We start from the raw sequence: 459491 nt of genomic DNA on the forward strand, positions 1-459491 counted from the left end.
CGGACAGGCCGTTGCCGGAGCACTACGCGCACCCGGGCACCGAGCGCCGGCTGCGGGTGCTCGGGGAGGTGGCGGCGGAACTGGACGCCACCCCGAACCAGGTGGTGTTGAGCTGGCTGATGGACGGTGACCCGGCGATCGTGCCGATCGTCGGGGTCAGCTCGGTGGCACAGCTCGACGAGTGTCTGGCGTCGGTCGACCTGAAGCTGCCGACCGAGCTGCGCCAGCGCCTGGACCAGGCCGCCTGAACCGAGAGTGCCTGGCGAGGCCGCCTGAGCAGGATGCCGCAGGCCACCGAGGCCGACCGCGCTTGACGCGGCGGCGGTACGCGGTAAGCCTTGTCACGCCTGCGATGCCGGTCGTCGGCGGCGGGCCGGAGGGGTGACGGATGACGCGCTGGACGTACGACGATGTTCCCGACCAGCGGGGACGTACCGCGATCGTCACCGGCGCCAACACCGGCCTCGGCCTGGAGACCGCCCGGCTGTTGGTGGGCCGGGGCGCGCGGGTGGTGCTCGCCTGCCGTGACCAGGGTAAGGGCGAGGCGGCCGTGGCACGGATCCGGGCGCAGTTCCCGGACGCCGAGGTGCGGAGTCTCCGGCTGGACCTGGCGGATCTCGGCTCGGTCGCCGATTTCGCCGCCGCGTACCGGGCCGAGCACGACCGGCTGGACCTGCTGGTGAACAACGCGGGCGTGATGTATCCGCCGCTGCGGCGTACCCGGCAGGGGTTCGAGTCCCAGTTCGGGGTGAACCACCTCGGGCACTTCGCGCTCACCGGCCGGTTGCTCCCGCTGCTGCTGGCGACCGAGGGGTCCAGGGTCGTCGCGGTGGCCAGCAACGCGTACCGCACCGGCCGGATCGACCTCGACGACCTGAACTGGGAGCGACGGCGCTACGGGCGGTTCGCCGCGTACGCGCAGAGCAAGCTCGCCGTGCTGCTGTTCGTGTTGGAGCTGGATCGCCGGTTGAGCGGGGCCGGGGCGCCGGTGCGGGTGACCGCCGCCCATCCCGGGTGGACGTACACCGGCGAGGGGCAGGGGCGGGACCGGTTCGTCGACGTCGTCAACACCATCGGGCGGTACGTGGCGATGAAGCTCGACGACGGGGTGCTGCCGACGTTGCGGGCCGCGACCGATCCGGGGGCCGAGAGCGGCAGCTACTGGGGGCCGGCGCACCGGATGGAGAACTCCGGTCCGCCGGTGCGGGCGGGCCGGAGTGCGCGGGCGCGGGACGTCGCGGTGGCGGCGCGGCTGTGGACGGAGAGCGAGCGGCTGACGGGTGTACCAATCACCGTCGACCCGGTCGGTCGTACCGACCTCTGAGGGTGTGCGGCCGGGGCCGGGAATCGCTGTGGTCCGGCCAATGATCCGTGGAAGTTTCATCTTTACCGGAGATCGCGCGGTAATCACCGGCGCCGCATGTCCAATTGCCGCATCCGGCGGATATCGGTCGGAGTAAACGGGGTGGCGCGTCAGGCATAGACCGGAGTAAGGTCTGCGCCTACCCCGATACGTCTCCTGACTGAATCATGGCCCGGCGGCCTGGTGAGGAAACAATTCTCCCCTGCATGCCGGGCCGCCCCTTGCCCTGTTCGGCCTCGTGGAGGAGCTTCCGTGCAGCAGCACGATCCCGATGCGGCGCAGCCCTACGGTGATCAGCGAAATCAGATTGCCGACACTTCTTCCGCACCTTCCGTGCGAATGACCGAATCCGTCGAGGAGGGGACTCGCCCCGACCCGGACGGCGGTCGGCTGGCCAACCGTCCGCCCGGCTATCCGAACGCCGTCGTCTGGCTGCGGGTCGGGATCCTGCGGGACTGGCGCGGCGTCCTGGGCGCCTTCGTCGCGGCCTGGCTCTACGTGCCGGTGGCGCTGTTCACCGCAGTGTTGCTCGCGACGACCGCCGCGCTCACGCTCGCGTTCACCGGCGGCGGGATCGTCGCCGACCAGGTGCCGCACGCGGTACGCGACGCGCCGATCATCGGTGGGCTGATCGATTCCTTTCTGCAGCAGTCCGGTGGCCCGATCGGCGCTTTCGTCGGTGCGGCCATCGCATTCCTGGTCGGTCTGCTGGTCATTCCCGTCCTTCGGTTCAGCGAGGTGGACGGGCCCGTCTCACTGCTGGCCCAACTGGTCGGAATGGTGGGCGCGGCCATTGTGCTGGGCCTGCTCTACACGCTGTACCGAGTGGTGCTGGAGCACCGTTTGTTGCGAGTGTCGGGCGCCCGCGACCTCAGTCGGCGGGAGCGCGATCTGATTCTGCCGATCCTGCACGAATGCGCACAGCGGCTCGGTCTGCCGAGTGTCCCGCGACTACTGGTCGAGGACGACCTGGTCACCACGAACGCGCGGGCGTACTCCCGGCACGTCGTGGTCACCACCGGTCTGCTCACCGACTCGCGGGAGGAGATCGCCGCGCTGCTCAGTCACGAGCTGGTGCACTGGCGCACCGGTGACGAGATCACGTCGGCCTTCGTCCGGGGTGTCGGGCTGCCCCTGGTCCTGGTGCACGCGGTGCCCACCTGGCTGATGCGCACGTTCCCGCACCCGGCCACCAACCTCTTCGTCTTCCTGTTCTTCTGGCCGGTCCTGCTGACGATGAAATACCTGGTACAGCCGCTGCACCGCGCCGACGTGCGCGCGGCGGAGTACCGGGCGGACCTCGGTGCCGTGGTGACGGGGCACGCCGACGGCCTGCGGGCCGTCCTGGAGCGCCGCAAATCGTTCGAGAGCGGGCGCAGCGGCTGGGACGAGGCGGTCTGCGCCGAGCACCCGCCGAACGAGCTGCGCCTGGACCGGCTGGAGCAGGTGCAGGCGGCCAGCGACCTCGCGGAGGCGGAGGCGCCGTCGGGGCGGGTGGTCGGCCCCGGGGAACTCTTCGGCGGGGACGACCCGGTGAGCGTCCGGCGTCCGGCCGTCGTCGGTGCCGCCGTCCTGCTCTCGGTCTGCCTGGTCTCCAGCCTGCTCGGGGTCGTGCAGTGGGGCTTCTTCCGGCCGGCGACCGCCGTCGACGGGTACTTCTCGGCGCTGGAGGACCGGGACGTGGACGACCTCGCCGGGTGGTTGAGCCCGGACGTCGAGGCCGCGGTGCGCAGCGACGACCTGCTCGGCCGGATGGTGGAGTCGCCCGACTACCAGCCGCCGACCGACGTCGACGTCACGGCGATCGACCGGAAGGAGGACGACGCCACCGCCACGGTCTCGTTCGTGCTCGGCGGGGAGCGCATGGAGAGCGAGCTGACGCTGCGCCGGGACGACGGGGCGACGGCGGGGATCTTCCGGGGTTGGCACGTCGTCGGTGGTGTCTCCACCCTGGACGTGACCTCCGGTCAGCAGGGCCTCCTGGTCAACGGGGTGTCGATGCCGGAGAACCCGCAGGGGCAGTCGGTGCTCGCCGTGCCCGGCGTGTACCTGGTGACCGCTGCCGCCAGCCCGTTGAGCGAGACGCCGTCGCAACGGATCGGCGTGGCACCCGGTGCCGACTACGCGACGCCGATCCAGGTCGTCGCCGAGTTGAAGCCCGCCGCCCGGTCGACGGTCGACGCGCAGGTGAAGGAGTACCTCGACGGCTGTGCGCGACAGACCGTCGCCGCCCCGCAGGACTGCCCGTTCCGGTTGAGCGGCTACCAGGGTGCCAAGGGGATCACGTGGACGATCGCCAGCTACCCGACGCCGCAGATCGACCTGCTCGGCCCGGCAGCGGCGCAGGTCAGCACGCCCTACGAGGAGCAGGGTCAGGTGCGGGTGAGCGGGACCTACGAGTCCTACTTCGGCGAGGAGGAGTTCACCGAGACCTACCCGCTCTCCGTCACCGGCATGGTCACCGCCGCCGGTGCGGAGCTGACCTTCCAGCCCGAGGTGGACGAATGAACACCGACGCGTCCGTAGCGGGACGGCAACCCGTCCGACTCCAGATGATCACCACGCTCCGGCAGCCGGCCCAGGTCCCGCTCGTCGACTGGATCCACCGCCGGCCGGAGTTCCGGGCCGGCGTACGGGACCTGAGCGGGCGTGGCGGAGGGCGGGCGGGCTTCAGCGAGGCCGTCATCATCGCGGTGGTGGCGCAGAGCCTGCTGCCCGGACTCTTCGCCCTGCTGCAGACCTGGCTCAGCCAGCAGCCCAGCGGTGCCACGGTGCGGATGCGGATCGGGGAGTCGGAGGTGGAGGTGCAGGTGACCGGGCGGACCGATCCGCGCCAGTTGCTGGAGCAGGTCACCCGGACCATCCAGGAGCACCGCGATCCGCCCCGCCCCGGCCCGGAGTAGGCCGTACGCCGGCGATTGTCGATATCGTGTGACGTCGTGCACGGCGGGACCATTTCCTAGGCGGTGCGGTATGACGGTCACTGCGGACCACGCCGAGTTGGTCGTCGCCGCACAGGCGGGGGACCGGTCGGCCCGTGACCAACTCGTCTCGGCGCACCTGCCGTTGCTCTACAACCTCGTCGGCCGGGCGTTGAGCGGGCATCCGGACGTCGACGACGTGGTGCAGGAGACGCTGCTCCGGGTGGTCCGTGACCTGCCCACCCTGCGGGCGCCGGAGAGTTTCCGCTCCTGGCTGGTGGCGATCGCGCTGCACCAGATCGCCGGCCACCGCAGCCGGGTGCGCGGCGCGGTCGACCGGCTCGCCCTGGGCGACGGGGTGGAGCACCTGTCCGGCGGCGGGGACGTCGAGGGTGAGGCGATCGGGCGGCTGCACGTGTCGGACCAGCGTCGACAGCTTGTCGAGGCGACCCGGTGGCTCGACCCGGCGTACCAGCCGCTGCTGGCGCTCTGGTGGCAGGAGTGCACCGGTCGGCTCAGCCGGGCCGAGGTCGCCGCCGCGACCGGTGTGACCGTCGCGCACGTCGGCGTACGCCTGCACCGGATGCGGGAGCAACTGGAGTCGGGCCGGAGCATCGTCGCGGCGCTGGCGGCCCGTCCGCCCTGCCCGGACCTCTCGGCGGCGATCCGTGGCTGGGACGGGCGACCCACGCCGGTGTGGCGCAAGCGGATCGCCCGACACGTCCGCGACTGCCCGTACTGCGGTGCGGGTGTGGCCGATCGGGTGCCCGCCGAGCGGCTGCTGCTGGGCATCGCGTCGTTGGCGGTGCCGGTGGGCCTGACCGCCGCACTGGTCGCCAAGGGCCTGCTGGCCGGGGCGGCTGGCGGCACCCCGGTCGTGGCGGCGCACGCCGTCGCCGGTGGGGCAACGGTGGCGGGCGGGACGGCGGTCGCCGGTGGCGCCGCGATCGACGGCGCAACGGTGGTCAGCGGTGGGGCGGCCGTCGGTGGCACGGCAGGCCAGGGCGGGTCGCTGCTGGGCGTGCTGACACAGGCGGTGGTGGCGCATCCGGTGGCGAGTGCCGCCGCCGGGGCGGTGCTGATCGCCGGGGCCACCGCCGGGGTCGCGCTGCGGCCGGATCCGGCGCCCCCGCCGCCGGCCGTCGCGGCGCCGGTGACGACGTCCGCCGCGCCGCCGCGCCCCAGCCCGACCCCGGCCACCACGACCCCGGCGACGTCGCCGTCCGTGTCACCGTCGGCGGTACGCCCGTCCGTGCCGGCCGGCACCATCCCGCTGGGCACCTGGTCGTTGGAGTCCGTACGGGCACCGGGCCGGTACCTGACCGTCGACGGCGACGTGGCCGGGCTCGACGAGGTGACCGGAGCCAGCAGTGCGCAGGCCCGGCGACGGGCCACCTTCACAGTCAGTCGAGGGCTCGCCGACCCGGACTGTGTCACCCTGCGCAGCGCCGACGGGCGGTACCTGCGGCATGCGAGCCTGCGACTGCGGCTGAGCCCGAACGAGGGCACCCCGCTGTTCCGGGAGGACGCGACCTTCTGTCCCGAGCGCGGCGCGACGGCTGCCTCGGTGACGATGCGCGCGCACAACTACCCGCATCTCGTGGTGCACGAGCGTGACGTGGGGTTCTGGATCGACTTCCCCGACGGTACGCAGACGTTCGCACGGGCGAGTTCCTTCCGGGTCCGTAACCCCTGGGCCTGACCGTCGGGCCCGACTCGCCCGACCGGCGACCCGCGATTCGGCGACGCACTTTTCGTAATGCCGGACCGGCTGCCGCGCCTCCTACTGCGTGAGGCGTCGGCGGCTCATGACCGGTGGTACGCCGCACGCCGTTCGTCCGAGTCGGCGGGAGCCCGTATGCAGGTGAGGCCACGGTCATGACCGAAGAACGTCCGCCGCCGACCCCGCACCGGGTCGTGGCCGAGTCGGCCGAGCATCCGCCGATGCGCCCGCTGTGGTTGTGCCGCCACTGTGGCCACCCCTGGCCGTGTACGCGTGGCAAGCTCGCCCTGCTGGCCGACTACGAGGGTGCCCCGGTCAACCTCTTCGTCTATCTGGCCGGTTGCCTGCACGAGGCCATCGACGACCTGCATCGACTCGATCCCTGCCAGACCGGCAGCGCCGCCGACATGTTCGACAGGTTCCTGGGCTGGCCGAACCGACTGAACCGGCGCTACCGGGTGACCCGGACGAGCGTGCGTGGCGACCGGCCCCCGACGGTCAGTCGGTAGGACCGGACAGGGCCCGGGGCCGGCCGACGCCTACGGCCGTCCCCGAGCTGCCCATACGCAGTCGTCAGCTGGTCATCATTGTGAGCATCTGCTGGATCCCGCCCTGGCGGGAGGCGCGTACCCGCTCGCCGAATGCCTTGGTCTCGGCGTTCTTGCCGCCGCTGCGGACCAGGTTGGCCAGTTCCATCGCGTTGTGCTGGTGGGCCAGGAAGAGGCTCAGGAAGGACGTGTCGAACTCGGCGTCCTTGACCGTCGTCAACGCCTCGATCTCGGCCGGTCCGGTGCCGGGCAGTCCACCGTGGTGGGCGTGCAGGTTGGGCGCGGTGTCGACCTCGGTGGACTTGCCCCAGCTCCTGAGCCAGCCCTCGATCATCTTCAGCTCGTCGGACTCGGTGACCTGCACCGCCTGGGCGAGCGTCTTCAACTCCGGGTCCTGGGCGCGCTTCACGGCGGTGGCGGTCATCTGCAGGGCCTGCCGCTGGTGGTGGACGAACATCTGCAGGAACATCACGTCGGTGTCGTTGTACTCGTCGCCGGCCGTGATCTCGGCGACCGTCGTGTCACTCGTCGACGCGGGCGGCGGCTGCGCGGCGGGTGACCCGCAGGCGCCGAGCAGGAACGGTACGACCAGGGCTGCCGCGACCAGTCGGCGCCTCACAGCGGGAGCCACAGCGCGAGGGTGTAGATCGAGGGCTCCCAGCTGTTGATCGCGGTGTGGCCCTGGCGGCACTCGTACCGCCTGCCCTCGAACGTCACCACGTCGCCGGTGCGGTAGCTGACCCCGGCGGCCCAGGCGTCACCGCCCGCTGCCGGCGGCGGGGCCGCGCTGGTCGGTGCGGCGGTGGTCGGCGTGGTGCCGGGCCGGGTGGGTGCGGTGGTGGGCGCCGTGGTGGGCGCGGCCGTGGGCGGTGCGGTGGTGGGCGCGGCGGTGGTCGGCCGGGGGGCGGGCGCGGCACCGCCGCCGCCGACGATCAGGTCGACGCAGTTGTAGAAGGCCATCGGGGTGTCGCCGATGTTCCAGACCGCGAGTAGCCGCTGGCGGCCGGGGAAGTTGCTCAGGTCGATGGTGTGCGACACGGTCGCGTCCGGCTGGGCGTTGCCCTCGTCGATCTCGGCGACCAGTCTGCCGTCGATGAAGTACTGCCAGTCGGCGGTCCGGTGCCGGGCGGTCAGCACCCAGGTGAGGGTCACCGAACTGCCCACGTTCCGGGCCGGCCAGTCGCGGGACTCGTCGGAGAGGACGGACCACTGGGCCACTCCGCCGTCGCACCGCTGGGAGCCCTTGGGTGCCTCGACGCTCTGCGGCTCGAACTGGATCGGGCCGCAGTCGGTGACCGTTCCGGCCGCGCACAACGCCTGTCGGCTGGGCGGGTTGGAGACGTATCCGTGGGCCTGGGCGGGCGAGGAGACCGCCAGGGACGAGGCGACCATGCCGAGGGCCACCAGTGGGTAGGTGATCTTCCTGCGCATCTGAACTCCGTACGGCTCGCTGCGGCTGTGACGGCGAGGACGCTAGTGCGCGGTTCCATAAAGGAGCCTTAACGGCTCCGGAAAGGATCATGAAAGGCGGCTGCTGCTCCCGAGTCGCTCCGGAGCGTGGTCGACCGTCCCGAGCAGGATGCCGACCCGGGCACCGCCGAGCGGACTGCGGGTGACCACCAGGTGACCGCCCGACGTCTCGGCGGCGCGCCGCACGATGTCGAGACCGAGGCCGGTCGACCCGGCGGCGCTCACACCCCGCTGCACCGCCCGTGCCGGGTCGGCGATGCCCGGCCCGGCGTCGTCCACCAGTACCCCGTCGGGCGAGACGCTGACCCGGAAGGCGGCACCGTCCGGGGTGTGCGCGAAGACGTTGCCGAGCATCGCGTCCACCACCAGGATCAGTTCGCTGCGCGGCATCGGCAGGACCACCGGTACGTCGCCACCGGTCACCTCCCACGGACGCTCCTGGTCCTCGGCCAGCACCGACCAGAACGCCAGTCGGTCGGCCAGCACCTCCACCAGGTCGGCGCTCTGCCCGTCCCGCCCGTCGGTGCCGCGCCGCACCCCACGGATGATCGAATCGAGTTCCTCGTCGAGCAGGTCGCAGGCCTGCCGCATCCGCTCGCCTATCGGGCCCGGCGGCATCGCCTCGGCGTCCAGACGCAGCGCGGTCAGCGGCGTCCGCAACCGGTGGGAGAGGTCGGCCGCCAACTCGCGCTCCCGGTTCATCAGCAGCCGCAGGTCGTCGGCCATCGCGTTGAACGACCGGGCCGCGTCCTGGAGTTCCCGGGGGCCGTTCGGCTCCGCCCGGGCGGTCAGGTCGCCGCCGCCGAGCCGCCGCGCCGACGCGGACAGGTCCCGGGTGGCCCGCACCAGCCGGCCGCCGAGCCGGTCGGCGAGCAGCGTCGAACCGGCCACCAGGACGATCGCCAACCCACCGAGGACGACCCAGGCGGTTCGGACGCCCCGGCGCAGGTCGGCCTCGGGCACGTACACCTCGACGATCACGGTCCGGCCGTCGGCCAGCACGGTGGGTTGCAGGTACGCGACACCGTCGCCGGCCGGGGCCAGCACCGACCGGCGGTCCCCGGCGGCGCTGCGTACCTGCGCGTCGGTGACGTGGGTGACGCCGATCGGCGCGTTGTCCGGCAGGTGCACGGCGAGCCGTCCGGCGCTGCCCGCCGTGGTGCTGGCCACCGCGTTGGTGAGCAGCATCGGGTCGGCGTCCATGCCCAGCACGGTGACCAGGGCGGTGGCCTGCTGGCGAGCTTCGCTGACGGCCCGGTCCCGGGCGATCTGCCCGGTGGCGATGGCCAGCGGCACCAGGAAGGCCAGCGCCACCATCGAGGTGATGGCGATGGCCAGCCGGTTCAGGGCCCACCTCATCGGGGTTCGACCATCATCACGCCGACCCCGCGTACGGTCCGCAGGAAGCGTGGCCGGGCGGCCGTCTCCCCGAGCTTGCGACGCAGCCAGGAGATGTGCACGTCGATGGTCTGTTCCTCGCCGATCTGCGCCTGGTGCCAGACCTCGTTCATCAGCTCCCGGCGGCTGACCACCTGACCGACCCGCTCGGCCAGGTACGCCAGCACGTCGAACTCGCGTCGGGTCAGTTGCAGGGGTTGCCCGTGCAGTTCGGCCAGGCGTTGCCGGGGACGGATGGTCAGCTCGCCCACGGTGATCGACGGCGGGGTCTCGTTCGCGGTGGGCCGGGCCCGGCGGAGCATCGCGTCGATGCGAGCCAGGATGTGTCCACCGGAGAACGGCTTGGTCACGTAGTCGTCGGCACCGGCGCCGAGCAGGCTGATGATGTCGGTCTCGGAGCGGCGCGCGGTCGCCACGATGACCGGTACGTCGGAGACCGAACGGATCATCCGCAGCGCGTCGGCACCGTCGATGTCGGGTAGCCCGAGATCGAGGATGACCAGGTTCGGTCGCTCGGTGCTGACGATCCGCAACGCCTCGGCGGCGTGCCCGGCGGGCCGTACCACGTGACCGGCGTCGGTCAGCGCACGGGTGAGGGCGGCCGCGATGTTCCGGTCGTCCTCGACCAGCAGGATCATCGCCATGGCGTACACCATATGGGTAGATGAGACGATGTCTTCGTGCGATCTTCCTGGTGGGCGCCGATCACGGGATGGTGCGTCGCCACCGCGTCGAGCATCGTGCTCGCGTCGATGGCGATCCTGCCCGTGCTGCGGGAGCCGGTCGCCCAGGACCGGACGCTGAGTCCACCACCTGCGGCGGAGACGCCCGGACCGCCGACGCCACTGCCCTCGTCGGCACCGCCGCCGACGACGTCGGCGTCACCGCGACCCCGCGTGAGCCTGACCCCCACGCCGAGCGCCACGCCGGAGTCGGTGGAGAGCCGCCGCCCGACGACCAGACCGAGCCGGACCACGGCCCCGACCGTGACCACCGAGGACGGTTGGACGGTGACGGTGGGCGACGACGGCGTCCGCAGCTACGTCCGCTCGTTCCGGGTGGAGGGCGGCCAGGCGGTCGTCCGGATGACCTCGGCGGGCGTGGTCGAGCTGGTCACGGCGACCCCGGCGGACGGGTACGCGGTGCAGAAGGTGCAGAACTCGCCGGACAACATGGCGGTCTACTTCAACGCGCCGAACAGCAGCTTCATCATCCACGCGATCTGGTGGGACGACCGCCCGTTCGTGCAGGTGAGCAAGGTCGGCTCGTAGGGTCGGTGCCGCGCGGTCGCTCAGAACAGGGTGGTGGGCTCGACCGGGATCGGCTCGGGCAGGGGCGTCAGCTCGGGCAGGCGGGCACGGACCTCGTCGTGGAAGCGGCGGGCGAGCACCGGCGCGTCGGCGTTGTCGGGGGTGTGCACGAACATGGTGGGGGAGCGGCCCTCGCGCAGCCAGGCCACGGTGACGTCGACCCAGTGCTGCCAGCCCTCGACCGTCCGGTACGTGTCGTCGCGGCCGAGGTAGCGCACGATGGGCCGGTCGGTCAGCGCGTGGGTGCGCAACGGCATCCGTGGCTTCTTGGTCCAGGCGTCGCGCTCGGCGTCACTGGTCGGCGGGTCGGCGAAGAAGGCGGTGGTGTCGAACGGCACCCATTCGGCGTCCGCCTCGTCGAGCGTGGTCTCCAGCAGCCGGACCGCGTGCGGCTCGGTGAAGAAGGCGGGATGGCGGACCTCCACCACGGCCCGGTGGGTGGCGGGCAGCCGGCGCAGGAAGCGGGCCAGCGTGGGTACGTCGTCCGGGCCGAACGAGCCGGGAAGCTGCACCCAGAGGGCGTGGGCACGCGGGCCGAGCGGTGCCATCGCGTCCAGGAACACCCGCATCGGCTCGGTGACGTCGGTGAGCCTGCGCTCGTGCGTCACCACCTTGGGCAGCTTCACCACGAACCGGAAGTCCGGGCCGGTCTGCTGCGCCCAGGTGGCGACCGTGTCCCGGGTCGGGGTGGCGTAGAACGTCGTGTTGCCCTCGACCGCGTCGCACCACCCGGCGTAGTGGCGCAGCCGTTCGGAGGTCGGCAACGGGTGCGCCAGCAGCCGACCCTGCCAGGACTTGTGCGTCCACATCGCACACCCGACGTGCAGCCGCATACCGCCGACTCCTTCCTCCGCCCCTGGCCCGGCGACAGTGCGGGCACCCGGCCGGGCTTGCTGCGCGGCCCGGTGCGGCGCGACCCCGGCTTGACGTACCGTAGCCGGGTGTCCGTTGGCCGGCCGCGTCAGCGGGCCGGGCCGGCGGAGTCGCCCGGGGCGAGGGACGCGATGAAGTCGAGAATGCGCTGGTTGACCAGCTCGGGACGTTCCAGCGGCAGCCCGTGGCCGGCACCGGTCACGATCTCGGTGCGGACCGAGGGGATCAGCTCCGCCGCCCGGGCCGCCGCCCGACGGGGATCCAGCAACGAACTGCGCCCGGCCAGCAGCACCTGCACCGGCACGCGGATCGCGCGCAACTCGTCGTCGTCGAACCGGCGAGCTGCGACCGGGCGGCCCGACCGCCAGTGCCGGGCTGCGATCATGATCGGGGCCAGTTGCTCGGCGGACTCGACCAGGGCATGGTTGGCCAGCCGCTGGGCGAACCAGGGCCGGGTGCGCCGGGGGGCCAGTGTCGCCAACGCTCCGGCCAGCATGTTCGCGTAGAACCTGAGTGGCACCTTCTCCAGGCCCCCGGGATCGAGCAGCGTGACCGAGGCCAGCCGGTCGGGCCGGTGCAGGGCCTGGGCGAGCGCCAGGAATCCGCCGTAGGACAGGCCGACCAGGTGGACGCCGTCCAGCCCGAGTGCGGTGAGCGTCTCGTCGAGCCAGGCGGCGTTGTCGGTCGTACTCGGCACCGGTCGGCGTTGCACGCTGCGACCTGGGTCGTCGACGGTGTCCACCGCGTAGACCCGGTGGTGGACACCGAGCGGGGCGACCTGCGGATACCAGTTGCTGGAATTGCCCTGAGCGCCGTGTAACAACACGATCGGCTCACCCGTGGCGATGCCATGCTGGTGCACGTGGACGGTGCCGAACCGCGTCTCGACGTCCCACTCCTGTCGAGGGTGCGGCCATGCGCCCATCGCCACCTCATAGGCGGCGAGGAACCTGCTCCGTGCCTGGTCGCTGGTGAACCGTCCGATGCCTGGCGTCGCTCGCACGTCGACCTCCCCGTTTTGGTAGTACGATCGTACTACCAAAACGGCTGACAAGGGGTGCCACGATGCCGAGACTGTCCGACCGTGACGCGCGCCGAGGCGAGATCCTGGCCGCGCTGCTGCGGATCGCCGGCGAGCGTGGCCTGCACGCCGTGAGCATGCGTACGGTGGCCGCGCAGGCGGGCGTCTCGGTGAGCACCGTGCAGTACTACTTCCGGACCAAGGAGGAGTTGCTCTTCGCCGGGCTGCGGCACCAGGCCGACATCGTGGGGCGGCGCGCCGTAGCCGGGATGCCGGTCGACCCGGCGGAGCACCCACGGGACAGCCTGCGTGCCTGGCTGGTTCAGTTCGTTCCCGTCGATGCCGAGCAGCGTGCCGCCTATATCGTCTTCGCCGCCTACCACGCCCTGGCACTGACCGACCCGGCGCTGGCCGAACTCTCCTACAGCCGCGACTCGGTCCAGCTGGAACGCGCACTATGCGAACTGGTGGCCGCCGCCCAGCGCTCAGGTGCGGTGCCAGCCGAGCGGGACGCGGACGCCGAGGCCGGCAACCTGCTCGCCCTGGCGACCGGCCTCGCCGACAGCGTCATGGCGGGCATGCGGAGTCCCGAGACCGCCATCGCGCTGTTGGACTACCAACTCGACCACGTCTTCCGCACGCCGTCGGCGGGCTCGGTCGGCTAGCCGTCGCCGTCGGTGCGGTCGACGGTGAGGCTGGAGACGCCGGAGGTGGCGTCGATGTCGTAGCGGTCCGTGGCCGACTCCCACTCCGGTGGCGTCAGCACCGTGCCGCCGGCCACGCCGGACTGGGTGGATCCGTCGACGGTGACCGAGCCGGCGCCGCCACCCGCGCGTACCCGCACCGGGGCGTCACCGGCCAGGCGGACGACGACCTGGTTCGCGCCGCCACTGAGGACGGTCCGCTGAGTGCCCTCGGCCGGCGGCAGGGTCAGCTCGATCCGGCTGGCCCCGGCGGTGAACTCGACGTCGCCGAGCTGGGCGCCCCGCAGGTCGAGGTGCTGCTCCTTGGCGCCGCCGCCGAGCCGCAGGTGCCAGCGTACGGAGTGGTGCAGCACCACCTCGACGATGGCCGGCCCGTCCTGTCCGGTGCCGCGCAGGCTGGTGAGTATGTTGCCGTCGGCGAGCGAGACCGCGGGCCGTACGCCCGAGTCGCGGGACGTCGACACCCGGTACGCGTCCCCGCCGAGGTCGTCGGTGCGCAGCCGGACCACGTCGGCGCCGTCGAGCAGGACGAAGGTGGCCTCCCGCAGGTCGTCGGCGCTGCCGGTGACGACGTGCCCGGCCCGGCCGTCGCCGCGCACCGTGACCCAGGTCCAGGCGGAGACCAGCACCACCACCAGAACCAGCAGTGCCCCGCCGAGCCACCACCAGAACCGTCGCCCGTCGGTCGCTTGAGCGTTCTCCACGTCGCCTCCCGTGCCTCGGTGACCGCAGGGGGCTACTACCCGCCCGGCCCGTCACCGACTCTTACGGCTGCGACGGCGCGTGGGCTCACCGCCGACGGCGGTGAGCCCACAGGTACCGCTTGCGGTCAGGCGCGGGACCACTTCTGGTTGGCGGTGCCGCCGCAGTCCCAGAGCTGCAACCGGCCGCCGTTGTTCGGGTTGTTCTCCCGGACGTCGACGCACCGGTTCGCGCTGAGGTTCACCAGGTCACCGGCGGGGCTGAGGGTGAACCGTTGGGCCGGGTTGCCGTTACAGGTGACCAGGTTGACCTCGGTGCCGTTGGCGGTGCCTGCCCAGGCCGGGTCCATGCACTTGCCCATGGCGCGGACGGTGCCGTCGGCGGCGAAGGTCCACGCCTGGGCGGCGGTGGTGTTGCAGTCCCAGATCTGCAACGGCGCCCCGTCGTACGGGTTGGCGCTGGGGATGTCGATGCACCGTCCACTCTGCTGGCCCCGGATCCGGGTGGTGCCGGTGTTGCCGTCCGGGACGTAGCCGTAGACCCGCACGTAGTCGACGAGCATCTGCTGCGGGAACTGGGTGCTGCCGTCCGGGTAGCCGGGCCAGTTGCCGCCCACCGCGACGTTGAGGATCATGAAGAACGGGTGGTCGAAGACCCACCGGTTGCCGCCGAGTCGGCTCGGGTCGACGCGGAAGAACTCCTGGCCGTCGAGGTACCAGCGGATGCTGTTCGGTTCCCAGTCGACCCGGTAGGTGTGGAAGGCGTCGGCCAGCGGCTGTCCGATGACGCGGCTGCCGGTGATCCCGCCGCCGCCGGAGTAGCCGGGCCCGTGGATGGTGCCGTGCACGGTGTTCGGCTCGCGACCGACGTTCTCCATGATGTCGATCTCGCCGGAGGCCGGCCAGCCGACGTTGCCGAAGTCGCTGCCGAGCATCCAGAAGGCCGGCCAGATGCCCTGACCGCGAGGGATCTTGATGCGGGCCTCGAACCGGCCGTACGCCTGGCTGAAGGTGGCGGCGGTGAGCAGTCGGGCCGAGGTGTACTCGCACCGGCCGTAGTGACACTGGTAGTTGGCCGGGTTCTCCCGGCGCGCGGTGATGACCAGGTTGCCCTGCCCGTCGTGCACCGCGTTGCTGGTGCTGTTGGTGTAGTACTGCCGCTCGTTGTTGCCCCAGCCGTGGCCGCCGATGTCGAAGCGCCACTTGGACTGGTCGACCGGCGTACCGGCCGGGGCGTTGAACTCGTCCTGCCAGGTGAGTCCGCCGATGGCGGCGGCGGCCGGTGCGGCGGTCACGGGGACGACGAGCATGCTGGCGACGACGGCCGCGGCGAGGGCGGCGGCTGTCCGTCGAAGCCTTCGGGAGATGGTGGACACGATGGTCTCCTTGGGGTCTGCGGATGAGGCTGGCGCCCCGGCGAGGAGGGGAGAGCGCTCTCCATATCGCAGTCTGTCGATTTCAACAGAATTAGTCAAGGTTGTTAACAGCGATCATGGAGCGTGACGACGCTCGGTGATCGTCAACTTTGGGTTGACGACTGCGGGTCGTCAACCTATGGTTGACGCATGACGAATCCGGTCCAGATGAACAATCCCGTCCGGCTCGACGACCTGATCCAGGCCATCAAGCAGGCCCATCCCGACGCGCTCGACCAGCTCACCGACGCGGTGATGGTCGCCGACCACATCGGCGAGGTCGCCGACCATCTCATCGGTCACTTCGTGGACCAGGCCCGCCGCTCCGGCGCCTCCTGGACCGAGATCGGCCGCAGCATGGGAGTGAGCAAGCAGGCCGCGCAGAAGCGCTTCGTGGCCAAGAGCGACGCCGGGCCGATCGACCCGCAACAGGGGTTCAACCGCTTCACCCCGCGCGCCCGCAACGTGGTGATGGCCTCGCAGAACGAGGCCCGCGCCGCCGGCAACGCCGAGATCGGCCCGGCGCACCTGGTGCTCGGGCTGCTCGCCGAGCCGGAGGGCCTGGCCGTGAAGGTGCTGGCCGCCGAGGGCGTCACGGCCGGGGCGGTACGCGAGGCGGCCACCGCCGCGCTGCCGCCCTCCGTCGGCGAGGTCCCGGATCTGATCCCGTACGACGCGGCCGGCAAGAAGGCGCTGGAACTGACCTTCCGCGAGGCGCTGCGCCTGGGGCACAACTACATCGGCACCGAGCACATCCTGCTGGCGCTGCTGGAGCAGGAGGACGGCGAGGGCGTGCTCACCGGCCTCGGTGTGGAGAAGGCCGCCGTGGAAGCGGGCACCGCGGCGGCCCTGGCCAAGGTCCGGGTGTTCGAGTAGCGGATCAGGGCGCGGTGGGGAAGCCGTACCGGGCGGCGTGCTCCGGGTCCTCCGGCTCGATCTGGCGCAGCCCGGCGTCGGCGAGGCGCTTGTTGACCTCGTCCAGGTGCTCACGCACCAGTCGGGCCTCCTCCTCGGTGACCCGCCCCCGGTGCGGCTTGCCGGCGTGGTCGATGGTGCCGTAGTCGATCTTCTCCGGGGCGCGTCGCGCCTTCGGTGGGCGTACCCGCTCGGCGGTCTTGAGCAGTTGTGCCATCGGCATGTCGGTGGCCATCGCGTCGAACTCGCTCGCGGTCAGCACCACCCGGCGCGGCTCACCGTTGCCGTGCCGGTCGTGGATCTCGACCACCGCCACGTCCAGCGCGGCGTCGTCGATGTTCTCCACCTCCACCGGCGTCGCATCCAACTGCACGGGCCCGGCCACCAGGTCAGGATGCTCGACGACGACGACGCGGACCGCCTCGTCGTCGGGACCCAGCACCGTGCCGCTGAAGTCGGAGACGCGGATCGTCTTCTTGCCCATGTGCGCAGTTGCTCCCGTCGTGGCCTGTCGGAGGACCAGCAGACGTTACCCGACAGGTGTGCGAAAGGACGCGCTGGCTCGCCGGGCCGGCCCGGGTGCCGGGGGCCTCAGAGCGTGTTGAGGTGGCGGCGGGAGGAGTAGCCCGCCGGCAGTTCGTTGAGGTCGTGCCAGGAGAGGGCACCGAGGCCGGCGCGGTGACCGCCGTAGGAGAGCTGACCCGGGAAGTGTTCGGCGCACCGTCGTATCCGTCGGGTGTCCTGCGCGGAGCGGTCGTTCGGCTGAATCGGCATGTCCCCCACCGTTTCAAAGAAAGTTGTCCATGTATGGAAATGGATATGACGGTCGATCGATGACCCGGGTTCCCGGCCGAGGCGTTGGTCACCCGATCGGTACCACCGCGCCCAGTGCCCGACGTACCGTGATCGGCGGAGGCCGGAGCGACGGTGCGGAGGTGGGCGATGCTCGACCGGCGGCTCCACCTGCACCTGGCGACCTGGCTCGGGCAGTGGCCGGCAGGTCCCGGGCTGCACGTGGTCTGCTCCACCCGGCGCGCCCGCCCGGCCTGGGACGGCCGGTTGCGGCCGGCCGTCGCGGTCACCGCCGGCACGAGCACCGTGCTCTCGGTGGCCCCGGACCGGGTCGCGGCGGTACGCGACCTGGCCCGGCGTCCGGAGTCGCTGCCGGACGCGTTGCCGGCGGCGGTCGGTCATCCGAGCTGGGTGGTACACGACGACGTGTTCCGCTGGAGCGTCGCTCCCGCGCCCCTGCCCGACGTCGGTGAGTGGGTGCCGCCCGGTTCCGCCGGCCTGCCGTCCTGGTTGCGCCTGTTCGACCGGCCGGTCCTGGTGGTGCGGGACGTGCGGGGTCGTTACCTGGCCGGCGTCGGCGTCAAGCGGCACGACCGGCACGGGCACGAGTTGGCGGTGGGTACGCAGCCGGCCGCCCGGGGGCGCGGACTGGCCCGGCGGTTGGTGGCCCAGGCCGCGCGTCGGGTGCTCGCGGACGGCGCGGTGCCGACCTATCTGCACGCCCGGGACAATGCCGCCTCGGCCCGGGTGGCGGAGGCGGCGGGTTTCCCCGACCGGGGCTGGCGGTCGTACGGCGTCTATCCGGGCTGACGGTCGACCTGACGGCAGGGCGCGGACCGTGGATCCCGGGCCGGATCCACGGTCCGCAGCCTCCCCCCAGGCCCATGTGCGGCTCGATGTGATCACGCTACGTATCTGAGTGGTGGTCGGCAAGTAGCCACCGCGTGGTCTGCGGTGTCGAAAAGTGGACTTGACCTGCCCGGACGCATCGATGTGGATCGGCTGCGGGGTGACTCAGCGTGTGGTTTCGGCGTGCCCGGTCAGGCCCAGTGCCTCGGCGGCGGCCCGCCCGTTGGCGTGGCTCGCGCCGAAGGTGGTGACGAACGCCTGGACGCCGGCCGGTCGCCACGCGGCCGGCCACCCCATCTCGACCACCGCCACCGGATGCGTGGCGGCCAGCGCGGCGGCGAGTTCCGGGCCGCCGGGCAGCCGGTGCAGGTGGCGCCCGACCAGCACGATCGGGCGGGTGCCGGCACGGCGGCGCAGCGCCTCCGGGTCGGCCTCGGTGGCCACCACCCGGATCTCCTCGGTGCCGTCGAGGTGCGGGCCGAGCCCCCACGGCACCCGTCCCTCGGCGACGGTGGAGCGGGCGTGCACCTGCACCACCAGTGGCTGGTCCAACCCGGCCAGGACGCCCTCCACCCGGACCGCCCGGCGCGCGGCGGCGTACCCGAGGTCGGCGGGGACGGTGACCTCGGACCGCGCGGTCCGGGTCCAGGCGGCGAGGGCGGCGACGCGGTCGGCGGCCTGCTCCACCCGGGCGCGGTCGAGCCGGCCGTCGCCGAGCGCGGCGACGATCTCGGCGGCGACGGCCTCGACCAGGTCCGCGTCGACCTTGGCGCCGATGCAGAGCAGGTCGGCTCCGGCGGCCAGGGCCCGCACCGCACCCGGTGCGACGCCACCGGCGGCGAGGGTGGCGCCCCGCATCTCCAGCGCGTCGGTGACCACGACGCCGTCGAAGCCGTACCGGTCGCGCAGCAGGTCGGTCAGGACGGCGCGGCTGAAGGTGGCCGGCCCGTCGCCGGTCAGTGCGGGAACCCGGATGTGTGCGGTCATCACGGCCTTCGCCCCGGCCGCGATCACCGCGGCGAACGGTGGCAGGTCGCGCTGGCGCAGGAGGTCGGGCGAGGCGTCCACGGTGGGCAGCTCGTGGTGGGAGTCGGCGATCGTCGCGCCGTGGCCGGGGAAGTGCTTGGCGCAGGCGGCAACTCCGGCGGCCTGGAGCCCGGTGGTCGCCGCCGCCGAGTGGGCGGCCACCCGGACCGGGTCGGCCCCGAACGAGCGGGTGCCGATGACCGGGTTGTCGTCGGCGCTGTTGACGTCGACGGTGGGTGCGAGGTCGACGGTGATGCCCAGGGCGGCCAGCTCCGCGCCGATGGCGTGGTAGACCCGGCGGGTGAGGGCCACGTCGCCGATCGCGCCGAGCGCCGCGTTGCCCGGGTACGGGCTGCCGGTGGCGTGCGCCAGTCGGGTGACGTCACCGCCCTCCTCGTCGACGGCGATCAGCACGTCGGACCGTCCGGCCCGCAGCGCGGCCGTGGCGGCCGCAACCTGCTCCGGCCGATGGATGTTGGTGCCGAACAGGGTGTGCCCGGCCAGCCCCTCGGCCACCAGCTCGACCGCCCAGTCGGGCGGGACCGGCCCCGGGTACGCGGCCAGCAGGGTGCCCAGCGCCAGCCGGCGGAGTCCCGGATCGATCCCCATGGAGGCGTCTCCTCTCGGTGCCGGCCGGTGCGGATCTCGTACCGGGTCGGCCGAGAGCCCTGCTTCCACCCGGCCGATACGCTACGGCTACCCGTTCCAAGGTCGGTTTACTGTTGTCAAAGCTAGATAGTTAGCAAAGTTTACTAATACATGAGGACATGGCATGAGTGCGACCCGGTTGCCCGGCACCCCACGTCTGTTGCGCGCCCTCAACGACCGTGCGGCGCTGGAACTGCTGCTGGAACAGGGGCCGCTGACCCGGGCTCGGCTCGGTGAGCTGACCGGCCTCTCCAAGGTCACCGCATCCCAACTGGTGGAGCGGTTGGAGGAGCGGGGGCTGGTCGCCCGGGTGGGTGAGCAGGCCGGTGGTCGGGGGCCGAACGCCCAGCTCTACGCGGTGCGCCCGGGCAGCGCGCACGTGGTCGGCGTGGACGTCGGCCCGGAGCGTGTGGTGGCCGCCTGCGCCGACATCACCGGCGCGGTGATCGGTCGGGTCGAGCAGTCCACCCGGGACACCGACGACCCGGTCGGCGTCGTGCACAACGCGGTGGTGCAGGTGGCCGGCAGTGCCGGTGCCCAGCTGTCGAGCGTACGGCGGATCGTGCTCGGCACCCCCGGCCTGGTCGACCCGGGCACCGGCGACATCACCTTCGCGTTCAACCTGCCGCGCTGGCACCGGGGTCTGCTCGCCGCGCTCCGCGACGACCTGGACACCCCGGTGGTCTTCGAGAACGACGTGAACCTGGCCGCGGTGGCCGAGGCGCAGTCCGGTGCGGCCCAGGGGCTGTCGGACTTCGTGCTGGTCTGGGTCGGTGCCGGTGTCGGCCTGGCGATCATGCTGGGTGGGCGGCTGCACCACGGCAGCAGTGGCGCGGCCGGCGAGATCGGCTACCTGCCGGTGCCCGGCGCGCCCATCCCGCGCGACGTCTCCCGGCGGGCCAAGCCCGCCTTCCAGCAACTGGCCGGTGCCGACGCGGTCCGCGCGCTGGCCCGCGAGCACGGCTACCCGGACGCCGGGGCGGCCGACGCCGTCCGCGCCGCGATCGCCGACGGCACCGCCGGCGGACCGATGCTCGACGAGGTGGCCCGTCGGCTGGCCCTGGGCGTGGCGAGCACCTGCGTGGTGCTGGACCCGCCGCTGGTGGTGCTCGCCGGTGAGGTGGGGCAGGCCGGCGGGGCGGCGTTGGCCGAACGGGTGCAGCACGAGGTGGCCGCCATCACGCTGGTCCGCCCCCGGGTGGTGTCCACCGGGCTGACCGAGGAACCGATCGTGCACGGGGCGTTGCGGACCGCGCTGGACGCCGTCCGGGACGAGGTCTTCGGCTCCACGGTCGGCTGAGCCGCCGATGCCGTCCATGTGAAGGAAGTCTTCAGCATCGGCCCGGAGGTGGCAAGGAGCTGCCGCCTCCGGGCCGGCGTCAGGTCAGGTCAGGTCAGGTCGCGGCGCCGGAACAGCGCGAAGGCGGTCACGGTGAGCCCGACGGTGAGCGACAACAGCACGGCCAGTGCCGGTCGCCAGGTCAGCGTGTAGAGACCGTCGCAGTAGCTGGAGAGCAGATTGGTGCAGGCGCTGTCGTCCCAGAGCTCGACCCTGCCGGTGAGCCACGCCCAGACGTAACTGGTCAGCATGAGTTGGTCGGGTCGGGCCGTCCCGACAATCTCCAGCACGATCCGGCCGCCCAACTCCCACACCACCAGATACGCGGCCACCGCCCCGAGCGCCGCCGAGGTGTGCCGGCCCATCGTGGCCACGGCGAAGCCGATCGCCGTGGCCAGGAGCACCAGCACCAGGCCCCGGACCCAGATCGTGCCCAACCCGCTCCAGAACGTCGGGTTCGTCGGGCCGGGATGGCCGGCCAGTTGGGCGATCGTCCAGAAGGTGACCAGGTAGGTCGCCGAGGCGAGCAGGGACAGGGCCAGCACCGCCCCGAGCAGCGTGCCGAGCTTGGTGCCCAGCACCGTCATCCGGCGCGGTCGCCACAGCAACAGGTTCACCACGCCGCCGGAGTTCAGGTCGGCGCCGATCGCCGAGGCCCCCACCAGGAAACCGAACAGCACCAGGAACGCCACGAGGAAGTACAACAGCGGCTCGGCCTGCCGGGTGAAGGTGAACACGCCGTCGAGGTAGTCGGCCGCCACCGGCAACCGGTCCCGGAGCGCCGGATCGACCTCGCTGCAGTCGGCCGGCAGGTAGCCGTCCTCCTCCCGGGGCGGCGAACCCTGCTGTCGGGCCAGGCACCGGTCGTGCTCCAACTCCAGTCCGCGCCGGTCGTCGGCGGCCTGTCGCTGGGCCGCGGCCAACTCGGCCGGACTGGGACTGTGCGAACCGGCGATCGTGGTGCCGGCGGTGACCACGAAGGCCAGCGCCAACAACGCCACCATGAGCTGGACGAAACGGCGGGCCGCCAACCGTTCCGCCTCGGCACGGATCAGGTTCACGCGCCCACCTCCCGGACGCCGAGGTCGATCTCCCGGCCGACGGTCGTGTCGTCCGACGTGTCGTGCACCTGCCGGGGCACCCCCACCGGCCCCGGTGCGCCGGTCAGATCCAGGAAGACGCTCTCCAGATCCGGGCGCAGCGGCGTCAGTTCGCGTACCCAGACGCCCTGCTCGCCCAGCGTCCGGTTGACCAGCGCCGGATCCGGCACCCCCTCCACCACCAGATGGTCGGCGTGCCCGGTGACCGTCAACCCGGCGGCCACCAGCAACTCCTCGGCCCGGCCCAGGTCGTCGGCGCGGACCAGGCACTCGTGCCGGTCGTGGCCGGCGAGCACCTCCGCCACCGGACCGCTGGCGGCCCGTCGCCCCCGCGAGATGATCGTGACGTGGTCGCAGATCACCTGGATCTCGGCCAGGATGTGGCTGGACACCAGCACGGTCACCCCGCGCTCGGCCAGCGCCCGCATCAGGTCACGCATCTCCCGGATGCCCGCCGGGTCCAGCCCGTTCGCCGGCTCGTCGAGGATCAACAGCTCCGGTTGCTTGAGCAGCGCCGAGGCCACCGCCAGACGCTGCTTCATGCCGAGCGAGTAACCCTTGACCCGCTCGTGCGCCCGGTCGAGCAGACCGACCTGCTCCAGCACGTCGTCGACCCGGGCGATCGGTACACCACCGGCCAGCGCGAGCAGCCGCAGCGTGCGGTACGCGGTGAAGTTGCCGAAGAACTGCGGACTCTCCACGATCGCGCCCACCCGGCCCGCCACCTGGGGCAACTGCTCCGGGGCGGAGGCGCCGAGCACCCGCATCCGGCCCTGGTCGGCGCGTACCAGCCCGAGCAGCGCCCGCAACGTGGTCGTCTTGCCCGACCCGTTCGGGCCGAGGAACCCGTGCACCTGACCGGCCTCGACCAGCAGGTCGAAGCCGTCGACCGCGACGCGGCTGCCCCGACGCAGGCTACGGAAGGTCTTCCGTAGACCGTCGATCTCGATGACCGCACTCGCCATGAGCCGCCCTTCGGGTGAGCAATGACACGGCGCCCCACCCTACGGCGGGCGCGTACGCCCGTGGGGGCAGCCCGCTGCTGCGTGGTTGGATGGGCGGGTGACTGGTGACCTGATCCCTGGCGCCGGTGGCGCCACCCCCGCCCCCTCACCCGTGGACGCGGATCTGGTGGTCAGCCTCGACGGCGTCGCCGTACGCCGGTCCGGCACCGCCCTGCTGCACGATGTGGACTGGCGGGTCGAACTGGACGAACGCTGGGTGGTGCTGGGCCCCAACGGCGCCGGCAAGACCACGTTGCTCAACCTCGCCGCCGGGCGGCTGCACCCGACCACCGGCACCGCACACGTGCTGGGCGAGCGGATCGGCCGCACCGATGTGACCGAGCTGCGTACCCGCATCGGGCTCGCCACCGCCGCGCTCGCCGAGCGTCTGCCCGCCGACGAGCGGGCCGTGGACGTGGTGATGACCGCAGCCTGGTCGGTGGTGGGCCGCTGGCGGGAGAGCTACGACCCGGCCGACGAGTCCCGGGCCCGGGCGCTGCTCGACCAGCTCGGGGTCGGCGCGCTGACCGACCGGACGTACGGCACGCTCTCCGAGGGCGAGCGCAAGCGGGTGCAGATCGCCCGGGCGCTGATGACCGACCCGGAGCTGCTGTTGCTGGACGAACCGGCGGCCGGGCTCGACCTCGGCGGCCGCGAGGACCTGGTGGGCCGGCTCGCCGAGCTGGCCCAGGACCCGGACGCCCCGGCGTTGGTGCTCGTCACGCACCACGTGGAGGAGATCCCGCCCGGCTTCACCCACGCGCTGCTGCTGCGCGACGGCGCCGTGATGGCCCAGGGGCTGCTGGCCGACGTCCTCACCGCCGACAACCTGACCAAGACCTTCGGCCTACCGCTGCTGGTCGAACGCCACGGCGAGCGGTACACGGCCCGCGCCGCGTGAAAGGAGGGGTCCCCTGCTAACGCCTGCGGTATAGCAGGGGACCCCTCCTTTCACCTCAGACGAGCCAGCCAGCACGAGCCAGCCAGCACGAGCCAGCCAGCACGAGCCAGCCAGCACGAGCCAGCCACACGAGCCAGCCGGAGGAGGCTTTCGTGCCCCAGACCCGGGTCGCCGTGGTGGGCAGCGCGAACATGGACCTGGTCGCCACCGCCCCGGCCCTGCCCCGGCCGGGGGAAACCACGCTCGGCACCGACTTCGTCACGGTGCCCGGCGGCAAGGGGGCGAACCAGGCCATCGCCGCCGCCCGCGCGGGTGCCGCCAGCACCTTCCTCGGCGCGATCGGTTCCGACTCGTTCGGGGTGACCCTGCGGGCCCGGATCGCCGCCGCCGGGGTCGACACCAGCCACCTCCGCACCAGTTACGGCGCCTCCGGGGTGGCCCTGGTCATGGTCAACGCCGCGGGCGAGAACGCGATCCTGGTGACGCCGGGCGCGAACGGCTCGATGACCGCGCTCACCGAGGGCGAACTGGCCGCCGTACGGGACGCGGACGTGCTGGTCGCCCAGTTGGAGATCCCGGTGGAGACGGTGACCGAGGCGGCGGTGGCCGCCCGGGCGGCCGGCACCCGGGTGGTGCTCAACGCCGCGCCGGCCGTTCCGTTGCCGCCGGACCTGCTGGCCGCCGTGGACCTGCTGGTGGTCAACGAGAACGAGGCGCAGACGTACACCGGTCGGGGCCGGGACGAGCCGCAGGCGCTGCTCGACCTGGTGCCCCGGGCGGTGCTCACCCTCGGCGCGCAGGGCGCCTGGTACGGCGACCGGGACGGTGTCGCCGCGCACGTGCCCGCCGTGCCGGTGGACACGGTGGACTCGACGGCCGCCGGGGACGCGTTCACGGCCGCGCTCGCGGTGGCCTGGGGCGAGGGCCGGGACCTGGTCGACGCGGTCCGCTGGGCGGCGGCGGCCGGCGCGGCCTGCGTCCGTCGGCTCGGCGCGAGCGTGTCGCTGCCGCACCGGGCCGACATCGACCAGCTCTACGTCCCGGCACCCTGACCGGGACGGCCGGTCGGGCGTCCGCCGCCGTGTCCCGGTGCGGTGTCGGCGTCGGTGCGGAACGCCCGGCGGTACGCCGACGGTGAGGTCCGCATCGCCCGGGCGAAGTGGTGGCGGTAGGTGACCGACGTGTCGAAGCCGACCGCGGCGGCGATCTCGGTGACCGGTGCGTCGCTCGTCTCCAGCAGCGCCAGGCTGGCCCGGATCCGCTGGTCGATCAGCCACCGGATCGGGCTGGTGCCGGTGGCACGGGCGAAGTGCCGCAGGTAGGTGCGCGGTGACATGTGCGCCTGCCGGGCCAGCGTCGCCACCGTCAGCGGTGCGGGCAGGTGCGCCAACGCCCAGGCGAGGCTGCCGGCGATCCGGTCGTCGTCCGGGCCGGTGGTCACCGGGGCCTCGATGAACTGCGCCTGACCGCCGTCGCGGTGCGGCGGGATCACCAGCCGCCGGGCCACCGCGTTGGCCACCGCCACCCCGTGGTCCCGCCGGACCAGGTGCACGCAGAGGTCCAGACCGGCGGCGCTGCCCGCGCTGGTGAGCACGTCACCGTCGTCGAGGTACAGCACGTCGGGATCCACCGTCACCTGCGGGTAGCGGCGGGCCAGCAGGTCGGCGTACCGCCAGTGGGTGGTGGCCCGGCGCCCGTCGAGCAGGCCGGCGCCGGCCAGCGCGAACGCGCCGGAACAGAGGGAGACGAGCCGGGCGCCGCCCCGGTGCGCCCGGCGCAGGGCGGCCACCAGTTCGGGTGACGGCGTGCCGTGCACGTCGGGCACCCCGGGCACGATCACCGTCCCGGCGGCGGCCAGGTCGTCCAGGCCGTACGGGCTGTGCAGGCCGGCGCCGCCGACCAGCGGCACCGGGCCGGGCCGTTCGGCGCAGAGCCGCAGCGTGTACCAGGGCACGCCCAGCTCGGGCCGGGGCAGACCGAAGACCTCGGTGACGAATCCGGTCTCGAAGACCGACATCCCCGGGTACGCGAGCACGGCGACGGTGCGGTCCGCCGGAGTCATGGCGGGATGTTAGCGCAGTACGGCGGCAGCGCCACTCGTCGTCGACGGCGTACCGGCCGAGAATCGGTGCATGTCACGTGTTTTCGCGGTGCCGGCCGCCACGCCGGAGGCCGCCGTCACACAGTTCCTGGACCGGCTCCGGTTCGAGACCGACGTCGCCGACGTGCACGCCGACCTGACCGCCGGGGTGCCCGATCTGGTGGTGGTCGACTCCCGGAGCGACGACGCCTGGGAGCAGGGGCATCTGCCTGATGCCCTGCACCTGCCCACCGCGCGGATCGCCACGGAGGCGGCGGTGACGGTGCCACCCGGGGCGCGGGTGGTGACGTACTGCTGGGGCCCCGGTTGTGACGGCGCCACCCGGGCGGCGTTGGAGTTCGCCCGGCTCGGCTATCCGGTCAAGGAGATGCGCGGCGGGTACGAGTACTGGGCGCGGGAGGGCCTGCCGGTGGTGACCGGGACCGGCATCACGCAGCGACCGGTGGACGAGCTGACCGCACCCCGCCGCGCCGCCTGCGGCTGCTGACCGTTCTCTCCGGCCACCGCCCGCGACCGCCGGTTGTCTCCCCGGGGGCGCGGGCGGCGGACCGGCACCGCGTCGGGTGGTGTCAGCCGGCGTCGTCGCTCAGCTTTTCGCCCCGTCGTCGCAGCATGCCCAGGCCGGGGATGCCGGCCACGGCGAGCTTGAGGTCCCGGGTGACGTCGAGCAGGTCGTGCAGGTCCGGACCGACCCGGTCCAGCGTGGCCAGGATCGGCAGCACGTCCGAGGTGAGGTGTTCCCGGAGCCTCGGCAACTCGTCGACCAGGCGTACGGCGGCGGTGACCTCCTCCTCGCTGAGCTGCTCGACGAAGTGGTGGGCCATCGGGGCGGCCCGGCGCAGCGCCGGCTCGTACGCGGCCAGCAGCTCGGCCGCCGTCGCCGCCGCCTCGGCCGCCGCGCCCACCGTGCCGGCGGCCCGGCCGGTCACCGACGTCGCCGTGTCGACCACGCCCTCGGCCGTGCGGGTCACCCGCTCGGCACCGGCCACCACCGTGGCGGCGGCCGTCGACACCTGCTCGGCGGTGGCCACCACGGTGGCGGCGGCCGCCGACACCCGCTCGGCCTCACCGATCACCCCGGCCGCCGTGGCGGTCAGCTCGCTCGCCTGCCGCACGGCGGTGGTGGCCGCCGCGCTGATCACCGCCACCTCGCGGACGGCCACGTCGGCGTCGGTGAGCATCTGGTCGGTGCGGTCCAGGGTCTGCTCGACCCGGTCCACCACACCCTCGATCCGGTCCACCACGCCGTTGATCCGGTTCAGCAGCTCCTCCACGCCGTCCAGCACCGCGAACGCGCGGGTCGGGACCGCCGCGAACGACGCGGCCTGGTCGAGGGCGGATCGGGTGAGACCGACGACCGAGGTCGGCCGGGGAAGGGGGATCGCCATGCCGTCAAGTGTGCGCCGCCCCGGCCAGCGGCACCGGGCGGCCGGTCGTCAGTGGTCTCCCTGCTGCTCCACGGCGCGTTGCACCGCCCGGTAGATCTGCCCGAACCGCAGCGCGTCGGGCGTGCGCAGCACCATCACCTCCTGACCCCGGTACTGCACCCACAGCTCGTTGACCCGGTTCCCGCGCTCGTACGAGCGGTCCAGCCAGCCGAGCGGGATCTCCAGGAACGGCACCAGCGCCAGCGCGACGACCACGCAGGCGACGAAGACGATCAGTGCGGGCATCCACTCGCCCCGGTCCGAGGCGGACCAGGCCAGCGAGATCACGCAGATCAGCGCGATGAGCGGGGGCAGGGAGAGCAGGAGGACCAGGACGCCCCGGCCGAGCACCCGCCCCCGTACGGCGAGGGTGGTCTGTCCCTTGGCGTGCCAGACGTAGGTCACTTCGGTCAGCGGGATGACGTGTCCTGCGGCCCGGATCGACTCCGACGTCACCTGCACCGTGTCGTCCCGGTAATAGAGCGCCATCACTAAGCCTAACCACCTCCGGGCGTTCCGTGTCTGTCACGCGGAGGTCAGCGTCGCCTCATGCGGAGGTCGGCCCGGTCAACGACGGCGGGGCGGGCGGGCCGGTTCGTTCGCCTCCATGGCCCGTTGCACGGCGCGGTAGATCTGCCCGAAGCGCAGCGCGTCCGGGGTCTGGAGCAGCCGGACGGGGTGTCCCCGCCAGCGGATCCACACCTCCCGCTGGCGGCTGCCCCGGGCGTACGAGCGGTCGAAGTACTCGAAGAGCTGGTCGGCGATGGGCCCGGCGGCCAGGCCGATCAGCACCGAGGTGCCGATGATGGCGACGGTGACGGTCGGCGACCGGTCGAGCCAGATGCCGATGACGATGCCGATGACGGCGAAGACCAGCGGGACGATCATCGCCGCGCCGAGGGCGCCACGTCCGGCCAGCACCCGCCAGGACAGGGTGCCCCGGTGGTGCCAGAGCTCGCTGATCTCGGTCAGCGGGTACGAGTCACCGTCGACGGTGACGGCGCGTGAGGTGACCTGTACGGACCTGTCGTCGTAGTACGTGACCATCGCGGGAACTCCGGGTGGTGGGACTGGCGGCCAGACTACGTGTCCGACCAGGTGCGCCGTAAGGTTGGCACGGACTTCAACGAGGAAGTGAGGGTCAGCGTGGGTGAGTTCGTGCGGCTGGAGACCAGGGACGGCATCGGCACCATCCGGTTGGACCGGCCACCGATGAACGCGCTCAACACCCAGGTGCAGGAGGAGTTGCGGGCCGCCGCGTCGGCCGCCACCACCGACCCCGAGGTCCGCGCGGTCATCGTGTACGGCGGGGAGAAGGTGTTCGCGGCCGGTGCGGACATCAAGGAGATGGCCGACATGTCCTACGTGGACATGTCCGAGCGGGCGGCCGACCTGTCCAGCGCGCTCGGCGCGATCGCCCGGATCCCCAAGCCGGTGGTGGCCGCGATCACCGGGTACGCCCTCGGTGGCGGCTGCGAGCTGGCGCTGGCCTGTGACTGGCGGGTGGTGGCCGAGGACGCCAAGCTCGGCCAGCCCGAGATCAAGCTCGGCATCATTCCCGGTGCCGGCGGCACCCAGCGGCTGGCCCGGCTGATCGGGCCGGCACGTGCCAAGGATCTGATCATGTCCGGTCGGATGGTGGACGCGTCCGAGGCGCTGCGGATCGGTCTGGCCGACCGGGTCGCGCCGGCCGGCGAGGTCTACGACGCGGCGGTGGCGCTGGTGCAGCCGTACCTGCGCGGCCCGGTGCAGGCGCTGCGGGCGGCGAAGCTCGCCGTGGACGGCGGCCTGGACATGGCCCTGAACTCCGCCCTGGCCTGGGAGAGTCAGCTCTTCGCGGCGCTGTTCGCCACCGACGACCGGCGGGAGGGTATGGCGGCGTTCGTGGCGAAGCGGAAGCCGGACTTCACCGGTCGATGAAGATGGTTCACATTCCAGCTACCGGCCAGTAGCGTGTGACTCCGGTCGCCGACGAGAAGGAGCGGGAATGACGGAGCGGATCGAGGGGCACGGCGGGGAACTCGCACTCGCGGCGCTGCGCGCGTACGGGGTGCGGGAGATGTTCACCCTCTCCGGCGGGCACGTGTTCCCGCTCTACGACGCCGCGTACAAGTCCGACTTCCCGATCTACGACGTGCGGCACGAGCAGTCCGCCGTCTTCGCCGCCGAGGCGGTGGCGAAGCTCCAGCGTCGCCCCGGCCTGGCCGTACTCACCGCCGGACCGGGCGTGACCAACGGAGTGTCCGGCCTGACCAGCGCGTACTTCAACGCCTCGCCGGTGCTGGTGATGGGCGGCCGGGCCCCGCAGTTCCGCTGGGGCTCGGGCAGCCTCCAGGAGATGGACCACCTGCCGCTGGTCGCCCCGGTCACCAAGCACGCCGAGACGGTGTTCACCGCCGACGACATCCCCCGGGCCGTCGCCGCCGCACTGCGCACCGCGCTCACCCCGCACCGGGGGCCGGTCTTCCTCGACTTCCCGCTGGAGGCGATCTTCTCGGTGGGCGACGCCGAGCTGCTGACGGCGACGGGCGTCGAGCCGGTCGAGGCCGACCCCGACGAGGTGGCCGCCGCCGCGCGGCTGATCGCCGGTGCGGCCCGTCCGGTCATCGTCGCCGGTTCCGACGTGTACGCCGGTGACGCCGTGGACGCGCTGCGCGCCGCCGCCGAGGCGCTCACCGTGCCGGTCTTCACCAACGGCATGGGTCGGGGCGCCCTGCCGCCGGAGCACCCGCTGGCCTTCGCCAAGGCCCGCCGGGTCGCGCTCTCCGGCGCCGACGTGGTCGTGGTGGTCGGCACCCCGCTGGACTTCCGGCTCTCCTTCGGTGACTTCGGTGACGCCAAGGTGGTGCACGTGGTGGACGCGCCGAGCCAGCGCGCCTCGCACGTCGAGACGGCCGTCGCTCCCGCCGGTGACCTGCGGGCCGTGCTCACCGCCTTCGCCGAGTACACCGGCGACCGGGCCGACCACGCGGACTGGGTGGCGCAGTTGCGCACCGCCGAGGACGCCGCCAAGGCCCGCGACGCCGAGGAGATGGCCGCCGAGACGGACCCGATCCGGCCCGCCCGTGTCTACGGGGAACTGCGCAGGGTCCTCGCCTGCGACGCGGTCACCATCGGCGACGGCGGCGACTTCGTCTCGTACGCCGGGCGCTACCTGGAGCCGGCCCAGCCCGGCACCTGGCTCGACCCGGGCCCGTACGGCTGCCTCGGCACCGGCATGGGTTACGCGATGGGGGCCCGGATCACCCACCCGGACCGGCAGGTCTGCGTGCTGATGGGCGACGGCGCGGCCGGCTTCTCGCTGATGGACGTCGAGTCCCTGGTCCGGCAGAAGCTGCCGGTGGTGATCGTGGTCGGCAACAACGGCATCTGGGGTCTGGAGAAGCACCCGATGCGGGCCATGTACGGCTACGACGTCGCCGCCGACCTCCAGCCCGAGCTGCGGTACGACCACGTGGTGAGCGCGCTCGGCGGGGCGGGGGAGACGGTCGCCAAGCCGGCCGATCTGGGTCCGGCCCTGGCGCGGGCGTTCGACGCGGGAGTGCCGTACCTGGTCAACGTGCTCACCGACCCGGCCGACGCGTACCCCCGCTCCTCGAACCTGGCCTGAGCGCGGTACCCCGCCCCGGCCGGTTCACACCTCGGGGCGGGGTTCCTCGCGCGGCGGGTCGCCCTCGCGTCGGCGCAGGTCGTCCTCGCGCCGCCGCAGGTCCTCCTCCCAGCGCTGGAAGAGTTCCTGGTCCTCCTTGCGGGACCGCTCCTGGATCGAGCGCAGGAACTCGGGGTCGTCGTCCGGGGCGAGCGGTCGCTGCGGGCCCCGTTCGGTGGGTCGGCCGCCCGTCGAGAACATGCCGCCGTCGGCCTTGCGCTCGCGCCCGGCGACGAACCAGGCGATCGAGCCGATCAGCGGGGCGAAGAGGATCATCAGCACCCAGGCGATCCGGGGTAGGTGACGGATGTCGTCTTCCTCGGCGGAGAGGCAGCTGATCAGGGCGCAGACGGCGAGGACGACCTGCACCACGAAGAGGAGGATGTACAGCCGGGCCATGTACCCATCATGTCCTACCCGACGGGATGGTCACACCCCGCGCAGCACCAGCAGCACGCCGAGCAGGGCGAATCCGGCCGTCCCCAGCCCGACCAGGGCGAGCGTACGACCGCCGCGGGCAGCCGCGCCGACGGTGCTGCTCCGCCGCCAACAGAGCGTGACGACCGCCACCCAGCCGAGCACGGCCAGCGCGGCCGGCAGTGCCCCGGCGGGGCCGCCGGTGAGGGCGAGCCGGACGGCCAGCAGCACCACCACGGTCATCGCCAGCGCGGTGCGTCGCCAGGCCAACCGGGTCCGTTCGGGTTGCAGTCCGGGGTCGCGGGTCGCGCTCATCGGCCCACCGCACCCACCAGCACCGCCACCGTGAGCAGCAGCGCGCCGAGCGCGACGACCAGGGCGAGCACGGCCGGGAACCGGGACGCGGGCAGTTCCCTGCCGAGCCGGATGGCGCGTTCGCTGCGCGCCCAGTGGTCCACCGCCCGCAGCGCGACCACGCCGCCGAGCAGCAGCAGCGCCACCGAGATCACCTCGCGCAGGTAGGACGCCGGCATCTCCGGCAGGAACTGCGCGGCGGCGAGCCCACCGGCGATCAGTGCCAGCCCGGTACGCAGCCAGGCCAGGAACGTCCGCTCGTTGGCCAGCGAGAAGCGGTAGTCGGGGGTGTGCCCCACCGACCGCATCTCCTGCGGGTCGAACCAATTCTTGATCAACTGCCACACGCAGGTGATTATCCGGTTCCGGTCGGGCATAACTGGAAACATGACGGATCTTGACGCGATCACGTTGCGTACGGCGTACGACACCCATCTGCGGCCAGGTCTGCCCGCTCCGGTGCCGGACGGGGTCCTGGTGGAGCGGGACGGTCCGGTGTTCCGGGTGTGCGGGCTCGACAGCCGGTGCCTGGTGACCTATCGCGATCTCGGCGGTCTGACCGGCACCGAGCTCGACGGGTTGATCGCCCGACAGGTGGCGGCCGCCGTCGAGCGAGGTGAGCCGGTGGAGTGGAAGCTGCACGGTCACGACGAGCCGGCCGACCTGCCGCAGCGGCTGCGCACGGCCGGGTTCGTCCCGGAGTCGGAGGAGTCCGTCATGGTGGGGCCGGTCGCGCCACTGGCCTCCGCGTTGCCGGTGGTGCCCGAGGGCGTGCACCTGCGTGAGGTGACCGGTCGTGCGGACCTGGAGCGGATCGCGGAGCTGGAGACGCAACTCTGGGGTGCGGACCTGTCCGGCCTGGCCGACGGGCTGGCCCGGGAGATCGACGCCGACCCGCAGTCGATCACCGTGGTGGTGGCCGAGGCGGACGGGACGCTGGTCAGCGCGGGCTGGGTGCGGTATCCGGCGGAGAGCACCTTCGCCACGCTCTGGGGCGGCTCGACCCGGCCCCAGTGGCGGCGTCAGGGGATCCACCGGGCGCTGGTCACCTACCGGGCCCGGTCCGCCGGTCAGCGCGACCGGACGCTGTTGCAGGTCGACGCCGGTGCGGAGAGCCGTCCGCTGTTGGAGCGGCTCGGCCTCGTCGCGGTCACCACGACCACGCCCTACGTCTACACTCCGTGATCATGACGCAGCGGCTGACCGACGAGGAGAAGCTGACCCTCAAGACGGGCGCCTTCGGCGCGGTCCTCATGGTCTCGAACGCCGAGCCCGGCCTGCTGGCGGTGTTCCGGGAGAGCTTCGCCGCCTCCGGGGCGATCTCCGAGGCCAGCGGAGTGGTGAAGGAGGCGCTGACCAGCGGGCCGCTGCCGAGGCTGCCGCGCGACTCGGCGCTGGAGATCGAGTCGGTGGTGCTGCCGGCGCTGCGCCGGGCGGTCGGCATCCTCACCGAGAAGGCGCCGCAGGACGTCGGGGTCTACCGCGAGGTGGTGCTGGCCGCCGCGGACCGGACCGCCCGCGCCCACCAGGGGGTCAGCCCGGCGGAGGCCGAGGCGATCGGTCGGATCAGGGACGTCCTGGGCGGGGCGTCCTGACCGGTGATGCCTCCGGTGAGCTGCGTCACGCCGGTCGCGCGGGGAAGCCGATGCTACCGACAGGTAACATCGCGTCGTGGGCAACTGCACAGCAGCCCACGGTTGACCTGACGGCAACAGACACGCAAGGCTGCGCCCCAGACCAGGGCGATTGAGCACACCACCACAGCAGGAGGGTCGTCGAAGCGCGATGAACATCGTCGTACTCGTCAAGCAGGTGCCCGACTCGGGCGCGGACCGCAACCTGCGAACTGACGACAACACTGTCGACCGCGGTTCGGCGAGCAACGTCATCAACGAGATGGACGAATACGCCATCGAAGAGGCGTTGAAGATCAAGGAGGCGCACGGCGGCGAGGTGACGATCCTGACCATGGGTCCGGACCGGGCGACCGAGTCGATCCGCAAGGCGCTGTCGATGGGGCCGGACAAGGCGGTGCACGTGGTGGACGACGCGCTGCACGGCTCCTGCGCGGTGGCCACCTCCAAGGTGCTGGCCGCGGCGCTGGGCCAGCTCGGCGCGGACCTGGTGCTCTGTGGCGCCGAGTCGACCGACGGCCGGGTGCAGGTGCTGCCGCACATGCTGGCCGAGCGGCTGGGGGTGGCGGCGCTGACCGGCGCCCGCAAGCTCACCGTCGACGGCAGCACGTTGACCGTGGAGCGGCAGACCGAGGAGGGCTACGAGGTGGTCACCGCCTCGACGCCGGCCGTGGTCTCCGTCTGGGACACCATCAACGAGCCCCGGTACCCGTCGTTCAAGGGGATCATGGCCGCCAAGAAGAAGCCGGTGCAGACGCTGGGCCTGGCCGACCTGGGCGTGGCCGCCGACGAGGTGGGCCTCGCCGGGGCGACCAGCACGGTGCTGGAGCACAGCAAGCGTCCGCCGCGCTCCGGTGGGGTCAAGGTCACCGACGACGGCTCCGGTGGCGCCCAGTTGGTCGAGTTCCTCGCCACCGAGAAGTTCGTGTGAGGGGTGTGGGACATGTCTGAGGTTCTCGTCGTCGTCGAAGCCACTCGGGAGTTCGGCGTCAAGAAGGTCACCCTGGAGATGCTCACCCTCGCGCGCGAGCTGGGCACTCCGGCGGCGGTGGTGCTCGGCGGCGCCGGTGCCGCCGACGCGCTCGCCGGCAAGCTGGGCGAGTACGGCGCGGAGAAGATCTACGCCGCCGAGGGTGAGGAGATCGACGGTTACCTGGTGGCGCCCAAGGCCACCGTGGTCGCCGACCTGGTCAAGCGGGTCCAGCCGGCCGCCGTCCTGCTCGCCTCCTCACAGGAGGGCAAGGAGATCGCCGCCCGGCTGGCGGTCAAGCTGGACAACGGCATCCTGACCGACGTGGTGGCCCTGGCCGCCGACGGCACCGCCACCCAGGTGGCCTTCGCCGGCTCGACCGTGGTCACCTCCAAGGTGACCCGTGGCCTGCCGCTGGTCACCGTCCGGCCGAACTCGGTCACCCCGGCCCCGGCCGCCGCCACCCCGGCGGTGGAGCAGCTCACGGTGACCGTCGGCGACACCGACAAGCTGGCCAGGGTCGTCGACCGGGTGGCCGAGCAGAAGGGCTCGCGCCCCGAGCTCACCGAGGCCGGCGTGGTGGTCTCCGGTGGTCGTGGTGTCGGCAACGCCGACAACTTCACGCTGGTCGAGGAGTTGGCCGACCTGCTCGGCGGCGCCGTCGGCGCCTCCCGGGCCGCCGTCGACTCCGGGTACTACCCGCACCAGTTCCAGATCGGTCAGACCGGCAAGACCGTCGCCCCGCAGCTCTATGTGGCGCTCGGCATCTCCGGTGCGATCCAGCACCGGGCCGGCATGCAGACCTCGAAGACGATCGTCGCCGTCAACAAGGACGGCGAGGCGCCCATCTTCGAGCTGGCCGACTTCGGCGTGGTCGGCGACCTGTTCAAGATCGTGCCGCAGGCCGCCGAGGAGATCCGCAAGCGCAAGTGAGACGTGAGCACGAAGCCGCCGGCCGGGAGACCGGGCGGCGGCTTCGTCGTCTGCGCCGAGGGAGCTGATCGGCGGGCCGGGGAGCTGATCCGGCCCGCCGATCAGCCCGTCAAGGAGCCCCTCAACAGGCTGTCGCCGGAGTGGGCGGTGTCGTTGTCGAACTGTTCGGCGGAGACGTCGACAACAGAGTACTTCCCCAGGTCGACGGTGGGCGGGAGCGGCAACAGCACCTCGCTGCCGGTGCCGAGCACGCCGATCGAGAACATCTCCATGGTGCGCGGGTCGATGAGCCAGACCTCGTAGTACCCCGACACGGCCGGGAGATTCGCCACATGCAGATGAAGCTCGCCGCTGTCGAGGACCCGCACGTCCCCACGGGCCTGTGGCGGCGTGCTGCCGTACGCGTCGAGTCGGGCGCTGGCCACCACCGCCTGGGCCGGTGGCGCCGGGTCGGTCGCGCCGCCGCCCAGCACGACCGCGGTGCCGACCACCCCGACGGCGGCGGCGGCCACCGCCGTGGTCGCGGTCGCCAGCCAGCGCGGCACCCGGCCACGCCGGCCCCGTGCCGCCGGGCCTCCGCCGGTGACCGCCGGGCGGCCGGGGGCCGCCGACGTGTCGCCGGTACGCGGACCGGGCGCGCGTCGCCGCGCGTCGGCGGTCAGCCCGGGCAGGTCCTGCGCGGCCCGGATCTCGGACGTGATGCCCTGCCAGAGGTGCTCCGGCGGATCGGGCAGGTCGCGCAGCCCCTGGGTGGCGGCACCGAGACCGGCGACGTGCCGCAGGTTCTCCAACTCGCCACGACAGTGCGGGCAGCCGTCGAGGTGGGTGCGGTCGACGTCCTCCGCCTCGCTCTCACCGAGTGCCAGAAAGACCAGCCGATCGTGCTCCAGGTGCGGCACCGTCCACCTCCCATCTGCGCTTCAGGCTCGCCATGCCCCGTCGGATGTGACTCTTGACGGTACCCAGCGGCACACCGGTCACCGCCGCGATCTGCTGGTGGGTCAGATCGTCGAAGAAGGCCAGCTCCAGCATGCGTCGCTGGTCGGCGGGGAGTCGCGCGAGCTCGTCGGCGACCACCAGCCGATCGACCACGACGTCCGGGTCCACGCCGGGTGCGACCGGCTCGGGCAGTTGGCGGACCGCCTCGGTGACCCGGTTGTCCCGGCTGACCGACCGCAGCCGGTCCACCACCTTGCGCCGGGCGATCCCGAGCAGCCAGCCGACCAGGGAGCCCCGGGCGGGATCGAAGGTGTCCCGGCCGAGCCAGGCGGCGACGAAGGTGGCCTGGGTGACGTCCTCCGCGTCGCTGCGGTTGACCAGGGTGCTGGTGGCCAGATGGAACACGGCACGGCCGTAGCGGTCGTACGCCTCGCGTAATGCCAGTTCGTCGCCGTGGCGGAACCGGTCGGCGAGGTCGTCCTCGGGTGTCCCCGGCTCGTGCCGGGACCCGTTCACGGGACAGGTCGCCTGGTTGGGGGCATGCCCGACTGTAGCTCTCACCGGCGCTGTCCCCTCTGTCGACCCAGCGGCTCCTCGATGTCTCTTCGCTCGGGACCGCCCCGCCGGATGCGGTGGAGAGGAAGAAAAGAAAGTCGAATCCCGGCGCATCCAGGCGACGGCGTACCGGCGTAACTCGGGATGTCAGCAACACCAACGAACCAGTACGAACCATCAGGAGGCAGACATGCAGCTCGCGTACCTTCGTCGGGTCGCGGCAGGCGGCGCGGTCGCCGCGCTGACCTTCGTCGCCGCCGGCGTCGCCACCGCCACCCCGGCCTACGCCGCCACCTCGAAGGTCTCCGTCGTGCACGGCATCCCGGACACCCCGGTCGACGTCTACGTCAACGGCGAGAAGACGCTCGAGGGATTCAAGCCCGGTGACGTGGCGGGTCCGCTGGACCTGGCCGAGGGGCGGTACGACCTCGCGCTGACCAAGCCGGGCGAGCCGATCGGGCAGGCCATCCTGACCGTGGACGACGCCGAGGTGCCGGGCGGGGCGAACCTCAGCCTCGCCGCCCACCTCGACGCCGAGGGCAAGCCGAAGATCACGCCGTTCGTCAACGACACCGCCAAGGTGGACGCCGGCAAGGCCCGGCTGATCGTCCGGCACACCGCCGCCGCTCCGGCGGTGGACGTACGGGCCGGTGGCACGCCGGTCTTCGAGGACCTGACCAACCCGAACGAGGCCAAGGGCGACGTGGACGCGGGGAGCGTCTCGGCGGACGTGGTGCTCGCCGGCACCGACACGGTGGTGATCGGGCCCGCCGACCTGAACCTGCGCGAGGGCACCGCGACGATCGTCTACGCCATCGGCTCCGCCGAGGGCGAGAACCTGGACATCGTGGCGCAGACCATCACCGGGCTGCACTCGGCCCCCTCCGGCGTGCCCAGCGGCACCGGCGGCCAGGCCGGGACCGGGCTCACCACCGGCTGGTACGTCCTGGCGGGTGTCGGGGTGCTGCTGCTGGTGCTGGGCGGCGTCCGGGTGGCCGGCACCGTCTCGGGTCGCCGGTGAGCGTCGTCAACCGGGCGGCGCTGGCGGCACTCGCCGCCGGCGCCGCCGCGCTCACCGTGACCGCCGTGGTGGCCGTCGCCTCCCGTCCGTCGGGAAGTGTCGGCGCCGAGCAGGCCGCCGCACTGGCCAGTCCGACCCCGTCGGCCGTGGCGCCGAGCGTGGCGGTACGCCCCGGCGGGCTACCCGACGCGGAGACCCCGGTGCCCCCGGTACGCCTGCGGATCCCCGCGATCGAGGTCGTCGCACGGGTGGAGCCGGTCGGGGTGGACGCGCGCAGCGGCGAGTTCGACGTGCCGCCCAGCGTGGACCGGATCGGCTGGTACCGCTTCGGTCCCGGCCTGGAGGCCGACGCCGGTTCGGTGGTGATCGCCGGCCACGTCGACAGCGCGGAGCAGGGCCGGGGCGCCTTCTGGCGACTGCGGGAACTCGCGCCGGGCGACACGCTCACGGTCACCGGCGCCGACGACACGCCACGCGACTACCGGGTCGTCGCTCGGGAGGAGTACGACAAGACGAAGATCCCGCTGGAGCGCTACTTCGCCCGTGACGGCCGGCCCCGGCTGACGCTGATCACGTGCGGCGGACCGTTCGACGCCCAGGCCCGCAGGTATCGCGACAACATCGTGGTGACGGCGGTTCCGGCGTGACCACTCCGGCCTGCGGTCGAGGCGGGCACGGTCGTTAGGCTGAACCGTGATGGCTTACCTGGATCATGCCGCGACCACTCCGATGCTCGACGAGGCACTGGAGGCGTACGTCGCGACCGCCCGTGAGGTCGGCAACGCGTCCTCCCTGCACGCGTCCGGTCGGCGTGCCCGGCGGCGGGTCGAGGAGTCGCGGGAACGGGTGGCCGCCGCGCTGGGTGCCCGGCCGTCCGAGGTGATCTTCACCGGGGGCGGTACGGAGAGCGACAACCTCGCGGTCAAGGGCATCTTCTGGGCGCGCCGGGACGCCGACGGTGGGCGGACCCGGGTGGTCTCCAGCGCCGTCGAGCACCACGCGGTGCTCGACGCGGTGGACTGGCTGGGCGCGCACGAGGGCGCCGAGGTGGGCTCCCTGCCGGTCGACGGCACGGGTCGGCTGCACCCCGACGCGCTCCGCGCCGAACTGGCCGCGCACGGCGACCGGGTGGCCCTGGTCACCGCGATGTGGGCGAACAACGAGGTCGGCACCGTCCAGCGGGTCTCCGACCTGGCCGCGGTCGCCGCCGAGTACGGCGTTCCGTTCCACACCGACGCGATCCAGGCGGTCGGCCAGGTGCCGGTCGACTTCGCCGCCAGCGGTGCCGCCGCGCTCACCGTGACCGGTCACAAGCTGGGCGGGCCGGTCGGCATCGGTGCGTTGCTGCTGGGCCGGGACGTCGCCGCGGTGCCGCTGCTGCACGGCGGCGGCCAGGAACGCGACGTGCGTTCCGGCACGCTGGACACCGCCGGCATCGTCGCCTTCGCGGTCGCCGTCGAGGCGGCGGTCAAGGGCCAGCAGGAGTACGCCACCCGGGTCGCCGCACTCCGCGACGACCTGGTCCACCGGGTGCGGCAGGCGGTGCCCGAGGTGGTCTTCAACGGCGACCCGACGGACCGGCTCCCCGGCAACGCGCACTTCTCCTTCCCCGGCTGCGAGGGTGACGCGCTGCTGCTCCTGCTGGACGCCCAGGGCATCGCCTGCTCGACCGGTTCGGCCTGCTCCGCCGGGGTGGCGCAGCCCTCGCACGTGCTGCTCGCGATGGGCGCCGACGACGACCGGGCCCGTTCCTCGCTGCGCTTCTCGCTCGGCCACACCAGCAGCGCCGGGGAGGTCGACGCGCTCATCGCCGCCCTGCCGGCGGCCGTCGACCGGGCCCGGCGGGCGGCGGCGCTGCGGACGCCGCGCTGACGTAGCACGCTCGGCGGTCGGACCGGCTTCGACGCCGGCCCGGCGCGGACGGGGGGAGACCGCCGCCCGGCGGTACGGAGATAGGCTTCGCGGGAAGGGAGCGTGGTCCGGGTGAGGGTGTTGGCGGCGATGTCCGGCGGTGTGGATTCCGCCGTGGCGGCGGCGCGTGCGGTGCAGGCCGGTCACGACGTCACCGGTGTGCACCTGGCGCTGGCCCGCAACCCGCAGACCTATCGCACCGGAGCGCGGGGCTGCTGCACCCTGGAGGACTCCCGGGACGCGCGCCGCGCCGCCGACGTGCTGGGCATCCCGTTCTACGTGTGGGACATGGCCGACCGGTTCCACGAAGACGTGGTCGACGACTTCGTGGCCGAGTACGCCGCCGGGCGTACCCCGAACCCGTGCCTGCGCTGCAACGAGAAGATCAAGTTCGCCGCGGTGCTGGATCGGGCGGTGGCCCTGGGCTTCGACGCCGTGGTCACCGGCCACCACGCCCGACTCGGCCCGGACGGCCTGCTGCGGCGCAGCGTCGACCTCGCCAAGGACCAGTCGTACGTGCTGGCCGTGCTCACCCGCGCGCAGTTGGACCGTTCGATCTTCCCGCTCGGTGACTCGACGAAGGCGCAGGTCCGGCAGGAGGCCGCCGACCGGGGCCTGGCGGTGGCCGACAAGCCCGACTCGCACGACATCTGCTTCATCGCCGACGGCGACACCCGGGGCTTCCTGGCCCAGCGGCTCGGCGAGACGCCCGGCGACGTGGTCGACGCCACCACCGGTGCGGTGGTGGGCACGCACGCCGGCGCGTACGCGTACACCGTGGGTCAGCGGCGCGGGCTGCACCTGGACCGCCCGGCCCCGGACGGGCGACCCCGGTACGTGCTCTCCATCACGCCGACGACCAACACGGTGACCGTCGGGCCGGCCGAGGCGCTGGAGGTGGCCGAGGTGCGTGCCGCCCGCCCGGTCTGGACCGGCGGCCCGCGTCCGGACGCCCCGATCGAGTGCGAGGTGCAGTTGCGGGCGCACGGGCTCGTGGTGCCGGCCGAGGTCACCGTGGACGCCGACACGTTCCGTGCCGACCTGCGGCAGCCGGTCCGGGGGGTCGCCGCCGGTCAGGCGATCGTCGCGTACCGCCCCGACCCGGCCGGCGACATCGTGCTCGGCTCCGCCACGATCACCGACCGACCGGTACCCTTCGGCCGTGAGTGATCAGGTTTGGCCGTGGCCCGCGGGCGCGGCGACCGGCATCGGGTCGCTGCCCGGCACCGACATCGCCGAGGCGCAGCGGATCGTCCTCGGTGAGTTGCCCGCCCTGCCCCACCTGCCGGAGCTGCCGGCCCGTGGCCCGGGCGCGGACATGATCGGGCGCGGCGCGGGCCTGCTGGTCGAGCTGCCGGTCGAGCTCTACGCCGCGCGGTGGCGGGTGGCCCTGCGCCCCGGCCGGGACCTGCGCCGCGCACGGGACCTGATGGAACGCGACCTCGACCAGCTCGCCGAACAGGCCGAGGAGTACGCCGGCCCGATCAAGGTGCAGGCACCCGGTCCGTTCACCCTCGCCGCCTCGGTGGAGCTGCCCATCGGCGGCCGGATGGTGCGCGACCCCGGTGCGGTACGCGACCTGGTCGGCTCGCTCGCCGAGGGGCTGCGCGCGCACGTGGCGGCGGTGGCCCGCCGGGTACCCCGGGCCACCGTCCTGCTCCAGGTGGACGAACCGTCGCTGCCGGCGGTGCTCGCCGGTCGGGTGCCCACCGAGAGCGGCTTCGGCACGTACCGGGCGGTGCAGCCGGAGGACGCGCGGGCGTTGCTGGGCACGGTGGTGGAGGCGGTCGGCGTACCGACCGTGGTGCACTGCTGCGCCCCGGACGTACCGCTGAACCTGATCCGGTCCACCGGCGCGGCCGGCGTCGCCCTCGACCTGGACCTGGTCACCGACCTGGACGCGCTGGGCGAGGCGGTCGACGCCGGGCTGGGCCTCTTCGCCGGTGCCGCGCCGGGCACCGCCCCGGCCGGTCGCGCACCGACCTCGGCCCAGGTCGCCGACCGGGTCCGCACCCTGTGGGACCGGCTCGGCTTCCCGCGTCGCCGGCTCGCCGGGCAGGTGGTGGTCACGCCCGCGTGCGGCCTGGCGGGCGCCACCCCGGCGTACGTCCGCGCGGTCCTGTCCGCCTGCCGCGACGCGGGGCGCCGAATCGTCGAGGAGTGAGGTTTCGGCGCGCTGCGCGGGGGCAGCAAGCCGGGCATGATCGGACGACTGCGTTCCACCGTGATCGATTGCCCCGACCCGCGCGCCCTGGCCGGCTTCTACGCCGAGCTGCTCGGCCTGCCGCTGATCGAGGAGGACTGCGACGGCGACGAGTGGGTGGTGCTGGGTGGACATCCCGGCCACCAACCCCGGATCGCGTTCCAGCAGGCACCCGACCTGCGCCCACCGACCTGGCCCGACCCGGAACGGCCGCAACAGTTCCACCTCGACGTGACCGTGGAGGACATCGAGGTCGCCGAGCGGGCCGCGCTGGCCCTGGGCGCGCGGCGGCTGCCGGGGGATGGCGAGGGCTTCCGGGTCTACGCCGACCCGGCCGGACACCCGTTCTGCCTCTGCTGGGAGAGCTGACCGTCGCGCGTGGGAGATTCGGCCGTCGCGCCGGCCCGCCCGAGCGGGCATGATCACCAGCATGATCAGTCCTGTGCCCGGGTGGGCCGCCGGCTCGCTCCTCGGACTCGCCTACGGTGACGCCCTGGGCAAGCCCACCGAGTTCCTCACGCTGGCCGAGATCGAGCGACGGTACGGCCCGACCGGCCCCCGGGAACTGGTCGGCGACCCGGCGTTGGTCACCGACGACACCCAGATGGCGCTCGCGGTCGGCTGGGCACTGCACGACGCGTCCGCGTACACGCCCGAGGTCGTCGAGCCGTTGCTGCGGCAGCGCTTCCTGGCCTGGGCGGCCAGCCCGGACAACAACCGCGCGCCCGGGATGACCTGCCTGCGGGCCTGCGCCGAGCTGTCCCGAGGACTGCCCTGGCAGCAGGCGACCCAGGCCGGTTCGAAGGGCTGTGGGGCGAACATGCGGGTCACCCCGGTCGGTCTGCTCGACGTCGACCTCGACACCGTCGCCGGACTGGCCCAGCTCCAGGCCGGACTGACGCACGGGCACCCGACCGGCCTGGCGGCCAGCGAACTGACCGCGTACGCGGTGCGGCTGCTGGTCGACGGCGCGGCGCTGGCCGAGCTGCCCGGCCGGCTCACCGTGCGGGCCCACGAGCAGCGCGAGGTCTACCGGGGCGACTGGCTCGGCGACCTCTGGCAACGCCCCGGCGTGCGGACGCCGCAGGAGTTCATCGCCCGGGGGTGGGACGAGTGCCTTCAGGTGCTGGCCCGGCTCGACGCGGCCCTCGCCGGCCCGGACGACGGCGGCGACCCGTGCCGCTGGACCGGTGAGGGCTGGATCGCCGAGGAGGCGTTGGCGACCGCGCTCTACTGCGCCGTCCGGCACGCCGACGACCCGGTGGGCGCGCTGACCCGGGGTGCGCGGACCGCCGGTGACTCCGACTCGATCGCCGCGCTCGCCGGGGCGTTCGTCGGTGCCGCCGTGGGTGCCGCCGCCTGGCCCGCAGACTGGGCAGGTCGCATCGAGTACGCCGACCAACTCGCCGCCCTCGCCGCCGCCTGGCAGCGCTGACCGGCACGAACCGGTGGGGTTCCCGGTGAACTGTCCGACCCGCCGGATACCGTGCCGGGGTGCCCATCACAGGAGGTCGCGGGGTGTCCGAGGAAGCCATCGGCGAGCAGGTCAGCGCGGCGCAGGAGGCGGCGGCCGGTGCCGAGCCGACCCCGCAGGCACGGGAGCGGCACGCCACGCTGAGCCAGGAGCTGACCGAGCACCAGTACCGCTACTACGTGCTCGACGCGCCGACCGTCTCGGACGCCGATTTCGACCGGCTGCTGCGGGAGCTGGAGGCGCTGGAGGAGGAGTTCCCGGCGCTGCGCACCCCGGACTCGCCGACCCAGCGGGTCGGCGGCACCTTCTCCACCGACTTCGCCCCGGTGGCACACGCCGAACGGATGATGTCGCTGGACAACGCGTTCGCCGACGAGGAGCTGGCGGCGTGGGCCGAACGGGTCGAGCGGGACGCCGGCGGTCCGGTGCCCTACCTGTGCGAGCTGAAGGTCGACGGGCTGGCGATCAACCTCACCTACGAGTCGGGTCGGCTGGTGCGGGCGGCGACCCGGGGCGACGGCCGCACCGGTGAGGACGTCACCGCCAACGTGCGCAGCATCCGGGACGTGCCCGGCCGGTTGACCGACTCGGCGGAGTTCGGGCCGGTCCCCGAGCTGATCGAGGTGCGCGGCGAGATCTACTTCCCGGTCGCCGCCTTCGCCGACCTGAACGCGGGCCTGGTCGAGCAGGGCAAGGCGCCGTTCGCCAACCCGCGTAACGCCGCCGCCGGCAGCCTGCGCCAGAAGGACCCACGGATCACCGCGTCCCGGCCGCTGCGCCTGGTGGTGCACGGCATCGGTGCCCGGCGCGGCTTCCAGCCGGCCACCCAGTCCGAGTCGTACTCCGCGCTGCGGGCCTGGGGGCTGCCGACCAGCGACCGCTGGCGGGTGGTGCCCGACCTGGCCGGCGTCCGGGACTACATCGCGCACTACGCCGCGCACCGGCACGACGTGGAGCACGAGATCGACGGCGTGGTGGTCAAGGTCGACCCGGTGCCGATCCAGGGCCGGCTCGGCTCGACCAGCCGGGCGCCCCGCTGGGCGATCGCCTTCAAGTATCCGCCCGAGGAGGTCAACACCACGCTGCTCGACATCGAGGTCGAGGTGGGACGGACGGGTCGGGTCACGCCCCGGGCGCTGCTCCAGCCGGTGAAGGTGGCCGGCTCCACCGTCGCGTACGCGACCCTGCACAACGCCCGCGAGGTGGAGCGCAAGGGGGTGCTGATCGGCGACACGGTGGTGATCCGCAAGGCCGGCGACGTGATCCCCGAGGTGCTCGGCCCGGTGGTCGAGCTGCGTCCGCCCGACGCCCGGGCGTTCGTGATGCCCACAGTCTGCCCGGCCTGTGGCACCCCGCTCGCCCCGGCGAAGGAGGGCGACGTCGACATCCGTTGCCCCAACTCGCGCAGTTGTCCGGCGCAGTTGCGCGAACGGGTCTACCACCTGGCCGGGCGCAAGGTCTTCGACATCGAGGCGCTCGGCTACAAAAGCGCCGCCGCGCTGCTCGACGCGCAGGTCATCACCGACGAGGGCGACCTCTTCTCGCTTGACGCCGAGCAGTTGGCCCGCTCGCCGTTCTTCGTCAACAAGGACGGCAGCCTCGGCAGCAACGCGGTCAAGCTGCTCGACAACCTCGCCGTCGCCAAGGAACGCGAGCTGTGGCGGGTGCTGGTGGCCCTCTCGATCCGGCACGTCGGGCCGACCGCCGCGCAGGCACTCGCGCGGCACTTCCGGTCGGTCGAGGCGATCGACGCCGCGTCCGAGGAGGAACTCTCCTCCGTCGACGGAGTCGGCCCCACCATCGCGGTGAGCATCCGGGAGTGGCTCGCCGTCGACTGGCACCGCGAGGTGATCCGCAAGTGGGCCGACGCGGGCGTCCGGATGGCCGAGGAGGCGCAGGGGGAGGGCCCGCGTCCGCTGGAGGGGGTGACCGTGGTGGTCACCGGGACCCTGTCCGGTCACTCGCGCGACCAGGCCGCCGAGGCGATCCAGTCCCGGGGCGGCAAGGTCAGCGGCTCGGTGTCGAAGAAGACCGGCTTCGTGGTGGTCGGCGACAATCCCGGGTCCAAGGCGGACAAGGCGGCCGGGCTCAAGGTGCCGATCCTCGACGAGGAGGGCTTCCAGGTGCTGCTCGACTCCGGCCCGGAGGCGGCCCGCGCGGTGGCCCGCGTCGAGGAGTGAAGCGGCACTTGCCGATCTTGCGGGGACTCGCCCGGATACCAACTTAATTACGACTACGACCGATTCGTGGCTGTCGTACCTTGTTTCCGGCCGTCGAGGGCGTTTCATGGGGACACGGTGCGTAAACCCACGCGTCGTGTCCTGTAGCGGGAGGTGTGATGGAGCCGCCCGATCCGCGCAACCTCGTCCCGCCCGGGCGCACCGCGCCGTTCTCGGTCTTCGTCGGCCTCGTGCTGGTCGTGGCCGTGCTGCTCTCCGTCGGGCCGATGGTCTCGTTCGCCGGAACGCTGCCCGACCTGCCGGCGGCGTTCTGGACGATGGCCGTGCTCGCCGTCGCCTGCGACGCGCGCCCGTTCCTGCCGCCCGGCCGGCGGCCCTCCTCGTCCGCGGTCTTCCCGTCGACCTGCTTCACCTTCGCCATCCTGCTCGGCTGGGGTCTCGGCCCGGCAGTCGCGGTGCAGGCGGTCGCCGTGCTGGTCTCCGGAGCCCGGATGCGGCACACCCCCTGGCGGGTCGCCTTCAACGCCGGGCAGTACGCCTGCGCGCTGGCCGCCGCGTACGCCGTCACCCGGCTCGGGCCGGGCGGCATCTTCGACGGCGGCCGTCTGGGGTGGACCGACATCGCCGCGATCGGCGGGGCCGGGGTGGCCTGGTTCGTGGTGAACTACGGGCTGGTGACCACGGCCGTCCGACTGCGCTTCGGCGAACGGTGGTGGCCCAACGCCCGCCACGGCCTGCCGTTCGAGCTGCTCTCCACCGGGTCCCTGCTGCTGCTCGCGCCGGTGCTGGTCACCGCCGCGCGGGCCAGTGCCGCCCTGGTGCCGCTGGTCCTGGTGCCGCTGTTCGCCGTCTACCGGATGGCCCGGCTCACCGTGGAACAGCACCAACTCGCCGCCCTCGACCCGCTGACCGGGCTGCCCAACCGAAAGGCGCTGCTCAGCGAGGTCAACGAGCAGGTCCACCGGCACGCCGAGCGCGCCGCACGCGGCGAGCCCGGCGCCCGCCTGGCCCTGCTCCTGATCGACCTGGACCGCTTCAAGAACGTCAACGACGCCCTCGGGCACGCCGTCGGCGACCGGCTGCTGGTCGAGGTGAGCGCCCGGCTGACCGATGTGGTGCCGGCGCCGGACCTGGTGGTCCGCCTCGGCGGCGACGAGTTCGCCATCGTGATGACCGGGGTGGACGACGTCACCGAGGCCCGTGCCCTCGCCGACCAGGTGGTGCGGGTCCTCGCCGAGCCGGTGCCGCTGGACGGGCTGCCGCTGGACGTCGGCGGCTCCATCGGCATCGCCCTGTACCCGGAGCACGGCGAGGACTTCGCCACCCTGATGCGCCACGCCGACGTGGCCATGTACGACGCCAAGCACCGCAACGACACGGTCGCCGTCTACACCGCGGAGTCCGACCACAACTCCGCCGAGCGGTTGGGCCTGCTGGCCGACCTGCGGCGGGTGCTGGACGCGGGCGCGGCGGCCCGTTCCGCCGCCGACACCCCGGGCGAGGCACCCGGGACGCGGGACGGGGACACCACGCCGGTGGTGCGCGGCGGGGACGGCGCGGCGCTGACCGCGAACCCGGTGGTGCGGCAGCGCGGTGCCGGCCGGTGGTTCCGTCGTCGTCACCGGCCGCCGGTGGTCGCCTCCGACGACGAGCTGATCGCCCGGATCGTGACCGGCGCGGACCCGATCCTGCGCCGGACCGCCCGGCCCGTCGACCCGGCGGCGGTCCCCGGCGAGCCGTGGTCCGGACCGGTCGGCGCCCACCGGCCGGGTGACGAGGGCACACCCTTCGCCGGTGCCGCGATCGGCGGTGATCCGGCCGGGGACGCGGGCGAGATCACGATGTACTACCAGCCGCAGGTCGCCATCGCCACCGGCGAGGTGGTCGGGGTCGAGGCGCTGCTGCGGTGGCGGCACCCCCGCCGGGGCATGGTCGACCCGGAGGAACTGATCCGGGTCGCCGAACAGAGTGCGGTGATGCGCCTGCTCACCCGTCGGGTGGTGGACGACGTGGTCGAGCAGTTGGCCAAGTGGTCGGCGGCCGGTCTGGGCCTGCGGGCGGCGCTCAACGTCAGCGTGCGGGACCTGCACACCGGCGAGATCGCCGACCAGATCGCGGACCGGTTGACCCGGTACGGCGTGGCGCCGGAACGGCTGCAACTGGAGATCACCGAGGGTGCGTTGATGGCCGACCCGCGCCGCGTCCTGACCACCATCACCCGCCTGCACCGGATCGGGGTCGGCATCGCACTGGACGACTTCGGCACCGGCTACTCGTCACTGCAACACCTGCGCCGGCTGCCGCTGTCGGAGGTGAAGGTCGACCGGTCCTTCGTCCTCGGGATGACCGAGGACTCCGACGACGCGGCGATCGTCCGGTCGACGATCGAGTTGGGCAAGGCGCTCGGGCTGCGGGTGGTCGCCGAGGGCGTGGAGGACGAGAAGACCTGGCGGATGCTGCACGCGGCCGGGTGCGACGCCGCGCAGGGCTGGTTCTACGCCCGACCGATGCCGGCCGAGGAACTGGTCGCCTGGCTGGGTCGGTACCGACCGGTGCGCCCGCTCGGCGGCCACGACGAGCCGGACGTACCCCGCCGCAGCCCTCGGTGACCCTCGGCCGGGCCGCTGCGACACCGCCGCCCGGACGGGTCCCCGGGTCGGTGGGCCGGACGCCCCGGGGAGCCGGGGACGGCGGGCCGGGCGCGGAACAATAGACTCGCTCCGGTCACCGCGCGTCGCGTCGCACGCCGCGCGGTGGGCGTACGCAGACGCAGGACAGCCACGAAGGGGGCACCGATGGCCGCCATCTCCCGCGAGGAGGTCGCGCACCTGGCGCGACTGTCGCGGCTCGCCGTGACGGAGGAGGAGCTGGACACCTTCGCCGGCCAGCTCGACGTGATCCTCCAGGCGGTCGCCCAGGTGGGCGAGGTCGCCGCCGCCGACATCCCGCCGACCTCGCACTCGGTGCCGTTGACCAACGTGCTCCGCGAGGACGTCGTGACGCCGTGCCTGACCCCCGAGGAGGCGCTGTCCGGCGCGCCCGACGCCGAGGAGCAGCGGTTCCGCGTTCCGCGGATCCTGGACGAGGATGTGGCATCGTGAGCGAGCTGACCAGATTCACCGCCACCGAGATCGCCGGGCTGGTCGCCTCCGGTGAGACCTCGGCGGTCGAGGTGACCCGGGCGCACCTGGACCGGATCGCCGCGGTCGACGACCGGGTGCACGCCTTCCTGCACGTCGACACCGAGGGTGCGCTCGCCGCCGCCCGCGAGGTGGACGCCCGGCGGGCCGCCGGAGCGGAGCTGGGCCCGCTGGCCGGAGTGCCGGTCGCGGTCAAGGACGTGCTCACCACCCGGGGCGTGCCGACCACGGTCGGCTCGAAGATCCTGGAGGGCTGGCGCCCGCCGTACGACTCGACGATCGTGCAGCGGCTGCGCGCCGCCGGCACCGTGATGCTCGGCAAGACCAACATGGACGAGTTCGCCATGGGCTCCTCGACGGAGTACTCGGCGTACGGGCCGACCCGCAACCCGTGGGACACCGGGCGCATCCCGGGCGGCTCCGGCGGGGGCAGCGCGGCGGCACTGGCCGCGTACGAGGCACCGCTGGCGATCGGCTCGGACACCGGCGGCTCGATCCGCCAGCCGGGCGCGGTCACCGGCACCGTCGGCGCGAAGCCGACCTACGGCGGGACCTCCCGGTACGGCCTGGTGGCCTTCTCCTCCTCGCTGGACACGCCCGGCCCGTGCGCGCGTACGGTGCTGGACGCCGCGCTGCTGCACGAGGCGATCGGCGGCCACGACCCGCGTGACTCCACCTCCATCCCGGCCCCGGTGCCGGACGTGGTGGCCGCCGCGAGGCTCGGTGCGACCGGCGACCTGACCGGGGTCCGCCTCGGCATCGTCTCCGAGTTCGTCGGCGAGGGTGCCGAGCCGGGCGTGATGGCCGCCTTCAACGAGGCCGTCGACGCGCTGACGAAGCTGGGCGCGGAGATCGTCGAGGTGTCCTGCCCGAACTTCGCGTACGCGCTGCCGGCCTACTACCTGATCGCCCCGAGCGAGTGCTCCTCCAACCTGGCCCGCTTCGACGGTGTGCGGTTCGGCCTGCGCATCGGCGACGACGGCAACCGGTCGCTGGAGGAGGTCATGTCGCTGACCCGGGAGGCGGGCTTCGGCCCCGAGGTCAAGCGCCGGATCATGCTCGGCACGTACGCGTTGTCGTCGGGCTACTACGACGCGTACTACGGGCAGGCGCAGAAGGTCCGTACGCTGATCACCCGCGACTTCACCGCCGCGTTCGAGCGGGTCGACGCGCTGATCTCGCCGACCACGCCGTTCGTGGCGTTCCCGCTGGGCGCGCGCACCTCCGACCCGTACCAGATGTACCTGGCCGACCTGTACACCATCCCGACCAACCTGTACGGCGGCCCGGGCATCTCGGTGCCGTGCGGTCTCTCCGACGGGCTGCCGGTCGGGTTGCAGGTGATGGCCCCGACGATGGCCGACGACCGGATGTACCGGGTCGCCGCCGCGCTGGAGAGCGCGGTCGGCACCTTCACGCCGCCGACGCTGTGACGCCGTGCGGGGCGGCTCCGGCCGCCCCGCCGGTCCTTTGCCCCCGGTGACACGAGGTCACCGTTCGGACTCATAACGCATGGTGACGTGCGCGGGTTGGATAGAGTCCGAGCCGCTGGCGAAACGCAAGCATGGGCTTCTAGCCGACTGGAACTGCGATGAAGACGCTGCGGCCGATCACGATTGTCTCGGTGCTCACGATGCTGCTGATCGGCGTCGCCGTGCCCGCTGCGGCAGCACCGGTCGTCGCCGATCCGCTGATCGTGGATCCGGCCGCCGTCGATCCGGTGATCGTGGATCCGGCGGTCGTCACCATCGCCGTCACCTCCGACCCGCCGCCGTCCGGGGTGACCGCCCACGAGCCGTACCCGGGTCACACCTTCACCGCCACCGGCGACGAGGAGATCCGGTTCTCGCTGGTCGCCGGCGCGATCCCGCCCGGTCTGGCGCTCTCCTCGGCCGGGACCCTGACCGGTACGCCCACCGTGGCGAGTCGCTTCGCCTTCACCGTCCGGGCCACCGGTTCGCCGAGCGGGGAGTTCGCCGACCACCAGGTCACCGTGGTGGTGGCGCAGCCGGTCGTCACCGTCACCTCACCGGCGCCGGTCTCGCCCTGGTACGTCGGGCAGGTCTACCCGACGCACCGGTTCGTCGTCTCGGGCGGCACCGCCCCGCACACCGTCTCGCTGGGCTCGGGCGCGTTGCCGCCGGGCCTGTCGCTCTCCTCGGCCGGTGTCCTCGCGGGCAGCCCCAGCCAGGCCGGCCGTTACCGGTTGGACCTGCTGGCGACCGACGCGAACGGCTTCCAGGGGCGCCAGGAGGTCACGCTGGTGATCGCCACGCCGGCCGTGGTGGTCACCTCGGCCGCCCCGCCACGCGGCACGGCCGGGCAGGCGTACTCGTTCCGGTTCTCCGCCGACGGCGACTCCGACATCCGGTTCGGGCTGGCCGCCGGGGCGCTGCCCGACGGGCTCGTGCTCGCGGCGGACGGCGTGCTCAGCGGCACCCCGACCGTCGCCGGGAGCTTCGACTTCACGGTCCGCGCCACCGGCACCGCGACCAGCGACACCGAGGAGCTGTCGCTGGTCGTCTACCCCGACCCGACGGCCACCCCGTCGGTCTCGCCGACCCCCACCGAGCAGCCGACCGCGTACCCGACCGCGCCGTCGCAGAGCCCGACGCCGACCGCCGCCGCGCCGTCGCCGTCCCGGACGACCGGGGCCTGGCTGCCGGTCACCGGGGAGAACTCGGCCCTGGTGCTGATGCTCCTCGGTGTCGTGGCGTTCAGCATCGGCGGCATCCTGCTGGTGGTGGCGTACCGCCGTCGGCAGGGGTTCACCGCGGGGTGACGCCCGACCGAGGACAGGTGGGCGGAGCGGCTAGGCTGGGCGGCGTTGTGTCCGGATGCCGGCGCGGGCCGGCTACCGCCCGAAAGCTGGAGTTCTCATGACCACGACGCTGCCCGCGTACGACGAGGTCGTCGCGCGATTCGAGCCGGTGATCGGCCTGGAGACCCACGTCGAGCTGGGCACGAACACGAAGATGTTCTGCGGTTGCCCGACCGACTTCGGCGGCGAGCCGAACACCCGGGTCTGCCCGGTCTGCCTGGGCCTGCCCGGCTCGCTGCCGGTGGCCAACAAGGCGGCCATCGAGGCGACCATTCGGATCGGCCTGGCGCTGAACTGCTCCGTCGCCGAGTGGTGCCGGTTCGCCCGGAAGAACTACTTCTACCCCGACATGCCGAAGAACTTCCAGATCAGCCAGTACGACGAGCCGCTCTGTGTGGACGGCTACCTGGACGTCGAGGTGAACGGCGAGACGGTGCGGATCGGCATCGAGCGGGTGCACCTGGAGGAGGACACCGGCAAGACGCTGCACGTGGGCGGTGCCACCGGCCGGATCCACGGCGCGACCGAGTCGCTCGTCGACTACAACCGGGCCGGCATCCCGCTGGTGGAGATCGTCACCAAGCCGATCCCGGGCACCGGCGCGCTCGCCCCCGAGGTGGCCCGGGCGTACGTCACCGAGCTGCGGGACGTGCTGCGCTCGCTCGGCGTCTCCGACGTGCGGATGGAGGAGGGGTCGCTGCGGTGTGACGTGAACACGTCGCTGAACCTGCCCGGCGAGGAGTGGGGCACCCGCACCGAGACCAAGAACGTCAACTCGCTGCGCTCGGTCGAGCGGGCGGTGCGCTCGGAGATGCTGCGGCAGGCGTCGGTGCTGGACGCGGGCGGGCGGATCACCCAGGAGACCCGGCACTTCCACGAGGACACCGGCGACACCACCCCCGGCCGGTCCAAGGAGACCGCCACCGACTACCGCTACTTCCCCGAGCCGGACCTGGTGCCGCTCGCGCCGGACACCGCCTGGGTGGCCAAGCTGAAGGCGGCCCTGCCGGAGCTGCCCCGGCTGCACCGGCGCCGGCTCCAGGAGGCGTGGGGGCTCTCCGACCTGGACATGCAGTCGGTGCTCAACGCTGGCGCGGTGGAGCTGATCGAGGCCACCATCGCCGCCGGTGCCACCCCGGCCGCCGCCCGCAAGTGGTGGCTGGGCGAGTTGTCCCGGCGGGCCAACGAGACCGGCGTGGAACTGGCCGACGTGGGCGCCACCCCGGCGCAGGTCGCCGAGCTCCAGGCGCTTGTCGACGCCGGCAAGCTCAACGACAAGCTGGCCCGTACGGTGCTGGAGGGCGTGGTCGCGGGCGAGGGTACGCCCACCGAGATCATGACCAACCGGAACCTGGAGGTCGTCTCCGACACCGGCGCGTTGACCGCCGCGGTGGACGAGGCGATCGCCGCCAACCCCGACATCGCCGACAAGGTGCGCAGCGGCAAGGTCGCCGCAGCCGGCGCGCTGGTCGGCGCCGTCATGAAGACCACGCGCGGGCAGGCCGACGCCAAGACCGTCCGCGAGCTGATCCTGGAGCGCCTCGGCGCCTGAGGTGTAAGGAAGGGACCCTTCTTACCGTCTGGTGTATAGGAAGGGTCCCTTCCTTGCATCCGCACCACCACCCCTGTCCCCCCGACCGGGCGTCAACGACGACGTGCCGGACCCCTGGAGTCACCGTGAACCAGCACGACATCGACGTCCTCGACGAGATCCAGCGCCGGGTGCTCTGGCTCGCCACCCGGATCGTGGACGCGGCCAACCACGACCGCAGCACCGGGGACGGGGTGAAGGTCGGCGGACACCAGGCGTCCAGCGCCTCCCTGGTCACCGCGATGACCGCGTTGTGGTTCGCGCATCTCGACGCCGAGGACCGGGTCGCGGTGAAGCCGCACGCCTCACCGGTGTTCCACGCCATCCAGTACCTGCTCGGCAACCTGGACCGGTCGTACCTGACCACGCTGCGGGCCCGGGGTGGACTCCAGTCGTACCCGTCACGGACCAAGGACCCGGACGACGTGGACTTCTCCACCGGCTCGGTGGGCCTCGGCGCCGCCGCGCCGCTGTTCGCCGCGGTGACCCGGCGGTACGTCGACGCGCACTTCGGCGCGCGCCCGCACTCCCGGTTCGTGGCGCTCATCGGTGACGCGGAACTGGACGAGGGCAACATCTGGGAGGCGGTCGCCGACCCGGCCACCACCGGACTCGGCAGTGTCATGTGGGTGGTCGACTTCAACCGGCAGTCGCTGGACCGGGTCGTCCCCGGCGTCCGCATTGACCAGTGGCGCGGCCAGTTCGAGGCGGCCGGTTGGCACGTGGTCGAGGTCAAGTACGGTCGCCGGCTCGCCGAGGCGTACGAGCGGCCGGGCGGGGCGGCACTGCGCGACTGGATCGACAAGATGCCGAACGAGCAGTACCAGTCGCTGTTCGGGCTGACCGGGTCGGCGCTGCGCGAGCAGTTCCTGGACGGGGCGCCCGACGGCATCGCCGCGTTCATCGCCGACATCACCGACGAGGACCTGGGCCCGCTCGTCACCGACCTGGGCGGGCACGACCTGGCGGCGCTGCTCGACGCGTACGCCCAGTGCGACGCGGTGACCGACCGTCCGAGCGTGGTGTTCGCGTACACGGTCAAGGGGTGGGGTCTGCCGATCGCCGGCAATCCGCGCAACCACTCGGCGCTGCTCTCCGGTGAGCAGGTCGACGCGTTGCGGGCCGGGCACGACCTGACCCGGGACACCGAGTGGGACCGCCTCGACCCGGCGTCCCCGGCCGGCATCCGGGCCGGGCAGCGTCGGGAGGCGCTGTCCCGCGCGCCCCGCGAGCGTGCGCTCGGGGTCACCGTCCCGCAGGCCACGAACGTACGCGCCAACAAGCCGATCTCCACCCAGGAGGTCTTCGGACGGGTGCTGGTGGACCTGGCCCGGGATCCGCAGGTCGGGAAGTACCTGGTGACCACGGCGCCGGACGTGGCCACGTCGACCAACCTCGCCGGGTTCATCAACCGGACCGGGGTGTTCGCCCCGACCGCCCAGCGCTCCTGGTCGTCGGAGACGATGCTGCGCTGGACGGAGAGCCCCGAGGGGCAGCACATCGAGCTGGGCATGTCCGAGATGAACCTGTTCCTGCTGCTCGGCCAACTCGGGCTCGCCTGGGACCTGTCCGGCCAACCGTTGCTGCCGGTGGGCACCGTCTACGACCCGTTCGTGCTGCGCGGGTTGGACGCGTTCCTCTACGGCACGTACTCCGGTTCCCGGTTCGTGGTGGCCGGCACCCCGTCCGGCATCACGCTCGCCCCGGAGGGCGGCGCGCACCAGTCGACCATCACCGCCAGCGTGGGGCTGGAGCTGCCCGGCGTGACCTTCGTCGAGCCCGCGTACGCGGTCAGCCTGGACTGGCTGCTCTGCGACGCGCTCGGGCACATCGCGGGTGCGCCACAGCCGGTGCCGACGGCCGCGCCGGCCGAGGACGGCGCGTACTACTTCCGGCTCAGCACCCGCCCGCTGGACCAGGCGCCGTTCGAGGCGGCCCGGGCCCGGCTCGGTGACGCGGTGCTGCGCCGGCAGGTGCTGGCTGGGGCGTACCGGCTGGTCGACGCGCACCAGGCGTACCCGCACCTGACCGACGCGCCGACGGTGCAACTGGCCGCCTCGGGTGCGGTCCTGCCCGAGGTGCTCGCCGCCGCCGCGGAACTGGCCGATGAGGGCGTCGCCGCGCACGTGGTCGACGTGACCAGCCTGGACCGCCTCTACCGCGCCTGGCAGCGCACCCTGCGGCAGGGCGTACGCACCGCCACCGTGCCCAGCGTGCCGGGCGCGCTGCGGTCCGCCTTCGCCGACCGGGTGCCGGTGGTCAGCGTGCACGACGCCGCCTCGCACGCGATGGCGTGGCTCGGCTCGGCGGTGGGTGCGGCGGCGGTGCCGCTCGGCGTGGACGAGTTCGGCCAGTCCGGCAGCGTCGCCGAGCTGTACGAGCTGCACGACCTGCTGCCGGGCAGCATCGTCAACGCCGCCCTGGCCGCTCTCGCCCTGCGCTGACCTCGGCCGGTGCTGCTGGAGCGAGCGGCCCGGATCGACCTCGTGCCGTCAGTTCGGAACCCCGGTCGGTGCCTGTCCCCGTCGCTCCATGCCGGGGGTGGGTGTGTGCGTGCAGAGGTGGCGGTATCGGGTCCGGGCCCTTTCGAGCTGACGGCATGGACGGGTCGCGCAGGCTGTCGTCGGTAGGTCGTTCACGTCGGGTCGCGGTGGCTGTCGTCGGTAGGTCGTACGACGGGTCGCGCAGGCCGTCGTCGGTAGGTCGCTCACGACGGTGAGCGACCTACCGCGACCGGCACCGAGCGGACCGCCGGAGACCTCCGCGAGCACCCCGGTCGGTTCTCCTCGCCGCTGCTGTGAAGGAGCACCTCGGGCGGGTCGAGGATCGCGACAGCATGCGCGGTTCAGCTCGACAGCAGCCGAGACCGACACCAGCGAGCCGCGAGCCCGAGCCGCAAGCCGCGAGCCAGAACCCCGAGCCGCGAGCCCGAGCCGGGGCCGCCTCTGCGTGCCTGGGGCCCCGCCGGACGTCGCGCGCGTCAGCGGGTCGGTGTCGGGGTGGGGGTGAGCGGCGGGGTCAACAGCGGCGTCGGCGGCTGCACCACGGTGCGTTCCAGGTTCACCTGCGCCTGTCCGGTGCCGCCGACGGTGATGTCGTCGTACGCCTGGAGCTGCTTGTCCTGGTCGAAGTAGAGGACGGTCATCGCCAGCGGGGTCGGCTCCTCGCCTTCCAGGCCGCGTAGCCCGGCACCGCCGGTGGAGCCCTGCACCATCAGCGTCGTCGGCTGCTCGCCCGGCACCTCGGGCAGCGTGTTGACCCGCCGGTCGTGGGTGTGGCCGGCGAGCACCAGCGGGCAGGTGCCGGAGAGCGGACCGGCCGAGGCCGGGTCGTGCACCAGTGCGATGTTCACCGGCCGGGGGGAACTGCGGACCGTGGCGGCCAGCTTGTCACCGGTGGCGATCAGCTCGTCGGCGGTGGGCTGGTTCAGGCCGCCGCTCGCCGGTGAGGTGCTCTTGTCCGGGGTGAAGCGGGGGTCGCCGATGCCGGCGATGGTCAGCCCGGCGACGGTCGCGGTGGTGTTGTCCAGCACGATCGCGTTCGGCTGCCGGGCCACCGCCGCAGCGGTACGCGGCGAGTCGTGGTTGCCCCGGATGTAGACGAACGGCTTCTCCAGCAGGCTGATCGAGCCGACGTAGGAGGCCTCCGGCTCGCTGCCCCAGTCGGTGATGTCGCCGGTGTCGATCACCACGTCGATGCCGAACTGCTCGGTCACCGTCCGGATGAGCTGCCAGGCGGCCGGGTTGAGGTGCATGTCGGAGATGTGCAGCACCCGGGTGGTGCCGGGCTCCGGCTCGTACACCGGCAGGGCCGACACGGTGGTGTAGAGCTGGGTGACGTTGCCGATGAGCCGCTGGAGCTGTTCGGCGTACCGGCCGTAGTCGTTGGCGATCTTGCGGACGTCACCGACGATCGCCGGGGCGTTGACCAGCAGCCCCTCGTACGTGGGCTCCTCGATCGCCTGCGGCCGCACGGTGGCGGCGGCGGTGCCCAGGCTGCCCGCGCTGATCACCAGCGCCAGCGCGCCGGCCCAGGCCGCCCGCCGGGTGTCCCGGAAGGCCAGCAGCGCCAGCACCAGCGTGGCCAGCACGGTCGCGCCGACGGTACGCAGACCGAGCCGCAGCACGCCCTCCTGGACGTCGTCGACGGCCGACTGGGTGGCCCGGTTGATGCTCGCCGGGTCGTCGATCAGGGCTTCGGTGCGGCCCTGGTCCAGCGCACCCAGCTCCACGGTCAGCCGGGTCGGCCCGTCGTGGCTGTCCAGCAGCAGCGCGCCCAGCGGCGGGATGTCGACGGTGGTGCTGCCGTTGACCGCCGGCGCGACGGAGAGCCGGGCCTGGAACGGGCCGATGTCGGTGCTGACGTGCCCTCCGGCGAGTACCCCGAGCAGTACCCCGGTCAGCGTGACGACCAGCAGCGCCAAGCCGGCCCCGAGCCGGCGCAGCCCATGGCGCCGCCCGGCGCGGGGCGAATCGGCGGCGGAGCGCCGTAGCGAGACGAAGCGACGCGGACGACCGGTCGGGTCGTCCCCGTCCCGATCGCGGTGCGGCTTCTCGTTCTCGTGATCGTCCATGCTGAGATTCTGACCTGCCCGCCTGAGGATCTTGGCAAACCCGAGGTGCTGCGTGTCGAGGATGCCTCAGCTTCGCCCGGCGCCGCCACCTGCGAAAACAAGCCGCAACAAGCGGTCATCCTCTGGTGCGGGTCGACCGCGTCCGTCATGGTTGGAGGTGCCCACCCAGAGCGAGCCGTCCGGCGCGGCGGCGACCGCCCGCAGCCGCCCGTACTCCTCGGTGAGCAGCGCCTGCGGCTGCCCGAGCACGGTGCCGGTGTCGGTCAGCTCGACCAGCCAGAGCCGCTGTCCGCGCAGGCAGGCGGTGGCCAGCAGCCGCTCGCTGGCGGCCAGGCCGGAGCAGGACGCCTCGTCGGTCGACCACTGCACGATCGGGTCCACGTACTCCTTGTCGCCGCCGCGCCCCTCGACCTCGGGCCAGCCGTAGTTCTTGCCCTTGGTCACCTGGTTGATCTCGTCCCAGGTGTTCTGGCCGAACTCCACCGCGTACATCCGGTCGCCGGACCAGGCGATGCCCTGCACGTTGCGGTGCCCGACGGACCAGACCGGGGAGTTCGGGAAGGGGTTGCCCGGCGCGGGCTTGCCCTCGGTGGTGATCCGCAGGATCTTGCCGCCGAGCTTCTTGACGTCCTGCGACTGGTCGGTGTCCCCGGCGTCGCCGGTGCTGGCGTAGAGCTGCCCGTCCGGGCCGAACGCCAGGCCGCCGCCGTTGTGGACGCCCGCCTTGGGGATGCCGGTGAGGATCGGGGTGGGTTTCTCGCCCAGCCGCATCCGGGCGATCCGGTTGTCCTGTTCGGCGGTGTAGTAGACGAAGACCGTGCGGTCCTGCGCGAACTCCGGCGACACGGCGATGCCCAGCAGGCCACCCTCGCCGGAGGCGACCACGTCGTCGACGGTCTGCCGCTCGGTAATCCGCAGGCCGTCCGGGCTCGACTCCGGGCCGACCTGGACGATCCGGCCGCTGTCGCGTTCGGTGACCAGTGCCCCGCCGTCGGGCAGGAAGGCGATGCCCCACGGCACCCGCAGCCCCCGGGCCAGCACGGTGGCCACCACCTCCTGGCCGCCGCCCGGGGCGCTGGCCGACGGGGTCGGGAGGTTCGGCGGCTCGCCGGCCGGATCCGGTTCCGGTTCGCCGAGGCTGCACCCGGTGGCCGCGAGCAGCAGCGTCGTGCAGGAGGCGGCGAGGAACCCACGGACCCGACGGGCCGGGGAGTACGGGGGAGCGCTCACCCGCCCGAGCCTAGCCCGCTGTCCGGGTCGGCGTGGAGGTCGGCGGACCCCCGCCCCGGTGGCGGTACGCACGACGGGTCTATCGTCGGCTGGCGTGAAGGTATGGATCCCGCACGAGTCCGGTCACGCCCTGCTCGGCGAGCTGCCTCCGCAGACCGTCGTCGAGACGATGGAGGACCCGGCGAGGCCCCCCTCGTCGGTCGACGGTGTCCGGTTCTGGGTGCCGCCCTTCCTCGCGACCCGGGAGATCGTCCCGTTCGCGCACGAACTGCCGGATCTGGCGGTGGTGCAGTTGCTCTCCGCCGGTGCGGACGCCTGGGCCGGCCGGGTGCCGGACGGGGTGATGCTCTGCGACGCGCGGGGTGTGCACGACCCGTCCACCGCCGAGTGGGTGGTCACCGCGATCCTGTCCCGACTGCGGGCCTTCCCGGAGATGATCCGCGCCCAGGCCGAGCGCCGGTGGGCGTACGACGAGGTGGCGCCCACCGACGAGCTGGCCGGCAAGCGGGTCCTGATCGTCGGGGCCGGGTCGATCGGCACCGCCGTGCGGGACCGGCTCGCGCCGTTCGAGGTGGAGTTCACGCTGGTCGCCCGGACGGCCCGGCCGGAGCAGGGGGTGCACGGCGTCGACGAGCTGCCCGAGCTCTTGCCGCACGCCGACGTGGTGGTGCTGCTGGTGCCGCTGACCGCGCAGACGCGGGGCCTGGTCGACGAGAAGTTCCTGGCCGCGATGCCGGACGGCGCGCTGCTGGTGAACGCCGCCCGGGGGCCGGTGGCCCGCACCGAGGCCCTGCTCGCCGAGCTGTCCACCGGCCGGATCTCCGCCGCGCTGGACGTCACCGATCCGGAGCCGCTGCCCGCCGACCACCCGCTCTGGGAGCTGCCCAACGTGCTGATCACCCCGCACGTGGCCGGTTCGGTACGCGGGCTGCTGCCCCGGGCGTACCGGCTGGTCGGTGAGCAGATCCGCCGGTTCGCCGCCGGTGAGCGGCCGGAGAACGTGGTGGTCGACGGCTACTGAGCCGTCTCGGGTTCGCCCCGCCCGGCCGCCGCCACCAGCCGGGGCAGGTCCTCACGGCGTACGGCGGGCAGCACGAGCTGCTCACCGTCGTCGAGTCGGGCGATCGCCCGGCCCCGGGGATCGGCGCCGAACTCGGCGACCTGGTCCCAGGGGATCCGACGCTGCCCGGCCAGCGCCCGCAGGCGCAGCCCGGCGAGGTCGGCGTCGGTGCCGGCCCGCCACGCCCAGACCGCCACCGCCAGCGGCACCAGCAACACCGGCAGCAGGTAGGCACGGGCACCGGCCAGCGGCAGGGCGCCGATGGTGGCGACGATCGCCGCCACCAGGATGGCCTGGTTGTGCCGGAACCGGGTGGTGTCGGAGCGAGCCATGTCCCGATGATTGCACCAGGCCGGATGCCGCCCGCAGCGGGCCGCCACCGGAGCGGGGACACGTGACCGGACTCACTGTCGACTGCCCGTCACTCCCGGCGAGCCGGATCGTTCATCGATGTTGGGCGGTGGACTTCACCTGTCGCCGCCCCGCACCGCCGCACCGCCCCAGTGCCCCCTCACGAAGGCGACCGTCGTGCCCGTCGCGTCTGTGTTCCGAGCCGCCGTGTTCCGTGCCGGCGCCCGCTCACCGTTTCTGCCGGAGTCCTGCGTACTCGCGCTGGTCGTGCTGTTGGTCGCGGTCGGTGCGGTCGGTGCGGTCCCGACCCTGGCGGTGGTGGCGCTCGCCGGGGCGGCCGGCTCCACGCTGGCGGGCGTCCGCCTGTCCCGGCTCGCCACCGGCGTCGACGTGCCGGCCGCCACCGTCGACGGCGGTCGGTTGGCCCGTCGTCGCGCGGCCCGGCCCCGCCGTGCCGCCGCGCTGCTGCACGGCGCCGTGATGGCCGCCGGTCTCACCGCCGCGGTCCTGCCACTGGCCTCCGTGGGGCAACGGCCGACAGCTGCGACGGTCGGGCTCCTCGGCACCGCCGCCCTGCTCGTCGGCGGCCTGTCGAGCCTGCCCCGACCGCCGCGACCACCGTGGCGGGTACGGCTGCTGCGGGTGCTGGACGCCGCCGCGCCCGGTGTCTGGCTGGTGCTCGTCGCCTGGCTGACGCTGCCGTACGCCGGCACGGCCCCGTCGGTGCGGCTGGTCGCGGCGGTGGCCCTGGGCGTGCTGGCGGTCGACGCGCTGCTCGTGCTGGCCGGGGCCCAGCGTGCGAGCGGTGTCAGCCGTTGCCGGGCCGGTGCGTCGGCCACCCTGTTCGCGCTGGTGCTGCTGGCGGTGCTGCCGTTGGCCGCCGGCCGGGTGGCGCTGCTGGCGGTCGCCCCGCTGGTCGCCGGGGTGCTGCTGGTCGCCGGCGGGATGCGGCAGGCGGCGCGGTCGGGACCCGAAACGGAGGTCCGGACGGCCCGGTCCTGGCCGGTGGTGGTGGTGCCGGCGGCGGCGGTGGTGCTCGCCGTCGTCCACCAGGTGCAGGCCGGGCTCCTGCTGGACAACACGGCGGTGCTGCTCGCGCTCGCCGCAGTGCCTCCACTGGTCGCCCGGGAACTGGTCCGGGGCGCGCAGGAAGCCACGGCGTCGGCGGAACCGGCACCGCCCGGACCGGAGCCGGTGACCGCCGAGAGCCGCGGGCCGGACGGCCGGGCCGGTCTGCTGCGGGCGCTGGCGGCCTGGCCGGACCAGGGTGCCCTGCTGGTCGTGGACCTGCACCTGACCGAGTTGCCCGGGGTGGCACTGCGCGACGACGTGGCGGCCGGGGCGGTGCGCCGGGCGCGCGCCATGGTGACCGCCGACGACGAGGTGTTCGACCTCTCCGGCGGCGGGCTGGCGGTGGTCACCGGGTCCGGACCGATGATGGCCTATGCGTTGGGCAGCCGCCTGATCATCGAGTTGCGCCGTCCGTACGAGGTGGCCGGCGCGGTGCTGCGCTCACGTCCCAGCGTCGGGCTGGCCGAACTGGCCCCCGGACGCCCCGAGGACGTGCTGCGGCAGGCGGACCTAGCCCGGCGGCGGGCCGCCCAGCTCGGCCGGGAGCGGGTCGAGTGGTACGACGCCTACCTGGAGGAGCAACTGGTCCGCCGGCTGGACCTGGAACGGGAGCTGCCCGGTGCGGTCGCCCGGGGTGAGCTGGACCTGGTCTTCCAGCCGGTGGTCGACCTGGCCGACCGCTCGCCGGTCGGCACCGAGGCGCTGCTGCGCTGGCGCAGCCCGGTGCTCGGCACGGTCTTCCCGGCGGAGTTGCTGCCGGTGGCCGAGGACCTCGACATCGTGGGCGAGCTGGGCGTCTGGGTGCTGGACCGGGCCTGCCGGCAGGTGGCGCACTGGTCCGGCGGCGGTCGGCGGCTCTGGATGTCGATCAACGTCACCACCCGGGAGCTGACCTCGCCGGACTTCGTGCCCCGTACGGCGGCGGTGCTCGACGCGTACGGGGTGGCGCCGGACCAACTCGTGGTGGAGGTGGCCGAGCCCCGGGTGGGTGCCGAGCTGTCCACCGTGGTGGCCCGGCTGGCCGGTCTGCGGTCGATGGGCATCCGGACCGCCCTGGACGACTTCCGGGCCGCGCACGCCTCCCTGGCCCAGCTGCGGCGGCTCCCGATCGACCTGCTCAAGGTCGGTCCGGAGTCGGTGGTGCCGAGCGGCGATCCGGCCGGTCCGCTGCTGGACGTGGTGGTCACCGTCGCCGACCGGCTGGGTCTGGAGGTGGTCGCCGAAGGGTTGGAGTCCGCCCACCAGGTCGACGGGGCGCAGCGCGCCGGGTGCCGTTACGGCCAGGGCTTCGAACTCGCCCGGCCGGCGACCGCGGAACGGGTCGAGGCGTACCTTGAGGAGTTCCCGTCCACGTCACGATGACGGTGGCTTAACCGGTTCATGGGCGGAACGCGGGCGGGCCGGTACTGCCGCGCGGGGTCAGGTGCGCGGTCTCGTCCTCGACCACGACCGCAGCAGCGCCCTCGATCGCCTGGAGCAGGTGCCGGGCGGCGTGCGCGCCGTACGCGGGGATGTCCCGGCCGAGCGCGGTCAGCGGCGGGTGCACCAGCCGGCACAGCGGGGAGTCATCCCAGGCCACGATGGACAGCTCGGTCGGGACGGCGAGCCCCATCTCCTGGGCCACCGAGAGCCCGGCGATGGCCATCACGTCGTTGTCGTAGATCACCGCGCTCGGCCGGACCCGGGAGCTGAGCAGCCGGCGGGTGGCCCGGGCGCCCTCCTCGCCGGTGTAGTCGGAGGAGACCGTCACCGCCTCGGCCAGTCCCAACCGCTGGCAGACCTCGCCGAACGCCCGGGTGCGGGTGGCGGTGTGCAGCAGCTCGGGCAGGCCGCCGACCCGGGCGATCCGTCGGTGGCCCAGCGCGTACAGGTACTCCACGGTCTCCACGAGGGCTGCCGCGTCGTCGGACCAGACGCTGGTCAGTCCACCGGTGCCCGAGGGGCCGCCGATCACCACGGCGGGCAGGCGCAACTCCTCCAGCACCGGCACCCGCCGGTCGTCGGTGCGCAGGTCGCAGACGAGTACGCCGTCCACCCGCCGCTCGCCCCACCACCGCCGGTAGACCGCGATCTCGGCGTCCTGGTCGGCGACCACCTGGAGGGTCAGCGCGTACGAGCGGGCGGAGAGTTCGGTCTCGACACCGCTGATCAGCTCCATGAAGAACGGCTCGATGCCGAGCGTCTGCGCCGGTCGGGCCAGGATCAGCCCGATCGCCCGGGCGGTCGCGCCGGAGAGGGCCCGCGCGGCGCTGCTCGGGCTGAACCCGATCTCGGCGGCGATGGCGAGGATGCGTTGCCGGGTCGCCTCGGAGACTCCCGGCTGCCCGTTGAGCGCGTACGACACCGCGCCCTTGGAGACCCCCGCCCGTCGGGCGACGTCCGCGATGGTGGGCCGCTTCACCGGCGTACGTCCTCCTGGTCGCTCTGTCTGCCCGCCGCGCGCGGGGGCGCGGGCCGTCGGGCACCAACGCTACCGGTCGCCCACTGCCGTCCCGGTGGCGGTCCGGCACCTTCGTGATCGGCTGATCGGACGCCGTCACTTGTTCGGTTCAGCCGACCGATGGGTTACCGGAAGACGCGGTCTGTAACGCACCGTTGACACCGCGAGAGCGCACCCTTACGGTCCTAACTTATCCGGTTCAGTCGACGTTCCTCGATCTATGGAGCGTTCGTAGCCTGCGTGGAGGAGGGGTCATGAGACGGTCCACACCCCGGTGGCTGCGGGTCGCAGCCGTGGGTCTGACGGTCGGTTCGCTCGTCGTCGCGTGCAGCGGACGCAGCACCACCGGCGGCTCCGGCGGTGAGGTCACCCTGACGATCAACTTCTGGGGGGACTTCGGCCTGCAGGACCTCAAGACGAAGTACGAGGCGGAGCACACCAACGTCAAGATCGCCCTCAACTCGGGCGAGTACAACGCCCAGCACGAGGACCTGCAGAAGAAGCTGATCGCCGGCTCCGGTGCCCCCGACATCGCCGCCGTCGACGAGGGGTTCATCGTCCAGTTCCGCAGCCAGGCCGACAAGTTCGTGAACCTGCTCGACAAGGGCGCCGGAAAGTACGAGACCGCCTACCTGCCGTGGAAGTGGAAGCAGTCGCTCTCCGCCGACGGCGCCACCCAGATCGGCCTCGGCACCGACGTCGGCGGCCTGGCCATGTGCTACCGCACCGACCTCTTCTCCGCCGCCGGCCTGCCCACCGCGCGCGACCAGGTCTCCGCACTCTGGCCCACCTGGGACAAGTTCCTGGAGGTCGGCCAGGGGTACACCGCCGAGACGGGGAAGAAGTTCATCGACAACGCCACCAACCTGTTCAATCCGATCCTCGGGCAGCAGCAGGTCGGCTTCTTCGACGCCGACGAGCAGTTGCAGATGGCAGGCGGCCCCAAGGTCGCCTTCGACTACGCGGTCAGGGCGGCCGACGCCGGGATCTCCGCCAACCTGACCAGCTTCCAGGCCGACTGGGACAAGGGCTTCACCAGCGGCGCGTTCGCGGTGCTGCCCTGCCCCGCGTGGATGCTCGGGCACATCCAGAACACGGCACCCGGCACCAGGGGGCAGTGGGACATCGCCACGGTGCCGGGTGGCGGCGGCAGTTGGGGCGGCTCCTTCCTCACCGTGCCGAAGCAGGGGCGCAACGTCGACGAGGCGTACAGGTTCGTGGAGTGGCTGATCCAGCCGGAGCAGCAGATCGAGGTTTTCAAGACGGTCGGCAACCTGCCCTCGCAACCCGCCCTCTACGCCGATCCGGCGATCGCCGAGTTCACGAACGAGTTCTTCAACGCCGCGCCGGTCGGGCAGATCTTCCCCCGGATGGCCGAGGGCCTCACCCCGCAGTACCTGGGCCGCAAGAACGGGCCGACCCGGGTCGCGGTGGAGAACGTGATCAACCGGGTGCAGAACGGCACGCTCGCGTCCGGCGCGGCCTGGGCCGAGGCGATCAAGGAAGCCGAGAAGGCCGGCAGGTGACGGTACGGGTGGCGCGGCGCACCCGCACCGCCCGGTCCCTGACCTGGCGGGACCGGCTGCACCGCTTCGACATGCGGTACGTGCCCTACCTGTTGATCGCGCCGTTCTTCCTGCTCTTCCTCGTGTTCGGCCTGTTCCCGATGATCTTCAACGGGGTGGTGGCGTTACGCCACTGGCGGCTGGACGACCCGGAGCTGACCGGCTGGGCCGGTACGGAGAACTTCCGTCGGCTCCTCACCGACGGCGACTTCGGCAACGCGCTCTACAACACTTTCGGCATCTTCCTGCTCTCCACCGTCCCGCAACTGCTGCTCGCGCTGGTCGTCGCGTCGATGCTCAACCGGCGGCTACGGGCGCAGACCTGGTGGCGGGTGGGCGCGCTGCTGCCGTACATCACCCCGATCACCGCCTCCACACTGGTGTTCAACGTCTTCTTCTCCCGCGACTTCGGCATGGCCAACTGGGCGCTGGGCCTGCTCGGCATCGGCACCGAGACGCCGATCGACTGGCGGGCGGACAAACTCCACTCCTGGATCGCCATCGCCACGATGGTCAACTGGAAGTGGATCGGCTACAACGCCCTGCTCTACCTGGCCGCGATGCAGTCCATCCCGCGTGACGTCTACGAGGCGTCGGCCCTGGACGGAGCCGGGCCGTGGCGACAGCTCTGGCGGATCACCGTGCCGATGATCCGCCCGGTGGTCATCTTCACCGTGGTGCTCTCCACCATCGGCGGGCTGCAACTGTTCACCGAGCCGATGCTGTTCGACCTGAACGCGCAGACCGCACGCGGTGGGGCCGGCGGAGAGTGGCAGACCGTGGCGCAGCTCGTCTACAAGGTCGGCTGGAAGGACCTCAACCTCGGGTACGCCGCCGCGATGTCCTGGGCGCTGTTCCTCATCATCCTCGTGGTCGCGGCCCTGAACACCCTGCTGACCAACCGCATCTCGGGGGGCCGGAGATGAACGCACCGAGCACCACGGAGGCCCGGCCCCGAAAGCCGGGCACGCCGCCCGGTGGACGCAGGCGGACCGGGGCGTACGGCCGCGCCCCGCAGGACACCCCGGCGGGCATCGGGACGTACCTCTTCCTGGCGGTGACCACGCTGTTCGCGGCGTTCCCGCTGTACTGGATGTTCGTCATCGCCACCAGCACCGACGAGGCGACCGCCCAGGTGCCGCCGGCGGTCGTCCCGGGTGACCAGTTCCTGGTGAACCTCAACGAGGTCTTCACCCTCCAGGAGGTCTACTTCGCCGCCTCGCTGGTGAACAGCGTCATCGTCGCCACCACGGTCACCGCCGCCGTGCTGTTCTTCTGCTCGCTCGCCGGGTTCGCCTTCGCCAAGCTGCGGTTCCGGGGCAGCCGACCACTGATGCTCTTCGTGGTCCTCACCCTGACCGTGCCCAACCAACTCGGCGTCGTCGCGCTCTACATCGTGATGGGCAAGCTGGGCTGGAACGGTACGCTGCTGGCAGTGATCGTGCCCGGCCTGGTGACCGCCTTCGGCGTGTTCTACATGCGACAGTTCATCGTCAACTCGGTGCCGGACGAACTGGTCGAGGCGGCCCGGGTCGACGGTGCCACCACCATGCGGATCTACTGGAGCGTGGTGCTGCCGGCGATCGGCCCGGCGCTGGCGGTGCTCGGCCTGCTGACGTTCGTGGCCACCTGGAACGACTTCCAGTGGCCGCTGATCACGTTGAACGGCACCGACTATCCCACCTCGATGGTGGCCATCTCCGACCTGGCCAGCGGCAACTACGTGATCTATCGACGGGTGCTGGCGGGTGCGTTCGTGGCCACCGTGCCACTGTTGGTCGTGCTCGTCATCGGCGGTCGCCGGATCGTCCGAGGAATCATGGAAGGCGCGGTGAAGTCTTGAGCGACGCACGGGGGAGCCGGCCGGACCGGTTGCCGTTGCACGACGGCTGGACCCTGCGACCGGTGCCCGGCCCGCAGGTGCCACCGGAGGTCGACGGTCGGGTGGTGCCGGCCACCGTCCCCGGCTGCGTGCACACCGACCTGCTCGCGGCGGACCTGATCCCCGACCCGTACCTGGACGACAACGAGACCGCGCTGGCCTGGATCGGCCGCACCGACTGGGTGTACGAGACCACCTTCGACCGGCCCGACGGCGACCACCAGCGCCTCGACCTGGTCTGCGCGGGGCTGGACACGGTCGCCACGATCACGCTCAACGGTGTCGAGGTCGGCCGCACCGAGAACATGCACCGGGCGTACCGCTTCGATCTGACCTCGCTGCTGCGCGCCGAGGACAACAGCCTGGCGGTCCGCTTCGACTCCGCCTACCGGTACGCCGAGGCGCAGCGCGACCGGCTCGGCGACCGGCCCAACGCGTACCCGGAACCGTTCCCGTTCATCCGCAAGATGGCCTGCAACTTCGGCTGGGACTGGGGCCCGACCCTGGTCACCGCCGGGATCTGGCAGGAGATCGGCCTGCACGGCTGGTCGACCGCCCGGCTGGCGCGGGTGCAGCCGCTGGTCACCGTCGAGGACGGTACCGGCCGGGTGGAGCTGCACGTCGAGGTCGACCGCGCCACCGACGTGCCGGTCACCGTGCACGCCGAGGTGGCCGGTGCCACCGCCGGGGTGACGATCCCGGCGGGGGAGCGGTCGGCGGTGCTGACCCTCACCGTCGACGAACCGGAGCTGTGGTGGCCGCGCGGCCACGGCGGTCAACCCCGTTACGACCTGACGGTGACGCTGCGCGGGCCGGACGGTGCGACCCTCGACGACTGGCACCGGCGGATCGGCTTCCGTTCGGTACGCCTGGACACCACCCCCGACGCGCACGGCGCCCCCTTCACGCTGCACGTCAACGACGTGCCCCTCTTCGTGCGCGGGGTGAACTGGATCCCCGACGACGCCTTCCCCCACCGGGTCACCCGGGACCGTCTGGCGCACCGCTTCGACCAGGCCGGGGCGGCCAACGTCAACCTGCTGCGGGTCTGGGGCGGCGGCCGGTACGAGTCCGACGACTTCTACGACCTGGCCGACGAGCGGGGCCTGCTGGTGCAGCAGGACTTCCTCTTCGCCTGCGCGGCGTACCCGGAGGAGGAACCGCTGCGCACCGAGGTGGCCGCCGAGGCCGCCGAACAGGTGACCCGACTGGCCGGGCACCCCTCGCTGGTGCTGTGGACCGGCAACAACGAGAACATCTGGGGCTGGCACGACTGGGACTGGCAGCAGCCGCTCGCCGGACGCACCTGGGGACACGGCTACTACCTGGACCTGCTGCCCCGGATCGTCGCCGAGCTGGACCCGACCCGCCCGTACTGGCCCGGCAGCCCGTACTCCGGCCGCGAGGACGTCCACCCCAACGACCCGGCGTACGGCACCACGCACATCTGGGACGTCTGGAACACCGACGACTACACGAAGTACCGCGAGCACCTGCCCCGCTTCGTCGCCGAGTTCGGCTACCAGGCGCCACCGGCGTACGCGACGCTGCGGCGGGCCCTGAGCGACGAGCCGTTGGCGCCCGACTCACCCGGCATGGCCCACCACCAGAAGGCCACCGACGGCGACCTCAAGTTGCGTCGCGGCCTGGACGCCCACCTGCCCGCGCCGCGCGACTTCGACGACTGGCACTACCTGACCCAGCTCAACCAGGCCCGCGCCATCCAACTCGGGGTCGAGCACTTCCGCTCCCACCGGGGCTACTGCATGGGCACCATCGTCTGGCAGCTCAACGACTGCTGGCCGGTCACCTCGTGGGCCGCCGTCGACGGCGACGGACGCCGCAAACCCCTCTGGTACGCGTTGCGCCGGTCCTACGCCGACCGCCTGCTCACCGTCCAGCCCCGCGACGGCGGCCTGGCCCTGGTCGCGGTCAACGACGGCGGCCGACCGTGGCACGCGTCGACCACGGTCACCCGGCTCACCCTGACCGGGGAGCCCCGCGCGAAGACCACGCTGGAGGTGGCGGTGCCGGCCCGCACCTCGGTGACGCTGGCGCTGCCTGCGGAGCTGACCCGGCCCGACGAGGCCCGCGCCGAACTGCTCGTCGCGGACGCCGGCCCCGACCGGGCACTGTGGTTCTTCGCCGAGGACCGCGACGTCCCCTGGCCGACCGCGTCCTTCGACGCCGTGGTGGAAGAGGTCGACGGCACCCAGCGGGTACGCGTCACCGCCCGCACCGTCCTGCGCGACCTGACCCTCTATCCCGACCGGCTCGACCCGTCCGCCGAGGTCGACGAGGCCCTGGTGACGCTGCTGCCGGGTGAGTCGACGACGTTCGTGGTGCGGTCGTCGGCACCCCTGGACCCGACCGCCCTCACCAGCCGCCCGGTGCTCCGCTGCGTGAACGACTGATCGTCTGTCGCCCCTCTGCTCGTACGATCACCTGGGCTTAGGGCGGTGCTCGTCCCAGGCGGCGGAGTGGTAGGCGGAACTCCAGGCGTTCAGACAGATCCCGATCGCCACGATGATGGCCGCGCCCGCGCCGATCTTGCCCCAGGTGCCGACGCCCGGATCGGAGAGGCGGTCGAGCCCCCACACGGTGACCGCGATCTGCCCGATCTGCACGGCGATGGCGACGAGGTAGAGAAATTTCGTCTCGCCAGAGGCGTCGGCGGGGATCTCGTCGAGCTCTTCGGGGACGAAGTCGGCCAGTGCGTGGTCCTCCTGGCCGTCAGCGCGATCCGTCTCCTCCACGAATTTATAGTAGGCAATGTGACAAGCGGTGGGGGGCGAGGAAGTTCGGGCGGCACCGATCGCCCGTGAATGCTTAGGGACGGGACGACAGCGTGACGGTCGCAATCCCTTGGAGCCAGCTCATACTCGGCTGGCCAGTGCTGCTGCCTCGGCGAGAAGCTCGTCCAGGTCGTCGTCGCCGATAGCGCCATCGCCCAAGATGCGCAGGATGACCAGACCTTGGATTCGTCCAGCCATCTGAGGATCGATGGCCGTCTCGACGTCGGGATTCACAGCGGCTCGGATCAGTGTCTCGGCGGCGTTGGCGTCGATCTCTGGGGTGCCGGGCGGGGTTCCCGCTCGCATGTCGGCCACGAAGCGCACGATCTCGCCCGTGGATGTCTGCTCATCGAAGCGCCGATTGACCGCAAAGTAGAAGACCGCGCCGAGGAGAGTCGGGAAACCGTCCCAACCGATTTCGTCGAGGCGAGCTTCGACCCGGTCATTGGCCTCGTGGTCGCCTCTGATCATCGTCCGGATGTAGTCGACCATCTCAGGGCTGCTCATCAGATCGCTTCCTCTCGCGGTGCTTCTTCACCATGCTCCAGACACCTCGGAATCCCACGACGACTGCGCCAGCAGCCATGATGACGGACGTGACCGGGTGCTCCAACTGAGGGCGGTCGATCGGCGTGCCGGGGTCGACGCCCGTGGACGCCGTGCTACCGCTCGATCCCGAACCTTTGAGGCCCTTCTGTAGCTCGCGAAAGCCGGTGGTGATTGCTTGTTCGGCCTGCTTGAGGGTGTCCTCGGTGTCGTCTGCCTTCTTGATGTGCCGGCGCAGGAACGCCTCGCCCTTCCGGCTGCGTCCCTCTGTCTCCTCGACCAGGCGATCCCCGGACGGCGAAGCCGCATCACTCGGGCCGGTGGGCGCGGCGCCGGGGGCGATCGTGTTGACGTACGCGGTGATGTGGCGAGCAGCCTCGGACAACAGGCGGGCGTAGCGGCCGGCTTTGTCCCTGGCCACCTCGGCGTCCGCGACGGCCGCGCGTAGCCGCTGGTCATTCGTGCCCCGCTGGACCTCGACCAGCCGGGCCAAGGCCACCTCGGCGTCCGTCCGGGCGCGTAGCGCGGTCACCGCAGCGGCATCAAGCTTCTGTTGTACGGCGAGAAGCTGCGCGACCAGTTCGGCGATGCTGCCGCTCATCCGAGTCGCGTGAGGTAGTCGCTTGCCTGTTCGGCGGTGTCCTTGAAGCGGCGGCGAGTCGGTGCGACCTCTGCCCCGGCAGCGGCAAGGGCCTCGTGGGTGGCCCTCACGTGCTCGTGTCGGCTGCCGTGCAGGAGGGCGGTCGCCGTGCGGGTCGCCGCCTCGGCCTCGGAGACCGCCTGGTCGAACCCATGTCGTCCCTGGCGGGCGGCTTCGACGGCGGCGCGAAGAGCCGCCTTGACCTCGCCGACACTCATGATGGTGGTGGTTGCTCAGCCGAGGATGCCGACGTAGCGGCGGGCGGCCTCCGAGCTGCCCTGCACGAGGGTCATGGCCTCGGCCAGCCGTTGTTTGCTCTGCTCGCCCCGGGCGATGGCCTCGGCGATCGTCGGATGGCCGGTGCCGGCGGCGACGGCACGTAACCGGCTCAGCATCTGCTCGGTGTTGTCGGCGGCGGCTCGGATCTGGTTGATCGTGGCGTTGCCCTGCTCGGCTGCCTGCATCAGTGCCGCCTTGACCTCTTCGATGCTGGCCATGCCGTCCTCCTACCGCCGTCCGCGAAAACAGGTCATGTCTGCGTAGTCGGGCGGACACTATCGGAGACGAGCGTGGGTCGCAGCCCCGGTAACTACAGGTAGTCGGCTGCCGTGCGCTCCACGACGGCGCACGCCGCAGAAGGTGATCAGCCCAGTGCCGGTGACGAAGTCGGCGGAGAAACTGCGCAAAGCGCCAAGCATTCGGCGTAATCGTGGGCGACGACTGTCTATCTTGGACACTTTCCGTTCGAGTCGAACGGAAAGTGTCCAAGATCCTGAGGTCCCCCGGGTTCGCAGGTCAGTCGGTGGTGCGGGTGGTGGTGAGGAAGGTGGCCCAGGCGGCGGGGGTGAAGGTGAGGGCGGGGCCGTGTGGGTCTTTGCTGTCGCGGACCGCGACGACGCCGGGCAGGTTGTCGGCGACCTCGACGCACTCGCCGCCGTTGCCGCCGCTGCGGGTGCTCTTGCGCCAGCGGGCACCGGTCAGGTCAACCACGGTGAACCTCCTCGATGATCTTGTCGATTAGTCGCCTTGATTGTTCCTCATCAAGGGCGAGGCTGAGCAAGCTCGACCATGCCTTTTCGTAGGCGGCGAACTCGGTCGGCCGGTCCAGGTACAGCGCCCCGGTCCACGACTCGCAGTAGACGACTGAAGGCTCGGGAGTGGCGCGGTTACCCAAGGGGAAGTCGAGCATCACGAATTCGCCGCCGACCGCGCCAAGGTGCGGACCGGCGGCGAGTGGCAGGAACCGAACCGAGACGTCCGGCAGGTTGCTCAACTCCTGCACGTGCCTCAACTGCTCAGCGGTGACAGTTGGTGTGTCGACCGGTCGGAGTAGGACGGACTCGCAGAGGACGACCTGCACCTGTGGTGGCTTGGGCAGGCGGCGGGTCAGCAGCGACTGGCGTTGCAGACGCAGGTCGACGGCGCGTTCGCGGTCGTCGTCGGTCATGTCGGGCTGGTCGATCCGATAGATGCCCCGGGCGTAGTCCCGGGTCTGGAAAATGCCCGGCACGGGGCTGTTCTTGTAGAACCGCAGTCTCGATGCGGCGGATTCGGGGCCGACGTACAGCTCGAACCAGTCGGGGATGGCGTCGCCGTAGGCGTGCCACCAGCCTTTTGCTCTCGTCTCGGTGGCCAGTGCGGTGAGCGCCCGGGTCAGCTCGGCGCGGGCGGCGTACAACTCGCACATCGCGCGGACGTCGACGCCGCGCACGGAGCCGAGGCCGCTCTCGATCCGCCACACCTTCTGTCGGCTGCACTCCAGTGCCTCAGCGGCGGCATCGAGCGTGATGCCGGCCTCGGTGCGCAGGTCACGCAGGGTCCTGCCGAGCTGTCGTCGGGGCACTGTCGACCCCATGTCTTCGGCCACCGCACCCTCCTTCCTGTCGGGTTTTGCAACATCCTGACGGCGGTCGTGGAACTCGGAATTGGTGCGATCAAGCACCAGAAACGTATGACGAGACATTCATTGTGATGGCGTTTCCGACCCTACAAGATGAGCCCGACAACAGCGATGACCGCGACGTCGATCCCGACCCAGAACAGGTGGTGCCGATTCGTGCGCGCGATATTCCCACCGCCGCAGTGGGCAGACGATAAGCAGGCGGGTACGCGGTGACGGTCATAACCTGCCCGGACTGCGACGGGATGACCTTTCGTCTGCTGCCGTGCCGGTGCACCAGCTTCGGAAATCGGTTCCTGGCGGAGGAGACCGCCATACCCGCGCATCGGGTGGCGTACCGGGATTGCGAGCAGTGCCGGGGCGCGGGCACTGTGGCGGACCCGTGTGGGCGCTGTCGGCGGCGCGGGCAACGACGGGCGCAGGTGGTGCTTAGCGTGGCCGACCTGGACACCGGCGCGGTCGCCTCGCACCGCGTCGTGCCGGGAGGTCTCGACCCGGAGCGCACGCAATCCGGATGGGTGGTCGACCTGGGCCGGAAGGTACGCGAATTGGCCGCCCGCATCGGCGCGGCCGTCACCGACGAGGCACCCGAGCTGTGGTTGCCGCAGCAGTGGCGACCCGACGCGCCGCTGGTGCAGCGACTGGAGCTGGAGGCTCAGGCGATCGTGCGGATGGACTACCTGCCCTGGCTGCTCTTCCTCGGGCGAAGCGAGCCGGTGCCGCCGGTCGATCCGGCCGAACGGCTCGTCCGACTCTGCGTGCTCGCCGATCTGCTCCTGCTCGACCTGGTGATCGAGGTACGTCGGCCGGGGATGGGCTGGGACGTCCGGTACGAGGTGCCCGGCTCGCCGGTGCCGGGCTTCCGGAGCGGGCAACCCGACCTGCCGCAGTCGCTGACCCGCACCGACGTGGCCGACGCGCTCGCGGGGCTCACCGAGCGCGGCCGGCGTGTCGCCGCCCGGCTGGTGCAGCCCGATCGACCGCGCCCGCCCGCCGTGCCGTCCGTCGACGTGGACCAGCTCGAACGGCGGATCCTCGCCGACTGCGTCGACCCGGTCGACGGCGCCGAGCTACCCGGTGCGCAGGCCATCTGGCGGGACGGGCGGTGGTGGCACACCAGCCTGCGTGACGGCGATCCGGTCGAGACCCTCGTGGAGCAGCTCACCGGCCAGGTCGTACGCCGGGTGCGGGTGCCGTTGCGGCGCGGCTTCACGCCGCCCGAACCGGCCTGGCTCGGTGCGGAGACCGGCTGGCGGCCCTGCCCGGACTGCGTGCCCGGCAGCCGCCTGCGTAGCTGCGACTGCCGGCTCGGCGGCCGTGGGGTGGAGGCGGGCTGTCCACGCTGCCGGGGCGCCGGGCTGCACACGTCCGTGCTGGCCTGCTTCACCTGCGACGGCACCCACCGGCTGCACGAGGCGGTGGTGCTCACGCTCACCGACCTGCGGCACCGGGTCGTGCACCTGACCTGGCACACCGGCACGCCGGAGCCGGTCACGCTCGTCGCCACCCAACCCGGCGGCAAGCCGGTGGTCCAGCTCCCCGACCGCTATCGGTTGGCCGCCTGGGCACCCGTCCTCGGCGTACGGCCGGAGGACCTCGCCGAAGCCGACGGCGGGCACGAGATCGAGGCGCGACTGCGGGGCGGCCACGTCACGCTGCCCTGGGCCGGAGCCGATCCGGTGGGCGAGCACGTGCGCGCCGCCGGTCGGGGCCAGCCCGCAGGTCGGCTGATCGTGACGGCGGTACGCCCCGACGCGCCGCCGCTGACCGTGCTGATCCGGCTCGCGCTCGGCCTGAACCTGGCGTGCGAGGTCAGCATCTGCGACCTGCGGCACAACGCCGACGATCCGCGCTACCTGAGCGGGCTGCGCTGGTCGGTCGAGCTGCGACCGCGTGACGCCCCGGTCCGCCCCGACGAGTGGCCCTCCCGCCCGACCCTGGAAGCGGCGCTGGCCTGGTGCGTCGAGTGCCTGACCGACACCATCGCCAGTGCCGCGCCGGCTGACGCGGTGGTGCCCATCCCGGTGCCCGAGGCCCCGCCGAGCGCCCTGCCCGCCGACCCGGTGCCGGTGCTGCTGCGGCTGGCCGCCCGACACGTCGGGCAGGTGCTGACCGTGCGGTTCACCCGGGCCGGCTGCACCCTCCACCTCCATGACGACGACGGCATACACCTCATCGCCGAAGCTCCCGACCTGCATGCCGTCGAAGGATGAGAGTCGCGCGGCCGTCGGCTGCGGCGAACCGGTGGTGGCGCTCGTCGACGTCGTCGGCTGAACGACCAGGGAGCGTAGGCTCCGGCCAGTGGAGTGCCCGTCGGATTCGTGCCGGCCGGGCCTGATCTGTTCGGCGTCGTGGGGAGATGGCCGGTGAGCAGGGCGGTCGAGCAGACGAACCGGGCGATGCTGCGCGCCCGGGACGCGATGGACCGCGCGTACGCGCAACCGCTGGACATCCCGACGCTGGCGAGGATCGCGTACGTCTCCGAGGCGCACTTCATCCGTACGTTCCGGGCGACCTTCGGGGAGACGCCGCACCGCTACCTGCAACGGCGTCGGGTGGAGCGGGCCATGTACCTCCTCCTGCACACCGAGCAGGACGTGACCGAGGTGTGTCACGCGGTCGGATTCGGCAGTCTCGGCACGTTCAGCCGTACGTTTCGACAGATCGTCGGCGAGTCGCCCACCGACTACCGCAAGCGGCGGACGGCCCCCGCCGCGCCGGTGCCGGGCTGCTTCACCAAAGCCTGGACGAGGCCGAGCAGTTTTGGATAAGCAGCAGGTCAGGGCGTTGCACTAGCGTTCCGGGCATGACGATGAACGCGATCAGCCGCTCCCAGGTCTACGTCCTCGACCAGGACGAGGCGCTCGACTTCTATGTGGGCAAGCTCGGCCTGGAAGTGAACACCGACCAGGATCTGGGCTTCATGCGGTGGCTCACGGTGAACCTGCCCGGTGACCGGGGGCGCGAGATCCTGCTGGAGAAGCCCGGACCGCCGAGCCTCGACCCGGCCACCGCCGAGCAGGTCCGCGAGCTGCTCACCAAGGGGGCGGCCGGCGGCTTCCTGTTCATGACCACGGACGACGCCCACAAGACGCACGAGGAACTCGTCGCCAAGGGCGTGGACATCACCGACGAGCCGATGGAGCGGCCGTACGGGATCGACTTCGGCATCCGTGACCCGTTCGGCAACAAGATCCGCATCGGGCAGATTTTCGAGCGCCCCTGACGCCACCGGGCCCCGGCGCCGGCGTCGGCTGTTAGGAAGGGCCCCCTGCTATACGCGAGGCGTTAGCAGGGGACCCTTCCTTTCATCTCATTCGGGGACGCGGCGGTAGGCGCCGTCGCTGGCCGAGGTGGCCATCGAGGCGTACGCGCGCAGCGCGGCGGAGACCGGACGCTGCCGGTCGACCGGGGTGTACGGGCGGTCCCGCTTCTCCTGGGCGATCCGGCGGGCCTCCAGCACGTCGGCCGGCACGTTCAGGTCGATCGACCGGTTCGGGATGTCGATGACGATCTCGTCGCCCGGCTCCACCAGCGCGATCAGCCCGCCGGAGGCCGCCTCGGGCGAGACGTGCCCGATGGAGAGCCCGGAGGTGCCGCCGGAGAACCGGCCGTCGGTGAGCAGTGCGCAGGCCCGGCCCAGCCCCCGGCCCTTCAGGAACGAGGTGGGGTAGAGCATCTCCTGCATGCCGGGGCCGCCCTTGGGGCCCTCGTAGCGGATCACCACGACGTCCCCGGCGACGATCTCCTTGGCCAGGATGGCGGTCACCGCGTCGTCCTGCGACTCGTAGACCTTCGCCGGCCCCCGGAAGGTGAGGCACTCCTCGGGCACCCCGGCGGTCTTCACCACGCAGCCGTCGGGCGCGATGTTGCCGTGCAGGATGGCCAGCCCGCCGTCGGTGGAGTACGCGTGCTCCCGGTCGTGGATGCAGCCGTTCGCGGCGTCGGTGTCCAGGCTCGACCAGCGGTTGGTGGTGGAGAACGGCTCGGTGGTCCGCACGCCACCGGGCGCGGCGTGGAACAGCTCGATCGCCTCCGGGGTGGCCGAGCCGCCGCGCACGTCCCAGTCGGCCAGCCACTGGTCGAGCGAGGGGGAGTGCACCGCGTGCACGTCCCGGTGCAACAAACCGGCCCGGTCGAGTTCGCCGAGGATGGCCGGGATGCCACCGGCCCGGTGCACGTCCTCCATGTGGTACTGCGGCGAGTTCGGGGCGACCTTGGACAGGCAGGGCACCCGGCGGGAGATCGCGTCGATGTCGGCCACGGTGAAGTCCATCTCGGCCTCGCGGGCGGCGGCCAGCAGGTGCAGGATCGTGTTCGTCGAGCCGCCCATCGCCACGTCCAGCGCGACGGCGTTCTCGAACGCGGCCCGGGAGGCCACCATCCTCGGCAGCACCGAGGCGTCGTCCTGGTCGTACCACCGCCTGGCGATCTCCACGGCGGTGCGGCCGGCCTCGACGAAGAGCGCCCGGCGGGCGGCGTGGGTGGCCAGCGTCGAGCCGTTGCCCGGCAGGGCCAGCCCGATCGCCTCGGTCAGGCAGTTCATGGAGTTGGCGGTGAACATGCCGGAGCAGGAGCCGCAGGTCGGGCAGGCGGAGCGCTCGATGGCGTCGAGCTGGTCGTCGGTGACGGCCTCGTTCGAGGAGGCGACCATCGCGTCGATCAGGTCGATCTTGGAGTGGACGACGCCCTCGATCGCCACCGTCTTGCCGGCCTCCATCGGGCCGCCGGAGACGAAGACCGTCGGGATGTTCAGCCGCAGCGCGGCCAGCAGCATGCCCGGGGTGATCTTGTCGCAGTTGGAGATGCAGACCAGGACGTCCGCGCAGTGCGCGTTGACCATGTACTCCACCGCGTCGGCGATCAACTCCCGGCTGGGCAGGGAGTAGAGCATGCCGGCGTGGCCCATGGCGATGCCGTCGTCGACCGCGATCGTGTTGAACTCCCGGCCCACGCCGCCGGCCTCGGCCACCGCCTCGGCGACCAGCCCGCCGAGGTCCTTGAGGTGTACGTGACCCGGCACGAACTGGGTGAAACTGTTCGCGATGGCGACGATCGGCTTGCCGAAATCGTCGTCGGTCATCCCGGTGGCCCGCCACAGGGCCCGGGCGCCGGCCATCATCCGACCGTGCGTGGAGGTCTTCGACCGCAGCTCAGGCATGCGTACCAGTCTTGCACCGTGAACCCGGTGTCGGACAGGCACACGCACCGTGTCCCAACAGATGCACACCCGATACCCCCACGGCGCGAGCTCATCCGGCAGAGTTGACGGGGTGCACACACCCCCGGCCATGATCGGTGTCGCGGTGTCGAGCGTGCTGGTCGCCCTCACGGCCGGTGTGCTGCTCGTCCTGGCGGTCCGCCGCCGGTCCGCCCCGCACCGCCCGGCGTACGCGTTGCTGGCCGCAGGCGGCGTGATCGCCCTGCTGACCCTGCTGGTCGGGGCGACCGAGGCGCTCACCGTCGGCGGGCACTGGGCGCACGAGCAGTCGCAGCGCACCGGCTGGGCCACGCTGGTCGCGTTCGGCACGGCGGCGAGCAGCCTGCTCTTCGGTGCCGGCCTGCTCCGGATGCCCGGGGTCGCCGGCTCGGCGAGCTCCGCCGCCCGACTGGCCCTGGACGGGGTGATCGTCGGCGCCGCGCTCTGGTTCGTGGGGTGGGTGCTGCTCTCCGAGCCGACCCGACTGCTCGGCGCGGCCACCCCGACGGCCTGCCCGGCGATCCTGGTCGCCTCGGCCAGCGCGGCGCTGAGCACCGGACTGGCCGCGATCATGGTCTTCCGTGCCCCGCCGCCCCGGCAGCACCTCGCGGTGCTCGGTGGCGGGATCACCGTGGCCACCGGTGGCGGGCTGGCCATCGCGGCCGGGCTCTGCCAGGGCGGGCCGGGCGTGACCTTCACCGGTGCGGCGGTGCTCGCCCTGGGCCTGCTCGCCGCCGCGCTGGCGGTACGCCGGATCGACCCGCCCGACCAGGTCGCCGTCGACGTGATCCGCCGCGACAGCGAGTACGCGGTGGTGCCGATGGTCGCGATGGCCGCCTCGGCGATGTACCACCTGTTCCAGGACGGCCGGTTCGACGGTCCGGCCATCGTCGCCGGCAGCATCGAGGGCTTCGCCCTGGTCGCCCGGCAGTACCTCACCCTGCACGACGTGCGCGCCTACGCCCGGCGGCTCGCCGAGCGGGAGGCGCACTTCCGCCAGCTCGCGCACACCGACGCGCTGACCGGGCTGGCCAACCGGCGGGGGCTGTTGCAGGCGATGCACCGGTCCGCCGAGGCCCGGGTGCCCTGCGTCCTGCTCGGCCTGGACCTGGACGGCTTCAAGAACGTCAACGACATGCGTGGGCACGACGTCGGTGACGCGGTGCTGGCCGAGGTGGGCCGGCGGCTGCGCGGCAACCTGCGCCCCGGTGACCTGGCCGCCCGGCTGGGCGGTGACGAGTTCGCGGTGCTCATGCACGGTGGTCCGGCCGAGGCGGGAGTGGTGGCCGAGCGGCTGCTCAGGGTGCTCGGCGGTGCCTACGAGCAGTCCGAGGGGCCGGTGTTCCTCTCGGTCAGCATCGGCCTGGCGGGCTGGGCCGAGGAGCCCGACGTCGAGCTGCTGCTACGTCACGCGGATGCCGCCCTGCGCTACGCCAAGCAGAGCGGCAAGAACCGCATCGAGCGCTACGACGGGGCGTACGACCGGTTGCTGCGTCGCCGCACGACGCTGGAGCACGAGCTGCGCGGCGCGATCGAGCGCGACGAGCTGCGGTTGGTCTTCCAGCCGGTGGCGTCGCTGCCGTCGGTGCGTCCGGTCGGTGCCGAGGCGCTGCTGCGCTGGCGCCATCCGGAGCTGGGCAACGTCCGGCCGGACGAGTTCATCCCGCTCGCCGAGGAGTGCGGGATGATCGCCAAGCTCGGTGCCTGGGTGCTGCACCAGGCGTGCTACCAGCTGTCCCGCTGGCTGGCCGAGGGGCACGACGTCTGGGTGTCGGTCAACGTCTCGCCGCACGAGCTGCACGCCGCCGAGTACGTGGTGCAGGTCGCCGAGGCGCTGCGTGCGCACCACGTCCCGCCGCAGCGGCTGGTGCTGGAGGTCACCGAACACGCGGTCGCCACCGATCTGGACGAGCTGATCCGGCGGCTGACCGCGCTGCGTCTGACCGGTGTGCGGATCGCGCTGGACGACTTCGGGGCGGGCTACTCGTCGTTGGGGCAGTTGCGTCGGCTCCCGATCGACATTCTCAAGATCGACCACAGTCTGGTCGCCGAGCACGAGCCGGTCCGGCCGGTGGGGCAGGACGGCCCGGCCTTCGCGCCGATGGTCGACATCGTGATGCGGCTGGGGCACCAGCTCGGGCTCGAGGTCATCGCCGAGGGCGTGACCAACCCCACGGAACTGGCCGCGGTGGTCGCCGCCGGCTGCCGGTTCGGTCAGGGCGCGCTGTTCGGCTGGGGCGTACCGGCCGAGCACCTGGAGGCGATGCTGGAGGCGGCGACGTCGCCGGGTGCCCGTCCGCTCCGTCCGGTGCCGGTGGGTGAGACGCCGACACGCCCCTACCAGCCGCCCCTTCCGCGCCCGGTCGAGAGCGCGTCCGAGCACGTCGGGCCCGGTGCGGGCGGCGTGCCGGACGGGACGCGCCGAAATCCGTGAACCAATATGTGGGATCAGTTGACTCATCGCGTGAGATGCGTCAGGCTTGGCCCATGTCGTCGAACCGGTCGCTGCGAGTACTTACCTGAGCGCACTCTCCCTGACCGAGAGTGCGCTGGCCCCGTGCATCTGGCACGTGGGCTTTTTTCTTGCCGTCGAACCCATCGGACGCCGCCGGACTGCCGCGTCCACCCGTGAGTAGCCCCACCCACTCCAGCCGAAGGCAAACCGCCATGACGAGACCCACGCCAGAGACCCTCGCCCACTCCGCCCGGCGGGCCCGTAGCGCCGCCGAGACCACCGACGCCGCCCGCGCCGCCGCCCCCACCCCGGCGGTACGCCCCACCCAGGCCCAGGCCCAGGCCGAGGTCTCGGGCGCCGGTTCGCTGGTGCGTTCCCTTGAGGCGCTCGGCGTCGACGTCGTCTTCGGTATCCCGGGTGGCGCGATCCTTCCGGCGTACGACCCGCTCTACGACTCGACCGTCCGGCACATCCTGGTCCGGCACGAGCAGGGCGCCGGGCACGCGGCCACCGGCTACGCGCAGGCCACCGGCCGGGTCGGGGTGTGCATCGCCACCTCCGGGCCGGGCGCGACGAACCTGGTCACCCCGATCGCCGACGCGTACATGGACTCGGTGCCGCTGGTGGCGATCACCGGTCAGGTGGCGCGGCCCTCGATCGGCACGGACGCCTTCCAGGAGGCGGACATCCAGGGCATCACGCTGCCGGTGACCAAGCACAACTTCCTGGTGCAGAACGCCACCGAGATCCCTCGGGTGCTGGCCGAGGCGTTCCACCTGGCCTCGACCGGTCGTCCCGGGCCGGTGCTGGTGGACATCCCCAAGGACGTGCTCCAGGCGCCGACCACCTTCGCCTGGCCGCCCACCCTGGACCTGCCCGGCTACCGGCCCACCCTGCACCCGCACGGCAAGCAGATCCGGGAGGCGGCCCGGCTGATGAGCAACGCCCGTCGCCCGGTGCTCTACGTCGGCGGCGGTGTGCTCAAGGCCGGCGCCACCGAGGGCCTGCGCAAGCTGGCCGAGCTGACCGGCATCCCGGTGATCACCACGCTGATGGCGTTGGGCGCCTTCCCCGACTCGCACCGGCAGCACCTGGGCATGCCCGGCATGCACGGCACCGTCGCCGCCGTCTACGGCCTGCAGAAGGCCGACCTGATCGTGGCGTTGGGCGCCCGGTTCGACGACCGGGTCACCGGCAAGCTGGACTCGTTCGCCCCGGACGCCGCCGTGGTGCACGCCGACATCGACCCGGCCGAGATCGGCAAGAACCGGCACGCGGACGTGCCGATCGTGGGCGACGCCCGGCACGTCATCGACGAGCTGCTGGCGGCGGTCAACGCCGAGCGGGCCGCGGGCCGTGGCACCGACCTCACCGACTGGTGGGCGCAGCTCGACGACCTGCGTGAGCGGTACCCGCTGGGCTACGAGGAGCCCGGCGACGGCACCCTCTCCCCGCAGTACGTGATCAAGCGGCTGGGGGAGATCGTCGGGCCGGACGCGATCTACGTCGCCGGGGTCGGCCAGCACCAGATGTGGGCCTCCCAGTTCATCTCGTACGAGAAGCCGCAGACCTGGCTGAACTCCGGCGGTCTCGGGACCATGGGGTACGCGGTGCCGGCGGCGATGGGCGCCAAGGTCGGCATGCCGGAGACGGTGGTCTGGGCGATCGACGGCGACGGCTGCTTCCAGATGACCAACCAGGAGCTGGCCACCTGTGCCCTGGAGGGCATCCCGGTCAAGATCGCCGTGATCAACAACGGCAACCTCGGCATGGTCCGCCAGTGGCAGACGCTGTTCTACGGCGAGCGGTACTCCAACACCGACCTCGGCACCCACAAGCACCGCATCCCGGACTTCGTCAAGCTCGCCGAGGCGCTGGGCTGCATCGGGCTGCGGTGCGAGAACGCCGAGGACGTCGACAAGACCATCGAGGCCGCTATGGCCATCAACGACGCGCCCGTGGTGATCGACTTCGTGGTCGGCAAGGACGCCATGGTCTGGCCGATGGTCGCTGCCGGCACCAGCAACGACGAGATCATGTTCGCCCGTGGCGTCCGCCCGACCTTCGACGAGGATGACATCTGATGACCATGCATACTCTCTCCGTGTTGGTGGAGAACAAGCCGGGTGTGCTGGCCCGCGTCTCCGGGCTGTTCTCCCGTCGCGGGTTCAACATCGACAGTCTCGCCGTCGGTGAGACCGAGAACCCGGACGTCTCCCGGATCACCATCGTGGTCAACGCCGAGTCGTCCCCGCTGGAGCAGGTCACCAAGCAGCTCAACAAGCTGGTCAACGTGCTCAAGATCGTCGAGTTGGACCCGTCGACCTCGGTGGCGCGCGAGCTGCTGCTGGTGAAGGTGCGCGCGGACCGCAACGCCCGCGCCCAGGTCCTGGAGACGGTCAACCTGTTCCGGGCCCGGGTGGTCGACGTGGCCTCCGACACGCTCACCATCGAGGCCACCGGCACCCCGGACAAGCTCGACGCGCTGCTGCGCGACCTCGAACCCTTCGGGATCAAGGAGATGGTGCAGTCGGGTCTGGTGGCGATCGGCCGCGGTTCGCGCGCCATCACCGCCGGCCCCGCGCTGCGGGCCGCCTGACCCGAGACCGCGGCCCGTCGCGCGGGCCGTCCGAACCGAACCGCCGGCCCGGCTCCTCCGGCCGCGGCAACCACGAAGCCACGACGGGCCACTGCGGCCGCCGTACGAAAGGGAAGTCATGAGCGTTGAGGTGTACTACGACGACGACGCCGACCTGGGCCTGATCCAGTCGAAGAAGGTCGCCGTGATCGGGTACGGCAGCCAGGGCCACGCCCACGCGTTGTCGCTGCGCGACTCGGGTGTCGACGTGGTGGTCGGTCTGAAGGAGGGCTCGAAGAGCCGGGCCAAGGCGGAGGAGCAGGGCCTGCGGGTGCTCACCCCGGCCGAGGCGGCCGCCGAGGCCGACGTGATCATGGTGCTGGCGCCGGACACCGCGCAGCGTCACATCTACGCCGAGTCGATCGCGCCGAACCTCAGCGCCGGCAAGGCGCTGTTCTTCGGGCACGGCTTCAACATCCGGTACGGCCTGATCACGCCGCCGGCCGAGGTGGACGTGGCGATGGTCGCCCCGAAGGGCCCCGGTCACCTGGTCCGCCGGCAGTACTCCGACGGCAAGGGTGTGCCCTGTCTGGTCGCCGTCGAGCAGGACGCCAGTGGCAGCGCGCTCGCGCTGGCCCTGTCGTACGCCAAGGGCATCGGTGGCACCCGGGCGGGCGCCATCAAGACCTCCTTCAAGGAGGAGACCGAGACCGACCTCTTCGGCGAGCAGGCGGTCCTCTGCGGCGGTGCCGCGGCGCTGGTGCAGACCGGTTTCGAGGTGCTCACCGAGGCCGGGTACGCCCCCGAGGTGGCCTACTTCGAGTGCCTGCACGAGCTGAAGCTCATCGTCGACCTGATGTACGAGGGCGGCATCGCCCGGATGCGGTACAGCGTCTCCGACACCGCCGAGTACGGCGACCTGTCCCGGGGCCCGCGCGTCATCGACGGCCGGGTCAAGGAGGAGATGCGCAAGATCCTCGGTGAGATCCAGAACGGCGAGTTCGCCCGCGAGTGGGTCGCCGAGGACGAGGCCGGCCGCCCCAACTTCGGCAAGTGGCAGGCGGAGGGCGCGGCGCACCCGATCGAGGAGACCGGCGCCAAGCTGCGCGGCATGATGAGCTGGGTCGACCGGCCGATCACCGAGACGGCCTGAGACCTCGGCCACCTGAGAGCACTCTCACCGACGGCACCCGGTCCCGACGTTCTCCCCGACGTCGGGACCGGGTGCCGTGCTGTTCACCGAGGTGGCTAACGATCGTTAACACGCACGTCACGTCCGGTTTGTGAGGGCACTCACCCCGTAGTCCGGGGCACGCCGGCCTACCCGCCCCCTACGATCGCGGGTAGGTGCTCCAGGCGGCACCTGACGGCCATGGCCCCGCCCGCGCCGGGCGCAGCGCAGCGTCCCCGCACCGGCCGACCGCTCTGACGACATCTACGAGGACCAATGACTCCTGTCGTACTGATCGCCGAAGAACTCGCCCCCGCCGCCATCGAGGTGCTCGCCCACGACTTCGACGTCCGGCACGTCGACGGCACCGACCGCCCGGCTCTGCTCTCGGCGCTCTCCGAGGCCCACGCCGTCATCGTCCGCAGTGCCACCCAGATCGACGCCGAGGCGATCGCCGCCGCTCCGCGACTCAAGGTCGTGGCCCGCGCCGGGGTGGGTCTGGACAACGTCGAGGTGCCCGCCGCCACCGCGCGGGGTGTCATGGTCGTCAACGCCCCCACCTCGAACATCGTCTCCGCTGCCGAGCAGGCCGTCGCCCTGCTGCTCGCGGTCGCCCGCAACACCGCCAGCGCCAGCGCCGCGCTCAAGGCGGGGGAGTGGAAGCGGTCCAAGTACACCGGTGTGGAGATGCAGGGCAAGACCGTCGGCGTGGTGGGCCTGGGCCGCATCGGCGTGCTGTTCGCGCAGCGCATCGCGGCGTTCGGCACCCGGCTGATCGCGTACGACCCGTACATCCAGCCGGCCCGCGCCGCGCAGCTCGGCGTACGCCTGGTCGGGCTGGAGGAGTTGCTGCGGGAGAGCGACTTCATCTCCATCCACCTGCCGAAGACCCCGGAGACCGTGGGCCTGATCGGTGAGAAGGAGCTGTCCATCGTCAAGCCGGGCGTGCGGATCGTCAACGCCGCCCGGGGCGGCCTGGTCGACGAGCAGGCGCTGGCCGACGCGCTGGCCGAGGGCCGCGTCGCGGGTGCCGGTGTGGACGTGTACGCCAAGGAGCCGTGCACCTCCTCGCCGCTGTTCGCCCTCGACAACGTGGTGGCCACCCCGCACCTGGGCGCCTCCACCGCCGAGGCGCAGGACAAGGCCGGTCTGGCCGTGGCCAAGAGCGTCAAGCTGGCCCTGCAGGGCGAGTTCGTGCCGGACGCGGTCAACGTGCAGGCCGGCGGTGTGGTCGCCGAGGACGTACGCCCGCTGCTGCCGCTGGCCGAGAAGCTCGGCCGGGCCTTCACCGCGGTCGCCGGTGGGATCGCCGCCAGCGTCACCGTCGAGGTGCGCGGCGAGATCGTCGACCACGACGTCACCGTGCTCAAGCTCGCCGCCACCAAGGGGCTGTTCAGCTCGGTGGTGGAGGAGCAGGTCACCTACGTCAACGCGCCGCACCTGGCCGCCCAGCGTGGTGTGGAGGTGTCGCTGACCACCCAGACCGACACCGTCGAGTACCCCGTCCTGGTCACCGTGCGCGGCGCGCTGCCCGACGGCCGTACGGTGAGCGTCTCCGGCACGGTGACCCACGCGGGCACCCGGGACATCATCAAGCTGACCGAGGTGGACGGCTTCGACGTGGAGATCGGTGCGGAGGGCATCCTGCTGTTCCTCCGCTACGCCGACCGCCCGGGCGTGGTCGGCACCGTCGGCACGCTGCTCGGTGAGGCCGGCATCAACATCGCCGCGATGCAGGTGGCCCGTCGGGAGGCCGGCGGCGAGACGCTGATGACCCTCACCGTCGACCAGGCGCTCGGTGCCGAGCTGCTCACCTCGGCCGCCGACTCGATCGGCGCGACCTCGGCCAGCGCGGCGGACCTGCGCGACGAGTAGTCCACACACGACCGACAGGGGCCCGGCCGTCGGCCGGGCCCCTCGTCGTGTCGCCGTCGCCGGCACGGACCGACAGGGTGTCGGCACACGGCCGGGCGGGGCGGGTCAGCCGGGCAGGCGGACGGTGGTCGGCGGCGGGTAGACCGAGCCGTCCTGCGCGTCGAACAGCATCAGCCGGTACTCGCCGGCCAGCCGCTCGATGTCCAGCAGCACCTGGTCGGGGCAGCCCGGGTCCAGGTTCATCTCCACGTGGTCGGCCGCCGCGTGCAGCGGCATCACCGCCCAGGGCGTCGGTCGGCCGGTCGGCCGGTCCGGGTAGCTGGCGGTGATCGCCCGATAGAAGGCCACCACCCGTGGGTCCGGTTGGCGTTCGCCGTGCCGGCCGCTCCGGCACTGCTGCACCGCCGCTCGTACGTCCTCGGGCGTCGCCCCGTCCGGCAGGGCCCACACGCTCAGATCGAAACTCACGGCGGACAGCGTGCCATCCGATGTGCACGTTGTCGAAAACGGGCCGGTTGCGAAACGATTCAGCGTGCCGCTGGAACCATTCCAGACGCTCCCCTGTGGAGCCCTTGCCGCGAATCACGTCAATTCGATAGCGTACGTGTGCGGTCACCGGCCGAGTTCGTGGCAGCGGCCCGTCTTCGGGTGGCGAGGTCGACGTCCGGCCGACCGGCCCGCACCCCTCGATTGCGTGAGCCATGCGCATTCGTCGCCGACCGGCCTCCACGGTCGTTGCCGCGGCTGTGGAGGCCGATCGCTGTCACCACCCAAATTCGACACCCGCTTCGGGCCCGCCTCGATCAGCGCCGGGCGGCGAACAACGCGTGGTAGTCCGAATCACCACGGAACCAGGACAGTCCGGCCGACCCGGCGGCGTATAGGGCGGTGGCGTACGCGTCGGCCACCGACAGGTCGGGACCGACCACCGTGGCGGCGACCAGTTCGTCGGCGGGTCCACCGGTGTGCGGATCCACCACGTGCCCCTGCCGTCCGGTCACCCCGGAGGTGCCGATCGCGCCCGCCGTCATCTCCAGCACCAGCGGTTCCCGGCGCCGGTCGGTCGGGTGGTGCACCGCGATCCGCCACGGCCCACCGTGTGCGGCGTTGCCGCGTACCACCAGGTCGGCGCCGGCGAGCACGGCGTAGTCGTGGATGCCGGCGGCGCGCAGCCGGGCCGCGGCCCGTTCGACCGCCCAGCCGCCGAGCAGGCCGCCCGGGTCGAATCCGCCGGGCACCGCCCAGGCGTCGAACCAGCCGTCCGTCGCCGCCCGCATGGCGGCGCAGCGGTCGACCAGCTCCGCCAGCGGCGGGTACGACTCGGCGCTGATCTCGCCCCGACGCAGCCGGGACACCAGACTCCCCGGCCGGTTCGGGCCGTAGGTCAGGTCGATGGCCCGCAGTTCGGCGACCGCGTCCCGCAGCGCCTCGCCGACTCCCCGGCGGCCCAGCCACTCCGGCGCGTTCAGCATCAGGCGGTACTGCGCGGTCGAGGTGCGGACCGTGTGTGTGACGGCGATCCGGTCACCGGCCACCGTGCCGGTGCGGTCCGGCTTCGGGTCACGGGTGCCCAGTCGCAGGTCGGGCCGGCGGTAGCGGAAGACCGCCGGGTCGATCCAGCGGGTCCGTGGCTGCTCGTCGGTCCACATCGTGTCCGCCCCCTCCTCGACGGTCGCCGCGCCGTTACGCCGACCGTCCGGGCTCGGTGGCCCGTTGGAGATCACCGTAGGCAGCGGACATGACGGCCCCATGAATGCCTCCTGGGAAGCTGCTGTGCGTCAGCGATTTCCCGAAGAATGGAACACTCGTACCGGGAGGCGGGACGGCAGCGTACCGTCGAGCCGATACGAGCGAAGGAGCTGACGGTGGCACGGATCGCGGTGGTGGCCGGGGACGGGATCGGACCCGAGGTGGTCGCGGAGGCCCGCAAGGTCATCGACGCGGTACTCCCCGGAGTCGAGGCGACCGAGTACGACCTCGGCGCGGCACGTTACCACCGCACCGGCGAGGTGCTGCCCGACTCGGTGCTGGCCGAGCTGGCCGAGCACGACGCGATCCTGCTCGGCGCGGTCGGCGACCCGACCGTCCCGCCCGGCGTGTTGGAGCGGGGCCTGCTGCTCAAGCTGCGGTTCGCCTTCGACCAGTACGTCAACCTCCGCCCGTCGCGCCTCTGGCCGGGCGTGGCCAGCCCGCTGGCCACCGTCAAGTCCGGCGAGGTGGACCTGGTGGTCGTCCGTGAGGGCACCGAGGGTCTCTACGCCGGTGCCGGCGGCGCGCTGCACCGGGGCACCCCGGCGGAGATCGCCACCGAGGAGAGCCTGAACACCCGGCACGGGGTGGAACGGGTGGTCCGGGACGCCTTCGCCCGCGCCCGTCGGCGCGAGCGGCGCAAGGTGACCCTGGTGCACAAGACCAACGTGCTCACCCACGCCGGCTCGTTGTGGGCCCGCACCTTCGAGGCGGTGGCCGCCGAGCACCCGGACGTCACCACCGAGTACCAGCACGTCGACGCCGCCGCCATGTTCCTGGTCACCCAGCCCCAGCGGTACGACGTGGTGGTCACCGACAACCTCTTCGGCGACATCCTCACCGACATCGCCGCCGCGGTCACCGGCGGGATCGGCCTGGCCGCCAGCGGCAGCATCAACCCGGACGGGACATTCCCGTCGATGTTCGAGCCGGTGCACGGCTCCGCGCCGGACATCGCCGGCCGTGGCGTGGCCGACCCGGTCGCCGCCGTACTCTCCGCTGCCCTGCTGCTCGACCAGCTCGGGCACGCCGACGCCGCCGCCCGGATCACCGCCGCGGTCAGCGCGGAGCTGGCCGCCCGTGGCCCGGACGTAGCCCTGCGCACGGCCGAGGTGGGCGACCGGATCGCCGCGCAGGTAACCGCCTGAGGCTGCCACGCCCTCGCCGGTGACCCCGGTGACGAGGGTTCGTCGTGTGCTCCGGGCGATCCCCCGGACCTCGGCTCCGCCCTGCCTCGATCACGCACGTTCCGTGGGCTCCGTACCGGTTGTCGGCTTGCTACCCGCCGGTCGACCTACCCGCTGAACGACCGTTCGGGGTAAGTTTCTGGCACAAAAGTTTCCGGCATGCGGTCGGCGCATGTCGTCGTCCCCCCAGGGAGGTCAGCGCAATGAGCGGTGGTGACAAGCTCGACTTCGAGATCCGTCCGAATCCCGCGCCGGTATCCGCCGCCGATCGGGCCGCGCTGCTGGCCAACCCGGGATTCGGTCGGGTGTTCACCGATCACATGATCACTGTCCGTTACGCCGAGGGCAAGGGCTGGTACGACGCCCGGGTCGAGGCGCGCGGGCCGATCCCGATGGATCCCGCCAGCGCGGTGCTGCACTACGCGCAGGAGATCTTCGAGGGGATGAAGGCGTACCGCGCCACGGACGGCGGGGTCACCATGTTCCGCCCGTACGCCAACGCGGCCCGGTTCAACGTCTCGGCCACCCGGATGGCGATGCCGACGCTGCCCGAGGAGACCTTCGTCGACTCGCTGCACCGGCTGATCGAGATCGACCGCGAGTGGATTCCGGAGGGCGAGGACGGCAGCCTCTATCTGCGGCCGTTCATGTTCGCCAGCGAGGTCTTCCTCGGTGTGCGGCCCGCCAACGAGTACCTCTACTCGGTGATCGCCTCGCCGGTGGGGGCGTACTTCTCCGGTGGGGTCAAGCCGGTGACGGTCTGGGTCTCGCCCGACTACACCCGGGCCGGGCCCGGTGGCACCGGCGCGGCCAAGTGCGGCGGCAACTACGCCGCCTCGCTGGCCGCCCAGGCGCAGGCCATCGAGCACGGCTGTGACCAGGTGGTCTTCCTGGACGCGGTGGAGCGCAAGTACGTCGACGAGTTGGGCGGCATGAACGTCTTCTTCGTCTACGACGACGGCTCGATCGCCACCCCGCCGCTGACCGGCACCATCCTGCCCGGCATCACCCGGGAATCGGTGATCATGCTGGCCGAGGCGGCCGGACACCGGGTCGAGGAGCGTCCGGTGACCTTCGACGAGTGGCGGGCCGACGCCGCCAGCGGCCGACTGCGCGAGGTCTTCGCCTGCGGTACGGCTGCGGTGATCACGCCGATCGGCGTGGTGCGCTTCCCCGAGGGGGAGTTCGCCGTCGGTGGCGGCGAGCCGGGCACGGTGACGATGGGCCTGCGTCAGCAGCTCGTCGACATCCAGCGAGGCAAGGGCGCCGACCCGTCCGGCTGGGTCCACCGCGTGCTCTGAGATGCAAGGAAGGGTCCCCTGCTAACGCCTACGGCATAGCAGGGGACCCTTCCTCACATCCCGACGGCGCGACGTCCTCCGCACGGCGAGGGCGCGTCCTCGACAGGGTGAGCGGGTCGTCGAGGTGCGCGGCAGGCTAGGCGAGCAGGTGGGTGCGCAGGGCGGTGAGCTGCTCGTCGGTGACCCCGGCGTGCCGCAGGTAGCCCTCGACCGAGCCGTGGCCCGCGCGGATCTCGGTGAGGAAGAGCAGCATCGCCTCGGACGGCGAGGACAGGAACGGCGCCGGCAGCGGCGCGGCGTCGGGCAGGGTGGCGGCGACCCACGCGCTGAACCGTTGCGAGGCCTCGGTGCTCAGCGCGTAGTCCGACGCGATCTCCTCGTCGTCGACGCCGAGCACGGCGAGGGTCAGCCCGCAGACGATCCCGGTGCGGTCCTTGCCGGCCACGCAGTGCACCACCACCGGGCTGTTCGCCGCGTCGGCGATCAGCCCGATCGCCTCGGCCAGCCCGGCGGTGCCGGTACGGGCCAGGTCGGCGTACCGGTCGGCGAGGTAGCGGGCCAGGTCGGTGTGGGACTCGTCCAGCCCGGCCCACTCCGCGTGCTCGGGATGGATGTTGCGGTAGGTCAACCCGTCGAAGTCGGGGACCCGGCCGTCGCGTTCGACCTCGTGCGGCCGCCGCAGGTCGATGACGGTGCGGACACCGAGCGCCGCGAAGGCGTCCCGGTCGCCGTCGTCGATGCGGTGCAGCGAGTCGGAGCGGTAGAGCCGGCCGGTGCGTACGGTGCGACCGTCGTGTCCCCGATAACCGCCGACGTCTCGGAAGTTGAACGTGGTGGTGAACGGGATCCTGCGGTTGACCTCGATGGCGTCCACCCCTGTCACGGTAGACGGCCGGCGGGCGGATGCCCACCGGCCGTCAGGGCCGTACGCCCACGCGGGGGAGTCGTCAGCGGGGAGCGCCGGGCGGAGTGGCGGCGTACGTGTCGTTGTAGTAGCCGCCGAGCTTGTCGCGGTACGCCGGGTCGGTGGCCGTCTCGTCGTACTCCGGAGCGGCCTTGATCTGGTCCTTCTCGCGGTCGACGTAGACCTTCTGCTCCTCGTGGTCGACGTGGTTGACGGTGCCGGCGGGCAGCATGACCTTCTTGCCGAAGATCCACGGCCCGGTGTCGACGACCAGGTAGCTCGCGTTGACCTCGGCGCTGTCGCTGTCGATCTTGCCGATCGACCCGTCGGTGGCCTCGACCTTGTAGCCGACCAGGTTGGCGCCGGCCACCCCGGCCTCGTCCCGGTAGCTCCACGGGTCGAAGGCACCGGCGGGGGCGCCGCCGGGCACCGTCCCCTGGTCGCCCTGGATGGCGACGTCCTCGCTCGACACCGCGCGCAGCGTCGGGTCGGACGGGGTGCCGTGCAGCGCCGGGTCGGGCGTGGCGTGCGTGCTGTCCGGGTTGAGCCTGTCCATGGGATCTCTCCTGCCCCGACTGTGACCAGCCGTCTCGGAGGAAGTGGTTCGCTGTCCCGGAGACACGTACCCGGGGCGACGTCTCCTACACCCGTTGCGGGGAATCCACCTCGATGTCCGTCCCGACATGTGGATTGTTTCTCCCACGGGCTGTCCGAGAGTGGCAGAGTACCCACCGTGACCAGCACCGCCCTCATTATTGGCAACTAGCGCGCCGGCTCTCCCTCCGCCGAGCGCGCAGACCTCCCGCATCCGCGGGGGGTCTTTTTGTTGCGTCGGCCGGTGCCTGTACGAAGGGATCTCCCCCATGACGTTCCAGGTCTACGACACCACCCTGCGCGACGGTGCCCAGCGCGAGGGGGTCAGCTACTCGGTGGTCGACAAGCTCGCGGTGGCCCGGCTGCTCGACGAGTTCGGCGTCGGCTTCATCGAGGGCGGATGGCCGGGTGCGGTGCCGAAGGACACCGAGTTCTTCCGCCGGGCGCGTACCGAGCTCGACCTGAAGCACGCGGTGCTGGTCGCCTTCGGCGCCACCCGCCGGGCCGGCTCGGTCGCCGCCGACGACCCGCAGGTGCGCGGCCTGCTCGACGCGCAGACCCCGGCGATCGCCCTGGTGGCCAAGGCCGACCTGCGGCACGTCGAGCGGGCGCTGCGTACCACCGCCAAGGAGAACCTGGCGATGATCCACGACACGGTGACCCACCTGGTCGCCGAGGGGCGGCGGGTCTTCGTCGACGGCGAGCACTTCTACGACGGCTACCGCCACGACCCGGCGTACACCGCCACGGTGGTGGAGACGGCGCTGGCGGCCGGGGCGGAGCGGTTCGTGCTCTGCGACACCAACGGCGGGATGCTGCCCTCCTGGGTGACCGCGGCCATCTCCGACCTCACCGACCGGATCGGGGTCGCACCCGAGGTGCTCGGCATGCACGCGCAGAACGACACCGGGTGCGCGGTCGCCAACACCCTCGCCGCCGTCGAGGCGGGCGTCCGGCACGTGCAGGGCACCGCCAACGGGTACGGCGAGCGGCCGGGCAACGCCGACATCTTCGCCGTCGCGGCGAACCTCCAGCTCAAGCTCGGGCTGCCGGTCCTGCCGGAGGGCTGCCTGGAGCAGATGGTGCGGGTCTCCCACGCCATCGCCGAGATCGCCAACATCGCCCCCGACACCCACCAGGCGTATGCCGGGGCCGCCGCCTTCGCTCACAAGGCGGGGCTGCACGCGAGTGCGATCAAGGTGGATCCGCTGCTCTACAACCACGTCGAACCCGAGGTGGTGGGCAACGACATGCGGATCCTGGTCACCGAGATGGCCGGCCGGGCCAGCATCGAGCTCAAGAGTCGTGAGCTGGGGCTGGATCTGGCCGGCCATCCGGAGACGCTGTCCCGGGTCACCAACCGGGTCAAGGAACTGGAGGCCGGTGGCTGGTCGTTCGAGGCCGCCGACGCCTCGTTCGAGCTGCTGGTCCGCTCCGAACTGCCGGACGCGGCACCGGCGCGGCCGTTCGCGCTGGAGTCGTACCGGGTGCTGGTCGAGCACCGCGAGGACGGCGCGGTGGTCTCCGAGGCGACCGTCAAGATCCGGGTACGCGGTGAGCGGGTGATCGCCACGGCGGAGGGCAACGGCCCGGTCAACGCGCTCGACGAGGCGCTGCGCGTCGGCCTCGGACGGCACTACCCGGAGCTGCGCGACTTCGAGCTGGCCGACTACAAGGTCCGCATCCTGGAGGGCAGCCACGGCACCGGCGCGGTCACCCGGGTGCTGGTCGAGACCGCCGACGGCCGGGGCGGTGGCTGGACCACCGTCGGCGTGCACCCCAACGTGGTCGAGGCGAGCTGGCACGCCCTGGTCGACGCGCTGACGTACGGCCTCGACCGGGCCCGCGTGTAACACCGCACCCGGCTGCTCCCGCCCGCACCCCTCGCACGCGCGCGGCGGGCGCGGCCGGGGTGTTAGCAGGGGTCCCCTGCTATCGCCTGGTGCACTAAAAGGGTCCCTTCCTTACACCGGCGGCGTCCGCGTCACGCGGCAGCGGGTGCGGGCAGGTGGAGGTCGGCCAGGACCATCCGGTGGTCGCTGCCGGGTAGCGGATGCACCGTCACGGCGCGTACCGCGATCCGGCGGTCGACCAGCACGTGGTCGATCACGACCGGTGGGATCGGGTCGCCGTCGTACGGTCCCCAGGTGCCGGTGAGCCCGGCGCCGACCGAGGCGGCGGCGTCGGCGTACCCGGTGCGCAGCAGGGCGCGCAACGGACTGTGGTCGAGGGTGGCGTTGAAGTCGCCGGCGAGGACGCTCAGCGGCCCGTCCGGGGTGGCCGCGGGTTGGGCCGCCAGGTCGGCGCGCCAGCCGGGCACCTGGTCCACCGCGTACGGGGCGGCCGGGTGGACCGACTCGACGCGGACGGCAGGCGCCCCGGGCACCGCCACCGTCGCGTACGCCTGGGTGAAGCTCCAGCCGCCACGGAGCTGGCGGACACCACCGTCGCCGATCGGGTGGCGGGCGTAGAGGCCGGAGCCCGGCGTGCCGTCCATCGCGTTGAGCTGCCGGTGGGGGAGCAGGTCCGCCAGGCCCAGTCGGTCCAGGTCGGCCTGCGCCTGCGGGGTGAACTCCTGCATCACCAGCACGTCCACCCGCGCCTCGCGGACCAGCGCGACGACCGCCCGTGGGTCGGCGGCTCCGGCGAGCAGGTTGGCGGTGAGCACGCGCAGCTCCGGTCCGTCGACCGTCGGCTGCGGCGAGGGTAGTGCGCGGGGCACGACCACCGCGAGCAGCACCGCCGTGGTCACCGCCGCGACCACCGCCGGCCAGCGGCGTCGGAGGGCGACCGCGAGCACCAGCGGGACCAGGCTGCCGAGCAGCGCGTACGGCGTGAAGGCCAGCGCCTGCACCAACGGTCCCCGGTCCAGCCCGGCCAGCCGGACGACCGCCCACCCGGCCCCGGGGGCGACGGCGAGCCAGCAGAGCACGGTACGTCCGGAAAACTCCGACGGTCGGCCGAGGAAGATCGCCACAGCAGGCAGGGTAGCTGCCGCCCGCCGACCGGCGGAGATCCATTGCGTACGCGAGCGACCGAACAATTCTCACTCCTCATTCGTGAATGCGCCTCTCACAATTAGTGGTGATGATCCGACATTGCCCCAAAGCGTGAAGGGTTATTGACCGACGGTATTTTCCGGTGTTACGTTCCTGCTGGTCGGGTGGTCGCGATCAGGGAGATTTTCCCAGCTCAGAGCGCATGTCGATCATCGAGTAGAGCCGTTTGCGAGTGCACGAGAAAATGCAGCATCCGGCGTTCGAAGGTCATTGCGGCCCGACGAGGAAAAAGGCAATATCCGCCCCGCGTGTCGCGGGTCGGCGTATCCCCACGGTCACCAAGGGAGACCTGTCATGACCAGATTTTTCCGACGTAAGGCGGCCGCGGTGTCGATCGCGGCCCTGGCCCTGGCCCTCGCCGGCGGTGGTATCGCCGCGGCGAAGCCCACCGTGGCGGGCAACCAGCCCACCGCCCGCGCCACCGCGCAGCAGCCGGCGGTCACCACCGCCTCGATGAACAGCGCCCGGGCCCTGCTGGCCAAGGGTGAGGTCGCCGCGGCCAGCACCTCCGGGTACGCGACGGCGGTCAACGCCAACGGCACCAAGGCCCGCGGCGACGGGGTCGTGATCAAGTACGGCGTCGGCCAGTATGAGGTGCAGTACGGCAGCAACGTCGCCTCGGGCATCTACGTGGCGACGATCGGCCAGGCGGGCTCGTGCTGCGTCCCGCCCGCCGGGGAGGTCTCGGTGGCACCCCGGCTGCTCACCCCGAACGGGGTGTTCATCCAGACGCGCAACTCCGCCGGTGTTGCCGCCGACCTGCCGTTCTTCGTGATCGTGCACCGCTGAGCGTGGCACGTCCACCGGCCCCCACCCGTGCGGTGGGGGCCGGTGGTCGTTGCGTTCCCGGACGACCCACCCGACCGCTTTCGTGCCGTCCGGCCCGGTCCACGCCGTAACGGTGACGCCCGACCCGTCTGGGCCGCCCAGGGCCGGTAATTCCGACGTTTGTCCGAGGCGCCCCTCGGGAAGCAAGCACCGTGACGGACATCTCGGACACCATGGCCAGCCTGCCCAGCCCGGTCGATCCGGACGCGACCGCTGCGGAGCTGGACCAGACGCTCTTCGAGGTCAAACGCGTGATCGTCGGGCAGGATCGGCTCGTCGAGCGCCTGCTCACCGCCCTGATCGCCGACGGGCACTGTCTCCTGGAGGGCGTACCGGGGGTGGCCAAGACGCTCGCCGCGCAGACCCTCGCCACGGTCGTCGGCGGCACCTTCTCCCGGATCCAGTTCACCCCCGACCTCGTCCCGTCGGACATCGTCGGCACCCGCATCTATCGGGCGTCGAAGGAGAGCTTCGACGTCGAACTCGGGCCGATCATGGCGAACCTGGTGCTCGCGGACGAGATCAACCGGGCCCCGGCCAAGGTGCAGTCCGCGCTGCTGGAGGCGATGGCCGAACGCCAGGTCTCGATCGGCGGGCGCAGCTACCGGGTGCCGGAGCCGTTCCTCGTGCTGGCCACCCAGAACCCGATCGAGTCGGAGGGGGTCTACCAGCTCCCCGAGGCACAGCGCGACCGCTTCCTGATGAAGATCCTGGTCGACTACCCGGACGGCGCCGACGAACTGGCCATCCTCTACCGGATGAGCGCCGACCGCCCCCGGGCCCGCCCGGTGCTCGACGCGGACCGGCTGCGCGCGTTCCAACGACAGGCCACGCAGGTCTTCGTGCACCACGCCATCGCCGAGTACGTGGTCCGTCTCATCCTCGCCACCCGGGACCCGGTCCGGTTCGGGCTGCCGGAGATCGCCCCACTGCTGGCGTACGGCGCCAGCCCGCGCGCCACCCTCGGCCTGGTCGCCGCCGCGCGGGCCCGGGCGATGCTGCGCGGCCGGGAGTACGTGCTGCCCGAGGACGTCTGGGACCTCGCGGGCGACGTGCTGTCGCACCGGCTGGTGCTCTCCTTCGACGCGGTCGCCGACGGGGTGACCGCCGAGGCCGTCGTGCGCCGCCTGGTCGAGGTGGTCCCGCCGCCCCGGGTGGCGGCCACCGGTCAACCCGAGTACGCCCCCGACCTGGCCGCCGCCTGATGGCCCGCCGACCCGTGCCGGTGCCCGTACCGGCCGATCCGGTGCTCGCCGACCTCACCCCGGACCAGCGGCTGCGTCGGCTGGAACTGACCGTCACCCGCCGGCTCGACGGGATGCTGCACGGCGAGCACCGGGGCCTGCTGCCCGGCCCGGGCAGCGAACCCGCCGGCAGCCGGGAGTACCGGCCCGGCGAGGACGAGGTGCGCCGGATGGACTGGTCGGTGACCGCCCGGACCACCGTGCCGCACGTCCGGCAGGTGGACGCCGACCGGGAGCTGACCACCTGGCTGCTGGTGGACGCCAGCCCCAGCATGGAGTACGGCACCGCCGAGCTGGACAAGCGGGAACTGGCGGTGGCGGCGGTCGCCACCGTCGGCTTCCTCACCACCGGCCCGGGCAACCGGCTCGGTGCCCAGGTGCTCACCACGTCCGGGTTGCGTCGGATGCCGCCGCGCGGTGGGCGTACCCATCTGCTCGGGTTGTTGCGTGGGCTGCTGGCCGAACCCCGGGTGGGTGGCCACGACGGGCCCGCCGGGCCGCCGCCCGGCGCGGCCGACCTCTCCGACGCGGTGGCGGAGGTGCACCGGGTGGCGCACCGGCGCGGCCTGGTGGTGGTGGTCTCCGACTTCCTCGACGGACTGCCCGACGACCCCCGGTCGCCGGCCACCTGGGAACGCCCGCTACGTCGGCTGGCCGTGCGGCACCAGGTGCTGGCGGTGGAGATCACCGACCCTCGTGAGCTGGAGCTGCCGGACGTCGGCCTGATCACCCTGGCCGACCCGGAGACCGGCGAGCGCCGCGAGGTGTGGACCGGCGACCGGCGGCTGCGCGAGCGGTACGCGGCCGCCGCCGCCGCCCAGCGCGAGCAGGTCCGCGACGCGGTACGCCGATCCGGCGCGACCCACCTGAGCCTGCGCACCGACCGGGACTGGGCGGCCGACATCGTGCGGCACGTCCACGCACAACGTCGCCTGGCCGCCGCCGGAGCCGGACCGAACCGGGGAGGGGCGGCATGATCTGGCAGTCGCCGGTCCGCCTCTGGCTGTTGCTCGGCGTGCTCGCCCTGGCGTTGACCTATCTGGTGGCGCAACGGCGGCGCAGCCGGTACGCGGTCCGCTTCACCAACCTGCGGCTGCTCGACCGGGTGGCGCCCCGGCGGCCGACCTGGCGTCGACACCTGCCGGCCGGGCTCTTCCTGGCCATGCTGGCTCTGCTGGTGGTGGGTTTCGCACGGCCCAGCGCCGAGGTGCGGGTGCCGCGGGAACGGGCCACCGTGATGGTGGCGGTGGACGTGTCCACCTCGATGCTCGCCGGCGACGTGGACCCGGACCGGCTCACCGCGGCCAAGAGCGCCGCCCGGCGGTTCGTCGACAACCTGCCGGACGAGTTCAACGTCGGGTTGGTGGCCTTCGCCGGTAGCGCGGCGGTGCTGGTGCCGCCGAGCACCGACCGGGAGTCCCTGCACGACGGCATCGAGCGCCTCGCCGAGGGGGTGACCGGCGTGCAGGGCACCGCGATCGGCGAGGCGATCAGCACCTCGCTGGGGGCGGTGAAGGCGTTGGACGAGGCTGCCGCGACCCAGCCGCCCCCGGCCCGGATCATCCTGCTCTCCGACGGTGCGAACACCTCGGGCATGGATCCGATGGAGGCCGCCGCCGACGCCGTCGCGGTCGAGGTGCCGGTGCACACGATCTCGTTCGGCACGCTGAGCGGTTTCGTGGACCGGGGCGGTCGGCCGATCCAGGTGCCGGTGGACGGAGAGACGTTGCAGGCCGTCGCCGAAGAGACCGGGGGCGTCTTCCACGAGGCCGCGACGAGCGACGAACTGCGGGCCGTCTACGACGACATCGGCAGCTCGGTGGGCTGGCGAAAGGTGCGGCAGGACGTCTCGTCCCGGTTCATCGGGCTCGGGCTGGTGTTCGCGATGGGTGCGGCGTACGGCTCGATGCGGTGGTTCTCCCGCCTGCCCTGACCCGTCCTGGCGACCGGATCGACCCGGGCCCGCCACACGTGAGGAGCGTACGAATGGCAGTGCAGACCGGACTGGGTGAGCCACGCGGACCCTGGTTCGTCTCGCCCGATCTCCCACCGGACGGGCGGGGTGGACCGGACGGGCCGAGCGGGGACCGGGCGGCCTGGAGTTGGCGCCGTCGACTGCTGGCCGGGCTGGCGGTGGTGACGCTGTCGACGGGGTCGGGGGCGTTGGCCGGTGGCTGGGTGGCCGGTCGCGACGGTGTGCCGGGTCCGGCTGCCGCGTCCGCCGCCCCGGTGCCGGCCGAGCTGGTCACCGCGGCGGAGAAGACCGTGCCCGGGGTCGTGTCGGTGCTGGTGGGCGGCTCCGGTGGCGCCTCGGCGACCGGCTCCGGTTTCGCCGTCGACACCGAGCAGCACATCATCACCAACGACCACATCCTGGCCAAGGGGCGTGGCGAGGTGACCGTCGAGCTGCCGGACGGCCGGCGGTTCGCGGCGGAGGTGGTGGGCCGGGAACCGGGCAGCGATCTCGCCGTGCTCCGGGTGCCGTCCTCCGCCGGGCTGACGGCGTTGCCACTGGCCAAGCCGGGGTCGACCCGGGTGGGCGAACCGGTGCTGGCGGTGGGTTCGCCGCTGGGGCTGCCGGGCACGGTCACGGCGGGGATCGTCAGCGCGCTGGACCGTCAGGTACGCCTCGGTGACAACCGGCACCGGGCGGTGCAGACCGACGCCTCGATCAACCCGGGAAACTCCGGTGGCCCGCTGGTCAACGCCCGGGGCGAGGTGGTCGGTGTGAACACCGCGATCGCCACCATCGACGGCAACGGCTCGATCGGCATCGGGTTCGCCATCCCGATCGAGCAGGTGCAGCAGACCGCCGACACGATCATCGGCAAGGGCGGCTGAAGTCACCCAGAGTCACTGTCCCATTACGGTCGGATGTGTGATCTGTCGGGTTTCTGGCGGTCGAAGATCGGAGAATGGAAATATTACGCTGAGTATGAATACTGGCGTGGGTGGAGCGTCCTCTCATCACGGTCCTCCTGCTGGTGGGCCTCATCATCGGAAGTGGCGTCGGGTCGTCGTACGCGCGGGCCCGGCGCGGCTGGAACGACTATCAGGCGGCGAAGAAGACCGTGCCCGGCGCGCGTCGCGCCGCCTGGCTGCTGATCAAGGTGGTCACCACGAAGGTCGGCGTGATCGCCCTGCTTCTCGTCGGAGCGGTCGCGTTCGCGGCGGTCGGCGGCGACTAGCCGGCCAGGCCGGAGCCGAATCCGAGCAGCGCTCCGAAATAGCCCCCGGCACGCTAGCCTCTGTGCGTGGACGACGGACTGCGGGTGACCGACCGGTGGAGTGTCCCCGCCGCCGAGCTGCGGGAACGGTTCTCCCGGTCGTCCGGGCCCGGCGGCCAGGGGGTCAACACCACCGACTCCCGGGTCGAGCTGAGCTTCGACCTGGCCGGTTCGCCCAGCCTGCCGGAGTCGCTGCGGACGCGGGCGCTGGAGCGGCTCGCCGGCCGGCTGGTCGACGGCGTGCTGACCATCGCCGCCAGCGAGCACCGGGCGCAGATCGCCAACCGCGAGGCGGCTCGGGACCGGCTCGCCGCACTGCTGCGCGAGGCGGTCGCGCCACCGCCTCCGCCGCGTCGGCCGACCCGCCCGTCGCGTGCCGCCAAGGAGCGCCGGCTCGCCGAGAAGAAGCGTCGCTCGCAGCGCAAGCGCGACCGCCGGGCGGACGGCGAGTGACGCCGCTCGCGCATCACGGGACGAGGCTGACGGCGAGCGGGCGACACGGCGCTTCCGGCGCCCGATGACTGTCCGTAGTGGAGCGTCAGGCGGGGATCGCCGCCAGCAACCGGTCGCGCAGCACCCCGGCCTGCTCGGCGAACTCCCGCTGCGCCGTGGCGTACGTGGCCCGCCCCTCCGGGGTCTCCACCCGCACCGGCGGGTAACCGAGCGCCGCCAGGTCGTACGGCGAGGCCCGCATGTCCAGCGTGCGGATCTCCCGGGCCAGCGCGAAGGCGTCGCCGACCAGCTCCGACGGCACCAACGGGGAGAGCTTGTAGGCCCACTTGTACAGGTCCATGTTGGCGTGCAGGCAGCCCGGCTGCTCGTGCTCGTGCTGCGTGTCCCGGGTCGGCCGGAGCACGTTGAGCGGGCGGGCCGGCTCGGTGAAGAACCGGTACGCGTCGAAGTGGCTGCACCGTACGCCGCGCTCCTCGACGACCTCGGCGGTGCGTTCCGGGCTCAGCCGCAGCGGCCACGCGCGGTGCCGGACCTCGTCCTGGTTCTGCCGGTAGACCATCGCCCACTCGTGCATGCCGAAACAGCCCAGGTGGGCGGGGCGTGCGGCGGTCGCCGCCAGCAGGGACCCGATCCAGCGCACCGACTCGCCACGACGGGCCAGGACCGCCCCGGTGTCGAGGACGACGCCGCCGTCGACCACCCGGTGGTCCGGACCGAAGTCGGCGGCGTCCGCCCCGCGCAACAGCACCCCCGCACCCGGCTGCCACCGGCGCAACTGCGCCGGGCGGCACGAGTAGTAGGTGAAGAGGAAGTCCTCCACCGGATGCTTCTCACCTCGCCGGCGGCGCTCCAGGTGCCCGCCGAGCCAGCCGTCCACCCGCTCCTCGTGGGCGCGGCGGCGGGCCTGCCAGTCGGCCGCGTCGAGCACGGCGGGGGCGAGGGCGGCGGTCATCGCCCCAGGGTACGACCGCCGCCCGCCCGTCGGTCAGGGCACGTCCACCCGCACGCCGGCGGAGAAGACACCGCTGCGCAGTTCCAGGTGCCGGGGCGCCTGCGCGCCGTCGACGGTGAAGACCAACGGCAGCACCGTACGACTGCCCGCCGCCACCGGTTCGGCGAAGACGTCCCGCCCCCGGTTGGCCCGCCGGGTGGCCTGCTCGTCGGTGGTCACCCAGTTGCCGTCCGCCAGGTACGCCCGCTGCAACTTGCCGTGCCAGCTCTGGTGCTCCGGCGTGACGTTGCGCACCCCCACGGTCGCCTGGCACTTCCGGGCGCCGCCGCCCGGCTCGCAGGCCATCCGGTAGACGGTGAACTCGAACGAGTCCTCGCGTAGCGGCACGCCCAACCCGCCACTGATGCCGGTGCCCTTCCACGCGCCGCTGGTCGGCTGACTGTCGGTGTCGATCGCGGCGACGCGCCGGGTGGCGGTCCACGCCGCCACGCCGATCGTGACGAGGAGCACCGTCGCGGCCACCGGCACCACCAGCCACACCGGTGGCGTACGACGACGGGCCGGGGGCCGGGGCGCGGCCGGGCGCGGGTAGACCGTCCCCCGTCCCTCCGAGGCCAGCGCGGCGGCGACCGGTCGCGTGCGTCGACGCCAGGTGACGAAGCCGATGAGGCCGAGTACCAGCACCGCGACCGCACCGGCCAGCAGCGCGGGCGCCTGGTGCCGCCAGCCCGACTCCGCCGCACCGGCCGCCGGTGCGTCCGGCGACGTCCAGGTGGCCGACGCACAGTCGTACGGCTGCTGGTCGTCGGTGCCGAAGGCGCAGGCGGGTGTGGTCAGCGGCGCTTGCGTGGAGGCGGCGGCCAGCGTGGTGTCCAGCGTCCGGGCGCTGTGGGGCGGCAGGCTCAGGCGCCAGGTCACCTCGGTCGCCGCCGACCCGTCGGGACGTACCTCCCGGCCGCCGCCGCTGATCGTCGTCGCCGTGGCACCCTGGGGCAACTCCTGGCGCACCGTGGTGGAGACCGGCGCGTCGCCCCGGTTGCGGACCTCGATGCGGTAGCCGGGCGCGGCGGTGTTCTGCGGTCTCACCGCCACGCTGATCTCCGGCTTGGCCGCCGGTGGGGCGACCCGGGTCGGAGTGGGCACCGCCGGCGGTGCCGACGGCATGGTGGGCTCCGGCGTGGCGGCTGCCGCGTGCGGCCGACCGGGCGCCGGGGCGTCCGGAGCGGTTGCCGCCGGTAGGACCGGCAGCGCCGTCAGCAGACCGACGCAGTGCACGATCGCCGCGAGCTTCCTGTGGTGTCGTGTCGATGCAGGCATACGAACGAACCTCCGCAGCCGACGCTAGGGGCGCGCGCACGTCGTGCGGGTACGAAGCGGCGAATCCGGCCCCGACGCTGATCATCGCGGGTAGGCTGCGCCGCCCCCGAGGCGACCGGACCGGATCGGCGGTGCTGGTCCGGTCTGCGACCGGACTAGATTGACCTGGTGCGTATCGCTCGTTTCGCTCATGCCAAGGGAATGTCGTTCGGGGTCGTCGAGGGGGAGCCGGAGGCGGGCCCGCAGGGGCTGACCGTCGCCGAGATCACCGGACACCCGTTCGGCCAGATCACGTTCAGCGGCGTCCGGTGGGCGCTGTCCGACGTCCGCCTGCTCTCCCCGATCCTGCCCAGCAAGGTGGTCTGTGTCGGCCGCAACTACGCCGAGCACGCCGCCGAGCACGGCAACGAGGTACCGAAGGAGCCGCTGCTCTTCCTCAAGCCCTCCACCTCCGTCATCGGCCCCCGGGACGCGATCCGCCTGCCCGAGTTCAGCAAGCAGGTCGAGCACGAGGCGGAACTGGCCGTGGTGATCGGGGCACCGGGCGCCCGTCGCGCCGACCGGGCCGCCGCCGAACGGGCGATCTTCGGCTACACCTGCGCCAACGACGTCACCGCCCGGGACCTCCAGCGGTCCGACAGCCAGTGGACCCGGGCCAAGGGGTTCGACTCCTTCTGCCCGATCGGTCCGTGGATCACCACCGGGCTCGACGTCACCGACCTGGAGATCCGCTGCGAGGTGGGACGCGACCCGGAGGAGATGGAGGTCCGGCAGCTCGGCCGTACCCGGGACATGGTCTTCGACGTGCCGGCCCTGGTGTCGTACGTCTCGCACGTGATGACGCTGCTGCCGGGCGACATCGTCCTGACCGGCACCCCGGCGGGGGTTAGCCCGATCACGGAGGGGGATACGGTGGCCGTCCGGATCCAGGGGATCGGTGAGTTGACCAACCCTGTCGTGTCCGCGACCTGACCGCCGTTTACGCAGCTCAAGGGCGGTTTGGGGAAGTTGATTTGGCCCGTCGGTGCCGGGAGGGTAGAGTTTGCTCCCGGCACCGCAAGGGGCCAATGGGGTATGGGGTAATTGGCAGCCCAACTGATTCTGGTTCAGTTAGTCTAGGTTCGAGTCCTGGTACCCCAGCGCAACCGCGATTCGCACGAATCGAGGTCGCTGGATTCTGGTGGAGTTCAGCACCGATGTCCCGCAGGGGACCCGGTCACGAATTCTGGTAGAGTTTGGCGGCACCACCGCGAGGTGGTGTCGCACAGTGTGTTCTGGCCCCGTCGTCTAGCGGCCCAGGACGCCGCCCTCTCAAGGCGGTAGCGCCGGTTCGAATCCGGTCGGGGCTACAAGAGATTCAGGTAACGGCTCGTCCCGCTCCGCGGGTCGGGCCGTTTCGCTGTGTGCTGCCGTCCTGCGCCGGCCCGGCGTGCCGGCCATCCCGCATGCCGGCCTTCTGCATGCCGGCCAGCCTGTGTGCTGGCCCGCTGCCGTGCCGCCATCCTGCGTGCTGGCTCCCTGCGTGCCAGCCTTGGGGGCGGGTGCGACTGACTGCTGGCCCCCCGCCCGGCCCGGTGTCGGCTCACCCGATCGGGTGACATCGCCCCCGGCCTGGCCCGACGGCGGCGTCCCACCCCAGATTCCGTCGTCGAGAGGGACGCCGCTAGACTACTGCCGCACCGCCCGCGAGGGTGGTGAACCAGGAAAGTCTTGGCCCCGTCGTCTAGCGGCCCAGGACGCCGCCCTCTCAAGGCGGTAGCGCCGGTTCGAATCCGGTCGGGGCTACCACACCGAAGCCCGTCTCGCCCCGCGCGAGGCGGGCTTCTCCCGTCGCACCCCCCACCATCCGCACGTCCACGCCACCCTCAGGTCGACCCTTCGGCGAGTTGACCAAGAAGTTCGCGTCAGGATCCGCCCCTCCCGAAGGTGCAAACTTCTTGATCAACCGAGGAGAGGGCGGGCGGAGGGGGGAGGGGGGAGGGTGGGAGGGAGGGAGGGGGTGGGAGGGTTAGAGGCCGGAGAGGCGTTGGCCGGCGCGGACGACGGCCATGGCGTGGCGTTCGCCGGGGCGGCGGCCGAGACGCTCGATGGGGCCGGAGATGCTGATCGCCGCGATGACCCGGCCGGTGCGGTCCCGGATCGGTGCGGAGACACTCGCCACACCGGCCTCGCGTTCGGCGACGCTCTGCGCCCAGCCCCGGCGGCGTACCTCGGCGAGGGTGCGGCCGGTGAACTTGGACCGCGGTAGCAGTGGCATCACCGCCTCGGGCGGCTCCCAGGCGAGCAGGATCTGCGCCGCCGAACCGGCCACCATCGGCAGCACCGACCCCACCGGGACGGTGTCCCGCAGCCCGCTGGCGCGCTCGGCGGCGGCCACGCAGATCCGTTCGTCCGCCCGGCGCAGGTAGAGCTGTGCGCTCTCGCCGGTGGCGTCGCGCAGGGCGGCCAGCAGTGGCTCGGCGGCGGTCAGCAGCACGTCCGGTGCGGCGTTCGCCAGTTCGCCCAGGCGTGGCCCGGGACGCCAGCGGCCCTGGGTGTCCCGGACCAGCATCCGGTGGATCTCCAGCGCCTGTGCCAGCCGGTGCGCGGTGGCCCGGGGCAGCTTGGTGCGTTCAACGAGTTCGGCCAGGCTGGCGCCGTCGACACAGGCGGCCAGGATGACCACCGCCTTGTCGAGAACGCCGACACCGCTCATACTGTGTCCCACAAGCCGAAATTTACCTCCCAGAATTTAGGATGTCCAGATGGTGGGAGTCACTCCTGAGCCGAGGACCCTGGCCGAGAAGGTCTGGGACGCGCACGTGGTCCGATCCGCCGATGGTGAGCCCGATCTGCTCTTCATCGACCTGCACCTGCTGCACGAGGTGACCAGCCCGCAGGCCTTCGACGGGCTGCGGCTCGCCGGCCGGCAGGTGCGCCGTACCGACCTCACGCTCGCGACCGAGGATCACAACACCCCGACCGGGTACGCCGATCCCTCGTTCCGGCAGCGCCGTGGTGACCTGCTCACCATCGCCGACCCCACCTCCCGGACGCAGATCGAGACGCTGCGCCGCAACTGCGCCGAGTTCGGCGTGAAGCTGCACCCGCTGGGCGACGAGAACCAGGGCATCGTGCACGTCATCGGGCCGCAGCTCGGGCTCACCCAGCCCGGCATGACGATCGTCTGCGGCGACTCGCACACCGCCACCCACGGCGCGTTCGGTGCGTTGGCGTTCGGCATCGGCACCAGTGAGGTCGAACACGTCCTGGCCACCCAGACGCTGCCGCAGGGCCGCCCCAAGACGATGGCGGTCACCGTCAACGGCCAGCTCCGTCCCGGTGTCACCGCCAAGGACCTGGTCCTCGCGCTGATCACGAAGGTGGGCACCGGCGGCGGGCGCGGGCACATCGTGGAGTACCGGGGCGAGGCGATCCGGGCGTTGTCGATGGAAGGCCGGATGACCATCGCCAACATGTCCATCGAGTGGGGCGCCAAGGCCGGCATGATCGCGCCGGACGAGACCACCTTCGCGTACCTGAAGGGGCGGCCGAACGCGCCGGCCGGCGCGGACTGGGACGCCGCGGTCGCGTACTGGCGGACGCTGCCCACCGACGAGGGCGCGACGTTCGACGCCGAGGTGACGCTGGACGCCGCCGAGATCACGCCGTTCGTCACCTGGGGCACCAACCCGGGTCAGGGTGCGCCGCTGGGCGCGGCGGTGCCGAACCCGGACGACTTCGGCACCGAGCCCGAGCGGGCCGCGGCCCGTCGTGCCCTGGAGTACATGGACCTGCGGCCCGGTACGCCGCTGCGGGACCTCTCGGTGGACGTGGTCTTCGTCGGCTCCTGCACCAACGGCCGGCTGGAGGACCTGCGGGCCGCCGCCGACGTGCTGCGCGGCCACCAGGTCGCCGACGGCGTACGCATGCTGGTGGTGCCGGGCTCCGCCGCGGTACGCGAGGCCGCCGAGTCCGAGGGGCTGGACAAGGTCTTCACCGACGCGGGCGCCGAGTGGCGTTTCGCCGGCTGCTCGATGTGCCTGGGCATGAACCCGGACACGCTCTCCCCGGGTCAGCGGTCCGCCTCCACCTCCAACCGGAACTTCGAGGGCCGGCAGGGCCGGGGTGGGCGTACCCACCTGGTGAGCCCGCCGGTCGCCGCCGCCACCGCCGTGGCCGGCCGGCTGGCCGCCCCCGCCGACCTGTAGAGAAGGGCTGCGACAGATGGACAAGTTCACCGTGCACACCGGCACCGCCGTGCCGCTGCGTCGGTCCGACGTGGACACGGATCAGATCATCCCGGCGGTGTACCTCAAGCGGGTGACCCGTACCGGATTCGCCGACGGGTTGTTCAGCGCGTGGCGGGAGGACCCGGGATTCGTCCTCAACGATGAATCATATTCGGGTGCCTCGATTCTGGTGGCCGGTCCGGAGTTCGGCACCGGGTCGTCGCGGGAGCACGCCGTGTGGGCGTTGCGCGACTTCGGCTTCCAGGTGGTGATCTCGCCGCGCTTCGGTGACATCTTCCGGGGCAACGCCCTCAAGGAGGGTCTGCTGCCGGTCGAGTTGGAATTGAAAGCCGTCGAGGAGATCTGGGCCCTGGTGGAGTCCGACCCGAAGGCCGCCATCACCGTCGACCTCGCCGCTCGGCAGGTCCAGGCGGGCGGATCCACGTGGTCGTTCCCCCTCGACGACTTCAGCCGCTGGCGGCTGATGGAGGGCTTGGACGACATTGGACTCACCCTTCGCCACGAGTCGCAGATCAGTGCTTTCGAGGGCACCCGACCCCCCTTCCTGCCCCGCGTCGCCTAGCCGTTCACCCGGCTTCGTCGCCGATTTCGCCCCCTCCGGTGCCACCGGTGGGGGCGAATCCGTTACGACACAAGGGCTTTTTTCCACCGAATGTTTGTGTCCGGGCAGCACAGGGCATACCGTGCGCGCAGAATGGCTCGCGTCGAGTCAGTTGCACAATCAGGAGGAAGTAGTGAACAAGGCCGAGCTCATCGAGGCGCTCGCCGTTCGCCTGGGGGACCGGAAAACGGCGACGGCCGCGCTCGACGCGGTCCTCGCTGAGGTCCAGGCGGCGGTCACCAAGGGCGAGAAGGTGGCGATCACCGGATTCGGGGCGTTCGAGAAGCGCGTACGGGGCGCGCGAACAGCCCGCAACCCGCGTACCGGGGAGGCGGTGAAGGTCAAGAAGACCTCGGTGCCGACCTTCCGTCCGGGCGCCGGGTTCAAGGAGATGGTGGCCAACGGCAAGGTGCCGAAGGCCACGGCGGCGGCGAAGAAGACCGCCGCGGCCACCGCCAAGACCACCGGTGCGAAGGCGACCGGTGCGAAGGCGACGGGTGCGAAGGCGACCGCTGCCAAGAAGACGACCACGGCGAAGGCCACCGCGGCAAAGAAGACGACCGCCACGAAGACCACGGCGGCGGCGAAGAAGACGACCGCGGCCAAGGCGACCAAGACCACCGCCGCGGCCAAGAAGGCGACCGCCACGAAGACGACCGCCACGAAGAAGGCCGCCCCGGCGAAGAAGACCGCCACGGCGTCCAAGGCCACCGCGGCCAAGAAGACCGCGACGGCCAAGAAGGCACCGGCGAAGAAGGCGCCGGCCAGGAAGAGCGCGACCCGGCGCTGAGCCGGTCGTACGACGAGGGCGTCCGCCGCACGGCGGGCGCCCTCGCCATGTCCGTCGGGTCCGCGCACCGAGGTGCGAGCCCGGTATCCGACGGGCGTTGACGGGGCGGGGTACGACGCCCAGAATCGCCGGACCACCCCTCGGCGAAAGAGGAACCGTGCTGCGTCACCGCCATCTCGGTACCGCCACCCTGGCCCTCGGTCTCGTCGTCCTGACCGACGTGCTGCGGGTCTTCCTGCCGTCGGTCATCACCATCTTCGGGCAGGCCGCGTCGACCCCGGCCGAGCTGCTCGGGGCGTTCGCCCTCGGCTGGTTTGTGCTGGCGCTCGCCGCACCGCCGCTCGTCCGGCTGGTCGGCGGCCACGTCGTCGGCGTGGTCGCCGTGGCGTTGCTGGGCGTCGCCCGGCTCGCCCTCACCGCCGGCCCCGGCGGGTACGCGCAGCTCTGGCTGGCCGGCGCCGGTCTGCTCGCCGGTCTGGTGTGGCTCGCCGCGACGGCGGCCCGGGGCGAGCGCGCGGTACCCGGACTGGCGCTCGGACTGGCCGCCGCGGCGCTCGGGCACGTGCTGGTCGGCACGTACGACCTGGTCTGGCGGGGGAGTTGGTCGGCGTGGGTGGCCGGTTGCGCGATGGTGGTGGCGCTGCTCGCCGGTGAGGTCCTGCTCGCCCGTCGTCCCGGCACGTCCACGCCGGTGCCGCACGGCCGGGCGTGGTTGCTCGCCGGGCCGGCGCTGCTGCTGGGCGGCATGGTGGCGCTGTCACCGGCGGTGGTGGGCACCGCGACGTCCTACTGGTTCGGCGCGGCGGGCACCGCCTCGACGCCGCTGTTCGCGTTCGCGCCGCTCGGAGTGACGCTCGCGGTGTTCCTGCTCGCCGCCCTGACTCCGTCCCGGCCGCGCGCCCGGCCGGTGTGGCCGGGGCTGCTGCTGGCCGGGACGCTGCTGTTCGGGTACGGCCCGCCGTCGCTGCTGACCGTCGCCGCCCTGCTCGGCGCCGCCGGTCTGGGCGGCTGCCTGGCGCTGGCCGACGGTGCCGCCGTGCCGTCGGCGCGGGCCGCGACCCGCCGGGGGTACGCGGCGGTGGGCGGCATGCTCGTCTTCGCGGTCGTCTCGGTGCTCTACTACGCCGCCTACGACCTGGGCTATCCCAACGGGTGGCTACCGGTCCTGGTGGCCGTGCTGACCGGCCTGATCGCGTTTCAGGGCGGTTCACGGCCCCGCCCGGCCACCGCACCGGCCACCGAGGAGTTCGTCGCTCCAGCGGCTGCTCCGGCCGTCGAGGGGTCCACCACGTACGGTCGGCTGCCCACGGTGCCGATCGCCGTGCTCGCCGCACTGACCGCCTTCGCCGCCGCGGTGGTACACGAGCCGTGGCCGGTGGCGACCAATCGGCCGGGCCCGCCGGAGCAGGTACGCGTGGTGGCCTACAACATCCGGATGGGCTTCGGCATGGACGGCCGGTTCGACCTGCCCGCGTTGGAACGGGCGGTGCGGGGGGCCGACGTGGTGGCGCTCAGCGAGGTGGACCGGGGCTGGCTGCTCAACGGCGGCCACGACACCCTGCACCTGCTCTCGGACCGGTTGGGCCTGCCCTACGTCTTCGCGCCGGCCGCCGACGCGCTCTGGGGCGACGCGGTGCTCAGCCGGTGGCCGGTGGACCGGGCCCGGACCCGCGTGCTGCCCGCCGTGGGCGCACCCACCGGCGCGCAGGCGCTCGGCGTCACCGTGGACTTCAGCGAGGGCGTACGCCTGGCCGTGGTGAGCACGCACCTGCAACCGCCGCCCGGCGCGGATCCGGTGGTGCAGGCCCGTGCCGTCGCCGAGTTCGCCACCGGGTACGCCGACGGTCTGCCGCTGGTGGTCGCCGGTGACTTCAACACCGAGCCGGGCGACCCGGCGTTCGCCGCGTTCACCGGCGCCGGTCTGGTCGACGCGTTCGCCGCCGCCCGCCCGCTGGCGACCAGCCCGGCCGACGACCCGCGTCAGCAGATCGACCACGTCTTCGTCTCACCCGACCTGGTCGCCTCGGACGCCGTCGCGACACCCGGCACCGCCAGCGACCACCTGCCGGTCGCGGTCACCCTCACCCTGCCCGGCGGTGCGGGCTGACGTCGGAGCGGGTCAGAGCCGGTCGGCGGCGACGAGGCGGTCGGCGCTGAAGGCGAGCAGCCAGCCCGTGCCCTTGTCGGTGTCGTAGTCGCCGTCCTGCCCGGCCAGACGTTCCAGCGCACCCGGGATCACCTTGCCCTGGCTGCACACCGCCGTGCGTTCGCCGGCGGCGGCCAGCGCGGCCATCCGTGCCGCCGCGGCGAGGACCCGTTCGTCGGGCTGCTGGCCGGCGAGGGGCTCGTCCAGGTCGCCGCTGATCTCGATCGGCAGGTCCAGCGTCGCGGCGGCCGGGTCCAGGGTCTGTACGCAGCGGCGCGGTGACGCCGACAGCAGCCGGCTCGGCCAGGTCAGCGCGATCAGCGGCGCCAAGGTACGTGCCTGCGACCAGCCCCGGTCGTCCAACGGTCGGGCCGTGTCCGGGCCGGACCAGGTCAACCGCTTGCCGGCGTTGCCGTGCCGGACCAGCACCGTGGTGGCGGTGACCCGGGGCAGGGCGGCGAACGCGGCCAGGATCTCCGCGTCGTGCGGATAGCTGACCAGCGCCACCGCGTCGTCCACGTCGAGCCAGCGCACCGCGTCGACCTCGGTGCCCGGCTGGAAGCCGCCGGTGCCCATCGCCCGCATGGACCAGTAGTCGACCTCCTTGAGCCGACCCTCGCTGCGGTACCGCACCGAGGGCAGGCGCACCTCGGGCGCGGCCCGTGCGTCGGCCTCCTCGGCGACCTCCCGGACGGCTGCCGCCAGTGGATGCTCGCCCGGCTCCAGCTTGCCCTTGGGGAGTGTCCAGTCGCCGTACCGGGGGCGGTGCACCAGACAGACCTGGACGTCGTCGTAGGGTCCGGGCCGCCACACCACGCCGCCGGCCGCCCGGATCTCGATCACGTCGGTCATCCGGTCCGTCGCCGTTCCTCCTCGATCATCCGCTCAGCCTATGCCGGTGCCGCTCACCCGGCGGTGCTGCCGACGCGACGCAGCAACATCTGCTGGAGGTGGGCCGGTGGCGTGTCGGTCGCGCCGGTACGCCGGGTCCAGCTCCCGTCGGCGGCCAACTCGAACGCGTCGGTGTCGGGGCTCATCGCGGCGGCGAGCACCTGGTCCAGTTCGGCCCGAGCCACCGGGTCGCTGACCTGCACCAGTGCCTCGACCCGCCGGTCCAGGTTGCGGTGCATCAGGTCGGCGGAGCCGATCCAGAACTCGGCGTCGCCGTTGTTGCCGAACCGGAAGACCCGGGAGTGTTCCAGGAACCGGCCGAGGATCGAACGGACCCGGATGTTCTCCGACAGCCCCGGTACGCCGGGTCGCAGGGTACACATGCCCCGGATGATGAGGTCGACGTGGACGCCGGCCTGGGAAGCCCGGTACAACGCGTCGGTGATCTCCTCGTCGACCAGCGAGTTCACCTTGAACTGCACGAGTCCCGGCATGCCCAGCCGGACGTGGGTGATCTCCCGCTCGATGCGTTCGACCAGGCCGCTGCGGATGCCCTGCGGCGCCACCAGCAGCCGCCGGTACGCGGTCTGCCGGCTGTAGCCGGTCAACACGTTGAAGAGGTCGGTCAGGTCGGCCCCGATCTCCGGGTCGGCGGTGAGCATGCCGAAGTCCTCGTAGAGCCGGGCCGTCTTCGGGTGGTAGTTGCCGGTGCCGATGTGGCAGTAGCGCCGGATCTGGTTGCCCTCCTGGCGTACCACCAACGCGGTCTTGCAGTGCGTCTTGAGACCGACCAGGCCGTAGACCACGTGACAGCCGGCCCGCTCCAGGGTGCGGGCCCAACCGATGTTCGCCACCTCGTCGAAACGCGCCTTCAACTCGACCAGCACCACCACCTGCTTGCCGGCGGCGGCGGCGTCGACGAGCGCGTCCACGATCGGTGAGTCGCCGCTGGTGCGGTAGAGCGTCTGCTTGATGGCGAGCACGTTCGGATCGGCGGCGGCCTGCTCCACGAAGCGCTGCACGCTGGTGGCGAAGGAGTGGTACGGGTGGTGCACCAGCACGTCACCGTCGCGCAGGGTGGCGAAGACGCTGCGCGGCACCTCGCCCTCGGCGAGCCGGGGATGGGTGGCCGGCACGAACGGCGGGTCCTTGAGGTCGGGCCGGTCGGCCTCGCCGTACAACTGCCAGAGCGCGGAGAGGTCGAGCAGCCCCCGGACCCGCAGCACGTCCTGGGCGTCCATGTCCAGTTCCCGGACGAGCAGCTCCAGCATGTGGTCGGAGATCGAGGCGGCCACCTCCAGCCGCACCGGCGGGCCGAAGCGACGCCGGGCCAGTTCCCGTTCCAGCGCCTGGAGCAGGTCCTCGTCGCGGTCCTCGTCCACCTCCACCTCGGCGTTGCGGGTGACCCGGAACAGGTGGCACTCCACCACCTGCATGCCGGAGAAGAGCTGTCCGAGGTGCACCGAGATGACGTCCTCGACCGGCACCATCCGCACGCCGGGCTGGTCCCGGTCGACGCGGACGAACCGGGGCACGTTGTTCGGCACCTTCACCCGGGCGAACAACTCGGGCCCGCCGTCCGGGTCGCGGACCGACACGGCCAGGTTCAACGACCGGCCGGAGATGTACGGGAACGGGTGGGCCGGGTCGACCGCGAGCGGGGTGAGCACCGGGAAGATCTGCTCGCGGAAGTAGGCGCGCAGCCGGTCCCGCTCGACGTCGCCCAGGTCGGACCAGCGCAGGATCCGGATGTCCTCGTCGGCCAGCTTGGGCAGCACGTCGTCGACGAAGCAGGTGGCGTGCCGGGTGACCAGCGTGGCGGCCTTTCCGGCGACGAGCGCCAACTGGGTACGCAGCGGCATGCCGTCACCTCCGCGCACCGGCAGGCCGGCGGAGAGCCGGCGCTTGAGCCCGGCCACCCGGACCATGTAGAACTCGTCGAGGTTGCTGGCGAAGATGGCCAGGAACTTCGCCCGTTCCAGCAGCGGGGTGTGTGGGTCCTCGGCCAGCGCCAGGACCCGGGCGTTGAAGTCGAGCCAGGACAGCTCCCGGTTGAGGAACCGATCCTCCGGCAGCGGCCGGAGCGGTGGTGGCTCGTTGTCGGAGGCGTCCGGTGCGCCCGGCTCGGACACCGGGTCGAGAACCTCCTCCAGGCCGGTGGAGGCGGCGGCCGGGTCGGTGCCGGCCAGCTCGGTCATCGGCCGGGTACGGCGGAAGCGCCCGTCGGATCCCCGGGAGCGACCTTCGTCGCGGCTGGTGTGGTCGTCGGTGCCGGCGGGACTGGCGTTGCTTTCGCGAGGGGTGCTCACCTGCTCATAATCACCCGACTCGGGTTAACGCAAAATGAACTTCCGCTGGGTACGTCAGGACATCGTCGGCAGGGTCACGCGGATCACGTCCCCGGCGGCGTCGGTGTCGACGCGTACCCGCTGGCCGAGCCGGAGCAGCCGCAGCCCGGAGGCGTCGAAGGCGCGGGCCGGGAAGGACAGCTCGGTGCCGTCGTCGAGCAGCAGCAGCCCGCTGCGGGTCGCCGCGTCGAAGGTCGCCACCGTGCCCTGCATGCCCAGCACCGTACACCGGTGGGGGAGCTCAGCCGGTGAGGCAGCCGGCGGCCAGTCGCGCGGTGCGCGGCCCGAGCCCGAGCCGGGCCGCGGCGGCCAGGTCGTCCGGGGTGTCCACGTCGCGGCGCAGGCTGGGCCAGTCACCGTCGAGCGGGCGGGCGCCGCTCGCCGCGTGCGCCGCGGCCGAGCCGGGCCCGAAGCGCGGCCCGAGGGGTACGCCGGCCGGCGCGGTCAGCAGCACGGTCCCGGTGCCCGGCGTGTCGGCCACGAAGCAGCGGACGCCGGGCGGAGCCTCCCGCGCCGCCCGGAGCGCGGCCGCCAGCTCGGCCGGACGTAGCGCCGGAAGGTCGGCGGTGATCCCGGCCACTGGGCCGGGCACCTGGGCCGCGCCGTGCCGGAAGGCGCCGTTGAGTCCGGCGTCCGCGACGTCCGCGAGCCACCGCGCGGCAGCCGCCGGGGCCTCGGCCCGGACCCGGACGTCGTCGGTGACCACGAGCACCCCGCCCACCTCGGGACAGGCCCGCACCGCGTCGAGGGTGTCGGCCACGAGCGCCAGCGCCAGCTCCTCGTGGGGTACGCCGGGCAGCCCGCCACGCAGCCGCGACTTCGCGGCGACCAGGCGTTTGACCGGCACCACCACGGTCCAGGGCTGACTCACACCTGTCATCCTGCCAGCCCGGCGGCGGTACCCTCACTGGCCGTACCAGGGGCGAACAGGCATGATTTCGGCTGCGGGCGTCACCGGAGTTCTCCGGTGGGCGGGTCGGGGTGGGCACGAGGAGGCACGGTGGGTCGGCGCAGGCTGGGATTCTGGCAGAGGTTCGCCGTGGTGCTGGTCAAGCCGGCGATGACCGTCTGGACCCGGCGTACCTGGCGGGGCATGGAGCACCTGCCGCAGGACGGCCCGGTGATCATCGTGGCGAACCACATCTCGCACGCCGACCCGCTGGTGTCGGCGCACTTCGTCTACGACGCCGGCCGGTGGCCGCAGTTCCTCGGCAAGGCGAGCGTCTTCAAGGTCCCGGTGGTCGGCTGGATCCTGCACCGGTGCCGCCAGATCCCGGTGGAGCGCGGCTCGGTCGACGCGGTCAAGTCCCTGGAAGCCCTGGTCAAAGCACTGAACGAGGGCGATGCGGTGATCATCTATCCAGAGGGCACCACCAGCCGGGAACCGGACCTGTGGCCGATGAAGGGCAAGACCGGCGCGGCCCGGCTGGCGTTGACCACCGGTGCCCCGGTCGTGCCGGTGGCGATGTGGGGGCCGGAGAAGATCTTCGACCCCCGGCGGGGCAGGCTCAACCCGCGCCCCCGCATCCCGGTGAGCGTGGTGGCCGGGCCGCCGGTCGACCTGAGCCGCTGGGCCGGCGCCACGCCGAGCCGGCAGGTGCTGGAGGAGATGACCGACGTGATCATGCTGCGGGTGCGGGACCTGCTCGCCGAGATCCGGGGCGGCACACCTCCGCCGCTGTGGCAGCGCACCTCTCGCGCCAACGCCGACCGCCCCGAGGCGACGGCATGAGCGAGCGTCAGATTCGTGGCGGCGCGCAGCGAAGCGGAGTGGCGGCATGAGCGAGCGTCAGCGAGTGAATCGTCAACGCGGTGCGGTGGTGCCTCGTGGCGGCGCGCAGCGAAGCGGAGTGGCGGCATGAGCGGACATGTGGCGGTGCTGGGAGCCGGGTCGTGGGGGACGGCGTTCGCCAAGATCCTCGGCGACGCCGGCCGGGACGTCACGATCTGGGCGCGGCGGCAGTCCATCGCCGACGTCCTGCGGGACGAGCGGTGCAATCCGGAGTACCTGCCGGGGGTGGTGCTGCCGCCGCGCGTCACCGGCACCGGTGACGCCGCCGAGGCGATCGAGGGCGCCGAGATGGTGGTGCTGGCGGTGCCGTCGCAGACGCTGCGCGGCAACCTCGCCGAGTGGGTCGGTCACCTGCACCCCGACGCCACCCTGGTGTCGTTGATGAAGGGCATCGAGCTCGGCACCACCAAGCGGATGAGCGAGGTCATCGTGGAGACCGCCGGGGTGGCGGCGGATCGCGTGGTGGTGGTCTCCGGACCCAACCTGGCCCCGGAGATCGCGGCCGAGCAGCCGGCTGCCACCGTGGTCGCCGGCACCGACGCCGACCGCGCCGCGCTGGTGCAGCGCTCCATCACCACGCCGTACTTCCGCCCGTACACCAACGACGACGTGATCGGCTGTGAGCTGGGCGGGGCGGTGAAGAACGTGATCGCCCTGTCGTACGGCATCGCCACCGCGATGGGGTTCGGTCACAACACCCGCGCGATGCTGGTCACCCGGGGACTGGCCGAGACGGCCCGGCTCGGGGTGGCCCTCGGTGCCGACCCGCTCACCTTCGCCGGTCTGGCCGGCATGGGCGACCTGGTCGCCTCCTGCTCGTCCCCGTCGGCCCGCAACCGCACCTTCGGTGAGCACCTGGGTCGGGGCGCGACGCTGGAGGAGGCGCGGGTGGCCACCCGGCAGACCGCCGAGGGCGTCAAGAGCGCGCTGGCGATCCGGGACCTGGCCCGCGCGCACGGGGTGGAGATGCCGATCACCGAGCAGGTCGAGCTGGTCTGCCACGAGGGCGTCGACCCGCGGCGTGCGGTCCGGGCGCTGATGAGCCGCACCACCAAGCCGGAGTGAGCAGCGTGGACGAGATGCGCTTCCGTTCCCCCGAGGAGCACGCCCGGACGCCCGGTTCCGCCGGTGACGGCACCCGGTGCGTACACGCGGGCCTGCCCGAGCCGACGCCCGGCGCGCCCTTCCTGCCCGGTCCGGTCTTCGCCGCGCCGTACCACCTCGATCCCCGGCAGGGACCGGCGGCGGCGCCGAACGGTTACGGGCGGCCGGACAACCCGACCCGCAGGCTCCTGGAGGCGGCGATCGGCGAGCTGGAGGGTGGCGACTGCCGGGTCTTCGCCAGTGGCCAGGCGGCGATCACCGGCCTGCTGCTGGCGGTGCTGCGGGCCGGTGACACGGTGGTGCTGCCCGCCGACGGCTACTTCCCGGTGCGCGCGTTCGCCACCGACACGCTGGCCGGCAACGGGGTCCGGGTGCTGTTCGCGCCGACCGTCGGGCCCTACCCGGACTTCACCGGGGTACGCCTGGTGCTGGTCGAGACGCCGGCCAACCCGGGGCTCGACGTGGTGGACCTGCCGGCCCTGGCCGAGCGGGTGCACGCGGCCGGTGCCCTGCTGGCGGTGGACAACACGACCGCCACGCCGCTCGGCCAGCGTCCGCTGGACCTCGGCGCGGACCTGGTGGTGGCCTCCGGCACCAAGGCGTTGACCGGGCACTCGGACCTGCTGCTCGGCTACCTCGCCACCCGGTCGACCGCACTGCTGGAGCAGGCCACCTCCTGGCGGACGGTCACCGGGTCGGTGCCCGGGGCGTTCGACGCCTGGCTGGCCCACCGGTCGCTGGCCACTCTCGACCTGCGTCTGGCCCGGCAGACGGCGAACGCGGAGGCGATCGCCCGGCTGCTCGTGGCCCGGCCCGACGTGTCGGGGGTGCGCTGGCCGGGGCTGCCGGACGACCCGGCTTACCCGGTGGCGTCGCGGCAACTGCGGCGGATGCCGGGTGTGCTCTCCTTCGACCTGGCCGACGCCGACCGGGTCGCCCGGTTCCTCGACGCGGCCCGGCTGGTCGGGGCGGCCACGTCCTTCGGCGGCCTGCACACCACCGCCGACCGGCGGGCGCAGTGGGGCGACGACACCGCGCCCGGCTTCGTCCGGCTCTCCTGTGGGGTGGAGGACACCGTCGACCTGGTCGCCGACGTCGCGGCCGCGTTGGACGCGGCGGCCTGATGGTGCCCGTCTCCCCGGCCGAGTTCGACGCCCTGGTGCGCCGGCTGCGGGAGGCGGGTTGTGTCTGGGCCGAGGACGAGAGCCGGTTGCTGGTGGAGGGCGCCGACAGTCCGGAGACACTGGCCGGTCTGGTCGACCGGCGGGTCGCCGGTGAGCCGTTGGAGTACGTGCTCGGCTGGGCGGAGTTCTGCGGTGAGCGGATCGACGTACGGCCGGGGGTCTTCGTGCCCCGGTCGCGTACCGCCCTGCTGGTCTCGGCCGCCGTGGCGGTGACCGGGCCGGCCGCGGCCGTGGTGGAACTCTGCTGCGGTTCCGGCGCGGTGACCCGGGTGTTGGCCGGTCGACTCACCGCGCCCCGGCTGGTGGCCGCGGTCGACCTGGACCCGGCGGCGGTGGCCTGCGCCCGACGGAACCTGGCCGACCTGGCGGTGCCGGTGCTCTGCGGTGACCTCTTCGCGCCGCTGCCGGCCGCCTGCCGGGGTGCCCTGGACCTGGTGGTGGCGAACGCCCCGTACGTGCCGACGGCGGCGATGCCGCTGCTGCCGCCCGAGTCCCGCCGGTACGAGGCGCCGGTGGCGCTGGACGGCGGTCCGGACGGCTTGGCGGTGCTGCGTCGGGTCGCCACCACCGCGCCCCGGTGGCTCGCGCCCGGCGGGCACCTGGTGGTGGAGGTCGGCGAGGACCAGGTGGACGAGCTGTGGGCGGTGTTGACGGAGGTCGGGCTGGTGCCGGAGGTGGTCCGCGACGGCGATCTGGGGGCCACCGCGATGACCGCCTGCCGGCCGGTCTGTGCCGGACATCGGGACGCGAACCGCCGCGTGGGCATGGCGGGCCGACGGACCGAGAACTAACCTCGCGTCAGGTTCGGACGGCGGGAGGCGGGTTTCGGGTGGATGGCGCAGCGGTGCCGGTGGTCGTCGGGATCGACAACGGAGGTACGAGCAACAACACCACGGTCCTGACCCTCGACGGGCGGTTCCTGGTGGACGAGCTGGTGGAGACGCCCAGCGAGGTGCAGGCCGGGCCGGAGGCGGCGGTGGCGGCGATGGCGCGGGCTCTCGACGGCGTGCTGGCCCGCACGGGCGTGCCCCGCGAGCTGGTCCGGGCGGTCGGGCTGGACACGCCGGGTCCGGCCAGCGCCACCGGGGTGATCTCGTCGAAGGGCTCGACGAACTTCTCCCAGCCGGCCTGGCGCGGGTACGACGTGCGGGGCGCGTTGGAACGCCGGATCGGGCTGCCGGTGGTCTATCACAACGACGGCAACGCCGCCGCGCTCTACGCCCACCACGTGCACTTCGGGGCCGACGCGATGCGGCGGTCGTCGGTGTCGGCGATCGTCGGCACCGGACTGGGCGGCGGCGTGGTGGAGAACGGCCGGGTGGTGTCCGGCGCGGCCGGCATGGCCGGTGAGCTGGGGCACGTGCAGATCCCGCTGACCACCGTGCTGGCCCCGGAGCAGCCGGTGCCGACCTGCGCCTGCGGTTTCGCCGGTGACGTGGAGAGCGTGGCCTCGCTGACCGCGATCGGGCGCAACCTGCTGCCGTACTGGTTGACGCGCTACCCGGGGCATCCGCTGGCCGACGAGTCACCGGACCGGGCGGCCAAACTGGTGCGCGGGTACGGCGAGCGCGGCGACGACCTGGCCCGGGAGATCTTCGCGCAGCAGGCGCGGGCGCTCGGTGCGCTGTTCACCATCGCGGCGAACTTCACCGACCCGCACGCGTACTTCGTCGGCGGTGGCGTGGTGGAGACGGCACCGGAGTTCCGTGACTGGTTCCTCGCGGCGGTCCGCGAGCACACCGCGCTCCGCACGGAGCAGGCCGCGCTGGCCACGTTCGCCCTGGTGCCGGAGCGCGACATGGCCGGTGCGCGGGGCGTCGCGCTCGCCGCGCTGGAGGCGGCCCGGGACCTGCCGGCACCGCTGCCGCTGGTCGGCGACTGACCCCGGTCGTCGGTGGGCGACCGACCGTGGTCGCCGGTCAGCCCAGTCGGACGTCCGTCAGGACCGGGAAGTCGTACCAGCTCACCGAGAAGGGCTCGGTGGGGGACGGCGAGACGGGGAAGACGCCCCACGTGTCGGTCGACTGCCCCGGGGCGACGGTGACCGCCTCGCCGGCCCGTTCGGCGGCGCACCAGGTGTCGGTGGGGCGTACGGTGCGGCCGTCGGCGAGCGTCAGCGCGGAGGAGTTCAGGTCGTCCTCGCGGCTCGGGCAGACCAACGGCCACGGCAGCGGCGAGTCGTTGCGGTAGCGGAAGGTGAGCCGCAGCGTGCCGTCGGAGGTCTCGGCGCCGGTCAGCGTGAGCCGGAACGACGACTCCTGGTAGATCTGGCGGTCGAGCCGGTACGTCTGCCGGTCGGTGCCCACCGGGGTCTGCGGGGCGTCGTCCGCGTCCCGGGCGGGGGCCCGGTCCCGGTCCGTCGCGTTCTCCGGGCTCCGGTCCGATCCCGCCTCGACGGTCGGCGATCCCCGGTCGGCCAGGTAGTACCCGGCGAGGGAACCGACGATGGCGAGACTGGCCGTCGACGCGACGACGGCGATCAGGACGCCGTACTTTCTCTCCACACGGACCCCCGGGCTGCTGGGCGGCATCGTCGGCCGTGAAGGTAGCACCGCCGGGGTAGCGCGTCGGCACCCGAGCCGGGGCTGACCGGGCCGGCGGTGCCCTTACCGGCCCGGTCAGCGGTCCTGGGTGTGGTGGTACGGCTCAGGGAGTGCGGACCCGGTTCAGGGGGTCGGGGGCGACTGGGCGAAGGCGGTCCACGCGGCCGGCGGGAAGTGCAGCAGTGGACCGCTCGGGTCCTTGGAGTCGCGTACGGCCACCGTGCCGGGAACGACCGCCACCTCCACGCAGGCTCCCTCGTCGCCGCTGTGGCTGCTCTTGCGCCACCCGGCCACGGCCACCACGGTGTTGGTCGTCGGTGTCATCCTCTTACCGTCCCTTCAGGGTCTTCACGAGTAGGTCACGGCTGTCCGCCGGGCTGAGCGCGACAGTCCGCAGGTGTTCCATGATCTTGGTGCAGGTGCGCAGGTCACCGGGCCGATCCAGGATCATCTGGCCGGCGACGGTCTCCACCGAGGCGATGATCGGGTCCTCCGGGTCGGCGAACTCGAGGATGTGCAACGACCCCCGGGTGCCCCGGTGGTAGCCGGCGGACAACGGGATCACCTGCACGGTGATGTTCGGCAGATCGCTCATCTTGAGCAGATGGTTGAGCTGCCCCTGCATGGCCGATTCGTCGCCGACGGGGCGCAGCAGCGCCGCCTCGTCGAGGATCGCGTCGAAGATCGGCGGATCCTGCTCGAAGACCCGCTGTTGCCGGTCGAGCCGCATGTGGACCCGCTCCTCGACGTCGTTGTCGCTGAGCGTGTGCGGACCGCCCCGCATCACCGCGCGGATGTAGTCGGCCGTCTGCAACAGACCCGGCATCACCGACGGCTCGAAGTTGGCGATGCCGGTGGCCTCGGCCTCCAACGCGATGAAGTCGATGGTGCGCCGGTCGAGCAGGTACGAGTACGAGACCCACCAGCCCGGCTTGCGCGCGTCCTTGGCCAGCGCGACGGCGGCGGCGACCTCCTCGGCCTTGACGCCGTAGAGGGTGAGCAGCGCCCGCACGGTGGCGGGGCTGACCAGTGTCTGCGCGTTCTCGTAGCGGGAGAGCGTGCTACGGGTGCTGTTGATCTCGTCCGCCGCGGCCTCCAACGTGAGGCCGGCGGCTTCCCGGTGGTGGCGCAGCGCGAGGCCCAACCGGCGAGCGCGAGCGGTCTTCGGTGCCATGCATCGATGGTCGCACGTATTTGGGACTCTGTACATGAGAGAACGTCGGTGAGAGTTGCATTCATGCCCATGGACCTGTCAGTCTGTTAGCGCGTCCTCACCGCCGGTTGTCGTGGCGACGGTGGTGGTGAGCGACCGGAGGGGATGGGGCGCGCGGCGGTCGGGTTATTCCCCCGTACCCGACCGCCGCGTGCCGCGCCAGTTGTCGGCCACCGGAAGGGAATCGACGTGCTGACTGGTCAGCGAGTGTGCGCCGAGCGCCTCGGCGGCCGGCAATGACGCGCTTCCTGGTGGTCCTGACCGACGTCCGTCCGTACGAGATGGACGGTCGCAACGAGCGCGTCGCCCCGGAGCGCCGACGTCAGGTCGTCGGTGCGAACAGCCGGGAGGCGGCGGACCGGATCGCCGGCGCGTTCATGGCCCTGGGCATGGTGCGCGCGGGCCGGCAGCGGGTCAAGGTGATCGCCATCGGCCGGCGGCACGCGTTCGGCGAGCGGGAACTGGTCGGTTGACCTGGTCGACATGCGCGACCAGTAACGCACCGTATATGACGCGTTGACCGAATGCGGCCATCCCGCGTTCCCGCCGGGTATCGGCCACCCGCTCCCGCCACGCACAGTAAGGTCATCCGGGAGAGCGCCAGCAGTGCGTCCCGGAAAGGTGACCGCAGTGACCACCCCAGGCAAGACCCGCGTGGCGATCGTCTTCGGCGGCCGTAGCCCGGAACACGGCATCTCCTGCGTCAGCGCCGGAAGCGTGCTCGCCGCACTCGACCCCGACGAGTTCGAGGTGGTGCCGGTCGGCATCACCCGGGCCGGGCAGTGGGTGCTGACCAACGGCGACCCGGCCCAGCTGGCGATCAGCGCGCGCCGGCTGCCCGAGATCACCGCCCAGTCCGGTGTGGACATCGTGCTGCGCGCCGACCCGACCGGCAGCGGCCTGCTGGTGCTCGACCCGGCCGAGGGGCCCCGCGCGCTGGCCGATGTGGACGTGGTCTTCCCGGTGCTGCACGGCTCCTACGGCGAGGACGGCACCATCCAGGGCATGTTGGAGATGGCCGGCATCCCGTACGTCGGGGCGAAGGTGTTCGCCTCGGCCGCCGCCATGGACAAGGAGTTCACCAAGAAGCTCTGCGCCGCCGAGGGCATCCCGGTCGGCCCGTACGCGGTGCTGCGCAGCGGGATGACGCTCAGCGAGGCGGAGAAGGAACGGCTCGGCCTGCCGGTCTTCGTCAAGCCCTCCCGGGCCGGGTCCTCGTTCGGCGTCAGCAAGGTCAACGACTGGGCCGACCTGGAGACGGCGATCGCCGCCGCCCGGCAGATCGACAACAAGGTCCTGGTCGAAGGCGCCATCGTCGGACGCGAGATCGAGTGCGGCGTGCTGGAGGGCGAGGCCGGCGGCATGCCCGAGGCGTCCGTACTCGCCGAGGTGCGGGTGGTCGGCGACTACGAGTTCTACGACTTCGAGGCCAAGTACATCGACGCGGAGTCCGCCTGCGAGTACGACCTCCCCGCCGACCTGCCCGACCGGGTCACCCGGCAGGTACGCGACTACGCCGTCCGCGCCTTCGAGGCGCTGGACTGCGCCGGCCTGGCCCGGGCCGACTTCTTCGTCACCCCGGAGCTGGAGGTCTACCTCAACGAGGTCAACACGATGCCCGGCTTCACGCCGACGTCGATGTTCCCCCGGATGTGGGCGGCGGCCGGCCTGGAGTACCCGAAGCTGATCGACCGGCTGATCCGGACCGCGCTCACCCGCGGACCCGGGCAGTACTGAGTCACCACCCCGACGCGGGCCCGCCACCGGGGCGGCCCGCCGTCGGCGGGTGGGTCAGGCGGTGCAGCCGGTGGGCTTCGAGTCGGCCGACGGGATCGACTCGACGATGGTCGCCGAGATCGGGGCGGCCCACTGCAACGCCTCGCCGTAGAAGTGCGGCACCCGCAGGGTCACCTCCGTCTCCCGGTCGACCGTGGTCAGCTCCGTCGCGTCCGGCCCCTCCTCCGCGAACCAGCAGACCGAGTTGACCAGGTAGAGGTGCGCGTCGCGGGCCACGGCGGGGCGATCGGCACCGCAGGCCACCGTCAACGCCGGATCACCGTACGCGGCGTTCTGCTCGGGACCGGCCGAGACCGGCCGTTGCGGCAGGTCGCGGACCGTCTCCGGCAACTGCGACAACAGGGCGCGACACACCACGGTCGGTCGTTCGGCCAGGTCCGGAGCGGCCATCTCGACCGGGGTGGTGGACCGGGGAGCAGCGGTGCTCGGTGACGCCGTGGGCGTGGCGGCCGGCTCACTCGACGGGAGGTTGGCCCAGGCGACGGCGCCCACCAGCAGCGCCACCGGCAACGCCACGGCGGTGGCGATCAGCGCGGCGGAGCGGTTCGTGCGGTCGGGCGCCTTCGCGCCCTCGGTGCGGTCGTCGTCGGTGGGCTTCCTGGTGGTCTCGTCCACTTACAGCCGCACCACCGAACAGGTCAGGGTGCGGGTGATGCCGGGCACCATCTGCACGTTGCTGACGATGAGCTTGCCGAGCTCATCGACGGTGTTGGCCTCGGTGAGCACGACCACGTCGTACGGCCCGGTGACGGCGTCGACCCGGACCACCCCGGCGAGATCCGCGATGAGACCGGCCACGTCACGTGCCCGACCGACCTCTGTCTGGATGAGGATGTACGCCTGTACCACGCTCGACCTCCCTCCGTCGCCGCCGTCAAGCGGCCCGAAGGGAGAAAGTACCTTACGGACCAGGGGTGATCCCTATCGGTGGCCAAGGAGAAGCAGTGAGCGAGCGAGCTGAGCGGCTCAGCGCGACGACGTCCCCGGTCGGCACGGGGCGTGACGGAGCAGCGGCGTGAGCGTGGCGGGTGTCGGCGAGTTCGGGCTGATCGACCGGGTGACCTCCCGCCTGTCGTACGGCTCCACGGTGCTGCTCGGCCCCGGTGACGACGCGGCGGTGGTCGCCGCGCCCGACGCCCGGGTGGTCGCGTCGACGGACGTCCTGGTGGAGGGGCGGCACTTCCGCCGGGACTGGTCCGGCGCGTACGACATCGGGCGCCGGGCGGCGGCGGCGAATCTCGCGGACGTGGTGGCGATGGGTGCCGACCCGACCGCGCTGCTGGTGGCGCTCTGCGTACCGGCCGACGCGGACACCGACTGGGTGGAACAGCTCGCCGACGGGCTCGGTGCCGAGGCGGCCGAGGTGGGCGCCAGCGTGGTGGGCGGGGACATGTCCGCCAGTCCCACCCTGACCATCGCGGTCACCGCCCTGGGCGACCTGGGTGGTCGTGCCCCGGTGACCCGGAGCGGGGCGCGACCCGGGGACCTCGTCGCCCTGGCCGGTCGCACCGGGTACGCGGCGGCCGGATTCACCGTGCTCTCCCGAGGATTCCGGACGCCCCGGCTGCTCGTCGAGGCGTACCGCCGCCCGGAGGTGCCCTATCCGGCGGGACCGCAGGCCGCCCGGCTCGGTGCCACCGCGATGATCGACGTCTCCGACGGGCTCCTCGCCGACCTCGGGCACGTGGCGCGGGCCAGCGGGGTGACCGTCGACCTCACCCGGGACGCCTTCGAGGTGCCGCCGCAGATGCGGGACGCCGCGCAGGCGCTCGGCGTCGACCCGTACACCTGGTTGCTGGCCGGTGGCGACGACCACGCGTTGGTGGCGACGTTCCCGCCGACGACGGCGCTGCCCGCCGAATGGCGGTTGGTCGGCCGGGTCGAGGAGGGCTCCGGGGTGACCGTGGACGGGCGGCCGTTCGACGGTCCGGGCGGCTGGGATCACTTCCGGTGACCCCGCCGGGTAAGGAGCGGGTCGGGTCGTACCCTTTACCTGTGCAGCAGATCGAGATCCATGTGGTGCCCTTCGACTCCCCGGTCGCGCAGCGGTTGATCACCGCCGCGTTGGCCGACCTGGGCGCCCGGTACGGCGGCAGCGGCGACGAGACCCCGGTCGACCCCGACGAGTTCGTGCCCCCGGCCGGGGCGTTCCTGGTCGCTCACCTCGACGGGCAGCCGGTCGGTTGCGGCGGCTGGCGCAGTCACGGCGACGAGGGCGACACCGCCGAGCTGAAGCGGATGTACACCGCCCCGCAGGCCCGTGGCCGGGGGGTGGCCCGGACGGTGCTCACGGCCATCGAGCGCTCGGCCCGCGAGCACGGCCGTAAGCGGCTCATCCTGGAGTGCGGCGACCGGCAGCCCGAGGCGATCGCGATGTACACCGGTGCCGGTTACGAGCGGATCCCCAACTTCGGGTTCTACGCCGCCGAGCCCGGCTGTCTGTCCTTCGGCCGCACCCTCTGAGCGTGAAAGGAAGGGTCCCCTGCTAACGCCTGGTGCATAGCAGGGGACCCTTCCTAACATCTGCGCCGGCGCCCCGTCGATGCCGGCGGTACGGTGCCGGCGAGTCGGTGCCGGCGGTACGGACCTCCCGGGGGCGGACACGACGATGCCGGTGGGCCATCGGCCCACCGGCATCGAACGACAGTGTCTTCCCGCGTCAGGCGCGGGCGACCTTGCCCGCCTTGATGCAGGACGTGCAGACCTTCAGCTTCTTGGTCGTGCCGCCACCGGCGGGGGTACGCACCGACTGGATGTTCGGGTTCCAGCGGCGGTTGGTCCGCCGGTGCGAGTGGGACACGTTGTGGCCGAAGCCCGGACCCTTGCCACAGACGTCGCACACGCTAGCCACGGGATACTCCTGGGTTTGAAACGTTCATGAGGTCGCCGGCAGGTGCTGCCCGGGCAACCTGGCCAGGGTACCCGATGGGTGAACCGGCTGCCCAATCGGGCCTGGCCCGGCCTCGGCGGCCACCGTCGGCCGCAGGACCGGCCCCACCGGGAACCCGGACGCCCGGCACGCGGCAGGTTCGGCCGAGTGGCGCACCGGTTCGGCCGGGTGGGACGGGCCGTGCGGCACATGGATCCGACCGCGGCGTGACACGCCCGGCGACTGTCAGCGTACGCCAGTAGGCTTCCACCGTGCTGGACACCCTCGATGCCGCCGCCGTGCGCCGCTGGTGTGCCAGCGGGCTGGACACGCTCAAGCGGCACCAGCGGGAGATCGACGACCTCAACGTCTATCCGGTGCCCGACGGCGACACCGGCACCAACCTGGTGCTCACCCTCACCTCGGCCCAGCAGGCCCTGGCGATGGATCTCGACACCGGGGCGGACGGCACCTCGACCGCGCACGGGCACGCCCTGCGGCTGCTGGCCCGGGGCGCCCTGCTCGGGGCCCGGGGGAACTCGGGCGTGATCCTGTCGCAGATCCTGCGGGGCCTCGCCGACGCGCTGGGCCCGGTGCCCGAGGTGGGCGGCCGGGAGCTGGCCGTCGCCCTGCGTGCGGCGAGCGACGCGGCGTACGCGGCGGTGGCCCGGCCGGAGGAGGGCACCCTGCTGACGGTGGCGTCCGCCGCCGCGGACGCCGCCGAACGGGCCGCCGACGGCGAACTGCCCACCGTGACGCGAGCCGCCGCGTCCGGCGCGGCCACGGCCCTGGCCCGTACGCCCGAGCAACTGCCGGCGCTGGCCCGGGCCGGTGTGGTCGACGCCGGTGGGCGGGGGTTCTGCCTGCTGCTGGACGCACTGGTCGAGGTGGTCACCGGGGCGCGTCCGGTGACCTGCACGCCGACTCCCCGGCAGGTGCGGCCGCCGGCCGCCGCGCGGGAGACCACGTCCACCGGGTACTCCTACGAGGTGCAGTTCCTCCTCGACGCCGACGCCGAGGCGGTCCGCCGGATGCGCGACGAGTTGGACGCGCTCGGCGACTCCCTGGTGGTGGTCGGTGACGGCAGCCCGACCGGCGGCACCTGGCAGGTGCACGTGCACGTCGACGACATCGGGGCGGCGATCGAGGCGGGCGTGGTGGCCGGCCGCCCGTACCAGATCTCGGTGACCCGCTTCGCCGACCAGCGCGCCCCCGGGGCGGCCCCGGCCGCCGACCGGGGCCCGGCAGCCGACTCAAATCGGGAGACCGGGCCGGGACCGGCGTCCGACGGCCGGGGTGCCGTGGTGGTGGCCACCGGGCCCGGTATCGCCGCGCTGCTCGCCGGTGAGGGGGCGGTGGTGGTGCCCGGCAACCCGTCCACCGGTGAACTGCTCGACGCGGTCCGGGCGACCGGGGCGGTACGGGTCGTGGTGCTGCCCAACGACCCGAACGCGCAGGCGGTGGCGAACCAGGTCGCCGTGGAGGCGTACCGGTCGGGTGTGAAGGTCAGCGTGGTGCCCACCCGGTCGCCGGTGCAGGCGCTCGCCGCGCTCGCCGTCCGTGACCCGGGGCGGCGCTTCGAGGACGACGTGATCGCGATGGCCGAGGCCGCCGGGGCCTGCCGGCACGCGGAGGTGTGCCGGGCCGGGCGGGACGCCCTCACCGTCGCCGGCCCCTGCCGCGCCGGTGACGTACTCGCCCTGGTGGAGGGGGAGGTGCACCTGATCGGCACCGATCTGGTGGAGACCAGCGTCGCCCTGGTCGACCGGATGCTCGGCGGCGGCGGCGAACTGGTCACCCTCCTCGTCGGCGCGGACGCGCCGGACGGGCTGGCCGAGGCGGTGCGTACGCACATCGTCGGCCGGTGGCCCTTCGTGGAGGTGCACACGTATCCGGGCGGACAACCGCACTATCCCCTGCTGGTAGGTGTCGAATGACCTCGGACGCGACCACCGTGGACACGCCGCTCACGAAGCTCGTCGGTGACAAGACCGCCAAGGCGCTCGCCGGTCACCTCGACCTGCACACCGCCGGTGACCTGCTCTACCACTTCCCGCGCCGGTACGACGAGCGCGGCGAGCACACCGACATCCGTACGCTCGACGTGGGGGAGCAGGTCACCGTGCTGGCCCAGGTGCAGCGCACCGCGGTGCGCCCGATGCGCCAGCGCCGGGGCAACCTGCTGGAGGTGACCGTCGGCGACGGTTCCGGCGGCACGCTCACCCTCACCTTCTTCGGCAACCAGGCCTGGCGGGAGCGGGAGCTGCGCCCCGGCCGGTGGGGCATGTTCGCCGGCAAGGTCACCGAGTTCCGTGGCAAACGGCAGCTCAACGGACCCGAGTACGTGCTGCTCGGCGACCAGACCGACGGGGAGGCGGCGGCCAACGAGCAGGTGGAGGAGTTCGCCGGTGCGCTGATCCCGGTCTACCCGGCGGCTGCCGCCGTACCGACCTGGGTGATCACCCGCTGCGTACGGGTCGTGCTGGACACGGTCGAGCCGCCGGAGGACCCGCTGCCCGCCACCGTGCGGGCCACCCGCAACCTGATCGGTCTCGGCACCGCCCTGCGTGAGATCCACCGCCCGTCCAGCCGCGAGGACCTGTACCGCGCCCGGCACCGGTTGAAGTGGGACGAGGCGTTCGCCGTGCAGCTGACCCTGGTCCGCCGCAAGCAGCGGGCCGCCGCCTCACCGGCCCGGGCCCGTCCGGCACGGCAGGGCGGGCTGCTCGACGCGTTCGACGCCCGACTGCCGTACGAACTCACCGGCGGCCAGCGCGACGTCGGCGCGGAGATCGCGGCCGACCTGGCCACCGACCACCCGATGCACCGCCTGTTGCAGGGCGAGGTCGGCTCCGGCAAGACGGTGGTGGCGTTGCGGGCCATGCTCCAGGTGGTGGACGCGGGCGGGCAGGCCGCGCTGCTGGCCCCGACCGAGGTGCTCGCCGCCCAGCATCACCGGGGCATGCTCGACCTGCTCGGCCCGCTCGCGCAGGCGGGACAACTCGGTGCCGCCGAGGACGCCACCCGGGTGGAGCTGGTCACCGGCTCGCTCGGCGCGGCGGCCCGGCGGCGGGCACTGGCCGAGGTGTCCAGCGGGGCGGCGGGCATCGTGCTCGGCACCCACGCCCTGCTCTACGAGGGCGTCGACTTCGCCGACCTGGGCCTGGTGGTGGTCGACGAGCAGCACCGGTTCGGTGTCGAGCAGCGGGACGCGTTGCGGGCCAAGGCCGACCAGCCGCCGCACGTACTGGTGATGACCGCCACGCCGATCCCCCGGACAGTGGCCATGACGGTCTACGGCGACCTGGAGATCTCCACGCTGTCCCAGCTCCCGCAGGGCCGTTCGCCGATCGCGTCGCACGTCGTGCCGGCCGCCGACAAGCCCGCCTTCCTCGACCGGGCCTGGCGTCGACTGCGCGAGGAGGTCGCCGCCGGCCACCAGGCGTACGTGGTGTGTCCCCGGATCGGGGAGGCGGATGCGAAGTCCGGCGGCGACGAGGAGCCGCCGGAACTGGACGACAACGGCCGGCGTCCGCCGCTGGCGGTGACCGAGGTCGCCCCGCTGCTGGCCGAGGGGCCCCTGCACGGGGTACGCATCGGGGTCCTCCACGGTCGGCTGCCCGCCGACGAGAAGGACGCCGTGATGCGCTCCTTCGCCGCCGGGCACCTGGACGTCCTGGTGGCCACGACCGTCGTCGAGGTCGGGGTGAACGTGCCCAACGCGACGATGATGGTGGTGCTGGACGCCGACCGGTTCGGCGTCTCCCAGCTGCACCAGCTCCGGGGCCGGGTGGGCCGGGGCAGCGCTCCCGGGCTCTGCCTGCTGGTCACCGAGGCCACCGAGGGCAGCAGCGCCCGGGAGCGGTTGGACGCGGTCGCCTCCACCACCGACGGATTCAAGCTCGCCGAGCTCGACCTGGAGCAGCGACGGGAGGGCGACGTGCTGGGCGCCACGCAGTCCGGCCGCCGTTCGCACCTGCGGCTGCTGTCGCTGCTGCGCGACGCGGATCTGATCCGTGACGCGCGGGCGGAGGCGATCGAGATGGTCGAGGAGGACCCCGACCTGGCGCGGCATCCGGCCCTGGCCGCCTCGGTCGCCGCCCTGGTCGACGCCGACCGCGCCGAGTACCTCGAAAAAGGCTGATCGTGTGCGTTGATCGCGTGCGCTGATCGCGTGCGCTGATCGCGTGCGCTGATCGCGTGCGCTGATCGCGTGCGCTGATCGCGTGCGCTGATCGCGTGCGCTGATCGCGTGCGCTGACCACCTGCGCTGACCGCGTGCGCTGACCGCGTGCGCCGAGGACCTGCCTTGATCACGCTCGATCCAGGATCGAGTGGCCTCGGCGCGACGTGGAAGGCACTCGATCCTGGATCGAGCACGATCACCGGGCCGCGACGGGGGCCGCGAGCGGACGGGCGCGCCTACGCCGAGGGCGCGCCGACCGGGTGGTCGACGCGCCCTCGGGACTCACATCTCGTCGGGGTCCCGTCTCAGTCGCGGGAGGGACCCCTCAGACTCGGCTCAGGCGGTGAAGTGGATCCGACGCCGCCGGGCCATCACGAACAGCACCGCGCCGACCGCCAGCAGGGCGATCGCGCCTGCGGCGATGCCGCCGGCCGCCGCACCGGTCACCGGCAGGCCCGGGGGCTCCTCGCCGCCGCCGCCACCGCCGCAGTCCTCGGGGGCGTAGACGACCTCGAGCTCCAGGTCGAGCTCGGGCAGGACGACCAGTGCGGTCTCCTCGTCACCGGCCTTGAAGCTGACCTTCTCCGACGTGCCCGGCGCGACGGTCCGCGTCTCGGTCTTGTCGCCGTAGGTGAACTCCACCTTGACCGGCACGCCACCCTCCGGGTTCGAGGCGGTCAGCGCGAAGGTCTCGCAGTCGGCGTCGGTGGTGACGGTCGGCAGCGGGCAGTCCTCGGGACGCTGCCACGTGTACGTGCCGCCCTCGATCACCTTTCCGTCGACCAGGACCTCGATCGCGCCGGCGTTCTCGGCGGGCACCACGGTCTCGTTGTCGGCCTTGCCCGGCTCGACGGTGACCTTCTTGGACCAGCCGTTCTCGCCGCGCACCTCGAACTCGACGGCGTACCGGGAGAGCGTGCCGTCGTTGCTCAGCGACACGGTCACCGTGCCGTCGCAGGCGGAGGCGAAGGTGGAGGCGGGGGTGGTGCAGTTCTTGCTGCCGCCGTTGTACCAGCCCTGCGGGCCGGACGAGCGGTTGCCGGGGGCACCCTTCTCGCCGAGCTTCTTGTCGCCGTAGCGCTTGCCGTTCTCGACCAGCGGGTCGATGACCTCGTCCACGCCGCCCCAGATCAGGTCGACCTGGGTGTGGCAGTCCGGGACGCCGACGTTCAGCGCGATCTCGGTCTGGGTGCCGCCGAGGAAGTCACTGGCCGGCGCGCCGTAGACGTACTGCGGGGTGGCGAACTTCGGGCGCGGCGCGAAGTACGACACCAGCGTGAAGTACTGCTTCGCGTCACCGCAGAGCGGCAGGTCGCCCTCCAGCTTCACGGTCGCGGTGCCCTTCGGGCCGTCGAACGTGTGGCTGTACTTGGCGTCGCTGGCGTCGACGCACTTCGGCGCGGGGGCGCACGCAGCGTCGGCGGCCAGGTTGATGCTGCCCTTGTTGGTCTGCTCGCGCCGGTTGTCCCAGCGGCCCTCGACGACGAGCTCGGCGGTCGCGGTCTCGCCCGGCACCCGCTGCACGGCCTCGACGAAGCCGCCCTTCGGGATCGCGACGCCCTGCAGGTCGACGGCCTCGGCGCCCGGCACGAGCACCTGGACCTTCGTCGACGGGGTGGTCGTCACCTTCTTGATGGTGGCGGCGGACCTGCGCTCGCTGTTGACCACCTTCCACGTGATCACCCGCTCGCCGCTGAGCTGGTCGCAGACGGCGGTGGCGGTGATGGTGGTGTGGTGTGCACTGGCCGGGGTGGCCACTGCCGCTGCTCCGGTCATGCCGATGAGGGCGGCTGCCAGGACAGCCAGCGGTCGCCGGAGCGACAGCTTGGGTCGGATCACGCGTACTCCCGGGGTGAAGAAGCGTTTGGTCGTCACGGATGGACGGACGGCGCCGGCGGAGGCTGCCGCGCCGGAGGAAGGTGCCACCCGTGTCGATGGCCGGCGATGATAGGTGGCCGGCACCGGGGCAGACCCTAGCGAGATCGTGTGGAACGGGACAGTCCTCAGCGAGGGCTAAGGATGATGTTATGAATGTGAGATCATTGATATACAGCCAGTGATCGATCGAGGGCTTTTCGCGTCCGGATCGGACGGTCGGTGCGCCTCCGAGGCCGCGTACTCGTCGCGAGGGTCATCGTGTCCTCGCGTAGCGTCAGGGGCATGAGCAGGAGCGAAGGGTGACCCGGATCGTGGCCGGGAGCCTCGGCGGCCGGCGGATCGCCGCGCCGCCGGGTGCCGGCACCCGACCGACCTCGGACCGGGTCCGGGAGGCGTTGTTCAGCGCGGTGCAGGCGGAGGTCGACCTGGACGGGGCGCGCTTCGCCGACCTGTACGCCGGCTCCGGCGCGGTGGGCCTTGAGGCGCTGTCCCGGGGGGCCGCACACGTGTTGCTGGTCGAGTCCGACGCGCGTGCCGCGCGGGTGATCCGGGAGAACATCGCGGTGCTGCGGGCGGGGCCTGCGGCGCGGCTGGTCACCGGCAAGGTCGCCACGGTGCTGGCCGGCGGGCCGGAGGGTGACCCGTACGACGTGGTCTTCGCCGACCCGCCGTACGCGCTGCCACACGAGAGCGTCACCACGATGCTCGCCGGACTGGTCGACGGCGGCTGGCTCGCGCCGGACGCCCTGCTCGTGATCGAGCGGTCCAGTCGCGGCAACCCGGTCGAGTGGGTGGAAGGCGTCACTGGCCTGCGCAGTCGTCGGTACGGCGAGACCACCCTTTGGTACGGTCGCCGATCATGAGACGTGCGGTGTGTCCCGGCTCGTTCGACCCGGTCACCAACGGTCACCTCGACATCGTCGGTCGGGCCAGCCGGCTGTTCGACGAGGTGATCGTCGGTGTGCTCATCAACCAGTCGAAAACGGGCGTGTTCACCGTCGAGGAGCGGATCGAGATGCTCCGCGAGGTGACCGCCTCCTACGACAACGTCCGCGTGGAGTCCTTCCGTGGGCTGCTGGTGGACTTCTGTCGGGCCCAGCGGGCGACGGTGTTGATCAAGGGTATCCGGGCGGTCAGCGACTTCGACTACGAGTTGCAGATGGCCCAGATGAACATCGGCCTCGCCGGGGTCGAGACGTTGTTCATGCCGACCAACCCGCTCTACTCCTTCCTCTCCTCCAGCCTGGTCAAGGACGTGGCCAAGTGGGGCGGCGACGTCAGCCCGCACGTGCCTGACCTGGTCCGCGAGGCGTTGAAGGCCCGCCTGACCCCACCTGCCTGACGCGTACGCGCCGTGCCCCGGCCGCCGTCGGCGTCCGTGCCACGGGGCCGCGAAGGGGCCGGGCGCGACGCGCCGGGGGAGGGGGTGGGGTGTCGCGGGGGTGTCGGGACGACATCATTGGATGAAGCGGGAACGTGGCCGCAGCCCGCATGATGTAGGTCGGCCCGACGAACGACAGGAGTGAGGTACCGGTGGACCCGCTCGACCGTATCGACGAAATGATCGCCATGGTGGAGCAGGCGCGCTCCGTGCCCATGTCGCGCAACAACTGCATGGTCGATCGGGGCGAGATGATCGCGGCCCTGGACGAACTGCGCGCCGAACTCCCCGCCGACCTGCGCCGCGCCGCCGCCCTGCTGGAGGAGCGGGACAAGATCATGGAGGCGGGCAAGCGGGAGGCGGACCGGATCATCAGCGAGGGTGAGGCGGAACACGCCCGCCTGGTCTCGGTGAACGAGATCACGGTCTCCGCCGAGCACGAGGGTGCCCGGATCATCGCCGAGGCGCGGGCCGAGGCGCAGCGCCTCCGCGAGGAGGTCGACGACTACGTCGACACCGCCCTGGCCAACTTCGAGCAGTTCCTCACCCGGGCGCTGGCCTCCATCGAACGCGGCCGGGACAAGATGCACGCGCTCCGCGAGATCGGCACCTTCGGCGGTGACGAGGCGGAGCGTCCACTGCCCTTCTGACCCCACGGTCGGTACCCGCCGGTGCGGGACTGCCGCCGCCGAGCCCGCCGCCGACGCGGCCCGGCGACCGGCGGTCGTCCGTCCCGGCAGGTGCCGCCGCTGGCATCCCCGCCGACGCCGGGGTAGCCCAGGCCGGCCCCGGTTCGACGGTGGGCCGCCGGTGCAGGTAACCTCGTTTGTCGGCCTCTCACCGGCCGGAGTCTGACTATGCCCAAGAACTCACCCGTTTCACTCGACCCCAGGTCGCCGCTGGTCCTCGACACGAGGGAGCTACCGCGCCGGCCTGGTGCGTTGCGTACCGTCACACGGGTGGTCCCGGCACCGGCGGACCTCGGCGTGGAGTTGATCAGCGTGCCGGAGGGCGCGGACCTCGACCTCGATCTGCGGATGGAGTCGGTGTCCGAGGGCGTGCTCGTCTCGGGGACCGTCAGCGGTCAGGTCCGGGGCGAGTGCGGTCGCTGCCTGCGCGAGATCAACGACTCGGTGTCGGTGACGATCCAGGAGCTGTACGCGTACGAGAACAGCACCACGGACGTCACCACCGAGGATGACGAGGTCGGCCGGATGCAGGGAGACCTGATCGACCTGGAACCGGCGGTGCGGGACGCGGTGGTGCTCGCACTGCCGACCAACCCGCTCTGCCGCCAGGACTGCCCGGGCCTGTGCCCCGAATGTGGGGTACACCTGGACGATCTGCCGGCCGATCACAGCCACCAGCAGATCGACCCGCGTTGGGCGGGCCTGTCGCAACTGACCCGTACAGAGGAGTAAGAACCGTGGCCGTCCCCAAGCGCAAGATGTCGCGCAGCAACACCCGGTCCCGCCGGGCGAACTGGAAGGCCGCGGCGGTCGCGACCGTGGCCTGCCCGCAGTGCAAGTCCGCCAAGCTGCCGCACGCCGCCTGCTCCGTCTGCGGCACCTACAACGGCCGCCAGGTCCTCGAGGTCTGACCCGGACGCCGAGTGACGTCTCCGACCACGGGTCGGGCGACGCGCACACCCCGGCGATCGCCCGGCACTCCCGCCGACGCCGGCCGGCTCTCACCGGCCGGCGTCGCGACGGAGCCGGGCACCGCACGGATCGCCGTTGACCTCCTCGGCGGGGACGACGCTCCCGCCGTCGTGGTGGACGGCGCTCTGCGGGCGGTGCGCGCCGACCCTCACCTGCATCTGCTGCTCGTCGGCCCGACCGAGGTGGCCGGCGCGCTGATCCATGCCCTCGACCCGGCCGAACGCGCCCGGATCACCGTCCGGCCCGCACGGACCGCCGTCGACATGGCCGACGAGGTCGTCACCGCACGCACCGACTCCACCGTCCGTACGGCCGTCGCCGCCGTGCACGCCGGCCAGGCCGACGCGCTGGTCTCCGCCGGCTCCACCGGCGCGACCGTCGCCGCCGCCGCCCTCGGACTGGGTCGCTGGCCCGAGGTGCGACGCCCGGCGCTCGCCGCCGTCCTGCCCGCCGTCTCCGGACCGGTGGTGCTGCTCGACGTCGGTGGCTCGCTGGAACCCAACCCCGCCACGCTGGCCCGGCACGCCGTGCTCGGGGCCGCCTACGCCGCTGCCGCCCACGGTGTCGTCGCACCCCGGGTGGGTCTGCTCTCGGTGGGCACCGAGGCCGGCAAGGGCGACCGGGCCCGCCGGCTCACCGATCCCGTGCTCAGCACCGTGACCCTGCCCGCAGACGCCCGCTACGTCGGTCTCGTCGAGGGGTACGACGTCTGCGTCGGCACGCGTGCCGATGTGGTGGTCACCGACGGGTTCACCGGTAACGTGCTGCTCAAGGCCATCGAGGGCGCGTACGCGATGGCCGGTGGACCGCCGCCCGGCGGGGGTGCGCCCCGGGCGGCCGCCCTGCTCGGCGTGGGCGGGACGGTGGTCGTCTGTCACGGCGCCGCCCGTCCCGACGACATCTCCTCCGGCATCGCCCTCGCCGCCCACCTCTGGCGACGCGATGCCACCGACCGGGTCGCCGCGCTGCTCGCCGGCCACCGCACCGACCGCACCACCGACACCGAGGTACGCACATCATGAGCAACGACAAGCGGCGGAGGCCCTCCGTCGGCCATCTGGAAGCCGCCTTCGGCGTGACGCTGGACCCGGACCTGCTGGAGCGCGCCCTCACCCACCGCTCGTACGCGTACGAGAACGGTGGCCTGCCCACCAACGAGCGGCTGGAGTTCCTCGGCGACTCGGTGCTCGGCGTGGTGATCACCACCGCGCTCTTCCACAACCATCCGGACCTGCCCGAAGGGCAGTTGGCCAAGTTGCGGGCCAGCGTGGTGAACATGCGCGCCCTCGCCGAGGTGGCCCGTGGCCTGGGCCCGGACGGCCTCGGCCCGTACCTCCTGCTGGGCAAGGGCGAGGAGACCACCGGCGGGCGGGACAAGGCGAGCATCCTCGCGGACACCCTGGAGGCGCTGCTCGGCGCGATCTATCTCCAGTACGGGCTCGACACCGCCGGGATCGTGATCCACCGGCTGTTCGACCCGCTGATGGCCGAGTCGGCCGGCCGGGGTGCCGCGCTGGACTGGAAGACCAGCCTCCAGGAGTTGACCGCCGCGCTCGGGCTCGGGGTGCCGGAGTACCGCATCGAGGGCACCGGACCGGACCACCTCAAGACCTTCACCGCCTGGGTGGTGGTCGCCGGGAACCGGTACGGCGGTGCCGACGGACGCAGCAAGAAGGAGGCCGAGCAGCGGGCGGCCGAGTCCGCCTGGCGGATGTTGACCGCCGACGCCGAGGCGGAGTCGGGCCCGGCCGAGGTGACCGCCGACCCGGCCGACGAGCAGGACGTGGTGACCGTCGACGGCCGGGCCGAGACCCTCGGCGAGGTCCAGGCGCACCGTGCCTGAACTGCCCGAGGTGGAGACGGTCCGGCAGGGCCTGGCCCGCTGGGTCACCGGCCGCCGGATCGACGTGGTCGAGGTTCGGCATCCCCGGGCGGTACGCCGGCACGAGCCGGGCGGCGTCCACTTCGCCGACGTCCTGGCCGGTCGGACCGTGCTCGACGTACGGCGGCGGGGAAAGTACCTGTGGCTCCCGCTGGACAGCGGTGACGCCGTGATCGGGCACCTCGGCATGTCCGGTCAACTGCTGCTGCAACCGGCGGGCACCGTCGACGAGGCGCACCTACGGGTGCGGTTCCGGTTCACCGACGACGGACCGGAGCTGCGCTTCGTCGACCAGCGGACGTTCGGCGGACTGTCGGTGAGCGAGGGCGGTGCCGGTCTGCCGGCCGAGATCGCGCACATCGCCCGGGACCCGATGGACCCGGAGTTCTCCGACGACGAGTTCGTGGCCGCGCTGCGGCGACGGCGTACCGAGGTCAAGCGCGCGTTGCTGGACCAGACACTGATCTCCGGCGTGGGCAACATCTATGCCGACGAGGCACTGTGGCGCGCGGGCCTGCACGGCGTCCGACCCACCGACGCGCTGACCGGTCCGGCCGCCCGGCGGCTGCTCGGCCACGTCCGGGACGTGCTCGCCGAGGCGATCACCGCCGGGGGGACCAGCTTCGACGCGCTCTACGTGAACGTCAACGGGGAGAGCGGCTACTTCGACCGGTCGCTGAACGCGTACGGCCGGGAGGGGCAGCCCTGTCACCGGTGCGGTGCGCCGATCCGGCGGGAGGCGTTCATGAACCGCTCGTCGTACAGCTGTCCCCGCTGCCAGCCACGTCCCCGGGGCGCGCTGCGCGGCTGACCGCCGGGCCGTCGGCGCGCGGGCAGGGCTCACGACGCCGGGCAGGGCAGCCGCCAGGCGTCCAGCGTGCGGTGCTTGCGGATGGAGGCGAAGCCGTAGCCGACGCTGGTGACGCAGAAGTCCGTGGTGTCGCCGGTGTACTCGACGTGGAACACCGGCTTGCCGGCGTCGACGAGGGGCAGCAGCTTCTCGCACCGTGCCAGCCGGACGCACTCCTCGTCGACTGCGAAGTCGAGGTCGGGCGCCAACGCGGCGACCTGCGGCAGGGCACCGAGCAGGCCGGGGGAGAGGTCGAGGGTGCGGGCCAGCGCCGCCACCTGGCGGTTGAACCGGAGCTGGTGGTCGAAGTCCAGCGGGAACCCGGAGCGCTGGGCGTACCCGTCGGCGTCGGCCAGCAGCACCGCCCCGAAGCCCTTGCCACGGCAGAGCCGGAACCGGTCGGCCAGCACCGGCCGCAGGACGTCCCACCGGCGTACGTCCAGCCAGGTGCGGTCGGTCCCGGTGGACGTGGCACCGCGTACCTCCGCCGGGTACCGGCTGGAGTCCGGATCGTCGGGGTGGACCGACCCGACGTGCACCTGGCAGACCAGACGGCTGTCGCGGGCGCGCAGCACGGCGGTCTGCGCCGCGGTGGTGGCGACCGGGTCGAGCACGAACACGTTCGCCGGGACCTCCGGGTCCAGCTCGCCGCGCAGTTGCCACTGCCACTGCCAGTGACGCGCCGAGGCCGCCGGCCAGCTCGTGGGCGCGCCGGGCGGCGGGAGCGGGGGTCGGCAGGCGACCGTGGCGACGAGCACCGTGAGCACCAGGCCGGCCGGGAGCCCCCGGCGTACCCGCCGCGTCCGGCCCACCCCGATCCGCATCGCCGTCTCCGCACGTCGCGGGGCGGCGCCACACCGCCCGAGCAGGTACGCGTCGGCGTACCTCACCCGGTCAAACGAGGACAGACCCGATCAGGACTCGCAGTCCGGCCGCGACCGCCTCCGCCGCGACCGCCTCAGCGGGGTGCGGCGAAGACCTGCGTCCAGTACGGCCCGTTGCTGCTGGCCACCCCGACGCCGATCTCGGTGAAGGCGCAGTTCAGGATGTTCGCCCGGTGCCCCTCGCTGTTCATCCAGGCGTCCATCACCGCGGCCGGGGTGCGCTGGTTCCACGCCACGTTCTCGCCGTAGGTCCGCCAGGTGTAGTCGACCCGGTCGAGCCGGGTTCCGGGGTTGCTGCCGTCGCTGCCGGTGTGCGACATGTTCTGCGTGTCGGCCTGGTCCTGGCTGTGCCGCTGGGCGGCGGTCATCAGCTTGTCGTCGATGCTGAGCGCGCCACAGCCCTCCTTGGCCCGCTCGACGTTGACCAGCCGCACGACCTCCGCCGCCTGCGAGGTGGTGCCCGAGGAGGGGGTGGCACTGGGCGTACTGGCGCGGTTGGGGCTGCCCTGCCGGTCGGCGTTCTGCCGCGAGGGCGCGGTGGTGCGCGACGCCGCCGGGGTGGGGCTGCTGGTCCGGCTCGGTGACGGCGACGGTGACGCGGTGCTCGGCGAGACGCTCGGGCTCGGGCTGGGACTCGGGGAGTCGCTCGGGTCGAGCGCCAGGTCCGTCGTCTCGTCCGGCAGCGCCGGCGCGGAAACGGGAGGGATGTCGGCGGCGGTGCGATCGGTCGGCGTGTCGTCACCGGGCAGTGCGAGTGCTGCCACGCCGATGCTCACCACGAGGGTCGCCGCCGCGGCGGCGCCGCCCAGCACCAACGGACGCCGCAACCGGCGTCGTGCGCCGCGCTCATCGGACCCGGCCGGCTCGTCCCGCTGGCCGGCGTCGTTCCGCTGGTCCGCCGGCAGGCCGTACCGTCCGTGGTCGCCGGTGCCGCCGTAGGGGCCGGCAGCCGTGCCGTATCCGCTCTCGACGGCCGGGTCGTCACGGTCCCCGGCCGTGCCGTATCCGCCTTCGACGGTCATGTCGTAGCGGCTCTGGTCGGCGGTCGCACCGTACCTGCCGTAGCGGTCCTGGTCCGGTCCGGTCGCAGAGCCCGACGCGGGCCCGGCCGGGGCGCTGTACCCCCGGACCTGGGTGTCCCAGTCGGCGCCGTGGTGGCCGGTCTCCGGCGCCGCGTGCCGGGCGGTCCGGTCGTGGTCGGCCGATGCGGGCCACCCGGGGATCCCCCGCCCGGCGGGCCCGTCCGGTGTCCCGCCACGGTCGGTCGGCTCGTAGTACCCGGTCTCCGGCTCGATGGCGTGGTGGTGCTGACCGGACCGCCAGTCGGCCTCACCCCCACGGGGCGAGTGCGGGGCCTCCGGTTGCCACTGCTCGGTCGGCTGGTCGTCGTACCACCGGTCGGTCGAACTTCCCGGTTCGTCACCGAACAGGTAGGCCGACCTCGGTGCGGGACGGTCGGTCAACCAGGCCGGGTCCTCGGTCGGGAGTTCCGGGCGGCGAGGGTCGGCCTCCGGGTCACGCGGGTCGTTCCAGCCGTGCACGCCTGTCGCCTCCACGGGTCGGGTACCGGGCCGAGGTGACGCTACGTGTCGCTCATGGGGGCAGCAATCCGGCTAAGGAAGAGTTAAGAGGACCCTGTACATCCGGGTGAGGTAATCCACCGGACCGGCGCGTAGAGTCGAGGCGTCCGGACAGAGCGTGTCCGCGCCTGGGGGCAGCCGCCGGTGACCGGTCGGGCCGACGTCGAGATGATCTACGGCCTGCGGGAACTTGACGAATCAGGGGCTCCCGGCTCAATATGTATGTGTCGCCAGTCGCGCCCGGCCATGCCCAGAATTCGTGGGAGTGGTAGCCGCGTACACCAGGGCGCGCGTTGGCCGGCCTCTCCGGCAGCGCATATCAAGGAGTCAAAATGGCGAAGGCCCTCTATGGCCACGTAGGTGCGGCGCCCGACCGGCGCCTCCTCGACGAGGTCACCCGACTGCGTTCCAGGGTTCAGTCACTGGAGTTCGAGGTCACCCGACTGCGTGCCGAGAACGATCGGCTCGCGGCGGCTGCGGCGGAGGCGGACGATCTGCTCCGTCTGGCCGAGCCGGCACTGACCTGATCCACCTGGTCGCCACAACCGAATAGCTCCACCGCACAGCAGCGCGCCGACACGATGTGTGCCGGCGCGCATCTCTGCCCGGCCCCGGACGCCGGCAGGCGGGTCGCGTGGGGTGGGCCACCCGGTGCCGGGTTACTCTGCGGGTTGACCAGGGTCCGCGCAGCCGGGCGACGGTACGGCGGCCACCGGACGAGGATCGGGACGTGCATCTCAAGAGCCTGACGGTGAAGGGCTTCAAATCCTTCGCCTCCGCGACGACGCTCAAGCTGGAGCCGGGGATCACCTGTGTGGTGGGCCCCAACGGATCCGGCAAGTCCAACGTCGTCGACGCCATCGCCTGGGTGCTCGGCGAGCAGGGCGCGAAGGCGCTGCGGGGCGGCAAGATGGAGGACGTCATCTTCGCCGGCACCGCCGGTCGGGCCCCGCTCGGCCGGGCCGAGGTGACGCTGACCATCGACAACACCGACGGCGCCCTGCCGATCGAGTACACCGAGGTCTCCATCACCCGCCGGATGTTCCGCTCCGGCGAGAGCGAGTACGAGATCAACGGCGATTCCTGCCGGCTGCTCGACATCCAGGAACTGCTCTCCGACTCCGGCATCGGCCGCGAGATGCACATCATCGTCGGCCAGGGCCGCCTCGACGGCATGCTGCACGCCAAGCCGGAGGACCGGCGGGCCTTCATCGAGGAGGCCGCCGGCGTCCTCAAGCACCGCAAGCGCAAGGAAAAGGCGCTGCGCAAGCTCGACGCGATGCAGACCAACCTGAACCGGCTCACCGACCTCACCGCCGAACTACGCCGCCAGCTCAAGCCGCTCGGCCGGCAGGCCGAGGTGGCCCGGCGGGCCGCCGTGATCCAGGCCAACCTGCGGGACGCGCGGCTGCGGCTGCTCGCCGACGACCTGGCCACCCTGCGCACCACGCTGGACAAGGAGATCGCCGACGAGACGGCGCTGCGCCGACGACGCGAGCAGGTGGAGGCCGAACACGCCGAGGTACAGTCCCGCCTCGGCGAGCTGGAAGAGGCGCTGGCCGAGGACGCGCCGCTGCTGGCCGCCGCACAGGACACCTGGTACAGGCTCTCCGCCCTCCAGGAGCGGTTCCGCTCGATCGAGCAACTCGCACTCGAACGGCTGCGGCACCTCAGCGCGACGCCCGACGACGAGCGCCCCGGTCGCGACCCGGAGCAGTTGGAGGCCGAGTCCGAGCGGATCCGCGAGCAGGAGGAGGACCTGCGGGCGGCGCTCACCGACGACCAGATCCGGCTCGCCGAGGCGGTCGAGCACCGGCAGGAACTGGAGCGGCAGCTCGCTGCGGCCGAGCGGGAGCTGGTCGCCGCGGCGAAGGCGATCGCCGACCGGCGGGAGGGGCTGGCCCGGCTCACCGGGCAGGTGAACTCCGCCCGTGCCCGGACCACCAGCGCCGGTGAGGAGATCGAACGACTCGCCACCGCGCACACCGACGCGCTGACCCGCGCCGAGCGGGCCCAGGCCGACCTGGACGCGGTCGCCGAGCAGTCCACCGAGGCGGACCGCGACAACGCCGACCTGGACACCCGGCACGCCGAGGCGGTCAGCGCCCATGAGAAGGCACAGGCCACCGTCCGATCGCTCTCCGACGCCGAGCGGGCGGCGGAGAAGGACGCCGCCACCTGGAAGGCACGCGAGGAGGCCCTCGCCCTGGGCCTGCGTCGCAAGGACGGTGCCGGCGCGCTGCTGGCCCGTGCCGACCAGGTGCCCGGGCTGCTGGGCAGTCTCGCCGGCCTGCTCACGGTCGCTCCCGGTCACGAGGCCGCACTGGCCGCCGCGCTCGGTGGGCTCGCCGACGCGGTCGCGGTCAGCGGGGTGGACGAGGCCGTCGAGGCGATGCGCCTGCTGAAGATCTCCGACGCCGGGCGGGCCGGTCTGCTCGTCGGCAGCCCGGCCGGGCCGGGGATGTCCGGTTCGGCCGATGCGCTGCGTCCCAAACTGCCCGACCGCGCGCACTGGGCCCCCGACCTGGTGGACTGCGACGCGCAGATCCGTCCGGCGGTGCACCGGGCGCTGCGCGACGTGGTGCTGGTCGACGATCTGGCCGCTGCGGCCGAGGTGGTCGCGGGCAACCCCGAGCTGCGCGCGGTCACCCGGGAGGGGGACGTCGTCGGGGCGTACGCGGCGGCCGGTGGCTCGGCCAAGGCGCCCAGCTACATCGAGGTGCAGGCAGCGGTCGAGGAGGCCCGGGCCAACCGGCTCGCCGCCGAGGGGGGCAGTGCCGACCTGCGTGAGCAACTCGTGCAGGCGCGGGCCGAGGTGGCCGCCGCCAAGGAGGTGGTGCAGCACGCCGCCGCCGCCAAGCGGGAGGCGGAGAGCCACCGCAACGCCGCCGCCCGACGCCTGGCCGAACTGGGGGCCGCCGCCCGGTCGGCCAAGGCGGAGACCGACCGGCTCGGTGAGTCCCGGTCGCGCGCCGAGGCGGCCCGCGAACGGGACCTGACCGCACTGGCCGAGTTGGAGGAGCGGCTGCGGCTGGCGGAGGCGACGCCGCTCGACGCCGAACCGTCCACCGAGGAACGCGACCAGCTCGCCGCGATGGTGCCGCAGGCCCGGCAGAACGAGATGGAGGTCCGGCTCGCGGTGCGTACCGCCGAGGAGCGGGTGGCCTCCATCGCCGGTCGGGCCGACTCGCTGCGCCGGCAGGCCGCCGCCGAGCGGGCCGCGCGGGAGCGGGCGGCGGCGCGACGGGCCGCGCGTACCCGGGGGGCGGGCATCGCCCGTGCGGTGGCCGGCGGCGCACGGGCGGCACTGACCCGGCTGACCACCAGCATCGCGCGGGCGGAGGAGCACCGCGACGCGGTGGCGCGCGAACGGGCCACCCGCGAGGCGGAACTCCAGGAGGTGCGGGCCGCCGCGAAACGGCTCGGCGGTGAACTGGACCGGTTGACCAGCCAGGTGCACCGGGACGAGGTGGCCCGCGCCGAGCAGCGGCTGCGCATCGAGCAGTTGGAGGCCAAGGCGGCCGAGGACTTCGGCCTGACCGTGGAGACCCTGGTCGCCGAGTACGGTCCGGAGCAGCCGGTGCCGCCGACCGAGGCGGAGGTGGCCGCCGCCGAACGGGACGGCCTGCCGGTGCCCGAGCCGGTGCGGTACGAGCGACCGGTGCAGGAGAAGCGGGCCGCCAAGGCGGAGCGGGAACTCACCCTCCTCGGCAAGGTCAATCCGCTCGCGTTGGAGGAGTTCGCCGCGCTGGAGGAACGGTTCAAGTTCCTCTCCGAGCAGTTGGAGGACCTCAAGGCGACCCGCCGTGACCTGCTCACCGTGGTCAAGGACGTGGACGACCGCATTTTGGAGGTCTTCGCCAGCGCCTTCGCCGACACCGCGCGGGAGTTCGAGCAGGTCTTCGAGGTGCTGTTCCCCGGCGGTGAGGGCCGGCTCATCCTCACCGAGCCGGACGACATGCTGACCACCGGCGTGGAGGTCGAGGCACGCCCGCCCGGTAAGAAGATCAAGCGGCTCTCGCTGCTCTCCGGCGGCGAGCGGTCGCTGACCGCGGTGGCGATGCTGGTGGCGATCTTCCGCGCCCGGCCCAGCCCGTTCTACATCATGGACGAGGTCGAGGCGGCGCTGGACGACGTCAACCTGGGTCGGCTCATCACGCTGATGGCCCAGTTGCGGGAGAAGAGCCAGCTCATCGTCATCACGCACCAGAAACGGACCATGGAGATCGCCGACGCGCTGTACGGCGTGACCATGCGCGGCGGGGTCACCCAGGTGATCAGTCAACGGCTCAACCGGGCCGACACCGACGACGAGCGGCACGGCCGCGGCGAGGAGAACGGGTAGTGGCTCGGGAACGCGCGACGGCGCTCCTGCTGGACTTCGACGGAGTACTGCGGCGCTTCGACCCGGCGGTGGCCGCCGGGGTGGAGCGGGAGTACGGCCTCACCGAGGGGGTGCTCGGCGAGATCGCCATGCACTGGGAGCTGCTGCAACCGGTGCTGACCGGCCGGGTCAGCCACGCCGAGTGGGTGTCGAGTGTGGCCGACGCGCTGGCCGACTCGGCGGGTGGCCCGCAGCGGGCCCGGGCCGCTGTCGAGCAGTGGCAGCGATACCGGGGCGAGGTGGTTCCGGCGGTGCTCGACTTCGTCCGCGAGGTGCGGGGTCAGGGCGTCCGCGTCGGGCTCGCCACCAACGCCACCGACCTGCTCGACGAGGACCTGGCGACGTTGGGGCTGACCGGCGAGCTGGACGTGGTGGTCAACTCCTCGGTGGTCGGGGTGCACAAGCCGGCCCGCGAGTACTTCCAGGCCGCCTGCGAGGCCCTGGAGACCGCGCCGGGCCGGGTGCTCTTCGTCGACGACGAGGACCGGGCGGTCAGCGGTGCCCGGGTGGCGGGCCTGTCGGCGCACCGCTGGAGCGGCCCGGAGGACCTGCGCTACCTGCGGGCGGCGTTGGCCGCCTGAGGGGGACCTGCGGGCACGTGACCGGTCGCCCGCTCCGCAGGTCGTCGCGCCGTCAGGATGTTAGGAGGGGACCCCTGCTCTACCGCAGGCGTTAACAGGGGGCCCTTCCTTTCACGGGGTGAGCCGCTGCCGGGCCACCTCGCGCAGGCTGCCGTCGCTGCTGGTGCCCTCGATCACCACTTCCGACCCACGGCCGGCGTTGGTCAGCGTCGACACCGCGTTGCCGAAGTACGGGCCGGCCAGCTTGCGCCACTTCACGAAGGACCGGCGCACCCCGGCCGTACGGGCCATCGCACGGGCCGCCCCGGCCGGACCGCGCGCCCAGCCCAGCCGCATCACCGGTCGCATCCCGGCGGGCACCTGGTTGTGGATCGGCGAGCAGGTCAGCTGGTGCACGGGGGTGCGTACGTCCGGGTCGGCGAAGCGGACCCGGGCCACGTACGAGTGGTGCACGTCGCCGGAGAGCACGCTGATCGACGCCGGTGGCGGGTACGCCGGTCCGGCGCCCTTGCGTTCGTCGGGACCGCCGGGTGTGCCGGTGCCGAGGCGGGCGAACAACTCGGCGAGGCCCTCGAAGGAGCGCCGGAACGCACCCCAGTGCTCCAGGTCGAGCGCGCGGCGCAGCTTCTCGGCCAGCCCGGCGACCCAGGGGCGGGACGAGTCGGCCAGCTTCTCGTTCCACGCCTCGACGTGGTGGATGCCGGGCGGCAGCAGCCACGGCAGCGACGTGCCGACGACCAGGTGGTCGTAGCTGCCGTGGGCCTGGTCGACGAACCAGGACCACTCGGCGGCCGGCAGCATCGTCCGGCGGCCCGGCACCAGCACCCGGCTGCACCGGCTGTCCAGCATCACCAGCCGGGTGCGGCCCAGGTCGAGCGCGTAGCTCCACTGGTACTGCACGGCGCTCCAGCGCTCGGCGTCGTGCGACAGGTCGGCCTCGGTGTCGACCCGCGTGCCGAACTCGCGCAGCACCTCGGTGGCGTCCTCGGCCGCGCGGACCTTGGCGTAGACCGGGTCGGCGGCGATCTCGTCCGGGGAGAGGTTGCCCAGGTGCTGGTAGACCCAGTACGACGCCAGTCCGCTGGCGATCCGCTCGGGCCACCAGGGCTGGTCGCGCATGTCCGCCCGCCAGGAGGCCGAGGTGTTCCAGTCGTCGATGATCTCGTGGTCGTCGAAGATCATCACGCTCGGCACGGTGGAGAAGAGCCACCGGATCTCCGGGTCGCTCCACGACTCCAGATAGAGCTTGGTGTACTCGTCGTAGCTGACCACCTGGTCGCTGGGAGCGTCCTTGGGGCGCCGCCGCCGACGCCGCAGCAGCCGCTTGATGGTGGGCGAGGTCTCGTCGGCGTACACCTGGTCGCCGAGGAGCACCACCAGGTCGGGCAGGGCCGCCGGATCGGGGTCGTCCAACACCCGCCGGGTGTACGCGTCGAGCGCGTCCGGCGGGAGCCTGCGGGTGGTGGCGTGCTGGGTGGTCTCCCGGCACGACCCGAAGAGCAGCCGTACGGGCTGGTCCCGGTCGTCCTGGGCGCGGGTGCGGATCACGCTGGGCGGGAAGCGGCTCTCCGGCGGGGGCCAGGCCACCTCGTCGTCGATCAGCACCTCGTAGGTGGTGGCGCTGTCCGGCGTGAGCCCCTCCACGACCACCAGCGCGTAGTGGTGCTCGTACGCGGAGAAGGTGGCGGCCGTGCCGGAGGCGCCGCCCGCCGTGCGGACGGTGACCGTCGCGGGGGCCGTGGTCTCGACCCACACGGTGGCCCGGGTGCCGACGACCCGCCGGAGAAGCGGACCGATGAGCAGTCGGGCGGTGGGCATGGCGAACCTCCGAGGTGAGGGGGGACCTCTTCTTACTACCCCGCCGGCGGCCGTGGCATTGCTGGCTGGGCGAGCCTACCGCTCCTGCGGTGGATGACCGGGGGAGCGGTGGATGAGACGCCGTCGCGAGCATCTGACAGGATTTCGGCATGATGGATTACCTCCTCGTCGCACTCGCCCTGCTCGGCGTGCTGATCCTCGCCGGCGTGGGGCTGGTCGTGCCGCGGCTGCGCCGACGGCCGGAGCCGCCGCTGCCGCGTACGGAGGTCGACACCCGGGCCGAGGAGGACCTGGCCGGACCGCCGGTCGAGGCCCCGGAGTCCGATCTGTCCACCGGCGTCCTGGTGGAGCCCCCGGTCATCGAGGCGCCGGCCCCGACCGTCGAGGTGCCCGAGCCGACCGCCGGCCGGCTGGTCCGGCTGCGCTCCCGGCTGTCACGGTCGCAGAACGCCTTCGGCAAGGGCCTGCTCGGCCTGCTCAGCCGCGACCGGCTGGACGAGGACGTCTGGGAGGAGATCGAGGACAGCCTGATCACCGCCGACGTGGGTGTCGACGCCACCCGGGAGATCGTGGACCGGCTGCGGGAGCGCACCCGGGTGCTGGGCACCCGGTCGGTCGCCGAGCTGCGGACCCTGCTCGCCACCGAGCTGGTCAACGCGCTCGACCCGGCTCTGGACCGGGCCCTGCACACCACACCCAAGGAGGGTGTGCCCGCGGTCCTGCTCGTGGTCGGCGTCAACGGCGCGGGCAAGACCACCACCTGCGGCAAGATCGCCCGGGTGCTCATCGCCGACGGACGTACCGTGCTGCTCGGCGCGGCCGACACGTTCCGGGCCGCCGCCGCCGACCAGTTGGAGACCTGGGCCGGCCGGGTCGGCGCGGAGACCGTCCGCGGCCCGGAGGGGGCCGACCCGGCCAGCGTCGCCTTCGACGCCGTCCGGCGCGGCATCGACACCGGCGTGGACACCGTGCTCGTGGACACCGCCGGCCGCCTGCAGAACAAGATCGGCCTGATGGACGAGCTGGGCAAGGTCAAGCGGGTGGTGGAGAAGCACGGCCCGATCGACGAGACACTGCTGGTGCTCGACGCCACCACCGGCCAGAACGGCCTGGAGCAGGCCCGCGTCTTCACCGAGGTGGTCAACGTCACCGGCGTCGTGCTGACCAAGCTCGACGGCACGGCCAAGGGCGGCATCGTGATCGCGGTGCAGCGCAAGCTCGGCATCCCGGTCAAGCTGGTCGGGCTCGGCGAGGGACCGGACGACCTGGCGCCGTTCGACCCCGCGCAGTTCGTCGACGCGTTGCTGGGTGCCGATTCCTCCGGTCCGACCGCGTAACCTCGGGTGACCAGAGACGATCGCGCGTACGCGGGCTGGCGCGACCCGAGCCACCCGTCGCAGCGCCTCGGGAGACCGTACGTGACTTCGCAGGAGATCCCGCTGCACGGCGGGAACGTGAGCACCGTGGTACGGGTGGGCGACACGGTCCGGCGCAACGCCGGACCGTGGACACCGGCTGTGCACGCCCTGCTGCGTCACCTGGAGTACGTCGGGTTCACCGGCGCGCCCCGCGCCCTCGGCATGGACGAGCGCAACCGTGAGGTGCTGTCGTACCTGGAGGGGGAGTGCGGGGAGTATCCGTTGGCCCCGCACTGGGTCACCGACGAGGCACTGGTCACCGTCGCCACCATGCTGCGGATGTTCCACGACGCGCAGTACGGTTTCGCCCCGCCTCCGCAGGCGGTGTGGCGCTCGTTCGGCCCGCCCCCGCCGGACACCGAGGTCATCTGCCACCACGACGCCGCGCCGCACAACGTGATCTGGCGGCCGGACGGCACCCTCGGGCTGATCGACTTCGACCTCGCCTCGCCCGGCGCGCGGATCTACGACGTGGCGTACGCGGCCTGGACCTGGGTGCCGATCTTCTCCGACCGGGACTCGATCACGCTCGGCTGGAAGCACCCGGACCGCCCGCGCCGGCTGCGGTTGTTCGCCGACGCGTACGGGTTGATCCCGCGTGACCGGCACCGGCTGATCCGGACCATCCGCAAGCGGATCGTGGACCACGTGGAGGGCATCCGCCGGATGGCCGCCGCCGGGGAACCGGCCTTCGTGCGGATCGTGCACAAGGGGCACCTGCGCCGGCCGATGCGGGACCTGCGCCTGCTCGACTACGAACGGCACGCCCTCGAGTACGCCCTGCGCTGATCCATCGGAGGATCGGGGTACGCCGGACGGCCGATCCACCCCCCGCCGTGTCACCGAGGCGTCCGGCGTTCTTCACACGTACGAAACAAGCCGTCACGGTTCGGAAACCACTCGGGGACCCTGGGCGAAACAGCCGACAATCAGGCTTCCGCGCAACCGGCGTACGGGCGATGCTGCGCGATGCCGGGAGGGAGGGAATACAACCCGAGAGGAGGCAGCGTGCCGGAGCTAGATTCTGGTGCCACCGCCTGGATTTTGACTTCTGCCGCGCTGGTGTTGCTCATGACGCCCGGCTTGGCGCTGTTCTACGGCGGCATGACGCGATCCAAGTCCGTGCTCAACATGATGATGATGAGCTTCGGAGCGATCGGCCTGGTCAGCCTGTTGTGGGTGTTCTACGGATACAGCATCGCATTCGGCGATGACATTGGCGGGATCACCGGAGATCTCTCCTACGTCGGCCTTCGCGGAATGCTGGAGAGCGGCACCGAGGGCGGCATTCCCGACCTCCTGTTCGCCGGTTTCCAGTTGATGTTCGCGGTGATCACCGTCGCGCTGATCAGCGGCGCGATCGCCGACCGGGCCAAGTTCGGCCCGTGGCTGCTCTTCGCCGGCCTCTGGGCGACCCTGGTCTACTTCCCGGTCGCGCACTGGGTGTGGGGCGGCGGCTGGATCGGCGAGCTGGGCGTACTCGACTTCGCCGGTGGCACCGCGGTGCACATCAACGCCGGTGCGGCGGCCCTGGCCCTGGCACTCGTGCTCGGCAGGCGGGTCGGCTGGCCCAAGGACAAGTTCAAGCCGCACAACCTGCCGATGGTGCTGCTCGGTGCGGCGCTGCTCTGGTTCGGCTGGTTCGGCTTCAACGCCGGCTCGGCGGGTGCGGCCGACGGCGCCGCCGCCGTCTCGCTGATCAACACGCAGGTCGCCACCGCTGCCGCGGTGCTCGGCTGGATCGTGGTGGAGTGGCTCCGCGACGGCAAGCCGACCACGCTCGGCGCGGCTTCCGGTGCGATCGCCGGCCTGGTCGGCATCACCCCCGCCTGCGCGTTCCTGGAGCCGCTGGGCGCGATCGCCCTCGGCCTCATCGCCGGTGCGGTCTGCGCGCTCGCCGTGGGTCTGAAGTACAAGCTCAAGTACGACGACTCGCTCGACGTGGTGGCCGTGCACATGGTCGGCGGCATCATCGGCTCGCTGCTCATCGGCTTCCTGGCCATCGAGGTGCTGGCCGGCGAGGGCAACGACGGTCTGCTCTACGGCGGCGGCATCAAGCTGCTCGGCCTGCAGACGATCGGTGTGGTCGCGGTGCTGGCGTACTCGTTCGTGGTCGCGTACATCATCGGCTTCGCGATCGAGAAGACCATCGGCTTCCGGCTCAGCGCGGAGGCCGAGGTCGAGGGCATCGACAACGCCGAGCACGCGGAGAGCGCGTACGAGTTCAGCTCCACCAGTGGCGGTGGCGGCGGGGCATTCGCCGCTGCGGGTATCGCTCCGTCGGCCAAGCCGAAGAGTGAGCCCACCGAAGCGGTAAGCGAAAAGGTCGCCGGCTAACGTTCTCGCAATGGAGGGGTTGGACATGAAGCTGGTGACCGCGGTCATCAAGCCGCACCAGTTGGACGCCGTCAAGGAAGCCCTGCACACGCTGGGCGTGGCCGGGCTGACCGTGAGCGAGGTCCAGGGCTACGGACGGCAGAAGGGCCACACCGAGGTCTACCGGGGTGCCGAGTACACGGTCGAGTTCCTGCCCAAGATCCGGGTCGAGGTGCTCACCGACGAGATCGACGTCGACAAGATCGTCGACGCGGTGGTCGGTGCCGCCCGGACGGGCAAGATCGGTGACGGCAAGGTCTGGGTGACCGGAGTCGAGGAGGTCGTCCGGGTCCGCACCGGTGAGCGCGGCCTCGACGCCCTGTAGGACACCGTTGATGACCTCGTCGACCGGGAGGACAGCCGTGGAGACCGACGGCGGAACGACACTCCCGGTCGACGAGGTCGTCGGCGTACCGGCCGGGATCGGCGCCGTCGCGCGCCGGGCCCGGGCCGACGCGTACGACGCCTGGCTGTCCCGGCTGCTGCCGGACCGACCGGGTGTCGCGCTGCTCGCGGTCGGGGGACTGGGCCGGCGGCAGTGCGCCCCGCACGGCGACCTCGACCTGGTGCTGGTGCACGCCGGGGTGCCCGGCGTCGACGAACTGGCCGCCTCGCTCTGGTACCCGATCTGGGACGCCGGGCTGCGGCTGGACCACTCGGTTCGCACCGTGGCCGAGGCGCTGTCGGTCGCCCAGGACGACGTGAAGGTGGCCCTCGGCCTGCTCGACGCCCGCCTCGTCGCCGGTGACCCGGAACTCGCCGACACGCTGGTCAGCAGCGCCGTCGACCACTGGCGGCGTACCGCCGTACGCCAACTGGCGCCGTTGCGGGAGAGCGCGGCGACCCGCTGGCAGGCCCACGGCGAGCTGGCGTTCCTGCTCGAAGGCGACCTCAAGGAGGCGGCCGGCGGCCTGCGTGACGTCGGCATCCTCAAGGCCATCGCGCTCGCCGGGATCACCGACGCCCTGCGGCCCGCCGTACACGCCGCCCACCTGCGCCTGCTGGACACCCGCGACGCGCTGCACCAGCAGCTCGGCCGGCGGGTCGACCGGCTGCTCGCCCAGGAACGGGCCGGCGTGGCCGCACTGCTGGGGCTCCGGCAGGCCCCGGTCGAGAGCGAGACACACCCGACTCCTGCCGACGCTACCGACGCCGCTCCGGTCTCGGACCGACGCGCGCAGGCCGAGGAGGGCGACGGTGACGCCCTGCTGCGCCGGGTGGCCGGCGACGCGCGCACCGTCAGCCACGCTCTCGACGACGCGTTCCGCGCCGCCGACCGGCTGCGTTCCGGCCGCCGCCGGGGTGCCGACGGCCGTCCGGCACGCCGGCCGGTCGCCCGGGACGTGGTCGAGCACGACGGGGAACTGGTGCTGGCCCGCACCGCCATCGGCGCCCGCCCCGACGCCAGCCTCTCACTGCGGGTGGCCGCCGCCGCAGCGGTCACCGGGCTGCCGATCGCGCGGGCGACCTGCGAGTGGCTGGCCGCGTACTGCCCGCCGTTGCCGACGCCCTGGCCGGCCGAGGCGCGGGCGGCGCTGACCACGCTGCTGGGTGCGGGCGCGGGCCTGCTCCCGGCCTGGGAGACCTGCGACCGGTACGGGCTGATCGACGGCTGGCTGCCGGAGTGGACCCGGCTGCGCAGCCTGCCCCAGCACAACCCGGTGCACCGGTTCACCCTGGATCGGCATCTGGTGCAGACCGCGCACGAGGCCAGCCGGCACACCCGCGACGTGGACCGACCGGACCTGCTGCTGCTCGGTGCGTTCCTGCACGACATCGGCAAGGGCCTGCCAGGCGAAGGTGCCGCCGGGCGGACCGGCAGGCACGAGTCCGCCGGCACCCTCGCAGATCATTCGACCGTGGGCGCGCCGATCGCCGAGGCGATGGCCACCCGGATCGGACTGCCCGAGGCCGAGGCGGCGCTGATCGCCACGCTGGTCCGGTTGCACCTGGTGCTGCCCGAGGTGGCCACCCGGCGGGACCTCGCCGACCCGGTCACCATCTCCCGGGTGGCCGAGGCGGTCGGCGACGTGGCCACCCTCGACCTGCTGTACGCGCTGGTCCGCGCGGACGCCGCCGCCACCGGACCGGGCGCGTGGTCGGACTGGAAGGGGCGACTGGTCGCCGAGTTGGTGGCCCGGGTCCGGACGACGCTCCACACCGGCACCGTGCCGCAGCCACCGGCACCCGATCCGGCGCTGGTGGCGGGGCCGCTGCCGGTCGTACACCTGACCGGGGACCGGGTGGCGGTGGCCGCGGCGGACCGGCGGGGACTGCTCGCGACGGTGGCCGGGTGCCTGGCGCTGCACCGGCTGGAGGTGCTCGCCGCCGACGCGTCGACGGTGGACGGCAGGGCGCTGGTGGAGTGCCGGGTGCAGCCACGGTACGGGTTGGCGCCGGATCCGGTCGCGCTCACCGCGGACCTGCGCCGGGCGGTCGGCGGTGACGTGTCGGTGACGCAGCGCCTGCGCGGCCGGGCCGGACGGGGCACCGGGGCCGAGCCCCGGGTGGTCTGGCACCGCGACGCGGCCACCGACGCGGTGCTGCTGGAGTTGCGCGCCGCAGACGCGGCGGGCCTGCTCTATCGGGTGACCACCGCGTTGGACGCGGCCGGCGCGCAGGTCCGGGCCGCCCGGATCGCCACCCTCGGTGGGGACGTGGTGGACGTGTTCTATCTGGTCGGCTCGTGGCCCTCGGACGCCGAGCGCGACCGCCTCGAAGCCGCCGTGCTCGCCGCGGTGTAAGGAAGGGCCCCCTACTAACGCCTCGTGTATAGGAGGGGTCCCCTCCTTACATCAAGGCGGCGTGGAGCGGGGGTTCCGGTGGCCGGATACGCTAACGGTGGTCGGAGCGCTCGTTCGGCCCCACTCGTGCTCGCCGGAACACTGACAAACGGGATGTTCGTGTGTTTGACACCTTGAGTGACCGCCTCTCCGGGATCTTCACCAAGCTCCGGGGCAAGGGACGCCTCACCGACGCCGACATCGACGCCACCGCACGCGAGATCCGTCTCGCGATGCTGGAGGCCGACGTCGCCCTGCCGGTGGTCAAGGGCTTCATCGCGAACATCAAGGAGCGGGCCCGGGGGGCGGAGGTCTCCCAGGCGCTCAACCCGGCGCAGCAGATCATCAAGATCGTCAACGAGGAACTGGTCGCGGTCCTCGGTGGTGAGGGGCGTCGGCTCCAGTTCGCCAAGCAGCCGCCGACGGTGATCATGCTCGCCGGCCTCCAGGGCTCCGGTAAGACCACCCTCGCCGGCAAGCTGGCCCGCTGGCTGCGGACCCAGGGGCACCAGCCGCTGCTGGTCGCCGCCGACCTCCAGCGCCCCAACGCCGTCGGGCAGCTCCAGGTGCTCGGTGGCCGGGCCGGTGTCGAGGTGTACGCCCCGGAGCCCGGCAACGGCGTCGGTGACCCGGTGCAGGTGGCGAAGGCATCCATCGAGCACGCCCGGCGGTCGGCGCGGGACGTGGTGATCGTCGACACCGCCGGTCGGCTCGGTATCGACGCGGAGATGATGCAGCAGGCCGCGAACATCCGGGACGCGGTCGAGCCGGACGAGGTCATCTTCGTCATCGACGCGATGGTCGGTCAGGACGCGGTGCGGACCGCCGAGGCGTTCCGCGACGGCGTCGGCATCACCGGCGTGGTGCTGTCCAAGCTCGACGGCGACGCGCGCGGCGGTGCCGCGCTGTCGGTCCGCGAGGTGACCGGGCAGCCGATCCTCTTCGCCTCCACCGGCGAGAAGCTGGAGGACTTCGACGTCTTCCACCCCGACCGGATGGCCAGCCGGATCCTCGGCATGGGCGACGTCCTCACTCTGATCGAGCAGGCCGAGGCGGCCTTCGACACCGATCAGAAGGAGAAGATGACCGCCAAGCTGATGGGCGGTGAGCAGTTCACCCTGGAGGACTTCCTCGACCAGCTCATCGCGGTACGCCGGATGGGGCCGATCGCCAACGTGCTGGCCATGATGCCGGGCATGGGGCAGGTCAAGGACCAGCTCGCCGAGCTGGACGACAAGCACTTCGACCGGATCACCGCGATCATCCGCTCGATGACCCCGGCCGAGCGCACCAACCCGAAGATCATCAACGGCTCCCGGCGGGCCCGGATCGCCAACGGTTCCGGCGTCACCGTGATGGACGTCAACCAGCTGCTCAACCGCTTCACCGACGCGCAGAAGATGATGAAGCAGATGGGCGGCATGATGGGCCTGCCCGGCGGCGGCCGACGCAAGGCGACCAAGAGCCCGAAGAACAAGCGCAAGGGCACCAAGGGCGGCAACCGGCCGCGCACCGGCGCCGGGATGCCGGGTGGCTTCCCGGGCGGCATGCCGCAGCTCCCGCCGGGGATGAACCCGGACGACCTGGCCGGCGGCCAGGGCCTGCCGCCGGGCTTCAAGCTGCCGAAGATCGACTTCAACAAGCTGGGTAAGCGGGACAAGCCGTAGGTTCTGCGGCACGGTCCTCGGTGGATCCCCGACCTGCCGTGGACCGGCCGGGGACGCCGGACCTGGACCTGGACCCGGATCCGGACCTGGTCGCGTCCGGTGGTTGGCCCGGCCGGGGCGAGGCACCCGGCCACCGGTCGAAGTAGAACGGCAGCCACCGCTGGCAGTGCCGCGCGAACGGCGTGGCAGCGGGGCAGACGCGCCGGCTGAAGCCGGAGAGCCGCACCGTGTCCGGCGGGTCGGCCCGGTGGAACAGGCCGACGGTGATGCTGAAGACGCCGCGCCGGATCGCCGCCTCGACCCCGGCGGCCAGCACCCCGGAGTCCAGCGCGTGCTCGTCCGCCTGCCGCCCGACGAGCTCACCCGCCACGGCGGGCAGGACGTTGTGGCACAGCACGGTGACGAGCTTCGGGTTGGGCGACAGGTCGATCACCGGCGACCGGTAGCCGGTCCGGTTGACGTACGCCTCGGTGAAGGGCAGCAGGACACGCGTCGTACCCCAGTCCGCGGCGAGTCGGGCTGCCGTCGCCGACGACTCGGCGACGAGACGCAGATGCGTGGCGAGCAGCGCGTACTGGAGGCGGGGGAGGCGGGCCAGCCGCTGTGCCAGGCGCAGTTCCCCGTCCGAGAAGCAGAGCCGCCCGAGCATGTAGAGACGCGCCAGTTCCCGGGCCTCGGCGTCGGTGAGGCGGGCGTCGGCCGACTCGACAGGTGGCGGAGCGTCGGGTACGGACTGCGGCGGACGGCGCCCGAGGCGGCCGGAGACGAGGGCCTCGTGGAACGCCGCCAGGACGGTGCCGACCTCGGGGCGTACGCCCCCGGGGCCGGCCGGGCACTGCGCGACGAGATCCCGCCAGTGTGTCGAGAGCAGGTCCAGCACCTGCCGGCACGACTCGGCCGGCGACGTTCCCGAGCCGGTCAGCCGGTCGATGCTCCGGAACAGGTGGCCGGCGGGGGAATCGGCCGCGATCGTGTCGCGGGCCCGCGCTGTCGCGGCCGAGGTGCTGCGCTCGGCGGACACGGTGAAGTAGGCGTCCAGCTCGTCATGGTCCGCCGCCCCGAAGTGCACCGCCGTCGGCTTGGCCCGGGTGACCCGCTGCCAGTAGTGCTCCCGCAGCGCCGCCGGGTCGTCGAGGAACGGATCGAGAGGATCCGGACCCGGGTCGCCTCGGGCCAGTGCGCCGCGGACGAGCGACCGGACGAAGCGGTCGTTCTCGGCGACCAGGTGACCCGGTGCGCTGCGAAGCCACACCTCGGAGGCCAGTTTGGCGGTCTGCATCTCCTCGTTGACGTGCCGCAGGTAGCCGTCGAGCCGCCGCCGGTCAGCCCGCATCGACGTGCCGATCCGCCCGTCCGGCCGCGTCGGCGTCCCGATCCGCTGGTCCGGCCGCGTCGACGTGTTGGTCCGGCGGTCCGGCGGAATCCGCGAACTCCGGCGCCACCAGACCCGCGTACAGCGTGAACAGCCGTGCCGTGGCCTGACGCGCGTCGTCGTCGAGCACGAGCAGGTCACCGGCGAGTGCGGCGGCGAGCGCGCCGAAGGCACCGGCGGTGACCAGCGAGTCCGGATCGTCGACCCGACGCGCGGTGCGTTCGAGGTCCAGGACGAAGCGGTGCAGCGAGTCGGCCACCCGGCGCCCGTCGGTCGGTCCCCAGGCCGGGTGCACCCGGCCGGACCGCGCGGCACGCGGCATGGCCGCTTCGAGGACGCCGAGACAGCGGCACAGCTCCGCCACCGTGTCGTCGGTCGATCCCGGCAGGGGTGCGGGTGCGCCCTGCCGGAGCCAGTCGGTCCGCAACCGCGTCAGGCAGTCGAGGATCTGCTCCGGTGCCATCTCCCGGATGACGATCCGGGCGCGTTTGCGGACCTCCTCGCGCATGTCCGCGTACAACGGCATGTTGAGCGGGCCCTGGAGGTCGTACCGCATCCGCCGGACCAGGCGCTCGCCGGCGGGCCCGTCGTCCTCGCCGGCCAGGTCGGCCTCGCGCAGCCGGTTCAGCGTGACGCCCGCGCTCTGGCGGTCGTACCAGGTATGCAGCGCCGCACCCGTCAGGAGCCGGCGGTCGGTGTCGACCACGAGGCCGGGGCGGGCGAGTGACAGTCGCAGCGCGTCGACGATGCGGGCGACCTCGCCCCCGAGGGCGTCCAGGAAGCTCGGCCCGGCGGCTCCCCCCAGCAGGAACCGATCGAGGTCCGAGCCGGCCAGGTCCGGTACGCCGAGCCGGCCGGTTCCGTCGTCGACCCGGTGGAAGGACGCCATGATCGCGCTGCGCGGCGCACCGGTGGAGGTCCGGTAGCGGTGATGGACCACGCGACTCGCCGCGAAGATCGTGTGACAGGGGGCGGCCAGGTTCTCCAGGTGCACGACGCGTGGCTGCCGGTCGTCGAAGAAGCGGGCCTGGGCGGCCAGCGCCTCGTCGACCCGGGCCCGGGACGGGAAGATGCAACTGTCCTCGTCGCTCGACACGTCGCCGTCCGCGTCGACGGCGCACTGCCGGAACAGCCGGTTCGTCCGGGGCAGGTAGGTGAGTCCCTGCCCGGCGGGGCCACGCTCGGTGCCCAGCGTCCAGGTCACGATCACCTTGAACTCGTCCATGAACGGGTTGTTGTCGATGTGCAGGGTGTTGTCCCGGGCGACCACGTCGAGCGGCAGGGTGTCCTTGGCCCGCAGGTCCACGATCCCCACCGGCCCACCGAGGGCATGGGCGACGAGCGCGACCAGGAGCGGGTGGGCGAACGTCTCCCGGAAGTGCGGATCGTCGAGCAGTCGGCGGGAGTGGCTCGCGTTCAGGTAGTTGTGCAGGGTGCCCCGGCTGCCCCTGGTGCCCATCTCCGCGTCGTACGCCGCGCGGGCCGCCGCGAAGCGGGGCGTGGAGAGCAGCCCGGCGAAGCTGAGCGCGCCCTCACCGGCGAGGTCGCGCCCGAGGGCGACGAACGCCGAGGCGAGGCGTGCGCCGTCCTCCTCGCCCCGACACGCCTGCCCGACGAGCGCCTCGACGTCACGCCGGAAGGCCTCGGCGGCCTCCGGTCGGCGCAGTTGGCGGTACGCCTGCGGACGCGCCAGCTCGTCGACGGAGACGAGGGGCGCGTGCCGGGGGTTCACGGCGCGACCGTCCCGACCGTGAGCGTCGACCGGGTCAGGTCGGGATGGCGTTCCAGGCGTGCCAGGGCCCGTCGGACCTCGTCGCCGGCGCTCTCGTCACCCAGGTCGGCGTAGGCGCTCTCCAACTGCGCCAGGATCGTCCGCACCGACCGGACGTTGCCGAGTGAGTCCTCCACCCGCCACGCCCGTTCCAGCCAGGTGCACGCCTGTGCCAGGTCACCGGTGCGCAGACCCACGTCCCCGAGCAGGCGCAGGGCCAGGGCCCGACCGTAGGCGTTCTGGGCGTCCTCGCAGATCGACAGGCTGCGTACCCCGAGGTCGCGCGCCCAGGAGTGGTGACCCAGCTCGGTGAGGGCGCGGGCGGCGTCGTACAGGCCACGCGCCTCGCGTACCGGCTTGGCCGTCCGGCGCGACTCGCGGGCCGCCCGCAGGCCCCACCGCAGCGCCTCGGCGTACTCGCCGGAGCGCAGCGTGAGCTCGGCCATGGCGTGCTGGGCGGAGGCCACCCCGCTGTCGTCACGCTGCGCGGCGTCCAGTGCCATCGAGGCGCGCAGCTCCGCCTTCGCGGCCTCCAACCGTCCGACGTCGGCGAGGGCCCGGCCGAGCGCCCGGCGGGACAACGCCTCCATCGCCGGGTCCCCGGCGACCGACGCGGCGACCGCCGCCTCCTGGAGGGCGAGCGTCCGGGTCACGTCCTGCCGCCAGTACAGGAACGTGTTCACCGCCCGGGCGAACCGGGTGACGAACGCGAAGTCCCCCTCGGCCGTCGCCTCCTCGACGAGGAAGGTCAACGACGGTGTCAGCGCCTCGAACCAGGCGAGGGCCTCGGTCACGTCGAAGCGGGCGGCGTCGGCGAGGTCGGCCGTCTCCCGGTCCAGCGGCGACGGATGCCGGTTGGGGTCGATGGCCCGGTCGGCGGCGTGGCTGAGCGCCAGGTGGACGACGCGGATCCGGCGGGCGTACGCCTGCTGCTCCTCGTCGCTCATCACCCGGGCGCGCGTCTCGGTCAGGTACGCCTTGATGATGTCGTGCATGCGGTACCGCCCCACCCCGATCTCGTCGACCAGGGAGGCCAGGCAGAGGGACTGGAGCAGACGGTCGCAGTCGCGCCGGGGCAGGTCCAGGATCAGCGAGAGCATCGAGAGCGAGCAGTCGGTGCTCGGCAGCATCGAGGCGACGTAGAGCACGCGCCTGGCCGGTGCGTCCAGGTCCTCGACCGACCAGGAGATCACCTTTCCCACCTCGATGCCCAGCCCGGCCCCGTCGAGGAAGCGCAGCGGGTTGCGGTCCGACTCGATGCCCAGCATCGCGTCGCGTACCGTCCAGCTGCTGTGGATGGCGAGCTTGGCCGAGACGATGGCGAGCGCCAACGGGTGTCCCTCCAGGAGTTCGACGATGCGTCGGGCGCTGCTGTCGCCCCGTTCGACCCGGACGAACCCGACCCGTTCGGCGAGGAGTTCGACGCCCTCGTCCGTGGTCAGCAGCGGGAGCTTGAGCACCTTGGCCTCGTGCCGGACGCTCATCTCCGGCACGGCGCGGCGGCTGGTGACCACCAGCCCCGACCCGTACCCGGGCACGAGGTCACGCACCTGGTCGTAGGAGCCCACGTTGTCGACGATGACGAGGCACCGCCGACCGGCCGTGGCGGACCGGAACACGTTGCCCCACTCGTCCTCGTTGTCCGGCAGGTCGCCCCGGGTGATCCCGAGCGTGGCCAGGAACGTGCGCACCGCGTCCCGGGACTCGACCGGTGGCGTGCCGGAGTACGCCCGCATGTCGACGAAGAACTGACCGTCGGGGTAGTTGTCGATGCGCGAACTCGCCCAGGCCAGGGCCAGGGTGGTCTTTCCCGAGCCGGCCAGTCCCCAGAGCATGCAGGACCGTGATCCGGGTTCGCTCATGGCCTCGTCCATTGCCTGGAGGAGATGATGGCGGCCGACGATTCTTCCGATTCCACCGGGAAGCATGCGTGGAATTTCCGCCGACCACATCGTGGACCGTGTTTGCTGGACGTAGATCGCCCCCGACGTACCCACCTGCAGCACCTGGTTGGCGGTGAGTTCCTTGGCGACGTTGCGTGGCGTGTTCTCGTCGGCGGGGACCATACCTTCGCCCTTTCCGGCAGACGGATTCCTGGCGGCGATCGGGAGGCTTCCGGCTCGGCCCGCTGATCACATGGTGACGTCGCCGACGTTCTGCGCCTGGACGAGCTTGCCCACTGTGCTGGAGGTGACCGAGTTGACCGCGCCGGTCGACACCGACACCTGCCGGAGCGCCTCCAGCAGCCGTGGATCCTCGGCCGCGTACGCCGAGAGCACCTCGACCAGTCGCGCGGTGTCCTCGTCGGAGGGAACCCGGTGTGCCGTCCGGTCCAGGGCCCCGACGACCTCTTCCGGCTCGTTCCGGCGGAGGAATCGCTGACGAATGGCGTCGACGATCGCTCCTCCGGACCCTTCGGCGATCTTGAGTAGTGCGGCGGAAACGATGGCCTCGATCATTTTCGCGGCTCCTATGGTCGAGGAACGGCCGTCATGCGGCGAGGCAAAGATTACCTATCGACGTGACCACAAGAAAGCCTCGCCCGTGCCGATCCCCGGTCGGGAGAAACAATTTCCCGTAATGTGATCCGATGTGTCCCGTACACGGGTCGTCGGGCAATGTCCGTCGTCCCCCGGCGGGGCGGCGGGACCGTCGCACAGGCTCTCCACCTGCCCTGACGGCCGCGGGGACCCGATGATCGGGTAGGACTGTCACATGGCTCTGCACGTGCGTGGTGTGCTCCTGCCCGACGACGAGGTGCGCGACCTGTGGCTGGTCGGCGACCGGGTCACCTTCGACCCGGTGCCCGGCGCCGAGACGGTGGTCGACGGCGGCTTCGTGCTGCCGGGGCTGGTCGACGCGCACTGCCACATCGGCATCGCCCGGGGCGGTACGCCGATCGCCTCGCTCGACCACGCCCGCGCGTTGGCCCGTACCGACCGGGACGCCGGTGTCCTCGCGATCCGGGACGCCGGTTCGCCCTTCCCGTACCCGGAGCTGGAGGACGAGCCCGACCTGCCGAGACTGGCCCGCGCCGGCCGGCACGTCGCGCCGCCCAGGCGGTACCTGCGGGACATCGGGATGGAGGTCGACGCGGCCGAGGTGACCGCCGCCGTGGCGACGCAGGCCGCCGCCGGGAACGGCTGGGTCAAGCTGGTCGGCGACTGGATCGACCGGGGCGTCGGCGACCTGGCACCGGCCTGGGACGCGGAGACGATGGCCGCCGCGGTGGCCGCCGCGCACGCCGCCGGGGTACGCGCCGCCGTGCACACCTTCAGCGAGTCGGCCGTGGAGATCATGGTGCGGGCCGGGGTGGACTCGGTGGAGCACGGCACCGGGCTGAGCCTCGACCTGATCGACCTGATGGCCCGGCAGGGCACCGCGCTGATCCCCACCATGATCAACATCCGCACCTTCGGCGGCATCGCCGACCAGGCCCGACCCAAGTTCCCCGGGTACGCCGACCACATGATCGCCCTGCGCGACCGCTTTCCGCAGGTGGTGCGCGCCGCGTACGAGGCGGGGGTGCCGATCTACGTGGGCACCGACGCGGGCGGTGGCATCGACCACGGCCTCGCCGTCGAGGAGATGCTGCTGCTGCACGAGCAGGCCGGCATGTCCCGGACGGACGTGCTCGCCGCCGCCTCCTGGGGCGCCCGTGCCTGGTTGGGCTTCCCCGGCCTTGTCGAGGGCGGCCTCGCCGACCTCTCCGTCTATGCCGAGGACCCCCGCCGAGACCTGAACGCCCTGCGCACCCCCACCCGCCTCGTCCTCCGCGGCACCGTCCTCCGCTGACCCTCCGACCACCCGGTGGGGGTCGCGGTTGATCAAGAAGTTCGGGCCAGGTTCCGCCCCGACGGCGACCCGAACTTCTTGATCAACTCGGGGTGGTGGGGTGGGAGCCGGGGAGGGGACGGGAGGGGCGCATAGGATGTGCGGTCATGGCGCGTGTGCTGACTCCCCGGGCGGAGGACTTTCCCCGCTGGTACCAGGACCTCATCGCAAAGGCGAAGCTGGCCGACAACGGGCCGGTGCGGGGGACCATGGTGATCCGACCGGCCGGCTATGCCATCTGGGAGCGGATGCAGGCCGAGATGGACGACCGGATCAAGGCGGCCGGGGCGGAGAACGCGTACTTCCCGCTGTTCATCCCGGAGAGCTACCTCAAGCGTGAGGCCGAGCACGTCGAGGGCTTCTCGCCGGAGCTGGCGGTGGTCACCCACGGTGGTGGCAAGCAGTTGGCCGAGCCGGTCGTGGTCCGGCCCACCAGCGAGACGGTCATCGGCGAGTTCATGGCCAAGTGGATCGACTCGTACCGGGACCTGCCGCTGCTGCTCAACCAGTGGGCCAACGTGGTCCGGTGGGAGTTGCGGCCCCGGGTCTTCCTGCGGACCAGCGAGTTCCTCTGGCAGGAGGGGCACACCGCGCACGCCACCCGCGCCGACGCCCGCGCGTACGCCCGCAAGATCCTGCACGAGGCGTACGAGGACCTGATGGTGAACGTGCTCGGCATCCCGGTGGTGGTCGGGCTCAAGACGGCCCGTGAGCGATTCGCCGGGGCGACCGCCACGTACACCTGCGAAGGCATGATGGGCGACGGCAAGGCGCTCCAGCTCGGCACCAGCCACGAGCTCGGGCAGAACTTCGCCAAGGCGTTCGACATCAGCTACTCCTCCGCCGAGGGCGGCCGGGAACACGCCTGGACCACCTCCTGGGGCACCTCCACCCGGATGCTCGGCGGTCTGATCATGTGCCACGGCGACGACAACGGGCTGCGGGTGCCGCCGAGGCTGGCGCCGGTCCAGGCGTACGTGATGGTGGTCAAGGACGGCGACGGCGTGGGTGCGGCGGCGGCCAAGCTCCGCGACGCCCTGCGTGACGCCGGTGTCCGGGTGACGCTCGACGACCGGACCGACACGCCGTTCGGCCGCCGGGCCGTCGACGCCGAGCTGCGTGGCTATCCGGTACGCGTCGAGGTCGGTCCCCGCGACCTGGCCGCCGGGAACGCGGTCGTGGTGCGGCGCACCGACGGGTCGAAGGCACCCACGGCGGTGGCCGACGTGGTCGGTGCCGTGCTCGCCGCTCTGGATGCCGACCAGCAGGCCCTGCACGACCAGGCGCTGGCCTTCCGCCAGTCGCGCACGGTCGACGTGGCGACGCTGGACGAGGCGCTGGAGGCGGCGGGCACCGGTTGGGCCCGGGTGCCGTGGTCGGCGGTCGGTGTGGAGGGCGAGGCGAAGGCCAACGGGCAGGGCGTGACGGTCCGCTGTCTGGTCCGTGCCGACGGGTCGGTGCCGGACACCGAGGACGAGCCCGACCTGCTCGCCATCCTGGCCCGCGCGTACTGAGGCGCCGGACACCACGGTGAGGTTCGCACCGGGCCGCCTGATCGTGCACCGCAACGTCCGGCGAGGCCGGATCGGTTGGGTGCGCCCGATGCGCGTGGTCAGCGACGATGAGCGGGGCCTGCTCCTCTGGCTGGCCCGGGACACGGCGGTGGCCGGCGAGGTGACCGAGGCCGGCGTGGGCATGCGGGGCGTCCCGTTCGCCGAGTGGGTCGTCTCGACGTACCGGCTGGCGACCGGCCGGTGGATGGGACCGCCGCTGCTGAAGTTCCTGCCGACGGGTGCCGCCCACTCGGTGTGGTGGTTCCAGGACGCGCAGGGGTGCTTCGCCCACTGGTACGTCAACCTGGAGGAGCCCGGGGTCCGCTGGGACGACGGCGACCTGGCCGGCGTCGACATCGTGGACCAGGACCTCGACGTGGTGGTGCGTCCCGACCGGAGCTGGCAGTGGAAGGACGAGGACGAGTTCACCGAGCGGCTCGCCTTCCCGGATCACTACTGGGTGTCGGACGAGGCGGCGGTCCGGGCCGAGGGCAAGCGGGCCATCCGGACCGCCGAGGCGGGCGAGTTCCCGTTCGACGGCGTCTGGTGCGACTTCGTCCCGCCGCGGGAGTGGACCGTCCCGCCGGAGTTGCCGCCCGGATGGGACCGTCCGCCGGTCCGCTGACCCCGCCGGCCGGATGTGTTCCCGGTCACGTTCGGATGATGGTCGGTGACGGAGGCAGGTCCGGTGTGAGGGATCCTGGACCGATCTGGCAGAATGGCTGGCTGGTATCCGGCGCGTGTCCGGCGCCCTCTAACCCGGGCGCGTCGCCAGTCCACCCGAGCGGTCTCCGGCCCAACCCCACTGTGCCGGTCGGCGTTCACCCATGCACACCGCCCATACCGGGCCGGTGATATCGCAACAGGAGCGAAACAACCGTGGCCGTAAAGATCCGGCTCCTGCGGATGGGCAAGATCCGCAACCCGCAGTACCGCATCGTCGTCGCCGACTCGCGCACCAAGCGCGACGGCCGGGCGATCGAGTTCGTCGGGATCTACCAGCCGAAGGAAGACCCTTCGGTGATCGAGGTCAAGTCGGAGCGGGTCCAGTACTGGCTGTCCGTCGGCGCCCAGCCGAGCGAGGCGGTACAGCGGCTGCTGGAGCTGACCGGTGACTGGCAGAAGTACAAGGGCCTGCCGGCCCCGCCGCCGCTGAAGGTCGCCGCCGAGCGGGCCGACCGTAAGGCGGCGTACGAGGCCGAGGCGAAGGCCGCCGCCGGCCTGGCCGAGACGCCGGCCAAGCCGGCGAAGAAGGCCGCCAAGGCCGCCGAGGCCGAGGCCCCGAAGGCCGACGCGCCGAAGGCCGAGGAGCCCGCCGCCGCCGAGTCCGGCGAGCAGGCCTGACATGGCGCTGCGGCCGGCGTTGGAGCACCTGGTCAAGGGCATCGTCGACCACCCCGATGACGTGCGCGTCCGGATGGTCGACTCCCGTCGGGGCAAGCGGCTCGAAGTCCGCGTGCACCCCGAGGACCTGGGCACCGTGATCGGGCGGTCCGGCCGGACCGCCAAGGCGCTGCGCCAGGTGATCGGCTCCATCGGTGGGCGCGGCGTGCGCGTCGACATCGTCGACTCGTACTGATGCTGCTCATCGTCGGCAGGATCGGCAAGCCGCACGGCATCCGCGGTGAGGTCACCGTGGAGGTGCGGACGGACGAGCCCGAGACGCGGTTCGCCCCCGGCATGGTGTTGACCACCATGGCGGGGGCGAAGGCCGCGAACGGGCGAGGCGCTGCGCCTGCCGATCCCGGGGTGCCCTTCGAGGTGCCCGACGAGCTGACCGTGGAGTCGGCCCGTTGGCACCAGGGGCGGATGCTCGTCGCCTTCGAAGGGGTGCTGGACCGCGACGTCGCGGAGGTGTTGCGCGGCACCCTGATCGCGGTGGACAGCGCCGGCGTCGCCCCGCCGGAGGACCCGGAGGAGTTCCTCGACCACCAACTGGTGGGTCTGGCCGTGGTCACCACCGACGGCGAGCACCTCGGCGAGGTGGCCCGGATCGACCACGCTCCCGCCTCCGACCTGCTGGTGCTGCGCCGCCCCGAGGGGGGCACCGCGCTGATCCCGTTCGTCAAGGAGATCGTCCCCGAGGTCGATCTCGCCGGAGGTCGTGTGGTGGTCGACCCGCCCGGCGGCCTGCTCGACCTGTAGATCCGGGAGTACCCCTGATGCGCGTCGACATCGTGTCGATCTTCCCGGAGTACTTCGCCCCGCTGGACCTGTCCCTGGTCGGCCGGGCCCGGTCCCACGGCACGCTCCGGCTGGCCGTACACGACCTGCGGACCTGGACGCACGACGTGCACCGCACCGTCGACGACACCCCGTACGGCGGCGGTCCCGGCATGGTGATGCGGCCCGAGCCGTGGGGCGCGGCCCTGGACGCGCTGGCCCCACCGGAGGCAGCCCCGCCCCGCCTCCTGGTGCCCTCCCCGGCCGGTGTGCCGTTCACCCAGGCGCTGGCGCACGAACTGGCCGCCGAGCCGCGCCTGCTGTTCGCCTGCGGCCGGTACGAGGGCATCGACCAGCGGGTGCTCGACCACGCCGCGACCCGGATGCCGGTGACCGAGGTCAGCCTCGGCGACTACGTGCTCTTCGGCGGCGAGGTCGCGGTGCTGGTGATCCTGGAGGCGGTGACCCGCCTGCTGCCCGGCGTCCTCGGCAACGCCGGCTCGCTCGACGACGAGTCGCACGCGCACGGGTTGCTGGAGGCGCCGATGTACACCAAGCCGGCGACCTGGCGCGATCTGGAGGTGCCAGCGGTCCTCCGCTCCGGCGACCACGGCCGGATCGCCCGGTGGCGTCGGGACGAGGCGCTGACACGGACCGGTCGGCGTCGTCCGGACATGCTCGCCGCGATCGACCCGAGCAGCCTCGACAAGCGGGACGTCGCGGCGCTGGACCGGGCCGGATTTCAGGTGCCCGGGGCGGATGTGGCAAAGTAGGGGGGTTGCCGCAGTCGCCCACGCCGTGAACGGCTGCGAGGATCCCCGACCGGGGTCGGTTCCGGCCGGCCACCACCGGAGATCAGTATCACCCATCCGCGCGCCGAGTGACGGTGCGCCGTGAGCCTCACGAGGACTACACGATGAACATCCTGGACGCCCTTGACGCCCAGTCGAAGCGCACCGACCTGCCCGACTTCCGTGGCGGTGACACCGTCAAGGTGCACGCCCGAGTCGTCGAGGGCAACCGGTCCCGGGTCCAGATCTTCCAGGGCGTCGTCATCCGCCGCCAGGGCGACGGGCTGCGCGAGACGTTCACCGTCCGCAAGCTCAGCTTCGGTGTGGGTGTCGAGCGGACCTACCCGGTCAACAGCCCGGCGATCGACCGGATCGAGGTCGTGACCCGTGGTGACGTCCGCCGCGCCAAGCTCTACTACCTGCGCGAGCTGCGGGGCAAGAAGGCCAAGATCAAGGAGCTGCGCGAGAAGCAGCCCAGCTGACATCGCGCTACGCCACGCCGCCCGAACTGCGCGTATGCCGTACCGGCCAGACCGCACTACCCTGGTCGGTACGGGCGCAGCGGGCCGGTGATCCGCCGGACAGGCGGATGAACCCCACTGCCGCCCGGGAGGTCTCGATGAGACTTCCGGGCGGTAGTCGTTTCTGCGGACCGGGGAGTGGGCGTGGTACAGGCGCTTGACGACAGCGGCGCGGTCGATCCGTGGCGACGACGCACCCGGCGCAGCAAACCGCAGATGCCACTCTGGCAGGAGCTGCCGCTGCTGCTCGTCGTCGCGTTCTGCCTCGCGGTGCTGATCCGCACTTTCCTGCTCCAGGCGTTCTTCATCCCCTCCGGGTCGATGGAGGACACGCTGCTGGTCAACGACCGGGTGCTGGTCAACAAGGTCGTCTACACCATGCGCGACCCGGAACGCGGCGAGGTGGTCGTCTTCCGTGGCACCGAGCAGTGGGTGCCGCAGGTCGACCCGCAGCCGCCCACCAGCTTCGCCGACAAGCTCGGCCGCACCATCGGTGACCTGGTCGGCGACGGCCGACCCGGCGAGAAGGACTTCATCAAGCGCGTCATCGGGCTACCCGGCGACCGGGTGAGCTGCTGCGACGACCAGGGTCGGGTACTCGTCAACGGCACCCCGCTGGACGAGTCGGCGTACGTGCTGCGGGACTCGCCGCTGGACCTGCCGCCGAACCCGGAGGAGTGCCGCTCCCGGCGGTTCGAGGAGATCGTCGTACCACCGGGGCAGATATTCGTGCTGGGTGACCACCGCCTGGTCTCGCAGGACGCGCGCTGCCAGGGCCCGGTGCCGATCGACAACGTGGTGGGGCGGGCGTTCGCGGTGGTCTGGCCGTCGAACCGCTGGCACTCGCTGCCGATCCCGGAGACGTTCGCCGGTGTCGCTCCGGCCGCCGGTGCCGACGGCGCCGCGCCGCCGGTCCGACCCGCACCGGTGGGAGACGTCGTCCTGATCCTCCCCATCGCGGCCACGCTGACCGTTCTCGCGCGTTCCGGACGGTGGTCCTCGACCCGGCAACGTAGGCTCCTTCCGTGATTGACGAGCAGACCGACAAGTCGCGCCATTCGTTCTGGAAGGAACTGCCCATCCTTCTGGGGGTGGCGATCGTGGTCGCGGTACTGGTGCGTGCCTTCGTACTGCAGACCTTCTTCATCCCCTCGCCGTCGATGGAGAACACTCTCAAGATCGACGATCGGGTGCTGGTCAACAAGCTGGTGTACAACTTCCGGTCACCGCACCGGGGCGAGGTCATCGTCTTCAAGGCGCCGGTCGAGTGGAGTGGCAACCCGGCGGGGGAGGACTTCATCAAGCGCGTGATCGGCGTCGGCGGCGACCGGATCGTCTGCTGCGACGACCAGGACCGGCTGACGATCAACGGCACGCCGCTGGACGAGCCGTACATCTTCTCCTTCGACGGACGGCGCGACAAGCCGGCGGACCAGGAGTTCGACGTGCAGGTGCCGCCGGGCCGGCTCTGGGTGATGGGCGACCACCGGTCCGCCTCCGGCGACTCGCTGGAGCACTACCAGCAGTCCGGGCAGAACATCGACACGGCCACCATCCCCGAGCAGGACGTGGTGGGTCGGGCCTTCACGATCTTCTGGCCGGTCGATCGGGCCACCCTGCTGACCGTGCCCGAGCAGTTCGAGTCGATCCCGCAACCCTGACCCCGGGTGCCCGGCAACGGGTGGCGTGGGAGTTGTCGGCGGGGTCTGGCAGGCTATTGCCGTGACGGTCTATACCCCGAGGCGCGCTGCCCGCGTGCTCCTGGTCGACGCGGAGGGCAGGTTGCTGCTCTTCCGTGGCGTCGATCCGGCCCGACCGGAGCACGGACGCTGGTGGTTCACCGCCGGCGGTGGGCTCGACCCCGGGGAGACGTACGCCGAGGGTGCCGCCCGTGAGCTGGCCGAGGAGACCGGATTGCGGCTGTCCGTGGCCGAGATCGGCGAGCCGGTGCACGCTGATCTGATCGAGTTCCCCTTCGACGGGGTGTGGTATCGGCAGGAGCAGCAGTTCTTCCTCGTGCGGGTGGCGGCGCACGAGGTCGACTCCGCGGGCTTCAACGAGATCGAGCGGGGCAGCGTGGACGGCCACCGGTGGTGGTCGGCGGCGGAGCTGGCCGACACCGACGAGCGGTACTACCCGCAGGACCTGCCGCAGCTGCTGGCCCGGGTGCTCGCCCCCGGCTCGCCCCGGACCTCGGGTGCGCCATGCTGACCCCGCCCCGCACCGTGGTGCGCCGCGACGCCGGTCTCTACGCGCTGGAACGTGCCCTGCAACGACGGGGCTTCCGGCACGTCGCCGGTGCCGACGAGGCCGGTCGGGGAGCCTGCGCCGGGCCGCTGGTGGCCGCCGCCGCGATCCTGCCCGAGGGGCGACGCGGCGAGATCGACGGACTGGCCGACTCCAAGCTGCTTACCGCGGCCAGTCGGGAGCGGGTGTACGACGAGGTCGTCGCGCGTGCCCTGGCGTACGCGGTGGTGGTCGTCCCGGCCGAGGAGGTCGACGCCCGGGGGCTCCACGTGTGCAACCTGGCCGCCATGCGTCGGGCGCTGGCCTCGCTGACGGTACGCCCGGAGTACGTGCTGACCGACGGGTTCGGCGTGGACGGGCTGGGCGTGCCCGGGCTGGCCGTGTGGAAGGGCGACCGGGTGGCCGCCTGCGTGGCGGCGGCGAGCGTGCTCGCCAAGGTCACCCGGGACCGGATCATGGTGGAGCTGGACGCGGTGCATCCCGGCTACGGATTCGCCGAGCACAAGGGGTACGTCACCGCGGAGCACAGCGCGGCGTTGCGCGACCGTGGGCCGTGCCTCCAGCACCGGTTCTCGTATGTCAACGTGGCCGCCGTCTCGGGGCGGGACGGTCGGCCGCCGCGCTCCCGGCGACCGATGGGTGCAAGCCCGGACGAGCCGATGGAGCGCTCAGCCGCCGTAGGGGGTACCGTCGGCGTGGCGTTGGGCGAGCAGCCTCGGCCTCCGGCGTCGGTGGGGGAAGATGTGGTCATGGAAGGCGGAGTGCGATGAGCGCGGAAGATCTCGAGAAGTACGAGACCGAGATGGAGCTCCAGCTCTACCGGGAGTACCGCGACATCGTCCGTCAGTTCTCCTACGTGGTGGAGACCGAGCGCCGGTTCTACCTGGCGAACCAGGTCGACCTGCACGTGCGTAACTCCGACGGCGAGGTCTACTTCGAGGTCGAGATGCACGACGCGTGGGTGTGGGACATGTATCGTCCGGCCCGGTTCGTGAAGAACGTCCGCGTCATGACGTTCAAGGACGTCAACGTCGAGGAACTGGAGAAGCCGGACATCTCCCTCCCCGCCGACTCCGGCTTCGGCGGCTGATCCGTCCGTCGCCGCCCGGACGGGCATCGCCGGTGGCCCCCACCGCCGCGATCCGTCCACCGTGTCCGGTCAGCGGTCGACGTCCCCGGTCGGCCGCCCGGTGAACTCGAACATCGTCACCCCGCTCGGCAGCGGTCGGGGAGTTGGACCGGACGTCCGACTCGGTGATGTTGCCGAATACGCCGCAGGCCAGCACCAGGTCGGCCGGGACCATCCCCGCGTACGCGTCGGTGCGTGCCGCGTCACCCCGCACCACCTCGACCCCGGACAGCCCGGCCCGCGCCACCGCCGCCCGCGCCACCTCGACGTTGCGCGGATCGAGTTCCACCAACCGGGCCGTCACGTCGGCGCCGCGCGGGTGCGCCGCCAGCACCGGGATCACGTCGCGTCCCTGACCGGCGCAGAGACTGACCGCCCGAAGGCGTCCGGGCCGTGCCTCGTCCAGCGCCGCGCCGACGCGGGTACGCACCTCCGCCACCCGCCGGGACAGCGGTGAGGCCGGGTCGGCGTACTGGTCGTGCCAGGCGTACCAATCACGCGTCACCAGGTCGAGCCTAGGTCGTCTGTCGGCGCCTGGGGCCCCGCCGCAGGCCGGGCCATAGCAGATCAGCTTCTCCGGCGCGGCCTGTCCACAAGAGGCTGCGCTGTCCACAGGCGACGGGTGTGGGGCGGCGGGTAGCGGTCCATCCGGTCAGGATCGCGGCATGTCCCTCCGGTCGTTGATCAGATTTGTTCCTCCCGCTTCGACGCGGCCTGTGTCTGCGCGGCCTGTGTCTGCGCGGCCTGTGTCTGCGCGGCCTGTGTCCGACTGGGCCGGCTCGATGGTGTCTGTTTCGGGCGGGGGCGGATCGGCTCGGGATGGCGAGGTTGTGCCATTTCTTGCCGTCCGCGCGCCATCGACCGTCACTGTGTGTCTTCTCGCCTGCCGGAGTCTCGTCGTACGGCCCGCCGGTGCGACTCGTCCGCGCTCGGCGGCCCGCAGCGGTGGCAGGCGGACGGTCCCGGCCGTTCTGCTCGCCGGGTGCGTCGCGCTGCTGCCGCTCCTGGCGTCGCCGGCGGTCGCGGCCAGGCCGCGCGGCTCTGCGGTGCGGGCGGCGCAGGTGGCTGCCCTGCCTCCCGTCGCGCCGCTTCCGGCTGAGCTGCTCTCGGCTGCGCTGCTCTCGGCTGCGCTGCTTCCGGCTGCGCTGCTTCCGGCTGCGCCGCTCACGGTCGCACCGGTGCCGGTCGCACCGCTTCCTGCTGCTCCGGAACGGCCGGCGGAGGCCGCACGGTTCAGGTGGCCGGTCGACGGTCGGCCGCATCCGGTGCGTCGCTTCGATCCGCCGCCCCGACCGTGGCTGCCCGGCCATCGCGGGGTCGACCTGCTCGCCCCGGCCGGTGCGACGATCCGGGCCGCCGGCACCGGCACGGTCCTGTTCGCCGGCATGGTCGCCGGCCGTCCGGTCATCTCGGTGGTGCACCCGGACGGCCTGCGCACCACCTACGAGCCGGTCTCGCCGGACGTCACGGTCGGCACGTCGGTGGCGGCGGGAACCGCGCTGGGCACCCTGCTGCCGGCGCACGCGGGCTGCCCGGAGGCGGCGTGCCTGCACTGGGGCCTGCGTCGGGGGGACGACTACCTCGATCCGCTGGCCCTGCTCGGTCTCGGGCGATCCCGCCTGCTGCCGCTCGATCCGGAACCACCCGCCGCGACCTCGCGGCCCGATGCGGTCAGCGTTGGGCGAGCAGGGTGGGCAGCCGGACGGCGAGCCGCTCGTACTCGTCCGGCGAGTTGTACACCTGCCCGCAGAGCCGCAACAATCCCCGTCCGCCGAAGGTCATGACCGCTACCTGGGTGGCGAGCCGCTCGGCGATCCGGGCCTGCAACGCCCGCGCCGCGTCGAGGTTCGTGGCGAGGCCCGCCGGCAACGGGACGATCCGCATGGCGACGGTCGGTCCGCCGGGGTCGAGCAGTCCGGCGGGCGGCACCGCGAGCGCGTCCCCGACCACCCGTTGCCCGTACGCGGCCAGTGCGGCGTTGTGCGCGCGTACCCGGTCCACACCGAGGCTGCGCAGTGCGTACAGCCCGGCGGGTGCACTGAGCCACGCGGTGTAGTCCGCCGTCCCCTGCCACTCCAACCGGCCCGGGAAGCCGGACTCCTGCTCCCAGGAGACCACCAGCGGCTCGATCCGGTCCCGCCAGGCCGGTGACACCACGAGCACCGCGGTGCCGCGCGGCGCGTACCCCCACTTGTGCAGGTTGCCGACCCAGAAGTCGGCGCCGATGCCCTGCACCGACGCGGCCAGCATGCCCGGCGCGTGCGCGGCGTCGACCAGCACGGGTACGCCCTGCTCCCGGGCGAGCCCGACGATCGCGGCGACCGGGAACAGTCGGGCCGTGGCCGAGGTGACCTGGTCCACCACCAGCAGCCGGGTACGCCCCGGACGCAGCCCGGACCGGACGACCTGCAGGATCTCCTCGTCGGTGGCGGTCAACGGCACCCGCAACACGCGGTGGGTCATCCCGGTCCGGCGGCACTCCCGCTGCACCGACAGCGTGACCGCGCCGTAGCCGTGGTCGGTGGTGACCACCTCGTCGCCCTCGCGCAGCCCGAGCGACTGGAGCACCACCGCCACACCGGTGGTGGCGTTCGGGATCAGGGCGGTGCCGTCCGGGTCCGCGCCGAGGAAGGTGGCCAGGTGGCGGCGGGTGTGGGCGATCCGGTCGGTCAGCCCCTGCACGAAGAAGCGCAGCGGGTCCGACTCCATCTCGTCGCGCAACCGCTGCTGGGCCCGCTGCGCGACGATCGGCACCGCCCCGAACGAACCGTGGTTGAGGTGACTGGTCGCCGGATCGAGGGAGAAGAGCAGACGGGCGCCCGCGATCGGCTCGGGCGGCGGCGGGACGCTCACCCGATGATCGTAACCGCTGATCGGCGTCGCCCGGCCTGCTCCGCTCAGGCGCGGGGATGTGCCTGCCGGTACGCGGCGCGCAGCCGCTCCACCGAGACATGGGTGTAGACCTGGGTGCTGGCCAGCGACGAGTGTCCCAGCAACTCCTGCACCGCTCGCAGGTCCGCACCACCTTCCAGCAGGTGGGTGGCGGCGGAGTGGCGCAGCGCGTGCGGGCTCGTCCGGGGCAGGTCGGCGGCCTCGGCGTACCCGGCGACGATCCGGCGGGCGGTCGTCGGGTTCAGCCGACCGCCGCGGGCGCCGAGCAGGAGCGCGTCGCGGGATCCCGGGACCGCCAGCACGGTCCGTCCGCGCCGCAGCCAGTCGTCGAGGGCCCGCTGGGCGGGCAGCCCGTACGGCACGGTCCGTTCCCGCCCACCCTTGCCGTGGACCCGGATCACGCGTCGGCCGTGGTCGACGTCGGCCACGTCGAGCCCGCACGCCTCGCTGACCCGTACCCCTGTGCCGTAGAGCAGTTCGAGCAGCACCCGGTCCCGCAGCCGTACCGCCTCGGCGTCCCGGTCCGGTTCGCCCGGACCATCGAGTGCGCTGTCTCCCCGGCCCGTCCGGTCGGTGCCGGCGGCCACCGGCACGATGCCTGTGCCCGGCGGGCTCTCTGTGTTCGGCGCGGCGGCGGTGTCCGGGGCGGCGGCGGTGTCCGGGGCGGTGCCCGTGTTGGCGGCGGCGCCTGCGTTCGGGGCGGTGCCGGTGGCGGTGCCTGTGTTGGACGCGGTGCCTGTGTCGGCGGCGGTGCTGGTGTTCGGCGTGGTGACGCGGGTCGGGGCCTCCACGAGTTGGGCGGCCTGGTCGGCGCGGAGCACCGTGGGCAGGGTCCGTCGTGGGCGAGGACTGGCCAGGGTGGCGGCCACGTCGGTGGGCAACAGCCCCTCCCGGTGTGCCCAGGCACTGAAGGTCCGCGCCGCTGCCGCACGCCGGGCCATCGAGGTGCGGGCCGCGCCCGTCGTGCGTTGCCGGGCAAGCCAGCTGCGTACCGTGTCGAGGGTCAACTCGGCGACCTGGGTGCAGCCCATCCGTCGGGCGTGCTCCATCAGGGACACCAGATCCGCGACGTAGGCCCTGACCGTGTGCGTCGACCGGTTGCGGACCGAGGCGAGGTGGCGGGCGAAGTCGTCCACCGCGTCGCGCAACGGCCCCGGCAGCGCCGCGTGCACCGCCCGGGTGCCGCGGACGTCCCGGCCCTGTCCACCCGTACCCCGCACGGCTGCCAGCCTACGGCGGGCTGGCGTCACCCGCGACCAGCTGGGTCAGCCAGGGCGAACCCGTCCCTGCGCCGCACCACGAGGGACAGTTCCTCCAGCATCGGCAGGGTGCGCAGCACCGTGCGGACGGCCAGGCCGGCCCTCGCGGCGAGGTCGTCCACCCCGACGGTGCCGCGTCGGGGCAGCGATTCCAGGATCGACCTCGCGTCCTCGTCGAGCAGGTCGGCGGGGCGTTCCGGACCGCGCGGCACCGGCGCCAGCTCACCGATCGGACCCACCTCCTCCAACACCTGCGCCAATCCGGTCACCAGCCGTGCCGCCGGTTGTTCCCGCAGGATCTCGTGCGCGCCGACCGACATCGCGGAGGTGACCGGACCGGGCACCACCATCGCGGGCCTGTTCAGGGCGAGCGCGCGTCGGGTGGTCTGGGTCGCACCGCTGCGCGCCGCCGCCTCCACCAGAACGGTGCCTCTGGTGGCCGCCGCGATGACCCGGTTACGGATGAGGAAGCGAGGACGCAAGGGCTCGGCGCCCGGTGGCCACTCGCTGACCAGCAGGCCGGTCTCGGCGATCCGGTCGAACAACGCGGTGTTGCCCAGCGGGTACGGCCGGTCCACCCCGCACGCGAGCACCGCGACGGTCGACCCACCGGCGTTCAGGGCACCACGGTGCGCGGCGGCGTCGATGCCGAACGCACCGCCGGAGACGACCGTCCACTCCCGGTCGGCCAACCCGTAGGCGATGTCCGTGGCGACGTGCAGGCCGTACGGCGTGGCCGCCCGCGCCCCCACCACCGCCACCGACCGGTCCAGCGTCTCGTCCAACCGCCACGCGCCGCGTACCCAGAAGCAGAGCGGCGGCGCCGTCTCGATGTCGACCCGACGTTGCTTGCCGGGCAGTTCCAGTCGGAGGTGCCGCAACTGCTCGACGGTCATCGGCCACTCGTCGTCGTCGGGCGTGACGAGGCGGGCACCGAGCCGGTCGGTGCGGCGCAGTGCCTCGGCGGCGACCGCCCGGGGATCACCGACCCGGGTCCGCGCGGCCACACCGTCGCGCAGGTCCTCCTGCGGTGCCCCGCCGTCCAGCAGCAACTCCAGTGCGGCAACCGGCCCGATCTCGTCGACCAGCCCGTACACCGAACGGGTGCCCGGCTCGGCCAGCCAGGTCAGCGCCACCCGTGCCAGCCGCGACTCCTCGTGCGTGCTCACGTACCCTCTCCCGTCCTCAGTGTGATGGCCTCGGCGATGTCCTTCTTGTCCGGCTGGGCCCGCCCGTCCAGGTCGGCGATCGTCCAGGCGAGCCGGATGACCCGGTCGAAGCCGCGAGCGGACAGCGACCCGGAGTCCAGACGGGTCCGCAGGTCGGCGGTGACCGGGTCGGGCAGCCGCCACGGTGCCCGGCGCAGGTTCGGCCCGGGTATCTCGGAGTTGAGCCGGCACCCCAGCGCCGTCCACCGTTCGGCCGCTGCCTGCCGTGCGGCGTCGACCCGCGCGGCCACCACCGCCGAGGACTCGTGCGCGGCGGGTTCCATCAGCTCGGCCGCCCGCATCGGTGGCAGGCGGACCTGGAGGTCGATCCGGTCGAGCAGCGGACCGGAGAGCCGGGCGAGGTAGCGGCGACGAGCAGCGGGGGCGCACTCGCACCGGTCGTCGCCCGCCGGGTTCGCACACGGGCACGGATTGGCGGCCAGCACCAGTTGGGCCCGGGCCGGGTACTCGGCACCGCCCCGACTGCGGGTCAGCAGCACCCGACCGTGCTCCAACGGCTGGCGCAGCGCCTCCAACGCCGGCTTGCTGAACTCCGGCGCCTCGTCGAGGAAGAGCACCCCACGGTGCGCGAGGGAGATCGCACCCGGCCGGGCGAGTCCCGCGCCGCCCCCGACGATGGAGGGCACGGTGGCGGTGTGATGCGGGGCCTGGAACGGCGGCCGACGGATCAGTCGGCCGCCGGCCGGCAACAGACCCGCGACCGAGTGCAGCGCGGTCACCTCCAGCGCGGCACCGTCGTCCAGCGTCGGCAGGATCGACGGCAGGCGTTCGGCCAGCATGGTCTTGCCGGCGCCGGGTGGCCCGATCAACGCCAGGTGGTGTCCACCGGCGGCGGCGACCTCCAAAGCCCGCCGGCCGAGCCCCTGCCCGGCGACGTCGGCGAGGTCCGGGCCGGTGATCACCTCCGGTGCGTCGTCGACCGGCGGCTCGATCAGTGGTCGGCCGTCGCGGACGAAGCAGACCAGCCGGTGCAGGCTGTCCACGCCCCGCACCCGCAGGCCGGGCACCACGGCCGCCTCGGCCGCGTTGCCCGCCGGCACGATCACCCGGTCGACGCCGGCCCGGGCCGCCGCGGCCACCATCGGCAGGACGCCCCGGACCGGGCGCACCGCGCCGTCGAGACCCAGCTCGCCGAGGATCGCCACGCCGTCCAGCGGCAGCAGCGGCAGTTCGCCCGAACCGCCGAGCAGTGCCACCGCGATCGCCAGGTCGAACGCCGAACCGAACTTGGGCAGCGTGGCCGGCAGCAGGTTGAGGGTGATCCGTCGGTTCGGCCACCGCTGGCCGGAGTTCACCACCGCCGCGCGGACCCGGTCGCGTGCCTCGTGCAGCGCCGTGTCGGGCAGACCGGAGATGACCACTCCGGGCAGGCCCGGTGCGAGGTCCGCCTCCACCTCCACCAGGTGCCCCTCCACTCCGACCAGGCCGACGCAGAGCACCCGGGCGTAGCTCATCGCCGACCCACCGCGCACTCGCGTGGCACCACGAACCCGCCCGGTGGGCGTACCTGACCGGGGGTCGGTCGCGGTACCGCACGGCCGGTCGGACGCACCTGGGGGCCGGTCGGGTGAACCCCACCACCGGTCGGCGACGACGTCGCACCACGTCTGCCGTGGCGGGAGGACGTCGCACCGCGTCTGCCGTCGCGGGGCATCAGAAGGCGCCCTTGAGGTGTTCGACGCGGGCCCGGCCGGCTGCGGGCAGCAGGACCGAGAGGACGTCGAAGCGGATCTCGTCGGCGGTGGTGCCGGTGCTCGCGAGCCAGGCGGCGGCGAGCCGGCGCAGGCGGCGTGCCTTGCGCGCCACCACCGCCTCGGCGGGCGTGCCGAAGCGAGTGGTGCGACGCGTCTTCACCTCGCAGAAGGCGAGCACCGGCCCGTCCCAGGCGATGATGTCGATCTCTCCGGAGGGGCAGCGCCAGTTCCGCTCCACGGGGCGTAGGCCCGTCTCGATCAGGTGGCGGACGGCGCACCGCTCCCCGTAGCCGCCGACCGCCTGGTTCCGCTTGGTCATGCCGGCACCCTGCGCCCGTACGCCGTGCCGAGGCGACCCCGTCGAGGCGACCTGTGGACAACCGCGAGGGCTGTGGACGACCAGACGATCATGCCTTTCGTGTGCTAGGCGTGCGCTAATCCACGAATCCGGCCGTTACTCTGCGTACCTGGTCGAATTGGCGCATGGCCTGTGGCCAGGCGCGGGATCGGAATGGCGTACGTCCGGCCGGTCGCATACGGTGCCGACGTGGACGGACGACGCAGCTTTTCCGATGACCAGGAGTCGCCCTGGTATCCGGGTGAACGGGACCGTGGCTACGGTGAACCGGACTGGCGCAGTACCTCGGAGGCGCGGTACCGCGACGACGACCCCCTGGCCGTTCCCGAGCAGCGGGTGGACGACGACGACCGGTACGGCACACCGCGACGCTTCGGCACCCCGGATCCGCTCGGTGACGCCCCGGCAGAGACGGAGCGCTACCGGGCGTCGCGCTTCCGGCGACCGGACGCTTCCGGCGACCCGGAGATCTCCGGTGAACTGCCGTCCGACCGTCCCGGTCGCCGGGCCGCCCGGGAGGCGACGCCGACCTCCGGCGGAGCGTTGCCGGTGACCGACCCGATCCGGCCGGCCCCGCTGGGCGGGTACCCGATCGTCGAGGCCAAGCGGTCGGTGGAGACGGCGAACCCGTTGGAGATGCCGACCGGGGCGATGCCGCCCGTGGCACCCCGGACGGACCTGGCGGGCGCCGAGCATCCCTATCCGGCAAGCGACACCGAGCACCCGGCGGCCGGCGTGGGCGCACACCAGGCCGGCACGAGTGCTGTACACCAGGCCGGCGCCGTGGGTGCCGGCGTGCAGGTCGGCGCTGCGGGTACCGGCTTCCCGGCCGGCGGGACGGGGTCCGCGTACCCGGTCGACGCGGCCACTGCCGGCTACCAGGCGCTGGCGACGCAGCCGGGGGTTCCGGCCGGTGACGGTGTCTACCGGTCGCGTCGTCCGGTGCTCGCGGTGCTGTTCGCCGTGCTGGTCGCGATCTTCGAGGTGCCCGCGCTGCTGGTGCTGCTGCACGGCGTCACCGCGGATCCGGTCTCCGCCGCCGACGTGCTGACCGGCACATTCCTGATGATCGGCCTGCCGATCTTCGCCGCCGGCCTGTACGGGCTGCGGACCAGCGGCTTCTCGCTGACCGACGGGGCACGAGGCTGGCTTCGCCCGCCCACCGCGTACCTGACCGTCGGCCTGGCACTCTTCCTCACCGCCGCGCTGGCTGCCGGCTGAACCACCGGCGGCGGCGTCTGCCCGGGGGGTGCGGCGGCGTCTTCCGGGGGGTGCGGCGGCGTCTTCCGGTGCGTTAGGAGGGGGCCCTTCCTATACCGGAGGCGTTAGTAGGGGGCCCTTCCTTACACCCGGGCGTGGCGGGGTGGGGAGGGCGCGTACACTGGGCGACTGGCGACCGCCTCGCGCGGTCGACCTCGCGTGCCCTCTCCACGAATCGTCGTGGGGCGACGGCCTCCCTGGTCCCGATCCTTCGGGCCCGTCATGGCCGGCGACCGGGCGCCAGGACGCCCGACCGCCGGTCGGGCGAGACAACCAGGGACCGCAAGGAGTACAAACCATGGCCGTCGTGACCATGCGTCAGCTGCTGGAGAGCGGTGTTCACTTCGGGCACCAGACCCGGCGCTGGAACCCGAAGATGAAGCGCTTTATCTTCACCGAGCGTAACGGCATCTACATCATCGACCTCCGTCAGACTCTCGACTACATCGAGAAGGCGTACGAGTTCGTGCGCAACACGGTGGCCGAGGGTGGCAGCATCCTCTTCGTCGGCACCAAGAAGCAGGCCCAGGAGGCGATCGCCGAGCAGGCGACGCGGGTCGGTCAGCCGTACGTCAACCACCGCTGGCTCGGTGGCATGCTGACCAACTTCCAGACGGTGTACAAGCGGCTGCAGCGGATGAAGGAGCTGGAGGCCCTCGGTGACCTCAGCGGCACCGCCGCCGGTTACACCAAGAAGGAGACCCTGCAGCTCTCCCGCGAGAAGATCAAGCTGACCCGCACCCTGGGTGGTCTGCGGGACATGCAGAAGCTCCCGGCCGCGGTCTGGGTGGTCGACACCAAGAAGGAGCACATCGCCGTCGACGAGGCCCGCAAGCTGGGCATCCCGGTGATCGCCGTGCTCGACACCAACTGCGACCCGGACGAGGTCGACTTCCCGATCCCGGGCAACGACGACGCGATCCGCTCGGCCGAGCTGCTGACCAGGGTCGTCGCCGCGGCCGTCGCCGACGGTCTGATCACCCGCTCCGGCCGTCGCCGGGGTGGCGACGAGAAGCCGGAGGCCGGCGTGGCCACCGACGAGCCGCTGGCCGAGTGGGAGCGCGAGCTGCTCGAGGAGCCGAAGAAGGCCGACGACGCGCAGCCGGCGACCGAGCCGCAGCAGGCCGCCGAGGCTCAGCCGGCCGCCGAGCCGGAGCAGGCCACCGAGGCGCAGCAGCCCGCCGAGCAGCCGGCCGCCGTCGCCGGTCAGTGACCGCACCGCCGTCCGGCCACCGTCCGTCCCTGACGACGGTGGCCGGCGGCGGGCAGACCGGGCACGAACCTCTCGGAACCGGGTAATCGTCACCTCAGTCCATTTCACCCGCAGTCCCAACACCGAAGAGAGAGCCATGTCCCAGATCACCGCGGCGGACGTCAAGAAGCTCCGCGACCTGACCGGCGCCGGCATGATGGACAGCAAGAAGGCCCTGACCGAGGCCGAGGGCGACTTCGACAAGGCCGTCGAGATCCTGCGCGTCAAGGGCGCCAAGGACGTCGGCAAGCGGGCCGGGCGGACGGCCGCGAACGGCCTCGTCGCCCACTCCGGCCGGGCCCTGCTGGAGCTGAACTGCGAGACCGACTTCGTCGCCAAGAACGACGCCTTCATCGCGCTCGCCCAGCAGTTGGTCGAGCACGGTGAGCGCTCCGGCGCGAGCAACGCCGAGGAACTGCTGGCCAGCGAGCTCGACGGCCGTCCGGTCGCCGACCTGGTCCAGGAGCAGTCCGCCAAGATCGGCGAGAAGCTGGTGCTGAACCGCTTCGCCAAGCTGGACGGCACGGTCGCGGTCTACCTGCACCGCAAGGCCCAGGACCTGCCCCCGGCGGTGGGCGTGCTGGTGCAGTACGCCGGCAAGGCCGACGAGGCCGGCGACGCCGACGCCCGTGGCGCGGCCATGCAGATCGCCGCGATGCGTCCGAAGTACCTCACCCGGGACGAGGTGCCGGCGGAGATCGTCGAGTCCGAGCGGCGGATCGCCGAGCAGACCGCCCGCGAGGAGAACAAGCCCGAGGCCGCTCTGCCGAAGATCGTCGAGGGCCGGGTCAACTCCTTCTTCAAGGACTTCGTGCTGCTGGAGCAGTCGTCGGTCACCGACAACAAGAAGTCGGTGAAGCAGGTGCTGGCCGAGGCCGGCATCGAGGTCACCCGCTTCGTGCGGTTCGAGGTCGGCCAGTCCTGACCTCCGGCCGGGCGTACGCGCCCGGGCTGGGCAACGACACGACGAGGAGGCCGCCGGTGTACGCGACACACACCGCGGTCTCCTCGTCCCATAAGGTCGGCAACGGCAGATGTGCGCACCCGGGCGCGGCAGTGGGGGAAGGACGGGCGGATGACGCAGGTTGTGAGTGACCCGACGCTGGCGGTGGACGACCCGTTGGCGCCGCCGCCCGGCCGGGCCCGCCGGGTGGTGCTGAAGCTCTCCGGCGAGGTGTTCGGCGGCGGCGAGATCGGTGTGGACCCGGACGTCGTCCAGGCCATCGCCCGGCAGATCGCCACCGTGGTCCGTCGCGGTGTGCAGGTCTCGGTGGTGGTCGGCGGCGGCAACTTCTTCCGGGGCGCGGAGTTGCAGAAGCGGGGCATGGACCGGGCCCGGGCCGACTACATGGGCATGCTCGGCACCGTGATGAACTGCCTCGCCCTGCAGGACTTCCTGGAGAAGGAGGGCATCGAGACCCGCGTGCAGAGCGCGATCACGATGGCCCAGGTGGCCGAGCCGTACATTCCGCTGCGGGCGATCCGGCACCTGGAGAAGGGCCGCGTGGTCATCTTCGGCGCCGGTGCGGGTATGCCGTACTTCTCCACCGACACCACGGCCGCCCAGCGCGCGCTGGAGATCCACGCGGACGTGGTGCTGATGAGCAAGAACGGTGTGGACGGCGTCTACAGCGCCGACCCCCGGATCGACCCGAGCGCCAGCAAGTTCGACTCGATCACCTTCTCCGAGGTGCTGCGCCGCAACCTGCGGGTCGCCGACGCGGCCGCCTTCAGCCTCTGCATGGAGAACGGACTACCGATGCTGGTCTTCGGCGCGCAGGGTGACGACACCATCGTCCGTGCGGTGGGCGGCGACAAGATCGGCACGCTGATCACCACCTGAGCTGACCGTCGACGGTGACCTCGGCGGTCCGTCCCGGTGACCCGACAAGCCCACGACGAGCACAAGAAGGAGGCGAGGAGAGCGGTGATCGACGACACCCTCCTCGAGGCCGAGGAGAAGATGGAGCGTGCGGTCGAGCACGCCAAGGAGGAGTTCGGTGCCATCCGCACCGGTCGCGCCACTCCGGCCATGTTCTCCAAGATCATCATCGACTACTACGGCAGCCCCACGCCGCTGACCCAGATGGCGTCCGTGGGCGTCCCCGAGCCGCGTATGGCCATCATCAAGCCGTACGACAACTCGCAGATCAACGCCATGGAGAAGGCGATCCGCGACTCGGACCTCGGGGTGAACCCGAACAACGAGGGCAACCAGCTGCGCATCCTCCTCCCGCAGATGACCGAGGAGCGCCGTCGCGACATGATCAAGGTCGCCCGGAACAAGGGCGAGGAGGCGAAGATCGCCATCCGTAACATCCGTCGCAAGGGCAAGGAAGAGCTGGACCGACTCGTCAAGGACGGCGAGGTCGGCGAGGACGACGGCCGCCGCGCGGAGAAGGAACTGGACGACGTGACCCAGCGCTACGTGGCGCACGTCGACGAGTTGGTCAAGCACAAGGAAGCCGAGTTGCTGGAGGTCTGATCCGCAGCGGCTCCCGGCTCGTACGCCCCACCTCGTCGATCATGAAGTGCCGACATCCGGCCCTCCGGCCGGTACGGCAGGCTCATGATCGACGAGGTGGACGGTGGGTACTGGTGCGTCCTGCGGAAGCTCCGGGTGCAGTAGGCTCGGCACGATTCCCGGCGACCCGGGGGTGAACGGTGGAGATCAGCCGGCCTACCGGCCGGCGAATCAGACGGAGCGCCTCGCGCGGGTAGGGGATGGTAGTGGCTGTGCGTCAAGTGGTGGATCTCGTACCGCTGTCGTCCGGTGCGTGATGTCCCACCTCGACCCCTACGGTGGCGCCGAGGCCCGCGGCTGGGACCGCCCGGATCGGCCGACCTCGTTGCCCTGGCCCGACCCGGACGTCGAACCCGGCCCGTGGTCGCGCGGCCCGCGCCCCGGCGCTGAGCTCTCCGCCGAGCCGCGTACCCGCCCGCGCCCGCCGGCCGACAACCCGTACGCCCGACCCGTCGACGACCGGGACGAACCGGCCCGGACCGGCTTCGCCTCCCGACCCGAGCCGTTCGACGACCGGGACGTCCCCGGGCGGTACGACGAATCGGCCGGTCCGCACGACGACCGGAACCGCCCGCGTGACCTCCCCGACGGTGGCCCTCGGCGACCCGAGGAGAACGGGCGTCGCGACCTGGCGCACGAGGACGCGCCGACGGCGCAGTTCGCCCCGGTGCCCTCCGACGACGGTCCGGACCACGACGACGCGCCGACGACCCTGCTCGCCCCCGTGCCCGCCGAGGACACGCCGGAACCCGACGCGGATCCGGCGCAGTCCCGACGCCACCGGGGCCGACGGCGGGCCGGTGCCGGTCGCCCGGCCACTCCGCAGACGCCGAGCCGTGCCGGCCGGAACCTGCCGGCCGCCATCGCCGTCGGGGCCAGCCTCGGCGCTGCCACCCTGCTGCCGCTGTTCCTGTACACCCCGGCGTTCCTGTTGCTGATCGCGGCGGCCTACGGCGTGGGCATCTGGGAGATGTCCCGGGCGGTACGCCGTGGCGGCGCCCGGGTCCCGTTGATCCCGATGATCGCCGGTGGCGTGCTCACCGTCACCCTGGCCTGGTTCGCCGGCCTGGACGCGCTCCTGCTCGGCCTGCTGGTCACCCTCGCGGGCACCCTGGTCTGGCGGCTCGGGGACGGTGTCGCCGGCCTCCGGCGGGACATGACCGCGGCCACCCTCATCGCGGTGTACGTGCCCTTCCTCGGCGGCTTCGCCGCGCTGCTCGCCGCCTCGCCCGGGGACGGCCCGCTGCGGGTGCTGGTCACCCTGGTCGCGGTGGTGCTCTCCGACACCGGCGGCTACGCGGCCGGCGCCAACTTCGGCAAGCACCCGATGGCGCCGACGATCAGCCCGAAGAAGTCCTGGGAGGGGCTGGTCGGCTCGATGGGCGCGGCAGCGCTGGGCAGCGCCGTGCTGCTCTGGTTGCTGTTCGACGTGGCCCCCTGGTGGGGTGCGGTGTTCGGGATGGCGATCTCGGCGGCGGCGGTCCTCGGTGACCTCGCCGAGTCCATGATCAAGCGCGATCTGGGCGTGAAGGACATGAGCAACCTGCTGCCCGGGCACGGCGGGCTGATGGACCGGCTCGACTCGGTGCTGTTCGCGGTGCCGACCGCGTACCTGCTGCTCGTCGTCTTCGTGCCGGCGGTGAACTGAGGCATGGACCACGCCGGGGTGCCCGGGTCGCGCAGGGGGTGGGAGCGTCTCTGCTCCCTCCGGACGGGTGCGTTCCTCGGCGGGCGTGCCAGACTGGACGTGCCATGACGAGTCTGCCCCTGATCCCGGTCGACCCGGACGCGCCCGGCGCGCGCCGGGCGGCGATGCCCCCGCAACACCTCGCCGACCTCGACCTGAACGGTCGCAAGGAGTTGGTGACGGAGCTGGGGGAGCCAGCCTTCCGGGCCCGCCAGATCTCCACCCACTACTTCGGCCGCCTGGTGCGGGACCCCGCGCTGATGACCGACCTGCCGGCGGCGTCCCGTGACCGGCTCGCCGACCGGCTGCTGCCCCGGCTGCTCAACCCGATACGCGAGATGGCCTGCGACGACGGGGCGACCCGCAAGGCGCTCTGGCGGCTGCACGACGGCTCGCTGGTGGAGAGCGTGCTGATGGGCTACCCGGACCGGGTCACCGTCTGCATCTCCAGCCAGGCCGGATGCGGCATGGCCTGCCCGTTCTGCGCCACCGGCCAGGCCGGGCTGACCCGCAACCTGTCCACCGCCGAGATCGTCGACCAGGCGGTGTACCTGGCCGGGGTGGCCGCCTCCGGCGCCGTCGCCGGGTCACCGCCGAGACTCTCGCACGTGGTCTTCATGGGCATGGGGGAGCCGCTGGCGAACTACAACCGGGTGATCGCGGCGATCCGTCGGTTGGTCGCGCCGGCCCCCGAGGGCCTCGGTCTGTCGCAGCGCCACATCACCGTCTCCACCGTCGGCCTGGTGCCGGCCATCAACCGGCTGGCCAGCGAAGACCTGTCGGTGACTCTTGCGTTGTCGCTGCATGCGCCCGATGATGAGCTGCGCGACGAACTCGTGCCGGTCAACCAGCGCTGGAAGGTTTCCGAGGTGCTGGCGGCGGCCTGGGCCTACGCGGCCCGGACAGGGCGTCGCGTGTCGATCGAATACGCGATGATCAAGGACGTGAACGACCAGCCGTGGCGGGCGGATCTGCTCGGGCGGCTGCTGGCCGGCAAGCTGGCCCACGTGAACCTGATTCCGCTCAACCCGACTCCGGGCAGCCGCTGGGACGCCAGCCCGAAGCCGGTCGAGCGGGAGTTCGTCCGGCGGTTGCGCGACGCCGGGGTGTCCACCACGGTGCGGGACACCCGAGGTCGCGAGATCGACGGGGCATGTGGGCAGTTGGCCGCCGCTGAGGACAGGGGCACCGGCCCGGCCGGGGAGATGTCAGCGTGACCGGGCGTGGCGAACGAGACCAGGAGACATAGTGGCGAGTCAGGGTCAGCGTTTCCGGCGTAAGGCGCTCCGCCGGGGCTACAAGGTTGACGAGGTGGACACTTTCCTGGACCGGGTCGAGGCGACTCTCGCGGGTCAGCCCGTCGGTGCCCCGGTGCTCTCGCAGGAGGTCCACGACGTCGTCTTCCGGGTCCGCTTCAACGGCTACGACGAGTGGCAGGTCGACCTGCACCTCGACCGGGTCGAGCGGCAGCTGGCCGAGTTGGAGGAGCGCGGCGGTACGGGTGGCGTCCGGGGCAGCGACTCCGGGATGGGCTCGTCGGACCGGATGGCGCCGCCGGACCGGATGGGCCCGCCCGACCGCATGGGTCCGCCGGACCGGATGGGCCCGCCGATGCGCGACGAGCGGGGCATGGCCCCGGTGCCGCCGATGCCGCCCCGGTCGATGCCCGCACAGGCCGGCCGCTACGACGAACCGACCGGTGCCTTCGCCGGCGGGTACGACTCCCCGCGCGGCGGGTACGACGGGCCGCGTGGTGGCGGTCCGATGGGCCCCGGTGGCCCGATGGGACCGCCCGGCGGACAGATGGGTCACGGCGGCCCGCCGCCGCGCGGCCTGCCCGCCGGTTCCGGCGGGTACGGTCCGCCCGAGGGGCGCGGCGGGTACGGCCCGCAGGACGGCCCGGGTGGGTACGGCTCACCTGACGGTCCCGGCGGATACGGTCCGCCGGACGGCCCAGGTGGGTACGGTCCGCCGGACGGCCCAGGTGGGTACGGTTCGCAGGACGGCCCCGGTGGGTACGGGGCACCGGACTACGGTCCGCCGGACGGTCCGGGCGGCTACGGTCCGCCAGAGGGCCGGGGCAGATACGGCCCACCGGAGGGTCGGGGCGGCTACGGTCCGCCGGACGAGCAGCGGTTCGACGGCTTCGAGGCGGGACGCCACGGTCGGGCCGACATGACCGCGGAGATCCGGATGCCGGACCGCGAGCCGCGTCGTGGCCCGCAGGGCGGCCCACCCGGCCTGCCGCAGCAGGCGATCGGCGGCCCGTCGATGGGCGTGCCCTCCCTGGGTGCCCCGCCGGCCATGACCGGCCCGCCGATGGCCGGGCCGCCCGGCAGCGACCTCTACCGGGTGGACGAGATCAGGCGCAGCTTCCAGGTGCGTCGTTTCGGCAGCGGGTACGATCCCGACCAGGTGGACCGGTTCTTCGACACCCTGCTCGGTGGGATGGCCGGCCGGAACCCGATGCCGGTCAACCCGAAGGACCTGGACACGCTCCGGTTCGGGCTGGTGCAGGGCGGCTACTTCGAGGCCGAGGTCGACTCCGCGCTGAAGAACGTGCAGGACATCCTCTTCGGCCGCTGAGACACCACGACGAGAGCCGCCCTGCCTGGCGGCACGACGAGGGCCCGCCCCCTGGGGGACGGGCCCTCGTCGTACGTCGTGTCTCCGGTCGGCTCAGGAGCGCAGGCCGTTGCGCCGCAGCACCGAGTCGCCGATCACGATGAGCAGCAGGAGCGCGGCGACCCCGATCAGCCAGAGGTCCTCGACCCTGCCCTCGTGGTTGCCGCAGAGCATGGCCAGCATCGCGAACGCGGTGAGGACCGCGCCGATCCGCCCGGCCTTGCGGTGCCCGGGCTTGTGCTGGTCTGGCGACGTTACCGGCTCGCTTCCCGCCACTGTCGGTCCTTCCTCGCGTTCGGATCTCCGGTTAGTCTGGCACGCCACCCGGGAGGGGACCTGCGGTGGGGCGGATACGGGGGGCCGGACGGGCCGCTCCTACCTCGGGACCTTCGGCCCGGCCGGGTGGGGCGGGCGACTATGGCGGCGTCGCGGGGCGCAGACCAGACTGCCTCCGGTAGCGTTCTGACGTACACCTTGATTGTCTTTTTTGAGGGGGAACTGCGGTGCGAGTGACCGGTACCGGGCACGCGAGCATGCGGATCGACACGGCTGCGGGCAGCATCCTGTGCGACCCGTGGGTGAACCCGGCCTACTTCGCCTCCTGGTTCCCGTTCCCGGACAACTCGTTGCTCGACTGGGAGACCCTCGGCGACGTTGACTACCTGTACGTCTCCCACCTGCACCGGGACCACTTCGACGCGGCGCACCTGAAGCGGTACGTGTCGAAGAAGGCCACCGTGCTGCTGCCGGAGTTCCCCACCTCGGAGATGGAGGACGAGTTCCGGGCGTTGGGCTTCACGAAGTTCCTGAAGACCCGCAACGAGGAGGTGTACGAGCTGGACGGTGGCCTGAAGATCATGATCCAGGCGCTGACCAGCCCGACCGACGGCCCGATCGGAGACTCCTCACTCTGGGTGGAGTACGACGGTGTCCGGCTGCTCAACCAGAACGACGCCCGTCCCACCGACCTGACCACCTTCGCCGAGCTGGGACACGTGCACGCACACCTGCTCCAGTTCTCCGGCGCGATCTGGTACCCGATGGTCTACGAGCTGCCGCAGTCGGCGAAGACGGCGTTCGGTAAGCAGAAGCGGGACCGGCAGTTCGACCGCACCTGGCGCTACATCGACGACCTCAAGGCCGACCACGTCTTCCCGATCGCCGGCCCGCCGTGCTTCCTCGACGACGAGCTGTGGCAGTTCAACGACATCTTCGGTGACGAGGGGAACATCTTCCCCGACCAGTCGGTCTTTCTGAGCGAGTACGCCAAGGTCGGCGGCACCAACGGCATCGTGCTGCTGCCCGGCAGCGTCGCCGAGGTGACCACCGACGGGGCGACCACCACCCACCCGGTCCCGATCGAGGAGTTCTTCGCGAACAAGGTCGCCCACCTGGAGGAGATGCGCGAGCGCAAGCGGCCGGTGATCGAGGCGGAGAAGGCGTCCTGGCGGCACCCCGAGGTGGACGTGCTCAAGGAGATGAAGCGCCGGATCGAGCCGCTGCTGGACGAGTCGATCTATCTCGCCAAGGGTGTCGGTGGTCCGGTCCGCTTCGACCTGGTGGGCTACGACGGCGAGAGCGTCGAATCCATCGTGGTCGACTTCCCCGGCAAGCAGGTCCGGCCGTACGCGGACGAGAAGGTGCGCTACCGGTTCCGCACCGAACGGGCGCTGGTGGAGCACCTGCTGCACATCGACGAGGTGGACTGGGTCAACTCGCTCTTCCTCTCCTGCCGCTTCTCGGCCGCCCGGATCGGCCAGTACAACGAGTTCGTGTACGCCTTCTTCAAGTGCCTCTCCACCGAGCGCCTCCAGTACGCCGAGGGTTGGTACGACGAGCACGAGCGGGCGGTGGACGCCGAGGACATCACCCTGGGCGACTGGGTGGTGCAGCGGCGCTGCCCGCACCTGAAGGCCGACCTGAGCCGGTTCGGCATCGTCGAGGGCGACCAGCTCACCTGCCAGCTGCACGGATGGCGTTTCGACCTGCCCAGCGGCCGTTGCCTGACCAGCGTGGGGCACAAGGTCCGCGCTCACCGGGTCGGCGAGGAGGCTCCGGAGAGCCCGCAGCCCGCAACCTGACGGATGTAAGGAAGGGCACCTTATTAACGCCTCGTGCATAGTAGGGGGCCCTTTCTAACATCTCGGGCCGGCGGCCGAGCATCTCGGGCCGGCCGCCGAGGTGCCATGGGTGGCGTAACCGTCGAATTGCGACGCTGACTACGATTCCGGGCATGCAATCGTCCCCCGGCGTCATCGTGTCCGAATCCGCGCTCGGCTCAACGATCTCCGCGTACCGCACCTGTGAGCTGGCGACGCTCGCCAAGGACGGCACACCGGTCGCCTGGCCGACGTCCGGGCTGCTCCGTCCGGACGGCACGATCATGCTCACCACCTCGTTGGGGTATCCGCAGAAGGCGTTCAACGTGCGCCGCGACGGCCGGGTGGCGCTGCTCTTCTCCGACCCCACGGCCAGCGGCCTGACCACACCCGAGCAGATCCTGGTACGCGGCACGGCGCACTGCCCCGACGAGGTGCACACCGATCCGGCCGGGGACCTGGGCGTCTTCTGGACCCGGATGTTCCAGCGTCAGCCGAACTGCCGCAAGTACCTCGACTGGCCGGCGACCATGTTCACCGACTTCTACTTCATGCGACTGCTGATCACCGTCACCCCGACCGAGGTGACCACCCGTCCGCTGCCGACCACCACCGAAGCCGGTGCGGTATCGGCTGAGAGCGGGGCGGCTGCTCCGCTGATCGGCGCGGAGGTGCTGGCGGCGTACCCCAGTGTGGTGCTGGCGGCCCGGGACGGTGCCGGCGCACCGCTGCTGGTGCGGACCACCGCGACTGCCGGGTCGTCCGGCTACCGGGTGGTGGTGCCGGACGGGGTGGACCCGGTCGAGGGCGCGGCGAGTCTGCTGGTGCACCGGCACGACGCGCAGTTGTGGAGCCTGCACAACGCCAACGTGCGCGGTGAGCTGGTCCGTAGCGCCGACGGCTGGACGCTGCGCCCGCACAGACTGGTCGAGCCGGCGGCACGGCACAAGGCCCGGATGACGGATTCGCTGCGTACGGTGCGGACCACCCGGGCCGCGACCCGGCGCTACCTGGACCGGCGAGGCTTGCCGCGTCCCGCCGTCCCGTGGGCGGCCTACCGCGCCCTGCGCCCGGCTGACTGAGCCGTGCAGGTGTGCAGGTGTGCAGGTGTTAGGAAGGGACCCCTCCTATACACGAGGCGTTAATAGGGTGCCCTTCCTTACACCGCACCCCTCGGTGTGGGCGGGGTGGCTCAGCCGCCCAGGTCGGCGAGGATGCGTTGGGCGGCGTTGTGTCCGGCGGCGCCGATCACGCTGCCCGCAGGGTGGCAGCCCGCGCTGCCTGCGTACACCCCGTCGACCCCCGTGGCGTACGGCATCCGGTCGGTGAACGAGACGGTGTTGTCGACGTGGTGGATGTGTCCGCCGGTGATGCCGAAGTGCGCCTCGATGCCGGGCGGTGGCAGGGGCACCGCGTCGGCGATCAGATCGCCGGTGCCGGGGGCGTACCGCTCGCAGATCTCCACCAGCCGGTCGACGTACCCGGGTAGGGCCGCGTCCCAGGTGGTGCCGGTCAGCTCGTACGGCACGGACTGGACGAACAGTGCCGACGAGTGGTGCCCGTCCGGGTCGGCCAGGGACGGGTCGACGGTGGTGTGCAGGTACCACTCGATGGTCGGCTCCTGCGGTAGCCGTCCGGCCTGCACGTCGGCCCACATCGCGCGCAGCGCCGCCATCGGCGACTCGCCCCCGCCGCCGGCCAGCGACGCCGATCCGGGCAGCAGGTGGATGGTGGACCCGAACGGGCTGGGCGCGTCCGGCGGCAGGCAGGAGAAGCGGGGCAGGTCGCGCAGGGCCAGGTTGAGCTTGAGCGTGGTGCCGGTGCGCCGGACCGCCGTCATCCGTTCGCCGAGTTCGGCCGGCAACGCGCCGTCGGGCAGCAGCGCCATCAGCCGGTACGGGTCGCAGGCGCCCAGCACCACCTCGGCCTCGACCTGCCGCCCGTCGGCGAGGACGACTCCGGAGGCGGCACCGCCGTCGAGGGTGATCGCGGTGACCGGGGCGCCGGTGACGATCCGGGCGCCGGAGGCACGCGCCGCGTCGGCGAAGGTACGCGACACGGTGCCCATCCCGCCCTCGGCGATCATCCAGGTGCCGTCCGAGCCGGGGAGCCGGCACATGTTGTGCACCAGGAAGTTGTGCCCGGTGCCGGGGTCGTCCGGACCGGCGTTGAGGCCGGACAGGCCGTCGGTGACCGCGTACATGCTGACCAGCAGCTCGGAACGGAAGTCGAAGCGGGCCAGGTAGTCGGCGACCGAGCCGCGTACCAGGTCGACGAAGACCTGCCGCAGTTCGGGCCGCACGTAGCGGTCGGCGGTCTCCTCGGCGGGCAGCGGTTCGGCCAGCCAGGCGGGGGCGAGGTCCGTGCGCAGGGCGGCCAGTTCGGCCTGCAACGCGTCGTCGGCGGCCACGTCGGCGGGGGAGAAGAACTCGGCGAGCTGGGCCCGGGTGGCGGCGTCGTCGGTGCCGAAGAGGAGGTACGGCGATCCGACGCCGCCCGGGGTGGGCAGGAAGTAGTGCGGGTCCCGGCGACGCACCGGGATGCGCACGTCGAGCGCGGACAGCAGTTCCGGGGGCATCAGACCGAGCAGGTACGAGCCGGTGGAGTGGCGCAGCCCGGGCACCTTGGGGAAGGGGTTCTCGGTGCGGGTGGCGCCGCCGATCACGTCGGCGGCCTCCAGCACGAGCACGTCCAGGCCGGCCCGGGACAGCAGGATGGCGGAGACCAACCCGTTGTGTCCGGATCCGACGACCACCACGTCCGTGCGCCCGGGAACCTCACCCCTCATCCCCGCACCCTAACCCGTCCGCACCTGGTCCGGGCTCAGTTGATCATGCCGGTGACGGGGCCGGTGAGCCGTCGTCGGCGCGGGCGGCGCGGCGGGTACGCCAACCGGCCAGCGCCAGCGTGGCGGAGTAGCCGGCCAGCACGATCACGTGGAAGAGATAGAGCCAGAGCAGCACCGCCACGGCGGCACCGACCTCGACCAGGCCGCCGAAGGGCACGCCCAGGTCGAGCGGGAGTGAGGCGAACAGCACGAAACCGTGCAGGAATCCGGAGAGGTTGGCGGCGGTGAACGACCCGACCGCCAACGTGGAGAGCCAGTCCGGCGACGCCGGGCCGACCACCCGGAAGACCCAGACCAGCACCGGCGTGAGCACCAGCCACACCGCCAGGAAGGAGAGCACCACGCCGAGCGCGCCGGCCCAGCCGCCCCGCCGGACCAGCTCGGTGGTGGTCGGCAGCGCCAGCAGGATCGACAGCAGCAGGGCCGGTGCCGGGGCGAGCAGCGGCAGCAGCAACAGTCGACCCCGCCAGCCGACCAGGTGCTCGTCGGTGCGGGGCGCGGCGACCGAGACGAACGCCCGGCGCAGCCCCTCGCCGTAGAGCGACGCGGGCAGCAGCGCGGCCAGCGCCAGCCACGGCGTCAGACCCACCCCGGCGTCGACCAGGGCGGCCACCGCGTGGGGCGCGCCGATGGCGTCCGGCAGGGCCTCCACGGCGTACGAGGTGAGCCGGCGCACCCGGTCGCCTCCGGCGAGCAGCGCGGTGAGCCAGATCGCCAGCAGCGCCACCGGCACCACCGCGATGCCCCCGTAGAAGGTGATCGCGGCGGCATGCAGGGACAGGTCCCGTCCGCGTACCGGGCGGAAGGCGGCCCGGGTGATTCGTCTGGTTCGTCGCCACGCACCGCCCATCCCGCTTCTCTTCCCCCTCGCGGCTGCGCCCACGCCTGGTGTCGCCGGCAGCACACCCAACGCGCGGCGGTCGGCGTCGTTACGATCGGCGGCCATGACCGTGGACGTGACCGAGCGCCTGCTGCTGCGCGAGTGGCGGGACACGCCGGACGAGCTGAGCCGGCTCTACGACCTCTACTCCCGCGAGGAGGTGATGCGTTGGCTGGGCGGGGGAGCGGGACGACTGACCGAGCCCGACCAGGCGGCCTCCCGGCTCGCCGCCTGGCGGGAGCGGTACGCCCCGTACGCCGGCCGGTACGGCCTCTGGGCGATCGAGGTCCGGGAGACCGGAGTGGTGGCGGGCAGCGTACTGCTCAAGCCGTTGCCCGGGGCCGACGGCATGACGCCGACCGACGACATCGAGGTCGGCTGGCACCTGCACCCCGACTCGTGGGGACACGGCTACGCCACCGAGGCGGCCCGGGCGGTGTTGTCCCGCGAGTTCGCCACCGGCACCGAGCGGGTGTACGCCGTGGTGATGCCGGGCAACGAGCGGTCCACGGCGGTCTGCCGCCGCCTCGGCATGACCTACCTGGGCCGACGCACCGACTGGTACGGCGGCACCGAGGTCGAGACGTTCGAGTCGACCCGCCACGAGCTATCGACGTAGGACTGTCGCCGCTGGTAGAACAGCCAATCATCACGGTGCCGGCGATCACGAGTCCCGGCATCCCACCTCCCTCGAGACGAGGTACGTGCGTGGCTGTTCGACGACCACTCATGGCGCTGCTCGCCGCGGTGCTCCTCTTCGGACCGGCGCCCGCCGCCGTGGCGGCCCCGGCCGTCCCGGATCCCGACGGCGCGTCGGTCTCCGCACCTCGCGGCCAGTCCGACACCGACCTGCCGTTCACCGTCGGGTCACCGCAGCAGCAGGCCCGCTCCGCCGAGGCCCTCGGCCGGCAACCCGCGCTGCCGGTCCCGTCGGCGAAGCTGCCCGGCAAACCGCGCAACGACGTGATCCAGGACGTGCCGGTGGAGCTGACCGACGCGTCCATCCCGCTCAACCTCATCCCGTACCACGACATCCCGGCCGCGCTGCGGGCCTTGCAGCGCAGCGACCGGATCAGCGTCGAGGTGATCGGGCAGTCCGTGCTCGGCCGTGACCTGCACCTGGTGGTGGCCACCGCGCCGATGTCCGACGCCGCCTGGAAGAGTTGGCAGAAACTCTCCGACCTACGGTTCAGCGATCCGGACGCGGCGCGGGCCACGCAGGCGGCCGGCGGTTACGACACCTGGCGTACGCCGCTGTTCGTGAACAACAACATCCACGGCAACGAGTGGGAGGGCACCGACGCCAGCCTCCAGGTCCTCCGGGAGCTGGCCTTCTCCACCGACCCCGAGGTCGTCGGGATGCTCGACCGCCACGTGATCGCCTTCGTGGTCACCAGCAACCCGGACGGCCGGGTCGCGGCGACCCGGGCCAACGCCAACGGGTTCGACATGAACCGTGACTTCATCACGGCGTCGCAACCCGAGGTCCGCGCCGTGCGCGCGCAACTCGTCCGCTACAGCCCGCTGACCATGCTGGACATCCACGGGTACGTCTCCTGCACGCTGATCGAGCCGACCACCGGCCCGCACGGCGACAACTACGAGTACGACCTCTACATCCGGCACGCGCTGCGCAACGCGCTCGCCATGGAACAGGCCGTCCTCGCCACCGGCGAGACCCGGGCCTCGTGCGCGGACGGCGACGGCGGGCGGCGTGCCGACATCCCGTTCCGCGACCGGGCCCAGGGCTGGGACGACTGGCCGCCCATCTTCACGCCGATGTACTCGATGTACCACGGCAGCATCGGGCACACCATCGAGGTGCCGCTGAACCCGCGCGGCAACCTGACCGAGGCGGAGCGGCACGAACGTACCCGGATCAACACCGCCGTGGCCCGGGCGTCGATCGAGGGCAACCTGCGGTACGCCACCGAGAACCGGTCGGCACTCTTGGCCAACCAGCTCGAATGGTTCCGGCGTGGGGCCGCCGGGGAGCCGACCCGACCCATCGACGACCCGCTCGCCCTCTCCCTGGCCCGGGGCGACAACGCCAGGACGCAGCCGCAGGGCTTCCCCCGCGCGTACGTCATCCCGGCCGGCACCGGTCAGCGCAGCGAGACCGCGGCGGCCCGCCTGGTGCAGTTCATGCTGGACAACGACATCGTGGTGCACCGTGCCGCGCGACCGTTCACGCTGGACGGCACGCGCCACGAGGCCGGCGCGTACGTGGTGGACCTGCGGCAGGCCAAGCGTGGCCTGGTCAACGCCCTGCTCGACGTCGGGCGGGACGTGACGAACGACTTCGACGCGATGTACGACATCTCGGCGTGGAGCCACGGTCACCTCTGGGGCGCGACCGTGCAGCGGGTGACCGCGAACGTCCCGCTCGACGGCAAGGTGCTCCGCCCGGTCACCGAGGCCCGTGCCGCCGGTTCGGTCGCACCGGGCAACCGCACCCAGTACGGGCTGGTCGTCGACTCGGTCGCCGGTATCCAGGCGGTCAACCGGCTCCTCGGCGACGGGGTGACGTTGGGACGTACCCCCGACGGGACGTTCGTGGTCTCGGCCCGCGCCGCCGTGGTGCGCCCGATCGCCGAGGCGTACGGCGTCGACTTCACCAAGATCACGCCGCCGCGGGCGCGTACCGCCGTGCCGGTGTCCCGGGTCCGGCTCGGGGTCGCGGCCAACGCCGGTGAGATCCACGCGTTGCGGCAGATGGGCTTCGCGCCGATCTCGGTGACGCACACCGCGTTCAACAGTGGGACGCTCTCCTTCGCCGACTTCGACGCGCTCTTCGTCTCCACCACCACGTTCAACCCGCTCGGCCTGGACGCCACCCGTAGTGCGGAGTTCAGCCGGTGGCTGGCCGACGGCGGGACCGTGGTGGGCCGGGGGAGCAGCGGAAAGCTGTTCAACGACCGCGCCGGACTGCTCGACGTCACCATCGCGGCGGGCCGCAGCGACGCCAACGGCATCGTCGCGGTACACAACGATCCGGCCTCACCGATCACCGGTGACGCGCTGCCGACCGCGTTCGTCGACGCGCCGCAGTACTTCACCCGGGTCGGCGACGGCGTACGCGTCGACCAACGCCTGGCCGCCGAGGGCTTCTTCCTCGCCGGACACTGGGGTGGCCAGGAGGCCGCCGCCGGTCACGCCGTGGTGGTCAGCGGCGTGGCGCAGGGCGCGACCGTGACCCTGTTCGGCACCGAACCGCTGTTCCGGGCCCACCCCGAGGGCCTCTACCCCCAGGTCGCCAACGCTCTCTGGCAGTGACCTGACCGACGCCCGCCCCGGCCGGTGCCGCCCGCCCCGGCCGGTGCCGCCCGCTCCGGCCGGGGCGATCGCGTCGCACTGTCACCGGTCGCCGTTACGATCGCGGACCATGGCGATCCTCTCCACGCCCCGGCTGCTGCTGCGGCACTGGACCGACGCACCCGCGGACCTGACCCGACTCTTCGACATCTATTCCCGCCCGGAGATCGCCCGATGGCTCGGTGCCACGTCCGGCCTGCCGCTGACCGACCCGGCACAGGCCGTCGACCGCCTCGCCTCATGGCGGCGACGGCACGCCGACCACGGTGACCGGTACGGCACCTGGGCGATCGAGGTCCGCGACACCGGCGTGGTCGTCGGCACCGCCATGCTCAAACCGCTGCCCGGCCGCGACGAGAAGATCCTGACCGGCGACATCGAGGTGGGCTGGCACCTGCACCCGGACGCCTGGGGCAACGGGTACGCCACCGAGGCCGCCGAGGCGTTGCTCGACCGGGAGTTCGCCACCGGCACACCCCTCGTCCACGCCGTCGTCGCGCCCGGCAACACCGCCTCGACGGCTGTCGCCCGTCGCCTCGGCATGACCCACGTCGGCCGACGCACCGACTGGTACGGCGGCGAGGAACTGGAGACCTTCGTCCGGCACCGGCCCGCCTGACATGCACCCCGACCCTGCTCTGGCCACCGTCGAGGCGCGTACCGTCGCCGAGGCCGAACGCGTCCAGCAGGAGTTGCGCCGACACCTCGACCTGACCGGCGGCCCGGCGAAACCGCCGAGGCTGGTGGCCGGAGTCGACGTCTCCTACGACAAGACCTCCACCCGGATCGTCGCCGCCGCCGTGCTCGTCGACCTGACCAGCGGCGTCGAGGTGGAGACCGTCGTCGTCCCCGGCGAGGTGACGTTCCCGTACGTCCCCGGGCTGCTGGCCTTCCGCGAGGTGCCGATGCTGCTCACCGCGCTGGACAGGCTCGACCGTAGTCCCGACACCGTGGTCTGCGACGGGTACGGCATCGCCCACCCACGGCGGTTCGGGTTGGCCTGCCACCTGGGCGTGGTGACCGGCCTGCCCACGTTCGGCGTGGCCAAGACCCCCTTCGTCGGCACGTACGCCGAGCCCGGTCCGCGCCGGGGCGACCGGTCGGTACTGCGCGACGGTGACAACGTGCTCGGCCACGCCCTGCGTACGCAGACCGACGTCAAGCCGGTCTTCGTCTCCGTGGGCCACCGCACCGACCTGGACCGGGTGACCGCGTTGACGCTGGCGTTGAGCCCGCGCTACCGCCTGCCGGACGTGATCCGTCGCGCCGACTTCCTGTCCCGCGAAGCCCTTCGCCGAGGCGCGGATCCTTCACGACCAGGGTTCCGGGCTCCGCAGGAGTGACAGGTCAACCGAAGGCCCGCAACAAGTGGTAGTTCATGGAGAGGACGATCTGCACCGACGCGTCGATGTTGGTCAAGGACGGTCGATGCAGTTGGATCTTCCCGTCCACACCCGCCCGGACCCAGAGGTCCGGGATCCCGTCGCCGCTGACGTCGGGGATGCCAACGACCGCGTTGTACGTCGTCTCGGTCCAGCCCGTGCCGATCTGGACGTCGCCGTCGCGGGAGTTGGCCGCCTGCTTGAGCGAGTCCAGGTTGACGCTGTTCGGGCCCGACCCGGGTCGTCCGTGGCGGACGTAGAGCGTGCCGGCGTCCAGGTTGCGCCAGAGCAGGTCCGGCGTGCCGTCCCGGTCGAAGTCGGTGATGTTCAGGATCTCCCGACGGGCCCAGGCGGTGCCCTCCATCAGCGTCGCCTCCTGGAAGCTCGCCCCGGTGTAGCCGGAGAGCACCCAGAACTGGGCCCCGGAGCGCAGCGCCAGGTCGGGTTTGCCGTCACCGGTGATGTCGCCGAGCGCCTTGATCTGGGTCCAGGTCGACGGGGCCGGCACATGGGCGGGCAGCAGGATCCGCAGTCGCTTGTCCACGTTGAAGCTGCCGTACCCGTCACCGGGGTAGAGCCAGAACCCACCGTCGGGGGTGCGGGCGAACAGGTCGGTGAGCCCGTCTCCCGGGTACGCGTCGGAGTGCTTGGTGATCAGTGCGGCCTGGCCGGTGGCGGGGTTGTACCAGTGCCCGGGCGGGTTCTGCTCGCCCTTGTCGTCGTAGGAGGCGGCGAGGTGGTCGTACAGCTCACCGCCCTCGTCGCCGACGTAGGTGCGCAGGTTTCCGTCGCCGTTGATGATGAGCAGATCGGGTCGGCCGTCACCGGTGATGTCGGCGGGACCGTCGGCCTCGTCCCGTGGTGGCACGAAGAAGGTGTAGTCGGTGCGGACGCTGCGGTTGCCGACCGCGTCGTAGGCGTACACCTGCAGGGTGGTGGGTCCGGCGTGCCGTGGTCTGAGGTCTGGCACGGTGACAGTGCCGTTGATGGCGTTCACGGACGTGCTGCCGATGGACTCGAAGGCATAGGTGAACCGGACCGCGCCGGTGGCGCTGAAGGTGATCGGACCGGTCCCGCCGAACTTCACCGTCGCCCAGGTGTCCCCGTCGTGGCTGCCCTCCAGCCACACGTCACTGGTCACCGTCGGGGCGGGGGGCGCGGACGCGTCGACGTTCAGTCGGCAGGGTTCGCTGCCCGGCGGGAAGTACGTCGACGTGGCGCCCACGTGGTCCTCGGCCTGGACATCCCAGGAATAGGTGGCCTTGTCCTCCAGGCTGCTGGACGGGATGGTGAGGCGTGCCTCACCGCTGCTGGTGGCGGTGACCAGAGTCCCGGCGGGCACCGTCGAGCCGGTCTTCCAGAAGCGGAACCGCAGCGCCTTGAGGTTGTTGTCGGGGTCGGTGGCCTTCGCGTACAGCTCCAGGTTGGTCCTCGCGACCGTGACTCCGCTGCCGGGGCCGGGCACACAGTTGCCGCCGGGGGTGCTCCTGCCGCCGGTCGGCTCCTTGGGCGGCGAGTTGTACTCGACCGTCAGTTGGGCGGTGCTGACCCGGAAGCGGCGCCAGGTCAGCGTGTCGGACTCGCTGGTCGCCTGCATGCCCAGGGTGAGGGTGGAGTCGCTGCTGTCGGCGGCCGACCGGGCGGCGGCCGCCACGTCGAAGCGGGCGTAGTCGTTGTCGCAACTGCCGTCGTAGCCGTAGGCGAAGGACTGCTTGTCCTGGACCGAGCGCCAGGTCGGCTGCTTCTTCCAGGTGGTGCCGGACGAGATCGCCGCCGTGTGCCACAGCTCCATCTGGCGGCGCGTGCAGTTCCAGGAGTGGACGTTGAGCACCCGGAATGTGGCGGTGTCGATGTCCGGGCCCTTCAGGGTGCTCTTGAAGCCCATCCGCCAGAAGGAACGAGCCGTCAGCGGCGTGTTCTGCTCGTGACCGACCCGTGCGTCCGTGCTGCCGGAGTTGAAGTTGGTGCCGTTCCAGGTGTTGGTGCTCGGGTGCTGCTTGTAGACGGTGGCCCAGGCCTGCGTGGTGGTGTTCAGGGTGGGGTCGAGGAAGATCGGGAAGATCGCGTCGGCGTCGTCGAGCAGCCCGCTGGCGGCGGCGTCGAGGTGCAGGCGTACCTGCCCGGAACCGTCGCCGTCGAGGCGGGTGGGCATCCGCGCGTGGCGGGCGCCCGGCTCGACGCCGCTGAGACCGGAGAGGTTCAGCACGTCGGCGTTGGTGGCCACGGCGGTGCGGGGCGCGGCCGGGGGCGCTTCGGGTTCCTGACCGGCGGAGTCCCAGGCGAAGGGGGTGGGGATCGAGCCGATCTCCGCCCCGTCGACGGAGTCGAGGATCCGGACGCCGCCGGTCTCCCGGTCGTGGCGGAAGGTCGCGGTCGGGGACTCAAGGCCGTAGACGAGGGACCGGACGGCGTCGATCGTGCTGCTCGCCCGGGTCTTGACGATCAGCAGTTGGCCGAGGCCGCCGTCGTCGCGGGCGACCAGGAGCAGGTCCACGCCGGGCCGGACCTCGGGATAGAGGGCGCGCGGGCCGTCGAGCACCGGTTCCGGCAGCGCACCGGGCCACAGGTAGGTGACCTTGTGGCCGTCGATCTCCACTTCGGCCAGCGGCGTGTCGGCCGGTTCTGTCCGCGTGTTGGCTACCAGCCGCAGCGCGTGGCGGGAGGGGCTCGGCTCGGGGCTGTTCGGTTCGCTGCCGCCGGCGAACCGTACCGGCACCGCGGCGTTGACCGGGCGGATACCGAGGCCGTCGGGGGCGGCGCCGTCGCGGGTGAGCGCGGTGTCGATCGGCGCCCACTGCCCGGTGGCGTCCTTGGCGCGCTGTGGGACCGCGTGGGATGTGGAGCGCCAGCGACCGCTCGGCAGTGCCCAGGTCAGCGAGGTGGGCGTGGTGGCGGTCTCCACCAGCACCTCCTTGCCGGTGCGCAGCGCCTCGGCCATCGCGGTGGCCTCGTCGACTGGGGGAGTGGACACCGGAACGGCCGGGGTGGCGGTGGCCGGCCGGGAGTCGGGTCGGTCGAATCCGGGCCACCACGGCAGCGTCGCCGCGACGACGGCGGCCAGCAGAAGGCCCATGGTGCACAACAGCCGGGTGCGCGTACGCACGAGTGGGCTGAGCAGGCGAGGCACAGTCACGGCGGTCTACTCCCGTGGGGCCGGGCGGACAGGAAGACGGCGTGCAGAACCGCCCCTGTCGGCGGGCCGTGGGGCAGAAATGCGGGCACACGATCGCACGCCACCGGTATGTCCCGTCTATCCCGTCAACGTTATCGATCCGTGATCTTCACTCCTTGAATATGTGCCGTAACGCCGGAATTTGATCTTGTGTCTGGATTTGCGGGTCCGGCCTGTCGGACATGGCGGATCTGTGCGTTTAGATGATCTTCGGGATGTTCAGAGATTTACTGCGGCAATAGTGGCGTGACGGGGATCACTCCAACTCGATGTTGATCACTTTAGGTGACCTTGAGCTACTCAGCGCTCTGACGGAAGGTGCTCACGCACGGGCCGCACCTGGCATGTGCCCGGTGCGGTCTCCGCACCGTCCTCTTTCGTCTTGACGCCTGGGTGGGAGTCGACGCGCATGCGTGGTACCGGTTTGCTGGCTCGGCGGTGGGGTCGTCCCGCCCGTACGACCTTCGTCCTGGCGCTCACCATGACCATGGCGGTAACGACACTGCCCGCGCCCGCCTTCGCGAAGCCCGGACCGGGTATGAGCCGTGGCGCCATCGAGCTGCCGGAGATTCCGGAGGTCGATCAGGTCTCGCCCGACGAGGAGGCGGTGGCGAACCTGCTCACCGACGAGCCGGAACCGTCGGAGCTCTACGAGCCCACGGCCGTCGAGGCATGGGAAGAGGGCAGCGGCACCGTCGACCTGACCGGGGTGACGCCCGGTGAGACGCTGCCGGTCGACGACCTGCCGGTCGCGCTCGGCGTGCCGGACGGCGGCGATCCCGCTGCCCTCGCCGGCACCTGGGCCGTCGACCTGGCCGCACCCGAGGCGTCCCACGACGCCGGGGTGTCCGGCCTGATCATGAAGATCACCCCGCCGGCCACCGCCGACCCGGAGGCCGAGGTCGCCCTCACCGTCGACTACACGCCCTTCGCCGACTTCTACGGCCCGCAGGCCGCCGACCGGTTCGGCGTCATGCTGCTGCCCGACTGCGTCTTCGACGACCCCGACGGTGGCGACTGTGCCCCCGACGACGCCGCCCGAGGAACGGCGGACCCCGCGAGCATCGCCGGTCAGACCGTCTCCAGCGAGGTGGAGCTGGTCCCGGTCGCCGGCTCCTCCGCCCGCAGCGCACGGGTCGCCGGGGTCGAGGAGGGCGCTCCCGCCCGCCGCATGGTCACCAGCAGCCTGCCGGTCGGCGCGCTGCTCGGTGACGCCACGCCGGTGGCGGGTCGATCGGCGATCGGCGCCCAGTCCGCCGCGTCAGGCAGCAGCGTCGTCGGCGTGCTCGACACCGGCGCCTCGGCGGCCGGTGACTTCACCGCCACCCCTCTGCTCTTCTCCGGCTCGTGGGCGGCGGGTTCGTCCTCCGGCGCGTTCACCTACTCGTACCAGGTCCAGGTGCCCGAGACGGCCGGCGGTCCGACGCCGAAGGTCGCGTTGTCGTACTCGTCGCAGTCGGTGGACGGGCGTACCTCGGCGACCAACAACCAGGCGTCCTGGATCGGCGACGGCTGGGACTACGCCGCCGGCTCGATCACGCGGACCTACGTCAACTGCCGTCAGGACTCCAAGAAGGCCGGTTCCAACAACGCCACCCACCGGACCGCCGACCTCTGCTGGGGCTCGAGGAACGCGACGCTCTCCCTCGGCGGCATGACCACCGAGCTGGTCTGGAGCGAGTCGGCCGAGACGTGGACCACCGCCAACGGCGACGGCTCCAAGGTGGAGCTGCTCAAGAACGCGAATCTCGACAACGGCGACGAGGACGGCGAGTACTGGGTCGTCACCACCAGGGACGGCACCAAGTACCACTTCGGCCTGCACCGCCTGCCCGGCTGGACCACCGGAGCGCCGGTCACCAACTCGGTCCTGGCCGTGCCGGTCTACGGCAACCACGCCGGTGAGGACTGCTACAAGGCGGGGAACTGGGTTGGCTCGGCCTGTGAGCAGGGGTGGCGGTGGTCGCTGGACTACGTCGAGGACATCCACGGCAACGTGATGACCCTCTGGTGGGAGAAGGAGAGGAACCGCTACGCGCAGAACTTCAACTTCACCAAGCCCGTCCCGTACGACCGCGGCGGCCACCTGCTGAACATCGACTACGGCCAGCGCAACACCAACAACAACGTCTTCGCGACCCCGCCGTTGGCCCGAGTCAAGTTCGACGTCAAGGAACGCTGCTACAACCAGGGTTCGCTGACCTGCTCCGACGAGAACTTCAACAGCACCATCCCGCACGACTACCGCATCTGGTACGACACCCCGGCCGACCTCAACTGCGTTGCGGGCAAGAAGTGCTGGAACGCCTCGCCATCCTTCTTCACCCGTGTGCGGCTTGAGAAGATCACCACCTTCGCGCAGCGCCGCAGCGGCTCCACCGCCCTGCAGAAGGTGGACGAGTACCAGCTCAGGCAGTCCTTCCCGGTGGAGTGGACCGGGACGAACACCGCGCTGTGGCTGGAGTCCATCGAGCGCACCGGGTACGGCGTCGGCGGTGACACCGAGTCGCTCAACCCGGTGCGGTTCGTACACAATTCCGAGGACATGCCCAACCGGGTCCGCAAGGACAACCGGCCCGGCTTCTCCCGGCTGCGCATCGCCCGGGTCGTCAACGAGTACGGCGGCGAGACCGTCGTCACGTACAAGAAGCCCACCGGCGCCTGCGCGGACGGCACCGGCCTACCCGGCAAGACCGACACCGCCGGGCTGAGGTCGAACACCCGGCTCTGCTACCCCAACTTCTGGCACCCGGACCCGGCCAACGACGACGAGATCGACTGGTTCCACAAGTACGTGGTGGAGTCCGTCGAGGAGCTGCCCGCCATCGACGGCGCCTCCAGTTCCACCGTCACCACCTACCAGTACGCGAACGCCGGCTGGAGGCTGGCCGAGGCGGAGTTCACCAAGAAGTCCAGCCGCACCTACTCCCAGTTCGCCGGCTTCGAGCAGGTCACCGTGCTCACCGGCCCGCCCGTCGCCGAGATGGGCAGCGAGCGGACCAAGTCCGTCACCCGCTACTTCCGGGGCATGGGCGACACCGTGTCCGTCAAGGACAACGTGGGCAGCGGCGAGGAGATCGCCAAGGACCGGGAGCCCTTCGCCGGCCGGGTCGCCGAGGAGCTGACCTACGCCAGCGCCGGTGACGCTGACGCCAACTGGCTCACCCGCAGCGTCACCTACCCGACGGCGACCGAACTCGCCTCCCGCCCCCGCGACGACGGCCTCAGCCCGCTCAAGGCGTGGCGGGTCACCGACACCCGGCAGAAGGCGGTGGCCCGGTCGTCCGGCACCGGCGACGACACCCGCACGTTGCGGACCGTCGAGACCAGGACCACCTACGAGAGCACCCACGGCCTGCCGGAGCGGATCGAGTCCCTCGGCGACACCGGCCGAACCGGCGACGAGTCCTGCACCTTCGTCGAGTACGCGCACCACACCAACAAGCACGTCATCGGCCTGACCCGGCAGATCCGCAGCAGCGCCACGACCTGCGCCGCCGCGACCTTCGACGACCTGACCTCGCTCGCCTCCGCCGGCCGGGTCGCCTACGACGGCACCGCCTACGGCGCGGCGCTGCCCGCGAGCGGTCGCGGTCTGGCCACCCAGACCTGGTCGCTGAGGGCCGACGGCTCCGGTTTCCAGAACGACGGCACCACCAGCTTCGACGCCGTCGGTCGGGTGCGGACCCGCACCGACCCGGACGGCAAGGTCTCCCAGATCACCTACACCCCCGCCAGCGGGCAGGCGTACTCGGTCACCGAGGAGAACTCCCTCGGGCACAAGCAGACCCGTGAGCTGGATCCGGGCCGGGGCGTCACGCTCAAGACCACCGACCCGAACGACCGCGTCAGCCACGCCGAGTACGACGGGCTGGGCCGTTTGGTCGAGGCGTGGGGCGCCGGGCGTACCCCGTCGACCTCGTCGGTGCCGGACTTCCGCGCCGAGTACGCCCTGCCGCCGATCGCCCCCGACCCGGAGAACCCGGGCGAGAGCATCCGCAAGCCCCCGTACGTCACCACCTTCGCCCGCGGCCACGAGGACCGCATCCAGACCTCGGTCACCATCTACGACGGACTGGGCCGGGAACGGCAGTCCCAGGTGCAGGCGACCAACGGTGGTCGACTGATCACCGACACCCTCTACAACTCGGCCGGCGAGGTCTGGCAGACCAACAACGCCTACTTCGCCGAAGGCTCGCCGATCGGTCAGCTGTTCACGCCGCTGTCGGACACGGTCATGCCCAACGCCACCCGCTACACCTACGACGGCCTCGGCCGGGTGGTCAAGGAAATCCCGCTGCTCAACGGCGAGCCGAACGAGGAACGCGCCACCAAGTACAGCTACGGCCTCGACCACTCCACCGTGACCAACCCCGGAGGGGCCGCGTCGTACCGCCTCTTCACCGACGGGCTCGGCCGCACCACCCGGGTCGACACCTTCCGCGACACGGCCCAGACCGACTTCACCTCGATGCGCTACGAGTACGACTCGCGCGGCCAACTGGTGAAGGCGAACCACTCCGCCAACCCGCTGCCGTGGACCTGGACGTACGACCAGCGCGGCCGGCTCACCCGGACCACCGACCCGGACACCGGCCTCACCACCATGACCTACGACCACCGGGACCGGCCGCTCACCACGACCAACGCCCGTGGCGTGACGGTGTGGAACGGGTACGACGAGTTGTCCCGCCCCACCCAGCAGCGCCTCGGCGGCAGTGGCGGCACCCTGCTCTCCCAGTTCACCTATGACACGGTGGCCGGCGGCAAGGGACTGCCCGCGACGTCGACCCGCTACACCGACGGCCTGCCGTACACCCAGTCGATCGGCGGCTACACCCAGGACTACCAGCCGACCTCGACCACGCTGACGCTGCCGCAGTCCATCGCCACCACCTGGGGCCTGAGCCAGCAGTACCGCTACGACTACACGTACACCGACACCGGTCTTCCCGAGTCGAGCACCATGCCGGCGGTCGGCCCGCTGCCCAGCGAGAAGCTGCTGGTCCGCTACACCGCCGACGGCCTGCCGCTGTCGGTCTCCGGCAAGGACTGGTACGGCTCGGAGACGATCTACTCGCCGTACGGACAGGTGCTGCGCTCCACCCTGGGCACCCAGCCCTACCGGGTGTGGACGATGGCCGACTACGACGACGCCAGCGGCGCCCTCACCCGCCAGCAGGTCTTCCGCGAGGTCACCGGCAACCACCTGGTCTCCAACCGCTCCTACGGTTACGACGACGCCGGCAACGTCACCTCGATCCGCGAGCACGCGACCCCGATCGCGGAGCGCCAGTGCTTCACCTACGACCCGCTCGGCCAACTCCGTAACGCCTGGACGTCCAACAGCCAGACCTCCTGCGACGCCGGCCCCGGCACCGCGACCGCGCCCAACGCGGCGGTCGGCGTCGACGGCACCGGCTACTGGCAGGAGTACGAATACGACCTGCTCGGCAACCGCACCGAGCTGGTCGAACGGGACCTGACCGGCCGCACCTCCGCCGCCCCGCTGGAGACCACCTACGGGTACGGCCGGGAGGGCGGGGCCCAGCCACGGACCCTCGCCGCCGTCACCAAGACGTACACCACCCCGCAGGGCGCGGCGATCGTCTCCGAGGCCGCCCGGCTGTACGAGCTGACCGGCGAGACCAAGTCGGTCACCTCCACCAGCAACGGCGACCAGCAGGAACTGACCTGGACCTACGACGGCCAGATCGAGCGGATCACCGGCTCGGGCAGCAAGGGCCGCAGCCCGTACGTCGGCCTGGCCGCCAAGTGCATCGACCTCAGTCAGCGACTCGCTCAGCCCCACCAGCCGATCCAGTTGTTCACCTGCAACGGCGGCGCATGGCAGAAGTGGGGCTTCACGCCGACCCCGGGCCAGAACAACGGCAACCTCGGCACGCTGTCCGTCTACGACGACAAGTGGTGCGCCCAGCCGACCGGCACGTCGGCCGGCTCGGTCCTGCGGCTGCAAACGTGTGACGGCACCACCAACCAGCAGTTCGAGCGGCTCTCCACCGCGCAGTTGAAGCACACCGCGTCCGGCCTCTGCCTGGCCGCGAAGGACGGCGCCTCGGCGGACAACACCCCGATCGTGCTCGCCACCTGCGCCAGCGGATCGGCCGCCCAGCAGTGGAACGCGCAGGACGAGACCCGGCACATCTACGGTCCCGGCGGCACCCGCCTGCTGACCGTGCAGGGCCAGCAGGCCACGCTCAACCTGGGCGAGGCGCAGTTGACCGTGCAGCCGGGCGGTATGCCGGTCGACGCCCAGCGCACCTACTCCACCCCGGGCGGCGCGGTCGCGCGGCAGGTGGCCGGGACCGCCGGGCAGGCCCTCACCGCGTTGGCCTCCGACCATCAGGGCAGCCCGTACGCCGAGGTGACCCTCGCCAGCGGTATGGAGAATCGGATCCGCAAGCAGGACCCGTTCGGCAACGTGCGAGCGGCCACCGCGAGCGGCGCCCTGCGCACCAACATGGGCTTCCTCGGTGCGGTACGCGACGACTCGTCCGGCTTCGTGCCGTTGGGCGCGCGTCTGTACGACCCGGAGGTGGGCCGGTTCATCTCCGCCGACCCGGTCCTGGACCTGACCGACCCGGTCCAGAACAACGGCTACACGTACGCCCACAACAACCCGGTGACCCACTCGGACCCGTCCGGCCTGTCGGTGGCGTTGACCGCGTCGGAGACGGCGGCGGCCCTGGCCGGTGCGGGACTGTCGGCGGCGATGATCTCTCAGGCGCAGGCCAACATGGGCCGGTCGCTGATGTCGGTGGTCCTCGACTCGGCCTGGTACATCCTCAAGGAGTTTATCGGCATCAACGACGCCATGAACTGCTTCGGCGGTGACATGTGGGCGTGCGGCAGCCTGATCATCGGGGCGATCCCGTGGGCGAAGCTGGGCAAGATCCCGGCAGTGATCCGGGCGATCGACCGAACGATCGCCGCGATCCAGGCATGGCAGGCCGCGAAGCGGGCCGCGGAGATCGTGCTGGCCGCGGCGCGGGCGGCGGAAGCCGCCGCATTGCAGGCCAAGAAGCTGGCCATCGAACGGGCCAAGAAGGCCGCCCAGGCAGCCAAGAAGAAGGCCGCTGACAAGGTCAACTCGACAAGCAACAAGGCAACCCAGTCGGCGAAGAAGACGGGTAACCCGGCACAGAAGCAAGCCCAGGCCAAGTCCAACCCGAAGGGCTCGTCCGCAGCCTCCGGCGGTGCCGGTGGCAAGGGTGCCAGCGGCGGCGGCAAGGGCGCCAGCGGTGGCGGTGGCAAGGGCGACTCGAAGCCGGGCGGCTCGTCGGGTGCGTCGAACCGCAGCAACGGCGGCACCAGCGGCAGCGACAATGGCGGTTCAGCCGCCGAGGCCGCCGGCGATTCTTTCATTTCTATCTACCGCACACCGAAAGTCGTAGACAAAGACTATGAATTGGATCATGGTCCGAATCCATCTTCGCGTGTCGAGGGCGGTAACGACCTTGTCTACTTCGGCGAGAGAAGTGTTGCGAGTGAGTATCAAGGACGGGGCCCTTACGCGTCTGGAATGATTCGTTATGACATGCACCCATCGTTCCTGGAAAGTTTTCCGAAAGCGGCAAAGAGGTACGACTGGAAGGGGCCAGGCGGAACCCCTCGGATTGAGTTCGAGATCCCCTATAATCGGCTAGGTGAGTTCAATGCACTCACCTTGAACCGTACTTGGTTACCCAAAAAAGGGTAGAAGGTGAATTATGAGTTCGATTCTTCATCTAGAGTTTCAGGTGACTGTGGTCGCCGTCAGGCAGTGGGGCCTGGACGTGATACTTCCAGACGGAACGCCGGGATCTATTGACAACACGAAGGATCCGGCGTGGCCCTCAGGCGATCGTGCTGCCGTTGTTGGCGCCGTGGTTCGCGCTGTAGTTATTGACGATGAGCGTTCGCCTGTTCGCTTAAGCGCACTGGACGAGGATGCGGATATCGCCCGAGTCAAGAGGGATTCGGTGTAGGGGAGACCGAGTCGGTGGTGGAAGTGGAGGTCGTTGCGCCCGTGGCGTCGGCGGAGAAGGGAGCCAGAGGTGACTCATCGAGTCGTCGGTTCGAGATGTTGCGGTCGAGTTGCGAGCCACGGCCTTCTGTTCCCGCCGATCTGTTGCGTCCTTGTGGAAAGTCCGTCCCCCGCCCCGTGATCGACCTCGAACGGCGAGGGTCAAGCCAACCCACCGACGAGCACCTGATCAGCCACCCGGACATTATTGCTCCGGGTCGACCACCCTTGCGATGCATTGGCCGCTGGGGTGGTGACAGCGGGCGCCGTTGTCGAGTGGGGTGTCGCACCAGACTCGGTGGCGGAGGAACTGGCGGTCTTCTTCGCTGAGTGTCGTCTCGCCGAAGTCGATGGTCGTGAGGTGACCGAGAGAGTCGCGTAGGGCCACGGCGAGGGCGGTCACTTCGTCCAGGGTGGTCAGCCTGGTGGGCAGGTGGATGATCCAGAATGGCGCGCTCATCGTGGCCTCCGATGGTGAGTGGCGTCCGCGTGGCGGCCGACGCTCTGCCGGGACTGCCATTGGCGCAGCGCCTGGCGGATGCGCTCGGCTTCGGTGGTGGCGGTGGTGAGTTCGCGGCGTAGGCGTTCCATCTCGTCGGCGATTCGGTCGAGGTAGGCGTACACCTGGGCGGGGTCGAGGCCGCGTCGACGGGTGTCGAAGGTGGCCGCGCGGACCTGTTGGGGGAGCGGTCGCTCTCCGGTTTTGTAGATCATGGGCGTGACGTCTCCTGCTCGGCGAGCATCGTCTGGATGTCGTGGTCGGTGAGGCCACGCTCGGCGAGCACCCGGCGGCCCCAGCGGTGTAGCCGGCACGGATGTGGTGCCCGGTCGTTGCGGCAGCGCGGTCCGTCGGGTTGTTGCTCGGCGGCGTGCACCCGGACGGCTCGGAGCGCGAAGGTGACGTCCTCGGCGGTGACGTACGGCGGGAGCGGGATCTCGCCGAGGCTTTCGTCGATCGAATCCACGGGCCGGTCCTCCCTCTGCTGATTGGTGACGTGCCGGGGCGGACGCCGGGATGAGGTTTTGGGGAAGGCGTCCGCCCCGGTCGTGACCGGCGAAAGTGGGTTCGACCGGTTATCTACGATCGTCATTTCGCTATTGGCTGCGCGCAATCATCTGCGGGAGAATGCGGCCCAAGGGATGAGGTGCCTTACGCGACAACAGCGAGGGAGATGACGTGGACGACCCGGGAAGCACCGTCCCGCGTAGGCAACTCGGTAGGTATTTGAGAGAGCTTCGGGAAAGCGCGCACGTGACGGCGGTCGCGGCGGCCAAGGAACTGGAGTGGTCGGCGCCGCGCGTCTGGCGGTACGAGACCGGCCAGGTCCCGATGCACCCGAACGACGTGGAGGCCATGTGCCGGCTGTACGGCGCGACGCCGGAGACCATCCAGACCATGCGGGCCCTGGCCAGGGAGACCAAGGCGCACGGTTGGTGGCACAGCTACGGGGAGGCGATCAAGGACTGGTTCAAGGTGTACGTCGGCCTGGAGGCCGCCGCGACCAGGATCCGGAAGTACGAGTCCAATCTGGTGCCCGGCCTGTTGCAGACCGTCGAGTACATGCGCGAGGTGATCGCCGTTGACCACCCTGATCTGAGCGAGGCGGAACGGCAGGCCAAGGCCGATGTGCGGCTGCATCGGCAGCGGCTGCTGGCGCGGGCGGTGCCGCGAGCCCCGTACTACGACGTGATTCTCAACGAGGCGGTGCTCCGTCGGCCGCTGCGCGACCCGGCCGCGATGGCCCGGCAGCTCGACGCCCTGGTGGTGGCCGGTGGGCAGCACAACATCACCATCCGGGTGTTGCCCCTGCGCGCCGGGCTGTTCCGCTGGGCTGAGACCGGCACCTTCACTGTGCTCGACTTTCCCACCGACGTGCGGGAGCCGGAGCCGACCACCGTCTACATGGACGGTCCGTGCGGGGCGGTCTACCTCGACAAGACGCACGAAATTCAGACCTACGAGGACGCCTGGCGTTCGCTCGGCGAGCGGACACTCGACGTCGACGACTCCCGTGAGCTGATCACGGCGATTGCGAAGGAGATGAACCATGAGACGTGACGGAGTGTGGCGCACGTCGTCCCGGTCCGGCGGGAACGGCGAATGCGTCGAGGTGGCGGGGTTCGCTGACGTGGTCGGCGTAGGCGACAGCGTCGGCGTACGCGACAGCAAGGACCGGCAGGGCGCGGAGCTGGCCTTCGACGAGACGAGCTGGACCCGGTTCGTCGCCGCCACCCGCGCGGGCCGCTTCGACACCCAGGCCTGAGCGCCATCGCCGAGGACCTGGACGGCGCGACTACCGCCCGGTCGACGCGCCCGACGTGAACGGTTCCGGTGCCGACCCTCGACGGGTCCGCACCGGAACCGCACAACCCCTTGATCTGCCCGGTCCGAGTCGTCGACCGCCCCGGCTTCACATCGGCCCCGGACCCGGCCGCCGAGTCGACCGCCCCGGCTTCACGTCGGCCCTGGACCGGCCGCTGAGTCGACCGCCCCCGGCTTCACGCCGGCCCTGGACCCGCGACCGCCCCCGGCTTCACGGCTCTGGACCCCGCCGCTGAGTCGACCGCCGACCACACTTCGCCGAATGCCCGCGAAGCACCCTGAAGCGGTCAGCCCCCTCCGGCGCGAACCCCCGCTCCACCCACCGCACCCGCCACGGACCCGCTCATGATCACGCTCGATCCCTGATCGAGTGGTATCCGGGTGCACGGGAAGCCACTCGATCCTGGATCGAGCGCGACCGTTAACGCTGTTCGCGGCATCACGCCACCACCCGCACGCGATCCTGGATCGAGCGCGACCGTTAACGCTGTTCGCCGCACCTCGCTACCACCCGCGTCGATCATGGAGTCGGGCACGCACAAAAGCCGTGAATTAGTGCGAAGTGTCGCCTAGGACTCCATGATCGCGTGCCAACACAGCTTCGTGAGCGCCGGACCTCTGATCGGCGGGCTTACCGGACCGGAGGCGTCGTCGGGGTGGGGTGGGTAGATTTGTTGTCGCTAGGACGACAACAAATCTACCCACCGCCCTTCGCGGCTCGAGTCTCCTCGTCGTAAGCACGCCCGGCGGGCCGCACCTACGTGACGCAGGTCGGATGCCGGACGGCCGAGCGTCGGATCGGCGGGGGCCGGACCGGTTGAGCGATGGCCTGCGGTGCGATGGCCTGTGGCGCGGGCTGCGACGGCCAGCCTGTTCTGATGGCGTGCGGTGCGGGTTGCGGTGGTCCGGCCGGGCGGAACGGCGAGCGGTGTACTCGGGGTGCAGGTGTTAGCAGGGGACCCGTGCTCTACCGGAGGCGTTAATAAGGTGCCCTTCCTTGCACCAAGGTGGCGTGGGGAAGAATGGGCGCGTGAACTCCCCCCGCGATCTTGTGCTGTTGGGTAGTACGGGTTCGATCGGTACCCAGGCCATCGACATCGTGCGGCGTGATCCTCACCGCTTCCGGGTGGTGGCGCTCGGTGCCGGTGGCAGCAACGTCGCGCTGCTCGCCGCGCAGGCTCTGGAACTCGGTGTCGAGGCGGTCGGGGTGGCGAAGGCGTCCGCCGCGCAGGATCTCCAGCTCGCGTTCTATGCCGAGGCGAGCCGACGGGGCTGGACCAGCGGCGACTTCAAGCTGCCCAAGATCGTGGCCGGGCCGGACGCGATGAGCGAGTTGGCGCAGTGGCCGTGCGACGTCGTGCTCAACGGGGTGGTGGGGTCGCTGGGGCTCGCGCCGACGCTGGCCGCGCTGCGCGCCGGGCGTACGCTCGCGCTGGCCAACAAGGAGTCCCTGGTCGCCGGTGGCTCGCTGGTCAAGGCGGCGGTGACGCGGCCGGAGCAGATCGTCCCGGTGGACTCGGAGCACTCGGCGCTGGCGCAGTGTCTGCGCGGCGGCAGCCGGGGTGAGGTGCGGCGGCTGGTGGTCACCGCCAGCGGCGGGCCGTTCCGGGGGAAGCGGCGCGACGAGTTGACGGCGGTGACGCCGGAGCAGGCGCTCGCGCACCCGACCTGGAACATGGGGCCGGTGGTCACGATCAACTCGGCGACCATGGTCAACAAGGCGCTGGAGGTGATCGAGGCGCACGAGCTGTTCGACGTACCGTACGCCGACATCACCGTGATGGTGCACCCGCAGTCGGTGATCCACTCGATGGTCGAGTTCGTGGACGGCTCGACGCTGGCCCAGGCCAGTCCGCCGGACATGCGGCTGCCGATCGCGCTGGGTCTGGGCTGGCCGGACCGGGTGGCCGACGCCGCCGCTGCCGTCGACTGGACCACGGCCCACACCTGGGAGTTCGCGCCGCTGGACGACGAGGCGTTCCCGGCGGTGGCGCTGGCCAAGGCGGCCGGCGAGACGGGGCGCTGCCGACCGGCGATCTACAACGCGGCCAACGAGGAGTGCGTCGCGGCGTTCGTCGCCGGGCGACTGCCGTTCCTCGGCATCGTGGACACGCTGAAGCGGGTGTTGGAGGACGCTCCCGATTTCGGTGAACCGGGTACCGTCGAGGACGTACTCGAAGCCGAGTCGTGGGCGCGCGGGCACGCGCAGGAGATCATCGCTGCTGCGGTGGAAGGAGCTTGATGTCGTTCGCGTTCGGGGTGGTGCTGTTCGCCCTCGGCATCCTCATCTCGGTGAGCCTGCACGAGGCCGGGCACATGGTCACCGCCAAGGCCTTCGGGATGAAGGTCACCCGCTACTTCGTCGGTTTCGGCCCCACCATCTTCTCCTTCAAACGGGGCGAGACCGAGTACGGCCTGAAGGGCATCCCGCTCGGCGGCTTCTGCAAGATCGTCGGTATGACGCCGCAGGACGACGACGTCGAGCCCGGTGACGAGAAGCGCGTGATGTGGCGCTACCCGGTGTGGAAGCGCACGATCGTGATGTCCGCCGGGTCGATCACCCACTTCGGGTTGGCGATCTTCGCGGCCTGGCTGGCGGCGATGACGTTCGGCCTGCCCAACCCCAACTTCCCGAGCACCGAGGAGCAGATCCGCGCCGAGCCGGCGGTGATCGCGATCCAGGAGTGCGTCCTGCCGGACACCACCTACCGGGCCTGCGAGGCCGGTGACGCGCCGAGCCCGGCCGGTGCCGGCGGGTTGCAGAACGGCGACCGGATCACCTCGATCAACGGCACCCCGATCACCAGCTACGGCGACCTGCTGACCACGCTGCGGACCACCACGCCGGGCAGCACCGCCACCCTCGGGTACGTCCGCGACGGTCAGCCCGGCACCGCCGAGACCACCCTGGCCACCACCAAGCGCCCGCCGATCGACGACCCGAACGGGCCGGTCACCGAGGTCTCCGCGCTCGGCGTGGGCCTGGTCGTCTCGACCCCGGGTCTGATCTCCCATGGCCCGATCGACGCGATCGGGGCGACCAGCACCTTCATCGGTGACATGGCGGTCGCCACCGCGCAGGCGTTGCAGCGGCTCCCGGAGAAGATCCCCGCCCTCTGGACCGCCATCACCGGCGGCGAGCGGGACATGGACACCCCGATCAGCGTGGTCGGTGCCAGCATCCTCGGTGGCGAGGCGGTGGCAAACGACGCCTGGGAACTGTTCATCATGCTGTTCATCTCGTTGAACTTCTTCATCGGGGTGTTCAACCTGCTGCCGCTGCTGCCACTGGACGGTGGGCACATCGCCATCGCCTGGTTCGAACGCGTCCGGTCCTGGGTGTACGCGCTGCTGCGCAAGCCCGACCCGGGCCGCGTCGACTACTTCAAACTGATGCCCGTCACGTACGCGGTGATCCTGATCGGTGGCGCGTTCACGCTGCTCACGATCACCGCGGACGTCGTCAACCCGATCTCGATCTTCTCAAGGTGAGTGCTTGAAGTGACCGCTGTCAGTCTCGGTATGCCCGCCGTGCCGCCGCCACCGCTCGCGCCCCGACGGGCGAGCCGTCAGATCATGGTCGGCTCGGTGCCGGTCGGTGGTGGGGCACCGGTCTCCGTGCAGTCGATGACCACCACGCTCACCTCCGACGTCAACGCGACCCTCCAGCAGATCGCCGAGCTGACCGCCTCCGGCTGCCAGATCGTCCGGGTGGCGGTGCCCAGCCAGGACGACGTGGAGGCGTTGCCGGCGATCGCGCGCAAGTCGCAGATCCCGGTGATCGCCGACATCCACTTCCAGCCGAAGTACGTCTTCGCCGCGATCGACGCCGGATGTGCGGCGGTGCGGGTCAACCCGGGCAACATCCGGCAGTTCGACGACAAGGTCGCCGAGATCGCCAAGGCGGCCTCCGCTGCCGGTACGCCGATCCGGATCGGCGTCAACGCCGGCTCGTTGGACAAGCGTCTGCTGACCAAGTACGGCAAGGCCACCGCCGAGGCGCTCGTCGAGTCGGCGCTCTGGGAGTGCTCGCTCTTCGAGGAGCACGGCTTCCGGGACATCAAGATCTCGGTCAAGCACAACGACCCGGTGGTGATGATCCGGGCCTACCGGCAGCTCGCCGAGCAGTGCGACTACCCGTTGCACCTGGGCGTGACCGAGGCCGGACCGGCGTTCCAGGGGACCATCAAGTCGGCGGTCGCCTTCGGGGCACTGCTGGCCGAGGGGATCGGCGACACCATCCGGGTGTCGCTCTCCGCGCCGCCGGTCGAGGAGATCAAGGTCGGCGCGCAGATCCTGGAGTCGCTGGGGCTGCGCGAGCGCGGCCTGGAGATCGTCTCCTGCCCGTCCTGCGGCCGGGCCCAGGTGGACGTCTACAAGCTGGCCGAGGAGGTCACCGCCGGGCTGGAGGGCCTGCCGGTGCCGCTGCGCGTCGCCGTGATGGGGTGCGTGGTGAACGGCCCCGGCGAGGCGCGTGAGGCCGACCTGGGTGTCGCCTCCGGCAACGGCAAGGGGCAGATCTTCGTCAAGGGCCAGGTCATCAAGACCGTGCCCGAGGGGCAGATCGTGGAGACCCTGATCGAGGAGGCGCTGCGCCTGGCCGACGAGATGGGTGCCGAGCTGCCCGAGGAACTGCGCGGCCTGCTGCCCGGCGCCACCGTCAGCGTCCACTGACCCATCGGCGACACCGACGGGCGGTCACCCTCGGGTGGCCGCCCGTCGACGCGTCCGGCACGTGCCCCACGACCGCCCAGGGACTGCACTGTCGCGTGTCGCCGCCGGTCCCGCCCGTCCCGCCCGTCCCGGGCGACACGGCGAGATCATGCTCGATCCGGGATCGAGTTGTCTCGTCGCGACGCTGAAGCCACTCGATCTAGGATCGAGCATGATCTTGAGGGCGCCTCCGGGCGGCCTCCGGGCACATCAGGGCGCCTTCGGGCGTGGGCGGGCGCGGCACCGGTGTGTTCGTGCTGCTCGTCGGCGGCCCGAGAGCAATCCTCTCGGGCCGCCGACGGGGCGGCGGATCCGCGTCGGGCGCGGGCGGTCACTCGGATTCGGCGAGGATCGCGTACAGCTTGCGGCGGGTCTCGTCGAGCACCTGGGCGGCCCGCTCGCGCTGGTCGTCCGTACCCGTCATCATGACCTGGCGCAGCGCGTTCATGGCCTGCGCGCCGGCCTCGCGGATGTCGTGCCAACTGTTGATCGTGTCCTCGGCGACCTCCGCCCAGGGGGGCGTCTGCGCCGCCGTCTCGGCCTCGGGTCGACCCTGTTCGGTGAGGGTGAACCGCTTGCGGCCACCGCCGGACTCCTCGGTGGCGGCGATGACGCCCTCGTCCTCCAGGAGCTGGAGGGTCGGGTAGATCGAGCCGGGGCTGGGCCGCCAGCCGCCCCCGGTGCGGGAGTCGATCTCCTGGATCATCTCGTAGCCGTGCATCGGCCGCTCGGTGAGCAGCGCGAGCACCGCGCCCCGGACGTTCGGGCGGCGTCCCCGCCCCCGTCCCCGTCCGCCCCGGCCGTGACCGTGCCCGCCGTGTGGGAAGGGCGGACCGGGCGGGAAGGGTGGGAAACCGAAACCGCGCATCCGGGCCTCGTGCAGGGCATGTGCCCGTGGGTGGAACCTCATCAGACCGTCTCCTTCGTAGAACTGTCTCTGATGCATCGACGATATATCGGAAACGCATCGCCGACAAGTCATCGGAGGAGGGGTGTGGTGCTTTGCGACACACCGTCCGGTAGCGGCCTGTCCGCCCGTCGGGCACCGGTCACTGTCCGCCACCGCGTTCCGGACGGATCTGGCAGGCTGTAACCGTGTTGACGGCGCCGGTGCGGCAACTGGGGGAGTCGGAACGTCGCGCGGTCGAACGGTTGCTCGACTCCGACCCGTACGCGAGCGCGCAGGTCGCGGAGCGGGTCGCCGCGCGCGGACTGGCGTGGTGGCGGGCCGAGGGCCGGGTACTCGGCTACGGCTCCCGCCGCCAGCTCGAATCGGTCTGCTGGCTCGGCGGCAACCTCACCCCGGTCCTCGCCTCGTCGCAGGCCGTCGCCGCCTTCGCCGAGCTGCTCGCCGGCGAGGAGCGGCTCTGCTCCTCCATCGTCGGGCGCGCCGACGCCGTCCTGGAACTCTGGGACCGGCTCGCCGGCACCTGGGGACCGGCCCGCGACGTCCGCCCCAACCAGCCGTTGCTGGCCACCGAGGCGATGCCGGAGGTCCGTGCCGATCCGCAGGTACGCCTGGTCCGCGGCAGCGAGATCGACCTGCTCTTCCCGGCCGCGGTGGCGATGTACACCGAGGAGGTGGGCGTCTCTCCGCTGGCCGAGGACGGCGGGCGCGGGTACCGCCGTCGGGTCACCGAGATGATCCGCTCCGGCCGCGCGTACGCCCGCTTCGTCGACGGCCGGGTGGTCTTCAAGGCCGAGCTCGCGGTCGTCACCCGGCGCACCGCGCAGATCCAGGGGGTCTGGGTGGCGCCGGAGTGGCGCGGCCGGGGGATTGCCACGGCGGCGATGGCGGCGGTGGTCCGCGACGCGCTGGCCCGGGTCGCCCCGAGCGTCAGCCTGTACGTCAACGATTTCAACCTGCCCGCCCGGCGGGTCTACGAACGCTGCGGATTCCGGCCCGTCGGCACCCTCGCCACCGTGCTCTTCTGACCTGGCCCGCTGCCGTCCGGCAGCCGCCGCCACCAGGTGATCTGCCTCCGGCAAAAATGCGTTGAGCTGCGCGGTCGCGCAACGCAGGCTGGAACCTCCGCCACGAAACCGGAGGAACCGACCCATGCGCCTGCTCCGTGATCTGTGGGTCACCTCTTCGCGCCGGATGACCCTGGTGGTCGCCCTGATCGTGCTCGGCGGGATCGGCCAGGCGGCCACCGCCGCGCTCGCCGGTCCGGTGCTGGTGCACCGCTCCGTCGGCTTCTTCGCGCTGCTCGCGGTGGCCCTGGTCGTGGTGGTCGCCAGCGACCTGGTGGTCAGCCTGGTGATGGCCGGGGTGACCGCCGACTGGGCCGCCGACCTGCGGCGTCGGCTGTGCCGGGTGGCGATGGGCCAGCCGATTCCCGCCCTGGAGACCACGCCGGTCGGCGAGATGCTCGACCGGATCGACGGCGACGTGTACGACGTCGCCTCCGGCGTCCGCGGCCCCGGGGTGCGGCTGGCCCAGTCGCTGGCGGTGGGCCTGCTCTCCACACTGGTCGCGATCACCGTCTGGTGGCCGGCCGGACTCGGCATGCTGCTGCTCTGCGTCCTGCTCGCGGTCACCATGCGCCGGCCCGCCGGCCGGATCGCCCCGGCCCGGATGCACGAGGAGGCGGCTTGGTCGGACCTGGCGGCCGTGATGGAGGAGTCCATCCACGGGCAGGACGACGTCCGCACCAGCCTGGCCCGCCCGTACGTGCTGCGGCTCTACGCCGCCCGGGCGGCCGAGGTGCTGCGGCGCGGCTGGCGGGTGTGGCGGTTGTCCGCCCAGGTCAACACCGTGGCCGCCGGGGTGACCCGGGTCGGTGTCGCGCTGGTCGTGCTCGGTGGGGTGTGGGCGCTGACCACCGGCCGGGTCGACTCCGCCCGACTCACCGCGATCTGGCTGCTCGCCCTCTCGCTCGGGATGACCGTCGAGCACGTCAGCCGGATGGTGCCCGAGGTGCAGTACGCCCTCGGCGCGTGGGGCCGGGTACGACTGCTCCAGGGCGCCGCCCAGGAACCCGTCGGCGGGGACACCCCGATCGACGGTGACCTGGTCATCCGCGACCTGACCTTCCACTACCCGTCCGCCGACGCCGACCGGGGCCCGGCGTTGCGCGAGATCGACCTGACCTTCGCCCGGGGCCGCTCCTACGCCCTGGTGGGGCGGACCGGCTCGGGCAAGTCGACGCTGGCCAAGCTGCTCACCCGGGCGGTGGACGTGCCACCGGGGACGGTGCTGCTCGGCGGGCGTGACGTGCGCGACCTCGACGTGGACCTGCTGCGCCGGTGGATCGCCGTGGTGCCGCAGCGCACCGAGATCCTCGCCGGCACGCTCGCCGAGAACGTCGCGTTGTTCGACCCCGAGCTGCTCGACGCCGCCGCGCGGGCCCTGCACGAGCTGGGCCTGGCCGGCTGGATCGCCGAACTGCCCGCCGGGCTGGACACCCGGCTCGGCGAGGGCGGGCACGTGCTCTCCGCCGGGCAGGAGCAGCTCGTCGCGTTCGCCCGCATCCTGGTCCGCGACCCGCACGTGGTGATCCTCGACGAGGCCACCGCCCGACTCGACCCGGTCACCGAGGCGCGGGTGCAGCAGGCCACCGAACGACTGCTGCGGGACCGGATCGGCATCGTCATCGCGCACCGGCTCTCCTCGGTGCGCCAGTGCGACGAGGTGGTGGTGCTGGCCGACGGCGCGGTGGTCGAGGCGGCCCCGCTGGCCCGGTCACGGCGCTTCGCCGAACTCCTCGCCGCCGGTGACGCCGACCTGCTGGCCGACCCGCGCGCCGACACCGTCGGTACGGCCGCTCCGGGTACCGACCGCTCCCGTGGCGAACCGGCACTGGTCGGCGTCACCGGTGCGGTCACGGAGGGCCACCGCTTCACCGGGTCGCCCACGCTGACCACCGTGGTGGATCCCGCGCCCGTCGTCGGGCCCGAGCCGGTCGCGCCGACCGACGGGCGGGAGATCACCGCGTGGGAGGTCGGCGGGCGCGACGCCACCCGTACCACCACCGTCGCCGGCGGTGCGGACCCGGTCGGCGGTGCGGACCCGGAAGGCGAGCGGCGGCCGGCCTCCCGGGCGCGGACGCTGCGGGAGATCTTCCGGCTCTGTCTGAACGACCCCCGCTACGGCGCCGCCGCGGTGGGCATCTTCGCCGTGCTGGCCGTCCTGAGCCTGGACGGCCCGATCCTGGCCTGGCTCTGGGCCGACGTGGTCGACGGCACGGGTGACCCGTGGCTGCCCGCGCTGGGCATCGCGGCGGGGCTGATCCTCGCCATCCCCGCGCACTACTGGACGCACCTGTGGTTCCCGGCCTGGTGGGTACGGCAGATGCTGCGGATCAGCGCCCGCCTGGTGTACGGCCAGACCGGCCCGCGCCGGGTCAGCCGGCACACCCCGGCCGAGGTGGTGGCGCAGGGCGGCGACACCGAGCGGGTGGTGCAGCTCGCCGACAACGTGCTGGACCAGACCGTCGGCGTGCTCCTCCTGGTCAGCATGACCCTGATCACCGGCAGCGTGGTCCCGGGGATGTTCTTCCTCGGCACGATGCTGCTCTCCGGCTTCGCCGCCACGGCGTTCGGTCCCCGGCTGGAACGCGCGGCGCGGGAGACCGTCACCGCCCGCGCGGCGTTCGCCACCGCGCTGGTGTCGGCACTGTCGGCCGCCCGGACGGTGAAGCTCGCCGGGGCGACCCGGCCGGTGCTGACCCATCTCGCCGACCTGGACACGGTCCGCAGCGACCGGCAGCGTCGGGAGATCGCCGTGCAGGTCTGGGCCCGCTCCACCCCGTCGATGGCGAGCGGCCTGCTGCCGATCGCCGTCTGGGCGCTCTTCCTGGCCGGCACGATCAACGCCGGGGCGGCACTGGTCTCGGTCGCCACGCTGGGCGCGGCGCGCTGGTTCGCCTGGACGACCGCCTCGCTGATCTCCCAGGTGCCCTCGGCGCGGGTGTGGACGCGGCGGACGGCGGAGATGACCGGGATCGAGGCGTACTCGGCGCGGGTGCCCGGGATGGACCTGGTGACCGGTACGGCTTCCGCCCCGCCGGTGGCCCCGCGTACCCCGTTGCGGCGGCTGGAACTGGTCGGCTTCGGCGTACGGCACACCGACGGCACGGTCGCCGTACGCGATGTCGACCTGACCGTGGAGCGTGGACAGCTGGTGCTGGTGGTGGGCCCGGTCGGGGCGGGCAAGTCCTCGCTGCTGCGCGCCCTGGCCGGCATCGCCCCGCACACCGGGTCGATGACCTGGAACGGGGAACCGGTGACCGAGCCGGAGCTGTTCCTGCGCCCGAACCAGGTCGGCTACGTCGGCCAGTTGCCCCGGGTGCTCTCCGGCACCGTCGCCGACAACATCACCCTGGGCCACCCGGTGGACCCGGCGCACGCGGTGGCGACCGCCCAGCTCGAACACGACCTGGCCGCCACCGGGAGCGGCCTGGCGTTGCTCATCGGGCACAAGGGCACCCGGCTCTCCGGCGGGCAGTTGCAGCGCCTGGCGTTGGCCCGGGCGCTGGCACCGCGTACCGAACTGCTGGTCGCCGACGACGTGTCGTCCGCCCTGGACGTCACCACCGAGCTGGCCCTCTGGCAGGCGTTGCGCGAACGCGGCGTGACCGTGGTCGGCTCCACCTCCAAACGGGCCGCCCTGGTGCGGGCCGACCACGTGGTGGTGCTCGTCGACGGTGCGGTGCGGGCGCAGGGGCCGTGGCGCGAGCTGGCGCCGCGCTGGGGCCACCTGGCCGGGTGACCAAGGCCGCGCCGGACCGACCGGTCCGGCGCGGCCGCTTCAGGGTCAGACCGCCCGGCGGTACTGGTGCGGCCAGTCCGTCTCGGCGCCCAGCTCGGCGGCGGCCCGGCGCGGCCAGTACGGGTCGCGCAGCAGTTCCCGGCCGAGCAGCACCAGATCGGCCGCGCCGTCGGCGACGATCGCCTCGGCCTGTGCGGGCGCGACGATCAGGCCGACCGCGCCGGTGGGTACCCGTGCCTCGCGGCGGATCCGGGCGGCGGCCGGCACCTGGTAGCCGGGCCCGACCGGGATGTCGGCCGTCGGCGCGGCGCCGCCGGAGGAACAGTCGACCAGGTCCACCCCGGCGGCGGCCAACTCGGTGGCGAGCACCACGCTGTCGTCGACGGTCCAGCCGCCGTCGACCCAGTCGGTGGCCGAGATGCGGGCCAGCACCGGCACGTCCGGTCCGACGGCGGCGCGCACCGCGCGGGCGACCTCCAGGGTGAGTCGCATCCGACCGGCCCGGTCCCCGCCCCAGCCGTCGGTACGCCGGTTGGTCAGCGGGGAGAGGAACTCGTGCAGCAGGTATCCGTGCGCCGCGTGCACCTCGACGGCGGCGAACCCCGCCTCCAGCGCGCGGGCGGCGGCGGTCGCGAACGCCTCGACCACCCCGGCGATCCCGGCCGGGTCCAGCGCGGTCGGTTCGCGGTACTCCGGCACGAACGGCTCAGTGGTCGGTCCGACCGGCGTCCAGCCGCCCTCCGCGTCGGGCACGCCGCCGCGCCGGGGTGCCCACGGCCGGTACGTCGACGCCTTGACTCCGGCGTGTGCGAGCTGCACGACGGGCACCGCGCCGTGGGTGGTCAGGAAACGGGTCACCGGACGCCAGGCGTCGACGTGCCGCCCGGACCAGAGCCCGGTGTCCTGCGGGCTGATCCGTCCCTCCGGCACCACGGCGGTCGCCTCGGTCATCACCAGTCCGGCGCCGCCCACGGCCCGGGTACCGAGGTGCACCAGGTGCCAGTCGGTGGGCAGGCCGTCGGGCCCGGCACTGTACTGGCACATCGGCGCCATCGCGATCCGGTTGGGCAGGGTCACCGCGCGCAGCGCCAGGGGGGTGAACAACGAGCTCATCGCGCCATCCTCTCCCGGCCGTCGGGCGGGCGGCCCGGATGCGGGCTGTGGGGTCGGGCACTCTCGCGTCGGTCAGCGCCGGTCGGTCCGTCTGCCGGCGGCCAGGGTGAGGGCGGTGGTCAGACCCCAGAGGATGGCCACCGCCAGCAGCAGCCGTTCCAGCACCCCGACCAGCGAGCCCCGCCCGACGAAGAGCATGGCCAGGCCGACCGCCCCGGCGAGCGGGAGCGCCACCACCGCCGCGACCGTGGCCGGTCGGCACAACCGCCGGTCGGCCTGCGGGGCGAGGGCGAGCGCGACCATCGCGAACACCACCGTCGCGGTGGCGGCGACGCTCGCCGCACCGTGCACCAGGTCCGCCACGGTGGCCGGCTCGAAGGGCGGCAGCGGGCAGCCGGCGCTACAGGTCACCGCACCGGAGAGCAGCGTGCAGAGCGCCGCCGCGACGAGCAGCGCCACCGCGCCGGGCAGCGTCGCCACCTGCCGCACCACCGTCGCGGCCCGACGTCCCACGAGCCGCCGCACCACGGCCGCACCCGGGTGCGCCACCCACGCCGGGTCCGGGTCTGTCACCGCCGCCGGTTCGGGCCGCCGGGCCTCGTCGCGCAGGGCCACCGCGAGCAGCAGTAGCGCCGTGGCCAGGGAGAACACCCCGATCCGGTACGTCCACGCGTAACCGCTCTCGGCCACCCCGGCCTCGCTGACGTACCCGGTCAGCCCCGGTCCCGGACCGGCGACCACGGCGAGGACCACCAGGGCCGTCCCGGTGAGTACGCCCAACGCGGCACCCGCCGCCGCGACCCCGCCCCGCGCCGACGCCCGGCGGTACGCCGTCGACGACTCAGTCACGTCCGTGCGGCGTCGTCCAGCCGTGCAGGTCCGGCCCGAGCGGCACCACCCCGGTCGGGTTGATCTGGTGGTGCGTCGCGTAGTAATGCCGCTTGATGTGGTCGAAGTCCACGGTCTCGCCGAGACCCGGGGTCTGGAACAGGTCCCGCGCGTACGCCCACAGCACCGGCATCTCGGTCAGCTTCTGCCGGTTGCACTTGAAGTGCCCGTGGTAGGCCACGTCGAAGCGGACCAGCGTGGTGAACAGCCGTACGTCCGCCTCCGTGATCGAGTCGCCCATCAGGTACCGCCGGTCGGTCAGCCGTTCCGACAGCGCGTCCAGCCGGGCGAAGAGCGTCTGGTACGACTCGTCGTACGCCTGCTGGGAGGTGGCGAAGCCGCACCGGTAGACGCCGTTGTTGACGTCCCGGTGGATCTCCGCCATCAGCGTGTCCATCTCCGGGCGCAGGGTCACCGGGTACAGGTCCGGCGCGTCCGGTGCGTGCCACCGCCGCCACTCGGTGGACAGGTCCAGGGTGAGCTGCGGGTAGTCGTTCGTGACCACCCGGCCGGTGAGCGTGTCGACCAGCGCGGGCACGGTGACCCGGCCGGAGTAGTCGGCGTCGGTCGCCAGGTACGCCTCGGACAGGAAACCGATGCCCAGCACCGGGTCGAAGCCGTCCTGGTCGAGCGCGAACCGCCAGCCCCGGTCGTCCCGGATCGGATCGACGGTGCCCAGCGAGATGGCGTCACCGAGCCCGAGCAGGTTCCGCACGATCAACGCCCGGTGCGCCCACGGGCAGGCGCGGCACCAGATCAGCCGGTAGCGGCCCGCCTCCAACGGCCAGCGGTCCTGGTCGTCGGGCCCGCCGCCGGGCGGCGAGGTGGAGTGCGGGGTGACCCGCCCGGTGAACCGGTTGGGCTGCCGGACGAACGCGCCGCCGTCGCTGGTCTCCGCGCGGAACTGGGGTCGGGCCATGCCGACAACCTATCGGGATACGCCGGGGATATCCTGGCCGCCGGACGTCCGGCGGGACCCGACGGGCGGCCGGTGCCCGCCCTTCCCCACCCCCGAAGGACTCGCGATGACCGTGGCTTACCTGGTGGCCGGTGTGCGTACCCCGATCGGCCGCTACGCCGGTGCCCTGGCCGGCGTCCGCCCCGACGACCTGGCCGCGCACGTGATCCGTGAGCTGGTGGCCCGTCATCCGGCGGTGGACTGGGCACGCACCGACGACGTGATCCTGGGCTGCGCCAACCAGGCCGGTGAGGACAACCGCAACGTGGCCCGGATGGCGGCGTTGCTCGGCGGGCTGCCCGAGCAGGTGTCCGGCAGCACGATCAACCGGCTCTGCGGTTCCGGTCTCGACGCGCTGGCCACCGCCGCCCGCGCGGTGGTCGCCGGTGAGGCCGATCTGGTCGTCGCGGGCGGCGTCGAGAGCATGAGCCGGGCCCCGTTCGTGATGCCGAAGGCGACCACCGCCTACTCCCGGGCCGCCGAGGTCCACGACACCACCATCGGCTGGCGACTGGTCAACCCGCTGATGCGGCAGGGTTGGGGCGTCGACTCGATGCCGGAGACGGCCGAGAACGTGGCCGAGGAGTACGGCGTGGACCGGTCCGCGCAGGACGAGTTCGCGTACCGCTCCCAGGCGCGGGCCGCGAAGGCCCAGGCCGACGGGCGGTTGGCCGAGGAGATCGTGCCGGTGACCGTGCCGGCCGGGCGGCGCGAGACGCGCCTGGTGGAGGTCGACGAGCATCCCCGGCAGACGTCGCTGGAGAAGCTCGCCGCGCTGCCCACCCCGTTCCGCGACGGCGGCACCGTCACCGCGGGGAACTCGTCCGGCGTCAACGACGGCGCGGTGGCGCTGCTGGTCGCCTCGGAGGCGGCCGTCGCCGCGTACGGCCTCACTCCGCTGGCCCGGGTCTCCGGCGCCGCGGCGGCCGGCGTGCCGCCCCGGACCATGGGCGTCGGCCCGGTGCCGGCGACCCGGCGGCTGCTCGACCGGCGCGGGTTGGCCGTGGCCGACCTCGACGTGATCGAGCTGAACGAGGCGTTCGCTGCGCAGGCCGTCGCGGTGCTGCGTGAGCTGGGCCTGCCGGAGGACGCCGAGCACGTCAACCCGAACGGCGGCGCCATCGCGCTGGGGCACCCGCTGGGTGCCAGCGGCGCCCGACTGGCGCTCACCGCCGCGCTGGAGCTACGCCGCCGGGGCGGTCGACGGGCCCTGGCCACCATGTGCGTCGGCGTCGGGCAGGGCATCTCGCTGTTGCTGGAAGCGGCCTGACCGGCCGCGACACGGCGCGAACGGGAAAGGTGTTCGTGGATCTCCCTCGGCGTGACCGACCGGCCTAGAGTGGTCTGCATCACGACGAGCTGAGGTGCCAGTGCAGACCCCCGACGGACTCCCCTCCGAGATCGACCTCTCGCGGCCCAGCGCGGCCCGGGTGTACGACCACTTCCTGGGCGGCGCCCACAACTTCGAGATCGACCGCAGGCTGGCCGAGCAGATCGCCGCCACCACACCCCACCTGCCGGCGACCATGCGGGCCGGGCGGGAGTTCCTGCGTCGGGCCGTACGCGTGCTGCTCGACGCCGGCATCGACCAGTTCCTCGACATCGGCTCCGGCATCCCCACCGTCGGCAACGTGCACGAGGTGGCCCAGGCCGCGAACCCGAAGGCCCGCGTGGTCTACGTCGACATCGACCCGGTGGCGGTGGCGCACAGCCGGGAACTGCTGACCGGCGACGAGCTGACCGGCGTGCTCCACGGCGACCTGCGCGACCCGGAGCGGCTCCTGGCCGACGCCCGGGCGTTGCGGCTGCTCGACTTCGACCGCCCGCTCGGCGTGCTGCTCGCCGGGGTGGTGCACTTCGTGCCGGACACCGACCGTCCCGCCGACGTCCTGGCCACCCTGCGGTCCGCCACCGTCCCCGGCAGCCACCTGGTCCTCTCGCACTCCACCTTCGAGGACCAGCCACCGGAGATGTTGGACGCGCAACGGCTGTCCGCGCGGACCGCCACCGAGATCACGCTGCGCTCGCGGGCCGAGATCACCGGCTTCTTCGGTGACTGGACGCTGCTGCCGCCGGGAGTGGTGCACATGGAGCTGTGGCGTCCCGACGCGCCGTCCGAGGTGGCCGCGAACCCGCAACGGTTCGGCGCCTTCGGCGGCGTCGCCCGGAACGACCGGTCCGCCGGCTGACCTGATGTCCGCCGTCGGCGACTCCGGCGGGAACGCCGTGGACCAGACCGGTGCCCAGCGGTACGCGGCCGACTGGGCCCGTGCCGTACGCGGGTTCGGGTTCGTGCCGTTGAGCCCGACCGAGACCGAGCGGCTGTTGCTCGGACACACCGTGCGGCTGGCCCGTGCGCTGCTCTCCGGCGAGCCGGTGACCCCGGCCGCCGAGGATGTCGGGCGCGCCCTGGTGGCGGCCCATCTGATCGCGCCGGGGGTGATCGGGTGGGCGGTGCGTACCCTCGCCGCCCGGTTCCCCACCGAGGTGCTGGACGTCCGGGCGGACCGGCCCGATCTCGCCGACCGGGTCTCGGCGGCGCAGGCGGGCCTGGCCGCCGGCTTCGCCGGTGCGCTGCGTGACCGCACCTTCGCCCAGCAGGAGGGGATCGCGCGCTCGGCGTGGCAGGCCCGGGACGACGTGGAGCGGGCGCTGCGCGACAGCGAGGCGCGGTTCCGGGCGGTCTTCAGCGGGGCGGCCATCGGCATCGGCATCGCCGGGATCGACGGCACGATCATCGACGTCAACCAGAGCTTCGCCGAGATGCTCGGCTACGACATCGAGGAACTGCGGCAGACGAACGTGGCGTCGCTGTTCCACGCCGACGACGCCGCCGGGATGTGGGAGCTGTACCAGGAGCTGATCGAGGGCAAACACGAGGCGGCCCGGGTCGAGAAGCGCTACCACCGTAAGGACGGCACCGCCGTCTGGACGGACCTGGCGGTCTCGCTGATCCGGCACGACGACGGCCGGCCCCGGTTCACCGTCGCCGTGGTCGAGGACATCACCGAGCGGTACGAACTCCAGCAACGGCTACGGTTCCAGGCGCTGCACGACCCGCTCACCGGCCTGCCCAACCGGACGCTGTTCTTCGAGTCGCTCGGTCGGCTGGTGAACCGGACGCACCCGTCCGGCCGGGTCGGCGTCTGCTTCCTGGACCTCGACGGGTTCAAGGCGATCAACGACAGCCTGGGGCACGACCTCGGTGACCGGCTGCTCGTGCTGATCGCCCGGCGGCTGGCCGACTGCGTGGCCGACCGCGGCTACCTGGTCGCCCGGATGGGCGGCGACGAGTTCGTCATCCTGGTCGACGGCATCGCCCGGATCGAGGACGTGACCGCGGTGGCCGAGACGGTGCTGGCCGCCGTCTCCGCCCCGGTGCACATCGGTGACCAGCAGCTCGCGGTCTCGGCGAGCATCGGCATCGTCGACTCGGACCTGGCCGGCACCAGCGCCACCGAGCTGATGAAGGCCGCCGACACCACGCTGTACTGGGCCAAGGGGGAGGGCCGGGGCCGGTGGGCGGTGTACGACCCGGAGCGCAGTGCCCGGGACATCGCCCGGTCGGCGCTCGCCGCCGAACTGCCCACGGCGCTGGACCGGGGCGAGTTCGTGGTGCACTACCAGCCGATCGTGTCCCTGCTGGACGGCCAGATGCTGGCCGTCGAGGCGCTGGTCCGCTGGCAGCATCCGGAGCTGGGTCTGGTCGGGCCGGACCGGTTCATCGGACTGGCCGAGGAGACCGGCCTGATCGTCCGGCTCGGCGAGTGGGTGCTGCGGCAGTCCTGCCGGGACGCCCAGCGCTGGCACGCCGAGTTCCCGCAGGCCCGGCTGGTGGTCAGCGTCAACCTGGCCGCCCGCCAGGCCGACGCCCCGGCGATCGTCGACACCGTGGCCGACGCCCTGGCCGAGAGCGGGCTCCCCGCCGCACTGCTGCAACTGGAACTGACCGAGAGCGCCGTGATGGGTTCCGCGGGCGAGCCGCTGCGGACGCTGTACCGGCTCGCCGCGCTCGGGGTCCGGCTGGCGGTGGACGACTTCGGGACCGGGTACTCGAACCTGGCGTACCTGCGCCGGTTGCCGATCACCTGCCTGAAGCTGGCCGGGCCGTTCGTGGAGGGCCTGCGGGGCGACGATCCCTCCGTCGCCGACCACCGTGACGTACGGATCGTGGACGCGTTGGTCCGCTTGGCCCACGCGTTGGAACTCTGGGTGACCGCCGAGGCGGTGGAGACCGAGGCGCAGGCCGAGCGGCTGCGGTCGCTACGCTGCGACTCCGCGCAGGGCCGGCTGTTCGACCCACCCGGCCCGGCGGAGAAGATCGTCGCCCGGCTGCGGGGCACACCGTCTGATGGGGAGTCGACGTGGAGCTGACGGACACCAACGGGGTGGTGGCGGTGGTCGCCGCCCTGGCCATCCTCGCCGGGCTGGCCGGGGTGGTGGTGCCCGGCCTGCCGGCGCTGCCGCTCTGCTGGGGCGGCGTGCTGGTGTGGACGCTGTTCGGCGGAGCCGGTGCCGGCCGGTGGCTGGTGCTCGCCGCCGCCACCCTGGTCGCGCTCGGCGGCACCGTGGTCAAGTACGCCTGGCCGGGCCGCAACCTCAAGCGGGCCGGGGTGCCCACCACCTCACTGCTCGCCGGCGCCGTACTCGGGCTGATCGGCTTCTTCGTGATCCCGGTCGTCGGCCTGGTGATCGGTTTCGTCGGCGGCATCTTCGCGATGGAACGGCTGCGGTTGGGCGACACCCGGCTGGCCTGGCCGGCGACGAAGCAGGCGGTCGGCGCGGCCGGCCTGTCGATGCTGATCGAGTTCCTCTCCGGCCTGGTGATCGGCATGCTCTGGGTGACCGGCCTGGTGATGACCTGATCCGTGTGTGGCCCGTGGCGGGTGGTCGCCGGGCGGCGCGGGACGGAGCCAGGGCAGGGCACCGCGCCCTGCCCGAGAGAGAGGTGACGTCGCCCGCGCCGCCGCGGCTGTCGGGCCGTTCCGAGGGCCCGTGGTCGGCCCGTCGCGATCGGGCCTGGTCACAGGCTCAAGGATGCGTCAGGTACGGCCCGACCGGCAACGCGATTAGTCGGCCGGCGGACGACGGGCCGGGTACGCCCCCGTGGTGCGCCGGACACCGGACCGGTTTGCCGGGGACGCGGAACGGGGTACGAGCGGAGCGTCCCGTTGACGGTGATCAGCTCGGCGGGTAGACCTTGGTGATGGAGGCTCGCGGATGAGGAATGCGCCGCTCACGCTGGAGCAACTGCGGGTCGCGGTCGCCGAGGGCGAGATCGACACGGTGGTTCTGGCCCTGGTCGACATGCAGGGTCGGCTACAGGGCAAACGGTTCCACGCGCCGTTCTTCCTCGACCAGGTCGTCGGGCACGGCAGTGAGGGCTGTGACTACCTGCTCGCGGTGGACGTCGACATGAACACCGTCGACGGATACGAGATGTCGAGCTGGTCGCGCGGCTACGGTGACCTGGCGATGACGCCGGACTTCGACACGCTGCGCCGGGTGCCGTGGCAGCCCGGGACCGCCCTGCTCCTGGCCGACCTGCACTGGCCCGGGGAGACCGGTCCGGTGACCGTCTCGCCCCGGCAGATCCTGCGCCGGCAACTCGACCGGCTGGCCGCACACGGACTGACCGCGTACGCGGGCACGGAGCTGGAGTTCGTGCTGTTCCGTGACTCGTACGAGCAGGCATGGCAGCGCGGTTACCGCGAGCTGACCCCGGCCAACCAGTACAACGTGGACTACTCGCTGCTCGGCACCGCCCGGGTGGAGCCGTTGCTGCGGCGTATCCGCAACGAGATGGCCGGCGCGGGACTCACCCCGGAGAGCGCCAAGGGCGAGTGCAACCTCGGCCAGCACGAGATCGCCTTCCGCTACGACGAGGCGGTGCGCTGCGCCGACCACCACGTGATCTACAAAAACGGGGCCAAGGAGATCGCCGCCCAGGAGGGCATGTCGATCACCTTCATGGCGAAGCCGAACGCCCGGGAGGGTAACTCCTGCCACATCCACTTCTCCCTGCGGGACGCCTCCGGCGGGTCGGCCATGTTGGGCGACGGACCGGGCCACCTGAGCGTCACCGGGCAGCGGGTGCTGGCCGGGCTGCTCGCCACGATGCGGGAGTTCAGCCTCCTCTTCGCGCCGAACATCAACTCCTACAAGCGCTACCAGCCGGGTTCCTTCGCCCCGACGGCGTTGCGCTGGGGCACCGACAACCGCACCTGCGCGCTACGGGTGGTGGGCCACGGTCAGGGGATGCGGGTGGAGAACCGGGTGCCGGGTGCGGACGTCAACCCGTACCTGGCGATCGCGGCACTGGTGGCGGGTGCGCTGCACGGCATCGAGCAGGAGCTGGAGTTGGGCGAGGAGTGCACCGGCAACGCGTACGACGACGCGGCGGCCGAACGCGTCCCCGGCACCCTCCGGGACGCCCTCACGCTCTGGGAGTCCTCCACGGTGGCCCGGACGGCCTTCGGTGACGACGTGGTCGCCCACTACACCAACATGGGCCGGGTCGAGCTGGCCGCCTTCGACGCGGCCGTCACCGACTGGGAACTCGCCCGTGGTTTCGAGCGCCTCTGACCGAGCCCGGGTCGTCCCGTCTCGCGTGCGTCGATGTGCGCCGATCATGGAGTCGTGGCGCCCGACCTGTCCTCTTTCGCGACGTTCACGGAGTACCACAACTCCATGATCGCGGCGCAGAACACGGGCGGGGCAGGCAAGGTGGGCAGCGTGGGTGAGGGGAGTGTGGGTGGGCGTGGGTGAGGTGCGGAATCCGGCCAGCGGGGCGGTGCTGCGCGAGGTCGCGGGGGCGTCTGCGGACGAGGTCGACGCGGCGGTGGCGCGGGCGGCGGTGGCGTACGAGCGGTGGCGGTGGGTGGCGCCGGGGGAGCGGGCCCGGCTGTTGCGGCGGTTCGCGGCGGTGGTCGACGCGCATGTGGAGGAGCTGGCCCGGCTGGAGGTCGAGAACGCCGGGCACACCATCGGCAACGCCCGCTGGGAGGCGGGCAACGTACGGGACGTGCTGGACTACTACGCGGGGGCACCGGAGCGGCTGACCGGGCGGCAGATCCCGGTGGCGGGCGGGTTGGACGTCACGTTCCACGAGCCGCTCGGCGTGGTCGGGGTGATCGTGCCGTGGAACTTCCCGATGCCGATCGCCGCCTGGGGGCTGGCTCCCGCGCTCGCCGCCGGCAACACGGTGGTGCTGAAGCCCGCCGAGCTGACCCCGCTGACCGCGTTGCGCCTGGGCGAGCTGGCCCGGGAGGCGGGGCTGCCCGAGGACGTGTTCACGGTGCTGCCGGGACGGGGCGACGTGGTGGGCGAGCGCTTCGTCGACCATCCGGCGGTCCGCAAGATCTGCTTCACCGGCTCCACCGAGGTCGGCACCCGGATCATGGCGGGCTGCGCCGCCCAGGTGAAGCGGTTGACCCTGGAGCTGGGCGGCAAGTCGGCGAACCTGGTCTTCGCCGACGCCGACCTGGAGAAGGCGGCGGCGACCGCGCCGTCGGGAGTCTTCGACAACGCCGGCCAGGACTGTTGCGCCCGGTCCCGACTCCTGGTGCAGCGCGCGGTCTACGACCGCTTCCTGGAGCTGCTGGAGCCGGCGGTGCGGGCGTTCCGGGTACGCCACCCGGCCGACGAGGCCGCCGAGATGGGGCCGCTGATCTCCGCCGGGCACCGGGACCGGGTCGCCGGGTACGTCGACGGCGCGCGGGTCGCCTTCACCGGCTCCTGCCCGGACGGCCCCGGCTACTGGTACCCGCCGACGGTGCTGCTCGCCGACTCGCCGGCCGACCGGCACTGGCGCGAGGAGGTCTTCGGCCCGGTCGTCTCGGTGCTGCCCTTCGACGACGAGGCGGACGCGATCCGGCTCGCCAACGACACCGAGTACGGCCTCTCCGGCTCGGTCTGGACGCGGGACGTGGGCCGGGCGGTGCGCGTGGCGCGGGCGGTGGATGCGGGCAACCTGAGCGTCAACTCGCACTCCTCGGTGCGGTACTCGACGCCGTTCGGCGGGATGAAACGCTCCGGTCTCGGTCGCGAGTTGGGTCCGGACGCCCTGCACGCGTTCACCGACGTCAAGAACGTCTTCATCAGCACGGAGGAGTGAGCGATGCAGCGGTTGCAGGACCGGGTGGCGGTGGTCACCGGCGCGGCCAGCGGGATCGGACTGGCCACCGTTCGGCGGTTGGCCGCCGAGGGAGCCCGGGTGGTCTGCGTCGACGTCGACACCGAGGGGGGTGCCCGGGCCGCCGAGGAGGTCGACGGGACCTTCGTCGCCGTCGACGTGACCGACGAGGGTGCCGTCCGTGACCTCTTCGACGGGGTGGTCGAGCGGTACGGGCGGGTGGACGTCTCGTTCCACAACGCGGGCATCTCCCCGCCGGACGACGACTCCATCCTGGAGACCGGGCTGGACGCCTGGGAGCGGGTGCTGCGGGTGAACACCACGAGCGTCTACCTGTGCTGCAAGTACGTCATCCCGCACATGCGCCGGCAGGGCCGGGGCTCGATCATCAACACCGCCTCGTTCGTGGCGCTGATGGGTGCGGCGACGTCGCAGATCGCGTACACCGCGAGCAAGGGCGGGGTGTTGGCGCTGAGCCGGGAACTGGGCGTGCAGTTCGCCCGGGAGGGCATCCGGGTCAACGCCCTGTGCCCTGGTCCGGTGGCCACGCCGCTGCTGCGGGAGCTGTTCGCCGCCGATCCGGAGCGGGCCGCGCGCCGGCTGGTGCACGTGCCGATGGGGCGGTTCGGCGAACCGACCGAGATCGCCGCCGCGGTGGCCTTCCTGGCCAGTGACGACTCCTCGTTCATGACCGCCGCGCAGTTCGTGGTCGACGGCGGGATCACCGGCGCGTACGTCACGCCGCTGTGATGTACCCGACACTTCCGGTGAACGGTGGGGCGATTCGTATCGGTTGATCGACAAGTGTCGTGGGGTAATCAGCGTCGCGATCAGCTGATGCGTTACGTTCCTGGTTCGGCGGGGTAGAAGTCCGGTCACGGCAGCGATGATCAGGGCACGTCGCGCACAGGCCGGGGAGGCTGCATGAACTCGGCCCAGGGGGGCGTGGACGGAGGCGATCCGTCGGCGGCGCGTCGTGGGGTTCCACCGCTGCTCGCGGCGGCGTTCGCGGGCGGTGGCGAGATGGGCGCGCTGTTGCGTGACCGGGACTGGTCGACCAGCCCGCTCGGCGCACCGGAGCAGTGGCCCAGCGCGCTCGGCAACGCGGTCAGCACGATGCTCGCCTCGAAGGCGCAGATCGTCATCTTCTGGGGCGAGGACCAGCGCGCCTTCTACAACGACGCCTACCGCCCGACCATCGGGGACAAGCATCCCGCCGTCGTCGGGCAGCCGGCCCGCGAACACTGGGTCGAGACCTGGGACGTGCTCGGGCCGCTGCTCACCGATGTCCTGCGGACCGGTGAGGCGTACCAGGCGCGGGACCACCACTTCCTGCTCGACCGGTACGGCTTCATGGAGGACGTCTACTTCGACGTCTCGTACGACCCGATCCGGGACACCGACGGCTCGATCAGCGGCGTGCTCTGCGTCTGTAGTGAGACCACCGGTCGGCTGCTCAGCGAGCGGCGACTGCGTACGCTCGCCGAACTCGGCTCCGAGTTGGCCGACGTGGGCAGTAGCGCGGAACTCTGCCACGCGGCCGTGGACGTGCTCGACCGGCACCGGCAGGACGTACCGTTCGGGCTGCTCTACCTGTACGGCCCCGACGGTGGTCTGCGGCTGGCCGGGACGAGCGGCCCGATGACCGGGCCCGAGGAGCCCGCCGCCGGCCTGGCCGACCTGGCCGCCGCCGGGGGCGGCACGGTGTCCACCGCCGACCTGTTCGGTGAGGTGCCGGCCGATGCCGCCGACGAGGCGCTGCTGCTGCCGATCACCGCCACCGCCGAGCAGGCGGGCGCGCTGGTGCTGGGGGTGGCCCGCCGGTTGCCGCTCACCGACGACTACCGCACCTTCCTCGAACTCGTCGCCGCGCAGGTCTCGCGGGCCGTCGGCAAGCAGCGCGCGTACGAGCAGGAGCAGGCCCGCGCCGCCGAGTTGGCCGCCCTGGACCTGGCGAAGACCAACTTCTTCGCCAACGTGAGCCACGAGTTCCGTACCCCGCTGACCCTCGTGCTCGGCCCGCTGGAGGACCTGCTCGCCGACCCGGCCCTGCCGGAGGTGTACACCCAGCGGCTGACGATGATGCACCGCAACGCGTTGCGGCTGCTCAAGCTGGTCAACACGGTGCTCGACTTCTCCCGGCTGGAGTCGGGGCGGCTGGCCGCGTACTACGAGCCGGTCGACCTGGCCGACTACACCGCCCGGCTGGCCAGCACCTTCCGCTCGGCCACCGAACGCGCCGGGTTGCGGCTGACGGTGGACTGCCCGCCGCTGCCCGAGCCGGTCTACGTCGACCAGGAGATGTGGGAGAAGATCGTTCTCAACCTGGTCTCCAACGCGGTGAAGTTCACCCTCGACGGGGAGATCCGGATCGAGGTCCGGGCGGTCGACGGAGTGGCCCGCCTGGAGGTCGCCGACACCGGTGTCGGCATCGTCGCCGAGGAGCTGCCGCACGTCTTCGAGCGCTTCCACCGGGCACCCGGGGTGCGGTCGCGAAGCCACGAGGGCACCGGGATCGGCCTGGCCCTGGTGCGGGAACTGGTCGAGATGCACGGCGGTCAGGTCAGCGCGACCAGCCGCGTCGACGAGGGCAGCCGCTTCGTCGTCACCGTTCCGTTCGGCTCCGGGCACCTCCCGGCCGACCGGGTGGCCGAGACGGGCACCGAGCGTGAGCCGGTGCAGAGCGCCCTCTTCGTCGCCGAGACCGAGCGCTGGAGCGACGACCGGGCCGCGACGGGTGAGGTCCGTGGCACGGGGTCGGCGGCGGGCCGCATCCTGGTCGTCGACGACAACCCGGACCTGCGCGAACACGTCGCCCGGCTGCTCGCGCCGACCTGGGAGGTGTTCACCGCCACCGACGGCGTGGACGCCCTGCGGTTGGCCGTCGACACCGACTTCGACCTGGTGCTGACCGACGTGATGATGCCGCGGCTGGACGGCTTCGGGCTGGTCGCCGCGCTGCGCGCCGACCCGCGCACCCGGTACGTGCCGATCGTGCTGCTCTCTGCCCGCGCCGGCTCGGCCGAGGAGGTGGCCGGCCTGGCGGTGGGCGCCGACGACTACCTGACCAAGCCCTTCTCCGGGCAGGAACTGGTCGCCCGGGTACGCGCCAACGTCGAACTCGGCCAACTGCGCGGCCAGCTCATCCGGCGGTTGGCCGCACTCGCGGACGCGGCCGTGGCGGTGAACACCGCGCGCTCCACGGACGAGGTGCTCCAGGTCGCGGCGCGGCACGCGTTGAGTCTCGCCGAGGCGGTCCGGGTGTCCGTCACCGCCGGAGACGCGCGGTTCGAGGCCGACGGCGGCGGCACCAGCGCCGCCGATCCCGCCTTCGTCCTGCCGTTGACCGGGGTGGGCGGCAAGCGCCTCGGTGAACTGCTGGTGTGGCGTGCGGTCACCGAGCCGGCCGGCACGGACGAGGCCGCGTTGACCCAGCTCGCCCGGCTGGTCGGCGTGCGCCTGGAGAACGCCCAGCTCTACGAGGTGGAGCATCGCATCGCCACGACCCTGCAACACAGCCTGCTGCCGCGCACCCTGCCCCAGTTGCCCGGTGCCGTGGTGGCCAGCCGTTACCTGCCCGGCAGCGCCGACGTCGAGGTCGGCGGCGACTGGTACGACGTGGTGACCCGCGAGGACGACGAGATGGTCCTGGTCATCGGGGACGTCGTCGGCAAGGGGGTGCCGGCCGCGGCGGCCATGGGTCAGCTGCGCAACGCGCTGCGGGCGTACGTGCTGGAGGGGTTCGATCCGGGAGAGTCGTTGACCCGGCTCAACCGGCTCGTGGGGTCGACCGGCTCCCGGTCCTTCGCCACGGTCTTCTGCCTCTGGTTCAGCCCTCGTACCGGGCGGCTGCGGTACGCCAACGCCGGTCATCCGTCCCCGCTGCTGATCCGAGGAGGCGACGTGGCGTTCCTGCACGACCGGGCGCTGGGGCCACCCGTCGGCGCGATCCCCGGGGCGGAGTACGAGACGGTCTCCGGCGAGCTGTGTGCCGGCGAGCGGCTGCTGCTCTACACCGACGGCCTGATCGAGGACCGGAACGTCGACATCGACGACGCGTTGGCCCAGCTCCGCGCCGATGCGGCCCGGCCGGGGGAGCATGTGGTGGACCTGGTCGAGGCGGTGGTGCAGCGCGTCGTGGACCGGCCCCGCCGGGACGACGTGGCGGTGCTCGCGCTGGAGGCGGCCGAGCTGAACCGGTTCGCGCTGCGGCTGCCCGCCGACCCGACCCGACTGAGCGTGCTGCGGAAGCGGCTGGAGGACTTCCTGGTCGCGCACGGGGTGAACGAGACCGACCTGTTCGACCTGACGGTGGCGGTGTCGGAGGCGGCGGCGAACGCCATCGAACACCCGGTCGACCCGGTGGAGCCGACGATCGGCGTCGAGGTGACGGTGGAGGGCCGGACGGTGACCGCGACCATCCGCGACAGCGGACGCTGGCGGGAGTCGACCGGGTCGGGCTTCCGGGGCCGGGGACTGTCGCTGATCGAGGCACTCGGGGAGTTGTCGGTCACGCGTACCACGGAGGGCACGGAGGTGACGCTACGTCGGGAACTGGGTGCCTGAGCCGGTGGGCCCGGCGGGTCAGACCGGCCGCAACCAGCGCTGCTCACCCAGGCCGGCGATGTGCAGCACGCGGCTGACCTGCCGGGACGGCAGCACGTCGAGGGTGTCCGGATAGTGACCGGCGAGCCGCACCACGGCGTGGATCGCCGCCGAGTCGAAGAAGCTGACCGCGCGCAGGTCGAGGAGCAGCCGGACGGCCGGCTCACGCAGCGCGGTCTGCAGCATGATGTCCGCGGTCGCCATGTCCACCTCGCCGGTGACCACCACGCGGAGCTGGTCACCGTCGATCTCCGCGCTGGCGGAGAAGACGGGTGGTGCTCCCCCTTGATCCACGCTGACACCTTGACACAGCGGTTGTTGTAGGGCAACAACCGTGGGCCACCGACGGTGGTGGGGGTCACCCCGGGGGCGGCGATAGGCTTGCCGCATGACCGTCCGTGCGCCGTTGACCCCAGGCACGATCTCCCCGTGGCGGCCGGTGCCCGCCCACATCGTCCGACCGGAGTACGTCGGCAAGAAGGCCCCCCGGCCGTGGCAGGGGTCGCACGTGCAGACGCCGGAGACGATCGAGAAGATGCGGGTCGCCGGGCGGCTCGCCGCGCAGGCCACCCAGCTCGCCGGCGAGCACTGCAAGCCCGGTGTGACCACCGACGAGATCGACCGGGTGGTGCACGAGTTCCTCGTCGACCACGGCGCCTACCCGTCGACGCTGGGTTACCGGGGCTTCCCGAAGTCCTGCTGCACCAGCCTGAACGAGGTGATCTGCCACGGCATCCCGGACACCACCGTGCTGGCCGACGGCGACATCATCAACGTGGACGTGACCGCGTACATCGGCGGGGTGCACGGCGACACCGACGCCACCTTCTGCGTCGGCGAGGTCGACGAGGAGGTCCGGCTGCTGGTCGAGCGGACCCACGAGGCGATGACGCGGGGCATCAAGGCCGTCGCGCCGGGCCGGCAGATCAACGTCATCGGCCGGGTCATCGAGTCGTACGCGAAGCGGTTCGGCTACGGCGTGGTCCGCGACTTCACCGGCCACGGCATCGGCGAGGCGTTCCACAGCGGCCTGTACGTGCCGCACTACGACAGCCCCCGGCCAACCGACGTGATGGAGCCGGGCATGACGTTCACCATCGAGCCCATGATCACCCTCGGCACCCACCAGTACGACATGTGGGAGGACGGCTGGACGGTGGTCACCAAGGACCGCAAGTGGACCGCCCAGTTCGAGCACACGGTGCTGGTGACCGAGAACGGGTACGAGATCCTGACGCTGCCGTGACCGACACCCCTGCGGCACTGCGGGAGCACCACCACGCGGACGTCTCCGGCGGGTGGCTGCGACCCGCCGTCTTCGGTGCCATGGACGGGCTGGTGACCAACATCGCCCTGATCGCGGGCGTCGGCGGTGGCGGCGTCTCGCCGCAGGCCATCGTGCTGACCGGCACCGCCGGTCTGGTCGCCGGCGCGATCTCGATGGCGCTCGGGGAGTACACCAGCGTCCGCTCGGCCAACGAGCAGATCGCCGCCGAGGTGGCCAAGGAGCGGCGCGAGCTGGAACACCATCCCGAGGAGGAGGCCCGGGAACTCGCCGAGATGTGGATGGCGCGGGGATTGCCAGAGGATCTTGCCGTCCAGGTGGCCGAGGCGGTCCGCCAGCATCCGGAGCAGGCGTTGCGGATGCACGTCCAGGAGGAGTTGGGCGTCAACCCGGACGAGCAACCCAACCCGTGGGCGGCGGCACTGTCGTCGTTCCTCTGCTTCTCGGTCGGCGCGCTGGTGCCGCTGCTGCCGTACCTTCTCGGCGCCACCAGCCTGGTGCTGGCCCTGGCGGTGGGCGGGCTCGGCCTCTTCGTGGCCGGCGCGGTCGTCTCCCGGTTCACCAACCGGCGGTGGTGGACCGGCGGGATGCGGCAGTTGCTGCTCGGCGCCGCCGCGGCGGCGGCGACCTACCTGATCGGTGCGTTGATCGGCGTGCAGGGCGGGCTGGGCTGAGCCGCCGCGCGGTCAGCCGGTGAGCAGGTCGTCGACGGTCCCGTCGACCGGCCGGCCCCGGGCGGTCAACTCGGCCGACTGGCGGGCCAGCACCGCCCCGACCTCGGTCATGTCCGCCCCGGCCAGCCCGGTCCGCCGGACCGCGTCGCCGGGGTCGCGGAAGTAGGTGCGACTGAGCAGCCCGGTGACGGTCGCGGCGGCCAGCCGTGACTCGCCGAGCATCAGCAGGGCCTGGTCCGTCTCGTACCACTCGGCGAGCCGGGCCGCCCGCGCGTGCGCCGCGCTGCCCCGGTACCAGGCCCGGCGGGCGGCGCTGCTGAACTCGGCCGGGCGGGCCCTCGCCAACCGCCCGAGGTGCGCGTCCCGCTGGGTGCGCAGCCACCCGGTCGGGTCGTGCAGCGGCCGGGTCGTCACGTACCGGTCGGCGGTCAACGGCCACCGCGAGGTGAGCTGCCGGGCCTGGCGCAGACGCTCCTCGGCGGCGGCAACGGTCAGGTCGACCAGCACCCCGTCGACCCGCCGGGTGGCCGAGGGCGGCCCGGTGTCGGGTCGGTAGGTGACCACCAGCAACCCGACCTCGCTGTCCCCGCCGCCGTCGTCGTCGCCGTGCGCGAGCGGCCCGTGCACCGCGACGGCGAGCACGTCGGCGGGGAAGCGCCGACGGACCGCCTCGGCGATCCGTCCGGCCACCTGCCACCGGGGATCGTCCCGGTGCTCCTGGACACCGTCCACACCGACCACCCCATCGCGCCACCGTGCGGACCGTCGCCGGTAGCGACGGCCCGGTCACCGCACACCCTAGTGCGGCGCGGGCGGCCCGTCCGGCGGGTCCGTGCCGTCGGGCGTGCCGGAGGCCGTCGGCACCAGCCGGAAGACCCGGATCTCCCGGTCACCGGCCCGCCGCACGTACGCCTCGTACGCGGGCCAGGCGTCGACCAGCAACCGCCACAGTCGCTCGCGTTCGGCGCCGGTCGCCGGTTCGCCGCGTACCGCGAGGCGACGCCCGGCGACGTCCACTTCGGCGTGTGGCTCGGCGAGCAGGTTCAGCGACCAGGCGGGCTGCTGGGTCTGGCCCCAGTTCGAGCCGACCACCACGTACCCGTCCCCGTCGGGCACGTAGAGCAGCGGGTTGCTGCGCGGTTTCCCGGAGCGGCGGCCGGTGGTGGTGATGACCAGGGACGGCACCAACCCGAGCGCGACCACCCGGCCCCGGGTCAGTCGCCCGACCGCCCGGTCGAGCGGCACCAGCAGCCGGGCGGTGGCGCCGAACCAGGGGTGGTGACCGATTCGGCGGGTCACGTCGCGCAGTACGGACATCCGGACATTCTGCATCCACCGGCGTCGGTCCGACACCCGCCGTTCAGCCGGGCCGGTCGGCCCTAGTCCAGGCGGCGTTCCACCGGCAGCCGGGACCGGGTCAGCAGTGCCGCCCCGGCCATCGCCACCAGCGGCACCACGACCAGCACGCCGAGAGTGAGCCAGGGCACCAACAGCGGGTACGGCGGCTCCACCGGCCACCCCTCGGCCAGCCGTCGATTCGTGAAGGTCAGGATGATCATCGCCGAGCCGAGCCCGGCGACGATGCCCAGCAACGAACCGAGCACCGCGATCACGCCGGCCTGGCAGAGCGACAGCAGCTTCCGTACGCCCGGTCCGGCACCGACCGAGGCGAGTGTGGACAGGTCGGCCCGCCCCTCGGCGGCGGCGAGTCCGGTGGCGATCCCGGCGGCCCCCACGGTCACCACCGCGGAGACCCCGGCCAGCAGGAGCAGCAGCGGCTCGGTGCCGGTGAAGCCGTGACCGAGCTCGAACTGCGCGCCGACCGGGCCGAGGTACTCCAGCGCGTCGACGAACCGGTCCCGCTGCCGCTGTCGCGGCGGCTCGGCGGCCTCGACCACCCAGCCGGTCTGTCGGACGGCGAGGTCGAGGCGGTCGGCTGCGGCGGGCGAGATGAGCAGCCAGGACGGTCTCAGGTGGCTCCGCACCGCGTACCCGGGCACGGTCGTCGTGGTCGCCTCCCCCGTCTCGCGTTTGTCGTCCTCGACGCGGAGGTGGACGCGGCCGTCGACGAGGTATCGCGAGTCCGTCACCACCGCGCCACCCGCGCGCAGGACGGCCGTGGCGGCGGTGACCTCGGCTGGCGTGGCGCCGGTGAGCATCGGCAGCGCCGCACCGTCGTCGACCGCCACCTGGACGTAGCCGTCGAGGTGGTCCTCGGCCGGCCACTGACAGCGGCGGTCGGCGCGGGCCCGCTGCTCGTCGGCTTCGCTGATCGACTCGTAGGGTCGCCATGGGCAGACCTGGTCCGGCGGCGCCACCGCGCTCACCACGCAGGCATCGAAATTCGTCCGGCAGCCGGCCGCGACCAGTGGGGCGACCGACCCGGCACCGAGATGGTCACGGGCCGCCGCGGTGACGGCGGCCCGGTCCGGTGGCCCGGTGGCGTCCGGGTCGTCGGCGGTGACCAGCACCGTCTGGCGCGGCAGCAGCGGACGGTACTGCTGGTCGGCGCGGACGTCGTCACTGGCGAGGAAGGCCCCGAGGGCGACGCTGCCGGCGACCGCCGCCATCACCGCCGAGATGGCCGGCGCGGTCGAGGAACGGTTGCGACTGGCGTCGCGTACCGCGATCCGGGGCGCCAGCGGGAGGAACCGGCCGAGCCGGGCCAGCAGTCCGACCAGCGTCGGCGTGGCGAAGACCAGCCCGAGTTCGCCGAGCACCAGCCCGGCGAGGATGACCGACGAACGGACCATCGCCGCACCGATCCCGGCGATGACCAACCCGGTGACGGCCAGCAGCACACCGAGCGCCAGCCAGCGCCGCCGGTGGGTGGGCGCGCCGCGTCGGCCGGCGAGCCCGGCGACCACGTCCTGCCGGGCGGCGGTCCAGGCCGGCGCGAGCGCGGCCAGCACCCCGGCGAGTACGGCGACGAGTGCGATCACGCCCAGCGCCGCCGGCCAGACGCGGTACCCGGCGAAGCGGTGCTGGAAGACGAACTCCTCGACCAGCGGCCGGGCGGCGAACGCGGAGAGCACACCGAGGGCCACTCCGGCGGCGGCACCGATGCATCCGAGCAGCACGCCGTCGGCGAGCACCACCCGGCGGAGCTGAGCCGCGTCGCCGCCGGCCACCGCGACGAGTGCCAGCTCCCGCCGCCGTCGCCGGACCCCCACCGCGAAGGCCGGGCCGACCAGCAGCACCACCTCCAGCAGACCCAGTCCGCCGACCAGCACCCCGGTGCCGATCTCCTCCGCGCCCAGGCTGTTGCCGAGCGGACGGACCGCCTCCACCGGGCTCGACGGAGCGGAGACGCGGGCACCGACCACCACTCCGTTGCGGTTGAGGTGGCGGAACAGGTCCTCGGTCACCGGCCCGGGGAGGTCGACCAGGAACACGGTGTCGTGGTCCAGCGAGCCCGACGGTTCACCGGCGGAACGCAGGAACGCCATCGGCTCCAGCGACTCCGGGAGTTCGACCACACCGACGACGGTCCAGCTCCTCGTGCCGTCCCGGGCGTTGAGCACGCCCCCGACGTCGACGCCGAGGGTACGCCGAGCGGCCCGGTTCAGCGCGACCTCGTCGGCCGTTGTCGGCACCCGACCATCGTGGATCCGAACGAGGCCGGCGGCGAGCGGATCGGCGAGGTCGACCTCGGTGGCGGGTACGTCGTCGCGGGTCCGGGTGCCGTCCCGGAGGGGAAGCGGCAGCCAGCGGCGTACCGGGAGGACCCGGCTGTCCGCCGGGAGCAGCCGGAGGATGTCGTCCACGGTGACCGTCTCGGGGATCCGGTCCTCCGGCGCGTTCCACACGCTGCCGTCGGCGTTCTGGGTGACCGGCCCCTGGCTGACCACCCGCAGCTCCGCGTCGGCGTTGCCGAGCCGCTGCTCCATCTTCTCGGCGGGGTCGAGCCGGGCCATGTCCGCGCTGACCGCGACGAAGGACAGGGCCAGGACGGGCAGGACGATCATCGCCAGCACCAGAGCCGTACGCCCACGGGCCCGCGTCACCTCGCGGCGGGCGATCCGCAGCGCGGCCCGCCAGGAGCCCACCGTCTCGGCCAACCGGGTCCGGCGGGGCCGCTCGGGTGGGAGGTCGTGCACCGGCCGCGACTGAGGGCGGAGGGTCACCGAAGACTGCCGGAGAGCAGCGCGTCGACGCCGGCCAGCGGGGCGGTCGAGTCGACCGTCACACCGTCGCGCAGGAACACCACCCGGTCCGCCCAGGCGGCGTGCCGCGCCTCGTGGGTGACCAGCACACCGGCGGCTCCGGCGTCGACCCGGCGGCGCAGCAGCCGCAGGACGGCCTCACCGGTCTGCGAGTCCAGCGCTCCGGTCGGCTCGTCGGCCAGCACCAGACGTCTTTCGCCGACCAGCGCCCGGGCGATCGCGACGCGCTGCTGCTGGCCGCCGGAGAGCTGGTCGGGGAACCGGTCACCGAGTTCGGTCAGACCCACCTCGGTCAACGCGTCGAGCGCCAGCCGGCGGGCCCGCCGGACGCCCGCGCCGTCGAGTTCGAGGGGGAGGGAGACGTTCTCGGCGGCGGTCAGACTGCCGATGAGGTTGAGGTTCTGGAAGATGTACCCGATCCGGCGGCGGCGCAGCCGGGCCAGGCCACGCCGGTCCAGGGTGTGCAGCGGCTGTCCCTCGACGAGCACGTGACCGGTGGTCGGGCTGTCCAGCCCGCCGGCCAGGGTCAGCAGGGTCGACTTGCCGGAGCCGGAGGGACCCATCACGGCGACCAGTTCGCCGGGGCGGACGACCAGGCTCACCCCGCGCAGCGCGTGCACCGCGGCCGGGCCGCTGCCGTGGGTCCGGTGCACGTCCCGCAGCTCCAGCACGGCCTCCGGGACGGGCCCGGTGTCGTGGGGAATGCCGGAGTCGGATGTCGCGGCGGTGTCACGGGTACGCGACGTCTGCCGCTCGTCCGCGCTCACCGCCAGGCCTCCTCACCACTGCGGCCCGCCGCCTCGGGCAGTGGCGTCGGGCCGGGTGCCGGGGGGCGGTGCCGCACCAGGCTGCTCTCACAGTGGTCGAGCCAGCGCACCTCCGCCTCGGCCTGGAAGACCATCGCGTCCAGCACCAGTCGCCATGGCAGGTCCTCGGGCCGGTCGCTGGAGTACTTCAACCGGGTCAGCTCCTGGAGTGTCCGCATCGTCGCGGTGCGCTGGGTCTGCACCACGGTACGAACGTCCACGCCCGGTGTGGTCAGCGCCAACGCCAGCTTGATCGCCAGTTCGTCACGGGGCCGGTCGTTGCGGCTGATCGGGGTGGCGAACCACAGCGTCAGGTCCGCCCGTCCGGCTTCGGTGATCTCGTACGGCCGCTGCCCGGCCTCGCTCTCCGGCAGCGACCGCACCAGCCCGTCCCGCTCCAGCCGGGACAGGGTGGTGTAGACCTGCCCGATGTTGAGCGGCCAGGTGGAGCCCGTCGACTCCTCGAAGGCGGCCCGGAGCTGGTAGCCGTACATCTGGCCACGTTCGAGCAGGGCGAGCAGGCCGTGACGGATGGACATGGAACGGGAGTATGCATACCTGGTATGCCATCCGCAACCGGTGCGGACCGTGACGCTGCCTACCCATCGACCGGGGTGGCGTCCCTCAAGCGGGGCGACCCGGGAACGGCACGGTCAGCGGGGTGGTGCCGGCGCTGCGCCGCCACCGTGTCGCCCGGACCGCGTAGTCGACCAGGGCGGCCAGGGCCCGCTCCCGCTCGGCGCCGGTGCTGACCGGCAGTGCCGCCCGCCAGAACGCCGCCGTCCGCTCCTCCACCTCGATCGCGAGCCGCAGCGCGCTGGCCCGGTCGGTCACCGGGAACGGCAGGGCGTAACCGGCCCGGTCCGGCGGCACCGTTCCGCCACCGGTGCTGATCTGCATCACCAGCGCGTCCCGCCGGCCCCGGTGGGCCGCCTCCGCGTCGGCGGCGGCCTTCCGATCGTCGCCGGTCAGGCGTACACCGATCGGGCCGTAGGCCCAGATGGCGGCGTACTCGGCGGTCAACGCCCCGGCGAGCGCCTCGCCCGGCCCGGCCGGCGCACCGCGCCCGGTGAACCGCCCGTTCATCGCAGCGCCTCCAGGTGGCTGGCGCGGGCGGCGGCGACGGAGCCCAGCACCGCGGCGCGGTCGGCCGGCGCGGCGGCGCAGGCGGCCTTGGCCGACTCCCGGCCGGTCCGCTCGGCCTGGCGCAACGCGGCCAGCGTGGCGGCCGGCTCACCCGGCCGGACGGCGGGGGAGGACCAGGTCGCCCCGCTCGGAACGGCCGGGCCGGACGATGTCGCGGCACCGGTCAGCCGGGCCAGTTCGGCCGCGTGCGCCTCGTGCGACTCGGCGAGCGGGACGAGCCGGGCGGCCAGGTCGGGGTGGGCGGTGGCGGCGGCGCGCAGCCCCGCGGCGAGACCCAACGACTCGTCGACCAGCGGGGCCAGCGGGTCCGGCTCCGGTGGCTGCTCGTCCCCGCCGAAGAGACCGCAACCGCTCAGCGGCACGGCGGACCCACCCAGCGCCAGCAGCGCACCGGCCCGCAGGACCCTGCGCCGGGACAGCTCGGCGGACCCGTCCGGCCGACTCGTCATGCCCATCACCACCGGACAAGTCAACACCATCGCCGTGGGCCGTGTGGCGCGGTGGCGCCGGTGCGCCGCCCGGGCTCTCCTTCGCCGGGCGCGTTACGCTCTGCGCAACCACCGGCGCGCCCGCACCGGTGGCGTGCCGGCATGGCGGCCGACGAGCAGTGGAAGGTCCAACAGATGACGCAGCGTGGCCGTGCCACCAGAACGACGGGGCGACCCCGTGGCGGTCAGGCTCCGCGAGGTGGTCCCGCGCCGCGCACTGCTGCGCAGGGGGGCCGGGGTGACCTGGCCGCCCGCCGTGAGCGGCTGCGCGCGGTGATCGCACCGGTCGTCGCCGAGGCCGGCTACGACCTGGAGGACCTGGCCGTCTCCCGGGCCGGACGACGACACGTGGTACGCGTGATCGTCGACGCCGACGGCGGCATCAACCTGGACGCGGTCGCCGACGTGTCGCGGGCGGTCTCGGCAGCGCTGGACGCGGCCGAGGAGACCGGCGGCGACATCGTCGCCGGGGAGTACCAACTGGAGGTCAGCTCGCCGGGGGTGGACCGCCCGCTGACCCTGCCCCGGCACTGGCGGCGCAACGTGGGCCGGCTTGTCCGGGTGACCGTGCGCGGCGGGACGACCGACGGCCGACCGGCCGGCGACCGGCAGGTCACCGGGCGGGTGGTCGAGGCCGACGACGAGCGCGTGGTGCTGGAGACCGACACCGAAAGCGCCGGGTGGGCGTACGCCGACCTGGGGCCGGGCCGGGTGCAGGTCGAGTTCAGCCGCCTCGACGACCTGGCCGAATCAGAAGACCTCGACGACGATGACGATGACGATGTGGAGGACGAGGAGAGGTGAACATCGACCTCGCGGCGCTGCGCGCACTCGAGCGCGAGCGGGAGATCCCGTTCGACACGATCCTGGCGGCGATCGAGACCGCGCTGCTGACCGCGTACCGGCACACCGAGGGTGCGCAGTCGCACGCCCGGGTGGAGATCGACCGCAAGACCGGCGTGGCCCTGGTCTACGCCCAGGAACTGGGCGACGAGGGCACCGTCGACCGGGAGTGGGACGACACTCCGCACGACTTCGGGCGGATCGCCGCCATGACCGCCAAGCAGGTCATCCTCCAGCGGTTGCGGGAGGCCACCGACGAGGTGCACTTCGGCGAGTACGCGGGCCGCGACGGTGACCTGGTGACCGGGGTGGTGCAGGCGCACGAGGCCCGGGCCGAGAAGGGCATCGTCACGGTCGACCTGGGCAAGCTGGAGGGGGTGCTGCCCCAGTCCGAGCAGGTGCCCGGCGAGCGGTACACCCACGGCGAGCGGATCCGGTGCGTGGTGGTGCACGTGGCCAAGGGGATGCGCGGCCCGCAGATCACGCTCTCGCGTACCCACCCGAACCTGGTGAAGAAGCTCTTCGCCCTGGAGGTTCCGGAGATCGCCGACGGCACGGTCGAGATCGGCGCGATCGCGCGTGAGGCCGGTCACCGGACGAAGATCGCGGTCCGCTCCACCACTCCCGGGGTCAACGCCAAGGGCGCCTGTATCGGCCCGATGGGGCAGCGGGTCCGGGCGGTGATGAGCGAGCTGCACGGCGAGAAGATCGACATCATCGACTGGTCCGACGACCCGGCGACCTTCGTCGGCAACGCGTTGTCGCCGGCGAAGGCGCTGCGGGTCGAGGTGGTGGACCTGGGTGCCCGCGCGGCCCGGGTGACCGTGCCGGACTTCCAGCTCTCCCTGGCGATCGGGCGGGAGGGGCAGAATGCCCGGCTTGCTGCCCGACTGACCGGTTGGCGGATCGACATCCGGTCCGACGCGGAACAGACTGGCTCCAGTGGGCGGCCCGGAGCCGACCCCGTCCGGGAGCCAGGCGGAGCGGTCTCGGGAAGCTAGGGGTAGACTTCTTCCAGTGGCACGACGCGCGCTGCCGGAGCGCACCTGTGTGGGCTGCCGACGGCGGGCACCGGCCAGTGAACTACTGCGGATCGTCGCGGTCGGTGACGAGGCTGGGTTCAGCCTTCGACCCGATCCGGCCCGCAGACTGCCGGGTCGGGGAGCGAACATGCACCCAGATCCGGCCTGCTTCGCGCAGGCAGTGCGGCGTCGCGCCTTCGGGCGCGCGCTGCGCCTCGCCGGGGTTCCGGATGACGGCACCCTCGCGGAGTACCTGACGCGTCAACCACCACGTCCGGTCGTCCGACCGGGTGTGGCCGCTAGCAAGGTAGGACGACCGACATGAGCACACGATGAAGTCCCAGAAATGACCAGGCTTCAAGTGCACGAGTGAGGTCGCTGCGGGTGCTGCCCGCACGACCTCGGAGTGAGGAGTGCAGTGGCAGGCAAGGCCCGCGTACACGAGCTTGCGAAAGAGCTCGGGGTCGAGAGTAAGACCGTTCTCGCCAAGCTGAAAGAAATGGGCGAGTTCGTCAAGTCCGCGTCGAGCACGGTCGAGGCGCCCGTCGCCCGACGGCTGCGTAACGCCTTCGTCGCCTCCGGCGGCTCTGGTGCCCCGGCGGCTGCGCCGTCGGCCGCACCGGCTCCGGCGGCAGCGCCCACCCCGCCGGCGACCCCCGGCGAGCCCCGCGTCACCGCCAAGCCGATGCCGCCGCGGCGTCCGGCGATGCCCGGACCGAAGCCGAAGGCCCCGGTTCCCGGCCCTCCGCCGGCGGTGACCCCGGTCGCCAAGCCGGCGAGTGCCCACGACATCGAGGTGGCCGCCGCCGAGGCGCGCGCCGCCGCGCTGAAGGCCGAGCAGGAGGCCGCGGTCAAGGCCGCACAGGCCGCCCGCCAGCAGCAGCGTGACAACGTCCGCCGGGAGCCTCCGGCAGACGGTGGCGCCCGTCCAGGTCCGGGCCCGCGGCCCGGTCCCGGCACCATGCCGCCCCGCCCGGGTTCCCCGGCCGCGGGTCGTCCCGGTGGCCCGAACCCCGGCCCGGGTGGCCGGCAGGGTCGCCCGCCGGCGCGTGGCGCCGGTAACAACCCCTTCGGTATCCAGGGCAGCCAGCAGCAGCGGCCGCCGGCCGCCGGTGCCGGTGGTCCCCGGCCCAGCCCGGCCTCGATGCCGCCGCGGCCGAGTCCCGCCTCGATGCCGCCGCGGCCCAGCCCGGCGTCCATGCCGAGTCAGCGTCCCGGTCGTCCGGGTGGCCCGGGTGCCGGTCGCCCCGGTGGCGGCGGCGGTGCCGGTCGTCCGGGTGGCGGCGGTGGCGGTGGCTACCGTGGCGGCCCCGGTGGTGGCGGCGGTGGCGGTGGCTACCGTGGCGGTCCCGGTGGTGGCGGCGGTGGCGGTGGCTACCGTGGCGGTCCCGGTGGTGGCGGCGGTGCCGGTGCCGGTGGCGGCTTCCGGCCGGGCGGACCGGCCGGTGGCGGCGGTCGTCCGGGTGGCGGTGGCCGTGGCCGTGGCGGCGGTGCCGCCGGTGCCTTCGGCCGTCCGGGTGGCAAGCCGACCCGTGGTCGCAAGTCCAAGAAGCAGCGCAGACAGGAGTTCGACAACCTGTCGGCCCCGACCATGAGCTCGGGTGCTCCCCGGGGTCAGGGGCAGGTGGTCCGGCTCTCCCGTGGCGCCTCGCTGTCGGACTTCGCCGACAAGATCAACGCCAACCCGGGTTCGCTGGTCCAGGAGATGTTCAACCTGGGCGAGATGGTCACCGCGACCCAGTCGTGCTCCGACGACACCCTGCTGCTGCTGGGTGAGCACCTCGGCTTCACCGTGCAGATCGTCAGCCCGGAGGACGAGGACCGCGAGCTGCTCGCGCAGTTCAACATCGACCTCGACGCCGAGGTCGCGGAGGACCGCCTGGTCAGCCGTGCGCCGGTGGTGACCGTCATGGGTCACGTCGACCACGGTAAGACCAAGCTGCTCGACGCGATCCGCAAGGCGAACGTGGTGGCCGGCGAGGCCGGTGGCATCACCCAGCACATCGGCGCCTACCAGGTCCACGTCCCGCACGAGGGCGAGGACCGGGCGGTCACCTTCATCGACACCCCGGGTCACGAGGCGTTCACCGCCATGCGTGCCCGTGGTGCCCAGGTCACCGACATCGTGATCCTGGTGGTGGCGGCCGACGACGGCGTGATGCCGCAGACCATCGAGGCGCTCAACCACGCCAAGGCGGCGGACGTGCCGATCGTGGTCGCGGTCAACAAGGTCGACAAGCCGGAGGCGAACCCGGACAAGGTCCGCCAGCAGTTGACCGAGTACGGCCTGGTCGCCGAGGAGTACGGCGGCGAGACCATGTTCGTCAACGTGGCCGCGAAGCCCGGCATCGGCATCGAGGAACTCCTCGAGGCAGTGCTGCTCACCGCCGACGCGTCGCTGGAGCTGACCGCTCCGACCGACGGGCCGGCGCAGGGTGTGGCCATCGAGGCGCACCTGGACAAGGGTCGCGGTGCGGTGGCGACGGTGCTGGTGCAGAAGGGCACCCTGCGGGCGGGCGACTCGATCGTCGCCGGTGGGGCGCACGGCCGGGTCCGGGCGATGCTCGACGAGAACGGCAACCAGGTCACCGAGGCCGGTCCGGCGCGTCCGGTCCTGGTCCTCGGCCTGACCGCGGTGCCCGGCGCGGGCGACACCTTCCTCGCCGCGGCGGACGACCGCACGGTGCGGCAGATCGCCGAGCAGCGCCAGGCACGGCGGCGGGCGGCGGCGTTCGCCAACTCGCGTGGCCGGGCCACCCTCGAGACGCTCATGGAGCAGCTCAAGGAGGGCGAGAAGACGTCGCTCAACCTCATCCTCAAGGGCGATGTCTCCGGTTCCGTGGAGGCCCTGGAGGACGCGCTGTTCAACCTGGACATCCCCGAGGAGGTCCAGCTCAAGGTCCTCGACCGGGGCGTCGGCGCGATCACCGAGAGCAACGTCATGCTCGCGAGCGCCTCGTCCGAGCCGGTCACGATCATCGGCTTCAACGTGCGGGCCTCGAACAAGGTCCGCGAGATGGCCGACCGCGAGGGCGTGGAGATCCGGTACTACACCGTCATCTACCAGGCCATCGAGGAGATCGAGGCGGCGCTCAAGGGCCTGCTCAAGCCGGAGTACGAGGAGGTCGAGCTCGGCAGCGCGGAGATCCGCGAGGTCTTCCGCTCGTCCAAGATCGGCAACATCTCCGGTTGCATCGTCCGGTCGGGCATCATCCGACGCAACGCGAAGGCGCGCCTGCTGCGCGACGGCACGGTCGTGGCGGACAACATCACGATCAGCTCGCTCAAGCGCTTCAAGGACGACGCGACCGAGGTCCGCGAGGGCTTCGAGTGTGGTCTGACGCTGGCCGGTTACAACAACGTGCAGCCGGGCGACATCATCGAGACCTTCGAGATGCGGGAGAAGGTTCGCGCCTGATCCGGTAGTGACGCACTGATCGAGGGGTTTACGCCGAATGGCGTAAACCCCTTGATCATGCGGGGTGGGGTGCGGGTAGTGTCCGCAGCGATGTTCACCGCAACCGCAGTGTTCGACCTGCTGCTGCCGGGCGACTCCCGGTCGCTGAAGGCGAAGAGATCGTACGTACGGCCGATCGTGGCGGCGCTGCGCCGCTTCGAGGTCTCGGCCGCCGAGGTGGGTGCGCTCGACCTGCACGGGCGAGCTGAGATAGGAGTGGCGGTCGTGGCCGCGGAGGCGGCGCACGCCCGTGAGGTGCTCGACTCGTGCGAGCACCTGGTGGCCGGTCGACCGGAGGTCGAGTTGCTGTCGGTACGCCGCCGGCTGCACGGCGAGGACGACTGACCGGTGGCGGGTGCGGCCCCCTGCCGCCCCGCGCGCCGGAGCACGTGGCGCGGGTAGGGTTTCCAGTGTTGGGGTCGGTGCGGGCTCCGGTGACGGCGTCGCCGGTTCCGGCCGGCAGCGGGACGCCGTGGAGGTGGCGGAGATGACGGATCCGGCCAAGGTACGTCGGCACGCGGAGCGGGTGCGTGAACTGGTCGCGTCGGTGGTGCGGAGCCAGATCAAGGATCCGCGGCTCGGCATGATCACTATCACCGACGCCCGGATAACCGCCGACCTGCGCGACGCCACGGTCTTCTACACCGTGCTCGGTGACGCGGCGGCGCAGGCGGGTACCGCCGCCGCGCTCGACAGCGCGAAGGGCATGCTGCGCAGCACCGTCGGCAAGGCGCTCGGATTGCGTCACTCGCCGACCCTGACGTTCGTCCTGGACGACGTGCAGGACCAGGTGAAGCACATCGACGACCTGCTCGCGGCGGCCCGGACGGCCGACGCGGAGGTGCAGCGCCTCGCCGCCAAGGCCGCGTACGCCGGTGAGGCCCAGCCGTACCGGCTCGACGACGAGGACGACGAGCCCGACGAGGCCGAGAACGAGACCGGCACCGGTGACACGGACGACACCCGGAGCGGGGATCGGCGGTGACCGCCCCCTCCGGCGGTGCGCTGACCGAGTCGGGCCCGGGTGCGGCGTTGCCGAGTCCGGCCCGCCCCGGTGCGGCCGGGGGAGCGGCGGGTGCCGCCGACCCGGACGCGGCGACCACCGGAGCCTCGACGGCGACCTCCTCGGGCGGGTCCGCGCCGAGTGAGGCCGACTGGGCCGCTGCGGTGGCGGCGGTGCGCCAGGTGGTGCCCGCCGGCCGGGTGCTGCTGATCTGCCACGTGAACCCGGACGGCGACGCGCTGGGCAGCATGCTCGGCTTCGGGCTCGGGCTGCGGCAGCTCGGCGTACGCCAATTGCAGGCGACCTTCCCCGGGCCGCCGGAGGTGCCTGATCCGTTCCGTGGCCTGCCCGGGCTGGATCTGCTGGTCCCCGAGACCGAGGCCGACCCGGAGCCGGACCTGGTGATCTGTTTCGACGCGGCCAGCGACTCGCGCCTCGGTGACCTGGCCGACCGGTTGGCCGGTCCGGGCAGCGCACTGGTGCTCGACCACCACGCCTCCAACGTCGGCTTCGGTGACGTCAACCTGGTCGACCCGGCGGCGGCGGCGACCTCGGTGGTCGCGGAGGAACTGCTGGCCCGGCTCGGCGTCCCGTTGGACGCCGGCATCGCCGAGTGCCTGTACGTGGCGCTGAGCACCGACACCGGCTCGTTCCGGTTCGACGCGACCACGCCGGCGGTGCACGAGATGGCGGCCCGCCTGATCTCCACCGGCATCCGGCCGGGGGAGATCTCCCGGCGGGTCTTCGACAGTCGACCGTTCGGCGCGGTGCGCCTCTTCGGCGAGGTGCTCGGCCGGGCCCGGCTGGAGCCCGAGGCGGCGTCCGGGCATGGCCTGGTCTGGACGTACGCGACCCAGGACGACCTGGCCCGGCACGACCAGCGGCCGTACGTGCTGGAGGCGCTGATCGATCCGGTGCGGTGCACCGCCGAGGCCGACGTGAGTTGTGTGGTGAAGCAGACCGGGCCGCAGGAGTGGGCGGTGTCGCTGCGCAGCAAGGGCGCGGTGGACGTGAGCCGGGTGGCGGTCGCGCTGGGCGGTGGTGGGCATCGACTCGCCGCCGGGTTCACCGGTCGGGGCAGCGTGGACGAGGTGGTCGACCGGGTACGCGCCGAGTTGGTGGCGCCCGCGCAGGGACGTGACGTCGACCCCGAGGGGTGATTTCAGGGGCGGCTCGGGGGAGTGTTGCCGTACCGCCGCCGGGAGATGACGGGGAGAATCGAGTGATGGAGCAGCCCCACGACCTCACGATCGACGCTCCCCGTACGTGGGAGAGACCGGTCGTCTGCGTACCGGTGCTGGTGGCCCTCTCGCTGGTCGGCGGACGGTTCCCGTCGTTCTCCACGGAGGCCAACCTCTACGTGTTCGGCACCGGCGGGCTGCTGATCTGGCTGGGCCTGACCAAACGGGTGCAGGCCCGTCCGGCACCCGAGCGCCTGGGTTCCGGCGCGGTCTGGTGGACGCTGCCGGTGGTGGTGTTCGGGGTGTTCGAGGGGGCCACGTTCGTCGCGGCGGCCGGTGACGACTTCCCCACCTTCTCGCTGCTGGCCGACCCGTTGCTGGAGGACAGGCTGGTCCGGTCCGCCGCGTGGCTGGTCTGGCTCTCGGCGTTCTGGGGGTTGGTTCGCCGATGATGCGGTATCTGGCGATCGGCGGGTTCCTGGTCGGTCTGGCGCTGTTCGCGATGGTCGAGTGGATGGCGCGGCGGGAGGGCTCGCGCATCCCGACGCTCGGCGAGATGTGCGCGTACGTGATGCGCTACGAGGTCGGTCCGGTTCCGGTGGGCCGGATCGGGATGTTCGGCTTCTGGTGGTGGGTGGGCTGGCACTTCCTGGCCAGGTGACCGGGATCCGACCGGTCCAGATGGCGGGAACAGCACGCACCATGTGGACCTGAACGATAACTTGGGAATAGACCTGTGCTGCTGTGGCGCGGGTCACGGGAGCGGAGCCCTACCCGGCGTCGCTTCCCCTCCAGGGTCGACCGACCCGGGCCGCCACCACACCACCCGTCCATAGCTCCGGTGATCCTGGGGCCGGTTTCGGGTGCCTGTCGTACACCGCCCGTGATGCCGTCGCGCCAGTCGGCGCGCGCCCTGGAAGGGGTCCGCCATGCCCGCCAAGCCCAAGCCCGAGACCACCGACGAGGCCCGCGAGCAGGCCCGCCGCGCCCTGCAGACCTCCATGGACACCCGTCAGTGACCGTACGCGACCGGCGGTGACGCCGAGCCGCACCACGCGTACGGCGTCACCGCCCCGGATCGCCTGACGGTCCCGACGCCGCCCGTGCCACCGGCTGCGTACCGCTCATCACCTGTCCTCCCGCCGCCCTGGCGGACGTCCTCGACGGGTAAGTGGCGCAGGAGCTTGCTCTCCTTACACATCGCGTGCCAGGATCGGCGGCGATGAGCCAGACCTCCGTTGCCAGCCGTGTCGCCTCACCGCGCCGGTTCGCCGCGCTCGCCCTGCCGGCCCTCGTGGTGCTGGCCGCCGAGCCGATCTACGTCCTCGTCGACACCGCCGTCGTCGGCCACCTGGGCCGCGTGCCGCTCGCCGCGGTGGCGGTCGGCGGCACCGTGATGACCCTGACCGCCTGGCTGGGCACCGTGGTCGCCTACGGCACCACCGGGCGCGCCGCCCGCCGTTTCGGCTCCGGTGACCGGGGCGCCGCGGTGGCCGAGGGCGTGCAGTCCTCCTGGCTGGCCTTCGGCGTGGGGTTGCTGGTCGTGGTCGCGATGCAGTTCGGTGGCGGCGCGCTGGCCGGTGCCCTCGCGGGCGGCGGCGAGGTGGGCGAGGCCGCCGGGCAGTGGCTGCGGGTCGCCGCCTTCGGTGCGCCCGGTCTGCTGCTCGCCGCCGCCGGCAACGGCTGGATGCGGGGTGTGCAGGACACCCGCCGGCCGCTGTACTTCGTGGTCGGTCCGAACCTGCTCTCCGCGGTGCTCTGCCCGGTGCTGGTCTATCCGGTGGGGATGGGGCTGATCGGCTCGGCGGTGGCCAACGTGATCGCGCAGACCATCGGCGGCGTGCTGTTCGTCGGCGCGCTGATCTCCGAGCGGGCGCCGCTGCGCCCGAACCTCCCGGTCATCCGCCAGCAACTCGTGCTCAGCCGTGACCTGCTGGTCCGGGGCGTGGCGTTCCAGGTCAGCTTCCTGTCGGCCACCGCCGTGGCGGCCAGGTTCGGGGCTGCCGTGGTCGGTGCCCACCAGATCGCCGTGCAGCTCTGGTTCTTCGCCGCGCTGGTGCTCGACGCGTTGGCCATCGCCGCGCAGGCGCTGGTCGGTGCGGCTCTCGGTGGTGGTGACGCGGCGGTGGCGCGGGCCCTGGCCCGTCGGGTCGCCTGGTTGGGCGCGGTCTGCGGCACCGCGTTCGGGGCGCTGGTGGCGGCCGGTGCCGGCGTGGTGCCGGCCCTGTTCACCCCGGACACCGCCGTGCACGCGCAGGCGATGGTGGCGTGGCCGTGGTTCGTCGCGATGCTCCCCCTGGCCGGTGTGGTGTTCGCCCTGGACGGGGTGCTGATCGGTGCCGGTGACATCCGCTACCTGCGCAATCTGACCGTGGCCGGTGCGCTGGGCGGCTTCCTGCCGGCGATCTGGCTCGCCTACGCCTTCGACCTCGGCCTCGGCGGGATCTGGGCGGGCCTGATGCTGTTCGTCGTGATCCGGCTGGTCGGCCTGGTGCTGCGGCTGCGCAGCGGTGCCTGGGCGGTGACCGGCGCGGTCCGGGACGAGGCACGGACGCCCGACGCCGTCGCGTGACGGCGGTTCAGATCAGGCTGAAGATCCCGTAGGCCGCCAGCACCAGGATCAGCGCCAGCGTCCAGGCGACGACCATCATGACGATCTTGGTGGTGACCGGAAAGCGCTGGTACAGCCGTTGTCGCCGCTGCCAGGCCCACCATCGGCCCCGCAGCCACCGCGCTCCGGGCAGCGCGGCGAGGCGGTCGCCGACCCGGGCCCCCAGGGTGCGTCGAGGCGGGGGAGGGTCGCGCATCCAGTCGGGCAACATGCTCGGCTGGTCGGGAGTCCGCAGGCTCACCGGGCGCTCGGGATCTCGCTTGCGGACGGTGCCGTCGCTCGTGGCCATCTCGTCTCCTCGCGATCCGCCGGTGGCACCTCGCCGCCATCGGCGCACCATCCTGGCAGGGCCGCGACCGGCGCGTACAGCCGATTTCCGGCCGGTCGTCCGGTGTCGGGCTCGCTCGGGCGGTCTGGCAGGCTTGCACGTCGTGAGCACTGACGGTCTGATCGTGGTGGACAAGCCCGGCGGCATGACGTCGCACGACGTGGTGGCGAGGATCCGCCGATTCGCGCGTACCCGGCGGGTCGGGCACGGCGGCACGCTCGACCCGATGGCCACCGGGGTCCTGGTGATCGGCGTGAACCGGGCCACCCGGCTGCTGACCTACGTGATCGGGGCGGACAAGAGCTACACCGCCACCGTCCGCCTCGGCCAGTCCACGGTCACCGACGACGCGGAGGGCGACGTGATCGCCACCACGCCCGCCGGCACCGTCACCGACGAGGCGATCCACGCCGCGCTGGCGGACCTGACCGGCGAGATCGACCAGGTGCCGAGCGCGGTGAGCGCCATCAAGATCGACGGACAGCGGGCGTACAAGCGGGTGCGGTCGGGGGAGAGCGTCGACCTGCCGGCCCGGCGGGTCACCGTGTCCCGCCTCGACGTGCTGGCGATCCGCCGCGAGCAGCCGGACGTCGTCGACGTGGACGTCGACGTGTCCTGCTCCACCGGGACGTACATCCGGGCCATCGCCCGCGACGCGGGCCTGGCGCTCGGGGTCGGTGGGCACCTGACCGCGCTGCGGCGGACCGCGGTGGGTGGCTTCACCCTGGCCGAGGCCGCCACGCTAGACGAGCTGGAGCAGCGTGCGCCCGAGGTGGTCGGGGTGCCGCTCGCGGCCGCCGCCGACCGGTTCTTCCCCCGTCGGGACGCCGACGCGGACGAGGCGAAGGTGCTCTCCCACGGTGGGCCGTTGGAGCCGGTCGGGCTGGCCGGGCCGTACGCGGTCTTCGATCCGGCCGGCGGGTTGATCGCTATCGTCAGCGAGCGGGGTGGCCGGGCCCGCGCGGAGATCGTGCTCGCCCCGGCCTGACGGCGGGTGCCGGCCCGGATGGTGCGGGCGGGCGGACTAGCGGAGGAACAGCATGCAACGGTGGCGGGGCTTCGACGCGGTGCCCGGCGGGTGGGGGCGGTCCGTCGTCACCATCGGCGTCTTCGACGGCGTGCACAAGGGGCACCAGGCGACCATCGGCCACACCGTCGCCCGGGCCCGCGAGCTGGGCGTGCAGTCGGTGGTGGTCACCTTCGACCCGCACCCGGCCGAGGTGGTCCGGCCCGGCTCCCACCCGGCGGTGCTCACCGAACCGGCCCGCAAGGCCGAGCTGATCGAGTCGCTCGGCGTGGACGTGCTCTGCGTGGTGCCGTTCACCGCCGAGTTCTCCCGGCTGCCCGCCGAGGCGTTCGTGCACGACGTCCTGGTCGCGCACCTGCACGCCGCGCTGGTGGTGGTGGGGGACAACTTCCGGTTCGGGCACCGGGCGGCCGGGGACGTCGCCCTGCTCGACCGGCTCGGCCGTACGTTCGGCTTCGCCGTGGAGGACGCCCCGCTGATCTCCGAGGCGGGCACCGTCTTCTCGTCCACGTACATCCGCTCCTGCGTCGACGCGGGGGACGTGGCCGCCGCGGCGGTCGCGCTGGGACGCCCGCACCGGCTGGAGGGGGTCGTCGTCCGGGGTGACCAGCGCGGCCGGGAACTGGGCTTCCCCACCGCGAACCTGCTCTGCCACCGGTACGCGGCGGTCCCGGCGGACGGCATCTACGCGGCCCGGATGATCCGTCGGGGGCAGCGGCACCCGCTGGCCGCCGCGGTCTCGATCGGCACCAATCCCACCTTCTCCGGCCGCGAGCGGCGGGTCGAGGCGTACGCGCTGGACTTCGACGGTGACCTCTACGGCGAGCGGCTCGCCCTGGACTTCGTGTCCCGCCTGCGCGGGCAGGTCCGGTACGACGCGATCGAACCGTTGGTCGCCCAGATCACCGAGGACGTCGCGCAGACGCGCCGGGCGCTGGGCTGAGGGCTCGTCAGGGCGATCCCGACCAGGTGCTGGTAGGCTGGCATGGACGTCGGCTGACCGACGTGGGGCCTCGCTGCCTGCTCGACGCCGCGGGCGCGTAGGCCGTTCGTCGCCGGTGCCCTAGCCCGGCCCGACGAACCGTATCGACAACCCACCAGAACAGGGAGAACATGGCGCTCGACCAGCAGGCCAAGGCCAAGATCCGCGAAGAGTACGCGACCGCCGAGGGTGACACCGGGTCGCCCGAGGTGCAGGTCGCGGTCCTCACCAAGCGGATCGCCGAGCTCACCGAGCACCTGAAGGTGCACAAGCACGACCACCACAGCCGCCGTGGGCTGCTGCTGCTGGTCGGCCGTCGCCGTCGGCTGCTCAACTACGTGCAGAAGAAGGACATCAACCGCTACCGGTCGCTCATCGAGCGACTCGGTCTGCGTCGGTGACGTGACGGGGGGAGCGGCCCGACGGGCTGCTCCCCCCGTCCGCGTCCCACCCGAGACACGGGCCGCGCGCACCTGAGACAAGGGGAGCCGTCGGCGTACCGGTCTCCGGTAGTGGCCTCCGGAGGCCCCGGCATCTCGCCGGTGGTACCGGGCGCTTCGATCGAAGACCGGCCGTCCGTACAGCTCCCGCGTCGTGGCCCCCGATGCGAAGGAGTACTGCCGCACCATGACCGAGACCAAACTCGGCACCGAAGTCCGCACCGCCGTGATCGACAACGGCTCGTTCGGCACCCGTGAGATCACCTTCTCCACCGGTCGGCTGGCCCGTCAGGCCGCCGGCTCCGTCATCGCCCAGCTCGGCGAGACGGTCGTCCTCTCCGCCACCACCGCCGGCAAGCAGCCGAAGGAGCACTTCGACTTCTTCCCGCTGACCGTCGACGTCGAGGAGCGGATGTACGCCGCGGGCCGGATCCCCGGCTCGTTCTTCCGCCGTGAGGGTCGCCCCAGCGAGGACGCCATCCTCACCTGCCGCCTGATCGACCGGCCGCTGCGCCCCTCGTTCGTCAAGGGCCTGCGCAACGAGGTGCAGGTCGTCGAGACCATCCTCGCGCTCGACCCGCAGCACCCGTACGACGTGGTGGCGATCAACGCCGCCTCGATGTCGACGAAGCTCTCCGGCCTGCCGTTCTCCGGCCCGATCGGGGCCACCCGGATGGCCCACGTCGACGGCCAGTGGGTCGCCTTCCCGACCCACGAGGAGCTGAGCCGCGCCACCTTCGACATGGTGGTGGCCGGTCGCGCCCTGGCCGACGGCGACGTCGCGATCATGATGGTCGAGGCCGAGGCCACCGAGCACACCGTCAAGCTGGTCGCCGACGGTGCCCCGGCACCCACCGAGGAGGTCGTGGCCAGCGGTCTGGAGGCCGCCAAGCCGGCCATCCGTGAGCTGTGCCGCGCGCAGAGCGAGCTGGCCGAGGTGGCCGCCAAGCCCGTCGCCGACTTCCCGGTCTTCCTGGACTACCAGGACGACGCGTACGACGCGGTCGCCGAGTTCGCTCGCGCCGACGTCGCCGAGGCCCTGCAGATCGCCGGCAAGGCGGACCGCGAGGAGGCCCTCGACGCGATCAAGGCCCGCCTGCAGGAGGAGCTCGGCCCGCGCTTCGAGGGTCGGGAGAAGGAGCTGTCGGCTGCCTTCCGCTCGCTGACCAAGTCCGAGGTGCGCGGCCGGGTGCTGCGGGAGCAGGTCCGGATCGACGGCCGTGGCCCGCGCGAGATCCGTCCGTTGAGCGCCGAGGTCGGCGTGCTGCCCCGGGTGCACGGCTCGGCGCTGTTCGAGCGTGGCGAGACCCAGATCCTCGGCGTCACCACGCTGAACATGCTGCGTATGGAGCAGTCGTTGGACACCCTCTCCCCGGAGAAGTCCAAGCGCTACATGCACAACTACAACTTCCCGCCGTACTCGACCGGCGAGACCGGCCGGGTGGGCTCGCCGAAGCGCCGCGAGATCGGGCACGGCGCGCTGGCGGAGCGGGCGCTGATCCCGGTGCTGCCGTCGCGGGAGGAGTTCCCGTACGCGATCCGCCAGGTCTCCGAGGCGCTCAGCTCCAACGGTTCCACCTCGATGGGTTCGGTCTGCGCCTCGTCGCTGGGTCTGCTCTCCGCCGGTGTGCCGCTGCGGGCGCCGGTGGCCGGCATCGCCATGGGCCTCATCTCCGACGAGGTCGACGGCAAGACCCAGTACGTGACGCTGACCGACATCCTCGGTGCCGAGGACGCCTTCGGTGACATGGACTTCAAGGTCGCCGGCACCCGGGACTTCGTCACCGCCCTGCAGCTCGACACCAAGCTCGACGGCATCCCGTCGGACGTGCTGGCCGCCGCGCTCCAGCAGGCGTACGAGGCCCGGCAGACCATCCTCGACGTGATGCAGCGGGCGATCGAGGCTCCGGCCGAGATGTCCGACTACGCGCCGCGGGTCACCACGGTGAAGATCCCGGTCGACAAGATCGGCATGGTGATCGGCCCGAAGGGCCAGACCATCAACGCCATCCAGGACGAGACCGGCGCCGAGATCTCCATCGAGGACGACGGCACCATCTACGTCGGCGCCACCAACGGCCCGTCGGCGCAGGCCGCGGTCGAGCGGATCAACGCTATCGCCAACCCGACCCTGCCCAAGACGGGCGACCGCTTCCTGGGCACGGTGGTCAAGACCGCGCCGTTCGGCGCGTTCGTCTCGCTGCTGCCGGGCCGCGACGGCCTGCTGCACATCTCCAAGGTGGGCGACGGCAAGCGGGTCGACAAGGTCGAGGACTTCCTCAACGTCGGCGACCGCGTCGAGGTCGAGATCGCCGACGTCGACCAGCGCGGCAAGATCTACCTGGACAAGGTCCGGCCGGAGGGCGCCGAGGCGCCGGCCGCCGAGGCCGGTGGCGAGCGGCCGGCCAGCCGTGACCGGGGCGACCGTGGCCCGCGTGACCGGGGCGACCGCGAGCGCGGTGGCGACCGGGGCGGCCGTGGCCCGGAGGGTGGCGAGGGCGGCGGCGACGGGGACTCCCGTCCGCGGCGCCGCACCCGGCACAGCTGATCGCCGACAGTAGCTAGTACCGCACCGCTGACCGGCCGGGCGACACCGTCGCCCGGCCGGTTCGTGATCCACCACCCCTCGTCGTACTGGGAAGCAGGTTGCCGTGAGTCGGACCCGCCGTTCGTCCTTGCCCACGGCGCGACCGGGAGGGATGCCCTCGGGCGGCCGGCAGGCCGCCACGACCACCCGGTCCGCCGGAGCGGCCACCCGCGCGGTGACCAGGACGTTGAGTGACGACCCGCTGGGCGGTACGGTGCGCCGCACGGTCCTCCCCAGCGGGCTGCGGGTACTCACCGAGGCGATCCCGGCGATGCGCAGCGTCTCGTTCGGCATCTGGGTGGCGGTCGGCTCCCGGGACGAGACCGGCACGCAGGCCGGCGCCGCCCACTTCCTGGAGCACCTGCTCTTCAAGGGCACCCACAAGCGGGACGCCCTGGAGATCTCTTCGTCGATCGAGGCGGTCGGCGGCGAGACCAACGCCTTCACCACGAAGGAGTACACCTGCTACTACGCCCGGGTGCTGGACGCGGACCTGCCCCTGGCCATCGACGTGATGTGCGACCTGGTCGCCGACTCGGTGCTCGACCCGGCCGACGTGGAGACCGAGCGGAGCGTCATCCTCGAAGAGATCGCCATGCACGACGACGAACCCGGCGACGAGGTGCACGACCTGCTCACCCGGGCCGTCTACGGTGACCACCCGCTGGGCCGGCTGATCTCCGGCACCGCCGAGACGGTCACCCCGATGACTCGCCGGCAGATCCAGAGCTTCTACCGCCGCCGCTACGTCGCGCCGCAGATCGTCATCGCCGCCGCCGGGAACCTCGACCACGCGACCGTGGTCCGGCTGGTCCGGTCGGCGCTCAAGGGCAGTCCGCTCGACACCGACCCGGCGACGCCCGCGTCGCACCGGCCGATCACCCCGGCGGTACGCACCCAGACCGCCACCGTGGTCGTCCACGCGAAGGAGACCGAGCAGGCGCACGTCGTGCTCGGCTGCCCCGGCATCGACCGGCTCGACGAGCGACGCTTCGCCCTCGGCGTGCTCAACAACGTGCTCGGCGGCGGCATGTCCAGCCGCCTGTTCCAGGAGATCCGCGAGCGGCGTGGCCTGGCGTACTCGGTCTACTCCTACGCCAGCCAGTACGCCGACACCGGTCTGTTCGGCGTGTACGCCGGGTGCGCCCCGGGGCGGGTGCAGGAGGTGCTGGAGCTGACCCGGGCCGAGTTGGCGCGTACCGCCGCGCAGGGCGTCACCGAGGCCGAACTGGCCCGGGGCAAGGGGATGAGCAAGGGCTCCTTCGTGCTCGGCCTGGAGGACACCGGCTCACGGATGAGCCGGCTGGCCAAGGGCGAGCTGCTCTACGGTGACCTGGTCCCCGTCGACGAACTGCTGCACCGGGTCGACGCGGTCACGCTCGACGACGTCAACGCACTCGCCGCCGACCTGCTCAGCCGACCCATGTCGCTGGCCGTGGTCGGCCCGTTCGGCGACTCGGACTTCGTCGCCTGACCCGGCCGCCCGGGTGCGGCCGTCGTACCGCCGGGGTGCCGGCGTCCCGATTGGGATAGGTTGTGCCGCGTGACTGACGAGCAGGAGAAGGGCGCGACCGGGCCGATCCGGGTCGGTGTGCTGGGTGCCCGGGGCCGGATGGGCCTCGAGGTGTGCAGGGCCGTCGACGGCGCCGCCGACATGGAACTGGTGGCCTCGGTCGACCAGGGCGACCCGTTGACCGCCGTGGCGGACGCCGGTGCGCAGGTGGTCGTCGACTTCACCACCCCGGACGTGGTGATGGACAACCTGCGCTGGTGCGTCGACCAGGGCGTGCACGCGGTCGTCGGCACCACCGGCTTCACCGGGCAGCGGCTGGACCAGGTGCGGGACTGGCTCGGCGGCAGGCCGGAGCTGGGTGTGGTGATCGCCCCGAACTTCGGCATCGGCGCGGTGCTGATGATGCAGTTCGCCACCCGCGCGGCCCGGCACTTCGAGTCCGTCGAGATCATCGAGCAGCACCACCCGCGCAAGCTCGACGCGCCCAGCGGCACCGCCACGCACACCGCCCGCCTGGTCGCGGCGGCCCGCGCCGAGGCCGGGCTGGGCCCGGTGCCGGACGCCACCGCCGACGAGGTCCCCGGTGCCCGGGGCGCCGACGTCGAGGGGGTGCGCGTGCACGCGGTCCGGGCCACCGGCCTGCTCGCCCACCAGGAGGTGCTCTTCGGCACCACCGGCGAGACGCTGACCATCCGGCACGACTCGTACGACCGGGTCTCGTTCATGCCAGGCGTGCTGCTGGCCGTCCGCGCGGTGCCCGGCCGACCCGGTCTGACCCTCGGCCTGGACCCGCTGCTCGACTGAGCCCGACCCGGGCGGCCGCCACGCCCGACGCGGACCTCTCCCGGACCGGGGCTGCCGCGATGGACGGGGGTTGCCGTGACGGACGGGGGTTGCCGTGACGGACCGAGGCGGTGTCCTACCCCTGCTTCGGGCACTGTCGAGCTGAACCGTCTGCGCTATCGCGGCCCGGTCGGCCGCCCGTCACCGTCGGCTGCCCGTCACCGTCGGCCGCCCGTCACCGTCGGTCGGCTACGTGTGATCCGTCGCTGCCGGACGAGCCGTCGCTGGCTGCTCGCTGCCGAGTCGGCCGTCGGTGATCCGTCTCTGCTCTCAGCTCGACAGGCACCGGGGTGGCAGTACATCTCCGTCGTGGTGCTGCCGCAGCCCCGGCCGTCCGACGGCCGCTCAGTCCGCCTCGGCGGGCACCGCCACGTGCAGGCGCAGCTGCGGCACCAGCATGTCGTCCACGTCCAGCGCCCGCCCCGCCCCGTCGGGCTCCCAGCCGGCCGCGCCGAGGAACTTCCGGGACGCCTCGTCGCCCTCGAAGACCCAGGAGACGGCCCGGGTGAAGCCGGACTCCCGCCACAGGTCCACACTGGCGGCGAGCAGCCGGCTGCCGTGTCCGCGCCGGCCCCAGCGCGGCTCCACCAGCAGGTCGGTCACCGCCACCACGTCGGCGCCGAGCGCGTCGGCGGGCTCGTTCGGGGCCAGCGCCTCCGCGTCGACCGGCCCGGAGGCGGCGAAGCCCACCAGATACGATTGCTCGGCCTGTTCGACGGCGACCAGCACCCGATGGGTCTCACCGGGCGGCTGGCGCACCGCGGCGTCCCACCGCCGCGCGAGCCACGCCTCGTCGAGGTTCTCCAGCACGTGCCGGGGCAGCAGCCGCCGGTAGGCGACCCGCCAGGTCGCGAGCTGGATGCGGGCGATCTCGGCGACGTCCTCCGGACGCGCCGGGCGGACAAACCCCAGAGCCATGGGACGACAGCCTACGCAGGGTGAGGGAGGCGACGGTGGCGCAGGGTGCCAGGCGGACGGTCGGACAGGTCGTCGCAGTGGTCGTACTCGCCGTCGCGGTGACCGCGTTCCTCTCCGTGGCGGCGGTCCGGCACGGCTTCTTCGACCTGCACGTCTATCGCGGCGCGCTGGTCTGGTGGGTGCACGACGGCGGCGAGATCTACGACTACCTCAAGCCGGGCACCCAGTACGGCTTCACCTACCCGCCGTTCGCCGCGCTGGTGATGCTGCCGATGGCGTACCTGTCCTGGCACGGGGCGATCGTGGTGAGCGTGGCCGCCGGGGTGGCCACCGCCGCGGTGCTGATCTGGTGGCTGCTGGACCCGGTGTCCCGCCGCGCGGGCTGGACCCGGTGGTTCGCGTTCGCGGTGGCGCTCTGCCTGGCCGCCGCGTTCGAGCCGATGCGCGAGACCATCAACTTCGGCCAGGTCAACACGCTGCTGCTGTTCCTGGTCGCGGTGGACCTGCTGCGGTTGCTGCCACGCGACAGCAGGTGGGCCGGCGTCGGCATCGGCCTGGCCACCGCGATCAAGCTCACGCCCGGCATCTTCCTGATCTATCTGCTGGCCACCGGTCGCTGGCGGGCGGCGCTCACCGCCACCGGCACCGCGACCGCAGCGACCGTGCTGGCCGCCGCGCTGTTCCCGGACGCCTCCCGCGAGTTCTGGACCTCGGCGTTGTGGAACACCGGCCGCGTCGGTGAGCTGGCCTTCGTCTCCAACCAGTCGCTGCGCGGCGTGGTGGCCCGGCTCGACCCGCAGAGCCCCAGCACGCTGGCCTGGCTGGCGCTGGTGGCCGCGACCGTCGCGCTGTGGATCCGACGGTCGCGGGCCGCCGTGGCGGCCGGCGACGAGGCCGCCGGTCTGGCGCTGACCGGCGCGGTGATGTGCCTGGTCAGCCCGGTCACCTGGGTGCACCACCTGGTCTGGCTGCTGCCGGGGCTGTTGCTCCTGGTGGACCACGGCATGGCCGCGCCACCGCGTAGCCGTCGCCGGCACCTGCTGCTGGCCGCCGCCATCGTCGGGTACGGCTTCCTGACCAGCCGGATCGTCTGGGCGTGGGAGCAGGACTTCAGCGGGATCGACGGCTTCCTCTTCGGCAACACGTACGTCTGGATCAGCCTGGCGCTGCTGGCCTTCCTGCCGCTGGGCCGCCGGGGCGAACCGCTGGACCGGGGCGCACCGCCGGTACCGGCCGGACGGTCAGCCGTCGAGGCGGCCGGTGTACCGCAACTCGACCAGCCCGATCGGCGGACGCCCGCCGGAGAGCGGCACCGGATAGGTCGACTCCTCACCATCCGGTGACAACCCGGCCCGCTGGTAGAACCGGCGGGCCCGGTGGTTGTCCGCGAGCACCCACACCCGGTACTCCGACCAGCCGCGTTCCCGCAGGCCGTCGTGCGCGGCGGCGAACAGCACCGGAGCCGTGCCGTCGCCCCAGTGGGCGGGCGCCACGTAGAGCGCCACCACCTCGCCGTACGCCGGGTCGAGGTCGCCCCGGTCCTGGTTGTTGCGGTACGGCCCGAACGTGGTGAACCCGGCCAACGCCCCGTCGACCTCGGCGAGCAGCGTGGTGAACGGATGCTCCGGGTCGGCCGTGCCGAGGGCCCGGCGACGCTGCGCCCAGGCCACCGGGTTGAGTCGGCCCAGCACCTCGTCCGGCATGATCCCGGCGTACCCGGCCTGCCAGCCGCTCACGTGCACCCGGGCGATCGCCTCGGCGTCCTCGGGTTCCTCCCGACGGATGGTGGGCATGGCTCCAGTTCTAGGCGGCCCGGGGCGTCAGGTCCAGTCTCCGCACCGGTGTCGTACGGGTGACGTAGCCTGCGCTGCGATGGTCGCACCGGAATCACTCTCGCTCGCCCAGGCCCGCCGCGTGGCGCTGGCCGCACAGGGCTTCGCCGACCCGTCGCCCACCGGGGCGCCCACCCGCCGTCACCTGCGGCGGGTGCTCGACCGGGTCGGGCTGATCCAGATGGACTCGGTGAACGTCCTGCAACGCGCGCACTACCTGCCGCTCTACAGCCGGCTCGGGCCGTACCCGACCACGTTGCTCGACACCGCCGCCTACCGTCGGCCCCGTGACCTCTTCGAGTACTGGGGGCACGAGGCGTCGCTGGTGCCGGTCGGTCTGCATCCGGCGCTGCGCTGGCGGATGGCGCGGGCGCACACCGACGCCTGGGGCGGGATGCGCCGCATCGCCCAGGAGCAGCCCGCCCTGGTGGCCTGGGTACGCGACGAGGTGGCCGCGCGGGGACCGCTGACCGTGGCCGAGATCGAGCACGACGCACCCCGGGAGACCGGCAACTGGGGGTGGAACTGGTCGGCGGTCAAACAGGCGCTGGAATACCTGTTCTGGGCCGGCGAGGTGTGCGCGGCGGACCGCACCACCTCCTTCGCCCGCCGCTACGACCTGCCCGAACGGGTGCTTCCCGCCGAGGTGCTGAACGCACCCACGCCGACCGACGCCGAGGCGTACCGCACGCTCGTCGGCATCGCCGCCCGGGCGCTCGGCGTGGCCGCGGAGGTGGAGCTGCGCGACTACTTCCGGCTGCCGGTGGCCGGTGCCCGGCAGGCCGTCGCCGAGCTGGTCGAGGCCGGGGAGTTGCGCCCGGTGACGGTGCCGGGCTGGCGGCAGCCGGCCTGGCTGCACGCGCAGGCCCGGCTGCCCCGCTGGGTACGCGGCAACACGCTGGTCAGCCCCTTCGACCCGCTGATCTGGGAACGCGCCCGCACCGAGCGGCTGTTCGGCTTCACCTACCGCATCGAGATCTACGTGCCCGCGCCCCAGCGGGTGTACGGCTACTACGTGCTGCCGTTCCGGCAGGGGGAGCGGTTCACCGCCCGCGTCGACCTCAAGGCCGATCGCAGGGCCGGGGTGCTGCTGGTGCCGGCCGCCTGGGTCGAGCCGGGCGCCGACCTGGGGGAGACCGCCGTGGCCCTCGCCGCCGAGCTGTACCGACTCGCCGGCTGGCTCGGCCTGGACGCGGTCGCTCCGCCGTCCGCCGGTGATCTGGCCGGCCCGCTGGCCGCCGCGCTGCTGAGCGTGGCGGGTGTACGGTGAGCAGCGTGACGAGCGTTGACCGACCGGGCGCCCCCGATCCCCACGCGCCCGCCACCCCCGCTCACCCGGAGGGCTACCCCGGTGGCTATCCGGCGGGCTACTACCCGCCGATCGCCGAGCCCGACCGCCTGACCCGCTTCGTCACGCGCCTGCACGAGCGCACCCCGCGCTGGGTGGTGCCGCTGGCCGCCGTCGGCTGCGTCGCCGCCGGCATCGGGTACGCACTGGTCAGCGATCCCACCCGCTCCGCGCCGGACGCGATCCCCAGCTGCCTGCTCAAACTCACCACCGGGCTGGACTGCCCGGGCTGCGGTGGCACCCGCGCCCTCTGGTACGTCCTGCACGCCGATCTGCCGGCCGCCGCCCGGCACCACTTCCTCTTCGTCTTCGCGTTGCCCTTCCTGGCGTACTTCTTCGTCGCCTGGGCCGGCAAGCAGGCGTTCGGCTGGCGACTGCCGGAGTTGCGCGTCGGCCCGAAGCTGGTCGGCGGCTTCCTCGCCGCCTGGCTGGCCTTCACGGTGATCCGCAACCTCCCCTGGCCCCCCTTCACCGCCCTCTACGTCTAACCCCCCCCACCCCCCCCACCCCCCCCCCCCCCCCCCCCCCCCCCCCCCCCACCCCCCCCCCCCCCCCCCCCCCCCACCCCCCCACCCCCCCACCCCCCCACCCCCCCACCCCCCCACCCCCCCACCCCCCACCTCCTGAATGAGTTGATCAAGAGGTTTGCGCCCTCCGGCCACCTCGTTCGTGACCGAAACCTCTTGATCAACGCGGCGGTGCGCGCGGCGGGACACGTGGTGGGGTGGGCGGTGGGGTGGGCGGTGGGGGTGGGGTGGGGGTGGTGGGGTGGGGCCAACTACAGTCGCAGGAATGCCGGAGATGGTGCAGCCCCAGGTCAAGCTGATCGCGTGGACCCACTTCGACCCGCCGGAGGACGTGCCGTGGTCGACCGACGCGGACGGGGGACAGGCGCTCGCGGAGTTCGCCGGCCGGGCCTGCTACCAGAGCTGGAAGAAGCCGAATCCGGCGACCGCCACCAACGCCGGATACCTCGCGCACATCCTGGAGGTCGGGCACCTCTCGGTGCTGGAGCACGGGTCGGTGAGTTTCTACTTCAGCGGGGTCTCCCGGTCGTTCACGCACGAACTTATCCGGCACCGGCACTTCTCGTACTCCCAGTTGTCGCAGCGGTACGTGCCGGAGCGGGACGCGGCGATGGTGGAGCCGAGGGTGATCGCCGAGGACCCGGAGCTGCACAAGCGGTTCGTCGAGGCGGCCGAGGCGAGCGTGCGGGCGTACACCGAGTTGTTGGAGGGGTTGGAGCGGCACTTCGCCGACGAGCCCAACCCGACGTTGCGGCGCAAGCAGGCCCGGCAGGCGGCGCGGGCGGTGCTGCCGAACGCCACCGAGACGCGGATCGTGGTGACCGGCAACTACCGTGCCTGGCGGCACTTCATCGGGATGCGGGCCACCGAGCACGCCGACGTGGAGATCCGCGAGCTGGCGGTGGAGTGCCTGCGGCAGTTGCAGCGGGTGGCGCCGAACGTCTTCGCCGACTTCGCCGTCTCGACTCTCGCCGATGGCACCGAGGTGGCGGCGAGCCCGCACATCGCGGCATCCTGAGCGGGAGAGCACTCCGCTCACCGAGGGGTCCTGAGGCCTTCCCCGGCGGCCGACCGCCGGCCGTCCGCTAGGTTGTCACCATGACGCACGACCACCTTGACACACCGGTCCGGGCGGCCTCCCGCCCCTTCGGACGAGTGCTCACCGCGATGGTGACCCCGTTCACCGCCGACGGTGCGCTCGACCTCGACGGCGCCGCGCGGCTCGCGGACCACCTCGTGACCGAGCAGGGCAACGACGCGCTGGTGGTCAACGGCACCACCGGCGAGTCGCCGACCACCACGGACGCGGAGAAGGAACGCCTGATCCGGACCGTGGTGGAGACCGTCGGTGAGCGGGCCCGGGTGGTGGCGGGGGTCGGCACCAACGACACCCGGCACACCATCGAGCTGGCCGCCGCCGCGGAGAAGGCCGGTGCGCACGGGTTGCTGGTGGTGACCCCGTACTACAACAAGCCGCCGCAGGCCGGGTTGCTGCGTCACTTCATCGAGGTGGCCGACTCCACCGGCCTGCCGGTGATGGTCTACGACATCCCGCACCGCGCCGGGGTGCCGATCGAGACCGAGACGCTGGTCCGGCTCGCCGAGCACGGCCGCATCGTCGCGGTCAAGGACGCCAAGAACGACCTGACCGCGACGAGCTGGGTGACCAGCCGCACGGACCTGGCGTTCTACAGCGGCGACGACGCCTCCACGCTGCCAGCGCTCGCGGTCGGGTGCGTGGGCGTGGTCGGCACCTCGACGCACTTCACCGGGGCCGACACCAAGCGGATGATCGAGGCGTACGACGCGGGGGACACCGCGACCGCGCTCGCTCTGCACCGCCGGCTGCTGCCGTTGTTCACCGGGATCTTCCGGACCCAGGGCACGATCCTGGTGAAGGCGGGTCTGAACGCGTCGAAGCTGCCGGCCGGGCCGGTCCGGTCGCCGCTCGTGGAAGCCACCGAAGACGAGTTCGCCCAGCTGCGCGCCGACTGCGCGGCGGCGGGGCTACCGCTACCCGAATGATCAAACGACACGACGGACGCCGGGTGACGGCGTCGCAGAATGAGGTGAACGCGTGACCGAGGCGCACAACGAGGAGGCCCAACTTCCCCCGCCGCTGCCGGAGGGCGGACTGCGGATAACCCCGCTCGGCGGGCTCGGCGCCATCGGCCGGAACATGACCGTCTTCGAGTACGACGGCAAACTGCTGGTCGTCGACTGCGGCGTGCTCTTCCCCGATGTGGAGCAGCCCGGTGTCGACCTGATCCTGCCGGATTTCGGTCCCATCCTCGACCGGCTCGACGACGTCCAGGCGATCGTGCTGACCCACGGGCACGAGGACCACATCGGCGCGGTGCCGTACCTGCTCGCCCACAAGCCGGACATCCCGCTGGTGGGTTCCCAGTTCACCCTGGCGCTGGTCGAGGCGAAGCTGGCGGAGCGGCGGATCCAGCCGTACACGTTGACGGTGCGGGAGGGCGGCCGGGAGCGACTCGGTCCGTTCGAGTGCGAGTTCTTCGCCGTCAACCACTCGATCCCGGACGCGTTGGCGGTGGCCATCCGTACGCCGGCCGGCCTGGTGCTGCACACCGGCGACTTCAAGATGGACCAGCTCCCGCTGGACGGCCGGATCACCGACCTGGCCGGGTTCGCCCGGCTCGGCGCCGAGGGCGTGGACCTGCTGCTCTCGGACTCCACCAACGCGGAGATCCCCGGCTTCGTCACCCCGGAGCGGGAGATCGGCCCGGTCCTCGACTCGATCTTCGCCAAGGCGCGCGGCCGGATCATCGTCGCCTCGTTCGCCTCGCACGTGCACCGGGTGCAGCAGGTGTTCGACTCGGCGCTGGAGCACGGCCGCAAGGTCGCGCTGATCGGCCGGTCCATGGTGCGCAACATGGGCATCGCCCGCGACCTGGGGCTGCTCAACATCCCGGCGGGCCTGGTGGTCGGCCTGGACGAGGCCACGTCGATGCCGCCCGAGCAGATCGTGCTGATGTCCACCGGGTCGCAGGGCGAGCCGATGAGCGCCCTGGGCCGGATGGCCAGCGGCGACCACCGGCACATCACCATCGCCCCGGGCGACACGGTGGTGCTCGCCTCGTCGTTGGTGCCGGGCAACGAGACCTCGGTCTACCGGGTGATCAACCGGTTGGCCCGGGCCGGTGCCGTGGTGGTGCACAAGGACGTGGCCAAGGTGCACGTCTCCGGCCACGCGCCCGCCGGTGAACTGCTCTACCTGCTCAACGTGGTGCGGCCCAGCAACCTGATGCCGGTGCACGGCGAGTGGCGGCACCTGCGGGCGCACGCCCGGCTCGGCATCGAGTCCGGGGTGGCGGCCGACCGGGTGGTGCTCTGCGAGGACGGCGACGTGGTCGACCTCGTGGAGGGCCGGGCCAGCCTGGTGGGACGGGTCAAGAGCCGGTACGTCTACGTCGACGGACTGGCCGTCGGTGACGTCAGCGAATCGCTGCTCACCGAGCGTCGCATCCTCGGTGACGGTGGGTTCATCGCCGCGACGGTGGTGGTGGACTCGGTGACCGGCAAGGTGGTCGCCGGGCCGACCGTCTCCGCCAAGGGTTTCTCCGAGGACCAGCAGGCGTTCAACGCGGTGATCCCGTTGGTGACCGAGGCCCTGAACAGGGCCGCTGCGGACGGCATCACCGACCCGCACCAGCTCCAGCAGATCGTTCGTCGCACGGTGGGTCGGTGGGTCAACGACGCCTACCGGCGCCGGCCGATGATCGTGCCCACTGTCGTCGAAGTCTGAACCGTTCGGTCCATCCGCCCGTACTCCGATCCGGCAGGCGTGCCCCGCGCCGGCCGGGAGGAGCATGGCGGATGGACCGCAGACGATTGACAGCCATCGGTGTCGTGGTGGCGGCGCTGGGCGCGGCGGCGGCGGTGGCCCTGCCGTCCTTCGCCGGTGACGGCGGCGCGCCGAGCACCGCGCCGACCGGTCAGGCCGTGGCGGGCGCCGACGCGGAGGTGGTCGAGGCCATGCGTCGCGACCTGGGGCTGGACCAGGCGCAGGTCGCGGCGCGGCTGAAGACCGAACGCTGGGCCAGCGGGGTCGTCGAGCAGCTCCGGTCGGACCTCGGCGGGGACTACGCCGGTAGCTGGCTGAGCGCCGACGGCGCCCAGCTCAACGTCGCGGTCGCCGACGAGGCACAGGCACAGCGGGTACGCGCCACCGGCGCGGTGCCGAAGGTGGTGGAGCGTGGCGTCGGCCAGCTCGACGCGATCAAGACCCGGATGGACCGGACCGCCGGGCGGGCCGAGAACGTCTCCGGTTGGTACGTCGACGTCGCCACCAACACGGTGGTGGTGCTCGCCGCACCGGGTGCCGAAGCGGCCGGCTGGCGTTTCGTGGCCCGTGCGGGCGTACCCCGGCAGGCGGTCCGGATGGCCACCGAGGAGCAGCCGCGACTCTTCGCCGACGTCCGTGGCGGCGAGCCCTTCTTCGTCGGCGCCGGCCGCTGCTCGGTCGGGTTCGCGGTGGTCGGCGGCTACGTGACCGCCGGGCACTGCGGCCGGGTCGGTGCCCGGACCTCGGGGCCGGACGGCGAGTTGCAGGGTGTGTTCCGGGCCTCCTCCTTCCCCGGCGACGACTGGGCCTTCGTGCAGGTCAACCAGAACACCCGGGTGCTGCCCGAGGTGACCGACTTCCGGGGCGGCATCGCCCGGGTCGCCGGCTCGCAGGAGGTGCCCGCAGGGTCGTCGATCTGCCGGTCCGGCTCCACCACCGGCGTACGCTGCGGCACCGTGCAGGCCCGCAACGCCACCGTCCGCTACCCGGAGGGCCTGGTCAGCGGGCTGGTCCGGACGAACGTCTGCGCCGAGCCCGGTGACTCCGGCGGTTCGTGGATCTCGGGCAGCCAGGCGCAGGGCGTCACCTCCGGCGGCTCGGGCGACTGCGTACGCGGTGGCACGACGTTCTACCAGCCGGTCAACGAGATCCTGCAACGCAACAACCTGACGTTGCTCACCACACAGAACTTCGCCACGTTGGGCAGCCGACGCTGATTCCCTGCCGGCCCGGTCGGACGCGTCCCGTCCGGCCGGGCCGGCGCATGTCCGCTCAGGGCAGCGCGGCGACCGCCTCCGCGTACGCGACGCCCGTGCGGACCGCCGCGTCGACGAGGACCGTGACCTGTGCCGGGGCCACCCCGTACGCCAGGTCGGTGGTCACCTCGCCGGCCAGCACCAGTTCACCCTCGCCCGGATCGTGCACGTACGCGCTGGGCAGCAGCCGGTCCCGGTTCCACCCGTTGCAGAACGCGTACGCCTCGGCCCGACGGGCGGCCGGCAGCCGACGACCGGCGACCACCCGGGCGTGCAGGATCTCGCCGCGCTCCCCGGCCCGCCGGAACTGGATCACCGCGTCGCCCCAGCGCCCGAGCACGGTGCCGGTCGGGTCCAGGGCGTACCCGTCGCCCCGCCGGTCCAACGCCTCGGTGATCATCCGTACGGTCAGTGCACCGACCTCGTCCGCCGTCTGACCGGCGGCGTCGTCCGTCCTGACCTCGGCCCCGGTCCCGCTGCCGGTCGGCGTCGGGTCGCCGGGCCAGGGCTCGTCGTCCGGCTCGATCTCGTCCTCACCCGGCAGCGGCACCGGCTCGGCCAGCGGGCGTTCGGCCAGCCAGGCGGCGATCCGGCCGGACTGGTGGCCGGTGCCGTTGCGGGCGTCGAAACTGCCGGCGAGCGCGGTGGCGACGGCGAGCAGCTCGGCACCGAGCGCGCTCACCGTGACCTGCGCCGCCGGCCGTCCCCGGTATGCCGGCCGGTGCACCGGGCGGTCGCCGTCGGCGGCGGCGCGGGCGCAGACCAGCGCGCCGGCGGCGGTGAACTCCATCACCGACCGGTCGTCGTGCGGCTGGTCCAGCCGGGGCAACTGCGCGACCAGGATCGCCAGCCCCTGCCCGAGGTGCCCGCCGAGGGCACAGAAGCGCAGGTGCGTGGCGAGGTGGCCGAACCCGTCGGGCTCGACCCGGTGCCGCCGGTACGCCCGGACGTGGGCGCGGGCCGCCCGGTGCGTCTCGCCGGCCCGCAGCCAGGGCAGCAGTGCCCCGGTCAGGGCCGCTTCGGGCTGGGCGGTGCAGCCGTCCGGACCGTCCAGCACGGACGCGACGGCGGTGAGCGCCTCCGTCCAGTCGCCCCAGCCGGCGAGCAGTTCGGCCTGGCGTACCGGCAGGCAGTCGGGACATCCGGCGGCCGGGTCGGCGGGCGCGGCCTGCCACCGGCGCAGCCAGTGCCGGGCGGCGGGCTCGTCGCCGAGATGGTCGGCGATCCGGCAGCGCACCTGCGCCACCACCGCGTCGTCCCGGTCCGCCGTCACCCCCGGGCCCGTGTCGGTGTCGAGGAGGTGGGCGGCCTGGTCGAGGCCGATGCGCGGGGTGCCGAGCAGGGCTTCGGCGGCGTACCGGCGGTAGCGGCGCAGCGTGTCGTCGTCGGGGCCGCCGGGGGTGGACCGGGCGCGGGCGGCGGCGTCGAGGCAGCGCCGGACGGGCTCGAAGAGCCGCCACCGCTCGCCGCCGCGCAGGTGCGTCTCGACCAGTTCGGACCAGGCGGCCCGGGCGGTGGCGGGGTCACCGGCCGCCTCGGCGCGGACGGCGACGCGTTCCACCTCGGCGATGCGCGCTTCGCCGTCCGGCATGTCCCGGGCGACGTGCAACGCGTCGGCGGGCCGTTCGCCGGGGACCGGCGCGGTGGTCCGGCTGCGCTGGCGGCCACGTCCGGGACCGGTCGGCCAGCCGGTCACGGCCGCTCCGACCCGACGAGCCGGCCCACCTCGGCGGCCAGCCGGCGGCCGGTGGAGATGCCCCGGTCGAGCAGCCGGTCGAGCTGGTGCGGGGTGACGCCGCGTTCCAGGTCGGTGATCACCTCGCCGCAGACCCGGGCCCGTCCGGCGTCGTCGACGTGGACGAACGCCTTGGGCCAGAACAGGTCGTGGTTCCAGGTGTTGCAGAACTCGTGCAACCGGGGCACCTCGTCGAGGCCGAAGGCGGGCGTGGCCACGATGCGTACCTGGAGGATCTCGCCGTCGTCCCCGGCGCGCAGGAACCAGACGTGGCCCTCGGCCCACCGGCCGACCAGCGCACCCCCGTCGGCGGTGACGGGGTGGCCCCGGTGCGCCAACACGGCCGTGACGAGGTCGTGCGTCAACGGCCGCAGTGCCGACGGATGGCCGGCCAACGGTCCGTCCTCGAACTCCGGCGACGCCATCGGGCACCCTTCCATGGGGCGAATATCACGGCACGCGGCGGTGGCCGCGCTGCGACACGCGGACGCGACCAGTAAGACCGGCGTATCCCGGGGCCCGCCGTTACGGTGATGCTATGGCGGGCCGTACCTCTCAGGCGAGTCGCCGACGCGGCGCGTCGCCGCGCGGTGGCACGAACAACAGTCGTGCGCGCCAACCGGCGAAGAAGACCCGGGCGCCGGTCCGGCGTCGCACCACGGCCCGGGGGCCGGGCCCGGCGGCGTACGTCGGCCGGGCGGTCCGTGCGGTGTGGATGGGCCTGGCGCACAGCGTCGGGTGGGCGGTACGCGCCACCGGCCGTCAGGCCGCCTCCGCCGCCGACATCGACCCGGAGCACCGCCGCGACGGCGCCGGCCTGCTGGTGATCGGCCTCGCCCTGCTCACCGCCGGTGCACTGTGGTTCTCCGGGGCCGGCCCGCTGGGTGCCCAACTCGCCGACACGATCCGGTTGTTCCTCGGTGCCATCTCCATCGTGGTGCCGGTGCTGCTCGGCATCGGCGCCTGGCGGCTGATGCGGCAACCCGGCGATCCCGAGCACCGGGGACGCGGCGTGATCGGCTGGGGCTCCATGCTGGTCGCCACCGCCGCGATGCTGCACATCGGTCAGCAGCCGTCCGACCCGACCGAGCGGGACTTCGCCGGTGGCCTGGTCGGCGCGGGCGTCGGCAGCCTGCTGGAGCGCGCGGTCACCGCCTGGGTGGCGGTGCCGCTGCTGCTCCTGCTGCTGGTGTTCGGGCTGTTGGTGGTGACCGCGACGCCGATCAACAAGGTGCCCGAGCGGCTCGGCCTGCTGGCCGGGGCGGTGATCGGCCGCACCGAGGAGGAGGACGAGGCCGAGGCGGAGACGCCCGCCGCGCCGTCCCGGCGACGGCCGGCGAAGCGGACTCCTCCGCCGATCGATCCGGACGACTTCGAGGACCTGGACGGGGTGGACCTCCAGGAGACCGTGGTCCTGCCGCGCAAGGCACCGTCCCGGGTGCCGGCCAGCCGCAAGCCGGCCGAGCCGCCGGAGCACTCGCCCGCGCCGACCCGGGCCGAGCAGCTCGCGTTGACCGGGATGGCCGGGGACTACACGCTGCCGCCGGCGAACATGCTGAGCACCGGAGCCGCGCCGAAGAGCCGCAGCAAGGCCAACGACGAGGTGATCGCGGCGCTGACCGGGGTCTTCGACCAGTTCGACGTGGACGCGGCGGTCACCGGATTCACCCGGGGCCCGACGGTGACCCGGTACGAGGTCGAGCTGGGCCACGGCGTCAAGGTCGAACGGATCACCCAGCTCTCCCGCAACATCGCGTACGCGGTGAAGTCGCCGGACGTGCGGATCCTCAGCCCGATCCCGGGCAAGAGCGCGGTCGGTGTGGAGATCCCGAACACCGACCCGGAGAACGTGGCGCTCGGTGACGTGCTGCGGTCGCGGGCGGCCACCAGCGACCACCACCCGATGGTGGTGGCCCTCGGCAAGGACATCGAGGGCGGGTTCGTGGTGGCCAACCTGGCCAAGATGCCGCACATCCTGATCGCAGGCGCCACCGGCGCCGGGAAGTCCAGTTGCCTCAACTCCCTGCTGATGTCCATCCTGACCCGGGCCACGCCGGACGAGGTGCGGCTGCTGCTGATCGACCCGAAGCGGGTCGAGCTGACCGGCTACGAGGGCATCCCGCACCTGGTCACCCCGATCGTGACCAACGCGAAGAAGGCCGCCGACTCGCTGGAGTGGGTGGTCCGCGAGATGGACATGCGCTACGACGACCTGGCGGCCAACGGGGTCCGGCACATCGACGACTTCAACCGCAAGGTCCGCAACGGCGAGATCAAGGCGCCGCCGGGCAGTGAACGGGAGATGCGCCCGTACCCGTACCTGCTGGTGATCGTGGACGAGTTGGCCGACCTGATGATGGTCGCACCGCGTGACGTGGAGGACTCGGTCGTCCGGATCACGCAGCTCGCCCGGGCCGCCGGGATCCACCTGGTGCTGGCCACCCAACGGCCCTCGGTCGACGTGGTGACCGGTCTGATCAAGGCCAACGTGCCGTCCCGGCTGGCGTTCGCCACCTCGTCGCTGGCCGACTCGCGGGTCATCCTGGACCAGCCCGGCGCGGAGAAGCTGCTCGGGCGCGGTGACGGCCTGTTCCTGCCGATGGGCGCGTCGAAGCCGGTGCGGATCCAGGGCGCCTGGGTCACCGAGCGCGAGATCGGCGACGTGGTCAAGTTCTGCAAGGACCAGCGCGAGCCGGAGTTCCGTTCCGACGTGCTGGCCCCCGCCCAGGAGAACAAGAAGAAGATCGACGAGGACATCGGCGACGACCTGGACCTGCTGGTGCAGGCGGTCGAGCTGGTGGTCACGTCTCAGTTCGGCTCGACCTCGATGCTCCAGCGCAAGCTGCGGGTCGGGTTCGCCAAGGCGGGTCGCCTGATGGACCTGATGGAGACCCGGGGCGTGGTCGGCCCCTCCGAGGGTTCCAAGGCCCGCGAGGTGCTGATCAAGCCGGACGAGCTGGACGAGGTCCTGGACGGCCTGCGGGGCACGGAGGGCTGACCTCGGTGGCTCCTGGCCGATCGGTCGGCGCCGTCACACCGGACCGACCCGTACACGAGGAAGGGCCCGCCGGACGTCCGGCGGGCCCTTCCTCGTCTGCGGTGTCGCGGGTCAGCTCGCGAGGGCTGCCGCGAGGACCAGGTTGAGCAGGATCGCGGCCACGCCGGCCCCGGCGGCGTACCAGCCGAGCGGCTTGTCGCCCTGCACCGCGCCGGCGACCCCGAGCCCGACGGCGACCAGGCCGAACAGCAGCGGGAACAGGAACAGCGCGAGGCCGGCGAAGACGAAGCCCGCGATCGTGCAGATGCGGGCGGCGTTGGTGCGCGGGCGGGTGCCTGCGTGCATGTTGGCCATGATCTCCTCCGGTGGTCAACTCGTCGTTGATCGGCCAGTACCCATACCGGCGTGCCGTCCAAACAGCACCCCGGACACGGATCAGTGATAGATCTTGAGCCCCACCACACCGGCCACGATCAGCAGCAGACAGAGCAGTCGGGGCAGGCTGGCCGACTCGCCCAGGACGAGCATGCCGACCAGGGCGGTGCCGGTCGCGCCGATGCCGACCCACACCGCGTAGCCGGTCCCGACCGGGATCTCGCGCAGCGCGTACGCCAGGCCGCCCATGCTGAGCACCAGCGTCACCGCGAAGACCGCGGAGGGGACGGGTCGGGTGAAGCCGGCACTGCGGTCCAGGGCGATCGCCCACGCCGTCTCGAGAAGTCCGGAGATCACCAGTGCGATCCAGGCCATCGGGTCACCTCTTCGGGGCCGCCCGGGCCACCGGGGCGCCGGGACGAGTCGGGTCCATCACGCGGGGCGTCTTGGCTCACCGGGTACGCCCACGACTCGTCCGGGACGGCCACGCGGGCCGTCGCGACCGACCGTAGCACCGGACGCGGCGGACGGCCCGGGTGAGAACGCTCACCGGAGGTGGACCTCAAGGTGACTTCAACTTGCACGATGGCAGGCATGACGGTCCTCATCACCGATCCGGAGGTCGCCGCCGCGCTGGACGCCGCGACCACCGTGGACGCGATGCGCCACGCCCTGCTCGCCGCGTACGAGGGACGACTGGTGGCCCCGCCCCGGGCCGCCGCGCCGCTGGGCGGGGGCCGGATGGTGCTGACCGCCGGGCACCTGCGCGACGAGTGGTACGGCTACCGGTCGTACGACACCTTCGGGCACCCGGGTGCCGAGCAGGTGGTGGTGCTGCACGACGGGCGTAGCGGGGTGGTGCGGGCGGTGGCGGTGGGGGAGGAGTTGGGCTCGCGGCGGACCGGCGCGATAGGTGGGGTCGCGGTGGACGCGCTGGCCCGTCCGGGCGCCGCCACGGTCGGCGTGATCGGTGCCGGCCGGATGGCCTGGGCCCAGGTGTGGGCCGCCGCCGCGGTACGACCGCTGCGCGAGGTGACCGTGCACAGCCGCTCGGCGGCCCGCCGGGAGGCGTTCGCCGCCCGGGTCCGCGCCGAACTCGGCGTCCCGGCCCGCGCGGTGGACACCGTGCGCCGGGCCACCCGGGACCGGGACGTGGTGGTGCTGGCCACCACGTCCACCACGCCGGTGCTGACCGCCGCCGACGTCTCCCCGGGTACGCACGTCAACGCGGTCGGCTTCAAGCAGTCCGACCGGGCCGAGTTCGGCACCGACCTCCTCGACGCCGCAGCCGTGCTGGCCAGCGACTCCCCGGAGCAGGCGGGCGCGTACGTCCCGCCGATGCTCGCCGCCCAGCCGCCGTACGCCGCCCGCCTGCGCGACCTGGGCGCGGTGCTGGCCGGCACGGCACCCGGCCGCGCCGACGCGGACCAGATCTCGGTCTTCTGCTCGGTCGGCCTGGCCGGCACCGAGGTGTTCCTGCTCGACCGCCTGGTCTCGGTCCTCGCCCCGGCCGCCTGACGTCCGGCCCCACCGTGCCCGGTCGGCCGCCGCGCGCCCTGCCCGGTCGGCCCGAGCGCGCACGACCCGTCCGCCTCCGGTCGGTCGGGGTCCGGCCGGGCTGTCGGCCGGTGCCCGGTGGCCCGGTACCCTCGGATGGTGTCTGCCACCTCTCCTGTCGACGACTCCCAGGCGGTGCGTCCGGCGTCGCCCCGCGACCCGGAGCAGCCCGCCGACGGCCGCCGGGTCGCCCTGCTGACCCTGGGCTGTGCCCGTAACGAGGTCGACTCGGAGGAGCTGGCCGCCCGCCTGCACGCCGACGGCTGGCAGGTGACCACCGACGGCGAGGGCGCCGACGTGGTGGTGGTCAACACCTGCGGTTTCGTGGAGAAGGCCAAGCAGGACTCGATCCAGACGCTGCTGGCCGCCGCCGACACCGGCGCCAAGGTGGTCGCGGCCGGCTGCATGGCCGAGCGGTACGGCCGGGAGCTGGCCGACAGCCTCCCCGAGGCGCAGGCGGTGCTCAGCTTCGACGACTACCCGGACATCGCGTCCCGGCTGGACGCGGTCGTGGCCGGGCGGGAGTTCGCCGCGCACACCCCCCGCGACCGGCGGGAGCTGCTGCCGCTGACCCCGGTCGCCCGGCGGGACAGCGCGGTGTCGCTGCCCGGCCACGGCACGGTGGCCGAGGTGGACGAGCACACCCCGGCGCACCTGCGTCCGGTGCTGCGTCGCCGCCTGGACAGCGGTCCGGTGGCCTCGCTCAAGCTGGCCAGCGGCTGCGACCGGCGGTGCACGTTCTGCGCGATCCCGGCGTTCCGGGGCGCGTTCGTCTCGCGTACGCCGGACGAGCTGCTCGCCGAGGCCGAGTGGCTGGCCAAGAGCGGTGTCCGGGAGCTGGTGCTGGTCAGCGAGAACTCCACCTCGTACGGCAAGGACCTGGGCGACCCCCGCGCGTTGGAGAAGCTGCTGCCGCAGCTCGCGGTGATCGACGGCATCGTCCGGGTACGCGTCAGCTACCTCCAGCCGGCCGAGACCCGGCCCGGCCTGGTCGAGGCGATCGCCACCACGCCCGGCGTGGCACCCTACTTCGACCTGTCGTTCCAGCACTCCAGCGAGCCCGTGTTGCGCCGGATGCGGCGTTTCGGCTCCACCGACCGCTTCCTGGACCTGCTGGCCTCGGCCCGTGCCCTGGCGCCGGAGGCCGGGGCGCGGAGCAACTTCATCGTCGGCTTCCCCGGCGAGACCCGCGCCGACTACGAGGAACTGGTCCGTTTCCTCACCGAGGCCCGGCTCGACGCGATCGGGGTCTTCGACTACAGCGACGAGGACGGCACCGAGGCCGCCGGACTGCCCGGCAAGGTCTCCGCCGCCACCATCAAGCGCCGGTACGACAAGCTCAGCGCCCTCGCCGACGAGCTGTGCTCGCAGCGCGCCGAGGACCGCCTCGGCGCCACGGTCGAGGTGCTCGTGGACTCGGTCGACGGCGGCGTGGTCGAGGGGCGGGCCGCGCACCAGGCTCCCGAGGTGGACGGCTCCACCACCCTGGTCGCCCCGGACGGCGGCGGGGTCGACCTGGCCGCGCTGCGCCCCGGTGACCTGGTCCGGGCCACCGTCACCGACACCGAGGGCGTCGACCTGGTCGCCGTACCCGATGAGATGATCTCGGCGGCGCCCGGCGCGACACGGTGACCGCCGGCCAGGAGGAAGCGGGGGAGCGACCAGGTGTGCTGCCGGAGAGCGGGCCGATGACCGAGGCGACGGAGTCCACGCCGCTTCCCGTGGTGGCCCGGGTGGTCCCGGTGGTCAACGCCGCCAACGCGCTGACCGCGCTGCGGCTGCTGCTCGTGCCGGTCTTCGCCGCCTGCGTGGCGGTCTCCGGCATGACGCACGCCGGGTGGCAGACCATCGCCTGCGTGATCTTCGTGGTGGCCTCGGCGACGGACCTGGTCGACGGCTGGATCGCCCGCCGGTTCTCGCTGGTCACCGCGTTCGGCAAGGTGGCCGACCCGATCGCGGACAAGGCGCTCACCGGTGCCGCCCTGCTGCTGCTCTCCTGGTACGGCCAACTGCCCTGGTGGGTGACGGCGGTCATCCTCGCCCGCGAACTGGGCATCACCGCGCTGCGCTTCTGGGTGATCCGGCGCGGGGTGATCGCGGCGAGCCGGGGCGGCAAGGTCAAGACGGCGCTCCAGATCCTCGCCATCACCTGGTATCTCTGGCCGATGCCCGACGGTCTGGCCGTGGTCGGCCCGTGGATCATGGCGGCGGCGGTCGCGGTGACGGTGGTCACCGGGTTCGACTACGTCGCCCAGGCTCTGCGGCTGCGCCGTATCCGCTGATCGGTCGCCCGGCGGTGCGGCGGGTAGACCGCCCGCTCGTCGGGAAGGATGCAGGGCGTGGGTGTCACAGAGGGCGAAGGACAGATGGGCAGCGCGGCGGCCGGTGTGGTGCACCGCCTCACCGAGCGGCGGGAGACCCTCGCCACCGTCGAGTCGCTGACCGGTGGACTGCTGGCCGCCACGATCGTGGAGGTCGCCGGGGCGAGCGCGGTCTACCGGGGCGGGCTGGTGGTGTACGCGACCGAGCTGAAGGAACAGCTCGCCGACGTACCGGCGGATCTGCTGGCGGCGCGCGGCCCGGTGGACGGCGACGTGGCCGCCGCCCTGGCCGAGGGCGGACGGCGGCGCTGCGGCGCCGACTGGGGCCTGGCCACCACCGGCGTCGCCGGCCCGGAGCCGCAGGACGGCAAGCCGGTCGGGTTGGTCTACGTGGCGGTCGCCGGCCCGCACGGCAGCGAGGTCCGCGAACTCCACCTGGACGGCAGCCGGGACCACATTCGGGGCGAAACCGTCACCGAGGCGCTGCGGATGGTCACCGCCCACGTGCAGAAGGACGCCGCTGCCGCAAGCTAGGAGGGCGGGGCGGGATGTCGCGGCGGCCCGCAACGGGTACGGTTGCGGGAAAGCTCCGACAGTCGGAGCCGGTGCGCACCACCGGGCCGGCGGCCGGGCGAACTGTGTCCCTCAGGGGAGGTGCGATGGTCCTGCTACGCCGGGTGATCGGTGACGCACTACGGGCGCGCCGGCAGGGGCAGCACCGCACGCTGCGCGAGGTCTCTTCCGCCGCCAACGTCAGCCTGGGCTACCTGTCCGAGATCGAACGCGGCCAGAAGGAACCCTCAAGCGAACTGCTCGCCGCGATCTGCGACGCCCTCGGCGCCCGTCTGTCCGAGCTGTTGCGCGAGGTCAGCGACACCGTCGCCCTCGCCGAGCAGCTGCCGGGCGTGCTGGTGCCGGTGCAGGACGAGCCGGCCGAGGCGACTCCGGTCGGCGCGACGGCGGTGCACAAGTCCACCGGTCGACCGGTCCGCCAGGTCAGCTCGGACGGCTCCGTCGCGGTCGCGGTGCGCCAGGAGTCCCCGCTCAAGGCGACCCTGCGCAGCACCCGGGTCCGCTCCGCCGAGCGCACCGAGCGGGACGTGGTCTGCGCCGCCTGAGCGTGTTCCACACCGCGTGAGCCGCCGGCCGATGGTCGAGGTGGCGACCGCCGCGTAGGGTTGATCGCAGCGTCCCCCTCGCGCCGGTACGGATGCCGTGCTGGCGCTCGGCGGGGACGATGGACCCACCATCGCCGGTGGCCGAGCTGGGCCGGCCGGACATGGCGGTTGGCGCAGCGAACGTGACTGAGGGGATACGGCGGAGATGGCGAACCCGTTCGTCAAGGGGTGGAAGTACCTGATGGCGCTCTTCGGCGCCCGAATCGACGAGCACGCCGATCCCAAGGTGCAGCTCCAGCAGGCGATCGACGAGGCGCACCGGCAACACCAGGCGCTCGTGCAGCAGGCCGCCGCGGTGATCGGCAACCAGCGGCAACTGGAGATGAAGCTCTCCCGGCAGATGTCGGACGTCGAGCGGTTGCAGAGCAACGCCCGGCAGGCGCTGGTCCTCGCCGACCAGGCCCGGGCGAAGGGCGACGAGACCGAGGCCGGACGCTACGAGCAGTCCGCGCAGACGCTCGCCAGCCAGCTCGTCTCCTCGGAGCAGGCCGCCGAGGACCTCAAGACCCTGCACGACCAGGCGCTCGCCGCCGCCGGCCAGGCCCGCCGGGCGGTCGAGAACAACTCGATGATCCTCCAGCAGAAGCTCGCCGAGCGGGCCAAGCTGCTCAGCCAGCTCGAACAGGCCAAGATGCAGGAGACGGTGGCCTCCTCGCTGGAGTCCATGTCGGCGCTCACCGCTCCCGGCAGCACGCCCAGCCTGGACGAGGTCCGCGACCGCATCGAACGCCGCTACTCCACCGCGATGGGCCGCGCCGAGCTGGCCGGCAACTCGGCCGAGGGCCGGATGCTGGAGATCCAGAAGGCTACGCTGGACGTGGCCGGGTCGGCCCGACTCGACCAGATCCGCGCCAGCATGGCCGGTGAGCAGCTCGGCGGCACCGCCGACCGGGACGCCGTCGGTGGCCAGCAGCCCGCCGCGCAGACCAACGACCCCGGTGTGGCCCGCCTCGACGAGCTGCGCGCCAGCATGAACCGGGATCGCAACCCCGGCGACGCCAGCGCCGCCGGCTGAACCGAGGCGTCAAGGAGGCGACGGTGGCAACAGACGAGCGCACCCGCTACTTCCGCCGGCTGGGCAAGCTTCGCCGCTCCGCCCGCCGGTGGAGCGTACTGGCCGGTGGGCTCGGCGGTGCCACCGTCATCCTGACCCCGTACGCCGGTATCGGCCTCGCCGACGCCGCCTGGGCCGCCGCCGCAGGCGCCTCCACCGCCCTGGCCGCCTGGCGTTGGGTGGACCTGCGGGCACTGGCCGCCCAGCCCGCGCCACCCGCGCTCGACCCCGCCCAGGCCGCCGCCCGCAGTCGGGCCCGCCTGGTCGCGGCCGTGGAACGACTCCCGGTCGGTGCCGGCGTGGTGGCCGAGGTACGCCGCGCCCGGTCCCGTGGCGCCCTCCGGGGCACCAGCGCGGCCCAGCCGTGGGAACGGCTGGACCGGGCGGCGTCGACCCTGGCGTCCATGGGCGGCCGGCTGACCGGCTTCGCCGAACCCGCCGTCGCCGAGGCCACCGCGGCCGAGCAGTCGCTGCGCGAGCTGGCGACCCGGGTGGCGAGCGTGGAACGTGCGGTACGCCTCGCGCCACCCGACGCGCGTCCCGCGCTGGCCGAGGCGCACGAGGCGCTGACCGGGCAGTTGGACGCCGGTGTGGGGGCGTACGAGCGGCTGGTGGTGGCCGCCGCCGGGTATCTGGCCGAGGAGTACCGGCCGAACAGCGAGCACCCTTCCGCGGCGCGGCTGACCGAGGCCACGGACATGCTGCACGGTTTCGCGTCGGCGCTCTCGGAGCTACGGGCCGTCGGCCGCCCCGCCACCACCACCTGACGGCCGGACCTCCGGATCGACGTGCTCGGGACGTTGTCTACCCACTCTGCCCGGTGTCCTGTGGCGGGCAAGGGCGGACCGGTGCGGTCGAGGCGCGTACCACCAGCCGTGGGGTGAGCCGGACCGAGTGGTCCAGCGCGTCGCCGTCGGTGAGTGCCTCGACCAGCAGGGTCGCCGCCCGACGGCCGACGTCGAAGTAGGGGACCCGTACCGTGGTCAGCGCCGGGTCGACGCGGTCGGTCAGCGGCATGTCGTTGTAGCCGACCACGCTGATGTCCCCGGGGCAGCTCAGGCCGGCGGCGCGGATCGCGGCGTAGCAGCCGAGCGCCATCATGTCGTTGCCGGCCAGGACCGCGGTGGGTGGCTCGTCGTCGGCGAGCAGGGCGGCCAGTGCGCTCTCGCCGTCCCGTTCCGAGTAGCCCTCCCGGGCGACGACGTAGCCCTCGGGCACCGGCAGGCCCCGGTCGCGCATGATGTGCTGGAAGGCGACGTACCGTTCGTGCCCGGCCGAGGTCCAGAGGGGTACGCCGAGGTAGGCGATCCGTCGATGCCCGAGGCCGATCAGGTGGTCCAGCGCCTGTGCGACGCCGACCGATTCGTCGACCGTCGCCGACGGGACGGTGGTGGCGTCGACCTTGCGGGACATCATCACCACCGGCACTCCGGACGCGGTCAGCTCCACCGGCAGCGGCTGGTCCCGGCGGGCGGTGGCCAGGATGATGCCGGCGACCCGCCAGGAGAGCAGCATGCCGAGGCGTTTGGCCTCGGCCACCGGGTCGTTGTCGGTGTCGGCGAAGAGCGTGGTGTAACCGTGCCGGGCGAGCACCTGCTCGGCGCCGCGCACCAGCGGTGGCATGACCGGGTTGGACATGTCGGGGATCAGCACGCCGATCGCCGCGCTGCGGTGGGTGCGCAGGCTCCGGGCCATCTGGTCGGGTACGTAGCCGAGTTCGGCGGCGGCCTGCCGGACCAGCGCCTCGGTGCGGGAGTTCACCGGCCGGCTCTTGGAGCCACTCAGTGCGCGCGAGGCGGTGGCCAGGTGCACGCCGGCGACCCGGGCCACGTCCCGCAACGTCGGCTGGGTGCCGTGGGTACCCGTCACAGTCGTCTCAACCCCGTCCCGGATTCGTGTCGCCGGCACCCGGCCGACGGACGAAATGTCCGCCACCGGGCTCCAGGATCTCACCATCGTGGACGATCGGTCGTCCCCGCAGCCAGGTGGCGTGCAGCCGGCCCCGCAGGGTTCGTCCGTGCAGCGGGCTCCACCCGACCTTCGACCGCATTGTCGCCTGGTCCACCCGCCAGCTACCGGCCGGGTCGAAGAGGACCAGATCGGCGTCGGACCCCGGCGTCAGCCGGCCCTTGTGGGGCAGCCCGAGGATGCGGGCCGGGGCGCCGGCCACCGCGTCGACCAGCCGCTGCGGAGTGAGGTCACCGTCGAGCATCGCCGCGTAGGCGAGCGGCAGGGACGTCTCCAGCGCCGGGTATCCCGGCGATGCCGCCCAGGCGTCGTCGCGGCCCCGGTCCTTCTCGGCCCGGGTGTGCGGCGCGTGGTCGGTGGCGACGGCGTCGACCACCCCGTCGGCGAGGGCGCTGAGCCACCGCCGCCGGGCCGTCGCCGAGAAGACCGTCGGCAGCACGTAGACCCCCTGCGTCACCAGGTCCTCCTCCTCGCTCAGGGCCGGGAAGCAGGTCTCCGCCGTCAGTCCGGGATGCCCGGCCCGTGCGCGGGCGAAGAGGTCCAGGGCGTCGAGCCCGTACGCGCTGAGGTGGGCCAGGTGCACCCGCTGTCCGGTGGCGGTGGCGAGGTCGAGGACGGTCCGCAGGCCGGACAGGTTGCCGGGTCCCCGGGTGACCTCGAGGACGGCGGCCGGGTCGCGCCGCCCGGCGGCGATGAGCCGGTCCCGGTGGGCGTCGCTGGCCTGCTGGTCGCCGACGTGCACCGCGACCGCCCAGCCGAGCCGGCCGGAGACCTCCAGCACCCGGGCGACGGCGGCCGCGTCGGCGGAGTAGAGCTCCTCGAAGCCGGGGGCGGTGGCCATGTAGATCTTGACGCCGATCGCCCCGGCGTCCGCCATCGCGGCGAGCGCGGCCGGATCGGTGCCGCCGGCCCAGAGCGCGAAGTCCACCGTGGCGCGTCCACTCCAGGAGGTGATCTTCTCCCGGTAGCGCGCGACCGAGGTGACCTGCGGCTGGGTGCTCGGCATGTCGCAGACCAGGGTGGTGCCGCCGGCCGCTGCGGCGGCCGTGCCGGTCTCCACCGTCTCCTTGTGGGTCTGTCCCGGATCACGCAGGTGCACGTGCAGGTCGATGGCGCCCGGCAGGACGTCGAGGCCGTCGACGTCGACGATCGTGCCGGCGTCGACGGTGCCGACCGGCTCGACCGCCCGGACCCGCTCACCGGCGACCACCAGGTCGACCACGGTCGGCGTGGCGTCGGCGGTGAGCAGCCGTCCGCCCCGCAGCACGGTGAGTTCCCGCACTTCACCACGGTGACCTGCGTTGATAGCGTCGCCGAATGACGTCATCCGAGAATCCTTCCGATTTCGGTGGGGGGCGCGTCCCGGCCACCGTGCTGGTCACCGGCGCCGCCTCCGGTATCGGACTGGCCTGTGCCCGTCGCCTCACCGCCGAGGGCCACCGGGTGGCGCTCGTGGACCGGGACGGCGACGGACTCGCTGCCGCGTCGCGGGCCTGCGGTACGCGGGGCGTGAGCGTCCACCAGGCCGACCTGACCGATCCGGCCCGGGTGACGGCGGTCGTCGCCGAGGCGCTCGCCGCCCACGGCGACCTCTCCGGTGTGGTCAACGCCGCCGGTGCGGTCCGCGCCGGCTCGGTGGTGGACACCACCGACGAGGACTGGCGGTGGAACCTGGACACCAACGTGTCGACCGCCTTCCACGTCTGCCGCGCGGTGCTGCCGCACCTGGTGGCGCGCGGCGGCGGCGCCGTGGTCACCGTCGCCTCGCTGACCGCGCTGCGCCCCATCCCGCAGCGCGCCGGCTACGCCGCCGCGAAGGGGGCGGTCATCGCGTTCACCCGGCAGCTCGCGCTGGAGTACGGCCCGTACGGCGTCACCGCCAACACCGTCTGCCCGGGAGCGATCCGTACCCCGCTGCTCGCCGCCCGGCTCGACCGGGAGCCGGCCGTGGAGGCCGAGTTGACCGCCCGGGTGCCGTTGCGCCGGGTCGGCGAGCCGGCGGAGCTGGCCGGTCTGGTGCACCTGCTGGTCACCGGCGGCTGCGACTACCTCACCGGTCAGACGCTGACGGTCGACGGCGGGCTGAGCCTCGTCTGAGCCGTTCACGGCCCCGCCCAGGCGCGGCGCAGCAGCTCGGTCAGCGTCGCCTCGTCGACCGGCCCGGGCAGCCACGGCATCCCGGAGCTGCGCATCGCGGCGGGGACCGCGGCGCGGACCTGCTCCCACGAGAAGCCGGCGGCGCACAGGGTCCGGGGGACTCCGGCGAGGTCGGCGAGGTCGGTCAGCCGCGCGGCGACGGCGTCCGCGCGGGGCGAGGTGCCGAGGGGACCGGCCACCGCCCGCCAGTCGACCCGGTCCCCCCAGTACGCGACGACGTGTGGCGCGAGCAGCACGTTGACCGCGTCGTGGGTGCGGCCGGCGTGGGCGCCGAGCGGGGATGCGGCGGCGTGGGCCAGTCCGAGTCCGGTGGCGGCGAACGCCTCGGTCACCAGCCCGGCGCCGACCACTCCGGCCAGGTCGTCGTTCGGCGCGTCCCGGCACAGCGCGGACAGGCCGGCGGCGGCGAGTGCCCGCCCCCACTCCTGGGTGCGCCGGCTCAGCAGCACCTCGACGGCGTGCACGATGGAGTCGGCGCGGTGCAGGTGGCGTACCCGTTGCGGTCGGCGGGAGAGCGCGGCGGCGTCGAGGAGCACCCCGGCGTCACCGAGGGCCGGGTCCGGTCGGCTCACCCGGCTGCCGTCCCGGCCGTAGAGGCTGGTGAAGGGGGCGAAGGCTCGCCAGGGCTCACCGCCGACCGGTGCCAGCAGCAGCTCCGGCCCGGCGGTGCCGAGTCGCCACGCCTGCTTGGCGACGTCCAGGGTCGAGCCGTCGCCGACCGCCACCAGCCGTTCGGGGCGGTTCCGGTCGAGTCGGACGGCGAGCGCCTCGGCGTCGGCGAGCCGGGGCGGGTATGCGACCCGGACCACGTCGCCGGGGGTGCCCGCCGTCGCGGCGACGTCCCCGCCGGCCGGATCGAGCAGGGCGAGGTCGCCGGGGCCGAGGGCGAGCGTGCCGGTGTGGATCACGCCTCGGAACGCGACCCGGTGTTCCCCGGTCGACGGGGTGGGGTGCGGGCCGGCGTGGGGGACCTCCACGCCGGCCCGCGGGTCGACGCCGCTCACAGCTCGCGCAATCCCGGATCCGACGTGGTCAGCGGCGTGCAGCCGGTCTCGGTGACCAGCACCGCGTCCTCGATCCGGGTGCCGCCCACACCGGGTACGTAGACCCCCGGCTCGATCATCACGACCATGCCGGCTTCGAGCACGGTGTCGTCGTGCGGCGAGAGCAGCGGCGGCTCGTGCTGGTCCAGGCCGATGCCGTGGCCCAGCGAGTGCTTGAAATAGCCGTCCAGGCCGTATCCGGCCAGCACCTCCCGGGCCACCGCGTCGACGGCGCTGGCCCGGACCCCGGCCCGGACGGTCGCCATCGCCCTGCCGTGTGCCTCCCGGACGGCCGAGTGCAGCCGGTGGAACGCGGCCGGTGCCGGTCCGAGGTGGAAGGTGCGGGTGATGTCGGCCCGGTACCCGCGCACCACCGGCGAGAGGTCCACCACCACGGGTTCGCCGGCCCGCATCACCCGGTCGGAGGCGGCACCGTGCGGCAGGGTCGAGCGCTCTCCCGAGGAGACCAGGATCGGGGCGGCGCTGCGCTCGGCGCCGAGGTGGCGCTGGGCGTACTCGATCTCACCGGCGATCTCGTTCTCCGCGCGGCCGGGCCGCAGCCACTCCGGTAGCCGGGCGACGAGCGTCTCGGCGAGTTCCGCCGCGTCGCGGAGGGCGCGCAACTCGTCGGTGTCCTTGACCGCGCGCAGCCGCTCGACGAGCCCCGCGCAGTCGACCGTCGCGCCCGGCTCGGGGAGGGAGAGGTACTGCTCGGCGGTGAGGTTGCGGGGGTCGATACCGATCCGGCCCTGGTCGGCGCGCAACCGGTCGAGCATCGTGGCCCAGAGCCGGGGTGGGGCGCAGCCGCCGTCGACCGTGATGCCCTCGGCCTGCTGCGCCGCCTGGGCCGCGTAGCGGAAGTCGACCACCAGCACCGGCTCGGGGCCGAGCAGCAGCACTCCGGCGGTGCCGGTGAAGCCGGTGAGGTACCGCACGTGGGTGATCTTCGAGACCAGCAGGGTGTCGACACCGCGTGCGGCCATCTCCCGCAGCGCGGCGCGGCGGCGGTTCACGTGTTCCAAGAGGGTCCTCCCGCGGTGTATCCGCCGTCGACGACGAGCGTCGCGCCGGTGATGGTCGCCGCCCGGGACGAGCAGACGAAGGCGATGGTCTCGGCGATCTCCTCCGGTTCGGAGAGTCGCCCGATCGGCTGGAGGGCGGCGTGCGCCCGTTCGGCGGCGGCCGGGTCGGCGGCTCGGGCGTACCCCTGGCGGACCAGGTCGGTGCGGGTGGCGCCGGGGCAGACCGGGACGACCCGGATGCCGTCGGCGGCGCACTCCACGGCGAGGGTGCGGGCCAGTCCGAGCACCCCGGCCTTGGCCGCCGCGTACGCGCTCCGGCCGGGAAGCCCGACCAGCGCGGTGGTGGAGGAGACCGGCACGATCACCCCGCCGCCCCGGCGGCGCAGTCGGGGTACGGCGGCCCGGCACCACCAGAAGGTTCCGGTGAGGTTGGTCGCCAGGGTGTCGGCCCAGATCTCGTCGGTGGTCTGGTCGATCGGGTCGATCCGACCGATGCCGGCGCAGGTGACCAGGGTGTCGAAGCCGCCGAAGCGGTCCTCGACGGCCGCCGCCGCCCGCTCGGTGGCGGCCGGGTCGCGGACGTCGGCGTCGAGGGTGAGCACCGGATGGTCGGCGTCCCGCAACTCGGCGGCGAGTGCCTCCAGGGCCGGACCGGAGCGGTCGACCAGGGCGAGGTGGTGGCCGTCGCGGGCCAGCCGGCGGGCGACGGCGGCACCGATGCCGCCGGCCGCACCGGTGATCACGGTGACGGTGGGTTCCGTCCGGTCTCGTGTGCTCATCGGCGGCGTTCCCTCCCTGAGTGCAGGCCCGAGACCGCCGAGGTGCCGGCCGTCGCCATCACGACGGCGACCAGGGCGAACGTCGCGCCGATCAGGATCGTGGAGAGCGCGGCGAGCGTGGGGTCCTGATAGCGCTGCAGGTACTGGTACATCGACACGGGCAGGGTGAGCTGGTCGGGGGAGACCACGAAGACCGTGGCGTCCACCTCGTCGAAGCTGATCATGAAACAGAGCACGTACGCGGCGAGCAGCGATCGGCGTAGCTGGGGCAGGGTCGCCGAGACGAAGGCCCGCACCGGCCCGGCGCCCAGGTCCCGGGCCGCCTGCTCGTAGACCAGGGGAATCCGCACCAGGGCCCCGCCGACGATGTTGACGGTGAAGGGGAGCAGGAGCACCAGGTGCAGGCCGACCAACGCGCCGTCGCTGCCGTAGAAGCCGGCCTGCAGGAAGAGGATGAACGCGCCGAGCCCGATCGCGACCTTCGGCACGATCAGGGGAGCGAGCAGCAGCGACTCGACCAGACCCCGGCCGGGGTAACGGAACCGGGTCAGCGAGACCGCGGCGGCGGTGCCGGCGGCCACCGCCGCCAGGGCGGCGACGGCGGCGATGCCGAGGCTGCGCAGCGCGGCCCGCCCGAAGCCGTCCTGCTCGGCGAGGCGTTCGTACCAGCGCAACGACCAGCCCGGCGGCGGCCAGGCACCGTAGCCGGAGTCGTTGAAGGAGTTGACCACGACGAAGACCAGCGGGGTGACCAGGAAGGCCAGCCCGAGCAGGAGCGCGGTGAGGGTGAAGGCCCGGTTGCGGTTCATCCCCGCCTCCGTCCGGTCAGTCGGGCGGCGAGGCTGACGACACCGACCAGCGCGAGGGCGATGAACAGCAGCGCGTACGACTGCACGGCCGCCATCGGCCAGTCGACCGCACCGACGTTGGTGTAGACCAGCCCACTGAGCACCTGCACCCGGCCGCCACCGAGCAGGGCCGGGGTGGCGAACGCGCTGATGGTCAACGCGAAGCAGAGCTGGAGGCTGAGCACCACCCCGTACCGGGTCAGCGGGAAGGTGACCCGCCAGAAGACCTGGTACCGGTTGGCGCCGAGATCGTGGGCGGCCGCGATGGCCGAGGCCGGCACCTGGGCGACGACGCCGAGCAGTGGGAAGACGGCGAAGGGCAGCAGGACGTGGACCATGGCGATCACCACTGCGGGGAAGCCGTACATCATCCGCAGCGGTGCCTCGATCAGCCCGATGTCGACCAGGAAGCGGTTGACCACCCCGCCGTCGCCGAGCAGCACGTTCCAGCCGTACGCCCGCACCACCACGCTGGTCAGCAGCGGCGAGAAGATGAGGAAGACGGCGACGGCACGCAGTGCCGCGCTGCGCATCCGGTGCAGTGCCAACGCCATCGGATAGGCGAGCGCCACCGCCAGCACCGCGCAGACCACGCCGAGGGTGACCGTGTCACCCAGGACCCGCCAGGTGTACGGGTCGTCGGCGAACCGGCGGACGTTGTCCAGGGTGACCCCGGTGCCGATGCGCCCGGCGGAGTACGGACGCAGGCCGAGTTCGGCGAGCTGGGCAAGGCTGCCCAGGAAGATGACGGTGAGCGGGACGAGAGCGGGCAGGACCAGGAGGTAGCGGGGTGCGGCGCGGCGCATCCGCTGCCTCCTGGCCGGTGCGGCGGCCCGGTCCGGCGCGGTCGGGGTGGTCTGGACCATGCCGGTCAGATGTTCGCCTTGATGTCGGCGTCCCAGCGGGACCGCCAGGCGGTCATGTTCTCGGCGACCAGACCCCAGTCGACGGAGATCAGCTTCTCGACGTTCGCCGGCTGGAATCCGGGCAGTCCGGCGAGTTCGGCCGGAAGGGTGACGGTGCCGTTGGCGGGTGTCTGCACCGCCGTCTCCGCCCACATCTGGCACCAGCGGGGGGAGAGCATCTCGTTGAGGATGTCGAGACAGATCTCCTGCTGGTTGTCGCTGTTGCCGGCCACGGTCTGCAGATAGACCGGGACCGCGATGGCGCCTTCCTCCGGCACCACGTAGTCGACCGGCGCGCCGTCGGCCTTGAACTGGAGTCCGGTGCCGTTCCAGCAGCTCGTGATGTCGGCGGTGCCGTTACTGAGCACCTGCTGCCACTCCGGATTGGCGGTGACCAGGGTGCGGATGTTGCGGGCCTTCTCCTTCCACAGCGCCCAACCGGGTTCCATGTTCTCCACCGACCCGCCGTTGAGCCGCGCGGCCATCATCACCACCTGCCACCAGTAGTCGAAGAGGGTGACCTTGCCGCGGTGCCGGTCGTCCCAGAGGTCGGCCCAACTCGTCGGGGCGGTGGTGATCGCCGTGGTGTTGTAGACGATGCCGATCTGGTCGGCACCGATGCCGATGCCGTTGGAGTTGGGACGGCGGAACGTGTCGCTGACGTCGGCGGCGTTGCTGAGGCTCGGGTAGTCGAGGGTGTTCCAGACGCCGTCGAGGTCGCCCTGGGCGGAGATCTGCGAGTTGAAGAAGCCCATGTTGACCAGCGGGCTGTCCGGCGTGGCCTGTCGCGCGGCGAGAATCTTCGGGTAGCCGACGGCGTTGCTGTCCTCGTAGATCTTGATCTCGACGTTCCGGTGCCGGCTCATGTAGTCCTCGGCGAACGCCTTCGGCATGTCGGCGAGCCGGTTGCCGAGGAAGGCGAAGATCGTGACGGTCTCCTTGCCCGGCGTGCCGCCGCCGTCCGACCGCTGGTCGGCGGGGTCGAGTTCGCGTCCGCACGCGCCCAGCGCCGGCACGGTGGCGGCCGCTGCCGCCGCGGCGAGGAAACTTCTCCGGCTGATCCGACCTTGTCTCATCGCGGAACTCCTTCCGCGGGCGGCCGTCACGGGTCGCCCGTCGCTCGCTGTGTCGGGGGTGGGAGGGGTGGCACGTTCGGCGCAGGCCGGGGCCGATCGTCGGCGGCGGGACGGTGCGGTGGGTCAGGCGCTCAGGACGACGGCGTCCTCCGGACGCCAGCGGACGGTGACCAGGTCACCCACCGGCAGGCGGTCGGCGTTCGCCGGGCGGACCGCGCGGAGCGCGAATCCGTCCACGGTCTCCAGGTCGTAGCGGATCTGTGGGCCGAGATAGGTGGCGCCGGTGATGCGGGCGGCGAGTCCCGGTGGGGTGTCGGTGCCGGCCGGTGTGTCCGGGTCGTCGGCGGTGGTTCCGGCCGTCGTGGTGTCCGGCCGGATCCGGACGTCCTCCGGGCGGACCGACAGGGCCACGCCGGTGCCCTCGGCGGCCACCCGCACCGCGCTCTCGCCGATCCGGGCACTGCCCTGCTCGACCGGGATCTCCAGGACGTTGGCGTCGCCGATGAAGCGGGCGACGAAACGGTCGGCCGGACGACGGTAGAGATCCTCCGCGCCACCGACCTGGCACAGTTCCCCGTCCCGCATCACCCCGATGCGGTCCGAGAGTGTCATCGCCTCGGTCTGGTCGTGGGTGACGAAGAGGAAGGTGGTGCCCGAGTTGCGCTGCACCTCGCGGAGCACCTGCTGCATCTGGTGCCGCAGGTTGAGGTCGAGCGCGGCCAGCGGTTCGTCGAGCAGCAGGACGGCGGGCCGATTGATCAACGCCCGTGCGATCGCCACCCGTTGCTGTTGGCCGCCGGAGAGCTGCTCCGGGTAGCGGCGCTGGTATCCGGAGAGTTCGACCAGTTCGAGGACCCGGTCGACGTCGGCGGCGCGTCGTTCGCGGGGCACCCGCCGCAGTTTCGGCCCGAAGGCGATGTTCTGCGCGACGTCGAGGTGGGGGAAGAGGCCGAGGTGTTGGAAGACCATGTTGGTCGGTCGGCGGTTGGCCGGCCGCCGTCCCATGTCCTCGCCCTTGATCCTGACCGTGCCGGTGGTCTGGGTCTCCAGGCCGGCGACGATGCGCAACGTGGTGCTCTTGCCGCAGCCGCTCGGTCCGAGCAGTGAGAAGAACTCCCCCTCACGGAGTTCGAGGTTGACGCCCCGGACGGCCGAGGCGTGACCACCGGGATAACTCTTGGAGATGTCGATGAGCTCGGCGACGGGAATCGCGTCGGATGTCATCGCACCTCCACGGCGTAACGTTTTGCCTTGGCGCTCACTATCAGCAGCGCCGACAACCGCCGTCAAGGGTGAGGCTGCAATTTCTTCCTGGTAGAGCGAGGTTTCCTCGACCAGGAGAGGGCGTCAAACGTATTGCCGTCGGGCGCATCCGGCCGAAGCGGACAGCGACTCGACCCCGCCCAGGCGGATGATCCGGATCGCCACGAGCGCAGGCTTCGCCGCCGACGGTGACCCGCCGGTCACTCCGGGGTGGTGACCGGGATGGTGCCGGTGTACGGGGACGCGGCCACCACGTTGAACGAGCGGATCCGGTAGTGATAGGTGACGCCTCGGGCCAGCCCGGTGTTGGTGAAACCGCGCCCGGTGACGGTGAAGGTCGCCAGCTCGCGGGTGAACGCGGCGTCCAGGGCGCGTTCCACGGTGAAGCCGGCGCCCGCGCCGGTGGGGGTGCTCGCCGCCCAGCCGAGCACGACGGTCGCGGTGTCCGGGCCGGGCGTGCTGGTGGCGACGCTGACCGCGGTGGGTACGCCGGGCACCGGCGGGGTGATCACGGTGGCCACCGTGGACCAGGGCGAGGCGACTCCCAGATAGGTGGTGCGTACCCGGTAGTAGTAGGTGGTGTCGGGGGCCAGCGCGGTGTCCAGGTGGTGGTCGCCGACGCCGATGGCGGTGGTGCCGGGGCCGCTGGTGAAGGTCGGGTTGGTGGCCCGCTGGACGTCGATGCCGGTGGCGAAGGAGCGGTTGGCCCAGCGCAGCGCCGCTCGCAGCGGGGCGGCCGGTGGGATGGTGGCGGTCAGGCCGGTGGGGGCGGCGAGCTGCACCGCCGCCGGAACGCTGTTCGACCAGGCGGAGCAGCTCACCGTGTTCTCCGCGCGCAGGCGGTAGTGGTAGGTCACGCCGGGGGTGATGGTGGCGTCGGTGTAGCGGGTCGCGGTGCCGGCCACGGTGATCTCGGTGAGGCCACCGGAGAAGGCGCAGTCGGTGGCCCGGTGCAGCAGGTGGCTGGTGGCGGCGGGCAGACTGCCGTTGCCGGTCCAGGTCAGGTTGATCGCCGGCAGGGCGGTGGCCGAGCCGGGGGCCGGGCTGGCGTTCAGGCCGGTGGGGGAGCGGGGCGCGACGCGCACCACCAGCGGGCGGCTCATGCCCTGGTCGCGCAGGCCCGCCGAGGCGCTGCCCCAGCGGTACTCCCAGCCGAGGTTGACCAGGCGGTTGACCACCGAGGCGGGACGTCCGTCGAGCGGGCTGACCTCGGTGGAACCGGTGGGTACGCCGGCCGGTCGGGTCGGGTCGAGCAGCCGGATGCTGTCGCCGAGCTTGAACGGCAGCGGTGGGGCCTCGGGGCGGAGCGCGATCAGCACGTCCTCGCCCGGGTCGACCCGGACGACCTGCTTCCAGCCGAGTTCACCGGGGTGCGGCGGCCGGATCCGACCGTCGCGGCCGACCCGGCTGATCACCTGCACGTCCAGCCCGTCGAATCGGACCGGGTGGGTGTGCCGTCCGGTGCCGCGTACCCGCCAGAGCTGGGTGCCGTCACCGGGTGCGCCGACCGGCACGGCCGGGTCGCTGACGTGCAGGTTCTCGGTGGCCGGGTCGGCGGGCCCGAGTGGCAGGGTGGGTTCGTCGAGCGGGCCGGCGTGTGGGTGGCCGACGCCGAGGCGGCCGGTGGCACGACCGTGCTCGGGGTCGAAGACCTGCCGGACGGCCTTGACCGCCAGCGGCAGCGTCACCGGTGTGGTGCCGCCGGTCGGCGTGAACGTGACGGCGGCGGCGTGCACCGGGATCCGGGTCGGCGTGGAGACCGTGCCGAAGCAGGCGTCGTAGGCGGGTTGCGGCACGATCGGCGGGCGCTGGCTGGCCGCGTACGCGCCGGGCAACCGCTCGCGCAGCCGGTCCAGGTCGTACGGGGACGCGGGCGTGCCGGAGACCCGGAACTGCATCAGGGTGCGAGTGTTCGGGCCGTACCCGGGGAGGGTCGGTGGGGCGCCGCCCTCGCCGGTGCGGTCCGGGCCTCCGGTGTGGTGGTCGTGCCGGTGGTCGAGGGCGGGCAGTGGGGCCGGGGCGTCGTTGTAGAGGATCAGGGTGCTGCCCGGCGCGACGGCGGCGAAGTCCACCAGCACGTCGGCGCGTTCGCCGGGTGCCAGCAGCAGGGCGTGGCCGTCGACGTTGAGCACGGTCGCCTCGCGCCGGTCGTACCGGAAACCGATCGGGCGGTTCGGGATCACCACCGGCTCGGGCAGCAGGCCGCACTCGTTGCCGATCCGGATCAGGTCCGGTCCGGCGGCGGCCGGGTCCGGTACGCCACCGGGGCGGCCGTCCGCCGGCCAGCCCGTCGGCCGGTCGGGTGACCGGACCGCGTCGACCATCGGCACCTCGCCGGCGTCGGCGTCGGCCAGCCGGCCCTCCGGTGTCCACATCGGGGCGTCCGAGGCGGCCCGGTAGAGCTGGAGGTTGAGCCACCGGTCGGTGCAGGCGTTCAGGATCCGCCACCGGTAGACCTTCGGCTCCACCGCCAGGTACGGGTACGCGGTGCCGTTGACCAGCACGGTGTCCCCGTACGCGGCGGGCACGGCGCTCGGGTGCGGCACCCCCGGCGCCTCCGGCGGCTCGTCCGGGTCGGTGACCGGGTCGTGGTGCGGGTTGGGCACGGTGGCGGCGGTGACCTCCGGTCCGGCCGACACGGCGGTACGCGCCCACGGCCCGTAGTCCCAGCGGCCGGTGGGGTTGACGCCCTCCGGGCGGTGCGGGTCCTGCCGGGGTTGATAGACGTGCGGGTGCCAGAGGCTGCCGCGCGCGCCCCAGCGGCTGCGGTCCCAGGTGGGGTCCTGGGCGGCGAGCTGCGCGTCGTCCGGCACGAAGGTCTTGTCCTCGAAGACCAGCGGGAGCTGCTCGCAGGGCAGCACCCCGTCGTCGACCAGCCGCTCCTGCGCCTCGTCGGTGAGCAGACAGAGCGCCACCTGTCCGGAGTAGACGGTCAGTCGGGACATTCCGGCGGTGTTGTCGTGGAACCAGAGCAGGCGACCGCTCTGCTCGTTCGGGAAGTAGAGCGTGGTGGCGCCCTGTCCCGGGTGCGGCATGTCGGGGACGTTCGTCAGTCCGACACCGGTCGGGTACGGGGTGATCTCCCCGGCCGGGGTGATCCACTGCCACGGGTTGCCGGCGCTGGCCCAACCGGTCGGCGCGCCGCCGAGGTGCAGCACCGCCCGGTTCTGCGGGTACGGTGCCGGTCCGCCGAGCGGCCCGGTCCCGGCCCCCGGCACGGTCGGGTCGACCGGCAGGAAGATGTCCCCGGCCGGCCCGGCGGGAAGCTGGTTGATGAACTTGATCCGCACGGGTCGGCCGCGTCGGGCCAGCACCACCGGCCCGAGGTGCCAGGGCTGTCGGGGCGGTGCGACCGTGTTGTGCCCGTCGACGTCGGTGCCGAGGTTCAGTTGCCGGTAGCCGCGCAACCGGGTGGCCGGCAGATCGGTGTGCAGGCGCTGGGCGTACTCGGCGAGACCGATCTCGTAGTAGTCGCAGCCGGGGTAGCTGATGGTGTCCGGCACCGCGACCGGCAGGTGCGCGCCGAGCGGCGTACGCCCCAGCGGGCCGAGGCCGGGCAGCGGGTCGACGAACTTGCGGATGCCGGTGCCACCGACCACCGCGCCGTCGGCGTCCACCACCGGCAGCGGACTGTACGCGTGGTTCGGCACCGCGCCGAACATCCGGGGCACCGCCGCCGGGTCCAGGCTGGCCGGTACCGACGGGCGTCCGCCCGGCGCGCGCCGGGTCGGTGCGGGCGGTGCCGTCCGGCCCGGCACGGTGGGAGACTTCTCCGCCGGGGCCGGCGGCGCGCTCTGCGCCTGGTAGGGCGGTGCACTCTGCGGGGTCGGTGAGGTCGGGGTGGAACCGGGGTCCGTCTGCTCCGGGCCGGTGCGGGCTTCGGGGACGGCCCCCGGGCTCGACTCGCCGTTGCGGGTGGCGCGATCCCGCCAGGTCGACCGGAATCTGCGGAACACGGCCATGGCTCTCCCCGGGGTCGGGGCGCGGCGGCCCCCACCGCGATGTGGCGGGCCCGGCGCGCGACTTTGACGTTCCGTGAGCGCTCAATCGCAGCATGCGACCATCCGGGGTCGGTTAGGAAGTACCCAATCGTCCCTATCTGGTGGCCACCCGGCGTGTCGGCTGCGCCACTCCGACCCGGCCCGCCACCTGCGCAGACACCCGTGGAACTTGCATCCGGACCGGCGGAACTTCCACGCCTGCCCGCGTCAGGTGACGGGCTGGCAGACGGGACACCAGTAGGTGACCCGTTCGCCCAGCTCCTCCTTACGGATCGCGGTGCCGCAGCGGCGGCAGGGCTGTGCCCGGCGTCCGTAGACGTAGCTGGTCTGGCCCCGCCGCAACGATCCGGTGCTGCTCTGTGTCCACCGCCCCCGGTTCGCGGCCAACAGCTCCTGCGCCAGCCGGACCAGGCCGTCGAGGTCGGGCACCTGTCGGACCGGCGTACGCGGATGCACGCCGCGCAGGAACAGCACCTCGCACTTGTAGAGGTTGCCGACCCCGGCCAGGTTGCGCTGGTCGAGCAGGGCGACTCCGACGGCGGTGTCCGGATGGGCGGCGAGCCGGCGTACCGCCTCGGCCGGATCCCAGTCCGCGCCGAGCAGGTCGGGGCCGAGATGCCCGACCAGGTGGTCCTCCTCGGCGGTGGGCACCAGCGCCACGTCGTGCAGGTGGTAGCCGACGGCCGTCGCGGCGGAGGCCCGCAACACCACCCGGATCAGGTGCGCCGGGCGGGCCGTCCAGCGTTCCCCCGGCGCGTACGTCCGCCAGGTGCCGTCCATCCGCAGGTGCGAGTGCAGCGTCCAGTGCTCCTGGGTGTGGCCGGCGCGAGTGACCCCGGTCGGGGCGGCGCTGGTGGGGGCGGTCAGGCGGAGCAGCAGGTGTTTGCCCCGGCTGGCGCATTCGCGGACCGCGAAGTCGGTCAGGTCGGTGGTGGCCAGTCGCGGCACCCGGAAGTCGCTGCCGGTCAGCCGGGTGCCGGCCAGGGCGCGGTCCAGGACGCGGGCGGTGTTCCACACGGTGTCACCTTCGGGCACCCCACCATCCTCCCTCACCCGAGCCGAATTCGCGTGTATCGCTATTTGTATGTCACTTCGGTTCGATCTTCCTATATGAGCATTATCGGGGAGATCTGAGGAGGAAAACGAATGAATCGCATTCGTCTATCGCGACCGGCGATCGCGCCGGCCGCTGTCCTGGCCGCTGTCCTGGTCGTCACCCTGGCGCCCCCCGCGCCCGCCTCGGCCGCCCGCGCCGACCGGTGGAACGCCGCCCTGTCCACCGTCGACGCCGACGACGTCAACGTCCGGCACACCCGGTCCGGGCTGCGGCTGGCCGACCCCCGTCCGCCCGGCGTACCGATCCGCCGCAGCGCCGTCGCCGAAGGGATGCTGGTGGCTGCGCCGCGTACCCTGAGCAGCCCGGCCACCCGGTTCCGGGCCGAGGTGACCGCCACCGCCCGGGCCGGTGCCACGGCGAGCGTCCAGGTGCGCGGCTGGCACGACACCGGCTGGACCGAATGGCGCGACGCCGTACCGGCGGCGGTGTTCGACCGGCCGATCGGGCGGGTGCAGACCCGGGTGGTGCTCACCGGTGGCCCGGCCGGCGCCACCGCCGAGGTCCGCGCCGTCCGGTTCACCGCCGACACCGGCGGGGTGGCCGTCGCCGCCGCCACGCCCGGCCGCGTCTACCGGGTCTACACCACCCGGATCGGCCTGGTCGGCGAGGTGACCGCCAACGGGCACACGGTCGCGCCCCGCGACCATTTCGTGGCGCTGCCGTCGCGGCGGAGCCTCTCCCCGCGCAACAGCGGCGACTACACCGTCCGGGTCTGCACCACCAGCGGCAGCCGCTGCACGTACGCGCCGGTCTGGGACGTCGGACCGTGGAACACCCGGGACGACTACTGGAACCCCAGCGCGGTGCGGGAGAACTGGAAGGACCTGCCGCAGGGACGCCCGCAGGCACAGGCCGCCTACCAGAACGGCTACCACGGCGGGCGGGACCAGTTCGGGCGTACGGTGCTGAACCCGGCCGGAATCGACCTCGCCGACGGCACCTTCTGGGACGGGCTGCAACTGACCACCAACACCTGGGTCGACGTCGCCTACCTCTGGACCGGCACCGGCAGCCGGGCGGTGATCGGTGACGGGCCGCTGAACATCCGCGCCGGAGCCGGCACCGGCTACGCCAGCCGGGGACTGGCCGCCCGCTACTCCCACGTGCCCGTCGAGTGTTACGTGACCGGGCAGACGGTGACCGGGCCGTACCGCACCACCAACCGGTGGAACCGACTCGCCAGCGGGCAGTTCGTCAGCCACGCGTACGTCTCGGCGGTCTGGGGCCCCACGGTGCCGCGCTGCTGAATCCCGCGCGCGGAGCCGGGCCGGTGTCCTCCCACGCCGGCCCGGCCTGGGCTCAGGGCAGCTCGTCCGGACGGGGGCCCCGGACCGCGTCCTGGTAGCGGGGGTGGCAGGCACCGTAGACGGCGAAGTTCAGCCGGGCGTGCGACAGGCTCAGGTCGCCGTTGGGGCCGCCACGGACCACGTCCGCGTCGGCGTCGGCCTGACCGTCGTCGGTCCAGAAGCAGACCGGACAGGTGCCGCCGCCGGTCCGGTACGCGCAGCAGGGGCAGGCGGCGGGAACCCAGCGATCGTTCACCCGAACAGCTTTCCACAGTAGACGTCACGGGCGTGTGGCGCGGGGCACCTCGTCGGTGGGGGCCGCCCACACCCGCAGCAGCCTACCCGGTACCACCCCGAGCAGGTCCACAGCGCGTCCCCCGTTGACCGAGAGCGCCACCAGGCCGGCCGAGTCGGCATGTGCCACCAGCCCGCCGACGGGCGCGTCGCCGAACGTCCGTCCGTGCACCGCCTCCCGCACCGGCTCGGCGTCGTGCGGGCGTACCCGTAACCGGGCCGGCAGTGGGGCGAGCAGGTCGGCCGACGCCGCCACCTGCACGTTGCCGAAGTTGTCCACGGTCAACACCTCGGCGACGAAGCCGTCCGGCGTCGACTCGACCACCGGCTCCGGCAGGCGTACCAGCGTCTCCGGACCGACCGCCGGACCGGCCTGCGCCATCGGCGCACCCGTGGCCAGCCGGGCCGCCACCGGCGCGAACACGTCCCGGCCGTGGAACGTGGCGGAGACCCGGGCGCCCCACCACGTCGGATCGGTGAGCTCCACTGCGGCGCGCACCCCACCCAACGCGTCGGCCGCGTCGCACAGCAGGCCGTTGTCCGGCCCCACCAGCAGGCCCCCGGGCGTGGCCAGCGCGACACCCCGCCGGGCCGTACCCACCCCCGGGTCGACGACGGCCAGGTGTACGCCGCCGCCAGGCAGGTACGGCACCGTCTGGGCGAGCACCGTCGCGCCCCGCCGGACGTCGCCCGGTGGCACCAGGTGCGTCACGTCGATCACCCGCACCGTCGGGGCGAGCCGGGCGATCACCCCGTGGCAGGCCGCCACGAATCCGTCGGTCAGGCCGTAGTCGGTGGTGAACGAGACGACCCGATCCACGCTGCTGGTCACGGCACCGCATCGTACGGTCCGGTGTCGGTGCCGGATAGGTGACAGGCCGCCTGACCGACCGGCCACTGCACACCGCGCTGTCCGCCCGGCAGACTGCTCTGAGTGAGCCACCGGATCCTGCCAGCCCTCGTCCTCGTCGCGGTCACCGCCGCCCTCACCGCCTGCGGTGGTGGGGAGAAGGAACAGCCGTCCGCCGCCGACCCGACGAGCGCGCCGCCCCCGGCCAGCGCGCCGGCCACCGCAGCCACCCCACCGGTCCCGTCGGACGCCCCGTCGGGCGCGCCGTCCACCGCCGAGCCGACCGTCACCGGCAGCACCGAGCGCCGCCCGCCCAGCCCGCCCCCGGTGGAACTGCCGCCCCGCAAGGCCGGCGAGCCCAGCGCGCGGGAGGTCGTCGCCGCGTTCCGGGCCGCCGGGCTGAAGGCCGGCAAGTCCAAGGACCGCTCGGTGGACTGCGGGCCGGACGGGCTCGGCCTGGGCTGCTCGGAGATCGTGGTCACCGACGGCGTGGCCGTCTACGTCTTCCCCGACGAGGTCAGTGCCACCGACATGGCCGACGTGTGGGCCGGCGCCTCGTTCCGCTCCGGCACCGTCGTGCTCAACTACCTGGAGGCCAAGACGCCCCGCGCCGACCGCCCCGCCTACGAGAAGGCGCTGACCGCGCTCGACTGAGCCAGGCGCTCAGGCGCGTAGCCGCAGGCCGCGCGGGGTGGTGCGGAAACCGGCGGCGGTGAGGGCGTCCCGCAGCGGCGACGAGCGGACGGCCTCACCGTCGGCGCGTTCCACCGACATCGGGCCGAGCGCTCCGGAGTGGACCGCGTCGGCCAGCGCCTTGCCGGCAGCGGTCAGCGCGTCGGAGTCGTCGGTGAAGCTGAGGATCGTCCGGCCGCCGCGCTCGACGTAGAGCACCAGATCGCCGGCGACCACCACGACCAGGGCACCGGCCTTGCGCCCGGCCCGGTGCCCGGTGGGCGCGGGGGTCGCCGCGTCACCCGAGTCGACCACCCGCTCCGGCCAGGGCAGTGCCGCGCCGTACGGGTTGGCCGGGTCGGTCGCGGCCAGGACCACCGCCGGAGCACCCCGAGTCGCCCGACCGTCGTCGAGCGGCTCGGCCAGGGCCCGGATCCGGTCCACCGCGCCGGGTACCGCGAACTGTGCCGCGCCCAGACCGTCGACGAAGTATCCACGCCGGGCCGCCCCGCGCTCCTCCATCGCCGCCAGCACCGGATACACCGCGGCGAACCCGCCCGGCACCTGCTCGGCGACGACCGCGCCCCGGGTCACCACGCCGTGCCGCTCCAGCAGCACGTCGGCCAGTGCGGCGGCCCGGCGGGTCGGATCGGTGTCCCGCTCCGGCAGCCGGGACCAGCGGCCCGCCACCGTCGGCGGGCCACCCCGGGCCGGCAGGGCCACCCGTCCCGGCCGTCGGTAGCGGCCCCGAGCGGCGGTCGGCCGGGACCGGTGCGCGCCACCGCCGCCGAGCAGCGCCCGCAGCGGTGCGAGCGTGTCGTTGGTGAGATGACCGGACCAGACCAGCTCCCAGATCACCGCCGTCAGCTCGGCGTCGTCGGTGGACCGGACCCGGTCGGCCAGCGGGCGGAAGAACATCGCCTGTCCGTCACCGAGCGCGTCCAGCACCGCGTCGTGCAGGGGCGTACGCGCCAGCGTGTCGTCCGTCGGCGGCAACAGCAGCGCGGCGGCGTCCGCGTACGCCAGGCCGACCCAGCCGTCGCCGCCGGAGATCGCACCCGCGCCGGCCCACAGCACCTCGCCGCTGGCACACAGCTCGTCGAGGTGGGCGGGGGAGTAGTCGGCCACCCGGGCCGGCAGCACCAGCCGTTCCAGGGCCGAGGCGGGCACCGAGACGCCCTGCAACTGCTCCAGGGCGGCAGCCACCGCCTCGACCCCGCGCGCCGACGAGCCGACCTGCTGCCAGCGGGGCAGGAAGGTGGCCAGCGCCCGGGGCGGCACCGGCTCGATCTCGCGACGCAGCGCGGCGAGGGAGCGGCGACGCAACAGGCGCAGCACCTCGGCGTCGCACCACTGGGTGCCGACCGACTCCGGGGTGAACTCGCCGGAGACCACCCGACCGGTGGCCCCCAGTCGGCGCAAGGTCTGCTCCACCACGAAGACGCCCAGCCCGAACCGGGCCGCGCAGGTGCTCGCCGCGAACGGCGCGTGCGTGCGGGCGTACCGGGCGACCAGGTCACCGAGCGGATCGGCGACCGGTTCGAGGTACGCCTCGGCGACGCCCACCGGCAGGGCCACGCCCAACGCGTCCCGCAGCCGGCCGGCGTCCTCCACGCCGACCCAGCGGTCCTGCCCGGCGACGCGGACCCGCAGCACCCGCCGGGCGGCGGCCAGCTCGGTCAGCCAGTCCACCGGCACCCCGCGTGCCGCCAGCTCGTCGTCGCTCAGGTCGCCGACCTGGCGCAGCAGCTCCACCACGTCCTCGGCGTCGCGGGGACGGCGCTGCGGGGTGAGCCACCTGAGCTGTCGCTCGGTCTCGGCGAGCACCTCCGCGTCGAGCAGCTCGCGCAGGTCGACCCGACCGAGCAGCTCGCCGAGCAGGGCCGAGTCCAGCGCCAGCGCCGCCGCCCGGCGCTCCGCCAGCGGCGAGTCGCCCTCGTAGAGGAACGCGCCCACGTACCCGAAGAGCAGCGAGCGGGCGAACGGCGACGGACGCGGGGTCTCCACCTCGACCAGCCGCACCCGGCGACCGGCCAGGTCCCGCATCACCTGGGTCAGCGCGGGCAGGTCGAAGACGTCCTGGAGACATTCGCGGGCGGCCTCCAGGGTGACCGGGAAGTCGGCGTACTCGCGGGCGACGTCGAGCAGTTGGGCGGCACGTTGCCGCTGCTGCCAGAGCGGCTGGCGGCGACGCGGGTCGCGGCGGGGCAGCAGCAGCGACCGCGCGGCGCACTCGCGGAACCGGGCCGCGAACAGCGCCGAGGTGCCGACCGACTCCTCCACGAGCTGGACGATCTCCTCGGGGTCGAAGGCCACCACGTCGGCACCGGGCGGCGTGTCGGCGGTGTCCGGCAGGCGCACCACGATGCCGTCGTCGGCGGGCAGCACCTGGGCGTCCACGCCGTACCGTTCGGCGAGTCGACGGCCGACGGCCAGTGCCCAGGGCGCGTTGACCCGGGCGCCGAGCACACTGTGTACCGCCAGTCGCCAGTCGCCCAACTCGTCGCGGAACCGCTCGACCACCACCGTCCGGTCGTCGGGCAGGGCGCGGGTGGCGGCCTGCTGCTCGCGCAGGTACGCCATCAGGTTGCCGGCGGCCCAGTCGTCCAGGCCGGTGGCGCGCAACGCGGCGGTCGCCTCGTCGTCACCCTGGCGCAGCAGGCCGCGCACCCGGGCACCGATCGCCCGGCCCAACTCGACCGGGCGGCCCGGCTGGTCGCCCTTCCAGAACGGCATCTTCGCCGCCTGGCCGGGCGCGGGGGAGACCAGCACCCGGTCCGGTGTGATCTCCTCGATCCGCCAGGACGACGAGCCCAGCAGGAAGACGTCGCCCACCCGGGACTCGTAGACCATCTCCTCGTCCAGCTCGCCGACCCGGGCGGCGCGTTCGGCGCCGGCCAGGAAGACGCCGAACAGACCCCGGTCGGGGATGGTGCCGCCGCTGGTCACCGCGAGCCGTTGGGCGCCCGGCCGACCGGTCAGCAGGTCGGTGGTGCGGTCCCAGACCAGGCGGGGACGCAGCTCGGCGAAGGCGGTCGACGGGTAGCGGCCGGAGAGCATGTCGAGCACGGCGTGCAGCGCGGAGTCGGGCAGCTCGGCGAAGGGCGCCGCCCGGCGGACCACCGTCGCCAGGTCGGCCACCGGCCACTCGTCGAGCGCGACCATCGCGACGATCTGTTGGGCGAGCACGTCGAGCGGGTTGCGCGGATGGTGCAGCTCCTCGATCGCGGCGTCGCCCATCCGCTCGGCGACCACCGCGCAGGAGAGCAGGTCGCCCCGGTGCTTGGGCAGCACCACCCCACGGGACACCGCGCCGACCTGGTGCCCGGCCCGCCCGACGCGTTGCAGGCCGGCGGCCACGCTCGGCGGCGCCTCGATCTGCACGACCAGGTCGACCGCGCCCATGTCGATGCCGAGTTCGAGGCTGGAGGTGGCGACCACGGCCGGGAGCTGACCGGCCTTGAGCGCCTCCTCGATGTGCCGGCGCTCCTCGCGGGAGACGCTGCCGTGGTGCGCGCGGGCGATCACCGGCGGCGCGCCGGCCACGGCCCCGGCCCCGGCCTGGGCCATCATCTCCGCCGGTGTCCGGCCGGCACGCTCGGCCGGCGGGGTCACCCCGTCGGTGGTCGGCGCGGTGGTCTGCTCGTGGGCGAGTTCGTTGAGGCGGGCGCAGAGCCGCTCGGCGCTGCGCCGGGAGTTGGTGAAGACGATGGTCGAGCGGTGGGCTCGGATCAACGAGTGGACGCGTTCCTCGACGGCGGGCCAGATCGACGCCGACCTGGGGCGGCCGAGGTCGTCCTCCGGCTGCTCCTGCTCGTCGAGGCGGGTCATGTCCTCCACCGGGACCTGGACGCTGACCTCGATCGTCTTGGCGCTGGCCGGGGCCACCACGTCGACCGGGCGGGCGCCGCCGAGGAACCGGGCGCACTCGTCGAGCGGCCGGACGGTGGCGGAGAGCCCGATCCGCTGCGCCGGAGCGGGCAGCAACTCGTCGAGACGCTCCAGGGAGAGCGCGAGGTGGGCGCCGCGTTTGGTGCCGGCGACCGCGTGCACCTCGTCGACGATCACCGTCTCGACGCCCCGCAGCGCGTCCCGCGCGGCGGAGGTGAGCAGCAGGAACAGCGACTCCGGGGTGGTGATCAGGATGTCCGGCGGAGTCCGTGCGAAGGCCCGCCGCTCGTCCGCCGGGGTGTCGCCGGTCCGCATGCCGACGGTGATCTCCGGCGGGGGGAGCGCGAGCCGGGTGGCGGCCTGCCGGATGCCCGCCAGAGGTGCGCGCAGGTTCCGCTCGACGTCGACCGCGAGCGCCTTGAGCGGGCTGACGTAGAGCACCCGGCACCGGTGTCGGGGGTCGTCGGGGGCCGGCTCGCGGGCCAACCGGTCGAGCGACCAGAGGAAGGCGGCGAGAGTTTTGCCGGAACCGGTCGGCGCCACCACCAGGGCGTGCCGCCCGGCCGCGACCGCCGTCCAGGCGCCGGCCTGCGCTGCCGTGGGCGCGGCGAAGGCCGCCCCGAACCACTCCCGGGTCGCCGGACCGAAGCGGGAGAGCACCCCCGTCGACCCGCCGCTGGAATCCGCCACGACCCCATACTGCCCCTGGGGACCGACATCCTTCGTGTTCGTCGGTGGAGAGGTATGTCTGTTTAAGGCGTTGCAGGCGTCATGACCGTAGAATCCGTTAAGTCTTACTTAACTTCTTGCTTGCATCCGGCAACATAAAGTAACTTCACTCGCGGTGTAACGCACGGCGAGGAGGTCGGATGGACGTCGAGGAGCGGAGTCCAGGGTCCGGCACCGACGTCCTGATTCGCAAGGTCGACAGTCATGTCGCCACTCTCCGCACCGGCCTGCACGGGCCCGATCTTGAGCTGGCCGAGCGTCTCGCTGGCTGCCTGCGGGAGTTGATCGCGTCGACGGCCCAGGCCAGTGCCGCGGACCGGGCGCGGGTGCGGGTCGCCGTGCACTATTTCGTGCTCCGTCGGGAGAGTCGAGGGCGGCTACTCTCCGTGCGCTCGCTCGCCGCAGCCCAGCGACTGGTCAACAAGGCGGCACGGCAACTCGGCCGACCGGACCTGGCCGTCGAGACCCGCGCCGGGTAGGACGGAACTCCTCGCGCCGGTGGCGCGGCCCCGCCGCGCCCGAGCGTCACCGATCTCTCCCGGTCGCCACGCGGTCGCCCACGCGGTCGCCCACGCGGTCGCCCACGCGGTCGACTGCGGCCGGTCACTCTTCGTGGCTTCCCCGGGTCGGCTCCGAGTGCTCTCGCTCGCCTTTGCTCTGCTTCAACCCACGCAATGCCCTCTGAACTGCGCTGCTCTGGCGACCGGCGCCGATGGCGACCTCGATGATCGACACGAAGGGTGACTGTTGCGTGGGTTGAAGCAGAGCAAAGGGCACCACGAGGGGTGGGTCAGCTTCGCGCCCGCCGCCTGGCACCCTCGACGCGCCAGACAAAGGTGAATATGGGCTTTTTTCGGTAAAACCGTCTATCGCGCCCCGGAGATGTCGTCTGATCGCAGGTAGGCGCCATGCACGCGAAACGGGCGCCGCTGCCACCTCGACCGGGAGCGCGCGTGCTCGTACTGCTGATCCTGCACCTCGTGGCGGCGCTGGCGGCACCGCTGCTGGTCCGTCGGTGGGGTGCGCGCGCCTGCTATCCGCTGGCGCTCGCGCCGGCCGCCGCGTTCGGCTGGGCGGTGGTCCGCACCCCCGACGTGACCGACGGCGGTGCGGTGGTCGAGACGTACCCGTGGATCCCGAAGCTCGGGCTCGACCTGGCCTTCCGGACGACCACGCTGTCCTGGGTGATGACCCTGCTGATCGGCGGCGTCGGCGCGTTGGTGCTGGTCTACAGCGCACGGTACTTCCCGCCCCCGGCCGTCGGGACGGCCCAGTTCGCCGGGGTACTGGTCGGCTTCGCCGGAGCCATGCTCGGCCTGGTCTTCGCCGACGACCTGCTGCTGCTCTACGTCTGCTGGGAACTGACCACGGTCTTCTCGTACCTGCTCATCGGGCACAGCGCCGAGCGGCGTTCGGCCCGCTGGGCCGCCGCCCAGGCGCTGACCGTGACCACGTTCGGCGGCCTGGCCATGCTGGTCGGGTTCATCATGCTGGGCCACCACGCCGGCACCTACCGCCTGTCGGAACTGTCGCAACACCCGCTTCCCGGCGGGGCGTACCTGGTCGTCGCCGTGGTGCTGATCCTGCTCGGGGCGCTGTCCAAGTCGGCCCTGCTGCCGTTCACCTCGTGGCTGCCGGTGGCGATGGCGGCACCGACGCCGGTCAGCGCGTACCTGCACGCGGCGGCGATGGTGAAGGCCGGCGTCTACCTGCTCGGTCTGCTCGCCCCGTTGCTGGCGCAGGCGAGCCCGTGGCGACCGGTGGTACTTGTCGCCGGGCTGGCCACCATGGTGCTGGGCGGCTGGTCCGCGTTGCGGCAGAACGACCTGAAACTGCTGCTGGCGTACGGCACGCTCAGCCAGCTCGGCCTGGTGGCGGTGGCGATCGGGGTGGGCACCCCGGACGCCGCGCTGGCCGGCGTGGCGATGTTGGTGGCACACGCCCTGTTCAAGGCGGCGCTGTTCCTCGTCGTCGGCATCATCGACCACGGCGCACACACCCGTGACCTGCGCAAGCTGTCCGGCCTGGGGCGGCGCACCCCGGTCCTGGCGGTGGTGGCCGGGCTCGCCGCCGCCTCCATGGCCGGGGTGCCGCCACTGTTCGGTTTCGCCGCGAAGGAGGCGATCTTCGCCGCCTTCACCGATCGGCCGGCGGCGCTGGCCGTGCTGGTGGTCGGCACCGTGCTCACGGTCGCCTACAGCATCCGGTTCCTCTGGGGCGCGTTCGGCACCCGTCCCGGCCTGGCGCCGACCGAACTGGAGCGGATCCCGGCGGCGATGCTCTGGCCACCGGCCGTGCTCGCCGGGGCGGGACTCGTCGCCGGGCCGGCGGCGGGCGCGCTCGACCACCTGTTCCGCCCGTACGCGCAACTCCTCGGACCGGTCCACGGGCACCTCACCCTCTGGCCCGGCTTCCACCTCGCGCTCGGTCTCTCCGCGCTGACCCTCGCCGGCGGCGCGGTGCTGTTCCTGCTCCGCGGTCCGTTGACCCCGGTGCTGGCCCGACTGCGGTCCCCGGCCACCGGACAGCAGGGCTACGAGTGGCTCATCCACCGCTTCGACCGGACCGCGGTGGACGTCACCAGCGTCACCCAACGGGGTTCACTGCCGCAGTACCTCGGTCTCATCCTGATCGTGCTCTCCGCCGTGCCCGGCGGGGTGCTGCTGGTGATCCGTCCGTGGGAACAATCCCTGATGCTGTGGGGCTCGCCCGCGCAGCCGGTGGTGCTGCTGGTGATCGCGATGGCGGCGCTGCTCGCCGTCGGGGCCAGCCGCCGGCTCACCGCGATGCTGCTGGTCGGGGTGACCGGCTACGGCACCGCGATGTTCTTCGTGCTGCACGGCGCACCTGACCTGGCGCTCACCCAGTTCCTGGTGGAGACCGTGACCATCGCGGTCTTCGTGCTGGTGCTGCGTCGCCTGCCGGAGCGGTTCTCGGTGCGTCCGCTGCGTCGCAGCCGCTGGATCCGCCGGTCGATCGGCGCACTGGTCGGCCTCACCGTGGCCGGGCTCGCACTGGCCGCGACGGCGGCCCGGCACACCCGCACCATCTCCGAGGACTTCCCCCGGCTCGCCGTCGAGCAGGGGTACGGCCGCAACGTGGTGAACGTGACGCTCGTCGACATCCGGGCCTGGGACACGTTCGGTGAGCTGGCGGTGCTGGTGGCCGCCGCGACCGGGGTGGCCAGTCTGGTCTTCCAGCAGTCCCGCACCGGCCCCCGGCCCCGACGGTTGGACGCCGACCGGGGCGAGAGCCTGGCCGGGCGGCCGGTGTGGCTGCGCGGCGGCGCCACGCTGATCGAACGCAACCGCTCGATCGTGCTGGAGGTGGTCACCCGGCTGATCTTCCACACCGCCGTGCTCTTCTCCTTCTACCTGCTGTTCTCCGGCCACAACGCGCCCGGTGGGGGATTCGCCGGTGGCCTGGTGGCCAGCCTGGCGCTGACCATGCGCTACCTCGCCGGCGGCCGGTACGAACTGGCCGAGGCCGCGCCGGTCTCCGCCGGCACCGTACTCGGCGCCGGGCTGGGCCTGGCGGTGTGCGGCGCGGTGGCCTCCCTGCTGGCCGGCGGTGCCGTGCTGGAGAGCGCGCGGATCGACCTCTGGCTGCCGGTGATCGGCGACTTCTACCTGATCACCTCGATCTTCTTCGACATCGGCGTCTATCTGGTGGTGATCGGGTTGGCGCTGGACGTGCTGCGCAGTCTCGGTGCCGAGGTGGACCGGCACATCGAGGCGGCCGGCGGACCCGAGGGCGGGCTCGCCGTGGAGCGCCGGGGCGGCACCCGATGAGCGCCGGGGCCAACCTTGTCTCGTTCGTGGCGATCGGGGTGCTCGTCGGCTGCGGGGTGACCCTGCTGCTGGAACGCAGCCTGAGTCGGATCCTGCTCGGCATCATCCTGATCGGCAACGGCGTCAACCTGCTGATCATCTTCGGTGGCCGGTCCGGGCGGGCACCGGTGGCCGGGGTCACCGAGCCGGATCGGATGAGCGACGCGCTGCCCCAGGCCATGGTGCTGACGGCCATCGTCATCACGTTCGGGTTCACCGCCTTCCTGCTCGCCATCAGCTACCGCAGCTGGTACCTGACCGGCGACGACGAGGTGCCCGACGACCTGGAGGACCAGCAGATCGTCCGCCGCGCGGCGCGCCGGGAGGTCTCCACCGCGGACCTCGGCGGGGAACCTCCGGAGAGCGACCCCGAGCAGGTCGACGCGCCCGCGCCGTGGCAGCGCCGCCGCGAGGGGGGCCCGGGATGAGCCGGTACGCGTCGCACGGGCGGCACCGATGACCGCCCTCGTGCCGCTGCCGGTGCTGCTGCCGGTGCTGGGCGCGGCACTGACCCTGCTGCTGGCGAAGTGGCCCGTGCCGCAGCGCATCGTCAGCGTGGGTTGCCTGGCCACCACACTCGTGGTGGCGGTGCTGCTGCTGGTGCACGCCTACCGGCACGGTCCGGCGGTGGTGCAGGTCGGCGCCTGGCCGGCACCGGTGGGCATCGTGCTGGTCGCCGACCAGTTGGCGGCGTTGATGCTGGTGGTCTCCTCGGCGGTGACCCTGTGCGTGCTGCTCTACTCGATCGGCCAGGGCCAGGCGGACACCGGCGAGTCCGCGCCGCTGGCCATCTTCCACCCCACCTACCTGGTGCTGACCGCCGGCGTGACGAACGCCTTCCTCGCCGGGGACCTGTTCAACCTCTTCGTCGGATTCGAGATGCTGCTCGCCGCCAGCTTCGTGCTGATCACGCTGAACAGCACGCGGCTGCGCATCCGCACCGGCTCGACGTACGTGGTGGTCAACGTCCTGGCCTCGATGATCTTCCTGATCTCGGTCGGCCTGGTGTACGCGGCGACCGGCACGCTCAACCTGGCCCACCTCGCGGCCCGCTTCGACGGGCTGCCCGAGGGCGTACGGCTGAGCCTGCAACTGATGCTGCTGCTGGCCTTCGGCATCAAGGCGGCGGTCTTCCCGCTCTCGGCCTGGCTGCCGGACAGCTATCCGACCGCCCCGGCCCCGGTCACCGCGGTCTTCGCCGGCCTGCTCACCAAGGTCGGCGTGTACGCGATCATCCGGACCCAGACCCTGCTCTTCCCCGGCGAGCAGGCCGACCGGGTGCTGATGGTGGTGGCCGGGCTGACCATGCTGGTCGGCATCCTCGGCGCGGTGGCCCAGTCGGACCTGAAACGACTGTTCTCGTTCACACTGGTCAGCCACATCGGCTACATGATCTTCGGGGTGGGGCTCAGTACCGTCGCCGGACTGGTCGGGGCCATCTTCTACGTGGTGCACCACATCACCATCCAGACCACCCTGTTCCTGGTCGCCGGCCTGATCGAACAACGCACCGGCAGCACCGACCTGCGTCGGCTCGGCGGCCTGGCCCGGTTGACGCCGCTGCTCGCCGTGCTCTTCTTCGTCTCGGCGATGAACCTCGCCGGCATCCCGCCGTTCTCCGGGTTTCTCGGCAAGCTCGGGCTGCTCCAGGCCGGCGTGGCGGTCGGCGGCGCGCTGCCCTGGACGCTGGTGGCGGTCGGCACGTTGACCAGCCTGCTCACGCTCTACGTGGCCAGCCGGGTGTGGAACCTGGCCTTCTGGCGTACGCCCTGCCAGACCGTCGAACCGACCGCTCCGCTGCCCGCGCTGACCGTCGGCGCCACCATCGCCCTGGTGGCCCTCGGGGTGTCCCTGACCGTGGTGGCGGGTCCACTGTTCGACGTGACCACCGGCGCGGCCGTCGACCTGCGCGAGCGGACCCCGTACATCCACGCCGTCCTGCCGGACGGTCCACCGTGACCGATCTCCACGGCGGGCCGGCCGACGAGCCGGGCCGGGACGTCCGCGGCCGGGCGGGCCGATGGCGGGACCAGGCCATCGCCGTCGGTTGGCTGGTGCTGGTCTGGAACCTGCTCTGGGGCGAGTTCACCTGGGGCAACCTGCTGGGCGGAATCCTGGTCGGCGCGGCGGTGCTGGTGTTCTTCCCGCTCCCGCCGGTGACCTTCGCCGGGCGGCTGCGGCCCCGGGGACTGCTGGTGTTCGGGGTCCGGTTCGTCGTCGAACTGGTCCGGGCCAGCGCGCACGTCGCCCGGATCGCGGTGCAGCCCGGGTACGTGCCCCGCTCGGCCATCGTGGCGGTGCGACTGCGGGTCCGCACCGACCTGAACCTGGCCCTCACCGCCGAGGCGCTCTCGCTGGTGCCGGGGACGTTGATCGTGGACGTGGAGCGGGAGAGCGCGACGCTCTACGTGCACGTGCTGGACGTACGCCGACGCAGCGACCTCATCGACGCCCGCGAGCAGGTACGCGCCGTGGAACGGCGGATCATCGAGGCGGTGGGGTCGACGGCCGAGGTCCGCCGCCTGCGCGCCGACCCGGCCGACAAGGAGTCCCCGTGAACACCGTCCTCATCGTCGTACTGGCGGGTCTTCTGTCGGTGACCGCGCTGCTCGCCCTCGCCCGGCTCTACCGGGGGCCGTCGCTGCTGGACCGGGTGATCGCCGCCGACATGCTGCTGGCCACCATGATCGGCGCGGTCGGTGCGGAGGCGGCGATCAACCGGCACGCCACCACGCTGCCGGTGCTGGTGGCGCTCGGCCTGCTCGGCTTCGTCGGATCGGTGTCGATGGTCCGCTTCGCCGTCCGGGAGAAGCCGTGACGGCCGCCCGGTCGACCGGGTTGTCGGCCGCGAACTGGTGGGACGGGGTGACGTCGGGTGCCGTGGCCGACTGGCTGGACGGGGTGACCCTCGGGACCGTCGCCGACTGGCTGGGCGCGACCAGCCTGATCGCCGGTGCGTTGCTGAGCCTGGCCGCCGCGATCGGGGTGGTGCGCTTCCCGGACGCGCCGACCCGGATGCACGCGGCCACCAAGCCGCAGGTGCTTGGCGTCCTGCTCCTGCTGCTGGGGGTCGGGCTGCGGCTGCGGACCGTCTCCGACATCGGGATGATCGCGCTGGTCGGGGTCTTCCAGTTGGCCACCGCGCCGGTCGCCGCGCAGATGATCGGTCGGGCGGCGTACCGCAGCGGACGACTGGACCGGCAACTGCTGGAGGCCGACGACCTCGCCGACCGGTGACACGCCGGATTTCGGACGGAGCGATCAATCCGGCACCTTGCGTCTTGCCCGCCGGGGCCCGGCCCAGCAACCTCTCGCAATGACGGACATCGATCAAATGGCCGTCCGCCGGCCACCCGTGCACCCACGGTCGGCCGGTGCTCGCCCCCGAACCGGGAGGACCCATGAGACCCCGCACCCTCCGTACCGCCGGGCTAGCCGCGGTCGTCGCCACCGCGACGGTCGCCGCGTCGGCCCTCGCGGGCGCGCCCGTGGCCGGTGCCGCACCCATCGCCGCCGCCGTCACCGCGCCCGACATCTCCCTGACCAACGTCAAGGGGCACCTCAACCAGTTCCAGTCGATCGCTACCGGCAACGGTGGCAACCGGGCACACGGCAGACCCGGCTACCTCGCCTCGGTCAACTACGTCCGGGCACAGCTCGACGCCGTCGGCTACACCACCGCCGTCCAGTCGTTCACCTACAACGGCGCCACCGGCTACAACCTGATCGCCGACTGGCCCGGCGGCGACCCGAACGCGGTCGTGATGACCGGGGCGCACCTGGACAGCACCACCGCGGGGCCCGGCATCAACGACAACGGCTCCGGCTCGGCCGCGATCCTGGAGGTGGCGCTCGCCGTCGCCCGGACCGGGTTCGCACCCGACCGGCACCTGCGGTTCGCCTGGTGGGGCGCGGAGGAGTTGGGGCTGCGTGGCTCGCAGTACTACGTCAACAACCTGCCCACCGCCGAGCGCAGCCGGATCAAGCAGTACCTGAACTTCGACATGGTCGGCTCACCCAACGCCGGCTACTTCGTCTACGACGGGGACAACTCCGACGGGGTGGGTTCCGGGCCCGGCCCGGCCGGCTCCGCCCAGATCGAGCAGACCATCCAGGCGTACTTCACCTCGATCGGCGTACCGACCCGGGGCACCGACTTCGACGGACGAAGCGACTACGGCCCGTTCATCAGCGTGGGCATCCCGGCCGGTGGCACCTTCACCGGCGCCGAGGGCACCAAGTCCAGCGCCCAGGCGTCACTCTGGGGCGGCACCGCCGGGCAGGCGTTCGACCCCTGCTACCACCGGTCCTGCGACACGCTCGCCAACATCAACGACACCGCGCTGGACCGCAACGCCGACGCGATCGCGTACACCGTCTGGACGCTGGCCCAGGTGGCGACCCCACCGCCCGGCACCACGGTCTACAGCGACACCTTCGAGACCGCCACCGGCTGGACCGTCAACCCGGCAGGTACGGACACCGCCACCGCCGGTCGGTGGGAGCGCGCGGACCCCGCCGCCACCAGCAGCTCCGGTGTCGCCACCCAGCTCGGCACCACGGTCAGCGGCAGTTTCGACCTGGTCACCGGACCGCTCGCGGGCAGCAGCGCGGGGGACCACGACCTCGACGGCGGCGTCAGCACCGTCCAGTCCCCGACGATCACCCTGCCGTCCACCGGCACGCTGACGCTCTCGTTCTCCTGGTACCTGGCCCACCTGAACAACTCCAGCAGCGCCGACTACCTGCGGGTACGCGTGGTCGGCAGCAGCACGCTCACCGCGCTCACCGCGACCGGCGCGGCCACCAACCGGGCCGCCTCCTGGCAGAGCGGCGGCGCGGACATCTCGGCCCTACGCGGACAGACCGTCCGGATCGTGATCGACGCCGCCGACGCCAGCACCGCCAGCCTGGTCGAGGCCGCCGTCGACGACGTCCGCATCGTGCAAAACTGACCGCCCGGGTGTAAGGAAGGGCCCCCTGCTAACGCCTCCGGTATAGCAGGGGTCCCCTCCTAACATCCGAACAGCGGCATGCCCGAAGAGCGAGGTCCACCGGGGTCAAGATGGTCGTTCACGACTCGACCCGATGCGCATCCTGTGGCACCTGGACCACCCGCATCCCGCCGACGTCTGCGCCGCCCGCCCGCACCATCGCCGCTGGACCGATCGGCAAGAGCGTGGCAGTGCAGCTCTCCGACACGCCGTGCGCACAACAGCTGCACTGCCACGCACCCCGAGCACCCCACACCCCGCGTCCGCACGCCGCACCCCGAGCACCCCACACCCCGCGTCCGCACGCCGCACCCCGAGCAGGCCCGACGGCGGCGTGCCACGCGGTCGGGACAGTGCCTCCACAGCCCGCGAGCCGGGCGTCCCCGCCGGTAGAATGAGGGGATGATCGACTCTTCTGCCCAGGAGGGCAGCAGTAGCCAGCCGGGTAAGCCCCGGCATCCACACGACCCGACGACCCCGGGAGCCCTGAGCGTCCCGTGTTGATCACCGTCGGTCTCGTACTGATCATCGTTCTGACCATCGCGACGGGCTACTTCGTCGCGCAGGAGTTCGGCTACGTCGCGGTCGACCGGGGCAAGCTCAAGCAGAGTGCCGACGAGGGCGACCAGGCGTCCGTCCGCGCCCTGGAGGTCACCGGTCGGCTGTCGTTCATGCTCTCCGGCGCGCAGCTCGGCATCACCGTCACCACGCTGCTGGTCGGCTACCTCGCCGAGCCCTATCTCGGCGCCGGCCTGGCCGAGCTGCTCGGCGTCTCCGGCGTCTCCACCGCGGTCAGCCTCCCGCTGTCGGTCGCCCTGGCCCTGGTCATCGCGACCGTGGTGCAGATGGTGGTCGGCGAGCTGGCACCCAAGAACCTGGCCATCGCCCGGCCCGAGTCGGTGGCCCGGGCGCTGTCCCGTTCCACCCTGGTCTACCTGGCCGTCGCCGGGCCGCTCATCAAACTGTTCGACCGGGCCGCGGTACGGCTGCTGCGCCGGGTCGGCATCGAACCGATCGAGGAACTGCCCAGCGGTGCCACGCCGGAGGACCTGGAGCAGATCATCGCCGAGTCCCGGCAGGGCGGACATCTCGACGCCGAGATGTCCGAGTTGCTGGACCGGGGGCTCGATTTTCGTCAACTGACCGCCGGCGAGGCCATGGTGCCCCGGGTCGACGTGCACACCGTCCTGGCCCACGAGCCGGTCAGCCGGGTGGTCGAGCTGCTCGACACCGGGCGTTCCCGCTTCCCGGTACGCGGCACCGAGGGCGTCGACGACCTGGTCGGCGTGATCGGCATCGCCGACGTACTCGGGGTGCCTCCGGCTCGGCGTGCCACCACCCCGGTCAGTACGGTCGCCGGCGCACCGCTGCTCGTACCCGAGACGTTGCCGTTGCCCATCGTCCTGGACCGGCTCCGGTCCGGACATCGGCAGCTCGCCTGCGTGGTCGACGAGTACGGCGGCTTCGCGGGCGTCATCACGCTGGAGGACATCGCCGAGGAACTGGTCGGCCCGATCCGCGACGAGGACGACCCGCCGGAGCGGGCCCCGGCCCGCCAGGAGGACGGCTCGTGGGTGGTGCCGGCCCGCTGGCGCATCGACGAGGTCGCCGACAGCACCGGCATCGCGCTGCCCGAGGGCCCCGAGTACGACACCCTCTCCGGACTGGTGATGCGGGAGCTGGGCCGGGTACCCGAGGTCGGTGACCGCCTGGAGATCCGCCTGCCGGCCGACGGCGACCACGGTCCGGGGCCGCGTGCCCTGGTCGAGGTGCTCGCGGTGGACCGGCACGTGGCCGACTCGGTACGGCTCCAGCTCACCGACGGCCCTGCGGAGGTGGGTGCGTGAGTACCGGATTCGCGCTGATCACCTCGGTGGTCCTGCTGGCGCTCAACGGGTTCTTCGTCGCCGCCGAGTTCGCCTTGGTGGCGAGCAAGCGGTACCGCCTGGAGCAGGCGGCGGCGGGCGGCGGGCGGGCGGCGAAGGCCGCTCTCGACGGCGTACGCGAGCTGTCGCTGATGCTGGCCGGCGCGCAGCTCGGCATCACCCTGTGCACGTTGGGCCTCGGTGCGCTGGCCGAGCCGGCGATCGAACGGCTGGTGGGGCCGCTGCTGCACGCCGTCGGCCTGCCGTACGGCGCCAGCCACGTGATCGCGCTGATCTTCGCGCTCAGCCTGGTCACCTTCCTGCACCTGGTGGTCGGTGAGATGGCCCCGAAGTCCTGGGCGATCACCCACCCGGAGCGGTCCGCGCTGCTGCTGGCCCTGCCGTTCCGGGCCTTCGCCCGGGTGTCCCGGCCGGTGCTGTCGGTGCTCAACGCGGTGGCCAACGCGATGCTGCGTCTGTTCAAGGTCAATCCGCAGGACCAGTTGGCCCAGGTGCACGGCCCGGACGAGTTGCGGATGCTGCTGGAGCAGTCGCACGAGCACGGGCTGCTCGGTGCCGCGCAGCACGAGTTGCTGACCAGCATGCTCCAGTTGCAGGCGACCACCGTGGCGCAGGTGATGGAGCCCTTCGACCGGATGGTGACGGTACGCCGGGAGGACCCCGTGGACCGGATCGAGCAGGTCAGCCGGGACAGTGGCCGGTCCCGACTGGCGGTGCTGGACGCCGCCGGTGACGTCTGCGGCCTGGTGCACGTACGGGAGGCGGTGCGCGCGACCGCCGTCCGGCCGGAGGCCCGGGCGGTGGACCTGATGAACGAGGCGATCACCCTGCCGGGCACGGCCAGCGTGACCGAGGCGGTGGCCGTGATGCGGGCCCGCCGCTCGCAGCTCGCGCTGGTCCGCAACGGTGGTGGCCCGGCCCGACCGGTCGGCTTCGTCGCCCTGGAGGACCTGTTGGAGGAGGTCATCGGGGAGTTCGACGACGAGACCGATCCGATCCCGCGTGCGGTACGCCGCCTGAGGTAGGAGCGACACGGATGCGGCTGACGGGGATCTCACCGGAGTCGGGCGGTACGGGCCTGACGGTGCAGACCGCGTTGGCCAATCCGAGCACCCGTCCCGGTCTGCGCCTGCCGGGGCGGGTGAACCTGATCGCCGGTGCGGTCGACGTGCCGGTCCTCCATGTCCGGCTCGGCCTGGTCAGCTCGGTCGAGCCGGACGACCCGGAGGCACCTCGACGGCTGGTGCAGTTCCACCAGGCGCAGGTGGCCGACGCGTTGGTGCTGAGGGCCGGTCGGGCGCGGTCGATCCCGTTCGAGTTCCCGCTGCCGTGGGAGACGCCGGTGACCACGTACGGCGGGGTGCCGCTGCTCAGCCTGCGGATGGGTCTGCGTACCGAGGTGGCGATCGACCCGGCGCTGGACCAGGGCGCCATGGTGCCGCTCTTCGTCCACCCGCTGCCCACCCAGCAGCACGTCCTGGCGGCGCTGGACACGCTCGGGTTCAGCGTGCGCCAGTCGGGGCTGGTCGACGGGCGGCTGCCCGGGGTGGAGCAGGCCCTGCCGCTGCACCAGCGGTGGGGTTTCTGGGTGGGGCCGCTCTATGCCGGGCCGATCACCGAGCTTGAGGTGATCTTCGTGGCCAACTCCGCCGGTCTCGAGGTGATCCTCTGGTGCGACCGCCGGCTGGCACTGGCCGGGATCACCCACACCAGCATCAGCCGGTTCCGGATCTGGCACGTCGGCGCCGATCAGCGCGACTGGATCTCCGTCGTGGACGGCTGGCTGCGCGAGACGATCAACCGGCACGCGGCAGCGGCGGCGCAGGCCGACTGGTCGGCCACCATCAGCGAGTCCGCTCACGTCAGCCGCCCGCCCGACCGGCCGATCGCCCCCGGCTTCGGCCTGGGCGGCACGGCCGGCGGCGGGGGTGTCGGTGGCGGCGGTGGAGGCGACGGCACCTGACACCCGCCGCAGTATCCCGCGCACGTTCCCGTGTTTGCGGCACCTCGCGGCCGTCGGTGTGAGGAGGGGTCCCCTGCTATACCTCAGACGTTAGCAGGGGACCCCTCCTTACAAACAACAACACAACAACACAACAACACACACGAGCCGCAGCCCTGCCCTCAACCCTGCGCGAGCTTGAGACCGAAGCCGAGGAACAGCGCGCCCACGGCGCTGGTCGCCCCGGCCGACAGTCGGCGGCGTTGCCTGAACTGGGCGGCCAGGAACGTGCCCGCGAAAATCAACGCGGTCAGGTAGAGCAGGCTGGTCACCTGTGCGATCAGCCCGAGCAGCAGGAAGGACAGTGCCGGCCAGGCATACGTCGGGTCGACGAACTGGATGAAGAACGAGATGAAGAAGAGGATCGCCTTCGGGTTGAGCAGGCTGATCATCATGGCCTTGCGGAACGGGCTGCGCATCTCCGCCGGCTTCGCGGCGTCGATCAGCCGAGGCGTGTCCGGGTCGTTGCGGTCGCGCCAGCGCCGCCAGGCGCCACGCAGCATGGTCACCCCCACATAGCCCAGGTACGCGGCACCCGCGTACTTGATCACGAGGAAGACCGGCGGGTACGCCTTGAGCAGCGAGGCCACTCCGGCGGCGGAGAGGACCATGAGCACCGCGTCGCCGACGAGCACCCCGCCGGCGGCCCGGTACCCGGTGCCCACCCCGCGCCGGGCGGCGGTGGAGAGGACGAAGAGCGAGTTCGGTCCGGGCAGCATGATGATGGCGACGGTGCCCAGCACGTACGTCCAGATGTCGGTGATCCCCAGCACGCCCGACATCATCCGGCCGCGCCGGCTCCCGAGAGAAGCCTTTCCCGCAGCCTGACCTGTGCGTTCGGCCACTCGTCGGCGGTCATCGAGTACTGCACGGTGTCCCGCCACGAACCGTCCGGCCGCTGCCGGTGTCTGCGCAGCACGCCTTCCCGGGTGGTGCCGAGCCGTGCGATGGCCTGCTGCGAGCGTTCGTTGCGGATGTCGGTGTGCCAGACCACCCGGATCGCGCCGAGGTCGTCGAAGGCGCGGCCGAGCAGCAGCAGCTTGGCCTCGGTGTTGATTCCGGTACGCCACCAGGGTCGCCCGAGGTAGGTGTAGCCGATGGCCAGCGACCGCCGGTCCTCGTCGATCTCGTAGTACGAGGTGGAGCCGACGACGGCCCCGGTCACCGCAGACCGTTGTGCCCAGGCGACCCGCTCGCCACGGTGCTGGGCGGCCAGCGCCGTGGCGATCTCGTCGCGCAGCGCCTCGGGGTCGGCCGGCTGGGGGACGCCCAGGTGCCGCCAGACCTCCGGGTCGGTGGTGGCCGCGTACATCTCGTCGGTGTGCGACAGGTCCAGCGGTTCCAGCCGGACGTGCGTGCCGTGCAGTTCGGTCGCCTGGTGCCACGGTGTGGCGGCCGGTCGCAGGTACGCCGGCACCGGCGCGGTGACCCCGGCGTCGGGTTGCGGCGGCCCGGCGGTCAGCCGCAGCGGCACCACCCCGGCCCAGTGGGGCAGCGCCAGGTCGGCGGGTTCGTCGCGGACGCCGCCGGTGCGCGTGCGGACGGAGACCTCGCGCAGCGGCAGCGCCATCAGGGCGGTCTCGGCCAGTTCCCGTCGGCTCGGCGGGCGGCTCTCCGCCGCACGGCCGGTGCCGATCTTCTCCACCAGGGCGGTGAAGACCTCGGCCCGCAGATCGGTGTCGGTGACCAGGTGGGCGGTGCCGTGCGCGATCACCGAGCGGTAGTTGGCGCTGTGGTGGAACTGCGACCGGGCATACACCAGGCCGTCCAGCAGGGTGACCGCCACGCACACCGGCAGGCCGTCGCCGCGGGCGGCGAGTAGCGGCCGGCTGCCGGTGGAGCCGTGCAGATAGAGGGTGTCGCCGACGCGGACGTGCAGGGTGGGCAGGACGCGGGGCTCACCGTCCACGGTGAAGGCGAGCGCGCAGTGGTACGCCTCGTCGAGCACCGCGTGCGCGGCGTCGCGGTCGTAGCTCATCCGGTCCCGGGAGCGGCTGGCGGTGGTACGGGCGGTCGGCGTGTACATGCTGCCACCTTTGTTCTAGTACAATCTCTTATTTGTGTCAGCACGCTATCAGGTGACCGGTGCGACGGCCGCCGAGATCTCGGCCAGCGTCGAATCGGGCATCCGCCACGCCGCCCTCGTCCCCGGTGATCCGCTACCGCCGGTCCGCACGCTCGCCGTGGAGCTGGCGGTCAGCCCGGCCACCGTCTCCCGCGCCTACGCCGACCTGCGTCGACGCGGCCTGGTCGTCACCGCGGGCCGGCACGGCACCCGGGTACGCCCCCGCCCGCCGGTGGCCGCCCGCCGCGCCGCCCTGCGCCCACCTCCCGGCCCCGGGCTGCGCGATCTCTCCGCCGGGCAGCCCGACACCCGGCTGCTGCCCCCGCTCGGCCCGCACCTGGCCCGGCTGGCCGAATCCGCCGGTACGCCGGTCGGCTACCCCGACGTCGGCGTGCTGCCGGAGGTCGCCGAGGCGGCCCGGGAACGACTGGCCGCCGACGGGATCCCGCCGGCCGAGGTGACTCTCACCGGCGGCGCGCTGGACGGCATCGAGCGCCTGCTCGGCGCGCACCTGCGTCCCGGTGACGCGGTGGCCGTCGAGGACCCGGGCTGGGCCAGCCTGCTCGACCTGATCGCCGCGTTGGGGATGCGGCCGATCGGCGTACCGGTCGACGACGACGGGCCGATGGTCGCCGGGGTGGCCGCCGCGCTGGCCGCCGGAGCACGGGCGCTGGTGGTGACCAGCCGGGCGCAGAACCCCACCGGCGCGGCCGTCTCCGCCGACCGGGCCGCCGCGCTGCGCGCCCTGCTCGCCGAGTACGCCGACCTGCTGCTGATCGAGGACGACCACGCCGCCGAGCTGGCCCGGGTGCCGCTGCACCCGCTGGCCGGCGCGACCGCCAGTTGGGCCTTCCTCCGCTCGGTGAGCAAACCGTTCGGCCCCGACCTGCGGCTGGCCGTGCTGGCCGGGGACGAGACCACGGTGGCCCGGGTGGCCGGACGGGCCCGCGTCGGCGCCGGTTGGGTCTCCACCGTGCTGCAACGCCTGGTGCTCTCGCTCTGGCACGACCCGGCGGTGACCGCCTCGGTCGCGCGGGCCGCCGACAGCTACGAACGGCGGCGCGACGGGTTGATCGCCGCCCTGGCCGTCCGTGGCCTGCCCGCCCACGGACGCAGCGGCATCAACGTGTGGCTGCCGGTGGCCGACGAGACCCTCGCCGCGACCGTGCTGCGGGACGCCGGCTGGCTGGCCGCCCCGGGCGCGCTCTACCGCATCGCCGGTCCGCCCGCGTTGCGGATCACCGTCAGCGCGCTGGACGAGGAGGACCTACCGGCGCTGGCCGACGCGCTGGCCCGGGCGGCACGCCCTGCCGTACCCGCCGGGTTCAGTGCCTGACCGATCTGCCCGTGACCTGCCCGTACGGCCGAACTGCCGGCCTTGTTCGCGTGGCCCGCGCCACACCGGGTAGAACAGTCGCCATGGCCGACACCGACACCGCACCGGGCGCCCAACGGTTCATCCCGCCGCGCGCCGACACGCTCGACGACCTGCGCGCCGCCGCTGCCGGCTGCCGGGGCTGCGAGCTGTACCGCGACGCCTCGCAGACCGTCTTCGGTCGGGGCGACGCCGGAGCCCGGGTGGTCTTCGTCGGCGAGCAGCCCGGCGACCTGGAGGACCAGAAGGGACTACCCTTCGTCGGCCCGGCGGGTCGGCTGCTCCGCAGGGCGGTCGACGACGCGGGGCTGGACCCTCGGCAGATCTATCTCACCAACGCGGTGAAGCACTTCCGCTTCGAGCTGCGCGGCAGGCGGCGCATCCACCAGACGCCGGACCGGGTGCACATCACCGCCTGCCGGCCCTGGCTGGTCGCCGAGTTCGCCCGCCTGCACCCGGAGATCGTGGTGGTGCTCGGGGCGACCGCCGCGAAGGCGCTGCTCGGCCCGACGTTCCGGGTCACCCGCCAGCGTGGCGAACTGCTGCCCTGGCCGGCCGCCGCGCAGCATCCCGAGGACTTCCAGCGGGTCCCGGTGGACAGCGCCGGGCACACCGCCGACGCCCCCGCCGCCCGGCTGCTGGCCACCATCCACCCGTCGGCGGTGCTGCGCGCCGACAACCAGGACGTCGCCTACGACGGCCTCGTCGCCGACCTGAAGGTGGCGGCCCGCGCACTCACCCGGTGACCGTCCGGCGGTGCCACACTTGCCGCCATGCGCCCGCATCTGCACGAACGCGACCGCGACGAGTCCCCGGTGACCTCACCGGCGCCCGTCGACGTCGCGTCGCTCCAGCGGCGTACCCTGCGCCTGCTCTGCGGTACCCAGGTGCTCGGCGGGATCGGGGTGACCATCGGCTTCGCCGTCGGGGCGCTGCTCGTCGCCGAGCTCGCCGGCACCGCCGCGGCCGGTCTGGCGCAGAGCGCCGCCGTGGTCGGCGGTGCGCTGCTGGCCGTACCGATCACCCGGATCATCACCGGGCACGGTCGCCGGCCGGGCCTGGCCGTCGCGTACTGCGTCGGCGCGCTGGGCGGGACGCTGATCGTGGTGGCCGCGGCGACCGGGTGGATCCCGCTGCTCTTCCTCGGCATGTTGCTGTTCGGCGGCGGGTCCGCGGCCAACCTCCAGGCCCGCTACGCCGCCGTCGACCTGGCCGCGCCGGCCCGCCGCGCCCGGCACCTGTCGCTGGTCGTCTGGGCCACCACCGTCGGCGCGGTGGCCGCCCCGAACTTCGCCGCGCTGGCCGACCGCGTCACCGGTGGGTGGGGGCTGCCGGCGCTGTCCGGACCGTTCGCGTTCAGCGCCGTCGCGTTCGTGCTCGCCGCCGGCGTACTCCTGGTGCGGTTGCGGCCCGACCCGCTGCTGACCGCACGCCGTCTCGCGGCGGCGGTCCCCGACGGTCCCGGTGGGGATGTCGCCGTGTCGGCCGGCGAGCGGTCGACACCCGCGCCGCCGCCCTCCGGCGACCCGGTGACGGCCGAGCCCGTGCCGGTGCCGGTGCCGTCGGCCCGGCGCGGTGCGGGGATGCGTGCCGCCTGGTCGGTGGTACGCGCCCGCCCGGCCGCCCGACTCGGCGTGGCCGCCGTGGCCGTCGGCCACCTGGTGATGGTGGCCGTGATGGCGATGACCCCGGTGCACCTGCGCGAGTTCCACCCGGTGGACGAGGTGCTGCCGGTGGTGGGGCTGGTGCTGAGCCTGCACATCGCCGGCATGTACGCGCTCGCCCCGGTGGTCGGCTGGCTCGCCGACCGGCTCGGCCGTCGCGCGGTGATCCTCGGCGGGGTCGGCACGCTGCTGGCCGCCTGCGCGGTCGCCGGCACTGCCGGCCACCACACCCCCCGGCTGGTCGTCGGGCTGGTGCTGCTCGGGCTCGGCTGGTCGGCGACCATGGTGGCCGGCTCCACGCTGCTGTCGGAGTCCGTGCCGGACGCGGTACGCCCCAGCGCCCAGGGCCTGTCCGACCTGCTCATGGGGCTGGCCGGTGCGCTGGCCGGCGCGATCAGCGGGTTTGTCGTGCAGGTGTCGGGATATCCCGTGCTGACCCTGCTGGCGGCGGTCGCGGTCGCCCCCCTGCTGGCGCTAGCGTTGCGGCCGGTGCCGGTGGGCGCACCGGACGAGGAGGACTGATCGACGTGCGGCTGACCGACTTCTGGACGCGGCTGGAGGAGGCGTTCGGCCCCGGGTACGCGGCCAGCATCGCCCGTGACCAGGTGCTGGCGCAGCTCGACGGGCGGACCATCGAGCAGGCGCTCGCGGCCGGTGCCCAGACGCACGTGGTGTGGCGTGCGGTGGTCGCCGCCTATCCCGACCGGGTGCCCGCCCGACTACGCTGAGCAGCCGATTCGTTACTTCCGCGTGTCCCTTGCCGACTCGTACACCTGTTCGGCTATTGTCCACAGCGGGGTGCTCGTCCACAGATCACGGCCCGTCGGCTGGTTTTCTGTCGGACCCAGCGCCTAGCGTGTCCCGCGTGACGCGAAGCTCAGGAAAGACGCCGGCGAAGGCAGGGGTGGCAACGATGGCGGCAGGGCCGGACCGGGAGAAGGCGCTCGACCTTGCTCTCGCTCAGATCGATAAACAGTTCGGCAAGGGCTCGGTGATGCGGCTCGGGGAGCGGCCGATCATCCAGACCGCGGTGATCACCACCGGCTCCATCGCCCTCGACGTCGCGCTCGGCGTGGGCGGCCTGCCCCGGGGCCGGGTCGTCGAGGTCTACGGCCCGGAGAGCAGCGGTAAGACCACGGTCGCCCTGCACGCGGTGGCCAACGCCCAGCGGGCCGGCGGCATCGCCGCGTTCATCGACGCCGAGCACGCGCTCGACCCGGAGTACGCCAAGGCCCTCGGCGTCGACACCGACGCTCTGCTGGTCTCCCAGCCGGACACCGGCGAGCAGGCGCTGGAGATCGTGGACATGCTGGTCCGCTCCGGCGCCATCGACATCATCGTGATCGACTCGGTCGCCGCGCTGGTGCCGCGCGCCGAGATCGAGGGCGAGATGGGCGACAGCCACGTGGGTCTGCAGGCCCGGCTGATGAGCCAGGCGCTGCGGAAGATCACCGGTGTGCTCAACAACACCGGCACCACCGCGATCTTCATCAACCAGCTCCGCGAGAAGATCGGCGTCATGTTCGGGTGCATGTCGTACTCGACCCGGGTCACCCTGGCCGACGGCACCCAGGAGAAGATCGGCAAGATCGTCAACCAGCGGATGGACGTCGAGGTCCTCTCCTACGACCCGGAGACCGACCGGGTCGAGCCGAAGCGGATCGTCAACTGGTTCAACAACGGTCCGGCCGAGCAGTTCCTCCAGTTCACCGTCGCCAAGTCCGGCGGCAACGGGCGGGCGCAGTTCGCCGCCACCGCCAACCACCTGATCCGCACTCCCGGCGGCTGGCGCGAGGCGGGCGAGGTGATCGCCGGTGACCGGGTGATGCTGGCCGAGGCGCGGCGCCTCAGCGAGCAGCAGTGGCAGGTGGTGCTCGGGTCGCTGATGGGCGACGGCGCACTCTCGCCGAACCGCCGGGACCGTTCCGGCGTCCGTTTCCGCCTCGGTCATGGCGTGCAGCAGGTCGACTACCTGGACTGGAAGGTCTCGCTGCTCGGCAACATCGGGCACTCCCGGCACACCGACTCCCGAGGCGCGGCCTTCGTCGACTTCACTCCGCTGCCGGAGCTGGACGAGCTGCGGCAGGCCGTCTACCTGGGTGACGGTAAGAAGCACCTGAGCTGGGACTATCTCAAGGCGCTGACCCCGCTCGCCCTCGCGGTGTGGTACATGGACGATGGCTGCTTCACGGTCCGGTCCACGGGCGTGCAGGAGCGCACGGCGGGAGGGTCCGGCCGGATCGAGATCTGCGTCGAGGCGATGGCGGAGGGCAGCCGCGACCGGCTGGTCGAGCACCTGCGGGACGCGTACGGCATGGATGTGAAGCTGGTCTCCCGTGGGGCGCGGCAGACGGCGTCGATCATCTTCACCACGGAGTCGTCGGCGAGGTTCCAGGAGTTGGTCGCTCCGTACGTGCCGGTGGCGATGGAGTCGAAGCTGCTGCCGCGGTTCCGTGGCCGGTACGCCGTCGAGCCGCAGTTCGTTCCGGAGGAGCTCACTCCGGTTCCTGCCCGGGTCATCGACGTGCGGGTCAAGCCGAAGACCCGCTCCATGAACCGGTTCGACATCGAGGTGGAGGGCAACCACAACTACTTCGTCGACGGGGTCATGGTGCACAACAGCCCCGAGACGACGACGGGTGGTCGGGCGCTGAAGTTCTACGCCTCGGTCCGGCTCGACGTGCGCCGCATCGAGAGCCTCAAGGACGGCACCGACGTGGTCGGTAACCGCACCCGGGTCAAGGTCGTGAAGAACAAGGTGGCCGCGCCGTTCAAGCAGGCCGAGTTCGACATCATGTACGGCAAGGGCATCTCCCGTGAGGGTTCGCTGATCGACGTCGGCGTCGAGCAGGCGATCATCCGCAAGTCCGGCGCCTGGTACACGTACGACGGTGACCAGCTCGGCCAGGGCAAGGAGAAGGCCCGCGAGTTCCTCCGGGAGAACCCGGACGTGGCCGCCGAGATCGAGAAGAAGATCCTGGAGAAGCTCGGCGTCGGGGCCGGTGCGGGTGATGCCGCCGGTGGCCCGGAGCTGCCGCCGGTCGACTTCTGATCTGACTCATGGCTGGACGACGTGCGCGCACGGGGCGGGGCTGGGATGCCAGTCCGCCCCGTGCGGCCGATGGCACCCCTCGCCCCCGTCGAGGTCGCCGCGCCGCCGGTGACGAGTTCGACCCGGCCGCCGGTCCGCCCGACGACGAGACGGGCCCCGGTGCGTCGGCGGTCGAGGAAACGGCGGGCGGTCGACGGACGAACCCGCCCCGGGACGAGGCCGAGATGGCCCGGGAGATCTGCCTGCGGCAGCTGGCGGTGCGTCCGCGCACCCGTGCCGAGTTGGCCGCCGCGCTGGCCCGACGGGGCATCTCCGAGGAGACCGCCGTCGGAGTCCTCGACCGGTACGACGAGGTCGGCATCATCGACGACGCCGCGTTCGCCCGGGCCTGGGTGAGCAGCCGGCACGCCGGCCGTGGGCTGGCCCGCCGGGCGCTCGCCAACGAGCTGCGCCGGCACGGCGTGGACGGTGAGACCGCCAGTGAGGCGCTCGGTGAGTTGGACGAGACCACCGAGGCGGAGACCGCGCGGGCCCTGGTGGAGCGCAAGCTGCGGACGGCCCGAGGTGAGCCGGACGCGGTGTTCCGGCGACTGGTCGGCATGCTGGCCCGCAAGGGGTACCCCCCGGGCGTGGCGATCCGGGCGGTGAAGGACGCCCTGGCGGCGCAGAGCGCCGAGGCGGCCGAGTTCGCCGAGCGACTCGACGCGGACGCCTTGATCGACGCCGAGGGGGACGCTGCGGGCGGTCCGGGCGGTCCGGGCGACTGACCGGAGGTTCGCTCGGACATCGGTGGCGTTTGTCCGCTCACGTCCGACTCTTCAGTGGCTCAGGGTGACTGGGTGACTTCTCTCCGTCCGGGTGGTTTGATCATGACTTCTTGACCGGAGGGCGTTGGAGTCCTAGCCTCGCCATAAAGGCTCACATTGCCCGACCGGCGCAGGCTAAGCGCACAACATAGATCTCGTAACAGAACAGCATCACTTTGGCCGGTTTCGCCGGCTGCATACGTCGACCGGACAGGCCGGTCCGGATCGGCGTGACAACTGCACCCGGCCCGCCGACGGTCCCCGTGACCTCGTCGGCGGAGGAAGCCATCCCACGGCCAGGCGCTCCGGTCGGGCGTCCAGAGCCGTAGGAGCGTGTCCACCGGCATGCTGCTGCGGCGCGACGTTCAGGGGAGGCGCGCCATGTCGAGGCGGTACGGGTCCATCGGGTGGCCGGCATGAGCGGGGGAGCGGGCGCACCCGCCGAGGCGGGGGCCACCGACGACGGTGAGCAGAGTCCGGGGTCGCCGGGGAAGCCGACGCCCCGCGTCGCGGCGACCGGTGACGCAGCCCGGGGGGCCGCCGGATGAGGGGCCTGGACGTGGTGCTCCTGGTCGCCGTCCTGTTGCTGACCGTGGTCGTGCTCGGTGCGGCCTTCCTCGGGTTGCGGGTGCTGCGCGGCATGCAGTCACGCCCCGCGCCGGAGGATCCCGCCTACATCGCGGAGAAGGACCGTCGGGAGCAGTCGCTGGCGGCGTTGCGGACCGCCGCCGACGAGGTGAACAGCACCATCGACGTGGCCAAGTCGGCGGCGTCCGCCGCGCGCGCCGAGGCGGCGGGGGCCAAGGCGGAGGCGAAGTCGGCCCGAGCGGAGGCCCGCCGGGTGCTCGACGACGCCCGCGCCGAGGCGGACGCCGTACTGGAACGGGCGCACAAGCAGGCCGAGGCGGACGCCGAACAGTTGCGGACGGCGGCCCGGCGCAGCGGTGAGCGGGAGGTGGCGGTGCTCGCCGCGACCACCCGGGAACAGGCCGCCGAGGTCGAGCGGCGGGCGACCCGGATGGACGAGCGGGAGCGGCTGCACACCGAGGAGGTGGAGCGGCTCGCCGAGCGGGAGCGCCAGCTCACCGCCGCGAATGCGGCGTTGGCGGCTCGTGAGGCGGCGCTGGCGGTCCGGGAGACGGAGTTGACCGAGGCGGAGAACCAGCGGCGTCGGGAGCTGGAACGGGTGGCCGGACTGACCGCCGACGCGGCCCGGACCGAGCTGGTCGAGGCGATCGAGACCCAGGCCAAGCGGGAGGCCGCGCTGCTGGTGCGGGACATCGAGTCCGACGCCCGGTCGACGGCCGAGCAGCGGGCCCGGCACATCGTGGTCGACGCGATCCAGCGGGTGGCCAGCGAACAGACCGCGGAGAGCGTGGTCAGTGTGCTGCACCTGCCGGGCGACGAGATGAAGGGCCGGATCATCGGCCGGGAGGGCCGTAACATCCGGGCCTTCGAGTCGGTCACCGGCGTCAACCTGATCATCGACGACACCCCCGAGGCGGTGCTGCTCTCCTGCTTCGACCCGGTACGCCGGGAGGTGGGCCGGTTGACCCTGGAGAAGTTGGTGCTCGACGGCCGGATCCACCCGCACCGGATCGAGGAGGTGCACGACCTGGCCCGCCAGGAGGTGGACCAGCTCTGCCGGCGGGCCGCCGAGGACGCCCTCGTGGAGGTCGGGATCACCGAGATCCACGACGAGCTGATCACCCTGCTCGGGCGGCTGCGCTACCGCACCTCGTACGGGCAGAACGTGCTCAAGCACCTGGTGGAGACCGCGCACATCGCCGGGGTGATGGCCGCCGAGCTGCGCCTGGACGTGCCGTTGATCAAGCGCTCGGCGTTCCTGCACGACATCGGCAAGGCGCTCACCCACGAGGTGGAGGGCAGCCACGCCATCATCGGTGCCGACGTGGCCCGCAAGTACGGCGAGAGCGAGGACGTGGTGCACGCCATCGAGGCGCACCACAACGAGGTGCCGCCGCAGACCGTCGAGGCCGTGCTCACCCAGGCCTCCGACGCCTGTTCCGGCGGACGGCCGGGGGCACGGCGGGAGAGCCTTGAGGCGTACGTGAAGCGGCTGGAGCGGATCGAGGAGATCGCGGCCGGCAAGCAGGGTGTGGAGAAGGTCTTCGCCATGCAGGCGGGCCGGGAGATCCGGGTGATGGTCAAGCCCGACGACGTCGACGACATCGGCGCGGCGGTGCTGGCCCGCGACGTGGCCAAGCAGGTCGAGGAAGAGTTGACCTACCCGGGGCAGATCCGGGTGACGGTGGTACGCGAGTCCCGGGTCACCGAGATCGCCCGCTGACGCCGATGGCCGGTCGGTGGCTTCTCGCCTCCGACCGGCCATCCGGTTGGGGTGGTGCTCCTGATCGGGGTCAGGTGGCCGTGCCGGCGACCGCCACGTCCTGGCCGAGGCCCGGCTCTGCCCGGCTCGGGGTCGCGTCGTCCTTCGGCGTGTTCTTGATCGTCCGACGGCCCTGGGCGAGGCGGCGCTGGGCGTACTCGGCGAGCTTCGACAGCAGGTAGTTGACGGCGATGTAGATGACGCCGACGACGAAGTACACCTGGATCGGGTTGTCCAGCACCTGGATGACGAAGCTGCTCTTCCGGAGCACCTCCTCGTAGCTGATGATGAAGCCCAGCGAGGTGTCCTTGAAGACCACGACGAGCTGGCTGATCAGCGCCGGGAGCATGATCCGGAACGCCTGCGGCAGCAGGATCATCCGGGTCGCCTGGAACGAGGTCAGACCGATCGCGTCGGCCGCCTCGCGCTGGCCGCCGGGCAGGCCCTCCATGCCGGAGCGGAGGATCTCACCGATGACCACACCGTTGTAGATGGTCAGGCCGATCACCAGATACCACAGGATGCTGCCCAGGTCCACGCCGAGAACCGGCAGGCCGCTGGCGCAGAAGAAGATCGTAATGACGACCGGCAGTCCCCGGAACACCTCGACGAAGAACTTGGTCACGCCGTTGAGCACCCAGCTCAGCCCGCGTACGGCCAGGGCCACCGGCGGCGCCAGGGTGGTGAAGCGACGGCGCATCAGCGCCTTGAGCTGCACCCGCAGGATGGCGAGCAGGGTGCCGAAGATCAGCGAGCTGACGATGGCCAGCGCGGCGGCGATCAGCGTGGCCTGGAAGCCCTGGCCGAGCTGGGTCCACACCTGGCCGAAGACCTCGTTGCTCGGGTCGATCAGCGGTCCCCACTTCTCCATCGCGAACTGCTCACGCTCGTCGAGCGGCTTGTACACGAGGAAGTAGGCACCGGCGACGGCCGCGACGGCGGCGAGCACGCTGGAGATGATGGTGACCCGACGGGCGCGCGGACCGGGGGCGTCGTAGAGGACCGACATCGTCTGGTTGCTCATCGGGCCACCGCCTGCCGGCGCTCGATCCGGTCCAGCATCAGGCCGAGGGGGACCGTGAGGATCAGGTAGCCCAGGCTGATGCCGATGAAGACGGGGATGATCGGCAGGCCACCCACACTGGTGAGTGCCTGGCCACTGGCGGAGAGGTCTCCGGCGACGCCGAAGAAGCCGGCCAGCGCCGAGTTCTTGATCATGGCGATCAGCACGCTGCCGAGCGGCACGATCGCTCCTTTCCATGCCTGGGGCAGGACGACGAAGCGCAGGTTCTGCGTGAAGGTGAGCCCGATGGCCCGAGCCGCCTCGGCCTGGCCGCTCGACACACCGTTCACACCGCTGCGGACCGCCTCGGCCACGAAGGCGGCCGTGTAGACGCTCAGCGCGATGAACGCGAACCGGAAGTAGGGGAGATCGGTGCCCATGCGCTGGAAGATCGCGTCCAGCCCCGGGATCCGGAGGAAGTCGGCGTTGGACCCGAGTGCCGGGAGACCGAACGCCGCGAAGAACATGACAATCGTGAGTGGACAGTTGCGCAGCACCGTGACATACGTTCCGCCGAGCCACCGCAGTGGCGGCACCGGCGAGATCCGCATGACGGCCACGAGAACGCCGAGGATCAACGCCCCCGTGGCCGACAGGATGCAGAGCTGAAGAGTGACAAAGAATCCACTGCGAAAGACGTCGAAATTGTCGACGAGGACGTTCACGAAATCACCCTTCAGCTAAGGGATCAGTAGCGGTCGACGGTCGGGATCTTCGGGTCGGTCGAGTCGACCTTGCCCGCGGTGTTCTTCCAGGCCTCCAGGTAACGGCCGTCGGTGAAGGACGCCTCGAGGGTGTCGTTCAGGAAGGTGCGGAAGTCGTTGTCGCCCTTCTTGAGGCCGATGCCGTACGGCTCCTCGGTGAAGGTCTCACCGGCGAGCTTGAACTGGCCCTCGTTCTGCGACATGTAGCCGGTCAGGATCACGTTGTCCGTGGTGATCGCGTCCACCTGGCCGCCCTTGAGGGCGTCGAGGCACTTGGTGTACACGTCGAAGACGACGAGCTGCTCGGCGACGTTGCTCAGGTACGGCTCGATGTTCTTGGCCGGGGTCGAACCCTGCACCGAGCAGATCTTCTTGGTGGTCGTCTTGAACGAGTCGGGGCCGGTGATCTCGTTCTCGTCGGCCCGGACCAGGATCGTCTGGCCGGCGATGTAGTACGGCCCGGCGAAGTCGATCCGCTCCTTGCGGGTGTCGTTGATCGTGTAGGTCGCGATGACCAGGTCGACCGCCGACTCCTCGATCCGCTGCTCGCGGACGGCGGACGGGGTCTCGACCCACTCGATCTTGCTCGCCGGGATGCCCAGCTCGGCGGCGATGACCTTGCCGACCTCGACGTCGAAGCCCTGCGGGTCGCCGTCGAGGCCCTTGAGGCCGAACAGCGGCTGGTCGAACTTGGTGCCGATCTTGATGGACTGGGCCTTGTTGAGGCGCTCCATCGTGCTGCCGGCGGCGAAGTCCTTGGTCTCGCCGGTGGCGGCGTCGTCGGCGTCGTCCCCGCCGCAGGCGGTCATGCCGAGGGCGAGGGTGGCTGCCGCGGCAACGGCCGCTATGCGCTTAATACGCATTTTTCATCTCCTTCTGCGACAAAGCTCCGCCGCCGGGGGGACGGCGTGCTCGTATTCGGTCGGACTAGTGAGTGAGGATCTTGGAGAGGAAGTCCTTGGCCCGGTCGGTCTTCGGGCTGGCGAAGAACTCGTTCGGGGTGGACTCCTCGACCAGCTTGCCGTCGGCCATGAAGATGACCCGGTTGGCGGCGTGCCGGGCGAAGCCCATCTCGTGGGTCACCACGACCATGGTCATGCCGTCACGGGCCAGCGAGGTCATCACCTCCAGCACCTCGCCGACCATCTCCGGGTCGAGTGCGCTGGTGGGCTCGTCGAAGAGCATCGCCTTGGGCTGCATGGCCAACGCCCGAGCGATCGCGACGCGCTGCTGCTGACCGCCGGAGAGCTGGGCCGGGTACTTGTCGGCCTGGTTGGCGATGCCCACCCGGTCGAGCAGGGCCAGACCCCGCTCGCGGGCCGCCGCCGGCTTCTCCTTGCGCACCTTGACCGGGCCAAGGGTGACGTTCTCGAGGATCGTCTTGTGCGCGAAGAGGTTGAAGGACTGGAACACCATCCCGACCTCGCTGCGCAGCTTCGCCAGGGCCTTGCCCTCGGCCGGCAGCGTCTGGCCGTCGAACGTGATGGTGCCGGAGTTGATCGGCTCAAGTCGGTTGATCGTGCGGCACAGGGTCGACTTGCCGGAGCCGGACGGGCCGATGACCACGACCACCTCACCCCGGTTCACCGACACCGAGACGTCGTCCAGTACATGCAACGGCCCGAACCACTTGTTGACCGAGTCCAGCACGATGAGCGGTTCGCCCGTCGTCACGTCGTCCACCGTCCCCCTCATTGCTTTGAGGGCCGGATGACCCTCGGTTAGCGGCCACTGTAGGCGGGGCGACATGTCGGTAGACAACTCAGTTGGTCACGGAGCGGTAACACCGACCCGGATCCTGACCTGAAGTCCGAAATTGCCGGTGAGCGCTGGTGCTCACACCGAGTGACGGAGATCATGGGGCTATGACCGAGGCAGTGCGGCTGACGCGGTACGCCCGTGGCGGCGGATGTGCGTGCAAGATCCCACCCGGCGAGCTGGAGGCGATGGTGGCCGGGCTCGGTCCCGCCGCCGGCGCGGCCGACCTGCTGGTCGGGCTCGATCACGGCGACGACGCGGCGGTGGTCCGGCTGGACGAGCGGACCGGCGTGGTGACCACCGCCGACTTCTTCACCCCGGTGGTCGACGACGCGTACGACTGGGGCCGGATCGCCGCCGCCAACGCACTCTCCGACGTGTACGCGATGGGCGGCACCCCGTTGGTGGCGCTCAACCTGCTCTGCTGGCCCCGTGACGTACTGCCACTGGAACTGGCCCGCGAGGTACTGCGCGGTGGCCGGGACGTGGCCCAGGAGGCCGGCTGCCACCTGGCCGGCGGGCACAGCGTGGACGACGACGGTCCCAAGTACGGGCTGGCCGTCACCGGCCTGGTCCGGCCGGAGGAACTGATCACCCTCGACGGCGGGCGGGCCGGACTACCGCTCTCGCTCACCAAACCGCTCGGTGTCGGCGTGCTCAACACCCGGCACAAGAACACCGGGGAGAACTTCCCCGAGGCGGTCGCCGCGATGACCACGCTCAACCGGGACGCGGCCCGGGCGGCGGTCGCGGCCGGCGTGCGCTGCGGCACCGACGTGACCGGATTCGGTCTGCTCGGCCACGCGTCGAAACTGGCCCGGGCCAGCGAACTCACCGTGGTGATCGACACTGCCCGGGTGCCCTGTCTGGCCGGCGCCTCGGAAGCGGTGCGGGACGGGTATGTCAGCGGCGGCTCCCGCCGCAACCTCGAATGGGTGACCCCGTGGACCGACTTCGGCGCCGTCGGTGAGGCCGAGCGACTGCTGCTGGCCGACGCGCAGACCTCGGGCGGTCTGCTGGTGGCCGGCGAGGTGCCGGGCGCCCCGGTGATCGGCGAGCTGAGGCCGCGCAGCGAACACCGGATCGTCCTGCGCTGACGGTCGCCCTGCGCTGACGGTCGCCCTGCGCTGACGGTCGCCCTGCGCTGACGGTCGTCCTGCGCTGGTCTCGGGCCGAGCCCTGGATCGGCCCGCACCGGACGCCGGATGGCGCTGCGCCGACCCGGCGAGCCGTTGCGTGGGAGCGCGGACCATACCCGATAAACTGTCACCTTCCCGCTACGTCGAGCGATGTGACGTCGGGAAATTTTGCCCAGAATGGTCACAGACCGGTAACTTGCCCCCGGCTTGGGGCAAATGCCCCCCACCATCGTCAGTAAGGCCCGATCCGGAGGCCGGTGGAACGAGCACAGCGAGGAGGCGGCATGACCGAGCTGTGGAACTGGAGAATCGACCAGGTACGACCGGTGGAGGTCTACCCGGCACTGGCCGAGGCGCTCGGTCGGGTGGTCATGCCCCTGGCCGTGGCCGACCCGACCCGGTTGCCAACGTACGCGGTGATCTGCGACGTGTGGCAGGCGCCGGGGGAGTTCGCCACGATCGTGGACAGTTACGGCGTACCCGACGGGTTGCCCGAGCTGCCCAGCGTCGCGGCGCTGGCCCGGCTGCTCGACCGCAACTGCCTGCTGCGCGACGACACGCTCGACGAGACCCGGCACCTGCTGGTCGCACCCGACGGGAGCATCCGTCCGGTGCACTTCGACGTGCGGGAGACCGACGACGGTGAGGTGCTCAGCGAGCGCCGCCTATGCACCGAGGCCGACTCGCGCTGTCGGGGCTGGTCCCGGTGCCACCGCTCGCGGTGGACCCCGGACTCGGTGAACCCCGCCCTCGCCGCCGCCTGAGGTGTAAGGAAGGGCCCCTTCTTAACGCCTCGTGCAGAGCACGGGCCCCTTCTTAACGGCGCGAGCCGCCAAGACGAGGGTTGCTGTTAACAAGGGTCCCTTCCTCTACCGCAGGCGTTAACAAGGTGCCCTTCCTTGCACTGAGACGGCACCGGGGGTGCGCGTCAGCTCGGTCGGGCGCCGCGGACCACGAGTTCGTCGAGCAGCGTGCGGGTGGCAGCGGCGACCGCGGCCACCGCGGCGTCGAACGCGGCGGCGTTGTGCGCCGCCGGCGCGCGGAATCCGGAGATCTTCCGGACGTACTGCAACGCCGCGGCCTCCACGTCCGCGTCGGTCACCTGTGGGGTGTACGGCTCACGCAGGGTCTTGATGCTTCGGCACACGGCTCCTCCTCGTTCCGCCCCGTTCCACGGGTCCGGCTACGCTTTGCACGTCATGACTACCGCAGCGGCGGGCGGCCCGCGCACCTACCAGGTGCGCACCTACGGCTGCCAGATGAACGTGCACGACTCCGAGCGCATTTCCGGCCTGCTCGAACAGGCGGGATACATCCGCGCGGGCGAGGCCGACGACACCCCGGACGTGGTGGTGTTCAACACCTGCGCGGTCCGCGAGAACGCCGACAACCGACTGTACGGCAACCTCGGGCACCTGCGGCCGGTCAAGGACCGGCACCCCGGGATGCAGATCGCGGTCGGCGGCTGCCTGGCGCAGAAGGACCGCGGCGACATCGTCCGCAAGGCGCCCTGGGTCGACGTGGTCTTCGGCACCCACAACATCGGTTCGCTGCCGGTGCTGCTGGAGCGGGCCCGGCACAACTCGGCCGCCGAGGTGGAGATCCTCGAAGCCCTCGACGTGTTCCCGTCGACGCTGCCGACCCGCCGCGAGTCCACGTACGCGGGGTGGGTGTCGATCTCGGTGGGGTGCAACAACAGCTGCACCTTCTGCATCGTGCCGTCGTTGCGGGGCCGGGAGAAGGACCGCCGTCCCGGCGACATCCTCAGCGAGGTGCGGGCGCTCGTGGACGAGGGCGTGCTGGAGGTGACGCTGCTCGGGCAGAACGTCAACTCGTACGGCGTGGAGTTCGGCGACCGGTACGCCTTCGGCAAGCTGCTGCGCGCCTGTGGGGAGATCGACGGGCTGGAGCGGGTCCGGTTCACCAGCCCGCATCCGAAGGACTTCACCGACGACGTGATCGCCGCGATGGCCGAGACGCCGAACGTCTGCCACTCGCTGCACATGCCGTTGCAGTCCGGCTCCGACGAGGTGCTGCGCGCGATGCGTCGGTCGTACCGGTCGGAGAGATACCTGGGGATCATCGAGAAGGTCCGCACCGCGATGCCGGACGCGGCGATCACCACGGACATCATCGTCGGGTTCCCCGGCGAGACCGAGGCGGACTTCGTGCGCACGCTGGAGGTGGTCCGCGAGGCGCGGTTCTCCTCCGCCTTCACGTTCCAGTACTCGAAACGCCCCGGCACGCCCGCCGCGACGATGGACGGCCAACTGCCCAAGCAGGTGGTGCAGGAACGGTACGAGCGGTTGATCGCCTGCGTCGAGGAGATCACCTGGGCGGAGAACCGCAAGCTGGTCGGCGAGACCGTCGAGGTGCTGGTCGCCGTCGGGGAGGGCCGCAAGGACGACCGCACCGGCCGGATGTCGGGCCGGGCCCGCGACGGCCGCCTGGTGCACTTCGCGACGGGCACGGTCGAGGCGGGCTCGATCCGGCCGGGCGACATCGTGCACACCACGATCACCTACGCCGCCCCGCACCATCTCAACGCCGACGGGGAGCCGGTGTCGCACCGGCGGACCCGGGCCGGTGACGCGGCCGAGGCGGGACGCGCGCCGCGTACCCCCGGGGTGTTGCTCGGGTTGCCGTCGGTCGGCGCGCCGACCGTGGTGCCCGCGCCGACCAGCGGCTGCGCCGTCGCGACCTGAGAGCCGGTCGGGGCCCGGCGTGCCGCGCCCCGACCGACCCGCGCGGTCAGACCGAGATTCGTCCGGCGCCCGCGCCGCCCGTCACGATCGACTTGACGTTGCTCGGCGTGTCCAGGGTGTACGCGTACGGGATGCCGGCCACGCTGCCGCCGCTCTGCCCGCCGCCCGAGTTGACGAAGTGGTTGTTGCGCGCCACCAGTGAACCGGGGCCGGAGTCGCCTTCACCACGGTGGAACGGGTCGGGGGTGTTCTCGAAGTAGTTGCCCTCGACCAGCACACCGGCGTTCATCGTGGACGCCACGCCGTAGCCGCGTACGTTGCTGTAGAAGTTGTTGTAGACGTGCACCGGGTTGCCGAAGCGGACCCGGGGGTTGCGCTGGTTGCTGCCGTCGAACCAGTTGTGGTGGTACGACACCCGCAGCTTGCCGACGTCCTGGCCGGCGTTGTCGTCGCTGTGTCCGAGCAGCATCGTCTTGTCGTGGCTGAACACCCGGTTCCACGACACGGTGATGAAGTCGGAGCCGCGCTTGATGTCGACCGCGCCGTCGTACCCACTGCTGAAGGTGTTGTGGTCGACCCAGATGTTGGTGGCCGACTGCTCGATGTTGATCGCGTCGTCGCCCCAGTTCCGGAACGTCAGGTTCCGGATGATGACGTTGCGGTCACCGTTGATGGTGAAGCCACAACCGGCGATCGTCGCGCCCGCGTTGCCGAGGATGGTCTTGTTGGACCGGACTCGCAGCATCCCCGAGCAGTTGATGGTGCCGGAGACCCGGATCACCGCCGCGCTGCTGGAGCCGAGCGCGCTGGTCAGCGCCGAGGCGGTGGTGACCGTGGTGGTGCCGGCGCTGCCGCCGCCGCTGGTGCCGCCGTTCTGGGTGGCCCAGCCGACCAGTCCGGTCTGCGGGCCGGGGTTCGGCGGGGGAGTGGTGCCACCACCGAGCCGGACCAGTTGCCACCGCTGGTTGGCGCCGTCGACGTCGGCGTACTGCGAGACGATCCCACCGTCGGCGGTGGACCACTGCCACACTTCGAGGGCCTTGTTGCTGTGCCGGCTGACGAACCGGACGTCGCCGTTGGCGGAGTCCGCGAGCCGGAAGTGCTGCTTGGTGTCACTGCTCGCGGTGACCTGGGTGACCTGCACGCCGTCGTTCGAGTTGGGGATGCTCACGACCTTGCCGGAGTGCCGGTTGCGGAGCTGGTAGTAGCCGCTGCCCACGTCGACGAACTGGAACTGCTGGTTGTTGCCGTCGGCGCGGGTGAACTGCCGGATCTCGCCGCCGTCGGCGGTGGACCAGTTCCACAGGTCCATCGCCTTGCCGCTGTTGCGGTTCACGAACACGTAGTACGCACTGGTGTCGACGGTCGCCGCCGTGGCGGGGGCGGCCGTCACCGCGACGAGCGCCGTGGGCAGCGCGACCGCCGTGGCGGCCAGCGCCGCGAGTCGCCGGGTCAGGCGACGCGTGACGAATGCAAGCACGGAGATTTCTCCTCATCCTCGGGTACGCGGAACGGGCCGGACGACGCGTGGTGTTCGCGGACCGACTGTCGCTGCCCGGACGCGTCCGCGATACGGCCCGCCACGTTCGGGTGCCGGTGGTGCGTCCCGTGGCGCTGGCCTCGATGCGTCATCCGGTCGGCAGGGGGTACGCCCCGGCGCCGGTGACTGCCCTGCCCAGTGGCAGCGGTGCCGTGGCGGTCGCGGAGTGCGGCCTGCCGTCGGACGAAGTGGGTCGGAGTGGCTCGGCGTGTCTGGCCCCGGAGGGCAAACGCTTTCCCCAGATAACCATAGAATCAACTCGATGTAAATGTCGTACGTTCACATCGCCCTGACCAGGAGTTCCGGCAACGGAAAAGCCCCGGCTCCCACACGGGGACCGGGGCTTCGCCAGGTGCGTTCAGCCGGCCTGTTCGGCCAACTGGAGGAACTGCCGCTTGGAGGCGAGCGCCTGCTCGGCCTCCTTGATCCGTCGGGCGTCGCCGGCTGCCTGGGCGCGGGCCAGCCGCTCCTCGGCCTCGGCCACCTGGGACCGCATCTGGGCCAGCAGCGGGTTGTCCTCGCGGGTGGTCCGGCGCCAGGCCGAGTCCATCACCTCGCGGACCTTCTCGTCGATGGTCCGCAGTCGGCGCTCCAGCCCGGCCGCCGCCTCCCGGGGGACCCGGCCGGCCTCGTGCCACTGTGCCTGGATGTCCCGCAGCCGGGCCTGCGCGCCCTTCGGGTCGCCCTCGACGTCGAGTGCCTCGGCCTCGGCGAGCAGCGCCTGCTTGCGCTCCAGGTTGGCGCGCTGTTCGTTGTCACGCGCCGAGAAGACCTCACTGCGCCGGGTGAAGAAGGCGTCCTGCGCGGCCCGGAACCTCTCCCACAGCCGCTGCTCGGCCTCCTTGGAGGCGCGCGGTGCGGCCTTCCACTGGTTCATCAGCTCCTTGAGCTGGTTGGCCGTGGACGCCCAGTCGGTGGAGTCGGAGATTTTCTCGGCCTCGGCGACCAGCTCCTCCTTGACCGTCTGCGCCTGCTTGCGCTGCGAGTCCAGGGAGGCGAAGTGGGCGCCCCGGCGGCGGGTGAAGCCGTCCCGGGCGGCGGCGAACCGCTTCCACAGCTCGCCGTCGGTCTTCTTGTCGACCCCCCGGATGGTCTTCCACTCGTCGAGGATCTCCTTGAGCCGGTCGCCGGCGGTCTTCCAACCGGTCGACTCGGCGGCCAGCTTCTCGGCCTCCTCGACGAGCGTGGTCTTGCGCGCCAGTGCCTCGGTGCGGGCGGCCTCCTTGGCGGCCCGCGCCTCACCGGCCTTCTCCTCGGCCACCGTGGCGAGCTTGTCGAGCCGGGCGGCGAGGGCGTCGATGTCGCCGACCACGTGCGCCTCGGCCAGCGACGCGCGGATGCGCCGGATCGTGCTCAGCGAATGGTTGGCGTCCGCTGCGCCGGAGTTGAGCCGCGCCTCGGTCAGATCCACCTCGGTCACCAGGTCGGCGAAGCGGCGCGCGAAGTGCGCCAACCCCTCCTCCGGTGCCCCTGCCTGCCAGGATCCGACCACCCGCTCGCCCTCGGCGGTCTTGACATAGACGGTGCCGTCCGCGTCCACCCGTCCGAAGGCAGTCCAGTCGCTCATGTGCCCATCCTCGATCTCCCGGTGCCCAGGGAGTCGCCTCCCGGGCCCGCCACGGCGCAGTCAAAGTTCTCCGGGCATTGTCACAGGTCCGCCCCGGTCCGCGTCGAGCGCCTATCGCCGACCGTGACCATACGGTGTCCTAGCCCTCTGTCATCACCGTCCGAACCGGCGTGCCGCTTTTCGCCGAACGGCGTACGGCCGAGGGACCCGCCGGCAGGCCGGGGCGGCCGGTGCGCGACGGTCCCGGACCGGCCGCCCGATACGGTTGCCGGGTGCCACTGGTCGCCGCCGCCGTCTGCCCCCATCCGCCGCTGTTGGTTCCCGAGGCGGCCGGTGCCGCCGCGCCCGAACTGGACGATCTCCGCGTCGCGTGTGACGCCGCCGTCGCCCGGTTGCTCGACTCGGGTGCCCGCGACGTGCTGGTGATCGGTGCCGCCGACCGCACCGCCGATCTCGACCCCCCGTTCCGGGGCAGCTTCGCACCCTGGGGCCTGCCGTGGGAGGTACGCCTCGGCGACGGTGACCGGGCCGGCAGCGACCGCCTGCCGCTCGGCCTGCTCGTCGGCGCCTGGCTACTGAACCGGCAGCCGGTGGCGGCGTCGGCCGGTAAGGGCTGGCGGATGTCGACCGTCGCCGCCGACGCGCCGGCCGGGACCTGTGCCGACCTCGGTGCCCATCTCGTGTCGGACCGACCGTGGGCGCTGCTGGTGATGGGCGACGGGTCGGCCTGCCGGGGTGAGAAGTCCCCTGGTTACGCCGATCCGCGCGCCGAGGCGTACGACGAGACGGTCGGAAGATCCCTCGCCGACGCGGACGCCGAGGCGCTGCTCGGCCTGGACCCCGCCCTGTCCTCGCAGCTCAAGGCCGCCGGACGGGCGCCCTGGCAGGTGCTCGCCGGCGCGGCGCGGGCGACCGGCGGCGACTGGCGCGGCGAGCTGCGTCACCACAGCGCGCCCTACGGCGTGGCCTACCTGGTGGCGAACTGGGAGCGGGCATGAGTTCCCTGGGCACGGTGGTCGCGGTGGTCGGGCCGACCGCGGCGGGCAAGTCGGCGTTGAGTATCGCGCTGGCGCACGCGCTCGGCGGCGAGGTGGTCAACGCCGACTCGATGCAGCTCTACCGGGGCCTGGACATCGGCACCGCCAAGCTCACCGTCGCCGAACGGGAGGGCGTGCCGCACCACCTGCTGGACCTCTGGGAGGTGACCGAGCCGGCCAGCGTCGCCGAGTACCAACGGCTGGCCCGCGCGGCGATCGACGACATCCTGGCCCGAGGACGCGTACCGCTGCTGGTCGGCGGCTCCGGGTTGTACGTGCGGGCGGTGTTGGAGCGGTTCGAGTTCCCCGGCACCGACCCGGCGCTGCGCGAACGCCTGGAGGGCGAACTGGCCGCCGTCGGCCCGGCACCGCTGTACGCGCGGCTGCGCGCCGTCGACCCGGCGGCGGCGGCCGGCATCCTGCCCGGCAACGGCCGGCGGATCGTCCGGGCGCTGGAGGTGATCGAGCTGACCGGCCGGCCCTTCACCGCCGCGTTGCCGGAGCCGACGCCGTATTATCCCGCCCTCCAGGTCGGCGTCGACCTGGACACCGCCCGGCTGGACGAGCGCATCGCGCTCCGGGTGGACCGGATGTGGGCCGACGGCCTGGTCGCCGAGACCCGCGAGTTGGTCGGCTACGGCCTGGCGCAGGGGCGTACGGCCAGCCGGGCGCTCGGGTACCAGCAGGTGCTGCGCTTCCTCGCCGGTGAGCTGACCGAGACCGAGGCGCACGACGAGACGATCCGGGCCACCCGTCGCTTCGTCCGCCGCCAGCGGTCCTGGTTCCGGCGCGACCCGCGCGTCCGCTGGCTCGACTCGACCGATCCGGGACTGATCGAGGCCGCCGTCGGGACGGTCCGCGCCGCTGCGCCATGATGGAAGGCGTGGAGTTCACCAAGGGACACGGCACCGCCAACGACTTCGTGATCCTGCCCGACCCGGACGGCGCGTTCGACCTCACGCCCGAGCTGGTCGCGACGATCTGCGACCGGCGACGCGGCCTCGGCGGGGACGGTGTGCTGCGGGTGGTCCGCGCCGCCAAGCACCCGGACGGCGCCGCCCTGGCCGGCGAGGCCGAGTGGTTCATGGACTACTGGAACTCCGACGGCTCCTTCGCCGAGATGTGCGGCAACGGCACCCGGGTCTTCGTCCGGTACCTCCTGGAGACCGGGCTGGCCGTCCCCGGCGACGGCGACCTGCCGGTGGCCACCCGCGCCGGCATCGTGCACGCCCGGGTCGACGGCGACACCATCGCCGTCCAGATGCAGCGCCCCCGGTTGTACGCCGCCTCGACCGCCGCCCTGGGCGGTCTGGCCCTGCCCGGCACGGCGGTGGACGTCGGCAACCCGCACCTGGTCTGCCCGCTGCCGGCCGGTCTGGACCTCGCCGCCCTGGACCTGACCCGGGCGCCCCACGTCGACGAGGACCTCTTCCCGCACGGCGTGAACGTCGAGTTCACCGCCGCCGCTGACGCCGTCGACGGCGGTGACCCGCACGTGCTGATGCGGGTCTACGAGCGCGGCTCGGCCGAGACGCTGTCCTGCGGCACCGGCGCGTGCGCGGTCGCCGCCGTCGCGCTGCACGACGCCGGCCGGGAGACCGGCACCGTCGTGGTCGACGTACCCGGCGGCCGTCTCACGGTGACCGTCGACGAGGACTCCTGCTGGCTCTCCGGCCCCGCCGTCCTGGTGGCCGCCGGCACCCTCACCCTCACCTGACCACCCTCGGCACCCCGCCCACGCCGCACCCGCCGGCCCGCCCACGCCGCACCCGCTGGGCCGCGCCGATCATGGAGTTGTGGCTGACAGTATGCCCTCTTCACGTGGGCTTTGTCCGCGCCACAAGTCCATGATCGACGCGAGCCGGCGGTCTCCGGGCAACCCGGCGGTGTGCAGGGCCGGCTAGCGCGGGGTGTCAGGGCCGGGCAACGCCGGGTGTCAGGGGGTGGCGGAGGCGCTGGCGGCGATCTCGGGGAGGTCGGCCGGGCCCGGGTCGGCGACGGGGGGCGGGGTGGCCGCCGGGTTCTGGGCGGCGGCGCGGACGGCGGCGGCCACCGCCGGGGCCACCCGGGAGTCGAAGACACTGGGCACGATGACCGTGGGGTTGATCTTCTCCTCGCCGACCACGTCGGCGATGGCCCGGGCGGCGGCCAGCGCCATCTCCTCGGTGAACTCCTCGGCGTGCGCGTCGAGCATGCCCCGGAACACGCCCGGGAAGGCGAGCACGTTGTTGATCTGGTTCGGCTGGTCGGAGCGGCCGGTGGCGACGACGGCGGCGTGCTTGCGCGCCTCCCGGGGGTCGACCTCCGGGTCCGGGTTGGCCAGCGCGAAGACGATCGAGTCCTTGGCCATGGTGGCGACGTCGTCGCCGGTGAGCAGGTTCGGCGCGCTCACCCCGATGAAGACGTCCGCGCCGTTCAGCGCCCCGGCGAGATCGCCGGAGTAGCCGTCCCGGTTGGTGTTCTCGGCCAGCCACTGCCAGGCCGAGTTGAGGCCGGTCTGGCCGCGGTGCAGAGCGCCCTGCCGGTCGCACGCGATGATGTCGCCGACGCCCCGACGCAGCAGCAGCTTCATGATCGCGGTGCCGGCCGCACCGGCTCCGGAGACCACCACCCGCACGTCGGCGAGCTGCTTGCCCACCACACGCAACGCGTTGGTCAACGCGGCGAGTACGCAGATCGCGGTGCCGTGCTGGTCGTCGTGGAAGACCGGGATGTCCAGCGCCTCGCGCAGTCGCGCCTCGATCTCGAAGCAGCGCGGCGCGGCGATGTCCTCCAGGTTGATCCCGCCGTACGCGGGCGCGATCGCCTTCACGATGGCGACGATCTCGTCGGTGTCCTGGGTGTCCAGCACCACCGGCCAGGCGTCCACGCCACCGAACCGCTTGAACAGCGCCGCCTTGCCCTCCATCACCGGCAGGGAGGCGGCCGGCCCGAGGTTGCCCAGCCCGAGCACGGCCGAACCGTCGCTGACCACGGCGACCGTGTTGCGCTTGATGGTCAACCGCCGGGCGTCGGCCGGGTTCTCCGCGATCGCCTGGCAGACCCGCGCCACCCCCGGGGTGTACGCCCGGGACAGCTCGTCGCGGGTCCGCAGCGCCACCTTCGAGCTGACCTCGATCTTGCCGCCGAGGTGTAGCAGGAAGGTGCGGTCGGAGACCTTGCGCACGTCCACGCCGTCCAGCGCGGTCAGCGCGTCGACGACCTGGTCGGCGTGCCCGGCGTCGGCGGTGTCGCAGGTGAGGTCGACGATCACGTGGGTCGGGTCGGAGTCGACCACGTCCAGTGCGGTGACGATGGCCCCGGCCTCGCCCACGGAGGTGGTCAACCGGCCGATCGAGGACGCATCGGCGGGTACGGCGATCCGGATCGTGATCGAGAATCCGGCACTGGGCAGTCGGGTGGTGGGCACGCGGATCCCCTCCGTCGGCGCTGAACGGCTCGCCCATTTCTACTCGCCCTGCTCGGGAGTCCGGCAGCCGCCCCCGTGTCTGCCCGTTCCGGCGGTGGGCATATAGCAGGTGCACCGGGCGTTGACACATGTCAGGATTGCTCGGTACATGCACAGAACGGACAGGAGAGACGCTTGCGCGACCAGGAGACCCAGGTTCCATTTCCCGACGACGAGCTCGACGCCACCACCGGCCAGTACGAGCTCTCCGAACGGCAGGCATTGCGACGGGTCCCCGGCCTCTCCACCGAGCTGACCGACGTCACCGAGGTCGAGTACCGCCAGCTCCGGCTGGAGCGGGTGGTCCTGGTCGGCGTCTGGACCGAAGGCAGCCAGACCGACGCGGAGAACTCCCTGACCGAGCTGGCCGCGCTGGCCGAGACCGCCGGCTCGCAGGTGCTCGAAGGGCTGATCCAGCGACGCACCCGGCCGGACCCGGCTACCTACATCGGGCGGGGCAAGGTCGACGACCTGGGCTCGGTGGTGCTGTCGGCGGGCGCCGACACGGTCATCTGCGACGGTGAGCTGTCCCCGTCCCAGCTGCGCAACCTGGAGCAGCGCACCAAGGTCAAGGTGGTCGACCGGACGGCGCTGATCCTCGACATCTTCGCCCAGCACGCCAAGAGCAAGGAGGGCCGGGCCCAGGTCGAGCTGGCCCAGCTCGAATACCTCCTGCCCCGCCTGCGGGGTTGGGGCGAGACGCTGTCCCGGCAGACCGGTGGCTCCGGCCGTGGCGGTGGTGCCGGTGGCGGCGTGGGTGTGCGTGGTCCCGGTGAGACCAAGCTGGAGACCGACCGTCGGCGCATCCGCCACCGCATCGCCCGGCTCCGCCGCGAGATCAAGGCCATGCGGACGGTACGCGAGACCAAGCGCGCCCGCCGTTCCCGCAACGCGGTGCCGGCCGTGGCCATCGCCGGTTACACCAACGCCGGCAAGTCGAGCCTGCTCAACCGGCTGACCGGTGCCGGCGTACTGGTCGAGGACGCGCTCTTCGCCACGCTCGACCCGACCACCCGCCGCTCCACCACCGCCGACGGGCGGGTCTACACGCTCTCGGACACGGTCGGTTTCGTCCGGCACCTGCCGCACCAGATCGTCGAGGCGTTCCGCTCGACGCTGGAGGAGGTCGCCGAGGCCGACCTGGTGGTGCACGTGGTCGACGGTGCCCACCCCGACCCGCAGGAGCAGGTCCGGGCCGTGCGCGAGGTGCTCGGCGAGGTCGGCGCCGACCGGCTGCCCGAGCTGTTGGTGGTCAACAAGATCGACGCCGCCGACGAGGAGACCCTGCTGCACCTCAAGCGGCTCTGGCCTGAGGCGATCTTCGTGTCCGCGCACCGTGGTCGCGGCATCGACGACCTGCGGACGGCGATCGAGCAGCGGCTGCCACGCCCGGCGGTGGAGCTGCGGGTGGTGCTGCCGTACGAGCGGGGTGACCTGGTGGCCCGCCTGCACCGACAGGGCGAGGTACTCAGCACCGCGCACCTGCCCGAGGGAACCATGCTGCACGTACGCGTCAACGAGGCGCTCGCTGCCGAACTGACCACGTACGTCGACGCCTCGCAGGCGGTTCGTGCCGCGCGGTGACCGCCCAGGAGCGTCACCCGAAGGAAACGTGCGCCGTGCGACACTTCCTTCCATGCACCGCACTGTTTCCTCGGTCACGGTTGCGCTCGGCCTGTTCGGGGCCACCGTGGCGGTCACCGGCGTCACTCTCGCCGCACCCGGGTCGTCGCCACCCGCGTACGCGGCATCGCCGGTGACCGATGTCGCCCCGCCGGCCGCATCGACCGACGTGGGGCCGGTGCTCGCCGCCGCGCCGGCGGCGGTGCCGGCTGCCGTCGTGCCGCTCGCGGCGGCGCCCAAGAAGCAGTGTGCGGTCACCGACCCGAGGCTGCGGGAGCTGTCCGGCCTGGTGGTCACCCGTAACGGGTACATCGTGATCAACGACAGCACCGACCAGGACAGCCGCAAGCAGGTCTTCTACCTGAACAAGGACTGCCAGGTCACCCGCGCGGTCCCGTACTCCGGCGCGGGGCCGTTCGACACCGAGGACCTCGCCGTCTCGCCGGACGGCAGGACGTTGTGGATCGCCGACACCGGCGACAACATCACCAGCCGGCAGCGCCGCGAGCGGGTGGCGGTCTGGAGCATGCCGATCAGCGGGAACAAGTCGCCGGTCCTGCACCGGCTGGCGTACCCGGACGGCAAGCCCCGTGACGCCGAGGCGCTGCTGATCGGCAACGACAACCTGCCGCTGATCATCACGAAGGTGACCTCCGGCAAGGCGGAGATCTTCACCGCCGACGGTGCGCTCAAGAGCGGCGACACCGAGCCGGTGCCGATGAAGAAGCTCGGCGACATCGAGCTGCCCAAGACCGACACCGAGAACCCGCTGAGCACGTTCGGGCGGGTGGCGATCACCGGTGCGGCCCGGTCCCCGGACGGTGCCCGGGTGGTGCTGCGCACGTACGCCGACGCCTTCGAGTACGACGTGCAGAACGGCGACCTCGTCGCCGCGCTGACCACCACCACGCCCCGGGTGACCCCGCTGGCCGACCCGTTCGGCGAGGCGATCGCGTACTCGACCGACGGCAAGACCTTCCTGACCGTCTCCGACGCGGGGCATCTCGACGACAACGAGCCGGTCGACATCCTCAGCTACACCCCGTCCACGGAGGGCCCGAAAGACCTGGCCAACGACCCGGACGCGGTGAAGAACGCGGCCGGCCGGTCGTGGTTCGACGGGCTGACCCTGGACGACATCACCTACCTGATCGCCACTGTCGGCGTACTCGGTGCGCTGCTGGTGGGCGCCGGCATCTTCGGCATCCTGCGGGCCCGCAAGCGCCCGACGCCAGCCGCCAAGAGCCGCGACGGCGACGATGACGACGACGACCCGAGCCGCAAGGACGACGCTTTCGGCCCGAAGGACCGTGGTCGGGGCGCGGTGTACGGCGGCGCCCAGTCCGGTGCCGTCTACGGCGGCCCGGCGAAGGGTGGACGGCCGGAGGGCTCGCGGTCGGGAGCGGTCTACGGCGGTGCCCGTCCTGCGGGCGCCAACGGCTCTCGCCCGGCTCAGGGCGGTGGCGTCTACGGCGGTGGTGGCGGTGGCCGCTCCGGCGGCGAGGGCGGACCGGTCTACGGTGGCGGCCGTCCCGGGGGCGGTGGCCGCCCGGCTCAGGGCGGCGGTGGACGCTCCGGCGGCGGTGGGGTCTACGGGGGCGGCGGTGGTCGGGCCGGTGGACCGCCCGGTGGCGGCGGCCGTGGCGGTGGCGGTGCCCCGGGTGGTGGTGGCCGGGCCGGAGGTGCGCCCGGTGGCGGCGGTGGCCGCGCGGGCGGCATGCCCGGCGGTGGGCGGGGCGGACAGCCTGGTGGTGGAGGCCGTGCGGAGCCCCCTCGACGGGGTGGGCCGGGCGGCGAGCCGGACCATCGGGGCCGGCGTTCCGGCCGCTACCGCGAGGACGGCAACGAGCCGTACGGCCAGATGCCGGGCGGCAACTACGGCTACCGGGGCGACCGGTACTGACCCTGGGGGCCGGTACCGGTCGGGTTACGGTCTAGATCCGGCGCAGCACCGCGACCACTCGCCCCATGATCGTGGCGTCGTCACCGGGGATCGGGTCGAAGGCCGGATTCTGCGGCATCAGCCAGACGTGGCCGTCGCGCCGCCGGTAGGTCTTCACGGTCGCCTCGCCGTCCAGCATGGCGGCGACGATCTCGCCGGAGTCAGCGGTCGGCTGCTGCCGGACGACCACCCAGTCGCCGTCGCAGATCGCCGCGTCGAGCATCGAGTCGCCCTTGACCTGGAGCATGAAGACCTCGCCCTCGCCGACCAGCTCACGGGGGAGCGGGAAGACGTCCTCCATCGACTGTTCGGCGAGGATCGGCCCACCGGCGGCGATCCGGCCGAGCATCGGCACGTACGCGGGGGTGGGGCGCTGCGAGCGGGCCAACTCGTCGTCGACGTCGCTTGCGGACCGGACGTCGACCGCGCGGGGGCGATTCGGGTCGCGCCGCAGGAAGCCCTTCTTCTCCAGCTCCTTGAGCTGGTAGGCGACGCTGGACGGGGAGACGAGCCCGACCGCCTCGCCGATCTCCCGCACGCTCGGCGGGTAACCGTGCCGCTCCACCCAGGTGCGGATGAAGTCGAGGATGCGTCGCTGGCGGGCGGTCAGGTCGACTGTCGCCGGGTCGGGGAAACCGCTGACCACCGGCGTCACCGGGCGTACGGCGGGCTGCCCGGAGCGGGCACGGGTGACGCTGCGGCGACGGGCGGCCGGCGGAGCCGCCTCGATGCTCTGCTGCGGGCTCTGCGGCCGGTTGGCCCGGTCCTCGGTCACGTCCGTCCTCCCTGGTCGGCGCTGGGGTGCCTTGGCGGCTCGTGGTGCGCACGGTGATCTGTCGGCCGGTGCGGCGACCATGGTCACCTCCGGCTGTTCATGACCGTATCGGTGAGATCGGTCATTTTCAAACATCTGTACGACCTGTCTCCGCGTGTCGGGGCGGAAAAGCGCGACAGTCGTACGTCCGTTCTGATAAATGGTACGCGTAGTCGAACGCGTGTTCGACCCGGTACGGATTGTCGGTGATCCTGTCCGGTCGGGCGGTAACCCTCGCCACCGGTCCGCGTTGGGCTCTCCGGCTGGGTGGAGAGGGGGGTGGCGGATGGGTTGTCGGGTGACGCGCCGGACACGCCGGTCAACTTGACCGCGGATCGCCAGCGACATACGGTCGACCCCTAGATGTAGTAGTCACATTGGCGTAAGTCGCCTACAGGTTGGGTTCGACTACCCACCGCACTTTCCGCACCGCCGAGCCGGCGGCCGTCCTGCGGGCGGCCCCGCCGTCCCTGCGTGCGCCCGGAGGTGGGTGGGAGGCGTACCCGAAGTCGATCAAGGAGGTCGGGCGATGCGGTGTCCGTACTGCCGGCACGCCGACTCCCGGGTGGTCGACTCGCGGGAGGCGGACGACGGTCAGTTGATCCGTCGGCGGCGCTCCTGCCCGGAGTGCGGCAAACGGTTCACCACTGTCGAGGAGGCGGTGCTGGCGGTGGTCAAGCGCAGCGGGGTGACCGAGCCGTTCAGCCGTACGAAGATCATCGGCGGAGTGCGCAAGGCGTGTCAGGGGCGACCGGTCGAGGAGGACTCGATCGCGATCCTGGCGCAGCGGGTCGAGGAGACCATTCGCGCCAAGGGGGCCGCCGAGATCCCGAGCCACGAGGTCGGGCTGGTCATCCTGGGTCCCCTGCGGGACCTGGACGAGGTCGCCTACCTACGGTTCGCCAGCGTCTACCGGTCGTTCGACTCGCTCGCCGACTTCGAGCGGGAGATCGAGACGCTGCGGGCCGCCGCGCGCGCCCGGGAGGGCGACGGGGCCGAGACGGCCCACGCGCATTGAATGTCTGAGCAGCAGCAGTAGCAGTGACAGTCGGATCACGCGGGGTGCCCGCGTGAGCGAGGGGGCGGATGAGATGTCGGGGGACGGTGTGACAACAAGCAGGTCACGGAACAAGACGAACGCGGGCCTCAAGGTGGAGCGGGTCTGGACCACCGAGGGTGTGCACCCGTACGACGAGGTCGCCTGGGAGCGCCGCGACGTCGTGATGACCAACTGGCGGGACGGCTCGATCAACTTCGAGCAGCGCGGTGTCGAGTACCCGGAGAGTTGGAGCGTCAACGCGGCCAACATCGTGACCACCAAGTACTTCCGGGGCGCGGTGGGCACCCCGGAGCGGGAGTGGTCGCTCAAGCAGCTGATCGACCGGGTGGTCACCACCTACCGCACCGCGGGTGAGGAGTACGGCTACTTCGCCTCCCCGGCCGACGCCGAGATCTTCGCCCACGAGCTGACCTGGATGCTGCTGCACCAGGTGTTCAGCTTCAACTCGCCGGTCTGGTTCAACGTCGGCACGCCGTCGCCGCAGCAGGTCAGCGCCTGTTTCATCCTCGCCGTCGACGACTCGATGGACTCCATCCTCGACTGGTACAAGGAGGAGGGGCTGATCTTCAAGGGCGGCTCCGGCTCCGGCGTCAACCTGTCCCGGATCCGCTCCTCCCGGGAACTGCTCTCCTCCGGCGGCACCGCCTCCGGCCCGGTCAGCTTCATGCGCGGCGCCGACGCGAGCGCCGGCACCATCAAGTCCGGCGGCGCCACCCGGCGAGCGGCCAAGATGGTCATCCTCGACGTCGACCACCCGGACATCGAGGAGTTCGTGGTCACCAAGGCGCGCGAGGAGGACAAGATCCGCGCGCTGCGCGACGCCGGGTTCGACATGGACCTGGGCGGCGCCGACATCGTCAGCGTGCAGTACCAGAACGCCAACAACTCGGTCCGCGTCTCGGACGAGTTCATGGGTGCGGTCGAGCAGGGCGGCGGCTTCGACCTGCGCGGCCGGCTCGACGGCGCGGTGATCGACACCATCGACGCGCAGAAGCTGTTCCGCACCATCTCCCAGGCCGCCTGGGAGTGCGCCGACCCCGGCCTGCAGTACGACGACACCATCAACGACTGGCACACCTGCCCGGAGACCGGCCGGATCACCGCGTCGAACCCGTGCTCGGAGTACCTGCACCTGGACAACTCCTCGTGCAACCTGGCCTCGCTGAACCTGATGAAGTTCCTCCGCGCCGACGGTGGCTTCGAGGTGGAGAAGTTCGTCCGCAGCGTCGAGATGGTCATCACCGCGATGGACATCTCGATCTGCTTCGCCGACTTCCCGACCGAGAAGATCGGCGAGACCACCCGGGCCTACCGGCAGCTCGGCATCGGGTACGCCAACCTGGGCGCCCTGCTGATGGCCTCCGGCCTGCCGTACGACTCGGACCAGGGTCGTTCGCTGTCCGCCGCGATCACCTCGCTGATGACCGGCACGGCGTACCGCCGCTCGGCCGAGCTGGCCGGCATCGTCGGCGCGTACGACGGGTACGCCCGCAACGCCGAGCCGCACAAGCGGGTCATGCGCAAGCACGCCGCCGCCAACGACCAGATCAAGCCGGCCGGCACGGTGGCCACCGCGGTGGTCCGCGAGGCCACCAAGCAGTGGACCCAGGGCAACAAGATCGGCGACCGGAACGGCTGGCGGAACTCGCAGGCCAGCGTGCTCGCGCCGACCGGCACCATCGGCCTGATGATGGACTGCGACACCACCGGCGTCGAGCCGGACCTGGCGCTGGTGAAGTTCAAGAAGCTGGTCGGCGGCGGCTCGATGCAGATCGTCAACCAGACCGTGCCCCGTGCCCTGCGCAGCCTCGGCTACCCCGAGGAGCAGGTCGAGGCGATCGTCGAGCACATCTCCGACCAGGGGCACGTGGTGGACGCCCCCGGCCTGAAGCCGGAGCACTACCCGGTCTTCGACTGCGCCATGGGCGAGCGGTCCATCGCCCCGATGGGCCACGTCCGGATGATGGCGGCGGTCCAGCCGTTCATCTCCGGCGCCATCTCCAAGACGGTCAACATGCCGGAGCAGGCCACCGTCGCCGACGTCGAGAAGATCTACTTCGAGGGCTGGAAGCTCGGCCTCAAGGCGCTGGCGATCTACCGGGACAACTGCAAGGTCGGTCAGCCGCTGTCGGTGGCGAAGAAGAAGACCGCCGAGCCGGAGGCGACCGTCACCGCGGTCGAGCCGGTGGTGGAGAAGGTCGTCGAGTACCGCCCGGTGCGCAAGCGGCTGCCGAAGAAGCGCCCCTCGGAGACCATCTCCTTCTCGGTCGGTGGCGCCGAGGGGTACCTCACCGCCTCGTCCTACCCGGACGACGGCCTCGGCGAGGTCTTCCTCAAGATGTCGAAGCAGGGTTCCACCCTGGCCGGGGTGATGGACGCCTTCTCGGTGGCCATCTCGATCGGCCTGCAGTACGGCGTCCCGCTGGAGACGTACGTCAGCAAGTTCACCAACATGCGCTTCGAGCCGGCCGGCATGACCGACGACCCGGACGTGCGGATGGCAGCCTCGGTGATGGACTACATCTTCCGTCGCCTGGCGCTGGACTTCCTGCCCTACGAGCGCCGTGCCGAGATCGGCATCTTCACCGCCAAGGAGCGGGCCGCCCAGCTCGTCGCCGAGGCGGAGGCGGAGGCCAACGGCACGGACCTCACGGCCATGGCCGCGTCCGCCCCGGTCGAGGCCAAGCCGGAGGAGCCGAAGAGCGGCCCGGTCGCCCAGCCGGCTCAGGAACTCGCCGACGCCGCCGCGATCAAGCCGGCACCGTCGGTCGGTTCCAGCACCGAGTTGCTGGAGGCCGTGATCGGCAAGGCCGCCGACGCACCGCTCTGCTTCACCTGCGGTACGAAGATGCGCCCGGCCGGTAGCTGCTACGTCTGCGAGGGCTGCGGCTCCACCAGCGGCTGCAGCTGACGACGAGCACCGAGGAGCCCCGGACGCACACGCGTCCGGGGCTCCTCACGTCCCCCGCCCCGCCCGCCCCGCCCGCCCCACCCGCGCCATCCCCCCCGACCAACCCCACCCCGCGCCCAGCCCGTCGATCATGGGGTCATGGTGGGGATGAAACTGGGCAATCGGGTGCTTCTCGGGTGCCGTAAGTCCATGATCGGCGAGCTCCCGGCGGGCCGGGCTGCGACCCGGGACGCGGCGGGTGGGCCGAGGTGCGGCGGGGCGGCGGGCGGGGCCGGGTGAAGGGCGGTGGCTGCCTAGACTGCGCGGGATGAGTGGAGAGCGACGACCTCTGGCGGCGCGGCCCCTGACCGAGCCGCACCCGTCGCGGCTGTCGCTCGGGCACCCCGGCCGGGAGCAGATCATCGCCGCGCACGACGCGGCACTGGCCGCCGGGGACGCCGGTTACCTCGACCCGGACACCGGGCTGTTCGTACTCAGTGCCGGCTTCCTGGCCCGCCGGGGAACGTGCTGCGGGCGGGGTTGCCGGCACTGCCCGTACGTGGAGTGAAAACGGTCAGGCCGTACATGGAGTGAAACGGTCAGGCCGTAGGTGGAGTGAACGGTCAGGCAGCGGCGACGAAGACCCGGGAGGCGACCTCGCGGGGCAACCGGACGCTCTCGCCGGAACGGTCGATCGACACGCCGTCGCGTTCCTGCGCCACGGTGACCGTGGCCCCCGGGTCGACCCCGGCGGCGTGCAGTTGGCGGAGGACCTCGGCGTCGGTCTGCACGCTCTCGCAGATCCGCCGGACGATCACCTTGCCGCTCAGGCCGGGGAAGGCGAGGTTGCGCTCGCTCTCGGCCAGCTCCGGCTCGGTCTGCGTGGGTGGACCGAGCTCGTCCAGGCCCGGGATCGGGTTGCCGTACGGCGACCGGGTGGGCCGGTTGAGCAGGTCGTAGACCCGCTTCTCGACCGCGTCGCTCATCACGTGCTCCCACCGGCAGGCCTCTTCGTGAGCCTCCTCGTAGGGCATCCCGATCACGTTGACCAGCAGCAACTCGGCGAGCCGGTGCTTGCGCATCACCGAGACGGCGGTGGCGCGGCCGAGGTCGGTGAGTGTGAGGTGCCGATCGCCCTCCACGGTGAGCAGGCCGTCGCGTTCCATCCGGGCGACGGTCTGGCTGACGGTGGGGCCGCTCTGGCGCAACCGTTCAGCGATCCGGGCGCGTAGCGGCGGCACTCCCTCCTCTTCGAGTTCGAGGATGGTGCGCAGGTACATTTCGGTCGTATCGACCAAGTCGTGAGACTTCATGGTGTCAGCGGCCCTCCGGCATCGATGGTACCCTGCCGCGCCCCGATCGATGGTCACCGAACCACCGCCGTCGTCACTGATGGTGTTGACTGGGTGCATGTCCGGTACAGACGATCTTCTGGTCGGGGCGCGGGCGCTCGCCGCCGAACTCGACGCGGCCGAACCGCCCACCCTGCTCGACGTACGGTGGCGGCTGGTCGGCCCACCCGGCCGGGACGACTACGCGGCCGGGCACCTTCCGGGCGCGGTCTTCGTCGACCTGGACACCGCGCTCTGCGGTCCGCCCGGTCGATCGGGCCGGCATCCCCTGCCCGATCCGGCGGCGCTCGAAGCGGCCCTGCGGTCCGCCGGGGTCCGCGACGGTCGTCCCGTGGTGGTGTACGACGGCGGCGACGGCATGGCCGCCGCCCGCGCCTGGTGGACGCTGCGCTGGGCGGGCCACCGGCCGGTACGCCTGCTCTCCGGTGGCTACCCGGCCTGGCTGGCTGCCGGCCTGCCCACCAGCGACGACGTGCCGACGCCCGAGCCCGGTGACGTGACCGTGCGCCCGGGTGCGCTGCCGGTGCTCGACGCCTCGGCCGCCGCCCGGCTGGCCGCCGGTGACGGGGTGCTGCTCGACGTGCGCGCCGCGCCGCGCTACCGGGGCGAGCAGGAGCCGGTCGACCCGGTCGCCGGGCACGTCCCCGGCGCGGTGAACGTGCCCGCGCCCGAGTACGTCACCGACGGCCGCTTCCCCGCCGCCGAGGCGCTGCGGGACCGGTTCGCCGCAGCCGGGGTGACCGCCGGGGTGCCGGTCGGGGCGTACTGCGGCTCGGGGGTGACCGCCGCGCAGGCCGTCCTCGCGTTGCATGTGGCCGGACGTCCGGACGCCGCGCTCTATGTCGGCTCGTGGAGCGAGTGGGTGGCCGACCCGGAGCGGCCGGTGGCCACCGGCCCGGGGTCGACCGCCTGATCAGGCCGGTTGCCCGGTCGCGTGCGACCATGGGCAGATGTCCGACGACACGGTGGTGATGTGGGACGAGTCGCTGCTCGCCTACGACCTCGGCGACCACCCGCTCGATCCGGTCCGGGTGGAGCTGACCCTGGCGCTCGCGTGGGAACTCGGCGTGCTGCACCGGCCCGGGGTCCGCATGGTCAAGCCGTACCCGGCCGACGACGAACTGCTCGGCCGGGTCCACGACCCGCGCTACCTGGGCGCGGTCCGGATGGCGCCGCGCGAGCCGTTCTTCACCGGCTTCGGTCTGGGCACCTCGGACAACCCGGTCTTCGAGGGGATGCACGAGTCGAGCGCGTTGATCGCCGGGGCGACGGTGGCCGCCGCCGAGGCGGTGTGGCGCGGCCAGGCCCGGCGCGCGGTCAACGTGGCCGGCGGTCTGCACCACGCCATGGCCGACCGGGCGGCCGGGTTCTGCGTCTACAACGACCCGGCGGTGGCCATCGCCCGGCTGCTCGACCTGGGCGCGGAGCGCATCGCGTACGTCGACGTCGACGTGCACCACGGCGACGGGGTGCAGCAGATCTTCTGGGACGACCCGAGGGTGCTGACCGTCAGCCTGCACGAGACACCGCTCGCACTCTTCCCCGGCACCGGGTTCCCCGACGAGACGGGCGGCCCGAACGCCGCCGGCACGGCGGTCAACGTCCCGCTGCCGCCAGGGGTGGAGGACGCCGGCTGGCAACGCGCCTTCCACGCGGTCGTGCCGTCGGTGCTGCGCGCGTTCCGCCCGCAGGTGCTGTTCACCCAGTGCGGTGCGGACGCCCACCGCGTCGACCCGCTTGCCGACCTGCATCTGTCGGTGGACGGTCAGCGCGCCACCTACCTGGCGTTGCGGGCGCTCGCCGACGAGTTGTGTGACGGGCGGTGGGTGGCCACCGGTGGCGGCGGGTACGCGCTCGTCGAGGTGGTGCCCCGGGCCTGGACGCATCTGCTCGCGGTGGCCACCGGCGCGCCGTTGGACCCGGCGACGCCGACCCCGCCGGGCTGGCGGGATCTGGCCCGGGCCCGGCGTCCCGGCACCGACATCCCGTTGCGGATGACCGACGACGTCGACCCGAGCTACGAGCCGTGGCAGCCCACCGGCGAGCCGAACCCGGTGGACCGGGCCATCGCGGCCACCCGGAAGGCGGTCTTCCCGCTGCTCGGCCTCGACCCACACGATCCCCGCGACTGAGCCGGCCGGGGGAGGGCCGCCCGAGGTGACCAGAACCGAACCAGTCGTCGACGTGCTGCTCAGTGACGGCAGCACCGTCCAGTTGCGACCGATCCGTCCCACCGACGCGCCGGCGATCGTCGAGATGCACGCCCGGTTCTCCGAGCGCACCCGGTACCTGCGGTACTTCTCGCCGTACCCGCGCATACCCGAACGGGACCTGCACCGCTTCGTCAACGTCGACCACCGCGACCGGGAGGCGTTCGTGGTGCTGGCCGGCGACCGGATCGTCGCCGTCGGCCGGTACGAGCGGCTGGGCCCGGCCTCGCCCGACGCCGAGGTCGCGTTCGTGGTCGAGGACGCCTACCAGGGCCGGGGCATCGGCTCGGTGCTGCTGGAACACCTCGCCGACGCGGCCCGCCGCAGCGGGATCGTCAACTTCGTGGCCGAGGTGCTGCCGGCCAACGGCACGATGCTGCGGGTCTTCGCCGACTTCGGCTACCAGATCCAACGCCAGTTCGCCGACGGCGTGGTGCACCTGACCTTCCCGATCGCGCCCACCGAGGCGACCCTGGAGGTGCAGCGGGGGCGGGAGCACCGCACCGAGGCCCGGTCCATCGCCCGGCTGCTCGCCCCGCGTGGCGTGGTCGTCTATGGCGCCAGCGCCACCGGCCAGGGCGTCGGCGCGGCCGTGCTCGGGCACCTGCGCGACGGCGGGTTCACCGGGTCGGTGGTGCCGGTGCACCCGAGCGCCGCCCGGGTCGCCGGGCTGCCCGCGTACCCGTCGGCGGTCGACGCCGACCTGCCGGTCGACCTGGCCGTGGTGGCGGTGCCGCCGGAGTCGGCGCCCGAGGTGGTCGCCGACGCCGCCGCGGCCGGCGTACACGGCCTGGTGGTCATCTCGGCGGGCTTCGCCGAGGCCGGGATGGCCGGCGCCGCCGCGCAGCGCACGCTGGTGCGTGCGGCCCACGCGGCGGGCATGCGGGTGATCGGCCCCAACTGCCTCGGGGTGGCCAACACCGACCCGGCGGTACGCCTCAACGCCACCCTCGCCCCCCGACTGCCGGAGCCCGGCCGGGTCGGCATCTTCAGCCAGTCCGGCGTGTTCGGGGTGGCGCTGCTGGCCGAGGCGGACCGGCGCGGGCTGGGCGTCTCCAGCTTCGTCTCGGCCGGCAACCGGGCCGACGTCTCCGGCAACGACCTGTTGCAGTACTGGCAGGACGATCCGGCCACCGACGTGATCATGTTGTACCTGGAGACGTTCGGCAACCCGCGCAAGTTCGCCCGGCTGGCCCGGCGGATCGGTCGCGACAAACCGGTGGTGGCGTTGGCGTCCCCGGCCCGCCCGCCCGGACTGGGCGACTCCGCCGGCCCGGACGAGACGGCGGTGAGCGCCCTGTTCGCCCAGTCCGGGGTGATCCGGGTGGACACCGTGGCCGAGCTGCTCGACGTCGGGACACTCCTGGCCAACCAGCCGCTACCGGCCGGGAACCGGGTCGGCGTGGTCGGCAACTCCTCGGCGTTGGCCGGGCTGGCGGCCACCGCCTGTGCGGCACAGGGCCTCCGGGTCGCGCCGGGCTACCCTTGCGACGTCGGCCCCCGGGCCAGTGCCGCCGAGTTCGGTGCGGCGCTCGCCGGGGCCGCCGCCGACGACTCGGTCGACGCGTTGGTGGTCCTCTTCGCACCACCGTTGCCGGGGCAGCTCACCGGCACCGAGGCCGACTTCGCCGCCGCGCTCGCCGTCCCGGCGGCCGACAAACCGATGGTGGCCACCTTCCTGGTCGGGCAGGCGCCGGCGGGAACACCGGCCTACCCGAGCGTGGAGGAGGCGGTACGCGCGCTGGCCCGGGTCACCGCGTACGCGGACTGGCGGCGTCGTCCGGCCGGCGTCCTGCCCGAGCTTCCCGACGTCGATCCGGTGGCGGCGCAGGTGGCGCTGCGTGCTGACGGAGGCGACCCGGAGGCGCTGCTCGCCGCGTACGGCATCGACGTGGTCGAGTCGGCACGGGTCGACTCGGTCGACGCGGCGGTCGACGCGGCGACGCGATTCGGCTTCCCGGTGGCCCTCAAGGCCGCCGCCGGTGGACTGCGGCACCGCCTCGACCTCGGTGCCGTCCGCCTGGACCTGCCCGACGCCGACACGGTCCGCCGCGCGTACGCCGAACTGGCCGCCGCGTTCGGCGCGGACGCGCTGGTGCAGCCGATGGTGCCGCCCGGGGTGGCCTGTGTGGTGGAGCTGGTCGAGGATCCCGCGTTCGGGCCGGTGGTGGGCTTCGGTCTCGGCGGGGTCGCCACCGACCTGCTCGGCGACCGCGCCTGGCGGGCGGTGCCGCTGACCGACCGGGACGCCACCGAGCTGGTGGACGCCCCACGGGCGGCCCCGCTGCTGCGGGGCCACCGGGGCGCCGCACCGGTGGACCGGGCGGCCCTGGCCGACCTGCTGCTGCGCATCGGGCGGCTCGCCGACGAGCAACCCCGGGTACGCGCACTGACGCTGAATCCGGTGCTGGCCCGCCCGGACGGGCTGTCCGTGCTGCACGCCTCGGTCCGCACCGGCTCGGCTGCCGCCCGCCCCGACACCGGCCCCCGCCGTTTGTGAAAGGAAGGGCCCCCTACTAACGCCTCGTGTATAGCAGGGGACCCCTCCTTACATCCCGGCCGGGCGGGCGGAGATCTGCTGGACCGCCCACGAGTTGCCGTCCGGGTCGTCGAAGAAGACGAAGCCGACGTTGTCCAACGGGTGCGGTGTCGGGCTGGGGTTCTGCCCGAGCACCTGGATCTCGCTCACCTGGACACCGCGCTCGCTCAGCTCGGCGCGGGCCTTCTCCAGGTCCGGCACGACGAGTTGGAGACCCTTGAGCGAGCCGGGCGGCATGTAGGGCAGCGGCCCGGCGCCGATCACGATCGAACAGCCCGAGCCGGGCGGGGTGAGCTGCACGATGCGGGCGTCGTCACCCATCACCGTGTCGTGGTCCACGGTGAAGCCGACCTGGTCGGCGTAGAACGCCTTGGCCCGGTCCACGTCGGAGACCGGTACGACGACCACTTCCAACGTCCAGTTCACGATCAGTCCTCCTGATGTCCTCGTCGGCGGCTCCGACGCTGTGCACCCACTCTGGACGACCGGCAGCCCGTTCGGCCCGCGCGACACGAGCCGCAGCCCGCTGGGCACCCAACGAGGGCCGGGGACACACGACATCGGCCCCGGCGCACCGCCGGGGCCGATCGCACACCAGTCACGTCAGGAGGCGTACGCCTCCAGCCGCTGCGCCCGCTCCGGGGCCCGCAGCTTCAGCAGCGTCACCTTCTCGATCTGCCGGATCCGCTCGCGGGACAGTCCGAACTCGCGGCCGACCTCGTCCAGGGTACGCTGCCGGCCGTCGTCGAGCCCGAAGCGCAGCCGGATTACGGCCTGCTCGCGCTGGGAGAGCGTGGCCAACACGATGCTCACCTCGTTGCGCAGCTCCCCCTGGGCGGCGGTGTCGCCCGGTCCGCCGGCCGGGTCGACGGAGGCGACGAAGTCACCGAGTGCGCTCTCCCCGTCCTCGCCGACGGCCTGATCCAGGCTGACCGGCTCCCGGTCGTACGAGATCAGCTCGATCACCTGGAACTCGGGTACGTCCAGCGCGCGGGCCACCTCGGCGACCGTGGGTTCCCGACCCAGCGAGACGGACAGCTCGCGGCGGGCCCGGACCATCCGGTTGACCTGCTCGACCATGTGTACCGGGATGCGGATGGTGCGGGCCTGGTCGGCCATGGCGCGGGTGATGGCCTGGCGGATCCACCAGGTGGCGTAGGTGGAGAACTTGTAGCCCTTGGTGTAGTCGAATTTCTCGACGGCGCGGATGAGGCCGAGGTTGCCTTCCTGGATGAGGTCGAGGAAGGCCATGCCACGGCCGGTGTACCGCTTGGCGATGCTCACCACGAGGCGGAGGTTCGCCTCCAGCAGGTGGTTCTTGGCGGCCCGGCCCTGCTGCGCGACCACTTCCAGGTCTGCGTGCAGGCCGGCCGAGACCGGGGTGCAGGTGGACAGCTTCTCCTCGGCGAACAACCCGGCCTCGATCCGCTTCGCCAGGTCGACCTCTTCGGCCGCGGTGAGCAGCTTGGTCCGGCCGATCCCGTTGAGGTATGCGCGAACCAGGTCGGTGGAGACGCCACGTTCGTCGGTGGCGTCCAGGTCGGTAAGGGTGTCGACGCCGTGCTCCGCCTCGGTGCCGGCGCGCATCCGGTGCTCCATCATCTGCAGGGCCATCTCTGTCTCTCCCCGTTTCCACGTCCGTGCCGTGTCGCCCCGGCCCAGTAGCCGCCGGTGAGACACAGCTTGGCGGGTGGGGCGTAAAACGGGAGTGAGGCGATCGGAGAACCGACAGTGACCGTTCCGTTACCCCCTCCTTGCGGGTCGGTGTACGGGTTCGGCAGATGCGACTTGGCGGCGCCGGTTACCGTGCCAGCGGTCGGCCGTCGGGCCGACGCAACCCCGTACCCCGGGTGCCGGGGTCGGGCGACCAAGCGACGGAGGCAATGGTGGTCTTCAAGCGGCTCATGCAGGCGATGGGAGTCGGCGGCCCGTCCGTGGAGACGGTGCTGACGAACCCGAACTGCCGGCCGGGCGGTGAGCTGACGGGCACCATCGCGGTGACCGGTGGCGAGCACGGGGTGGACGTCTCGTACGTGGCTCTGGGCCTGATGACGCGGGTCGAGGTGGAGAGCGGCGACAACGAGTACGCGACGAACCAGGAGTTCCACCGGCAGCAGGTGACCGGCCCGTTCCGCCTCGAACCCGGGCAGCGCTACGACGTACCGTTCCGGTTTCCGGTGCCCTGGGAGACCCCGGTGACCGAGCTGTACGGGCAGCGCCTGCACGGCATGACGATGGGGCTGCGCACCGAGCTGGAGGTGGCCCGCGCACTGGACAAGGGTGACCTGGACCCGGTGGCGGTGCATCCGCTGCCGGCGCAGGAGCGGTTGCTGGAGGCGCTGCTGCGGCTCGGTTTCCGGTTCGCCCGGGCCGACGTCGAGCGGGGGCACATCTACGGCGTGCACCAGACGCTGCCGTTCTACCAGGAGATCGAGTTCTACCCCGCGCCGCAGTACGCGGGTGCGATGAAGCAACTGGAGGTCACCTTCGTCGCCGATCCCCGGCAGATGCAGGTGGTGTTGGAGCTGGACAAGCGTGGCGGCCTGCTGACCGAGGGCCGGGACGTCTTCGGCCGCTTCACCGTCGACTACGCCACGATGGACCGCACGGACTGGGCGGCGCAGCTCGACGGGTGGCTGCGTCAGTCCCTGCAACGCCGGGGCCTCTTCGGCTGACCGGTGACCACGGGCGGGCGGGCGACGTGGTGCGACGCCCGCCCGCCCCGTGGTCGCGCTTCAGAGGTCGAGGAGGATGGTGCGGGGCCCGACGTTGACGCTCTCGACCAGCATGTGCGTCCGGAACCGGCCGGTGGCGACCGTCGCGCCGCGTTGACGCAGCGCCTCGACCACCGCGTCGACCAGAGGTTCGGCCACCTCGGCGGGGGCCGCTGCGGTCCAGCTCGGACGGCGTCCCTTGCGGGCGTCGCCGTAGAGCGTGAACTGGCTGACCACCAGGATCGGCGCCCCGACGTCGGCGGCGGACCGCTCCTCGTCCAGGATGCGCAGCTCGTACACCTTACGGGCCAGCGTCCGGGCGGTCTCGGCGGTGTCCGTGTGCGTCACCCCGACGAGCACCAGCAGCCCGTCGTCGACCGCGCCGACCACCTCGCCGTCCACGGTGACGCTGGCCCGTCCGACGGTCTGCACCACGGCCCGCATCAGGACCGCACCGGCTCGATGAAGCCGCGTTCGACCAGGTGCGCCACGATCGGTCCGGCGGCCTCGGCGAGCTCGTCCGGCGTCACGTCGTGCGCGACGGCGAGCAGCGCGATCTGGTCGCGCAGCGGCAGGCGTCCGTCGGCGCCACCCACCAGCGCGAGGACGAGTGGATCGATCTCCTCGGTCCAGCGCAGCCCGTGCGGCATGGTGAGGACCTGTCGGTCGACGCCCCAGCCCTCCGTGCCCATGGTCGCCTCCTGCCGCAGCTGGAGCCCGTCGGCGGCCCGGTAGCGGGCGTCCAGCAGCCCGTCGGTGCCCTGCCGGCGCAGCCAGTCCTGCCGGTCGAACCAGGTCGCGACCCGGTCGCCCATCGGGGCCTCCACCCGCTGCCGCAGGTCCTCCACCCGCAGCACCGGGTCGTCGTGCCCGCTCCGGCGCAGCGAGACGACGCCGAAGCCGATCGCCTCGACCTTGTGGGCGTCGAACCAGTCCAGCCAGTCGGCCATCCGCTGCGGGTCGGCCGACTCGCCGACGTCGGTCAGCCAGAGGTTGACGTACGCCATCGGGTCGGCGACCTCGCGCTGGATCACCCAGGCGTCCAGACCGGTCCCGGCGAACCAGCCGGCCACCCGCTCGCCCCAGTCCTCGCCGGCCACATGCACCCAGTTCGCGAGGTACTGCATGGTGCCGCCCTCGGTGAGCAGGCCGTCGGCGGCGGCGGCCAGCTCGGCGCCGATCGCGTCGCCGACCCGGCCCGAGTCGCGGTAGACGTGCGTGGTGGTGCCCGGCCCGACCACGAAGGGCGGGTTGCTGACCACCAGGTCGAAGCGCCGTCCGGCGACGGGCTGCACCATGTCGCCGCGCAGCAGCTCCCACTGCTGGCCGTTGAGCGCGGCCGTGGTGGCGGCGAACCGCAGCGCCCGCCGGGAGACGTCGGTGGCGGTCACCTGCCGGGCGTGCGTACCCAGGTGCAGGGCCTGCACGCCGGAGCCGGTGCCCAGGTCGAGCGCGCTCTGCACCGGCTGCCGGACGGCCGCGCCGATCATCGTCTGGGTCGCCCCGCCGATGCCCAGCACGTGCTCGGCGTGCAGGGGCCGACCGGGGCGGGCGCTTGCCGGCACGTCGGCCAGCACCCACCAGTCGTCGCCGTACGGTTCGAGGTCCAGCCCCATCCGCAGCCCGTCGCCGTACCGTTCGACAAGCCCGGCGGCGAGCGCCTCGTCGATCGACAGCGGCGCGAGCGCGGCGGCGACGGCGGCCTCCGGCTCGGTCTGCTCGCAGATGAAGACCCGGATCAGGGTGTCGAGCGGCTCGCCGTCGGTGGTGGCGCGCAGCGCGGCCCGGAAGTCGTTACGGGCCACCCCGCCGGTGGCCTGCGGGCCGAGCCGGGCGGCGATGCCGTTGGCGGTGAAGGCGGCTCGCGTCAACGCGGTCCGCAGCGCCTCGACGCCGGCGGGGGAGAGCAGCATGTCGTGTCCGTCCACACCGCCATCCTGCCTGGTGACGTCGGGGCGGGGAGCGGGTGCCCGTGACAATCTCAGTCAATCGAAGAACGTCCCTGTCATATTCATCGATCTAACGCTAGCATCTCATCCATTCGAGTCCATGGGACGCACCGTCCGGCCATGACCCGGTCGGCCGTTCCGGTTAGGGAGGCAGACGATGTCCTCAGGGTTCACCGCGCGACGGCACGTCATCCGGGCGCTCGCCGTCGTCGCCACCGCGGCGGCCGTCTCGGCGGCCAGCACCACCGCGGCGGTCGCCGCACCCACCGGCGAGATCCGCGGCGCCGGTGCCGCGAACGCGGTCAGCGGCAGCTACCTCGTCGTGCTGCGCTCCGACGCGGTCGGCACCGCCGGTTCGTCGGCGGCCCGCACCGCAGTGCCGGACCGGGCCACCGCCCTGGTCCAGCGGTACGGGGGCAGCGTCTCCGACACCTTCTCGGCGGCACTGACCGGCTTCGCCGCCAAGATGTCCGCGAAGCAGGCGGCCCGGCTCGCCGCCAACTCGGCGGTCGCGTACGTCGAGCAGGACCAGGCGTTCACCGTCCAGGCCACCCAGACCAACCCCACCTGGGGCCTGGACCGCATCGACCAGCGGAACCGCCCGCTGAGCGGCACCTACACCTACCCGAACACGGCCTCGAACGTCCGGGCCTACATCATCGACACCGGCATCCGGACCACGCACAACGAGTTCGGCGGTCGAGCCACCTGGGGCACCAACACGGTCGACTCCAACAACACCGACTGCAACGGCCACGGCACCCACGTCGCCGGGACCGTCGGCGGCGCGACGTACGGCGTTGCCAAGTCCGTCCGCCTGGTCGCGGTGAAGGTGCTCAACTGCTCCGGTGGCGGCACCACCGCCAGCGTGGTCAACGGCGTGAACTGGGTGACCGCCAACGCGGTGAAGCCGGCCGTGGCGAACATGAGCCTCGGCGGCGGGGCCAGCAGCACGATCGACAACGCGGTGGCCAACTCGATCGCCTCCGGCATCAGCTACGCGGTGGCGGCCGGTAACGCCAACGCCAACGCCTGCAACTACTCGCCGGCCCGCACCTCGACCGCCATCACCGTCGGCTCGACGACCAGCACCGACGCCCGGTCGTCCTTCTCGAACTACGGCTCCTGCGTGCACATCTTCGCGCCCGGGTCGAGCGTGCTGTCCGCGTACCACACCAGCAACACCGCGACCAACACGCTGAACGGCACCTCGATGGCCTCCCCGCACGTGGCCGGTGCCGCCGCGCTCGTGCTCTCGGCCAACCCGTCCTACACCCCGGCCCAGGTCAAGAGCTACCTGACCAGCAACGCCACCACCGGCGTGGTGACCAGCCCGGGCAGCGGCTCGCCGAACCGCCTGCTGTTCGTGGTCAACTGACCCTGACGCACACCGGCCCGGCGGACGGCTCCAGCGTCCGCCGGGCCCCCGCGTGACCACCGAAGACCAGACCGACCCGGGCCGACGCCACCGGTGCCGACCCGGGTCGGCCGGACCACCGGTCGAGGTCAGGCGGCGAGGTCGACCGGGGACCTGCGCTCGGCGTCCGCCGGGAAGACCCGCGCCGCACCGTCCACCCGCACCGTGACCTCGCCGTCCATCGGCACGGTGGCACCGTCGAGCACCCGGGCGGTGATCGCCGTACCGTCGCCCAGTCGCAGACCGACGAGCGCGTCGTGGCCGTGGAAGTCGTGCCGCAGCACGGTGCCGGTGATCCCGTCCGGCCCGGCGGCCAGCCGGATCTGCTCCGGCCGCAACAGCACGGTGACCGGCCCGTCGGCCACCGCACCGGCGACCGGCAGCACCCCCAACGCGGTCCGGGCCGACCCGCTCTCGACGACCGCCGGCAGCAGCACCGCGTCACCGACGAAACCGGCCACCCACGGGTCGGCCGGCTCCCGGTAGACCGTGGTCGGCGAGGCGGCCTGCACCACCCGACCGTCGCGCAGCACCACCACCTTGTCGGCCACCGACAGCGCCTCACCCTGATCGTGGGTCACCAGCACACCGGTCGCCCCGTCGGCGCGCAGCGCCTCGCGTACGTCGTGCCGCAGCCCGGCGCGCAGCCCCGCGTCCAGGGCGCTGAACGGCTCGTCGAGCAGCACCACCGACGGTCGGGGCGCGAGTGCGCGGGCCACCGCGACCCGCTGCTGCTGCCCACCGGAGAGCTGGTGCGGCATCCGGTCGCCGTACCCGGCGAGCCCGACCAGCGCCAGCACCTCCTCGACCCGGTCGGTCCGCCGGGCGGCCCGGTCCAGCCCGTACCCGATGTTCTCGGCCACCCGCAGATGCGGGAAGAGGGCACCCTCCTGGGGCACCACCGCGATACGACGCCGGTGCGCCGGCAGGTGCCGGCCGCCGCCCGCGACCACCGCGCCGTCGATGCGGATCTCGCCGCCGTCGAGCCGCTCGAAGCCGGCCAGGCAGCGCAGCAACGTGGTCTTGCCGCAGCCGGACGGCCCGAGCACCGCGGTCAACTGCCCGGACGGCACGCTGAGGTCGGCGCCGGCCAACGCGGTGACCCGCCCGTACCGCTTCACCACTCCGTCGAGCACGACCTCACTCATGCCGCCCCTCCACTTCGTTGCGTGGCGACATGGCCTGCTGAGCTGCTGATTCGTTCGCTTCGCTCACTCATGCCGCCCCTCCACTCCGTTACGTGTTTCATGCGTTGCGCTCCCGGTCGAGCAGGCCGCTGCGGGCGACCAGCAGCCAGGTGGGTACCGCCGAGATCAGCACCAGCAGCGCGGCGTAGGGGGCCGCCGCCGCGTAGGCGCCGACGGCCGTACTCGTCCACAGCTCGGTGGCCAGGGTGTCCGTGCCGGTGGGACGCAGCAGCAGGGTGGCCGGGAGTTCCTTCATGCCGGTGAGGAAGACCAGCGCGGCCCCGGCGCCGATGCCCGGCAGGGTGAGCGGCAGGGTCACCGTGCGCAGCACGGTCCAGGGGCCACGGCCGAGCGACCGGGCCACCTCCTCCAGTCCGGCGGGGGACTGGGCGGCCGCGCCGGCTACCGCGCCGACCGCCAACGGCAGGAACAGCGTCGCGTACGCCAGGGCGAGCAGCCACCGGGTCTGATAGAGCGGGTACGCCACGTTGATCCCGAAGAAGATCAGCGAGAGCCCGATCACCACGCCGGGCAGGGCGTGGGCCAGGTACGCCAGCCGGTCCAGTGCGGTGGTCAGCGGACCCGGCGCCCGGGCGACGAGCAGCCCCAGCGGGAGCGCCAGCAGCATGGTGAGGGCGGCGCCGGCCAGCGAGACGGTCAGCGAGTTCCCGGCGGCGGTGAGCACCTCGGGCAGGGCACCCGGGCGGGACACCCCGGCGGCGAGCCGCCGACCGAGGCTGACCGCCGGCATCCCGAGCGCCAGCGCGGCGACGCCGGCCAGCACGGCGATGACCGGCCAGCGGGCCGCCCCGAGCGCCAGCCGGGGTGCGGGACGTCGGGTGCCGCCGAGCCGCGCGTACCGGGCACCGCGACGGCGGGTGGCGGTCTCGCCGGTGAGCAGCACCACCGTGAGCACCACCAGCACGCTGGAGAGCACCAGCGCCCCGGTGCGGTCGAAGCCGAGGTCGAAGGCGACGAAGATGGCCCGGGTGAAGGTGTCGGCGCGCAGGATGGAGACCGCGCCGAAGTCGGAGAGCACATAGAGGGCGACCAGCAGCGCACCGGCGGCGGTGGCCGGGCGGATCTGCCGCAGCGTCACCGCGGTGAAGGTCTGCCACCCGCTGCGCCCGAGCGAGCGGGACACCTCCTCCTGCGCCTGGTCCGCGCCGCGCAACGCCGCCGCGACCGGCAGCAGCACGTACGGGTAGGAGCAGAGGGTGAGCACCAGCGCCGCCGGCCAGAACCCCTCCCACCGGGGCAGCGCGGAGACCCAGGCGAAGGCGGCGATGTAGGTGGGCACGGCCAGCGGCAGCGCCGCCAGCACGGCGAAGGCCCGGCGGCCGGGCAGGTCGGTGCGGGTGACCAGGAACGCGGTACCCACGCCGAGCAGGACGCAGGCCGTGGTGACCACGGCGGCCAGTCCGAGACTGCGCAGGGCGAGCAGCGCGACGCGGTCGGTCCACAACTCGGCGACGACCGCGTCCCAGCCCGCCTCGGCGGTGCGTACCCCGAGGTAGGCCAGCGGGATCAGGGCGACGGCCACCGCGGCGGTCGAGGCCGCGAGCAACGCCGGCCGTGGGGCCAGCCGCCGCATCCCGCCGGGTACGCCGGACAGGGCCGACCCGGATCGGGACGGCCCTGCGACGGAGGGAGGTGCGGTCAGGGCACCAGGCCCGAGTTCTTGATCATGGTGACGGTGGCGTCGAGCGTGTCCAGGTCGTTCAGGTCGATCTGCGGCACCGCCAGCTCGGACAGGGCCGGCACGTACGCCGCGGAGGGCACCCCGTCGATCACCGGGTACTCGTAGGTCTGCTCGGCGAAGAACGTCTGGGCCTCGGTGCCGAGCAGGAAGTCCACGAACTTCTGCACGTCGGCGTTCTCGGCGGCCCGCTTGAGCACACCCACACCCGCGACGTTCACCAGGGCTCCGGTGTCACCGCCGGAGAAGAAGTGCAGCTTGACCTTGAGCGCGTCCGGCGTGGTGCCCTGCTCCTTGGCGATCTCGCCCAGGTAGTAGTGGTTGACCAGGCCGGCCGGGATGGTGCCGGCGCCGACGTCTTCGAGGATCTTGCCGTTGCCGTCGCGGATCTGCGGGTCGTTGGCCTTCAGACCGCTGAGGAACTGCTCGGCCTTGGCGTCGTCGTGCTGCACCCGGATGGCGGTGACGAACGCCTGGAACGAGGCGTTGGTCGGGGCGACGCCGATCTTGCCCTTCCAGGCCGGGCCGGTCAGGTCGAACACCGAGGCGGGCAGCTCCTCGGCCTTCACCAGGTCGGCGTTGTACGCCAGCACCCGGGCCCGGGCGCTCACGCCGACCCACTGGCCGTTGCCGGCACGGTAGGACGCCGGCACCTTCGCCGTGGTCTCCTCAGCGAGCGTGGTGAACATGCCCTGCTTCGCCACGGTGCCGAGGGCGCCCGCGTCCTGCGCGAAGAACACGTCGGCGGGGGACCGGTCGCCCTCCTCGACGAGCTGGGCGGCGAGCTGCGCGGTGTTCGCGTACCGGGCGTTGACGGTGATGCCGGTCTGCTCGGTGAACTTGTCCAGCAGCGGCTTGACGAGCTGCTCGTTGCGTCCGCTGTAGACGGTGATCGACTTGTCGGTCGACTGGCCCGAGTCTGCTGCCGCGTCCTCCTCACCTGATCCGCAGGCGGCCAGCCCGACGGTGAGCAGGCTGGCGGCGAGCAACGCGCCGGTGGTACGGCGAGTGAGAAGCACGATGAACCCTTTCCTCTGCGGCCCGGGGCGACCGAGGCGCCGAAGTTAGCACAGCCTAACCTAATCGCGGAATCGAGCTGAGGGTGAGATCACGTGCCGGAGGCCAGGGCGAGGGCCGCGACGGGCAGGATGAGGGCATGACACTCGCGCTGCCCATCGATCCGGAGGCGAACCGGCTGCTCATGCAGAGTCCGCTGGCGTTGCTGACGGGAATGGTTCTTGATCAACAAGTCTCGATGGAGAAGGCGTTCTCCTCGCCGTACGTGCTGACCCAGCGGCTCGGTCACGACCTGGACGCCCGGGAACTCGCCGAGTACGACCCGGAGGCGCTGGTGGCCCTCTTCGCCCAGCCGCCGGCCCTGCACCGGTTCCCGAAGGCGATGGCGGCCCGGGTACAGGAGGTCTGTCGAGCGCTGGTCGACCGGTACGACGGCGACGCCGCCCGGCTCTGGGCCGACCCGGTCGACGGTGCCGACCTGCTCGCGCGGATCACCGCCCTGCCCGGGTTCGGCCGGCAGAAGGGGCAGATCTTCCTCGCCCTGCTCGGCAAGCGGTTCGGCGTACGGCCGGCGGGCTGGCGGGAGGCGGCCGGCGGCTACGGCGAGCCGGAGGTCCACCGGTCCGTGGCCGACGTCACCGACGGCGAGTCGTTGCGCCTGGTCCGGGAGTACAAGCAGCAGCAGAAGGCGGCGGCGAAGGCGAAGACCGCCGGAGGCTGAGCGGTCCGGCGGGGGATGTGCCGGGCTGGGTCGGCGGGGTAGCGGCACGACGAACGTCGTCGCGGGCCCGGTCGAGGTGACAGGATGGAGGCGACCCCGAGGAGGTACACGGTGAAGCATCAGGCGTACCGGCCGATCCTCATCACCGACGCCTCGCGCAGCCAGAACGACCAGCTCACCACCCGGCAGCGGCGGTACGTGGCGATGATGGGCGTCCGGGTGGCGTGCGTGATCGTCGGCGCGATCCTGGTCGGCACGCGGGCGCCCCTGCTCTGGCTCTGGCTGCCCCTGGTGGCGCTGGGCATGATCGTCGTCCCGTGGCTCGCGGTGCTGCTGGCCAACGACCGGCCGCCGAAGGAACAGCACCGGCTGATCGGCCGGTCGGCGCGGCGGCAGCAGCAGGAGGCCCCGCCGATGAGCCTGACCGCCGAGGAACGGCCGCACAAGGTCATCGACGCCGAGCCCTGACGCAGTCCCACCCGGGCAGCACTGGCACGGCCCGGGCGGGACTGTCGTCGTGAGCGGTTCAGCCGACCGGCCGGGCACCCACCTGGGAGACCGCCGCCGCGCCGAGGTCGGTGGCCCGGTTCAGGGCGGCCTCCGGGGTCGCCCCGGTCAGCCAGGCGGCGAGCAGCCCGGCCGCGAAGGCGTCACCCGCTCCCGTCACGTCCACCACCGCCACCCGGCGGGCCGGTGAGGTGACGAGCGTTCCGGTCCGTTCCACCCAGGTGGCACCCGCGCCACCGCGCTTGACCACCACCCGTCGGGCGGTGGCGGCCAGCGCCCGTCCCTGGGCCGCCGGATCCAGTCCGCCGGCCAGCACCGTCGCCTCGTCGGTGTTCACCAGCAGCAGGTCGACCCCGCGTACCCAGGACAGGAAGGCCGCCGGGCCGACGGCCCGCAGCGGTGCCGCGGAGGCCGCGTCCACGCTGGTGGTGAGGCCGCGCTCGCGGGCGGCGGCCAGCGCGTGCCGGCCCGCCGGGCGGGACTCCGGGTCCAGCAGGGTGTACCCGGACAGGTGCAGGTGACTCGCCTCTGGCGCCTCGGCCAGCGCCGCGTCGACCTGCTCGGGGCGCAGCCGCACGTTCGCCCCGCGCTCGGTGACCATGGTGCGTTCGTCCTCACCGGCCAGCACGATCACCGTGCCGGTGCCGATCCCGGGCACGGTCCGCACCGCGCAGTCGACGCCGACGGCGGTCAGCTCCGCGATCCGGTCCCGTCCCGCACCGTCGTCGCCGACGGCACCGACCAGCGTCACCGGTACGTTCTGCGTGGTCAGCCAGGCGGCGGTGTTCGCGGCCTGCCCGCCACCGGTGAACCGGATCGACGCGGGCGTGTCCGTGCCCCGGGCCAGCGGGGTGGTCAGCACCGCCACCACGTCGGTGATCACGTCACCGACGACCAGCACCCGGCCGGCGGGGCTGACGCGGCGCGTTCCGGTGCCGGTCCGTACGCCGGATCCGCTCACGCCGTGGCGCTGTCGCGCCGGGTGGTGGCGGCCACCGCGATCCGGGCGGCGAGATCGGCGTTGCGCAGGATGATCCGGACGTTGACCGCCAGGCTGGCACCCTCCGTGGCGGAGTGGAAGTGGGAGAGCAGGTACGGGGTGACCGCCTTGCCGCTCACCCCGTCGCGCTCCAGTCGGGCCAGCCCCTCGGCGAGCGTCCGGTCGTGCAGGTCCGGGTCGAGTTGCTCGTCGACCGGCAGCGGGTTGGCGACGACCAGACCGCCGTGGTGCACGCCGTGCGCCTCGCGGGCGGCCAGCGCGTCGGCGATCAGCTCCGGCGAGTCGACCGACCAGTCCAGGTCGAAGCCGCTGTCGGTGATGAAGAAGCCCGGGAACCGGCGGGTGCGGTAGCCGACCACGGCCACCCCGAGGGTCTCCAGACGCTCCAGCGTCGCGCCCACGTCGAGGATCGACTTGACCCCGGCACAGACCACCGCGATCGGCGTCCGGGCGAGGGTGACCAGGTCGGCGGACTCGTCGAAGGTCTGCGCGGCCTCGCGGTGCACCCCGCCCAGGCCGCCGGTGGCGAACACGCCGATCCCGGCCCGGGCCGCCACCGCGCTGGTCGCGGCCACGGTGGTGGCACCGTCCGCGCCGGTCGCGGCGGCCACCGCGAGATCGCGTACGGAGAGTTTGGTCACGTCCTCGGCGGTGGCCAGCCGGGTCAGCTCGTCGTCGTCGAGGCCCACCACGAGTTCGCCGGAGACCATCCCGATGGTGGCCGGGACGGCGCCCGCGTCCCGGACGGCCTGTTCGATCTCCCGGGCCACCCGCAGGTTGTCCGGCCGGGGCAGGCCGTGCGAGACGATGGTGCTCTCCAGGGCGACCACAGGACGCCGCTCGCGCAGCGCCTGGGCCACCTCGACGCCGTGGCGAAGGTGAAAGTCGGTCACAGTCGCCCACCGTACTGCCGCCACCCCGGTCACCTCAGGTGGACCGGGGCCACAGTGACCTGCCAGACTTGTCGGTCGGAGGTGCAGACGTGAGCACAGAGGTCCTCGAGCGTCCGGAGCTGAAGGACGCCGACACCGGCCCGGAGATGTTCCACTACGTCCGGAAGGAAAAGATCGCCGAGAGTGCCGTCATGGGCACCTTCGTCGTGGCGCTGTGCGGAGAGACCTTCCCGGTGACAAAGACCCCCAAAAAGGGTTCACCGGTCTGCCCCAAGTGCAAAGAGATCTACGACTCGTACCGCGAGTGACCCCGGGCCGACCGCCCGTACGCCCGCGTAACCTGCGGCGGTGACCACCTCCACCGCCCTGCTCCTGGCCGACCTGGCCGGGGTCGCGGTCTTCGCCGCCTCGGGAGCCTCCGCGGCGGTCGCCAAGCGTCTCGATCTGTTCGGCGTGGTCTTCGTCGGTTTCGTCGCCGCCCTCGGCGGTGGGATCTTCCGTGACCTGGTCATCAACGAGGCGCCGCCGTTGGCCTTCGGCGACTGGCGGTACGCGACCACCGCCGCGCTGACCGCCGGGGCGATCTTCTGGCTGCACCCGCAGTTCGCCCGGCTGCGGACCACCGTCCTGGTGCTGGACGCGGCCGGGCTGGGCCTGTTCACCGTCGTCGGCACCCTCAAAGCCCTCGAAGCCCAGGTCCCGCCCGTCGGTGCCTGCCTGATCGGCATGCTCACCGCGATCGGCGGTGGGCTGGTCCGTGACCTGCTCACCGCCGAGATCCCGGTGGTGCTACGGCGGGAGATCTACGCGCTCGCGGCACTGGTCGGCTCGATCGTGGTCGCGGTCCTGTACGGCCTCGACCGCACCGGCCCGGTCCCGCTCACCGCCGCGGCGGCGCTGGTCTTCGGCGTACGCCTGGTGGCGCTGCGGCGCCGGTGGTCGGCGCCGGTGGCGACGCTGCGCCCGCCCCGCGCCGGGGCGTCCGGCCCGCCGCCGGAGTGACGGCGACCGCCGCCGCTGCGGCCGTCACCACCCGGTGGACGCGGCGTCACGTCGCGGACGCGGTGCGGTGGCCGAGACGACGTGGTGCGGAGGCCGACGCGGCACGGTGACCTGGCGCTCTGGTCGTTGCGGCCGGGCAGTGGCGAAGGGCACCGGACGTCCGGTGTGGCGTCGCGTGGGGCCGGTCGCCGGTCCTGGTTATGCTGAGTCGGCCTTCGCGGCTTCTTCTGCGCGGAGGCGTTTTCGTGGGGCGACTACCGCGCCCCCGACCCGGGTCCGCCGGCCTGCGGTCGGGACACTGCGGTCGGAGAGGAGCGAGCCGTGGCACCCCGGACGCCGGCGCTCGAGACGTTCCCGCCCCTACGGGCCTGGCAACGCAAGGCGATGGTGGAGTACCTGCGCCGACGCAGCGAGGACTTCACCGCAGTCGCCACCCCGGGTGCCGGGAAGACCACCTTCGCCCTGCGGATCGCCGCCGAACTGCTCGCGGACGGCACCGTCGAGGCGGTGACCGTGGTGGCGCCGACCGAGCACCTGAAGACCCAGTGGGCGGACGCGGCGGCCCGGATCGGCATCCAGCTCGACGCCGCGTTCCGTAACGCCGACCTGCACTCGTCGACGGACTTCCACGGTGCGGTGATCACCTACGCGCAGGTCGGCATGGCCCCGCACGTGCATCGGCGGCGCACCATGACCCGGCGCACCCTGGTCATCCTCGACGAGATCCACCACGCCGGCGACTCCCGCACCTGGGGCGACGGGGTGAAGGCCGCCTTCGAACCGGCCGTACGCCGGCTGATGCTGACCGGTACGCCGTTCCGCTCCGACGACAACCCGATCCCGTTCGTCGACTACGAGCGGGGTGGGGACGGGCTGCTGCGGTCCCGGGCCGACTCGGTGTACGGCTACAGCGACGCCCTGCGCGACGGCGTGGTGCGGCCGGTGCTGTTCCTGGCGTACTCCGGGGAGACCCGGTGGCGCACCAACGCCGGGGAGGAGCTGTCGGCCCGGCTGGGCGAGCCGATGACCCAGGATCTCATCGCCCAGGCCTGGCGTACCGCCCTGGATCCGGCCGGGGACTGGATGCCGCAGGTGCTGCGGGCCGCCGACGCCCGGCTGACCGTGCTGCGCGAGGCGGGCATGCCCGACGCGGCCGGTCTGGTGATCGCCACCGACCAGCAGTCCGCCCGCTCGTACGCCAAACTCATCGAGCAGGTCACCGGCGAGAAGGCGGCTGTCGTCCTCTCCGACGACGTGGGCGCTTCGGCCCGGATCGCGACGTTCGCGGCGTCCGAGCAGCGGTGGTTGGTCGCGGTGCGGATGGTCTCCGAGGGGGTCGACATCCCCCGGCTGGCCGTCGGCGTCTACGCCACCAGTGCGAGCACGCCGCTCTACTTCGCGCAGGCCATCGGGCGGTTCGTCCGGGCCCGTCGCCCGGGGGAGACCGCCTCGGTATTCCTGCCCAGCGTCCCGCACCTGCTCGGGCTGGCCAGCGAGATGGAGGCCGAGCGGGACCACGTGCTCGGCAAGCCGAAGGACCGCGAGGGTTTCGACGACGACCTGCTGGAGCGGGCCCAGCGCGACGACCAGGCCAGCGGCGAACTGGAGAAGCGGTTCGCCGCCCTCTCCGCCACCGCCGAACTCGACCAGGTGATCTTCGACGGCGCCTCGTTCGGCACCGCCGCCCAGGCAGGTACGCCCGAGGAAGAGGAGTACCTGGGCCTGCCCGGGCTGCTGACCTCGGCACAGGTGGCGGAGCTGCTGTCCAAGCGGCAGTCCGAGCAACTGGCGGCCCGGAAGCGGCGTGCGACCGAGCGGCCCGCCGAGCCCTCCGCCCCGCCCGCGCCGGCACCGATGAACGCCGCACAGCGCCGGGTCGCGCTACGTCGTCAGCTCAATGCCCTGGTGGCCGCCCAGCACCACCGCACCGGCCAGCCGCACGGCAAGATCCACGCCGAGCTCCGTCGCCTCTGCGGCGGCCCGCCCAGCGCCCAGGCCACCATCGAACAGCTCGAAGAACGCATCGCGACCGTCCAGACCCTCTAACCCCACCCCACCCACCCACCCACCCACCCCACCCCGCCTGACCCGGGTGATCAAGAGGTTTGCGTCGGGGTGAGCGGGCGATCGTGGCCCAAATCTCTTGATCACCCGGGTCGGGCGGGGCGGGGAGAGGGCGGGGCAGAGAGACGGAGCCGGCCGGAGGCCCGTGTGGGGCCTCCGGCCGGCTCTGTGTCTCGTGGGTTCTAGTTGGCCATCAGGTCGGCGCCGCGCCACGTGAACTCAGGATCCGTCGCGAACCGTACGGTGATCTTCACGAGATCTTCCGCGTACTTGTTGGCGTGGTGTCCACAGAACACCAGCTCACTGCCACCCGAGAGGGTGATCCGGAGCTTGCCGGCGGCATTGCAGCGGTCGCACCGTTCATCGGCGGCCGGGGGGCTCACCGTCTCGGGCGGCGGCGTGAGGGTCGGGGTCATCGCCTTCCTCCTCTGGTCGTCACCGATGAACACTCTCTTCGGTCTGGTCACCTATCGTGCAACACCCTTGCAGGGCCTCGCCTTCCCTGTGTGCCCGCGGGGGACCGAGGTCACACCTGGCACGGATAGTGTGCCGTGCACCCAGGGTGCCACGTCAACGATCACATTCGTGCAACCACCTGATCACCATCCGGCGTTGACGCCTGGTGATCAAAACGACACGATCGGTTGACGTGTGCTGATCAGTCGAGATAATCCCGGAGTACCTGGGAACGCGACGGGTGCCGCAACTTGGACATCGTCTTGGACTCGATCTGCCGGATCCGCTCCCGGGTCACCCCGTAGACCTGCCCGATCTCGTCCAGCGTGCGCGGCTGGCCGTCGGTCAGGCCGAAGCGCAGGCGGACGACGCCCGCCTCCCGCTCGGACAGCGTCTGGAGCACCTGCTGGAGCTGGTCCTGGAGCAGCGAGAAGGACACCGCGTCGACCGCGACGACCGCCTCCGAGTCCTCGATGAAGTCACCGAGCTGGCTGTCGCCCTCGTCGCCGATGGTCTGGTCGAGCGAGATCGGCTCCCGGGCGTACTGCTGGATCTCCAGCACCTTCTCCGGTGTGATGTCCATCTCCTTCGCCAGCTCCTCCGGAGTGGGCTCACGGCCCAGGTCCTGGAGCAGCTCGCGCTGGATCCGGCCCAACTTGTTGATCACTTCGACCATGTGTACCGGGATGCGGATGGTGCGGGCCTGGTCGGCCATGGCGCGGGTGATGGCCTGGCGGATCCACCAGGTGGCGTAGGTGGAGAACTTGTAGCCCTTGGTGTAGTCGAATTTCTCGACGGCGCGGATGAGGCCGAGGTTGCCTTCCTGGATGAGGTCGAGGAAGGCCATGCCACGGCCCGTGTACCGCTTGGCGAGCGAGACGACCAGGCGGAGGTTCGCCTCCAGCAGGTGGTTCTTGGCGCGCTCGCCGTCGCGGGAGATCCAGAGCAGGTCGCGCTGCATGTCGCGGACCAGCTTCTCCTCGCCCTCGTCGGCGGCGCGCAGTCGCTCGGCGGCGTAGAGCCCGGCCTCGATCCGCTTGGCCAGCTCCACCTCCTGCTCGGCGTTGAGCAACGGCACCTTGCCGATCTGCTTGAGGTACGCCCGGACGGAGTCGGCCGACGCCGTCAGCTCGGCGTCCCGGCGCGCCTGCTTGAGCGCCTCGGACTCCTCGTCGTCCCACTCGAAGTCGTTGTCGGTGGCCGAACTCGCCGCGTCGGCCTCGGCGGCCCGGGTCAGCTCGGCCGGCTCCTCGACCACCACGTCCTCGATCTCGGCGGCGAGTTCCTCGGGGTCGACCTCACCCTCGGCGCCCTCGCCCTTGCCGGCGGCCTTGGCCGGCTTGGCGCCGGTCGCGGCGGCCACCGTCGCCTTGGTGGCCCGGGTGGACTTCTTGGCCGGCGCGACGGCCTTGGCCACGTCGGCGGTGGTGCCGGTGGCCTTGCGCGCGGTCGCCTTGCGGGGTGCCGGCGCCGGCGCCTCGTCGGCGGCGGCCGCCTGCTTCGGGGCGGGCGGAGCCGCCTTCTTGGTGGTCTTGGCGGTGGTGGCCCGGGAGGCGGGAGTCGCGGAGCGGGCGGCGGCGACCCGGCGGCGGGTGCTGGCCGAACCGTCGACCACCACGGTCACCCCGGCCTCGGAGAGCGCCCGCAGGATCTTCTTGGCCTGGGCCGGAGTCACCTCGGCGGACTCGACGGTGCGCGCGAGCTGGGCCGACGTGAGCTGGCCGCCGGCGCTCTGCGCGTGGGCGATCAGGGTGTCGGTGAGCGAGCGAACGTCGGCGCCGGTCTGGCGGGGTTCTGTCACGAATGACCTTCCGGAGGCGAAGAGCGAGCACGGCCGGGATCGTCCGGCGCAGCGTGGGGCACCACGCCGGGCGATGTGGTTGAGGAACCCCCGTGTCCCCGGCCGACCGGTCGTCCGGTCGCCCGTGGCGGTGGGCAGGGGTGAATTGTAACGCCGTCTGCGGCGATCATCCTGCGCCGCACGGCTGACCGGCGGTCGAGACCGCCGATTCGGTGCACATCTGGACTTTGTAAGGATGATACCCGCGCAGGACTCGGAAACCCGCCCGTGCGGGAAGGGGACGGACGATGGACCGCTCGACGCCGCAGCCAGGGCAGTTGTTGGAGATCGCGATCGAGGTGGCGCGGGAGGCGGCGGCCACCGCGTACCGGATGAGGGTCGAGGGCGTCTCCGTGGCGGCCACCAAGAGCACCGCCACCGACGTGGTGACCGCCGCCGACCGCGCGGTGGAGCGCCAGATCATCGACGCGTTGCGTCGGCGGCGTCCGGACGACGCGGTGCTGGGCGAGGAGTACGGCGCGGCGGAGCGCGGCACGGCGGCACCGGCGCCGGTGCGGTGGATCGTGGATCCGATCGACGGCACGGTCAACTACCTGTACGGGCTGGCGCACTGCGCGGTGTCGATCGCTGCCGAGGTGAACGGCGAGGTCGTGGCCGGTGTGGTGCGCAACATCCAGACCGGCGAGGAGTGGACCGCGACGGCCGGCGGCGGTGCCTGGCGGGACGGCCGGCGGTTGCGCGGTTCCGCCGAGACCGACCTCGGGCAGGCGCTGGTGATCACCGGTTTCGGCTACGACTCGGCCCGTCGGGTCCACCAGGCCCGGGTGGTGACCGAGTTGATCGCGCACGTCCGGGACATCCGTCGGCTCGGCGCCGCCGCCGTCGACCTCTGCCTGGTCGCCGAGGGGCGCGCCGACGCGTTCTACGAGAAGGGCCTGGCGGACTGGGACCGGGCCGCCGGCGGACTGGTGGCCACCGAGGCCGGCCTGCGGATCGGCGGGATCGACGGGCAGGACCCCGGGCCGGACATGGTCATCGCGGCGCCGCCGGAGCTGTTCGTGCCGCTGCACGACCGGCTGGCCGCGCTGGACGCCTCCGGCGGCCCCTGATCGTCCGGCCGGGTGACCCGTAGTCGGGACGCTCGGCCGATCAGATCGGCCCGCCCGGCTCGTCCGGTCCACCCGGTCGGGTCGATCCGTCGGTCAGTCCTCGATCGGCATCGGGCAGGTGCCCGGCGGGGCCACCGGCGAACCGAGGTCACCGAGGGACTGGTTCACCTCGGTGGTGGTCGCCAGTTGCCGGAAGCCGTTGCCGAGGACCACGTCCACCACGTCGTCCTCGCGCTTGGCGTCGTACTCGTACTCGGCGTTGTTGAGGAAGTACGCCCGCAGCAGGTGGGCGGAGCCGACGCCCTTCGGGCCGTACCGCAGCACCGCCACGTCGTCGACCTGCTTCTTCTGGCTCGCTTCCTTCTGGACCTGGAAGTCGCGGTTGCGGAACTCGTCGCCCACGCTGGCGGCCAACCCGGGGCGGTCGGTGGCGTTCAGCACTTTGATCTTGACGTCCTTGCGCTCGCGCAACGTCACGTCGGCGCGGGGCCAGTCCTCCGGGCAACCCTGGGCGGAGCCCGCGTTACCCTGGGTGTCCTTGACGAGTGCGACGACCACGAAGACCAGGGCGACCACCGCCAGCATGCCGACGACAACGAGTGCTCGCACTCGCGCAAAGCTCATCAGGGCGCTCCCGGGCGATGGATGGGTGGCAGCGGCCGTCGGCGTGGGGGGCCCGTCCCGCCGGCCGCCGGGTACGCCGCTGAGGTTAACGGTTGTCCGACCGTCGCGTGGAAACAGTCCGACATACCGGCGCGCCACCCTGGAACCGGGTACTACTACCCCTATCTTCGTGTCGCCTGAGTCACATTGGGAACAACTTCCCGTGCAGGGGCGTACATCTCAGCCACGAGGGCGGTATACATGCCTCGCCCAAGGGGGGGTAGGTTCCGCGCTCGTCGGGGAGATCCTCTGGCGGTCTGGCCCACACAGTCGTCGGGTCGGGTGGCCGACACTTGCGGTGGCCTGCCAGCGGAACCGAAACAGCGTCGTCCGGCGTTACAACCGGAAGCGACAACATCGAAATGGGAGAGTGAAACCGATGGCCACCGACTACGACGCCCCGCGCCGCGACGAGGTCGACCTCGGCGAGGACAGCCTCGAAGAGCTCAAGGCCCGGCGCGTCGACTCACAGTCGGGTGCCGTGGACGTCGACGAGGCGGAGGTGGCGGAGAGCTTCGAGCTGCCCGGCGCCGACCTGGCCGACGAGGAGCTCACGGTCAAGGTGCTGCCGATGCAGCAGGACGAGTTCCGCTGTGCCCGGTGCTTCCTGGTGCACCACCGCAGCCAGCTGGCAGTCGAGCGCAACGGCGAGCTGATCTGCCGTGAGTGTGTCTGACCGACGGCCCGACACCACCAGAACAGCGGCGGCTCCGGGACGGAGCCGCCGCTACCCGGCTCGGCGAGCGGTGGTGCCCGAGACCTGATTCACTCGTGAGGTGACGCGCCACGCGGTGGCCGTCAGCCGGGGGAGGTCAGGCATGGGCGCGCGGCAGTGGTCGAGTCATCGATTCCGGGCCGCGGTGTCGCGTGGCGGCACGGAGGGCAGCGGAGTGGCGGCATGAGCGAGCCGAACGCGAACAGGCGGGACGCGGACGAGCAGGACACGCACGGGCAGGACACGCACGGGCAGGACACGCACGGGCAGGACACGGACGAGCTGGGCGCGACGGTGGTGGCGTTGACCGCCGACGACGTCGAGCCGGCGGCGCGTCGGAAGTTGCTCGGGCGTCTGGTGCAGCAGGCCCGGAACCGGGGCATCGGTGACCTCTTCAAGCCCAAGGCGGCCGTGCGGTGGATGGTCGACACCGTCGCCGAGGTCGCCCCGCACGTACCGATCAGGGACCTGGCGACCCTGCGCCGGCACTTCCCGGGCCTGGACGACGAGCAGTTGGCCGACCGGCTGGTCCGCAACGCGTCCCGGGCGACCGCGGGGATCGGCGCGGCCGGTGGCGGCGCCTCCGCCGTGCAGTGGACGGTCACCCCGAGCCTGTTGTCCGCGCCGGTGCTGCTGGCCGCCGAGACGGTCACCGTGGTGACGATCGAGCTGAAGCTGACCGGCGAGCTGCACGAGATCTACGGCGCGCCGCTGCCCAGCGGCGGCACGGAGCGTACGGTCGCCCTGGTGCAGGCGTGGGCCAACCGGCGCGGCGTCAACCCGATGATGCCGGGCGTGGGGGTCGGCGCGGTGCTCGGCACCGCCGCCCGGCACGAGCTGCGGGACACCCTGCTCAAGCGGTTCGGTCGTAACCTGACCACGCTCGGGCCCTTCCTCACCGGCGCGGCGGTGGCGAGCTTCCTGAACCGGCGGGCGACCCGGGCGCTGGCCGACGAACTCCGCACCGACCTGCGCCGGCAGCGGCGGACGCTGCCCGGTGGACCGGCCGGGCCACCCGTGCCCGGTGGCCCGCCCGCGCTGCCCGCTTCCTGACCGGCCGTCCGGCGGCGGCTGAGCCCCGGGACAGTGCCGGCAACGGCCCTGAGAACGCCGAGGAGGCCCGAGTCTGCCCGGAGTGGGGTACGAGGTCAGCGTGCCGAATCCCGGGCGGCCAGGAGCGCCTCGGCGAGTTCGACCGGGCGCCGGGAACTGACCACCCAGAACGGGGTGGGGTCGTCCGGGTCGTCGAGGACCACCTGGACGGCGCCGGAGATCCACGGCCGCTGCACCACGAACGCCAGCGGGTCGGCGGCGACACCGAGCACCTCACGCCGCCCGTCGGCGTCCAGCGCGACGGCGTCGGCGACGAAGCGCGCCGGCAGTCGGGCGTCGTCGACCTGGAGTTCCCCGTCGGTCACCGCGACCCGGATCCGGCCCAGCCAGGCCATGGTCGCCAGCGCGAGCGGGACGAGCACCGCGAACGGCAGCCAGGCGCGTACGCCGGTCGCGCCCATCCAGACCTCCACCGACAGCAGTGCGGCGACCGCGATCCCGGCCGGCCACAACCACCAGGGCAGCCGGAGCCGTTCGGCGTACGTCGGGGGTGCCGTGGTGGGGGAGGAGGACGGTGACGTGCTCACTCGTGCCAGGGTACGGCGCGCGGCGGCCCGGGTACCGGGCAGGATGGCAGGGTCACCCCCAGCGGAACGGACGAAAGAGGTAGACCGTGACCGACCTGGTGCCCGTACCGGTACGGCAACTCGACCCCGATTTGCCGCTGCCGGCGTACTCGCATCCCGGTGACGCCGGTGCCGACCTGGTGGCCGCCGCCGACGTCGAGTTGCCGCCCGGCGGCCGGGCTCTGGTGCCGACCGGCGTGGCGATCGCGTTGCCCGAGGGGTACGTGGGTCTGGTCCACCCCCGATCGGGGCTCGCGGCCAGACTCGGCGTGACGGTGCTCAACGCGCCCGGTACGGTCGACGCCGGCTACCGGGGTGAGATCCTGGTCAACCTGATCAACCATGATCGGGACGCACCGGTGAAGATCTCGCGGGGCGACCGGATCGCGCAACTCGTTGTGCAGCGGGTGGCACGGGCGGCCTTCCGGCCGGTGGCCGAACTGCCCGCGTCCGGCCGGGGCACCGGCGGGCACGGCTCCACCGGCGGACACGTCGGCCTGGTGCCGCCGCCGGCCACGGACGGCGTGGACGGAAGAGATGGCACGGTGAGTGCGAACAGCGGAGGGTGGACGCAGTGATCTTCTCCCGAAAGCGGGCCGCGGGACGGCACGCCCGTGACGAGCGAGCCACGGACGCGCTCCAGACCGTCGACGGCGCCGGGTCGGCGCCGGAGGCGCCGGCGCGCGGGCCGTACGACGTCTCCGAGGCGCCGGACGGGGTGCAGCGACTCGACCTGGGCAGCCTGCAGATCCCGGCGGTCCCCGAGGTCGAGGTGCGGGTGCAGGCCGACCCGCAGGGGGTGATCCAGCAGGTCGTGCTGGTGCACGGGCCGAGTGCCCTGCAACTCGGCGTCTTCGCCGCGCCCCGCTCCGAGGGGATCTGGGACGAGGTGCGCGAGGAGATCCGCAAGTCGTTGTTCAGCGACGGCGCCGCCGCCCAGGAGGTCGTCGGCGAGTACGGCACCGAGCTGCACGCCCGGGTGCGTACCGAGGACGGGCTGACCGACCTGCGGTTCGTCGGAGTGGACGGGCCGCGCTGGATGGTCCGGGCGGTGTACCAGGGCGCGGCGGCCACCGACCCCGACGCCGCCGGTCCGCTGGCCGACTGCCTCAACGGGCTCGTCGTCGACCGGGGACAGGAGGCCAAGCCGGTGCGGGAGCCGCTGCCGCTGCGGCTGCCCCGCGAGGCGTCCGACCAGGTCGAGGCCGATGCCGAGGTGGCGCCGGCGCCGGGTACGCGCTGAACCCGGCTCCGTCGTAGGCACCGGGACGGCCCGGACCGGCGTACGCTGGCGTGAGTCGTTCCGGTGCCGCCGGGATCGGCGGGTGCCGGCGACGTCCCGGCCGGCGTGGATGGGGTGACGCGGAGGTCATGAGCACCGGCGAGGGTCGGGGTTCGCTGCGGCGCATGTTGCGACGGCTCACCGCCAGCGAGGCCGAGATCGAGGCGCAGCAGTTGCAGTGGGACAGCGCCCGCTGCGGCGGTGTCCCGGCGGCGCAGTGCGCCCGGGGTCAGGTGGCCTCGGTCACCGGCCGCCTGCGTACGGTGGTCTACTCGCCACGGACCAACCTGCCGGCGCTGGAGGCCGACCTCTACGACGGCAGCGACGTCGTGACGCTGGTCTGGTTGGGTCAGCGGCGTATCACCGGCATCGAGCCCGGGCGACACCTGACCGCGAAGGGGCGGATCGCGGTGCGGGACGACCGCAAGGTGATCTACAACCCGTACTACGAGTTGGAGCCGTCGACGTGACTGCGCGGGCGCGGCGGATGAAAGGCGGGCGATGACCACCGGACAGCACCCGGCCACCCAGCCGGAGACCGAGCCGACCGACGAGGAGCGGCTGCCGACCGTCGCCGAGCAGATGGCCGACCAACTCGGCGGCTGGCGGGGGCTGGTGGAGTCCAGCATCCCGGTGGTCGTCTTCGTGGTGGTCAACATCCTCGGCGAGTTGCGTCCCGCGGTGATCGCCTCGGTGGGCGTGGCGGTCCTGATCGGCGTGCTGCGGCTGGCCCAGCGCCGGCCGGTACGGCACGCGGTCAACGGACTGTTCGGCATCGGCATCGGTGCCGCCATCGCCTGGCGCACCGGCGAGGCACGCGACTTCTATCTGCCCGGCATCCTGTACGGCATCGGCTACGGGGTGGCGCTGCTGGTCTCGGCGGTGATCCGGCAGCCACTGGTCGGCTGGCTCTGGTCGGTGCTGGTGGCCAAGGGCAGCTCCGAGTGGCGCGACGATCCGAGGCTGGTGCGGACCTTCACCGGCCTGACCGTGCTCTGGGGCGTGGTCTGGTTGGCCAAGGTCGGGGTGCAGGCCGGGCTCTACCTGGCGGAGCAGGACACCGCGCTGGGCGTGGCCCGGCTCGCGCTGGGCTACCCGCCGTACGTGCTGCTGTTGCTGATCACGGTCTGGACCGTCCGGCGGGTCATGCGGGAGTCGGAGCCGACGCCGCTGCCGAGCTGACCCGTCCGGCGGCTCAGCGCGACTCGCGGGTCCGCTCGACGCTGTCCGGGCCGAGGATCACCGCGCGTACCGCGTCCTCCATCTCGGCCGTGCACACGAAGATCAGCTCGTCGCCGGCCTCGACCGGGTCGTCGGGACTGGGCACCAGGACCCGCTTGCCGCGCAGGATGGCCACCAGCGCGGCGTCCCGGGGCAGCGGCACCGCCCGCAGCGGCTGCCCGACGTAGGGCGCGGTCGGCGGCAACGTGATCTCGACGAGGTTGGCCTCGCCCTGCCGGAAGGTCATCAGACGGACCAGGTCGCCGACGGTCACCGCCTCCTCGACCAGGGCGGCCATCACGCGCGGCTTGCTGACCGCCACGTCCACGCCCCACTGCTCGGTGAAGAGCCACTCGTTCTCGGCCCGGTTGACGCGGGCGACCACCCGGGGCACCGCGAACTCGGTCTTGGCCAGCAGCGAGACCACGAGGTTGGCCTTGTCGTCGCCGGTGGCCGCGACCACCACGTCACAACCGGCGAGGTCGGCCTGCTCCAGGCTGGTCAGCTCGCAGGCGTCGGCGAGCACCCACTGCGCGTCCGGCACCCGCTCCGGCCGCAGCTTCCGCCGCTGCCGTTCGATGAGCATCACCTGGTGGCCGTTCTCGATCAGCTCCTGGGCGATCGAGCGGCCCACGTTGCCGGCGCCGGCGATGGCGACCCGCATGTCACTGCCCCCCTTCCGGCGCCGCCGCCGTCGCGGTGACCGTGGCCACCATGTCGTCGGTGACCAGCATGAAGACCTGATCGCCCTCCTGCACCACGCTGGAGCCGGTGGACAGCGTGCCGATGCCGAAGCGGATCAGGTACGCCACCCGGGCCCCGGTCGCCTCCTCCAGCGCCCGGACGGGCCGGCCGATCCAGTCCTCGTGCACCGGCACCTCGATGATGGAGACCGTGCTGGTCGGATCCCGGAAGATCTCGACGTTGCCCTCCGGCAGCAGATGCCGCAGCATCCGGTCGGCGGTCCAGCGGACGGTGGCCACGGTGGGGATGCCGAGGCGCTCGAAGACCTGGGCGCGGCGCTGGTCGTAGATGCGGGCCGCCACCCGGGACACGCCGAACGTCTCGCGGGCCAGCCGGGCGGAGATGATGTTGGAGTTGTCGCCGCTGGAGACCGCGGCGAAGGCGTCGGCCCGCTCGATGCCGGCCTCGCGCAGCACGTCGCCGTCGAAACCGGCCCCGGTGACCGTGATCCCGGCGAAGTCCGGCCCCAGGCGGCGGAACGCCTCGGCGTCGTGGTCGATCACCGCCACCGAGTGCCCCCGGGCTTCGAGGCTCTGCGCCAGGGTCGACCCGACCCGGCCACATCCCATGATCACGATATGCACGCTTCCTCCCACGGTGCGTACCGCCGCGCCTCGTCGCCTGCGAGCCTGCCACGTCGGCGTCGCGGACGGGGACCGACGGTACTCCGGCCTCGGGAGCGGCCGCAGGCGACCACCGTGCGTCCCGGCCGGCAGCGGTCGTACGCTTGGCGGCTGTGGCCCGATCCACCTCCCTGTTGAAGCGGCTGCTCGTCGGTCGACCGTTCCGGTCCGACCGCCTCAAGCACACCCTCCTGCCGAAGCGCATCGCCCTGCCCGTCTTCGCCTCGGACGCGCTGTCCAGCGTGGCGTACGCGCCGGACGAGATCCTTCTGATGCTCTCCATCGCGGGGGCCTCGGCCTTCGTGTTCTCGCCCTGGGTGGCCCTCGGCGTCGTCGTGGTGATGCTGACCGTGGTGGCCAGCTACCGGCAGAACGTGCACGCCTATCCCTCCGGCGGCGGCGACTACGAGGTGGCCACGGTCAACCTCGGCCCACGGGCCGGGGTCGGGGTGGCCAGCGCCCTGCTGGTCGACTACGTGCTGACGGTCGCCGTGTCGGTCTCCTCCGGGGTGGCCAACCTCGGCTCGGTGATCCCCTTCGTGGCGACCCACAAGGTGCTGATCGCGGTCTGCGCGGTGGTCCTGCTCACCGCGGTCAACCTGCGGGGGCTCAAGGAGGCGGGCAGCGCGTTCGCCATCCCCACCTACGGCTTCATGATCGTCATCGTCGGCATGATCCTCACCGGCCTGGTCCGGATCGTGGTGCTCGGTGAGGACCTGCGCGCGCCCAGCGCCGACCTGGTGATCGCCGCCGAGTGGCACGACACCACCGGCTGGGCGATGGCGTTCCTGCTGCTGCGCAGCTTCTCCTCCGGATGTGCCGCGCTCACCGGCGTGGAGGCGATCTCCAACGGGGTGCCGGCGTTCAAGGCCCCCAAGAGCCGCAACGCCGCCACCACGCTGCTGATGCTCGGCCTGGTCGCGGTGACCATGCTGGTCGGCATCGTCTGGCTGGCCCGGCTCACCGGGTTGCAGTTCGTCGAGGACCCGGGCCACCAGATCGTCGGGGGCCCGGACGGGTACGTGCAGAAGACCGTCACCGCGCAGCTCGCCGAGACCATCTTCGGATCCGGCTCGATCCTGGGGTTCCTGGTGGTCGGGGTGACCGCCACGATCCTCTTCGTGGCCGCGAACACCGCCTTCACCGGCTTCCCGGTGCTCGGCTCGATCCTGGCCCAGGACCGCTACCTGCCCCGGCAACTGCACACCCGGGGCGACCGGCTGGCCTTCTCCAACGGCATCCTGTTCCTGGCCGCCTTCGCGATCGTGCTGATCGTCGGCTTCCAGGCCGAGGTGACCAAGCTCATCCAGCTCTACATCGTCGGGGTCTTCGTCTCGTTCACGCTCTCCCAGGCCGGCATGATCCGGCACTGGAACCGGCTGCTGCGCACCGAACGCGACCCCCGGGTGCGGTCCCGGATGATCCGTTCCCGGGCGATCAACGCCTTCGGCATGGCGATGACCGGGACCGTGCTGGTCATCGTGCTGATCACCAAGTTCCTGCTGGGCGCGTGGATCGCGATCGTCGCGATGGGGGTGATCTATCTGCTGATGCTGGCCATCCGCCGGCACTACGACCGGGTCGCGGTGGAGCTGACCCCGGACGAGGGACGCCCGGTGCTGCCCGCCCGCAACCACGCGATCGTGCTGGTCAGCAAGCTGCACCAGCCGACCCTGCGGGCGGTGGCGTACGCGCAGGCCACCCGGCCGGACACGCTGACCGCGGTGACCGTCAACGTGGACGACACCGACACCCGGCAGTTGCAGGCGGACTGGGAGCGGCGGGAGGTGCCGATCACGCTGACCGTGGTCGACTCGCCGTACCGGGAGATCACCCGGCCGATCCTGAACTATGTTGCGGGGGTCCGCCGCGAGTCGCCGCGCGACGTGGTCACCGTCTTCATCCCTGAGTACGTCGTCGGACGCTGGTGGGAGCACCTGCTGCACAACCAGAGCGCGCTGCGGCTCAAGGGCCGCCTGCTCTTCGAACCGGGAGTGATGGTGACCAGTGTGCCGTGGCAACTCGCCTCGACGGCCGGCAAGGACCTGGACCGGATGGACGCCACGCTGAGCCGGGGACCGGCCCGGGGCCCCCGGGCGACGCCGCGCAGCACGCTGCCGCCGAGCGTCCCGCCGGCCGGCCCGGTGGCGGCCCGCGACGGCGAGGCGCCGGGCGGTGAGCCGCGATGACCGGGTCGACCGGTGGCGGGCTGGAGGAGGCCCAGCGGGTGGAGTTGACCGTCGCGGCGGTCGCCCCCGGCGGTCACTGTGTGGCCCGGGTCGACGGGCAGGTGGTCTTCGTCCGGCACGCGCTGCCCGGTGAGCGGGTGGTGGCCGAGGTGACCGAGGTGCACCGGGGGTTCGTCCGGGCCGACGCGGTGACCGTGCTGGAGCCCGCCGAGCAGCGGGTCACCCCGCCCTGCCCGTACGCCCGGCCGGGCCGCTGCGGTGGATGCGACCTGCAACACGTCGCCCCGCAGGCCCAGCTCGACTGGAAGACCACGGTCGTCCGCGAGCAACTCGTCCGACTCGGCGGTCTCGACGAGGCCGCCTGCGACGCGCTGGGCGTCCGGGTCGAGGCGCTGCCCGGCGGGCCGCTGGGCTGGCGGTCCCGGGTCCGCTACGCGGTCGACGCGGCGGGTCGGGCCGGGCTGCTCAAACACCGCTCGCACGAGGTGGTGCCGATCGACCGCTGCCTGATCGCCCACCCGGCCGTGCAGGAGCTGCCGGTGCTGACCTCCGCCGGTGCGCGGTGGCCGGACGACGAGGCGGTGGAGACGGTCGCCTCCACCGGCGGGGACGTGACGGTGACCGCCGTCGCGGCCGGGCGTACCCGGATCGTGAGCGGCCCGGAACAGGTGCGTGAGCGGGCCGCGGGCCGGGAGTGGGCGCTGCCCGCCTCGTCCTTCTGGCAGGTGCACCCGGCGGCGGCGGACACGCTCGTCGACGCGGTGCTGGCACTCACCGACCCGCAGCCGGCCGAGACCGCCTGGGACCTCTACGGCGGGGCGGGGCTGTTCGCCGCCGCGCTGGCCGACCGGGTCGGCGGGTCCGGCCGGGTCACCCTGGTCGAGGCGGCTGGTGAGGGCGTCACGGCGGCCCGGCAGAACCTGCGCGACCTGCCCCGGGTCGAGGTGGTGGCGGCCCGGGTGGAGACCGCGTTGGCCCGCCGCCGGATCACCGGACCGGTCGACGTGGTGGTGCTCGACCCGCCCCGGGCGGGCGCCGGTGCCAGGGTGGTGCGCGACGTGGTCGCCGCCGGGCCGCGTGCCGTCGCCTACGTGGCCTGCGACCCGGCCGCGTTCGCCCGGGACCTGCGGGTCTTCACCGGGCTGGGCTGGCGGCTGGCGGCGTTGCGCGGGTACGACCTCTTCCCGATGACCCAGCACGTGGAGCTGGTGGGGCTGCTGGTTCCCGGCTGACCGGGGGTGGTGCCGCCACGCCGCCTACGGGTGCGGGCCTGACCTGGCGGTCAGGGTGAGGGCCCGGTGACCCGGGCTGCGAGGTGTGCGAGGGCCGATAGACTCTGCGGTCATGAGTGTTGAAGAGGACACGGCCAACCAGGGCCGGCTGCTGGCCACGGTGCACGGTCCCCAGGACGTCAAGCGGATGTCCGCCAGCGAACTGGACATCCTCGGCGCGGAGATCCGTGACTTCCTGGTCGCCAAGGTGTCCCGCACCGGGGGCCACATCGGCCCCAACCTGGGCGTGGTCGAACTCACCCTCGCCATGCACCGGGTCTTCGACTCTCCCCGGGACCGGCTGCTGTTCGACACCGGTCACCAGGCGTACGTTCACAAGATCATTACCGGCCGCCAGGAGGGCTTCGACCAGCTGCGTCAGCGCGGCGGGCTATCCGGCTACCCGAGCCGGGCCGAGAGCGACCACGACATCATCGAGAACTCGCACGCCTCCACCGCCCTGTCGTACGCCGACGGGCTGGCCAAGGCGTACGCGCTGCGGGGCGAGGCGCGCAGCGTGGTCGCCGTGGTCGGCGACGGGGCGCTGACCGGCGGCATGTGCTGGGAGGCGCTGAACAACATCGCCGCCACCGGCAACCCGCTGGTGATCGTGGTCAACGACAACGGGCGCTCGTACGCACCGACCATCGGCGGCCTCGCCGACCACCTCTCGACGCTGCGGCTGAACCCGGGCTACGAGAAGGTCCTCGACACCGTCAAGGACGCCCTCGGCTCGACCCCGCTGGTCGGCAGGCCGATGTACGAGGTGCTGCACGCGGTCAAGAAGGGCATCAAGGACGCCGTCGCGCCGCAGGCGATGTTCGAGGACCTCGGCATCAAGTACGTCGGCCCGGTCGACGGGCACGACGTGGCCGCCGTCGAGTCCGCGCTGCGCGCGGCGAAGAACTTCGGCGGTCCGGTGATCGTGCACGCGGTCACCCGCAAGGGCTACGGCTACCGCCCGGCCGAGGAGGACGAGGCCGACTGCTTCCACGGCCCGGGCGCCTTCGACATCGCCACCGGCAAGGCCACCGCCGCGCCGTCGGTGAAGTGGACGAACGTGTTCGGCGACGAGCTGGTCGCGATCGCCGACGAGCGGCCCGACGTGGTGGGCATCACCGCCGCGATGGCCGAGCCCACCGGCATCGCGAAGCTGGCCCGCAAGTACCCCGAGCGCACCTACGACGTGGGCATCGCCGAGCAGCACGCGGTCACCTCGGCGGCCGGTCTGGCGCTCGGCGGGCTGCACCCGGTCGTGGGGGTCTACGCGACCTTCCTCAACCGGGCCTTCGACCAGGTCCTGCTGGACGTGGCGATGCACAAGCTGCCGGTCACCTTCGTGCTGGACCGGGCCGGCATCACCGGGCCGGACGGGCCGAGCCACTACGGCATCTGGGACATGTCGGTCTTCGGGGTGGTGCCGGGCCTGCGGATGGCGGCCCCCCGGGACGCCGCCACGCTGCGCGAGGAGCTGCGCGAGGCGGTCGCCGTCGACGACGGCCCGACCGTGCTGCGCTACCCGACCGGTGCCGTCGCCGCCGACCTGCCTGCGATCCGCCGGATCGGCACGGTCGACGTACTGGCCGAGTCGGCGCGTACCGACGTGCTGCTGGTCGCGGTGGGTGCCTTCGGCCAACTCGGTATGGAGGTCGCCACCCGCGTCGCCGAGCAGGGCTACGGGGTCACCGTGGTCGACCCGCGCTGGGTGCGTCCCGTCCCGGCCGAGCTGGTGGAGCTGGCCGCCGGGCACCGCCTGGTGGTCACCGTCGAGGACGGCGTCCGGCAGGGCGGCGTCGGCGACGCACTGGCCCAGGCCATGCGGGACGCGGGCGTCCACGTGCCACTGCGCGACCTGGGCGTACCGGCCGAGTGGCACCCGCACGGCACCCGCGCGCAGATCCTGGCCGACCTCGGCCTGACCGCGCAGGACGTGGCGCGTGACGTCACCGGCTGGATCTCCCGCCTGGAGACCACCCCGGTCGACCCGACCCGGCTGACCTCCGAGAACACCCCCACCCCGTCCGCCAACTGACCCTGCCCGACGTCCCAGCGGGAATGCCGTCAGCTGCCCACCCGCACGCCGTCGTCGTCGGCGCGCGGGTGGCGCCTGGCCCCGCCGATCATGGAGTCGTGGTCGGCGCAGCGTCGATCATGGAGTTCGGGCAGCGCTTTTGGCTTTCTATGCCCTTTTTGTGACTGCCATCGCTCCATGATCGGCGGGGCGTCGCACGGTGCGGGCGGCCGAGGCGGGGCGAGCGTGCGGGGCGCGGGGTGGCGCGTGTGGCGTGGCCTGTGGGGGTCAGCGGCGGTGGCCGGCGGAGCGGTAGTGCGTCTTGTCGTCGGCGGCGAGGCTGAAGGTCTCGCTGCGCTCCGGCAGCGGCGCCACCACCAGGCCGGGGCGGTCGAGCAGACGGGTCGTGTCCGGCGGCACCGACAGCGTGGTGTCCTTGGTGGCCCGCCAGCTCAGTACGACCAGTGGCTGACCCGGCACCGGCAGTTCGTAGACCTGCAACGGGTTGGTCCGGTCGGCGGGGGAGAGCACCGTCTGGCCGCCGTCCGCAGGCCGGTAGACCAGCGCGGTCATCGTGCCGTCCGCGGTCTCCCAGGTGAGCTGCTCCAGCTCCGCCGGTTCGCCGCCGCCGAGGGCCAGCTCGCCGAGGGTACGCACGGCGACCTTCGCCTTGGGCCACGACGCCGGCACCGAATCCGGGGTGTCCCGGTCGCCCACCCGCCGGGTCACGCTGCCGAACGGACCGTCCTCGCCGGCGAGCGCACAGGTGTCCAGCTCGGCCAGGGCCCGCCGGCCCGAGCCGCTGTCGTCACGGACCAGCGGGTACCGGGGATTCGCGGTGCCGGTGCCGAGGTCCAGCAGCCGGTCGGTGGCACGCCCCCGGGGCAGCGACTCGGTGGAGCGCAGCGTGGCGGTCACCGGCACGGCCTCGCACTGCGGGACCTCCACCGGGTCGGTCAGGCCGTCGGTGGCCGGTACCGGACGGCCGTCCGGGCCGACCAGCCGCCGCACCCGCTCCGAGGTGAGGTAACGCCGCCCCTCGGCGGTCTGCACCGGCAGCACGTCGGAGTAGACGAGATAGCCCGGGTCGGTGTACTCGGTGGCCTGACTGACCTCGTACCCGCCGTCGCCGCCGTGGAGCTGGAGCAGCCAGGACGCGGCCTGGCCGGGCACCGACGCGGCCACCAGGACCAGCGGGACACCCTCCACCTCGCCGGAGAAGAGGATGCCGGAGGAGGGTACGTGCACCCGGTCGTCGACCGGTGAACGCCACTCACGGACCGCCTCGGTCACCGCGGCGGTGGTCGCCGCGTCCCCGGCCAGCGAGCCCCGTGGCGGCCACACGGTCAACGACCCGTCCATGCTGTCGTAGCCGACCCGGAGGTCCTGCGGCCGACGCTCGGCGACCGGGCCGCAGGCGGTGACGGCGACCAGCAGGCTGGACAGGCCGGTGGCCGCCACGCCGCGCCAGCGGGCTGAAGCCACCTGTCACGCCCCCGATCACATCGGCCGTCGTTTCGGAGGGCAATAGTACGAGACGCCCGGTCGTCGGCTCGCGCCGCCTCACGCTGCGTCGCCCGGACGGCACACCAGCCACAGGGGACGCCGCGTCGACTTGGGAGCTATTTCCCCACTCGGGTAGACTCCGCCGACTGTGACGCCTGCTGAGACCCGCGCCGCATCGCCGCCGAAACCCGACGTCGTGGCAGGCTCGCCGTCCGAACCCGTCACGCTGGGTGAGGGTACGCGCGACTCCGCGCTGCCGGACGACACCACGGACGCCCCCGTGGGCACCACGACATCAACCGTCGACGCGGCACCTGCCGACCCGGTGGTGCCCGACGCGGCGCCCACTGTGGAGGCCGGTACGACCACGCCGGAGCCCGAGGTGCCGACCGAGGCGGTGGACCCGCCGGCGGGTGCCGTGGCGGCCGGCTCGGCCCCGTCGCGCTGGCGCCGGTTCCGCTGGACGCGGCGGCGGCAGGACCTGGCCGTCTTCGGCGGCTTTCTGCTCACCGCGATCTGGGTGACCAGCCAGATCTGGATGGACCCGGCCGGTCGGGTGGCCTCGCTCTACAGCAGCGACCCGGCGCAGGTGCAGTTCTTCCTCGCCCACTCGGTGCGGGTGGTGCTGCACGGGGAGTTCCCGTTCTTCACCGAGCAGTTCAACTATCCGGACGGCGTGAACCTGATGGCCAACACGGCCATCCTGGCGCTGGGCATCCCGATGGTGCCGGTGACCCTGCTGTTCGGGCCCGCCGTCACCTTCGTGCTGCTGGTCACGCTCGCCCTCGCCGGCACCGCCTCGGCCTGGTACTACGTGCTGTCCCGGCACGTGGTCAGCTACCCGCTGGCCGCGATCGTCGGCGGCTGGCTCTGCGGGTTCTCCCCCGCGATGCTGTCGCACGCCAGTTGGCATCCGAACATCATCAGCCAGTTCCTGCTGCCGTTCATCGTGTGGCGGGTCATGGTCATCACCCGCTCCACCCGGCCGTACCGGGACGGCGCGCTGCTGGCCCTGCTGGTCACCGTGCAGGCGTTCATCAACGAGGAGATCCTGCTCTTCACCGCGATGGGCTGCGGCATCTTCCTGATCGCGATGGTCGTCCAACGTCCCGGCCTCTGGTCGGCGGCCTGGCGCCCGCTGGGCAAGGCGGTGGCCACCTGCACGGTGATCGCGGGCGCACTGCTGGCGTACCCGCTCTACATCCAGTTCGCCGGGCCGATGGCGTACCACGGGCTCAGCGACGCGGTCCGCGACTACGGCAACGACATCGCCGCGTACTTCGCGCCGGGCTCGCCGACCATCGGCGGCAACCAGCGCGCCAACGTGAACCTGGCCCCGAACTACTCGGAGGAGAACGCCTTCTTCGGGTGGAGTCTGGCCCTGATCGCGGTCGGCATCGTGCTCTGGCTGCGCCGGGAGCTGCTGGTCCGCGCGTTGGCGGCGACCGCCGGGTTCTACGTCGTTCTCTCCCTCGGTGAGCGCATCACCTGGTGGGACCGGGAGCTGATGGTCGGCCCGTGGGAGTGGCTGGTCCGGCTGCCGCTGCTCGACGCGGTGGTGCCGACCCGGTTCGGCATGATCGTCAGCGTGGTGGTGGCGATCCTGCTGGCGCTCGCCATCGAGCGCAGCCGCACGCTGAAGCTGGACCGGCAGGTGGTGCGGACGCTGACCGTGGCCGGTCTGGTGCTCGCCCTGCTGCCGATCGCCCCGATGCCGCTGCCGATGACCTCCCGACCGCCGGTGCCGGACTTCATCACCTCGGACCGCTGGCGCGCCTACGTCGGGCCGGACCAGACGCTGGTCCCCATCCCGGTGCCGAGCATGGGCAACACCCACGGGATGCGCTGGGCCGCCTCGACGAATCTCGACTTCAAGATGCCCGGCGGCTACTTCCTGGCCCCGCGCAACGCCACCACCGGTGACCCCGGCCGCTTCAACGGGCGGCCCAGCGGCGTCGGCAAGCTGCTGGAGGAGGTCGCCACGACCGGCCGTACGCCGGAACTGGACGACCGTCAGCGGCGGCGCTCCCTGGACGAGCTGCGGCACTGGAAGGCGGCCGTGCTGGTGCTGCCGCTGCGCCAGCCGCACTCGGAGCCGCTGCGGCAGACCGTCGAGCAGTTGGTCGGCCCGGCCCGGCAGGAGCTGGACGTCTGGGTGTGGGACGTACGGCCGTTGACCGCTCCGACGGGCTGATGGTCGTCGGCACCGCCGACCGTACCGCCGAGGTGGCGTCGCGCCGGTGGCTGCCGGCGCGTACCCCGGACGTGGCGGTGCCGGTCGGCTACCTCGCGCTGGCGGTGTGGCTGACCCACCGCCAGTGGGGTCGCCCGGACCGGCTGTTCCACCAGGCCGGTGACCAGATCCTCTTCGAGTGGATGCTGGCCCGCGCGGCCCGTGCCGTGGCCGGGCTGGAGAACCCGCTGTGGAGCGACGCGTTGAACGCGCCCGGCGGGGTGAACCTGATGGCGAACACCTCGGTGCTCGGCCTCGGCGTTCCGCTGGCCCCGGTCACGCTGCTGCTCGGGTCGCAGGCCGCCTTCGTCGTCGCGGTGGTGCTCTGCCTCGCCGGCACCGCGACCGCCTGGTACGTGCTGCTGCGCCGCCGCCTGGTCGACTCCTGGCCGGCCGCCGCCGTCGGGGGCCTGGTCTGCGGTTTCGCGCCCGGGATGATCGCCCAGGCCGGTACGCACCTGCACATGGCCGCCCAGTTCCTGGTGCCGCTGATCCTGGCGCTGGTGTTCCGCCCCGAGCCGGGCGGCCGGGTGTGGCGGCACGGGGTGCTGCTCGGGCTGGTCGTGACGTACCAGGTCTTCCTCGGTGAGGAGGTGCTGCTCTTCGTGGCGCTGGCCGCCGGCGTGCTCGTCGGCGCGTACGCGATCGCCGACCCGTCGGCCGCCCGTCGGCTCGCCCCGTCGACGGCCGGGCGGATCGGGGTCGGTGCGCTGGTGGCGGGGGTGCTGCTGGCGTACCCGCTGTGGTTCCAGTTCTTCGGGCCGGGCCACTACCGGGGGATGCCGTTCCACGCGTACAGCTACCAGTTGGACGCGGCGTCGTTCACCCGGTTCGCCCGGCAGACGCTGTTCGGCGTGGACCGTCCGCCCGGCCTGCTGGCGCCCAATCCGACCGAGGAGAACTCGTTCTTCGGCGTCGGGCTACTCCTGCTGGCCGTGGTCGTCGCGGTCTGGCTCCGGCGTCGACCACTGGTCCGCGCGCTGGCCGCCTGCGGGCTGGTGTTCGCCCTGCTCTCCCTCGGTCCCCGGGTACGCCTCGACGGGCGCGCCACCGACCTGCCCGGGCCGTACCGGCTGATCGCCGAACTGCCGTTGCTCGACCATGTGGTGCCGGCCCGGTTCGCGCTGGTCTGCATCCCGGTGCTGGGCGTCCTGATCGCGCTCGGAGTGGACCGCTGGGTGCGGCGGACAGCCGTCGACACCGCGCCCGCCCGGCCCCGACGGCGTGCGACGGTCCGCCTTGTCGGGGTCGTCGCGCTGGCCGTCGCGCTGCTGCCGCTGGTGCCGACCCCGATCCGTACCGTGTCGAGCCGGCCGGTGCCGGCGTTCGTCGCCGACGGCACCTGGCGGACGTACGTGCCGGCGGGCCGCACGCTGGTGCCGGTGCCCCCGGTGACCAACGCCGGCCGCAGTCCGGGCATGCTCTGGTCGGCGCGGACCGGACTGGCCTTCACCGCGCCGGGCGGCTTCTTCATCGGCCCCCACGCCCCGGGCGACCCGACGGCCCGGTGGGGCGCCCCGGACCGGCCGACCTCGCTGCTGCTGCGGCGGGTGGCGGAGACCGGCGTGGTGCCGCCGATCACCGAGACGGACCGCCGGCAGGCGGTGGCGGACCTGCGGCACTGGCGGGCGGCCGTCGTCGTGCAGGGCGGGCTGCACCACGGCGACCCGGTGCGGCACACCGTGGAGGCGCTGCTCGGCCCGCCCCGGGAGATCGACGGCGCGCTGGTCTGGGACGTCCGCCCGTTCGTCGGCTGAGGTGCGCCCGCGCCGGTCGCCTCTCCGCCGGATGGCAGACTCGTCGGGGTGAGCGACGTGGCCGCGACGCCGATGGACGGTGAGCTGGAGAGTGTCAGTCTGGTGGACCTCGCCGTCTCCCGGCTGACCCGGGAACTCCTCAGCGGACGGAGCGAGCCGGGTGAGCGCCTGGTGGAGGAGCAGTTGACCCGGCGGCTGGGGATCAGCCGGGCGCCGTTACGCGAGGCGTTGCGCCTGCTGGCGCAGCGGGGGTTGGTCGAGCACGTGCCCCGGCGCGGGGTCCGCGTCGCCACCCTCTCCGACCGGGACGTGCAGGAACTGTACGAGGTGCGCGACGTGCTGGAGCGGTTCGCGGTCCGGGCAGCGATCCCGGTGGGCCGGGAGAGCGACCTGGTCGGGTTGCGGGCGGCGCTGGACCGGATGCGGGAGGCGACGCGCGCGGGTGACCGGTTGGCGGTCGCCGAGTCGCACCGCGCGTTCCACGTCGCGTTGGTGGCGCTGGCCGGCAACCGTCAGCTCTCCGGGGTGTACGACTCGATCCTGGTGAAGTTGCAGCTCTACATGGCCATCAACCTGCGCCGCGAGGCGGAGCAGGCGCAACCCCTGGACGGTGTGCACCGGCACGAGCGGCTCTTCGAGGCGGTGGCCGGGGGAGACCCGGAGGTGGTCCTCGCCGCTCTCTCGGTGCACGGAGCGCGGTCGTACCTGGGGTAGCGGATCGGCAGCGGCGTCATGCCGTCGTTACGTTCGGCGTCGGCTCTCGAAACAGAACGGTCGACAATCGACTGTATGCCGGAGCGGATCGGATCGATCTCGGAATTGCGGTCGGCGTACCGCGAGCACCGTCTCACCCCCGTCGACCTGACCGAGACCGTCCTCGAAGGACTGGCCGGTCGAGCCGGTGAACCGGTCTGGATCAGCACCGTGTCCCCCGACGACCTGCGGGCCCGTGCCGCCGTCCTGGCCGACACCGACCCGCAGACACTGCCGCTGTACGGGATCCCGTTCGCGGTGAAGGACAACATCGACGTCGCCGGCATGGTCACCACGGCCGGCTGCCCCGACTTCGGGTACCGCGCCACCGAGGACGCACCGGTGGTACGCCGGCTCCTCGACGCCGGTGCCCTGCTGGTCGGCAAGACCAACCTCGACCAGTTCGCCACCGGCCTGACCGGCTCGCGATCCCCGTACGGCAGCGTCGAGAGCGTGTTCGGTGGCGGTCTCGTCTCCGGCGGGTCCAGCTCCGGCTCGGCGGTCGCGGTCGCCACCGGTCAGGTCACCTTCGCCCTCGGCACGGACACCGCCGGCTCCGGCCGGGTTCCGGCCGCGCTGAACGGGATCGTCGGCCTCAAACCCACCCGAGGGCTGCTCAGCACCGCCGGTGTGGTGCCGGCCTGCCGCTCGCTGGACTGCGTCTCGGTCTTCGCCACCGACGTCGCGGACGCCACGGAGGTGCTGCACGCCGCTCGCGCCGTGACCACAGCCGACCCCTGGGGACGTCCACTGCCGGCCGCGAGTCTGGCGTCCCGGGCACCGGAGACGCTCCGCCTCGGCGTACCCCGGACCGCAGACCTGGAGTTCTTCGGCGATGCCGGGCAGGCGGTCCGGTTCGCGGCCGGCGTGCACCGCCTGCGGGACCTGGTCGACACCGTGCGGCAGGTGCCGCTGGCTCCCTTCCTGGCTGCCGGAGACCTCCTCTACCAGGGCCCCTGGGTGGCCGAGCGGCTCGCCGGGCTGGACGACTTCCTGCGGACGCATCCGGAGTCGGTCCTCCCGGTCACCCGGACCGTGTTGGAGACCGGGCGTCGTTACGACGCCGTCGACGCCTTCCGGGGCCGACACCGGCTCCGTGAGTTGCGGGCCGAGGTCGACCGGTGGTGGCAGGAGATGGACGTGCTGGTGGTGCCGACCGTCGGCACCACCTTCACGCTCGCGGAGGTCGCCGAGGACCCGATCGGACGCAACGCGGTACTCGGCCGGTACACCCAGTTCGCGAACCTGCTCGACCTGGCGGCGGTGACCGTGCCGAACGGATTCACCGCCGACGGTCGACCGGCCAGCCTGACCCTGATCGGCCCGGCCTTCAGCGACACCACACTGGCCCGGCTCGCCGCCGCCGGTGCCGGAGCCGACGCGCACCCGGTGGCCGAGAGCACGTCGGGCAACGGGGCCGCGCCGCCGATCCGGGGAGGTGGGGTACCGACAGGCCGCAGGGAGGTGCTGATCGCCGTGGTCGGGCGGCACCTGAGCGGGGAGTCGCGCAACACCGAGCTGACCGACCTCGGGGCCGCCCTCGCCGGCACCACCCGCACCGCACCGCTCTACCGGCTGTACCGGATGCCGACCCCGGACGGCGAAGGATTGCCCGGCCTGGTCCGGGTCGCCTCAGCCACCCCCGACGGTCACGGAATCGAAGTCGAACTCTGGTCGCTGCCGACCTCGGCAGTGGGCGGATTCCTGGCCGGGGTGCCGGCCCCGCTCTCGCTCGGCTGGGTGCGGCTGCACGACGGGCGGCACGTGCTCGGGTTCCTCTGCGAGGCGTACGCGGCCGGCCCGGAGGCCGAGGACATCAGCGCCACCGGTGGGTGGCGCGCGTACCGGCGGTTGACGTGTAAGGAGGGGTCCCCTGCTAACGCCTCGTGCATAGCAGGGGACCCCTCCTCACACCGCCGCCCGACGGTCAACGGCGGCGACGCCGCCTGAGCAGGACAGGAGGAGCGATGGCAACGATCGGTCCGGTACCGGCGAACCCCTACCCGTGGCCGTACGACGGCACGGTCGACACCGTGCGTACCGCACTGCTCTGCGTGGACTGGCAGACCGACTTCTGCGGGCCGGGCGGCTACGTCGACGCGATGGGCTACGACATCGGCCTCACCCGGGCCGGCCTGCCGGCTACCGCCCGGCTGCTGACGCACGTCCGTTCGCTCGGCATGCTGGTCGTGCACACCCGTGAGGGACACGACCCCGACCTGTCCGACCTGCCGCCGAACAAGCGCTGGCGCTCGGCCCGGATCGGCGCCGAGATCGGCGGAGCCGGGCCCTGCGGCCGGATCCTCGTCAAGGGCGAACCGGGATGGGAGATCGTGCCCGAGGTCGCCCCGGCCCCCGGCGAGGTGGTCGTGGACAAGCCGGGCAAAGGCGCCTTCTATGCGACCAACCTGGACCTGGTGCTGCGTACCCGGGGCATCACCCACCTGATCCTCACCGGCATCACCACCGACGTCTGCGTGCACACCACGATGCGCGAGGCGAACGACCGGGGCTACGAGTGCCTGATCCTGTCGGACTGCACCGGCGCCACCGACAAGGGCAATCACGAGGCCGCCCTGCACATGGTGACCATGCAGGGCGGCGTCTTCGGCTGCGTGGCCACCTCCGACGACGTCATCGCCGCCACGACCGGGTGAGGTGGACCAATGCCGACCATCGCCGCCGCGCGACCCTTCCCGTACACCTTCGACCCCACGACCACGGCGCTGCTCGTCATCGACATGCAGCGCGACTTCCTGGAACCGGGCGGTTTCGGCGAGAGCCTGGGTAACGACGTCAGCCGGCTGCGGCGCACCATCGCGCCGCTGGGCGCGTTGCTGGCCGCCGCCCGTGCCGCCGGCATGACCGTCGTGCACACCCGCGAAGGCCACCTGCCGGACCTCTCCGACTGCCCACCGGCCAAGCTCCAGCGGGGTGCCCCCCGCATGCGCATCGGCGACCCCGGGCCCAACGGCCGGATCCTGATCCGGGGCGAGTACGGCCACGACATCGTCGACGAACTGGCGCCGCTGCCCGGCGAGCCGGTCGTCGACAAGCCCGGCAAGGGCGCCTTCCACGCCACCGGCCTGGGGGAGTTGCTCGCCGAACAGAAGATCGACAGTCTCCTGGTCACCGGTGTCACCACCGAGGTGTGCGTGCACACCACCGTCCGGGAGGCGAACGACCGCGGGTACGAGTGCCTCGTGCTCGCCGACTGCGTCGGGTCCTACTTCCCGGAGTTCCACCGGGCCGGACTCGACATGATCGCCGCCCAGGGCGGCATCTTCGGCTGGGTGGCCGACTCGACGGACGTACTCGCCGTGCTGCCCACCACCCCCTCGTCGTACGCCTCCTCCTGACCGGGAGCAGCCCATGCAACCCACCACGACATCCCCGCCACGCCTGCCGTACTGGGTGCGCGGTGACACCAACGCGTTCTTCGGCTTCGGCGTCAACGTCCTGGTCAACGTGCTCACTCTGACCGGGCTCTGCATCTTCGTGGTGAACCTGCCCGAACGGGAGGTGTTCGGCACGATCCTGCCGGCCCTCGGCATCGCCCTGGTCGCCGGCAACATCTACTACACCCACCTGGCCCGCCGCCTGGCCCGACGGGAGGGGCGTGCCGACGTGACCGCCCTGCCGTACGGGCCGAGCGTGCCGCACATGTTCATCGTCATCTTCGTCATCATGCTGCCGATCTTCCTGAGTACCGGTGACCCGACGCGGGCCTGGGCGGCCGGGCTGGCGTGGGCGTTCATCATCGGTGTGATCGTGCTGGTCGGTGCGTTCGTCGGGCCGTACATCCGCCGGTACACCCCCCGCGCCGCGTTGCTCGGCACGCTGGCCGGCATCAGCATCACCTTCATCTCGATGAACCCGGCAGGGCAGATGTGGCGGATGGCCTGGATCGCTCTGCCGGTCCTCGCGCTGCTGCTGATCGGACTGCTCACCGACGTGAGACTGCCGTTCAACTTCCCGATCGGGCTGGCCGCCCTGCTGCTGGGTACGGCGATCGGCTGGCTCGGTGGGGCGATGTCGGTGCCGGACGTGACAGCAGCGGCGCGCGACATCGCCGTCGCCCTCCCCACGTTCCAACTCGACCTGCTGGGACGCGGCCTGTCCGACATGGCGCCACTGCTGGCTACCGCGATCCCGCTCGGGGTCTACAACTTCACCGAGGCGATGACCAACGTGGAGAGCGCCGCCACCGCCGGGGACAACTACAACCTGCGCAGTGTCCTGCTCGCCGACGGCGCCGGGGCGGTGGTCGGTGCGGCCCTCGGTTCACCCTTTCCGCCCGCCGTGTACGTCGGGCATCCCGGCTGGAAGGCCGCCGGAGGCCGGACCGGCTACTCGATGGCGACCGGGGTGGTCATCGCGCTGCTCTGCTTCCTCGGGATGTTCTCCCTGCTCGGTGCGATCTTCCCGACCGCGGCGATCGTGCCGATCCTGCTCTATATCGGACTGCTGATCGGCGCGCAGGCGTTCCAGGCCACGCCTCGGGCCCACGCGGCGGCGGTCGTGGCGGCGCTGATCCCCAACATCGCGGCGTGGGCGACCGGGCAGATGAACAACGTGCTGGCGGCGGCCGGCACCACCGCTGCCGAGGTCGGCGACGAGGCGCTCGCCGGTGCCGGTGTGGTCTACGACGGGCTGCGGATACTCGGTGAAGGGGCCATCCTCGCCGGTCTGGTGCTCGGCGCGATCGTGGCGTTCATCATCGACAAACGCTTCGTGCACGCGGCCGTGTTCGCCGCGTCGGGCGCGGTGCTCGCCTTCATCGGTCTGATCCATGGCGAGGAGGTCCGGTGGAACGCCAACGGGCAGGTGGCCCTCGGCTACCTCTTCGTGGCGGTGATCTGCGGAATCGTCGCGCTCGGGTCGCACCCGCCCCGGGTGCCCGCGCCTGAGGAGGCCGAGCTGGACCGCCCGCACGGCGGCACTCCTTCCCGCGCAAAGGACGTACCCGCCGAATCGGTCACCGCGCCGGGCCGTCCGGCCGGTGCCGCCCCGGCGGACGACGACACCCGCGAGGCGGCGGTGAGTGGCTGAGGCGGTGTCCCCGGTCGGGGCGGCAGGTCCCGCCGCCCGACCGGGGACACTCCGCCGCCCGCTGCCGGTCCCGACTGGAGAGGACGAACCCGATGGAGATCGACCGTGTCGACGTGGTGGCCGAGGTCACGACCGCCTTCGCCGGCTACGAGCAGGCCCTGGTCGACGGGGACGCGGAGCGGATCTGCGGCTACTTCTGGGACTCTGACCGGACGGTGCGCTTCGGCCTCGCCGACCACCAGTACGGCCTTGAGGAACAGCGGAAATGGCGGGCCGCGCAGCCGCCGTTGCCACCGGGTCGCCGGCTGGTCGACCCGATGATCACCACCTTCGGCCTCGACCTCGCGGTCGTCACCACCCGGTTCGGCTACGTCGGCACGGCCGCCACCGGCCGACAGACCCAGACCTGGGTACGCCTGCCCGTCGGCTGGCGCATCGTCACCGCGCACGTATCCGAGCCGCTGCCCGCTGCGCCTGAGGTGTAAGGAGGGGTCCCCTGCTAACGCCTCGTGTATAGCAGGGGACCCCTCCTTACAACCCGGAGCGCGCGTCAGACGCGGTCGCGGACGTCCCAGAGCCAGACGTCGTCCACCCGCTGCGGCTCACCGAGCAGGCCGGTCAGCAGGTCCCGCAGCACGGCCTCCCGGGGGTGGGCACCGAGCACCACCACCGAGGCCCGCCAGAAGCGCAGGTCCTCGACCGCCTGCTGACGGTTCTCGTCGGTCAGCTCGGGCACCTCACCGGCGTCCATGGAGCGGTAGACGAGGGTGCTGGTGGGCCGGTTCGGTGCGCCGAAGACACCCTCGCCGTCGAGGTTGGGGCCGATGAAGTAGCCCGCCGGGATCGGGAACTCGTGCTGGGTCAACGCGCTCCAGCGCAACGTGGACAGTCCGTGCACGTTGCTCGGGATGGGCACCGGCACCAGCGTGCGGCCCTCCGTCACGTACGGCCGCCAGGCGCCCGAGGTGATGAAGGTCGGCGGCGGGGCGACCTCCTTCGCCGGCAGCGGGGTGGGGAACAGCGGCAGCACGGCCAGCGAGATGGCCGCGTACCCGACGCCGCGCTGCCAGCGCGGCCGGGAGCCGGCGGTGGCGGTGGCGGTGGCGGGCACGGGTTCGCCGGAGCGCGGTGCCGGCACCGGAGACCGGCGGTTGCCGGCCACCGCGTCCCAGGCCAGGGCGAGCAGGACACCGAGCGCGGCGGTGGTGACCAGCGTCAGCCGCGTCGGCATCATCATCTCGACCAGCGGTACGTCCTCCGAGATGTACGACCACGGGCCGGCGATGCCGGTGAGTTCGCCGTTGAACCGGATCTCCGGTCCGAGCGAGGCCACCGAGAAGAGCACCACCAGCACGGCGATGATCCGGGCCACCAGCGACCGGCGCACCAGCAGCGCCAGCGCCACCACCGTGAACAGCACCATCGGCCAGCCGAACCAGGTGTTCTGCTCGGTCATCCCGATGGTCGCCTCGACCGCCTCGTTGCCGGCGATGGTGTCGCGCGGGAAGGTGACGAAGGCGACGATGTCCTCGCCCCAACTGTGGAACACCCCGCCCTGCAGGCCCCGGTAGGACTGCGGGCCGTTGAACTGGTACCAGATCGGGTAGGCGGTGAGCAGCAGGGCGACGCCACCACCGAAGCCCAGCCCGGCACCGAACGTACCGGCGCGGGCCCGCGCCGTACGCGGGCGCATGATCGCGTAGGCGATCACGACGACCAGGCAGGCCAGCGCCGTGAGCAGCAGCATCTCCTCGTTGATGAAGATCTGGTACGCCACCAGCAGGCCCAGCACCAGCCCGTTGCGCCGCCACCGGCCGGGCTCGGTCAGCCGGAACACCCGCACCACGATCAGCGGCAGCAGGAAGTTGGAGACGAAGTTCGGTTGGCCGTTGGCGTGGTGCACGATGCCGGGGGCGAAGCCGAGGAACGCGCCGCCGACGAAGGCGGCGGCCCGGGAGCGCACCAGGTGCCGGGAGAGCATCCAGTACGAGGTGGCGGCGGTGGCCGCCAGCGCACCGCCCAGGTAGAGCGCGTACACCACCTGCGGGCCGAGCAGCCAGGTGAGCGGGGCCAGCGGCAGGGTCACCCCGAGCAGCGAGGTGTTGGCCATCATGTTCACCCCGTCGGGGGCGTTCTGCCTGGTGCTGAAGAGCGGGTTCTCCAGGTGCATCACCGAGTACGCACCGTGCGAGAACAACCACTCGAACCAACTGTGGTCGGTGGGCAGATGTGACGAGACGCGGTTCTGCACGTCCACCCAGTAGTAGAGGCAGACGAGGACACCGAGCAGCACGTAGGCTCCGATGGCCAACACGTCGACGCGCGTCGGCCCGCGTCGGCGAGGTCGTGTCGCTGACTCCGCCTCGACGGTCTCGGGGGCAGGGTTCAACGAGGAATCAATCACCGGCACAGCCACGACGGGCCATCGTACAGGCGGTCGCCGGGGCCGCCGACGGCCGTGAGGGCCGCGTCGGCGCGCCGGAGGAAGGACGACCGTGACGGTGATCGACCTCGGTGACCTCACCGAGCCGACCTACCAGCCGCCGAGACGCCGCCGGATCGTCGCCGGTTCGCGCCGCTGGGGGGCCGCGTTGCTCGCGGTGGTCGTGCTGGTGTCGATGGCCGGAGCCGCGCCGCCGACCCCCCGGGTGTACGCGACGGTGCCGGTGCCACTCGGTGCCAACCTGCTCCTCGCGGCGGACCAGATCTTCGCCGTCATCCCGGGCACCGAGGTCACCGACGGCCACCCCGAACTGCTCGCCTTCCCCTATCCCGAGAAGGCCACCGGTGCGCCGCCGACACTCACGCCGTCCTGGCGGACCCGACTGGCGTACGGCCATCGGGTCTTCCGGGCGCAGCCCGTCGCCGGCGGCGGGGTGCTGGTCTCGATGTCCGCCGAGGAGACCGAGAGCAGCCAGAGCGTGCTGCTCGACGCGCGTACCGGTCAGGAACGCTGGCGCGAGCCGGGCGTGGCGATGTTCGACGACCCCCGCCGCGCACTGCTGCGGACCCATCGCGAGAGCGCGCCGAACACGCTACGGATGATCGAGCTGCCGAGCGCCCGTGAGCTGTGGTCCATTCCGCTCTCCGCGTCCAGCGTCGACTACCGGCTGCGCGACGGTGTGGTCGACGCGATCGTGGTCTCCACACTCGACGGCGGCGTCGAGGTGCGTGACCCGGAGACCGGGGAGGTCCGGCACCGCCTGCCGCCGCCCGCCGACGACCCGGCCGGCTACCAGTCGGCGTGGGTGGTCGGCGACCTGGTGGCGGTGGTCCGCAACTCGAACACCGTCGCCGCCTACGCGGTCGACGGGCTGGTCCCGCTCTGGCAGACCACCGTGCCGACGATCTATCACGTCACTGCCTGCGCCGCACTGCTCTGCGCCTTTCCGGCCAGCGGCGGGGTACAGGTCCTCGACCCGGCCACCGGCGCCGCCGGGTGGGACAACCGGAACATCGCCGACCTCCTGCTGGTGGGGGCGCGGCGTGCGCTGGTCCTGTCCGGGTGGGCCGAGGGGACGATGGAGTTGGCTACCTTCGACATGACGACCGGGGCGCTGCTCATCGACCACGGTTCGTGGGAGCAGGTCCAGCGTTACGAGTACGCGCCGCACCTGCTCGCCGTGCGACCGGTGCCCGACGTCGGTGTGGTGCTGGCCCGACTACACCCCGACGAGGACCGGGCCCGGCCGATCGACGTGCTGGTCGGGGCGCGGGGCGAATGCCAGGCCCGCCACGACCTCGTCGCCTGCCGTCGCGCCGACGGCGACTTCGGCGTCTGGCGACTTCCGGGGTGACACCGCTCGGCGCGGCACATCGACTTGGCGGCCGGCGCTAGGTTGTCGGGTGGTCACCGGCGGAAAAGGGGCGTGACATGCGGGTACTGGTGGTCGAGGACGAGCGCAACCTCGCTGACGCGATCGCGCGCGGCCTACGCAAACGCGGCATGGCGGTGGATGTCGCGTACGACGGCGACAGCGGACACGAAATGGCCTTCGTCACCCGGTACGACGTGGTGGTGCTCGACCGTGACCTGCCCGGCATGCACGGTGACCAGATCTGCGCCGAGCTGGCCGCGTCCGGCGCGCTGACCCGGGTGCTGATGCTCACCGCCAGCGGCACGGTCGCCGACCGGGTCGAGGGCCTGCAACTCGGCGCCGACGACTACCTGCCCAAGCCCTTCGCCTTCGACGAACTGGTGGCCCGGGTGCTGGCATTGGGCCGGCGGGCCACCCCGGCGGCACCGCCGGTGCTGGAACTGGCCGACCTGGTCGTCGACCCGGCGCGGCGGGTCGCCACCCGGGCCGGGCAGCCGGTGGAGCTGACCAACAAGGAGTTCGGGGTGCTCTGCGAGCTGCTCAAGGCCCGTGGCGCGGTGGTCTCCAGCGAGGAACTGCTGGAACGGGTCTGGGACGCCAACACCGACCCGTTCACCACCATCGTCCGGGTCACCGTGATGACCCTGCGCCGCAAGCTCGGCGACCCGTCGCTGATCGAGACCGTGGTGGGGGCCGGCTACCGCACCGCCGAGGGGTCGGCGTGACGCCCGCCCTGGGGCTCGGGCCGGTCACGCGGCTGCGGCTGCGGCCCACCCTGCGGCTGCGGCTGACCCTGCTCAACGGCGTCCTGCTGATCGGCGCCGGGGCGATCCTGCTGCTGCTGGCCTGGCTGCTGGTGCGCGACGCGCTGCGCCCCACCGCCGAGCTGCTGCCCGGCACCACCGTGGTGCTGGCCGACGGCAGCACCCTGGAAGCCGGGGCGTGGCAGCGGCAACTGGTCAGCGCGGCCTCCGGCGAGCTGCTGGCGAAGGGACTGGCCGCGCTGCTGGCGGTCGGGGCGGTCGGCGTGGTCGGGGCGTACGCGGTGGCGGGGCGGGCGCTGCGGCCACTGCACCAGGTCACCGCCACCGCGCGGCGGCTCGGCGAGACCACGCTGCACCAGCGGATCGGCTACTCCGGGGCGGACGATGAGGTGGCCGAGCTGGCCGACACCTTCGACGCGATGCTGGACCGGATAGGTGCCGCCTTCGAGTCGCAGAAACGGTTCGTCGCCAACGCCTCGCACGAGTTACGGACACCGCTGGCGGTGATGCGTACCGAGATCGACGTGACGCTCAGCGACGACGACGCGGACGCGGCCGAGTACCGCCGGATGGCGACCGTGGTGCGCGACGCCTCCGAACGCGCCAACGGGCTTGTCGACGCCCTGTTGGTGCTGGCCCGCAGCGAGGCGCAGACGGGCCGACGGCTCGCCCGGCGTACCGAGTGCGACCTGGCCGCCGGCACGCTCAACGCGCTCTCCGCGGTGCGCCGGGAGGTGGAACGGATCAAGCTGGACGTGCGGACCTCGCTCCAGCCGGCACCGGTGGTCGGCGACCCCGGGCTGCTGGACCGGTTGGCCGGCAACCTGATCGAGAACGCGGTCCGCTACAACCACCTGCACGGGCGGCTCTGGGTGCGGACCGGCTCCGACGGTCAGCGATCGTGGCTGGTGGTGGGCAACACCGGATTCGAGGTCGACCCGGCCGACGTACCGGGGCTGTTCGAGCCGTTCCGGCGTGGCGGCCGGGAGCGGACCGGCGCCCGTGGGTCGGGCCTCGGCCTCTCCATCGTCCGGGCGGTCTGTGACGCGCACGGCGGCACGGTGGCGGCGGTGGCGCAGCCCGGGGGCGGCCTGGAGGTGACGGTGAACCTGCCGGCGGCCGACTCCGCGCCGACCGTGGAGCAGGGCACGCGCTGACCCGACGCGCGAATAATCGCTTGATCCCGATGAGAGGTTGGGGTCATGGCTTCCCGAGTGCGTTGGATCGACGTCGACTGTGCCGACCCGTACACCATGGCGACCTTCTGGGCCGAGGTCACCGGGCTGCGGCCCGACCCGGACGACCGGCCGGGGGACGAGGAGTGCGCCCTGTTGTCCGGCCCGGACCTGGCCGGCGGTGGCATGCTCTTCCAGCGGATCCCCGAGGGCAAGACCGCCAAGAACCGCATCCACCTGGACCTCCAACCGACCGACCGGACCCGGGACGAGGAGGTGGAACGCCTGATCGGCCTGGGTGCCACACAGGTCGCCGACCGCCGCCGGCCGGACGGCACGGGCTGGGTGGTGCTGGCCGACCCGGAGGGCAACGAGTTCTGCGTGGAACGCAGCGCCGCGGAGCACTCCCCGACGGAGGGCTGACTCCTCACCGGGCCGGCGCGGGCGGGGATCCACCCCGCCCGGCCGTCGGCGCGTACGTCAGGACCGTTGTTCGACCTGGCCCCGGATGGTGAGGAACTCGGACGCGGCGTCGTTGCGGGAGGAGAAGAACATGACGATCATGCCGACGCTGCCCCGGTCGGCCCAGACGCAGATGCCCAACGCCACGTCGGCCCGGCCGTCGCCGCAGCGGGCCTCGCCTCCGAGTGGGCCCGGCTCGACCGGCGTCATGTTGCTGACCGTCAGCTCGGTCGAGATGGCCTGGACCGCCTCGTCGAGCTCCTTCTTCGGGTCGGACATCAACCCGGAGACGGCCACGATCATCACGAGGTTCTCCTGCGACGGATTGCCGTAGAAGGCACCGACCGCACTCGTCTCGTTCTGGATCGAGGACTTCAGTTGCCGGACCATCGACTCGGAGAGCTGCTGCAACTCCGGCTCGGTGACCTTCGGTCGGCCGGCCAGCGTCTCTGGCGCCACCACCCGGGTCCGGGTGGCGTCGACCGCCTCGCCGACGGTGTCCCGGACCACGAACCAGACGACCGCGCCACCGCCCACGCAGAGCACCATGAGGACGGCGAGGACGATCAGCACGATCTTCCCGGTGTGGGACTTCTTCGGCGGTGGGGGCGGCGGGAAGGCGCCGTACGACTGGCCGGGCGCGGGGTACCCGCCGGCCTGCGGAGGCGGGGGATAGCCGGCACCCGACTGTGGCGGATAGCCCGCACCCGGCGGTGGTGGGTAGCCACCGGCCTGCGGGTACGCCCCGGCCGGCGGGTAGCCGCCGCCCTGCGGGTGCGGGCCGCCGCCGGGCGGATAGTGGTGCTGGTCCGGGTGGGACATGCGGTCAGCTCCTGGTGAAGGGTGGAACCGGAAGGGTAGCCAGCGACCGCACGCGCCGCTGCCCCAGACCGCCGGTCACGGTGGTCAACCCCCGGTCGGGGCGACCACCGTGACCCGGGTCGGCTCAGCCGGTCAGGCTGGCCACTCCCGGCGGCAGGAAACGCTGACCGGTGACCTGCTCACTGGTCCCGGTCCGGTCCAGGTACGGCGTGACGCCGCCCAGGTGGAACGGCCACCCGGCACCGAGGATCATGCACAGGTCGATGTCCTGCGCCTCGGCGACGACCCCCTCGTCCAGCATCAGCCGGATCTCCTGGGCCAGCGCGTCGAGCGCCTGCTGGCGTACCTGCTCCTCGGTGAGCGGCTGGTCGCCGACCACCAGCAGCTTCGCCACCTCGGCGTTGATCTCGTCGTCCACCACGATCGGCTGACCGGAGTCCGCGATCCGCTTCAGGTTCTCGCTGACCGTGAACCGGTCCGGGAAGGCCGCGTGCAGGGTGCCGCCGACGTGGTGGGCGACGGCCGGGCCGACGAGCTGGAGCAGTGCCAGCGGTCGCATCGGCAGGCCCAGCGGGTCCAGCGCGCGGTTCGCCACCTCCAGCGGGGTGCCCGCGTCCACGGCGGCGAAGACGGTGCCGAGGAAGCGGGTGAGCAGCCGGTTGACCACGAACGCCGGGGCGTCCTTCACCAGCACCGACGACTTCTTGAGCTGCTTGCCGACCGCGAAGGCGGTGGCCAGCGTGGCGTCGTCGGTCCGCTCGCCGCGGACGATCTCCAGCAGCGGCAGCACCGCGACCGGGTTGAAGAAGTGGAAGCCGACCACCCGCTCCGGGTGCTCCAGGTCCTCGGCCATCGCCGTGATCGACAGCGACGAGGTGTTCGTCGCCAGCACCGCCTCCGCCGGGACGATCTTCTCCAGCTCGGCCCAGACCTGCTTCTTGACGGAGAGGTCCTCGAAGACGGCCTCGATGACGAAGTCGGCGTCCGCGAACGCGCTCTTGTCGACCGTGCCGCTCACCAGGCCGTACAGCTTGGCGGCGGTGCCCTTGTCCATCCGGCCCTTGCTGACGGCCTTCTCGATCTGGGTGTGCACGTAGCCGACGCCCTTGTCCACCCGAGCCTGGTCGAGGTCGGTGAGCACCACCGGCACCTGGAGACGGCGGGCGAACAGCAGCGCCAACTGACCGGCCATCAGGCCCGCGCCGACGATGCCGACCTTGGTCACCGGACGGGCCAGCCCCTTGTCCGGCGCGCCGGCCGGTCGCTTGGCCCGCCGCTGCACCAGGTCGAAGGCGTACAGGCCGCTGCGCAACTCCTCGGAGAAGACCAGGTCGGCCAGGGCCTCGTCCTCGGCGGCGGTGCCGGTGGCGAAGTCGGCGTCCTTCGCCGTCTCCAGCAGGTCCAACGCCCGGTACGCGGACGGGACCGCGCCGTGCAGCCGCTGGTCCAGGGTCTGCCGGGCGAAGTAGAGCACGCCCGCCCACATGTCCTTGTCGACCTCGGGCCGGGTGACGGTCACCTCGCCGCGCACCACCCCGGCGGCCCACTCCAGCGACCGCTCCAGGAAGTCGGCCGGCTCCAGCAGCACGTCGGCGATGCCCAGCTCGGCGGCCTGCTTCGGCTTGAGCATCTTGTTCTGCATCAACGGGTTCTGGATGATCACCTGGGTGGCGGCCGGGATGCCGATCAGGTTCGGCAGGAGCTGGGTGCCGCCCCAACCCGGGATCAGGCCGAGGGACACCTCGGGCAGGGCCAGCGCCGCCGCGCCGCCGGAGAGCGTCCGGTAGTGGCAGTGCAGGGCCAGCTCCAGGCCGCCGCCCATCGCCGCCCCGTTGACGAAGGCGAAGGTCGGAACCGGGCTGTCCTTGAGCCGGGCGAAGACCCGGTGCCCCAGCCGGCCGATCTCCAGCGCCTGCGCCCGGTCCGCCAGCAGCGGCAGACTGGTGATGTCCGCGCCGACACAGAAGATGTACGGCTTGCCGGTCACCGCGATGAACGCCGGATCGGCCGCCAGCGCGGCGCTGACCGCCTCGTCCAGGCTGGTGAGGCCGCCCGGGCCGAAGGTGTTCGGCTTGGTGTGGTCGAATCCGTTGTCGAGGGTGATCAGGGCGGCCGGGCGGTCCAGCCCGGGCACGTTCACCTGACGCAGCAGCGCCCTGGTGACCACCTCGTTCGGTGCCGCAAGGCTCATTTGTCTCCACCCTCCCAGTGCGGGTTCTCCCAGATGACCGTGCCGCCCATGCCGATGCCGATGCACATCGCGGTGAGGCCGTAGCGGACCTCCGGGTGCTCGGCGAACTGCCGGGCGAGCTGGGTCATCAGCCGTACGCCGGAGGAGGCGAGCGGGTGCCCGATGGCGATCGCGCCGCCCCACTGGTTGACCCGGGGGTCGTCGTCGGCGATGCCGAAGTGGTCGAGGAAGGCGAGCACCTGCACGGCGAACGCCTCGTTCAGCTCGAACAGGCCGATGTCGTCGATGGTCAGGCCGGCGATGCGCAGCGCCTTCTCGGTCGACGGGATCGGACCCACGCCCATCACCTCGGGCTCGACGCCGACGAAGCCGTACGACACCAGCCGCATGGCGATCGGCAGGCCCAGCTCACGGGCGACGTCCTCGGCGACCAGCAGGCTGGCGGTCGCGCCGTCGTTCAGCCCGGCCGCGTTGCCCGCGGTCACCTTGCCGTGCGGGCGGAACGGGGTCTTGAGCGTGGCCAGCTTCTCCAGGGAGGTGTCCCGGGGCGCCTCGTCCACGGTCGCCAGGCCCCAGCCGGTCTCCGGATCGCGGACCGCCACCGACACCAGGTCGTCCTGCAACTTGCCGTCGGCGTACGCCTTCGCGGTCTTCTGCTGCGAGGCGAGGGCGAACGCGTCGGTGCGCTCCTTGGTGATGTGCGGGACCCGGTCGTGCAGGTTCTCCGCGGTGGAGCCCATCACCAGCGCGGACGGGTCGACCAGCTTCTCCGCGACGATGCGCGGGTTCGGGTCGACGCCCTCGCCCATCGGGTGGCGGCCCATGTGCTCGACACCGCCGGCGATCGCGACGTCGTACGCGCCCACGGCGATGCCGCTGGCGACGGTGGTCACCGCGGTCATCGCACCGGCGCACATCCGGTCGATGGCGAAGCCGGGCACCGTCTTGGGCAGGCCGGCCAGCAACGCGGCGGTACGGCCGATGGTCAGGCCCTGGTCACCGGTCTGGGTGGTGGCGGCGATGGCCACCTCCTCGACCCGTTCCGGGGGGAGCTGCGGGTTGCGGCGCAGCAGTTCGCGGATGCATCGGATCACCAGGTCGTCGGCGCGGGTGTTGGCGTACATCCCACCCGCCTTGCCGAACGGGGTGCGGACGCCGTCCACGAAGACGACATCCCGAACTTCACGGGGCACTTGAGCCTCCTAGCCAGCACTGGCGTTTCCCCCGAATGCTACTCGCCAGTAATAACCAGTGCCGCCGTCCCCACTGTGGCCCACCCCACACCCGTCCTCGCCCCCGCCCCCACCGCTCTCGCTGACGGCTCGCGCCCACCGCTCTCGTTGATCAAGAGGTTTGCGTCGGCGAACGGCCGCCCGCCGGACGCAAACCTCTTGATCAACCGCGGGTCAGGCGGGTGGGGTGGGGGTGGCGGGGGAGGCGGGGGGTGGGGGTGGGGCGGTCAGGGCTTCGGCCAGGTCGGGGAGGAGGAGGTCGATCTGCCAGTCCCGGGCGTGGTGGCTGCGGAGCGCCTCGGCGACGGTGTGTTCGGTGATCTCCTCGGGAGGCTGCCAGGCGACGCGGCGGATGGTGTCCGGGGAGATCAGGTTCTCCGGCGGCAGATGGTGCGCGCCGGCCACCCGCAGCACCACCTCACGGGAACGGGCCAGCCGGGCGGCGGCGGCCGGGTCCCGTTCGGCCCACCGGTGCGGCGGTGGCGGGCCCTCCACCGTCGGCGTCACCGGCAACTCGTCGTCCGGCAACTGCCGGGCGTCGTCCAGCGCCGTCAGCCAGGTCCGCGCCAGCCGGCGTACCGACCGACCGCCGAAACCGGGCAGGGTGAGCAGCGTCTTCTCGTCCTTCGGGTCCAGCTCGGCGGCGGCCACGATGGCCGAGTCGGGCAGGACCCGCCCCGGTGCCGCATCCCGACGGGCGGCGATCTGGTCGCGGGCGTACCAGAGGGAGCGCACCCGGGCCTGCGCCCGCGCTCCGCGTACCCGGTGGATGCCGGAGGTGCGCCGCCACGGGTCGGCCCGGACCCGGGGTGGACGGTCCCCGCTGTTCACCAGCGCAGCGAACTCCTCGGCCGCCCACGCGGACTTGCCCTGCCGGGACAGTTCCGCGTCGAGCGCGTCCCGCAGGTCGGTCAGCAGCTCCACGTCCAGGGCGGCGTAGGTGAGCCAGGACTCCGGCAACGGCCGGCTGGACCAGTCCGCCGCCGAGTGATGCTTCTCCAGGCTGAACCCGAGCAACTGCTCGGTGAGCGCGGCCAGGCCGACCCGCTCGAACCCGGCCAGCCGGGCGGCCAGCTCGGTGTCGAACAGTCGGCGTGGTCGCAACCCCAGCTCGGCGAGGCAGGGCAGATCCTGGTTGGCCGCGTGCAGCACCCACTCCGTGTCGGCTATCGCCGCGTCGAGCGTGCTCAGGTCGGGTAGCGGCAACGGGTCGATCAGCACGGTGCCGGCGCCCTGGCGGCGCAACTGCACCAGGTACGCCCGTTGGCTGTAGCGGTAGCCGGAGGCGCGCTCGGCGTCCAGGGCCACCGGACCGGTGCCGGCCGCGAAACGGGCCACCACCTCGGTGAGTTGGTCCGGTGTCGCCACCGGTTCGGGAGTGCCCTCACGTGGGGCGGTCAACGGCACGGACTCGCCGCCAGTGGGTTCGGTCCCCGCGTCCGACGGCTCCGGCCGCGCCGACGGCTCGTGGTGCGTGTCGTTTCCCGTACGGCTTGCGGCGGTCCGACGGCGCAGGGGTGGTTCGTCGGTCACCTGGCAACCCTAGTGCGCCAATGGATCGTGCGGCGCGCACCCGCCCCGCCGCGTGTCGGCGGTTCGCCGCCCGGGTGCCGTACCGGCCCCGTCAACCGGCGGCCGCGGCGCGCCGCTCGGGCAGCGCGGTGACGCCCGGCGGCGGCAGACCCGCCGTCGAGGCGAGCAGCGTGCACCAGGCGTACAGGTGCGGGGTGAGCTCGATGCCGGTCGGGGTCCACGACGCGCGGATCTCGATGTCACAGGCGGCCGGCGGACCCGCCAGGTCGCCGAACCGGTTCGACGCCGTCTGGGTGATCGTGCCGCCGATCGCCCGGTGCCCGGCGTCGTGCGTCTCCAGCGCGTCGGTGAGCCAGGTCCAGGCCACCCCGGGCAGCAGCGGGTCGGTGGCCAGGTCGACCTCCAGCTCGGCGCTCACGTAGGTGACCAGTCGCAGGGTGCCCTGCCACCCCTCGTGGCCGGCGGGGTCGTGCAGCAGGATCAGCCGGGCGGTGGCCACCTCGTCACCGTCGCGCAGCACCGCCGCGGAGAGGGCGAAGGAGTACGGCGCCAGCCGCTGCGGCGCGCCGACCTCCTCCAGCACGATCTCCGGTCGAGGCGCCGACACCCGGAGCCCGGTGACCGCGCGGGCGAAGGTGTCCGGGAGCGCGATCTGGGCGGCCATGTTCGCAGCCTAAGCCGCCGCCCGGTTCCCGGCCCGGATGGCGCGCCGACGATCTCCCCACACGGGCGCGCTCCGCCCGCTTCTGTGTTAGCAGGGGTCCCCTGCTCTACCGCAGGCGTTAGCAGGGGGCCCTTCCTTGCACGCCCGCTACGTCACAAAGCCGGCGGTGGGCGCGGGGTGGGGATCGGCCGCGTGGCACGATGGCCGCGATGGCCACCGAGACCACGGGCGACGCCGCCCGAGACGACGCAACCCGCCCCGACGGGCCGGCCGACTCGCCCTTCGTACGGGCGTGCCGCCGCCGGTCCGTCCCACACACCCCGGTCTGGTTCATGCGCCAGGCCGGCCGCTCGCTGCCGGAGTACCGCCAGATCCGGGCCAACGTGGCGATGCTGGAGTCCTGCCGCCGCCCCGAGCTGGTCACCGAGATCACCCTCCAGCCGGTACGCCGGCACCATGTGGACGCGGCGATCCTCTTCAGCGACATCGTGGTGCCGGTCGCCGCCGCCGGGGTCGACCTGGACATCGTGCCCGGGACCGGCCCGGTGGTGGCCGAACCGGTCCGCACCGCCGCCGACGTCGCGCGGATCCGACCCATCGACCGCAGCGACGTCGGGTACGTCGACGAGGCGGTCCGGATACTGGTCAAGGAGTTGGGCGACACGCCGCTGATCGGCTTCGCCGGTGCCCCCTTCACGCTCGCCAGCTACCTGGTCGAGGGCGGGCCGTCGCGGACCCACGCCAAGACCAAGGCCCTGATGTACGGCGAGCCGGAGCTGTGGCACGCACTGGCCGGCCGGCTGGCCGAGGTGACGTTGGCCTTCCTGCGCGTACAGATCGAGGCCGGGGTCTCCGCCGTGCAGCTCTTCGACTCCTGGGCCGGCGCGCTCTCCGAGGCCGACTACCGTCGCTTCGTGCTGCCCCACTCGACGGCCGTGCTCAGCGGGCTGGCCGACTCGGGTGTGCCCCGGATCCACTTCGGGGTGGGCACCGCCGAGCTGCTCGGCGCGATGGGCGAGGCCGGTGCCGACGTGGTCGGCGTGGACTGGCGTACGCCGCTGGACGTCGCGACCGGCCGGATCGGGCCGGACAAGGCCGTGCAGGGCAACCTCGACCCGTGCCTGCTGTTCGCCCCGTGGCCGGTGATCGAGGCCGAGGTGCGGCGGATCCTCGACGAGGGCCGGGCCACCCCCGGGCACGTGTTCAACCTCGGCCACGGCGTCCTGCCGGAGACCGATCCGGAGGTGTTGACCCGGGTGGTCGCGCTGGTCCACGAGCTCTCCGCCCGGGACTGACCGCCATGGCGACGCGGTGGCGGGTGGCGGTGGTCGGCGGCGGCATCACCGGCCTGGCCGCCGCGCTGCGGTTGCGCGACCGGGCCCCCGAGGGCACCGAGATCACCGTGTACGAGCAGTCCGGCGCGCTCGGTGGCAAGCTGCGCACCGGCGAGCTGGCCGGCGGGCCGGTGGAGTTCGGCGCCGAGTCGTTCCTGATGCGTGACCCGGCCGGCGGTGAGTCGGCCGCGGTGACCCTGGTTCGCCGACTCGGGCTGGCCGACCGGATCGTGCACCCGACCGTCGGGCAGGCCGCCCTCGCCGTCGACGGCGGGCTGCGCCCGATCCCGGGCGGGACGCTGGTGGGCGTACCCGGGGATCTGGCGAAGGTGACGGCGGTGGCCCGGCCGACGCCGGAGGCCGACCGGGACGGCGGTCGGCCGCTGCTCGGCCCGGACGAGGACGTCGCCGTCGGCGCGCTGGTCCGCGCCCGCTTCGGCGACGAGGTGGTCGACCGGCTGGTCGACCCGATGCTCGGTGGCGTGTACGCCGGCCGCGCCGACGACCTCTCACTGGCCACCACCATGCCGGCGCTGGCCCGGGCGGCCCGGACGGAGCACACGCTGCTCGGTGCGGTACGCGCGGCGCAGGCCGCCACCCCCCGCGCCCCCGGCGAGCCGGTCTTCGGCACCCTGGCCGGCGGACTGGGCACCCTGGTCGACGCCGCCGCGACGGCCGGCGGGGCGACAGTCCGGCGCGATGCGGCGGTCCGCGAACTGGCCCCGGTCGGCTCCGGCTGGCGGCTCACCGTCGGCCCCACCCGCGACCCGGAGCACGTCGAGGTCGACGCGGTGGTGCTGGCCGTACCGGCCCGCCCGGCGGCCCGCCTGCTCGCCGAGCCGGCCGCCGAGGTGGCGGCGCGGATCGGCGAGTTGGACTACGCCAGCGTCGCCCTGGTCACCCTGGCCCTGCCGGAGCCGGCGCTGCCGGCGCTCTCCGGCTTCCTGGTGCCCGGCACCGAGGGCCTGCTGATCAAGGCGTCCACCTTCTTCACCACCAAGTGGGGACACCTGCGCCGGTCCGACGGGCTGGCCCTGGTCCGCGCCTCGGTCGGCCGCTACCGCGACGAGGCCCAGCTCCAGCGCCCCGACCAGGACCTCGCCGCCACCGTGCACCGGGAGCTGTCGGGGGTGCTCGACACGCCACTGCCCGCCCCGGTGGACGGGCACGTGCAGCGGTGGGGCGGCGCGTTGCCGCAGTACACCCCCGGTCATCTCGACCGGGTGGCCGCCGCGCGGGCCGCGCTGCGGGCGACACGTCCGACGCTGGCGCTGGCCGGTGCGGGCTACGACGGGGTCGGCATTCCGGTCTGCGTCCGCTCCGGCGAGACGGCGGCCGAAGAGATCATCACAGCACTGGAGGGATCGGGCAGATGACCGAGCAGAGCAACGCGGCCCGGCTGCGGGAACTCAACGACACCATCCGCTACACGATGTGGTCGGTGTTCCGGGCCAGCGCGCCGCTGCCGTCACTGCGCGACAACGTGACCGGCGAGGTCGAGTCGCTGATCGAGGAGTTGGCCGGCAAGGACGTCGTGGTGCGCGGCACGTACGACGTCTCCGGCCTGCGCGCCGACGCGGACCTGATGATCTGGTGGCACTCCTCGTCCAGCGACGACCTCCAGGACGCGTACCTGCGACTGCGGCGGACCGCCCTGGGGCGGGCGCTGACCCCGGTCTGGTCACAGATGGCGCTGCACCGACCGGCCGAGTTCAACAAGAGTCACATCCCGGCCTTCCTGGCCGGCGAGGAGGCCCGCGCCTACCTCTGCGTCTACCCGTTCGTGCGCTCGTACGACTGGTACCTGCTGCCCGACGCCGAGCGGCGTGAGCTGCTCGCCGAGCACGGCAAGATGGCCCGGGGCTACCCGGACGTCCGCGCCAACACGGTCGCCTCGTTCGCGCTCGGCGACTACGAGTGGATGCTGGCCTTCGAGGCGGACGAACTGCACCGCATCGTCGACCTGATGCGTGACCTGCGCGGCTCGCGGGCACGGCTGCACGTCCGCGAGGAGGTGCCGTTCTACACCGGTCGCCGCCGCCCGATCGCCGACATCGTCTCCGCACTCGCGTGATACGCCGGCCGAGGTGTAAGGAAGGGCCCCGTGCTAACGCCTCGTGCATAGCAGGGGACCCCTGCTAACACCATCGCGTAGCGCACGGCACCAACGCCCGGCGGACGCCGGCATCGCGCAGCGCAGGCCGGCATCGCCCGGCGTGCGGCGGCATCGGCCGACGCGACGAGCCGGCCGGGGCCGCGCCCGAGGGAGTAGGCGCGGCCCCGTCCGGGGTCAGGTGGTCGCCGTGCAGGTCAGCGTCGGTGCGCTCGACCCGCTGCCGGAGGCCAGGAAGCCGAAGGTGGTGCTGGCTCCGGCTCCGAGGCCGCCGTTGTAGCTGACGTTCTGGGCGGTCACCGTCGAACCGCTGGAACTGAGGGTGGCGTTCCACGCCTGGCTGACCTGCTGGCCGCTGGCGTACGTCCAGGTCACCCGCCAACTCCGGATGGCCGCGCTGCCCGCGGTCACCTGCACCTCACCCTGGAAACCACCGGACCAGGTCGAGGTCACCCGGTACGTCGCCGCGCAGGCACCCGCCACCGGCGGTGCGGTGGTCGTCGGCGGCGTGGTGGGCGGGTCGAAGGTCGGCGTCGGCGTCGGCGAGGCCGGCGGGGTGGTCGGGGGAGGCGTGGTGCCGCCACCGAACTGCACGTCGCTGCAGATGTAGTACGACTGGTCCGTGTGGCTGGCCTGCCAGACGGTGAACAGCACGTGCCGTCCGCTGCGACCCGGCGCGTTCACCGGGATCTCGGTGGACACCCCGTCGACCTCGCGCTGCCACTGCGAGGCCGGAGTGTTACCGATCTGGCCGACCAGTTCCAGGTCCGACCAGGCAAGGGGCTTGGTCAGTACGTCGTAGCCCTGCCGGGAGGCGTACACCCGGATGTAGTCGGCACCGTGGCTGGCCTGGTCGAAGAACTTGAGCCGGAAGCTGTTGGCCACCGAGGTGGTCCGCCAGGCGCCGACGGCGTCCAACGCGTTGTAGCGCCCGCTCTCGGTACGGCCACCGGAGCAGAGCTGGCCGTTCGGGATGGCGCCCTGGTGGTTGCCGGCCACCCCCTCGCGGAACAGGCCGTTCCAGTTCCACATGGCGTTCGGGTTGGCCTGCCAGGCCTGCCAGCACATCGGGTCCTCGGTGGCCATCCGCGGGTTCTGGAAGTCACCGCCCCAGCGCTGCCAGCAGCCGTAGTTGCGGGAGATCGGGTTGGCCACCGAACCGTGCGCGGACACCGGAGCGACAAGCGCTGTGGAGAGCAGCAGCATGGCACCGGCCGCCACACCCAACAGCGACAGTGCCCGTGATTTTCGAACTAGCTTGGACATGGAGCCCCCAGGGGGAGTCGTCGGATCGCGACATCGCCCGGATCGCACGGGAGTTGCCTCTCCCGGCCTGATCACGTTGCCCTGGCTTCGCCCGAAGAATGGCACACACCATCGCCACTGGTCAATTCGATGGTGGGCTGGGCGGGACTGCCCGGCTGCTCAGGCCACGCGGCGCATCGGGGTGTGCGAGATGCCGTCCTCGACGTACTCGGGCCCGCTGGCCGTGAAGCCGTACCTGGCGTAGAGCGCCACCAGGTGCGACTGGGCGTCCAGCACGCAGGGACGGTCACCGATCCGGGCCAGCGCCTCCGTCATCAGCCGCCCGGCGTGCCCGCCGCCGCGCGCCGCCGGGGCCACCACCACCCGTCCGATCCTGGCGACGCCGTCCGGGTCGGCCAGGATCCGCAGGTACGCGACGGGTGCGCCGCCGTGGGCCAGCCAGAGGTGCCAGGTGCCCGGTTCGACGTCCCGTCCGTCGAGTTCCGGGTACGGGCACTGCTGCTCGACCACGAACACGTCGGCGCGCAGGCGTACCAGGTCGTGAAAGGTCCGGGCGTCCAGGTCGGTGAAGCGCGCGACCCGCAGTTCGGTGCTCGACACCCGGCCAGGTTAGGCCGTGCCCGGTCGCGTGAAAGGAGGGGTCCCTTGCTAACGCCTCGTGCATAGCAGGGGACCCCTGCTAACGCGTGGGCCCGGCGGCGCCAGCGTGCGCGGCGGCGCCAGCGTGCGCGGCGGCGCCAGCGTGCGCGGCGGCGCTAGTGCGGTGCGGCGCTGGTGCGCGCGGGGCGGCGTTCAGCAGGGAAGCCGTCGCGCGGTGGGTCAGGCGGGGCGGGCGCCGACGGCGTCGCGGATCTCGGCACCCTGCTCCGTCTCCACCGCCCGTGCGCAGTGCCCGCAGCAGAAGAAGCGGCCGGAGACCTCCACGCCGTGTCCGAGGATCTTGACGCCGCAGTGTTCGCAGATGGGGGCCAGCTTGTGGCTGGCGCACTCGAAGCTGTCGAACGTGTGCACGTCACCGCTGACCGTGCGCACCTCGAACGCCAGCCAGTAGTCGTTACCGCAGACCTCACAGGTGGCCACGACGGATCCCTCCAGTTAGAGCCTTTTGTGCAAGTTTGCCCTGATCTCAGCTTGGTGCGACGCGAAATCGCACTGACTCGTCCGGTTCGCTCTGCGTGTCGCCGACGCGCGTCGGTTGCCGTGTGTCATCGGCCGTAGCGTGCTTTGGTCCCAGCGTGTCGGCCACGGCGCGAGGCGTCCGGCCGGGCGCGGGCGGTCCGGTGGGCCGACGTCGGGCGGGCGCTGGCGTGCTGATGATCGTGAGGCGGGAGGAAGTGTGGGCGGACCTGGATCGACGCGCGGGCGCGACCTGAGGGGCCTCGGATGCGCGCACCGTGCGTTTTATCGATAGCGGTCTTTACTGTTAACAAGGTTTAAATTATGTTGGTGGCACCTCACCAGGCAACATGCCGAAAGGGAGTGCCGCCATGCGTCGAAGAATCACCCTCCCGCTCGTCGCCGCCGGGGCCATGGTCTCCACCCTGGCCGTCGCGACCCCGGCCCAGGCCCACGGCTACGTCTCGTCGCCGCCGAGCCGCCAGGCGCTCTGCGCCCAGAACCGCGTACCGGACTGCGGCCAGATCCGCTGGGAGCCGCAGAGCGTGGAAGGCCCCAAGGGGCTCCGCACCTGCCACGCCAACATCTCCCATTTCGCCGTCCTCAACGACGACAACCGGGGCTGGCCCGCCACCTCGGTCGGCACCACGGTGACCTTCACCTGGGTCAACACGGCGCAGCACGCCACCCGCGACTGGGAGTACTTCATCGGCAACACCCGGGTCGCGGTGTTCAGCGGCGGCAATCGCCAGCCGGGTCCGACCGTCTCGCACACCGTGAACCTGTCCGGCTACTCGGGCCGTCAGAAGCTGCTGGCCGTCTGGAACATCTCGGACACCGCCAACGCCTTCTACTCCTGCGTCGACCTCCAGATCGGCGGCGGCAGCGGCAACCCCACGCCGAGCCCGAGCCCGACCACCCCGCCGGCACCGTCGCCGACCCCGACGACCGGCCCGACCACCAACCCGCCGGCCGGGGGCACGTGGACCGCCGGCCGCGCCTACGCCGTGGGCGACCAGGTCACCTACGGCGGGCGCACGTACCGCTGCCGGCAGGCGCACACCGCCATCGCCGGATGGGAGCCGCCGAACGTACCGGCGCTGTGGACCCAGGTCTGACCAGCGTGAGGTGCGGTCGGGCTCGGCCCGCACCGCACCTCGCGCCGGCTCCCCACCCGGCGGTACGCGCCGCCGCGTCCCACCGGCGTGCCGTGCGGTCCGTCGCGTCGCATCGCTGGCCTGCCGCACTGCCCGCCCTGCTCGTCGTGCTGCTCGCCGCCGGATGCGGCGGCTCGTCCGTGCCGGCTGCGGACCAGGCGCCGAGCGGTACGCCGTCAGCGGTCGCCGCCCCGGCCACGCCCTCCGTCACGACCGAGATGACCGGCATCGACCTGCTGTTCCTGTCGATGATGGCCGGGCACACCGAGCAGACCCTGGAGATCGTCCGGCTGGTGCGGGACCGGCTGGTCGACGATGAGCTACGGACCCTGGTGGCCGCCATCGAGGTGACCGAAACCGACGAGCTGGCCGACGCGCGTGCCTGGCTGGCGCAGGCCGGTCGCACCGCGCGGGCCGACGATCACGCCGGGCACGGCACCGGCCCGGACCAGTTGGCCCGGCTCCGCGACGCCGCGCCCGGCCAGGTCGACGCGGTACTCGTCGAGGTGCTCGGCGCCCACCAACAGGCCGCCGCCGACCTGGCCCGGGCGCACCTCGCGGCCGGCACCGACGAGCGGGTACGCGACCTCGCCCAACGCGTCGCGCAGTCGCGTACCGCCCAGGTGGCGATGCTGACCGCGCGCCCGGCGGCCGACGGCTGACCCGGCACGACGCGGGCCGACGGCTGGTGCCGCCGGCCGGCCGGGGTCAGGCGGTGCTGGGGTCCAGGCGGATGGAGAGCGAGTTCACGCAGTGCCGGGTGTTCTTCGAGGTGAAGCCCTCGCCTCGGAAGACGTGCCCCAGGTGGCTGTCGCAGCGGGCGCAGCGGATCTCGACCCGCCGCATGCCGTGGCTGTCGTCCTCGATCTCGGTGATCGCGCCCGGGATGGCGTCGTCGAAGCTCGGCCAGCCGCAGTGCGAGTCGAACTTGGTGTCGCTCGGGTACAGCTCCGCGCCGCAGGCACGGCAGCGGTACATCCCCGGCGTCTTGGTGTCGACGTACTCTCCGGTCCATGCCGGTTCGGTGCCGGCCTCGCGCAGCACCCGGAACTCCTCGGGGCTGAGCCGGACCCGCCACTCGTCGTCGGTGCGGGGCAGTTCGCTGTCGGGAAGACTCACCGGACAACCGTACGTCGAAGGTCGGACCCATCGCATATGGTCGCGCCATGGCAGGTGCGAAGGCTGCGGCCGAGGAGATCGAGGTCGCCGGGCACACGGTACGGCTCTCCAGCCCGGATCGGGTGATCTTCCCGAAGCGCGGCTTCACCAAGGCCGACGTCTTCCACTACTACCGCAGCGTCGGCGACGGCATCATGCGGGCGCTGGGCGACCGCCCGACGACCCTGCAACGCTTCCCGGACGGCATCGAGGGCGAGATGTTCTTCCAGAAGCGGGTGCCGACGCGGGGTGTGCCGCCCTGGGTGCGTACTGCCGAGATCAGCTTCCCCAGCGGACGCAGGGCGGCGGAGCTGTGCCCGGCGGACCTCGCCCACGTGGCGTGGGCCGCGCAGATGGGCACCGTGGTGTTCCACCCCTGGCCGGTACGCGCCGCCGACGTCGACCGTCCCGACGAGCTGCGCGTCGACCTCGACCCGCAGCCCGGCACCGACTTCGCCCACGCGGCCACCGCCGCCGCCGAGCTGCGCGTGATCCTCGACGAGCTGGGGGTGCCGGGCTGGCCGAAGACGTCCGGCGGCCGGGGCGTGCACGTCTACCTGCGTATCCAGCCGCACTGGAGCTTCGTCGAGGTGCGCCGGGCCACCATCGCGCTGGCCCGGGAACTGGCCCGCCGCCGCCCCGAGCTGGTCACCACCGCGTGGTGGAAGGAGGAACGCGGCGAACGCGTCTTCGTCGACTACAACCAGATGGCCCGGGACCGCACGATCGCGTGCGCGTACTCGTTGCGGGCCAACGCCCGGGCCACCGTCTCCACCCCGGTCACCTGGGACGAGCTGCCCGACGTCGACCCCGACGACTTCGACCTGCGGACCGTGCCGCAGCGGTTGGCCGAGCGCGGCGACCCGCACGCCGGCATCGACGACGCCGCGTGGGACATCACCCCGCTGCTGGAGTGGGCCGAGCGGGACGCGGCAGCCGGCGAAGGCGACCTGCCGTACCCGCCGGACCACCCGAAGATGCCCGGCGAACCGAAGCGGGTCCAACCCTCCAAGGACCGCGACCGCCCCCGCTGACCCGTGCCGTGCCGCGCCACTGTCGACCCGGTGTGCTCGGCAAGGTCACGCTCGATCCTGGATCGAGTGGCTTTGGAGCGCGCGGACAACCACTCGATCCAGGATCGAGCGGGATCTTGAGCGGCTCGCGGGACCATCGGCCGAGGAGAGGGTCAGATACTGAGCTTCATGCCCTCGTGACTCGGGACGAAGCCGAGGCCGAGATAGAAACGGTGTGCGTCATGGCGGCTCTTGTCGCTGGTGAGCTGCACCAGCCCACAGCCACGCTGCCGGGCGCGGTCGATCGCCCAGGTCATCATCAGGCGGCCCACGCCCCGCCCGCGCCGGTCCGAGCGGATCCGCACCGCCTCGATCAACAGCCGCTCCGTGCCGTGCCGGCCGAGTCCCGGGATGTAGGTGAGCTGCATGCATCCCAGCACCTCACCGTCGGCCTCGGCGACGACGAGGTGGTTACGCGGATCGGCACCGATGTCGGCGAACGCCTTCTCGTAGACGGCGTCGACCTCCCCGACGTCACGGGTACGCCCCAACACGTCGTCGGCGAGGAGATCGAGGACGGCGGGTAGGTCGGCCCGGACCGCCTCCCGGAAGAACACGTCGCTCATCCCGCGAGCGTCCCACAGCGGCGCGAACCGATGCGCGGGGGAGCAGCGTCATCCGTCGTTCTGGCGGGTGACGCCCTGTATCACCGCGATCGGGGCGCCGGCGGGTCCGCACTCGACCGGCAGGGGCGGCAGGTGGCCCGGCGGCTCGTCCTCGGTGAGTGGGGCCTCGACGTATCCGCCGCCGCCCTCGACTCGATCACCTACGACGATCGGGCCGCCATCCGGCACGTGCACGCCGACACGTCCGTCGTCGAGAATCGTGGTTCCCGGTGGCCAGACGACCACCGCTCCGAGGCCTGCCTCGTCCCGCAGGATCAGGCAACCGCCGTCGCCCACGGCCACCCGACCGTGCACGATCGCGAGGAAGTCGTACGTGGCACCGGCGACCAGGGTGCGGTAACCGTCCCCGTCCAGAACCCGGCCCCTGTCGACCGTCGGCGAAGGTGCCGACGTCGTCGGGGCCCGTTGTCCCGACGAGGTGGCGGGTGCTTGTCCGCTGCTCGTCGGCGTCCGATGCGCACCGGCGCAGCCACTCAGCGCCAGTAGCAATCCCGTCGCGAGGACATCGATCCGTAGCACGGACCCATTAGACCCCTTATGCCCTCGTTACGCCTGGCGGCATGCCGGTTGACCTGCCGATATGGTCGATCGCCTGGTGCGCCGCGTCGGAGTTTGACCATGCTGCATGGCGTGAGTGGGGACCGGGGCTGATAGGCCCCATCCGGACCTTGGCGGGGACGTGCCCCCGAAGGGCGCTTTCGTACCAAGATCCAGTGGGGAGGAATGGCAAGATCCGCTCGGATCGCTAACGGGCGGGGCAGCGCTTGCCTTCGGCGGGCACCGTCAGGTCGATCAGGTACGCGTCGACGGCCTCGGTGATGCAGGGCGTCTGCGGGTACGCGGTGTGCCCCTCGCCCTCCCAGGTCAGTACGCGTCCGACGCCGAGCATCTCGGCCAGGGCCGGGGTCTGTTCGTAGGGCGTGGCCGGGTCGCCGGTGGTGCCGATGACCAGGATCGGCGGGGCACCTTCGGCGCGGCCGGTCGGGTAGGGGTCGCTGCCGCCGGGCCATTCGGTGCAGGAGATCAGGCCGGTGGCGAGCGCCGGACCGAACAGTGGGTACTGCGTACGCCACTCGGACTGCAACTGGCGGATTCGTTCCAGGCTGGGGCGTTCCTCGTCGTCGGCGCAGTTGATCGCGGTGTTGGCGTCGAAGAGGTTGGTGTAGCGGCCGTTGTCGTCGCGGTCGGTGTAGTTGTCGGCGAGCTGGAACACCGCGTCGGGGTTGCCCTTGTCCAGCTGGTCGATGGCGCGGGCGAGCTGCCGCCAGCCGGTCTCGTTGTAGAGCGACGAGATCACCGCGTAGAAGATCCAACCGGCGGTGGCCTCGCGGCCGTCGGCGGAGCGGACGGGGGAGGACCTGGCCTTGTCGATGGCGGAGACGACCGCGGCTCGGGCGTCGGGGGCGATCGGGCAGTTGCCGGCGTTGGCCGCGCACCACCGGCCGAAGTTGTCGAAGGCGCGCTCGAAGCCCTTGGCCTGGCTCTCCGAACCGGCGATCAGATTCTGCCGGGGGTCGACCGCGCCGTCGAGCACCAGCGCCCGCACCCGCTGCGGGAAGAGTTGGGCGTACGTGGCGCCGAGCAGCGTGCCGTAGGAGTATCCGAGGTAGGTCATCTTGTCGTCGCCGACGGCCGCGCGGATCGCGTCCATGTCCCGGGCGGTCTGCTCGGTGGAGTAGAGCTTGAGCTGGTCGCCGTACTTGTCGCCGCAGCTCTGGCCGATCCGCTTGGCCATGGTGACGTAGACGTCGAACTTCTCCTGGCTCTCCGGGTCGGGGTCGTAGCCGAAGACGCCGTCCAGGTCGGCGTCGGAGATGCACTCGACCGGGCTGGACCGGGCCACGCCGCGCGGGTCGAAGCCGATGATGTCGAAGCGTTGCAGGATGCTGTCGGGCAGGCCGCCGAACTGCTCGCCGAAGGAGAGGTAGACGGCGGTGTCCACGCCCGAGCCTCCCGGGCCGCCCGGGTTGATCAGCAGCGAGCCGATGCGGTTGCGCTGGTTGTCGGAACGGACCCGCAACAGGGCGATCTCGAAGGTCTCGTCGGCGCCGGGGCCGGTGGTGGCGCCGGTGCCGCCGGCCCAGTCGCGCGGCACCTGGATGCGGGCGCAGTCGTACCGGACGCCGGGAGCGCTGCGTCCGACCAGGTCGTCGGGGACCTCGGGGCAGGCCCGCCAGTCGGGTGCCGTGCCGGGTGGGGCGGCCGACCCTTGCGCCTCGACGTCGGCGCGCGGCGCGAAGGCCGGCAGCGTGCAGCCGGCGGTGACGACCATGGCGGCGGTCAGGCCGGCCAGGGTGAGCCGCAGGCGGCGGATCCGGTCGGAAGTACGGGTCACGAGCTGGGCCTCCGTGATCGGGTCGACGGCCGCGGGTCGGTCGGGTGCGGGTCAGTCGGACGCGGATCCCACCGGCACCGCCGGGTCACCCCGCAGGACCTGGTCCACGTCGAACCGCACCGGCCGGTCGAGTTGATCGTATCGGCAGGAACGCGGGTCGCGGTCGGGCCGCCAGCGGACGAACCGCGCGGTGTGCCGGAACCGGTCGCCCTCCATCGCGTCGTACGCCACCTCGACCACCAGCTCCGGGCGGACCGGCTCCCATTCCAGGTTCTTGGTGCCGGTCCACCGGCTGACCCCGCCCGGGATGCGCTGGCCCCGCTCGTGGTCGCCGTGCACCCACGGATGCTCGGCGCCGACGTCGCGATAGGGCGCCAACTCCTCCAGCAGCTCGGCCCGGCGGGCCATGGTGAACGAGGCGCTCACGCCGACGTGGTGCAGCAGGCCCTCGTCGTCGTAGAGCCCGAGCAGCAGCGAGCCCACCACCGGGCCGGACTTGTGCCACCGGAAGCCGGCCACCACCGCGTCGGCGGTGCGCGCGTGCTTGACCTTGAACATCAACCGCTTGCCCGGCGCGTACGGCAGGTCGGCCGGTTTGGCGATCAGCCCGTCCAACCCGGCGCCCTCGAACACGTCGAACCAGCGGCGGGCGGTGTCCGCGTCGGTGGTGACCTGGGTGACGTGCACCGGTGGCCGTACTGCGGCCAGCGCCTGCTCCAGTCGGGCGCGGCGGGTCGGGTAGGGCGCGTCGAGCAGGCTCTCGCCGTCCAGCGCCAGCAGGTCGAAGGCGACGAAGTCGGCCGGAGTGGTCTCGGCCAGCAGTGTCACCCGGGACGCCGCCGGGTGGATGCGCTGGGCCAGCAACTCGAAGTCGAGCCGGGGCTGCCCGCTCGGGCCGTCCCGGCGGATCACGATCAGCTCTCCGTCGACCGCGCAGCGCTCCGGCAGTTGCCGACGGGCCTGCTCCACCACCTCGGGGAAGTAGCGGGTCATCGTCTTGCCACCCCGGCTGGCCAGCTCCACCTCGTCGCCGTCGCGGAAGACGATGCAGCGGAATCCGTCCCACTTGGGCTCGTAGGTCATCCCGGTCGCGGTCGGGATCGACGCCACACTGCGGGCCAGCATCGGCTCCAGCGGCGGGTTGATCGGCAGGTCCACGGCGACCAGTCAACCAGACCACACCGACAACGGTGAGGCAGATCACCGCCGCGCCGTGGGCGCGGTGTCCGCCCGTACGCCCTGCCGCCCGGCCCGGGCGAATCAGGAAACCGCAGGTCAGAGCTACTTTCGCGGAGTGTCGGAGTGGGTGTGCGGGTGCTGCGGGCGGTGGCGGGTCAGCGTCGAGCTGATCCAGCGCCGGTACGTGTACCGGCTGGTCCAGCACTATCCGCAGCGCTTCGGTGGGGGCAAGAACGTCCTCGGCGAGGTGGGCTCGGTGCCGGAGCTGGCGGAGCTGCTGCGTCGGCGTACCCCGGTGAGCCTGGCGGACCTGCGCGAAGCCGCCTGATCCGCCCTGCGCGAAGCCGCCTGATCCGGTCAGAAGCGGGCGAAGGAGCGGATCGGCGCGCGGGGACCGAACTTCGGTGCCTGGACGCCGGCGACCTCCAGCAGCCGGCAGACCCGGCCCCGGTGTCCCCGGAACGGTTCCAGCAGCTCCAGCAGCCGGGCGTCGTCACCACGCGGCTCACCGGCCAACGCCCAGGCCACCGTGTTCGGTACGTGGTAGTCGCCGACGCTCACCGCGTCCGCGTCGCCGTACGCCACACGTACCACCTCGGCGGCGGTCCAGACGCCGATGCCGGCGACGGCGGTCAACCGGCGGGTGGCTTCGGCGCTGTCCGCGCAGCGCTCCAGCCGGTCGGCGACGGCGGCGGCCCGGCGCAGGGTCTCGGCCCGGCGCTGTTCGACCCCGAACGGGTGGAACACCCAGTACGGAGTGGCCGCGACGGCGGCCGGCTCGGGCGGCAGCAGCAACGGCACCGGCCCCGGTGCCGGTTCGGCGAAGTGACGGACGGTGGCGGCGTACGCCCGGTAGGCCTCCTTGCCGGTCACCTTCTGCTCGAAGACGGCCCGGAGCACCCGGGGGAAGACCAGGCCGGTGGCGGGCATCCGCAACCCGGCGTGTCGGGCCGCGAGTCGCGCCACCACGGGATGCGACCGGGCCAGATCGGCGAAGCCGGTCAGGTCGTCACGCAGCCCGGCGACGGCGTCGGCGTGCGCGACCAGCCAGTCACCACCCGGCCCGTACCCGTCGGCCCGCAGCCCGGACCCGGTCCCGTGCAGCGCGAGGGTGGCGGGTCCGGTCGGTGTACGGGTCGCCCACCACAGGGTGCCGTCGACGATCCGGGCGCAGGGATCGTACGGGCTGAAGGTGAGCGGCCGGATCGTGGCGGCCAGCCGGTAGCCGGGTGGCGGGCGCAGCGTCCGGCTCGCGGTCGGCGCGGTCCCGGTCACCACCCCACTCTGCCATCCGGTCCGGGGCGCCGGGGCGGCGCGGTCCGGGGGTGCCCTCGGCGGCGGTGCGCGGGACGACCAGCGGACACCGTCCGTTCACCGCTGGGCCACCTGAACGGCCAGGATTCTTCGGGCAGATACTCCCAAACATAGATGTATCTGGCGAGATCATCGGGCTTCGGCGGCGAGGCCACGGATTCATCGCTGTCCCGCTCCCGGACCCGCTGCTATGGTCCGACCTGCGCGGCACCCGTCCAGTCAGCACCTGACACCGGTGCGTGGCCGAGGAACGGCCGAACGGTCAGCGAATCGATCACCGAGCCGCGTACAACGGGGAGCTGTGCAGAAAGGCATTCGGGGATGACTGCTGGAGCGGTTGTTCGGTCCGGGCGGCGGGGAGCCGTCGTCTCGTCACACCGGCGTCACCACTGACGTGGCCGCCCGGGAGGTGACCCGCCGAACTCGACGGCCGGTCACGTGATAGCGCTGCGCGTCTACCGCCTGCTGCCGCTCGCTGCCCGGCGCCGCCTGCTGCGGCTGCTTCCGGAGCACCGGCGGATCGGCGTCGTGCGTACCCTCACCCGACCTCGCGGCGGCGAGACCCTGCATCCGGTCGGCGCCTCGGTGACCGTCACCGACGACGGCGTCCGCACCGAGGCCGAGGTGGTCGCGGCGGCCACACCGTTGCAGATGTGGCACCGCAACCTGACCGCCGTCACCTCCACCCTGGAGTCCGCCGGCATCGAATACCACTGCGTCCGCAACGACGACTACCTGCGCAGCACGGTGGCGGTGCTGGACGACGAGCAGGACGACCTGCGTGACCTGGTCGGTTCCGCGCCGCAGCTCGCCGGGGCACACGTCCGCATCGTCGAGGTCCGGCCCGGACGCCACCAGCCTGACCTGGCGCCGACCGAGGTGATTCAGGTGTGGTTCCCGGTGACCGACGTGCGGGCCGGTGTGGTGCTGGGCGCGGAGTTCGCCTGCGAGATCGAGCTGTGGACCCGCGTCGAGGACGTGGTGCGCGCACCCCGGCACAACGCGGTCATCGACGAGGCGCCGGCCGTCGCCGAGCCGGTCCGGGTCGCGGCGGCACTGCTCAGCCACTTCGTGCCCGAGGCCGACGACCACCACTACGGCACCCGCCGTGACCTCGCCGTACGCGCCCCGGACCGGGTCGGGTTCCCGATCGACGCGGTCTTCACCTGGGTGGACGGCTCGGACCCGGAGTGGCAGGAGCGCAAGCAGGCGGCACTCGGCACACCCGGCGACGCGCTGCACGCCATCGCCGCCAACACCTCCCGCTACCACAACCGGGACGAGCTGCGGTACGCGATGCGGGCGCTGCACAGCTTCGCGCCCTGGCTGCGGAAGATCTTCGTGGTCACCGACAGCCAACTGCCGAGCTGGCTCGATCCGAGCCACCCGATGATCACCGTGGTCTCGCACGCCGACCTCTTCGCCGACCTCGGCGGCCTGTCGTCGTTCAACTCGCACGCCATCGAATCCCGGCTGCACCGGATCGACGGCCTGGCGGAACACTTCCTCTATCTCAACGACGACGTCTTCCTGGGCCGCCCGCTCCTGCCCACGCACTTCTTCCATGCCAACGGGATCGCGAAGTTCTTCCTGTCCCCGGCGCAGTTCGGGCTCGGCGAGGCGAAGCCCGGCGACCCACCGGTGAACGCCGCCGGGAAGAACAACCGCCGGCACATCCAGCGGCAGTTCGGGGTGACCATCACGCAGAAGATGAAGCACACCCCGTTCGCCCTGCGGCGCAGCATCATGCACCAGATCGAGGAGGTGCTCCGGGCGGACGTCACCGCCACCGCCCAGCACCTGTTCCGGCACCACGAGGACCTGTCGATCCCGTCGTCGCTGCACCAGTACTGGGCGTACCTGACCGGCCAGGCCGTACCCGCCGACATCGAGTACGAGTACGCCGACCTCGGCCATCCGTCCACCCCGGCCCGCCTCGCCGAGCTGCTGGCGCGCCGCCACCGCGACGTGTTCTGCCTCAACGACACCGATTCGGATCCGCGCGCGTTCGCCGACCAGGAGCGGATGCTGGCCGACTTCCTGCCCCGCTACCTTCCCTTCCCCGCACCGTTCGAACTGCCCGACGACGAGGTGGCGGAACGCCGCACGCTGAGCGCCAGCGCACTGTGGCGTGACGCGCAGCAGTCGGTGCCGAGTGCGCGCCAGCCCTCGGTGGACGCTCCGACGCTGCCGAACAGCATGCTCAAGACGCTCGGCGACCTCAGAGGCGTCCCACTGCGTCCGGACGGCTGAACCCGTCGCGCCGGTCGTCAGCGGTGTTCGCCTTCGTCGTCTGTACGTCATTCTTAGTGGAGCCCAGTGTGGTAGGCCCTGCGCCTCAGGTCACGATCATCGTCCCGGTCTACAACGTCGAGAGCTACCTCCCCGAGACACTCACGTCGATCGCGGCGCAGACTGTGTTCGCTCAGTGTCGCGTGATCCTCGTGGACGACGGCAGCACCGACGGATCCGAATTGCTGGCGAAGCAGTTCGCCGCAGAACACGCGAACGCGACCGCTGTCCGGCAGGTCAACAGCGGGCCGGGCGCAGCCCGGAACCTTGCACTGGACATGGCGGATACGCCGTACGTCACGTTTGTCGACTCCGACGACATCCTGCCGCCCCGCGCCATCGAGCTGCTGCTCGCCGCGATCCTGAGGCACCGGGCGAGCATCGCGATCGGCGACATGAACACCTTTCCGAAGCCGACCGCCTTCCTGTGGAAGAAGCCGTTCGGGAAGGGGGACCGACTGTTGGACAGTGTGGTGGACGCACCCGAGCTGGTCTTCGACGCCGGTCCGTGTCACAAGCTCTATGACCTTGCGCAGATTCGGGAGCATGGCTTCCGCTTCCGCGAGGGTGTGCACTTCGAGGACGCCTTCCTGGCCATCCCGATGTTGCTCAAAGCGGAGCGGATCGCCCTGGTGGACGAGGTGGTCTACGAGTACCGCCGCCGCGGCAGCGGTGACTCCATCATGGACAACCTGTTCATCAGGGCGCAGAACTACTGGGACCACCTTGACCTCTGCGAAACCCTTGCAGAACTGCGCCCCGAACTGGATGTGTTCCGCCGCGAGGTATTGGAGCGCTTTCTCGTCCGCAGCTACCAGGGCTTCGCCATGCGTGCGCACACCTTGTTCGGTGATGCGGACCTGTGGCGGATCTTCGAGCGGTGCAGTCGGATCTACCAGGACATCGATCCGTCCTTCATTGCACGCTGGACCGCCGACACCCGGCACCGTGTTCCCTTCCTGGCCTTCAAGTCGTACGACTTCGACCTCTTCGCGCGGCCGTGGGAGCGGGTGCAGGGAGTGGTGGCCTGTGGGGGTGAACTGTTCCTGGACTACCCGATCGCGCCCGCACTGCTTCCGTTGACCAAGGTCAGTGCGGTTGCGGTACGGCTGGAGCAGGTCCGGGTCGCCGAGAACGGCACGATGGTCACCCTGTCGGGGCAGGTCCAGGTGAACGGCCTGCCCATGCATCGTCCGGTCCGTACCCCGCTGGGGCTGAGGGTGCGGGGCAGTGGGCTGACCGTGCCAGCGCTGCCGCAGCGTCGTCCGGATCTCAAGTCTGCTGACGACAGCCGTGAGTGGGCCGGCTTCACCGCCGAGATCCCCGCAGCTCAACTCCGTAACGGCAACCACAGCCTGCGTCTGGTCTTCCAGACCGAGACCGGACAGGCGTCCAGCCAGGCGGTGATCACGGCGGCCTACCTGCGGGACGCGCCGATGAAGCTGGTGGGAGACACTCGGATCCTGCCGAACTTCATCGGACGGGACAGCGCGGCCCTTCAGGTTCTCCGTGCCTCGGGCGCAACCGGTCAGCGGCGATGGCAGCGGATGCTGGTTCGTAAGGACCTCCGGCATGCCGTCGGGCGGCAGCCGTTCTGGAAGCAGCGTCTGCTGCGTCTGATCACCGAGCCGCTGATGCGTCGTCGTGACATCTGGCTGATCGGTGAGCGCAAGGACACCGCCCAGGACAATTCCTGGCATCTCTTCCGGCACCTGCGGAAGTCCGAACCCAAGCGGAACGTGTACTACCTTATCGCCAAGGGGAGCCCGGACCGCGAACGGCTGCGAGGGCTGGGTAACGTCGTCACGTGCGACTCGCTCCGTCACAAGTTCCTGCTCCTGCACGCCAGCAAGCTGATTAATTCGTATGACATCGACTCGTACATGCTGCCGTCGAAGTGGGACAGGACGGCATTCCTCAAGCACCTGAACTGGCGGATCGGCGCCGATCGCGTCTTTCTTCAGCACGGCGTCACGGACAAGGACGTCAGCGGTGGGTTGCATCGGGCCAAGACCGGGGTGGATCTCTTCGTCGCCGCTGCTGGCCTGGAGGCCGAGTACGTCGCGGAACACTTCGACTACGGCAGCGCTGCCCAGCGGCTCGGTTTTCCGCGCTTCGACGCCTTGGTGCCCGAGCGGGGTGGTCGGCGTATCCTGCTGATGCCCACCTGGCGTAGTTACCTGGTCAGCCCCTCCTACAACCCGGGACTGCCACCGCGGCTTCCGTTTGAGTCCTCGCGTTACGCCCTGTTCCTACAGGAGTTGTTCGCCAGTGAGGAGCTGAAACAGAGCCTCCGCCACCACGGGTACACCCTCGAATTCCTGCCGCACTACGAGATGCGGCAGGTGTCGACGAGTCTGGTGCCCTCGGATCCGTGCTTCGCGGTTGTCGATCAGACTCGGCGCAGCGTGCAGGACGCACTTCGGCAGTGCGACCTCTTCATCACGGACTATTCATCCACCGCGTTCGACGTCGCGTACCTCGGCACCCCGATGATCTACGCCCACTTCGACAGTGCGGAGTACTTTTCGATCGGGGGATACCGTCGGGGATACTTCGCCCACCATGAACACGGGTTCGGTCCCGTCTGTGAGACGGCTGAGGAGACGGTCCGGGCCATCGTCGGCTATCTGGAGAACGGCTGTCTCCGTGAGGAGGAGTACTCGCGGCGGGCGGCTGACTTCTTCGCGATTCAGGACCAGCACAACAGCCGACGGGTGAGCGCGGCTATCGCCGCTCTACCCGGCCCACGACGGTGATCCGACGACAACGCCGCGTCAGCCCGGCCAGGCCGGTAGGACAGACCGGTGCCGAAGGAGCAAGATGAGCGACGGGACCCCTTCTCCGCCGGAGACGCCACGGGCGGTGGCCGAGCCGTCGGGTTTCGTGGAGGTCTATCGGCGGGTGCTGAGCCCGCAGACCCGTCGGGCCATCGCGAAGAAGGTCAGTCCGCGTACCCGGCACCAGCTCAAGCAGTGGGTGGCCCGCGCCGCGGGGGACAGCCAGACCGCCGGCCGGCGGGGTGAGCGGTTGGCGCGTCGGCAGCCGGAACTGTTGGCCGGGGCGGACCGGGCGGTGGTCGTCGCCGACCAGGCTCCCCGGATCGCCCAGGTGGCGGCGACCGTCACCCCGGCCCGGGTACGGGCGGAGAACCTGGCGGCGGTGACGACGGCACTGGACGAGGCCGGCGTAGCGTACTTCCGGGTCCGTGGTGCCTCCCACCGGTCGTCGGTGGTCGCGGTCGACGCGGCGGATTGGGAGCGGGCGTGCGCCGCACTGGCCGCCGCCTGCGAGCGGGCACCCGGCTACGTCACGGTGCTCACCGACGGTGCGACGGGGACACCTGCCCCCGGGTTCGAGGCGAAGACCTGGCGCCGTGTCGCGGGCGCCACGGTGCTGCGGTTGACCTGGTATTGGACCGACCCCCGGCACCGGTTGGTGCTGGGTCAGGCGTACGGGTGCGAGGTGGAGTTCTGGACCCGCCAGGGGGCGGTGCTCGTCGCCCCGCGTCCGAACCGGGCGACGGCGGAGGTGGCCGCCGAAGAGCCCTCGGTGGAGGTTTCCGAGTCGCTGTTCACCGGGCTGGAGCCGACCGGCACCACGGCGACGGCCCGGACACGGCCCGCGTTCGCCGGTGCGCGTCCCTTCGACGTCACGTTCCCGGTCGACGTGGTCTACACCTGGGTCGACGGCACCGATCCGGACTGGCTGCGCCGCCGCGCCGAGGTGACGGGTGTGCCGTACCACAGTGAGGCGGCGAGCGCGGCGCGCTTCCTCAGCCGGGACGAACTGCGGTACTCACTACGTTCGCTGCACCTGTACGCGCCCTGGGTGCGCAACGTCTACCTGGTGACCGACGACCAGGTGCCGCCGTGGTTGGCGCGGTCCGCGCCGGGCATCCGGGTGGTCAGCCACCGGGCGATCTTCTCCGACCTGTCGGTTCTGCCCACCTACAACTCGCACGCCATCGAGAGCCAACTGCACCACATCGACGGGCTCTCCGAGCACTTCCTCTATTTCAACGACGACGTGTTTCTCGGTACCGAGGTGCTGCCCTCGGACTTCTTCCTGGCCAACGGCATCTCCCGCTTCTTCCCCTCGCCCGCGCTGGTGCCGCCCGGAGCGGCGACCGTCGAGGACATCCCGTCGTCGGCGGCGGGGAAGAACAACCGCGCCCTGATGGCCGAACGGTTCGGGACGGTGCTGACGCAGAAGATGAAGCACATGCCGCACGCGCTGCGGCGCAGTGTGCTCTACGAGATCGAGGAGAACTTCGCCGAACCGCACGGCCGGACCGCCGGCAGCCGTTTCCGGAGCATGACGGACCTGTCGATCGCCTCGTCGTTGCACCACTACTACGCGTTCCACACGGGACGGGCAGTGCCGGGGGACCTGCGGTACGCCATCGCCGAACTGTCCCACCCGGACACGCCCGCCCGGCTCGCGCACCTGCTGGCCCGTCGGGACCGGCACGTGTTCTGCCTCAACGACGCCTTCTCCACCGAGGAGGACCTGGCCGACCAACTCAAGGTCGTCACCCCGTTCCTGGACACCTACTTCCCGGTGCCCAGCCCGTGGGAGAACGGCTGAGAGACTACCGTGGCCGGCCGCGCCCGTAACGGGCTGCGACCGGCCACCGGTGACGGATCGGATCAGTAGTCCGAGCCGCTGTCCGACTTGGTCTTCGAGGGCGGGGAGACCGCCTTCGGGGTGCCCTTCGGCAGGCACTCCAGGTTCTTGCTGCCGTCCGGGTTCACCACGAACCAGGTACCGCCGACGCCCTGGCCCTTCCACTGGCCGGGCTTCTTGTCACCGATGTAGGTGTAGAGCGGCCAGCCGTCGAGCGTGATCTGACGGGTGCCGTCGGGGCGGGTGATGGTGCCCACCGCGTCGTCCGAGACGCCCTTGAGCTTCGGGTTGCCGTCGGTCAGCGCGGCCGGCCACACCTCGATGCACTGGCCCTCGCAGTTGCTGGCCGGCGGGTCGTTGGTGTCGTTGTCGAAGCGGTACAGGAGGAATCCGTCCTGGTTGACGACCGCGCTGCCCATCCGGGGGAACTTCTTACCGGTGAGGCTCTCGGTCAGCTCGACGCCGTCGGGCAGGGGAACGTCGTTCGCGTCCTCGGCGCCGGGTGATGCCGAGGCGCCCGGGGTGGCGCTCGCCTCCGGGTTCGCGCTGACCTCCGGGTCGGCGGTCACGGTGGGCTCGGCCGCGGCAACGGCGACCGGCTCGACCGCGCCGGCGTTCGTCCCGTCGTAGCCTGCGGGAGCGCAAGCCGTAAGTACGACCATGGCGCCCACGGCGCTCACAGCGATGACGGTCCGCTTGATCTGTGCCACGTGCCCTCCTCATGCTTGACAGTCACCGGGATATACGGGGACGACAGTGTCAAGGTTGAATGCGAAACGGTGGCTCATTTCACAGCGGACCGTTGAACCGGACGGCCCGAACCTGCGTATGAGTGCGTATCCGCAGACCAGCGCCATGAAGGCCCGCCTCCGAACGGAGACGGGCCTTCACTCACGCGGTACGGATCAGGGGGCGGGCACGGTCAGCAGCGACCGGGCGGTGCCCCTGCCGTTCACCTCCTGCACCTCGACGTGCTTGATGTCCTCCATCTGCACCGACGTGGTCGCGGAAAGGGCGGCCCGGGTCGGGTTGCTGTTGGTGCCGTACCCGGACGTCGGCACCGTCCAGGTGGAGACGACCTCGGTGCTGTTGTCCTTCTTGACCACGACCAGACGGCAGGTGCGCGGACCGGGCAGCCGGCCCAGGCTGAAGTCCATCTTGGTGCCGAAGTCCTTGCCGATGAGCCAGAACGTGCCCTCGACGCCGGTGCTCGGGTCGGTGACGTCGACCTGCTCGCCCTCCTGCTCGTTGCCGCCGACGCCGGGGCCCGGGTTACCGGTGCCGCCGCCCGACGGGTCGAACGGGGCGCTGCTCGGCCCCCCGGCGATGGGCGGCGCGCTGTTGTCACCGGCCAGGTTGCTGAACACCACGCCGGTCAGGCCGCCGAACACCACCACGGCCGCCGCAGTCGCCAGGATCTGCCGGAACCGGGCCTTGCGCCGGTGGCTGCGCAACGCCACGAGCGTACGGTCCAGCAGGACCGGATCGGAGTGTGTCTGCTCCAGCGCCGTCACCGACTCCTCGTCGATGTCGGAGAGCAGCCCGACCACCGGCACCATCGATTCCAGTTCGGCGGCGCAGGCCCAGCAGGTCGCGAGGTGTTCCTCGAACCGCTCCATGTCCTGTTCGTCCAGTACGCCGAGCGCGTACGCGGCGACGTCCATGTGGTCTACCCGGCTCATTCCGTCACCCCCCGTTCCTGTAGAGCTGTGCGCAGCGCGCGCAGTGCGTAGTAGACCCGCGACTTCGCGGTGCCCAACGGCAGCCCGAGTTCCTCGGCCGCCTCCGGCACCGTCCGGCCCCGGAAGTACGTCGCCACCAGGATCTCCCGGTGCGATTGACTCAACGTCCGCAACGCGTCCGCCACCGTCATCGAGCGCAACACCCGATCGGTGCTGTCCGACTCGGCGAAGGCGGTCAGGTCCCGGTCGTACGTCTCGGCCGGCCGGGCCTGCTCGCTGCGGTGCTCGTCGATGGCGATCCGGCGGGCCACCGTCACCAGCCAGGGTCGAAGCGATCCCTGTCCCTGCGTGCCCAACCGGTGCGCGTTGCGCCAGGCCCGCAGCAACGTCTCCTGGACGATGTCCTCCGCCCGCTGCCGATCCCCACCGGTCAGCCGCATCACGAACATCAGCAGCGGGCCGGCGTGTTCGGCGTAGAGCGTGCGGATCAACTGGTCGGAGTGGGCGGCCTCGGTCGTCGTGGCCTGGTGTCGGCCAGGGGCAGGTCGCGGCGTCACCGGGCTATTCTGGCGAGACGTCGCGCGGGAGTCGACCCCACGGTCGGACGTGGTCGGCCGCGACTGGGACCGAGCGGACATCCAGTCCACCCGCACCCGGTCGCCCTGCCAACCGACCGCCAGTGCATGCATGCAGACCTCCGGATGTCCATGGACAGAAAGCCGTCCCCCCACGGGCATGGCTGCCGAGTAGTACGGAGGGCCTCGCCGAACGGATCAACGGCGGACGGAAAAAATCCCCGGTGGGGGTGGTGTGGAGTCGCTGGCGTCGCTGTCGCGTACCGCCGGGACGCCTCCGACGAACCGGTCCAGGTCCGCGCCGGCAAGCACCCGGCCCGGGAACCAGTCGCCGGCGGCCCGCCGCGTCAGCGCCGCCACCGGCGGATCCTGACGGCCGGCGACCAGCACCAGGTTGCCGTAGCGCCGCCCGCGCAGCACCCCGGCGTCGGCCACCAGGCAGGCCCGGGGCAGCAGTTCCCGGACGGTCGCGACCTGTCCACGGGCGTACCGCAGCGGCGGGCCGTCGGCCAGGTTCGCCAGGTACCAACCGCCGGGCCGGAGCACCCGGGCCACCTCGGCGGCGTACTCGACCGAGGTCAGCCGGGCCGGTGTCCGGGAACCGGCGAAGACGTCCGCGACGATCACGTCGTAGCCGGCGTCCCGCCCGGCGGCCAGCACCGCCCGCGCGTCGTCCACCCGGACCTTCACCCGCGCATCGGGTCGCCAGGGCAGCTCCCGGCGGACCAGCTCGACCAGCGCACCGTCCACCTCGACGACCCGCTGCACCGAGCCGGGGCGGGTGGCGGCGACGTACCTCGGCAGGGTGAGCGCACCGCCACCCAGGTGCAGCACCCGCAGTGGCGCGCCGGCGGGTGCGACCAGGTCGATCGCGGCGGCCAGGCGGCGGACGTACTCGAACTCCAGGTGGGTCGGGTCGGTCAGGTCCACATGCGACTGCGGGGCGCCGTCCAGCAGCAGCGTCCACGACCCGGGCCGGTCCGGGTCGGGCGCCAGCTCGGCCTGCCCGGTGTCGACCTGCGCGGTGATCCGGTCGGCGTCGCGCCGCCGACCCATCAGCGACCTCTCCGGGCGGCGGCGGTCAACGCGCGGTGCAGCAGCCGGGAGTCACCCAGCCTGGAGCGCAGCAGCCGTTCCAGCCCGGCGATCGGCACCAGGTTCTGCGGGGCGCGGGGGTCCTTGTAGGGAGTGGAGGCGAACCGGGGAAGGGTGACCAGCGACAGGTCGGCCAGCCGCACCACCTCGGCGATCTCCAGGTCCGCCGAGCACTCCAGCCGGACGATCCCGGCCCAGGGCGCACCGGCGGCCACCGGTAGCCGGACGTACCACGACCAGCCGCCCCACGCGGTGCCCAGACGGAACACCGGGGAGCGGTGCCCGGCGGCGAGCCCGGTGACCACCGCGGTGAGCCGGGCGTCGAGATACTGGCTGTGCTGGGTCTTGATGTAACCGAGGGTGCGCGGCAACTGCCGCCGGTTGCGCAGCGGTCCGTCCACCACCAGCAGGTCGTCGTCGGTACGCGCGGCGGACGAGACCTCCACCTCCAGCGCGGTCAGCGGCCCCTGCACGGCGGCCGGCAGCTTGGCCAGCTCCCCGGTGCCGCTGACCCGGTGCACCGGATAGCGGACGGTGCCGGCGACCACGTCGGCGGCGGACGGGCTGGCCGTGAAGAGTCCCCGGCCCACCTTGGCGCCGGCCAGCTGGGCCGCGCCCCGCTCCAGGTCGCACCGGACCACCCCGGCGGCGTACGACGCGGCCAGGCCCGGGAACGAGGTGCCGTCCTCCTCCGCCGTCCAGACGCTGGCGTCGATCCGGCGTACCCCGTCGACCAGCAGCACCACGTCCGGGGCGCGCACCCCGGGCCGGGGGCCGATCGCCCGCCAGTCCACCACCGGCAGTTCGTGGTCCGCCTCCACCTGGGCGCTGCTCGGCGCGGCCGGTCCGGCCGACGCCTCGAACGAGGCCCCGTAGGCCGGATCCCACGCGTCGACGAAGAACCGTCCCGCGCTCACGGGACGAACCTTTCGTTCGCGACTGCGGGGCTCCGCTGCGCTGCACTCCTCGCGCTCACCGAACGAACCTTTCGTTCGCGACTGCGGGGCTCCGCTGCGCTGCACTCCTCGCGCTCACCGGCCGGTCCGTTCGATGCGGGCCGAGCGGGCGTCCTTACGGACCTCGAAGCGGACCGGGATGCGTTCCGCCAGGGCCGGTACGTGGGTCACCACGCCGACCATCCGGTCACCCCGGGCGGCCAGGTTCTCCAGGGTGGCGGCGACCGTGTCGAGGGTGGCCGCGTCGAGGGTGCCGAAGCCCTCGTCCAGCACGATCGACTCCAGGCTGGCCGCCGTGGTGGACATCCCGGCCAACTGCTCGGAGAGCGCCAGCGCCAGGGCCAGGGACGCCTGGAACGTCTCACCGCCGGAGAGGGTACGCACACCCCGGCGCAGCCCGGCGTCGTAGTGGTCGACGACGAAGAACTCGCCCTTGTCGTGGACCAGGTCGTACTGCCCGCCGGAGAGTTCCCGCAGGATCCCCGAGGCGCCGTCGACCAGCAGGTCCAGCGCCTCGGCCAGCAGCCACCGCTCGAAGTTGTTGGCGCGCAGGTGCCCGGCCAGCGCCCGCGCCACCTGCGCCTGGCGTTCGTGCTCGGCCCGCTGGGCGCGCAGCTCCTCGGCCTGGGTGCGGCGTTCGGTCAGCCGGCGCAGGTCGGCCTCGGCCCGTTCCACGGCGACCGTGGCGGCGCGTACCGGATCGTCGGAAGCGGGCATACCGGCGGCGGTGAAGATGCCCGCGATCCGGGCCGCGACCTTGGTGGCCACCGCCTCGGCCGCGGCGACCGACTGCGCCGAACCGGCCCGCTGCGTCCGGCGCTGCCGCACCTGCTCGTCGGCCCACTCCGACAGCGTCGTCCACGCGGCGGCGACGTCGTCCCGGTCGGCCGCCGGTGGTCCGAACCGGGCCACCCCGTCGCGTACCCCGTCGAAACGCCGCCACGCCGACCGTAGGCGCTCCTGTGCCGCGTCCAGCGTGCCCCGGGCCCGCCGGGCGGTGTCCCGACCGGCCCGCACCCCCGCCGCCGCCTCGTCGAGTGCCTGCCGCAGCCGCGCGTGCTCGGCCACCGTCGCCCGCAGCGCCTCGGCGGTGGCCGCCCCGGCCAGCCGTTCGTCCACCTCGGTGAGGCGGGTCCGCAGTCCGTCCTGCTCGGCGCGGGCCCGCAACAGCACCCGTTCCAGGTCCCGGGCGGCCGAGTCGCGCTCGGCCAGCAGCCGCTTGGCCGCCTCGCTGGCCGCCCGCGCCGCCTTGCCGGCCGCGACCGCCTGCGCCACCGCCGAACCGGCGGGCATCGCCGGCACCCGGGCGACGGTCTGCTCGCAGACCGGGCAGGAGTCGCCGTCGCTCAGGTGCGCCCGCAACGCCGCCGCCTGGTCGGCCGCCTTCGCGTCCTCGTGGGCCTGGAACGCCGCCGCCAACTCCGCCTCGGCCCGGTCGGTCGCCGCCCGCGCCTCGGCCAGCGCGCCGGCCGCCGCCTCGTGCTCGGCACCGGCGGTCCGCACCACGGCGCGTACTTGCTCCGCCTCGGCGGCGAGCCGGTCCCGGTCGGCGTACGCGCGCAGCAGCATCCGCAGCGCGCTCTCGTCACCGGCGGCGGCCAACTCCCCGCGCAGCTTCTCCTCACGCTCCTCGGCCAGCGACACCGCGCCCGCCGCCGCGTCCGCCTCGGACCGCGCGGCGTCCACCGCCCGGGCCACCTCGGCCACCCCGTCCGGCGCCCGGACCTCGCCCAGCACGGTCAACTCGGCGTCCAGCGCCGCCAGCGCCGACCCGGCCTCGCGCACCGTCGCCCGCGCCGCGTCCAGCTCCGGTACGGCTGCCGCCACCGCCTCCGCCAACTCCCGCATCCGGCCAACATGGTCGGTGACCTGCGCCAACGTGGCGTCGTCGGCGTCGGCGAGCCCGGCCAGCAGCTGGTCGACCGTCTCCAGTCTGGCCTCGGCCTGCCCGGCGCGGGCGGTGGCCCGCTGCTGCACCTGCTCGTAGACGCCGAGACCGAGCAGGTTGACCAGGATCTGCTGCCGGGTCGCGGGACGGGCGTGCAGGAAGTCGGCGAACTGCCCCTGTGGCAGCACCACGCAACTGGTGAACTGCTCGTACGGCAGACCCACCGCCTCCAGCACGGCGGTCTCCATCTCGGCCGGCGTACCGGCGACCACCTCGCCCAGGTCCTCCGGGCTGAGCCCGGTGTCCAGCTTGGTGACGTCGAAACCGTCGGGCATCAGTTGCAGACCGGCGTTCGCGGTCTTCGCGTTGCCCCGGCTGTCCCGGCGCACCACCCGGGTGGCCACGTAGCGGGCCCCGCCGGACTCGAAGACCAGCCGGACCCGCGCCTCGGTCGACGACGGGGCCAGCGCGTTGCCGAGCCCGCGCGCGCCACCCCAGCGCGGCACCGTGCCGTAAAGCGCGAAGCAGATCGCGTCGAGCACCGTCGACTTGCCCGAACCGGTCGGCCCGACCAGGGCGAAGAAGTCGGCGTCGGTGAAGTCGACGGTGGTCTCGTCCCGGAAGACGGTGAAGCCCGCCATGTCCAGCCGCATCGGCCGCATCAGTGCTCGACCTCCTCGATCAGCTCGTCGAAGAGTTCCCGGACTCCGTCGTCGGCGTGCCCCCGGTTGTCCAGGTAGTCGGCGAAGAGTTGACGGGGCGACCGGCCGGCCCGCTGGGCGACCCGGGTGCCGCTGCCCGGCGCGGGCACCAGCTCCGGATCGATGCGGATCTCCAACGCGCGGGGGAGCAACTCCTGCACGTCCTCCCGCAGCCCGGCCCGGGGCTGCTCGCGGACGTACACCCGCAGCCAGCCCTCCGGCGCGGTGATCTCGGCGAGCTGGGCCAGCGTGCCGCGTACCGTGTGCAGCGCCGTCGCCTCCGCGACCGGCACCTCCCGGACCCGTGCCGCCGTCGTGGCGGTCACCTCGACCAGGGTCACCGACGGGACGTTCTCCTGCTCGCCGAAGTCCACCGCCAGCGGGGCGCCGCTGTAGCGGATCGGGCACGGCCCCTGCACCCGCTGGGCGCGGTGCAGGTGCCCCAACGCGACGTAGTGGGCGGTGCCGGGGAAGACCGTGGCGGGCACGGCGTACCCGAGCACGGTGTGCGCGTCCCGCTCACCGCCACCGGTGCTCGCGCCCACCACGGTCAGGTGCGCGGTGACCAGGTGCACCCGGTCCGGCTCGTCGAAACCCTCGGTCAGCCGGGTGAGGATGCGTCCCAGGTGGTCGGCGTACGTCTGGTTGGTCTCGGCGGCGGTCAACTCGTACATCTCCACCGCGCGGATCGCGTACCGCTGGGACAGGAACGGCAGCGCGGCCAGCCGCCAGCGTTCCCCGTCGACGGTGGTGCCGTCCACGACGTGCTCGGCCGGATCCTCGCGGACCGCACCGCGCAAGGTGATGCCGGCGGCCTCGGCCCACGGGCGCAGCGCGTCCAGCGCCGCGCCGTTGTCGTGGTTGCCGCCGATGGCCACCACGTCGGCGCCGGTGCGGCGCAGCGCGGTCAACGCGCGGGTGACCAGGCGGGTCGCCTCCGCCGTCGGCGCGGCGGTGTCGTAGAGGTCGCCGGCGATGACGACCAGGTCGGGCCGCTCCTGGCGGGCGATGTCGATGACACCGGCCAGCACCTGCTTGTGCTCCTCGGCCCGGGACTGCCCCTTGAGGACCTTGCCCACGTGCCAGTCCGAGGTGTGCAGGATCTTCACGGGTAGCCCTCTCCTCGTGGCGAAGACGATGTCGTCTAGAAGGGGATGTCGTCGTCGGCGCTGCCGCCGCCGGAACCCACCACGGCGAACGGGTCGGCGGACTGGGTGATCGAGCGCAACGTCTGCGACGGTGCCGCACCGGCCTCGGAGACCCGGGTCGCCCAGGCCGGGAACGGGAACTCCAGGCAGAGCGGCACCGGGATGTCGGGCTGGTTGACGAACATCGTGCCGGGTTTGGCCAGCAGCGCCCGCTGCCGTTGCGCCGGGGGCAGGAAACCGTACTCGGGGCGGGACGCCTCGGCCGGGTCGAGCCGTCCGACCACCCGGATCGCCGAGTTGGTGACGATGCGCCGCTCCACCTCGCTGGCGGTCTGCTGCGCGCCGATCAGGATCACCCCGAGCGAGCGGCCCCGCTCGGCGATGTCCAGCAACACCTCCTTGATGGGGGAGGAGCCCTCGCGGGGGGCGTACTTGTTCAACTCGTCGAGCACCACGAAGAGCAGCGGCTTGGCGCCCTGCTTCTCCTTGTTGTCGAACTCGGTCTTCAGGGTCACGCCGACCACGAAGCGCTGCGCGCGATCCGGCAGGTTGTGTAGGTCGACGACGGTGACCTGGGCCGACTCGGCGGTGTTGATCGAGTGTGGGCGGCGGGTCGCCAGGTCGCCCCGGATCAACCGGGACAGGTCCTTCTTGCTGCCGATCAGCCGCCGGGCGAAGGCGTTCACGGTGCCCAGCCCGACCGCGCTGCCCGCCCAGTCGCTGCGGGTCTCGTCGTCGCTGAGCTGCTCGACGATGTGGTCGACCAGGTCGGCGTACGTGCCCAGGCGCACCCCGTCGACGCTGACCCCGCCGTCGGCGGGCTGGGCGTAGCGGGCCAGGTGCGCGGCGACCGAGTGCACCACCATCGTGTACTGCTGCCGCTCGTCGTCGGCGTCGGCGAAGACGTACGGCAGCAGGCGCTTCTCGCAGAACTCGGTCAGCGTCCAGTAGAAGCTGTCCACCCCGGTCAGGCGGTTGTGTACGTCGGGCGTGCCGGAGGAGTCGCCGACCCTGGGTGGGGCGTACACCCGGACGTCCGGGAAGGCGTCGGCGACCAGGCCGAGCCGGGCGTACGCGGCCCGGGTGGGATCGTCCAGCCGGGCGTTCGGGTGGTCGAGGAAGAGCAGGTCCTCGCCCTTGACGTTGAAGATCAGCGCCTTGGCGTTGACCGCGTCCCCGCCGAGCTGGCCGGAGCGGAACACCGAGTAGAGCAGGAAGGTGGCGAAGCTGGTCTTGGTGGCCACCCCGGAGATGCCGGAGATCGACACGTGGGCGCCACGGGTGCCGTCGAGGAAGTCGGCGTTGAGGTAGACCGGCACCCCGTCGCGCCCGGTGCCCATCGGGACGCGTCGCTCCATCCGGTCGAAGTGCAGCGCCCGGGCGCGCGCGTCCCCCTCGGCCCGGTGCACCACCGCGCCCGGGTGCGGCGGCACGTAGAACTCCGGGTCCACCCGGGTGGTGGTGATCTCCGCTGCCTCCTGCACCTGCGCCGGCAGCGTGCCGTCGGCGATGGCGAACACGTCGGAGTCGAACTGTGCGCCCTCGTGCCGCGCACGGACCTGGGTGACCACCCCGGCGATGGTCACCGGCTCGCGGTCCGGCAGCTCCCGCCGGGTCACCACCACGTCGTCGAGCTGGAGGTAACTGCCGGGGGCGACCGCCGTCCAGAACTGCAGCGGCGTGGCGTCGGCGGTGCCGAGCACCCGACCGACCCCCTCACCCGGGCCGTCGAGCCCGCCCGGGTCGACCCCCTCGCGCGGGCCGTCGAGCTCGCCCGGGCGGTGGATCCCCTGGTCAGTCATCAGACGGCTCCGGTCGGCTGGTCGTCGCGGTCGGCACACACGCCCTGCATCCTGCCGGAGGAGTACGACAGGCCGCCACGCGACGCGGCGGAGACCACGCCCCGGCCACCCGCCGGGCGCGTACGGCGACCGACCGTGGACCCTGCGTGCCGGTGGCCGCCTACCGGTGTCGTCGTGGCGGCTGCCCGGTCGGGTCGAGCCGCCCGGCCAGCTCGTGCACGGCCGCCTCGTACCCCCGGTCGGTGTGGTATGGCCAGTGCTGGTCGATCGGGGGCGGGACGGTGTCGTCCGGGTCGACGACGACCGCGCGGGGATCGCGGAGCCGACGGTCGACCGTACCGGCCGGCCCCGACACGCGTGGACGCTCGCCCGGGTGGTGCGCGGAGAAGATCGGCCCGCCCACCGGGTCGGTGTCGCGCCACAGGTTGACCCACCGCCAGCCGATCCGGTCGCCCAGCTCGTGCAGGGTCGCGTCGCCGAGGAAGGCGGGGAAGAGGCGGGCGTAGAGCCGGTGCAGCGGGCTGCCGTGGGTCAGCAACGCCACCCGCTGCCGCACCGAGTCCGGCAACTGGAGCAGCGTGGCGGCGGCGAGGACGGAGCCGTGACTGTGCCCGGAGAGCACCACGTCGCCCCGGGCGGTCAGTGCGGTGACCCGCTTGGCCAGCTCCGGCACGGCCCGCTCGGCGTAACAGGGCGGCGCGAACGGATGCACCGTACGCGGCCAGAACGTGCCCAGGTCCCAGATCACCGCCACCGTGCGCCGGGTCTCCTCGGACCGGTACGAGAGCACCCCGAGCACCAGGATGCCGAGGCCGACCAGCCCGATCACGTACATCCCGACGTCGGTGGCGATGGCCAGGTTCGTGGTCGCCGTGCCGTCGGTGTGGATCATCCGTCGGCTCAGGTCCGACGGTCCGATGCCGATCAGGTCGAGCCCCACCGCGGCCACGCCGATCAGCGAGAGCACCAGGAAGACGATGAAGGCCGGGGTGAGCTGCTCGGCGATCGCGGCCCGGGCGACCACCTCGCGGACGGCCCGGCGTCGGTTCACGGCCTCCGGCGGCACGTCGGGGAAGTCCCGCCGCACGACCTCCTCGGCCATCCGACGTCGTCGGCGTCGGCTGCTCAGCACCCGCCACATGGTCGTGGCGGCCACCACCACGATCGCCACCAGGCCGGCGAGCGCGGCCCACCGGTAGGAGACGGGTGGTTCCAGCGGTGGTGCGCCGGGCAGGTTCGGCCGGGCCGGGTTCGGGATCTCGCCCCGGTCCAGGAAGTCGGCGACCCGGTAGACCAGGGCGGCGGAGAACCCGTACGCGGCGGCGATCGCCGCCGCGGCGAACACCGGCGCGGCCAGGCCGCTCAACCAGGACGTGCCCTTCCCCGCGCCGTGTCGTCGCTGGTGCAGCGTGGCGGCGGTGAGCGCGGCCAGCAGGGCGGCCTGGACCGCGACCAAGGCGGCCACCGCCCCTTCGTAACCGGGCAACTGCTCACGGGGCGGGGGCGGCTCCAACGGGATCACGGTGTAGATCAGCGCCAGCACGGTGAGCCCGGTGGCCACGACCCGCACCGGGCGGATGCCCCGGAAGTCCACCGGTCCCCGGCCCTGCCCGTCGCCCACCCGGCGAGCGGGCATCGTGAGCAATACCACGCAGGCCGCGAGCAGCAACCAGGCCGCCACGAACAGCACGTACGCGACCGGGGTGGGAAAGATGTTGATCTGTGCGCCGAGCAGGATGACGTCCAGGGTGCCCAGCCCGACCGCCCGGTGGATGGCGCGCAGCCGCTGCACCACGAGCGCGTCGTTCCAGAAACCCGGACTGTCGATCCGGTCCTCCCCGTCGCCGCCCCGGTCCTGGCCGCGTGCGGCCGGGAACGCCTCGAAGACCCGGGCGGACCGCTCGCCGAGCCACCAGAGCAGCCGCAGCGCACCGATCGGGACCAGCGCGAGCAGCGCCAGGCGCGGTCCCAGCGGCAGGTACGACAGCCAGGACAGGTACGGGCGGTTCCGCACGCAGGGTTCGTAGGGCGTGCACTGCCAGCCGACGATGTCCACGGTCACGCCGACGATGGAGAGAACGAACGCGACCGTCAGGGTGGCGGCGAGCAGACGGCAGAGCGGACCGATGGGGCTGCCGCTGCCGCCGGTCGGCGGCCGGGCCCACACCGCCAGGTTGACCAGCATGAAGGGCAGCAGAAAGAGCAGCGACAGGGTACGCACCGCGCCGCCCGCGGTGAGCGCACCCCAGCGGTACGCCTCCACGTGCATCCCGCCCGGCCGGTCGCTGATCCCGAAGCCGGGGCGGGGGCGGTAGAACCCGGCGTTCGTGTCTCCGGCGACCCGGATCACCACGGGATGGTCGAGCAGCGACTCGGCGGAGGTGCCGGAGACACCGTGCACCCGTAGCTCGACCACCTCGTGTGCCAACGCCCCGCCTCCCGGCAGTTGCCGATCCGGGTTCACGGTAGTGAGCCGACCTGCGGCTACGTGGCGGATTACGGCAACTCGCCCCGGTGGCGTCAGCCTCGGGCGTAGCGCAGCAGCAGGGTGCCGTCGGCGGCGTGCAGCACGTGCCGCAGTGGCAGGTGTCGGGCGGGACTCGGGTCACCGGCGGTGATCCGACCCGCGCCCGCGCCCGCGAGCAGTGGGGCGACCGACAGGCAGACCTCGTCGACCAGGTCGTCGGCGGTGAGCGCGCCGAACAGGTGCGGGCCGCCCTCACAGAGCACCTGGTCGAGCCCGCGTCGGCGCATCTCGGCGAGGCCGGCGACGAGGTCGACCCGGTCGTCGCCGCAGGGCACCACGTCGGCCACGGTGGACAGCCCGGTCGGTGGGACGGCGTCGGACCGGGTGAGCACCAGGGGGCGTACCGGGGCGTCGGCGAAGGCGGCCTGCTCCGGGTCGAGTCGTCCGCTGGCGGAGACCACCACCAGGGTCGGGTACTCGGTCAGCCCGTGCCTCCGCCGCCAGGCACGACGGCGTTCGTCGAGCCGGATCGCCCGGTAGCCCTCGTGGCGCAGCGTGCCGGCGGCCACCAGCAGCGCGTCGCAGAGCATCCGCAGCAGCCCGAACACCCGCTTGTCGGGCTCACCGGAGAGCCCGGCGGAGTAGTCGTCGAGGCTGACCGCGCCGTCGACACTGGTCACGAAGTTCATCCGCAGGTGCGGTCGGTCGGCACGCCGGTAGAGGGCGGTCAGCGCGTCGTCGTCGACCGGCCCGGGTGACGGCTCGGGCCAGAGTGCGTGGATCGGAAGTCCGACGGTCATTCGCCGGCCGGACCGGTGACCGGAGGGGTGGGGCGAGGGGTACGGTGCTGGCAGTCGCACCAGTTACGGCCCGGACACTCGTCGTGCCGCCGTGTCCGGCACGCTCGGCAGATCATGCTGGCAGCCTATGCCGGGGGAGGATGACGCAGCATGTCACGTCAGATCTTCACGCTGCGGATGTCGCTGTCCGGGGTGCGTCCCACGATCTGGCGACGGGTCCTGGTGCCCGGTGGTTACACCCTCGACCGTGTTCACCGGGTGGTACAGCACGCGATGGGGTGGCGCGACTGCCACCTGCACTCGTTCGAGATCGACGGGGTGCAGTACGGCGAACCCGACCCCGACGGCGAGTTGGGCGTGCACGACGAGTTGGACGTACGCCTGGACGCGGCGGTGGGCAAGGGCGCCCGGTTCCACTACACGTACGACTTCGGTGACTGGTGGGAGCACGACCTGGTGGTGGAGGACGCCTTCGCCGCCGATCCGGACGAGCGCTACCCGATCTGCCTGGACGGTGAGCGCGCCGGGCCGCCGGAGGACGTCGGCGGTCCGCAGGGTTACCTACTGCTGCTCGCCGCGCTGAGCGACCCCGGCCACCCGGAGCACCGGGCGATGCGGGAATGGGTGGGTCCCGGATTCGACCCGGACGCCTTCGACGCAGGTAGGGTCAGCACGCTGCTGCGCCGACTCTGCTGATTCGTTACTCAGCGATCACGTTGAGCAGCCCCGCGCTTCGTTCGTGAGCGCGGGGTAAACATTTTCGCGGTAACGATCTGGGAACGCTCCCAGCGGGCTATTGACACTCCGGATACCTCCCGGCAATCTCATGGGAGCGTTCCCAAGATGGCGTGGATCACAGTCCCGCCCCGAGCGCCCGACACCGACAGACCAGGTCGGTGCCGGATGGCGCTGCGGCACCCCCCACCACACATAAACCAGCCTCACCACTGAAAGAGGGGTCAGGATGAGCCTCACCACGCGGCGTACCCGCCTGGCGGCAGGCGCGCTGGCGGCGGTCACCGCTGTCGGCGGTCTCGCGGCCTGCGGAAGCGACGACAGCAACACGGGCGAGGGCGGCAAGCCCGCCAAGCTGGTCGTCGACACCTTCGGCGAGTTCGGCTACGACGAGCTCGTCAAGCAGTACGAGCAGGAGACCGGCATCAAGATCGAGCTGCGGAAGACCGCGCAGCTCGGCGAGTACCGGCCGAAGCTGGTCCGGTACCTGGCCACCGGCAAGGGCGCGGCGGACGTCACCGCGCTGGAGGAGGGCATCCTCAACGAGTTCAAGGCCAACCCGCGCAACTGGGTCGACCTCAACCCGCTCGTCGAGGACCACTCCAAGGAGTTCCTGCCCTGGAAGTGGGAGCTGGGCAAGGCTCCCGACGGGCGCCTGATCGGTCTGCCGACCGACGTCGGCAGCCTCGCGGTCTGCTACCGCAAGGACCTGTTCCAGGCCGCCGGCCTGCCCACCGAGCGTGACCAGGTCTCGGCGCTCTGGCCGGACTGGAACGGCTTCCACCAGGCCGGTAAGAAGTACAAGGACGCGACCGGCAAGGCGTTCATCGACTCGATCACCGCGGTCTCGAACGGTGTGCTGTTCCAGCAGGGCAGCGACCTGTTCTATGACAAGGAGAACAACATCATCGCGGACTCCAGCCCCGCGGTGAAGGCCGCGTGGGACACCGCGACCTCGATGTCGGACATCTCCGCCAAGGCGGCGACCTGGTCGCCGGAGTGGTCGGGCGGCTTCAAGCAGGGCACCTTCGCGGCGACCTTCTGCCCGTCCTGGATGCTCGGCATCGTGGCGGACAACTCGGGTGAGGCCAACAAGGGCAAGTGGGACGTCGCGGCCGTGCCGGGCGGCGGCGGCAACTGGGGCGGCTCGTGGCTGGCCGTGCCGGAGCAGAGCGCGCACCAGAAGGAGGCGGCGAAGCTCGCCGAGTTCCTGACCAAGGCCACCAGCCAGGTCGACGCCTTCAAGCTCAAGGGCCCGCTGCCCACCAACCTGGAGGCGCTGAAGGACGAGGCGTTCCTCAGCTACACCAACGAGTACTTCAGCGACGCGCCGACCGGCAAGATCTTCGGTGAGAGCGTCGCCAAGATCGAGCCGGTTCACCTCGGCCCGAAGCACCAGGCGGTCAAGGAGAACGCGCTCGAGCCGGCCCTGCGGTCGTTCGAGAACGGGCAGGCCAACAAGGACAAGGCCTGGGAGCAGTTCGTGAAGGACGCCGCCATCCAGGGCGCCTTCTGACAGTGATTTCCCACCGGTGGCGTCCGGGGACTACCCCGGGCGCCACCGGTCGGTCCCCGTCTGGGTTGCACCCTGCGCGTGGGCCCCCTCGGAAGGGCTCCCGCCGGGAAAGGAAAATCATGAGCCTCTCGGCCACGACGGCCCCCCCGTCGAACGTCACACCACCCGGCTCCGAGCCCCCGCGTCGGCGCGGGTTCCTGCTCAACCGCCTGGATCTGAAGTACTCCCCGTACCTCTACATCGCGCCGTTCTTCCTGATCTTCGGCATCTTCGGGTTGTACCCGATGCTGCGTACCGCCTGGATGTCCCTGCACGACTGGGACATGATCGGCGACCAGACGTTCATCGGGCTCGACAACTACGCCGCCCTGATCAAGGACGACTACTTCTGGAACGCGCTCTACAACACGTTCGGCATCTTCGCGCTGTCGACCATCCCGCAGTTGCTGCTCGCGCTCTTCCTGGCGAACCTGCTCAACAGCACCCTGCTGCGCGCCAAGACCTTCTTCCGGCTGGCGATCTTCATCCCGAACGTGGTCTCGGTGGCCGCCGTCGCGATCGTCTTCGGCATGCTGTTCCAGCGGGAGTTCGGCCTCATCAACTGGCTGCTCAGCTTCGTCGGCGTCGACAACATCGACTGGGACGGCCAGCGGTGGAGCTCCTGGACCGCGATCGCGACCATGGTCAACTGGCGCTGGGTCGGTTACAACACCCTGATCCTGCTCGCCGGGATGCAGGCCATCCCGAAGGACCTCTACGAGGCCGCCTCGATCGACGGCGCCGGCCCGTGGCGGCAGTTCTGGCAGATCACCGTCCCCATGGTCCGCCCCACCCTGATCTTCGTGATCATCCTCTCCACGATCGGCGGCATGCAGCTCTTCACCGAGCCGCTGCTCTTCGCCAACGGCAGCATCCTCGGCGGTAACCAGCGGGAGTTCCAGACCCTGGCGATGTACATGTACGAGAAGGGCATCGAGAACCTCAACACCGCTGGCTACGGCGCCGCCGTCGCCTGGGCGATCTTCCTGATCATCGCGTTGATGTCGCTGCTCAACTTCCTACTCGTCCGCCGTTCGGCCAAGTGAGGAGAGAGCTGTGACCTCGGCTTCCCGGCGCCTGTGGCGCACCAGTCCGCTGACCTACATGGCGCTCGTCCTGGCGGCGCTGCTGTCGATCTACCCGTTCTACTACATGATCGTGATCGGGACGCGCACCCTGGACTCGATCAACGACGTACCGCCGCCGCTCACCCCGGGCGGTGCCTTCGGTGACAACTTCGGGCGCGTCCTCGACAACGACGCGGCCAACTTCCTCACCGGCCTGATGAACTCGATCATCGTCTCCTCGGTGGTCACCCTGTCGGTGGTCCTCACCGGTTCGCTGGCCGGCTTCGCCTTCGCGAAGCTGCGCTTCCGGGGCCGCAACATCCTGCTGCTGATGATCGTCATCACCATGATGATCCCGACCCAGCTCGGCATCATCCCGCTCTGGGGCATGATGCAGGAATTGAACTGGTTCGGCACCCTGTACGCCGTCACCGTGCCGTTCCTGGTCAGCGCGTTCGGCGTGTTCATGATGCGGCAGTACGCCAGCCAGGCTATCTCCGACGAGCTGATCGAGGCCGGTCGGGTCGACGGTGCCAGCACGTTCCGGATCTACTGGAACATCGTGCTGCCCGCGCTGCGTCCGGCGGCGGCCGTGCTGGGTCTGCTGACCTTCATGGAGACGTGGAACTCCTTCCTCTGGCCGTACGCGATCCTCACCCCGGAGAACCCGACCCTCCAGGTCTCGCTCTCCTTCCTCTCGTACGCCTACTACACCGACTACTCCCAGGTCTTCGCCGCCACGGCGGTCGGCACCCTGCCACTGGTCCTGGTCTTCATCCTGTTCGGCCGCCAGATCATCGGCGGGATCATGGAAGGTGCTGTCAAGTCGTGAGCAACCCCGCCATCCCACCCGCGGTGGGCGTCCTCGACGAACGCGCGCCGTTGACCTTCCCGTCCGACTTCCTCTGGGGCGCGGCCACCGCCGCCTACCAGATCGAGGGCGCGGCGAGCGAGGGTGGCCGTACCCCGTCGATCTGGGACACCTTCAGCCACACCGAGGGCCGGACGGTTGCCGGGCACACCGGCGACGTCGCCTGCGACCACTACCACCGGCTCGGGGACGACGTTCGCCTGATGGCCGAGCTGGGGCTGAAGTCGTACCGGTTCTCGGTGTCATGGCCGCGGGTGCAGCCGGGCGGCACGGGCCCGGCCAACGCCGAGGGGGTGGACTTCTACCAGCGGCTGGTCGACGAGTTGCTGGCCAACGGCATCGAGCCGTGGCTCACCCTCTACCACTGGGACCTGCCCCAGGAGTTGGAGGACGCCGGTGGCTGGCCGGCCCGCGACACGGCGGCCCGGTTCGCCGACTACGCGCAGCTCATGGCGGGGGCGCTGGGCGACCGGGTGAAGTACTGGACCACGCTCAACGAGCCGTGGTGCTCGGCGTTCCTCGGGTACGGCTCGGGCGTGCACGCGCCCGGCCGCCAGAACGGCGCGGACTCGGTCCGCGCCGGACACCACCTGATGCTCGGCCACGGGCTCGCCGTCCAGGCGCTGCGCGCGGCCATCCCGAGCGCCCAGCTCGGCGTGACCGTCAACCTGTACCCGGTGACCCCGGCCAGCGACGCTCCCGGCGACCTGGACGCCGCCCGGCGCATCGACGGGCTGGCCAACCGGTTCTTCCTGGACCCGATCCTGCGCGGGTCGTACCCGGAGGACCTGGTCGCGGACCTGGCGAAGGTGACCGACTTCGCGCACGTCCACGACGGGGACCTGGCGGTCATCTCCACCCCGCTGGACGTGGTCGGCATCAACTACTACAGCCGGCACGTGGTGGCCGCGCCGGTGCCCGGCGAGGACCCGGAGGAGTACTGGCGGGCCCCGTCGACCTGGCCGGGCAGCGAGAACGTCCGGTTCGTCACCCGGGGCTTCCCGGTGACCGACATGAACTGGGAGATCGACGCTCCCGGCCTGGTGGAGACCCTGCGCCGGGTACACGAGGAGTACACCGACCTGCCGCTCTACGTCACCGAGAACGGTTCGGCGTTCGTCGACGCGGTGATCGACGGCCAGGTCGACGACGTCGACCGGCTGGCGTACTTCGACGCCCACCTGCGCGCCTCGCACGAGGCGATCAGCGCCGGCGTGCCCCTGCGGGGATACTTCGCCTGGTCGCTGTTGGATAATTTCGAATGGGCCTGGGGTTATACCAAGCGGTTCGGGATGATCTACGTCGACTACGACAGCCAGACTCGTATCCCCAAGTCCAGCGCCAGGTGGTACGCGGAGGTGATCCGACGCAACGGTCTG

At 72.3% G+C, this 459491-nt stretch carries 405 protein-coding genes, 3 tRNA genes, 3 pseudogenes and 1 riboswitch (2 of these 412 running past the window's edge); of the genes and pseudogenes, 252 read left to right on the forward strand and 159 right to left on the reverse strand.

Annotation, left to right across the window (positions count from 1 at the left end; genetic code table 11):
* From ACFYTT_RS11415 to ACFYTT_RS11440, 6 genes are all read left to right on the forward strand, one after another.
* On the forward strand, positions 1 to 248 hold the final stretch of the coding sequence (locus tag ACFYTT_RS11415; RefSeq protein ID WP_387258797.1) for an aldo/keto reductase. The gene continues 706 nt to the left of window position 1, outside the view; the window shows 248 of its 954 coding nt (coding positions 707-954); its start codon lies beyond the left edge, outside the window; it ends in the stop codon at positions 246 to 248.
* A 140-nt stretch (positions 249 to 388) separates the two neighbouring features.
* Positions 389 to 1324, forward strand: coding sequence for an oxidoreductase (locus ACFYTT_RS11420; protein ID WP_387258799.1), 936 nt, complete (start codon positions 389 to 391; stop codon positions 1322 to 1324).
* Positions 1325 to 1702: 378 nt separating this feature from the next.
* Entirely contained in the window at positions 1703 to 3871 is a 2169-nt protein-coding gene (locus ACFYTT_RS11425) for a M48 family metalloprotease (RefSeq protein ID WP_387258800.1), read from the forward strand.
* Positions 3868 to 4266 (forward strand): hypothetical protein, encoded by a 399-nt coding sequence (locus ACFYTT_RS11430; protein ID WP_131054049.1) that lies wholly within the window; start codon positions 3868 to 3870, stop codon positions 4264 to 4266. The genes ACFYTT_RS11425 and ACFYTT_RS11430 overlap by 4 nt, the downstream gene beginning before the upstream one ends.
* Positions 4267 to 4336: 70 nt before the next feature.
* Positions 4337 to 5986 carry a sigma-70 family RNA polymerase sigma factor gene (locus ACFYTT_RS11435; protein ID WP_387258802.1) on the forward strand — a complete coding sequence of 550 codons (1650 nt, stop codon included), beginning with the start codon at positions 4337 to 4339 and terminating at the stop codon, positions 5984 to 5986.
* Positions 5987 to 6162: 176 nt separating this feature from the next.
* On the forward strand, positions 6163 to 6516 hold the full coding sequence (locus ACFYTT_RS11440) for a hypothetical protein (RefSeq protein WP_131057791.1): 354 nt from the start codon (positions 6163 to 6165) through the stop codon (positions 6514 to 6516).
* Positions 6517 to 6580: 64 nt separating this feature from the next.
* Here the strand turns inward: ACFYTT_RS11440 and ACFYTT_RS11445 are convergent, their stop codons facing one another.
* The 4 genes from ACFYTT_RS11445 to ACFYTT_RS11460 form a co-directional block, all read right to left on the reverse strand.
* A complete protein-coding gene (locus ACFYTT_RS11445; protein ID WP_387258804.1) occupies positions 6581 to 7186 on the reverse strand; it encodes a DUF305 domain-containing protein in 606 nt (201 codons plus the stop codon).
* Positions 7171 to 7986 (reverse strand): lytic polysaccharide monooxygenase, encoded by an 816-nt coding sequence (locus ACFYTT_RS11450; RefSeq protein WP_176092886.1) that lies wholly within the window; start codon positions 7984 to 7986, stop codon positions 7171 to 7173. Before ACFYTT_RS11450 ends, ACFYTT_RS11445 begins: the two co-directional genes overlap by 16 nt.
* Positions 7987 to 8073: 87 nt before the next feature.
* Positions 8074 to 9384, reverse strand: a complete 1311-nt coding sequence (locus ACFYTT_RS11455) for a HAMP domain-containing sensor histidine kinase (protein WP_176092887.1) — start codon at positions 9382 to 9384, stop codon at positions 8074 to 8076.
* Positions 9381 to 10067: a response regulator transcription factor gene (locus tag ACFYTT_RS11460; protein ID WP_387258807.1), complete on the reverse strand. Its 687-nt coding sequence runs from the start codon at positions 10065 to 10067 to the stop codon at positions 9381 to 9383. The genes ACFYTT_RS11455 and ACFYTT_RS11460 overlap by 4 nt, the downstream gene beginning before the upstream one ends.
* 108 nt (positions 10068 to 10175) lie before the next feature.
* Here ACFYTT_RS11460 and ACFYTT_RS11465 point away from each other — a divergent pair, with 108 nt between their 5' ends.
* Positions 10176 to 10694 (forward strand): DNA mismatch repair protein MutL, encoded by a 519-nt coding sequence (locus ACFYTT_RS11465; protein ID WP_387259713.1) that lies wholly within the window; start codon positions 10176 to 10178, stop codon positions 10692 to 10694.
* A gap of 20 nt (positions 10695 to 10714) precedes the next feature.
* Here ACFYTT_RS11465 and ACFYTT_RS11470 read toward each other — a convergent pair whose 3' ends face one another.
* Both ACFYTT_RS11470 and ACFYTT_RS11475 read right to left on the reverse strand, forming a co-directional pair.
* Positions 10715 to 11542: a DUF72 domain-containing protein gene (locus tag ACFYTT_RS11470; protein ID WP_387259716.1), complete on the reverse strand. Its 828-nt coding sequence runs from the start codon at positions 11540 to 11542 to the stop codon at positions 10715 to 10717.
* Between the two features lie 152 nt (positions 11543 to 11694).
* On the reverse strand, positions 11695 to 12609 hold the full coding sequence (locus ACFYTT_RS11475; RefSeq protein ID WP_236145850.1) for an alpha/beta fold hydrolase: 915 nt from the start codon (positions 12607 to 12609) through the stop codon (positions 11695 to 11697).
* 62 nt (positions 12610 to 12671) lie between these two features.
* On the opposite strand from ACFYTT_RS11475, the gene ACFYTT_RS11480 reads away from it, so the two are divergent.
* Positions 12672 to 13292 carry a TetR/AcrR family transcriptional regulator gene (locus ACFYTT_RS11480; RefSeq protein ID WP_131054449.1) on the forward strand — a complete coding sequence of 207 codons (621 nt, stop codon included), beginning with the start codon at positions 12672 to 12674 and terminating at the stop codon, positions 13290 to 13292.
* On the opposite strand, the gene ACFYTT_RS11485 is transcribed toward ACFYTT_RS11480, so the two are convergent.
* Entirely contained in the window at positions 13289 to 14035 is a 747-nt protein-coding gene (locus tag ACFYTT_RS11485; protein WP_131054448.1) for a hypothetical protein, read from the reverse strand. The genes ACFYTT_RS11480 and ACFYTT_RS11485 overlap by 4 nt on opposite strands.
* 125 nt (positions 14036 to 14160) lie before the next feature.
* Positions 14161 to 15408, reverse strand: coding sequence for a glycoside hydrolase family 16 protein (locus ACFYTT_RS11490; protein ID WP_176092892.1), 1248 nt, complete (start codon positions 15406 to 15408; stop codon positions 14161 to 14163).
* A 189-nt stretch (positions 15409 to 15597) separates the two neighbouring features.
* Here ACFYTT_RS11490 and ACFYTT_RS11495 point away from each other — a divergent pair, with 189 nt between their 5' ends.
* Entirely contained in the window at positions 15598 to 16323 is a 726-nt protein-coding gene (locus tag ACFYTT_RS11495) for a Clp protease N-terminal domain-containing protein (RefSeq protein ID WP_131054447.1), read from the forward strand.
* Positions 16324 to 16327: 4 nt separating this feature from the next.
* Here ACFYTT_RS11495 and ACFYTT_RS11500 read toward each other — a convergent pair whose 3' ends face one another.
* Together ACFYTT_RS11500 and ACFYTT_RS11505 are read right to left on the reverse strand one after the other, a co-directional pair.
* On the reverse strand, positions 16328 to 16846 hold the full coding sequence (locus ACFYTT_RS11500) for a hypothetical protein (RefSeq protein ID WP_131054446.1): 519 nt from the start codon (positions 16844 to 16846) through the stop codon (positions 16328 to 16330).
* Between the two features lie 107 nt (positions 16847 to 16953).
* A complete protein-coding gene (locus ACFYTT_RS11505) occupies positions 16954 to 17136 on the reverse strand; it encodes a hypothetical protein (protein ID WP_131054445.1) in 183 nt (60 codons plus the stop codon).
* A 168-nt stretch (positions 17137 to 17304) separates the two neighbouring features.
* Here ACFYTT_RS11505 and ACFYTT_RS11510 point away from each other — a divergent pair, with 168 nt between their 5' ends.
* The gene (locus ACFYTT_RS11510) at positions 17305 to 17964 is read left to right on the forward strand and encodes a GNAT family N-acetyltransferase (RefSeq protein ID WP_387258811.1); all 660 of its coding nucleotides are present in this window, start codon (positions 17305 to 17307) and stop codon (positions 17962 to 17964) included.
* A 204-nt stretch (positions 17965 to 18168) separates the two neighbouring features.
* On the opposite strand, the gene ACFYTT_RS11515 is transcribed toward ACFYTT_RS11510, so the two are convergent.
* Positions 18169 to 19638 carry a glycoside hydrolase family 3 N-terminal domain-containing protein gene (locus ACFYTT_RS11515; RefSeq protein ID WP_357212908.1) on the reverse strand — a complete coding sequence of 490 codons (1470 nt, stop codon included), beginning with the start codon at positions 19636 to 19638 and terminating at the stop codon, positions 18169 to 18171.
* 163 nt (positions 19639 to 19801) lie between these two features.
* Between ACFYTT_RS11515 and ACFYTT_RS11520 the strand changes: the two genes are divergently transcribed.
* Positions 19802 to 20977, forward strand: coding sequence for an ROK family transcriptional regulator (locus tag ACFYTT_RS11520; protein ID WP_357212910.1), 1176 nt, complete (start codon positions 19802 to 19804; stop codon positions 20975 to 20977).
* A gap of 89 nt (positions 20978 to 21066) precedes the next feature.
* On the opposite strand, the gene ACFYTT_RS11525 is transcribed toward ACFYTT_RS11520, so the two are convergent.
* Together ACFYTT_RS11525 and ACFYTT_RS11530 are read right to left on the reverse strand one after the other, a co-directional pair.
* Positions 21067 to 22077 (reverse strand): ABC transporter permease subunit, encoded by a 1011-nt coding sequence (locus ACFYTT_RS11525; RefSeq protein ID WP_387258813.1) that lies wholly within the window; start codon positions 22075 to 22077, stop codon positions 21067 to 21069.
* On the reverse strand, positions 22074 to 23081 hold the full coding sequence (locus tag ACFYTT_RS11530; RefSeq protein ID WP_387258815.1) for an ABC transporter ATP-binding protein: 1008 nt from the start codon (positions 23079 to 23081) through the stop codon (positions 22074 to 22076). Before ACFYTT_RS11530 ends, ACFYTT_RS11525 begins: the two co-directional genes overlap by 4 nt.
* A gap of 97 nt (positions 23082 to 23178) precedes the next feature.
* Here ACFYTT_RS11530 and ACFYTT_RS11535 point away from each other — a divergent pair, with 97 nt between their 5' ends.
* Both ACFYTT_RS11535 and ACFYTT_RS11540 read left to right on the forward strand, forming a co-directional pair.
* The gene (locus ACFYTT_RS11535) at positions 23179 to 24021 is read left to right on the forward strand and encodes an ABC transporter ATP-binding protein (protein WP_387258817.1); all 843 of its coding nucleotides are present in this window, start codon (positions 23179 to 23181) and stop codon (positions 24019 to 24021) included.
* Between the two features lie 152 nt (positions 24022 to 24173).
* Positions 24174 to 25073 (forward strand): ribokinase, encoded by a 900-nt coding sequence (locus ACFYTT_RS11540; RefSeq protein ID WP_176092897.1) that lies wholly within the window; start codon positions 24174 to 24176, stop codon positions 25071 to 25073.
* Here the strand turns inward: ACFYTT_RS11540 and ACFYTT_RS11545 are convergent.
* On the reverse strand, positions 25055 to 26083 hold the full coding sequence (locus ACFYTT_RS11545) for a helix-turn-helix domain-containing protein (protein ID WP_176092898.1): 1029 nt from the start codon (positions 26081 to 26083) through the stop codon (positions 25055 to 25057). The two genes, ACFYTT_RS11540 and ACFYTT_RS11545, sit on opposite strands and share 19 nt — an antisense overlap.
* A 70-nt stretch (positions 26084 to 26153) precedes the next feature.
* Between ACFYTT_RS11545 and ACFYTT_RS11550 the strand changes: the two genes are divergently transcribed.
* Entirely contained in the window at positions 26154 to 26609 is a 456-nt protein-coding gene (locus tag ACFYTT_RS11550; RefSeq protein WP_176092899.1) for a rhodanese-like domain-containing protein, read from the forward strand.
* 82 nt (positions 26610 to 26691) lie between these two features.
* Here ACFYTT_RS11550 and ACFYTT_RS11555 read toward each other — a convergent pair whose 3' ends face one another.
* The 3 genes from ACFYTT_RS11555 to ACFYTT_RS11565 form a co-directional block, all read right to left on the reverse strand.
* Positions 26692 to 27510 (reverse strand): hypothetical protein, encoded by an 819-nt coding sequence (locus ACFYTT_RS11555; protein WP_387258820.1) that lies wholly within the window; start codon positions 27508 to 27510, stop codon positions 26692 to 26694.
* Positions 27511 to 27558: 48 nt separating this feature from the next.
* Positions 27559 to 28038, reverse strand: a complete 480-nt coding sequence (locus tag ACFYTT_RS11560) for a DUF6232 family protein (RefSeq protein WP_387258822.1) — start codon at positions 28036 to 28038, stop codon at positions 27559 to 27561.
* 78 nt (positions 28039 to 28116) lie between these two features.
* Positions 28117 to 28596, reverse strand: coding sequence for a DUF6232 family protein (locus tag ACFYTT_RS11565; RefSeq protein WP_131054624.1), 480 nt, complete (start codon positions 28594 to 28596; stop codon positions 28117 to 28119).
* A gap of 99 nt (positions 28597 to 28695) precedes the next feature.
* On the opposite strand from ACFYTT_RS11565, the gene ACFYTT_RS11570 reads away from it, so the two are divergent.
* Both ACFYTT_RS11570 and ACFYTT_RS11575 read left to right on the forward strand, forming a co-directional pair.
* Positions 28696 to 29469 (forward strand): enoyl-CoA hydratase/isomerase family protein, encoded by a 774-nt coding sequence (locus ACFYTT_RS11570; RefSeq protein ID WP_387258824.1) that lies wholly within the window; start codon positions 28696 to 28698, stop codon positions 29467 to 29469.
* Between the two features lie 67 nt (positions 29470 to 29536).
* Positions 29537 to 31159 carry an acetolactate synthase gene (locus ACFYTT_RS11575; protein ID WP_387258826.1) on the forward strand — a complete coding sequence of 541 codons (1623 nt, stop codon included), beginning with the start codon at positions 29537 to 29539 and terminating at the stop codon, positions 31157 to 31159.
* A 24-nt stretch (positions 31160 to 31183) separates the two neighbouring features.
* On the opposite strand, the gene ACFYTT_RS11580 is transcribed toward ACFYTT_RS11575, so the two are convergent.
* From ACFYTT_RS11580 to ACFYTT_RS11590, 3 genes are read right to left on the reverse strand one after another with little or no spacing between them, the layout of a single operon-like run.
* Positions 31184 to 31597 carry a PLD nuclease N-terminal domain-containing protein gene (locus ACFYTT_RS11580; RefSeq protein WP_131054627.1) on the reverse strand — a complete coding sequence of 138 codons (414 nt, stop codon included), beginning with the start codon at positions 31595 to 31597 and terminating at the stop codon, positions 31184 to 31186.
* A 30-nt stretch (positions 31598 to 31627) separates the two neighbouring features.
* Positions 31628 to 31930 (reverse strand): DUF202 domain-containing protein, encoded by a 303-nt coding sequence (locus ACFYTT_RS11585; RefSeq protein ID WP_387258828.1) that lies wholly within the window; start codon positions 31928 to 31930, stop codon positions 31628 to 31630.
* The gene (locus tag ACFYTT_RS11590; RefSeq protein ID WP_131054629.1) at positions 31927 to 32316 is read right to left on the reverse strand and encodes a DUF202 domain-containing protein; all 390 of its coding nucleotides are present in this window, start codon (positions 32314 to 32316) and stop codon (positions 31927 to 31929) included. Before ACFYTT_RS11590 ends, ACFYTT_RS11585 begins: the two co-directional genes overlap by 4 nt.
* 40 nt (positions 32317 to 32356) lie before the next feature.
* Here ACFYTT_RS11590 and ACFYTT_RS11595 point away from each other — a divergent pair, with 40 nt between their 5' ends.
* From ACFYTT_RS11595 to ACFYTT_RS11610, 4 genes are all read left to right on the forward strand, one after another.
* Positions 32357 to 33154: a GNAT family N-acetyltransferase gene (locus ACFYTT_RS11595; RefSeq protein ID WP_387258831.1), complete on the forward strand. Its 798-nt coding sequence runs from the start codon at positions 32357 to 32359 to the stop codon at positions 33152 to 33154.
* The gene (locus ACFYTT_RS11600) at positions 33151 to 33564 is read left to right on the forward strand and encodes a hypothetical protein (protein WP_131054631.1); all 414 of its coding nucleotides are present in this window, start codon (positions 33151 to 33153) and stop codon (positions 33562 to 33564) included. The genes ACFYTT_RS11595 and ACFYTT_RS11600 overlap by 4 nt, the downstream gene beginning before the upstream one ends.
* Before the next feature lie 190 nt (positions 33565 to 33754).
* Positions 33755 to 34534 carry an electron transfer flavoprotein subunit beta/FixA family protein gene (locus ACFYTT_RS11605; RefSeq protein WP_131054632.1) on the forward strand — a complete coding sequence of 260 codons (780 nt, stop codon included), beginning with the start codon at positions 33755 to 33757 and terminating at the stop codon, positions 34532 to 34534.
* 12 nt (positions 34535 to 34546) lie between these two features.
* Positions 34547 to 35506, forward strand: coding sequence for an electron transfer flavoprotein subunit alpha/FixB family protein (locus ACFYTT_RS11610; protein ID WP_176092906.1), 960 nt, complete (start codon positions 34547 to 34549; stop codon positions 35504 to 35506).
* Positions 35507 to 35607: 101 nt separating this feature from the next.
* Here the strand turns inward: ACFYTT_RS11610 and ACFYTT_RS11615 are convergent, their stop codons facing one another.
* Entirely contained in the window at positions 35608 to 36405 is a 798-nt protein-coding gene (locus ACFYTT_RS11615) for an anti-sigma factor (protein ID WP_176092907.1), read from the reverse strand.
* Entirely contained in the window at positions 36359 to 36961 is a 603-nt protein-coding gene (locus ACFYTT_RS11620) for an RNA polymerase sigma factor (protein ID WP_176092908.1), read from the reverse strand. The genes ACFYTT_RS11615 and ACFYTT_RS11620 overlap by 47 nt, the downstream gene beginning before the upstream one ends.
* Before the next feature lie 229 nt (positions 36962 to 37190).
* Between ACFYTT_RS11620 and ACFYTT_RS11625 the strand changes: the two genes are divergently transcribed.
* The 14 genes from ACFYTT_RS11625 to ACFYTT_RS11690 all read left to right on the forward strand — a co-directional run bounded on the left by ACFYTT_RS11625 (position 37191) and on the right by ACFYTT_RS11690 (position 55785).
* Positions 37191 to 38021: a DUF4397 domain-containing protein gene (locus ACFYTT_RS11625; protein ID WP_131057029.1), complete on the forward strand. Its 831-nt coding sequence runs from the start codon at positions 37191 to 37193 to the stop codon at positions 38019 to 38021.
* Complete coding sequence (locus ACFYTT_RS11630; RefSeq protein WP_176092909.1) at positions 38018 to 38668, forward strand: class F sortase; 651 nt, start codon at positions 38018 to 38020, stop codon at positions 38666 to 38668. Before ACFYTT_RS11625 ends, ACFYTT_RS11630 begins: the two co-directional genes overlap by 4 nt.
* A gap of 49 nt (positions 38669 to 38717) precedes the next feature.
* Complete coding sequence (locus tag ACFYTT_RS11635; protein WP_387258834.1) at positions 38718 to 39893, forward strand: cysteine desulfurase family protein; 1176 nt, start codon at positions 38718 to 38720, stop codon at positions 39891 to 39893.
* Between the two features lie 111 nt (positions 39894 to 40004).
* Positions 40005 to 41102 carry a tRNA 2-thiouridine(34) synthase MnmA gene (gene mnmA, locus ACFYTT_RS11640; RefSeq protein ID WP_387258835.1) on the forward strand — a complete coding sequence of 366 codons (1098 nt, stop codon included), beginning with the start codon at positions 40005 to 40007 and terminating at the stop codon, positions 41100 to 41102.
* A complete protein-coding gene (locus ACFYTT_RS11645; protein WP_387258837.1) occupies positions 41095 to 42096 on the forward strand; it encodes a methionine synthase in 1002 nt (333 codons plus the stop codon). The genes mnmA and ACFYTT_RS11645 overlap by 8 nt, the downstream gene beginning before the upstream one ends.
* 36 nt (positions 42097 to 42132) lie before the next feature.
* On the forward strand, positions 42133 to 42504 hold the full coding sequence (locus tag ACFYTT_RS11650; protein ID WP_387258838.1) for a VOC family protein: 372 nt from the start codon (positions 42133 to 42135) through the stop codon (positions 42502 to 42504).
* A gap of 61 nt (positions 42505 to 42565) precedes the next feature.
* Entirely contained in the window at positions 42566 to 43570 is a 1005-nt protein-coding gene (locus ACFYTT_RS11655; protein WP_387258840.1) for an ADP-ribosylglycohydrolase family protein, read from the forward strand.
* A gap of 83 nt (positions 43571 to 43653) precedes the next feature.
* Positions 43654 to 45789, forward strand: a complete 2136-nt coding sequence (ligA, locus tag ACFYTT_RS11660; protein ID WP_387258841.1) for an NAD-dependent DNA ligase LigA — start codon at positions 43654 to 43656, stop codon at positions 45787 to 45789.
* Positions 45790 to 45947: 158 nt separating this feature from the next.
* Complete coding sequence (locus tag ACFYTT_RS11665; RefSeq protein WP_387258843.1) at positions 45948 to 48398, forward strand: putative bifunctional diguanylate cyclase/phosphodiesterase; 2451 nt, start codon at positions 45948 to 45950, stop codon at positions 48396 to 48398.
* A gap of 186 nt (positions 48399 to 48584) precedes the next feature.
* Entirely contained in the window at positions 48585 to 48890 is a 306-nt protein-coding gene (gene gatC / locus ACFYTT_RS11670; RefSeq protein ID WP_088995614.1) for an Asp-tRNA(Asn)/Glu-tRNA(Gln) amidotransferase subunit GatC, read from the forward strand.
* The gene (gene gatA / locus ACFYTT_RS11675) at positions 48887 to 50362 is read left to right on the forward strand and encodes an Asp-tRNA(Asn)/Glu-tRNA(Gln) amidotransferase subunit GatA (RefSeq protein ID WP_131053692.1); all 1476 of its coding nucleotides are present in this window, start codon (positions 48887 to 48889) and stop codon (positions 50360 to 50362) included. Before gatC ends, gatA begins: the two co-directional genes overlap by 4 nt.
* A gap of 158 nt (positions 50363 to 50520) precedes the next feature.
* Positions 50521 to 51711: a putative Ig domain-containing protein gene (locus ACFYTT_RS11680; protein WP_387258845.1), complete on the forward strand. Its 1191-nt coding sequence runs from the start codon at positions 50521 to 50523 to the stop codon at positions 51709 to 51711.
* A gap of 97 nt (positions 51712 to 51808) precedes the next feature.
* Positions 51809 to 53302: an Asp-tRNA(Asn)/Glu-tRNA(Gln) amidotransferase subunit GatB gene (gene gatB, locus ACFYTT_RS11685; RefSeq protein WP_387258847.1), complete on the forward strand. Its 1494-nt coding sequence runs from the start codon at positions 51809 to 51811 to the stop codon at positions 53300 to 53302.
* Between the two features lie 125 nt (positions 53303 to 53427).
* Entirely contained in the window at positions 53428 to 55785 is a 2358-nt protein-coding gene (locus tag ACFYTT_RS11690) for a 1-deoxy-D-xylulose-5-phosphate synthase N-terminal domain-containing protein (protein ID WP_387258849.1), read from the forward strand.
* A 536-nt stretch (positions 55786 to 56321) separates the two neighbouring features.
* Here ACFYTT_RS11690 and ACFYTT_RS11695 read toward each other — a convergent pair.
* Positions 56322 to 57914 carry a metallophosphoesterase gene (locus tag ACFYTT_RS11695; protein ID WP_387258851.1) on the reverse strand — a complete coding sequence of 531 codons (1593 nt, stop codon included), beginning with the start codon at positions 57912 to 57914 and terminating at the stop codon, positions 56322 to 56324.
* 66 nt (positions 57915 to 57980) lie between these two features.
* Complete coding sequence (locus ACFYTT_RS11700; protein ID WP_357212964.1) at positions 57981 to 59144, reverse strand: PQQ-dependent sugar dehydrogenase; 1164 nt, start codon at positions 59142 to 59144, stop codon at positions 57981 to 57983.
* Positions 59145 to 59238: 94 nt separating this feature from the next.
* Between ACFYTT_RS11700 and ACFYTT_RS11705 the strand changes: the two genes are divergently transcribed.
* Entirely contained in the window at positions 59239 to 60165 is a 927-nt protein-coding gene (locus ACFYTT_RS11705; protein WP_176092919.1) for a 2-hydroxyacid dehydrogenase, read from the forward strand.
* On the opposite strand, the gene ACFYTT_RS11710 is transcribed toward ACFYTT_RS11705, so the two are convergent.
* Positions 60159 to 60536, reverse strand: coding sequence for a PH domain-containing protein (locus ACFYTT_RS11710; protein ID WP_357212968.1), 378 nt, complete (start codon positions 60534 to 60536; stop codon positions 60159 to 60161). The two genes, ACFYTT_RS11705 and ACFYTT_RS11710, sit on opposite strands and share 7 nt — an antisense overlap.
* Before the next feature lie 196 nt (positions 60537 to 60732).
* On the opposite strand from ACFYTT_RS11710, the gene ACFYTT_RS11715 reads away from it, so the two are divergent.
* Entirely contained in the window at positions 60733 to 62988 is a 2256-nt protein-coding gene (locus ACFYTT_RS11715; RefSeq protein WP_387258854.1) for an EAL domain-containing protein, read from the forward strand.
* Between the two features lie 16 nt (positions 62989 to 63004).
* Here the strand turns inward: ACFYTT_RS11715 and ACFYTT_RS11720 are convergent, their stop codons facing one another.
* On the reverse strand, positions 63005 to 64027 hold the full coding sequence (locus ACFYTT_RS11720) for a LacI family DNA-binding transcriptional regulator (RefSeq protein WP_131052018.1): 1023 nt from the start codon (positions 64025 to 64027) through the stop codon (positions 63005 to 63007).
* Between the two features lie 293 nt (positions 64028 to 64320).
* Between ACFYTT_RS11720 and ACFYTT_RS11725 the strand changes: the two genes are divergently transcribed.
* From ACFYTT_RS11725 to ACFYTT_RS11740, 4 genes are all read left to right on the forward strand, one after another.
* Complete coding sequence (locus tag ACFYTT_RS11725; RefSeq protein WP_387258855.1) at positions 64321 to 65592, forward strand: ABC transporter substrate-binding protein; 1272 nt, start codon at positions 64321 to 64323, stop codon at positions 65590 to 65592.
* 71 nt (positions 65593 to 65663) lie between these two features.
* On the forward strand, positions 65664 to 66557 hold the full coding sequence (locus ACFYTT_RS11730; RefSeq protein ID WP_387259719.1) for a carbohydrate ABC transporter permease: 894 nt from the start codon (positions 65664 to 65666) through the stop codon (positions 66555 to 66557).
* Positions 66554 to 67474: a carbohydrate ABC transporter permease gene (locus ACFYTT_RS11735; RefSeq protein ID WP_387258857.1), complete on the forward strand. Its 921-nt coding sequence runs from the start codon at positions 66554 to 66556 to the stop codon at positions 67472 to 67474. Before ACFYTT_RS11730 ends, ACFYTT_RS11735 begins: the two co-directional genes overlap by 4 nt.
* Positions 67471 to 69927, forward strand: coding sequence for a glycoside hydrolase family 2 protein (locus ACFYTT_RS11740; protein WP_387258859.1), 2457 nt, complete (start codon positions 67471 to 67473; stop codon positions 69925 to 69927). The genes ACFYTT_RS11735 and ACFYTT_RS11740 overlap by 4 nt, the downstream gene beginning before the upstream one ends.
* Positions 69928 to 69954: 27 nt before the next feature.
* On the opposite strand, the gene ACFYTT_RS11745 is transcribed toward ACFYTT_RS11740, so the two are convergent.
* From ACFYTT_RS11745 to ACFYTT_RS11775, 7 genes are all read right to left on the reverse strand, one after another.
* Positions 69955 to 70269, reverse strand: a complete 315-nt coding sequence (locus tag ACFYTT_RS11745) for a hypothetical protein (protein WP_387258860.1) — start codon at positions 70267 to 70269, stop codon at positions 69955 to 69957.
* A 120-nt stretch (positions 70270 to 70389) separates the two neighbouring features.
* On the reverse strand, positions 70390 to 70815 hold the full coding sequence (locus ACFYTT_RS11750; protein ID WP_387258862.1) for a hypothetical protein: 426 nt from the start codon (positions 70813 to 70815) through the stop codon (positions 70390 to 70392).
* Positions 70802 to 71455, reverse strand: coding sequence for a hypothetical protein (locus tag ACFYTT_RS11755; RefSeq protein WP_387258863.1), 654 nt, complete (start codon positions 71453 to 71455; stop codon positions 70802 to 70804). The genes ACFYTT_RS11750 and ACFYTT_RS11755 overlap by 14 nt, the downstream gene beginning before the upstream one ends.
* A complete protein-coding gene (locus tag ACFYTT_RS11760) occupies positions 71452 to 71712 on the reverse strand; it encodes a hypothetical protein (protein WP_176092930.1) in 261 nt (86 codons plus the stop codon). Before ACFYTT_RS11760 ends, ACFYTT_RS11755 begins: the two co-directional genes overlap by 4 nt.
* A 15-nt stretch (positions 71713 to 71727) precedes the next feature.
* Positions 71728 to 71991 carry a hypothetical protein gene (locus ACFYTT_RS11765; protein WP_131052028.1) on the reverse strand — a complete coding sequence of 88 codons (264 nt, stop codon included), beginning with the start codon at positions 71989 to 71991 and terminating at the stop codon, positions 71728 to 71730.
* A gap of 298 nt (positions 71992 to 72289) precedes the next feature.
* A complete protein-coding gene (locus ACFYTT_RS11770) occupies positions 72290 to 72484 on the reverse strand; it encodes a DUF397 domain-containing protein (protein WP_176092931.1) in 195 nt (64 codons plus the stop codon).
* Positions 72477 to 73457, reverse strand: a complete 981-nt coding sequence (locus ACFYTT_RS11775; RefSeq protein ID WP_387258865.1) for a helix-turn-helix domain-containing protein — start codon at positions 73455 to 73457, stop codon at positions 72477 to 72479. The genes ACFYTT_RS11770 and ACFYTT_RS11775 overlap by 8 nt, the downstream gene beginning before the upstream one ends.
* Positions 73458 to 73828: 371 nt before the next feature.
* Here ACFYTT_RS11775 and ACFYTT_RS11780 point away from each other — a divergent pair, with 371 nt between their 5' ends.
* The 3 genes from ACFYTT_RS11780 to ACFYTT_RS11790 all read left to right on the forward strand — a co-directional run bounded on the left by ACFYTT_RS11780 (position 73829) and on the right by ACFYTT_RS11790 (position 76620).
* Entirely contained in the window at positions 73829 to 75607 is a 1779-nt protein-coding gene (locus ACFYTT_RS11780; protein ID WP_387258866.1) for a hypothetical protein, read from the forward strand.
* A 153-nt stretch (positions 75608 to 75760) separates the two neighbouring features.
* The gene (locus ACFYTT_RS11785) at positions 75761 to 76165 is read left to right on the forward strand and encodes a helix-turn-helix domain-containing protein (protein WP_387258868.1); all 405 of its coding nucleotides are present in this window, start codon (positions 75761 to 75763) and stop codon (positions 76163 to 76165) included.
* Positions 76166 to 76200: 35 nt separating this feature from the next.
* Entirely contained in the window at positions 76201 to 76620 is a 420-nt protein-coding gene (locus ACFYTT_RS11790; protein ID WP_387258869.1) for a VOC family protein, read from the forward strand.
* 87 nt (positions 76621 to 76707) lie between these two features.
* On the opposite strand, the gene ilvD is transcribed toward ACFYTT_RS11790, so the two are convergent.
* On the reverse strand, positions 76708 to 78555 hold the full coding sequence (gene ilvD, locus ACFYTT_RS11795) for a dihydroxy-acid dehydratase (RefSeq protein ID WP_387258871.1): 1848 nt from the start codon (positions 78553 to 78555) through the stop codon (positions 76708 to 76710).
* Positions 78556 to 78667: 112 nt separating this feature from the next.
* Here ilvD and ACFYTT_RS11800 point away from each other — a divergent pair, with 112 nt between their 5' ends.
* From ACFYTT_RS11800 to serA, 5 genes are all read left to right on the forward strand, one after another.
* On the forward strand, positions 78668 to 81028 hold the full coding sequence (locus ACFYTT_RS11800; protein WP_387258872.1) for a putative bifunctional diguanylate cyclase/phosphodiesterase: 2361 nt from the start codon (positions 78668 to 78670) through the stop codon (positions 81026 to 81028).
* Between the two features lie 233 nt (positions 81029 to 81261).
* The gene (locus tag ACFYTT_RS11805) at positions 81262 to 83133 is read left to right on the forward strand and encodes an acetolactate synthase large subunit (protein WP_387258874.1); all 1872 of its coding nucleotides are present in this window, start codon (positions 81262 to 81264) and stop codon (positions 83131 to 83133) included.
* Positions 83133 to 83648, forward strand: a complete 516-nt coding sequence (gene ilvN, locus ACFYTT_RS11810) for an acetolactate synthase small subunit (protein WP_131052035.1) — start codon at positions 83133 to 83135, stop codon at positions 83646 to 83648. The genes ACFYTT_RS11805 and ilvN overlap by 1 nt, the downstream gene beginning before the upstream one ends.
* 118 nt (positions 83649 to 83766) lie before the next feature.
* On the forward strand, positions 83767 to 84780 hold the full coding sequence (gene ilvC, locus ACFYTT_RS11815; protein WP_131052036.1) for a ketol-acid reductoisomerase: 1014 nt from the start codon (positions 83767 to 83769) through the stop codon (positions 84778 to 84780).
* Between the two features lie 294 nt (positions 84781 to 85074).
* Positions 85075 to 86673 (forward strand): phosphoglycerate dehydrogenase, encoded by a 1599-nt coding sequence (gene serA / locus ACFYTT_RS11820; protein ID WP_131052037.1) that lies wholly within the window; start codon positions 85075 to 85077, stop codon positions 86671 to 86673.
* A gap of 105 nt (positions 86674 to 86778) precedes the next feature.
* Here the strand turns inward: serA and ACFYTT_RS11825 are convergent, their stop codons facing one another.
* The gene (locus ACFYTT_RS11825; protein ID WP_131052038.1) at positions 86779 to 87141 is read right to left on the reverse strand and encodes a hypothetical protein; all 363 of its coding nucleotides are present in this window, start codon (positions 87139 to 87141) and stop codon (positions 86779 to 86781) included.
* 335 nt (positions 87142 to 87476) lie between these two features.
* Positions 87477 to 88322: an FAD:protein FMN transferase gene (locus ACFYTT_RS11830; protein WP_387259722.1), complete on the reverse strand. Its 846-nt coding sequence runs from the start codon at positions 88320 to 88322 to the stop codon at positions 87477 to 87479.
* 216 nt (positions 88323 to 88538) lie between these two features.
* Here ACFYTT_RS11830 and ACFYTT_RS11835 point away from each other — a divergent pair, with 216 nt between their 5' ends.
* Entirely contained in the window at positions 88539 to 89570 is a 1032-nt protein-coding gene (locus tag ACFYTT_RS11835; protein WP_131053244.1) for a 3-isopropylmalate dehydrogenase, read from the forward strand.
* Positions 89571 to 89812: 242 nt separating this feature from the next.
* Complete coding sequence (locus tag ACFYTT_RS11840; RefSeq protein WP_131053243.1) at positions 89813 to 90910, forward strand: branched-chain amino acid aminotransferase; 1098 nt, start codon at positions 89813 to 89815, stop codon at positions 90908 to 90910.
* A gap of 136 nt (positions 90911 to 91046) precedes the next feature.
* Here ACFYTT_RS11840 and ACFYTT_RS11845 read toward each other — a convergent pair whose 3' ends face one another.
* Both ACFYTT_RS11845 and ACFYTT_RS11850 read right to left on the reverse strand, forming a co-directional pair.
* On the reverse strand, positions 91047 to 91784 hold the full coding sequence (locus ACFYTT_RS11845; RefSeq protein ID WP_387258877.1) for a tyrosine-protein phosphatase: 738 nt from the start codon (positions 91782 to 91784) through the stop codon (positions 91047 to 91049).
* Positions 91785 to 91857: 73 nt separating this feature from the next.
* Positions 91858 to 92370, reverse strand: coding sequence for a PRC-barrel domain-containing protein (locus ACFYTT_RS11850; protein WP_387258879.1), 513 nt, complete (start codon positions 92368 to 92370; stop codon positions 91858 to 91860).
* A 307-nt stretch (positions 92371 to 92677) separates the two neighbouring features.
* Between ACFYTT_RS11850 and cimA the strand changes: the two genes are divergently transcribed.
* Positions 92678 to 94261, forward strand: a complete 1584-nt coding sequence (gene cimA / locus ACFYTT_RS11855; protein WP_131053241.1) for a citramalate synthase — start codon at positions 92678 to 92680, stop codon at positions 94259 to 94261.
* A gap of 131 nt (positions 94262 to 94392) precedes the next feature.
* Here cimA and ACFYTT_RS11860 read toward each other — a convergent pair whose 3' ends face one another.
* Entirely contained in the window at positions 94393 to 95385 is a 993-nt protein-coding gene (locus tag ACFYTT_RS11860; RefSeq protein WP_387258881.1) for an endonuclease/exonuclease/phosphatase family protein, read from the reverse strand.
* 376 nt (positions 95386 to 95761) lie between these two features.
* Here ACFYTT_RS11860 and ACFYTT_RS11865 point away from each other — a divergent pair, with 376 nt between their 5' ends.
* The 7 genes from ACFYTT_RS11865 to arfB all read left to right on the forward strand — a co-directional run bounded on the left by ACFYTT_RS11865 (position 95762) and on the right by arfB (position 101219).
* Positions 95762 to 96256 carry a hypothetical protein gene (locus ACFYTT_RS11865; RefSeq protein ID WP_131053240.1) on the forward strand — a complete coding sequence of 165 codons (495 nt, stop codon included), beginning with the start codon at positions 95762 to 95764 and terminating at the stop codon, positions 96254 to 96256.
* Positions 96257 to 96447: 191 nt separating this feature from the next.
* On the forward strand, positions 96448 to 97500 hold the full coding sequence (locus tag ACFYTT_RS11870; RefSeq protein ID WP_131053239.1) for a MoxR family ATPase: 1053 nt from the start codon (positions 96448 to 96450) through the stop codon (positions 97498 to 97500).
* Positions 97500 to 98516: a DUF58 domain-containing protein gene (locus tag ACFYTT_RS11875; protein ID WP_131053238.1), complete on the forward strand. Its 1017-nt coding sequence runs from the start codon at positions 97500 to 97502 to the stop codon at positions 98514 to 98516. The genes ACFYTT_RS11870 and ACFYTT_RS11875 overlap by 1 nt, the downstream gene beginning before the upstream one ends.
* Positions 98513 to 99472 (forward strand): VWA domain-containing protein, encoded by a 960-nt coding sequence (locus ACFYTT_RS11880; RefSeq protein ID WP_131053237.1) that lies wholly within the window; start codon positions 98513 to 98515, stop codon positions 99470 to 99472. Before ACFYTT_RS11875 ends, ACFYTT_RS11880 begins: the two co-directional genes overlap by 4 nt.
* A gap of 53 nt (positions 99473 to 99525) precedes the next feature.
* Positions 99526 to 100380, forward strand: a complete 855-nt coding sequence (locus ACFYTT_RS11885; protein WP_131053236.1) for a S1C family serine protease — start codon at positions 99526 to 99528, stop codon at positions 100378 to 100380.
* Between the two features lie 110 nt (positions 100381 to 100490).
* Positions 100491 to 100727, forward strand: coding sequence for a hypothetical protein (locus tag ACFYTT_RS11890; protein WP_176092937.1), 237 nt, complete (start codon positions 100491 to 100493; stop codon positions 100725 to 100727).
* A gap of 66 nt (positions 100728 to 100793) precedes the next feature.
* A complete protein-coding gene (gene arfB / locus ACFYTT_RS11895) occupies positions 100794 to 101219 on the forward strand; it encodes an alternative ribosome rescue aminoacyl-tRNA hydrolase ArfB (protein ID WP_387258884.1) in 426 nt (141 codons plus the stop codon).
* Between the two features lie 85 nt (positions 101220 to 101304).
* Here the strand turns inward: arfB and ACFYTT_RS11900 are convergent, their stop codons facing one another.
* Both ACFYTT_RS11900 and ACFYTT_RS11905 read right to left on the reverse strand, forming a co-directional pair.
* Positions 101305 to 102171: a 3-methyladenine DNA glycosylase gene (locus ACFYTT_RS11900; RefSeq protein ID WP_387258886.1), complete on the reverse strand. Its 867-nt coding sequence runs from the start codon at positions 102169 to 102171 to the stop codon at positions 101305 to 101307.
* Between the two features lie 33 nt (positions 102172 to 102204).
* Positions 102205 to 103488 carry a hypothetical protein gene (locus ACFYTT_RS11905; protein WP_176092939.1) on the reverse strand — a complete coding sequence of 428 codons (1284 nt, stop codon included), beginning with the start codon at positions 103486 to 103488 and terminating at the stop codon, positions 102205 to 102207.
* Between the two features lie 168 nt (positions 103489 to 103656).
* Here ACFYTT_RS11905 and ACFYTT_RS11910 point away from each other — a divergent pair, with 168 nt between their 5' ends.
* From ACFYTT_RS11910 to ACFYTT_RS11925, 4 genes are all read left to right on the forward strand, one after another.
* Positions 103657 to 104460, forward strand: a complete 804-nt coding sequence (locus tag ACFYTT_RS11910; RefSeq protein ID WP_131057754.1) for a fumarylacetoacetate hydrolase family protein — start codon at positions 103657 to 103659, stop codon at positions 104458 to 104460.
* Positions 104461 to 104556: 96 nt separating this feature from the next.
* Positions 104557 to 104628, forward strand: a tRNA-Gln gene (locus ACFYTT_RS11915).
* A gap of 136 nt (positions 104629 to 104764) precedes the next feature.
* A tRNA-Glu gene (locus ACFYTT_RS11920) sits at positions 104765 to 104837 on the forward strand.
* A gap of 363 nt (positions 104838 to 105200) precedes the next feature.
* Positions 105201 to 105276, forward strand: a tRNA-Glu gene (locus ACFYTT_RS11925).
* 220 nt (positions 105277 to 105496) lie between these two features.
* On the opposite strand, the gene ACFYTT_RS11930 is transcribed toward ACFYTT_RS11925, so the two are convergent.
* Complete coding sequence (locus ACFYTT_RS11930) at positions 105497 to 106183, reverse strand: IclR family transcriptional regulator (protein WP_091084913.1); 687 nt, start codon at positions 106181 to 106183, stop codon at positions 105497 to 105499.
* A 49-nt stretch (positions 106184 to 106232) separates the two neighbouring features.
* On the opposite strand from ACFYTT_RS11930, the gene leuC reads away from it, so the two are divergent.
* The 4 genes from leuC (at position 106233) to ACFYTT_RS11950 (ending at position 111218) form a co-directional block, all read left to right on the forward strand.
* Entirely contained in the window at positions 106233 to 107678 is a 1446-nt protein-coding gene (gene leuC / locus ACFYTT_RS11935) for a 3-isopropylmalate dehydratase large subunit (RefSeq protein ID WP_176092940.1), read from the forward strand.
* A gap of 16 nt (positions 107679 to 107694) precedes the next feature.
* Positions 107695 to 108282 carry a 3-isopropylmalate dehydratase small subunit gene (leuD, locus tag ACFYTT_RS11940; RefSeq protein WP_131054512.1) on the forward strand — a complete coding sequence of 196 codons (588 nt, stop codon included), beginning with the start codon at positions 107695 to 107697 and terminating at the stop codon, positions 108280 to 108282.
* Between the two features lie 172 nt (positions 108283 to 108454).
* On the forward strand, positions 108455 to 109111 hold the full coding sequence (locus ACFYTT_RS11945) for an HU family DNA-binding protein (RefSeq protein ID WP_176092941.1): 657 nt from the start codon (positions 108455 to 108457) through the stop codon (positions 109109 to 109111).
* A 157-nt stretch (positions 109112 to 109268) separates the two neighbouring features.
* Positions 109269 to 111218: an endonuclease/exonuclease/phosphatase family protein gene (locus ACFYTT_RS11950; RefSeq protein WP_387258889.1), complete on the forward strand. Its 1950-nt coding sequence runs from the start codon at positions 109269 to 109271 to the stop codon at positions 111216 to 111218.
* A 12-nt stretch (positions 111219 to 111230) separates the two neighbouring features.
* On the opposite strand, the gene ACFYTT_RS11955 is transcribed toward ACFYTT_RS11950, so the two are convergent.
* The 4 genes from ACFYTT_RS11955 to cofC are packed head-to-tail and all read right to left on the reverse strand — an operon-like array spanning position 111231 to position 115367.
* Positions 111231 to 112109: an NUDIX hydrolase gene (locus ACFYTT_RS11955; protein ID WP_131054514.1), complete on the reverse strand. Its 879-nt coding sequence runs from the start codon at positions 112107 to 112109 to the stop codon at positions 111231 to 111233.
* 53 nt (positions 112110 to 112162) lie between these two features.
* A complete protein-coding gene (locus tag ACFYTT_RS11960) occupies positions 112163 to 114457 on the reverse strand; it encodes an RNA degradosome polyphosphate kinase (protein ID WP_387258891.1) in 2295 nt (764 codons plus the stop codon).
* A gap of 54 nt (positions 114458 to 114511) precedes the next feature.
* The gene (locus ACFYTT_RS11965; protein WP_176092943.1) at positions 114512 to 114709 is read right to left on the reverse strand and encodes a cold-shock protein; all 198 of its coding nucleotides are present in this window, start codon (positions 114707 to 114709) and stop codon (positions 114512 to 114514) included.
* A gap of 28 nt (positions 114710 to 114737) precedes the next feature.
* Complete coding sequence (cofC, locus tag ACFYTT_RS11970; protein ID WP_387258893.1) at positions 114738 to 115367, reverse strand: 2-phospho-L-lactate guanylyltransferase; 630 nt, start codon at positions 115365 to 115367, stop codon at positions 114738 to 114740.
* Between the two features lie 129 nt (positions 115368 to 115496).
* Here cofC and ACFYTT_RS11975 point away from each other — a divergent pair, with 129 nt between their 5' ends.
* The 5 genes from ACFYTT_RS11975 to ACFYTT_RS11995 all read left to right on the forward strand — a co-directional run bounded on the left by ACFYTT_RS11975 (position 115497) and on the right by ACFYTT_RS11995 (position 120458).
* Positions 115497 to 116228, forward strand: coding sequence for a 1-acyl-sn-glycerol-3-phosphate acyltransferase (locus ACFYTT_RS11975; RefSeq protein WP_131053798.1), 732 nt, complete (start codon positions 115497 to 115499; stop codon positions 116226 to 116228).
* A 126-nt stretch (positions 116229 to 116354) separates the two neighbouring features.
* Positions 116355 to 117353, forward strand: coding sequence for an NAD(P)H-dependent glycerol-3-phosphate dehydrogenase (locus ACFYTT_RS11980; protein WP_176092945.1), 999 nt, complete (start codon positions 116355 to 116357; stop codon positions 117351 to 117353).
* Between the two features lie 14 nt (positions 117354 to 117367).
* Positions 117368 to 118516 (forward strand): cystathionine gamma-lyase, encoded by a 1149-nt coding sequence (locus tag ACFYTT_RS11985; RefSeq protein WP_387259724.1) that lies wholly within the window; start codon positions 117368 to 117370, stop codon positions 118514 to 118516.
* On the forward strand, positions 118516 to 119367 hold the full coding sequence (locus ACFYTT_RS11990; protein WP_387258896.1) for a putative protein N(5)-glutamine methyltransferase: 852 nt from the start codon (positions 118516 to 118518) through the stop codon (positions 119365 to 119367). Before ACFYTT_RS11985 ends, ACFYTT_RS11990 begins: the two co-directional genes overlap by 1 nt.
* Positions 119368 to 119405: 38 nt before the next feature.
* A complete protein-coding gene (locus ACFYTT_RS11995; protein ID WP_131053801.1) occupies positions 119406 to 120458 on the forward strand; it encodes an ROK family protein in 1053 nt (350 codons plus the stop codon).
* 37 nt (positions 120459 to 120495) lie between these two features.
* On the opposite strand, the gene ACFYTT_RS12000 is transcribed toward ACFYTT_RS11995, so the two are convergent.
* The 3 genes from ACFYTT_RS12000 to ACFYTT_RS12010 all read right to left on the reverse strand — a co-directional run bounded on the left by ACFYTT_RS12000 (position 120496) and on the right by ACFYTT_RS12010 (position 122293).
* Positions 120496 to 121080 carry a hypothetical protein gene (locus ACFYTT_RS12000; protein WP_176092948.1) on the reverse strand — a complete coding sequence of 195 codons (585 nt, stop codon included), beginning with the start codon at positions 121078 to 121080 and terminating at the stop codon, positions 120496 to 120498.
* A 162-nt stretch (positions 121081 to 121242) separates the two neighbouring features.
* A complete protein-coding gene (locus ACFYTT_RS12005; RefSeq protein WP_131053803.1) occupies positions 121243 to 121443 on the reverse strand; it encodes a DUF397 domain-containing protein in 201 nt (66 codons plus the stop codon).
* A 4-nt stretch (positions 121444 to 121447) separates the two neighbouring features.
* The gene (locus ACFYTT_RS12010; RefSeq protein WP_131053804.1) at positions 121448 to 122293 is read right to left on the reverse strand and encodes a helix-turn-helix transcriptional regulator; all 846 of its coding nucleotides are present in this window, start codon (positions 122291 to 122293) and stop codon (positions 121448 to 121450) included.
* A 275-nt stretch (positions 122294 to 122568) separates the two neighbouring features.
* Between ACFYTT_RS12010 and ACFYTT_RS12015 the strand changes: the two genes are divergently transcribed.
* Together ACFYTT_RS12015 and ACFYTT_RS12020 are read left to right on the forward strand one after the other, a co-directional pair.
* The gene (locus ACFYTT_RS12015; RefSeq protein ID WP_131053805.1) at positions 122569 to 122805 is read left to right on the forward strand and encodes a hypothetical protein; all 237 of its coding nucleotides are present in this window, start codon (positions 122569 to 122571) and stop codon (positions 122803 to 122805) included.
* A 157-nt stretch (positions 122806 to 122962) separates the two neighbouring features.
* The gene (locus ACFYTT_RS12020; RefSeq protein ID WP_131053806.1) at positions 122963 to 124069 is read left to right on the forward strand and encodes a D-alanine--D-alanine ligase family protein; all 1107 of its coding nucleotides are present in this window, start codon (positions 122963 to 122965) and stop codon (positions 124067 to 124069) included.
* 54 nt (positions 124070 to 124123) lie between these two features.
* Here the strand turns inward: ACFYTT_RS12020 and ACFYTT_RS12025 are convergent, their stop codons facing one another.
* Positions 124124 to 124744: a DUF3515 domain-containing protein gene (locus ACFYTT_RS12025; protein WP_131053807.1), complete on the reverse strand. Its 621-nt coding sequence runs from the start codon at positions 124742 to 124744 to the stop codon at positions 124124 to 124126.
* Positions 124745 to 124978 carry an Lrp/AsnC ligand binding domain-containing protein gene (locus ACFYTT_RS12030; RefSeq protein WP_088646044.1) on the reverse strand — a complete coding sequence of 78 codons (234 nt, stop codon included), beginning with the start codon at positions 124976 to 124978 and terminating at the stop codon, positions 124745 to 124747. It abuts the gene before it with no gap.
* A gap of 166 nt (positions 124979 to 125144) precedes the next feature.
* Here ACFYTT_RS12030 and ACFYTT_RS12035 point away from each other — a divergent pair, with 166 nt between their 5' ends.
* Complete coding sequence (locus ACFYTT_RS12035) at positions 125145 to 126083, forward strand: thiamine-phosphate kinase (protein WP_131053808.1); 939 nt, start codon at positions 125145 to 125147, stop codon at positions 126081 to 126083.
* 41 nt (positions 126084 to 126124) lie between these two features.
* Positions 126125 to 126592: a GNAT family N-acetyltransferase gene (locus tag ACFYTT_RS12040; RefSeq protein ID WP_131053809.1), complete on the forward strand. Its 468-nt coding sequence runs from the start codon at positions 126125 to 126127 to the stop codon at positions 126590 to 126592.
* A 196-nt stretch (positions 126593 to 126788) separates the two neighbouring features.
* Here ACFYTT_RS12040 and rpmB read toward each other — a convergent pair whose 3' ends face one another.
* On the reverse strand, positions 126789 to 126980 hold the full coding sequence (gene rpmB / locus ACFYTT_RS12045) for a 50S ribosomal protein L28 (protein WP_093401721.1): 192 nt from the start codon (positions 126978 to 126980) through the stop codon (positions 126789 to 126791).
* Positions 126981 to 127270: 290 nt separating this feature from the next.
* Between rpmB and ACFYTT_RS12050 the strand changes: the two genes are divergently transcribed.
* Both ACFYTT_RS12050 and recG read left to right on the forward strand, forming a co-directional pair.
* Positions 127271 to 128935 (forward strand): DAK2 domain-containing protein, encoded by a 1665-nt coding sequence (locus tag ACFYTT_RS12050; RefSeq protein WP_387258900.1) that lies wholly within the window; start codon positions 127271 to 127273, stop codon positions 128933 to 128935.
* Positions 128932 to 131142: an ATP-dependent DNA helicase RecG gene (recG, locus tag ACFYTT_RS12055; protein ID WP_387258902.1), complete on the forward strand. Its 2211-nt coding sequence runs from the start codon at positions 128932 to 128934 to the stop codon at positions 131140 to 131142. The genes ACFYTT_RS12050 and recG overlap by 4 nt, the downstream gene beginning before the upstream one ends.
* 378 nt (positions 131143 to 131520) lie before the next feature.
* Here recG and ACFYTT_RS12060 read toward each other — a convergent pair whose 3' ends face one another.
* On the reverse strand, positions 131521 to 133059 hold the full coding sequence (locus tag ACFYTT_RS12060) for a cell wall anchor protein (protein ID WP_236145900.1): 1539 nt from the start codon (positions 133057 to 133059) through the stop codon (positions 131521 to 131523).
* A gap of 302 nt (positions 133060 to 133361) precedes the next feature.
* Here ACFYTT_RS12060 and rsmD point away from each other — a divergent pair, with 302 nt between their 5' ends.
* The 8 genes from rsmD (at position 133362) to mutM (ending at position 138797) form a co-directional block, all read left to right on the forward strand.
* Positions 133362 to 133925 carry a 16S rRNA (guanine(966)-N(2))-methyltransferase RsmD gene (gene rsmD, locus ACFYTT_RS12065; protein ID WP_131054986.1) on the forward strand — a complete coding sequence of 188 codons (564 nt, stop codon included), beginning with the start codon at positions 133362 to 133364 and terminating at the stop codon, positions 133923 to 133925.
* Positions 133922 to 134404, forward strand: a complete 483-nt coding sequence (gene coaD, locus ACFYTT_RS12070; RefSeq protein WP_131054985.1) for a pantetheine-phosphate adenylyltransferase — start codon at positions 133922 to 133924, stop codon at positions 134402 to 134404. The genes rsmD and coaD overlap by 4 nt, the downstream gene beginning before the upstream one ends.
* Before the next feature lie 191 nt (positions 134405 to 134595).
* Positions 134596 to 135093, forward strand: coding sequence for a hypothetical protein (locus tag ACFYTT_RS12075; RefSeq protein ID WP_131054984.1), 498 nt, complete (start codon positions 134596 to 134598; stop codon positions 135091 to 135093).
* A 207-nt stretch (positions 135094 to 135300) separates the two neighbouring features.
* Positions 135301 to 135864, forward strand: a complete 564-nt coding sequence (locus ACFYTT_RS12080; protein WP_357213062.1) for a YceD family protein — start codon at positions 135301 to 135303, stop codon at positions 135862 to 135864.
* A gap of 5 nt (positions 135865 to 135869) precedes the next feature.
* The gene (rpmF, locus tag ACFYTT_RS12085; RefSeq protein ID WP_091435485.1) at positions 135870 to 136043 is read left to right on the forward strand and encodes a 50S ribosomal protein L32; all 174 of its coding nucleotides are present in this window, start codon (positions 135870 to 135872) and stop codon (positions 136041 to 136043) included.
* A 129-nt stretch (positions 136044 to 136172) separates the two neighbouring features.
* Positions 136173 to 137126, forward strand: coding sequence for a phosphate acyltransferase PlsX (locus ACFYTT_RS12090; RefSeq protein ID WP_131054718.1), 954 nt, complete (start codon positions 136173 to 136175; stop codon positions 137124 to 137126).
* Entirely contained in the window at positions 137123 to 137947 is an 825-nt protein-coding gene (gene rnc, locus ACFYTT_RS12095; RefSeq protein WP_387258905.1) for a ribonuclease III, read from the forward strand. Before ACFYTT_RS12090 ends, rnc begins: the two co-directional genes overlap by 4 nt.
* A complete protein-coding gene (gene mutM, locus ACFYTT_RS12100) occupies positions 137940 to 138797 on the forward strand; it encodes a bifunctional DNA-formamidopyrimidine glycosylase/DNA-(apurinic or apyrimidinic site) lyase (RefSeq protein ID WP_387258907.1) in 858 nt (285 codons plus the stop codon). Before rnc ends, mutM begins: the two co-directional genes overlap by 8 nt.
* Before the next feature lie 29 nt (positions 138798 to 138826).
* Here mutM and ACFYTT_RS12105 read toward each other — a convergent pair whose 3' ends face one another.
* Positions 138827 to 139726, reverse strand: a complete 900-nt coding sequence (locus tag ACFYTT_RS12105; protein WP_387258909.1) for an endo alpha-1,4 polygalactosaminidase — start codon at positions 139724 to 139726, stop codon at positions 138827 to 138829.
* A gap of 68 nt (positions 139727 to 139794) precedes the next feature.
* Complete coding sequence (locus tag ACFYTT_RS12110) at positions 139795 to 141261, reverse strand: CAP domain-containing protein (RefSeq protein WP_387258910.1); 1467 nt, start codon at positions 141259 to 141261, stop codon at positions 139795 to 139797.
* 371 nt (positions 141262 to 141632) lie between these two features.
* Between ACFYTT_RS12110 and ACFYTT_RS12115 the strand changes: the two genes are divergently transcribed.
* The 3 genes from ACFYTT_RS12115 (at position 141633) to ACFYTT_RS12125 (ending at position 146265) form a co-directional block, all read left to right on the forward strand.
* Positions 141633 to 141827, forward strand: coding sequence for a hypothetical protein (locus tag ACFYTT_RS12115; RefSeq protein ID WP_092373577.1), 195 nt, complete (start codon positions 141633 to 141635; stop codon positions 141825 to 141827).
* A 203-nt stretch (positions 141828 to 142030) separates the two neighbouring features.
* On the forward strand, positions 142031 to 145645 hold the full coding sequence (smc, locus tag ACFYTT_RS12120; protein WP_387258911.1) for a chromosome segregation protein SMC: 3615 nt from the start codon (positions 142031 to 142033) through the stop codon (positions 145643 to 145645).
* Positions 145645 to 146265, forward strand: coding sequence for an HAD family hydrolase (locus ACFYTT_RS12125; RefSeq protein WP_131056682.1), 621 nt, complete (start codon positions 145645 to 145647; stop codon positions 146263 to 146265). Before smc ends, ACFYTT_RS12125 begins: the two co-directional genes overlap by 1 nt.
* Positions 146266 to 146376: 111 nt before the next feature.
* Here the strand turns inward: ACFYTT_RS12125 and ACFYTT_RS12130 are convergent, their stop codons facing one another.
* Positions 146377 to 148083 (reverse strand): alkaline phosphatase D family protein, encoded by a 1707-nt coding sequence (locus ACFYTT_RS12130; RefSeq protein WP_387258913.1) that lies wholly within the window; start codon positions 148081 to 148083, stop codon positions 146377 to 146379.
* Positions 148084 to 148232: 149 nt separating this feature from the next.
* Here ACFYTT_RS12130 and ftsY point away from each other — a divergent pair, with 149 nt between their 5' ends.
* The 6 genes from ftsY to ffh all read left to right on the forward strand — a co-directional run bounded on the left by ftsY (position 148233) and on the right by ffh (position 156327).
* Positions 148233 to 149420, forward strand: a complete 1188-nt coding sequence (gene ftsY / locus ACFYTT_RS12135) for a signal recognition particle-docking protein FtsY (protein ID WP_176092959.1) — start codon at positions 148233 to 148235, stop codon at positions 149418 to 149420.
* 6 nt (positions 149421 to 149426) lie between these two features.
* Positions 149427 to 150290, forward strand: coding sequence for an aminoglycoside phosphotransferase family protein (locus tag ACFYTT_RS12140; protein ID WP_176092960.1), 864 nt, complete (start codon positions 149427 to 149429; stop codon positions 150288 to 150290).
* Positions 150291 to 150470: 180 nt separating this feature from the next.
* Positions 150471 to 151838: an ammonium transporter gene (locus tag ACFYTT_RS12145; RefSeq protein WP_131052229.1), complete on the forward strand. Its 1368-nt coding sequence runs from the start codon at positions 150471 to 150473 to the stop codon at positions 151836 to 151838.
* A 25-nt stretch (positions 151839 to 151863) separates the two neighbouring features.
* The gene (locus ACFYTT_RS12150; protein WP_176092961.1) at positions 151864 to 152202 is read left to right on the forward strand and encodes a P-II family nitrogen regulator; all 339 of its coding nucleotides are present in this window, start codon (positions 151864 to 151866) and stop codon (positions 152200 to 152202) included.
* Between the two features lie 10 nt (positions 152203 to 152212).
* Positions 152213 to 154621 carry a [protein-PII] uridylyltransferase gene (locus ACFYTT_RS12155; RefSeq protein ID WP_357213081.1) on the forward strand — a complete coding sequence of 803 codons (2409 nt, stop codon included), beginning with the start codon at positions 152213 to 152215 and terminating at the stop codon, positions 154619 to 154621.
* Between the two features lie 161 nt (positions 154622 to 154782).
* Positions 154783 to 156327, forward strand: a complete 1545-nt coding sequence (gene ffh, locus ACFYTT_RS12160) for a signal recognition particle protein (protein ID WP_131052227.1) — start codon at positions 154783 to 154785, stop codon at positions 156325 to 156327.
* Here ffh and ACFYTT_RS12165 read toward each other — a convergent pair.
* From ACFYTT_RS12165 to ACFYTT_RS12180, 4 genes are all read right to left on the reverse strand, one after another.
* Positions 156296 to 157660 (reverse strand): hypothetical protein, encoded by a 1365-nt coding sequence (locus ACFYTT_RS12165; RefSeq protein WP_387258917.1) that lies wholly within the window; start codon positions 157658 to 157660, stop codon positions 156296 to 156298. The two genes, ffh and ACFYTT_RS12165, sit on opposite strands and share 32 nt — an antisense overlap.
* A complete protein-coding gene (locus ACFYTT_RS12170) occupies positions 157650 to 159431 on the reverse strand; it encodes a hypothetical protein (RefSeq protein ID WP_387258919.1) in 1782 nt (593 codons plus the stop codon). The genes ACFYTT_RS12165 and ACFYTT_RS12170 overlap by 11 nt, the downstream gene beginning before the upstream one ends.
* Complete coding sequence (locus tag ACFYTT_RS12175; RefSeq protein ID WP_357213093.1) at positions 159428 to 161332, reverse strand: NB-ARC domain-containing protein; 1905 nt, start codon at positions 161330 to 161332, stop codon at positions 159428 to 159430. Before ACFYTT_RS12175 ends, ACFYTT_RS12170 begins: the two co-directional genes overlap by 4 nt.
* Before the next feature lie 270 nt (positions 161333 to 161602).
* On the reverse strand, positions 161603 to 161929 hold the full coding sequence (locus ACFYTT_RS12180; RefSeq protein WP_131052223.1) for a hypothetical protein: 327 nt from the start codon (positions 161927 to 161929) through the stop codon (positions 161603 to 161605).
* A 256-nt stretch (positions 161930 to 162185) separates the two neighbouring features.
* Here ACFYTT_RS12180 and ACFYTT_RS12185 point away from each other — a divergent pair, with 256 nt between their 5' ends.
* The 13 genes and pseudogenes from ACFYTT_RS12185 to ACFYTT_RS12245 all read left to right on the forward strand — a co-directional run bounded on the left by ACFYTT_RS12185 (position 162186) and on the right by ACFYTT_RS12245 (position 171669).
* Positions 162186 to 163265: an amidohydrolase family protein gene (locus ACFYTT_RS12185; protein WP_387258921.1), complete on the forward strand. Its 1080-nt coding sequence runs from the start codon at positions 162186 to 162188 to the stop codon at positions 163263 to 163265.
* 146 nt (positions 163266 to 163411) lie between these two features.
* The gene (proS, locus tag ACFYTT_RS12190; protein ID WP_131052221.1) at positions 163412 to 164818 is read left to right on the forward strand and encodes a proline--tRNA ligase; all 1407 of its coding nucleotides are present in this window, start codon (positions 163412 to 163414) and stop codon (positions 164816 to 164818) included.
* A 16-nt stretch (positions 164819 to 164834) separates the two neighbouring features.
* Positions 164835 to 165482, forward strand: a complete 648-nt coding sequence (locus ACFYTT_RS12195; RefSeq protein ID WP_131052220.1) for a DUF402 domain-containing protein — start codon at positions 164835 to 164837, stop codon at positions 165480 to 165482.
* A 254-nt stretch (positions 165483 to 165736) separates the two neighbouring features.
* Positions 165737 to 166201, forward strand: coding sequence for a 30S ribosomal protein S16 (gene rpsP, locus ACFYTT_RS12200; RefSeq protein WP_131052219.1), 465 nt, complete (start codon positions 165737 to 165739; stop codon positions 166199 to 166201).
* Between the two features lies 1 nt (position 166202).
* Positions 166203 to 166436, forward strand: coding sequence for an RNA-binding protein (locus tag ACFYTT_RS12205; protein ID WP_013732101.1), 234 nt, complete (start codon positions 166203 to 166205; stop codon positions 166434 to 166436).
* A gap of 2 nt (positions 166437 to 166438) precedes the next feature.
* A complete protein-coding gene (gene rimM, locus ACFYTT_RS12210; protein WP_357213321.1) occupies positions 166439 to 167002 on the forward strand; it encodes a ribosome maturation factor RimM in 564 nt (187 codons plus the stop codon).
* Positions 167003 to 167019: 17 nt separating this feature from the next.
* Entirely contained in the window at positions 167020 to 167793 is a 774-nt protein-coding gene (gene trmD, locus ACFYTT_RS12215) for a tRNA (guanosine(37)-N1)-methyltransferase TrmD (protein WP_176092968.1), read from the forward strand.
* 143 nt (positions 167794 to 167936) lie between these two features.
* Complete coding sequence (gene rplS, locus ACFYTT_RS12220; protein ID WP_131052231.1) at positions 167937 to 168293, forward strand: 50S ribosomal protein L19; 357 nt, start codon at positions 167937 to 167939, stop codon at positions 168291 to 168293.
* 183 nt (positions 168294 to 168476) lie between these two features.
* Positions 168477 to 169348: pseudogene (gene lepB / locus ACFYTT_RS12225) on the forward strand (signal peptidase I).
* A gap of 9 nt (positions 169349 to 169357) precedes the next feature.
* On the forward strand, positions 169358 to 169993 hold the full coding sequence (gene lepB, locus ACFYTT_RS12230; RefSeq protein ID WP_131052215.1) for a signal peptidase I: 636 nt from the start codon (positions 169358 to 169360) through the stop codon (positions 169991 to 169993).
* 61 nt (positions 169994 to 170054) lie between these two features.
* Positions 170055 to 170543 carry an NUDIX hydrolase gene (locus tag ACFYTT_RS12235; RefSeq protein WP_176092969.1) on the forward strand — a complete coding sequence of 163 codons (489 nt, stop codon included), beginning with the start codon at positions 170055 to 170057 and terminating at the stop codon, positions 170541 to 170543.
* Positions 170537 to 171349, forward strand: a complete 813-nt coding sequence (locus tag ACFYTT_RS12240; RefSeq protein ID WP_131052213.1) for a ribonuclease HII — start codon at positions 170537 to 170539, stop codon at positions 171347 to 171349. Before ACFYTT_RS12235 ends, ACFYTT_RS12240 begins: the two co-directional genes overlap by 7 nt.
* Entirely contained in the window at positions 171346 to 171669 is a 324-nt protein-coding gene (locus ACFYTT_RS12245) for a DUF2469 domain-containing protein (RefSeq protein WP_007075222.1), read from the forward strand. The genes ACFYTT_RS12240 and ACFYTT_RS12245 overlap by 4 nt, the downstream gene beginning before the upstream one ends.
* On the opposite strand, the gene ACFYTT_RS12250 is transcribed toward ACFYTT_RS12245, so the two are convergent.
* Complete coding sequence (locus ACFYTT_RS12250; protein WP_387258925.1) at positions 171605 to 172213, reverse strand: hypothetical protein; 609 nt, start codon at positions 172211 to 172213, stop codon at positions 171605 to 171607. The two genes, ACFYTT_RS12245 and ACFYTT_RS12250, sit on opposite strands and share 65 nt — an antisense overlap.
* Positions 172214 to 172769: 556 nt before the next feature.
* On the opposite strand from ACFYTT_RS12250, the gene ACFYTT_RS12255 reads away from it, so the two are divergent.
* On the forward strand, positions 172770 to 173492 hold the full coding sequence (locus ACFYTT_RS12255; protein WP_387258927.1) for a murein hydrolase activator EnvC family protein: 723 nt from the start codon (positions 172770 to 172772) through the stop codon (positions 173490 to 173492).
* Here ACFYTT_RS12255 and ACFYTT_RS12260 read toward each other — a convergent pair.
* The 5 genes from ACFYTT_RS12260 to ACFYTT_RS12280 form a co-directional block, all read right to left on the reverse strand.
* Positions 173380 to 174561, reverse strand: a complete 1182-nt coding sequence (locus ACFYTT_RS12260; RefSeq protein WP_357213108.1) for an aminotransferase class V-fold PLP-dependent enzyme — start codon at positions 174559 to 174561, stop codon at positions 173380 to 173382. The two genes, ACFYTT_RS12255 and ACFYTT_RS12260, sit on opposite strands and share 113 nt — an antisense overlap.
* Positions 174562 to 174605: 44 nt before the next feature.
* A complete protein-coding gene (locus tag ACFYTT_RS12265; protein ID WP_387259728.1) occupies positions 174606 to 175772 on the reverse strand; it encodes a tyrosine recombinase XerC in 1167 nt (388 codons plus the stop codon).
* 74 nt (positions 175773 to 175846) lie between these two features.
* Positions 175847 to 177028, reverse strand: a complete 1182-nt coding sequence (dprA, locus tag ACFYTT_RS12270; RefSeq protein WP_357213114.1) for a DNA-processing protein DprA — start codon at positions 177026 to 177028, stop codon at positions 175847 to 175849.
* Positions 177025 to 178542 (reverse strand): YifB family Mg chelatase-like AAA ATPase, encoded by a 1518-nt coding sequence (locus ACFYTT_RS12275; RefSeq protein WP_387258929.1) that lies wholly within the window; start codon positions 178540 to 178542, stop codon positions 177025 to 177027. Before ACFYTT_RS12275 ends, dprA begins: the two co-directional genes overlap by 4 nt.
* Before the next feature lie 199 nt (positions 178543 to 178741).
* On the reverse strand, positions 178742 to 179101 hold the full coding sequence (locus tag ACFYTT_RS12280; protein WP_131057206.1) for a YraN family protein: 360 nt from the start codon (positions 179099 to 179101) through the stop codon (positions 178742 to 178744).
* A 228-nt stretch (positions 179102 to 179329) separates the two neighbouring features.
* On the opposite strand from ACFYTT_RS12280, the gene ACFYTT_RS12285 reads away from it, so the two are divergent.
* The 8 genes from ACFYTT_RS12285 to ACFYTT_RS12320 all read left to right on the forward strand — a co-directional run bounded on the left by ACFYTT_RS12285 (position 179330) and on the right by ACFYTT_RS12320 (position 188449).
* Complete coding sequence (locus tag ACFYTT_RS12285) at positions 179330 to 180361, forward strand: hypothetical protein (protein ID WP_387258931.1); 1032 nt, start codon at positions 179330 to 179332, stop codon at positions 180359 to 180361.
* A 337-nt stretch (positions 180362 to 180698) separates the two neighbouring features.
* Positions 180699 to 181613, forward strand: a complete 915-nt coding sequence (gene rpsB / locus ACFYTT_RS12290; protein ID WP_176092976.1) for a 30S ribosomal protein S2 — start codon at positions 180699 to 180701, stop codon at positions 181611 to 181613.
* Positions 181614 to 181749: 136 nt separating this feature from the next.
* Complete coding sequence (gene tsf, locus ACFYTT_RS12295; RefSeq protein WP_176092977.1) at positions 181750 to 182577, forward strand: translation elongation factor Ts; 828 nt, start codon at positions 181750 to 181752, stop codon at positions 182575 to 182577.
* Between the two features lie 150 nt (positions 182578 to 182727).
* Positions 182728 to 183495: a UMP kinase gene (pyrH, locus tag ACFYTT_RS12300; protein WP_387258933.1), complete on the forward strand. Its 768-nt coding sequence runs from the start codon at positions 182728 to 182730 to the stop codon at positions 183493 to 183495.
* A gap of 84 nt (positions 183496 to 183579) precedes the next feature.
* Positions 183580 to 184137 (forward strand): ribosome recycling factor, encoded by a 558-nt coding sequence (gene frr, locus ACFYTT_RS12305; RefSeq protein WP_131057263.1) that lies wholly within the window; start codon positions 183580 to 183582, stop codon positions 184135 to 184137.
* A 295-nt stretch (positions 184138 to 184432) separates the two neighbouring features.
* The gene (locus ACFYTT_RS12310) at positions 184433 to 185824 is read left to right on the forward strand and encodes a phosphatidate cytidylyltransferase (protein ID WP_387258934.1); all 1392 of its coding nucleotides are present in this window, start codon (positions 184433 to 184435) and stop codon (positions 185822 to 185824) included.
* Between the two features lie 104 nt (positions 185825 to 185928).
* Entirely contained in the window at positions 185929 to 187080 is a 1152-nt protein-coding gene (rlmN, locus tag ACFYTT_RS12315; RefSeq protein WP_131057527.1) for a 23S rRNA (adenine(2503)-C(2))-methyltransferase RlmN, read from the forward strand.
* A 31-nt stretch (positions 187081 to 187111) separates the two neighbouring features.
* Positions 187112 to 188449 (forward strand): DivIVA domain-containing protein, encoded by a 1338-nt coding sequence (locus tag ACFYTT_RS12320; protein WP_387258935.1) that lies wholly within the window; start codon positions 187112 to 187114, stop codon positions 188447 to 188449.
* A 93-nt stretch (positions 188450 to 188542) separates the two neighbouring features.
* Here the strand turns inward: ACFYTT_RS12320 and ACFYTT_RS12325 are convergent, their stop codons facing one another.
* Positions 188543 to 188764 carry a DUF2631 domain-containing protein gene (locus ACFYTT_RS12325; RefSeq protein ID WP_131052788.1) on the reverse strand — a complete coding sequence of 74 codons (222 nt, stop codon included), beginning with the start codon at positions 188762 to 188764 and terminating at the stop codon, positions 188543 to 188545.
* A gap of 227 nt (positions 188765 to 188991) precedes the next feature.
* On the opposite strand from ACFYTT_RS12325, the gene ACFYTT_RS12330 reads away from it, so the two are divergent.
* Both ACFYTT_RS12330 and ACFYTT_RS12335 read left to right on the forward strand, forming a co-directional pair.
* On the forward strand, positions 188992 to 190569 hold the full coding sequence (locus tag ACFYTT_RS12330) for a Rieske 2Fe-2S domain-containing protein (protein ID WP_387258937.1): 1578 nt from the start codon (positions 188992 to 188994) through the stop codon (positions 190567 to 190569).
* A gap of 152 nt (positions 190570 to 190721) precedes the next feature.
* Positions 190722 to 191669 carry a pyridoxamine 5'-phosphate oxidase family protein gene (locus ACFYTT_RS12335; protein WP_387258939.1) on the forward strand — a complete coding sequence of 316 codons (948 nt, stop codon included), beginning with the start codon at positions 190722 to 190724 and terminating at the stop codon, positions 191667 to 191669.
* A gap of 110 nt (positions 191670 to 191779) precedes the next feature.
* Here ACFYTT_RS12335 and ACFYTT_RS12340 read toward each other — a convergent pair whose 3' ends face one another.
* Together ACFYTT_RS12340 and ACFYTT_RS12345 are read right to left on the reverse strand one after the other, a co-directional pair.
* Positions 191780 to 193375, reverse strand: coding sequence for an NAD(P)/FAD-dependent oxidoreductase (locus tag ACFYTT_RS12340; RefSeq protein WP_131052785.1), 1596 nt, complete (start codon positions 193373 to 193375; stop codon positions 191780 to 191782).
* Positions 193376 to 193418: 43 nt separating this feature from the next.
* Positions 193419 to 194285 carry a YhjD/YihY/BrkB family envelope integrity protein gene (locus ACFYTT_RS12345; protein WP_387258941.1) on the reverse strand — a complete coding sequence of 289 codons (867 nt, stop codon included), beginning with the start codon at positions 194283 to 194285 and terminating at the stop codon, positions 193419 to 193421.
* A 94-nt stretch (positions 194286 to 194379) separates the two neighbouring features.
* Between ACFYTT_RS12345 and ACFYTT_RS12350 the strand changes: the two genes are divergently transcribed.
* From ACFYTT_RS12350 to ACFYTT_RS12365, 4 genes are all read left to right on the forward strand, one after another.
* A complete protein-coding gene (locus ACFYTT_RS12350; RefSeq protein ID WP_387258943.1) occupies positions 194380 to 194934 on the forward strand; it encodes a GNAT family N-acetyltransferase in 555 nt (184 codons plus the stop codon).
* Positions 194935 to 195023: 89 nt separating this feature from the next.
* A complete protein-coding gene (locus ACFYTT_RS12355; protein ID WP_387258944.1) occupies positions 195024 to 197591 on the forward strand; it encodes a M14 family metallopeptidase in 2568 nt (855 codons plus the stop codon).
* A 109-nt stretch (positions 197592 to 197700) separates the two neighbouring features.
* Positions 197701 to 198249, forward strand: coding sequence for a GNAT family N-acetyltransferase (locus ACFYTT_RS12360; protein WP_387258946.1), 549 nt, complete (start codon positions 197701 to 197703; stop codon positions 198247 to 198249).
* 1 nt (position 198250) lies between these two features.
* A complete protein-coding gene (locus ACFYTT_RS12365; protein ID WP_387258948.1) occupies positions 198251 to 198973 on the forward strand; it encodes an endonuclease V in 723 nt (240 codons plus the stop codon).
* Between the two features lie 4 nt (positions 198974 to 198977).
* Here the strand turns inward: ACFYTT_RS12365 and ACFYTT_RS12370 are convergent, their stop codons facing one another.
* Positions 198978 to 202145: an FG-GAP repeat domain-containing protein gene (locus ACFYTT_RS12370; protein WP_387258950.1), complete on the reverse strand. Its 3168-nt coding sequence runs from the start codon at positions 202143 to 202145 to the stop codon at positions 198978 to 198980.
* Between the two features lie 448 nt (positions 202146 to 202593).
* Between ACFYTT_RS12370 and ACFYTT_RS12375 the strand changes: the two genes are divergently transcribed.
* Positions 202594 to 209904: a ricin-type beta-trefoil lectin domain protein gene (locus ACFYTT_RS12375; RefSeq protein ID WP_387258952.1), complete on the forward strand. Its 7311-nt coding sequence runs from the start codon at positions 202594 to 202596 to the stop codon at positions 209902 to 209904.
* A gap of 511 nt (positions 209905 to 210415) precedes the next feature.
* Here the strand turns inward: ACFYTT_RS12375 and ACFYTT_RS12380 are convergent.
* Genes ACFYTT_RS12380 through ACFYTT_RS12390 form a run of 3 tightly spaced genes read right to left on the reverse strand, consistent with a single transcriptional unit; the run spans position 210416 to position 211175 of the window.
* Positions 210416 to 210670 carry a hypothetical protein gene (locus tag ACFYTT_RS12380; RefSeq protein ID WP_387258954.1) on the reverse strand — a complete coding sequence of 85 codons (255 nt, stop codon included), beginning with the start codon at positions 210668 to 210670 and terminating at the stop codon, positions 210416 to 210418.
* Entirely contained in the window at positions 210667 to 210924 is a 258-nt protein-coding gene (locus ACFYTT_RS12385; protein ID WP_387258956.1) for a DivIVA domain-containing protein, read from the reverse strand. Before ACFYTT_RS12385 ends, ACFYTT_RS12380 begins: the two co-directional genes overlap by 4 nt.
* Complete coding sequence (locus ACFYTT_RS12390; RefSeq protein WP_350693718.1) at positions 210921 to 211175, reverse strand: hypothetical protein; 255 nt, start codon at positions 211173 to 211175, stop codon at positions 210921 to 210923. Before ACFYTT_RS12390 ends, ACFYTT_RS12385 begins: the two co-directional genes overlap by 4 nt.
* A gap of 212 nt (positions 211176 to 211387) precedes the next feature.
* On the opposite strand from ACFYTT_RS12390, the gene ACFYTT_RS12395 reads away from it, so the two are divergent.
* The 5 genes from ACFYTT_RS12395 (at position 211388) to ispG (ending at position 217207) form a co-directional block, all read left to right on the forward strand.
* Positions 211388 to 212269 (forward strand): helix-turn-helix domain-containing protein, encoded by an 882-nt coding sequence (locus ACFYTT_RS12395; RefSeq protein WP_387258958.1) that lies wholly within the window; start codon positions 211388 to 211390, stop codon positions 212267 to 212269.
* 4 nt (positions 212270 to 212273) lie between these two features.
* Entirely contained in the window at positions 212274 to 212474 is a 201-nt protein-coding gene (locus ACFYTT_RS12400; RefSeq protein ID WP_387259732.1) for a DUF397 domain-containing protein, read from the forward strand.
* Between the two features lie 1089 nt (positions 212475 to 213563).
* Positions 213564 to 214775, forward strand: a complete 1212-nt coding sequence (dxr, locus tag ACFYTT_RS12405; RefSeq protein WP_387258960.1) for a 1-deoxy-D-xylulose-5-phosphate reductoisomerase — start codon at positions 213564 to 213566, stop codon at positions 214773 to 214775.
* Positions 214775 to 216025, forward strand: coding sequence for a M50 family metallopeptidase (locus ACFYTT_RS12410; RefSeq protein WP_387258962.1), 1251 nt, complete (start codon positions 214775 to 214777; stop codon positions 216023 to 216025). The genes dxr and ACFYTT_RS12410 overlap by 1 nt, the downstream gene beginning before the upstream one ends.
* Before the next feature lie 9 nt (positions 216026 to 216034).
* Positions 216035 to 217207, forward strand: coding sequence for a flavodoxin-dependent (E)-4-hydroxy-3-methylbut-2-enyl-diphosphate synthase (ispG, locus tag ACFYTT_RS12415; RefSeq protein WP_131052779.1), 1173 nt, complete (start codon positions 216035 to 216037; stop codon positions 217205 to 217207).
* 370 nt (positions 217208 to 217577) lie between these two features.
* On the opposite strand, the gene ACFYTT_RS12420 is transcribed toward ispG, so the two are convergent.
* Entirely contained in the window at positions 217578 to 218156 is a 579-nt protein-coding gene (locus tag ACFYTT_RS12420; protein WP_176092986.1) for a PadR family transcriptional regulator, read from the reverse strand.
* A 185-nt stretch (positions 218157 to 218341) separates the two neighbouring features.
* Between ACFYTT_RS12420 and ACFYTT_RS12425 the strand changes: the two genes are divergently transcribed.
* Together ACFYTT_RS12425 and ACFYTT_RS12430 are read left to right on the forward strand one after the other, a co-directional pair.
* A complete protein-coding gene (locus ACFYTT_RS12425; RefSeq protein ID WP_176092987.1) occupies positions 218342 to 219181 on the forward strand; it encodes a DUF4081 domain-containing GNAT family N-acetyltransferase in 840 nt (279 codons plus the stop codon).
* A gap of 124 nt (positions 219182 to 219305) precedes the next feature.
* Positions 219306 to 222959 (forward strand): ATP-binding cassette domain-containing protein, encoded by a 3654-nt coding sequence (locus tag ACFYTT_RS12430; RefSeq protein WP_387258965.1) that lies wholly within the window; start codon positions 219306 to 219308, stop codon positions 222957 to 222959.
* Between the two features lie 45 nt (positions 222960 to 223004).
* Here the strand turns inward: ACFYTT_RS12430 and ACFYTT_RS12435 are convergent, their stop codons facing one another.
* The 3 genes from ACFYTT_RS12435 to ACFYTT_RS12445 all read right to left on the reverse strand — a co-directional run bounded on the left by ACFYTT_RS12435 (position 223005) and on the right by ACFYTT_RS12445 (position 225879).
* The gene (locus ACFYTT_RS12435; RefSeq protein WP_387258966.1) at positions 223005 to 224072 is read right to left on the reverse strand and encodes an NADH:flavin oxidoreductase/NADH oxidase; all 1068 of its coding nucleotides are present in this window, start codon (positions 224070 to 224072) and stop codon (positions 223005 to 223007) included.
* A 72-nt stretch (positions 224073 to 224144) separates the two neighbouring features.
* Positions 224145 to 224921: a DUF998 domain-containing protein gene (locus ACFYTT_RS12440; RefSeq protein WP_357213148.1), complete on the reverse strand. Its 777-nt coding sequence runs from the start codon at positions 224919 to 224921 to the stop codon at positions 224145 to 224147.
* Entirely contained in the window at positions 224914 to 225879 is a 966-nt protein-coding gene (locus tag ACFYTT_RS12445; protein ID WP_176092990.1) for a glutathione S-transferase family protein, read from the reverse strand. The genes ACFYTT_RS12440 and ACFYTT_RS12445 overlap by 8 nt, the downstream gene beginning before the upstream one ends.
* A 106-nt stretch (positions 225880 to 225985) precedes the next feature.
* Here ACFYTT_RS12445 and pcaF point away from each other — a divergent pair, with 106 nt between their 5' ends.
* The 8 genes from pcaF to ACFYTT_RS12485 all read left to right on the forward strand — a co-directional run bounded on the left by pcaF (position 225986) and on the right by ACFYTT_RS12485 (position 238618).
* A complete protein-coding gene (gene pcaF, locus ACFYTT_RS12450) occupies positions 225986 to 227188 on the forward strand; it encodes a 3-oxoadipyl-CoA thiolase (RefSeq protein WP_176092991.1) in 1203 nt (400 codons plus the stop codon).
* 100 nt (positions 227189 to 227288) lie between these two features.
* Complete coding sequence (locus ACFYTT_RS12455) at positions 227289 to 228107, forward strand: SAM-dependent methyltransferase (RefSeq protein ID WP_387259734.1); 819 nt, start codon at positions 227289 to 227291, stop codon at positions 228105 to 228107.
* A gap of 4 nt (positions 228108 to 228111) precedes the next feature.
* Positions 228112 to 230292, forward strand: a complete 2181-nt coding sequence (locus tag ACFYTT_RS12460; protein ID WP_387258968.1) for a putative bifunctional diguanylate cyclase/phosphodiesterase — start codon at positions 228112 to 228114, stop codon at positions 230290 to 230292.
* Positions 230283 to 230783 carry a DUF456 domain-containing protein gene (locus ACFYTT_RS12465; protein ID WP_131054620.1) on the forward strand — a complete coding sequence of 167 codons (501 nt, stop codon included), beginning with the start codon at positions 230283 to 230285 and terminating at the stop codon, positions 230781 to 230783. The genes ACFYTT_RS12460 and ACFYTT_RS12465 overlap by 10 nt, the downstream gene beginning before the upstream one ends.
* A gap of 355 nt (positions 230784 to 231138) precedes the next feature.
* Entirely contained in the window at positions 231139 to 232503 is a 1365-nt protein-coding gene (locus ACFYTT_RS12470; RefSeq protein ID WP_131054619.1) for a glutamine synthetase family protein, read from the forward strand.
* A 175-nt stretch (positions 232504 to 232678) separates the two neighbouring features.
* Positions 232679 to 234034 carry an aldehyde dehydrogenase family protein gene (locus tag ACFYTT_RS12475; protein WP_387258970.1) on the forward strand — a complete coding sequence of 452 codons (1356 nt, stop codon included), beginning with the start codon at positions 232679 to 232681 and terminating at the stop codon, positions 234032 to 234034.
* 3 nt (positions 234035 to 234037) lie between these two features.
* Positions 234038 to 234802, forward strand: a complete 765-nt coding sequence (locus tag ACFYTT_RS12480) for a 3-oxoacyl-ACP reductase (RefSeq protein ID WP_131054617.1) — start codon at positions 234038 to 234040, stop codon at positions 234800 to 234802.
* Between the two features lie 174 nt (positions 234803 to 234976).
* Entirely contained in the window at positions 234977 to 238618 is a 3642-nt protein-coding gene (locus tag ACFYTT_RS12485; protein WP_387258972.1) for a SpoIIE family protein phosphatase, read from the forward strand.
* Between the two features lie 18 nt (positions 238619 to 238636).
* Here ACFYTT_RS12485 and ACFYTT_RS12490 read toward each other — a convergent pair whose 3' ends face one another.
* Positions 238637 to 238951, reverse strand: coding sequence for an STAS domain-containing protein (locus ACFYTT_RS12490; RefSeq protein WP_201272482.1), 315 nt, complete (start codon positions 238949 to 238951; stop codon positions 238637 to 238639).
* Between the two features lie 94 nt (positions 238952 to 239045).
* Between ACFYTT_RS12490 and map the strand changes: the two genes are divergently transcribed.
* A complete protein-coding gene (map, locus tag ACFYTT_RS12495; protein ID WP_131056193.1) occupies positions 239046 to 239903 on the forward strand; it encodes a type I methionyl aminopeptidase in 858 nt (285 codons plus the stop codon).
* Positions 239900 to 240616 carry a VIT1/CCC1 transporter family protein gene (locus ACFYTT_RS12500; protein ID WP_357213169.1) on the forward strand — a complete coding sequence of 239 codons (717 nt, stop codon included), beginning with the start codon at positions 239900 to 239902 and terminating at the stop codon, positions 240614 to 240616. The genes map and ACFYTT_RS12500 overlap by 4 nt, the downstream gene beginning before the upstream one ends.
* 12 nt (positions 240617 to 240628) lie before the next feature.
* Here the strand turns inward: ACFYTT_RS12500 and ACFYTT_RS12505 are convergent, their stop codons facing one another.
* From ACFYTT_RS12505 to ACFYTT_RS12535, 7 genes are all read right to left on the reverse strand, one after another.
* Positions 240629 to 241348 carry a nucleotidyltransferase domain-containing protein gene (locus ACFYTT_RS12505; RefSeq protein WP_176092999.1) on the reverse strand — a complete coding sequence of 240 codons (720 nt, stop codon included), beginning with the start codon at positions 241346 to 241348 and terminating at the stop codon, positions 240629 to 240631.
* Between the two features lie 66 nt (positions 241349 to 241414).
* Positions 241415 to 241933 (reverse strand): nitroreductase family deazaflavin-dependent oxidoreductase, encoded by a 519-nt coding sequence (locus tag ACFYTT_RS12510; RefSeq protein WP_131057647.1) that lies wholly within the window; start codon positions 241931 to 241933, stop codon positions 241415 to 241417.
* A 62-nt stretch (positions 241934 to 241995) separates the two neighbouring features.
* Positions 241996 to 244743, reverse strand: coding sequence for an FtsX-like permease family protein (locus ACFYTT_RS12515; protein WP_387258975.1), 2748 nt, complete (start codon positions 244741 to 244743; stop codon positions 241996 to 241998).
* Positions 244740 to 245486: an ABC transporter ATP-binding protein gene (locus ACFYTT_RS12520; RefSeq protein WP_131057335.1), complete on the reverse strand. Its 747-nt coding sequence runs from the start codon at positions 245484 to 245486 to the stop codon at positions 244740 to 244742. The genes ACFYTT_RS12515 and ACFYTT_RS12520 overlap by 4 nt, the downstream gene beginning before the upstream one ends.
* Positions 245487 to 245545: 59 nt before the next feature.
* Complete coding sequence (locus tag ACFYTT_RS12525; protein ID WP_131057331.1) at positions 245546 to 246127, reverse strand: PadR family transcriptional regulator; 582 nt, start codon at positions 246125 to 246127, stop codon at positions 245546 to 245548.
* Positions 246128 to 246212: 85 nt separating this feature from the next.
* Entirely contained in the window at positions 246213 to 246674 is a 462-nt protein-coding gene (locus ACFYTT_RS12530) for a ferritin-like domain-containing protein (RefSeq protein WP_357213175.1), read from the reverse strand.
* Positions 246671 to 247183 carry a hypothetical protein gene (locus tag ACFYTT_RS12535; RefSeq protein ID WP_176093001.1) on the reverse strand — a complete coding sequence of 171 codons (513 nt, stop codon included), beginning with the start codon at positions 247181 to 247183 and terminating at the stop codon, positions 246671 to 246673. Before ACFYTT_RS12535 ends, ACFYTT_RS12530 begins: the two co-directional genes overlap by 4 nt.
* Positions 247184 to 247357: 174 nt before the next feature.
* On the opposite strand from ACFYTT_RS12535, the gene rimP reads away from it, so the two are divergent.
* The 10 genes from rimP (at position 247358) to ACFYTT_RS12585 (ending at position 257300) form a co-directional block, all read left to right on the forward strand.
* Entirely contained in the window at positions 247358 to 248026 is a 669-nt protein-coding gene (rimP, locus tag ACFYTT_RS12540) for a ribosome maturation factor RimP (protein ID WP_176093002.1), read from the forward strand.
* A complete protein-coding gene (gene nusA / locus ACFYTT_RS12545; RefSeq protein ID WP_131057434.1) occupies positions 248023 to 249066 on the forward strand; it encodes a transcription termination factor NusA in 1044 nt (347 codons plus the stop codon). Before rimP ends, nusA begins: the two co-directional genes overlap by 4 nt.
* A gap of 49 nt (positions 249067 to 249115) precedes the next feature.
* A complete protein-coding gene (locus tag ACFYTT_RS12550; protein ID WP_387259737.1) occupies positions 249116 to 249412 on the forward strand; it encodes a YlxR family protein in 297 nt (98 codons plus the stop codon).
* Between the two features lie 93 nt (positions 249413 to 249505).
* Positions 249506 to 252505, forward strand: coding sequence for a translation initiation factor IF-2 (gene infB, locus ACFYTT_RS12555; protein WP_176093003.1), 3000 nt, complete (start codon positions 249506 to 249508; stop codon positions 252503 to 252505).
* A gap of 90 nt (positions 252506 to 252595) precedes the next feature.
* Positions 252596 to 252889 carry a DUF503 domain-containing protein gene (locus ACFYTT_RS12560; protein WP_131055781.1) on the forward strand — a complete coding sequence of 98 codons (294 nt, stop codon included), beginning with the start codon at positions 252596 to 252598 and terminating at the stop codon, positions 252887 to 252889.
* 142 nt (positions 252890 to 253031) lie between these two features.
* On the forward strand, positions 253032 to 253529 hold the full coding sequence (rbfA, locus tag ACFYTT_RS12565) for a 30S ribosome-binding factor RbfA (protein ID WP_131055783.1): 498 nt from the start codon (positions 253032 to 253034) through the stop codon (positions 253527 to 253529).
* 182 nt (positions 253530 to 253711) lie between these two features.
* Positions 253712 to 254707: a bifunctional oligoribonuclease/PAP phosphatase NrnA gene (locus tag ACFYTT_RS12570; RefSeq protein ID WP_387259740.1), complete on the forward strand. Its 996-nt coding sequence runs from the start codon at positions 253712 to 253714 to the stop codon at positions 254705 to 254707.
* A 65-nt stretch (positions 254708 to 254772) separates the two neighbouring features.
* The gene (locus ACFYTT_RS12575; protein ID WP_131055785.1) at positions 254773 to 255180 is read left to right on the forward strand and encodes a hypothetical protein; all 408 of its coding nucleotides are present in this window, start codon (positions 254773 to 254775) and stop codon (positions 255178 to 255180) included.
* On the forward strand, positions 255180 to 255389 hold the full coding sequence (locus ACFYTT_RS12580) for a DUF6186 family protein (protein ID WP_176095694.1): 210 nt from the start codon (positions 255180 to 255182) through the stop codon (positions 255387 to 255389). Before ACFYTT_RS12575 ends, ACFYTT_RS12580 begins: the two co-directional genes overlap by 1 nt.
* A gap of 561 nt (positions 255390 to 255950) precedes the next feature.
* The gene (locus tag ACFYTT_RS12585) at positions 255951 to 257300 is read left to right on the forward strand and encodes an MATE family efflux transporter (RefSeq protein ID WP_357213185.1); all 1350 of its coding nucleotides are present in this window, start codon (positions 255951 to 255953) and stop codon (positions 257298 to 257300) included.
* Between the two features lie 7 nt (positions 257301 to 257307).
* On the opposite strand, the gene ACFYTT_RS12590 is transcribed toward ACFYTT_RS12585, so the two are convergent.
* Complete coding sequence (locus tag ACFYTT_RS12590; RefSeq protein ID WP_387258980.1) at positions 257308 to 257628, reverse strand: hypothetical protein; 321 nt, start codon at positions 257626 to 257628, stop codon at positions 257308 to 257310.
* A 142-nt stretch (positions 257629 to 257770) separates the two neighbouring features.
* Between ACFYTT_RS12590 and truB the strand changes: the two genes are divergently transcribed.
* From truB to dapB, 6 genes are all read left to right on the forward strand, one after another.
* Positions 257771 to 258655 carry a tRNA pseudouridine(55) synthase TruB gene (gene truB, locus ACFYTT_RS12595; protein WP_387258982.1) on the forward strand — a complete coding sequence of 295 codons (885 nt, stop codon included), beginning with the start codon at positions 257771 to 257773 and terminating at the stop codon, positions 258653 to 258655.
* 52 nt (positions 258656 to 258707) lie between these two features.
* A complete protein-coding gene (locus tag ACFYTT_RS12600; protein ID WP_131055606.1) occupies positions 258708 to 259637 on the forward strand; it encodes a bifunctional riboflavin kinase/FAD synthetase in 930 nt (309 codons plus the stop codon).
* Positions 259638 to 259807: 170 nt separating this feature from the next.
* Entirely contained in the window at positions 259808 to 260077 is a 270-nt protein-coding gene (gene rpsO / locus ACFYTT_RS12605) for a 30S ribosomal protein S15 (RefSeq protein ID WP_117226670.1), read from the forward strand.
* A 226-nt stretch (positions 260078 to 260303) separates the two neighbouring features.
* A complete protein-coding gene (locus ACFYTT_RS12610) occupies positions 260304 to 262664 on the forward strand; it encodes a polyribonucleotide nucleotidyltransferase (RefSeq protein ID WP_357213190.1) in 2361 nt (786 codons plus the stop codon).
* A gap of 151 nt (positions 262665 to 262815) precedes the next feature.
* Positions 262816 to 264177: a M16 family metallopeptidase gene (locus tag ACFYTT_RS12615; protein ID WP_387258984.1), complete on the forward strand. Its 1362-nt coding sequence runs from the start codon at positions 262816 to 262818 to the stop codon at positions 264175 to 264177.
* Positions 264178 to 264246: 69 nt separating this feature from the next.
* Positions 264247 to 265020, forward strand: coding sequence for a 4-hydroxy-tetrahydrodipicolinate reductase (dapB, locus tag ACFYTT_RS12620; protein ID WP_357213196.1), 774 nt, complete (start codon positions 264247 to 264249; stop codon positions 265018 to 265020).
* Positions 265021 to 265404: 384 nt separating this feature from the next.
* Here the strand turns inward: dapB and ACFYTT_RS12625 are convergent, their stop codons facing one another.
* Positions 265405 to 265977: a GNAT family N-acetyltransferase gene (locus tag ACFYTT_RS12625; protein WP_131057756.1), complete on the reverse strand. Its 573-nt coding sequence runs from the start codon at positions 265975 to 265977 to the stop codon at positions 265405 to 265407.
* Between the two features lie 35 nt (positions 265978 to 266012).
* Between ACFYTT_RS12625 and ACFYTT_RS12630 the strand changes: the two genes are divergently transcribed.
* The gene (locus ACFYTT_RS12630; RefSeq protein WP_387259743.1) at positions 266013 to 267320 is read left to right on the forward strand and encodes a glycosyltransferase family 87 protein; all 1308 of its coding nucleotides are present in this window, start codon (positions 266013 to 266015) and stop codon (positions 267318 to 267320) included.
* Here the strand turns inward: ACFYTT_RS12630 and ACFYTT_RS12635 are convergent.
* Entirely contained in the window at positions 267219 to 267770 is a 552-nt protein-coding gene (locus tag ACFYTT_RS12635) for a GNAT family N-acetyltransferase (protein ID WP_131055338.1), read from the reverse strand. The genes ACFYTT_RS12630 and ACFYTT_RS12635 overlap by 102 nt on opposite strands.
* 79 nt (positions 267771 to 267849) lie before the next feature.
* Between ACFYTT_RS12635 and ACFYTT_RS12640 the strand changes: the two genes are divergently transcribed.
* The 6 genes from ACFYTT_RS12640 to ACFYTT_RS12665 all read left to right on the forward strand — a co-directional run bounded on the left by ACFYTT_RS12640 (position 267850) and on the right by ACFYTT_RS12665 (position 274709).
* Positions 267850 to 269079 carry a winged helix-turn-helix domain-containing protein gene (locus ACFYTT_RS12640; protein WP_387258987.1) on the forward strand — a complete coding sequence of 410 codons (1230 nt, stop codon included), beginning with the start codon at positions 267850 to 267852 and terminating at the stop codon, positions 269077 to 269079.
* Complete coding sequence (locus ACFYTT_RS12645) at positions 269076 to 269645, forward strand: DUF2752 domain-containing protein (RefSeq protein WP_387258989.1); 570 nt, start codon at positions 269076 to 269078, stop codon at positions 269643 to 269645. Before ACFYTT_RS12640 ends, ACFYTT_RS12645 begins: the two co-directional genes overlap by 4 nt.
* A gap of 313 nt (positions 269646 to 269958) precedes the next feature.
* Entirely contained in the window at positions 269959 to 270702 is a 744-nt protein-coding gene (thyX, locus tag ACFYTT_RS12650; protein WP_131055348.1) for an FAD-dependent thymidylate synthase, read from the forward strand.
* 80 nt (positions 270703 to 270782) lie between these two features.
* On the forward strand, positions 270783 to 271709 hold the full coding sequence (gene dapA, locus ACFYTT_RS12655; protein ID WP_387258990.1) for a 4-hydroxy-tetrahydrodipicolinate synthase: 927 nt from the start codon (positions 270783 to 270785) through the stop codon (positions 271707 to 271709).
* Between the two features lie 52 nt (positions 271710 to 271761).
* Positions 271762 to 273453, forward strand: coding sequence for a ribonuclease J (locus ACFYTT_RS12660; RefSeq protein WP_131055346.1), 1692 nt, complete (start codon positions 271762 to 271764; stop codon positions 273451 to 273453).
* 71 nt (positions 273454 to 273524) lie between these two features.
* Positions 273525 to 274709 (forward strand): S1 family peptidase, encoded by a 1185-nt coding sequence (locus ACFYTT_RS12665; protein WP_176093014.1) that lies wholly within the window; start codon positions 273525 to 273527, stop codon positions 274707 to 274709.
* Positions 274710 to 274764: 55 nt separating this feature from the next.
* Here ACFYTT_RS12665 and ACFYTT_RS12670 read toward each other — a convergent pair whose 3' ends face one another.
* Together ACFYTT_RS12670 and ACFYTT_RS12675 are read right to left on the reverse strand one after the other, a co-directional pair.
* Positions 274765 to 276444: a YbjN domain-containing protein gene (locus ACFYTT_RS12670; RefSeq protein ID WP_387258993.1), complete on the reverse strand. Its 1680-nt coding sequence runs from the start codon at positions 276442 to 276444 to the stop codon at positions 274765 to 274767.
* The gene (locus ACFYTT_RS12675) at positions 276441 to 276908 is read right to left on the reverse strand and encodes a YbjN domain-containing protein (RefSeq protein WP_131057877.1); all 468 of its coding nucleotides are present in this window, start codon (positions 276906 to 276908) and stop codon (positions 276441 to 276443) included. Before ACFYTT_RS12675 ends, ACFYTT_RS12670 begins: the two co-directional genes overlap by 4 nt.
* Positions 276909 to 277021: 113 nt before the next feature.
* On the opposite strand from ACFYTT_RS12675, the gene ACFYTT_RS12680 reads away from it, so the two are divergent.
* The gene (locus ACFYTT_RS12680) at positions 277022 to 279481 is read left to right on the forward strand and encodes a DNA translocase FtsK 4TM domain-containing protein (RefSeq protein ID WP_387258995.1); all 2460 of its coding nucleotides are present in this window, start codon (positions 277022 to 277024) and stop codon (positions 279479 to 279481) included.
* Positions 279482 to 279592: 111 nt separating this feature from the next.
* On the opposite strand, the gene ACFYTT_RS12685 is transcribed toward ACFYTT_RS12680, so the two are convergent.
* Both ACFYTT_RS12685 and ACFYTT_RS12690 read right to left on the reverse strand, forming a co-directional pair.
* On the reverse strand, positions 279593 to 279826 hold the full coding sequence (locus tag ACFYTT_RS12685) for a hypothetical protein (protein ID WP_343232793.1): 234 nt from the start codon (positions 279824 to 279826) through the stop codon (positions 279593 to 279595).
* 90 nt (positions 279827 to 279916) lie between these two features.
* Complete coding sequence (locus ACFYTT_RS12690) at positions 279917 to 280231, reverse strand: multidrug efflux SMR transporter (protein WP_131057162.1); 315 nt, start codon at positions 280229 to 280231, stop codon at positions 279917 to 279919.
* A gap of 60 nt (positions 280232 to 280291) precedes the next feature.
* Positions 280292 to 280357, reverse strand: a riboswitch (guanidine-III (ykkC-III) riboswitch).
* 93 nt (positions 280358 to 280450) lie between these two features.
* Between ACFYTT_RS12690 and ACFYTT_RS12695 the strand changes: the two genes are divergently transcribed.
* The 7 genes from ACFYTT_RS12695 to ACFYTT_RS12725 all read left to right on the forward strand — a co-directional run bounded on the left by ACFYTT_RS12695 (position 280451) and on the right by ACFYTT_RS12725 (position 286733).
* On the forward strand, positions 280451 to 281374 hold the full coding sequence (locus ACFYTT_RS12695) for an ornithine cyclodeaminase family protein (RefSeq protein WP_387258997.1): 924 nt from the start codon (positions 280451 to 280453) through the stop codon (positions 281372 to 281374).
* Between the two features lie 135 nt (positions 281375 to 281509).
* Entirely contained in the window at positions 281510 to 283045 is a 1536-nt protein-coding gene (gene rimO / locus ACFYTT_RS12700; RefSeq protein ID WP_236146047.1) for a 30S ribosomal protein S12 methylthiotransferase RimO, read from the forward strand.
* 56 nt (positions 283046 to 283101) lie between these two features.
* Entirely contained in the window at positions 283102 to 283695 is a 594-nt protein-coding gene (gene pgsA / locus ACFYTT_RS12705) for a CDP-diacylglycerol--glycerol-3-phosphate 3-phosphatidyltransferase (protein WP_131057602.1), read from the forward strand.
* 48 nt (positions 283696 to 283743) lie between these two features.
* Complete coding sequence (locus tag ACFYTT_RS12710) at positions 283744 to 284268, forward strand: CinA family protein (RefSeq protein ID WP_387258999.1); 525 nt, start codon at positions 283744 to 283746, stop codon at positions 284266 to 284268.
* A gap of 125 nt (positions 284269 to 284393) precedes the next feature.
* A complete protein-coding gene (locus ACFYTT_RS12715) occupies positions 284394 to 284852 on the forward strand; it encodes a helix-turn-helix domain-containing protein (RefSeq protein WP_131057730.1) in 459 nt (152 codons plus the stop codon).
* 205 nt (positions 284853 to 285057) lie between these two features.
* Positions 285058 to 285927, forward strand: a complete 870-nt coding sequence (locus ACFYTT_RS12720; RefSeq protein ID WP_131057729.1) for a PspA/IM30 family protein — start codon at positions 285058 to 285060, stop codon at positions 285925 to 285927.
* Positions 285928 to 285950: 23 nt separating this feature from the next.
* Positions 285951 to 286733 (forward strand): hypothetical protein, encoded by a 783-nt coding sequence (locus ACFYTT_RS12725; RefSeq protein ID WP_176093017.1) that lies wholly within the window; start codon positions 285951 to 285953, stop codon positions 286731 to 286733.
* 37 nt (positions 286734 to 286770) lie between these two features.
* Here ACFYTT_RS12725 and ACFYTT_RS12730 read toward each other — a convergent pair whose 3' ends face one another.
* Together ACFYTT_RS12730 and ACFYTT_RS12735 are read right to left on the reverse strand one after the other, a co-directional pair.
* Positions 286771 to 287835, reverse strand: a complete 1065-nt coding sequence (locus ACFYTT_RS12730; RefSeq protein WP_387259002.1) for a LacI family DNA-binding transcriptional regulator — start codon at positions 287833 to 287835, stop codon at positions 286771 to 286773.
* A gap of 7 nt (positions 287836 to 287842) precedes the next feature.
* Complete coding sequence (locus ACFYTT_RS12735; protein ID WP_357213224.1) at positions 287843 to 289216, reverse strand: dihydroorotase family protein; 1374 nt, start codon at positions 289214 to 289216, stop codon at positions 287843 to 287845.
* Positions 289217 to 289251: 35 nt separating this feature from the next.
* Between ACFYTT_RS12735 and ACFYTT_RS12740 the strand changes: the two genes are divergently transcribed.
* Positions 289252 to 290031, forward strand: a complete 780-nt coding sequence (locus ACFYTT_RS12740; RefSeq protein WP_131054072.1) for an SDR family NAD(P)-dependent oxidoreductase — start codon at positions 289252 to 289254, stop codon at positions 290029 to 290031.
* A gap of 5 nt (positions 290032 to 290036) precedes the next feature.
* Here ACFYTT_RS12740 and ACFYTT_RS12745 read toward each other — a convergent pair whose 3' ends face one another.
* The 9 genes from ACFYTT_RS12745 to ACFYTT_RS12785 form a co-directional block, all read right to left on the reverse strand.
* A complete protein-coding gene (locus tag ACFYTT_RS12745; RefSeq protein WP_387259005.1) occupies positions 290037 to 291095 on the reverse strand; it encodes an iron-containing alcohol dehydrogenase in 1059 nt (352 codons plus the stop codon).
* The gene (locus tag ACFYTT_RS12750) at positions 291092 to 292147 is read right to left on the reverse strand and encodes a Xaa-Pro peptidase family protein (protein ID WP_236145815.1); all 1056 of its coding nucleotides are present in this window, start codon (positions 292145 to 292147) and stop codon (positions 291092 to 291094) included. Before ACFYTT_RS12750 ends, ACFYTT_RS12745 begins: the two co-directional genes overlap by 4 nt.
* On the reverse strand, positions 292144 to 292935 hold the full coding sequence (locus tag ACFYTT_RS12755) for an SDR family NAD(P)-dependent oxidoreductase (RefSeq protein WP_131054069.1): 792 nt from the start codon (positions 292933 to 292935) through the stop codon (positions 292144 to 292146). The genes ACFYTT_RS12750 and ACFYTT_RS12755 overlap by 4 nt, the downstream gene beginning before the upstream one ends.
* Positions 292932 to 293744, reverse strand: a complete 813-nt coding sequence (locus tag ACFYTT_RS12760) for an ABC transporter permease (RefSeq protein WP_176093022.1) — start codon at positions 293742 to 293744, stop codon at positions 292932 to 292934. Before ACFYTT_RS12760 ends, ACFYTT_RS12755 begins: the two co-directional genes overlap by 4 nt.
* Positions 293741 to 294649: an ABC transporter permease gene (locus ACFYTT_RS12765; protein WP_387259007.1), complete on the reverse strand. Its 909-nt coding sequence runs from the start codon at positions 294647 to 294649 to the stop codon at positions 293741 to 293743. The genes ACFYTT_RS12760 and ACFYTT_RS12765 overlap by 4 nt, the downstream gene beginning before the upstream one ends.
* A gap of 5 nt (positions 294650 to 294654) precedes the next feature.
* Positions 294655 to 295764, reverse strand: coding sequence for a PotD/PotF family extracellular solute-binding protein (locus ACFYTT_RS12770; RefSeq protein ID WP_131056607.1), 1110 nt, complete (start codon positions 295762 to 295764; stop codon positions 294655 to 294657).
* Positions 295765 to 295887: 123 nt separating this feature from the next.
* On the reverse strand, positions 295888 to 296988 hold the full coding sequence (locus tag ACFYTT_RS12775; protein ID WP_131056605.1) for an ABC transporter ATP-binding protein: 1101 nt from the start codon (positions 296986 to 296988) through the stop codon (positions 295888 to 295890).
* A 239-nt stretch (positions 296989 to 297227) separates the two neighbouring features.
* Entirely contained in the window at positions 297228 to 300989 is a 3762-nt protein-coding gene (locus tag ACFYTT_RS12780; protein WP_387259009.1) for a hypothetical protein, read from the reverse strand.
* A gap of 246 nt (positions 300990 to 301235) precedes the next feature.
* Entirely contained in the window at positions 301236 to 302063 is an 828-nt protein-coding gene (locus ACFYTT_RS12785; RefSeq protein WP_131056852.1) for a zinc finger domain-containing protein, read from the reverse strand.
* A 111-nt stretch (positions 302064 to 302174) separates the two neighbouring features.
* On the opposite strand from ACFYTT_RS12785, the gene ACFYTT_RS12790 reads away from it, so the two are divergent.
* The gene (locus ACFYTT_RS12790) at positions 302175 to 303392 is read left to right on the forward strand and encodes a hypothetical protein (protein ID WP_387259011.1); all 1218 of its coding nucleotides are present in this window, start codon (positions 302175 to 302177) and stop codon (positions 303390 to 303392) included.
* A 52-nt stretch (positions 303393 to 303444) separates the two neighbouring features.
* On the opposite strand, the gene ACFYTT_RS12795 is transcribed toward ACFYTT_RS12790, so the two are convergent.
* Together ACFYTT_RS12795 and ACFYTT_RS12800 are read right to left on the reverse strand one after the other, a co-directional pair.
* Positions 303445 to 303687 (reverse strand): CPCC family cysteine-rich protein, encoded by a 243-nt coding sequence (locus ACFYTT_RS12795; protein ID WP_131056850.1) that lies wholly within the window; start codon positions 303685 to 303687, stop codon positions 303445 to 303447.
* A gap of 24 nt (positions 303688 to 303711) precedes the next feature.
* Complete coding sequence (locus tag ACFYTT_RS12800) at positions 303712 to 304545, reverse strand: S-adenosyl-l-methionine hydroxide adenosyltransferase family protein (protein WP_176095698.1); 834 nt, start codon at positions 304543 to 304545, stop codon at positions 303712 to 303714.
* A gap of 114 nt (positions 304546 to 304659) precedes the next feature.
* Between ACFYTT_RS12800 and ACFYTT_RS12805 the strand changes: the two genes are divergently transcribed.
* Positions 304660 to 305229: a hypothetical protein gene (locus tag ACFYTT_RS12805; protein WP_176093027.1), complete on the forward strand. Its 570-nt coding sequence runs from the start codon at positions 304660 to 304662 to the stop codon at positions 305227 to 305229.
* A gap of 9 nt (positions 305230 to 305238) precedes the next feature.
* Here the strand turns inward: ACFYTT_RS12805 and ACFYTT_RS12810 are convergent, their stop codons facing one another.
* Positions 305239 to 309828: an ATP-dependent helicase gene (locus ACFYTT_RS12810; RefSeq protein WP_387259013.1), complete on the reverse strand. Its 4590-nt coding sequence runs from the start codon at positions 309826 to 309828 to the stop codon at positions 305239 to 305241.
* 179 nt (positions 309829 to 310007) lie between these two features.
* Here ACFYTT_RS12810 and ACFYTT_RS12815 point away from each other — a divergent pair, with 179 nt between their 5' ends.
* The 11 genes from ACFYTT_RS12815 (at position 310008) to ACFYTT_RS12865 (ending at position 322540) form a co-directional block, all read left to right on the forward strand.
* Positions 310008 to 310346, forward strand: coding sequence for a hypothetical protein (locus tag ACFYTT_RS12815; RefSeq protein ID WP_176093029.1), 339 nt, complete (start codon positions 310008 to 310010; stop codon positions 310344 to 310346).
* 474 nt (positions 310347 to 310820) lie between these two features.
* Positions 310821 to 313658 carry a Na+/H+ antiporter subunit A gene (locus tag ACFYTT_RS12820; protein ID WP_387259015.1) on the forward strand — a complete coding sequence of 946 codons (2838 nt, stop codon included), beginning with the start codon at positions 310821 to 310823 and terminating at the stop codon, positions 313656 to 313658.
* Entirely contained in the window at positions 313655 to 314125 is a 471-nt protein-coding gene (locus ACFYTT_RS12825; RefSeq protein ID WP_131053514.1) for a Na(+)/H(+) antiporter subunit C, read from the forward strand. The genes ACFYTT_RS12820 and ACFYTT_RS12825 overlap by 4 nt, the downstream gene beginning before the upstream one ends.
* Positions 314126 to 314153: 28 nt before the next feature.
* On the forward strand, positions 314154 to 315656 hold the full coding sequence (locus ACFYTT_RS12830; RefSeq protein ID WP_131053513.1) for a Na+/H+ antiporter subunit D: 1503 nt from the start codon (positions 314154 to 314156) through the stop codon (positions 315654 to 315656).
* A complete protein-coding gene (locus ACFYTT_RS12835; RefSeq protein WP_387259018.1) occupies positions 315653 to 316255 on the forward strand; it encodes a Na+/H+ antiporter subunit E in 603 nt (200 codons plus the stop codon). Before ACFYTT_RS12830 ends, ACFYTT_RS12835 begins: the two co-directional genes overlap by 4 nt.
* A complete protein-coding gene (locus ACFYTT_RS12840; protein WP_131053511.1) occupies positions 316252 to 316515 on the forward strand; it encodes a monovalent cation/H+ antiporter complex subunit F in 264 nt (87 codons plus the stop codon). The genes ACFYTT_RS12835 and ACFYTT_RS12840 overlap by 4 nt, the downstream gene beginning before the upstream one ends.
* Before the next feature lie 83 nt (positions 316516 to 316598).
* Positions 316599 to 316934, forward strand: coding sequence for a monovalent cation/H(+) antiporter subunit G (gene mnhG, locus ACFYTT_RS12845; protein WP_131053518.1), 336 nt, complete (start codon positions 316599 to 316601; stop codon positions 316932 to 316934).
* 164 nt (positions 316935 to 317098) lie between these two features.
* The gene (locus ACFYTT_RS12850; RefSeq protein ID WP_387259022.1) at positions 317099 to 318652 is read left to right on the forward strand and encodes a M28 family metallopeptidase; all 1554 of its coding nucleotides are present in this window, start codon (positions 317099 to 317101) and stop codon (positions 318650 to 318652) included.
* A 536-nt stretch (positions 318653 to 319188) separates the two neighbouring features.
* On the forward strand, positions 319189 to 320538 hold the full coding sequence (locus tag ACFYTT_RS12855; protein ID WP_131053509.1) for a hemolysin family protein: 1350 nt from the start codon (positions 319189 to 319191) through the stop codon (positions 320536 to 320538).
* A complete protein-coding gene (locus tag ACFYTT_RS12860; RefSeq protein WP_131053508.1) occupies positions 320535 to 321602 on the forward strand; it encodes a hemolysin family protein in 1068 nt (355 codons plus the stop codon). The genes ACFYTT_RS12855 and ACFYTT_RS12860 overlap by 4 nt, the downstream gene beginning before the upstream one ends.
* A gap of 11 nt (positions 321603 to 321613) precedes the next feature.
* The gene (locus ACFYTT_RS12865) at positions 321614 to 322540 is read left to right on the forward strand and encodes a sporulation protein (RefSeq protein WP_387259026.1); all 927 of its coding nucleotides are present in this window, start codon (positions 321614 to 321616) and stop codon (positions 322538 to 322540) included.
* A gap of 161 nt (positions 322541 to 322701) precedes the next feature.
* Here ACFYTT_RS12865 and leuE read toward each other — a convergent pair whose 3' ends face one another.
* Positions 322702 to 323364 carry a leucine efflux protein LeuE gene (gene leuE, locus ACFYTT_RS12870; protein WP_176093034.1) on the reverse strand — a complete coding sequence of 221 codons (663 nt, stop codon included), beginning with the start codon at positions 323362 to 323364 and terminating at the stop codon, positions 322702 to 322704.
* Positions 323361 to 324605, reverse strand: coding sequence for a bifunctional pyridoxamine 5'-phosphate oxidase family protein/GNAT family N-acetyltransferase (locus ACFYTT_RS12875; RefSeq protein WP_387259029.1), 1245 nt, complete (start codon positions 324603 to 324605; stop codon positions 323361 to 323363). The genes leuE and ACFYTT_RS12875 overlap by 4 nt, the downstream gene beginning before the upstream one ends.
* Positions 324606 to 324639: 34 nt before the next feature.
* Between ACFYTT_RS12875 and ACFYTT_RS12880 the strand changes: the two genes are divergently transcribed.
* From ACFYTT_RS12880 to rny, 9 genes and pseudogenes are all read left to right on the forward strand, one after another.
* Positions 324640 to 325980, forward strand: coding sequence for an aminotransferase class I/II-fold pyridoxal phosphate-dependent enzyme (locus ACFYTT_RS12880; RefSeq protein WP_387259032.1), 1341 nt, complete (start codon positions 324640 to 324642; stop codon positions 325978 to 325980).
* A gap of 83 nt (positions 325981 to 326063) precedes the next feature.
* Positions 326064 to 326765, forward strand: a complete 702-nt coding sequence (locus ACFYTT_RS12885; RefSeq protein WP_131057821.1) for a UdgX family uracil-DNA binding protein — start codon at positions 326064 to 326066, stop codon at positions 326763 to 326765.
* Between the two features lie 27 nt (positions 326766 to 326792).
* Complete coding sequence (locus ACFYTT_RS12890; protein WP_387259036.1) at positions 326793 to 328205, forward strand: MFS transporter; 1413 nt, start codon at positions 326793 to 326795, stop codon at positions 328203 to 328205.
* 5 nt (positions 328206 to 328210) lie between these two features.
* Positions 328211 to 328411, forward strand: coding sequence for a DUF3046 domain-containing protein (locus tag ACFYTT_RS12895; protein ID WP_131053787.1), 201 nt, complete (start codon positions 328211 to 328213; stop codon positions 328409 to 328411).
* A 185-nt stretch (positions 328412 to 328596) separates the two neighbouring features.
* Positions 328597 to 329448: pseudogene (gene recA, locus ACFYTT_RS12900) on the forward strand (recombinase RecA); the annotation flags it as partial.
* Between the two features lie 39 nt (positions 329449 to 329487).
* Positions 329488 to 330063, forward strand: a pseudogene (locus ACFYTT_RS12905) (LAGLIDADG endonuclease); the annotation flags it as partial.
* A 171-nt stretch (positions 330064 to 330234) separates the two neighbouring features.
* Positions 330235 to 330735 carry a hypothetical protein gene (locus tag ACFYTT_RS12910; RefSeq protein ID WP_350694093.1) on the forward strand — a complete coding sequence of 167 codons (501 nt, stop codon included), beginning with the start codon at positions 330235 to 330237 and terminating at the stop codon, positions 330733 to 330735.
* Positions 330736 to 330743: 8 nt separating this feature from the next.
* Positions 330744 to 331502, forward strand: coding sequence for a regulatory protein RecX (locus ACFYTT_RS12915; RefSeq protein WP_131053785.1), 759 nt, complete (start codon positions 330744 to 330746; stop codon positions 331500 to 331502).
* 583 nt (positions 331503 to 332085) lie between these two features.
* A complete protein-coding gene (gene rny, locus ACFYTT_RS12920) occupies positions 332086 to 333852 on the forward strand; it encodes a ribonuclease Y (RefSeq protein WP_131053784.1) in 1767 nt (588 codons plus the stop codon).
* A gap of 70 nt (positions 333853 to 333922) precedes the next feature.
* On the opposite strand, the gene ACFYTT_RS12925 is transcribed toward rny, so the two are convergent.
* The 4 genes from ACFYTT_RS12925 to ACFYTT_RS12940 form a co-directional block, all read right to left on the reverse strand.
* Entirely contained in the window at positions 333923 to 334915 is a 993-nt protein-coding gene (locus ACFYTT_RS12925) for an amino acid ABC transporter permease (protein ID WP_387259040.1), read from the reverse strand.
* The gene (locus tag ACFYTT_RS12930; RefSeq protein WP_131053782.1) at positions 334912 to 335619 is read right to left on the reverse strand and encodes an amino acid ABC transporter permease; all 708 of its coding nucleotides are present in this window, start codon (positions 335617 to 335619) and stop codon (positions 334912 to 334914) included. Before ACFYTT_RS12930 ends, ACFYTT_RS12925 begins: the two co-directional genes overlap by 4 nt.
* A 23-nt stretch (positions 335620 to 335642) precedes the next feature.
* Complete coding sequence (locus ACFYTT_RS12935; protein ID WP_131053781.1) at positions 335643 to 336521, reverse strand: glutamate ABC transporter substrate-binding protein; 879 nt, start codon at positions 336519 to 336521, stop codon at positions 335643 to 335645.
* Between the two features lie 64 nt (positions 336522 to 336585).
* Positions 336586 to 337353 carry an amino acid ABC transporter ATP-binding protein gene (locus ACFYTT_RS12940; protein WP_162854365.1) on the reverse strand — a complete coding sequence of 256 codons (768 nt, stop codon included), beginning with the start codon at positions 337351 to 337353 and terminating at the stop codon, positions 336586 to 336588.
* 170 nt (positions 337354 to 337523) lie between these two features.
* Here ACFYTT_RS12940 and selD point away from each other — a divergent pair, with 170 nt between their 5' ends.
* The gene (gene selD / locus ACFYTT_RS12945) at positions 337524 to 338513 is read left to right on the forward strand and encodes a selenide, water dikinase SelD (RefSeq protein ID WP_387259045.1); all 990 of its coding nucleotides are present in this window, start codon (positions 337524 to 337526) and stop codon (positions 338511 to 338513) included.
* A 326-nt stretch (positions 338514 to 338839) separates the two neighbouring features.
* The gene (locus ACFYTT_RS12950; RefSeq protein WP_131053778.1) at positions 338840 to 339319 is read left to right on the forward strand and encodes a hypothetical protein; all 480 of its coding nucleotides are present in this window, start codon (positions 338840 to 338842) and stop codon (positions 339317 to 339319) included.
* A 164-nt stretch (positions 339320 to 339483) separates the two neighbouring features.
* On the opposite strand, the gene ACFYTT_RS12955 is transcribed toward ACFYTT_RS12950, so the two are convergent.
* Entirely contained in the window at positions 339484 to 339702 is a 219-nt protein-coding gene (locus tag ACFYTT_RS12955; RefSeq protein WP_117226614.1) for a DUF2277 family protein, read from the reverse strand.
* Between the two features lie 52 nt (positions 339703 to 339754).
* Here ACFYTT_RS12955 and miaB point away from each other — a divergent pair, with 52 nt between their 5' ends.
* Positions 339755 to 341260, forward strand: coding sequence for a tRNA (N6-isopentenyl adenosine(37)-C2)-methylthiotransferase MiaB (gene miaB / locus ACFYTT_RS12960; RefSeq protein WP_131053777.1), 1506 nt, complete (start codon positions 339755 to 339757; stop codon positions 341258 to 341260).
* 46 nt (positions 341261 to 341306) lie between these two features.
* Here the strand turns inward: miaB and ACFYTT_RS12965 are convergent, their stop codons facing one another.
* On the reverse strand, positions 341307 to 342740 hold the full coding sequence (locus tag ACFYTT_RS12965; protein WP_176093042.1) for an RICIN domain-containing protein: 1434 nt from the start codon (positions 342738 to 342740) through the stop codon (positions 341307 to 341309).
* Between the two features lie 418 nt (positions 342741 to 343158).
* A complete protein-coding gene (locus ACFYTT_RS12970) occupies positions 343159 to 344367 on the reverse strand; it encodes a DUF349 domain-containing protein (protein ID WP_131056901.1) in 1209 nt (402 codons plus the stop codon).
* A gap of 272 nt (positions 344368 to 344639) precedes the next feature.
* On the opposite strand from ACFYTT_RS12970, the gene ACFYTT_RS12975 reads away from it, so the two are divergent.
* The 3 genes from ACFYTT_RS12975 to dapF are packed head-to-tail and all read left to right on the forward strand — an operon-like array spanning position 344640 to position 347121.
* A complete protein-coding gene (locus ACFYTT_RS12975; RefSeq protein WP_387259050.1) occupies positions 344640 to 345365 on the forward strand; it encodes a class III extradiol dioxygenase subunit B-like domain-containing protein in 726 nt (241 codons plus the stop codon).
* The gene (gene miaA, locus ACFYTT_RS12980) at positions 345362 to 346279 is read left to right on the forward strand and encodes a tRNA (adenosine(37)-N6)-dimethylallyltransferase MiaA (RefSeq protein WP_387259053.1); all 918 of its coding nucleotides are present in this window, start codon (positions 345362 to 345364) and stop codon (positions 346277 to 346279) included. The genes ACFYTT_RS12975 and miaA overlap by 4 nt, the downstream gene beginning before the upstream one ends.
* Positions 346280 to 346287: 8 nt before the next feature.
* Positions 346288 to 347121, forward strand: coding sequence for a diaminopimelate epimerase (dapF, locus tag ACFYTT_RS12985; protein ID WP_176093045.1), 834 nt, complete (start codon positions 346288 to 346290; stop codon positions 347119 to 347121).
* A 219-nt stretch (positions 347122 to 347340) separates the two neighbouring features.
* Here dapF and ACFYTT_RS12990 read toward each other — a convergent pair whose 3' ends face one another.
* The gene (locus ACFYTT_RS12990) at positions 347341 to 348813 is read right to left on the reverse strand and encodes an NAD-dependent malic enzyme (protein WP_131056452.1); all 1473 of its coding nucleotides are present in this window, start codon (positions 348811 to 348813) and stop codon (positions 347341 to 347343) included.
* Between the two features lie 174 nt (positions 348814 to 348987).
* Here ACFYTT_RS12990 and hflX point away from each other — a divergent pair, with 174 nt between their 5' ends.
* Positions 348988 to 350436 (forward strand): GTPase HflX, encoded by a 1449-nt coding sequence (gene hflX, locus ACFYTT_RS12995; protein ID WP_387259056.1) that lies wholly within the window; start codon positions 348988 to 348990, stop codon positions 350434 to 350436.
* Between the two features lie 52 nt (positions 350437 to 350488).
* Entirely contained in the window at positions 350489 to 352378 is a 1890-nt protein-coding gene (locus tag ACFYTT_RS13000) for a hypothetical protein (RefSeq protein WP_387259059.1), read from the forward strand.
* A gap of 31 nt (positions 352379 to 352409) precedes the next feature.
* Here ACFYTT_RS13000 and lexA read toward each other — a convergent pair whose 3' ends face one another.
* Entirely contained in the window at positions 352410 to 353192 is a 783-nt protein-coding gene (gene lexA / locus ACFYTT_RS13005) for a transcriptional repressor LexA (protein ID WP_176093047.1), read from the reverse strand.
* Between the two features lie 568 nt (positions 353193 to 353760).
* Here lexA and nrdR point away from each other — a divergent pair.
* The 3 genes from nrdR to ACFYTT_RS13020 all read left to right on the forward strand — a co-directional run bounded on the left by nrdR (position 353761) and on the right by ACFYTT_RS13020 (position 357749).
* Positions 353761 to 354249, forward strand: coding sequence for a transcriptional regulator NrdR (gene nrdR, locus ACFYTT_RS13010; protein WP_387259064.1), 489 nt, complete (start codon positions 353761 to 353763; stop codon positions 354247 to 354249).
* 73 nt (positions 354250 to 354322) lie between these two features.
* Entirely contained in the window at positions 354323 to 357202 is a 2880-nt protein-coding gene (locus ACFYTT_RS13015; protein ID WP_176095699.1) for a vitamin B12-dependent ribonucleotide reductase, read from the forward strand.
* A 307-nt stretch (positions 357203 to 357509) separates the two neighbouring features.
* The gene (locus tag ACFYTT_RS13020; RefSeq protein WP_176093049.1) at positions 357510 to 357749 is read left to right on the forward strand and encodes a DUF5522 domain-containing protein; all 240 of its coding nucleotides are present in this window, start codon (positions 357510 to 357512) and stop codon (positions 357747 to 357749) included.
* A 55-nt stretch (positions 357750 to 357804) separates the two neighbouring features.
* Here ACFYTT_RS13020 and ACFYTT_RS13025 read toward each other — a convergent pair whose 3' ends face one another.
* The gene (locus tag ACFYTT_RS13025) at positions 357805 to 358494 is read right to left on the reverse strand and encodes a metal-dependent transcriptional regulator (protein ID WP_131057812.1); all 690 of its coding nucleotides are present in this window, start codon (positions 358492 to 358494) and stop codon (positions 357805 to 357807) included.
* 97 nt (positions 358495 to 358591) lie between these two features.
* Between ACFYTT_RS13025 and ACFYTT_RS13030 the strand changes: the two genes are divergently transcribed.
* Genes ACFYTT_RS13030 through ACFYTT_RS13040 form a run of 3 tightly spaced genes read left to right on the forward strand, consistent with a single transcriptional unit; the run spans position 358592 to position 363243 of the window.
* Positions 358592 to 359446 carry a sulfurtransferase gene (locus ACFYTT_RS13030; RefSeq protein ID WP_387259068.1) on the forward strand — a complete coding sequence of 285 codons (855 nt, stop codon included), beginning with the start codon at positions 358592 to 358594 and terminating at the stop codon, positions 359444 to 359446.
* A 37-nt stretch (positions 359447 to 359483) separates the two neighbouring features.
* Positions 359484 to 360665 (forward strand): acetoin utilization protein AcuC, encoded by a 1182-nt coding sequence (locus ACFYTT_RS13035; RefSeq protein WP_357212288.1) that lies wholly within the window; start codon positions 359484 to 359486, stop codon positions 360663 to 360665.
* Positions 360652 to 363243, forward strand: coding sequence for a GNAT family N-acetyltransferase (locus ACFYTT_RS13040; RefSeq protein WP_387259748.1), 2592 nt, complete (start codon positions 360652 to 360654; stop codon positions 363241 to 363243). Before ACFYTT_RS13035 ends, ACFYTT_RS13040 begins: the two co-directional genes overlap by 14 nt.
* A gap of 48 nt (positions 363244 to 363291) precedes the next feature.
* On the opposite strand, the gene ACFYTT_RS13045 is transcribed toward ACFYTT_RS13040, so the two are convergent.
* Both ACFYTT_RS13045 and sigB read right to left on the reverse strand, forming a co-directional pair.
* On the reverse strand, positions 363292 to 363708 hold the full coding sequence (locus ACFYTT_RS13045) for a VOC family protein (protein ID WP_176093052.1): 417 nt from the start codon (positions 363706 to 363708) through the stop codon (positions 363292 to 363294).
* Between the two features lie 177 nt (positions 363709 to 363885).
* The gene (gene sigB / locus ACFYTT_RS13050; protein WP_131054431.1) at positions 363886 to 364896 is read right to left on the reverse strand and encodes an RNA polymerase sigma factor SigB; all 1011 of its coding nucleotides are present in this window, start codon (positions 364894 to 364896) and stop codon (positions 363886 to 363888) included.
* A 272-nt stretch (positions 364897 to 365168) separates the two neighbouring features.
* Here sigB and ACFYTT_RS13055 point away from each other — a divergent pair, with 272 nt between their 5' ends.
* Entirely contained in the window at positions 365169 to 365957 is a 789-nt protein-coding gene (locus tag ACFYTT_RS13055; RefSeq protein ID WP_131054434.1) for a sporulation protein, read from the forward strand.
* Positions 365958 to 366017: 60 nt separating this feature from the next.
* Here the strand turns inward: ACFYTT_RS13055 and dtd are convergent, their stop codons facing one another.
* Positions 366018 to 366440: a D-aminoacyl-tRNA deacylase gene (gene dtd, locus ACFYTT_RS13060; RefSeq protein WP_176093053.1), complete on the reverse strand. Its 423-nt coding sequence runs from the start codon at positions 366438 to 366440 to the stop codon at positions 366018 to 366020.
* Positions 366440 to 367924, reverse strand: a complete 1485-nt coding sequence (locus ACFYTT_RS13065; protein ID WP_176093054.1) for a methyltransferase — start codon at positions 367922 to 367924, stop codon at positions 366440 to 366442. The genes dtd and ACFYTT_RS13065 overlap by 1 nt, the downstream gene beginning before the upstream one ends.
* Positions 367925 to 368102: 178 nt before the next feature.
* On the opposite strand from ACFYTT_RS13065, the gene ACFYTT_RS13070 reads away from it, so the two are divergent.
* Positions 368103 to 369323, forward strand: coding sequence for a S8 family serine peptidase (locus ACFYTT_RS13070; protein ID WP_387259074.1), 1221 nt, complete (start codon positions 368103 to 368105; stop codon positions 369321 to 369323).
* Positions 369324 to 369451: 128 nt separating this feature from the next.
* Here ACFYTT_RS13070 and ACFYTT_RS13075 read toward each other — a convergent pair whose 3' ends face one another.
* From ACFYTT_RS13075 to ACFYTT_RS13085, 3 genes are all read right to left on the reverse strand, one after another.
* Entirely contained in the window at positions 369452 to 370510 is a 1059-nt protein-coding gene (locus ACFYTT_RS13075) for an ABC transporter ATP-binding protein (RefSeq protein ID WP_387259077.1), read from the reverse strand.
* A gap of 97 nt (positions 370511 to 370607) precedes the next feature.
* On the reverse strand, positions 370608 to 372143 hold the full coding sequence (locus tag ACFYTT_RS13080) for an ABC transporter permease (RefSeq protein ID WP_387259079.1): 1536 nt from the start codon (positions 372141 to 372143) through the stop codon (positions 370608 to 370610).
* Between the two features lie 65 nt (positions 372144 to 372208).
* Entirely contained in the window at positions 372209 to 373270 is a 1062-nt protein-coding gene (locus tag ACFYTT_RS13085) for an iron ABC transporter substrate-binding protein (RefSeq protein ID WP_387259751.1), read from the reverse strand.
* 134 nt (positions 373271 to 373404) lie between these two features.
* Here ACFYTT_RS13085 and ACFYTT_RS13090 point away from each other — a divergent pair, with 134 nt between their 5' ends.
* Entirely contained in the window at positions 373405 to 373986 is a 582-nt protein-coding gene (locus ACFYTT_RS13090; protein ID WP_387259082.1) for an HhH-GPD-type base excision DNA repair protein, read from the forward strand.
* Between the two features lie 111 nt (positions 373987 to 374097).
* Entirely contained in the window at positions 374098 to 374454 is a 357-nt protein-coding gene (locus tag ACFYTT_RS13095) for a DUF3099 domain-containing protein (RefSeq protein ID WP_131057093.1), read from the forward strand.
* 58 nt (positions 374455 to 374512) lie between these two features.
* Here the strand turns inward: ACFYTT_RS13095 and ACFYTT_RS13100 are convergent, their stop codons facing one another.
* The gene (locus ACFYTT_RS13100; RefSeq protein ID WP_387259086.1) at positions 374513 to 375454 is read right to left on the reverse strand and encodes a carbohydrate kinase family protein; all 942 of its coding nucleotides are present in this window, start codon (positions 375452 to 375454) and stop codon (positions 374513 to 374515) included.
* Positions 375451 to 376386, reverse strand: a complete 936-nt coding sequence (locus ACFYTT_RS13105; protein ID WP_131057694.1) for a pseudouridine-5'-phosphate glycosidase — start codon at positions 376384 to 376386, stop codon at positions 375451 to 375453. Before ACFYTT_RS13105 ends, ACFYTT_RS13100 begins: the two co-directional genes overlap by 4 nt.
* Before the next feature lie 89 nt (positions 376387 to 376475).
* Between ACFYTT_RS13105 and ACFYTT_RS13110 the strand changes: the two genes are divergently transcribed.
* The 3 genes from ACFYTT_RS13110 to ACFYTT_RS13120 all read left to right on the forward strand — a co-directional run bounded on the left by ACFYTT_RS13110 (position 376476) and on the right by ACFYTT_RS13120 (position 379434).
* The gene (locus ACFYTT_RS13110) at positions 376476 to 376694 is read left to right on the forward strand and encodes a DUF3039 domain-containing protein (RefSeq protein ID WP_131057695.1); all 219 of its coding nucleotides are present in this window, start codon (positions 376476 to 376478) and stop codon (positions 376692 to 376694) included.
* Positions 376695 to 376734: 40 nt separating this feature from the next.
* The gene (locus tag ACFYTT_RS13115; protein WP_357212306.1) at positions 376735 to 377388 is read left to right on the forward strand and encodes a trimeric intracellular cation channel family protein; all 654 of its coding nucleotides are present in this window, start codon (positions 376735 to 376737) and stop codon (positions 377386 to 377388) included.
* Positions 377389 to 377709: 321 nt separating this feature from the next.
* A complete protein-coding gene (locus tag ACFYTT_RS13120; protein ID WP_357212308.1) occupies positions 377710 to 379434 on the forward strand; it encodes a DEAD/DEAH box helicase in 1725 nt (574 codons plus the stop codon).
* Positions 379435 to 379634: 200 nt separating this feature from the next.
* Here ACFYTT_RS13120 and ACFYTT_RS13125 read toward each other — a convergent pair whose 3' ends face one another.
* Both ACFYTT_RS13125 and ACFYTT_RS13130 read right to left on the reverse strand, forming a co-directional pair.
* Entirely contained in the window at positions 379635 to 379868 is a 234-nt protein-coding gene (locus tag ACFYTT_RS13125; protein ID WP_117226588.1) for a hypothetical protein, read from the reverse strand.
* 242 nt (positions 379869 to 380110) lie between these two features.
* Positions 380111 to 381709 carry an RNA polymerase sigma factor gene (locus ACFYTT_RS13130; protein ID WP_176093060.1) on the reverse strand — a complete coding sequence of 533 codons (1599 nt, stop codon included), beginning with the start codon at positions 381707 to 381709 and terminating at the stop codon, positions 380111 to 380113.
* A 287-nt stretch (positions 381710 to 381996) separates the two neighbouring features.
* Here ACFYTT_RS13130 and ACFYTT_RS13135 point away from each other — a divergent pair, with 287 nt between their 5' ends.
* On the forward strand, positions 381997 to 382818 hold the full coding sequence (locus ACFYTT_RS13135) for an inositol monophosphatase family protein (RefSeq protein WP_176093061.1): 822 nt from the start codon (positions 381997 to 381999) through the stop codon (positions 382816 to 382818).
* Between the two features lie 93 nt (positions 382819 to 382911).
* Here the strand turns inward: ACFYTT_RS13135 and ACFYTT_RS13140 are convergent, their stop codons facing one another.
* The gene (locus ACFYTT_RS13140; RefSeq protein WP_201272485.1) at positions 382912 to 383427 is read right to left on the reverse strand and encodes a LytR C-terminal domain-containing protein; all 516 of its coding nucleotides are present in this window, start codon (positions 383425 to 383427) and stop codon (positions 382912 to 382914) included.
* A 433-nt stretch (positions 383428 to 383860) separates the two neighbouring features.
* Between ACFYTT_RS13140 and ACFYTT_RS13145 the strand changes: the two genes are divergently transcribed.
* Both ACFYTT_RS13145 and ACFYTT_RS13150 read left to right on the forward strand, forming a co-directional pair.
* Positions 383861 to 384157, forward strand: a complete 297-nt coding sequence (locus ACFYTT_RS13145; RefSeq protein ID WP_007075406.1) for a DUF4193 domain-containing protein — start codon at positions 383861 to 383863, stop codon at positions 384155 to 384157.
* A gap of 222 nt (positions 384158 to 384379) precedes the next feature.
* Complete coding sequence (locus ACFYTT_RS13150) at positions 384380 to 385249, forward strand: hypothetical protein (RefSeq protein ID WP_387259091.1); 870 nt, start codon at positions 384380 to 384382, stop codon at positions 385247 to 385249.
* A 95-nt stretch (positions 385250 to 385344) separates the two neighbouring features.
* Here ACFYTT_RS13150 and ACFYTT_RS13155 read toward each other — a convergent pair whose 3' ends face one another.
* Positions 385345 to 385836 (reverse strand): DUF3093 domain-containing protein, encoded by a 492-nt coding sequence (locus ACFYTT_RS13155; RefSeq protein ID WP_217705964.1) that lies wholly within the window; start codon positions 385834 to 385836, stop codon positions 385345 to 385347.
* Positions 385837 to 385922: 86 nt separating this feature from the next.
* Here ACFYTT_RS13155 and dut point away from each other — a divergent pair, with 86 nt between their 5' ends.
* The 4 genes from dut (at position 385923) to ACFYTT_RS13175 (ending at position 388339) form a co-directional block, all read left to right on the forward strand.
* Positions 385923 to 386453 (forward strand): dUTP diphosphatase, encoded by a 531-nt coding sequence (gene dut, locus ACFYTT_RS13160; protein ID WP_131056240.1) that lies wholly within the window; start codon positions 385923 to 385925, stop codon positions 386451 to 386453.
* On the forward strand, positions 386450 to 387118 hold the full coding sequence (locus tag ACFYTT_RS13165) for a DUF3710 domain-containing protein (RefSeq protein WP_176093063.1): 669 nt from the start codon (positions 386450 to 386452) through the stop codon (positions 387116 to 387118). Before dut ends, ACFYTT_RS13165 begins: the two co-directional genes overlap by 4 nt.
* Positions 387119 to 387246: 128 nt before the next feature.
* Positions 387247 to 387627 (forward strand): OB-fold nucleic acid binding domain-containing protein, encoded by a 381-nt coding sequence (locus ACFYTT_RS13170; RefSeq protein ID WP_131056108.1) that lies wholly within the window; start codon positions 387247 to 387249, stop codon positions 387625 to 387627.
* A gap of 31 nt (positions 387628 to 387658) precedes the next feature.
* Positions 387659 to 388339 (forward strand): DUF3159 domain-containing protein, encoded by a 681-nt coding sequence (locus ACFYTT_RS13175; protein ID WP_131056110.1) that lies wholly within the window; start codon positions 387659 to 387661, stop codon positions 388337 to 388339.
* Positions 388340 to 388352: 13 nt separating this feature from the next.
* On the opposite strand, the gene ACFYTT_RS13180 is transcribed toward ACFYTT_RS13175, so the two are convergent.
* Both ACFYTT_RS13180 and ACFYTT_RS13185 read right to left on the reverse strand, forming a co-directional pair.
* The gene (locus tag ACFYTT_RS13180) at positions 388353 to 389042 is read right to left on the reverse strand and encodes a TrkA family potassium uptake protein (protein WP_131056112.1); all 690 of its coding nucleotides are present in this window, start codon (positions 389040 to 389042) and stop codon (positions 388353 to 388355) included.
* 1 nt (position 389043) lies between these two features.
* On the reverse strand, positions 389044 to 389706 hold the full coding sequence (locus ACFYTT_RS13185) for a TrkA family potassium uptake protein (RefSeq protein ID WP_131056114.1): 663 nt from the start codon (positions 389704 to 389706) through the stop codon (positions 389044 to 389046).
* A 152-nt stretch (positions 389707 to 389858) separates the two neighbouring features.
* Between ACFYTT_RS13185 and ACFYTT_RS13190 the strand changes: the two genes are divergently transcribed.
* The 3 genes from ACFYTT_RS13190 to dxs all read left to right on the forward strand — a co-directional run bounded on the left by ACFYTT_RS13190 (position 389859) and on the right by dxs (position 395237).
* Positions 389859 to 391934 (forward strand): APC family permease, encoded by a 2076-nt coding sequence (locus ACFYTT_RS13190; RefSeq protein ID WP_387259098.1) that lies wholly within the window; start codon positions 389859 to 389861, stop codon positions 391932 to 391934.
* Positions 391931 to 393166 (forward strand): class I SAM-dependent RNA methyltransferase, encoded by a 1236-nt coding sequence (locus ACFYTT_RS13195; protein WP_387259101.1) that lies wholly within the window; start codon positions 391931 to 391933, stop codon positions 393164 to 393166. The genes ACFYTT_RS13190 and ACFYTT_RS13195 overlap by 4 nt, the downstream gene beginning before the upstream one ends.
* 112 nt (positions 393167 to 393278) lie before the next feature.
* Positions 393279 to 395237 (forward strand): 1-deoxy-D-xylulose-5-phosphate synthase, encoded by a 1959-nt coding sequence (gene dxs / locus ACFYTT_RS13200; protein WP_387259104.1) that lies wholly within the window; start codon positions 393279 to 393281, stop codon positions 395235 to 395237.
* A 267-nt stretch (positions 395238 to 395504) separates the two neighbouring features.
* On the opposite strand, the gene ACFYTT_RS13205 is transcribed toward dxs, so the two are convergent.
* Positions 395505 to 396701: a hypothetical protein gene (locus ACFYTT_RS13205; protein ID WP_387259107.1), complete on the reverse strand. Its 1197-nt coding sequence runs from the start codon at positions 396699 to 396701 to the stop codon at positions 395505 to 395507.
* A gap of 346 nt (positions 396702 to 397047) precedes the next feature.
* Between ACFYTT_RS13205 and ACFYTT_RS13210 the strand changes: the two genes are divergently transcribed.
* The 8 genes from ACFYTT_RS13210 (at position 397048) to ACFYTT_RS13245 (ending at position 407002) form a co-directional block, all read left to right on the forward strand.
* Positions 397048 to 398916 carry a hypothetical protein gene (locus tag ACFYTT_RS13210; protein WP_387259753.1) on the forward strand — a complete coding sequence of 623 codons (1869 nt, stop codon included), beginning with the start codon at positions 397048 to 397050 and terminating at the stop codon, positions 398914 to 398916.
* Positions 398916 to 400712, forward strand: a complete 1797-nt coding sequence (locus ACFYTT_RS13215; RefSeq protein ID WP_387259756.1) for a hypothetical protein — start codon at positions 398916 to 398918, stop codon at positions 400710 to 400712. Before ACFYTT_RS13210 ends, ACFYTT_RS13215 begins: the two co-directional genes overlap by 1 nt.
* Before the next feature lie 48 nt (positions 400713 to 400760).
* Positions 400761 to 401426 carry a GntR family transcriptional regulator gene (locus ACFYTT_RS13220; RefSeq protein WP_131053366.1) on the forward strand — a complete coding sequence of 222 codons (666 nt, stop codon included), beginning with the start codon at positions 400761 to 400763 and terminating at the stop codon, positions 401424 to 401426.
* Positions 401427 to 401501: 75 nt separating this feature from the next.
* The gene (atzF, locus tag ACFYTT_RS13225; RefSeq protein WP_387259109.1) at positions 401502 to 403415 is read left to right on the forward strand and encodes an allophanate hydrolase; all 1914 of its coding nucleotides are present in this window, start codon (positions 401502 to 401504) and stop codon (positions 403413 to 403415) included.
* 17 nt (positions 403416 to 403432) lie between these two features.
* Complete coding sequence (locus ACFYTT_RS13230; protein ID WP_131053364.1) at positions 403433 to 404122, forward strand: cysteine hydrolase family protein; 690 nt, start codon at positions 403433 to 403435, stop codon at positions 404120 to 404122.
* A gap of 9 nt (positions 404123 to 404131) precedes the next feature.
* A complete protein-coding gene (locus ACFYTT_RS13235) occupies positions 404132 to 404824 on the forward strand; it encodes a cysteine hydrolase family protein (RefSeq protein WP_387259112.1) in 693 nt (230 codons plus the stop codon).
* A gap of 13 nt (positions 404825 to 404837) precedes the next feature.
* Positions 404838 to 406517, forward strand: a complete 1680-nt coding sequence (locus tag ACFYTT_RS13240; protein WP_176093072.1) for a regulator — start codon at positions 404838 to 404840, stop codon at positions 406515 to 406517.
* A gap of 92 nt (positions 406518 to 406609) precedes the next feature.
* Positions 406610 to 407002 (forward strand): AtzH-like domain-containing protein, encoded by a 393-nt coding sequence (locus ACFYTT_RS13245; protein ID WP_387259115.1) that lies wholly within the window; start codon positions 406610 to 406612, stop codon positions 407000 to 407002.
* A gap of 65 nt (positions 407003 to 407067) precedes the next feature.
* Here the strand turns inward: ACFYTT_RS13245 and ACFYTT_RS13250 are convergent, their stop codons facing one another.
* Positions 407068 to 408933, reverse strand: a complete 1866-nt coding sequence (locus ACFYTT_RS13250) for a hypothetical protein (RefSeq protein ID WP_387259118.1) — start codon at positions 408931 to 408933, stop codon at positions 407068 to 407070.
* A 79-nt stretch (positions 408934 to 409012) separates the two neighbouring features.
* On the opposite strand from ACFYTT_RS13250, the gene ACFYTT_RS13255 reads away from it, so the two are divergent.
* From ACFYTT_RS13255 to ACFYTT_RS13270, 4 genes are all read left to right on the forward strand, one after another.
* Positions 409013 to 410314, forward strand: a complete 1302-nt coding sequence (locus tag ACFYTT_RS13255) for a PQQ-binding-like beta-propeller repeat protein (RefSeq protein WP_387259120.1) — start codon at positions 409013 to 409015, stop codon at positions 410312 to 410314.
* A 77-nt stretch (positions 410315 to 410391) separates the two neighbouring features.
* Positions 410392 to 411060 carry a response regulator transcription factor gene (locus tag ACFYTT_RS13260; RefSeq protein ID WP_387259123.1) on the forward strand — a complete coding sequence of 223 codons (669 nt, stop codon included), beginning with the start codon at positions 410392 to 410394 and terminating at the stop codon, positions 411058 to 411060.
* Positions 411057 to 412256, forward strand: a complete 1200-nt coding sequence (locus ACFYTT_RS13265; protein WP_387259126.1) for a sensor histidine kinase — start codon at positions 411057 to 411059, stop codon at positions 412254 to 412256. Before ACFYTT_RS13260 ends, ACFYTT_RS13265 begins: the two co-directional genes overlap by 4 nt.
* 45 nt (positions 412257 to 412301) lie before the next feature.
* The gene (locus ACFYTT_RS13270; protein WP_387259128.1) at positions 412302 to 412697 is read left to right on the forward strand and encodes a VOC family protein; all 396 of its coding nucleotides are present in this window, start codon (positions 412302 to 412304) and stop codon (positions 412695 to 412697) included.
* A 57-nt stretch (positions 412698 to 412754) separates the two neighbouring features.
* Here ACFYTT_RS13270 and ACFYTT_RS13275 read toward each other — a convergent pair whose 3' ends face one another.
* The 5 genes from ACFYTT_RS13275 to ACFYTT_RS13295 all read right to left on the reverse strand — a co-directional run bounded on the left by ACFYTT_RS13275 (position 412755) and on the right by ACFYTT_RS13295 (position 419178).
* Positions 412755 to 413558, reverse strand: coding sequence for a hypothetical protein (locus ACFYTT_RS13275; RefSeq protein ID WP_387259131.1), 804 nt, complete (start codon positions 413556 to 413558; stop codon positions 412755 to 412757).
* A 124-nt stretch (positions 413559 to 413682) separates the two neighbouring features.
* Positions 413683 to 415749 (reverse strand): 3-hydroxyacyl-CoA dehydrogenase NAD-binding domain-containing protein, encoded by a 2067-nt coding sequence (locus tag ACFYTT_RS13280; protein ID WP_387259133.1) that lies wholly within the window; start codon positions 415747 to 415749, stop codon positions 413683 to 413685.
* On the reverse strand, positions 415746 to 416942 hold the full coding sequence (locus ACFYTT_RS13285; RefSeq protein WP_176093079.1) for an acetyl-CoA C-acyltransferase: 1197 nt from the start codon (positions 416940 to 416942) through the stop codon (positions 415746 to 415748). The genes ACFYTT_RS13280 and ACFYTT_RS13285 overlap by 4 nt, the downstream gene beginning before the upstream one ends.
* A gap of 213 nt (positions 416943 to 417155) precedes the next feature.
* Entirely contained in the window at positions 417156 to 418514 is a 1359-nt protein-coding gene (locus ACFYTT_RS13290) for a ribonuclease D (protein ID WP_387259136.1), read from the reverse strand.
* 91 nt (positions 418515 to 418605) lie between these two features.
* Complete coding sequence (locus ACFYTT_RS13295) at positions 418606 to 419178, reverse strand: DUF3000 domain-containing protein (RefSeq protein ID WP_176093081.1); 573 nt, start codon at positions 419176 to 419178, stop codon at positions 418606 to 418608.
* 209 nt (positions 419179 to 419387) lie between these two features.
* On the opposite strand from ACFYTT_RS13295, the gene hemE reads away from it, so the two are divergent.
* From hemE to hemQ, 3 genes are read left to right on the forward strand one after another with little or no spacing between them, the layout of a single operon-like run.
* On the forward strand, positions 419388 to 420473 hold the full coding sequence (gene hemE, locus ACFYTT_RS13300; RefSeq protein ID WP_387259138.1) for a uroporphyrinogen decarboxylase: 1086 nt from the start codon (positions 419388 to 419390) through the stop codon (positions 420471 to 420473).
* A gap of 5 nt (positions 420474 to 420478) precedes the next feature.
* The gene (gene hemG / locus ACFYTT_RS13305; RefSeq protein WP_387259141.1) at positions 420479 to 421888 is read left to right on the forward strand and encodes a protoporphyrinogen oxidase; all 1410 of its coding nucleotides are present in this window, start codon (positions 420479 to 420481) and stop codon (positions 421886 to 421888) included.
* Positions 421885 to 422586, forward strand: coding sequence for a hydrogen peroxide-dependent heme synthase (gene hemQ, locus ACFYTT_RS13310; protein WP_131057853.1), 702 nt, complete (start codon positions 421885 to 421887; stop codon positions 422584 to 422586). The genes hemG and hemQ overlap by 4 nt, the downstream gene beginning before the upstream one ends.
* Positions 422587 to 422802: 216 nt before the next feature.
* Here the strand turns inward: hemQ and ACFYTT_RS13315 are convergent, their stop codons facing one another.
* The 3 genes from ACFYTT_RS13315 to ACFYTT_RS13325 all read right to left on the reverse strand — a co-directional run bounded on the left by ACFYTT_RS13315 (position 422803) and on the right by ACFYTT_RS13325 (position 424971).
* Complete coding sequence (locus tag ACFYTT_RS13315) at positions 422803 to 423891, reverse strand: lytic polysaccharide monooxygenase (RefSeq protein WP_131057246.1); 1089 nt, start codon at positions 423889 to 423891, stop codon at positions 422803 to 422805.
* A 159-nt stretch (positions 423892 to 424050) separates the two neighbouring features.
* Positions 424051 to 424491 (reverse strand): GNAT family N-acetyltransferase, encoded by a 441-nt coding sequence (locus tag ACFYTT_RS13320; RefSeq protein WP_357212340.1) that lies wholly within the window; start codon positions 424489 to 424491, stop codon positions 424051 to 424053.
* A 219-nt stretch (positions 424492 to 424710) separates the two neighbouring features.
* Complete coding sequence (locus ACFYTT_RS13325) at positions 424711 to 424971, reverse strand: Prokaryotic metallothionein (protein ID WP_131057241.1); 261 nt, start codon at positions 424969 to 424971, stop codon at positions 424711 to 424713.
* Between the two features lie 407 nt (positions 424972 to 425378).
* Here ACFYTT_RS13325 and ACFYTT_RS13330 point away from each other — a divergent pair, with 407 nt between their 5' ends.
* Positions 425379 to 426125: a lytic polysaccharide monooxygenase gene (locus ACFYTT_RS13330; protein ID WP_131057239.1), complete on the forward strand. Its 747-nt coding sequence runs from the start codon at positions 425379 to 425381 to the stop codon at positions 426123 to 426125.
* 92 nt (positions 426126 to 426217) lie between these two features.
* The gene (locus tag ACFYTT_RS13335; protein ID WP_387259146.1) at positions 426218 to 426826 is read left to right on the forward strand and encodes a DUF305 domain-containing protein; all 609 of its coding nucleotides are present in this window, start codon (positions 426218 to 426220) and stop codon (positions 426824 to 426826) included.
* A gap of 46 nt (positions 426827 to 426872) precedes the next feature.
* Here ACFYTT_RS13335 and msrB read toward each other — a convergent pair whose 3' ends face one another.
* Positions 426873 to 427283, reverse strand: coding sequence for a peptide-methionine (R)-S-oxide reductase MsrB (msrB, locus tag ACFYTT_RS13340; protein WP_131052832.1), 411 nt, complete (start codon positions 427281 to 427283; stop codon positions 426873 to 426875).
* A 47-nt stretch (positions 427284 to 427330) separates the two neighbouring features.
* On the opposite strand from msrB, the gene ligD reads away from it, so the two are divergent.
* Positions 427331 to 428356: a non-homologous end-joining DNA ligase gene (gene ligD / locus ACFYTT_RS13345; RefSeq protein ID WP_131052831.1), complete on the forward strand. Its 1026-nt coding sequence runs from the start codon at positions 427331 to 427333 to the stop codon at positions 428354 to 428356.
* 152 nt (positions 428357 to 428508) lie between these two features.
* Here ligD and ACFYTT_RS13350 read toward each other — a convergent pair whose 3' ends face one another.
* The 4 genes from ACFYTT_RS13350 to ACFYTT_RS13365 all read right to left on the reverse strand — a co-directional run bounded on the left by ACFYTT_RS13350 (position 428509) and on the right by ACFYTT_RS13365 (position 432514).
* The gene (locus ACFYTT_RS13350) at positions 428509 to 428961 is read right to left on the reverse strand and encodes a GNAT family N-acetyltransferase (protein WP_131052830.1); all 453 of its coding nucleotides are present in this window, start codon (positions 428959 to 428961) and stop codon (positions 428509 to 428511) included.
* 48 nt (positions 428962 to 429009) lie between these two features.
* A complete protein-coding gene (locus tag ACFYTT_RS13355; RefSeq protein ID WP_387259149.1) occupies positions 429010 to 429540 on the reverse strand; it encodes a hypothetical protein in 531 nt (176 codons plus the stop codon).
* Positions 429541 to 429766: 226 nt separating this feature from the next.
* The gene (locus ACFYTT_RS13360; protein WP_387259759.1) at positions 429767 to 431293 is read right to left on the reverse strand and encodes an alpha/beta hydrolase; all 1527 of its coding nucleotides are present in this window, start codon (positions 431291 to 431293) and stop codon (positions 429767 to 429769) included.
* A gap of 114 nt (positions 431294 to 431407) precedes the next feature.
* Positions 431408 to 432514 (reverse strand): ATP-dependent DNA ligase, encoded by a 1107-nt coding sequence (locus ACFYTT_RS13365; RefSeq protein ID WP_387259152.1) that lies wholly within the window; start codon positions 432512 to 432514, stop codon positions 431408 to 431410.
* A 136-nt stretch (positions 432515 to 432650) separates the two neighbouring features.
* Between ACFYTT_RS13365 and ACFYTT_RS13370 the strand changes: the two genes are divergently transcribed.
* The gene (locus ACFYTT_RS13370; protein WP_131052828.1) at positions 432651 to 432863 is read left to right on the forward strand and encodes a hypothetical protein; all 213 of its coding nucleotides are present in this window, start codon (positions 432651 to 432653) and stop codon (positions 432861 to 432863) included.
* A gap of 29 nt (positions 432864 to 432892) precedes the next feature.
* Here the strand turns inward: ACFYTT_RS13370 and ACFYTT_RS13375 are convergent, their stop codons facing one another.
* Positions 432893 to 433810, reverse strand: coding sequence for a DNA-3-methyladenine glycosylase family protein (locus tag ACFYTT_RS13375; protein WP_387259156.1), 918 nt, complete (start codon positions 433808 to 433810; stop codon positions 432893 to 432895).
* Positions 433811 to 434287: 477 nt separating this feature from the next.
* On the opposite strand from ACFYTT_RS13375, the gene ACFYTT_RS13380 reads away from it, so the two are divergent.
* The 3 genes from ACFYTT_RS13380 (at position 434288) to ACFYTT_RS13390 (ending at position 440731) form a co-directional block, all read left to right on the forward strand.
* Positions 434288 to 436102, forward strand: a complete 1815-nt coding sequence (locus tag ACFYTT_RS13380; RefSeq protein WP_387259157.1) for a stealth family protein — start codon at positions 434288 to 434290, stop codon at positions 436100 to 436102.
* 23 nt (positions 436103 to 436125) lie between these two features.
* Complete coding sequence (locus tag ACFYTT_RS13385) at positions 436126 to 438900, forward strand: CDP-glycerol glycerophosphotransferase family protein (RefSeq protein WP_176093092.1); 2775 nt, start codon at positions 436126 to 436128, stop codon at positions 438898 to 438900.
* A 64-nt stretch (positions 438901 to 438964) separates the two neighbouring features.
* Positions 438965 to 440731 carry a stealth family protein gene (locus tag ACFYTT_RS13390; protein ID WP_387259160.1) on the forward strand — a complete coding sequence of 589 codons (1767 nt, stop codon included), beginning with the start codon at positions 438965 to 438967 and terminating at the stop codon, positions 440729 to 440731.
* Positions 440732 to 440793: 62 nt separating this feature from the next.
* On the opposite strand, the gene ACFYTT_RS13395 is transcribed toward ACFYTT_RS13390, so the two are convergent.
* The 10 genes from ACFYTT_RS13395 to ACFYTT_RS13440 form a co-directional block, all read right to left on the reverse strand.
* A complete protein-coding gene (locus ACFYTT_RS13395; RefSeq protein ID WP_131052823.1) occupies positions 440794 to 441480 on the reverse strand; it encodes a hypothetical protein in 687 nt (228 codons plus the stop codon).
* Positions 441481 to 441675: 195 nt separating this feature from the next.
* Positions 441676 to 442452, reverse strand: coding sequence for a zf-HC2 domain-containing protein (locus ACFYTT_RS13400; RefSeq protein ID WP_131052822.1), 777 nt, complete (start codon positions 442450 to 442452; stop codon positions 441676 to 441678).
* Positions 442449 to 443141 (reverse strand): sigma-70 family RNA polymerase sigma factor, encoded by a 693-nt coding sequence (locus ACFYTT_RS13405; RefSeq protein ID WP_119579049.1) that lies wholly within the window; start codon positions 443139 to 443141, stop codon positions 442449 to 442451. The genes ACFYTT_RS13400 and ACFYTT_RS13405 overlap by 4 nt, the downstream gene beginning before the upstream one ends.
* Before the next feature lie 84 nt (positions 443142 to 443225).
* Positions 443226 to 444083, reverse strand: a complete 858-nt coding sequence (locus ACFYTT_RS13410; RefSeq protein ID WP_357212359.1) for a fused MFS/spermidine synthase — start codon at positions 444081 to 444083, stop codon at positions 443226 to 443228.
* Positions 444083 to 445039: a hypothetical protein gene (locus tag ACFYTT_RS13415; RefSeq protein WP_176093096.1), complete on the reverse strand. Its 957-nt coding sequence runs from the start codon at positions 445037 to 445039 to the stop codon at positions 444083 to 444085. Before ACFYTT_RS13415 ends, ACFYTT_RS13410 begins: the two co-directional genes overlap by 1 nt.
* Before the next feature lie 114 nt (positions 445040 to 445153).
* A complete protein-coding gene (locus ACFYTT_RS13420) occupies positions 445154 to 447628 on the reverse strand; it encodes an AAA family ATPase (protein WP_387259165.1) in 2475 nt (824 codons plus the stop codon).
* Positions 447628 to 448776, reverse strand: a complete 1149-nt coding sequence (locus ACFYTT_RS13425) for an exonuclease SbcCD subunit D (protein ID WP_387259168.1) — start codon at positions 448774 to 448776, stop codon at positions 447628 to 447630. Before ACFYTT_RS13425 ends, ACFYTT_RS13420 begins: the two co-directional genes overlap by 1 nt.
* A gap of 35 nt (positions 448777 to 448811) precedes the next feature.
* Positions 448812 to 450617 carry an ATP-binding protein gene (locus ACFYTT_RS13430; RefSeq protein WP_236145592.1) on the reverse strand — a complete coding sequence of 602 codons (1806 nt, stop codon included), beginning with the start codon at positions 450615 to 450617 and terminating at the stop codon, positions 448812 to 448814.
* Positions 450618 to 450777: 160 nt separating this feature from the next.
* Positions 450778 to 453081 (reverse strand): hypothetical protein, encoded by a 2304-nt coding sequence (locus ACFYTT_RS13435; RefSeq protein WP_387259171.1) that lies wholly within the window; start codon positions 453079 to 453081, stop codon positions 450778 to 450780.
* A gap of 56 nt (positions 453082 to 453137) precedes the next feature.
* Complete coding sequence (locus ACFYTT_RS13440; protein WP_131051778.1) at positions 453138 to 453884, reverse strand: pyrimidine reductase family protein; 747 nt, start codon at positions 453882 to 453884, stop codon at positions 453138 to 453140.
* A gap of 150 nt (positions 453885 to 454034) precedes the next feature.
* Between ACFYTT_RS13440 and ACFYTT_RS13445 the strand changes: the two genes are divergently transcribed.
* From ACFYTT_RS13445 to ACFYTT_RS13465, 5 genes are all read left to right on the forward strand, one after another.
* Positions 454035 to 454580: a plasmid pRiA4b ORF-3 family protein gene (locus ACFYTT_RS13445; protein WP_387259174.1), complete on the forward strand. Its 546-nt coding sequence runs from the start codon at positions 454035 to 454037 to the stop codon at positions 454578 to 454580.
* 268 nt (positions 454581 to 454848) lie between these two features.
* The gene (locus tag ACFYTT_RS13450; protein ID WP_131051776.1) at positions 454849 to 456135 is read left to right on the forward strand and encodes an ABC transporter substrate-binding protein; all 1287 of its coding nucleotides are present in this window, start codon (positions 454849 to 454851) and stop codon (positions 456133 to 456135) included.
* A gap of 119 nt (positions 456136 to 456254) precedes the next feature.
* Positions 456255 to 457220, forward strand: coding sequence for a sugar ABC transporter permease (locus ACFYTT_RS13455; RefSeq protein ID WP_357212369.1), 966 nt, complete (start codon positions 456255 to 456257; stop codon positions 457218 to 457220).
* A gap of 10 nt (positions 457221 to 457230) precedes the next feature.
* Positions 457231 to 458073, forward strand: coding sequence for a carbohydrate ABC transporter permease (locus ACFYTT_RS13460; protein ID WP_357212371.1), 843 nt, complete (start codon positions 457231 to 457233; stop codon positions 458071 to 458073).
* A protein-coding gene (locus tag ACFYTT_RS13465) for a GH1 family beta-glucosidase (RefSeq protein WP_131051773.1) crosses the window boundary here: on the forward strand, positions 458070 to 459491 show its 5' portion. 12 nt of this gene lie beyond the right edge of the window; the window shows 1422 of its 1434 coding nt (coding positions 1-1422); the start codon lies at positions 458070 to 458072; the stop codon falls past the right edge of the window. Before ACFYTT_RS13460 ends, ACFYTT_RS13465 begins: the two co-directional genes overlap by 4 nt.

This window comes from Micromonospora sp. NPDC003816, assembly GCF_042874705.1.
In the GTDB taxonomy this organism is placed as follows: Bacteria; Actinomycetota; Actinomycetes; order Mycobacteriales; family Micromonosporaceae; genus Micromonospora.

Bases quoted from the DNA above. Each gene is read 5' to 3' on its own strand.
- ACFYTT_RS12360 (WP_387258946.1), top strand. From the start codon at position 197,701: ATGGCGATCCTCTCCACGCCCCGGCTGCTGCTGCGGCACTGGACCGAC.
- coaD (WP_131054985.1), top strand. From the start codon at position 133,922: ATGAGACGTGCGGTGTGTCCCGGCTCGTTCGACCCGGTCACCAACGGT.
- ACFYTT_RS11750 (WP_387258862.1), bottom strand. From the start codon at position 70,815: ATGAGCAGCCCTGAGATGGTCGACTACATCCGGACGATGATCAGAGGC.
- ACFYTT_RS11875 (WP_131053238.1), top strand. From the start codon at position 97,500: ATGGCCCGCCGACCCGTGCCGGTGCCCGTACCGGCCGATCCGGTGCTC.
- ACFYTT_RS11730 (WP_387259719.1), top strand. From the start codon at position 65,664: ATGCGGTACGTGCCCTACCTGTTGATCGCGCCGTTCTTCCTGCTCTTC.
- ACFYTT_RS11420 (WP_387258799.1), top strand. From the start codon at position 389: ATGACGCGCTGGACGTACGACGATGTTCCCGACCAGCGGGGACGTACC.
- ACFYTT_RS11545 (WP_176092898.1), bottom strand. From the start codon at position 26,083: ATGACTCCGGCGGACCGCACCGTCGCCGTGCTCGCGTACCCGGGGATG.
- ACFYTT_RS12310 (WP_387258934.1), top strand. From the start codon at position 184,433: ATGTCCCACCTCGACCCCTACGGTGGCGCCGAGGCCCGCGGCTGGGAC.
- ACFYTT_RS12585 (WP_357213185.1), top strand. From the start codon at position 255,951: ATGAGCCAGACCTCCGTTGCCAGCCGTGTCGCCTCACCGCGCCGGTTC.
- ACFYTT_RS12740 (WP_131054072.1), top strand. From the start codon at position 289,252: ATGACGTCATCCGAGAATCCTTCCGATTTCGGTGGGGGGCGCGTCCCG.
- ACFYTT_RS11455 (WP_176092887.1), bottom strand. From the start codon at position 9,384: ATGAGGTGGGCCCTGAACCGGCTGGCCATCGCCATCACCTCGATGGTG.
- ACFYTT_RS11755 (WP_387258863.1), bottom strand. From the start codon at position 71,455: ATGAGCGGCAGCATCGCCGAACTGGTCGCGCAGCTTCTCGCCGTACAA.
- ACFYTT_RS12365 (WP_387258948.1), top strand. From the start codon at position 198,251: ATGCACCCCGACCCTGCTCTGGCCACCGTCGAGGCGCGTACCGTCGCC.
- ACFYTT_RS11735 (WP_387258857.1), top strand. From the start codon at position 66,554: ATGAACGCACCGAGCACCACGGAGGCCCGGCCCCGAAAGCCGGGCACG.
- ACFYTT_RS12375 (WP_387258952.1), top strand. From the start codon at position 202,594: ATGCGTGGTACCGGTTTGCTGGCTCGGCGGTGGGGTCGTCCCGCCCGT.
- ACFYTT_RS12685 (WP_343232793.1), bottom strand. From the start codon at position 279,826: ATGCACGCAGGCACCCGCCCGCGCACCAACGCCGCCCGCATCTGCACG.
- ACFYTT_RS12680 (WP_387258995.1), top strand. From the start codon at position 277,022: ATGGCGGGCCGTACCTCTCAGGCGAGTCGCCGACGCGGCGCGTCGCCG.
- ACFYTT_RS11565 (WP_131054624.1), bottom strand. From the start codon at position 28,596: ATGGTCACGTACTACGACGACAGGTCCGTACAGGTCACCTCACGCGCC.
- ACFYTT_RS11515 (WP_357212908.1), bottom strand. From the start codon at position 19,638: ATGGGGATCGATCCGGGACTCCGCCGGCTGGCGCTGGGCACCCTGCTG.
- rplS (WP_131052231.1), top strand. From the start codon at position 167,937: ATGAACATCCTGGACGCCCTTGACGCCCAGTCGAAGCGCACCGACCTG.
- ACFYTT_RS12015 (WP_131053805.1), top strand. From the start codon at position 122,569: ATGACGCGCTTCCTGGTGGTCCTGACCGACGTCCGTCCGTACGAGATG.
- ACFYTT_RS11585 (WP_387258828.1), bottom strand. From the start codon at position 31,930: ATGAGCGCGACCCGCGACCCCGGACTGCAACCCGAACGGACCCGGTTG.
- ACFYTT_RS12590 (WP_387258980.1), bottom strand. From the start codon at position 257,628: ATGGCCACGAGCGACGGCACCGTCCGCAAGCGAGATCCCGAGCGCCCG.
- ACFYTT_RS12410 (WP_387258962.1), top strand. From the start codon at position 214,775: ATGTCGTTCGCGTTCGGGGTGGTGCTGTTCGCCCTCGGCATCCTCATC.
- cimA (WP_131053241.1), top strand. From the start codon at position 92,678: ATGACGTTCCAGGTCTACGACACCACCCTGCGCGACGGTGCCCAGCGC.
- ACFYTT_RS11605 (WP_131054632.1), top strand. From the start codon at position 33,755: ATGAACATCGTCGTACTCGTCAAGCAGGTGCCCGACTCGGGCGCGGAC.
- ACFYTT_RS12715 (WP_131057730.1), top strand. From the start codon at position 284,394: ATGGTCCTGCTACGCCGGGTGATCGGTGACGCACTACGGGCGCGCCGG.
- ACFYTT_RS12080 (WP_357213062.1), top strand. From the start codon at position 135,301: ATGCCCAAGAACTCACCCGTTTCACTCGACCCCAGGTCGCCGCTGGTC.
- dtd (WP_176093053.1), bottom strand. From the start codon at position 366,440: ATGCGGGCCGTGGTGCAGACCGTCGGACGGGCCAGCGTCACCGTGGAC.
- ACFYTT_RS12890 (WP_387259036.1), top strand. From the start codon at position 326,793: ATGCGCCCGCATCTGCACGAACGCGACCGCGACGAGTCCCCGGTGACC.
- ACFYTT_RS12765 (WP_387259007.1), bottom strand. From the start codon at position 294,649: ATGGTCCAGACCACCCCGACCGCGCCGGACCGGGCCGCCGCACCGGCC.
- ACFYTT_RS12175 (WP_357213093.1), bottom strand. From the start codon at position 161,332: ATGAGCGAACCCGGATCACGGTCCTGCATGCTCTGGGGACTGGCCGGC.
- ACFYTT_RS12575 (WP_131055785.1), top strand. From the start codon at position 254,773: ATGGAGCAGCCCCACGACCTCACGATCGACGCTCCCCGTACGTGGGAG.
- ACFYTT_RS12485 (WP_387258972.1), top strand. From the start codon at position 234,977: ATGAACTCGGCCCAGGGGGGCGTGGACGGAGGCGATCCGTCGGCGGCG.
- ACFYTT_RS11805 (WP_387258874.1), top strand. From the start codon at position 81,262: ATGACGAGACCCACGCCAGAGACCCTCGCCCACTCCGCCCGGCGGGCC.
- ligD (WP_131052831.1), top strand. From the start codon at position 427,331: ATGGCAGGTGCGAAGGCTGCGGCCGAGGAGATCGAGGTCGCCGGGCAC.
- ACFYTT_RS12525 (WP_131057331.1), bottom strand. From the start codon at position 246,127: ATGTCCATCCGTCACGGCCTGCTCGCCCTGCTCGAACGTGGCCAGATG.
- ACFYTT_RS12385 (WP_387258956.1), bottom strand. From the start codon at position 210,924: ATGATCTACAAAACCGGAGAGCGACCGCTCCCCCAACAGGTCCGCGCG.
- ACFYTT_RS12925 (WP_387259040.1), bottom strand. From the start codon at position 334,915: ATGAGCAACCAGACGATGTCGGTCCTCTACGACGCCCCCGGTCCGCGC.
- ACFYTT_RS11510 (WP_387258811.1), top strand. From the start codon at position 17,305: ATGCTCGACCGGCGGCTCCACCTGCACCTGGCGACCTGGCTCGGGCAG.
- ACFYTT_RS12130 (WP_387258913.1), bottom strand. From the start codon at position 148,083: ATGCCCACCGCCCGACTGCTCATCGGTCCGCTTCTCCGGCGGGTCGTC.
- ACFYTT_RS13125 (WP_117226588.1), bottom strand. From the start codon at position 379,868: ATGACCCCGACCCTCACGCCGCCGCCCGAGACGGTGAGCCCCCCGGCC.
- ACFYTT_RS13240 (WP_176093072.1), top strand. From the start codon at position 404,838: ATGCAACCCACCACGACATCCCCGCCACGCCTGCCGTACTGGGTGCGC.
- rlmN (WP_131057527.1), top strand. From the start codon at position 185,929: ATGACGAGTCTGCCCCTGATCCCGGTCGACCCGGACGCGCCCGGCGCG.
- ACFYTT_RS12435 (WP_387258966.1), bottom strand. From the start codon at position 224,072: ATGAGCTCGTTGTTCACCCCCCTGGCGCTGCGCGCGGTGACCCTGCCC.
- ACFYTT_RS13450 (WP_131051776.1), top strand. From the start codon at position 454,849: ATGAGCCTCACCACGCGGCGTACCCGCCTGGCGGCAGGCGCGCTGGCG.
- ACFYTT_RS13455 (WP_357212369.1), top strand. From the start codon at position 456,255: ATGAGCCTCTCGGCCACGACGGCCCCCCCGTCGAACGTCACACCACCC.
- ACFYTT_RS12695 (WP_387258997.1), top strand. From the start codon at position 280,451: ATGACGGTCCTCATCACCGATCCGGAGGTCGCCGCCGCGCTGGACGCC.
- rimP (WP_176093002.1), top strand. From the start codon at position 247,358: ATGACGCAGCGTGGCCGTGCCACCAGAACGACGGGGCGACCCCGTGGC.
- ACFYTT_RS12915 (WP_131053785.1), top strand. From the start codon at position 330,744: ATGGCTGGACGACGTGCGCGCACGGGGCGGGGCTGGGATGCCAGTCCG.
- ACFYTT_RS13020 (WP_176093049.1), top strand. From the start codon at position 357,510: ATGAGTGGAGAGCGACGACCTCTGGCGGCGCGGCCCCTGACCGAGCCG.
- ACFYTT_RS13135 (WP_176093061.1), top strand. From the start codon at position 381,997: ATGGACCGCTCGACGCCGCAGCCAGGGCAGTTGTTGGAGATCGCGATC.
- ACFYTT_RS11830 (WP_387259722.1), bottom strand. From the start codon at position 88,322: ATGTGGACCGACGAGCAGCCACGGACCCGCTGGATCGACCCGGCGGTC.
- ACFYTT_RS13315 (WP_131057246.1), bottom strand. From the start codon at position 423,891: ATGTCCAAGCTAGTTCGAAAATCACGGGCACTGTCGCTGTTGGGTGTG.
- ACFYTT_RS11775 (WP_387258865.1), bottom strand. From the start codon at position 73,457: ATGTCTCGTCATACGTTTCTGGTGCTTGATCGCACCAATTCCGAGTTC.
- ACFYTT_RS13445 (WP_387259174.1), top strand. From the start codon at position 454,035: ATGTCACGTCAGATCTTCACGCTGCGGATGTCGCTGTCCGGGGTGCGT.
- ACFYTT_RS12940 (WP_162854365.1), bottom strand. From the start codon at position 337,353: ATGAGGGGGACGGTGGACGACGTGACGACGGGCGAACCGCTCATCGTG.
- ACFYTT_RS11430 (WP_131054049.1), top strand. From the start codon at position 3,868: ATGAACACCGACGCGTCCGTAGCGGGACGGCAACCCGTCCGACTCCAG.
- ACFYTT_RS11790 (WP_387258869.1), top strand. From the start codon at position 76,201: ATGACGATGAACGCGATCAGCCGCTCCCAGGTCTACGTCCTCGACCAG.
- ACFYTT_RS12675 (WP_131057877.1), bottom strand. From the start codon at position 276,908: ATGGCGTCGCCGGAGTTCGAGGACGGACCGTTGGCCGGCCATCCGTCG.
- ACFYTT_RS13420 (WP_387259165.1), bottom strand. From the start codon at position 447,628: ATGCGGCCGATGCGGCTGGACATGGCGGGCTTCACCGTCTTCCGGGAC.
- ACFYTT_RS12910 (WP_350694093.1), top strand. From the start codon at position 330,235: ATGAACCGGTTCGACATCGAGGTGGAGGGCAACCACAACTACTTCGTC.
- ACFYTT_RS12885 (WP_131057821.1), top strand. From the start codon at position 326,064: ATGGCCGACACCGACACCGCACCGGGCGCCCAACGGTTCATCCCGCCG.
- ACFYTT_RS12580 (WP_176095694.1), top strand. From the start codon at position 255,180: ATGCGGTATCTGGCGATCGGCGGGTTCCTGGTCGGTCTGGCGCTGTTC.
- ACFYTT_RS12640 (WP_387258987.1), top strand. From the start codon at position 267,850: ATGGTCGCACCGGAATCACTCTCGCTCGCCCAGGCCCGCCGCGTGGCG.
- dxs (WP_387259104.1), top strand. From the start codon at position 393,279: ATGAGTGTTGAAGAGGACACGGCCAACCAGGGCCGGCTGCTGGCCACG.
- pgsA (WP_131057602.1), top strand. From the start codon at position 283,102: ATGACCGAGGCGACGGAGTCCACGCCGCTTCCCGTGGTGGCCCGGGTG.
- ACFYTT_RS11850 (WP_387258879.1), bottom strand. From the start codon at position 92,370: ATGGACAGGCTCAACCCGGACAGCACGCACGCCACGCCCGACCCGGCG.
- ACFYTT_RS12775 (WP_131056605.1), bottom strand. From the start codon at position 296,988: ATGACATCCGACGCGATTCCCGTCGCCGAGCTCATCGACATCTCCAAG.
- ACFYTT_RS12380 (WP_387258954.1), bottom strand. From the start codon at position 210,670: ATGAGCGCGCCATTCTGGATCATCCACCTGCCCACCAGGCTGACCACC.
- ACFYTT_RS12530 (WP_357213175.1), bottom strand. From the start codon at position 246,674: ATGAACGGGCGGTTCACCGGGCGCGGTGCGCCGGCCGGGCCGGGCGAG.
- ACFYTT_RS12825 (WP_131053514.1), top strand. From the start codon at position 313,655: ATGAGCGCCGGGGCCAACCTTGTCTCGTTCGTGGCGATCGGGGTGCTC.
- ACFYTT_RS13330 (WP_131057239.1), top strand. From the start codon at position 425,379: ATGCGTCGAAGAATCACCCTCCCGCTCGTCGCCGCCGGGGCCATGGTC.
- ACFYTT_RS13295 (WP_176093081.1), bottom strand. From the start codon at position 419,178: ATGGCCGCCCAGATCGCGCTCCCGGACACCTTCGCCCGCGCGGTCACC.
- ACFYTT_RS12615 (WP_387258984.1), top strand. From the start codon at position 262,816: ATGCCCTCGGGCGGCCGGCAGGCCGCCACGACCACCCGGTCCGCCGGA.
- ACFYTT_RS12275 (WP_387258929.1), bottom strand. From the start codon at position 178,542: ATGAGCTACGCCCGGGTGCTCTGCGTCGGCCTGGTCGGAGTGGAGGGG.
- ACFYTT_RS13350 (WP_131052830.1), bottom strand. From the start codon at position 428,961: ATGAGCGACGTGTTCTTCCGGGAGGCGGTCCGGGCCGACCTACCCGCC.
- ACFYTT_RS12790 (WP_387259011.1), top strand. From the start codon at position 302,175: ATGAATCGCATTCGTCTATCGCGACCGGCGATCGCGCCGGCCGCTGTC.
- rimO (WP_236146047.1), top strand. From the start codon at position 281,510: ATGGTGTCTGCCACCTCTCCTGTCGACGACTCCCAGGCGGTGCGTCCG.
- ACFYTT_RS11500 (WP_131054446.1), bottom strand. From the start codon at position 16,846: ATGGGCAAGAAGACGATCCGCGTCTCCGACTTCAGCGGCACGGTGCTG.
- rnc (WP_387258905.1), top strand. From the start codon at position 137,123: ATGAGCAACGACAAGCGGCGGAGGCCCTCCGTCGGCCATCTGGAAGCC.
- ACFYTT_RS12205 (WP_013732101.1), top strand. From the start codon at position 166,203: ATGGCGCTGCGGCCGGCGTTGGAGCACCTGGTCAAGGGCATCGTCGAC.
- ACFYTT_RS12710 (WP_387258999.1), top strand. From the start codon at position 283,744: ATGCAGGGCGTGGGTGTCACAGAGGGCGAAGGACAGATGGGCAGCGCG.
- ACFYTT_RS11765 (WP_131052028.1), bottom strand. From the start codon at position 71,991: ATGGCCAGCATCGAAGAGGTCAAGGCGGCACTGATGCAGGCAGCCGAG.
- ACFYTT_RS13270 (WP_387259128.1), top strand. From the start codon at position 412,302: ATGGCTTCCCGAGTGCGTTGGATCGACGTCGACTGTGCCGACCCGTAC.
- ACFYTT_RS11885 (WP_131053236.1), top strand. From the start codon at position 99,526: ATGGCAGTGCAGACCGGACTGGGTGAGCCACGCGGACCCTGGTTCGTC.
- ACFYTT_RS12770 (WP_131056607.1), bottom strand. From the start codon at position 295,764: ATGAGACAAGGTCGGATCAGCCGGAGAAGTTTCCTCGCCGCGGCGGCA.
- ACFYTT_RS11980 (WP_176092945.1), top strand. From the start codon at position 116,355: ATGAGCGGACATGTGGCGGTGCTGGGAGCCGGGTCGTGGGGGACGGCG.
- ACFYTT_RS11900 (WP_387258886.1), bottom strand. From the start codon at position 102,171: ATGACCGCCGCCCTCGCCCCCGCCGTGCTCGACGCGGCCGACTGGCAG.
- ACFYTT_RS11710 (WP_357212968.1), bottom strand. From the start codon at position 60,536: ATGGCTCGCTCCGACACCACCCGGTTCCGGCACAACCAGGCCATCCTG.
- ACFYTT_RS12720 (WP_131057729.1), top strand. From the start codon at position 285,058: ATGGCGAACCCGTTCGTCAAGGGGTGGAAGTACCTGATGGCGCTCTTC.
- ACFYTT_RS13440 (WP_131051778.1), bottom strand. From the start codon at position 453,884: ATGACCGTCGGACTTCCGATCCACGCACTCTGGCCCGAGCCGTCACCC.
- ACFYTT_RS13025 (WP_131057812.1), bottom strand. From the start codon at position 358,494: ATGAAGTCTCACGACTTGGTCGATACGACCGAAATGTACCTGCGCACC.
- ACFYTT_RS13030 (WP_387259068.1), top strand. From the start codon at position 358,592: ATGTCCGGTACAGACGATCTTCTGGTCGGGGCGCGGGCGCTCGCCGCC.
- ACFYTT_RS11880 (WP_131053237.1), top strand. From the start codon at position 98,513: ATGATCTGGCAGTCGCCGGTCCGCCTCTGGCTGTTGCTCGGCGTGCTC.
- ACFYTT_RS13000 (WP_387259059.1), top strand. From the start codon at position 350,489: ATGCACCGCACTGTTTCCTCGGTCACGGTTGCGCTCGGCCTGTTCGGG.
- ACFYTT_RS13150 (WP_387259091.1), top strand. From the start codon at position 384,380: ATGAGCGAGCCGAACGCGAACAGGCGGGACGCGGACGAGCAGGACACG.
- ACFYTT_RS11595 (WP_387258831.1), top strand. From the start codon at position 32,357: ATGACGGATCTTGACGCGATCACGTTGCGTACGGCGTACGACACCCAT.
- ACFYTT_RS13080 (WP_387259079.1), bottom strand. From the start codon at position 372,143: ATGCGGCGGCTGGCCCCACGGCCGGCGTTGCTCGCGGCCTCGACCGCC.
- atzF (WP_387259109.1), top strand. From the start codon at position 401,502: ATGCCGGAGCGGATCGGATCGATCTCGGAATTGCGGTCGGCGTACCGC.
- rny (WP_131053784.1), top strand. From the start codon at position 332,086: ATGAGGGGCCTGGACGTGGTGCTCCTGGTCGCCGTCCTGTTGCTGACC.
- ACFYTT_RS11725 (WP_387258855.1), top strand. From the start codon at position 64,321: ATGAGACGGTCCACACCCCGGTGGCTGCGGGTCGCAGCCGTGGGTCTG.
- leuD (WP_131054512.1), top strand. From the start codon at position 107,695: ATGGACAAGTTCACCGTGCACACCGGCACCGCCGTGCCGCTGCGTCGG.
- ACFYTT_RS11680 (WP_387258845.1), top strand. From the start codon at position 50,521: ATGAAGACGCTGCGGCCGATCACGATTGTCTCGGTGCTCACGATGCTG.
- ACFYTT_RS13175 (WP_131056110.1), top strand. From the start codon at position 387,659: ATGACCACCGGACAGCACCCGGCCACCCAGCCGGAGACCGAGCCGACC.
- ACFYTT_RS12460 (WP_387258968.1), top strand. From the start codon at position 228,112: ATGTCCGCCGTCGGCGACTCCGGCGGGAACGCCGTGGACCAGACCGGT.
- ACFYTT_RS12165 (WP_387258917.1), bottom strand. From the start codon at position 157,660: ATGCGGGCTGACCGGCGGCGGCTCGACGGCTACCTGCGGCACGTCAAC.
- leuC (WP_176092940.1), top strand. From the start codon at position 106,233: ATGGTGGGAGTCACTCCTGAGCCGAGGACCCTGGCCGAGAAGGTCTGG.
- pcaF (WP_176092991.1), top strand. From the start codon at position 225,986: ATGACCGTGGCTTACCTGGTGGCCGGTGTGCGTACCCCGATCGGCCGC.
- ACFYTT_RS13280 (WP_387259133.1), bottom strand. From the start codon at position 415,749: ATGAGCCTTGCGGCACCGAACGAGGTGGTCACCAGGGCGCTGCTGCGT.
- ACFYTT_RS12690 (WP_131057162.1), bottom strand. From the start codon at position 280,231: ATGGCCTGGATCGCACTGGTGATCTCCGGACTTCTCGAGACGGCGTGG.
- ACFYTT_RS12560 (WP_131055781.1), top strand. From the start codon at position 252,596: ATGTTCACCGCAACCGCAGTGTTCGACCTGCTGCTGCCGGGCGACTCC.
- ACFYTT_RS12340 (WP_131052785.1), bottom strand. From the start codon at position 193,375: ATGAGGGGTGAGGTTCCCGGGCGCACGGACGTGGTGGTCGTCGGATCC.
- ACFYTT_RS11505 (WP_131054445.1), bottom strand. From the start codon at position 17,136: ATGCCGATTCAGCCGAACGACCGCTCCGCGCAGGACACCCGACGGATA.
- ACFYTT_RS11530 (WP_387258815.1), bottom strand. From the start codon at position 23,081: ATGGCGAGTGCGGTCATCGAGATCGACGGTCTACGGAAGACCTTCCGT.
- thyX (WP_131055348.1), top strand. From the start codon at position 269,959: ATGGTGCAGCCCCAGGTCAAGCTGATCGCGTGGACCCACTTCGACCCG.
- gatB (WP_387258847.1), top strand. From the start codon at position 51,809: ATGACCACGACGCTGCCCGCGTACGACGAGGTCGTCGCGCGATTCGAG.
- ACFYTT_RS13035 (WP_357212288.1), top strand. From the start codon at position 359,484: ATGTCCGACGACACGGTGGTGATGTGGGACGAGTCGCTGCTCGCCTAC.
- ACFYTT_RS12625 (WP_131057756.1), bottom strand. From the start codon at position 265,977: ATGGCTCTGGGGTTTGTCCGCCCGGCGCGTCCGGAGGACGTCGCCGAG.
- ACFYTT_RS12480 (WP_131054617.1), top strand. From the start codon at position 234,038: ATGCAGCGGTTGCAGGACCGGGTGGCGGTGGTCACCGGCGCGGCCAGC.
- ACFYTT_RS11965 (WP_176092943.1), bottom strand. From the start codon at position 114,709: ATGCAGGGCACGGTGGCGACCTTCGACGCGGCGACCCGCAGCGGGCTG.
- ACFYTT_RS12780 (WP_387259009.1), bottom strand. From the start codon at position 300,989: ATGGCCGTGTTCCGCAGATTCCGGTCGACCTGGCGGGATCGCGCCACC.
- ACFYTT_RS12935 (WP_131053781.1), bottom strand. From the start codon at position 336,521: ATGCGTATTAAGCGCATAGCGGCCGTTGCCGCGGCAGCCACCCTCGCC.
- ftsY (WP_176092959.1), top strand. From the start codon at position 148,233: ATGATGGATTACCTCCTCGTCGCACTCGCCCTGCTCGGCGTGCTGATC.
- rpsB (WP_176092976.1), top strand. From the start codon at position 180,699: ATGGCCGTCGTGACCATGCGTCAGCTGCTGGAGAGCGGTGTTCACTTC.
- ACFYTT_RS13075 (WP_387259077.1), bottom strand. From the start codon at position 370,510: ATGAGTGAGGTCGTGCTCGACGGAGTGGTGAAGCGGTACGGGCGGGTC.
- ACFYTT_RS13015 (WP_176095699.1), top strand. From the start codon at position 354,323: ATGTCGGGGGACGGTGTGACAACAAGCAGGTCACGGAACAAGACGAAC.
- ACFYTT_RS12535 (WP_176093001.1), bottom strand. From the start codon at position 247,183: ATGACGAGTCGGCCGGACGGGTCCGCCGAGCTGTCCCGGCGCAGGGTC.
- pyrH (WP_387258933.1), top strand. From the start codon at position 182,728: ATGACGCAGGTTGTGAGTGACCCGACGCTGGCGGTGGACGACCCGTTG.
- ACFYTT_RS13215 (WP_387259756.1), top strand. From the start codon at position 398,916: ATGGTCGTCGGCACCGCCGACCGTACCGCCGAGGTGGCGTCGCGCCGG.
- ACFYTT_RS11955 (WP_131054514.1), bottom strand. From the start codon at position 112,109: ATGACCGACGTGATCGAGATCCGGGCGGCCGGCGGCGTGGTGTGGCGG.
- ACFYTT_RS12510 (WP_131057647.1), bottom strand. From the start codon at position 241,933: ATGTCCGTACTGCGCGACGTGACCCGCCGAATCGGTCACCACCCCTGG.
- hemE (WP_387259138.1), top strand. From the start codon at position 419,388: ATGGCCACCGAGACCACGGGCGACGCCGCCCGAGACGACGCAACCCGC.
- ACFYTT_RS13230 (WP_131053364.1), top strand. From the start codon at position 403,433: ATGGCAACGATCGGTCCGGTACCGGCGAACCCCTACCCGTGGCCGTAC.
- ACFYTT_RS11580 (WP_131054627.1), bottom strand. From the start codon at position 31,597: ATGGCCCGGCTGTACATCCTCCTCTTCGTGGTGCAGGTCGTCCTCGCC.
- ACFYTT_RS12865 (WP_387259026.1), top strand. From the start codon at position 321,614: ATGCGGCTGACGGGGATCTCACCGGAGTCGGGCGGTACGGGCCTGACG.
- ACFYTT_RS13260 (WP_387259123.1), top strand. From the start codon at position 410,392: ATGCGGGTACTGGTGGTCGAGGACGAGCGCAACCTCGCTGACGCGATC.
- ACFYTT_RS12875 (WP_387259029.1), bottom strand. From the start codon at position 324,605: ATGTACACGCCGACCGCCCGTACCACCGCCAGCCGCTCCCGGGACCGG.
- ACFYTT_RS11865 (WP_131053240.1), top strand. From the start codon at position 95,762: ATGACCAGATTTTTCCGACGTAAGGCGGCCGCGGTGTCGATCGCGGCC.
- ACFYTT_RS12430 (WP_387258965.1), top strand. From the start codon at position 219,306: ATGCGCCTGCTCCGTGATCTGTGGGTCACCTCTTCGCGCCGGATGACC.
- ACFYTT_RS11650 (WP_387258838.1), top strand. From the start codon at position 42,133: ATGATCGGACGACTGCGTTCCACCGTGATCGATTGCCCCGACCCGCGC.
- ACFYTT_RS11840 (WP_131053243.1), top strand. From the start codon at position 89,813: ATGAGCGGTGGTGACAAGCTCGACTTCGAGATCCGTCCGAATCCCGCG.
- ACFYTT_RS12005 (WP_131053803.1), bottom strand. From the start codon at position 121,443: ATGACACCGACGACCAACACCGTGGTGGCCGTGGCCGGGTGGCGCAAG.
- ACFYTT_RS13195 (WP_387259101.1), top strand. From the start codon at position 391,931: ATGACCGGGTCGACCGGTGGCGGGCTGGAGGAGGCCCAGCGGGTGGAG.
- miaA (WP_387259053.1), top strand. From the start codon at position 345,362: ATGAGTTCCCTGGGCACGGTGGTCGCGGTGGTCGGGCCGACCGCGGCG.
- ACFYTT_RS13275 (WP_387259131.1), bottom strand. From the start codon at position 413,558: ATGTCCCACCCGGACCAGCACCACTATCCGCCCGGCGGCGGCCCGCAC.
- ACFYTT_RS11555 (WP_387258820.1), bottom strand. From the start codon at position 27,510: ATGGCGATCCCCCTTCCCCGGCCGACCTCGGTCGTCGGTCTCACCCGA.
- ACFYTT_RS13170 (WP_131056108.1), top strand. From the start codon at position 387,247: ATGAGCACCGGCGAGGGTCGGGGTTCGCTGCGGCGCATGTTGCGACGG.
- ACFYTT_RS13145 (WP_007075406.1), top strand. From the start codon at position 383,861: ATGGCCACCGACTACGACGCCCCGCGCCGCGACGAGGTCGACCTCGGC.
- ACFYTT_RS12815 (WP_176093029.1), top strand. From the start codon at position 310,008: ATGGACGTCGAGGAGCGGAGTCCAGGGTCCGGCACCGACGTCCTGATT.
- ACFYTT_RS12635 (WP_131055338.1), bottom strand. From the start codon at position 267,770: ATGCCCACCATCCGTCGGGAGGAACCCGAGGACGCCGAGGCGATCGCC.
- ACFYTT_RS11460 (WP_387258807.1), bottom strand. From the start codon at position 10,067: ATGGCGATGATCCTGCTGGTCGAGGACGACCGGAACATCGCGGCCGCC.
- ACFYTT_RS11560 (WP_387258822.1), bottom strand. From the start codon at position 28,038: ATGGCGCTCTATTACCGGGACGACACGGTGCAGGTGACGTCGGAGTCG.
- ilvD (WP_387258871.1), bottom strand. From the start codon at position 78,555: ATGCCTGAGCTGCGGTCGAAGACCTCCACGCACGGTCGGATGATGGCC.
- ACFYTT_RS12470 (WP_131054619.1), top strand. From the start codon at position 231,139: ATGAGGAATGCGCCGCTCACGCTGGAGCAACTGCGGGTCGCGGTCGCC.
- ACFYTT_RS11480 (WP_131054449.1), top strand. From the start codon at position 12,672: ATGCCGAGACTGTCCGACCGTGACGCGCGCCGAGGCGAGATCCTGGCC.
- leuE (WP_176093034.1), bottom strand. From the start codon at position 323,364: ATGATGTCGGGCGTGCTGGGGATCACCGACATCTGGACGTACGTGCTG.
- ACFYTT_RS11625 (WP_131057029.1), top strand. From the start codon at position 37,191: ATGCAGCTCGCGTACCTTCGTCGGGTCGCGGCAGGCGGCGCGGTCGCC.
- ACFYTT_RS11575 (WP_387258826.1), top strand. From the start codon at position 29,537: ATGACGGAGCGGATCGAGGGGCACGGCGGGGAACTCGCACTCGCGGCG.
- ACFYTT_RS12155 (WP_357213081.1), top strand. From the start codon at position 152,213: ATGACCTCGTCGACCGGGAGGACAGCCGTGGAGACCGACGGCGGAACG.
- ACFYTT_RS12115 (WP_092373577.1), top strand. From the start codon at position 141,633: ATGGCGAAGGCCCTCTATGGCCACGTAGGTGCGGCGCCCGACCGGCGC.
- map (WP_131056193.1), top strand. From the start codon at position 239,046: ATGACCGTCCGTGCGCCGTTGACCCCAGGCACGATCTCCCCGTGGCGG.
- ACFYTT_RS13235 (WP_387259112.1), top strand. From the start codon at position 404,132: ATGCCGACCATCGCCGCCGCGCGACCCTTCCCGTACACCTTCGACCCC.
- ACFYTT_RS11550 (WP_176092899.1), top strand. From the start codon at position 26,154: ATGTCACGTGTTTTCGCGGTGCCGGCCGCCACGCCGGAGGCCGCCGTC.
- ACFYTT_RS12350 (WP_387258943.1), top strand. From the start codon at position 194,380: ATGACCGTGGACGTGACCGAGCGCCTGCTGCTGCGCGAGTGGCGGGAC.
- ACFYTT_RS12970 (WP_131056901.1), bottom strand. From the start codon at position 344,367: ATGAGCGACTGGACTGCCTTCGGACGGGTGGACGCGGACGGCACCGTC.
- rpsO (WP_117226670.1), top strand. From the start codon at position 259,808: ATGGCGCTCGACCAGCAGGCCAAGGCCAAGATCCGCGAAGAGTACGCG.
- ACFYTT_RS13430 (WP_236145592.1), bottom strand. From the start codon at position 450,617: ATGACTGACCAGGGGATCCACCGCCCGGGCGAGCTCGACGGCCCGCGC.
- ACFYTT_RS11990 (WP_387258896.1), top strand. From the start codon at position 118,516: ATGGTGCCCGTCTCCCCGGCCGAGTTCGACGCCCTGGTGCGCCGGCTG.
- recG (WP_387258902.1), top strand. From the start codon at position 128,932: ATGACCTCGGACGCGACCACCGTGGACACGCCGCTCACGAAGCTCGTC.
- ACFYTT_RS13405 (WP_119579049.1), bottom strand. From the start codon at position 443,141: ATGCATGCACTGGCGGTCGGTTGGCAGGGCGACCGGGTGCGGGTGGAC.
- ACFYTT_RS12180 (WP_131052223.1), bottom strand. From the start codon at position 161,929: ATGATCGAGGCCATCGTTTCCGCCGCACTACTCAAGATCGCCGAAGGG.
- ACFYTT_RS12150 (WP_176092961.1), top strand. From the start codon at position 151,864: ATGAAGCTGGTGACCGCGGTCATCAAGCCGCACCAGTTGGACGCCGTC.
- ACFYTT_RS12760 (WP_176093022.1), bottom strand. From the start codon at position 293,744: ATGAACCGCAACCGGGCCTTCACCCTCACCGCGCTCCTGCTCGGGCTG.
- dapA (WP_387258990.1), top strand. From the start codon at position 270,783: ATGACGCACGACCACCTTGACACACCGGTCCGGGCGGCCTCCCGCCCC.
- ACFYTT_RS12445 (WP_176092990.1), bottom strand. From the start codon at position 225,879: ATGGCCCGACCCCAGTTCCGCGCGGAGACCAGCGACGGCGGCGCGTTC.
- ACFYTT_RS11610 (WP_176092906.1), top strand. From the start codon at position 34,547: ATGTCTGAGGTTCTCGTCGTCGTCGAAGCCACTCGGGAGTTCGGCGTC.
- serA (WP_131052037.1), top strand. From the start codon at position 85,075: ATGACTCCTGTCGTACTGATCGCCGAAGAACTCGCCCCCGCCGCCATC.
- ACFYTT_RS12145 (WP_131052229.1), top strand. From the start codon at position 150,471: ATGCCGGGAGGGAGGGAATACAACCCGAGAGGAGGCAGCGTGCCGGAG.
- ACFYTT_RS12755 (WP_131054069.1), bottom strand. From the start codon at position 292,935: ATGAGCACACGAGACCGGACGGAACCCACCGTCACCGTGATCACCGGT.
- ACFYTT_RS12850 (WP_387259022.1), top strand. From the start codon at position 317,099: ATGAGACCCCGCACCCTCCGTACCGCCGGGCTAGCCGCGGTCGTCGCC.
- ACFYTT_RS12245 (WP_007075222.1), top strand. From the start codon at position 171,346: ATGAGCGCGGAAGATCTCGAGAAGTACGAGACCGAGATGGAGCTCCAG.
- sigB (WP_131054431.1), bottom strand. From the start codon at position 364,896: ATGGCCCTGCAGATGATGGAGCACCGGATGCGCGCCGGCACCGAGGCG.
- ACFYTT_RS12240 (WP_131052213.1), top strand. From the start codon at position 170,537: ATGCTGACCCCGCCCCGCACCGTGGTGCGCCGCGACGCCGGTCTCTAC.
- rbfA (WP_131055783.1), top strand. From the start codon at position 253,032: ATGACGGATCCGGCCAAGGTACGTCGGCACGCGGAGCGGGTGCGTGAA.
- ACFYTT_RS11760 (WP_176092930.1), bottom strand. From the start codon at position 71,712: ATGAGTGTCGGCGAGGTCAAGGCGGCTCTTCGCGCCGCCGTCGAAGCC.
- ACFYTT_RS12665 (WP_176093014.1), top strand. From the start codon at position 273,525: ATGGACCGCAGACGATTGACAGCCATCGGTGTCGTGGTGGCGGCGCTG.
- gatC (WP_088995614.1), top strand. From the start codon at position 48,585: ATGGCCGCCATCTCCCGCGAGGAGGTCGCGCACCTGGCGCGACTGTCG.
- trmD (WP_176092968.1), top strand. From the start codon at position 167,020: ATGCGCGTCGACATCGTGTCGATCTTCCCGGAGTACTTCGCCCCGCTG.
- hemG (WP_387259141.1), top strand. From the start codon at position 420,479: ATGGCGACGCGGTGGCGGGTGGCGGTGGTCGGCGGCGGCATCACCGGC.
- ACFYTT_RS11425 (WP_387258800.1), top strand. From the start codon at position 1,703: ATGACCGAATCCGTCGAGGAGGGGACTCGCCCCGACCCGGACGGCGGT.
- ACFYTT_RS11665 (WP_387258843.1), top strand. From the start codon at position 45,948: ATGGAGCCGCCCGATCCGCGCAACCTCGTCCCGCCCGGGCGCACCGCG.
- ACFYTT_RS12600 (WP_131055606.1), top strand. From the start codon at position 258,708: ATGCAACGGTGGCGGGGCTTCGACGCGGTGCCCGGCGGGTGGGGGCGG.
- ACFYTT_RS11905 (WP_176092939.1), bottom strand. From the start codon at position 103,488: ATGCCTGCATCGACACGACACCACAGGAAGCTCGCGGCGATCGTGCAC.
- ACFYTT_RS11435 (WP_387258802.1), top strand. From the start codon at position 4,337: ATGACGGTCACTGCGGACCACGCCGAGTTGGTCGTCGCCGCACAGGCG.
- ACFYTT_RS13180 (WP_131056112.1), bottom strand. From the start codon at position 389,042: ATGCGGGTCGCCATCGCCGGCGCCGGCAACGTGGGCCGCTCGATCGCC.
- ACFYTT_RS13360 (WP_387259759.1), bottom strand. From the start codon at position 431,293: ATGGTCGTCACCGCCGGCTGCACGCTGCCGGCCTTCGCGCCGCGCGCC.
- ACFYTT_RS11450 (WP_176092886.1), bottom strand. From the start codon at position 7,986: ATGCGCAGGAAGATCACCTACCCACTGGTGGCCCTCGGCATGGTCGCC.
- ACFYTT_RS11655 (WP_387258840.1), top strand. From the start codon at position 42,566: ATGATCAGTCCTGTGCCCGGGTGGGCCGCCGGCTCGCTCCTCGGACTC.
- ACFYTT_RS12610 (WP_357213190.1), top strand. From the start codon at position 260,304: ATGACCGAGACCAAACTCGGCACCGAAGTCCGCACCGCCGTGATCGAC.
- ACFYTT_RS13245 (WP_387259115.1), top strand. From the start codon at position 406,610: ATGGAGATCGACCGTGTCGACGTGGTGGCCGAGGTCACGACCGCCTTC.
- tsf (WP_176092977.1), top strand. From the start codon at position 181,750: ATGTCCCAGATCACCGCGGCGGACGTCAAGAAGCTCCGCGACCTGACC.
- ACFYTT_RS13070 (WP_387259074.1), top strand. From the start codon at position 368,103: ATGTCCTCAGGGTTCACCGCGCGACGGCACGTCATCCGGGCGCTCGCC.
- ACFYTT_RS11695 (WP_387258851.1), bottom strand. From the start codon at position 57,914: ATGGACGATCACGAGAACGAGAAGCCGCACCGCGATCGGGACGGGGAC.
- ACFYTT_RS13400 (WP_131052822.1), bottom strand. From the start codon at position 442,452: ATGAGCCGGGTAGACCACATGGACGTCGCCGCGTACGCGCTCGGCGTA.
- ACFYTT_RS12830 (WP_131053513.1), top strand. From the start codon at position 314,154: ATGACCGCCCTCGTGCCGCTGCCGGTGCTGCTGCCGGTGCTGGGCGCG.
- ilvC (WP_131052036.1), top strand. From the start codon at position 83,767: ATGAGCGTTGAGGTGTACTACGACGACGACGCCGACCTGGGCCTGATC.
- ACFYTT_RS12335 (WP_387258939.1), top strand. From the start codon at position 190,722: ATGCAATCGTCCCCCGGCGTCATCGTGTCCGAATCCGCGCTCGGCTCA.
- ACFYTT_RS11470 (WP_387259716.1), bottom strand. From the start codon at position 11,542: ATGTGGACGCACAAGTCCTGGCAGGGTCGGCTGCTGGCGCACCCGTTG.
- proS (WP_131052221.1), top strand. From the start codon at position 163,412: ATGGCGCGTGTGCTGACTCCCCGGGCGGAGGACTTTCCCCGCTGGTAC.
- ACFYTT_RS11495 (WP_131054447.1), top strand. From the start codon at position 15,598: ATGACGAATCCGGTCCAGATGAACAATCCCGTCCGGCTCGACGACCTG.
- ACFYTT_RS12345 (WP_387258941.1), bottom strand. From the start codon at position 194,285: ATGGGCGGTGCGTGGCGACGAACCAGACGAATCACCCGGGCCGCCTTC.
- ACFYTT_RS11930 (WP_091084913.1), bottom strand. From the start codon at position 106,183: ATGAGCGGTGTCGGCGTTCTCGACAAGGCGGTGGTCATCCTGGCCGCC.
- ACFYTT_RS11465 (WP_387259713.1), top strand. From the start codon at position 10,176: ATGGCGATCCTGCCCGTGCTGCGGGAGCCGGTCGCCCAGGACCGGACG.
- selD (WP_387259045.1), top strand. From the start codon at position 337,524: ATGACCGAGGCAGTGCGGCTGACGCGGTACGCCCGTGGCGGCGGATGT.
- ACFYTT_RS12420 (WP_176092986.1), bottom strand. From the start codon at position 218,156: ATGAGGTTCCACCCACGGGCACATGCCCTGCACGAGGCCCGGATGCGC.
- ACFYTT_RS13410 (WP_357212359.1), bottom strand. From the start codon at position 444,083: ATGGGTCGGCGGCGCGACGCCGACCGGATCACCGCGCAGGTCGACACC.
- ACFYTT_RS11985 (WP_387259724.1), top strand. From the start codon at position 117,368: ATGCGCTTCCGTTCCCCCGAGGAGCACGCCCGGACGCCCGGTTCCGCC.
- miaB (WP_131053777.1), top strand. From the start codon at position 339,755: ATGACTACCGCAGCGGCGGGCGGCCCGCGCACCTACCAGGTGCGCACC.
- ilvN (WP_131052035.1), top strand. From the start codon at position 83,133: ATGACCATGCATACTCTCTCCGTGTTGGTGGAGAACAAGCCGGGTGTG.
- ACFYTT_RS13390 (WP_387259160.1), top strand. From the start codon at position 438,965: ATGAGCGACGGGACCCCTTCTCCGCCGGAGACGCCACGGGCGGTGGCC.
- hemQ (WP_131057853.1), top strand. From the start codon at position 421,885: ATGACCGAGCAGAGCAACGCGGCCCGGCTGCGGGAACTCAACGACACC.
- ACFYTT_RS11635 (WP_387258834.1), top strand. From the start codon at position 38,718: ATGGCTTACCTGGATCATGCCGCGACCACTCCGATGCTCGACGAGGCA.
- ACFYTT_RS11440 (WP_131057791.1), top strand. From the start codon at position 6,163: ATGACCGAAGAACGTCCGCCGCCGACCCCGCACCGGGTCGTGGCCGAG.
- ACFYTT_RS12010 (WP_131053804.1), bottom strand. From the start codon at position 122,293: ATGGCACCGAAGACCGCTCGCGCTCGCCGGTTGGGCCTCGCGCTGCGC.
- ACFYTT_RS12185 (WP_387258921.1), top strand. From the start codon at position 162,186: ATGGCTCTGCACGTGCGTGGTGTGCTCCTGCCCGACGACGAGGTGCGC.
- ACFYTT_RS12280 (WP_131057206.1), bottom strand. From the start codon at position 179,101: ATGACCAAGCGGAACCAGGCGGTCGGCGGCTACGGGGAGCGGTGCGCC.
- ACFYTT_RS11520 (WP_357212910.1), top strand. From the start codon at position 19,802: ATGAGTGCGACCCGGTTGCCCGGCACCCCACGTCTGTTGCGCGCCCTC.
- nrdR (WP_387259064.1), top strand. From the start codon at position 353,761: ATGCGGTGTCCGTACTGCCGGCACGCCGACTCCCGGGTGGTCGACTCG.
- ACFYTT_RS13090 (WP_387259082.1), top strand. From the start codon at position 373,405: ATGACACTCGCGCTGCCCATCGATCCGGAGGCGAACCGGCTGCTCATG.
- ACFYTT_RS12950 (WP_131053778.1), top strand. From the start codon at position 338,840: ATGACCGAGCTGTGGAACTGGAGAATCGACCAGGTACGACCGGTGGAG.